The following is a 454,557-nucleotide window of genomic DNA, read 5'->3' on the forward strand; positions in this document are numbered from 1 at the left end:
CGCATCGCCACCGAACTCAACGAACGCCCCCGCCAAACCCTCAACTGGCACACACCCACCGAAGCCCTCGAAGCACTACTGTTCAACCAACAAACAATGCGTGTTGCAACCACCACGTGAATCCGCCCCTCCTTGAGGGACCCAGAGTCCCTCAAGGAGGCCTTCACGGACCGGTTCGGGGATCGATCGGCGACTCCCAGGAAGTGGGAAGTCTCGCCCGGCTTGTGGACGCCCGGCGAAGCGTGTGCCATGATGCGTCCGTGACCTCCTGCACCATCATTATCGCCGAGCGCGCCGGATAACAGCTCCACAAGAGCCCCCGGCGCGCAACCTCTCGCACCCATGCGGGAGGTTTTTTTGTTGCCTGAACACGTTTTGCCCCACCACGAGGAGATTCCCGTGACCCGCAAGGAGCCCGCCGATACACCGCTCGGCGACGCCTTCCACCTGTACGACACGACGTTGCGCGACGGCGCGCAGCGCGAGGGGATCTCCTACTCCGTCACGGACAAACTGGCGGTGGCGAGGCTGCTCGACGATCTCGGGGTCGGGTTCATCGAAGGCGGATGGCCGGGCGCGCTGCCCAAGGACACGGAATTCTTCGCCCGCGCCGCTTCGGGCGAGCTGAAACTGCGCCACGCCGCGCTCGTCGCCTTCGGCGCGACGCGGAAGGCGGGCACCAAGGCCGAGCAGGACCAGCAGGTGCGGGCGCTGCTCGATTCCCAGGCGCCGGTGGTCACGCTCGTGGCCAAATCGGATCTGCGGCACATCGAACGCGCGCTACGGGTCGACGTCGACGAGGCGTGCGAGATGGTGCGCGACACCGTCGCGTTCCTCGTCGGCGAAGGACGTCGCGTCTTCCTTGACGCGGAACACTTTTTCGACGGCTACGCGTTCTCCCCGGACACCGCGCTGAAGGTGCTCGACGCGGGAATGAACGCTGGCGCGGACGTCGCCGTGTTGTGCGACACGAACGGCGGCCAGCTGCCGCTCGGCCTCGCGGAGACCGTCCGCGAGGTCAAGGAAAGGACCGGATTCCGGCTCGGAATCCATTGTCAGGACGACACTTCCTGCGCGGTGGCGAATTCCGTCGCCGCCGTGCAGGCCGGCGTGACGCACGTCCAGTGCACCGCCAATGGTTACGGCGAACGGGCGGGTAACGCCGATCTTTTCGCCGTGACAGGGAATTTGGTGACCAAGCTCGGCATGGAGGTCCTCCCGACCGGAGGCGCCGCCGAGCTCACCCGGGTCTCCCATGCCCTTGCCGAAATCGCGAACCTCGCCCCCTACACCCACCAGGCTTACGTAGGGTCGTCGGCCTTCGCCCACAAGGCGGGACTGCACGCGAGCGCGATCAAGGTGGATCCGTTGCTGTACAACCACATCGATCCAGCTTCGGTCGGCAACGACATGCGGGTACTGGTCACCGAGATGGCCGGCAGGGCCAGCCTGGAGCTCAAGGGACGTGAGCTCGGGGTCGACCTTGCCGGCCAGCCCGAGGCGCTGACGAGCGCCGTGAAGAAGGTGAAGCGGCTCGAATCCGAAGGCTGGTCCTTCGAAGCCGCAGACGCTTCACTGGAACTGCTGCTGCGGCGCGAGGTCGACGGCCCGCAGAGCGACGTCCTCGACGAACCGCCGTTCGAACTGGAGTCGTACCGCGTCGTCCTGGACCACCGGTCCGATGGCGAGGTCGTCTCCGAGGCGACGGTGAAGGTGCACGTCGCCGGGCAGCGCGTGATCGCGACCGCCGAGGGCAACGGCCCCGTGCACGCGCTCGACGCCGCCCTGCGCGAGGCGCTCAGCCCGCATCTGTCCTGGTTGGACAGTGTGGAGCTGGCCGACTACAAGGTGCGGATCCTGCCCGGCCATCCGGGCACGGACGCCGTCACCCGCGTGCTCGTCGAGACCAGTGACGGCGAGCGCGAGTGGACCACCGTCGGCGTGCACGGGAACATCGTCGAGGCGAGCTGGCTGGCGCTGTGCGACGCGCTCGTGCACAAGTCCCTCAGGGAGGCCCCGGCGTGAGGAGTCGTACAGTGGGGGAGTGCGTCTAGCCCGAATTGCTCATCCCGGTGGTGTCGCGTTCGCTTCGATCGAAGGGGACGGCGACGACGCCCAGGTACTGGAAATCGCCGAGCACCCCTTCGGCAACCCCAACTTCACCGGCAAGCGCTGGCCGCTCGCCGACGTCCGGCTGCTCGCGCCGATCCTGCCGTCGAAGGTGATCGCGGTCGGCCGGAACTACGCCAAGCACGCGGCCGAGTTCGGCAACGAGGTCCCGCAGGACCCTATGCTGTTCATCAAGCCGTCGACCACGGTGATCGGGCCGAACGTGCCGATCCGCCGCCCGCGCGGCGTCGGCCGGGTCGACTTCGAGGGCGAGTTGGCGATCGTCATCGGCCAGCCGGTCAAGAACGTGCCCGCCGCCCGCGCGGCGAGCGCGATCCTCGGCTACACCGTGGCGAACGACGTCAGCGCGCGTGACCTGCAGAAGTCCGACGGCCAGTGGGGCAGGGCGAAGGGTTTCGACACCTTCTGCCCGCTGGGACCGTGGATCGAGACCTCGCTCGACGCGGCCGATCTCGCGCTCAAGTCCGAGGTGGACGGTGAGCTCAAGCAGGACGGCCGGACGTCGGACCTGGTGCACAAGATCCCCGAGCTGGTCGAGTTCGTGTCCGGGGTGATGACCCTGCTGCCCGGTGACGTCATCCTGACCGGCACGCCGGAGGGCGTCGGCCCGATCGAGGACGGCCAGTCGGTCTCGATCACCATCGAAGGCATCGGCACGCTGACGAACCCGGTTCAGGACGTCTAACGCGCCATGAAAGGTCCTTTCCTTGCAAAATTTGCGAGGAAAGGACCTTTCCTTGCATCCGGACGCTAACCGGCCGGTTCCATCGCCCGCCGCGCGAAGGCCGGGGCGTGCTCGGGCCGCAGCCCCAGCCCCAGCAGCCGCGCGGGGACGTAGGACAGCACGGGGAATCGGCTGAACAGCTTCACCATCGGCGCGGGCGGGCCGTTGCGCTTGCCCGCCATCACCGGCCCCATGACGTTCTTGTGCAGCATCCGCTGCAGCCCCTGCACCAGCATCGTGGGCGCGAGACGGCGCTTGCGGACCTTCGCCAGCTCCGCCACCGACGGCCTGCCCCGGCGCAGCGGTTCGGCGAGCAGGGTGGCGGCCGCGACCGCGTCCTGCACCGCGAGGTTGATCCCGACCCCGCCGACCGGCGACATCGCGTGCGCCGCGTCACCGATGCACAGCAGCCCGTCGAGATGCCACTTCCGCAGCAGGTTCATCTTGACGTCGAGGAATTTGACGTCGTCCGTCGTCTTCAGCTCGTCCACGCGGTCGGCCAGCTCCGGCAGGATCGCGGCCACGTTCTCCCGGAACGCCTCGATGCCCTTCTCGCGCAGGTCCTGGCCCTTGGGGCTGAGGTACGCGATCTGGAAGTAGCCCTTGCGGGGCAGCGGCACGGCGAAGCGGCGATCCCGCATCTTCGGGGTCAGCATGCCCTCGCGTTCGCCCTCCCGCCGCGAGATCCGGAACCACCACGCGTCGAACGGGATGGGGTAGTCCTTCGTCGTCAGCCCGGCCTCGCGGCGGGCCAGCGACCAGCGGCCGTCGGCGGCGATCACCAGGTCGGCGCGCAGTTCGCCGGTCTTCCCGTCGGCGTCGCGGTAGCGGACCCCGCTCACCCGGCCGTGTTCGAAGATCAGCCCGGTCATCTCGGTGCTCTGCCGCAGCGTGAACGTGGGCTCCTTCGCGCCGGCGTCGGCGAGCAGGTCCAGGAAGTCCCACTGCGGGACCATGGCGATGTACGGATGCGCCACCTTCAGCCTGGTCAGATCGGCGAGACGCATCATCGTGCCGTCCTCGGCGGGAAAGCCGGCGTAGGCGATCTGGCTGTGCGGCAGGCTGAGGAATTTCTCGCTGAGGCCCAGCTCGTCGAGCAAGGTCAGCGTCGACGGGTGCACGGTGTCGCCGCGGAAGTCCCTCAGGAAGTCCTTGTGCTTCTCCAGCACGGTGACCTCGACCCCGGCCCTGGCCAGCAGCAATCCGGCGACCATACCCGCGGGGCCACCGCCGACGATCACGCAGTTCGTACGTTCGTTCATCCGTCCCACCCCTTCGAAACCCTTATTCATCACTTGTTGAATAAGCTCAGGATGCACGTGTCCGACGAGCGCGTCAAGCGCCATCCGGGCGGATACGCTGTTCGGGCTATGGCCCAGGTCTCACCGGACCGTGTGAGCCGCCGGTCGATCGAGGCGAGTGTCCAAAAAGGACTCCAGGGGTCCACGACCGTCCCGGAAGGACGGCGATCGCGGAAATGCCCTTGTGGACGGTCTCGCGACTCCAAGCCGGGTAAGGATTTCGTCGTCATCACAGGGTGTGCGCGCCGCGAATCGGATGGGGTGCCGCGTATCGACATTTCACCCGGCCGCCCGCGTTAGCCGTTGGCCGGTAACTAAAACACGTCATCTCACCAACTGGGAGTAGAGTGCCCGCGCCGGAACAGACCAGCCTTAATCACCTCATCGGCAGAGTCGCGATCGCGCTGCGTGCCCTAGCCTCACTTGGTGGATTTCGCTCTCGTGCCCCGGACCTCGTCACGAACCACGCCGGACGCTCCGGACGGAGCCCCGTGGGAGCCTCCGGAGTTGCGGTTGGTGTGCCTCGACATCGATGACACGTTGATCGACTGCACCGCGGCGATCCGCCTCAGCCTGGGCGCCCTCACCGGTCGCAACGACCTTTGGCCACTGTGGGATCTCATCACCGAAGAGCATGTCGCGCTGGTGGTGGCGGGCGAAATCGATTACGCGACCATGCATTACCGGCGTACCGAATGCTTCCTCGCCGAGATCGGCATTTTGGCCGACGAAGACCAGGTCAGCGGCTTCGAAAGACGTCGTCGTGAAATTCTCACTCGTTCGTGGCAATTGTTCGAAGATGTCCTCCCGTGCCTGGAATGGCTGCGGGCTGCCGGTGTTCTCGTCGCGGCGGTCACGAACGCCTCGGGTGCGCATCAGCGCAAGAAGATCGCCGATCTCGGCCTCGCCCGGTTCTTCGATCACGTGGCCATCGCCGGTGAACTCGGAGTAGCCAAACCCGACCCGGCGATGTTCCACTCGGTCTGCCTCGGCCTCGGCTGCGACCCGGCGCAGGCGGTCCACGTCGGCGACAAGCTCGACACCGACGCCATCGGCGCCCGTGGCGCCGGTCTCGGTGCCGTCTGGCTCGACCGGGACGGCATCGCCGAGCGCGCCCCGGCGGGTGTGCACACCATCTCGGGCCTCGACGAGCTGCCTGAGCTGCTGGTTTCCGAGTTCGCGAAGCTCGGCGTGCCCGCTCAGCGCGCTACTGAGACCCCCGCTTTCACGGTGCGGAACAGCGTGCTCTAGTATTCTTTCTCGTGCGGCACCGAGCCGGTCAAGATCGGAACGGTACCTCACTGGGGTATGGTGTAATTGGCAGCACGACTGGTTCTGGTCCAGTTAGTCTAGGTTCGAGTCCTGGTACCCCAGCTGGAGAACTCTCCGGAGTGAAACACAGAGTGACCCCCCTGCGAAGGCGGGAACCCGGTCTGGTAAGTTTCTCCACAGCAACACAGCAGGTGAACAACTGAAAATCTCCTCCTGAAGGAGAAGATCCTAGCCCCCGTCGTCTAGCGGCCTAGGACGCCGGCCTCTCACGCCGGTAGCGTGGGTTCGAATCCCATCGGGGGTACACATCACTACCACGCAAAGAGCGCCGATCAATCTGATCGGCGCTTTTTGCTATTTCGGGAGCTGACATGGCGCCGGTGATCCTTTCTTCTGCTTCCGCTATCGCGGGGACTTGATCTGCTGGCAGTTGACCCCGATCGCTACTTCGTCGCCGAGTTCGTTCAAATGCACGGTGAGCTGTGTCACCTCGAAGAGCGTCTGAAGAAGGGCTGCGGGGCTCCGGCCAAGTTGACCGGTAGGTAGGGAACAGCGTCCAGGAGGCTCAAGTCCGATGGCTTGGGTGGTGCTGGAGTCTCGATGCTTTGGGCGTCCAGCTGTGCCACTTCAGCTTGAACGGTGTTCTTGCTCGCTGCCGGCTCGTTGAAGCTTTGCCTCAGCGCTTTCGTGAACGGATCGTCAGGCGCACCGTCTTCCGTGCGTGCTTGCTCGGCGCTGTCGTCCACAGTGGCCAGGTCGGCTTCCGGAATGGACGTACGGTCAAGTCCGAAGATCCGGTCGGCGAAGAAGCGTCCGACGGCGTCCAGCCGAGGCATCAGGGCGAGTGGATGCGCGCTCGTACCGAGTCCCGCGGATCGCCGTGGTCGAGCTGGTGCAGGATCACACGCTCGACGTCGTCGAGACCGGTCTTGATTTCAGCACGGAGGCTCGTCGGCGCGGAGACGAATGCGGACCACGGTCCTGGACCCCGGAGATCGCGCACCGTTTCCGTGACGGCAGGGGGCCGACATCAGGGCGTTGTAATCGGCGATGCGGTTCTCGACTACGTCCTCGACGACGGTCATCAGTCGCAGCGCACGTTCTTCATCGAGCTGGACCGCGCGACCATGCCGGTGGCACGCCTCGCGCAGAAGCTCCGTTCCTACGTTCAGTACCACGACTACATCCCGGGAAGGCCGAATGAGCCGACGCCGGACGAACTCGCCGGCCAGCTGGGATTCTCCCTCCGACTACGCCAGCGCCGCTTCGCCTTGCTTCCTCTGCGAGGTGAAGGCATGCCGTTTACGGACTCGCAAGGCCGAGGTCCAGGAGACAGCACCGTGCCGGAGGAGCTCGCTGACCTGATTTCCTCCATCGCCACCGTCGGAGTTCTGCAGCCGATCGGCGTGGAGGAGATCGACACCGGCAGCGCGAGCTGGCTGCCGCGCTCGACGATCCGATCGCCCGGTTCGCCGCGATGGAGCGAATACGCGGTGCGGACAAGAAGTCCGCGGCGCCGTGGTCACAGGTGCTGACCCGGCTCGGCCCGCAGCTGACGCCGCGGAAGGCTCGCGAACTGGTTCGCGTGTTCGCCGAGATCTCCGAGGAGATGGTGGAGCGGCGACTTGTCGACAACGCACTGACCGGCTTGCGGCCCGGGCGACCTTCCCGCCGTGCTCACCGGCCTCTCACGCCGCGACCGGATCGACGTGGCCGTCGAGCTGTTCGGCGTTGTCACAAGCTGGGTCTCAACCGCGGCACTTTCTCGTTTGAGACATGCAAGGCGTTCGCGGCCGACCTCGGGGCGGTTCCGGGCTTACCCGCGAGCCATTCGCTTTCCCGGGCTTCCGCCTGGCGGAATCTGCGGAACTCCAGCGGTTGCCGTCCCGCCCGCTTGGTAAAGAATCGGGAGAAGTTGGAGGTGTCCTCGAAACCCAGTCGACGCCCGATCGTACCGACAGGCTCTGCGGTGTCGGCGAGCAGCCGCTTCGCCTCGAGCAAGATCCGGTCGTCGATGAACTGTTTGGCGGTCCTTCCGGTGGCGGCGAGGCATGCCCGGGTCAGCGTTCTCGATGAATATCCGAGCATGGCCGCGTAGTTCCCGACAGTACGGCTCCGTGCGTAGTTGGCCTCGACGACTTGCCGGAACCGGAGAAATACATCCGAGGAAGGTGCGGCAAGAGGCTCATGGTCTGCCATCGAACAGGACAACACGAGAATGATCACCGCGAGCATGTGTCGCAGGGTGCAGTGGTGGACCGGGGAAGCCGGTCGTCGCGAGTGCTCCCCGATGGTCACCAGTGAATCGATCGCGTCCAGCAGGACCGGCCATCCGTGTTCGTTCAGTCGGCGGTGAGTGCGGTCACGGCTGTACTGGTCCAGGTATGTCTTGAGGTTCGTTGTCAGTGCGGTCGGTCCGATGAGGAGGGCCCATCCTTCGCATTCGTGCAGATTTCCCCACTGTTGCAGCTGCCCAGGCCGTATCCACAGCACCGTGCGCTCCGTCAGCGGATAGGTCATAAAGTCAACTGTGTGCTGTGCCGATCCTGATGTCACGATAATTATCAGGTGAAAATCAAGTCGCTGGGGTGCGACGAACTCGGTGTCGGCCGCATCGTTGCGCAATGCCTTCAGCGCGACGGCATCGACATCCGCGGTGATCCCACGTGGCGGGTTGAAGCAGATTTCGCAGGCAGGTCTTCCCCTGTCGGCCATGGTGCTCTCTTCTTGTCTGTTTTTGACCATTAATTGTCCCTGCTGGACCGTGACATCGGTCGCCGGTATTCCCTAGGTTTATGTTCATGAGGATAAGAAAGTCCCTCGGCGTCTCGTCCAGGGCACGTGTTGCGAGAGTCATTTTCTGTGCTGCCTTAACGGTCGGCTGCACTTCGAACGAGGCTGGGTCGACGCCGCGCGACGCCACCGCGGCGAACAAGGAACTGGTGACCCGGTTCTATCAGCAGGCGTTCGTGAACAAAGATGTCGCAACCGCCGCCGAGACCTACATCGGGGATATCTATCTTCAGCACAACCCGCAGGTTGCCGACGGCAAGCGCGCCTTCGTGGAAACACTCAAGCCCGTGGTGGAAGAAGCGGGGAGATCATTCTCGATCAGCCGAGTGATCGCAGAAGAAGATCTGGTGCTTGTCCACGCTCTCAGCCGGGTGGTCAACGGCGAAGCAGTAGCTGTAGCGGACATATTCCGAGTTGAGAACAGCAAGATCGTCGAGCATTGGGATGTTCAGCAGCCGATCCCGGCCGAGACGGCCAGTGGTCGCCCGATGGTGTGACCTTTACTCGCAAGTAAAGGGAATCATCATTGTGGGTGGGGCCTGTGTGGCCGGGATCAGGGGGTCCGGCCACACAGGTGTCTTCGGTGGCGGTTCGACAGCGGAAGGGGCCGCTCTGTCTGCTGTAAGATTTCAGATGAGATCGAGGACGCGTGCCCTGACGGCGAGCGAACGATCGATGACGATGTTCAGCCGCTCGGTGACCTCGTTGACGGATTCGAGCTGGGTCACCGTCGCAACATCGGCCACGGCTCGCTGTTCAGGAGGCACTCTCCCCAGTTCCTCGAGAAGCGCATCGGTCGCTTGCAGGGCGGAAAGCGACGCGGCACTGATCTCAAACCTGAATCGGCGAACGTCCTTCAGCGAGGTCAAGGAAAGGCTTTCAAGTCGAACGGACTCGATCTTGTGGACAAGTTTTTCCAACGAGGCGAGATTATCAGAGATCACACTTTCAGCTTCGGCAAGCCTTGTCGCCGCTTTCGCAAATGCTTCGTGTGTAATCGTGCCTGAAACCGTGACGCCGGAGAAGAATTCTCCGGTGACGGTCAGAGTGAGTCCGCCGGGGCGGACTTCCTTTTGCAGAACGGTTTTCGCTGTATCCAGATCGTGAATTATTGATCTTGCCATCTTGCGTCTGAGGTCGAGAAACCTGTAGGTATCGCTAATGTCCTTCTTTGCGAAGGGTGTGGGAAGTGTCATTGCTGGGCCCCTTCTTGGTCATGTCTGATCAACTGTTGTCCTACCGTATATCAGTAATTGGGCACGTTACGTGACGTCTGTGTCAGACTCCGCCTTAGGTGACCGCGTTCACATGAAATGTGTGATTGCTTAAGCGGGGCTTCATGGAGTGACCATCTCTAATGACATCGAACTCGCCTCGCTGTTCTCGGGGTTTGGTTGCTTCTCGGGATATCTGCTCTGGTCTGCGGCGGCGAGTGTCGCAGTCCATTCCTCTGCGGAAGTCATCGTGACCAGGTGGCATAAGGTCCGGGGGTCCCTCAAGTGAGTGTGATGCCGCACACTCGGTTGCCGAGGGGTTCCTGATTATAAACGCTCTGAGTTTGGCGGGAGCTGAATCTTTCTGCATGCCGACCCTGCGTGAGGTCTAAGTTTCGGCGAGGTGAAACATGAAGTTCGAAATGCCGATAGCGAAGGTTCTGTCGGCTGGATTCTTCTTCAGGGGAGGCCCGCGGGTGACGGTTGCGCGAACGGCGCATATCCTGGAATTATCGTATGGGTCCGAACGGTATGCGCTACCGTGGCAGCGGGATTGCTTATGTTGAGTATGTGGGGTCAGTCAGCGATGGAACAGCGACCTGAAGACATTGGATCATCCATCCTGCTGGCTGCTCGGTTTGAAAAGGTGTAGTCGATGAACCCGATCGATTATGAGCGTGTGCGAGAACTTGTCGGAATCTCCGGCAAGGTCACCTTGCGTCAGCTTGATTACTTCGTCGCCGCCGCGGTCGCCGGATCTGCTGCCGGCGCCGCGGCGATGCTTCACGTGACACCGTCGGCCGTATCCCAGCAACTGGGAAACCTTGAGGCGTCGATCGGGTTACCGCTCATTGGTCGCACCGGCAAGAAGCTGACGCTGACCCCTGCCGGTGAGATCCTTTTGCGGCGAGCCAGTATGTGTCTCCGGTACGCCAAGCAGGCGGTGATCGAGGCGGGCGGTCAAGGTGATCGCAAGCCGTTGAGGCTGGGGACCCTTCTCAGTATTGCGACTGACGTCATTCCTGGCATGGTGGACTTTTCGAAGGCTCCACCGGTTGTTCCCGCTGTTCACGTCACCGCCTACCGCAATCCTGTGACGCTACTTCAGTCATTAAAGGCGGGTGAAAGCGACATTGTCATCGGCCCTCTTTCGAAACTCGACTGCGGTCCGCATTTCGTGTGTTTGGGTGTCGAGGAGTTCGTGGTATTGTATCCGCGGAGCTTCAATTTGCCGAAAAATGGCACGTTGAGGTCGTTGTCCGGCTATCCATGGGTCGGCTATTGTCCGGAGAATCATGCCATCGGAGAGTTGCTCGACCGGGAGTGTCTGAAAGGTGATGGCGTTGAGCTGCGATATGAAACCTATGCTCCCGAGGTTTCTGCGGCGGTGAATATGGTCAAGGCGGGCGCGGGACTGGCCTTGGTTCCGTACTGTTCGGCCTTGCAGGCCGGCGAGCAGGTCGGCTGGCTTCATCTGGATGGTTGTGTCACCAGGACAATGGATATCTCGTCGCTGAAGCTATCACTTCGGGGCGGCGAGGCGTGGAAATACCTGATTCACTCGTTCGGCCACAATGGCGCGAAAATGCCATTAAGGCCGGTCGATTGTGGCGGAAGATGACCTGCGCGTATTTCCGCTTTGGCCGGTCTTGGCTGTCGCGGCGCTACACGACCAGCTCGCCGAGCAGCACGGGCGCGCAGCAGGGACGATCCGGTACCGCTTGATCAAGCTTCACTGCGACAGAGTCTTCTCACCGACACTGGCGACGACAGGATGCGTCGGTTCGCGCTGGGCAGGGCGAAGAGCCACGGGTCATCCGGTCGATGTACTCAGCGTCTCGTTCAGGCAGACAGTGCATCGCACGAGAAGGTCCCGGACGTTGTTGACTGTTCGAGAAGGGCGACGGTGTCGATGTGTTCGTGGGTGACGGGGATATCGTCGACGACCAGCTGGCGGAGCAGCCGGCCGGGCTGGATTTGAACGAGATCGAGGCCGGCACTCCACAAGCCGGGCGCGCGAAAGCCGGCCTGGTCCGATCATTGACCGCACGTTGCTCGATGTGAGGGGCAGCCGAAGATCCGCGATCAGCTGCCAGGGGAGCTGAAGCACGCCACCGGCTTGCCGTCCGGCTGCGAGCCCACGAGCCCGGCCGAGCGCAACTGCCGCAAATGGCGGGACACCGCCGACGTGCGGTACGCGCGCGATCCGCGGCCGCGTCGGCGTCGAGGCTGATCCCGGCGTCGCGGATCTTGCGGTTCGCCCGCACGAATCGCTGCGCCAAAGTCGCTTCCCCGACTAGGAACGTGCGCGCAGGCGTCTTGGAGCGTGTCCTCGGCGAGTTCTCGCCCGATGGCGAGCCCGGCCTGGCCGCCACCGACGACGGCGACGTCGTAGACGTTCACGACCGGGAGGGGGCGGTGACGTTGCGCAGGATGAGGTCGGCGACGCGGACGAACGCCGCGAGGTCGCCTTCCGGCACGTCGCCGAGGATCGCGCGTGCCGTGTCATGCCGGCTCGCGGTCATCCAGCGCGCGGTCGTGGCACCCTCGTCGGTCAGGGCCACCGACGTCGCCCGCCGGTCTCGCGGATGCGGCCGCCGGCAGACCAGGCCCGCCTCTTCGAGCTGGTCGACGAGTCCGGTGACGTGGCGGGGTGTGCACCGCAAGGCGTCGGCGAGGGCCCGCTGCACCACTTCACCGTCACGGGCCAGCACGTAGATCACCTCCGCGCGGCTGGGTGTGAGTCCGCGTTCGGCCAGGGCTATCCGCATCGCCTCGCTTAACCGCGCCGCCACCTCGAAGGCCTTGTCGAACGCTCTGACCGGATCCTGCGCCATGACACCCCTTCCCATCTTCATGTAGAAGCTACATAGTGAAGTAAGTTCAGTAAATTGGGGAGGGGATGGCTGTGAAGCTTGACGATGCCGAGCTGCGGCGACGGTGGGATCGGTACGCGGGACGCTATGACCGGGACATCGGCGTGATGGAACGGCTGCAGTTCGCCGGGGGCCGCGAGTGGGTGTGCGGGCAGGCGAGTGGTGACGTCCTGGAGGTCGCGGTCGGTACCGGGCTCAACTTTCCCTGCTACCCGGCTGGAGTGCGGCTGACCGGAGTCGACCTCAGTCCCGGCATGCTGGAGATCGCCGGAGCCCGTGCCAGGGACCTCGGGCTCGAGGTCGACCTGCGGGAGGCAGACGCACAAGCCCTGCCGTTTTCGGAGGCGTCCTTCGACACCGTGGTGTGCACGCTGGGGTTGTGCGGCGTTCCCGACGAGCGTGCCGCGGTCGCCGAGATGCACCGTGTCCTGCGCCCGGGCGGAACGCTGCTCTTGCTCGATCACGTCGGGAGCCATCACAGGGTGCTGAGGTTCGGGCAGTGGCTGCTGGAGAAGTTCACGGTCCGGATGATCGGCGACTACCAGACTCGTCGTCCGCTGCCGCTGCTCGCTCCGGCCGGATTCGAGGTGACCCGCAGCGAACGGCGCAAGCTCGGCACGGTCGAGCGAGTCGCGGCCGTCAAACGCCCCGGCCCGGCCAGCTGACCGTCATCAGTTCGCGGCCGGACGAGCCGAGATCCGGCGGCAGGGCCGGGTCGACGCCGAGTTCACGCAGCGCGGCGGCGACCTCGGGTTCGGCATCGGAAGGGAGGCACAGTCGCCTGCGGGTGACGTCGGTCAGTTCGGCGAAGCTGGCGTACTCGGCCTCCGGGTGGCGGCGCCACCGGACCGCGGTGGGTTCAATGCCGAGTTCACTGAGCGTGGCCAGGAAGTCCTCGGCGGTCGGTCCCGCAGGACGGTCGACGCCGTGGAAGCGCCGCCACAGCGGGTTCAGTTCGGTGAGCGGGTGTGCTGCGGCCACTTCGACGATCACCCGGCGCCGGGCGTGGGCGGTCAGCGCGTGCACGAAGGACGTGAGGTCGGCGACGTTGTAGACGACGTTGCCGCACACCACGACGTCGGCGACCGGGGTCTCGTCCGCCAGCTCCGGCCACCATCCGCACAGGACGGTCGCGGGCAGGTCCAGTCCGGCCGCCCGGGCGGCGAATCCGGCCAGCAGCGCCTCGTCCGCGTCGACCGCCGTCAACTCCCGCACGGGGACTCGCCCGACGAGGGGCAGGCTCGTCGCCCCGGCGGCCGCGCCGACGTCGAGCACCGAGCCGGGTTCGGCCAGTGCCGCGCGCGCGGCGGTGTGCGTCGCGCCGGTCGGTGCGGCGATCTGGGTGTCGGCGCGCCGTTCGAACACCTGGCGGGGCAGGACCCAGGGTGATTCCGGTGCTGCCGCGAGGATTTCGGGCGGGATGGCCCAGGAGGCGAGCGCCTCCGCCCATCGCTGGAGTGCGGTCACGCTGACGGTCCTTTCAGCTTTTCCTTGGCAGGGAGGAAGAACACGATGGTGAGGGCCAGGACGCCGCCGCTGACGGCCAGGAAGCCGAAGCTGGTCGCGGCGGTGACGATGCCGGACGCCAGCCCGCCGGTGGCGCCGGCGATCGCGATCGAGACGTCCACCAGGCCCTGGGTCTTCGCGCGCGAGGCGAGGGGAACGGTGTCGGTGATGATCGTTGTTCCCGCGACGAGCCCGAAGTTCCAGCCCAAGCCGAGCAGCGCCAGCGCGAGCGCGAGCAACGGGACCGACTCGGCGGGCGCGGCGGCGGCGAGGACCCCGGCGGCCAAGAGCGTGACACCGGAGGCCGCCGCGATCGCCATCGTCCCGAACCGGTCCACGAGCATTCCCGTGACCGGCGACGGCAGATACATCGCGGCCACGTGGATCGCGATGACGAGCCCGGCGGCGGCGGTGCCGTGGCCGTGGTGCTGCATGTGGACCGGCGTCATCGTCATGATCGCCACCATGACGAGCTGGGTGAGCACCATGACGACCGCACCGAATCTGACGCTGCCCGAACGCCTCGCCCCTGTACCCGGCCTCGCGGCGGGTTGTGCCGGGCCTGAGCCGGCGAGCTCGCGGGCGAGCAACAGGGGATCGGGACGAAGCCAGAGCGCCAGGACCAGCGCGGCGGTCCCGTAGGCGGTCCCGGCCAGCAGGAACGGACCGGCCAGATGCGGGATACCGAGCCCGTCGGCGACCGCGCCCATGGGGGAGGCGAGGTTGGGGCCCACGACACCGCCGAGGGTGGTCGCGACCAGGACCGTCGACAACGCCCGGCCGCGGCGGGCGGGAGTGGCGAGGTCCGCGCCGGCGTAGCGGGCCTGCAGGTTCGTCGCTGTTCCGGCGCCGTAGACGAACAGGGCCGCGAACAGCAGCACGGGGGAGTGGATGACGGCGGCGAGGACGACACCAGCGCTGCCGAGTGCCCCGGTCAGATATCCGGCGGCCAGTCCTGGACGGCGGCCGCGGGCCTGGGACAGGCGGCCGACGGCGACGGCGGCGATCGCGGAACCGGCGGTGTAGAGGGCACTGGGCAGACCGGCGAGCCCGGTGGTGCCGAGCATGTCCTGTGCCAGCAGCGCACCGACGGTGATCCCGGCGGCCAGACCTGCGCCGCTGAGGACCTGGGAGAGGAACAGGACGGTGAGGACACGCCGTTGCGACGGATTGTCCTGTATGGATTGTGGTGTGCTGGGAACGCTTGTCATGAGAAGTCTTTCAGTGCAAGGCCGGTGACCGCCGTGGCCAGTGCGGTCACCGCCGTCTCGATGTCACCGAACGTGCTCCAGCGGCCCAGGGACAGGCGCAGCGCCGCGAGTGCCCGCGCCGGCTCGATCCCCATCGCGCTCAGCACCGGGGAGGGCGAGTGGATCCCACTGTGACAGGCGGACCCCGTGGAGGCGGCGATGCCGGGTGCCGCCGCGAGGATCTCGTGTCCGGCGGCCCCGTCGACGCTGATGTTGAGCGTGTTCGGCAGGCGGCCGCTGGCCGGGCCGTTGAGGCGGACCCGGCCGGGCAGCGCGTCGGCGAGACGGCGGTGCAGCTCGTCGCGCAGGGCGGCGATCCGGTTCGGCGCGCTGCTCGCGAGGTCCTCGGCGGCCAGTTCGGCGGCCGCGCCGAGCGCGACCGCGAGGGCGACGTTCTCGGTGCCCGCGCGCAGCCCTTGTTCCTGTCCGCCGCCGTAGACCACGGGCTCCAGCCGGACACCCTCGCGGACGAAGAGCGCCGCGATCCCCTTGGGGGCGTACATCTTGTGGCCCACGACGGTGAGCAGGTCCACGCCCAGCTCACCGACGTCGAGCGGGATCTTGCCGATCGCCTGCGCGGCATCGCAGTGGAAGAGGGCGCCGTGCCGGCGGGCCAGGGAGGCGAGTTCACGGATCGGTTGCAGGGCGCCGGTTTCGTTGTTCGCGGCCATCACCGAGACGAGCGTGGTGTCCTCGGTCAGGGCGGCCGCGAGCCCCGCCGGGTCGACCCGGCCGTCCGCGTCGACCGGCAGCCGGGTGATCCGGGCTCCGTGCAGGCGTTCGAGCGCGTCGCAGGTCTGCAGGATCGCGGGATGCTCGGTGACCTGGGTGACGACATGGGGACGCGAGTGGCCGGAAGCCAGGACGGCACCGCGGACCGCGAGCAGGTCCGCTTCCGAGCCGGACGCGGTGAACACGATCTCCCCGGCGGCCGCGCCGATCAGGCTCGCGACCTGTCCGCGTGCCCGTTCCAGCGCCGCTTTCGGCGCGCCGGAGAAAGCATGCCCGCTCGACGGGTTGCCGAAATACTCGGTGAGAGACGGCCACATCCGCTCGATCACACGGGGGTCGACCGGGGTGGTGGCGTTGTAGTCGAGGTAGACCGGGCCGCCGTCCAATCCGGGATGCGGCGGGACAGCGCCGGTCACGTGGCCGCTCCCGCGTCGACCGGGAGTTCCGCCAGGCGCCACTCCAGCATGCCGTCGTGGAGCCGGATCGCGCGGCGGCCGCGGTCGTTGAGCAACCGGACGGCGTCGTAGGCGAGCGCGCAGTATTCCCCGCGGCAGTACACGACGATCTCGGTCTCCTCCGGAAGCTCCCCGATGCGGTCGGCGAGCTCGTCGACCGGGATCGAGATCGCGCCGGGAATATGACCGGCCAGATACTCCGCGACCGGCCGCACGTCGAGCACCACCACATCACCCGCCGCGGCGCGCTCGATCAGCCGCTCGCGGCTCAGTGCGCCGCCCTCGTCCTTCCCGAGATAAGCCTCCCGGGCGGGGGCGACAGCGACCTGATGCGCTTCGGCGACCTTGCGCAGAAGCACGAACAGACGGGCCACGTCCTCACCCGCCAAGCGGTAGTGGATCCGCACGCCATCCCGGCGGGTCACGACGAACCCGGCCCGCTTGAGCGTCTGCAGGTGGGCCGACGCGGTGGTCAGGTTCAGCGCCGCCGCCTTCGCCAGTGCCTCCACGGTGCGCTCGCCCTGCGACAGGAGATCGAGCAACTCCAATCGCTTCCCGCTGGCCAGAGCCTTGCCGCTGGTCGCGAACGCGTCGTAGAGACCTGCCTTCGATCCCGCTTCACTGGTATCCACAGTGGACTCCTCCAATAATCTATGGATTATTGTATCGCAGCGGCCGGGGGTTTCGAGGGGTAGTGCGTGCGCCTATGGCCATCCCCGCCTGAATCAATCAAACAGGCGTTGATATGTTCGGGTGGCTCGTCTCGAGAGGAGCCGGATGCCGTGACCGCGACGTCAGCGCCCGCCCGGCGGCGGAGGATCGGGTCCCTGCAGGTGCTGTGCGCCGTGGTGCTGGTCGCGCTGCTGGCGCAGGAGTACCTGCTGAAGGTCTTCGACGTGCCCGCGTTGCGCACCGGGTCGACGGTGTTCGTCGCGGTGGTGGTGCAGGCGTTGCCGTTCCTGGTGCTCGGAGTGCTGATCAGCGGCGCGATCACCGCGTTCCTGCCCGCCGAGCGGCTTCGTCGGCTGCTGCCGCGGCGGGCCGGGCTGGCGGTGCCGGTGGCGGGGCTGGCCGGGGTGGCTCTGCCTGGCTGTGAGTGTGCGTCGGTGCCGGTGGCCCGGAGACTGATGCAGCAGCGAGTGGCCCCGGCGGTGGCGCTGGCGTTCCTGCTCGCCTCGCCGGCGATCAACCCGATCGTGCTGGTGACGACGGCGGTCGCCTTCCCCGGCGCGCCGGAGATGGTGCTGGCCCGCTTCGCCGGATCTTTCGGGACCGCGGTGGTGACCGGCTGGCTGTGGCACCGGTTCGGCCGGGCCGAGTGGATCGCCGAGCACGCGCTGCGGAAACTGCCGCGGGACGACGGGACGCCGCGGTGGCGGGTGTTCACCGAGACCGCGCGGCACGACCTGGTCGAGGCGGGCGGCTTCCTGGTCCTCGGCGGGGTGGCCTCGGCGGTGCTGAACGTCGTGGTCCCGCAGTCCTGGCTCGGCGCGGTGGGCGGCCAACTGGTGCTCGGTGTCCTGGTGATGGCGGTGCTCGCGGTCGTCCTCGCGTTGTGCAGCGAGGCGGACGCGTTCGTCGCCGCGTCGTTGTCGGCGATCCCGCTGGTGCCGAAGCTGGTGTTCCTCGTGGTGGGGCCGGTGGTGGATCTCAAGCTCATCGCGCTGCAGGCGGGGACGTTCGGCCGCGGGTTCGCCGCACGGTTCGCGCCGCTGACCTTCCTCGTCGCCGTGGTGTGCGCGGTGGCGGTGGGTGTGCCGTTGCTCGGGGTGGATCGATGAAGCGCGAGGCCCAGAACGTCCTGCTGCTCCTCGTCGGCGGCGCGCTGATCAAGATCGTCGTCGACGGCAGTTATCTGCGCTACGTCAAGCCGGTCATGGCGCCGCTGCTGGCCGGTGCCGGTGCGGTGATCGTCGCGCTCGCGGTGATCGCGATCGTCCGCGACATCCGCGCCGCCCGCGAGGAAGCGCCCGAAGAGCCGGACACGTGCGGCGGGCACCAGCACGCGTCCCGCAGTCCGTGGTTGCTCATGCTCCCGGTACTCACCATCTTCCTGATCGCGCCGCCCGCGCTGGGCTCGGACGCGGTCAACCGCTCCGGTGGCCGGACCGTGGCCGCGCCGACCCGGGACGGCACGCAGCGCATCCCGTTCCCGCCGCTGACCGACGAGCAGGCACTCGGGCTGCGGTTCGTGGACGTGGTCACCCGGGCAGGCTGGGACAGCGCCGGCACCTTGACCGACCGGACCGTGCGCCTGACCGGATTCGTCGTGCACAGCAAGAAGGGCAAGCCTTACCTCGCCCGGATCAACATCTCCTGCTGCGCCGCGGACGCCTTCCCGATCCACGTTTCCCTCACGGGTACGGGGTTCGAGCAGTACCGCGACGACCAGTGGCTCGAGGTCACCGGCAAGGTCGTACCGGGCACCGCGGTCAAGGCCAACGCCTACACGCCGAGCCTGCGAGTTCTCGGTGTGCGCCCTATCCCGGCACCTGCCGATCCGTACGACTACTGATTCCCGCGCGGATGCCGTCGACCGTGCGGTTCATCGCGGGGCGGATGCGAGTCCGGAACAGCCACGCCTTCGCGCCGCGCAGGTTCGTGCCGTGCTCGCGGTAGAACGTGTCCGGGTCGTCGAAGACACCGTGGTCGTTGTTGACTCCGGTCGCCTGGATGGCGGTGTCTTCCCCGTTCCAGTCGACCGGCGGATCGCGGAGGTCGTTCGTACCGATCGCGTAGCCGAGGAAAGGCCCCTGTGCGTTGGGAAATCTCGTGCGGACTCCGTCCAGATAGGACTCGTCGAGGATGACACCTTCCAGACCGGTCCATCGGTCGTGGAACCGGACTTCTGCCCAGCTGTGGAGGATGTTCGCCGGTGCCAGCCGGTAGTGCCAGCCCGTGACGACTCCGCGTTGCAGGCTCTTGTGGATCGTCGCGCCGTGGAACCGCGCGGGAACGCCTGCCGCGCGTAGCAACGCCATCAGCAACGTGGTTTTCGTGTTGCACTGGCCGTACCCGTCGGCCAGGACCGTGGAGGCGGCGATGTCGTCGGCGGCGTTGTAGCCGAAGCGGATCTCGTCGCGGACGAAGGTGTAGATCGCGGAGATCCGGGTGTACTCGTCACCTCCCGCCCAGCCGCGGTCGGTCATCAGCTTACGCAGGGCGGGGTGTGCGTAGTCCAGCAGCGGGGTTTGCCGCAGGTAGCGTTCCATGCTGTCGAAGCTAGGTCAGCGCATCGCGCCGGAGCTTGAACGTTCCGGCTGACTCCAGAGCCCGGCGGTGAAGGTCGTTCTGTGCAGGACCGCGGACGGCGCGAGCCCGAACGTCGCGCGGAACACCCGGCTCAGATGCGCCGAATCGCTGAAGCCCGCGCGAGCCGCGGCCTCGGTGAGGTTCGCCCCGTCGTGGATCGCGTCCACCGCGCGTTTGATCCGCAGCCACACGACGAAACGGCGAAACGGCAGTCCGACCTCGAGGGAGAACAGGTGGGTGAGCCTGCTCGGGGACACGTGCGCCGCCGCGGCCGCCTCGGCCAGCCGTGGGGCTCCGTCGATCGCGGTGTCGAGATAGCCGAGGGCGCGCTGGACGGCCTGTGACGGGTCGCGAGGCGGCTCGTGTCCGCTCAAGGTGGAGAGAACGATGCCGCACCACGCGATGGCCTGATCCTCCTGCGGTTGCGGGATGCCGCGGAGGCGGGTGGTGAGGTCGGTCCCGGCTAGTGCGTGCGCCGCACGGTCGAGAGAAGAGCCCCGTCGGCCGTGTGCGTCGACGAGTGCCAGCGCGATCCTGCCGCCCCTGGCGTCGAAGCGGTGCGGCACGCCACCGGGAATGAGCGCGGCTCGCGCCGCGTCGAATTCCCAGACGAACTGGACGGCGTGATGGGCGTGCTCGTCCGCCGCGCCGCCTTCACCGAGGTAGAGCAGGACGCCGGGCGCCAGGAACAGCCGTCCCGTCCACGGCTGTTCCTGGCCCATGCCGGTTCAGAGCTCGCGAAGGGACAAGGGGATGCTGCTCGTCGTAGGCCGCGGGGCCGTGTCGTCAGGCCCGCAGCAGTCGCACCCGTCACCGCAGCCGGTCGTGGTGGCCACGGGGAGCTTCGCGGCAGGCGCGGGCGGGCAGCAGGCGCAGCCGTCGTCCTCGGTTTCGGGCGCTGCCGGGATCGCTGTGGTGGCAACGGGTTCGGGTGCCCGCATGCCGGGGAGCGGGCGCAGCCGTCCGGCGCGGACGCCGTTGCCGATGACGAAGACTTCGGCGAGTTCGTGGATGAGCACGACGGTGGCGAGACCGAGGACGCCGAACGCGGCGAGCGGCACGAGGGTGAGCACGATCAGCGCGGAGAGCCCGATGTTCTGGAGCATGATCGTGCGGGCCCGGCGGGCGTGGGTGAGTGCCTGAGGCAGATGCCGCAGGTCGGTGCCCATCAACGCGACGTCGGCGGTCTCGATGGCGACGTCGGTGCCCATGGCGCCCATGGCGATGCCGACGTCCGCGGTGGCGAGCGCGGGGGCGTCGTTGACGCCGTCGCCGACCATGGCGACCTGTCCGCGGCCACGCAGGCTTTCGACCAGCCTCGCCTTGTCGGCCGGGCGCAGTTCGGCGTGCACGTCGTCGATTCCGGCCTGGGTGGCCAGGGCGGCGGCGGTCCGTGCGTTGTCGCCGGTCAGCATCGCGACACCAAAGCCGTTGTCGCGCAAGGCTTTCACGGTCTCCGGCGCTTCGGGGCGGAGTTCGTCGCGGATGCCGATCAGGCCGAGCACGGTGCGGTCGTGTTCGATGACCGCGACCGTGGTCCCGGATTCCTCCATGCGGGACACCTCCGCCGACAGCGCGTCGCCGGGTGAAACCCAGGTCGGTTTGCCCAGCCGGGCCGGGCGTCCGTCGACGGTGCCCTCGAGCCCGGCGCCGGGAACGGTCGTGACGTTCTCCGCCGGGACGGGATCGGGTGCGGCGGCGAGGATGGCGGCGGCGAGGGGGTGTTCGCTGCGGGCTTCGAGCGCGGCGGCGATCGCGAGTACCCGTTCGGCCGGAACGTCGTCCACCGCGAGGATCTCGGTCACCGCGGGGGAGTTGCGGGTCAGGGTGCCGGTCTTGTCGAGGGCGACGACGCGTACCGCGCCCAGGGTCTCCAACGCGGCGCCGCCCTTGACCAGCACGCCGAGGCGGCTGGCGGCTCCGACCGCGGAGATCACCGTCACCGGAACCGAGATCGCCAGCGCACAGGGCGCCGCGGCGACGAGGACGACGAGCGCGCGCTCGATCCAGGTGGCCGGGTCACCGAACACGGCACCCAACCCGGCGATCAGGGCGGCGAGGACCATGATCGACGGGACGAGCGGCCGGGCGATCCGGTCGGCCAGGCGCTGGCGGGAGCCCTTGCGCTGCTGGGCGTCCTCGACGATCCGGACGATCTTGGTCAGCGAGTTGTCCGCGACCGTCGCGGTCGCTTCGACCACGAGCGCGCCGTTGGCGTTGATCGATCCGGCGAACACCTCGTCACCGGGGCCGATCTCGACCGGTACCGATTCGCCGGTGATGGCCGAGGTGTCCGCACTGGACCGTCCTTCACGGACCACACCGTCGCTGGCGACCCGGTCACCGGCGCGGACCAGCATCCGGTCCCCGACGCGCAACTCGGCCGGGGTGATCACGGATTCGCGGCCGGAGCGCAGCACGGTGACCTTGTCCGGGACGAGGGCGAGCAGCGCGCGCAACCCCCGGCGGGTCCGGCTGAGCGAGTAGTCCTCGAGGGCCTCGCTGATGGAGAACAGGAACGCCAGCATCGCCGCTTCGCCGAACTGCCCCAGCACCAGCGCGCCCACGAGCGCGATCGTCATCAGGGTGCCGACACCGATCCGGCGCCGCCACAACGCTTTCAGTGTTCCCGGGACGAACGTCCACCCGCCGACCGCCGCCGCAGCCAGGTGAAGCACGGTCTCGGTGACCTCCGAACCCAGCCACCCGGCGAGGAATCCGGCACCGAGAAGGACACCGGCGACCGCGGCGAACTGGATCTCGCGGACCTCCCACAACCGTTGCGGGCGTTCGGATCCGGCGGTCTCGTCGTGGCCGTGCTCGTCCGGGCCGCAGCAGATGTCGCTCATGCCGGTTCTCCTTCCACGACCGTGCCGACGGCGGCGTCGAGCAGGCGGTGCCCGGTGGTGTTGAGCCGGTACATCACCAGCTTCCCGTCCCGGCGCGAATCCACCAGCCCGGCCGACCGCAGCTGGCGCAGGTGATGCGAGACCAGGCCCTGCGACGACCCGACGATCCACGCCAGGTCACAGACGCACAGCTCGTCACCGACGTGCAGAGCGTGCGCGATCCGCAGCCGCGTCGGGTCACCGAGCGCCCGCAACCGCTCCGCCCGCTGCGTCAGCTCATCCGCCGGCGGCAGTGCCGTGCGCAGCCCCTCGGCGTGGTCGAAGTCGATACACAGCAACTCACAGCGGTCGTCACCCATGCCAACAATCTAACGCGCGTCGATATGTTCGGGCAAGAGTGGGTCAGGCGGCGACGAGCAACCCCGTCCCGTACATCGCGAGCAGGCCGGCGGCGATTCCGCCGATGACGGCCGGGTCGAGCACCTTGCCGGTCTTGTCACGCAGGGCGGGGGCGATCTGGATGACGACCTGGATGATCGCGCCGACCCCGATGCCGAGTAGGAACGCTGAGAGCTCGGTGTTGCTGACGGTGCCGCCGATCAGCGCGCCGAGGATGGCGGGTGCCCCGGCCAGCACGCCGAGACCGAGCAGCCGGGGCAGGCTCGGCCGTCGCTCGGTGAGCGGGGTGACGATGGCGAGGCCTTCGGTCGTGTTCTGGATGGTGAAGCCGATGACGAGGGTGACGCCGAGGGCCAGTTCGCCGACGGCGTAGGCGGAGCCGATCGCCAGGCCTTCGCCCAGGTTGTGCAGGCCGATCCCGACCGCGATCATCAACGCCAGCCGGGTTCCGTCCGTTTTTCCCTGGCCGCGGCGGCGGAGCCGGTGGTCCACCGCGGTCAGCGCGAGGAAGGCGAGCACTCCGCCGAGGACGACCAGGGCGGCGCCACCGAAGGCGCCGCCCGCGCGGTCGGCCAGTTCGATGCCCTCGAAGGTGGCGTCGACGGCGAGGAACACGAGCAGGCCGACGGTGACCGCGAGCAGGACCCGCACGCCGCGTTGCCCGATGCGGCGCAGGGTGGGCAGGAACAGCATGCCCAGCACCACCGGGATGATCCCGACGTAGGTGCCGAGCAAGGTCATCAGCGCGAAGAACCCGCCGTCCGGCTTCGGGGTGGCCACAGCGGCGGTGATGTCGTGGGTGATGACCGCGCCGGTGGAGGTGAGCATCGAGACGAGATAGGGCTGTTGCGCCTGCCACGGGTAGTCCAGGCGCAGGGTGTCGGTGTCGAGGCGTTCGATCGGGGCGGTGGCGCCGGTGAAATCGACGTAGGCGTCGTTGACGAAGACCTGGGCGACCTGCACCGGGTCCGGGCCGGTGTTGCGCACGGTCAGCGCGATCACGCCCGGCGTGAGTTCGGTGCGTTCCACCGAGAGTCGCTCGATCGGCGGCCCGGAGCGGTCGGGGAGGGTACGTCCGCCGAACACCGCCAGTGCGACCAGGGCGAGCCCGATGATCGCGACGACACCGAGCGCCGGTGCCCACGCCCGCAATGCCGCAGTCCGGTCCGTCATCTACTCGGTCACCTCGAACATCCCCATCCAGCCCAGTTCGGCGAACTCCGACTTGTGGGCGTGGAACATGAATTGCCCTGGGTGTTTGAACCGGATCTCGCAGATTCCGCGTTGTCCCTGTGCTTGCACGACGGTGTCGGTGAACTCGCTGGGTTCGAGCCGGGTTCCGGTCGGGTAGTAGTCGAAGAAGTTACCGTGCAGATGGAAACTGTTGATCGGGTCGTACTCGAGCGTGTTGACCAGATAGACCCGGACCAGCTCGCCGCGGCGGACCCGGACCGGCTCGTGCATGTAGTGGAACGGGATGCCGTTGACCGCGTAGAGCTGGTTGCCCTCGCCGTCGAAGGTGGTGTTGAACCCGTGCATCACCATCACCAGTTCGTCCGCCCGCGGGCGCGGTTGTGGCGGATCGACGATGAACGTGCCGTACAGGCCGCGCGCGATGTGCTCGGCCAGTGGCCCGACGTGGCAGTGGTAGAGGTGCAGCCCGAACGGTTCGGCGTCGAATTCGTACACCGTGCTGCCGCCCGGCGCGATCACCCCGGCGCCCGAGCCGGGAACGCCGTCCATGTCCGCGGGATGGATGCCGTGGAAGTGCATGGTGTGCGGATGTGCCGAACCGTTGGTGAACTTCACCCGTAGCCGGTCGCCCTCGGTGCAGCGCAGCGTCGGCCCGGGGATCCGGGAGTTGAACGTCCACGCCGGGAACCGGACGCCAGGGGCGATCTCGATCTCCTCGTCGGCGGCGTAGATCTCCCATTCGCGCAGCACCCGGCCGTCCGCGGTGCGTGACACCGTGCCGTAGTCGAAGTCCCGCAGTATCGCGGTGGGGTTGAACCCGTTCGCCGCGTGATCCACCGTTCCGCCTTTGCGGAACGTCGGGCCGGCCACCCCGCCACCATGTCCGTGCTCGTGCCCTCCGGGTTGCCCCTCGTCGGCCGAGGCGGGCAACGTCGCGCGCAACCCGACGGTCACTCCCGCCGCGCCGGCCAGCGCGCCGCCGATCAGGAACCGCCGCCGTGAAGACCCCGTCTCCGCTGCCTCTGGACGCGTCACCGTGGTCTCCCTGCGCCGGCGTGAACTTCGGCATACCGAATTTAGGGTTCAACCCTCCCGAAAGCAAGACTTCGCCCGGGCTTCGAGCAGTGGTCTTCTAGCGGCGCTGACTGGTATGTAGGAGCTGCGGACTTTTAATCCGTAGGTCGAGCATCGAGCTGTCTGTCGAAAAGAGTCTTCATGCCGGACGGATAGCTTCGTGTTGGGGCAGGCTCGCCCTTGTCGCCCGGAGCCGGCAAGCAGAGGGTGCCTTCCGTCCGCCATTTTCGGAGGATGCGGCGACCATAGTTGTGGGTACCGGCGACACGGTCGAGGTCGGCGCCGGACGGTGTTCGTCCGAGCTGCTGTTCAGCTATGTAGAAGTTCCACATCCGTTGCTCGGCGGTTGGTTCGGGTGTGGAAGAAGGTCCGGGTGAAGCCTCCGGTAGGTGACCTGCAAGCGGGGGAGCGAGCTCCTGCTCGGGTGAGGTGTCGGTGGATGTCTCGGCCATGTTGGTGCGGTGGCGTTTGAGGGCGCGGTTGAGGAGTTCGACGGCCAGCAGCAGGGCAAGGGGTGGGCAGGCGGTGACGGCGACTCCGAACGCGCTGGTCACGGGTGCGGAGGCGATGTTCGCGCAGAGGGACAGTGAGATACCGAAGATGAACGCGGACCAGGCCGGCCATCGGCTGGTGCTGTCTCGGCTGGGTTTCCAGAGTTCGACGGTTGCGGTGGTGAGGAGGCCGTCGACGATGAGGGGCCAGATGGAGGCGGTCATCGTGTCCGCGCCGAACCGGAGCGCGAACTGGCGTCCGTGGATGTAGGAGGCGTAGGCCGCGCCGAGGGCGACCAAGGCGGTGCAGCCGCATTGAATCCAGAGGGAGAGGCGGACGCTGTTCATGACGCGTCTCCACCGCGGTCTCGGCGGAGCCGGTTGATCCTCAGTGTGGCGGAAAGCCGCAGCTCAGTGGGCTGCGTGGGCGCGTGGTTGCTGCTCGTACCTCGTCGGGGGTACAACGCGAAAAGCGCCGATCGAAATGATCGGCGCTTTTCGCCTTTTCAGGAGCTGAGCGTCGGCAACCTTTCGCTGCTGTCGTCCACAGTGGCCGGATCGCCGCGGATTCCGAAGTGGACTAGATGCGGGCGAGTCCGCGGTAGGGCCGCACGACCGCTTCGACGAACGCCGTGACCTGCTCGTCGATGTGCGCCTTCCCGTCGGAGTCGTTCTCGACGAGGAACAACCGGCCGGCGATGTTCTTCTGTGCCTTCAGAAGCGCGAAATCGTCCCTGCTGTAGAGGGTGTCCGCGGCGTTGCTGGGCAGCCGATGGTCGTCGGACACCTCGAGGCTGATCGACTGTCCCGCCACCGAGATCTTCGGTGGCTCGCCCCGCCTGGCCAGCCGGGCGGCGCGTTCGGTGTCGGAGGCGCGGACGTGGATGATCTGCGACGCCGCCAGTACCTCGTCGCCGAACACCTGGAGCGCGCCGATCGTGTCGGCCCTGGCGAACTCGACGATCGTGATCGGGTTGCTCCGGCGGTTTTCCCAGACCCGGTGGCCGAGCGTGTGCAGGGCCGGCCGGAGATCGTCCTCGTGCTCCACCTGGAACGCGCCGCCCTCCTGGGCGCTGAAACCCGCGCCGCGACCGTCGCCGAGGAGCATCAGGGCGTGGAGGAATTCTTCGAACGCGTAGACGTAGTCGTTGAGCTCGTCGACCCGCATCCGCCACCGCCGGAGCTCCTCGGCGAGCGCCCGCCGGACCAGTGACTTGCCTGCCCCCGGCAGTCCGGTGACGAAGACGACCGGCGCCCGGTGACGGAACGCCAGGTGCCGCAGGACCGCGTCTTGCGCTTCGGCCGAGAGCTGGTATGCCGCGCGCTGTTCTCGGATCCGGTCCGCGAGGCCCGCGTTGCTCCCGGCGAGGAGTTCCCCGGCCAGGAACGATTCGATGGGTTCGGATTCGCTCCACGTCTTGTCGAAGTGGCTGCGGAACACCTTGGCGGCGGAGATCTCGTCCAGCCGTTCGGGCCGGTCCTTCCCGCCGTTGCGCCGGTTGAGCACCGTGTGGTGCTCCGAGCCGGAGAACAGGTGGTACGACAGGTGATCCGCGGTCAGCGCGCGGGACACGCGGACCTCGATACCCGCGCCGAGCAGCTCCGCTCCGGCGGTGAGGGAAGTGGGCTCGGTCCGGGTGATCACCCGGACCCCGCGGCGGTCGTTGAGCTGCGACCACGATTCCTGGATCTCGGCGACCACCGGGGAGCCGTCCGCCGGAAGCAGATTCGGGACCAGGGCGTCGAGCCGGTCGACGTTGTCGTTCTTGGAGATGACGAGCATCTCCGCCAGGTAGTTCCGCCGGGTCATCCGCTGGGAGAGCCCGGTCGGCAGGCGGGTGCGACGCCACAGGAACCTGACGGTCGCCACGATGAGCGCGACGGCCACGCCGCTGGTCACGGGCACGAGGAGCTGGCTCCAGTTCATCGTGGTCACCTGTCCGGCGCTGTTGTCGGGATGCCTAAGCCAAAGTTTAGGCGAGCCGAACTTTCTTTTCAAGCATGGCGCACTCCGGGCCGTGCGGCGGGTTCACGAATCGGCCGCGAGTTCCTCCTCGACCCGGGCCGCCGCGGTCTTGAGCAGCGCGACCCATTCCTGGACCGGGTCGGCGCGGAAGCGCGTGGTCGGCATGGCCAGCGCCATGGCGCCGCACGACGGCCCGCCCGGGCTTCGCACGGCGACTCCGATCGCCGTGAGGCCCTTCTCGGTGCGCTGGTCGTTGATCGCGAAGCCCTTGGCGCGTACTCGCGACAACTCGCGGTGGAGCCGGCGGCCGTCGACGTCCTCGTCACGGTAGAGCTCGGTGAGCTCCTCGGCGGTCTTCTCGGCCAGGATGGCCCGGCCACCGGCGGTGTGGTGCAGCGGCATGACGAAACCCGTGCGATCGGCGACGCGCAGGGTCCGGGTGCATTCCACGGTGGAGATGAAGCGGGCGTCGGTCCCGACGGGCACGAGCAGGGTGACCGTCTCGTCGACGAGCTCCATGAGCCGGCGCATGCGGGGCCGCGCGACCCGCCACAGCCGCTGGGCGCCGGGGTCGGGTGCCTCGACGGGTCTGAGCATCGGGCCGGGCCGGTAGAGCCGGTCGGCGTCCTGCGTCGCGAACTCGCGATAGACCAGCGACGTCAGCAGCCGGTGTGCCGTCGAGGGGGCGATCGAGATCCGCTGGGCGATGTCCACCAGCCGCAGCGGTCCCTCCTGTTGAAGCAGGATGGCGACCTGCAACGCGTGATCGACCGAGTTCAACAGCGACGTCGGAGGATTCCGCATAGAGGAAAAGTATAGCTACCCCCATCGTCCTCGGAGATCGTTCCGGTCATGTCCTCCGCACTGGAATCGACCCCCGAGCTGGACCGGCTCTACTCCCGTTTCGAAGAGGAATCCCTTGTGCCACTGTGGTGCGAGATCGGCGACCTCATGCCGGCCACCCCCAGATCGGCGGCGCTGCCGCATCGATGGTCCTGGGACTCGCTCTCCGCGATGGCCGCCCAAGCGGGTGTCCTGGTGCCGGTGGGCCGCGGCGGTGAGCGCCGGGCGCTGGCGCTGGCGAACCCCGGGCTCGGGGGACGTCCGTTCGCCACCCCCACGTTGTGGGCCGCGATCCAGTACCTCAACCCCGGCGAGGACGCGCCGGTGCACCGGCACACGCAGAACGCGTTCCGGTTCGTCGTCGAGGGCGAGGGCGTGTGGACCGTGGTCGACGGCGACCCGGTCGCGATGCGCCGCGGCGATTTCCTGCCGCAGGGCGGCTGGCACTGGCACGGCCACCTCAACACCAGCGATGCCCCCATGGCCTGGATCGACGGCCTGGACATCCCTTTCGCCTACGCCACCGACTCCACGTTCTTCGAGTTCGGGCCAGACCAGGTGGGCGACGTCGGCACCCCGGAGCGGTCGCGTTCGGAGCGGCTCTGGGGGCACCCGGGGCTGCGCCCGCTGACCCATCTGGCCCCTTCGCCCAAGACGCCGCTGCTCGCCTACCGCTGGGAGCACACCGACCGGGCGCTGCGTGAGCAACTGGAGCTGGAGGCGGAGGGCCATCCGGCCACGCCGGAGCCAGGGCACGCGGCGGTGCGGTTCACCAATCCCACGACCGGTGGCGACGTGATGCCGACCCTGCGTACCCAGTTCCACCGGCTCGCCCCGGACACCGCCACCGCGGACCGCCGCGAGGTGGGCTCGGCCGTCTTCCAGGTCTTCGAAGGATCGGCCCGGGTCACGGTCGGCGACTCGGCCTGGCACGTCGACCGCGGTGACCTGTTCGTCGTCCCGTCCTGGCAGCCACTCTCCATCACCACCGAACACGGGGCCGACCTGTTCGAGTTCACCGACGCACCGATCTACGAGCGGCTCGACCTCGCACGGGCAGGGAGCGCACGATGAGACTGGCCACGATCCTGGTCGGCGGCACCGGCCGCGCCGCCCGCCTCGACGGCGATACGTACACGGCATTGGCCGCGGCCGATGTCCGCGAGTTGCTCGAAGATCCTTCGTGGCGGACGAAAGCGCAGGAGCCGGGGAAGCGGTACACCGCCGCGGAGGTGCGGCTCGCGCCGGTGGTCCCGGCGCCGGGCAAGATCGTCTGCGTCGGCCTGAACTACCGGACCCACATCCTCGAGATGGGGCGCGACCTTCCCGAATACCCCACCCTGTTCGCGAAATTCGCCGACACCCTCATCGGCGCCCGCGACGACATCGTCCTCCCGCCGGAATCCGATTCGGTCGACTGGGAGGCGGAGCTGTGCGTGGTCGTGGGCACCACGGTCCGCCGTGCCACGTCCGGGCAGGCGGCCGCCGCGATCGCGGGATTCACGGTGCTCAACGACGTTTCGATGCGCGACTGGCAGTTCCGCACCCGGGAATGGTTGCAGGGAAAGAACTTCGAGGCCAGCACGCCGATCGGGCCGGTGCTGGTCACACCCGACGAGCTGCCGGGCGGCGTCCGGCCGGAGCTGGCCATCACCACCGCGGTCGACGGCGAGGAGGTGCAGCGCGCCGACACCGGCGACCTGGTCTTCGATCCGGTCGCGCTGGTGGAGTACGTCTCGACGATGATCACGCTGCGCCCCGGCGACGTCATCGCCACCGGCACGCCGGGCGGCGTCGGTCACGCCAGGAAGCCGGCGCGCTACCTGACCGCGGGAAGCAAGGTCGTCACCACGATCGAGCACATCGGCTCGCTGGAGAACACGATGAGGTCCGAGTCGTGACGGCGTCCTCCGCCACGTATCTGGAGTGGATGAGGGCGGGAACCGGGCGGCTCCTCGGGATCGTCGACAGGCTGGCGGAACCGCGGTTCGCCGAGCCGTCGCCGCTGCCGGGGTGGGCCGTCGGCCATCTCGTCGCCCACCTCCACTACAACGCGTGTGCCTTGGGGCGGTTGGCTTCGTGGGCCGCCACCGGCGTCGAGAGCCCGATGTACGACGGCGCGGGGCAGCGTGAGCGGGAGATCTCCACCGGGGCGGCCCTGCCGCCCGCGGAGCTGAAGGATCTGGTGCGCGAGTCGGCGGCCGAGCTCGACGGCCTCTTGTCCGCACTGACCGGCGAGCAGTGGGAGCGCCAGGTCGTCACCGCCCAGGGCCGCACGGTCTCAGCCGAGGAGATCCCGTGGCTCCGGGTCCGCGAGGTCGTGGTCCACGGGGTGGATCTGGGCGGCACCTGGGAGTGGCCGGAGGAGCTGCTGAGGGCGCTGGTCTTCGAGATCGTCGAGCAGCGTCTCGCCCGGGGCCAGGCCGCCGCGCTCGCGGGCGTTCTCACGGGCCGATCGCGCGAGTCCCTCCCGCCTTGGCTCTAGGCCTTTCCGACCCCGAAACGAGGAACCGGCATGCAGGATCAGACCGTCGCCCCGGCCGGTCGCGCGGCGATGCGCGTGACGTTGCTGTGCTGGATCATCGTGGTGATCGAAGGCTATGACATCGTCGCCTTCGGCACCGTCGTCCCCGTGCTGCTGGGGAATCCGGGAAACGGGTTCACTCCGGAGAACATCGGCTGGATCGGCTCGGCCGTCTTCGTCGGCGCGATGGCCGGGGCGCTGTCCTCGGGTGCGCTCTCCGATCGTTACGGCCGCCGTCCCGTGGCCATCGCGGCGGTCGCGGTCTTCACCTTGTTCACCGTTCTGTGCGGAGCGGTCGACAGTGTCTGGCCGCTGGCGCTGTTCCGGCTGCTCGCCGGACTGGGCATCGGGGCGATCATGCCCGCGGCGTCCGCGCTCACCCTGGAGTACGCGATCCCGCGGTATCGCACCCTGACCTACACGCTGATGCTGTCCGGCGTGCCGGTCGGTGGCGTACTCGCCGCGGTGACGGCGTTGCCGGTCATCCCGGCCTGGGGGTGGGAGGCGATGTTCCTGCTCGCCGGCGCGCCCGGCGTGCTCTGCCTGGTCATCACCGCCAGGTACCTTCCCGAGTCGCCCCGGTTCCTCGACAGCGTCGGGCGCCACGACCACGCGTCGGCCGTCCGCGCCCGGTTCGGGCTGGACGCGCCGGCGGTCGAGGTGGTCACGCTGGAGAAGGCCGAGGGGATCTTCGGCCGCTCCTACCGGGGCGCGTCGATCGTGTTCGCCACCGCGACCTTCTGCGGGCTCTTCGCCTGGTACGGGCTCGCCACCTGGCTGCCCGGCCTGATGTCCAAGGCGGGCTACGCGCTCGACTCGTCCCTGGTCTTCCTTCTCGTCCTCAACCTCGGTGCGGTGGCGGGCTCGCTGGTCCTCGCCGCCGCGACCGACCGGTGGAGCAACCGGCCCGTCGTCGTCCTCACCTACCTCGGCATGGCCGCCGCTTTGCTGGTGCTCTCGATCAAGCTGCCGTCCGCCCCGCTGCTGGTCTGCATCGCCGTGGCAGGCGTCGGCGGGCACGGCGGTCAGATCCTGATCAACGCCTTCGTCAGCGCGTCGTACCCGACCGGCCGCCGTGCCCGGGCCCTCGGCTGGTCCCTCGGCGCCGGGCGCACCGGCACGATCGTCGGACCGATCGTCATCGGGTGGCTGGTCAGCGGCCGTGACCCGCTGACGGGATTCGCTGTCTTCGCTGGACTCGCCGTGACCGCCGCGATTCTGCTGGCGCTGTGTCCCCGGACGCCCGCTCTCCGTTCCCTCGGCGATTGACCTTTTCCTTTCACAGAACGGTTTTCGAGTATGACGACAGCACTCCCGCACGCGCGGCACTTCATCGACGGCGGCTGGCAGGACTCCACGAGCACCGGTACGTCCACCGGGCCCGCCACCGGTGAGGCCCTGGGCACGTTCGCCGACGGCGGTCGCGCGGAGGCCCAGGCTGCGGTCGAGGCCGCCCAGGTCGCCTTCGAGCGCGCCTCCTGGTCCCGCGACCGCCACGCGCGATCGACCGCGCTGCTGCGGCTGGCCGATCGCCTGGAGGCACGCCGCGACGACCTCGTTTCATTGCTGGCCAAGGAGAACGGCAAGACTCTCGGCGAGGCGGCGTTCGAGGTCGACATGTGCGCCCCCAAGCTCCGCTACGCCGCCGCCCTGGCGCTGGTCGACAGCGGCCGGTCGGCCGAGGTGCGGCCCGGCTACTTCAGCAGCACCTTGCCCGAGCCGATCGGTGTCGCGGGCGTCATCGTGCCGTGGAACTCCCCGGTGGTGCTGGCCGTGCGGTCGTTCGCGCCGGCCCTCGCCGCCGGCTGCACCGTGGCGATGAAGATGCCCGGGCGGACGGCACTGGTCAACGGTGTCCTCGCGGAGGTCGTCGCCGAGACCCCGGAGTTGCCTCCTGGCGTCCTCAACCTCTTCACCGAATCCGGCGACGACGGCGCGCGGGAGCTGGTTTCCTCTCCCGGCACCGCGGCGATCAGCTACACCGGGAGCACCGCCGTGGGCCGCGTAATCATGGCCGAGGGGGCACGGACCCTGAAACGGCTTTCGCTCGAACTCGGCGGCAAGACGCCGATGATCGTGTTCGACGACGCCGACCTCGACGCCGCCGTCCCGGTGCTGACCGCGGCGATCACGACGTTCGCCGGTCAGTTCTGCATGACCGGCAGCAGGATCCTTGCCCACGAAGCGATCGCGGGCGAGCTGCGCGAGCGTCTCGTCCAGGCGCTGTCGGCCGTCCGGCTGGGCCCGGGCGACGACCCGGACAGCCGGATGGGGCCCATGATCGACCGGGAATCCGTGGACCGGGTCGACCGGATCGTCCAGGAGGCCGCCCGCACGGCCACGGTGCTGGTGCGCGGGGGCCCGATCGAGGACGGCCCGCTCGCGGGTGGCGCCTACTACCGGCCCAGCCTGCTGGAGCCCCGAAGCCCGGACGACGACATCGTGCGGCGTGAGGTGTTCGGTCCGGTCGCCACCTTCGAAGTCTTCCGCACCGAGGACGAGGCCGTGAGGTTGGCGAACGGCACCGAATTCGGTCTCGCCGCGTCGGTGTGGACCACGAACGTCGACCGGCCGCTGCGGCTCGCGCGGGAACTGAAGGCGGGCACGGTGTGGACCAACGCCTGGGCGGTGGTCCACGACGAGTTCGAGGAGGGCGGTTTCGGGCAGAGCGGGATCGGCCGGCTCAACGGTCCCCGCAGCCTCGAGGCGTTCCAGGAGATCAAGCATCTGGTCCGCGTCGCTCCGGCGGTGGCACAATATATCGGCTGACGATATATTGTGCTCATGGTTGGTCGAACGATGACGGAGCAGGCGTTCTTCGTCCTCACCGCGCTTGTGGACACGCCGCGTCATGGGTACGGGATCGTCGGCGAGGTGGGGGATCTTTCGGACGGGCGGGTGAAGCTGAAGGTGGGCACGCTGTACGGCGTGCTGGATCGCCTGGTCGCGGACGGTCTGGTCGAGCCGGACCGGGAGGAGGTCGCCAACGGGCGGCTCCGCCGGTACTACCGGCTGACCGAGAACGGCCGCACGGCGCTCACCGCCGAGGTCCGGCGGCAGACCGCGAACGCCCGCGCCGCCTCGGAACGGCTGCGCGCGTGGCGGCCTGCGGACACCGGAGGCCTGGCGTGAACCGCCTGGAGGAGCGGTACCGGCGGGTGCTGCGGCTGCTGCCCGCCTCTTATCGGCGGGCGTGGGAGGAGGACATGGTCGCCACCTTCCTGTACAGCGAGATGCCGGAGGACGCCGAGGACGCGGAGTTCGCCGCCGACCACGGACGGCCGAGTTGGCCGGAGGTGGCGAGCGTCGTGGCGCTGGCGGTGCGGCTGCGGCTGGGAGGTGACGGCGCGCCGCTCCGCTACCTCGTCTGGGGTGAGACGGTCCGGCGGCTGGCGCTGGTGGGGTTGCTCGTGCAGGCGGTGGCGGCGGTGGCGGGCATCGGGGCGCGGCTGTGGTTCCCCTCGGTGCCGAATCCCGTCACGGCCGACGTGCAGGCCCTGCTCGGCTTGGTCTGGGTGGCGGCTTATCTGTGCCTGGTGACCGGCCGGTGGCGCGCGGCGCGGTGGCTCGCGGTGTCGGCGCTGGCTCAAGCCGTGGTCTTCTTCGGCATAGATCTCGTGGCCGTCGAGGGTGCGTACGGGCTGTCCGGGACCGTCGGGCTCCTGCTGGAGGCGCTGCCGGTGGTGGCACTGGTCGCGTTCCATCGGCAGGCCCCACCGGTGAAAGCGCGGCCGTGGCTCGTCGCGCTGCTTGCCGGCGTCGGCCTCCTGACGGTCGCGACGCTGGTCACCTACGTCAGCGTTCCGGTGCTCGTGGACTGGCCGGGCGTGGTCTGTGTGGCGGTCTTCGCCGCGGCGGTCGTGTATTTGAGCTTGCCTCGCCTGGGCTGGCGGAGTGCCGCGGTGTCGTGGTCGACGACGCTCGCTTTGCTCGCGCTGGTCGCCCTCGTGCAGCGCGTCGTGACGCTGCTGGACTACCTCCGGCTCGCGGCTCGCACCACGGAACTGGACCTCATGACCGCGATCGCCGCCGGGCAGACCGTGGCGGTTCTGGCGGTAGCGGTACCGCTCGCGGTGCTCGCCGCCAAGGCCGTGCACGCGTTGCCGCCGGTCGCCGCCCGGTGATGTGCGCGAAAGGCTGACTTGGCCGGTGAGTGACCAGGGTGAAGGCTTCCTTCACCGCATTAGACGCGGTGAAGGGAGCCCTCGCGTCGTCTCGTGGCCACGCGCGGACGGCCGTGGCGAAGCCGATGACGCCGAGCACCCCGAGGACCAGCCAGGTGACGGTGAATCCGGCGTCGGTGGCGAGCCGTCCGGCGATCGGGTAGGCGATCAGCCAGCAGGCGTGGGAAAGCGAGAACCGGGCGGCGAAGATCGCGGGCCGGTCGGCCGGACGGCTGGATCTGCGCAGCACCCGGCCCACGGGGGTGAGGACGAGCCCGGCGCCGAGTCCGATCACGGCCCACACGGCCGGCGCGGCGGCTCCTCGCCAGCCGCCGGAGTCCACTGTGGACAGCGCAATGGCGCCGGCCAGTCCGGTGAGCAGGGTGCCGCCGCCGGTGAGCATGACGGTGCGGTCGGGGATCCCGTCGAGTACACGGGGGAGCAGGAGCGCGGCCAGGATGGTCCCGGCGCCGTTGGCCGCCAGCAGCAGGGCGACGTCGGCCTGTGATCCGCCGAGGGTGTCCTGGACGTAGTTCACGGTGTTGACCATGACCACGGAGCCGGCCGCCGCGACCACCAGGTCGAGGCCGAGTGTGCCTCGCAGGCGCGGGGTCGCGGTGTACAGCTTGATCCCGGCAACGGTGCGCTCCCAGGCCCCGCCGCGCTCGCCGCGCGCCGCGTCCGGGATCCGGGTGCTCAGCACCAGCGCGGCGGAGATCGCGAAACCGATCGAAGTGCCGGTGAACAGCCAGTGGAAGGACACGAGACTCAGCACGGCGGCGGCCAGGAGCGGGCTGAGGAGGCTCTCCATCGTCGAGGCCAGCTGGGACAGCGAAAGCGCCTTCGTGTAGTCGCGTTCGTCGGGAAGAAGGTCGGGGAGCACGGCCTGGAACGCCGGGGTGAACGCGGCCGACGCGGACTGGAGCACCACGATCAGGACGTAGACGTGCCAGACCTGGTCGACGAACGGCAGCGCGAGCACCACCAGTGCGCGGATCACGTCCAGGGTGACGAGGAAGAAACGGCGCGGCACCCGGTCGGCGTAGGCGACGGCGAGCGGCGCCACCGTGACGTAAGTGATCATCTTGACGGCCAGCGCGGTGCCCAGGACGGCGCCCGCGCGGGACCCCGCCAAGTCGTAGGCCAGCAGCCCGAGCGCTACGGTCGCCAGTCCAGTGCCGAACAGCGCGACCAGCTGCGCCCCGAACAGATGCCGATAGTTACGATGACCGAACAGCGACACGCTCCCCGGCTCCTCTCGTTCGGCGTCCCTTCCATGATAGGTGCTCATGTACGCACATGACGAATCCGGCGACCAGTGGTCCCACCTGCCGCCGGACGACCAGGTCGAAGCCGCGTCCACCGCCCTGCGGATGCTGGCGGATCCCACCCGGATGCGGATGCTGTGGCTGATCAGCGGCGAGGAGTACGACGTCGCGTCACTGGCGGCCGCGGTGGACATCGCGCGTCCGGCGGTGTCCCAGCACCTGGCCAAACTCAAGCTGGCCGGTCTGGTCACCCAGCGCAGGGACGGCCGCCGGATCCTCTACCGGGCCCGCGGCGGGCACGTCCGGCGCCTGCTGGCGGAGGTCATGAACGCGGCCGATCACCATCTCCACGGGATCCCCGACCACGACTGACCACAGTGGACGGTCAGGGCATGGTCCCTTTTACCCGCCGGATTCCGGCGGTATGGTCGGACGAAGGCGACCGCGGCTGCGGCGGGAGACGATTTGCTGGACATCATCGGGCTGAGTGAAACCGACGTCGAGGTCTACGATGCTTTCGCCGGCACCGGTTCGCTGACCGTCGCCGAAATCCGGCAACGCACCGGGATGTCCCGGCAACGGCTGCTCCGGGTGCTGCCCGTGCTGACCGAAAAAGGTTTGCTCGTCAGGCTTCCCGGCCCGGCGGAGGCGTATTCGGCGGTGCGGCCGGAGATCGCGCTGGACGCGATGCTCCGGCTGAAGGAGCAGGAACTCGCGAGTGCGCGGCTGGTCGCCGACCGGTTGCGCGAACGGTACCGGGCGACGTCCGGCGAACGCCCGGTCGATCTCATCGAGGTGATCCACGGCGACGCGCTCATCGCCGACCGGGCCGATCGGTTGCTGCGCTCGGCCGAGCGGGAGGTCGCCTTCGTCGACAAACCGCCCTACGCGCAGACGCCGAGTGTGCTCCATCCCGCCGAACGTGATCTTCTCGGCCGCGGGGTGCGCTTTCGCGGGGTGTACGAGCGCAGTGCACTGGAAATGCACGACCTGTCATCCGACCTCGAGGCGGGCCTCGCGCTCGGCGAGGAGGCCCGGGTGGTCACCATCGCCCCGCTCAAGATGATCGTGGTCGACCGGCGCGTCGGATTGGTGCCGCTGCGTTCCGATCTCCCCGAGGTCGGCGCGGCGCTGGTGATCCGACCGTGCGCCCTGCTCGACGCGCTCAGCGCGGTCTTCGACTTCCTTTGGCAGACAGGGCTTCCTCTGCGCCTGCCCGGTTCCGCCGAACTGGCGGACGTCGCGCCTTCCGACGACGCCCGCCTGCTCGCCCTGCTGACCACGGGGCTGCCGGACCGGAGCATCGCCAAGCAGCTCGGCATGAGCTACCGGACCTTCCAGCGACGCCTGCGCGATCTCATGACCACCCTCGGGGCGACGACCCGGTTCCAGGCCGGACTTCAGGTCGCCACCCGGGGTTGGGTCACCTTGCCGGCGACCCAACCCACTCAGGACGAGGACGTCAGCGAACGCGAGGATTCGCCTTCGCCACCTCCGTGAGCGCGTAGGCCCGCTGGACCGTCCGCGTCACGGTGTTTCCCGAGCTGTCCCGCGCTTCCGAGCGCAACCAGACGAACCCGTCGGTCGTGTCGAGTCGCGGGTGGGCCACCGTCACCGACCAGAGTCCGTTCCCACCCGGACGGACGGTCGCCGTCGCCCAGGTGCGCCCGCCGTCCGTCGACGACGACACCTGCAGCCGCGTCACCGGTCCGCCGCCCCGTGCGCCGCTGTGCGAGCCGGCGGACACGTCGAAGGTGAACGGCCGTCCGGCCGGTGCGCGGCCGCCGAGATCCAGTGGCAACCGGTGGTCCAGCTGGATGAGCGGCTGGAAGGAACACGACTTTCCCGAGCCGTGACAGGAGAATCCGAGCGGTGCCGCGGCATCGGACCGCGCCGAGGCGAACGTCCACGACGTATCGGTCCTCGGGGCGTGCTGGAACAGCGCGCCACTCGGGATGCCGACCTGCGCCTGGCCGGGCATCACGTCGGTCACGTCCAGCCGGTAGGTGGCCGGGGCCGGTGCGAGCCGGAACTCCGGGATGAGCGCGAGCGGATCGTCCGCATTGGATCGCGGGATCTCGACCCCGTCCCGGTACAACCGGGCCGTGGTCGCCGCGAAGTACCGCGCGTTCTCGTAGGGATTCGAGTAGTGCCCGCCCGAACCGGCGCCAGCCGTGCCGTCCATCCACTGCAGGCCGGGGACGAACAGGTCGGGATCCGTGCCACCGCGGCACATCGAGCACAGCACCGCCCAGCCGGTGGCCGTCGCCGGATAGCGGGCCGGATGGTCGGCGGGCAGTTCCACCGCGCCGCCGTGCAGCGGTGCGCGGAACCAGTACTCGTCCGGCCTCGACCGCTCGCCCGCGCGATAGATGTTCTGGGCGTTCATGCTCAGCGCGGCGCGACGGCCCGCGGTGTCGTTGCCGGACAGGGTGACGACCCGTTTCCAGACCAGCCGATCGTCCGCCGGTCCGGTGTATTCGGTCCACGAGCCGGGAACCGGGATCTTCGTGCCCTGCACCGCCTGCGTCTTCCACAGGCCGGTCGGGAAGGCGTACCAGTTCTTCTGTCCGGTCAGTCCCGGTTTTTCGGCGTGGTAGCCGGTTTTCGTGGCGACCAGGGTCTTCTGGTCGACCCGCCGGACGAGCTCCTTCGGCACCCCGTTGGCGTCGAGGTAGCTGAGGTTGTACATCACGTCCGGAGCGGCGCGCACCAGCAGGCGCACCGAAACGGCACCGGCGGTCCGCAGCTTCTCGCCTTCGTCCCAGCCGAGGGACAAGGTCGGCACCACCGCGCTGCTGAGGCCCGGAACGCTCAGCGAACCCGGCGAACCGGCGTACGGGATCAGCGCCGCCCCACCCGCGGCGGACACCGCGCGTGCCGCGTTCGCGATACCCGCGGAGACCGCGCTCACCGGGTCAGGTGCCCCGGCCGGGACCGGAATCCTCACCAGGACGGCCTTTCCGCGGACGTCGAGACCGGTCAGGTCAACCGCGCCGCCGAACACGACCGGCAGCGTTCGCTCACCGGGTGACTTCGCCGTCAACGTCGGCACGTCGTACGCCGGGTTCAGCACGGCCGAGGCACCGCCGGCGATCCGCATCTCGACCGCGGTCTGGGCCAGTGTCGCGCTGTCCTGCAACGAAATCGCACCCGCCGACGTGGCCGCCGCCGGTGTCACACGCACTTCCCAGCCCGCGCCCGAGGCCAATCCGGCTTCGCCGACGTAGCCGTTCACCCCCGCACCGCCGGGGATCACGCGCCGCAGCATCACCGTGCGGTCACGCAGATCGGTGGGAGTGGGCGTGATCAGCCCGGCGGGGACGGCGCTCGCCGCGTTCAGCGCGATCTCCGCCGGGCCTGTGACGGCGACCTGCGTCGCGCTCATCGCCGACCAGCGGCGCACCGTCAGCCCGCGCTCCATCACCCAGCCGAGCGCCGAATAGCGGCCGGCGGGCACGAGCACCCGGCCGACCCCGTCGACCAGGCCGACCTGCTGGCCGACCTGGTCGAGGAACGGGTCGTTGCGGTTGCCCGCACCGGCCGCGTCGTCGATCAGCTGGGCCGACGCGGACTGGGCGGGCCCGCCCGCCGAATCCCGTACCCGGATCGTCACCGGGAACAGCTCGGCAGCGTTGTAGGTGCTCACGGGTGTCCGCACCGCGTTGGTCCCGTCCGTGGTCGTGGCCACGACGTCGCCGCCGTAGACGCCCGCCGTTCCTTCGTTCGGGTTCACGGCGAGATCGACGGTGGTGCTCGACTTCGGCGGGATCGACAGCTCCGTCTTCGCCAGGCGCATCCCGGTGCCCGGAGCGGCGCCGCCGTCCCACGGCCGCACGGTCAGCTTCAGGTTCAGGTTCAGCGGCCGGTCCCCGGTGTTGGTGTAGGACAACTGCCGGACGACCTGTGCCGAGGCGTTGGTGGTCCGCTCGTTGCGGCCGAAGCTCGCGACGGCTGTGCCGGTCGCCTTCTGCGACACGGCCCGCGCGACGTCGAGGAGTCCGGCGCCCTGCTCGAACCAGCGAAGGCCGACGTCCTTGGCCGTGGTGACGAGCGAGTTCTTCAGTGCCTGCCAGGTCAGCCCTGGTCGTTGCTGCAGCAGGATCGCCGCGGTGCCCGCGACGTGCGGAGTCGCCATGGAAGTGCCCGACGCGGCGGTGTACGAGCCGTCGACCGGTTCGCCCATGGCCGTGTCCGCGGCCCGGGCGGCGACGATCCCCACGCCGGGCGCGGTGATCTCCGGCTTGACCGAGGCGTCCCGCAACCGCGGACCACGGCTGCTGAACCACGCGATCTTGTCGTCCCGGTCGAGCGCCCCGACGGTGAGCGCGGACGTCGCCGCCCCCGGGGTCGTGACGGTCCGGTCGCCCGGCCCGGAATTCCCGGCCGCGACCACGAACAGCGTGCCGGACTTCGCCGAGAGCGAGTCGATCTGCTCGCTCATCGGGTCGGCCCCGTCGCTGACGCCGGCGCCCAGGCTGAGGTTCACGATCTTCGCGCCCTGCGCGACGGCCCAGTCGATCCCGGCCATCACCTGTGCGGTGTCACCCTCGCCGGAGGCGTCGAAAACCTTGGCCACCACCAGCTTCGCGTCCGGTGCCACACCTTTGTACCGGCCGCCCGAGGCCGCGCCGGTACCGGCGACGATCGACGCGACATGGGTGCCGTGGCCGTGGCGGTCGACGACGTCGCCTTCCCCGCTGAAATCCGCGGAGGCGACCGTTTTGCCCGCCAGATCGGGATGGTTCTCGTCGATCCCGGTGTCCACCACCGCGACCGTGGTCCCCTTCCCGGTCCAGCCGCCGCTCCACGCCGACGGCGCGCCGACCCGCGCGGTGCTCCTGTCCAGCGTCACCCGGACCTTCCTGTCCAGCCGGACTTGTGAGATCCCTTGGTTCAACACGGGTTTCCCGCTCGCGTCGAACGCGACGAGGGAACGCCAGAACTCCGCCGTCCCCGCCTTCTTGACCTGTACCCCCACCCCGTTGGCCGTGACGAGCGGGGTGAGCCGCTGGGTTTGCGGAAGCGCCTTCGCCTTCGCGTCCAGAGTCTGAGCGGACAGCCCCGGCCGGTCGCCGTAACGCACGATGACGGGGATCGTGGTGCTCGCCGCGTCGTCGCGCCGGTCTCCGACGAGCGCGGTGACGTTGAACAGCTCCGGGCTCAGCAATCCCTTGCCGACGAACGGAAGCGCGTCCGACGGATACACCATCAGCCCTTCGGCCGTGGTCGTGATCTGGAACGCCGGGCTCGGCCGGTCCGGCCGTACCGCCGGTTCGACCTGTGCGGTGCCGTGCCCGGCGCCGTCTCGTTCGTAGGTCACCACGTCGCCGGTGAGCAACGTGACGCGATGGACGTCCGGCCGCCCGGTGACGGGAGCGGGGCCGGATACGGCGGCGGTCGCGACGGTCGCGATCACCGGTAGAGGGGTCAGGGCGACCAGTGCGGAGGCCGCCAGAATCGCCACCGGGTGCCAGGGGTGTCTCGTCAGGTGAGGGGAACGGGGGAACATCGAGCCTCACTCTCCTCGGATAGTGAGAAGCGGCCGTGGACACGGCCGCCGCGAAGATGGAGTTTCCCGAGGATGAGGCAGGAGTTCGGAGATGAACACAATTCTCGCTGGCGGTATGTCGCCGTTGGCGAGATACCGCCATGGAAGGGCCCGGACCGCCGACGGCGGCCCGGGCCCGGTCGAGACGGGTCGGTCCTGTGGGACTTACAGACCCGGGGTGCGAAGCTGCAGCGAGAAGTCCTGCCGGTTGTTGTCGGTGTCGGTGCTCAGGATGTTGCGGGTGTTCGCCGCGTTGAGCTGATCGGTGACGGCGTTCTCCGGGATGGCTGCCTGGCCTTCACGCGGGGTCACGACCGCGTTGCTGAAGGCCACACCGTCGATCTTCGCGCTCGCCATGTTCTGCAGCGAGAGGCCACCGGCGGTCGGGATGCCCTCGGCGCCGGTCAGCGTGAAGGGGATGACGTAGGTCTGGTCGACGATGGTGCCGGAGAAGTTCTGCCCGACCAGGACCGCGTACTGGCCCGCGTTGCCCTTCGGCTGCAGGATCGTGCCCGCCGGCAGGACGATCGTGTCGGTCACGACGTTCGACGGCGAGTAGATCCGGATCACGTAGCCGCTCACGTCCTGAGGCTGGTTCGAGACGTTGCGCAGCTCGATGAATTCGTCGAGCAGACCGTTCACGCCGCGGGTCGAAACCTCGTTGATGACCACGGTGGACGAGACGAGCGGCGCGGCCTCGGTGCCTTCGCTCTCGCCTGCCGCGTTCGCGACACCACCGGCCATACCCATCGCCAGCATCGCGAATACCGCCGAAGCGCCCAGAATTCGTCGCACGGGAAATTCCTTTCAGCTTGGTTTTCGGGGATTCGTCCGTCGGTCCGGAATTCTTTCCGCCGGTGCCGACAGGACAATCATGCGAGAACCGCGGTGCCGCCGGGAAGGGGCCAATTTTCCGGTACTTTCGCGTCACGCGATAAATGTCCGGCGGCGCCTTCTCGCGACCGCGGCGGCGAGCTCGAGTTCCTGGCTGGACGTGTCCAGCACATCACCGAGCCATTGCCGCCAATAGGGACCGGGAATGCGTTTTCCCCGCTCCCAGCGGGAAATCTCCTCCCTGGTCACGCTGTCGTTGCCGGAGAGGGTGTGCAACCTCGCGACCAGGTCACCTTGCGACCATCCTTTCGCGATTCGCTGTTCGGTGAGCAGTTCGCCCAGCGGGGTCCCGTCCCCGCGTTCGCTGTACGCGGTCACGACCGCACCTTTCTCGTACTGGCGGAGCGCTCTCAGTGGGGTGGCCGCACGCAGCCGAAGTCGGCCTTGTTGTCGTCGGTGTCGCGGCTGGCGGCGTCCCTCGCCTGGGCGAGCCCGGGACAGGAGACGGCGGCCTGGTTCTCGCGGCAGGGCGACGACGGCGCCCATCCGACACTGTCGACCTTGGCCCCGCGCCGGTCCAGCAGCAGCTCGCCGTCCCCGGCGATCGTCTCGACGACCAGCTGCTGGACCGGCCCGCCGAAACCCTGCGCGGTGATGAGGAAATGGCCACCGGCGGGGATCTCGCTCCCGGCGGGCATGGTGGCCAGTTCGACAGGCGCGGCTCCGCCCGTGCACGCCTGAACGGACCAGCCACCGATGTCGAGGGTGGCGGCGCCGGTGTTGTGCAGGTCGATGTACCCCGCCGGGCCGCCGAGCACCTCGTGGATCTTGACCGACGAAGCCCGCACGGTGTCCGGGGCGGGGGTTCCGGCGAGCGCGAGGAGCAGGAACAGGGAACCTGGCTTCGTCATGCAGGCAACGCTAGGAAAACGATCTCGGTGCCACAGGATACGGCGGGTACCGAACCTCATCCGGTCTCGGTACTTCCGGTACATCCCTCACCCGGGCGGGCTAGCCGCGGTGTGCAACTCGCCTTCGCACGAAGTCGTCTCCAGCCGTGGCAACGGGTTGCCGCCCGGCCGGAACCGCAGGGCGCGGAACAGGTCCCGCCTGCTGCCGAAGCCCAGCTTCTGCAGGATCCGGCTGACGTAGTTCTTCACGGTCTGCGTCGCGAGGTGCAGTTCTTCGGCGATCTCGTCGTTCGACCACCGGTAGAGGATCAGCGCGAGGATCTCCTCCTCCCGTCTGGTCATCGCGCTCGCGTAGTGCACGGCTTCGGTGACCGGCGGCGGCGTTCCGCCCGCCTGCACGCACACCCGCTGGCCGGCGAGCGTCGAGCGCACCGCCGACATCACCTGGCCGCCGCTGGCCGACTTGTGCACGAAGCTGTCCGCGCCCGCGTTCAGCGCCATGGCGATGGCCGATGGCGACGAATCACCGGCGAAGACCAGGACGGTCGCATGTTCGAACTGTTCCTTCACGAACCGGCAGATCGCGGTCCCGGCGGGCTCACCCCAGATCGACAGCTCGGTGATGACCATGTCGGGATGGCGTTTTTCGCACTGCCACAACGCTTCCGGCTCGCTCGCGGCTTCGGCCACCGCCCCCACCCCCGCCGAATCCCGCAACAGCCTGCTGAGCGCGTATCTGATGAGGGGTTGATCGTCTACTACGAGTGTGGTGACGCGGTTCATGGTTCCCCTTGGGGTATCGACGGGCGCCCGGTGTGGCCCGGGCCGTGCGGTCGGCCCCGGGCCGGGCGGCGCTCGCATTCGCCGAGAACAGGTTCGCTCGCTCGGGCGATCCGTCGAACCGACCGTCGCGGCGACGTCGGTACTCATTTTTGGCCGAATCCTCTTTCGTCGCGGTCCGGCAGTGATCTTCCCGCTTATCCGCGCGAGTGAGGACCAGCATTCGGGTGACAGCGGCGAAAAGCGGCCACGCGGGGCGCCGGATTTGGGCCGGACGGCGGAACGGGGATACAGATTCCGAACGCGCCGTACACCAGACGTGGAAAGCCGGGCCAAGTTGTCCGATCGTGTGACATACGGGCCTATATCGCCTTCGTGAAGTCGATTTCCCGGGTTCGGTATTCGTCGCGGGTCCATTGTGGAGGCCGGGCTCCGTCGGGGGCCCGGCCTCCGGACGCGCACGCACCGGGTGCGACGCTGTAGGCCGTTGGTGTGAGAGAAAGGGCAAGCCCGTCATGGACGACTCTTACCGCCTGGAGGCAGGCTCCCCGTCGGTCGACGACTACCTACGGCTGCGTCGCGAGGCCGGGCTCAGCGAACCGCCCAGGGAGCAGGCGGAGCGCGGGGTCGGTGGCGCCTGGGCGTCGGTCCGGGTCGTCCACCGGGCCACCGGCGAGATCGTCGGGATGGGCCGGGTGATCAGCGACGGCGGGTGGTACTTCCACATCGTCGACATGGCCGTTCTGCCCGCCCATCAGCGTCGAGGCATCGGGGACGCCGTCCTCGAAGCCCTTCTCGCCGCGATCGACGCCGAGGCTCCCGGCGCGTACGTCAATTTGCTCGGCGATCCGCCCGGATGGCGGCTCTACAAACGGCACGGCTTCGTCGAGACCGCTCCCGGGACCATCGGTATGCGGCGGCAAAACGCCTGACCGGCCGCCGATGGGTATGCCGATAGGCGAAATGGGCCCATCGATTGCGCCTTTCACCGAGCGGTGGCGCGCATTCGGTAATTACGGCGTACGCTCGTTCCCTTGCTGAGGTCGGCGCCGTATACGTGCAAGGTGATGGCGACGGTGTCGCCCGCGTTGTGCACCTGGTGGATGTCGTCGGGCGGGGCGACGCCGCTCACCGAGCCCGCCGGGCGGCGCCGCTGGGCCGTCCGGACCAGCCTGTCGCCGTCGATGTCGAAGATGTTCTCGGTCTCGGTTCCTTGCAGGACAAGGAATGTACACCACACCAGGTGATCGTGGATCTCGGTGAGCTGGCCGGGCCGCCAGACCAGCGCGACGATCGAAAAGGCGGACTCGGCGTGCAGTGTGGTGCGGGTGTACCCCTCGGGGGAACCGGCGCGTTCCGCCGTGGTGAGCAGCCGCGGAGTCGGCCGGAGTTCGGTGAGAACGGTCGCCACGGCTTGTGCGGTGACCAGGGGTTCGGATGGCCTTTCGGTGCATTGGCTCAGACGTTTTATCAGCTCCGGGAGGCCGGGTCTGAGGGTGGTCACGGTCATTTTCGTTCCTCCTTCTCGTCACTTTTCATCGTGGCCCGCTGCCCGATCGTCGTCCAATGACGACGTTCTTTCTTTTTCATAGGTATTCTTTATCCATGCTGAATCTGGTGCAGCTCACCGTGCTGGCGGCTGTCGCCCGGCACGGTTCGATGACCGCGGCGGCGAAGGAACTGCACTACACGCAGCCGGCGGTGAGCCACCATCTCGCGAGGTTGGAGGCGGCCACGGGCGCGAAGCTGGTCCAGCGGATCGGCCGCGGCATCCGGCTCACGCCGGAAGGGGAACTGCTCGCCGCCCGCGCGGCCGAGATCGTCGGCCGGGTCGAAGGCGCCGAGGCCGAGCTGGCGGCGCAGGTGGGCTTGCGCGCCGGGCGGGTCCGGATGGCGGGGTTCCAGTCGATCCTGAGCACCATCGTCCCCGACGCGGCCGCCGCGCTGGCCCGCGCGCATCCCGGGCTCGAATTGGGACTGGTGGACGAACATCCGGGTGAGGCGCTGCGCATGCTGCGGGAGGGACGGATCGACGTCGCCCTGATCTTCCGGTACGCGGACACGCCCCGTGAGGAGCGGGGGCTCCGGCTGGTGCATCTTCTGGAGGACCCGATCTATCTGCTCAGCAGCGAACCGGGGCAGACCATCGCCGACCATCGTGACTCGACCTGGATCGGCGGTTGCACCCGCTGCCAGGACGAACTCGTCACGATCTGCGGGCGGGCCGGGTTCGCCCCGCGGATCTCGCTGGTCAGCGATGACATCGTGGTAATGCAGGCGTTGGTCGCGGCCCGGATGGGCGTCACCACGCTGCCGCGGCTGGCGCTGCGCGCGCACCGGATGCCCGGTGTCCACGCCACCGAACTGGCCGAAGACCCTCGCCAGATCTACGCCGTCACCTACGGAGACCCGCCCGATCCGCCGGCGGCGGCCGCGCTCATCGACGCGCTTCAGGCCAGCATCCGGGCTTAGGGCGGGGCCTTCACGTACTTGGCAAGGTGTGAAGGTCGAGTTTCCTCGGCTGAGCCGAGGGAAGGGGGCCTTCACGCGCGGCCGCTGTGACTGCTGGGGCCGGCGGTGTTGAAGAGCCGCAGGTGGCGACCCTCGGCATGATCACCCATTTCGCCATGAAATGGGACATTCGGTCGCCGAGAAGTGACCACAGTGGACGGTTGGAGCCCGTTCGGCTCCCGTCGACCAGGGCGATCAAGCGCTCGACCTGCGCTTATGTGACTTTGCCGGGGCCCTGACCTTCAGGGTGGGCGAGGAGCCTTCACGGACCTCTACAGAACCCGTTCGACGAAAGCGCCCACAGCCAGCAGTTTCCGGTCTTCGCCGACCAGTCCGTCGAGCGCCAGCCCGGCGGGAAGCCCGTCGCGTGCGCGCCCCATCGGGACGGTCAGGCCCGGGAATCCCGCGATGCTGCCGGGCTGGCAGTTGCGGATGAAGGTGGCGAAGGTCGGCACCTCGCGCCCGCGGTGCGCGAAACTCCCGACGGCCGAGAAGTCCCGTGCCGTCGCCGGGGTGGTGGGGAAGGCCAGTGCGTCGATGCCGCTCTCGTCGAAGATCTTCGCGTAGGCGCGGCGCAAAGCGGATCGGGTGGCGAGGGCCGCCTCGTACACGGCGTGCTCGACGCCCGGCACGACCGCCTCGGTGAAGATCGCCCGGACGTCGGGCGCGGCGATCTCACGAACGAGCCGCTCGAACGAGACCTCGGGTACGTGCTCGGCGAGGTAGGACCGGAGCCCGACGCCTGCTTCGTGGATCACCAGCGGCATACCCTGATCGACGACGAGTTCCGCGAGAGGTGCGTCGTCGAGTGGCACCAGGGCGACGCCTGCCGCGCCCAGGCGGGCGAGTGCGGCCTCCCAGAGTTCTTCGACGTCTTCGGACAGGTCGCCGGTCAGGAAACCGTGCGGCACACCCAGCCGGATCGACGTGCTCTCGGTCAGGGGCGCCGGCTCTTCCGCCGCGAGAACGGCGTCGAGGAGCGCGAGATCGGCGACCGTGCGGGCGATCGGGCCTGCCGTGTCCCGTGTGCTGCTCAGCGGCGTCATACCGTCGGACGGGTAGCGGCCGGTGGTGGGCCGGAAACCGCAAACCCCGTTGAGCGCGGCGGGAACGCGGGCCGAGCCACCGGTGTCGGTGCCCAGACCGGCCGGCACGATGCCCGCCGCGACGGCGACCGCGGTCCCGCCGCTGCTGCCTCCGGCGAACCGGGACGGGTCGTGGGCGTTGCGCACCGGGCCGAGCGGGGTCGTGTCGCAGGTGATGCCGAGGGCGAGTTCGTGCATGGTCGCCTTGCCGACGACGACGGCGCCCGCCTCGGTCAGCCGCCGCACCACACTCGCGTGCTCGCGCGGAACGTGGTGCGCCAGCGCCGGTGTCCCCGCGGTGTTCGGCATTCCCGCGACGTGGATGTTGTCCTTGACCACCAACGGGATCCCGCTCAGCGGGCCCGCCGGCCCGGCCGCGTGATCGTGCGGCGCCAGCGGGCCGATCGCGTTGAGATGCCGCATTTCCGCCGCTCGCGCGCGGCTTTCCGCGACGCTCCAAGGTCTGCTCACGGCCGTCAGCTTACGTGACAAGGACCACACTCATCGATAAAGACAATCATTTTCATTAAGCTGCGGCGCGCCACCTTCCCACGAGAAAGGTCGATCGTTCATGAGCTCCGGTCCCTCGCTGCACATACTCACGCGCTCGGATCTGCACAGCCTCGAACTCACCCCCGGCGAGGCGATCACGATGGTCGAAGACGGCTACCTGGCCTACGCTGCCGGAGCCTCGCGGAACCCGGCGAAGCTGATGGTGCCGATGCCGGATCCCGCGCGGGACGCCGTTGCGTACTCGATGCTCGGCTACGACGGGTCCCTCGAACAAGCCGCGTTCAAGACGAGCTACCGCCAGGGCAGCACGTCGGCCGAGAAGTACTACACGACCATCACCCTGTACGACGACACCACGGGCCTGCCGTTCGCGCTCATGGACTGCCACCGCGTCGGCGCCACCCGTACGCCGGCGAGCACCGCGTTGATCGCGCGGTCGTGTGCCCGCCCGGGAGCGCGATCCGCGCTGATGGTCGGCACCGGCGCGCAGGGGATCCGGACGCTGCCGTACCTGCTCACCGCGTTGCCGGAACTGGAGCGGCTGCGGCTGTTCGGCACGCATCCCGACGGTCTCCGCGACAGTGTCGCGGCGGTGAAGGAGCGGTTCCCGGACCGCGAGGTCGAACTCGTCGACGACGTGGAGGCCGCGGCGCGCGAGTCCGACATCGTGGTCGCCGCGTCCGGCCGGGCGGCCCACCCGAAGATCCGCCTCGGCTGGCTGCCGCCGGGCGGGCTGCTGATCTCGGTCGCCAGCAAGGGAGTCCAGGAGGGCACGCTCGCCGAAGCCGACTACACCGTGGCCACTAGCGGCGCGCAGGTCGAGGTGACCGGCCGGCGGATGGCGGGGCCGGACGGTGTCTTCCGCATCGACGCCGAACTCCCGGAAATCCTCGCGGGCAAGGCTCCCGGCCGTCGCGGCGACGAAGACCGGGTGTTCGCCTTCAGCAGCGGCATGATCATCACCGACATCCCGGTCGCGCACGCGCTGGCCGCCCGCGCCATCGCCGCGGGCCGCGGCCGCGAGGTGGCCCTGTGGACCTGATCGACACCCTGTCCCCGCCCCTGCCCGCGCTCGAACGTCCCTGGGCGCACCGGCTGCGTGACTCGGAGACGTTGTGGGACATCGCCCGCGGTGTCGGCGGCGGCCCGTTCCATGTCGTCCATCCGGCCACTTTTTCTGAGAACCTCGGGGGAATGGTCGACGCGCTCGCCGCCGAACGTGTCGAAGGCACCGTCTACTACGGGAAGAAGGCGAACAAGGCGGCGGCCTGGCTGCGGGAGTGCACGCGTCCTGGCACGGGGGTCGACGTCGCGAGCGTGCCCGAACTGGTGCACGCCCTCGGGAACGGCCTGCGCGGCGAGTCGATCGGGGTCACCGGCGCCGCCAAACCCGACGGCCTCCTCTGGCTCGCCCTGCGGCATCGCTGTCTCATCGCGGTGGACGCGGCCGACGAACTGGAGCGCGTTGCCCGGCTTGCCACCGAAATCGGGGAGACGGCCGAAGTGCTGCTGCGGGTGCGGCCGCCGTCCGCGCCGGAGAGCCGGTTCGGTTTCGCGCCCGATGCTTTGACAGCGGCCGTCCGGCAGTGCGGCGGCCCGGTGGTCCTGCGGGGCTTCTCGTTCCACCTCGACGGCTACGACCCCGTGCCGAGGGCGGAACTCGCCGCGTATCTCATCGACCTGTGCCACGACGCCCGCGCGCTCGGGCATCCGGCGTCGAAGATCAGTGTGGGCGGCGGGATCGCGGTGTCCTATGTGGACGCTGCTGACTGGGTGCGGTTCGAGTCCGGCAGGCACGACGGCTGGTTCCACGCCGGCCGCAATCCGGCCAGGACGTACCCGTACCACCAGGCGCCGACCGGGGCCGCGATGGTGACCGCGATCCTCCGGCACGAGGTCGCCGGGAAGACACTGGCGGAACGCCTGCGCGTGGCCGGGATCGAGCTGCTGCTCGAACCGGGCCGGGCCCTCGTCGACGGCGCCGGGTTCTCGGTGTTCCCGGTGCTCGGCTGTAAACCGGCCGAAGACCACCTGATCACCACGGTCGCGGGCCTGTCCATGAGCCTGTCCGAACAGTGGAAGGGCAGCGAGTTCCTGCCCGACCCGCTGCTCGTGCGCCGGGACGGACCGGGCGGCACGCCGGTGCGGACCATCGTCGCGGGGTCGAGCTGCATGGAGTACGACGTGCTGACCTGGCGCGCGGTGGAGCTGCCGGCGCGGCCCAGGACCGGCGACCTGCTCGTGTACCCCAACACGGCCGGCTACCAGATGGACAAGAACGAAAGCGGCTTCCACCAGCTTCCGTTGCCGCCGAAAGTGGTGGTCGACGGCGATCGCTGGCACCTCGACACCGACCACCCGATCCAGGAGATCCGATGACGATCGTCCGGCGCGCGTCCGACCTCATCGGGAACACGCCGCTGCTGGAGCTCGCGCGCACCGGCACCGGGACGCGCCTGCTGCTCAAACTCGACCACCTCAACCCCACCGGCTCGTGCAAGGTGCGCATGGCCAGGCAGATGATCGACGAGGCGGAGCTCGACGGACGGCTGCGGCCGGGCGGGCACATCGTCGAACCCACCTCCGGCAACACCGGGAACGGGCTCGCGCTGGTCGCGCTGGAACGCGGCTACCGGTTCACCGCCGTGGTCGATCACCACGCCGCCCGCGAGAAGCTCCGGATGCTGCGCGCGCTCGGCGCGGAACTGGTGTTCGTCGACTGCCCGCCGGACGGCGGGGTCAGTTCGGTCCAGCGGCGGCGGGTCGCGGCCCGGATCGCCGCGGAAACCGGGGCCTACCACCCCGATCAGCACAACCATCCCGGCAACGGCAACGGGTACGCCGGGCTGGCGCGAGAACTCGTCGGGCAGCTCGGCGACGTCGACGTGCTCGTCGCGGCGATCGGCACCGGCGGCTCCCTGTGCGGCACGGCCCGCGCCCTGCGCGCGGCGGGAGCGGCCACCCACGCGGTGGCGGTCGAACCCGTCGGCTCGATCATCTTCGGTGGCGCGCCGGGGATCTACCACCAGACCGGGGCGGGCAGCCCGGCCGGTTTCCCGATCGGGGACAACGTCGACCGGTCGGTGATCGGCGAAGCCCATCGCGTTTCCGACAGCGACGCGTTCGCCGGGGCGCGCGTCGTCGCCCGGCGCACCGGCGTGCTGGTCGGCGGGACCACCGGCGGCGCGATCCACGTCGCGCTCCGGCGGCTCTACGCGTACCCGGCCGGAAGCGTCGTCGTGGTGCTGTGCAACGACGCGGGGGAGAAGTACCTCGATTCGGTGTACGACGACGAGTGGCTGCGTGCCAGGGGAGTGCTCGACGAACTGGCGCACCGCCGGATGGACCGCTGGTTCGCCACCTACGCCGAGTCCGTGCGGGTGGCCACGCGCGACCGGGCGGTGCGCCGGACGCCGGTGGCGGTGGGCGGATGAGCACGGCGGTGACGACCCGCGGCTACCGGGCACTCGCCGGGCTGGCCGCGCCGATCGCGGGGATCCAGCTGGCACAGGTCGCGCTCACCAGCGTCGACCTGGCCATGCTCGGCCTGCTCGGGGTGACCGCGGTGGCGGCGGGCGGGCTGGCGATCCTGCTCTACAACCAGGTCCGCACCATGTGCGTCGGCATGGTCACCGGCGTCGGGAACCTCGTGGCGACGGCGGCCGGGGCCGGGGAACTCCGCACCGGCACCGGCGAACTCGACGAGCGCGCGCGGGACGAGATCCGGTCGCTCCTGCGGTCGGCGCTGCTCGTCGCGACCCTGACCGCGGCGATCGGCGCGGTCGTCCTTTGTGGACTGGCTGTCGCGTTGCCCTTGCTCGGCCAGAAACCGGAGATCGTGTCGCTCGCCGGTCCGATGATGTTCGCGCTGGCGGGCGGGCTGTTCCCGATGGTATGGCTCAACGTGGTGCGACAGTTCGCCGTCGGGCTGCGGCGGCCGGGTTCGCTCCTCGCCGTGACGCTGGTTTCGATCGCGGTCAACGCCGCCCTCAACGCCGCCTTCATCTACGGCTGGGCGGGCCTGCCCGAACTGGGCGTCGCCGGTATCGGCCTGGCGACGACCCTGGTCCAGTTCTTCACGCTCGCCGTATTCGCCTCGGCGCTCCGGCGGGATCCGCTGTTGCGCCCCATGGTGTCGCTCGCGCTGTGGCGCGCGGATCCGGCGGTGGTCCGGCGCATCGTCCGGCACGGGACGCCGATCTGCTTCACCTACGGCTCGGAAGCGGCGATCACCTCGATCGCGACGATGCTGATGGGTGCCTTCGGCCCGGCGATGCTCGCCGCGTCGAACGTCGCGAACCAGCTCGCGTACATCGTCTACCAGGCCAACATCGGGCTGTCGCAGGGATCGTCCATTTTGGTCAGCCGGGCGGTCGCCAGGGACGAACGATGGCGGGCGCCGGTGATCGCCCGCCAGGCGTTCACCCTTTCCTGGTCCCTGATGGCGGTGGTGAGCCTGGCGTATCTGCTGATACCGCAGGTGCTGCTGTGGCCGTTCCTGCACGACGAGGCCGACGCGGTGGTGCTCGGCACGGCGTCGACCTTGCTCGTGTTCGCCATCGCGCAGCAGTACAGCAAGGGAACGCAGAACATCCTCGTCGGCTTGCTGCGCGGGCTCGGCGACACCGTTTCCGGACTCCGCTGCACGCTCGTGGGCTACTGGGCGGTGGGTGTGCCGGCGATGTTCTTGTGCGCGTACGTGTTCGCCTGGGGCGGCTGGGGAGTTTGGGCCGGTCTGTGTCTCGGATTCGCGGCGACCGCGGTCCTGCTCGGACGGCGTTTCGCCGGTCAAGGGCTCGGTTCGGCGCGATAGCCGTCGATCCGGGCGAGCAGGTCGCGCGAGGCGGGATCGGTGTGTCCGCGCAGGAGCGCCGCCAGCGGTGCGAGCCGGTCCTTGGTGCGAGTGGAACCGAGGCCGCGTGCGAGGTCCAGCGCTTCGGTGCCGGTGCGAACGGCTTCGTCGAAATCGCCCTGGAGCGCGTGGTTCTGCGCGAGCATGATCAAGGTGAGCGCGAGGCTGCGGGACATTTCGGCGCCGTAGCCGCCGACGGCGTCGTGCAGCCGCGCGATCGCCTCTTCGCAGTGGCGGGAGGTGGCCGTCCTGGCCAATTCGGTCAGGACGGTCCCGCGCATCGCGGCCATGTCCGTGGTGCCGAAGAAGGCTTCCCAGGGGCGCGGCGACGGCCAGGTGTCCGCGTGCTCGAACTGACACTCGGCCTGGGCCAGGCTCGTGAGAGCGGCGCGCTCGTCGCCGGCCTTGGCCAGTGCCCACGCCTCGTTGACCGTCAGGATCGCCTGTGCCCGAGGGGAATCGGAGCGGTGGGCGGCGGCCTGGCCCTGGCGGAGATGGTCCAACCCGCCCTCGATGTCGTCGTGGTGCAGCGCCAGCCTGCCGAGGCGGTAACAGATGTTGGCCATGAGACTGTCGTTCCCGGCCGCGGCGGCGAGACCGAGCGCGCGATCGAACCGGAGCCGCGCCGGAACCGGGCGGCCGATGTCGAATTCGGTCCAGCCGAGCAGATTGTGCAGATCCGCGAGCACGGTCAGCAGCCGTGCGCGGAGCTCGCCGGGGACCGCGCCCCAATTGAGCAGCAGGCTGACCGACTTCACGACGTGCACCGCGTCGCGGGAAAAGGCGCCGCCCTGACGGTAATCCAGGGCACGCAGGCCGTCGACGGCGTTTTCGAGGCACTCGACTTCGGCGATACCCATACGGCCTGTCGTTGTCATGAACTCACCTCACGCAAGTCATGGCTCGATCCACGGCTACCCGGTGTCAACGCGCTCGAAACCGGGCGTCACTCCGAGGGGTTCTTGATTTGACCCGTTCCAAAGACGCTCTTATGGTCCTTGGTGATGTCCGACTTCGAGGCACAGCTGCGAGCGGTTTCGCTGCGCGTGACTCGGCCACGGCTGGCCGTGCTCGCGGCGCTGCGCGATCATCCGCACGTCGACACCGAAACGGTGCTGAACCTGGTGCGGGCCGACCTTCCCACGGTCTCCCACCAGGCGGTGTACGACGTGCTGCGGGCGCTCACCGAAACCGGTCTGATCCGGCGCATCCAGCCCGCCGGCGCGCTCGCCCGTTACGAGACCCGGGTGGGGGACAACCATCACCACGTCGTGTGCCGTTCCTGCGGTGCGATCGCGGACGTCGACTGCGCCGTCGGCCATGCCCCCTGTCTCACCGCTTCGGGCGATCACGGGTTCGTGATCGACGAGGCGGAGGTCGTCTACTGGGGCCTGTGCCCCGGCTGCGCGGCCGAACCTGTCCAGTGATGAATTCGCCTGCTCGGAAGGAAAGAAATGACTGACACCCCGGAGAAGGGCTGCCCGGTGGCCCACGACTCCGTGACCGCGCACGGAAGCGAGAGCGAGAACCCGGCGATCGACTCGCCGACGCCGAAGTCGGGCGGCCGTCCGCGCACCAACAAGGACTGGTGGCCCAACCAGCTCGACCTCTCGGTGCTGCACGCCCACTCGTCGAAGTCGAACCCGCTCGGCACGGACTTCAGCTACGCCGAGGAGTTCGCGAAACTCGACGTCGAGGCCCTCAAACGGGACATCGTCGAGGTACTCACCACCTCGCAGGACTGGTGGCCCGCCGACTTCGGCCACTACGGCGGCCTGATGATCCGGATGAGCTGGCACGCCGCGGGCACCTACCGCATCCACGACGGCCGCGGCGGGGCCGGTGACGGCGCGCAGCGGTTCGCCCCGCTCAACAGCTGGCCCGACAACGCGAACCTCGACAAGGCGCGGCGGCTGCTGTGGCCGGTCAAGGAGAAGTACGGGCAGCGGATCTCGTGGGCCGACCTGCTCGTGCTCGCCGGGAACGTCGCGCTGGAGTCGATGGGGTTCAAGACGTTCGGCTTCGGTTTCGGCCGCGTGGACACCTGGGAACCCGAGGAGATCTTCTGGGGTCCGGAAGACACCTGGCTGGGTGACGAGCGCTACGCCACCGACACCGAGATGGTCCCCGACGTCGGCGCGACCGAGATGGGTCTCATCTACGTCAATCCCGAGGGACCCCGCGGCAACGCGGACCCCGCCGCCGCGGCGCACTTCATCCGGGAGACCTTCGCCCGGATGGCGATGAACGACGAGGAAACCGTCGCGCTCATCGCCGGGGGCCACACCTTCGGCAAGACGCACGGCGCCGGTATCGCCGACGACCACGTCGGCCCGGAGCCCGAAGCCGCCCCGCTCGAGACGCAGGGCCTCGGCTGGCTGAGCACCCACGGCAGCGGCAAGGGCGCCGACACGATCACCAGCGGTCTCGAGGTGACGTGGACCGACAAGCCCACGCAGTGGAGCAACCGGTTCTTCGAGATCCTCTTCGGTTACGAATGGGAGCTCACCACGAGCCCCGGCGGCGCCAAGCAGTACGTCGCCAAGGACGCCGAGGCGATCATCCCGGACGCCCACGACCCGGCCAAGAAGCACAAGCCGACCATGCTCACCACGGACTTGGCGCTGCGCGTCGACCCTGAGTACGAGAAGATCTCGCGTCGCTTCCTGGAGAACCCGGACGACTTCGCGCTCGCGTTCGCCAAGGCCTGGTACAAGCTGCTGCACCGCGACATGGGCCCGGTCAGCCGCTTCCTGGGGCCGTGGGTGCCCGAACCGCAGCTGTGGCAGGACCCGGTGCCGGACGTCGACCACGAGCTCGTCGGGGACGCCGACATCGCCGCGCTGAAGACGAAGGTGCTCGAATCCGGGCTCACGGTCGAGCAGCTGGTCGGCACGGCGTGGGCGTCCGCCGCGAGCTTCCGCTCCACCGACAAGCGCGGTGGCGCCAACGGTGCCCGGATCCGGCTGGCGCCCCAGCGTGACTGGGAGGTCAACCAGCCCGAGCAGCTCGCGAGCGTGCTGGAGACCTTGGAGGGCATTCAGCGCGAGTTCAACGACGCCGGTGGCGCCAAGATCTCGCTGGCCGACCTGATCGTGCTGGCGGGCACGGCCGCCGTGGAGAAGGCCGCGCGCGACGCCGGCGCCGAGGTGACCGTCGCGTTCCACCCCGGCCGCACCGACGCGACCCAGGAGGACACCGACGTCGAGTCGTTCGCGCTGCTCGAACCGCGTGCCGACGGGTTCCGCAACCACCTGCGTCCCGAGGAGAAACTGCAGCCGGAGGTCCTGCTCGTCGAGCGCGCCTACATGCTCGACCTGACCGCGCCGGAGATGACCGTCCTCGTCGGCGGCCTGCGGTCGCTCGGGATCACCGCCCCCGGCACCCGGCACGGCGTCCTCACCGACCGGCCGGGCGTGCTCACCAACGACTTCTTCACCAACCTCCTTTCGCCGGGCACCCGGTGGAAGGTGTCGGAGTCCGAGGAGAACGTGTACGAGATCCGCGACGCCGCCACGGACGCGGTGAAGTGGACGGCGACCCCGGTCGACCTCGTGTTCGGCTCCAACTCGCAGCTGCGGGCGCTCACCGAGGTGTACGCGGGGCAGGCCGGACGGGAGCGGTTCGCCGCGGACTTCGCCCGGGCTTGGACCAAGGTCATGGAACTGGACCGGTTCGACCTGGACTGACGGCGCCGCACTCACGTGATCGAAGGCGGTCACGTGAGTGAAGCCTTTGCGCACGCCGCCTGTGTGTCCAGTCCGTGAAGGCCTCCTTGAGGGACCCAGAGTCCCTCAAGGAGGCCTTCACGGACTTCGGGCCGGGGAGGTACAGGGGGACGGTTGGCGCTGACCCGAATCCCCACTCAGGTCCCCGTCATCGTGGGCTGAAGGCTCCCTTCGCCGCATCAGACGCGGCGAAGGGAGCCTTCAGCCCACGCGCATCAAGGGGTGTCGAGCTCCGAATGCCGGCTCGCCAAGGTACGCGCGACTTCGGCGAGTTTGACGTTGAGGTCCTGAGAAGTCCGGCGCAGCAGGTCGAAGGCCTCGTCGGCGGTCAGGCCGCGGCGTTGCATGAGGATCCCTTTCGCCTGCCCGATGACGTCGCGCGACTCGACGGCCCGCCGGAGATGGTTCGCCTCCAGTTCCGCCCGCCCCACGGCCGTGGTGCCCGCCAGCGCGAGCGAGCCGTGGGTGGCCAGGAGGAGTGCGATGTCCTGGGCCTGCGAGTCGAGGGCGCCGGAGCGGCGGCTGTAGATGTTCAGCGCGCCGGGCACCCTGGGCGGGCTCGCGTCGGGCATCAGCACGGTGGACAGGATCGCGGTGTACCCGTGCCGCACGGCCGCCGCGGTGAAATCCGGCCACCGCTTCTCGGCGGTGAGATCCTCACTGCGGATGTAGCCGGGGCTTCCGCTGTCGGCCGCATCGACGCAGGGCCCCGTTCCGGCGCGATACTGCACCTGGTCGAGCTCCAGCGCCACCTCGCCGGTCGAAACCGGGGTGTGGAAGGTCCCGTCCGGGGCACGGAGGGTGACCGAAACCAGATCCGCGCCCGGGACCACCCGATACGCGGCGTCGACGACCTGTTCGAGGACCTGGGCCGGCGTCGAAGCGGCCAGGAGCAGGCGCGTGAGTTCGACGAACTGGCCTGCCAGCGGCCCCGCCGAGGTGTACTCGCCGGAGCCGAATTCGGCCTTGTCGCGTTGCCACAGTCCTTCGTCCGCCATCAGCTGACCATCCCAGTCGGGTTCGATGTTCTTCGCCGGATACCCGGCGGCGCCGACGGCCAATCAGTTGACCGTCCTAAGTGGACAGTCCTTACGGGTCCACCCGCTTGCGGAGGAGGCAGAACACGTTTCCTTCGGGGTCGGCGAGCACGTGCCACGACTCTTCCCCCGTCTGGCCGACGTCGGCGGGCCGTGCCCCGGCGGCGAGCAACCGCTCCAGCTCGGCGTCCTGGTCACGGTCGGTGGGGTTCACGTCGATGTGCAGGGGGAGCTTGCCCGGCTTCGGATCGTCGCTGCGGCTCAGGATCAACGTCGGCTGCGGGCCGCCGAAGCCGACACCGGGCGGGCCGATCTCGATGTCTTCGCCGTCTTTGCCGATCTCGACGTATCCGAGTACTTCGCACCAGAACGCCGCCATCCGGACCGGATCGGCGCAGTCGAGGATGAGTTCGGTGATACGGCAGGCCATGAGGCGAGGATAGCCCGGTTGAATCCGCGCGCAGCGGGTATCCGGGGTCGTCGAGGTGATCCCGGACCCGAGGAGGCGGCCGTGGCGGGCGATGTCGTGGACTTGATCATGCAGGACCATCGTGAGGTGGAGCGGCTCTTCCGCGAACTCGAGCAGCATCCCGAGAAACGGCCGCTGCTCGTCCCGGTGCTCTCGTCGCTGCTCACCGCGCACAGCCGCGCCGAGGAGGCCGAGGTGTATCCGGCGGCCAAGGGCGAGGCGGACGAGGCCGAAGACGTCGCGCACGGTCAGAAGGAGCACGCCGAAGCCGAGCAGCTGCTCGCGAAGCTGAACGAAACCGAGCCTGAGTCGAAGCAGTTCGAGAAGGTGCTCTCCGACCTCGTCGAGGCCGTCACGCATCACGTGAAGGAGGAGGAATCCACCGTCCTGCCGAAGATGCGGCGCGAGCTGAACGAAGCGCGGCGGCGCGAGCTGGGCGAGGCTTTCGTGAGCAGCAGGACTTCGCATCTCGGCGACCGTCCCGGCGAGGCCACCAAACGAGAGCTGCTGACCCAGGCGCGCAACGCGGGCGTGACGGGCGCCTCCAAGATGGACAAGGACGAGATCGCCCGTGAGGTGGCCAAGTCTTCCTGATCGCGACGGTTGCGGACCGGGCCGCCCGCTTCTACCTTCGATGAATGCCGATCGACTCCGAAGCCGCGCAGGCCTCTCCTCTCGTCGTGGCCGAGGCGGCTCGCTCCGAAGAAGCGATCACCGTCTCGGTGACGGGTGATATCGATATTTCGACCAGTCCTCGGCTCCACGCCGAGCTGTTCGAGTTGCTGGCGGACGGCCCCGGCATCGCGGTGATCGACATGACCGGTGTCGGTTTCTGCGACTCGTCGGGTCTTTCCGTGATGGTGCAGCTGAATCGGCACTGCCAGGAGGCCGGGATCGATCTCAGTTTCGCGCCGTCCAAGGTCGTGCGCCGGGCCATCGAGCTGACCGGGCTGTTGCCCACACTGAAGGTGGCCGGCGCCTAGGTCACGACGCGGACCGTGCCGAGCTCCGGATCCGCGGCGTCGTAGATGAACATGCCCGTCCGGACGCCGGTGTGGAGATAATCGATGATCTCGTCGGTGAACACCTCACCGGGAGCGATCGCCGGAACGCCTGGTGGGTAAGGGCTGATCATCTCCGCGCTGACCCGTCCGCCCGCCTTCTCCAGCGGCACGTGCTCCGCTTCGGCGAAGAACGCGTCGCGCGGCAGCATCCGCATTTCCAGCTCCAGATCCGCCCCGGACGGCAGGTCGACCGGCGGGCGCCGCTCGAAGTCGTGGTCCGTCAGCCCCCGTAAGCCGTGCAGCAGCGCGGAAACGGTGTCCTCGTCGTCGGCGTGGGTGATCTGCACCGCGATCCGCCGGTGATCGGACAATCCCGTGTGCAGATGGCGTTCGGCGAGATGGTCGGCCGCCTGGTAACCGGTGATGCCGAGCCCGGCGACGTCGATCACGATCTTGAGCGGGTCGTGTTCGAAGGCCAGCGGGTGGAACTCCTCGGCCAGCGCATGCAGACCGGAGATGCCTTCGATCTCTTCCCGCACCCTGGCGGCCAGTGTCAACGCCCTGCTCAACAGTTCTCCGCCGTGCTCGACCATCTGCCTGCGCCAGCCGTCGAGGGAGGCGAACAGCAGCGCGGAAGTGCTCGTGGTGCCCAGCAGGTCTTCCCTGGCTTTGAGCAGATCCGGGGAAACCCGGTCACCCCGCAGGTGGAACACCGAGGCCTGCTCCAGCCCGCCGCCCATCTTGTGCGTACTCGTGACGCACAGATCGGCTTCCCCGTCCATCGCCCAGGTCGGCAGGTCGTCGTGGAACGGGTAGTGCGCGCCCCACGCCTCGTCGACGATCAGCGGTTTGTCCACGTCGTGCAGGGCGCGGGCGACGCCCCGGATGTCGGCGCAGGTGCCGTAGTCGGTCGGCGTGATCAGCAGCATGCCTTTGACGTCGGGGGCTTCCGCCAGCGCCGCCTTGGTCTCCTCCGGGCCGGGAGGATGCGCCAGATGGTGCTCCTCGTCGTACCGGGGTCGCACCCAGACCGGGTGCACCCCGCTGATCACCAGACCGGCGACGACGGATTTGTGGGCGTTGCGGGACACCAGGAGCCGCTCGCCGGGGCCGGCGACGGCGAGCATGGCGCTCTTGACCGAGAGTGAACTCCCGCAGGTGGAGAAGAAAGTGTGCTCCGCGTCCACCGCGTCGGCCATCAGGTCCTGCGCCCGGCTCAGGACGCCGCGCGACATCCGGCGGTCGTCCAAACCGTTGAGGGTGAGCAGATCCGACGCGAACGCGTCGTGGCCGAGCAGGTCCAGCACGCGCGGATCCGCGCCGCGGCCCTGTTTGTGGCCGGGCGGGGTGAAGGCCAGCCCGCCCGCGCGGCGGTAGGCCTCGATGGCTTCCAGCACCGGGGCGCGCGAGTGGTCCATCCTGCCTCCGATCAGCGGCCGAGGGCGTTCTGCAGTTCCTTCTTGGTCATGCTGGACCGGCCTTTGATGTTGCGCTTCTTGGCCTCGTTGTAAAGCTGGTCCTTGGTCGGCCCGCCGGGACCCTTCCGGTTGCCGGACCGCTGTCCGCCGCGCTTCTGCGGGGAGGTGTCCTTGGTCGAACTCTTGCTCGCCGTCTTCGACTCACCCGATTGCGCACGATTCTTGTTGACCGTGCGCGCCGCGATCTCTTCGGCACGGCCGGTGCTCGCGCCGCGCTTCTTCTGTGACGACTTGATGTGCTCGTACTGACGTTCGCGTTTGTCGCTCCAGCTCTGTTCAGGCACGGCTCCTCCTTCGTCGTGACCTGCGGATACCCCTTCCGCTCGCCGGTGAATCGAAAGATCACCCGTCCAGGGCAGAGCGGGCCGATGTTTGCCCGGCCCGGTTACCGGGTATCAGCTCGGCAGCACACGGACGGCCCCATGTCAGTCCACAAGGGACGGAGGATACTTCGATGAGCGCGCCGTTCCTTACGGAAGGCGTCGACCTGCCCGCCCCTCGGGACCGCCGGACCCGGCGGAAGGACGACTATTCGCATTGCCGCCCCTGGTTCGACGAGCTGGCGGCGTTGCCCGACGGTCACCCGGACCGCCGGCGCCTGCGGGAACGCCTGATCCTCGAACTGCTGCCGATCGCCGAGCACATCGCCGTCCGGTTCAGCGGACGAGGCCAGCCGCGGGAAGACCTGATCCAGGTGGCGCGGATCGGCCTGATGAAGGCCGTGGACCGGTTCGATCCCGCACAGGGCGGGGAGTTCCTGGCGTACGCGGTGCCGACGGTGATGGGCGAGGTGCGGCGGTTCTTCCGTGACACCGGCTGGGCGGTGCACGTCCCGCGCGGCATGCAGGAACTGCGCACCCGGCTTTCGCGGGCGACGACGGAACTGACCCAGACCATCGGCCGCGCGCCGACCCCGTCCGAACTCGCCGCGCATCTCGACGTGGACGTCGAGACCGTCCGTGACGGTCTGCTCGCCGCGAACAGCTACCAGACTTCGTCGCTGGACCGGCCGGTGAACGACGGCGAGAGCTCGCTTCCCCTGTCGGACGTGATGGGGGAACTGGATTCCCGGTTCGAGCACATCGAGGACCGGCACACCGTGGTACCGCTGCTCCGGCGGCTGCCGGAACGGGAGCGGGCGATCGTCACGATGCGGTTCTTCGACGGGATGACCCAATCCCAGATCGCCGAACGCATCGGGATTTCGCAGATGCACGTTTCCCGCCTGCTCGCGAAGATCCTGCAGGATCTGCGGGGCAGTCTCAGCGCCTGAACAGACTCCCGAGTCCCTGCCGGACGGGCGGGGTGCCCAGCGTGCGCAGGGCATCCCAAAGGGTGACCGCGGTGGCCGTCAGCACGGGTTTGCCGAGGCTGGTTTCGAGGTCTTCGAGCAGTGGTGTCGTGTGCAGGGCCGTTTCGGGGATCAGTACGGCTTCGGCGTCTTCGTGGTCGGCCGCGGTCGCCAGTTCGGTGATCCGGCGTCGGTCCCAGGTGGCGAGAGCGCGGTCCGAAGGTGCGTCGGCGGAGACCGAGTGAACGGTGTCGATTCCCGCCTCGGCGAGGAAATCGGCGAAAGTCGCGGTCGTGTCGCGGTGATAGACCGACGCGAGTGCCACGCGGTTGGTCCGTAGGTGGGCCAGCGCGGTCAGGTACGCCAAGGAAGTGCTGCTCGCGGGAACGCCGAGCCGTGCCCCGAGCACGTTCGCCTGTTCACGCGCGCCGGCGAGACCGCGCGTGAAACTGCAGCTGGAGCAGGCCCAGCTGACGACGTCCGGCGCCGTGTCGAACCGCGCGGCGGCCGAGAGCCTCTCGGGCGACCCGAGTTCGCGGACGGCTTCGTGCTTCCCGGCCGGATCGAGGTCTTCGACCCTGCCGATATTCTCGCCCCACGGGACGTACGCGAAGTCCACGGTGAGGTCCGGATCCAGTTTTCGCGCGCAGGCGAGGAAATCGTCCTCGCCGCAGTCCCGCGTCGGGTACAGCAGGCCGATCAAGGCTCACTCCTTCCGGGTCGATGCCCTTCGGAGGTACCCGACGCGAGCCGCCCTCACGCGGCGCGGAAATCCGGCGGGGTGAGCTGCCCGACGCGATGGTCGTCCTCGCGGACGGCCTTGACGAAGCGCGCGACCTCGGCGGGCCGTGGCATGGCGGACTTCCCGCCCAGGTAGCGGAGGACGATGAGGTCCTCGCCGGAATGGGTCTCGATCGCCACGGCCCAGCCGCGGACTTCGTCCCACAGCAGGGCGACGTCGCGCTCCGGATGGGTGGCGAGCCGCTCGTCGAGCGCGACATACGCCGAGACCGGGTTGTCGACATCGACGGTGCAGGACTCGAGGCCGACGCCGAGGGCCTCGGTGATCTCGGAGAGATAGCCCCACACGGCGTCCCGGGTGTGGGGGTGGCGGACAGGCATGGTGAGCAACGAGGATTTCCCTTCCTTCCCCGGTCTCGTCCGGTGCGGGACCCGCCGGGCCCCGCACCGGACGAGACACTCAGGCCTGGATCTCCTTGCGGTCGGACGTGGTGCCGGAGATTTCGATACGCCGCGGCTTGGCCTTCTCGGCGATGGGGATGCGCAGGGTCAGCACGCCGGCTTCGTATCCGGCCGCGATGCGGTCGGTGTCGAGGGCGTCGCCGAGGAACAGCTGCCGGGAGAAGACACCGAGCGGGCGTTCGGAAACCTGCATCTGGACGTCCTTGCCGGGGGTGGGCCGCCGCTCCGCCTTGACCGTCAGGACGTTGCGTTCGACGTCCAGCTCGATGGCGTCCGCGGCCACGCCGGGAAGGTCGAAGCAGACGACGAACTCGTCGCCGTCGCGGTAGGCGTCCATCGGCATGGTGGCCGGTTTGGACCAGGTCCCCGGGTTCGCGGCGCCGAACATCTGCTGGGTCAGCCGGTCGAACTCGCGGAACGGGTCGGTGCGCATCAACATCGGGTTCCACCTCCTGGAGTCGTTGTCTCTGGTGTCAACACGCACTACTGTTCTAACATGTCATCGAAACGATGACAACCACCAAGTCGTCGATGGGATGACACGATGAACGAAGACCCCGCCCGGACCGTGCGCGCGGTGCGTGAAGTCGTGGCCGAGGCGCGCTCCGGCGTCGCGGAACAGGAGCGGCTGCTGGCGGCTTTGGCGGCGCTGAGGGAGGTCCGTGAACAACTGGCCGCGTGGGAGCCCGAACTGATCGCGGCGGCTCGCGCGGGTGGGACCAGCTGGACCGCGCTCGCCCCGGCGCTGGGAGTTGCGAGCCGTCAGGCGGCGGAGCGGCGATTCCTGCGGCTGCGGCCGTCGGTCAGCGGCGAGAGCACGGGCGAGGCGCGAGTCGACGCGGAACGTGACCGGCGGGCGGGCGATCGCGCGGTCGCCGAGTGGGCCCGGCGTAACTCGGCGATCCTGCGGCAACTCGCCGGTCAGGCCGGCGCGCTGCCCGGGCTGGACGCCGAGGCCAGGGAAAGCGCGGACAGGCTGAGCGCCGTGCTCGGCCAGGACGACGTCACCGGTCTCCTCGCCCCGATGGCCGACCTGCGTGCCCGCCTGCCCCGCGAGCACACCGGATTCGCCGAACGGCTCGGGGAGATCGGCATGCACACCGAGCAGGTCCGGCGGGACGCCGTCGACGACCGGCGGGATCGCCAATCCTCCCGGTGAAACGGGGTGTGAAACCGGTGCGGAGCGGGTACCCGCGGCTGTCCATCGAGCGAGCCGGAGGTCTTCCGATGCTGGTCCGATCCGATTCCCCGCCGACCGCCGATGTCATCGGGCTGGCGCTGAAAGTGCTTGCCGCGCAAGGACTGCGTGGGGAGGCCGCGCGTGCGGCGCTCGACGCGATGGCGCGGGAACGAGGGCTGCCGGTCAAGCGGTGCGCGGCGCTCATCGACGCGGCCGTCGACGGCCGGACGGGGTAGCCCGCCGACGCGTCCGAGGTGCGTGGGGCGAAGGCTCCCTTCACCGCGTGTGATGCGACGAAAGGAGCCTTCGCCCCGCCGTGAGTGGCGTTTCTGTTCAGGGCCAACCGTGTCTTGCGGATCTGCTGGTCCGAAGTCCGTGAAGGCCTCCTTGAGGGACACTGGGTCCCTCAAGGAGGCCTTCACGAACTGGAAACGCAGGTGCGCGGCGTGCGCAATGGCGTGACTCGCGTGATCGGGGACGTGACTCGCGTGTCTGGAAGCCGCACTCGCGAGTTCCGCCGTTGATCACGCGTGTTCCAGTCGCGAGTGCGCGCCACTCACGACCGTCACCGCAGCTTCAGCGACGCGTCACGGCTACAGCGCTACTGGCAGGCTTCGCAGTCCGGGTCGTCGATGCGGCACGCGGCGCCGTCGGTGAGCGGGAAGTCGAAATCGTCGAGCGCGGGGACGGCCAGGGCGGTCTCTTCCGGCGTGGCGGTGGCGGACATGTCTCTCCCTCGGTACGGAACTGGTCTCATCTCTCTGTAGCGCTGAAGATCGCCGGTCATTCCGTGACCCGCGCCACAACGTTCAGACTGTCCGGAACAGCGCCTCCGCCTCGTCCACCGCCTTCGCGAGGGCATCCGCGCGCAATCCGGCGAGGATCGTGTCCATCTCGCGCAGGCCCGCGCGCTGTAGCAGCCGTTTCTCGTTGGTGACCCACTCGCCGCGGGCCGCGAGGACCGCGTGCGCCGTCTCCATGGCGGCGGTGGCCAGCGCGCCCGCGACCTCGGTGGCCTGCCCGCGCGGGACGAAGGCGCCGCGGGTGTACCGCAGCGTCAGTTCGGCGCGGCCCCGCCACATCGCCGGAGCCGTCTCCCGCAACGCTTCCGGGTAGTCCGGCCGGGGCAGGTCGCCGCGCAGCACGCGGTTCACCGCGAGTTCCGCGACGGGCAGGTAGCTCGGGACGCCCGCGAGGTGGAACATCAGCGGCTCCCAGTGGAACCGGCCTTGCCGTGCTTCGGCGAGCTGGTGTTCGACGGCGTCCAGGTCGCGGTAGTGGACGTCGACCTGCCTGCCGTCGATCGTGAGCCAGGCGCCGCCGTTGAACACGCCGCCGCCCCAGGCGCCGATCTCGGAGACTTCGCCGTCCCAGCCGGTGGCGCGCAGGTCGGCCGGGTCGAAGCCGCCGCGGTAGTAGACGGCGAAATCCCAGTCGCTGCCGGGGCCGTGGGTGTCCTGGGCGCGCGATCCGCCGAGGGTGACGGCGTGTACGGCGGGCAGCGCCGCGAGGCCGTCTGCCACGTGGGTGAGAAAAGTGTCGTCGTTCATCGCGTGAAGATCGTAAAGCCGTACCTCGCGCGTAAGCGACAGGTTTTGAGCGCGCGAGCCCGTGTCCGCGCCCGTACGCTCGATGGATGACCACGATCCCGGGAAGACTTCGCGCGCCGCTGACGTTCCTCCCGTTCCTGGTGGCGGTCGCGGTGGTGGCGGTCGTCGGCGGGCTCGCCGCGGCCGACGCTCGCTCTGTCTACAGTGGACTGGAGCTGCCGTCCTTCGCGCCGCCCGCCTGGTTGTTCGGTCCGGTGTGGACGGTCCTGTACCTCGCGATCGCGGTGTCCGGCTGGCTGTACTGGAAGTCCGGCGGCGACCGCCGGGCCCTGGCCTGGTACGCCGCACAACTGCTCCTGAACGCCGCTTGGACGCCGCTGTTCTTCGCGGCGGGCGCGTACGGCCTGGCACTGGTGGACATCGTCCTGCTCGACGTCGCGATCATCGTCACCGCGCTGTACTTCCGCAGGTCTTCCCGGGTTTCGGCCGTATTGCTGCTGCCGTACCTCGCCTGGACGCTGTACGCGACCGCGCTCACCGCCGCGATCGTCGTGCTCAACTGACCCCGATCGGCAGGGTGGCGGCCACTCCCTTGGCGTGCCTGCCGTCGAGCCGGTCCAGCGTGATCCCGCCCCGGCGCGCGGCGAGTTCCAGGTCCCGCACCGCGTGATCCACGGCTTGCGCGCCCGCGGCCGCGATCCGGATCGCGGCGCTGACCCGGGGTTCGGTTTCGGCGGCGCTTCGGCGCGCGGTCACCGCCAGGGTCACCGCGGATCCGGGGGCCGCGGCGAGCAGACGACGTGACAGATCCGCCGCGAGCATTGGGGGAAGCGCGTCCCAGCCGTCGAGGCGGAACGTCGCCTGGCAGATCGGCCCGCTGTGCCAGAACCGCCAGTCTTCGCGGATCCGCGCGCGGCCGGCCGTGACGTGCGCCAGCGACGCGAGCGTGCCGAGGACCTCGTTTTCGCTGAGCGCGCGTACCGGAAGGCCGTCGCGGCGGAGCTGCCGCCGCACGCGCCTGACCGTGTTCCCGAGTGCCTGCCGCACGTCGGCGTCGCGGTGGACGTCGGCGGTGCGCAGGGCTTGCAACGCGACCCAGCCCCGCGGCGGCCGGGAGCGGTCCGCGCCGATGTGGTGGATGACCTGCGCGGCGACGTCCAGCGCCTGCTCGCGCGACGGCGGCAGCAAGGCGGTCGGCGACGGCATCGGCTGCTCGCGGGCGGCGGATTTCGGTTGCAGCACAGCGGTGATCCCGTCGGCGCGGCTGACCATGAACACCGTCTCGTCGCCGATCTCGCCGGTGATCCCCGTCGCTTCCGGCGACAGCAGCCCCAGCAGCGCCCGGCCCGCCTCGCCCGCGTGCCGGAGATCCCGGTCGCGGTCGCGGATCAGGTAACCCGACGCCGAACCGAGCCAGGCGTAGAGCCAGCGTCCGCGAATCCGCACGGTCGTCAGCGCGAGCACCACCACGGCGGCGGTGACCACCGCGGCCGCGAGCGGCCAGGGCCGCCCCGCCACCAGGACGAGCGCGACGAGGACGAGCTGCCAGCAGATGATCTGCGCCACCCCGATCCCGCCCAGCCGCCCCGGCCGCCGTCCTCGGCCGGGAGACGGCGGAATCGGCCGCGGCGGGCCGGGCACGGGGGCGGGGACGGGCGCCGCCGCGGACCAGCGCGGCCGTTGCTCCGCCTGGCGAGCCGCCGTGAGCGCGGCCAGCGCGGCCTCCCGGGCGGCGGCCCGCGCGGCGGGCGCGGCGTAGGCGAGCGGATCGGCCACGGCCTGGGCCCGCGGTACGGCCGGGGCGATTTGGGGAAGCGGCGGGGGCGGTGCGGGGTACCGCCCGTCCGTCCTCGCCGCGCCGAGATCGGTCATCGTCCTGCCTCCTCGAACCGGGTCGCCTCAGCGTCCCCGGCGAACATGAGGTTTCGATGACACGGCGCCCGCGAGCGCGAGACAGGCTGTTTCATCGAAATTTCATGGTCGCTCTCTAGCTTGATCGCGTGAACACCGACGAGCGCGGCACGAAGCGGTTCAGCGTGGTCGCCAGGACGAGAATGGCCGTGGCGCTGGTGGTCGCGGGCTGCCTGGCGCTCATCGGGCTGGCCGTGACCGGTCAGGCGGCGACCCCGGAACGGCTGGAGTTCGTCCAGGTCGGCCACTGGGTCTACAACGACGCCGCCCAGGCCGCGTTCCACGTCGACGGCTCGACGAACCGCGTCGACGCGCGCGCGGACGTGCCGGGCGCGAACGGCAGCCAGGTCGTGCAGGGCGACGGTTCCGGTTACGTGGTCGAGCGGAACCGCGTCACCGAGTTCGACAAGGCGACCTTGAGCGTGGCGGAGTCCATGCCGCCGCCCGCGCCGGAAACGCCGTTCGTGATGGAGATCGCGGGTGGCCCGTATCTGGTCTACCGCAACGCCGGGCAGATCGTGCGGCTCGGGGACCCGGCCGCGACAGTGCCCGCAGGGGGGCCACTGTCCCGGCCGGTCGCGACCGCCGACGGAACGGTGTGGGCGCACCGCGTCGACAGCGGCGCGATCTGCGATCTGCCCAAGGGCGCCGCCATCATGACCTGCCCCGCGCAGCTTCCGCCGGGGCACGGCGGCGGGCTCACGCTCGTCGGCGACCGGCCGGTGGTGCTCGACACCACCGGCGACAGCCTCCACCGCGTCGGCCCGGACGGGCTGGGCGACGGTCTTCCGCTCGGCATCAAGCTTTCGCCGTCGGCACAGGTCGCCAACAGCGCCGTCGGCGACCGGCTGGCCATCGCCGACCCCGAGCGCAACCAGCTCCACCTCATCGACATCAGCGGCCTCGACCAGGACCGCCCTTCCGCGAAGCCGATTTCGGTCGAGCTGACCAAGGGCAGCCGGTTCAACGGCCCGCTTTCCTCCTCGAACGTCGTCGCCATGGTCGACGAGACCCGCGGCGAGGTGCTGACCTACGACGCCGCGGGCAAGCTCAAGTCCACCGCGAAGGTGCCGGGCCAGGGCACGCCGCCGAGGCTGGCCAAGGGCGAGGACAACCGCATCTACGTCGACAGCTCCGACGGCTCGCACGTGCTGGTCGTCAACGGTGACGACGGCACGGTGGTCGACGTCGACGTCGACAAGGCGGCCAACACCCAGACCGCGGGCGCGCCGTCGGCCGATCCGGAACCGTCCGGCGACCAGCCCCCGCCTCAGCAGGACCAGCGACAGCAAGCGCCGCCGAACACCCAGCCGGCGCCCCCGCCGGTGGCGAAGGCGACCCCGCCCGGCGCGCCGAGGAAGGTGAGCGCGAGCTCGGGGGACGGCTCGATCAAGGTCTCGTGGAGCCCGGCGGCGGACAACGGCGCGCGGATCACCGGCTACCGGGTGACCTGGACCGGCGGTTCGACCAGGGTGAGCGGATCGTCCCGGGGCACCACGATTTCCGGGCTGACCAACGGAACCCCGTACGTGGTCACCGTGGTCGCGGAGAACTCGGCGGGCCTCGGGGTCGGCGCCAGTGCCAAGGCGGTCATCCCGGGACCCGCGAACCGGCCGGCCGGGGCTCCGGCCGTCACCGCGAACGCCACCGTGGCGGGCAAGGTTTCGGTGAGCTGGACCCAGCCCGACCTTCGCGGCGGCACGCTCGTGCACTACCTGGTGAGCGTGACGGGCAAGGGCCAGCGCACGGTTTCGGCCACGTCGGCGGAGTTCACCGGGGTCACCGGCACCGCGACCGTCACGGTCCGCGCGGTGACGAAGTTCGGCTCGGGAGCGGCGATCAACGGCGCCGCGGGCAGCCGGAAGGTCACCGTGCCGGTGGCTTCGGGACCGCCGACGATCACGATCACCCAGGTGCGGAGCAAGGACAACGCGCTGTACGTTTCCGTGAACGCCAACGGAAAAGGTGTCTCCGCGACCTGCACGGCCGAGTTCTTCAGCGAGACCAAGCCGACGGCCTGTTCCGGGGCAACGACCCTGACCATCTCCAACGTCGCGTGGTTCGGTTCCATCACGATCACCGCGACCATCAAGACCTCCGCGGGTACCGCCACGGACACCTGGCGAGGTGTGCCCACGGTGAACGGCGGCGCGCTCGTCTGGCTCGGCCCGCTGGCGTTGGTAGGCCTGCGCCGACGAAAGGAAAAGGAACTTCTGTGACGCTCACACCCAGGGTCGCCTTCGAGCAGATCGCCGAGAACGTGCAATCGGTGGTGCGCGGGAAACCGGAGGTCGTCCGGCTCACCGTGGCGGCGCTGTTCGCCGAGGGGCACCTGCTGATGGAGGACGTGCCCGGCGTCGGGAAGACGACGATCGCGCGCTGCGTCGCCGCCAGCATCGGCGGCCGGTGGAGCCGGATCCAGTTCACCCCCGACCTGCTGCCCGGCGACATCACCGGCGTGATGGTCTACCACCAGAACAACGAACGCTTCCAGTTCCACCCCGGCGGCATCTTCGCCAACGTGGTGCTGGCGGACGAGATCAACCGGGGTACGCCCAAGACCCAGGCCGCGCTGCTGGAGGTGATGGCCGAACGCCGGGTCACCGTCGATTCGGTCGGCCAGGCGGTGCCGAGGCCGTTCCTCGTGGTGGCCACGCAGAACCCGATCGAGCTGGAGGGCACCTACCGGCTGCCCGAAGCGCAGCTCGACCGGTTCCTCATGCGCATTTCGGTCGGCTACCCGGATCTGGAATCCGAGATGCGGGTGGTGATGGGGGACTGCGCCGGGGTGACGCCGGACGAACTGAAGCCGGTGCTGAGCATCGCCGACGTCCAGTCTGTCATCGACGAGGTCCGGAAGTCCCATCTGGCACCGGAGATCGTCAACTACGCGGTCCGCCTGGCCGCGGCGAGCCGATCGCATCCCGACGTCCGCTACGGCGCGAGCCCGCGCGGCAGCATCGCGCTGATCCGGGCGGCGCAAGGACTCGCCGCCACCTTCGGCCGCGACTTCGTCACCCCGGACGACGTCAAGGACGTCGCGCATCCGGTGCTCGACCACCGGCTCGTGCTGACCCCCGACGCCGAACTCAACCAGCGGCGGACCGCGGACATCGTCGACGAACTCCTGGGCGCGACGGCCGCTCCCATGGCCGCGATGGGGAGGTAGGCGTGCGGCTCACCCGCCGCGGCGTCATAGTGCTGGCCTTCGCCGCCGGGTTCTACGCCCTCGGCGAACTGGCCGGGTACACGTTTTTCCGTGCCTTCGCGGGGATCGCGGCGGGCGCGGTGCTGATCGCACTGGCCACCACCCGGTTCCGGCCGAAGGTGGAGATCGGCCGCACCGTCCAGCCCGACCGGGTCGAACGCGGGAAGCCCGCGCTGGCCTCGCTCGTCGTGCGCAACACCGATGTGCGGCGGCACGGCGGTTTCGCCGCGGCCGACGGCATCGGCGGGGAGACGCACAGCCTGCGGGTCCGCCCGCTCGCCCCCGGCGCGGAAGCGACGTACCACTACGAACTTCCGACGACGACACGCGGGAAACTCCGGGTCGGCCCGCTCGTCGCGCACCGTCCCGATCTGTTCGACCTCGCGCGCGGCGACCAGACCGTCGGGGACTCCGCGTGGTTGTGGGTGCACCCGCGACGGCACGCGGTGCGCGCGGCGCAGGCCGGTCATCCGCGTCACCACCACGAGGGGCCGATCACCGACCCGCCGCTGCGCGGTTCGGCGGATCTGCGCGCGGTGCGGGAGTACGTGGTCGGCGACGAGGTCCGGCATCTGCACTGGAAGGCGTCCGCCCGGACCGGACGGCTCATGGTGCGCGAATACGCCGACCCCGCCCAGCCCCGGTTCACCGCCGTGCTCGACACGCGGCCCGCGTCGATGAGCCCGGCCGTTTTCGAAGAAGCCGTCGAGGTGGCGGCTTCCCTGTTCTACGCGTCGGCGTCGGCGGGGCAGCACTGCCGTTTCATCACCTCCGCGGGCGCGGACACGCTGACCGACAGCGGGGTGCGCGCGGCGAGGACGCTGCTCGACGAACTCGCGCTCGTGACCCAGGACGCGGCGGACGACGCGCCGCTGCTGCCCTCGGCACTGGCCGCCGCCGAACGCCCCGGCGGGGTGCTGGTGCTGATCACCGGCCCCGACGCCGATCTCGGTCACGCCGCCCGCTGGCGCCCCGACACCGTGGTCCGGCTCGGTGATCTCCGGCCGTCGGCGGGTTCCCGCGGACTGATCGTCGCGGTCGACGCCGCCGGTGCCGCGGCGCAGTGGAATTCCTTGGTGGGTAAGTCATGAGCGCCCGATTCGACCGGATCGCGGTCGCCGCGCTGCTCGCCGCGACCGGGATCGCCGGGCTGCTCTTCGCGCCCGTGTTCGGCTGGGCGGAACTGCTCGTCCCGGTGCTCGTGGTCGTTCTCGTCGCCTACGGCTGCGCCGAACTGACCGCGAAATTCCCGAAGCTGACCCCGTTCCGGCCGTTGCTCGTCGCGCTGCTCGGCCTGCTCGGGCTGATCGAGACGGTGCTGACTTCGACCACGCTCGCCTTCTTACCGACCGGCGCTTCGCTGCAGGGCCTGGCGCAGGGCCTCACCGAAGGCTGGCGGCTCACGCTGCAGTCCACCTGGCCCGCGCGGCCGATCCCCGAACAGCTGCTGTTCGTGCCGCTGTCGGTGCTGCTCGCCGTCATGCTCGGCCTGGAACTGTTGCTGCGTCTCAAGAAGCCGCTTGTGGTGCTCGTACCGAGCCTGGCCGTCGCCGGGCTCGCCCAGGCGTATCAGGCGTTGACGGGAATTTTCGCGGTCGCGGCGGCGCTGGCCTACGCGCTGCCCGCCGGGCTCCTGCTGTGGTCGGGCCGCCGCGTCCGGTCGGTCAGCCGGGCACCCGGTGGCCCCCGGTTCTCCTGGCGGGTGACCGGTTCGGCGATCGGGCCCGCACTGTCCACTGTGGTCGCCCTCGTCGCCGGGGCGGTCGCGCTCGCCTGGCTCGACCCGGTCGCCCGCGATCCGTTGACGCTCAAGGACACCCAAGCCGCGCCGCCGCCGAAGAGCAGGGTCGGCAACCCGCTGGACGAGATCGCCCAGCGGCTCATCCGGCCGGGTGAGGAGGTGTTCCGCTACCGCGGTGACACCCCGGTCGATCAGTGGCGCCTGATCGTGCTGAACGGTTTCGACGGGGCGAACTGGCTGTCCGACGCCAAGCTCCGGCGGCTCGGCGCGGGCCTCGACGGCCCGCCCGGCGTGAGTGGCAGCGCGGAACTGAAGGTGCGCGGGCTCTCGGGACCATGGCTGCCGAGCCATCAGGATCTGACCGATGTGGACGGTCTGACACCGCTGGTGGACGAGGCCGCGGGCACCCTGATGGCGGAATCGTCGTCGGCGGGCGGGGAGCGGAACTACCGGCTCAGCTGGTCGTCACCCGAGGTTGACCTCGGTGCCGGGGAGATCGACCCGCGGGCGCCGCTCGGCGGGCTCGGCACGGTGCCGCCCGACGTGGAGAACGTGGCGAAGGACGCCGTGCGCGGTCTGCGCCCGACGTTCCAGTCCGCTTTGCAGCTGGAACGCTTCCTCAGCACGAACTATCAGGTCGCGACGGGGACGGATGAACTGCCGACCGGGCACGGGTGGCCGCAGTTGAGGCACTTCCTGCTGGAGAGCAAGCGGGGGACGAGCGAGCAGTTCGCCGCCGCGTACGTCGTCCTGGCGCGGATGAGCGGCATCCCGGCCCGGCTCGTCGTCGGGTTCCGGGGGTCGGCCGAGACCGACGGCGGGATGCACGTCGTCCGCAACCGCGACGTCCTGGCGTGGCCCGAAGTCGCGGTCGCCGGGGCGGGCTGGGTGGCCCTCGACCCGACCGCCACGGCGGGCAAGGCGGAGCAGGGCCAGGCGGGTCCCGGCAAGGCGGTCGCCCGCGCGAGGGCCCAGCTTCCGGCTGAACAGCAACTGCGGCCGCCCCAGCTCCCGCCGGGGACGTCCGAGGAATCCGGTGAGGACCAGAGCACCGAAGCGGGGATGAGCTGGTGGTGGCCGTCGCTCGCCGGCGCGATCGTCCTTTTCGGACTCCTGTGGCTCGTCGGGGTACCGGCGGCCAAGGTCGTCCGCGCTCGGCGGCGGCGTCGCCGGTCCGGTGCCGAAGGAGTGCTCGGCGCGTGGGACGAGATCCGCGACCGGTTGCGCGCGCACGGCGTGCCGTTCCGGATCGGGATGACCCCGCGCGATCTCGCCGAATCCGCCGGTTCGCTTGCCGGGGAAGGGATCCGCGAACCGGTCGCCCGGCTGGCCAAGGTGCTGGACGTGACGCTGTGGTCCGGGGTCCCGGTGGGGGACGGTTCGGTCCGGCGGGCGTGGCAGGAGGTCGGCGAGGTGCGGCGGGGGCTCGCCACCAGACCGTTCGCGGCTCGGGTGCTGGCGGCACTCGAGCCGCGGACCCTGGTGCCGATCCGCGGCAGGGCCTCTCGCGAGGGGTGAGGCCCTGTACGTGAAGGCCCCCTTCATTGCGCTGGACGCAATGAAGGGGGCCTTCACGTACTCACGGGTTGCAGCGGGCGCCGCGGATCGCGACCGGCTCGGTGGTGTAGATGTGCCGTCCGTCGGTCGCCCTGAGCTGGAAGCAGTACCGGCGCGCCGGGTCGACGGGGACGTCCAGGCTGCGCTGACGGTGGGCGACGAGCTGTTTCGTCTCGAGCCGCTCGCCCGCCATGATCACGACGAAGTCCAGTTCGCCTTCCGCGGTCCAGGTCAGCTGCACGTGATCGCTCTGGTCCTGCGGCGGCGCGAGCGCCAGCTTGACGTCGGGCGCCGGCGCGGAAGCCGGTGCGGGCGGCGGGATCGCGGCCGCCACCGGGACGGCCTGCCCACCGATCTCCGCCGGGCCGAGGACCAGCGGCAGCACGGCGAGCCCGGCGGCGAGCACCCCGGCGCCCGCCAGCGCGACGGGCTTCCACGGAAGCTCGCGTTCGGTTTTGAGCGGTCCGCTGAACTCGCGGATCAGGGTGCGGCCGCCCCTCGGCGGCGCCTGCACCACCTGGACCGGCGACGGGGCCGCGTGGACCGGGGCGGCGGGCCGGTGGACCTCGGCGAAGTCGTCGAACTCGACTTCGGTCTCTTCTTCTTCGCTTGGCAGGTCCGGGGAATCGCCGGTGACGACCTGTCCGCCGGGACGGCTCAGCTTCGTGAACAGCCGTGCCAGCGACGCGACGTCCTGCGGCCGGTCGGCCGGTTCCTTGGCCAGCAACCGCAAGATGGTGGCGGCGAGTTCACCCGGGACGGCCGGATCCTGGATCGGCGCGACCGGCTCCCGCAGCACCTGCAGGATCCGCTCGCCGGGCTGCTGTCCGGTGTGACGGGGAAACGGGGGCGCCCCGGTCAACGCGACGTAGAGCACCGCGCCGAGTCCATAAAGGTCGGACGCGGGGGAAAGCGTGTCGTCGCGCAGGGTTTCCGGGGCGGTGTACTCGACCGCGTACATCGGATCGCGCGGGAATCGCCGCCGCAGAGCCACCCCGAAGTCGGCGAGCACGAACTCGCCGGACGCCCGGTACAACACGTTGTGCGGGCTCACACCGCCGTGCAGGACGTCCGCGCCGTGCGCCGCGGCGAGTGCCGACGCGATCGCGGCGCCGAGGGCGAGCACGTCGGGAACCCCCAGCCGGGCACCGGAATCCAGGACACCGGCGAGTGAACCCGGGCACAGTTCGCGGCGGATTCCGGACCGGCCGTCGGGCAGGGTCAGGACATCGGCGATCGGCAAAACCGAACGCGTCGAACGCACTGTCGCCAGCGCCTTGCGCTCTCGTTCGAGCCACGCGGAGGTCTCGCGGTCGAAGGTGCCGGGGAACATCTTGATCGCGAAGTCGTTGCCCGTGGCGGGATCCTTGCCCGCGTACACGGTGGCGATGGGGCCCTGGGCGAGCAGCCTCGGTCCGCCGACCCCTGTCTCGATGCTCATGACCCCATTGTCGCGCAAGAAGTCCGGTTCCGGAGTACTTTCGCGGCGGCAGGTTCCTGCCGCCGGTGCCCGGCGGACCCGTCGCTGGCCGACCCTTTTCCCATGCAGACTGCCGGCCTGGTCAGGGTCACCATCACCACTCCGCACCGGCGCATCGACATGGCGCTGCCGGAACACGCGTCCGTCGCCGAAATCCTCCCCGGCCTGCTCGCGCGGGCGGGTGAGGGAATGGCGGACGACGGGGTCGCCGGCGGCGGCTGGCAGTTGCGCCGCGCCGACGGGACGGCCTTCGATCTGGACCGGACGCTGGGCGCGCACCGGGTCCGGGACGGGGAGATCCTCCATCTGACGCCGCGCCGCGCCGAATGGCCGGAGCCCGAGTACGACGACCTCGTGGACGCGATCGCCACCGGCTCCGGCCGCACCGGCAAGGCCTGGGGGCCGCGGCACACGCGGCAGGCCGGGCTGGCCGTCGGCGCGGTGGCGATGTCCTTCGGTCTGCTCGCGGTGCTGCGCGCCGGCCCGCCGTGGACGGCGCCGGCGGCCTGGGCGCTGGCGGTCTCGGCGTTGCTGCTGGCGGCGGGAGTCCTGCTCGCGCGGGCACTGCGCGACGCCGGGGCCGGGGCGGTGCTCGCCGCCGTCGCGCTCCCGTTCGCCTTCTCCGGCGGCGGTCTGCTGCTGGCGGGCGACGACCCGATCGGCGAGCTGTCCGCCGGTCACCTGTTGCTGGCGAGCGCGGCCCTGCTGCTCGCGGCCGTCGTCGGTCACCTGGGGGTGACGGCCGCGCCCGCCCTGTTCGCCGGGGCCGCCACTGTCGGCCTGCTCGGGGTGCTCGGCGGCTGGCTGGCCACCTTCAACGACCTGGCGGGCTACCGGTCGGCGGCGGTGATCGGCGGCGGGGTGCTCGTGCTCTCGACCACGTTCGCGCCGCTGTCGCTGCGGCTCGGCCGGGTGCCGATGCCGGTGCTGCCGCGGTCGACCGCGGATCTGGTCCGCGACGATCCCCAGCCACCGCTTGAACTCGTGCACGCCGCCGTCGCCAGAGCGGACGCGCTGCTCACCGGCATGCTGGGCGGGGCGGCGATCGTCGCCATGTACTGCCAGCTGCAGCTGATCCGCAGCGACAGCGAGGCCGCGGTCGTCCTCGTCGCCCTGCTGGCGGCGGGATTCCTGGTGCGTGCACGACTGTACCCGATCCTGCGGCAACGGACGCCGATCCTGGTGGCCGGGATCTTCGGCGCCGGATGCCTGCTGGCGGGCCCGCTCATGGCGGACCGCTCGCTGCTGCTCGTCCTCGCCGGGCCGCTTTCCTTGGCGGTGGCGGCCGGCGTGATCGCCTCCGGCGTCGTGCTGAGCACCCGCGCCGCCAACCCGTATCTCGGCCGGATCGCCGAGTACTTCGAGATCCTGGTGACGATCGCCGTCGTCCCGGTGGCGTGTTCGGTGCTGGGCCTGTACGGCTACGTGCGCGGACTGGGGGGCTGAAACCATGGCGTCCAAACGGGATCAGCTGCAGGCGTACCAATTCCTGGTGCAGCGCGCCATCTCCGCGCTCGTGACGAGGGAGACCGACCCGGAGCAGCCGCCGTTCCGCCGTCCCTCCGGTGCCGCTTTCGCCGGTGTCGCACTGGCGATCGTGGCGCTGGCGTGCGTCGGGGTCTACGGGATGATCGTGCCCGGCGGGAACAACGCCTGGCGCAAGAACGCCGCCGTCATCGTGGAGAAGGAGAGCGGGACCCGGTACGTCTACCTGGACGAACGGCTGCATCCCGTCGCGAACTACGCGTCCGCGCTGTTGCTGCTCGGCGAACACGGCACCACGGAACGGGTTTCGCGCGAATCACTCGCCGGAGTCCCGCGAGGGCCCCGGATCGGCATCGCCGACGCGCCGGACGGCTTGCCCGGTCCCGAAAAACTGCTCACCGGCTCGTGGTCGCTGTGCTCCGCGCCCGCGAGCGACCTGGCGGGCAGCCGGATCGAGGAATCGGTGCTGCTGGCGGGCGCCTCGCCGTTGGGCGGCGCGGAACTGGCGGATCAGGCGCTGCTGGTGGAATCGACGTCGACCGGCGACCGGTTCGTCGTGTGGCGCGGGCATCGGCACCGGATCACAGACTACGGCGCCGTCGGCACCGGGCTCGCGCTGACCGCGGAGCCATGGGCGCGGGTCGGCCGGGCGTGGCTCGACGTGCTCCCCGAAGGCACACCGATCGGCCCGCTACCCGTGGCCGCGGCGGGCGAGGTGTCCACCGCGGTGCCGGGCCGGACCGACATCCGGAACGGGATGCTGCTGATGGTGCAGACCTCCGGTGGGGGACAGCAGCACTATCTGGCCGAACGGGACGCCCTGCGGCCGATCAGCGAACTGCAGTACGACGTCCAGCGCGCGAGCGCCCAGATGCTCGCCGCCTATCCCGGCGGTGAACCGAAAACCGTGCCGCTGCCGCCATCGCTGGCGACCATGTCCCGGCAACTGGACCCCGTCCAGGCCGACGCGGGCGCCGCACCCGCCACACGTCCGGCCATCGCGCGCCTGCGCGACCAGGACACCACCGTGTGCGCGACCTTCGGCGACGGTTCCGTGGCCCCCGCCCTGACGGTCGATCCGGCGATGCCGCCCGCGGACCCGATGTCCACCACCGCCCGCCGGACCGCGTCCGGAACCCCGCTCGCGGACCGCGTCCACGTGCCGCCCGGCAGCGCGATCGTCGTCGAAGCGATGCCCTCCCCTTCCGCGGCCGTCGGAACGCTGACCGTCGTGACCGACATGGGGCGCCGCTATCCGCTGGCTTCGCCCGATGTACTGAAGATGCTGGGCTATCCGTCGGCGCGTCCAGTGCGGCTGCCCGCCGGTCTGGTGGCGCGACTGCCCGAGGGACCGAGCCTCGACCCCGCCGCCGCGCGGCGCCAGACCCTGGGCGGCTGACCGGATCCCCGTGTGCCAGCGCGTGACTCGCGTGCTTGGAGGCGGATCATGCGTGATTGCAGGCGGAACACACGATGCGGATCCGGTCTCAGCGTGTTCCGCCTCCAAGCACGTGAGTTCGCTCTTCAATCACGCGAGTTCCGTCTTCAATCACGCCATGTGCCGGGATTGAAACGACGTGAAGGCCCCCTTCACTGCGTCTAGCGCAGTGAAGGGGGCCTTCACGTACAGCGGATCAGCGGGGGTTCGTCCGCCACAGGTCTTCGTCGAGCATCTGTACGGAGCCGGACTCCGACTCACCCGGCCGCCGGCCGCGCGTCAGCGTGAACCCGGCGTCCGGATTGCCGTTGGCCGCACGGCCGCGCAGCTTCGCCGGAACCCCGTCGCTGCCACCCGAGGACGCGCGGCGGCCGGACCCGTTCCGCCCGACCGGCTGGTCGCTCGACGACGGCCTGAGCGTGCTCGCCGTGTTCTGCCCACCGGCGTGCGGCGGCGCCATCGGTGACATCGGGCCTGTCGTCGCCTTCGCGGTGGAGGAGCCCGCCGCCCCCGGCTGGATTTCGGAAGCCAGGCTGGGCGCCTTTTTCGTCCCGATCGGCTTTGCCGCCACCGGAAGGCCCACCCCGCCCGCCACGCCGATTCCGCCGAGCAGTCCCGTCGGAACCGGCGGCGCTCCCGAACCGCCCGGCAATCCGCCGAGAGCGGGGACCGTCCCGGCCGCGGTCGGCAGCGGGGCGAGGCCGGCGAGCGAAACACCTGACGCCCCGTCGTAGCCGGGGATCTCCGGCACCGAGATGTCCGAGCCCGTCCCGCCGCTCCCGCCACCGACACCGAGGGACTCGGCCAGACCCTGCACTTCGGACAGCGCGTTCATGCCCGCTTCCGCGGCCTTGATGAAGTCGGCGGGCGAGTTCCCCTCGGTGGAGGCCTGCGGGGTCTCGGGCATCATGTGATCGGGTTGCTGGATCCCGGAAGCCGAAACGACCTTGAGCATGGACATGTCGAACTGTGCGCCGAGCGCGGTCATCCGTGCACCCGAGGCCTGCTGGATGAGCGGAGCCGCCCAGGCGGTCAGCGGATTGGCGATCGCCGCCATGTACTGGCTGTGCAGCAACGACACTTCCTGCATCGTCTCCTGGATACCGCTCGCCAGCGTCGTCAGTGTCTCGGCAGGCTGAGCGAGATCGATCCGCTCGCCCCAGAACCGGAGTTCGGCGAGTGAGCGTTGCGCCCTTTCCTCGTGGGCGCGGCCCGCGTCGTCCTGCCAGGTAGGCGAAAGCTCGCCAACCCTGGTGTGCAACTCGGTCGACGCGCTTTCGATCCAGGCACGGGATTCGGTCCACATGCGAGCCGCGTCGGTGAGGACGGCGACATTGGCCTGCTCGGCGGTGATCATCGCCAGATGTGCCTCGATCGGCAGCAGGTTGTAGGGAACAGCCATGATCAGCTCCTCAGACCAGGTCCCGCGGGGCGCCGCCCGCGGACTGGTCGGCCGGTTTTTCGGTGGCGGTGGACGGTTGCTGCGCGGAGCCCGCGGTCTGCTTCACCAGATCGATGCCCTGCTTGAGCACCTTCGTGGCGGATGTGGCCAGTTCGAGCGCGCTGGTGACGTCCGCCGCGCTGTAGGTGATCGCGGCGGTCTTGACCTTCGTCGAGTCGGTGACCATTTCTTCGGTCATCTTCGTCATGAACGCGGCCATGCTCGCGGTCGCGGCCTTGTCCAGCACCGACATCGCGATACCTTCGAAGAGACCGGTCAGATTCGGCGGTGTTCCCAGCCGGGCCAGGGACGGCGGCATTTCCGGTGCGGTGAGCTGACTCGAATAGGCGCTCATCGACTCGGTGTCGGCGTTGATTTGATCGGGCATCTACCCCTCCTCACTGTCCGGCGCGATAGCGCGGACCTGTGTCTTCCTGTTCGACCTGCCACAACTCTTCGTCGAGCAGCTGGACCGTGTCGTTTTCCCGGTCCCACCGGCGGGGAGCCGGAGCCGGTTCGGTGTGCCGTCCGGCCGGACGGCCACGTCCGGACCGGCCCAGCAGGGAAACCCCCGGGGTCGCACCGGTCTTGCGGTCCCTGGACCGTCCGGTGGCGGCGTGCTCGGCGGCGCCGGGTTTGATCCCGTCGCCTGTTCTCGCCCCACCGCGTTGTGGTTGCTGCTGCTGCGGTGGCATCGCGCCGGGAGCACCTGTCGCCCCGGTGCTGCCGCCGGAACCTGACGCGGACATCGAAGCCACCGCCGGGAAGACGGTGGTACCGAGACCGCCGGGTGATGGCTGACCGAGCGGCGCCACCGGGGAAGGCACACCACCGGCTCCGCCCCCGGAAGTACCGACAGGGCTCACCCCGCCGCCGGCGAGGCTCGGCAGCCCCGCGCCGTCACCACCGAGCCCCGCGAGCCGGTCCGCGACTTCCGCGGGCGTCGGGGAATTCCCCGTGTCGAGCGGATCGACCGGGCTGAGCGGTGTGGGGCTCGGAGAGTCCGTGCCGCCGCCCATCAGCTGTTGTGCCGACTGCATGACCTGACTCAGGGCGTCCAGGGCGCCGGGAGCCGCTTCGAGGGCGTCCTTGAGCGGATCCGTCGCCTCCGGGGCTTCTTCCTCGGTGGGACTGGGCTCCTGTGGCTGCGGGGAAGAAGGCGAGGGCGAGGCACTGGGAGAAGCGGCGCCGGAGACGGGGACGCCGTTCGTGGCCGGTCCGGGGTTTCCTTGCCCGGACGTCGCGGCGAGCGGGCCTTTCCAGGGAGTGCCCACGGCATTCTTCATGGCCAGCGCCGTGCCCTCGTACAACGGGGCGAGCTTGGTGATCTCGTCGGCGATCTTCGTTTCGATCTCCTGCCGCTGTTTGCCCCGGTCCTCTTCGGACAGTCTGTTGTAGTGGTCGACCTGATCCTTCGCGAAGTTCTGGGCCGCGCAGAGCGCCAGATTAAGGGTGTTGATCTTGTCGAGCACCTCCGACGCGGAGGTCTGCTTCTGCGGTATCGGAAGCCCGATGGTCATCATCGAATTGACCATCCCGCTCGGGTCGGTCCATGTCCGCATGACGGCGATGTCGGTCGATACCCGGGCCATGAACTGGCGGCCGGCGGCGTCCGGCCACCGATCCTGGGTGACGAGCTGATTCGCCTGCTGGTGAAGAAGAGTCGCCTGCCCGTCGATCCAGGCCCTCGCTTCACGCCACAGGTAGCCGGCGGCCACCAGCTTGGGGACGTGGGTATGCATCTCGGCCGTGAGTTGCCCGTACATTTCCTCGATGGACGCCATCGGATCCCCTCAGCGTCCGGAGTGTGGCGTGACGAGGCGGGGATCGACCTTCGGGAGGTCTTCCGGGCGCTGCGAGACGAAGGTGTTCAAGATCTCCTGGCGGGCCGTCTCGTCGGCGCGAAGGTAGTTCGCGGCTGTTTGCTGGACAAAGGCGCTGTATGCCGCGAATCCTTGCTCAGCCTGCGTGATGAAGGTCTGGAGTTGCTGGATGGTCTCGTTTTCCGCACCGGTGAGATGCATGCAGAGGCTGTCCAGCCCCCCGGGACATGCTGTCGACGAGTCGATCCGGGAAATGTTGCTGACCGGCGGCTTGTCGAGGCTCCCCATGATCCGGGACGCGAACTCCCGCATGGCGTCGGTGTCGCCGTTGATCTCGTCACCGCTCATCGTCACTCCTCACGTCGTTTTGAGGACAGGCAACCACTTCCGGGTGCCGGGCAGGGCGCGGCGACAGGAAGCGGTCACTCCCGCTGCGGGAGCCAGGCGAGTTGCACCAGTCCCTTCTGGCCGCGGCGGTCCACCAGCCAGCCTCGGCCCGGGGGCAGGACCTGGGCTCGCATGCCGCCCAGCAGCGGGCCTTCGTCACGGTCGCCGGACATCATCAGGCCGGGCGTGCCCACTTCCCGCAGCCTGCCGAGGAAAGGTTCGAACAGGCCGCGACCCGCACCACCGGTACGGCGGGCCAGCACCACGTGCAGTCCGATGTCCGAACCCTGCGCGGCCAGCGGCAGCAACGCCATGAGCGGATGTTCCTTGTGCGTGGCCACCATGTCGTAGTCGTCGACGAGCACGAAGATCTCCGGCCCCTCCCACCAGTTCCTCTTCCGCAACTGCTCGGGGGTGACGTCTTGCCCCGGCAACCGCTTCGACAGTGCCTTCGCCGTCTCCATGAGCATTCGGCCGCTCTGCTCGTCGTTGGTGCCGTAGCCGAGGAGGTGATCCGCGCCCACTTCGCCGAGCAGGCTCCGGCGGTGGTCGACCAGGATGATGCGGGCTTGGTCCGGGGTGTAGGCCTTCTGGATCCGTTTGGCGAGCACCCGGAGGAACGACGTCTTGCCGCTCTGGGTGTCCGCCAGCACGAAGAAGTGCGGATCGTTGGCGAAGTCGAGCCGCATCGGTGACAGGTCGCTTTCGTGGATACCGACCGCGAGGCCCGCTTCTTCGCCGTCCACACCGTCGGTGGGAGGGAGTTCCTCGTACGGCAGGATTCCCGGCAGGAGCCGGACCGACGGCGCGGGTTCGCCAGGCCACGCCGTCCGCACCGCCTCGACGAGCGCGCCGATGCCGTCGGCGAGGTCGTCCGTCTCCGTGACACCGTCGATGCGGGGCAGCGCGATCAGCATCTGGTGCCCGCTCATGGCGATCCCGTGGCCCGGCGCGTCGGCGGGCACGCTCATCGCGGCACGACGGTCGATGACGGAGTCGATCGGGTCGCCGATCTTCAGCTCCAGCCTGCTGGCGAACAGGTCACGGACGTTCATCCGCAGGTCGAACGAACGCGAACACCCGGCCACGACGTGGACGCCATAGGAAAGGCCGCGTGCGGCGATGTCGCCGACCGTCTCTTCGAGTTCCGGGAAATCGCCGCGCAGTGTCTGCCAGCCGTCGATGACGAGGAAGACGTCGCCGTGTTTTTCCGCGGGGAACCGGTTTTCGGCGCGCAACCTGCGATAGGTGGCGATGCCGTCGATCTGCTGTTCGGCGAACAGCCGTTCCCGCTGGGCCAGGATCGTCGACACCTCGGCCACCGTCCGCCGGACGGCGCCGGTGTCGAGCCTGCCCGAAACGCCGGCGACATGGGGCAGGCCCGCGATCGACGCGAGCGTTCCCCCGCCGAAATCGAGGCAATAGAACTGGACTTCGCGAGGCGTGTGCGTGAGCGCGAGGCTGGCGATCAGCGTCCGCAGCACGGTGCTCTTCCCGGTCTGCGGAGCGCCGATGACCAGCACGTGCCCGGCGGCGCCGGTCAGGTCCAGCACCAGTGGGTCGCGTCGCTGCTCGAACGGCCGGTCCACGGTGCCCAGCACCGGCCGCAGCGAACCACTCGCGCCGGCGGAGAGCCCGCGCCGGGCATCGGTGACCAGCGGGGGCAGCAGCGCGTCCAGTGTCGGCGATTCCGCCAGCGGCGGCAGCCAGACCTGATGGGCCGGGGTCCCCTGTCCTTCGAGCCGGTCGACCAGGATGTCCAGCAGGGTTTCGCCGACGGCCGTGTCGTCGTCCGGCTCGGTGGACTCTTCCGGCTCGACGTCGAGTTCCTCGGCGACGTAGGCGGTGGTGTACTCCTGCAGCACCAGGCGTTCCCCCAGCGTCGCGGGCACGCCTCCGCCCGTGGAGCGCTGGTACACCCCGGAGACGTAGGCGGAGCGGAACCGGTCCATCGGCTCGGTGCCGACCTTGAGGAAGCCGTGCCCGGGCGCGCGCGGGAGTTTGAAGGCGTCGGTGACCCCGAGCACCGCCCGGCTCTCCATCTCGGAGAACGTACGGAGCCCGACCCGGTAGGACAGATGGGTTTCCAGGCCACGCAGCCTGCCCTCCTCGAGACGCTGTGAAGCGAGCAGGAGGTGCACGCCGAGCGAGCGCCCGACACGTCCGATTTGGACGAACATGTCGATGAAATCGGGCTTGGCGGACAGCAGTTCGGAGAACTCGTCACAGATCACCAGCAACGTGGGCACTTCGGGCAGCGGGGCGCCCGCGGCCCGTGCCTTCTCGTAGTCGCGCAAGGAGGAGAAGTTCCCCGCCGCCCGCAGCAGTTCCTGACGCCGGATCAGCTCGCCGTTGATCGCGTCGGTCATCCGGTCGACCAGATGCAGCTCGTCGGCGAGGTTGGTGATCACCGCGCTGGTGTGCGGCAACGCGTCCAACCTGGCGAAGGTGGCACCGCCCTTGAAGTCGACCAGCGCGAAATTCAGCGAGCTCGGCGGATGGGTGACCGCCAGCGCGAGGACCAGTGTGCGCAGCAGTTCCGACTTCCCGGAGCCGGTGGCCCCGATCAGCAGACCGTGCGGCCCCATACCGTCCTGCGCCGACTCCTTGAGGTCGAGTTCGATCGGGGCGCCGTCGGCCTGGATGCCGAACTGGACCCGGAGCCGGTCCCGGTTCGGCCTCGGTTGCCAGGTGTCGGCCGGATCGAATTCGTACGGGTCGCCCAGTTCCAGCAATTCGGCCAGCCCGAGTTCGGTGCTCATCGGTGCCTCGCCGCGCAAGCCCGCGGTCAGTCGCAGCGGCGCTAGCTGGCGGGCGAGCCCTTCGGCCGCCACCGGTCCGAGCTGATCGGCCTTCCCCAGCGGGGCTTCGCCGTCGATCGTCTCGCTGAGCATCGTGCCGTCCGCGTCGACGGCGAGCACGACGGTGGTCCGGTCGAGTGCCCGCGGCGGCATCGTGGTCAGGTCGATGACGGTCACACCTTCGACCCCGCCCCCAGTCATGAGATGGGACGAGCCGGCGACGGCGCCGCCGTCGAGCACCACCACCAGATGCGGCCCGGGCAGCCGGACATCCGATTCGGGATCGAATCGCGGCCGTTTGGCCAGTTCCTCTTCGAGCATCGACTCCAGCGCCGGAACGCTCGGTGCCACCAGACGAAGCGGGCCGAGGGCGTCCGAACGCTCGGGATGCAGCGCGTGCGGCAGCCACTTGGTCCACTCCCAGACGGCCCGGTGTTCCTCGTCCGTGCAGACCGCGACGCGCAGGTCGTCGGGGGAATGCAGGGTCGCCAGCTGCGCCAGGGTCGCGCGCAGCATGCCGAGGGCGGCCTCCCGGTCTCCCCGCAGGTAGATCCGGCTGAATCCGTTGATCGCGATGGCGATCGGCAACCGGTCCACAGTGGAATGGGTGGTGATGAACCGGCGTAGCGCCAGCGCGGACAGCGGCTCCAGTTCTTCGAGCGGTTTGGTGTCGGGGGCGACCAGGGTGGTCGCCGGGCTCTGCGGGCTCAGCCCGATGCGGGCGACCCCGAAGTCCGGATCCTCCTTGCGCCGCTCCCACAGGCGGTAGCTTCCGGCGAGCGACCACAACGATGCCGGATCCGGGTGGAGGTACTCCATCGCTTCGCGCTGTTTGCGGATCGAACGCCGCAGGCGCAGCCGATGCTGGGCCAGATGCCGCAGGTACTTCCGGCGGGCGTGTCCCATTTCCCGTTTGCTCGGGCCACCACCCTGCAGGAAACCCATGACGACCATGCCGAGCATGCCGACACCCATGATCCCGTAGATCGCGAAGCGCATCGATCCACCCATGTTGCCGGAGTACATCAGCAGCATCCCGGCCGTCATCGCCACCATCGGCAGCACCATCAGCACCTGGGCCCACTGCCGCGCGGGCGGGGGCGGGATCTCCGGCGGTGGCTGAAGGATCAGCTCACCGGACGGCATCTCCGGGCCCGGCCTGCGGGTGGGGCGCTTCACCACGACTGTCGACACGAGATCGATCGTCGGCCACCGCGGCGGCTCCGGGACCGCGCTGGCAGGAAGCTGCCGACCCCCGGAAAGTGCCCTGATCGCTCACTAATTTGGCCAGGGTAAGGAGCACTTATGTCGTGGAATGGAGGACGAAGTGACCTATTTCTCCGGCGATACCGCGGCGATGGCCGCGTATGCGGCGAAGACGCGGGCGATCGGTGAGGAAATCAACGCACAAGTGCAGTCGAGTATCGGTGCCGTACAGGGGCTCAGCTCGAGCTGGAAGGGGAAGGCCAGCCGAACGTATGAGGGCACCGAGATTCTCAGGCAGGACAAGTGGGGTAGGAACACCGACAACGTGAACCACATGTCCGACAACATTACTCAGGTGCACGTCAACTACAGCGACGTGGACAACGAGTGGAGTAACGCCATTGGCTCGGTCATCAACTGATCGTACCGATTGAAAGGAAGTCACATGTTCGACTCGGTCATTTCCGCGAACTTCGGGGACCTGCACGCGATCGCGGGTAATTTGCAGAGCACGATGGCTCAGCACAGCCAGTCGCTGGACGACCAGCGTCACGAAGCGTTGCGTTCGGAGGAGTTCTGGGAGGGACAGAACAACATCGACGGTTACGCGGCGCTGATGCGGGACCAGAAGATCGCCGGTGAGGACATCGAGTGTGGCCAGCAGAAGGGCGTGGTCACCAGTGGCGCGGCCGATGGTTACCAGCACACTGTCTCGAAATGCAGTGCCTTGTTCGGCTGATCGTGATTCCCGTCCATGACGAATCCCCGGAGCGATGCGCTCCGGGGATTCTTCATGGACGGGAATCACGGGTCGGAGATCAGGAACACCTGTTCCGGCGGTTCGACGACGGCGGGCCGATCGGGCACCGGCTCGGCACGGGTGGGCCGCCAGCGGCGGCGACGTCCTCGGGGCACGGCGACCGCGATCAGCGCCGCCAGCACGATTCCGGTCACCGCGGCGATGGTGAGCCACTTCGCGATCTTCGCCGCGCGCTCGTCAGAGGCTTCCCTGTCGAGCCGCGCCTGGTCAGGAGGTGAAGGGACGAAAGCGGGCAGAGCCGCCGGTTTCTGCGGATCGAGTCCGTCGGTCACCGCCCGGTAGGGGTCGACCAGACCGGCCCCGTAGGCGGGACTGCCCTGCCCGCCACGAGCCGGACTTGCCGTGGCCACCAGCCGTTGCGTGACTTCGGCGGCATTGAGGCGGGGCCAGGCGGAGCGGACCAGCGCGGCGGTGCCGGCCACGAACGGGGCGGCGAAACTCGTGCCGTCGACATAGGCGTGGCCCGCCGCTCTCGTCGCCGTCAGCACCTTGGCGCCCGGGGCGACGAGATCGACGTAACGACCGACCTGAGAACCCTGGATCCGCGCGCCGTCGATGTCCACCGCGCCCACCGCGAGCACGCCGGGGTAGGAGGCGGGATACGAAGGCAGCTCGGTGTTCACGTCCCGTTGTCCGTTACCCGCCGCGGCCACCACCAGGACGTCTCTCGCGACCGCGTAGGCGACGGCCTCGCGGATGACGGCGAAGTCCTCGTGCCCCGACAACGAAAGATTCATCACCCTGGCGCCCTGATCCGCGGCGTAGCGGATTCCGTTGGCCACGACCTGGGGGTCGATCCGCAACGACTCGCCCTGGTCGCCGACGTCGCGGTCGTTGATCCGCACCGGCAGGATCCGCGCGTCCGGCGCGACACCGTGGAAACCGATACCGGAGACGGGATCCGCGGCGGCGATGGCGGCCACCCCCGTCCCGTGGGAGACGCAGTCGAAGGAGCCCGGAAAGGTGTCGGCGAGATAGAAGTCCCGGCCGGGAAGGACCTTCCCCGGCCGCTGGAGCTGCGGGTGGTCGGCGTCGACACCGGAGTCGACCACGGCGATCAGTACCCCGCCGCCCCGGCTGTGCGGCCATGCCCGGCGCGGATCGAGCACTTGCTGCGCCCAAGGTTGCGCCGGTACGGCGGACCGTGCCGGTTCCGGGTTCTGACAGGCACCCGGCGGGGGTGCCGCCTCGGCGATGGGCGCGGTTCCGAGGACTTGGGCGGTCACGACGAGTGCGGTGGCCGCCAGTGTGCGTTTCACGGTTTCAGCTCCCGGCGGGTGTCGCATAGTGATGGAGGATGTCGGTGAGTTGCTCGAACGGCGCCGAAGCACCACCGTCGAACCGGCACCAGACGGCTTTACGGTCGCCGGCGCCCAGAAGCCGCACCCGTGCGGCCGGGGTCCGGTGCACGTGTGCGATTCCGACGGCGGAGACCAGTTCATGTCCGAAGAGGACTCCGTAGGGCAGCGCGGGCGGCGCCGGGATCGCGGAACGCACCCCCTGGGTCCGGCCGGGCGCCGCGCCGACGAGCATCTGCCTCACGGTGCCCGCGCATTCGGCGGCCAGGTCTTCGATGCGGCGGGTGTCGACGGATCCGGCGGCAGGCCCGCTCAGCCGGACCTCCTCGACGACGACGTCGTCCACTTGCGACACCTGCAGCCTGCCGGTCACACCTTCCCCGACGACTATCGCCGAAGCCGGTGCCCGGCGGGTGCAATGGGCGGAGATCCCGGAAACCGACCAGGGTTCGGTGACCGGTTCCGCGACACCCCAGCCGATCGGGCCGGTGCCGGTGAGCGCGCGCATCGCGATGTCGGTACTCCTGCCGAGCTTGAGCGGTTCCCCCGCCGGGAACGACGTGGTGATCCGGACTTCGAGGTCCCCGCTTCCCGGTGAGTACTTCCTCGGCGGAGGGATTGTCGCACCCTTCTCGGGAACGAATCGGGAGCCGTTCCAGTCCAGGGGAAGCCCCAGGAAGCCGTCGCGATGTCCGCCGCCTTCGTCGCGGACGACCCAACCGGCGCGCGCGTCGCCCAACAGGGACTCCATCGGGAAGGTGAGCCCGCTTCGTGCACCGGTGACGAGTTGCAGCACTCGCCCGCTTTCGACGGCCGTCCTGGCCGCGTCGATGAGCCAGGTGGAAGCCGGCACCACGTCACGGAACTGTTCGACGACGATCGCTTCGGGCGTGGCACGGGCCCAAGCGCCCAGATACCCGGTCATCGGCTCGACCACGACGATCCGCCGGTCGCGGCGACCAGGGCGGCGGTGAACCCCCGTGCGATCGCCTCCGCCTCCGCCTCGGCGTCGTCTTCCGGGGCCCGGCTCTCGACCCACCACACCGGCGGCGGCACGTCGATTCCGAGTAGCCGCCGCACTTCTCCCGGCACCCGGACCGACCTGGCGTTCTCGATGGTCAGCACCACCCGTCCGCCGGGATGCCGCAGGAGGAACAGCATGCGGTCTTCGTCGACTTCCACTTCGGACAGTGGGCTCGCGGCCCGGATCGCCGAGATCAGCGCGTCGGCATCGGGTTCCCGGCGGCACAGGCCGACGACGTCGAAGGTCATCCGGTCGGCTCCTTTCCTCGTCTCACATGGTCGTGCGCGCGGCGACGCGATGAACCCGCGTGACAGCAACAGGTCACGTCGCCCCGCGAAGTGCCGGACGCGGACAAGCTGACCGGGACGCGAACAGGGGAGGTGCCATGGATTCGCCGTTCCGGCTGGACATGCGGGCCGAGTACGGGCGACTGGCCCAGGACATTCGGTCCACTCAACGGAGGATGGCCGAGATCCGGGCCACCGCCGAATCGGACGACGGACTGATCGGCGTGACCGTCGGCGGGGCCGGTGAACTCGTCGAACTGTGGCTGGACCCGCGGATCTACCGGGCGCCCGATTCGGCCGCGCTGGCACGGGAGATCACCGAGACCTTCCACCGGGCCGTCGAACGCTCCCAGGAAGAGGTCATGGAGATCGTCGCGGGCTTCCTGCCCGCCGACGCCACTCCCGAGACGACGGACCTGCGCTTCGACCCGCTGCTGCACGAACTGGACCGGAGGCTTCGATGACCGGAATCGACCGCAACGGCGACGGCAAGATCGACATGCTTCCCGAAGAGACGTCGGGGCAGTTGAACAGGCTGCGCGCCGCGGGTGACGAGCTCGACCCGGCCTGGGCGCTCCAACGTGGCAAGATCGACGCCCCCGGCCAGATCGGCACAGGCCCCTTGGGGCGCGCCTTCACCGCGCTTTACACCACACCGAGGACCGCGGTGGCCGGTGCCATGGACCAGATCCCCGGTATCTACCGGAAGCTGGCGGACAACGGCGGCCAGGCGGTGCAGGCATACCAAGCCGTCGACAGCACCATCGCCGGCCGGTTCGAGCGGTGAAACCGCCGCCGTCATGACCGATATCGTCGAGCCGGACGGGGACCTCTGGAACTGGGTCGTCCAGAACGGCGGCCAGACCAAGGAAGCGATCTGGCCCTCGGACAGCGAGACCGCCGCCTGGGATCTGGCGACGGCGTGGACCGCTTCCGCGAACGCGCTGCGTGCCGCCCTCCAACTCTCCGACAGTGCCGCGGCGGAGCTGCGCAAGGTCTGGTCGGACGCCGCCGGTTTCGAGTTGTTCTACGCCATTCATTCCTTGAACAACGGTTCGCCCGGCGAACCGGGCGTCAAGGAGATGCTGGGTGCGATGGACAGCCTGTCCGCGGCGTGCCGGGACTACGGAAATCTCATCGTCGCCGCGAAGCACGCGATCAGGAAGCACATCTCCGACAACAACGAACTTTTCGACCGATGCACCAGCTGGGCGTCGCGGACGGTTTTCGCCATCCAGGTCGCCAAACAGCTCAGCACCCTGCTGACCGAATACGCGAGCAAGGTCGGCAAACCGGCGGGCGAGGAGACCAAATCGCCGAAGAAGCCACGAGAGGGATTCCTCGGCGGGCTCGTCGACGGCCTGGAAGAAGTCGGCTCCTTCTTCGTCGGTGTGTGGGAAGGCGCCGTCGAGATGTTCGTGGGCTTCGCCGCGCTGGCGGGCTACGGCGACGGCCATTTCTCCTGGTCCACTTTCGGTGATGCGTGGAAGGGACTGGGCAAGTTCGGCCTTGCCGTGGCGACCTATTCGACCCCGGGACTGGCCCAGCTCGACCAGACCGTCGGCCTCCCGGGGTTCGAGCGCGGCGAAATGGGCTCCACGCTGGTCGAAGCGGGCAAGACGATGGTCGCCTGGGACACCTGGAGCGAGGATCCGTCCCGGGCGGCCGGTAAAGCCACCTTCAACATCGCCAGCGCGGTGCTCGGCACCAAGGGCGCGGGCGCGGCGATCCGGGGCGCGGGCACCGCGGCGGCCGGGAGCAAGGTCAGTGCCGTCGCGGCCGCGGGCCGCGTAGCCGAAAAGGCGGGGACGGCGATCACGAAGATCCCCACCGGGACCGAACTGGCCGCGAAAGCCGTCCGCAAGATCCCTGGTGTCGACTCTCTGCTCGCGAAGGTCGGGCTCGGGAATTCGCCCGCCGGGGTTCCGGCGCACGCCGGGGACACTCCGCCACCACCGCACAACCCGCGTACACCCGACGAAACACCACCAGCGAACCCGCCGGGTGACCGGACACCGGACGGGCCACCGCCCGAGGGACCGCCGAACCGGCCGCCAGGTGACCGGACACCGGACCAGATTCCCGACGAACGGCGACCGAGCAGGGCGCCGGAGGAACGAAACCCGGTACGGGAGCCCGAACCGTCCGCACGACCTGAACCTTCGCCCCGCCCCGAACCTTCGCCCCGACCGGACCCGCCCACGCGGCCCGAGCCCGTCACCCGGCCAGAGCCTCCGACACGACCCGGTTCGGTCGGCGAAGCCATGGACCCCGGCTCACACCGCACTCCCGGAGGCGAGCAGGGTTCCCCCGCACCCAAAGCGAACGAGACTCCCGCGCCGGCGGCTCGCGGCGAGAACCCCGCGGCTTCCGAAGCGCCGTCCCATCACTCCCAGACGGACAACTCGCCCGGGAGCCCCGAAGCGACAGGACATCGCGCGCGGGACGCCGACGAGCCGACGGCCACCATCAATCCGGAGACCGGTGAAGTCAGGATGTCCGACCGGGTCGACCCGGCCGACACACGCGAACATGTGGGGCTCCCGGAGAAGGAGACCGTCCGGAAGGCGCAGGAGGATTGGGCGGGGAGCACGCCGGTCAACCCGCAGACACCGAGGCAGAAGGCGCTCTACACGGCCGCCAGGGTGCTCGGCCTCGTGCACACCGTCGAGGATGCCGCGACAGGTCACTCCGCGCTGCCCACCAGCAAGCCGACGGATACGCCTCCGCCCAAGGAATCCACTCCGAAGGACAAGGACAAGGAAGCGGCGCCCGAGGAGGCGGCCCCGCCCAAATCCCTGCCGGACGGTGATCCCGGACTACCGCCGCGGCGTGACCCCGACCTCGTCGACCTCGACCTGGACGCCGGAAAATCTCGCCCGGCCGAGCATCCGGACACGCCGCCCCCGAAAGGCGAGCCCGAACTGGCCGGGCAAACGCCTTCGGCCGGGGCGGCGGCCCGTGCGGAAGGTCCCGCGCCGGAGACGCCGCGGCCGCCCACCCGCTCGCCCGTGGGCTCGGGCGGCCTGTGGCCGGAACCCGGGCCGCGCCGTCCGGGCTCGAGGATGCCGATGGGCGATCCTTTCCTGGACCGGAATTCCTGGCGGTCGGGGCCTCCTATACGAGGTGGAGACCACCCCAGGCATCCGCAGCCGGCGCGCGCGCCGGACGGAGAAGTCCCTCCGCCGCGGGCTCCGGAGGAGCACGTTCCTCCGGTACGGGACATCGATTCCGCCATCAACCCCGAGCCGGCGCGGGCACATCCCGACAGCGACGGGCCTGCCGACGGCGGCCACCGCGAACGTGACGGTGCCGGTAACGACCGAGGAAACGACGCACAAGTCTCCGGCCGTGAGCCCAGCTGGCAAGACCGGCCCGACGAGAACGGCCGTACTCCACGCCAGAAGATCGCCGACGACAGGTACATCGAGGCGAATTACTACTCTTATCCTGGTAAGGACGGTCCTGAACTGCGCGTCAACCCGCGTCGAGACGTCAACCATCCCGACTACGATCCGAAGCCACCACCGGTCGATCTGGTCGACGGTAAGCCGAGGTTCAAGAGCGAGCGGCCGCCCGCGGAGTTCCAGGGCTTCGACCGTGAACGGTCAGGCCACTTCCCGCCGCATACGGAGACCCGTCCGGATCCTTCTCCGGACGGTCAGGGTGGTGACGGCGCACGACACCACGATCAGAACGATGCCCCATCAGAAGGACGGCCCACGCTGGGCGAGGACGTCGACACGCGGAGTTGGCGCGAACGTGACTACGAGCAGATCGACGAGAAGATCGCCGACAGGCAGGCTAAACAGGAGAAGCTTGACGAGACGCCGAAAACAGCTGACGAGTGGCCCAAGACCTTCAGTTCGAGGAATGACGCCTCGGAAGTACTGGGCGAGGCAGCCTCGAGTCACGCCATCCGCGACCGTTTGCACCGGGATTTCACTGAAGCGTTTCCGAACGAGCGCTTCGACGTCCGCCCGGATCCGGATGCTCCTGCGGGCAGCCAGCGGTACCAGATCGTCGATGCCGAGGGGAACGTCCGGGCGGAGATCACGCCACGACATCCGACTGGTGGCGAAAAGCCAGGCCCCGGCAGCTTCGACCACATTTGGGAAGTGCGATATGAGGGGGTTACGGACCCCTACTACATCGTCCACGAGGCGAAGGGGCCAGGAGGCAAGCCCAGCACGCGGTATCTTCCCGCCGAAGACCGAACCGTCAGGCAGGGGCATCCGGACTACTACGACGATGTGGTGGCTGAAACGAGGAAAACAGACCCAGGCCTCGCCGACGATCTCGAAAGGGCGAAGCTGGAGAAGCGGCTCGATTATGTCGAGATCAGGGCAACGGTCGACGAGTCGGTCAATCCGCATGCGAACCTCGGTTACGATTTCGAGCCGTACGCCGGTTTCGGTTACGACTCACCGTTGCCCAAACCACCGAAGCCTAACGAGGAATGAGCTCCATGACGACCGTGCCGAGGCACCCGGTGGACCAGGACGTCGCCCGGAAACAAGTCGAGGTTCTGGCCCCGAGGATCAGTTTTTACATCGACTACGTCGAACAGGATTCAGCGGCGCTGAAGAACGTCTTGGGCAGGGCGCTCGTGCTCGTCCAGTACCAATCCGTCCTGGACCCGTTGGCCGCCGAAGCCCGGACTTGGGAGGACCTTCGCACCTCGGCCCAGGCAGCCGCGGCGATCTTCACCGCGGCGTCTCGCGGTGAAGGAGACATCGAAGCCGTTGTCGCCAAACCGTCGCGGTTCAGGGCCACCGGTCCAGTGTCTTACGCGAACGCGGGTGCGTGGCTTTCCGCGGTCTGGCTCGCGGTCGTCAACCGGGACGACGAACTCATCCGGAGGCTTTGCTCGATCTCCGAAGATACTCTTCGGGCGTCTGGCGTGGTTCACGACGCCTACATGTACCCCTGGGTCGAGACCGTGCGGAACTTCTTGACGAATCAGGAGGTCACGCCCGAGCTGTTCACCGCCGTGATGGACGGCACCGACCCGGACTCCGCTGTCATCACGCCGCGTCGCGTGATGGCGCAGATCGTGTATCCGCCCGTCGAGATGTTCTACTACCTCCTCCGCCGCGATTCCGAGAAGTTCAACCAGTCGCTTGTCCGCGCGCTCGAACAGCACCGGAAATACTGGTCGGGCGCTGAGAACCTCGCTGACGAACCCGACGGCTTCATCGCGCTCGCACCCCTCGCGATCGCGGTGCTCGGGGAGTCGGTCGGCTTGGCCGTCGATGTCGAGTCGGACTACCTGCCGTTGAACTTCCTACGGGGTACGCCACCTGCGGCATGACGAATCGGCCGTTCTGTCCTCATGACGATGTGGCGGGTCAGCTCCCGGTCAGTTCGCGCTGACCGGGAACCGCAGTTCGAAGATCGCGCCGCCCTCGTCGGCGTTGTACACCGCGAGTGTGCCGCCGTGCGCCTGCGCGACCCACCGCACGATCGACAGCCCGAGCCCGGAAGACCCGCCGGTGCTGGCGAACCGGTCGAAGGCGTCGCCCGCCATCGTCGTGTCGATCCCCGGGCCGTGGTCGGCGACGGTCACGGTGCCGCCGGCGACGGTCAGGTGCACGAACGCCTTCGCGCCCGGGTGGCGGCCGTAGCGCATGGCGTTGTCGAGGAGGTTTCCGATCGCCCGTTGCAGCAGCGCGGGGTCGGCGTTGACCTTCGTGGGCGCGGCGGTGACGGTGACTTCGGCGCCTTCGGTCGCGGTGTCCTCGACGATGCCCACCACCAGCTGGTCGAGCCAGATCGGCTGGATGCTCAGCTGTTCCACGCCCGCGGCCAGCCGGGCGCGGACGAGCAGGTCGTCGATGATCCCGCCCATTCGCGCGGCGAGGCGGACGGTGCGCGGCAGGAGTTCCGCGGATTGCGCGGGGTTGGCCATCGCGGTTTCGGCGAGCGCGCGCAGGGCGGCGACCGGGGTGCGGAGGTCGTGCGCGGTTTCGGCGAGCAGGACCTCCTGCTGTTGCAGGGCAGCGGCTGCGGGGCGGATCGAGCGGCCGGAAAGCAGGTGGCCCGCGAAGCCCAGGATCGCGACCAGCAGCACGGTGCCGCCGATCACCAGCAGCGTGAACTGGGTGTGCGCGGCGTCTGCGGCCTCGGTGGACTGCACCGCGACGACGGCCGCGAAGGTCTTGCCGTCGCTGTCGCGCAGCGGTTCGGCGCGGACCTTGACCATGGCGCCGTCGGTCGCCTTTTGGTGCCCCTGCACCAGCTTGCCGGACTTCACCGCCTCGGTCGCGAGGCCGTTCAACAGCTGCGTGCTCATCGGGACGCAGTTCGACCGGGAGAAGTGCGGCTGGAACGCGGGCGCCCCGCCGGACAGGATCGCGAACTGGGGGCAGCGGTCGTTCAGCACGTCGGTGTTCACCAGGCCGAAGCCGATGGTGCCGTCGAATTCGACCAGCCTGCTGACCGACGACGTGACCTGGTTCAGCGCGGCGTCGATCCGTTCCTCGCCCTGGTCACCGTCCTCGTTGATGAGCAGCCACGCGAAGACGACCAGCCCGAGCGTGTTCATCGCGGTGAACAACGCGGTCAGCGTCCAGCGCAGCTTTCGCAGCCGGTCGGCCGAGGAGTGGGTGTTCACCGGGCGCCCAGCCGGTAGCCGAGGCCGCGGACGGCGTGGATCAGCTCGGGTTCCTTCAGCTTGCGGCGCAACCGCTTCACCACCACATCGACCACATTGGACATCGGATCGGCCTGCGCGTCCCAGCAGTGCTCGATCAGATCGGCCCGCTGCACGGGCAGTCCCGCCCTGGTCAGCAGGTATTCGAGCACCGCGTACTCCTTGTTGGTCAACGTGAGCAGCACGCCCGCGCGGCGCACCTCACGCCGCGCGCAGTCCATCACCAGGTCTTCGTGCTGCAGCACCGAAGGCCGGTCGAACGCGGAGCGGTGACACAGGTTCGCCACCCGCTCGGTCAGCTCGGCCATCACGAACGGCTTCACGAGATAGTCGTCGCCGCCGTGCTCGAAACCCGCCACCCGGTCGGCGAGCGCGTCGCGGGCGGTGAGGAACAGCACCGGCGCCCGCCAGCCCAGCTGCCGTCGCATGTGCACGTATTCGATGGCGTCGCCGTCCGGCAGCATCCGGTCCAGGACCACGCAGTCGTGGTGCGTTCCGCGCAGCAACCGGTCCGCGGTCGCGATGTCGCCCGCCTCGTCGACGACGAAGCCGGCCGCACGCAGCTGCGTGACCAGTGCGAGCCGCAGATTCTCGTCGTCTTCGACGACCATCACCCGTGTCATCAAAACCTCATGTTCGGACAGCGAAAGTAGACGCGTGCAGTTCCCGGTGCCCCTGAACGCTAACGCGTCGGGTGCCCGTGACCGCCCCGGCGGCGGGGAACTGGCATGAACAGGACGTCGTCGGCGGCACCGCGCCGGGGGAAGAGGGAGGTACCTGCGATGACCGTGCAGACCGGCCAGCTCAGTCTGGTCACGGGAGCGGGCCCGGGCGGCGACCGGGCGGGGCTCGGTGAACTGCTCGCGGAAGCGACCGGCGAGGTGCTCGTCATGAGCACGGGAACGGACACCGCGTTCCAGCGGATCGCGCTCGGAGGCGTGCGCCCCGGCGTCCGTCACAAGGTGCTCTTCCCCGACTCCGCACGGATGTCCGGCGCGCTGAACCGGATGTCGCGGGCCGGTGCCGAGGTGCGGACCGACGCCGAGGTCCCGATGGACGCGCTGGTGATCGACCGGACCTCGGTCGTCCTTCCGGCGGAAGGCAGGCAGGCCGGTTCCGCGGTGTTCCGCCTGCCCGGCGTGGTCACCGCGACGGTCGGGCTGTTCGAGCGGATCTGGCAGACGGCCGCCCCGCTCGTCCCGCTGGATCTCCCCGAATCCGAGAACGCTTCGATCCTCACCTGCCGCGAACAGGAACTGCTGACGCTGCTCTTCTCCGGTACGACCGACGAATCCGCCGCCGCGCGCCTCGGTGTCTCGGTGCGCACGGTGCGCCGGATGGTCGCCGACATCATGAACCGGCTCGGTGCCCGCAGCCGGTTCCAGGCCGGCGCCAAGGCCGTCGACCGCGGCTGGCTGATGGCGAAGGCGGGCTGATGACCACCTCGACTTCCGGCCGGGTCCTGCTGGTCGCCCAGCGGCCGGGTGCGTATCCGACCATCGGCGACGCGTTGATGGACGCGTCCGACGGCGCCGTCGTCACCATCGCGGGCGGCGAATACGCCGAGACCGTCGAACTGTCCGGGCTCCGGGTGACCCTGGCCGCGGCGGACGGCGCCACCGTCGTCGTCGACGGCCGGGGCGCCGACCGGCCCGTTTTCCGCACCACAGGCGGAGCTCTCGCCCTCGAAAGGATCGAAGTCCTGGCGGGCGGCGCGTCCGCGATCCAGGCCGAGGACACGGAACTGACCGTCCGGAACTGCACCGTCTCCGGCGGGCGCGGTCCGGCGATCGCGATCCGCGGCACGACGGCGTTCGCCGTGAGCGGTTGCGTGATTTCGGGGGCGGAGCAGGGGATCCTCGTCGACGGTTCGCCGGGGAGGATCGAGGACACCACGGTCGAAGACGTGCTGGGGGACGGGATCACCGTCGGACAGGGCGCCGATCCGGTCGTCACCGGATGCACGGTGACCGGCTGCGGGCTGAGGGGCGTCTACGTCTACCAGTACGCACGGCCCGTCGTGGAAGGCTGCACCGTCTCGCACACCGGTCACGAAGGCATCGCCGTGGCGCACCACGGGGTGCCGGTGCTCAACCGGTGCACGGTCACCGACACCCGGGGCCCGGGGATCTCGTTCGCGTCCGGTTGCGGTGGCGAGATCTCCGCCTGCCGGGTCTCGAACACGGCGGAACCGGGGATCGCGATCGCCGAGGGGGCGACGCCGACGATCGGGGAGACCGCGGAGCCCGGCGCGGTGGGGGACGGCGCCTTGGAGGAGATGCTCGCCGAACTCGATTCGATGATCGGCCTTCCCGGGGTCAAGGAAGAGGTCCGTTCGCTGGTCGACGAGTTGCAGGTCAACGAATGGCGCCGCCGGGCCGGACTGCCGGTCGGGGCGGCCGGGCACCATCTGATCTTCGCCGGCGCGCCCGGCACGGGGAAGACGACGGTCGCGCGGATCTACGGCAAACTGCTGAAGGCGCTGGGAGTCCTGCCGGTCGGCCAGTTCCGCGAGGTGTCCCGCCGGGATCTCGTCGGGCAGTACATCGGGCACACCGCGGAGAAGACCGCGACGGTCTTCGAGGAGGCCAAAGGCGGCGTCCTGTTCATCGACGAGGCGTACACGCTCACCCGGCTCGCCGGTTCCGGCGGCGATTTCGGCCAGGAGGCGATCGACACCCTGGTGCCGTTGATGGAGGAACATCGCGACGAGGTGGCGGTGATCGTGGCCGGGTACACCGGCGAGATGGTGGATTTCCTCGCCGCCAACCCCGGTCTCGCGTCGCGCTTCGGCAAGACGATCGAGTTCGAGAACTACAGCCCCGACGAGCTGCTCGCCATCTTCGGGCGGATGGCGTCCGCCGGGGACTACGAACTCGATCCCGCCGCCGGCCCGGTGCTGACCGGCCACTTCCGGCGCGTTTCCGGCGACGTCAACTTCGGCAACGCGCGGGACGCGCGCCTGCTGTTCGAGAAGGCGCGCACCGCTCAGTCACAACGTTTGCGGCTGCTGGGCCGGATGCCCGCGATCGAAGAACTGCGCGGGTTGCACGTGGCCGACGTGGAGGCCGCGATCACGCGATGACGCCCTGCGGAAGGTCGATCGCTGACACGGGTTCACCAGTAAGGACTAGAGTTCCGGTGTGCGGGTGCTGGTGACCGAGGACGACGAGAACTTGCGGGTGGCGCTGGAATTCGCGCTGCGCGGCGACGGCTTCGCGGTGGACACCGCCGCCGACCTGCCGGGCGCGGACGAGGCGCTGACGGTGAACGCCTACGACTGCGCGGTGTTCGACCGGATGCTGCCTTCGGGGGACGCGCTGGCCTACGTCCGCAACCGGCGCAGCGCCGGATGGCCGATGCCGGTGCTGTTCCTGACCGCCCGCGACAGCGTCGCCGACCGGATCGACGGTTTACGCGTCGGCGGCGGCGATTACCTGGTCAAGCCGTTCGCGATGCCGGAACTGATCGCGCGGGTGCGCAGCCTGTGCCGCCGCGACATGGCCGGGCAGGCGGTGATCCTGCGCTGCGCCGACGTCGAACTCGACACCGGCAGGCACCAGATCTCGCGGGCGGGCGTGCTGCTCACCGTGACCCGCAAGGAGTATCTCGTCATGGAGCGGCTGATGGCCGCGACCGGGCGGCCGGTCTCGCGGCGGGAACTGATCCGGTACGCGTGGGACGAGATGGCCGATCCGGCGTCCAACGTGCTGGACGTCGTGATCGCGCGGCTGCGGCGGAAGCTCAAGGACCCGCCGCTGATCCACACCGTCCGGGGGTCGGGTTACCGCATGGCGCCGCTTCAGTAGGCCACGGCCGCCCCGGCCCGCCCGAATGAGACCGTCGACACCCCGCGCGCCCCGGATGTGCCATGCTCGACAGCGCACGAGGCGGCGAAACCGAGAGGTGACGAGGGTGTCCATCTGGGCAGGCGTGATCAATTTCGTCCGGGCGCGGTACGAGGTGCTCGAAGAGCGGGACGGCTGGCTCCGGTTCCGCGTCGACACCGGCGACGGCCGCGGCCAGCAGGTGTCCTTGCACCACTTGCCCGACCACGACGGCGCGGAGTGGGTGGAGATCTCGTCCCCGGTCGGCTGGGCCGACAAGATCGACCTGCGGCGCCTGCTCGAACTGGCCGGCGGTGACTCGGTCGGCGGCGCGGCTGTGGTGGACGGGGTCGCGCTGCTCAAGCACACGATCCCGCTGGTCGACCTGAACCTGGTCAACGAGTTCGAGCATCCGCTGAACTCCCTCGTCGCGCGTGCCGACACCCTCGAACACGAGCTCACCAAGGCCGACGAGTTCTGATTCCGCGACGAAAACAATGAAGGCCCCCTGCGCCGCAGGGGGCCTTCACTCGTTTCGAGGGTCAGAGGCGCTCCTGCAGCGCGTCCGCGGCGGCGAGGAGGTCCGCGGCCCAGCGCGCCCCCGGCTTACGCCCTATACGTTCGATGGGCCCGGAAACCGACACCGCGGCGACGACGGTGCCCGTCGAATCCCGTACCGGCGCCGAGACACTCGCCACACCCGGTTCCCGTTCGGCCACGCTCTGGGCCCAGCCGCGACGGCGGACTTCGAGCAGCGTGCGTTCCCCGTACACCGCCTCGGTGAGGATCGTGCGCTGCGTGTGCGGATCCGACCACGCCGCGAGCACCTTCGCGCCGGAGCCCGCGGTCATCGGCAGCCGTGAACCGATCGGCACCGTGTCACGCAGTCCGCTCGGCGGTTCCGCCGTCGAAACGCAGACGCGCTGGACACCGTCGCGGCGGTACAGCTGAACGCTTTCGCCGGTGATGTCGCGCAGTTTCGGCAGCACCGAACTCGCCGCGTCGAGCAGCGGGTCGGTCGAACCGCCCGCCAGTTCCGCGAGTGCGGTACCCGGGCGCCAGCGGCCGTCGGGGCCGCGGCGCAACAGGCGATGCACTTCCAGGCCGACCGCGAGCCGATGCGCCGTCGCGCGCGGCAATCCGGTCCGCGTGCACAGTTCCGCCAGGCCACAAGGATCTTCGGCCACGGCCTGAAGCACGGCCACGGCCTTGTCGAGTACTCCGATACCGCTATGCTGTCCCACAAGCCGATACTATCTTCCCGAAGTTTGAGATGTCCAGATGGTGGGAAGCACCTATTCCATCGCATGTGAGGAGCCGGAATGCCCCGGACACTGGCCGAGAAAGTGTGGGAGTCGCACCTGGTGCGGCGCGGCGAGGGGGCCGAGCCCGACCTGCTCTACATCGATCTCCACCTGCTGCACGAGGTCACCAGCCCGCAGGCGTTCGACGGACTCCGCCTGGCAGGCCGGAAACTGCGCCGCCCCGACCTCACCATCGCCACCGAGGACCACAACGTCCCGACGATCGACATCGAGCTGCCGATCGCGGATCCTGTTTCCCGCACCCAGGTCGACACCCTTCGCGCCAACTGCAAGGAGTTCGGCGTCCGGCTGCACCCGATGGGCGACGCCGAGCAGGGCATCGTGCACGTCATCGGCCCGCAGCTGGGCCTGACCCAGCCCGGGATGACCGTGGTGTGCGGCGACAGTCACACCTCGACGCACGGTGCCTTCGGCGCCATGGCGTTCGGCATCGGCACCTCCGAGGTCGAACACGTGATGGCCACGCAGACCCTGCCGCTCCGTCCATTCAAGACGATGGCGATCACGGTCGACGGGCGACTGCGCCCCGGCGTCACGGCGAAGGACATCATCCTCGCGGTGATCGCGAAGATCGGCACCGGCGGCGGGCAGGGCTACGTCCTCGAGTACCGCGGCGAGGCCATCGAAAAGCTGTCGATGGAAGCCCGCATGACGGTGTGCAACATGTCCATCGAGGCGGGCGCGCGCGCCGGGCTCATCGCGCCGGACGAGACGACGTTCGCGTATCTGAAGGGCCGTCCGCACGCGCCGCAGGGCGCCGATTGGGACGCCGCCGTCGAGAACTGGCGCGAACTCCGCACGGACGACGACGCCGTCTTCGACGCCGAGGTGCGCCTGAACGCCGACGAGCTCACGCCTTTCGTGACCTGGGGCACGAACCCGGGCCAGGGGCTCCCGCTGGGCGCCGAGGTGCCCGACCCGGAGCGCATCGGCGACGAGAACGAGCGCATCGCCGCTGAGAAGGCCCTGTCCTATATGGACCTGAAGCCGGGCACGCCGCTGCGCGAGATCGCGGTGGACACCGTCTTCCTCGGCTCGTGCACGAACGGCCGTATCGAGGATCTGAGGGCCGCCGCGGACGTCCTGCGCGGGCACAAGGTCGCCGATTCGGTCCGGATGCTCGTCGTCCCCGGCTCGATGCGCGTCCGCCAGGCGGCGGAAGCCGAAGGGCTGGACAAGGTCTTCACCGAAGCGGGCGCGGAATGGCGTCAGGCGGGCTGCTCGATGTGCCTCGGCATGAACCCGGACCAGCTCAAGCCGGGCGAGCGCAGCGCGTCGACCTCGAACCGCAACTTCGAAGGCAGGCAGGGCAAGGGTGGCCGGACGCATCTGGTCTCGCCGCTCGTGGCCGCCGCCACGGCCGTGCGGGGAACGCTGTCCAGCCCCGAAGACCTCCAGCCCGCCGTCGCTCGCTGACATCGCTGACATCCGCGAAGGAGTTCCCAACATGGACGCGTTCACCCACCACACCGGCGTCGGGGTCCCGCTGCGCAGGTCCAACGTGGACACTGACCAGATCATCCCGGCGGTCTACCTCAAGCGCGTGAGCCGCACCGGCTTCGAGGACGGGCTCTTCGCCGCCTGGCGGTCCGACGAGTCGTTCATCCTCAACCAAGAGCCCTTCGAGAACGGGTCGGTCCTGGTCGCGGGCCCGGACTTCGGCACCGGTTCTTCCCGCGAGCACGCGGTGTGGGCCTTGATGGACTACGGCTTCCGGGTCGTGATCTCCTCCCGGTTCGCGGACATCTTCCGCGGCAACTCGGGCAAGCAGGGCCTTGTCGCCGCTCAGGTCGAGCAGGCGGACGTCGAACTGCTGTGGAAGCTGCTCGAAAACGAGCCCGGGACGGAGGTCACGGTGGACCTCGAGTCGAAGACGGTACGGGCCAAGGACTTCACCGCGCCCTTCCAGATCGACGACTACACCCGCTGGCGGCTTCTCGAAGGGCTCGACGACATCGCCCTGACACTCCGCCACGCGGATGAGATCGACACTTTCGAGACCCGGCGCCCCTCCTGGAAGCCGGTGACCCTCCCGGCGGCCTCCTCCTAGGGCCCCTCGAAGGGGGCGGATTCCCTTGCTGAGCAGGGAATCCGCACCCCGGACCAGGGTCTTCCACATAGCCCCGAAACCACACCGAACGGCACTCCGAGAGGCCCCGAAGGGGTCCCTCGGGAGGCGGAACAGCCCCCGAGACAAGGGAAATTTCCGCGCGTCGTTTGGAATTTGTGCTGCATTGGTAATACCGTGTGCGCTAAGTCGGCCGACGGGGCCGTGTACAAGTAGTTCTTCTTGGAGGACTGGAATGGCCAACAAGGCCCAGCTGATCGAGGCGCTGTCGGAGCGCCTGGGCGACAAGAAGGTCGCGTCGGAGGCCGTCGATGGCCTTGTCGACATCATCATCCGGACGGTCAACAAGGGCGAGAAGGTGAACATCACCGGCTTCGGTGTGTTCGAGAAGCGCGCCCGCGCCGCCCGCACCGCGCGGAACCCGCGCACCGGTGAGACCGTTCGCGTCAAGAAGACCAACGTGCCCGCGTTCCGCGCCGGCACGACCTTCAAGGACGTCATCAGTGGTTCGAAGAAGCTGCCGAAGGCCACCGCTGTGAAGCGCGCGACCGCCGGCACCGCGACTCGTGCCACCGCCACCCGCGCGACGACGACCCGGACGGCCGCCAGCCGCCCGGCCGCGACGCGTTCCACCACCACGCGGACCCGCGCCGCCGCCACGACGACGCGCGCCGCCGCGAAGCCGGCCGCCAAGGCGACCGCGACCAAGGCCGCGGCCAAGACGACCGCCGCCAAGGCCGCGCCGAAGACCGCCGCCAAGGCCACGACTCGCGCCACCACGGCCAAGAAGGCGACCGCCACCAAGGCCGCCGCGAAGCCGGCCGCCAAGGCGACCGCTGCCAAGGCCCCCGCGAAGAAGGCTCCGGCCAAGCGGACTTCGGCTGCCGCGAAGAAGAAGTAAGCTCTCTCTCCACGAGTGAGCCAACGGCAAGGCCCCGCGCACCGCGCGGGGCCTTGCCGCATTTCCGGGGGCCGTGATCGGCTCTGACGCTCTCGCGCGCCACTCCCCGGGATCTTGTCCCGATAAGGAACCGCGGCCGCCCAGTGGCGAATGTGATGCGATTCTCGTGCCCTCAGGCGAAGTCAGCGGAAAAGAATCCGCTTCGAGCGTCACTCCGATGGACGCGTCGTCCCGCTCACCGGCTCCACAGTGGAGCGATGAGCTCCGGTTCGCGTCGACACCGCCGGAGTAGGCGCGTCACCCACGTGGGGGAGCGGCGCCGTCGGATTTCCTTGAGGGGCCACGTCCGACGCGAGGGTTGCGAAAGCCACTTTCGCGACATCAGACGTCCCGAAAGTGGCCTTCACGCGCGATGAAGCCTCAGGGATGAGCGGGGGCGGGCGTGGGCAAAGGCGACGCGAAATAGTCCGCGGCCACCAACACCGGCCCGTCCTCTTCGGTCGGCGCCCGGAACGACAGCACCCAGAACGAGCCCTTCTTCGACGGCACCACACCGCCGCGCGCCGCGGTCAGGTCGACGGCGTCGCGGTCGGCCAGCGCGCTGACGACGTCCGGGATCACCCCGCCCTGGCTGGAGATCACCGGCGTCCCACCGTCTCCGGCGATGGCCAGCAGCCGCGCGACGCCGAGCACCGGGTCCGGCCAGTAGCCCTCTTCCGACAGCAGCGGCTCGTGCCGGATCTCGACCCCGAGATCCTCGGCGAGCCCGTTCACCGTCTGGACGCACCGAAGCCGCGGCGCCGAAAGCACCCTGCCGGGCGCGTAGTGCCGCAGCAGCGAACGCAAAGCCTCGGCTTGACGCTGGCCCGCGTCCGAAAGCGGCCGCAGATCGTCGTCGCCGTTCCACTCGTCGCGTTTACCCGCTTTGGCGTGCCGCACCAGGATCACCGTGGTGAGTTCGGGCGGCAGCGCGGAGAACTCGCGCAGCACCCGGACGTCGCCCGGCCGCGTCAACAGTTTCTCCGCCGACTCCGTGCCGAGCCAGCGCAGCTCGTCGACCTCCTCGTTCGGCGCGAACGCGCCGGAAACCGCGTGCGCGGAGAAGTAGTCGACGGTCTTCGGCGCTCCCGCCACGGTGTATTCGGTCCGGACCAGATACCGGCCGAGGACCGCTTCGAATCCGGTCTCTTCCGCGATCTCCCGGACCGCCGCGCCCGCGATGGTCTCGCCCGGGTCCAGCTTTCCCTTCGGCAGCGACCAATCGTCGTAGCGCGGCCGGTGGACCAGCGCGACCTCGATCCGGTCTCCCTGACGACGCCAGAGAACGGCTCCCGCCGCCCGAACGACCCCGCTCATCCCGCGGCCCCGTGCCGCTTCGCCAGCTCGACCTGGTGGTCGCGGACGTCGTCGCCGGACGCGGGGAAGGGTGTCCACTCGCCGGTGGAGTTCAGCACCCAGCACCGGGTCGAGGGGTGCAGCGCGGATTCGAAGATGTAGTCCAGCTGCGCCGTGAGTTTCGGATCCTTGACCCGGACCAGCGCCTCGATCCGGCGGTCCAGGTTGCGGTGCATCATGTCCGCGCTGCCGATCCAGCGCGTGCCGCCGGCGAGGAAGGTGAAAATCCGCGAGTGCTCCAGGAAACGGCCGAGGATGGAGCGCACGTGGATGTTCTCGCTCAGCCCCTCCACGCCCGGCTTCAGCGCGCAGATCCCGCGCACGACGATGTCGACCGGGACCCCGGCCTGCGAGGCGTGGTACAGCGCGTCGATCACCTGCTCGTCGACGAGCGAGTTGCACTTGATCCGGATCCCGGCGGTCTGGCCCGCCCTGGCGAGCTCGATCTCCTCGCCGATCGCGCGCACGATGCCGCGCCGGATCCCGTGCGGCGACGTGAGGATGTTGCGGTAGGTGTCCTGGCGGGAGTACCCGGTCAGCACGTTGAACAGATCCGTCAGGTCCGCGCCGATCGTCGGATCGGCGGTCAGGATGCCGAGATCCTCGTACAGGCGCGCGGTCTTCGGATTGTAGTTGCCGGTGCCGATATGGCAGTAGCGGCGGATGGTCGAACCCTCCTGGCGCACCACCATCGACACCTTGCAGTGCGTCTTCAGTCCGACGAGCCCGTAGACCACGTGCACGCCCGCGCGTTCCAGCGTGCGGGCCCAGGTGATGTTGGCCTGTTCGTCGAAGCGCGCCTTGATCTCGACCAGCGCGACGACCTGCTTGCCCGCTTCGGCGGCGTCGATCAGCGCGTCGACGATCGGGGAGTCTCCGGAGGTGCGGTACAGCGTTTGCTTGATCGCCAGCACCTTCGAGTCCGCGGCGGCCTGTTCGATGAACCGCTGGACGCTGGTGGAGAACGAGTCGTACGGGTGGTGCACGAGGACGTCGCCCTCGCGCAGTGTCGCGAACACCGACTTCGGCGTCTCGCGCTCACCGAACGCCGGATGCGTGGCGGGAACGAACGGGCGGTCCTTGAGTTCCTTGCGGTCGACGCCGGACAACTGGTGCAGGCAGGTCAGATCCAGCAGACCCGGGACCTCGACGACGTCGCGCGGGTCGACCTCCAGTTCGCGCAGCAGCAGTTCGAGCATGTGCTCGCTCATGTCCTGCGCCACTTCGAGCCGCACCGGCGGGCCGAACCGCCGCTGCGCCAGTTCACGTTCCAGCGCCTGGAGAAGATCCTCGTCCCGGTCTTCCTCGACCTCGAAGTCCGCGTTGCGGGTGACCCGGAACGCGTGGTGCTCGGTGACCTCCATCCCGGTGAACAGCTCGCCGAGGTGCGCGGCGATCAGTTCCTCCAGCGGCAGGAAGGTCGCGGTGCGGACCTCGCGCGGCTGCTGTTCGATGCGCATCAGGCGCGGCACGTTGCTCGGCACCTTCACGCGCGCGAACCGCTCGGTGCCCGCCTCCGGGTCCCGGACGGTGATCGCGAGGTTGAGCGAAAGACCGGAGATGTAGGGGAACGGGTGCGCGGGATCGACGGCCAGCGGTGTGAGCACCGGGAAGATCTGCTCGCTGAAGTAGTTGGACAGCCGGAGCTGGTCGGCGCCGGTGAGGTCGTTCCAGCCGACGATGTGGATGTCCTCGTCGGCCAGCTGCGGCCGCAGGTGCAGCTCGAAGGCGTTCGTGTGCCGCTCGACCAGGTCCTGGTTGCGTTTGGCGATGTACGCCAGCTGTTCGCGCGGGGTGAGCCCGTCCGCGCTGCGGACCGGGAGGCCGGTCTCGTCGCGGCGTTTCAGCCCGGCGACCCGCACCATGTAGAACTCGTCCAAATTGGACGCGAAGATCGCCAGGAACTTGGCGCGTTCGAGCAGCGGCTGCGACTCGTCCTCGGCCAGCGCGAGCACGCGCGCGTTGAAGTCCTGCCACGACAGCTCACGGTTGAAGTACCGGTCGTCGGGAAGGCTCCCGGCGGCCGTCGGCGCCGCCGTCACCGCGGGCGGGGCGGCGGGCAGCGCGCGGAACTCCTGGGCGGGACGGCTCGCCGAACCACCTCGTGTCGCGCGGACGGCCGTGCGCGGGGTCGAACTGTTCGTCTTCCGCGCACGGACGGGTTTCGCCGTGCCGTTGTCCGGTTCCGGTTTCGCGGCGGAGGTCTTCCGCTTCCTTGCCGAGTTCGGGGTGCCGCCTTCGTTTGTGCTCACGGGCTTCATTGTTCACCACTCGGGGCGATTATGTGCGCCGCGCGCGGGTCGGCAGGGTGAACTCTCGTCACATCACCACGCAGGGTGTTCCCAGCAGCGTTGAAGTGCGTTTTCCGACACCGAGGGTGCGGACGTGAGCGAGATCATCCGCGGTGTCGACGTCGGCGCGGAGCGATTCCGCGGCGATCGTGAGCGGGGTCGCACCGGAGGCGGTGTGCGCCCGCGCGGAACCCGTGCCGAAAAGGGGAGCCAACGCCTGGCCGGCGCCCGCGAGCAAGAGAGTGGTGCCCGTTCCCTGCCGGTCCGCGACGAACGCCCGATGTCCGGCGGCCCCGGCCAGCGCGGCGGTGAGGTCTTCGGTCCGCAGCGCGGGCAGGTCGGCCTGCAGGGCGCCGACGAGACCGGACGGCGTGTCCCGGCGCAGCAGTTCCTCGCCGTGGCGCAGGGCCGCGTTCAATCCGCCGCGCGACGGTTCGGTGACGATTTCGACGCCCAGCTCGGTGAGATCCGCCACCGACGCCGGGTCGGCCGCGACCACCAGCACCCGCCGGACCCCGTCCGCCGAGGTCGCCGCGGACAACGTGTCGTAGGCCAGCGCCAGCACCAGTTCGGCGTGCCGCTCGGGCACCACCGCGCCGCGAAGCCGCGACTTGCCCTCGGCGGGGCGTTTCATCGGCATTATCAGGTCAAAGCCCACACGGTCCACATCTCACTTCTTACCCGACCCTCCCTGGACCGCGCTCGTACGCGCGCGGCAGGATCAGTGGCCTGGGACGACACGTGTGACTTCGAGGAGGACCAATTGGCCCGGCGTGAGAAGGGCGGCATCTGGGTGGGCATCGCCGCCGCACTGTTCTACCCGGCGACGGCCATCGGCAAGCGGGTCTACCGCAACGCCGAGCGGATCCCCCGTGAAGGCGGCGCGCTGCTCCTGCTCAACCACGTGTCCCACATGGACCCGGCGGTGGACGCGGTGTTCGTGCACCGGCAGAAGCGGGTGCCGCGGTTCCTCGGCAAGGAGAGCCTGACCAGGGCGCCGCTCTTCGGCAAGATCTTCGTCGGCGCCGGGCAGATCCCGGTGTCCCGCGGTTCGGCCGCCGCCGGCGACAGTCTCAAGGCCGCCCATCAGGCGCTGGCCGACGGCAAGGTCGTGGTGATCTATCCGGAGGGGACGATCACCAAGGACCCCGACGGCTGGCCCAAGAAGCCGTTCACCGGGGCCGCCCGGCTCGCGCTGGAGACCGACGTGCCGGTGATCCCGATCGCCCGCTGGGGCACGAACCACATCTTCAACGGCTACACGAAGAAGTTCACGCCGTTCCCGCGCAAGAAGATCACGCACCTGGTCGGGAAGCCGATGGACCTCTCGGCCTACAAGGACGGTTCGACCCGCAGCGCGTCCAAGCTGCGCGAGGTCACCGACCTGATGATGACGGAGATCACCGCGCTGCTCGCGGAGATCCGCCAGGAGGAACCGCCCGCGAAGAAGCCGGAGGACGACGCCTGATGGCCGAGGTCCAGCGGGTGACCGTACTCGGCGCCGGATCGTGGGGGACGGCGTTCGCCAAGGTGCTCGGCGACGCGGGGCGCGACGTGACCATGTGGGCCCGGCGGCCCGAGGTCGCGGCCGATATCCGGGAGCGGCATCTCAATTCGTCCTATTTACCCGGTATCGAGCTGCCGGAGAGGATTACCGCGACGGCCGACCCGGCCGAGGCCCTCGACGGCGCGCAGGCCGTGGTGCTCGCGGTGCCGAGCCAGACGTTGCGGACCAATCTCTCGGAGTGGTCCGGTCTGCTGCCCTCCGGCGCGATCCTCGTGAGCCTCGCGAAGGGTGTCGAGCTGGGCACGCTCAAGCGGATGAGCGAGGTCATCGCCGAGATCGCACGGGTCGACGCCGGGCAGATCGTGGTGGTGTCCGGGCCGAACCTGGCGAAGGAGATCGCGCTGGGGCAGCCCGCGGCGGCGGTGCTGGCCTGCACCGACCACGACAACGCCAAGGCGATCCAGCAGGCGAGCTTCAACCAGTACTTCCGGCCCTACACCAACACCGACGTCGTCGGCTGCGAGCTGGGCGGGGCGTGCAAGAACGTCATCGCGCTCAGCTGCGGTATGGCGGCGGGGCTCGGGCTCGGCGCGAACACGGTGGCCACGCTGATCACCCGCGGGCTGGCCGAGATGGCCAGGCTGGGCGCGAAACTGGGCGCCGACCCGCTGACCTTCGCCGGGCTCGCCGGTGTCGGCGACCTGGTGGCGACCTGCTCGTCGCCGTTGTCGCGCAACCGGACGTTCGGCGAGCGGCTCGGCCGGGGCGAGACGCTGGAGCAGGCGCTGGCGGCCACCGGCGGCCAGGTCGCCGAGGGCGTCAAGTCGTGCACGTCGATCCGGGAACTGGCGATGGGCCTCGGTGTCGACATGCCGATCACCGATGCGATGCACCGGGTGTGCCATGAAGGCGTCGACCCGCGGCGTGCGGGGGCCGAGCTGCTCGGGCGGTCGCAGAAGCACGAGTGGTCCTGAGCAAGAGCGCAATATCGCGACAGACCGGGGCGGAGCCGTGTTGCGAGCATGGACGCCAGGTGCAGAACTCACGGTCCACGGTATGAGATCTGTTGACCGACGGGCTCCGCACTGGTTCGCTGGGCGCATGTTCGCACGTGGGATGACTGTGTCGCGGGGCCTCTCGGGTCTTGGTGCGGTCGCGTGCGCGTGTCGCTGTTGTCGGTGAACCCAGCCCCGGCCCAGTTCGACACCTTCTTTCTTCTGCGAGGACACCTCCATGTTCGCCGTCCCGGACAACACGCTCGTCATTCCCGAAAACCCGGCCCTGCGCCACCCGGTGCGCGTGGCGCTCGAATTCGCCGCGGACCGTGACCGCTGGCGGCACCTGCTGCGTTACGACCCCGACGAGCGCTTTTCGGCGCTCGTCGACGCGGACGAACTGCAGGAGATCTGGTTGATGAGCTGGCTGCCCGGCCAGCACACCGACCTGCACGATCACGAATTCGCCGCCGGTGCGTTCACCGTCGTCAGCGGGAAGCTGAGCGAGACCGTCGCCCGGCGCGCGGTCGACGGGCGGGCCGTGACCGAGCTGCACTCGCTGTCGGAAGGGCAGTCCCGCGTCTTCGGCCCCGGCTACGTCCACGAGGTGCGCAACGACGGGCCGGATCCGGCCGTCAGCGTGCACGTCTACCGGCACCGGCCCCGCGCCATGCGGCCTTACCACCTGGACCCCGTCACCGGCCCCATCCGGGACTGACCCCTTTCCGCATTTAGTCCTCTGAATGCGTTCCTTCCGCATTCAGAGGACTAAATGCGGGTGTCAGGCGAGGTCGCCGCGCAGGCGGAATTCGGCCTCGACGCGCTCCCGCGAGGCGCCGGTGGCGAGCAGGGTGTGCAGCAGGAGCCGGGATTTGCGCGGGTCCAGCCAGCCCGCCATCGTCGCGCCCATCGCGATCAGATCCGACTCGGAACCCCGGAAACCGTAGGTGCCGCGGAACGTCGGCCCGGCGCCGGTGCGGCCGGCGACCACGATCGGCACCTCCGCCAGGGCCCGCTCGATCACGTCGGCGGATCCCGCCGAAACGTGCCCGGCGCCGTTGGCGGCGAGCACCACTCCCTTGACCCCGGCCTTGACCAGCGTTTCCAGGAGTTCGCCGGTGTCCTCGACGCCGCTCTCGACGATCGGCACCAGCCCGGAGAAGTCCGCGTTCTCCAGCGGCAACGCCGCCGGACGAGCGGCCGCCGGGTGGAAGTAGTGCACCAAACCCTCGCTGACCAGCGCGAGCGGGCCCGCGGGCGCCGAGGAGAAGGCCTCGACGTGGCTCGAATGCGTCTTCCGGACCCAGCGTCCGGCGTGGACGTCGTCGTTGAACGCGACCAGCGAGCCGCGGCCCCGGCTGCGGGGATCGGCGGCGACGGTCAGCGCGGCGAGGATGTTCCCCGCGCCGTCGGCACTGGGCAGGCTGGGGTTGCGCATCGCGCCGGTGATTACGATCGGCGCCTCGGAAGCCCACGTCAGCTCGAAGAAGTACGCGGTCTCTTCGAGCGTGTCCGTGCCCTGGATCACGACGACGCCTTCAGCACCTTCGTCGACCGCCCTGGCGGCCCAGTCGCGTGTCCTGATCAGGGTCGCGAAGTCCATCGAGGCGCTGGAAATCCCCGCCAGCGTCTCCGCGCGGACGTCCATCTCGAGGTTCTCGCCCAGGTCGCCGAGCAGGTCGGCGGCGGTGAGCCGGGGGAGGGCGTGGTCTTCGCCGTCACCGGGGACCATGGAGATGGTGCCGCCCAGGGCGGCGACGGCGACAAGGGGCCGTTTCTCAGGGGAGACGCTCATACGGGCATTCTCCCAAACCTCGCGAGTGGTAAGGCGAATGTGGCGCGATGCCGGGGCGCGTCGCGAAAGCCACTTTCGCGACGTCTGACGTCCCGAAAGTGGCTTTCGCGACACGGCTGGCCGTCACGGACCTGCGACCCCAACGGCTCACCGCGCCTTGACGGCCTCGATCGTGAAACTCGCCGCCAGCCGCTGCGGGTCCTCGGTCAGCCGCCATTCCTCGGTCGCCTCGTTCAGGGTCATGAACCCCGGCAGCGCGTTCCACGGCACACTGTCGTGCTCCACCAGCCGCGTCAGCGTCAGCCCCGCGTCGAGCAGCGCAGTGACGATCTCGCCCAGCCCGTGGTTCCATTCGTGCGTCCGGTTGTGCTGGAACGAAACGTCGGTGTCCACATAGGTCCCCGGCTCGTCGAACACCAGCGGTTCGGCCTGCTCGAAGTACGGGTACTTCGGCGTGATCTGCGGCTGCGTCTCGTCGAGGGTGCCCAGCATCGGGTGCATGTCGCGGATGAACAGCCGCCCGCCCGGTTTCAGCAGTTTCCCGACGACCTGTCCCCAGCGGGCGATGTCCGGCAGCCAGCAGATCGCGCCGATGCCCGTGTAGACGAGGTCGAATTCCCCGGCGCCCAGCACGTCGGCGGCACTGTACACATCGGACTCGTGGTAGTCGATCTCCGCGCCGGTCTCGGCGGCCAGCCGTCGCGCGATCTCCAGCGCGGGCGCGGAAAAGTCAAGGCCGGTCATCCGTGCGCCGAGACGGGACAGGGAAAGCGTGTCCGTGCCGATATGGCACTGCAGGTGGACCCCGCGCGCCCCGGAGACATCGCCGAGCAGCGGCTGGTCGAAGGTGACCACACCGCTGAGATGCGTCGGGTCCGCGACGAACTTCTGGTAGCCGTAGTCGGCCGAAGCGGCGTGCGCGGGAGCGCGTTCGTCCCAGTTCGCCCGGTTGACCGTCACGTAATCCGTCACGACGTCGCGGCCTTCTCGGCGGAGCTGCGCAGCACGCAGAATTCGTTGCCCTCGGGGTCTCCGAGGACGGCCCACCCGGTGCCGTCGGGATTGCGCCGGTCGTGCAGGAGGGTCGCACCGAGTTTCAGCAGGCGCTCCACCTCCTCGTCGCGCGGGATGTCCGGCGTGAGGCAGAGATGGATCCGGTTCTTCACCGTCTTCGGCTCCGGGACCTGCCCGAAGAACAGCGTGACACCGTTGTCCATCTCGATGATCGACTCGGGGTCGCCGGGCCGATCGTCGTCCGCCATCGGCTTGCCGACGACACCGCTCCAGAAACGGCCCAGTTCGTAGGCGTCGGCGCAGTCGAAGAAGAAGTTCTGTACGACAGAGGTCATGACGCCGCAGTCTGCCCGAGCCCGCGAAACCCGGCCAACGGTTTACGCCAGCCGCAGCCCCGGCGACCGGTGCACCTGCCGGTCCGCGTCGATGATCAGCACCTGGCAGCCCGGCCGCGAAGCGACCCATGCGATCCCTTCGGTCCCCATCGCGAAGGCGGCCGTGGCGAGGGAATCCGCGGTGACGAGGTCGTCGGCGGCGACCGTGACGCTCAGCAGCCCGACGGGCGGGCGGCCGGTCCGGCCGTCGAGGATATGCGCGCCACGTTCGTATTCGGCCGAGGTCGCGACCGCGCCGCCGGACGATTCCACCACGGCGCAGACCGCGTCGGGCCGTTCGGGATGCCGGATGCCGACCCGCCAGGCGCGGCCGGGTTCCGGTTCGCCGGAGGTGATCACGTCGCCGCCCGCGTTGATGCAGAACACGTCCAATCCCTCGGCCAGCAACAGCGACGCCGCCTGCTGCACCGCCCAGCCCTTGACCACCGCGTTCGGATCGAGCCGCCGTCCCGGGAGCCGGGCGGTGAACGCCCCGCCGGACAGCCGTTCGTAGTGGTCGCACAGGGAAAGCACTTCCAGGAGGTCGTCGCTCAGTTCCGAAGGCGAGAGTTCGCCGCGGTCGTAACGGCAGACCTCGCTGTCGGCCTTGAACGGACTGAACCGCGCGTCGACTTCCCGCAGCCAGCCGAAGACGCCGTCGATGGCGTGGTCGACGAGCCCGCCACCCGCCCGGACGTCGACCGAGACCGGCAATCCCATCACCTGTTCGACGCGGTTCATCTGGCGTCCAGCGCCGCCTGCAGCGATTTGACGTACGACTCGCTCGTCGACGTCGCACCGGAGACGGTGTCGATGTCGGCGCTCTGCGCGGTCAGCGTCTCCTCTTGCAGGATCGGGATCGCGTCGACCCCGCGGCCGCTCGTCGGCCGTTGCAGCAGGCGGACTTCGGCGATCTTGTCCTCGGCCGAGATCACCAGCCGCACCTGCACGGTGCCGTACCGGTTGCTCTCCACCGAACCGTCGATGGTGCGCTCGCTGCCTTCCGACGCGCCACCGTCCGCACTCGGCGACGGTGCCGGGGCGGGCGCCGCGACGGCCACGGTCTCCGAGCCGAGCGGACCCGGTTCGTACAGCCACACACCGAGGAAACCGGCGGCCGACAGCGCGACCGTGGCCGCGACGATGGTCTTCTTCATGATCGGGTCTCCCTGGTTCAGGCGGCGAGGCTGAAACGTTCGGCGTGGACCTGGCTGCCCGGCACCCGCAGTTCCCGCAGGCTGCGCAGCGTCGCCGAGGTCATCCCGGGCGGGCCGCAGACGAAGACGTCCCGCTCCGCGATATCCGGCACCAGGCGCCGCAGATTGGGGGCGCCGAGCACCGGACCGGCCTGATCGGACGGTCCACTGAGGACTCGGACGACCGCGCCGCGCGCCCTGGCCAAGCCGATCAGCTCCGGCAGGAGGACGGCGTCGCGTTCGTCGCGGACGCGGTAGAGCACCACGACGTGCCCGGAGATCTCCTCCAGCAGCGCGCGGACCGGGGTGATCCCGACGCCGCCCGCGACCAGCAGCGCGTCCGGCTTCTGTTGGTGCATCGTGGTGAACGCGCCGTACGGGCCTTCGGCGAACACCCGGGTGCCGACCTTGAGCGACCGCAAGGACGCGCTGCCGTCGCCGGCGGCCTTCGCGGTCAGCCGCAGGGTGCGGCCGTCCGGCGCGGCGGAGAGCGAGAACGGATTCGCCTGCCACCAACGATCCCTGGTCATGAAGCGCCACAGGAAGAACTGGCCCGCCCTCGCGGGCATCTTGTCGAGATCCTTGCCGGAGATGTACACCGAGACGACGTCGTGGGATTCGGGCACCACGGCGACGACCTTCAGCCGGTGCCGCAGATTCCGCGCCAGCGGCAGCACCATCCGGCCGGCGACGACCGAGCCGAGCGCGACACCCCACACGGCCCACCAGTAGACCTGGGCCCCCGGCGAAGACGCGAACGATCCGCCCAGCGCGATTTGATGCGTGAACGCCAGCACGACCGCGGCGTAGGTGTAGAGGTGGATGAAATGCCAGGTCTCGTACGCCAGCCGTCGCCGGGCGAACCGGGCGGAGACGGCGCCGACGAGCAGGATCAGCGCGAACGCGACGACCGCGCGCAGGATCCCCTCCAGTTTGGTCACCATCGTGACGAACTCGTCCACCACACCGTTGTCCTCGACCTGCGCGTAGCCGAAGACGATGAACACGAAATGGGCGAGCAGCGTCCACAGCAGGGCGAACCCGGTCCAGCGGTGCCAGCCGGTGAGCCGGTCCATGCCGAGGCGGCGGTCGAGCCACGGCAGCCGGGCGACCAGCAGTAGCTGGAACGCCATCGTCAGCGCCCCGTACAGCCCGGCGAGCCTGCCGATGCTGATGAGCACGTTGTCCGACGGCCCGGCGGCGAAGAACAGCATGGTCACGGCGGCCACGTTGGCCCCGAGGAAGAGGAAGAGCCCGGCGCGCGCGGCGATCCTGGGCCGGATCGCCGGGCGCGGTTTCACGGCGGTCTGCGTCATGGTGGTCACACGTGGCCCCTTCCAGGCTGGTTCAAGTGCCGAGCCTGCTGTGCCAACCTGTGACCTTTCTTGGCGGAAGCTGTCGGCTTGCTGTCGTGTGCGGTCCCGCCTCGCCCTCGCGCGCGCGTTCACGGAGGATGGCCACGTGAACACCGAGAACCCCGTGCGCCTGCTGGTGGTGGACGACGAGCCGCATATCGCCGATCTGGTGGCCACCGTCGCCCGCTACGAGGGCTGGCAGGCCGTGACCGCCGGATCGGGCGAGGCCGCGCTGGCCAAGGCGGCCGAATTCGTGCCCGACATCGTCGTGCTCGACCTGATGCTGCCCGGGATCGACGGGTTCACCGTGCTGGACAAGCTCCGCGAGGCCGGGACGGCGGTGCCCGTGGTCTTCCTCACCGCGAAGGACGCGACCGCGGATCGCGTCGCCGGGCTCACCCGGGGCGGTGACGACTACCTCGTCAAGCCGTTCTCCGTCGAGGAACTGATGGCGCGGCTGCGCGCGGTCCTGCGGCGGAGCACCAACCAGGCGAAGGCCGCGGTGCTGCGGGTCGGCGACCTGACCCTCAACGAGGACACCCGCGAGGTCGCCCGCGACGGCAAACCGGCCGACCTGACCCCGACCGAATACGAACTGCTGCGCTACCTCATGCGGCATTCGCCCTCGGTGATGACGAAGGCGCAGATCCTCGACCACGTCTGGGAGTACGACTTCGGCGGCCGGTCCAATGTGGTCGAACTCGTCATCTCGCACCTGCGCCGCAAACTCGACACGGGCGACGAGCCGCTGATCCACACCGTCCGCGGCGTGGGCTACGTCGTGCGGCAGGCGGCGAGATGAAGATGTTGCGCCGGTGGTACGACGCCTGGCGCCGATCGAGGCTCGGGACCCGGCTGGCGCTCGGGCTCGGCGCGCTGGCGCTGGTCGTGTTCGCCGTGGTCGGCACCGTGATGGTCGGCATCATGAAGGGCTATCTGAACGACCGGCTCGACGAACAGCTCGCCAAGACCCAGATCAGCCAGGTGCCGTCGCTGCGCACCACGCACGGCGGGAAACCTCAGCAGGCCTACGGCTGGTTCTCCGCCGTCTTCGCGGTGCAGAACGGCGACGCGCTGCCGCAGGCGGGCGGTTCCCTGCCGCCGGACACGAAAGCGCTCGAAAAGGTCGCCGAGGACGCGACGCGGACCGAGGTCCTGCGCACCGTCTACATCGAGGACAAGGGCACGTACCGGGTCCGGGCCTGCCCGATCGAACCGGCGCAGAACATCGTGCTGGTCAGCGCCGCGCCGCAGGCGGATCTGGACCGGACGGTCAGCCAGCTGATCATGGTCGAGGTGGTCGCGTTCCTGCTGGCGCTCGCGGTGCTGGTGATCGCGGGGCGGCTGGTGCTGCGGCGCGGGCTGCGGCCGCTGAGCGACATGGCCGGGACGGCGCACGACATCGCGTCGCACGACCTCACCACGAACGCCGACCTCCCGGTGCGCGCGCAGGCGAGTGGCGGCGGCGCCGAGGTCGAGGAACTGCGGACCGCGTTCAACGTCATGCTGGCGCATCTGGATTCCTCGCTGGTCGCGCGCCGGGAGGCGAACGAACGGCTGCGGCGGTTCATCGCCGACGCCTCCCACGAACTGCGCACGCCGCTGACGTCGATCCGGGGCTACGCCGAGCTTTTCCGGTACGCCGCGGCGAACGAGCCCGCCGAACGCGAGGCGCATCTGTCGAAGATCCGGGAAGAGACGCAGCGGATGAGCGTGCTCGTCGACGACCTCCTGCTCCTCGCGCGCCTCGACGCGCCGGAGACCGAGGCGCCGCTGCGGCTGGTCGCCGTCGATGTCGCCGAGCTGATCACCGACGCGGGGGAGGCCTTCGCGGCCGGACGCCCGGAGCATCCGCTGAGCGTCGGCGCGTTACCGGAAGGTGTTGTCCTGCAAGCGGATCCGGTGCGCCTGCGGCAGGTGCTGGACAACCTGCTCGCCAACGCGGCGGTGCACACGCCGCCCGGGACCGCGGTGACGTTGTCGGCCGCGGCGTCGGATTCCGAGGTCGTCGTGCGGGTGAGCGACGCCGGGCCCGGGATCCCGCCGGAGGCGCGGGAACGGATCTTCGACCGGTTCTACCGGGTGGACACCGCTCGCACCCGCGGCAACGGCGGGACCGGGCTCGGGCTCTCGGTGGTGCTCTCGCTGGTTTCGGCGCACGGCGGGACGATCGAGGTGGAGAGCGTGCCGGGGGCGACGACGTTCACCGTGCGGCTGCCGCGCCGCCGCTCGTGACCGGCGCTCCGCGCGCTATGAACGGTCCGTTCCTTGCAAATTTTGCAAGGAACGGACCGTTCATGGCGTTGGCGACCGGCTACCCGACCCGCCGCTTCACGTGATCCGGCACCGTCCACTCACCGACCAGGTCCACCGACGGTTCCGGCTCCCCGAACACAGTCCGCACCGGCAGCACCCCCGCCCACGAGAGATCGGCCGCGACCTCGTCCTCGGGATCATCCGGGCCTTCGCCGCGCATCTTCACCGACGCCTCGGTGAGGTCCAGTTCCAGCACCGAAACGGACGCGAACTCCTTCGCGTTGATGTCCCGCGCGTGTTCCCACGAACCGGGCGCGAGGTGGTCGGTCAGCACGTGGAGGCCGTGCATCTTCCGGTCGCGATCGGTGACCGCGGCCGCCTTCCCCAGGATCACCGCGCTGCGGTAGTTCATCGAGTGGTTGTTGACCGAGCGCGCGTACACGATGCCGTCGAGCAGGGTCACCGTCACGCAGACCTCGACGCCGTCGGAGTCGCGCATACTCCTCGCCCCGGTTGATCCGTGCAGGTAGAGCGTGTTCCCGTCGCGGCCGTAGCCGGTCGGGATGACCAGCGGGACGCCGTCGCGCACGACGCCCAGATGGCAGATCAGGCCTTCGTCGAGCACCGCGTACAGCGCGGAGCGGTCGGTGAGCGCGCGGTTCTTCTTGCGGCCGAGGGTGGTCCGGTCGGTGGGCGAGAGCGGGGTGGACATGCGATCAGTCTCACCCACGCGAGTGGCCTGTAATAATGTCCAATTCTCCTATACTTGAGAAGTCCACTTCAGGAGTACGCCATGTCCGACACCGCCCTGCCGGTCAGTCTCGACCGCGATTCGGTCGTCCCGCTCGCGGTTCAGCTGGCCGACGCGTTGCGCGCGGCCGCGGGCGACGGGCATCTGCGCGGCGGGGACCGGCTGCCCTCGACCAGGGCGCTCGCGAGCCGTCTCGGCGTCAGCCGCACGGTGACGTCGGCCGCGTACGAGCAGCTCCACGCGGAGGGCTGGATCGCGGGCCGTCACGGCTCCGGCACGTACGTCACCACCACGCCGCCCGCGGACAGGCCGTCGAAGGGCCCCGCTCCCGGCGCACCCGCCGCGCCGCCCACGCTGGTCGACCTCACCCCGGGTGTCCCATGGGCCGACGGCGTCGAGAAGGCCGCCTGGCGCCGCGCGTGGCGGGCCGCCGCCGATCCGCGCCCGACCTACCGCGAGGACCGGGCCGGGCTGCTCGCGTACCGGGACGCTGTCTCCGAACATCTGCTGCGGCACCGCGGTCTCGCCGCCGGAACGGTGCTCGCGACCGGCGGCACGACGGCCGCGGTGATCGAACTCGCGGGGGCGATGCTCTCGCGCGGTGACCGCGTCGCGATCGAAGAGCCGGGTTATCAGCGGGCCGTGCAGGCGTTCCGCCGGGCGGGGATGGAGGTCGTGCCCGTCCCGGTCGACGAAGAGGGCCTGCGCCCGGACGCCGTCCCCGCCGACGTGCGCGCGGTGTACTGCTCGCCCGCGCACCAGTATCCGCTCGGTAGCCGGATGAGCGCGTCGCGCCGCGTCGACCTGGTCGAACTCGCCCGCGCCCACGGCATGCTGGTGATCGAGGACGACTACGACGGCGAGCTGCGGTTCGACGTCGCGCCGCTGCCGCTGCTGGCCGCGCTCGCGCCCGACGTCGTCGCGCATCTCGGGACGAGCAGCAAGATCCTCACCCCGGCGCTGGGCGCGGGCTGGATGGTCGCGCCGGCCCCGGTCGCGGCCTCGGTGCTGGAGTACCGCGAGGCGACCGGCACACGGCCGTCGCCCGCGGGGCAGCGGGTGCTCGCCGAACTGGCGCGGCACGGCGATCTCGGCAGGCATCTGCGGAAGCTCCGGCGGGAACTGTCGGAGCGCCGGTCCCTGGTCTCGGCCGCGCTGACGTCGGCGGGGATCCCGGTGCTCGGCGACGACGCGGGCGCGCATCTGGTCGTCCCTTGTGGATCCGCGGACGAGGAGGCGGCGCGGACGGCGGCGGCGGAACGCGCCGGGATCCGGCTCGACGGGCTGGCCCGGCACTTCGCCGGGACGCCGACGGTGTTCGGGAACCTCATCGGTTACGCGGGTTGCTCCCGCGAGGCGCTCCACTCCGCGCTCAAACCGCTGATCGCCGTGCTCGGTTGACCTCGACCAAGCTGGAGGTCATAGCTTGCGGTCATGCGTGAGATCAGAGTGTCCCGGTTCGGCGATCCCAGCGTCCTCGAACAGGTCGAAATGCCCACTCCCCAACCCGGGGCGGGGGAGCTCCGCGTCGCGGTGACGGCTGCCGGGGTCGGCTGGCTCGACGCCCTCATCCGGCGGGGTGACGGCCCCGACGTGTTCGCCGTCGAGCCGCCGTACGTGCCGGGCGGATCGGTGGCGGGCACCGTCGACGCGGTGGGCGCCGGCGTCGACGAGGCATGGCTGGGCAAGGTGGTCCTCACCCACGCTCCGGGCGGCTATGGCGGGGGATACGCGGACACGGTCGTCGCACTGCCGGACGACACCTTCCCGATCCCGGAGCGGCTGGATCCGCGGCACGCGGTGGCCCTGTTCGACGACGGCAGTACCGCGCTGGCGCTGCTGGAGAAGACCCCGGTCGCCGCCGGGGAGCGAATCCTGGTGATGCCGGGGGTGGGTGGGCTCGGCAGCGTGCTGGTGCAGCTCGCCCGCGCGGCGGGCGCGACGGTCGTGGCGGCGGTCCGTGGTGAGGAAAAGGCGGCGATCGCGCGGAAACTGGGCGCCGAGCCGGTGGACTACTCGGCGGCGGACTGGACGGGCGACGTGCTCGCTCTCACCGGCGGCCATCGCCTGGACGTGGTCTTCGACGGCGTCGGAGGTGAACTCGGCGCCGCATCGCTCGCCTTGCTGGCGAACGGCGGCCGGTTCTCCGGCTACGGCATGTCCAGCGGAGCGGAGACGGTGATCGGTGACGCCGACCGCGCCCGGCTGTCCGTTGTGGACATGGCGCAGCTGGTCGGCTTCTGGCCCGACAACCCGCGCCGGGTGCGGGAGATCCTGCGGCGGGCGGCCGAAGGAACGGTGACCCCGGTCATCGGCCGGACGTATCCGCTGGCGGAGGCGTCCGCCGCGCACTCGGACATCGAGGCGCGGCGGTACACCGGGAAGAGCCTGCTCCTGCCCTGAGTGCTCAGAACCGCAGCGGCACCGCGGGGAGGTTGGCGGCGATGACGTCCGAAACCGTCTGGAGCGGCCCCGTCCCCGCGGTGTCCGGCACGGTGAGCGCGGTGTAGACGGGACGGTCCACCACGAACCACGTCGCGGTGCCCTCACCCTCGACCTGCAGCCACTGGACGGTGTTGATCGTCCGCAGCTGCGAGGTCCGGGTCAGCTCCGGCGGCTTGCCGAGACCGCACCGCAGGACCACCGGATCGCCGGTGCCCCAGCCGATCGTCGCCTCGGGGGCCGGATCGGCCAGCGTCCGCCGGACCAGCGTGGTGCCGGACGACGTGAGCTCGTGGGGGAGCGCGCCGATGAGTTTCGCGCATTCGGGTGACCCCGACTGCGGCGCCGGGACCGGGACGAGCGGAAGCGGGCCGTCCGCGGCCGGGGCGTCGGATTCCGCGCCGCGGGTCAGCCCGAAGACGGCCACGCCCGCGACGAGCAGGATCGCCAGGCAGGCGGCCGCGATCAGCAGAGGTTTCGGCGGAGCGCCGGTGTCCGTGTCAGCCACCGGACCACTACACCACCTCTTACAGATGCACCACCGGGCAGGTCAGCGTACGCGTGATGCCCTCCACGTTCTGCACCTTGGCGACCACGAGCTGGCCGAGCTGGTCGACGGTGTCGGCGGCGGCCTTGACGATGACGTCGTACGGGCCGGTGACATCCTCCGAACTGGTGACACCGGAGATGGTGGAGATCTCCGCGGCGACCGCGGCGGCCTTGCCGACCTCGGTCTGGATGAGGATGTATGCGTGGACCACGGCGCGCCCCTTCGTAAAAGTCGGCTCAAGGTAGGAACGTTGTAGCAACGTATCGCCAGCCCCGGGAAAAACCTAGGGCTTCCGACTATCGGTGATCGACATTTGTCCGGACAAGGGAAAGTGGAGGTGACGGGTGTCACCGAACGACGGCACGGTCGCCGGGACCGGTGAATTCCGGTTGATCGAAGCGGTGACGGCGGACCGGAAACAGCCGGAGTCGACGCTGCTCGGACCGGGGGACGACGCGGCCGTCGTGGCCACCCCGGACGGCCGGACGGTGGCGTCCACCGACGTCCTCGTGCAGGGCGTCCACTTCCGCCTCGACTGGTCCAGTGCCGAGCAGGTGGGCCGCAAGGCGGTCGCGGTGAACCTCACCGACATCGCCGCGATGGGCGCCCGCCCGACGTCCGTCCTCATGGGATTCGCCTGTCCCTCGGACACCCCGACGGCCCTCGTCACCGAACTCACCCAGGGCATGTGGCTGGAGGCCGATCGCGCGGGCGTCGGGATCGTGGGCGGCGACATGGTGCGCGCCGATCAGATCGTGATCAGTGTCACCGCGCTGGGTGACCTCGGCGGCCGGGAGCCGGTGACGCGGTCCGGCGCGCGTCCCGGCGACGTCGTCGCGGTCTGCGGACGGCTCGGCTGGGCGGCCGCCGGTCTCGCCGTGCTCGGCCGGGGTTTCCGGTCACCGGTCAGTGTGGTCAACGCGCAGCGCTGCCCCGAACCGGACTACGAAGCGGGTATCCGCGCGGCCGACGGCGGTGCGACCTCGATGATCGACGTGTCCGACGGGCTCCTGTCCGACCTCGGCCACATCGCCGAGGCCTCGGGCGTGGGGATCGACGTGCGGACGGCGGACCTCGACGTGTCGAGCAGGCTCACCGAAGTCGGCACCGCGCTCGGCGCCGACCCGCTGAAATGGGTGCTCACCGGCGGCGAGGACCACGCGTTCGCGGCCACCTTCCCCTCGTTCGCCGAACTGCCCGAGGGCTGGACCGAGATCGGCGTCGTCACCATGCCGGATTCGGGGGTCACCGTGGACGGGAAGCGGTACGGCCACAACAGCGGCTGGCAGCACTGGCGTTAGGAGCGGGACGCCCACCAGGTCGACTCGCCGGCGACGGTGAACCCGAGGGATTCGTACAACGGCCTGCCCGCTTTGGACGCGGTGAGGGTCACCGGCTTTTCCGCCAAGGGGACGAGAGAGCCGAGCATCACGGCTCGCCCGACGCCGCGGGAGCGGAAAGCCGGCGGCGTGCCGACCCAGTAGTGGCTGCCGAAGCCGTTCTCGACGACGGTGACGCACGCCCCGGCGACCTCGCCGTCGAGCCGCGCGATGAACACCTCGACACCCGGCTCGCCGAGCAGGGCCAGGGGGAACATCTCTCCCGCGCGGTAGGGCTCGAACCGGTCGAGTTCGAAGCCCGCGATGACCGCGCGTTCGGCCGCCCGCAGGTCTTCCTCCCCGTGGACCCGGACCACCTCCATCGAGGGTTCGGCGACCGGGGAGGGAGGCCGCAGCATGACGGGCATCCGCCAGCTGCGCATATCCCCGAGGTGGCTCAGATCGGTGACACTGAAGGGATCCTCGGCGTCCACCGGACCCTTCGCCCGCCGAGCCAGCTCCGTGATCTCCGCCACCTCGTCGTCGGTGAGGCCGGGTTCCTGGATCAGGACACGCAATCCCGCGCGCTCGTCACCGACGACGGCGAGAAAACCGTTGCGGCGGATCACTTCGTGACCGCGGGAGCGGCCCGTGGCGGCCCAGAAGGCGGCGGAATTGCGGGCCTGGCGGAGTCGCGCCTCGGCGAGGCCTGCTTCGATCGACATGGGCAGAACCTAGCGCTCGCTTCCCCCGTGGGAGGGCCGATCGCTAATCTCGCGCCCATGGACCTTCGTGTGCTGGCCTACGACCACCCCGACGCGGTGAAACTGCTGGCCGAAGCGCAGCTCGAGCTGGCCGCCCGGTACGGCAGCGAAGACGAGACGCCCATGGACGCGGCGCAGTTCGCCCCGCCGAAGGGACTGTTCCTGGCCGCCTACCTCGACGACGTCCCGGTCGCCTGTGGTGCCTGGCGGGCGCACGACGGGCCGGATCCGCTGCTGCCCGGCGACGCCGAGATCAAGCGGATGTTCGTGATGGCCTCGGCGCGCGGCCGCGGCCTCGCGCGGGCGCTGCTCGCCGACCTGGAACGGACGGCCGCCGAGGCCGGACGGCTGCGGATGGTGCTGGAGACCGGGGACAAGCAGCCGGAGGCCATCGCGCTGTACGAGTCGGCGGGTTACCGGGTGATCCCGGGCTTCGGGTACTACAAGGACGAGCAGGGAAGCATCTGCTACGGCAAGTCGCTGGTCTAGGAGGACGTATGCCGATCTACGCACTGGGTGACCTCGAACCCTCGATCCACCCGGACGCCTACGTCCACCCTGACGCGACGGTGATCGGCGACGTCCGGATCGCGGCTTTCGCGTCGGTTTGGCCGCAGACGGTGTTGCGAGGCGACCACGGTTACATCGAGATCGGCGAGCGGTCCAACGTCCAGGACGGCTGCGTGCTGCACTGCACCCGCAAGGAGCCGACGATCATCGGGAAGTCCTCCGCCGTCGGGCATTCCGTGCACATCGAGGGCGCGCGGATCGGCGAAGGCTGCCTGATCGCTTCGGGTTCGGTGGTGCTGAACGGAACCGTCGTCGAAGACGGCGGGATGGTCGGCGCGGGCGCGGTTCTCTCCTATGGGTCCTATGTGGACAGTGGGCACATCGCGCTCGGCGTGCCCGCGAAGACGCGGCCGAACACGTCGTTCGGGCCGGACATGATCAAGCTCGTGGTGGACGGGTATGTCGAGCGCGCGGCGCGGTTCCGGGCCGAACTCCGGCGGCTCGCGTGACGTGAGTAAGCTCGCACGCCGTGACCGCACGACCGCTGCAGGACATCGTCGAAGCAGGCTGGGCGCAGGCCCTCGAACCGGTGGCGCCGCAGGTCGCCGCGATGGGGGAGTTCCTCCGCGCGGAGATCGCCGCGGGCCGGACCTATCTCCCGGCGGGTGAACACGTGCTGCGGGCGTTCCAGCAGCCGTTCCACGACGTGCGGGTGCTGATCGTCGGCCAGGACCCGTACCCGACGCCCGGGCACGCGGTCGGGCTGAGCTTCTCGGTGGCGCCGGACGTCCGGCCGATCCCGAAGAGCCTGATCAACATCTACAAGGAGTACTGCGAAGACCTCGGGCACCCGCTGCCGTCGAACGGCGACCTGACGCCGTGGGCCGACCAGGGGGTCCTGCTGCTCAACAGGTCGCTGACCGTGCAGCCGGGCAAGTCGAACTCGCATCAGGGCAAGGGCTGGGAAGCGGTCACCGAGCAGGCCATCAAGGCCCTCGCGGCGCGGGACGAGCCGATGGTGGCGATCCTGTGGGGCCGCAACGCGCGGAACCTGAAGCCGATGCTGGGGAAGGTGCCGTGCATCGAGTCGGCGCACCCGAGCCCGCTTTCGGCGCATGCCGGCTTCTTCGGGTCGCGGCCGTTCAGCCGGGCGAATCAGCTGCTGGAGCAGCAGGGTGCCGGTCCGGTGGAGTGGAAGCTCCCCTGAGCTTTTGCGCGTGAAGGTCCCCTTCCCTCGGCTCAGCCGAGGGAAGGGGACCTTCACGCGCTTCTGTGACAGCAGTGACCGCTGTGACTCCCGAAGTTTCACGGACTCCGCGTGAGGCGGTCGCTCCCCTGTACATGAAGGACCCCTTCCTGTACCTAGGCGCAAGGAAGGGGTCCTTCATGTACTCAGAAGGCGTGAAGGTCAAGTTTCCTCGGCTCAGCCGTGGGAAGGGGGCCTTCACGCGCACCCGTTGTGACTGGTGGTGCTACTGAGGCGCGCGGGAAGGTTTCCATTCCGTGAAGGCCTCCTTGAGGGACCCAGAGTCCCTCAAGGAGGCCTTCACGGACAGCGCGGACCCGACGCCACCAGAGCACAAAAAATGGCGGGTGCTCCGAAGAGCACCCGCCATTCCCCAAAAACCCGGCTCAGCCGCGAACGACCTTGCCCGCCTTGATGCACGAGGTGCAGGCGTTCAGGCGCTTGCGCTGGGACAGACCGATCTTGGCGTGAACGGTCTGGATGTTCGGGTTCCACCGGCGGTTGGTACGCCGGTGGGAGTGCGAGACCGACTTGCCAAAGCCCGGTCCCTTGCCACAGACGTCGCACACGGCAGCCACGTCGAACTCCTCTGGATCTGGGACAAAGAATGATGCGCCCAGCATGCTGGGCAACTCGACCATAGTAACCAGTGGCTCAGAGCCCTCCGGCACCGGGTCGATACCCTCGCTGGAACAGGTAGGAGGTTACGGCGTGCGGGTGCTGGACGTGGCGGCGGTCTCGGCTTGGTCCGCGGCCTGTGTGCACAGCTTGGCGGTGCTGCGGCCGTCGATCGACGGCATCAACGTCTACCCGGTCGCCGACTCCGACACCGGCTCCAACCTGCTGTTCACCATGACCGCGGCCCGCGACGCGCTGGCGGAGGCCGAGCCGGCGACGACCGCCGAGGCGCTGACGGCGTTCGCCAAGGGCGCGGTCGCGGCGGCCAAGGGCAACTCCGGTGTGATCATGTCGCAGGTCGTGCGCGGGATCGCCGAGTCGGCGGCCGCCAGGGAGCTCGACGGGCCGGGGCTCGCGGAGGCGCTCGGCTGCGCGGACAGGGCCGCCACGGGTGCGGTGAGCCGTCCGGTGGCCGGGACCATCCTGACCGTCCTTCACACCGTCGCCGCGGCCGTCCGCGACGCGACGGGCTCACTCGAAGAGGTGGCAGCCGAAGCGGCGAGCGTCGCGGCCGAAGCGCTCGAAGAGACCCCGAAGCAGCTGCCCGTCCTGGCGGTGGCCGGGGTGGTCGACGCGGGTGCCCGCGGCCTGGTCGCGGTCCTCGACGCCCTGCACGGCGTGATCTCCGGCGGTCTCACCGAGCCGGAGCACCCGCTCGAAGCGCATCACCATCACACGATCGACGCGCCGACCGCGTGGGAGGTCATGTACCTGCTCGACGGCGTCGACGAAGACAGCCTTCCCGGGCTTCGCAAGACCCTCAGCGGCCTCGGCGACAGCGTCACGGTCGCCGGGGACGGCGCGGGCGCGTACGCCGTCCATGTCCACTGTGCGGACATCGGCGCGGCGCTGGAGGCCGGGATCGAGCTCGGCCGTCCCCGCCGGGTCCGGGTCGAGCCGCTGATCACGCCCACCCCGGTCGAGGTCGGCGGCGGGATCGACCGGTCGGTGGTCGCCGTGGTCCACGGCGGGCCGCTCGCCGAGCTGTTGCGTGCCGAGGGGGTCGCGGTGCTGTCGGTCCCGCCCGGGGCCTCGCCGACGGTCGAGGAGATGCTGGGCCTGATCAACGAGGCCGCCGGCCATCACGTCACCGTTCTTCCCGGCGGTCAGCAGCTGACCGCGGCGGCCGACGCGGCGGCCGGGCACGCGATGGCGGCGGATCGCGACGTCGTCGTCATCCCGTGCGTTTCACCCGTCCAGGTGCTCGCCGCGCTGGCCGTCCACGACAAGGACCGCCGCACCAACGACGACGTGGTCGCCATGGCCGAAGCGGCGGCCGCGACCAGGCGTGGCGAACTGCGGATCGCGCAGGAGGAGTCGCTAACCTGGGTGGGCCGGGCGCAGGCCGGTGACGTCGTCGGCCTCGTCGACGGCGAGGTCGTGTCGATCGAGCCCGCGCCCGCCTCGGAGACGAGCCTGGTCGCGGCGGCGGTCGGCGTGCTGAACCGGATGCTGGCCCTCGGCGGCGAGCTGGTCACCGTGCTGACCGGCGTGGACGCGCCGGTCCGGCTGCCGGGTGAGCTGGCCGATCAGCTCCGCCTGGAGCATCCCGAGGTCGAATTGACGAGTTACGCGGGCGGCCAAACCGACGCCGTGCTGCTGATGGGGGTGGAGTGACCGCATGACCAACCTGCGCGCGGACCTCAAGCTGGTCGTGGGCGCGGCGACGGCGAAGGCCCTCGCCAAGGGCCTCAAGATCGAGACGGTCAGCGACCTCCTGCGCCACTATCCCCGCCGCTACGCCGAGCGCGGCCAGCTCACCGACATCGCCGGGCTCGAACTCGGCGAGCACGCCACCGTGATGGCGCGGATCGAGCGGGTCAACAAGCGCCGGATGAAGGCACGCAGCGGCACCTTGCTCGAAATGGTGATCACCGACGGCAAACGCCGCCTGCAGTGCACCTTCTTCAACCAGGCCTGGCGTGAAAAGGAGCTCGTGCCCGGCAAGAACGGGCTTTTCGCGGGCAAGGTCACCGCCTTCCGCGACGTCCTGCAACTGGCGAACCCCGAGTACGAACTGTTCGACGCCGACCGGCAGGCCGAGGCGATGGACGACTTCCTCGCCGAGATCATCCCGGTGTACCCGGCGGCGCAGGGGATCCCGACGTGGGTGATCGCCAAGGCCGTGCGGCAGGTGCTGGACGTGCTGGAGGTCGACGAGGACCCGATGCCGATCGAGTTGCTCGCGCAGTACGGCCTGCCCAGCCTGGAAAGCGCGCTGCGCGGCATCCACCGCCCGTCGGGCTGGGACGCGCTGAACTCCGCGCGCCGGCGGCTCAAATGGGACGAAGCCATGGCGGTGCAGCTGATTTTCGCGCAGCGACGGCATTCCCTGGTGTCGCGGCCCGCGAAAGCCTGTCCGCACACCGAAGGCGGCATCCTCGACGCCTTCGACAAGCGGCTCCCGTTCGCGCTGACGTCGGGCCAGCAGGAGATCGGCGACGAGATCGCCCGCGATCTGTCCACCGAGCATCCGATGAACCGGCTGCTGCAGGGCGAGGTCGGTTCCGGCAAGACCGTGGTCGCGTTGCGCGCCATGCTGCAGGTCGTCGATTCCGGACGGCAGGCGGCGATGCTCGCGCCGACGGAGGTCCTCGCCGCGCAGCACGCCCGGTCGCTGCGCGAGATGCTCGGCGACCTCGGGCAGGCCGGCGAACTCGGCGGCGCGGAGAACGCGACGCGGGTGACCCTGCTGACCGGGTCGATGGGCGCCAAGGAACGCAAGAAGGCGTTGCTGGAGACGGTCAGCGGCGAGGCCGGGATCGTCGTCGGCACGCACGCGCTCATCCAGGACACGGTGTCCTTCGCGGATCTCGGCCTGGTCGTGGTCGACGAGCAGCACCGCTTCGGCGTGGAGCAGCGGGACGCGCTGCGCTCCCGCGGCTCCGACGAGACCAGTCCGCACGTGCTCGTCATGACGGCGACGCCCATCCCGCGCACGGTCGCGATGACCGTCTACGGCGATCTGGAGACGTCCGCGCTGCGCGTGATGCCGGTCGGCCGGTCGCCGATCAAGACGTCGGTGGTGCCGGTCGCGGAGCGGCCCGCGTGGCTGGACCGGGCGTGGCAGCGGGTCCGCGAGGAATGCGGCAAGGGGCACCAGGCGTACATCGTTTGCCCGCGCATCGGTGACGAGCCTGCCTCGGACAAGGGGGACAAGCGGCCCGCGCTCGCGGTCCTCGACGTGGCGCCCGACCTGGCCGAAGGACCGTTGAAGGGGCTGAAGATCGGCGCCCTGCACGGCCGGATGCCCGCCGACGACAAGGACGCCGTGATGCAGGCGTTCTCCAGGGGTGATCTGGACGTGCTCGTCGCCACCACGGTGATCGAGGTCGGAGTGAACGTGCCGAACGCGACCGCGATGGTGATCATGGACGCCGACCGCTTCGGCATCAGCCAGCTGCACCAGTTGCGCGGCCGGGTGGGCCGGGGCAGCGTGCCGGGGCTGTGCCTGCTGGTCACCGAAGCCCTGGACGGGACGACCACCCGCGAGCGGCTCGCCGCCGTCGAGTCCACGACGGACGGTTTCGAACTGTCCAGAATGGACCTGGAGCTGCGCCGCGAGGGCGACATCCTCGGCGCCGCGCAGTCGGGGAAGAAATCGACGCTGAAGCTGCTGTCGTTGCTGCAGGACGAAGAGGTCATCGCCGAGGCGAGGGCCCGCGCGTCGGAAATCGTCGAAAAGGACCCGGCCTTGGGGAATTACTTGGGGCTGGCGCACATGATCGCCGACGTCGTCGACGAAGATCGCGTGGAGTACCTGGAAAAAAGCTGACGTGAACATCTCTGCCCGATCGGACCTTGCCGCCGGCCGGGCAGAGGGGTTTTCCTCGATCCGTACGGGCGAGGGAGGCCGGGATGACAGCAGCGGTGCGGATCCGGCTCGGCGAGGACGGGGCCGACGCGGAACGGGTCGACCAGCTCGCCGGGTACCTCCGAGGGGAACTGATCGAACGCGGGGTCGCCGACGTCAAGGCGTTGCCCGCCGGTGAGGCGCCACCCGGTTCGCGGGGCTTCGACGTGGCGACGGCGGGCGGTCTGCTGGTCACGCTGGGGAAGTCCGCCGAGGGCCTGCGCTCGGTGGTGGCGGCCGTGCGGGAATGGCTTGCGCGCGGTGGACGGGTGAAGCGCACGATCCGTCTGGAGATCGACGGCGATGTGCTGGAGCTCTCCGAAGCGTCGCTCACCGAGCAGGACAAACTCGTCGATCTGTTCGTGAGCAGGCATTCGCCGTCATGACCGGCGAGCGGCGGGCCCTGATCATCGCCAACGGGGAGTACGACAACGCCGGGCTGAGCGCGCTGCGGTCCCCGGCCGCCGACGCCGAGGCGCTCGCCGAGGTCCTCGGCGACCGGGCCGTCAGCGAGTTCGACGTCCAGGTGGTGCGCGACGAGACCGCGCACGTGATCGCGGGCCGGGTCGAGGATCTGTTCGCCGACAGCGCGCCGGACGACGTCCTGATGGTGCATTTCTCTTGCCACGGTTTGAAAAGCGAATCGGGCGAGCTGTTCTTCGCCGCCCGCAACACCCGGCCGGAGCGGCTCGCGTCGACCGCCGTCCCCGCCGACTTCGTCCAGCGCTGCATGCGGATGAGCCGGTCGCGGAGCATCGTCCTCCTGCTGGACTGCTGCTACGGCGGCGCTTTCAGCCAAGGCGTGGCCGTGCGCGCCACCGGCGAGGCCAACGTGCTCGACGCGTTCCCCGGCGGGGGTTTCGGCGGCCGCGGCCGGGCGGTGATCACCGCGTCGAACTCCATCGAGTACGCCTTCGAGGGCGATCATCTCGCCGACGGCCACGCGCGGCCGTCGGTGTTCACCTCGGCGCTCGTCGAGGGGCTGCGGACGGGCGACGCGGACCGCGACGAGGACGGCTGGATCGCGCTCGGCGAGCTCTACGACTACCTGTTCGACAGTGTGCGGGAGCGGAATCCGAATCAGACGCCCAGCCGCGACATCGAGATGCAGGGCGAGTTGTACCTGGCCAGGAGCAGGCGCCGCCGGATCAAACCGTCGCCGGTCCCGGCCGATCTGCGCGCGGCGAGCGAGGATCCCAACATGTTCACCCGCCTCGGCGCGGTGACCGAGCTCCAGCGACGGCTGACGAGCGAGAACCTCTCGGTCGCCATCGGGGCGCACGAGGTCCTCACCACGATGGCGCAGACCGACATCCGGCATATCGCCGAGGCCGCCGACCTGGCACGGCGGGAAGCGCGGGTGCGGGCCGAATCCGCAGTGCTCCGGTTCGGCGATGTCGTCCGGGGGACGCGGCCGGTGGCGCGCGTCCGCCTGGCCGGGCCGCCGATCGCGCGGGCGTGCCACTTCGCCTCGTCGCATTCGTGGCTGCGGGTGACCGAAGACGGCGACGGCGCCGAGGTCGCCCTGGAGCTGTCGGAGCTCGGGGCGTTCGACGGGCGGATCACGGTGACCGGACCGACCGGCGAGCTCGTGGTGCGGGTCGAAGGCCAGGTCGTCGCGGAACCCGCGCGGGTGCCGGTGTCGCGCCCGGAGCCCGCGCCGAAACCCGCGCCGCCGGTCGAGACCGTGGCTCCGCCGCCGAAGTTCGAGCCGTTCGACGTCGCCGCGAGTGTGCTGGCGTTCGTTGCCGCGGTGTACCTCGTGCCCATCAGTTTCGCGCTCAGCGACAGCTTGGAGGAGTTCTTCGAAGACGGCGGCTGGACGGTCATACCGCTCGGTGTCTTCGCGATCGTGGCGGGGATCCTGATGCTCGTGCCGAAGACACGCCGGATGGCGGGGCCGGGAGCGCTGTGCGGACTCGCCTTGCTTTCGGCCGTCCCGTCCGGCCCGGTGCTGCTGGTGCTGACCGACGGTTGCCTGCTCGCGGGGGCGGGCTGCGCGCTGATCGCGGTGCGGCGTGACCGGAGCTTCCGCCTCGGCCTGGGGAAGCCGAGGGACGGATTCGCCATCGCGGCCCTCGCGGCCGGGACCGGATGTGCGGCGGGACTGGTGGTGGAGGTCGTCGAACTGTTCGACTACTCGTCGAGCCGGGCCGACGAGGCCGCGATCTACCTCGTGGTCGCGGTGACGCTCCTGATCGGGACGCTGCTCGGTGTGCTGCTGCGGCCGGCGGCCTTCGGGGTCGCCTTCCTCGGCGGGGTGGCCGGAGGCGGCATCGTCATGGTGGGCATGCTCGTCCATGCGATCCCGAGCAGTTCGAGCGTCACCGGCGCGGGCTGGGGGATCGCGCTGGGGGCGGTGCTCGCGCTGGCCGTCGTGACCGGTTTCGCCGCCCGCGAAGTGAAGGGCTGACGATGGCCACGATCCGCCTCGCGACCGTCGAAGACGCCTGGCCCATCGCGGAGGTGAACGTGCGGTCGTGGCAGTCGGCGTATCAGGGCCTGCTGCCCGAGCTCTACCTTCGCGATCTTTCCGTCGAGGGACGGGCCGCCCGCTGGCAGCGGACGCTCGCCGATCCCGCCAACCGGGGCGACATCCTGGTCCTGGTCGAAGACGGAACGCTCCTCGGCTTCACCGCCGTCGACCGGATCCGCGGGGAACTGCGCGCGATCTACCTCGAACCGGCGCGCTGGGGTACGGGACTGGGCAGGCTGCTGCTCGACACCGCCGTCGCCGCGCTGCGGGAGTCGGGGCACCGCGAGGCGACGCTCTGGGTGCTCGAGACCAACGAACGCGCCCAGCGGTTCTACGCGGCCGGAGGATGGGCCCCGGACGGGGCGACGAAGACCGACACCATGCCCGGAGAGGACGTCCCGCTTTCCGAGGTGCGCTACCGGATCGACCTCGTCAGCGCTTGAACCAGGCGCTTTCCTCGGGTTTGTTGAGGGTGACGATGATGCCGACGGCGATGCCCATCCCGATCAGCTGCGTGAGTGCCCCGCCGTTGACCAGGCTGATCAGGCCCATGACGACGGCCAGCCCTTCCACCGCGATGACCGTCGGCCGCACCCAGGGCGAACCGTGGGAAATCCTTATCGCGCAAGCGATCAGCACCACGGCGACGACGAAACCGAGGATCGCCAGCGCCAGGGCGAGGCCGGCTTCCTCGTTGCCGTGGTCGAGTTCGTTGATCGCGAGGGCGGTCACGAGCGCGCTGACGAGGACGTTGAGGACCGCTTGCACCCAAAGGAAAACACGGACGATCTTGAGCTGGCGCGGCATCTCCCGCGGCAGGTTCCGGACTTCCCCGGTCATGACGGTCCCCTCTCGTGGCACGGAGAGCCCAGTCTGACCCCGAAATTTCCCGGCGCTGACGGTAAAACTGACCGACCTCCCGCATTCAGAGGACTAAATGCGGCGGTTGGCACTCCGAACTCCCGCATTTAGTCCTCTGAATGCGGGACGGGGACGAAGGCGCCGGAGGTGGCGGCGACCGCCACCGCCCGCGCGCTGACCCGCGCCTCCGCCACCGTGACGCTTTCCCGCGACAGGAAGAGCCGGTAGAAGATCGGCCCGCACACCGCCCGCACCAGCTCGTCGCCATCCGTGCCGGAGGGGATCTCGCCCCGCGCGACGGCCCGTTCCGCGATCGGCACCATGCGCACGTGCCGGTCGGCGTAGAAGTCGTGCAGTGCCTCGGCCGCTTGCGGCGACTGGAACGCCGCCAGTACCGACGCCGTCGGCAGCTCCTTCAGCGCGGGCTCGGTGAAGTACCGCACCACTTCCGCGGCCACTTCGTACAGATCGTTTTCGAGCGACCCGGTGTCTGGTGCCTTCCAGTCGTCCTCCGCGCCCATCTGCAGCGCGGCGGCGACGAGCCCGTCCGGGGAGGACCAGCGCCGGTACACCGTGGTCTTGTGCACGCCGGACCGCTCGGCGACCGCCTCCACGGTCAGTTCGCCGAACCCGCGTTCGGCCAGCAGATCGAGGGTGGCGTGCAGGACGGCCTGGCGCGTGCGCTCGGTCCGGCCGCCGGGCCGCTGGGTACCGGAGGTTGCCAATTGCTACTCCTGTTGCGTTAGTGTGGCCAGTATGTCAGACCCAGCGAAGATCGCCGAACTCATCGGGGACGCCAGGATCGTCGCCATCGGCGAGAACAACCACCACATCCACGAGTTCGGCGACCTGCGCAATCGTTTGCTCCGCCACCTCGTCGAGCGGCACGGCTTCCGCGTCGTGGCGTTCGAATCCGGATTCGCCGAAGGGAAGCTCGTCGAAGACTGGCTGAAGGGCGCCCCCGGGGACGTCGCCGACATCGGTCGCGACGGGTTCACGTTCTCGCTCGGGGAGTCGCCCGAGGCGCACGAAATGCTGACGTGGCTCCGTGAACGGGGCGACGTCGCGTACTACGGCCTCGACGTACCGAGTTCCGCGGGCTCGCCGGTGCCGTCGCTCGACGCCGTCCGCGCCTATCTGTCCACTGTGGACGAGAATGCCACGGGCCTGGTCGACGCGGCCATCGAGGCGACCAAGGGATACGCGTCGGTCAGCAGCGCGGAGGCGCCCGCCAAGTACACCGCCCTCGACGACGCGGCCAAGGACAAGGCGACCGCGGCGCTCACGCGGCTCAAAGCGCACCTCACCTCGCTGCGTCCCGTCTACGGGGACACCGCCGTCGCGGAGCATCACGTCGAAGGCGCGCTGCGCGTCGACGCGTACCTCGCCGAGGTCGCCGCGATGATGTCCGGCGACGCACCCGCCCTGCAGAGCGGTTCGCGCGACGCGTACATGGCCGACACCGTCCGGCTGATCCGGCGGCTTCACGGTGACGACACGAAGATCGTCGTGATGCTCCACAACGGACACCTCCAGCGCGTGCCGTTCTCGCCGTTCCCCGGCCTCACCTCGCCGTCGGCCGGTACGCATCTGGCCGCGGAATTCGGCGAAGACTACTTCGCGCTCGGGCTCACCGCGGTCGAGGGCGAGACCACCGGGCTCAAGCCGGACGCGACCGCTCGGCTCGGGTTCACCGTGTACCGCCAAGACCTCGAAGCACCGGTGGACGGCAGCGTCGAGACCGAAGGCCCCGGCCTGGTGGGCCTCCGCGCGCGCCGCGGCACCGAGGGACCCCAGAGCATCCGGCACGCGCACCTGTTCAACCCCGTCGACGTCGTGGAGGCGTTCGACGCGCTGGTCTGCTTCCCGAAATCGACGGTCAGCGCCCATATCGGCCAAGACCAGTCGAACGGGTGACACTCCGGGGTTGCCGCCCCGCAGGCACAGGCGTAGAGCCAAGGCATGATCATTCGACTGGTACGGATCATGGCCGCGCTGGCGCTCCTCGTGCTGGTGGCGCAGCCCGCCTCCGCGACGGAAGTCCAGCAGAACCCGCCGAACTGGGGGCTGGACCGGATCGACCAGCGAACCGGCCTCGATCAGCTCTACCACTACGAGACCGACGCCAAGGACGTCACGGTCTACGTGATCGACAGCGGGGTCGACGCGGCGCATCCGGACTTCGGCGGCCGCGTCAAACCCGGTAAGGACTTCCTGAACGGCGGCACGGACACCACCGACACCAACGGTCACGGCACGTATCTGGCCGGTGTCGCCGCTTCGAGGACCTTCGGCGTCGCGAAGGCCGCGCAGATCGTCCCGGTCCGGGTGATCGACGCACAGGGCGGCGGCGCGACGGACAAGATCATCGCGGGTATCGACTGGGTGACGCAGAACGCACAGCAGCCCGCCGTCGCCGTCCTCGGTATCGGCGGCGCGGCCAACGACCAGCTCGACGCCGCCGTCCGGGCACTCGCGGCGGTCGTCCCGATCGCCCTCCCCGCGGGCGGCGAGGCCACCGACGCGGGGAAGTTCTCACCCGGCCGGGTCACCGAGGCGCTCACCGTCGGCTCGACCGACGCCAGTGACCAGGTCGGGTCGACGTCGAACTACGGCGAGGTCGTCGACCTGTTCGCCCCCGGCGTCGACGTGCCGGGACCCAACGCCGGCGGGAGCGGCGGCCGGGTGCTCAGCGGCACGTCGTCGGCCGCCGCGCACGTCGCCGGGGTGGCCGCGCTGTACCGCGCCCTGCACCCGGACGCGCCGGCGCCGGACGTCGCGAAAGCACTCGTCGACCTCGCCTCGGTCGACGTGCTGACCGGGGTCCACGAGGGCACCGCGAACAGGTTGCTGCAGAGTCCCGGAGCGCAACTCAGCCGGGGATGATGTCCATCACCTGGGCAACAACTCCCGCCCTGCGGGAGCAAGCAGGTAACGTGCCTCACCTACCGATCCGATGATGGGAAGGACCGGCATGTTCCGCAAGGTACTGGTCGCCAACCGGGGTGAGATCGCCATCCGCGCGTTCCGCGCCGGATTCGAGCTCGGCGCGGGCACGGTGGCTGTGTTCCCGCACGAAGACCGCAATTCGCTCCACCGGCTGAAGGCCGACGAGGCCTACGAGATCGGCGAACCCGGTCACCCGGTGCGGGCCTATCTGTCGGTCGAGGAAATCGTGGCGGCCGCCAAGAAGGCGGGCGCCGACGCCGTTTACCCCGGCTACGGCTTCCTCTCCGAGAACCCGGACCTCGCGCGCGCGTGCGAGGACGAAGGCATCACCTTCGTCGGACCGAGCGCGGACATCCTCGAGCTGACCGGCAACAAGGCCCGCGCGGTCAAGGCCGCCCGCGACGCCGGTGTGCCGGTGCTGGGTTCTTCCGAACCGTCCTCCGACGTCGACGCGCTGATCGCCGCCGCCGAGGAGATCGGCTTCCCGGTGTTCGTCAAGGCGGTCGCCGGCGGTGGCGGGCGCGGTATGCGCCGCGTCCAGGACCCCGCGCAGCTGCGCGAGTCCATCGAGGCCGCCGCGCGCGAGGCCGAGTCGGCCTTCGGCGACCCGACGGTGTTCATCGAGAAGGCCGTCGTCGAGCCCCGCCACATCGAGGTCCAGATCCTCGCCGACGGCGCGGGCAACGTGATCCACCTCTTCGAGCGCGACTGCTCGGTCCAGCGGCGGCACCAGAAGGTCGTCGAGCTGGCCCCGGCGCCGAACCTGTCCCAGGAACTGCGCGACCGGATCTGCGCCGACGCGGTGAAGTTCGCCCGCCAGATCGGCTACCGCAACGCCGGCACCGTCGAGTTCCTGCTCGACCGGGACGGCAACCACGTCTTCATCGAGATGAACCCGCGCATCCAGGTCGAGCACACGGTGACCGAGGAGGTCACCGACGTCGACCTCGTCCAGTCGCAGCTGCGCATCGCCTCCGGCGAGACCCTCGACGACCTCGGCCTGTCGCAGGACACGGTGTACCTGCGCGGTGCCGCGCTGCAGTGCCGCATCACCACCGAGGATCCCGCCAACGGCTTCCGCCCGGACACCGGGATGATCAGCGCCTACCGCTCGCCCGGCGGTTCCGGTATCCGCCTCGACGGCGGGACGGCGTTCGCCGGTACCGAGATCAGCGCGCACTTCGACTCGCTGCTGGTGAAGCTCAGCTGCCGCGGCCGCGACTTCAAGACCGCCGTGGGCCGCGCCCGCCGCGCGGTCGCCGAGTTCCGGATCCGCGGTGTGGCCACGAACATCCCGTTCCTGCAGGCGGTTCTCGACGACCCGGACTTCCGCGAAGGCCGCGTCACGACGTCGTTCATCGAGGAGCGCCCGCATCTGCTCACCGCGCGCCATTCGGCCGACCGCGGCACCAGGCTGCTGACCTACCTCGCCGACAAGACGGTCAACAAGCCGAACGGCGAGCGTCCGCGCACCCTCGACCCGCAGGTGAAACTGCCGAAGCTGCCCAAGGGCCTCGAACCGGCGCCCGGCTCGAAGCAGAAGCTCACCGAACTGGGCCCGGAGGGCTTCGCCCGGTGGCTGCGGGAGTCGCCGACCATCGGCGTCACCGACACCACCTTCCGCGACGCGCACCAGTCGCTGCTCGCCACCCGCGTGCGGACGAAGGATCTGCTCGCCGTCGCGCCGATCGTCGCGCGGACCACGCCGCAGCTGCTCTCGCTGGAGTGCTGGGGCGGGGCGACCTACGACGTCGCGCTGCGGTTCCTCGCCGAGGATCCGTGGGAGCGGCTGGCGAAGCTGCGGGAAGCGGTGCCGAACATCTGCCTGCAGATGCTGCTGCGCGGACGCAACACCGTCGGCTACACGCCGTACCCCACCGAGGTGACCAACGCCTTCGTCGAGGAGGCGACGGCGACCGGGATCGACATCTTCCGGATCTTCGACGCGCTCAACGACGTCGAGCAGATGCGCCCGGCGATCGAAGCCGTCCGCGAGACCGGATCCGCCGTGGCCGAGGTGGCGCTCTGCTACACCTCGGACCTGTCGGACCCGGCCGAAAAGCTGTACACGCTGGACTACTACCTCAAGCTGGCGGAGCAGATCGTCGGCGCGGGGGCGCACGTCCTGGCCATCAAGGACATGGCGGGCCTGCTGCGGGCGCCGGCGGCGGCACGGCTGGTTTCCGCGCTGCGCAAGGAATTCGACCTTCCAGTGCATATCCACACGCACGACACCGCGGGTGGCCAGCTGGCGACGTACCTCGCCGCGATCCAGGCCGGGGCGGACGCCGTCGACGGTGCCGTCGCGTCCATGGCGGGCACGACGTCGCAGCCGTCGCTGTCCGCGATCGTGGCGGCCACCGATCACTCGGACCGGCCGACCGGGCTGGACCTGCAGGCCATCGGCGACCTGGAGCCGTACTGGGAGAGCGTGCGCAAGATCTACGCGCCGTTCGAGGCCGGGCTCTCGTCGCCGACCGGGCGGGTTTACCACCACGAGATCCCGGGCGGTCAGCTGTCGAACCTGCGCACGCAGGCGATTTCGCTGGGTCTCGGCGAGCGGTTCGAGGACATCGAGGCGATGTACGCGGCCGCGGACAAGATCCTCGGGCATCTGGTCAAGGTCACGCCTTCGTCCAAAGTGGTCGGTGACCTCGCGCTGCACCTCGTCGGCGCGGGTGTCTCGCCGTCGGACTTCGAGGCGGAGCCGAACAAGTTCGACATCCCCGACTCGGTGATCGGCTTCCTGCGCGGCGAACTGGGCGACCCGCCCGGTGGCTGGCCGGAGCCGTTCCGTACCAAGGCTCTCGAAGGCCGGGCGCAGCCGAAGCCGGTGCAGGAACTGTCCGAAGAGGACCACAAGGGACTCGCCGAGGACCGGCGCCGGACGCTGAACCGGCTGCTGTTCCCCGGGCCCACGAAGGACTACGAGGCGCACCGCGAGCAGTACGGCGACACCTCTGTCCTGCCGTCCAAGGACTTCTTCTACGGCCTGCGGCCGGGCGAGGAGTACTCGGTCGACCTGGAACAGGGTGTCCGGCTGCTGATCGAGCTGGAGGCCATCGGCGAGGCCGACGAACGCGGTCTGCGCACGGTGATGTCCACGCTCAACGGCCAGCTGCGCCCGATCCAGGTCCGCGACACCTCGATCGCGTCGGACATCCCGGCGACGGAGAAGGCCGCCAAGGGCGACCCGAAGCAGATCGCCGCGCCGTTCGCGGGCGTGGTCACGCTGCAGGTGGCGGAGGGCGACGAGGTCGAGGCGGGTGCCACGGTCGCGACCATCGAGGCGATGAAGATGGAGGCCTCGATCACCGCGTCGACCGGCGGCAAGGTGTCGCGGCGCGCGATCAACGCCGTCCAGCAGGTGGAAGGCGGGGACCTGCTGCTCGTCCTGGAGTGATTCGCGCGTGAAGGCCCCCTTCCCTCGGCTCAGCCGCGGGAAGGGGGCCTTCACGCGGCTGCGTCCGGGACTCGGTGTCGCGAAAGCCACTTTCGGGACATCAGACGTCGCGAAAGTGGCTTTCGCGACATAGTCGCCGGGCTCACGGGTGACCGTCGATCCCAGCCTTCGCCGACGTTGCGAAAGCCACTTTCGCAACCTTCAACGTTGCGAAAGTGGCTTTCGCAACCTCGGCACCTCGGTCCGGCCTTCACGCGCTTGCGGCCGTCGCTAACGTGGACCGGGTGCTGATCAACGCCGTACCCCAGTTCCAGGGCGCATTGACCGAGCGGGCGCCGGAGTTGCCCGAGGGCTGCGTCGCGCTCGCCGAGCTCGCGGGTCACGTGCTGGGCGTGCCGGTGCACCACATCCGGCAGACGCGCGAGACCTCACCCGCGGTCGACGGCATCGCCAACCGCGCGGTGCTCACCGGCGCGAACCGGGCCGCGCAGCTCGCCGCGCTGGAGGCGCCGGGCGGGCCGGTGCTCACCATCGGCGGGGACTGCGGAGTCGAGCTGATCCCGATCGGCGTCGCGCGCTACCGCTTCGGGCCGGGACTCGGCGTCGCCTGGTTCGACGCGCATTCCGACCTCAACACCGCGGAGACGTCGCCGTCGGGCGCGTTCCACGGCATGGTGCTGCGGTCGCTGCTCGGCGAGGGCGATCCGGAGTTCGCCGCGAATCCGCCGGTCGAACCGGGGCGCGTCGTCCTCGCGGGGACGAGGGCCTTCGACGACGCCGAGCGGGCCGTGGTCGAGCGCGGGCTCGTCGTCGAGACGGCCGACGTCGCCGCCGGGCTGGCCGATTCGGACAAGGTGTACGTCCATCTCGATCTCGACGTGCTCGATCCGGCGGAGTTCGACGGGCTGAACTATCCGGAGCCCGGCGGCTTGACGATCGAACGTCTGGTGGCGATGCTTCGCGGGCTGAGCGGTTTCGAGGTCGTCGGCGCGGGGATCACCGAATGCGTCGGCACCGAGGTCCGCGTGCTGGCCCCCGTGCTCGAAGCACTCGGTGAATTGCTCACCGGAAAGCAGTGACGCTGCGTCACGGTCGCATCCACTTCGGCCGTTCGTACGTACCGCGCGAGGCGTTTGCCGGGCACTTGTCATCAAAATTCAGGGCCGCCCGGTGATTTTGTCACGATGGTGACAAGAAATCGGTTTCTTCTGCGAAAGGTGACACATTCACGGGCGACTTCGCGATGTGTTCGTTGTCACCCCACGACGATCGTGGGATGTCGGGACGCTGGGCGGAGCAAAGGAGCTGCGATGTCGGTGGAGCGCGGAATCGAACACGCTGCGCAGCCTCCCGCGGCACTTCCCCGCAAACTCGCCGACATTTTGCGACCTGAGCTCGGCAGTCTCGCCAACGAGATCGTCGACGAGATCCGGGCGACCATCCCCGCGTACGCGCGTCCGCTCGACGGGCCCTACGGCAAGTCGATCCGCGCGGGCGTCGAGTACGCGATCACGCTCTTCGTCGCCCAGATCGCGGATCCCACCGTCTCCAAGGAACAGTCGCACGAGGTCCACCATCGGCTGGGGCAGAACGAGATGCGGGAAGGCCGCAGCCTCGACACCCTCCAGTCGGCGTACCGGGTCGGTGCCCGGGTCTCGTGGCGGCGCATCATGCGCGTCGGCCGCCGCAGCGGGCTCTCGTCCGCGGTGATGTCGCAACTGGCCGACGCGATGCTCGCGTTCATGGACGAACTCGCGTCCGTCGCGCTGGACGGCTACCTCGAAGCGAAGGCCCGCACCGCCGGCGCGCTGGACACGTGGCGCCGCAAACTGCTGCATCTGGTGCTGGAGACCCCGCCCGCGCCGTCGAAGGCGATCGCGGAACTCGCGCAGCTGACCGGCTGGACGGTGCCCGACCGCGCCACCCCGGTGGTGCTGCACCCGATCGGCGAGACCGTCAGACCCCGGCGGCACAACGCCGTGGATTCGGACGTCCTCGCCGAACTCGACTGCGCTGAGCCGCGTCTGCTCGTCCCCGGCGAGATCTCGATCGCCCGCCTGGCCACCCTGCAGGCCGCGCTGCCGGAGTACCGGCTGTCGATCGGCCCGTGCCGTCCGCTGGATTCCGTCGCCGATTCCCTCCGCTGGGCGCGCGAGGCCCTGCTCCTTTCCGAGCGCGGCATCATCCAGGCCCGCCGGGTGATCCGCGCCGAAGACCATCTCGCCACCCTGCTCGTGAACGCCGACACCGCGCTGACCTGCCAGCTGCGCGATCGGCTGTTCGCCCCGCTCGCCGACATGACCGGGAAGCAGCGGGAACGGCTGCTCGAAACCCTCCGTGCGTGGCTCGACAGCCAGGGCAACGTCGTCGAGATCGCCGAGCGGCTCCAGGTGCATCCGCAGACCGTCCGGTACCGCATGCGGCAGCTGCAGGCGACCTTCGGCGAGCACCTGCGCGACCCGGGGGCGCGGTTCGAGATGGAGCTCGCGCTGCGGGCCGGGGCCGCGCCCGCCGGTTACGTGTTGCCGGAGGTGCTGCCGTCGCCGCGTAAGAGTCCACAGTGGACGCCGAGCGGGTCGTAGGGGTGCGCCTGGATGTCATGAAAGGGTCGTTCAGGACGAAAAACGTCCTGAACGACCCTTTCATGACACGCGTCAGCGGCCCGCCGGCGGCTCGACGTTCGGGCACTTGCGCTCGGGGTCCCAGGTCAACCCGACCTGGTTGACCCCGACACAAGCCTGGTTCCCCGGCCCCGAAGCCATCCCGGTCAACAGCGAGTCGAGATCCTCCTTCGCGCCGCAGCCCGAGAACGGGGGGAGCGTGAAGTCCCGATAGGCGGGATCCGTCCACTTCGGATCGGTGCGCACCACGCCGCCGGTGAACATCCCGTACTTCTCCCCGCGGAGGTTGATCTTGATCGGCTCGGCGGTGAGGCAGTGGTCGCCGACGTCGAGGGCGACCCCGTTGACGGTGACCCCGCTCAGTTTCCCGTAGACCTTGAGCGGGGTGAGGACGGTCGAACTGCCCTCCGGTTCCGGGATCGAAACGCCGTCCACATCGATGATGTGATTACCGGTCGCGTAGTCCTCCGGCAGCAGTTCCATGGTCGCGGTGATCGGGACGAAGCCGAAACCGAGGAAGCTCAGCTTGCTCGGCGGCATCATGACGGAGCCGGTGATCTTGCCGGGCCCTTCGGTGTTCTCCAGGTCGACGTGCCACACCGCGTTGACCATGAACGCGGGCTTCAGCCGGGCGAAGGCGCCGAGCTTCGTGATCGACGACGTGCCCTGCAGTTCGAACGGCTGCAACGCGATCGGATAGAGGGCGTTGGCCTGGACGTCGTCCGCGGCCCGCGCGTCGGCACCGGGTTTCTTCTGCTCGCCGGGTTTGCCGGACTGCGGCTTGGGTTTTCCGAGCGGCAGGAGCGCGACACTGCCGAGCAGCGTGTTCTGGTCCGGCGTCTGGGTGCAGGTGATCGGTTTGAGCGGCGTCTCCGCGGCGGTCAGCGCGAGCGACGGCGCGCCCGTGCTCAGCCGCAGTTCGGACGGCACCTTCAGCAGGATGTCGGGGACGGTGCCCTTCGCGACCAGCTTCAGTTCGCCGGTGGCGGGCACCTTCGTCGCCGGGATCGTCACGGACACCGGGATCGGGGTCTTCTTGTCCCCGTTCGCGGCCGTGAGTTCGACGGTCGCGCCACCCGTGACCTCGGCGACGGGGCCGAGCGATCCCTCGCCGATCGTGAAGGTCAGCGAGAAGTCCTTGATCTGAACGGGTTTCCCGGTCGGGACGACTTTCGGCAGCGTCGCCTGGACGTCCATGGTGACCGGCCGTTCCCCGGCGGGATCCGGGAAGACACAGGTGTTCGCGAGGCTCTGACGCGCGGACGTGGTGCCCTGCAAGGGGGCCGGCGGCGGTGTGTCCGGATCGGTCGCGGCCGAAGAGGACAGTGCCCCGCTCACACCCACGAGCAGGATGACGCCCGCCAGAACGGGAAACCTCCCGAGTGCCCGGCGAACCTGCTGCGTCATGGATGTTCCTCTCGTGCCTCGTGCGGATGGAGACCGTGCGGGGCGGGCGTCCCCGCCCCGCACGGGTGGTTCATCAGGTGATCGGGATCGCCGGGCTGAACGCGCGGTTCTGCGCCGGGTTGGTGTTCTTCACCGTGCAGTTGAAGTTCCACGCCGTCCAGGTGCCGTCCTTCTTGTGGAAGTCCAGCGGGGCGTTGATCGTGGTGCCGAGGGAGATCACGCCCGAGCCGGGAGCGCCCGCGGTCAGCGTCGGAACACTGGTGCCGGCGTCCTGGACGATGTTGAACGACCGGGGGCCCGGCACGTACGGGTTGATCTGGGTCGGAACGTCCAGGTTGGTCACCGTCGCCGACGCCGGGGTGGCGTTGGTGGCGGTGATCGGCATGTTGGCCTTGCCGCGGACACCGTCGTAGTTGGCGGCGTTGAGCAGCGCGTTGATGGTCGCGTTGATCGTCGCGGTGCCGCCGACACTCGACGGAGTGGCGGTGCCGCCGGAGGCGACCGAGTCCGGCCCGACGAAGTTCGCCTTCACGTCCAGCTGCTGCTGGCCGATGCCGGGGAAGTTGCACATGTAGGCGACGGTGCCGGTGGCGTAGGTGGTCGCGGCGCCGGCCGTGCCGGCGGTGAGCACGGCGACGGCGCCGAGCACGATTCCGGTGGTGGCGACGCCTGCCGACAACTTGCCAAGTCTGCGGGACATACCTGTCATCTCCTTTGATCCAGTTTACGTCTCGGGCGGCTTTCCCCATGCGCCTTTCGGCGGATTTTTCTGATCAAATATGCTCGACTCGAGCGGCTTTCTCGGTGGTGGGGTAAACCGAGGTTACCCGCGAGTTATGTACGTAACAAGGATTCATGTCGACATGTTTCGAAGTGGGTGAGACGCCCGTTCTTTCTTGTCAGCGGGCGCTGAATGCGATTATGAAGTTTGTCCGTGGATGACAAAGAGGCGGCCGATCGGTGCAGCCGGGTTAACATTCGGCGCATGTCTTCCGAGAATCGACGATCGGCATCACGACGGGTAGCGGGCGTCGCGATTACCGTAATGATCGCAACGGTTTCCCTTTGCGGTACGGCGAGTGCCGCGCAGACCGGCGAAGCGCGGCCATGGGGGAGCAACGACTACGGGCAGGGGACCATACCGGCCGCCGCGCTCGGCGCCAGTGCGGTCTCCGCCGGCGCGATCACCCATCTCGCGCTCAAGGACGGCGGGGTGATCGCCTGGGGGAACGACAGTTACGGCCAGCTGGCGGTTCCGGCGGCGGCCACGTCCGGCGTCTCGGCGATCGCCGCGGGCTGGGCGCACGAACTCGCGCTGAAGAACGGCGGCGTGATCGCCTGGGGCAACGGCTTCTACGGTCAGAACGTCGTGCCGCCGTCCGCGACCTCGGGGGTCACGGCGATCTCCACCAGCGCGTACTTCAACCTGGCGCTCAAAACGAACGGCAGCGTGGTGAGTTGGGGTTCGCGGACCACTGTCCCCGCGACCGTCTCCTCCGGGGTCACCGCGATCTCGGCGGGCGGCGACCATGGGCTCGCGCTGAAGAACGGCGGCGTCGTCGCCTGGGGCAGCAACGGAAAGGGCCAGATCACGGTGCCCGCGGCGGCGACCTCCGGGGTCAGCGCGGTCTCGGCGGGGCTCCGGCACAGCATCGCGCTGAAGAACGGCGGCGTGCTCGCCTGGGGTGACAACTTCTACGGCCAGGCCACAGTTCCCCCGGAAGCACAGTCCGGCGTGGTCGCCATCGACGCGGGCTTCAACCACAACGTGGCGCTGAAGGCCGACGGCAGCGTCTTCGCCTGGGGCAGCAACGTGAAGTCCGAAAGCCGTGACACCAGCACGGAACCGCCGACGGACTTCTGGAAGTTCTCCGGCGTGTGCGCTCCGGTCTACGCCGTTTCCGCCGGTGACAGCACCGGCGTCGCGCTGGTCGACCCCGCGGCGCCGTACTTCTGCTGACTTTCCGTGAAGGCCTCCTTGAGGGACCCAGGGTCCCTCAAGGAGGCCTTCACGGACTTGAGCGTCAGGACAGGTTCGACTTCATGCTCAGGTTGATCGTGTTGTCGGGACCGGAGATCAACGCCCCCAGCGCGAGGTCGTTGATGAAGCAGTCCTTGAACTCGGGGATGGTGAACGTCCCCGAGGACGGGATGGTCGGCGCGAACAGGTCGACGTTCTTCGACACCAGCGTCAGGTCGAGCGGTTTGACCGTCTTGCAGGCGTTCGGCACCGTCGGGAGCGGGATGACCGGCCAGAACAGGCCGACCACGATGTTGTCGATCAGCATGTTCGCCTGCGAGTGCGTGGTCAGGTCGCCGTTGGCCAGCGTGCCGGTGACCGGGCCGGTCGGCTCGATCCGCACGCGGGCCTTGATCTTGAAGACCCCCGAGACCAGCGAGATGTTCGCCGTCGACGGCGGCAGGGCCAGATCGCCGCGGATGCCGACGTTGTCACCGTCGATGACCAGCGCGCCGTTGAGCTGACCCGGGCCGAGGGCGAGGGTGCCGCCGGTCTTCTTCACCGTGGTCGTCCCGGTGACGGTGTAGGACACCGGGATCTCCACCGGGTCGTCCGCCAGTGCCGGGGTCGCGGCGAGGCTGCCCGCCATGGCGAGCGCGGACGTGAGCGCGACGACCGTGCCGAGACGGCGACGGGCTGTTTTAGGGCGCGTTCGACCGAACATGGGATTCTCCTCGTTTTCTCTCCTGGTTTACAAAGCGGATTACCTGGGGACGAGATCGGTGATGACCCAGTTGTCGCCTTCGCGTTCCGCGGTGATCGAAAGCTGTGCCGCGGCCGTCGTCGAAGAATTGTTGTCGGCCCGGACGGCCGCTTGATCGAGGAATACCAGCAGCCTCGCTTTACCGCCGCCGAGTTCTCCGACGGCGGATGAGGAGACCCGGGTGGTGAGGACCAGGTTCTGGGCCGGAGCCTTTTCCCTGACTTGGGCGAACAACCGGTTGTAGGACTCCAGTGCCTTTCCTCTGAGCACCGCGGCGGCCGCCTTTTCGGTGACGTCGGTCCGGTCGTAGGAATAGGAGAAGATCTTGTCGAGCGCCACCGTCACCGCGGAGTTCACCTCGGCCGTCGTGCCGACGTCGGTGAGCGCGGTGTTGGCCGCCGACGGCGTCGCCGAGACCGACCTCGCCTCCAGCGTGAACCACACCCCGGCCGCGACCAGCACGGCCGCCGCGACCAGCAGGATCAGTGACAGATCCGGTCGGCGGGACGGCTTCCCGGGGGCCTCTTCGGTGGTCTCTTCGGCCGGGGTCTCGGGCTCGGTTTCCGCAGCGACATCGGCGCCGGTCCCGGTGTCGGCCGTGGCGGTCATCGCGCACCCACCGGCAGCTGGTCGAGCGCGCTGAGCTTCCAGCCCTCGTCCGTCCTGGTCAGCCCGGCGGCGAAGCGGTTGCGTTTCGTCGTCGGCGCCGCGCCTTCCTTCGCCATCGTGATCTCCACCGATGCCAGCATCTTGGCCGTTCCCGCGTGGTCGTCGAGTTCGCTGATCGCCGCGTCGAGCACCTTGCCCGTCGAGACCGTCGCGTCCTTGGTGAGCGTCCGCCTCGTCGCGTCGTCGGCCTTGCCCAGCTGATCGCGCAGCGGACCGGTGGACGCGGCGAGCCAGTCGGCGATGCCCTGGTCGACGCGGTGATGGTCGAGGCTGGTCAGCCGGGCGACGAGTTCGCGTCCGGACTTCAGCGCTTCGTCACGCGTGTTCCCGTAGGACACGGCCTCGGAAGCCGTCGCGGTGAACCAGGTGTACCCGGCCCACCCCGCGAACGCGCAGGCCGCGGCGAACACCGCGATCGCGATCTTCAGTTTCGCAGCCACAACATCTCCTCGAGGCTGGTGGACGTCGGCTGGCCGTCGGCGCCGAAGCCGCCGGGGATCGCGGCGGGCGGGACGCCGCCCTTCGGCGCGTTCTGCGAGCCGCGGACCGAACTCGGGTTGCCCCGTTCGAGCGTGCACGCGGCACTCGTGTTGAACGGCAGCGGTGAGAGATCCGCGCTGTCGCGGATCTTCGTGCCCTCGTAGCCCTTGGTGCACGGCATCGGGTCGAAGAAGGTCAGGACCAGCCCGATCTTCCCGGACTGCTCGTCGACGGCCGCGTCGACCGCGGACACCGCCTTCGGGGTGTTGATCAGCAGCTGCCGGAGGCCGTCGGTGCGGGCCGAGAACACGTGTGACGTGGTGAGCAGGTTCGCCAGCAGGATCGGCAGGCCCGGCTCGTTGTCCTTCAGCAGCCCGGAGAGCTGCGTCGCCGCGTCGGGCGCCGTCGCGATCAGCCGCCGCAGGTCACCGTCCGAACGGGACAACTGCTCGGCGAACTGCTTGGCGTTGCCGCTGAACTGCCGCCAGGCCTGCGACGAGTCGACCTGCGTCTTCAGCACGGTCGAGCCGTCGGTGATCAGCTTCTCCGTCTGCGGCAGGTGATCCGACGCCTGTTTGGTGAAGTCGGTGGTGGAGTCCAGCAGCACCTGCAGGTTCGCGCCGGAACCGCGCAGGGCGTTGTCGAGTTCGTCGACCACGATCCGCAGATCCTCGGTCGGCACGGACGCGGTCAGCGAGTCCAGATCGGTCAGCAGATTCTGCACCGGCAGCGGCACGGTCGTCGCCTCGCGCGGGATGACCGAACCCTCGGCGAGGAACGGCCCGTCGCCGGTGCGGGGTTGCAGGTCGACGAACTGCTCGCCGACCGCGGACCGGTTCGCCACGACCGCCTTCGAGTTCGCGGGGATCGGCGGCGCGTCGTCGTCGATCAGCAGATCCGCATCCATCCCGCCGTCGGTGAGCCGCAGTTCGCCGACCCGGCCGACGGCGACGCCCCGGTAGGTCACCTCGCCGTTGGTGAACAGGCCCCCGCCGTCGGTCAGCGCGAGCTTCACGGTGTACCCGCCCGCCCCGAAGAGCCTGCCGAGCCCCGCGTAGTTCGCCCCGACGAACGCCGTCGTCGCCAGGGCGAGGATGACGAACGCGAGCACCTGGATCCGGACACGGGCGGTGAGCATCAGCTACCTCCGGAGGACGGCAGCGGCAGGGTCGGGAGCCCCGGCGGGACCCCTTCGCCGGGGGGAGGGAGTTCGACGCCCGGTGCGGGGATCATCGTGGCGTAGACGTTCAGGTAGTCGCCCTTGATCCCGTCGCGGACGGCGTCGGTGAACGGGAACGTCGGCAGGATCTCCAGCGACTTGGGCAGGCTCTCGCCGGCGTCGGCCAGCCGTTTCAGGATCGGCGCGAGCGCGGTGAGGTCCGCGACGAGATCGGCGCGGCTCTTCTTGATCACGTCGACGCCGACCCCCGAGAGCCGGTCCAGCGACTGCAGCATCGAGACGAGCTGGGTGCGCTGATCGGAGAGGCTCTGGAGGCCGGGGGTGAGATCGGTGAGCGCGCCTTCGACCTGCTTCTTCCGGTTCGCCAGCGTGGCCGAGAGGCGGTTGAGCCCGTCGAGCGCCGAGGTGATCTCGGAGCGGTGGGAGTCCAGGTTGGACACCAGCTGCTCCACAGTGGACAGGAACGAGCGGATCTCCTCCTCGTTTCCGTCCATCACCTTCGACAGTTCGCGGTTGATGGTCTGCAACTGGCCGATCCCGCCGCCGTTGAGCAGCAGGGACAGCGCGCCGAAGATCTCCTCGAACTCCGGGTTGCGGTTCGTGCTCGCGACGGGGATCACCCCGCCGTCGCCCAGCCTGCCCTCGGCCTTCGCGGCGCTCGGGGCGAGTTCGATGAACTTCTCGCCGAGCAGGCTGGACTGCCGCAGCCGCGCGATGGCGTTGGCGGGCAGCTGCACGTCGCCGTTGACCGCCAGCACGGTCTCGGCCGTCCAGCCGTCTTCGGCGAGCCTGATCGTCTCGACCCGGCCGACCGGGACGTCGCCGACCTTCACCGCGGCCTGCGGGACCAGATCGAGCACGTCGGCGAACTGCACGGTCACCCGGTACGGATGGTCCCCGATGTCCGCGCCGCCGGGCAGCGGCAGGTCGTAGACGCCCTTGAAGTCCGAAGAGCAGGCGGTGAGCGCGACACAGCACGCGGCGAGCGCGGCGATCGCCCGTTTCGTGGCCATCAGCGCCCCCCGGTGTAGGTGTCGCCGGCGACGGGCAGCGGGAGTGGGGCGTATTCGAGCATGTTGCCGCGGCTCTGCAGCTTGCCGGTCTTCGGGTCGACGGCTTCGAGCACGTTCGTCACCGCCAGCGGGATCGTGTCGAGGGTCTCGGCGAGCGCGGCGCGTTTGTCGACCAGTGTCCCGGTCGTCACCGCGAGCTTGTCCACATTGGACTTGATCAGCGCGCGGTTCTCCTTGATGAACTGCTGGATCTCCGCGAGCGCACTACCGAGGCCGTTGAGCGCGCGGGCGAGCTCGTCCTTGTTCGCGGCCAGTGTCCCGGTCACCGAGGCGAGCTGCTTGTTGACCTCGCTGACGTTGCGGTCGTTGGTCGCCAGCATCGAGGTGAACCGCTGCAGCTCGTCGACCGTGGCGAACAGGTTCTGCGAGTTCCCGGACAGGGTCCTGGCGAGGTCGGCGAAGTTGCGCACCGACTCGTTGAACGGTTTGCCGTTGCCCTGCAGGTTCTTCGCGCCGGTGCGCAGCAGCTCCGAAAGTGCGCCGTCGGCGTTCGCCCCCTTGGGGCCGAGCGCCTTGGCGAGGGTGTCGAGGCTGGAGTAGAGCTGGTCGAGTTCCACCGGGGTGCCGGTGCGCTCGACCGGGATCACCGCGCCGTCGTTCAGCCGGTTTCCCGCGCGGGTGAGCTTGGTGAACTGGACGTACCGGTCCGCCACCACGCTCGGCGCCACGACCAGGACGTTCGTGTCGGCGGCGATCGGTGCCGAGCCGTCGACGGTCAGCACGACCTTGACTCGCTCTCCTTCCGGGGCCACCGATTCCACCTGGCCGACCCGGACGCCGAGCACGCGCACGTCCGATCCACTGTAGACACCGACCGCACGTGAGAAGTACACGGTGACGCGGTCGAGCCCGCTGCCGGAGAAGATCCACCAGAGACCGCCGACGACGGCCAGCGCGAGCACGAGCGCGAGGGTGACGAATCTGCTGATCACCGGCCGCCTCCCGGGATCTTCGGGGTGCAGGGGTCCCGGTTCTCCGGGACGAGGCCGCAGAGGTAGCCGTCCACCCAGCGCCCGTTGCCGAGCGAGTTGTTCACCACGCGGAAGTACGGCGCGGCGAGGTCGAGGCTCTTGGCGAGATTGTCGTTCTGCCGCTGCAGGATGTCGGTCACCTCTCCGAGCTGTCTGAGCGCTCCGCCGAGCTGGTCCTTGTTGTCCTTCACCAGTCCCGAAAGCTGGGTGGCGAGCTGCTGCGAGCCGGTCAGCAGGTCGTGGATCGCCTGACGGCGGCGGTCCAGTTCGGTCAGCAGGAGGTTGCCGTTCGAGAGGAGCTTCGCGAAATCGTCGTTCGAGTTCGCGAGCGTGGTGGTGAGGCCGTGCGCGTTGGTCAGCAGGCTGGCGAGCTCGCTGTCCCTGGAGGACACGGTCTTCGACAGCGACGTCAGCCCTTCGAGCGCCTTCTTGATGTGCTCGGGCGAGTTCTTGAACGTGTCGGACAGCGTCGTGAAGCTCTCCGCGAGCTGATCGGTGTCGATCGCGCCCGCGGTGTCGGCCAGCCCGTTGAAGGCCTCGGTGACGTCGTAGGGCGTCACGGTCCTGGTACGCGGGATGATCTGCTTCGGGTTCTGCACCGTCTCGCCCGTCGGGCGCAGCGCGAGGAACTTCCGGCCCAGCAGGGTCTTGATCTTGATCTCGGCGGCGGTCTTGTCACCGACCCAGGCGTCCTTGACCCGGAAACTGACCACCACGTGGTCTTCGGCGAGCCGGACGTCGCTCACCTCGCCGACCTTGATCCCGGCGATGCGGACCTCGTCGTCCTGCTGCAGGCCCGCCGCTTCGGAGAATTCGGCCTGGTAGGTGGTCCCGGAGCCGATGATCGGCAGGTTCTCGTAGTTGAGCGTCGCGGTCAGCACCGCGGCCGCCACGGCACTGCCGACGAGACCGACGACGATCGGGTTCCGTTCCTTGAAGGGTTTCACGACGTGCACCTCTCCGCCGTCGCCGGGATCCCGCGGGGAGGCGTGGTCTTGAGGACGGCCGAGCACAGGTAGAAGTTCATCCACGATCCGTAGGAGCCGATCCGCCCCAGTTCGTTCAGCTTGCCGGGGAGGACGGTGAGGACGTTGTCGACTTCGGCCTTGGCCTCGTCGGTCGTCAGCTGACCGGAGAGCAGGCCCAGGCCTTCGATGCTGTCCTTGAGCGGCTTCCTGCCCTGGTCGAGCAGGCCGGCCGTGGCGGTGGTCAGTTCCGCGAGACCCGAGACGGCTTCCCCGATCTCGGTGCGGTCACCGGCGAGGCCGGTCACCAGCTCCTTCAGCGTGGAGACCAAAGTGGCCAGCGCGTCGCCCTTGCCGTTGATGCTCTTCAGCACCGTGTCGAGGTTCGTGATCACCTCGCCGATCACCTTGTCGCGGCCGGCGAGCGTGGTGGTCAGCGAACCGGTGTGCGCCAGCAGGCTTTCCACCGTGCCGCCTTCACCCTGCAGCACCTGGACGATCTCGCCGGAAAGCTGGTTGACGTCCTTGGGCGAGAGGGCCTGGAACAGCGGTTTGAAGCCGTTGAACAGTTCCGTGAGATCCAGCGCGGGTGTCGTGCGCTCCAGCGGGATCTCCGCGCCGGGCTCCAGGAGTTCGCGGGTGCCCTTGCCGCGTTCGAGTGCGATGTAGCGCTGGCCGACCATGTTGCGGTACTTGATCACCGCGGTGACGTCGGCGGGCAGCCTGCGCTGGGAGTCGAGGGAGAACTCGACGCGGGCCAGGCTGTGGTCGGCGATCTCCAGCGCTTCGATCTGGCCGACCCGCACCCCGGAGATCCGGACGTCGTCGCCGACGTTCAACGATGTCGCGTCGAGGAACTTGGCGCTGTAGTTCTTGGTGTCGCCGAGGCCGGTGTTCGTGATGGACACCGCCAGCAGCACCGTCGCCAGTGTCGTGACGACGACGAAGATCAGTCCCTTGATCAGGGGACTCACGAAATTCCTCATCGCAGGGTCACCTCCGTGCCCCGGTAGAGCGGGCCGACGAGCACGCTGCCCCAGGCGGGCACCTCGGCCGTCGGGACGCCCATGGACGGCGCGACCAGCGTGGAGATCAGCTCCCGCTCCTGCGGCGAGTTCGGCAGGCCGAGGTCGCCCTGCACACCCGGCAGCGCGGCGGTGTTCCCGTCGGTCGCCGCGATCCCTTGGCCGATCAGCCCGTTCGACGGATAGCAGCGTGGTTCACCGGTGGCGTTGTAGACCGGATCGTCCTTGCCGGGGACGTACTTGCCGCGAGGCTGGGTCACGACGATCTCCGCGTGCAGGCCGGGCTCGTCGGTTCCGGCGCCCAGCACCTTGTCCATCTGCGGCTTCAATTTGGCGAGCGCGTCGAGCGTGCAGGCGAAACTCGGCGAGTGCTTCGCGGCGACCTCGAGCGGCGCGCGGCTGTCGGCGGCGAGCGCGATGATGTTGGCGCGGTTGTTGGCGAGGAACGTCGTGACCTGCTGGGACGACGACGTCACCTGCTGGTACACCGACGCCAGCTCGGCCCGTTTCTCCTTGACCGTGTCGAGCGTGACGGCCGAGGCGCTCAGCGCGTCGAGCAGATCCGGCGCGATGTCGCCGTAGAGCTTCGAAACCGTGGCGAGGTCGCGGATGTTGTCGTTCAGCGCCGGGAGATTCGGGTTGAAATCCTTCAGATACGCGGCCGCCGTGGCGAGCGTGTCGCCGATCTGGTCGCCGCGGCCTTCCAGCGCGGTGGAGACCGTGGTCAGCGTCGTCGCGAGCTTCTGCGGCTGCACCGCCTTGAGCAGTGGCAACAGATTGTCGAAGACGCGCTCCAGCTCGATCGCGTTGGCCGAACGGTCCTGGGTGATCACGTCGCCCGAGCTCAAGGGATCGGCCTTCGATCCGTCCGGAATGGACAGTTGCACGTACCGCTCACCGAACAGCGTCTTCGGCACGAGCAGCGCGGACACGTTCTTCGGCAGCTGGGAAACCTTCCCCGGCTCCATGGCCAGGTCGATCTCCGCGCCGCCGGGCGTGGCACGGACGTCGCGGATCTCGCCGACCACCACGCCGCGCGCCTTGACCTGCCCGCCCGCGCGCAACTGGTTGCCGACGCGGTCCGCCTGCAGCGTCACCGGTACGGAGTCGACGAAATCCTTGCGGTAGATCTTGATCGACAGCAGCACGAGGGCGGACATCACCACGAGGAACAGCACCCCGGCCGTCCTGACCCCGGCTTTGCGCAGCCCGCGCCGGCTCATCCGGCCACCTGCACCGTCGTGGTCGCGCCCCAGATCGCGAGGCTGAGGAAGAAGTCCAGCACGCTGACCGCCACGATCGCGGTCCGTACACCACGTCCGACGGCGACGCCGACCCCCGCCGGGCCGCCGCTCGCGCGGAAGCCGTAGTAGCAGTGGGCGAGCACGATCACGACACTGAACACCAGCACCTTGCCGAACGACCAGAGCACGTCGCCGGGTGGCAGGAACAACAGGAAGTAGTGGTCGTAGGTGCCCGCGGACTGGCCGTAGAACCAGACGGTGATCTGGCGTGAGGCGAGATACGAGGTCAGCAGGCCGATCGCGTACAACGGGATGACCGCGAGGAAACCGGCGATGATCCGGGTGGTCACCAGGTACGGGACGCTGGGGATGCCCATCACTTCGAGCGCGTCGATCTCTTCGGAGATGCGCATCGCGCCCAGCTGCGCGGTGAACCCGCAGCCGACGGTCGCCGACAAGGCGAGCCCGGCCACGAGCGGCGCGATCTCGCGGGTGTTGAAGTACGCGGAGACGAACCCGGCGAACGCCGACGTGCCGACCTGGTTGAGCGCCGAGTACCCCTGGAGCCCGACGACCGTGCCGGTGAACACGGTCATCCCGATCATCACGCCGATCGTGCCGCCGATGACCGCGAGCGCTCCGCTGCCGAAACTGACCTCGGCCAGCAGGCGGGTGATCTCCCGGAGATAGCGGCGCACCGCGCGCGGCACCCAGGCGAGTGCCTTGAGGAAGAAGAGGATCTGGTCGCCGAGCGTGTCCAGGAACCCGAACCGGCGATCGACGGCTTCGCGGACCCGCGTCGCACGGGTGGGTGTCGTCGTGACCATCAGCTGCCCTTCGCCGGGACGAGCTGCAGGTAAAGCGTCGTCAGCACGAGGTTCAACAGGAACAGGAGGAGGAACGTGATGACCACGGATTGGTTCACCGCGTCACCGACGCCTTTCGGGCCGCCTTTCGGATTGAGCCCGCGATAAGAGGCGACGATCGCCGCGACGAAACCGAAGATGACCGCTTTGATCTCGCTGATCCAGAGGTCCGGAAGCTGCGCGAGCGCGGAGAAACTGGCCAGATACGCACCCGGTGTCCCGTTCTGCATGATGACGTTGAAGAAATAACCGCCGAGGACGCCGACCACGCTGACCATTCCGTTGAGGAATGCGGCGACCCCCATCGCGGCGAGCACGCGCGGCACGATCAGGCGCTGGATGGGAGAGACCCCGAGCACCTCCATCGCGTCGATCTCCTCGCGGATCGTGCGGGACCCGAGGTCCGCGCACATCGCCGAACCGCCCGCGCCCGCGATCAGCAACGCGGTCACGATCGGGCTGGCCTGCTGGATGATCGCCAGCACACTGGCCGCGCCGGTGAAGGATTGCGCGCCGATCTGCGCGGTCAGCGACCCGATGTGCAGCGCGATCACCGCGCCGAACGGGATCGCGACCAGCGCCGTCGGCAGGATCGACACACTCGCGATGAACCAGAACTGCTGGATCAGCTCGCGTGTCTGGAACGGCCGCCGGAAGGTCAGGCGGACGACGTCGAGGCCGAGCGAATAGAGCCTTCCGGTCTCCCGGATCGCACCCGCGCCGGGGAATGAGGGTGCGCCAGTCCGGACGCCCACGCCGACCCTCCCGTTTTCCGGGCACGGCGAATACACCCCAGCTTGCGCAATTCCTTTGCTCCGAATGGCGGAACGGAATCGTTGAATAGGATCAACGGGGTGTTACCGTGCTGTTTGCTACTGGTCGGTACGCTAATCACGCGCCTGCCTGGTGACAAGAACTTCGGTGTGATCAAGACGTCACGTCCTGGTAACCGGTGAATTCTTGTCTTTTTCTGACAAAGGCGGGCGGGGATCTTGTCGGTTCTTTCGTGTTCGGTGGGGCGTTGGTCCGTTCGGGGCGCGGGGTGGGTGAGGCCGGCCGATCGGTCGCGTGTCATGAAAGGGTCGTTCAGGACACCTTTCGTCCTGAACGACCCTTTCATGACACGCGCCGCGGTGCCGCCACGCGCAATGCCGCCTCCGGTCCTGCGCCGCGCCCCGGATGCCATGAACGGACCGTTCATGGCACCTGCGGCAGGCGAGACCGCCCGGCGTCAGCGCGCCAGTTCGGCGACCAGCTCGTACGACCGCACCCGATCCGCCTGGTCGTGCACCATCGTCGTGATCATCAGCTCGTCGGCCCCCGTATCCGCCAGCAAGGTCTCCAGTCCCTTGTGGACTGTCTCGGGCGAACCGATGACACTGCTCGAAGCCCGGTCCTCGATGAACACGCGCTCGATGTCGGTGTACGGATACGCCGCGGCCTCCTCCGGCGTCGGCAGCGGGATGGGGCGGCCCTTGCGCAGGCTCAGGAACGTCAGGCCGCTGGGGGCGGCGAGATACTGGGCGCGCTCGTCGGTTTCGGCGGCGACCACGGAGACGCCGAGCATCACGTACGGCTCGTCGAGGACGTCCGACGGTTTGAACGCGTCGCGGTAGAGCGCGACGGCCGGCAGCGTGTTCTCGGCGCTGAAGTGGTGCGCGAACGAGAACGGCAGGCCCAGTTCGCCCGCCATCCGCGCGCTGAAGCCGCTCGATCCGAGCAGCCACACCGGCGGCTTGTTGCCCTCGGCGGTCACGGCGTTGACGGCGCGCTGGTCGGAGTGTTCGAAGTAGGCCAGCAGCTCCGCGAACTGCTGCGGGAAGTTCTCCGCGCTGAGCCCGCCCGGGCCGCGCAGCGCGAGCGCGGTCCGCTGGTCGGTGCCCGGCGCGCGCCCGATGCCGAGGTCGATCCGGCCGGGGTGGAACGCCTCCAGGGTGCCGAATTGCTCGGCCACCACCAGCGGCGCGTGGTTCGGCAGCATGACCCCGCCGGAGCCGACCCGGATACGTTCGGTGGCGGCCGCGACCTGGCCGATCATCACGGCGGTCGCCGAACTCGCGATACCGGGCATGTTGTGGTGCTCGGCGAGCCAGTACCGGTGATAGCCGAGGGCCTCGGTCCGGCGGGCGAGGTCGAGGGTGTTGCGCAGCGAATCCGCCACACCGCCTCCGGCCACGACGGGCGAGAGGTCGAGCACGGACAGCGGGATGTCAGGCAAAGAGGTCACGCCCCGGTACAACGCGCCGGGCCCTCGATCCCTTCCCGCGCCTGTCGATCGATCGAAATTAACCGCCCCGATGTAGCCGGTACTCGGCGGAGTTCCCCCGTTTCCACGGTACGGTTGCCCCCGAATGCGAGAGTGGGAAAACCACTGAAAAGAAAGGATTGAGAGTGCCGCGTCCGGAGAGACCTTTGGACCCCGGGGACGATCCGTTGCTGGGGTTCGCCGCCGATCTCCGGCGTCTGCGGGAGAAGGCCGGGAATCCGACGTACCGGGAGCTGGGCAGGCGTGCCCACTACTCCGCGGGAACCCTCTCCGAAGCCGCCGGCGGGAAGAAGATGCCCAGCTTGGCGGTGACGTTGGCCTACGTCCGGGCGTGCGACGGGCCCGAGGAGGAGTGGGAGGCCCGATGGCACGACGTGACCGAGCGCACGCGCGGCGGAGTCCGTGATTCACCGGTTGCCGCGCCGAATGGGGAATCGCCACCTTATATCGGCCTGACCGCATTCGGGCCGGACGACGCGAGCCGATTCTTCGGTCGCGAACGACTTGTCGGAAAACTCGTCACGAGGCTTTCGGATCAACGATTCTTGGCGGTTCTGGGGGCTTCCGGTTCGGGTAAGTCGTCGTTGCTCCGGGCGGGTCTGCTGCCCGCGCTCGCCGAGTCCTCCGTCACCATGCTGATGACCCCTGGGTCCCGTCCGCTGCAGGAATGCGCCGTCCAGTTCGGCGCCGCGCTCGGGCTCGCCGCGGGCGGGCTGCTGGCCGAACTCACCGAACATCCGCGCAACCTCGGCTTGGCCGCCCGCCAGCTGGTCGCCGACCGCGAGGGCGACGTCGTGCTGGTCGTCGACCAGTTCGAAGAGGTCTTCACGCTGTGCCAGGACGCCGGCGAGCGGGCCGCCTTCCTGTCGGCGCTGGTCACCGCGACGACCGAGCCGGAGAGCCGGACGAGGGTCGTCCTCGGCATCCGCACCGACTTCTACACGCACTGCGCGCGGCATCCCGAGCTGGTCGAGGCCATGCAGGACGCGCAGATCCTCGTCGGCCCGATGAGCACCGAGGAGCTGCGGCAGGCCATCTCGCGGCCGGCGATCGACGCCGGGTACCGCGTCGAGAACGCGCTGGTCTCGCGGCTGGTCGTCGACGCGACCGGGCAGCCCGGCGTGCTGCCGCTGCTGTCGCACGCGCTGCTGGAGACCTGGCGCCGCCGCCACGGCAACACCCTCACCCTCACCGGCTACGAGTCCACCGGCGGGATCGAACGGTCGGTCGCGCAGACCTCCGAGCACACCTTCACCGCGCTGAGCGAACACCAGCAGCGGCTGGCGAACCAGATCTTCCTGCGGATGACCGCGCTCGGCGAGGGCACCGAGGACACGAAGCGCCGTATCACCCGCGACGAGGTGGACGCCGACGATCCGGACGTCGCCGTCGTGCTGGACAGGCTGGCGTCTTCGCGGCTGGTCACCCTCGACGACAACGGCATCGAGATCGCGCACGAGGCGCTGATCCGGGGCTGGCCGCGCCTGCGCGAATGGCTCGCCGAGGATCGCGAGGGCCTGCGTGTGCACCGCCAGCTCACCGAAGCGACCGACGCGTGGGAATCGGTCGGCCGCGACGACGGCTGGCTCTACCGCGGCGCCAGGCTGTCCATCGCCCGGGAGTGGGCGGCGGAACACGAGAGCGCGCTGTCCCAGCGCGAACGCCGCTTCCTCGAAGCGAGCGAGGCGATCGAGAACCAGGAGCAGGCCGTCGCACGGCGCCGCACCCGGCGGCTGCGCCAGCTGGTCGCGCTCCTGGCCGTCCTGCTGGTGCTGGCGACGGCGGCGATGGTGTACGCCGTCCGGGCCGAGCAGACCGCGACCGCCCAGCGCAACAGCGCGCTCGCGCAGAAGGTCGCCGGGCAGGCCGTCGCGATGCGGACGACGAACCCGGCGCTGGCCGCGCAGCTCGCGCTGGCGGCGTACCGCGTCGATCCGAGCGTCGACACCCGGGGCAGTGTGCTCGCGATGTTCGAATCGCCGTACTCGACCCGCGTCCGGGGACACGGCAACCGTGTCAACGCGGCGGCCCTGCGCGGCGACGGTCAGGTGATGGTGACCGGCAGCTGGGACCAGACGGCCAAGCTGTGGGACGTCAAGGATCCTCACCGCCCGCACGAGCTGGCCACGCTGACCGGGCACACCGGCAACGTCAACTCGGTGTCCTTCAGCGCCGACGGCGGCGCGGTCGCGACGGCGGGCTGGGACAAGACCGCGCGGTTGTGGAACGTCGCCGACCCGGCGAAACCCGGGCCGGGAGTGCTGGTCGGGGAGCACCTGGGGCGGGTCAACGCGGTGGCGTTCAGTCCGAAGGCCGCGGTGCTCGCCACCTCGGACGGCGAGGGCACGGTGCGCCTGTTCGACGTCCGCGACCTCGCGAAACCGGTGCTGGCGGCCACGCTGACCGGGCACACCGGCAACGTCAACGGGCTCGCCTACGCCCCCGACGGGCGGACGCTCGTCTCGACCGGCGCCGACAAGACCGTGCGGCTCTGGGACGTGGCCGACCCGGCCACGGCCAAACCCCTCAGAGTCGTGGAGGGACACACCGCCGGTGTCCATTCCGCGGCGTTCAGCCCGGACGGCCGGACGCTCGCCACCGCGAGCATCGACCAGACCACGCGCCTGTGGAACGTCGCCAACCTCATGGCGCCGTCACCATTGGCGACCATCGACTCGCACAAGGCCATCGTGCGGTCCGTGGCGTTCAGCCCCGACGGGACGACCCTGGCCACGACCGGTTTCGATCGGGCCGCGCGGCTGTGGGACATCACCGATCCGGCGAAGCCTCGCCAGAAACCGGCGCTCGTCGGGCACACCGCGGCCGTGGTCTGGGCGGTGTTCACGCCGGACAGCCGCACGCTGGTGACCGCGAGCGACGATCAGACGGCGCGGATGTGGGATCTGCCGGGGCCCGCGATCAGCGGCCCGGCGAAGCCGGCCTGCCGGGCGGTGTTCAGCGCCGACGGGAAACTGCTGGCCACCGGCAGCCAGGACGGCGTGGTGCGCCTGGTCGACGTGTCCGACACACGGAACCCGCGGGAGGTGGGCAAGGTCGGCGGGTTCGGCCAGGGTGTCTGCGGTCTCGCGTTCAGCCCGGACGGCAGGTCGCTCGCCGCCGGCTCCTGGGACCACACGATGCGGCTGATCGACGTCACCGATCCGCGGAAACCGGTCGACGCCGGCGTCTTCTACCGCCCGGCGGACGAGATCGACCCCGTCGCGTTCAGCCCGGACGGCCGGACTCTCGCGACCGCGGGTTCCGGGCACACGGTGAAGCTGTGGGACGTCGCCGACATCCGGCGCCCCGTCGAACTCGCGACCCTCACCGGACACGAGGACGACGTCCACTCGCTCACGTTCAGCCCGGACGGCCGCACCCTGCTCACCGGCGGCTGGGACCACACCGCCCGGCTGTGGGACGTCTCGATCGCGAAGGCGCCGAAGCAGCTTTCGGTACTGAAGGGACACTCCGACACGGTGTTCTCCGTGGCCTACAGCCCGGGCGGGAGACTCGTCGCCACCGGAAGCGCCGACCGCACGGCCCGGTTGTGGGACGTGACGGATCCGGCGGCGCCACGGGAGGCCGCGCTGCTGACCGGGCACACCGACAACGTCATCTCGGTGGCCTTCAGCGGCGACGGGAAAACCTTCTCGACCGGCAGCTACGACCGCTCCGTGCGACTATGGGATGTCTCCGATCCGGGATCGGTCCGCGAATCGGCGAACCTGATCGACGACGTCGACCGGGTCAACGCCGTGGCGTTCGCCCCCGATGGGCACACGCTCGCGGGCTCGGTCGCGGACGGCAGCGTGCGGTTGTGGGAGACCAGCCCCGAGCGGGCGGCCGAACGCATCTGCGCGACGGTGTACCCGCGGATCACGGCGGACGAGTGGGAACAACACCTGCCCGGGCTCGATTACCGGCCTCCGTGCCCGTGACCACGGCCGATTCGTTGTTCGGCGTTGTTGTTCGGTGGGATCGCCGTGACACCGAACAACGAAGAGGCGCTAGAAATACCCCTGGACGTGCGATGCGTCCCCACATCGTTCACTCACCGGGGGTCTGAAGGGCTCCTTCAGGGCATTCACCAGTGTCCTGAAGGAGCCCTTCAGCTTTTTTCGCCCGCGTTTCGTCCTCTGGATGCGGTAGTTGCACACGCAGCACCGCATTCAGAGGACGAAACGCGTGAGGTGATCAGGCCGACGGGATCCAGTCGGGGTTGGACGCCAGGACGGTCAGCTGCTGGGTCGCGCGGGTCAGCGCGACGTACAGCACCCGGCGGCCGGTGGTCGACTCCGTGATGAGGTCGTTCGGCTCCACCAGGACGACGGCGTCGTACTCGAGGCCCTTGGAATCGAGGCTGCCGACGACCTTGAGCCGCTCGTCCGAGAGTTCGGCGAGCCAGCCCTCGACCTCGGGCACCCGGTCCATGGCGGTGATCACGCCGACGGTGCCTTCGACGGCGCCCATCAGTTCCTTCACCGCGGCCTGCGTCGCCGCCTCCAGCCCGGACGCCTCGACGGGCCGGACCTCCGGGGTGACGCCGGTCTGCCGCACCGCGCGCGGAAGCTCGTCGGCCTCGGCGTGCCCCGCGACGACCTTGGCGGCCAGGTCGAAGATCTCCGCCGAGTTCCGGTAGTTGGTGCGCAGGGTGAACCGGCGCCGGGTCGTCTTGAGCCCGAACGCCTGGTCCCGTGCCATCGCGGCCTCGGCGGGATCCGGCCACGAGCTCTGCACCGGGTCGCCGACCACGGTCCAGCTCGCGTACTTGCCGCGCCGCCCGACCATCCGCCACTGCATCGGCGAGAGGTCCTGCGACTCGTCGACGACCACGTGCGAGTACTCGTCGTAGTGCTCGGGCCGGGTCGGGGCGCCACCGCGCTCCGGGTTGACCTCGACGTTCTGGCGGGCCCGGCGGCTCTTGGGCGGCGTGCCGATGAGGACGCGAAGCTCGTCGAGGAGCGCGACGTCCGCGATGGTCCAGCCGCGCGAGCGGTCGGCGAAGTCGGCCGCGAGCATGCTGATCTCGTTGCGGTTGAGCAGGCCCTTCGCCGCGGAGGCGAGCCGCTTCTCGGTGCCGAGCCACCGCAGGATCTGCGCCGGGTACAGGATCGGCCACCAGACCACCAGGAACCGGTGGAACTCGATGCGCTCGCCGAGCTCGGTGATCAGCTCGGCCTTGTCGATCTGACGGCCGTCGTCCTTCGCGTGCTGCTCGGCCTTCGCGGCGAGCGCGTCGAGCAGCAGCTCCGCGGCGCGGATCCGCGACCGGTTCGGCGGTCCGCCCGCGGTGTGCACCTTGCGGCGCACCTTGTCGAGCTCGCGCGCGTTGAGCCGCAGCACCTCGCCGCGGTAGACGATCTTCATGTCCTCGGGCGCGTCTTCCGGCGTGTCCCGCAGGGCGCGCAGCAGGATCTTCCGCATCCGCAGCGAACCCTTGATCGCCGCCAGCGGAGCCGGGTCCTGCCGGGTGGCTTCGAGGCCGTCGAGGACCTCGCCGAGCGCGCGCAGTTCGACGTTCGTCTCACCCATCGACGGCAGCACCCGCGAGATGTAGCTGGTGAACACCCCGGACGGGCCGATCACCAGCACACCCGCGCCGCCCAGCTGGCGGCGGTGGCGGTAGAGCAGGTACGCCGCACGGTGCAGCGCGACCGCGGTCTTGCCGGTGCCGGGGCCGCCGGTGATCTCGGTGACACCGCGCCACGGCGCCCGGATGACCTCGTCCTGTTCTTTCTGGATGGTGGCGACGATGTCCCGCATCTTCTCGCCGCGCGACCGGCCGAGCGCGGCCATCAGCGCGCCTTCGCCGACGATCTGCATCCCCTCGGGGACCGCGTCGGCGATGAGGACGTCGTCGTCGACGTCGAGCACGTTCTGGCCGGAGCACCGGATCACCCGGCGCCGGACGACGTCCATCGGCTCCTCGGCCGTCGCCTGGTAGAACGCCGCGGCCGCGGGCGCGCGCCAGTCGGTGACGAGGTTGTCGAACTCGGCGTCGCGGATGCCGAGACGGCCGACGTAGATGTGGTCGTTGTCGAGGTGGTCGAGCCTGCCGAAGACCAGGCCCTCGTACTCCGCGTCGAGGGTCTGGAGGGTCTGATTGGCGTGGTACACCATCATGTCCCGTTCGAACAGCATGGACGCCTGCTCGAAAATGGCTTCCCGCCCGGCGCCATGGCCGATCTCGTAGCCCTTGGTACGCATGGCCTCAGCCTGGGCTCGCAGCTCGGCGAGCCGGGTGTAGACGGTGTCCACATGGGCTTGCTCGATGGCGATCTCGGCCCGTCTGACCCGAGGTTCGGACACGCAACGCTCCTAAACGCTTCTATCGCCTCCGAGGGCGAAGGACGACTCTACGCGAGCTGGGCGGAGGCTTCACCAAGTCCCGGCCAACGTCACGGCGGAAGGCGTTGAGGCACGATGCTCCAATGACCAGGATCGTGGCGGGGACCGCGGGCGGCAGGCGGCTGAAGGTCCCGCCGAAAGGCACGAGGCCGACCTCGGAACGTGTGCGCGAGGCGCTGTTCAACGCGCTGGAGGTCGCCGGCGAGCTGCAGGGGGCCCAGGTCCTCGACCTTTACGCCGGTTCGGGCGCGCTCGGGCTGGAGGCGTTGTCCCGCGGCGCGTCGGGGGCGCTGTTCGTCGAGTCGGACCGGCGCGCGGCCGAAGTGCTCAAGGGGAACGTCGCCGCGCTGGGGCTCGGCGGCGCGGTCCGGGCGGGCGCGGTCGAGTCCGTCGTGGCCGCTCCGGCGCCGGAAACGTTCGACATCGTCCTCGCCGACCCGCCCTACGCTGTGGATTCCACCCGCCTGGGGGAGGTCATGGCCGCGCTCGCGGCGAACCGGTGGATCACGGACGGGGCGCTGGTGGTCATCGAGCGGGCCGCGCGGGACGGCGAGCCGGACTGGCCGGCGGGCTTCGAGCCGATGCGGACGAAGCGCTACGGCGACACGGCGCTCTACTGGGCCGAATATCAGGTGTGACGCAGGACGCGCAGAACGCGCAGGACGTTCCTCGCCTTGGTAGCGTCCGCGCATGCGGCGTGCGGTCTGTCCCGGGTCCTACGACCCGGCCACCAATGGACATCTCGACATCATCGAGCGGGCGGCCAAGCTGTTCGACGAGGTCGTCGTCGCGGTGGGGGTGAACAAGAGCAAGAAGGGCCTGTTCACCACCGAGGAGCGGATGGACATGCTGCGCGAGATCACCGCGAAGCTGCCGAACGTGCGCGTCGATTCCTGGCAGGGACTCCTCGTCGACTACTGCCGCGAGAACGACATCATCGCGGTCGCGAAGGGCCTGCGGTCGGTCAGCGACTTCGACTACGAGCTCCAGATGGCGCAGATGAACCGTGAGCTGACCGGGCTCGAAACCCTGCTGATGGCGAACAACCCGGCGTACGGGTTCGTGTCGAGCTCGCTGGTCAAGGAGGTCACCGCGCTCGGTGGCGACATCGAGCACCTCGTGCCGCCGATAGTGTTCAAACGCCTCTCGGAGAAGTACTCCGAACGAGGTTGACCCGAACGGCCGAAGCCGTTGGTCGGGCGCTGGTGAGCGGCGATGAAGAGTTCATCTCGACGCCTTCTGGTGAATACACGATCGGGTTACGGTCCGAAAATGACCAACAAACGATCGCGGATCGCCGCCGCGCTGCTCGTTCTGCTTGTCACCTTCTTCGGCGGACTGAGTGCCGCGCAGGCCACGGCCGCCCCCGTCTCGGTCCAGCAGAACCCGTGCGGGGATCTCACCGGGTTCAAGCACGTGTCGTTGTCGTCGCTGCCCGCCGAGGCGACGACGACCTACGACCTCATCAAGAAGGGCGGGCCGTTCCCGTACCCGGACAAGGACGGCACGGTCTTCTCGAACCGGGAGAACATCCTCCCGAAGTGCGCTTCGGCCTATTACCACGAGTACACGGTCCCGACGCCCGGCTCGCCGGACCGCGGCGCGCGGCGCATCGTCACCGGGAACGGCGGGGAGTTCTTCTACACCGCCGACCACTACAGGACCTTCTCCGTGATCGACGTCGACGGCACCCCGGCGCCGTCCTGCGGTGACACCTCGAAGCTGACGAAGATCGGCTACTCGACGCTTTCGTCCGCGGCCAAGTCCGTGGTGGACTCCGCGCGCGGTGGCGCGACCGGCACGGTCTACCAGAACCGCGAAGGGGTGCTGCCGTCGTGCGCCGCCGGCTACTACCAGCTGTTCCCGGTGGGCACGAACGACCGCGTGATCTCCGGCAAGGGCGGCGAGATCGTCTACACGCCGGACCGCTACGTCACCTTCAAGCTGGTGAACCTCGCCGGCTGATCCGCCCGTGCAACATTTCGTGCCTCCCCGTCCGTGAGATACACCGGAACACGGACGAGGAGGCACGATGCGGTCTGGGGACGATGCGAGCTTCAGGGAGTTCGCCAGGGACAAGGCGCTACCGCTCAGGCGGACGGCGTACCTGCTCTGCGGCGACTGGCATCTCGCGGAGGATCTGGTCCAAACCGCGCTCATCAAGCTCTACCGGGTCTGGCCGAAGGTCCGCCGGAAAGGGCCCGTCGACAACTACACGAGGCAGATCCTGATGCGCTGCTGGCTCGACGAGCGGCGACGACCTTGGCGGAGCAGGGAAAACCGCGACGGCGTCGTCCCCGAAGAGCCCGCCGCTCCCGCTGAGGCAGACATCTCGGAATCGCTGCTTCGCGCCCTCGCCGAAGTTCCCCCGAAACAGCGCGCCGCCGTCGTGCTGCGCTACTGCGCCGATCTCCCGGTCGCGGAGGTGGCCGTCGCGCTGCGCTGTTCGGAAGGGACGGTCAGGAGCCAGGCCGCGCGAGGACTCGACGTCCTCCGCGCGGCCCTGCAGAGACAGCACGACGAGGCTGCCTCCGGGAGGAGCGTGTGATGGACGAACTCGAAGACAGGCTGCGCGGGATCACCTTGGCCGAGCCCCCGCTCGGTTTCGACCCGGACGAGGTCGCCGGGAAGGCGGCGAAGAAGGCTCGGAACCGGCGAGGAGTCGTGGCCACAGGGGTCGCGACACTGGCGGTGATCGCGGCGGCGGTGGTGTTCGTGGCGCCCGGGGGCGGCCCCGCGCCGCTGGCGCCGGCGGCGTCGCAAGCCGCACCGAAGGACCCGCTCCAGCACCTGAAGGACGTGATGCCGAAGGTGCTCGCCGGCGCGAAGGACATCCAAGTGCGGGACTTCGTGGGGTTCGGGGACCTGAAGACCTCGGAAGTCAGGTACACCGATGCCGAAGGGAGGCCGCGGGGCGTCAACCTCACGATCGCCGGTCCGGTGAGCACGAAGGACGGATATCCGCGCGAAAACCGGTGTGACCCGGCGAAGCGGGCCGACGCGATCGGGTCGGATCGCAAGCCGACGCGGTGCGTGGAACTTCCCCAGCCGGACGGGAACTTCGTGGTGATCTCCGAAACCGCGCCGAAGTCGGCGGAATCGGACGGCGACGTCATCCTCGGTCAAGGTTTCACGACCGGGAGGGTCGTCACCCGCGGCGCGATCGCCTTCCCGCCCAGCGGCGGTGGCTCGGTCAACATCGCCGATCTCGGCACACTGGACGACGGCGACCGCGGTGCCCCGTCCTTGACCGACCAGCAACTGCTCGCGTTGGTCCTGGATCCGGCGTTCGCTCCGAGGTGATCATGGCGCGCGGTACCGGCGGGGACACGCCCGGTACCGCGCGCTTTCACCCCTTACGGCGGTGATGAGGGCAAACTGAACTCAGGGAATGTGGGGATCGCTGTAGGTAGGGAGTGGCCGTGTACCGGGTTTTCGAGGCGCTCGACGAGCTCGTCACCATCGTGGAGGAAGCCCGCGGCGTGCCGATGACCTCCAGTTGTGTCGTCCCGCGCGGGGACACCCTGGAACTGCTCGACGACATCCGTGACGCCCTGCCGGGCGAGGTCGACGACGCGCAGGACGTCCTGGACAAGCGTGATCAGCTGATCCAGACCGCCCGGACGGAGGCGGCGGAGACGATCTCCACGGCGAACACCGAGGCCGACCGCACGGTCGCCGACGCGCAGGCCGAGGCCGAGCGCATCCTCGCCGACGCCCGCGCCCGCGCCGAGCAGATGATGAGCGACGCGCACGCCGAGGCGGAGCGCATGGTCGCCGCCGGGCAGGCCGAGTTCCAGAACCTCACCGACCGCTCGCGTGCCGAGTCGGAACGGATGATCCAGGCCGGTCGCGACGCCTACGAGCGCGCCATCGAGGACGGCCGCGCGGAGCAGGCCCGGCTCGTCGCCCAGACCGAGGTCGTCCAGGCCGCGCACGGCGAGGCGGCGCGCATCGTCGACGAGGCGCACGTCGAGGCCGACAAGCAGCGCGGCGATTGCGACGCCTACGTCGACGGGAAGCTGGCCGAGTTCTCCGAGCTGCTGGCGACCACGCTGCGGACGGTCGACTCCGGGCGCAACCACCTGCGGTCGCCGGTCAACCTGCCGGGCAACAGCCGGACCTCGCTGTACGACTACCAGAGCTGATCGCCTGGGCCCCTCAAGTACGTGAAGGCCCCCTTCATTGCGCTAGACGCAATGAAGGGGGCCTTCACGCGCGGCCGCTGTGACTACTGGTGGTTATGGCGCACAGGCAGCGCTCCTGAAGGTAGTGAAGGCCTCCTTCACTACCTTCAGGGTAGGTAAGGAGGCCTTCACGGACGGGCTACTGCAGTAGCGGCTCGCTGGTCGGCGGCTTTGGATGCTTCGCGATGGGTGAGGGGAACTTCGAGGGACCCTGGATCCCTCAAGGGGGCCTTCACGGACTTACCTACTACCAGTCTGCCCAGAGTCGCGGCTCCATCCGGTGCGCCCAATGTGGCATCGGAGACGCTCAGTGTCCCCAATGCCACAGTGGGGGCACTCATCCGTCGAAGACTGGTGGGTGAACAAAGGCGATTCCCTCAAGGGGGCCTTCACGGACCTCACGAGCTCCGGCCGCCCGAAAGTGAGTGGCGGTACCTGCGTACCCTGGTGACCGATGTCTGAGAACAAGTCGCCGCAGGCCAAGCCTGCGCAGCTGGACGACCGGAACCCGTGGGTGCTCGACACCCGCGAGCTCGGCCGTCACGCCGGCCTGAGCAAGGCCGTCCAACGCTCGATCCCCGTCGAGACCGCGCTCGGAGTGCCCGACGTCATCACCATCGACGCCGGCTCCAGCCTGGAGCTCGACCTGCTGCTCGAATCCGTCGTCGAGGGTGTGCTCGTCAGCGGTACGGCGTCCGCCGTCGCGACGGGGCACTGCTCGCGGTGCCTCGACCCGATCACCGAGGACGTCGAGGTCGACCTGACCGAGCTCTTCGCCTACCCCGGCTCCGCGACCGAGGAGACCACCGACGAGGACGAGATCCCCCGCCTGGTGGACGACCGGATCGATCTCGAGCCGACGGTCCGCGACGCGGTGGTGCTGGCGTTGCCGCTGGCCCCGCTGTGCACCGAGGACTGCCGGGGACTGTGCACCGAATGCGGTGTCAAGTGGGCCGATCTCGAGCCCGGTCACGGGCATGAGAAGATAGACCCTCGGTGGGCCGCGCTGGTCGATCGTTTCGAGGACGAAACGGGCGATGACCAGGCCGATGGCCCCGGAAAGCAAGCCTGACGAGCACCAGCTCGTTCCGGAGAAGCAAGTTCGCTCGCGACCGCGGGCAGACCGTCTGAAGGAGATCTACTCGTGGCCGTCCCGAAGCGGAAGATGTCGCGATCCAACACCCGCGCGCGCCGCAGCCAGTGGAAGGCGGCTCCGGTTCAGCTGGTGCCCTGCTCCAACCGCGCCTGCAAGCAGCCGAAGCTCCAGCACATCGCGTGCCCGGCCTGCGGCCAGCACAACGGTCGCCAGGTCGTCGAGCCCGCCTGATCGGCAGCTGACGACATGGGGGGCAAGTCGGCCGGTGGACCACCCGCGGACCCAGCACCACTGCTCGAAGCACTCGGGATCACGATCGAGCCCGAGCTGCTGACGCTGTCGTTGACCCACCGTTCTTATGCCTATGAGAACGGTGGGTTGCCGCCGAACGAGCGTCTGGAGTTCCTCGGGGACGCGGTGCTGGGCCTGGTCGTCACCGACCACCTCTACAACACCCATCCCGAACTGGCCGAAGGTCAGCTCGCGAAGCTCCGTGCCAGCGTGGTCAACATGCACGCGCTGGCCAGGGTCGCGCGCGGCCTCGGCGAGGGCGGGCTGGGCAGGCACCTGTTGCTGGGCAAGGGCGAAGAGCTCACCGGCGGCCGGGACAAGGCGAGCATCCTCGCCGACGGGCTCGAAGCCGTCATCGGCGCCGCGTACCAGCAGCACGGCATCGACGTCGCGCGCAAGCTCGTGCACCACCTGTTCGACGGCCTGCTCGCCGAGGCGCCGCTGCGTGGCGCCGGCCTGGACTGGAAGACCAGTCTCCAGGAGCTGACGGCGTCGGCCGGGCTCGGCGTGCCCGAGTACAAGGTCGAGGACACCGGGCCGGATCACCGCAAGGAGTTCAGCGCCACCGTCCTCGTCGGCGGGCGTGAACTCGGCTACGGCTCGGGAACGACCAAGAAGGAAGCCGAGCAGAAGGCCGCCGAGACGGCCTGGCGTCAGCTTTCGGCCGAGCTCGACATCGAGCAGCCGCCGAAGACGACCTGAGTCCCCTTCACCGGGACGGTTCGTTGACGCACGAGCCGGTGAATCAGTAACCTCATCGCAGTCCGCCGCCACTGACGCGACCGTTCAGGTCGCCTGTCGAGAGGTCGGCGGATGCGTCATTTCTGCCTGGTCACAGCCGCGATCCTGGCGCTCGTGACCGGTCCTGCCACGGCTTCGGCCGCCCAAGTCGTCCGGGTGACGTCGTTGAGCGCGTTGCAGGCGGCGATCGACAAAGCCGGCCCCGGCGACGAGATCCGGCTGGCCGACGGGAGCTATTCCGCGGGCTCGGCCATCGCGATCAAACGGTCGGGAACGGCGAACGCGCCGATCACCATCACCGCGGAACACGTCGGCAAGGCCGAGATCAAGGGTTCCGCGGGTTTCTCGTTCTCTTCGGGTGCTTCGCACGTCGTGCTGCGCGGGTTCAAACTCCGGCACGGTGGCTCGATGAGCGTGCCGGTGGGCAGCACGCACAACCGGCTGACGCGGCTCGACGTCCAGCTCTCCGGCGGCGGCAACTGGGTCACGCTCAACGGTGACGACACCGAGTTCGACCACAACGTCATGCAGAACCGCACCACCCAGGGCGTCTTCCTGCAGGTGCTCGGCCCGGCCAAGGACATGGCGAAACGGGTCAAGGTGCACCACAACTACTTCTCCAACCACAAGTTCACCGGTTCGAACGGTGGAGAATCGATCCGGTTCGGGCTGAGCCACCACCAGAAGTATTCGGCGGGCGGGGTCGTCGAGTACAACCTGTTCGAGAAGGCCGACGGGGATTCCGAGGCGATCTCCGTGAAGTCGTCGGACAACGTCGTCCGGTACAACACGATCCGCGACAGCCGCGGCTTCATCGTGCTGCGCCATGGGGATCGCAGCGTGGTGGAGGGGAACATCCTGCTGGGCCGGTCCGGGATCCGGTTCCACGGAAACGACCACAAGATCGTCAACAACTACGTGCACACCACGGCGAACCGCGGGATCGTCTTCGGCTCGGGCAACGAGGCGGACAGCGGGCCGGACAGCAAACTCCACGACCGGCCCGACCGGGTCGTGGTCGCGTACAACACCGTCGTCGGGACCACCGACGGCATCCACGGCGACGGCGGCGACTTCAAGCCCAAGGACTGCGTGCTCGCGAACAACATCCTGCAGGGGACCGGGAAACTCGTGAGCATGCCGGGCGGTTCGGACGTGAAGTACGAGGGGAACATCGCCTGGGGCGGGCCCGCGGGAATGCCTTCGGGCGGCTACAAGGCCGTCGACCCCAAGCTGGTGCAGGACGGGTTGTACCGGCTGTCCCCGGGGAGCCCGGCGGTCGACGCCGGTGTCGGCTCCTACCCGTACGCCGGCACCGATTTCGACTTGCAGAAGCGGTCCGGGAAGTACGACGTCGGAGCCGACGAACTGCTGCCGGGAGGGGCTCGGAAAGCCTTGACGAAGGCGGATGTCGGGCCGCTCGCTCCCTGACCGTCCGCACCGGTCCGCCGGTGGGAGAATCGACGGCATGCCCGAACTCCCCGAGGTCGAGGTGGTCCGTGCCGGGCTCGAGGCGCATGTCTCGGGCCGGACGATCACCGAGGTCGAAGTCCTCCACGCCCGCGCGATCCGCCGTCACGAACTCGGCGCCGAGGATTTCAGCGGACGGCTCTCCGGCGTGAAGATCACCGCGGCCCGGCGCCGCGGCAAGTACCTGTGGCTGGAGCTCTCCGACGGCCAGGCCATGCTCGCGCACCTCGGCATGAGCGGTCAGATGCTCGTCCAGCCCGGGGACGCGCCCGACGAGAAGCACCTTCGCGTGCGATTCCGCTTCGCCGACAAAGGGCCGGAGCTGCGCTTCGTCGATCAGAGGACCTTCGGCGGGCTCGCGCTCGCGGAACTCACCGAGGTCGACGGGACGGCGTTGCCGGGCACCATCGCGCATATCGCCCGCGACCCGATGGACCCGCGGTTCGACCTCGACCAGGCCGTCCGCGCGCTGCGGTCGAGGCGGACCGAGCTCAAACGCGCGCTGCTCGACCAGACGCTCGTCTCCGGGATCGGCAACATCTACGCCGACGAGGCGCTCTGGCGGTCCAAGCTCCACTGGGCCCGCCCGACCGACAGGCTCACCACGGCCCACGGCCGCACCGTGCTCACCCACGCCAGCGAGGTGATGGCGGAGGCGCTGGTCGTCGGCGGGACCTCGTTCGACGCGCTTTACGTCAACATCAACGGCGAATCCGGATACTTCGACCGCTCGCTCGACGCCTACGGCCAGGAAGGACTGCCCTGTGGCCGGTGCGGGACGGCGATCCGGCGCGACCCCTTCATGAACCGTTCGTCGTTCTCCTGCCCGCGTTGCCAGCCGAAGCCGCGCACGAGGTGAAAACTGTCGTGTACGGGGCGGGGGCCGCGTCAACTAGCATGAACGGGCACGAGAGGTAGGGAGTGGGATGGTGGCCGCGACCGAGCCCGGTAAGACGACGCTCGCCGAGAAGATCGACAAGCTGTTCCAGATCGTGCTGAGACCCGATCGCGAGCCGTACAGCCACGAAGAGGTGGCCAAGGCGTGCCGTGAGGCCACCGGCGAGAGCTTTTCGACGACGTACCTGTGGCAGCTGCGCACCGGCCGCCGCGACAACCCGACGAAACGCCACCTCGAGGCGCTCGCCCAGTTCTTCGGCGTCTCGCCCGCGTACTTCTTCGACGACGAGCAGAGCGCCAAGATCGCCGAGGAACTCGCGCTCCTCGGCGCCCTTCGCGACGCGGGCGTCCGCGACGTCGCGCTCCGGGCCGTAACGCTTTCCCCCGACGGACTCGACACCATCAGCGACATGATCGACGCGATCGCCCGCAGGGAATCCGGACGGGGCGGCCAGAAGAAGGAGTCGTGAGTGGATCGCCGCCGTAAGGAGTTGTGGCGCCGCTGCCGGAATCTCGCCGACGGCGTGGCGCTTCCCGAACCCTTCGACGCGGAGTCCTTCGTCGCGGAGCTGGCGGCAGAGCGCGGCCGCCCGATCGAATTGATGCAGGTCAGCGTCCCCTCCAGCGGCCCCTGCGGGCTGCTGATGAGCACCGAACGCGCGGACTACATCCTCTATCCGACCAACACCACCGCCCTGCACCGGCGGCATATCCTGCTGCACGAGGTCGGCCACCTCCTGTGCGGTCACGTCGGTGCGGCCGCGGGGGCCGACGGGGTCGCGCTCGACGCGGCCGCCGGCCAGGCCCTCATGCCGAATCTCGCACCCGAACTCATCCGCCGTGTGCTCGGCCGCACGAGTTACAGCGCCGTCGAGGAGCAGGAGGCCGAACTGCTCGCCAGCCTCCTCGCGCAACGCGTCGCGCGGACGTCGGTGCGTGGCACGGCCCGGCTCGACGAGAGCGCGAGCGATCTCGCGGGCGGGATGGCCAGGGTCGACAACCTCTTCGGCAGCCGGAAAAGGCGTCTGCCGTGATCGAGACCATCGCGTACTTCTGTTGCGTGGTGGCGTTCGCGGGTTTCGGCTACAAGCTGATCCAGGCCCGGCACACCCAGCCCCGGCGGCGGATGTGGTTCCTCAGCGCCTTCGGGATGTGCATCGCGGGCGGCATCATGCTGCTCACCCCGGCCATGGAGAACGCCGTCGGCGTCGAAGAACCCGTCGGCAGTCTCCTGAACCTCGCGGCCGATCTGCTCAAGATCGGCGCGATGGCCTTCGCGGTCGCGTTCGCGCATTCGCTGAAACTGGGGGAGGGCAAGCGGATCGGCTGGCACGCGGTGCTGTCCTGGACCGTGGTGGCCGCCGAGATCGCGCTCTTCTTCCTCTCCGGCAGCTACCGCGTCGGCGAGCACACCGCCGCCGGACCGGGCGGGCTCGGCTGGTTCGTCGCGTACAACGTTCTTTTCCTCGTCTACGGTCTGATCAGCCTGCTGACGTTCTCGATCGTCTTCGCCCGCTTCGCGCTGCACGCCGATCCCGGGCCGCTTCGCACGGGGCTGTGGCTGCTCGTCGGCGGCGGGGTTTCCGCGCTGGGCTGGACTTTCTGGGACGTCGACGACATCTACATCCTCGCCACCACCGGCGCGGTCGACGCCGGCGAGGACACGCTCTCGGCGATCCTGGCGGCGCTGAGCGTCGGGCTCGCCGGGGCGGGCGCGACGCTCAGCGTGTGGGGGCCCGCGCTGGCCGCCCCGTTCCGGCTGATCGGCATGTACCGGACGTACCGGCGGATCGAACCGTTGTGGGCCGCACTGCGCGAAGCCGTCCCGGGAATCGCGCTGGACCCGGGCCCCGGTATGCCGGGCGGTGTCGAATTCGCCTTGTACCGCAGGGTGATCGAGATCAGGGACGGCCATCTCGCGCTGCGGCCCTACTTCGATCCGGACCTCCCGCCCGTCGCGGAAGCCGAAGCACGCAAGGCGAAGATCCCCGAAGCCCGCGTGGCCGCGACGGTCGAGGCCGCGACCTTGGCCGCCGCGCTCGCCGCCTCCGAGGCTGGCCGCCGGTACGCCCCCGACGACGTTCCGGCGACCTACCTCGACGAGCCCGACATCGCCACCGAAGCGGCGTGGCTGGTGGAGGTCACCCGCGCCTGGCGACGGTCCGCGGTGGTCGGGCGGGTTCGCGACCGGGCCCGCGAACCCGATCTCACGTGATCGAAGCCGTAACTCGCGTGATTGAAGGCGTCATACACGAGTTACGCCCTCAATCACGTGAGTTCCGCCTCCAATCACGCGAGTTACGGCTAGACGATCGCGGTGACGGCGGCCGCCGCCGAGACCAGCGCGAGCCAGACCGGCGGGGCGATGTCCTTGATCCCGTCGCCCGCTCGCGCGTGGGAGATCGCCGCCCCGATCAGCAACGCCGTCAGCCCGATCGCCGCGGCGACCCCCAGCGGCGGCCAGAAGAATCCGGCCGCCAGGCCCGCCGCCCCGGTGATCTCCAGCGCGCCGATCCCCTGGATCCCCCGGACCGAGAAGCCGAGCCTCTCGGTCCGGGAGACCAATGCCGGCTGACGCAGGACCTTCGCCACCCCCAGTACGGCGAAGATCGCGATCAGCAGCACCGACAACACCACATGAGCCACGGCCATCACGGAACTCCTTGGTGTGGAAGGATTTTCAGACGGTGACGCGGCGCATCGTGGCGAACCCACCCGCCCCGGCGAGGCAGACCAGCAACGCGAGCACCCCGGTCATCCCGCCGACGGTCAACGTGCTGAAGAACTCCCCGAGCTTCGGCCAGGAATCGGTCCAGCTGAGCACCAGCACCGCGCCCAGCAGCACCAGGACCTGCGCCGCGCTGAACAGGACGACACCCACCACCGCGGCGCGCCGGTAGATCAGGCCGTACCACATGCCGTAGACGAACATCAGCAACAGGAACACGAACGAGGTGAGCAGGGTCAGGTACCAGGGACCGTTGAGCAGCCAGGGAACGCGGAAATAGTTGAGGCCGAGCCCCCAGCCCCCGGTCCCGTCTTCGATCACCTGGAACACGGTGATCCCCACCGCGTACAGCGCGGAGAGCCCGGCGACCAGCAGGATCGTGCCGAGGTAGTAGGACCGCCTCGACACGCCGAGCGCGAGCCCGAAAGGGAGCGATTTCGTCATGCTCAAGGCCCCGCAGACGAGCATGAACACGAACAGCGTGGACAGGCCGCCGGAGTAGTTCTCCTCGGGTGTTTCGGGGATCAGCGAGAAGATCGCGAGATTCACCCCGAAGGCGAAGAACGTGACGCCGACCGGGAGGACGACGTACTGGAGCCGGTCCACCAGGTGGTAGCGCGCGACGTTGACCAGGGTTTTCATGCGGACGCCTCCTCTGCGGTCTGTCCGTTGGAGGTGTGCACCATCAACTGCTGCAAGGAAAGCGGCTCCAGCTTCAGGTGCAGGGCCTTGGCCTTCGCCTTGTCGGCGGGGGCGAGCGCGTCGGCGACGGTGACCGAAGCGCGCGACCCGATCTTGCGGCGGTGCAGCACCCGGCGGCCGGTGACGAAGTCGTCCACCGCGAGGGCGGGGCCGGAAACCGTGACGGCCGTGCCGCGCAGTTCGTCGGCGGGCGCGTCGAGGACGACGCGGCCCTTGTCGATCATCACCACGTGCTCCAGCAGATCGGCGACCTCGTCGATCAGGTGCGTGGAGAGCAGGATCGTGCGGGGATGGGCCGAATAGTCGTCGAGCAACCGGTCGTAGAACAGCTGGCGCGCGACGGCGTCGAGGCCGGCGTACGGCTCGTCGAGCAGCGTGAGCTCCGCCCTGGCAGCAAGTCCGATCGTGATCGACAGCGCCGAACGCATCCCTCGCGAGAGCTTCTTGATCGGGCGTTTCGTCGGCAGATCGAAATCGCGGAGCAGGTTTTCAGCCAGTTCCGCGTCCCAGTTCGGGTAGAACCACGACGCCGCCGAAAGCGCGTGCTGCACCTTGAAATCCGGGAACTGCTGGTCTTCGCGGACGAGCACCAGGCGCCGCAGCACCCGCTCGTTCTCGACCGGGGTCTCCCCGAACACGCGGACCGAGCCGGTGCTGGCGAACTCCTGTGCGGTGACGATGCGCAGGAAGGTGCTCTTGCCCGCGCCGTTGCGGCCGAGCAGGCCGGTGATCTTGCCTTCTTCGATGTCGACCGAGACATCGCCGAGCGCCAGGTGGTCGCCGTAGCGCCGGGTCAGGCCGGTGGTCGAAATGGTCGGCGTCATGCGGCGGGTCCTCCGTTCCGGTGTCCGTTCCCGCGGATGAGCGAGATCAGGGTTTCGTCGTCGATGCCGAGGCGCTTCGCTTCGATGAGCATCGGGTCGAGGTACTGCTCGGCGAACCGCTGCCGCCGGTCGGTGAGCAGCTTCTGCCGCGCGCCGGCGGCCACGAACATGCCGATACCCCGCCGTTTTTCGAGCAGGCCGTCGTCGGCGAGCACGTTGATCCCCTTGGCCGCCGTCGCCGGATTGATCCGGTAGAAGGCGGCGAGTTCGTTGGTTGACGGCACGCGTTCCCCCTCGGCCAGGCTTCCCTCGGCGATGTCGTCGGCGATCTGTTCGGCGATCTGCACGAACAGGGGTGTTCCTTCGTCGAGCACGACACCTCCGTCCCCAGTCTTCGAGCACCTTCTCGGGTGCGGTGGTTCATTACTGGACTAAGTAACCCATGAACCACCTGTCGGACGCAAGTGGCTTCCGCCGTGCGCACTACTGTGCAATGCGTGGTACCTTCTCTTGCGTAAGACTGGGAGGGACGCGACTGTGGAGATCAGTCAGCTACTTAAAGGCGTGCTGGACCTCGCCGTTCTCGCGGTGCTTCGCGGAGAGGACGGCTACGGCTACGACGTGCTCCGAAGACTCCGCGTCGCGGGGTTGCAGGAGGTGGGCGACGCTTCGGTGTACGGGACGCTTCGGCGGCTGTACAAGGCAGGCCTGCTGACGTCCTATGTGGTGCCGAGCGAGGAAGGCCCGCACCGCAAGTACTACAGCCTCAACGAGCCGGGTCGTCAGCGCCTCGAAGAGTCGGGGCAGACCTGGCGGACTTTCGCCACGACAATGAACAGCCTGTTGGGAGAGGCAGCATGAGCACGCAGAATCCGACCGCCGTGCGGGTGTATCTGGCGAGGGTCAGGAGCGCGCTCGCCGACCTGCCCGAGAGCGAAGTCGAGGAGATCCTCGAAGACGTCCGGCCGCATCTCGCCGAGATGGAGGCGGAACTGGGGGAGAACCCCAAGGTCGACGCCTTGATCGAACGTCTGGGGAGCCCGGAAGGCTACGCCGCCGAATTGCGGGCGTCCGGCGGCTATCCGCCGCGTCCGCCCGACGCGGACGGCAAGACCACCGTGCTGAAGGTGAAGACCGGGATCGGCGGAGCGCGGTTCGCGTTCTGGGGCTTGGTGTTCTCCGTCGGCGGCTTCGCGCTGTTCGGCTTCGCGGCCGCGGTGTGGGTGCGGGTGGAACCGTTGCTGGGCCTGCTTTTCGTCGCTCCCGTGCTCGCGATCAGCGTCGCCTACGTGGTGCGGAAGGGAGTCGCGCCGATCGCGGAACTGCCCGAGGTGGTCAAGCTCCGCGAGATCGCGACGTCGTTCCAGAACAACCGGAACAGCAAGGGAGTCAACTACTTCCGCACGCTGAAGCCGGCGTGGTGGGTGCTGTGCGCGGCGGTGCTGGTGATCTTCGGCCTGCTGCTCGTGCTGCGCGACACCGAGGCCGTGCTGTTGCTGCCGCTGATGCTGCTGGCCGCCGTCGCGGTGGTCTGGGCGGGGCCGAAGCTGAAGACCGACCGGCGGCTGCTGTGGCTGGCCGTGCCGATCTCGGCGTTCGTCATCGGCAGCATGCTCGGCGGGGCGGGCGCGGCGGTCGATCTGATCGCGAAACGGTCCTACGGCGGTGGTTCCTACCCGTCGAGCTACAACGGTGGCTACAACGACAACTACGGCAACCCGCAGTTGATGTACGGCAGCCAGGACGTCGAGAACATCTACGCGTTCGACGCGGAGGGCAAGCCGCTGACCGAGATCTACCTCTACGACGAGGAGGGCCGTCCGCTCAACACGACCCGGTACGCCTGCGAGCGGAGCACGGGCGAGAAGCGGAAGGTCGGCGACGACAACCGCTATCCGCGGCCGCGGCTCGAACGGGGGGTCCAGGACTACGACGGAAACCTCAACGGCTACAACGGTTCCCGCGCTTATTGCCAGGAGAGGACCGAGGTGCCGTTCAGCGCCGCGATCCCGAAGATCACCCCGGCGCCGCCTTCCACGACCGCCCAGGCGCCGCCTTCTTCCCCCGCGCCGCCGTCGAACTCCACCCAGCCGACGCGCTAGGTGGCCCGGGTGGAGGCGGACGCCGGGGGCCGCCTCCACCCGCGTTTCGTCCTCTGAATGCGGTGGTTCGCGTTGCCAACGACCGCATTCAGAGGACGAAATGCGGATGCGGCAAGTACCGAAGGGGACGTAACCTCCGGGGCAACGCGCTGACGGAGACGAGTAGCCGAGAGGGCACGCGAGCCAGAGAGCCGCCGGTAGCTGGGAAAGCGGCCTCGCGTCTTTCGGTGAAGACCCTCCCGAGTGCGGGGAGGAACGGCGCCCGCGCCCCATGCCCCGCCGTCCGGCCCTCGTCACGGGCCTTCGAGGCCGCCGTTTCGGCGGCGGCGAAAGTGCGGTGGTACCGCGAGTTCCCTTCTCGCCCGCACTCCCAAGGGGTCGCGCACATCCGTACTGGAGTTGTGATGATCTCGCGTGTCCTCGCCGCCGACCTGCCCCGGCACGTCGGCGGCCGTGTCCGTATCGCCGGCTGGGTGCATCGCCGGCGCCGACTGAAAACCGTCACCTTCCTGGTGATCCGAGACCGCTCCGGGCTCGCCCAGGTGGTTCTGGCCGAACCCGGTGGCCCGCCGGAGGAGACCGTCGTCGAAGTCGAAGGTCTCGTCACCGCGAACCCTCAGGCGCCGGGCGGGCTGGAACTGACCGAACCGTCCGTCGGCCTGCTTTCCGAACCCGCCCAGCCGCCGCCGTTCGAGCTCTACCGTCCGTCGGTGGCCGCCGCGCTGCCCACGGTGCTGGACAACGCCGCCGTCGCGCTGCGGCATCCGCGGCTGAAAGAGGTCTTCACGATCGCGGCGGCGAGCGTCGCCGGGTTCCGGTCGGCGTTGGACGGGCTCGGATTCACCGAAATCCACACGCCCAAGATCGTCTCTTCGGCCACGGAGTCCGGTGCGAACGTCTTCGGCATCGACTACTTCGGCAAGCGGGCCTTTCTGGCGCAGTCCCCGCAGTTCTACAAACAGGCGCTGGTGGGGGTCTTCGAGCGGGTCTACGAGGTCGGCCCGGTCTTCCGCGCCGAACCGCACGACACGGCGCGGCATCTCGCGCAGTACACGAGCCTCGACGCCGAACTCGGCTTCGTCGGCGACCATCGCGACGTGATGGCGGTGCTGCGGGAGGCGATCGCGGGAATGGCCGCCGCGGTTCCGGAGGCGGGCATCGAGGTGCCCGAGGAGATTCCGGCGATCCATTTCGCGGAGGCGCAGGAACTGGTCGCGCGGTTGTCGGGCGAAGACCCGCGTGGTGAGCCCGACCTCGCGCCCGCGCACGAGCGGCTGCTTTCGGAGTGGGCGCTGCGCGAACACGGGTCGGAATTCCTGTTCGTCACCGGGTATCCGATGGCGAAGCGGCCGTTCTACACGCATCCGGACCCGGCGCGGCCCGGGTACTCCCACAGTTTCGACCTGCTCTTCCGCGGGCTGGAACTGGTGACCGGCGGGCAGCGGCTGCACCGGCACGCGGACTACCTCGCCGCGCTGGCCGCACGCGGGGAATCCGCCGAGCCGTATCGGGACTACCTGGCGGTCTTCGCGCACGGGATGCCGCCGCACGGCGGGTTCGCGCTCGGGCTCGAACGCTGGACGGCGCGGTTGCTCGGGCTGCCCAACGTCCGTCAGGCGACGCTCTTCCCCCGCGACCTGCACCGGCTGACCCCGTGAAAGCCGCGAGCCGGCACCTCGCGAAGAGGTGCCGGCTCGCATGGGGTGAGGCTCAGTGGTGGAACGCGCTCCTGGCGGCCAGGTCGGCCAGCAGGGCGCGGCCCTTCTCGGCGTTGCGCGGCTGGGCCAGGACGTCGTAACGCCGGGCGACCAGCTGGCTCTGCGAGATGAACCCTCGCTTGTTCTTCGACGACGCGTACCCCAGCGCGCCGAACAGCAGGTTGAACCCGATACCGCCGACCAGGCCGACGATGATCGGCACCAGCCCGGCGCCCGGGTTCAGCAGGCTCAGCACGAGCCCGAGGAACACACCGAACATCGCGCCGGACAGCGCGGAGCTGGTCAGCACCTTGCTCCAGCCCATGCGCCCGGCGATGCGCTCCACCAGGATCGGCTCGACACCGACGATGGTCACGTCCGTGATCGGGAAGTCCGTTCCCGCGAGGTGGTCGACGGCACGCTGCGCTTCGGAGTACGACTCGTAGGAGCCGATCGGCCACCCGCTGGGCAGCGTCGGGAGCTGAGCCCGCCCCTGGGGCTCGGTGAACGTGGTCTGCTGCGTGAATGCCTGTGTCATTCCTTCTCACCTCTCTTGATCCGTACAACGTCCCGGATGCGCGGATCTCCTCCCGGTGCGGCGGGATTCACAGCATCTTCTCAGCCGGGCATCGCAGACAATCCGCCCAGGGATCAACTACGGTGAGCAATGGATAACGAACCAGACCATTGACCGAGTTGACCGGGTTCGGCCGACCCGGTAGGAAGAAGCCGCAAAGGTACCGCTTCGAACCTTTAGGTGAGGCTGATGGCGAACAGGCGCGGCATGCTCACGCTGGATCGGCTCCGGGAACTGGTCGAGGACGGCACCGTCGACACGGTGCTGGTGGCGATCACCGACATGCAGGGCAGGCTGCAGGGCAAACGCTGCGCCGCCGAGTACTTCCTCAACGAGGTGGTCGAGCACGCCACCGAAGCGTGCAACTACCTCCTCGCCGTCGACGTGGACATGAACACCGTCGACGGCTACGCGATGTCGTCCTGGGAGACCGGCTACGGCGACTTCGTCATGCGCCCGGATTTCGACACGCTGCGCCTGCTCCCGTGGCAGGAAGGCACGGCGCTCGTCCTCGCCGACCTCGAACGGGTGCAGGGCGGCGCGGTCGCCCCCTCTCCCCGCCAGATCCTGCGCGGCCAGCTCGGCAGGCTCGCCGAGCGCGGTCTCGCCGCCTACGTCGGCACCGAGCTGGAGTTCATCGTCTTCGACGACACCTTCGAATCGGCGTGGGACAAGCGCTATCAGGACCTTCGCCCGGCCAACCAGTACAACGTCGACTACTCGATGCTCGGCACCGCCCGGATCGAGCCGCTGCTGCGCCGTATCCGCAACGACATGGGCGGCGCGGGGCTGTACGTCGAGTCGGCCAAGGGCGAATGCAATCCGGGCCAGCACGAGATCGCGTTCCGCTACGCCGACGCGCTGACCACCTGCGACAACCACAGCGTCTACAAGACCGGGTCCAAGGAGATCGCCGCGCAGGAGGGCAAGAGCCTCACGTTCATGGCGAAGTACAACGAACGCGAGGGCAACTCCTGCCATATCCACATCAGCCTGCGCTCGGCCGCGGGCGAACCGGTCCTGGCGGGCGACGGCCCTGGCGGATTCTCGCCGCTGATGGAGCACTTCCTCGCCGGTCAGCTGGCGGGCCTGCGCGAGCTGACCTACTTCTTCGCGCCGAACATCAACTCCTACAAGCGATTCGTGCCCGGGAGCTTCGCGCCGACGGCCGTCGCGTGGGGCACGGACAACCGCACGTGCGCGCTCCGCGTCGTCGGGCACGGGGACTCGCTGCGCACCGAGAACCGCGTCCCCGGCGGCGACGTGAACCCGTACCTCGCGGTGGCGGCGCTGATCGCGGCCGGGCTGCACGGCATCGAGAACGAACTGGAGCTGGAGCCGGAGTTCCACGGCAACGCCTACGGTTCCGCCAAGCCGACCGTGCCGACGACCCTGCGGGAGGCCGCGGCGCTGCTGGACGGGAGCGCACTCGCGAGGTCCGCGTTCGGGGACGAGGTCGTCGACCACTATCTGAACGCGGCGAAGGTCGAGCTCACCGCGTACGACGCCGCCGTCACCGATTGGGAGAGGATCCGTGGCTTCGAACGTCTCTGAGCCCCTGATCGGGCTCACGTCCTATTTGGAACCCGCGAAGTTCCTGGTGTGGGAGACCGAAGCGGCGCTGCTCCACCGCGTCTACGTCGATGGGATCGTCGCGGCGGGCGGGATCCCGGTCCTGCTGCCGCCGGTGAGCGAGGCACACGATCGGCTGATGTCCGCCGTGGACGGTCTCGTGCTGGTCGGCGGCGCGGACGTCGACCCGGCACGTTACGGGCAGGAGCAGCACGCGACGACGTACACGCGGCCGAACCGGGACGCGTTCGAGTTCGGCCTGCTGCGGTCCGCTTTGGACGGTGGGAAACCGGTGCTCGGCGTGTGCCGCGGACTGCAGGTGCTCAGCGTCGCGCTGGGCGGCACGCTCGTCCAGCACCTGCCGGAGACGGTGGACAGCGCGGATCACCAGCCCGCGCCGGGGGTCTTCGGCACCACTACGGTGAGGTTTGCCGAGGGCAGCCGCGTCGCGTCGATCCTCGGCGCCGAGACCAAGGTGCCGTGTTACCACCATCAAGCGATCGAGAAGCTCGGCGACGGGCTGGTCCCGGTCGGCTGGGCCGCCGACGGGACCATCGAGGCGGCCGAACTGCCCGGTGACGGGTTCGTGCTCGGCGTCCAATGGCATCCCGAACAGAATCCCGACGACATCAGGCTTTTCGAAGCGCTGGTGAAAGCTGCGAAGGAGCGCGAATGACCACGTTCGAGGTGATCAACCCCGCCACGGAAGAGGTGGTGAGGTCGGTCGAGCTGACCTCGGCCGAGGAGACCGACGCGGCCATCGCCCGCGCGCACGCGGCGTTCCCCGCCTGGCGCGCGGTGGCCCCCGGCGACCGGGCGCGGCTGCTGCGCCGGTTCGCCGACGCCGTCGACGCCGACATCGAGCACCTCGCCGCGCTGGAGGTCGCCAACGCCGGCCACACGATCGGCAACGCGCGCTGGGAGGCGGGAAACGTCCGCGACGTGCTGACGTACTACTCGGCTTCGCCCGAACGGCTGAGCGGCAAGCAGATCCCGGTGCCCGGTGGCGTGAACATGACGTTCCACGAGCCACTGGGCGTGGTCGGGGTGATCGTGCCGTGGAACTTCCCGATGCCCATCGCCGGCTGGGGGTTCGCGCCCGCGCTCGCCGCCGGGAACACCGTCGTGCTCAAACCCGCCGAGCTCACCCCGCTCACCGCGATCCGCCTCGGCGAACTCGCCCGCGAGGCGGGGATCCCCGAAGACGTCTTCCAGGTGCTTCCCGGCAAGGGTTCCGTGGTGGGGCAGCGTTTCGTGGACCACCCGGCGGTGCGGAAGGTGGTGTTCACCGGCTCCACCGAGGTCGGCAAACAGATCATGGCGGGCTGCGCCGCGCAGGTGAAGCGGGTGACCCTGGAGCTCGGCGGCAAGAACGCGAACATCGTGTTCGCCGACGCCGACCTGGAAAAAGCCGCGGCCACCGCGCCGTACGGCGTCTTCGACAACGCCGGGCAGGACTGCTGCGCGCGGTCGCTGATCCTGGTGCAGTCGAGCGTGTACGACAAGTTCATGGAGCTGCTGGAACCCGCGGTGAACGGCGTCGTCGTCGGGGATCCGCGGCTGGAGATCACCGAGATGGGCCCACTGATCTCGGCGGGGCATCACGCGAAAGTCTCGTCCTATGTGGACGATTCCGCGCCGGTCGCCTTCCGGGGCAGCGCGCCTGTGGGCCCCGGATACTGGTTCGCACCGACCGTCGTCACCCCGCCGGACCTGCGGCATCCGCTGGCGTCCGAGGAGATCTTCGGTCCGGTCGTCGCCGTGGTCCCGTTCGACGGGGAGGCGGACGCGGTGACCATGGCCAACCGGACCGAGTACGGGCTGTCCGGCTCGATCTGGACCCGTGACGTCGGCCGCGCCTTCCGCGTCGCGCGCGGTGTCGAGGCAGGGAACCTGTCGGTCAACTCGCATTCGTCCGTCCGGTACTGGACGCCGTTCGGCGGGTTCAAGCAGTCCGGATTGGGCCGCGAACTCGGCCCGGACGCCGTCGACGCCTTCACCGAGACCAAAAACGTTTTCATCAGCACGGAGGAATAATGGTTCAGCGTTTCGAAGGCCGCGTCGCCGTCATCACCGGAGGCAGCAGCGGAATCGGCCTCGCCACCGCGCGGCGGCTGGCGAGCGAAGGCGCGAAGGTCGTCATCGGAGACATCTCCGCCGAGACCGGGAAGGCCTCGGCCGACGAGGTCGGCGGTCTGTTCGTGCAGGCCGACGTCACCGACGCCGAGCAGGTCGAGGCCCTGTTCCAGACCACTGTGGACACTTTCGGCTCGGTCGACGTCGCGTTCAACAACGCCGGTATCTCGCCGCCCGAGGACGACTCGATCCTCACCACGGGCATCGACGCGTGGGAGAAGGTGCAGAAGGTCAACCTGACGTCGGTGTACCTGTGCTGCAAGGCGGTCTTGCCGCATATGCAGCGGCAGGGGAAGGGCTCGATCATCAACACGGCGTCGTTCGTCGCGGTGATGGGCGCGGCGACGTCGCAGATCTCGTACACCGCGTCCAAGGGCGGCGTGCTGGCGATGAGCCGGGAGCTGGGCGTGCAGTTCGCGCGGGAGAACATCCGGGTGAACGCGCTGTGCCCGGGTCCGGTGAACACGCCGCTGCTCAAGGAGCTGTTCGCGAAGGACCCCGAGCGGGCCGCGCGGCGGCTGGTGCACGTGCCGGTCGGGCGGTTCGCGGAGCCGGAGGAGATCGCGGCCGCGGTCGCGTTCCTGGCGAGCGACGACGCCTCGTTCATCACCGCTTCGCAGTTCCTGGTGGACGGGGGCATCTCGGGCGCCTACGTCACCCCGCTCTGATGCCATGCGTTTAGTCCTCTGAATGCGGTGAAGTACATGAAGGCCCCCTTCCTTGCGCCTACGTACAGGAAGGGGGCCTTCATGTACTCGGGCCGGCCGTCGCGCTCGGTACTGGGGGCCGAAGGACGCTTTCCCCTCGTCTCATGCGGTGAAGGGCCCTTTCATCCCGGGCCGGCTGACCTTGCCCGCGTTTAGTCCTCTGAATGCGGTTGTTTTGTCCGTGAAGGCCTCCTTGAGGGAGCCTGGGTCCCTCAAGGAGGCCTTCACGGACCGGAGCCGGGCTGACCGTCACTCGTCCCGGTGGCTGGGATGGCGGCCCGCTGACCTGCGCTGTAGTCCTGAGAACGCGAAGCCAGCATCCAGGACCACCCAGGAGGCCAGAGCATGACCCGGCAGATGAGCACCGCCATGCGTGACTGCATCGACCTGTGCAACGAGTGTCACGTCCGCTGCGAGGAGATGATGACGCGCTGCATGGAGATGGGCGGCGCGAAGCTCGGGATGATGATGGTGACCTGCGCGGACATGTCCCGCATGTGCGCCGACATGATGATGCGCTGCTCCGCGATGGTCGCCGACCTCGAAATGATGCGCATGTGCGCGAAGATGTGCGGCCTCGCCTCCCAGATGATGCGCATGTGCGCCGACGAGTGCGCCAAGACCGGCGACGGCGAGCTCGCCGACGCGGCCGACATGATGAGGCGCTGCGCCGAGCTCTGCGGCACGATCACCGCCGAGATGATGATGGAGAACGCGTAACTCGCGTGATCAGGGTCGTCACTCGCGTGATCGAAGGCGTAACTCACGAGTCACGGCTCTGATCACGCAAGTGACGTCGTCGGCGGTGAGTAGACGCGCGCTGAACAGGCCAGGTACGGTGTGCGCACAACTTCAGACAGGGCCGTCGAGCTGGAGCGGGAGAGCCCCCACGAACGTGGTGGGGCACCGAAGGAGCAAACTCCCCGGAATCTCTCAGGTACCCACTACCGCTTCACGCGAGGCCACTCTGGAAAGCAGGCGCGCAAGTGCGCCTCACCCAAGGTGAAAGCCACCCTCATCGGTGGTGAAACTCTCAGGTGCCATGACAGAGGGGGAGTTCCCAGCGCACCGGTCTATCCGGCGCCTGACCCAAGGAGCTCCCTTGACCAGTACGTCCTTCGACGACCGGCACATCGGCCCCTCGGAGTCCGAGCAGGCCAAGATGCTCGCCGAGGTCGGCTACGGCAGTCTCGATGCCCTGGTGCAGGCCGCGGTGCCGTCCGCGATCCGGGTCACCCGCGACCTCGAACTTCCCCCCGCCGCGTCCGAAGAGGACGCCATCGCCGAGCTTCGCGCGCTCGCCGCGCTCAACAAGCCGATGACGCAGATGATCGGCCTCGGCTTCCACGACACGGTCACCCCGGCGGTCATCCGCCGCAACGTGCTGGAGAACCCGGCCTGGTACACGGCGTACACGCCGTATCAGCCGGAGATCTCGCAGGGCCGTCTCGAAGCCCTCCTCAACTTCCAGACCATGGTCTCCGAGCTGGCCGGTCTCGCCACCGCGAACGCCTCCCTGCTCGACGAGTCCACCGCCGTCGCCGAGGCCGTCATGCTGATGCGCCGCGCGTCGAAGGCGAAGTCGAACAAGGTCGTCCTCGACGCCGAGTGCCTGCCGCAGACCATCGCCGTCGTCCGCACCCGCGCCGAGGCCATGGGCGTCGAGGTCGAGGTCCGCGACCTGCTCACCGGCCTGCCGGAGGAGTTCTTCGGCGTCGTCGTCCAGTACCCGGGCGCTTCCGGCGTGCTGCGCGGCGCGGGCTTCTACTCCGCCATCTCCGAGACCGCGAAGGCCGCCGGCGCGCTGTACACCGTCGCCGCCGACCTGCTCGCCCTCACCCTGATCACCGCGCCGGGTGAGTTCGGCGCCGACATCGCCGCCGGTTCCACCCAGCGCTTCGGTGTCCCGCTCGGTTACGGCGGCCCGCACGCCGGGTTCATGGCCGTCCGCGCCGGGCTCGAGCGTTCGCTGCCGGGTCGCCTGGTCGGCGTCTCGGTCGACGCCGACGGCAACCCCGCGTACCGCCTCGCCCTGCAGACCCGCGAGCAGCACATCCGCCGCGAGAAGGCGACCTCCAACATCTGTACCGCGCAGGTCCTGCCCGCCGTGCTCGCCGCGATGTACGCGGTCTACCACGGTCCGGACGGCCTCAAGCGCATCGCGACCCGCGTCCACGAGCTCGCCGCCGGGCTGGCCGGGGCGCTGCGCGAGGGTGGCGTCGAGGTCGTCCACGAGGGCTTCTTCGACACGGTCCTCGCCCGCATGCCCGGACAGGCCGAAGCGGTCGTAGCGGTCGCGCGCGAGAACGGGATCAACCTCGGCCCGGTCGACGCCGACCACGTCCGCATCGCGGTCGACGAGGTCACCACGCCCGCGATCATCGCCAAGGTGCTCAACGCGTTCGGGATCGAGAACCAGGCCGGAAGCGCCCAGGCGCTGCCTGCCGGCCTCGGCCGCGAGAGCGAGTATCTGACTCACGAGGTCTTCCACTCGCACCGTTCCGAGACCGCGATGCTGCGCTACCTGCGCGGCCTGTCCGATCTGGACTACGCGCTCGACCGCGGCATGATCCCGCTCGGCTCCTGCACGATGAAGCTCAACGCCACCACCGAGATGGAGCCGATCAGCTGGCGCGAGTTCGCGGGGATCCACCCGTTCGCCCCCGCCGACCAGGCCGAGGGCTACCACACCCTGGTCGAGCAGCTGTCGGGCTGGCTCGCCGAGGTCACCGGCTACGACAAGGTGTCGCTGCAGCCGAACGCGGGCAGCCAGGGCGAGCTCGCCGGTCTGCTCGCGATCCGCGCCTACCACCACGCCAACGGCCAGACCGAGCGCGAGGTCTGCCTGATCCCGTCGTCCGCGCACGGCACGAACGCCGCCTCCGCGGTGATGGCCGGGATGCGCGTCGTCGTGGTCAAGTGCACCGACGAGGGCAACGTCGACCTCGAAGACCTGCGGGCCAAGGTCGAGGCCAACCGCGACACGCTGTCCGCGATCATGGTCACGTACCCGTCCACGCACGGCGTGTACGAGAACGGCATCGACGAGCTGGCCAAGATCGTCCACGACGCGGGCGGCCAGGTCTACGTCGACGGCGCGAACCTCAACGCGCTGCTCGGGCTCGCCAAGCCGGGTGAGTTCGGCGGCGACGTCTCGCACCTGAACCTGCACAAGACCTTCTGCATCCCGCACGGTGGCGGCGGCCCCGGCGTCGGCCCGGTCGCGGTCCGCGCGCACCTCGCGCCGTACCTGCCGAACCACCCGCTGCTGGAGAAGGCCGGCCCCGAGACCGGTGTCGGCCCGATCAGCGCCGCCCCGTACGGCTCGGCGTCGATCCTGCCGATCTCGTGGGCGTACGTCCGCATGATGGGCGCGGGCGGGCTCACCGCCGCGACGCAGGTCGCCGTGCTCGCCGCGAACTACGTGGCCAAGCGCCTCAACCAGCACTACCCGGTGCTCTACACCGGGCAGGACGGCCTGGTCGCGCACGAGTGCATCCTCGACCTGCGCGGGCTCACCAAGGAGACCGGCGTCAGCGTCGACGACGTCGCGAAGCGCCTGATCGACTACGGCTTCCACGCCCCGACCATGTCGTTCCCGGTCGCGGGCACGCTGATGGTCGAGCCGACCGAATCCGAGGACCTCGGCGAGATCGACCGCTTCATCGAGGCCATGATCGCCATCCGCGCCGAGATCGACGCCGTCGCGCAGGGCAAGTGGGCCGCGGACAACAGCCCGCTGCGCAACGCCCCGCACACCGCGGAGACCCTCGTCGGCGACTGGGACCTGCCCTACGACCGCGAACTGGCCGTGTACCCCGCCGGAGTGAACCGCAAGTCCAAGTACTGGCCCCCGGTGCGCCGCATCGACGGCGCGCGCGGGGACCGTAACCTCGTCTGCTCCTGCCCGCCGCTCAACGCCTACGAGAACTGAGGCACTTGATGTCGAAAGAGACGTCCCTGCACGGAGTCCACAAAGGACTGGGTGCGCTGTTCACCGATTTCGCGGGCTGGTCCATGCCGATCCGCTATTCCAGCGAACTGGCGGAGCACAAGGCGGTCCGCGAGGCCGCCGGCCTGTTCGACCTCTCCCACATGGCCGAGATCGAGGTGACCGGCCCGCAGGCCGCCGACACCCTCGACTACGCGCTGGTCGGCAACCTGTCCGGGGTCAAGCCGGGCCGGGCGCGCTACACGATGATCTGCGACGAGAACGGCGGCGTGCTGGACGACCTGGTCGTCTACCGGCTCGCCGACGAGAAGTTCCTGGTCGTGGCCAACGCGGGCAATGCCACCGTGGTCGCGGAGGCGCTGGCCGAGCGGGTCTCGGGTTTCGACGCGGTCGTCGAGAACAAGTCCGAGGACGTCGCGCTGATCGCCGTCCAGGGCCCGAAGGCCGTCGAGATCCTCGGTGCCGTCACCGACGCCGACCTGGGTGCGCTCAAGTACTACGCGAGCGTACCGGCCGTCGTGAAGGGCCACGACGTCCTGCTCGCCCGCACCGGCTACACCGGCGAGGACGGCTTCGAGCTGTACGTCCCGGCCGGTGAGGCGCCCGCCGTCTGGCGCATCCTCACCGACGCGGGCGAGCCGCACGGCCTGCTCCCGGCCGGCCTCGCCTGCCGCGACACCCTGCGTCTCGAAGCGGGAATGCCGTTGTACGGCAACGAACTCAGCCTCCAGCTGAGCCCGTTCGAGGCAGGCCTCGGCCGCGTGGTCAAGTTCGAGAAGCCGAACGACTTCGTCGGCAAGGCCGCGCTCGAGGAGCTGTCCAAGAAGGACGTTCCCCGCGTTCGCGTCGGGCTCAAGGGCTCCGGCCGCCGCGCGCCGCGTCACGGCTACACCGTCCTGGCCGGCGAGACCGAGATCGGCGAGGTCACCAGCGGTGCCCTCTCGCCGACGCTGGGTTACCCGATCGCCATGGCCTACGTGGACCGGGAGCACTCCGAGCCCGGCACCGAGCTTTCCGTCGACATCCGGGGCCGTATCGAACCCGTCGAGGTCGTCGCCCTGCCCTTCTACTCCCGCGCCTGAAAGGCCCCTTTCTCATGAGCATCCCCCAGGACCTGAAGTACACGAAGGAACACGAGTGGCTGAACGTCGCCGACGGCGTCGCCACCGTGGGCATCACCGCCTTCGCCGCCGAGTCGCTCGGTGACATCGTGTTCGTCCAGCTCCCCTCGGTCGGCGACACCGTCACCGCGGGCGAGGTGTTCGGCGAGGTCGAGTCGACCAAATCGGTCAGCGAGCTGTACGCACCCGTGGACGGCGAGGTCGTCGAGGTGAACGAGGCCACAACGGACACCCCCGAGCTCATCAACTCGGACCCGTACGCCGAAGGATGGCTCCTGAAGGTGCGTCTGTCCGGCGACGTGCCGGCCCTGCTCGACGCCCAGGCGTACGCCGTCCTGACCCAGGAGAACTGAGAACTCATGGTGAACGCTGCTGTGTTCAATTCAAGCCTGTCCGAAGTGGACCCCGAGGTCGCCACCGCCGTCGCGGCCGAACTCGACCGGCAGCAGTCGACCCTGGAGATGATCGCCTCCGAGAACTTCGCCCCGGTGGGCGTGCTCGAAGCGCAGGGTTCGGTGCTGACCAACAAGTACGCCGAGGGTTACCCCGGCCGCCGCTACTACGGCGGTTGTGAGCACGTCGACGTCATCGAGCAGCTGGCGATCGACCGCGCGAAGGCGCTCTTCGGCGCCGAGCACGCCAACGTCCAGCCGCACTCGGGCGCGCAGGCCAACGCCGCCGCCATGGTCTCGGTGCTCAACCCCGGCGACACCATCCTCGGTCTCGACCTCGCCCACGGCGGGCACCTGACCCACGGGATGAAGATCAACTTCTCGGGCAAGCTCTACAACGTCGTCGCCTACCACGTCGACAAAGAGACCGGGATCGTCGACATCGAGGAGATCGAGCGCCTCGCCAAGGAGCACAAGCCGAAGCTGATCATCGCCGGCTGGTCGGCGTACCCGCGTCAGCTCGACTTCGCCGAGTTCCGCCGCATCGCCGACGAGGTCGGCGCGAAGGTCATGGTCGACATGGCGCACTTCGCCGGTCTGGTCGCCGCCGGGCTGCACCCGAGCCCGGTGCCCTACGCCGACATCGTCACCACGACCACGCACAAGACCCTCGGCGGCCCGCGCGGCGGCATCATCCTGTCCCGTCAGGAACTCGCCAAGAAGATCAACTCGGCGGTGTTCCCCGGCCAGCAGGGCGGTCCGCTGGAGCACGTCATCGCCGCCAAGGCCGTCGCGCTCAAGATCGCCGCGAGCGAGGAGTTCCGCGAGCGCCAGCAGCGCGTGCTCGAAGGCGCGAAGATCCTGGCCGACCGCCTTTCGCGCACGGACTGCAGCGAGGCGGGCGTCCGCGTGCTGACCGGCGGCACCGACGTGCACCTGGTGCTCGTCGATCTGGTCAACTCCACTTTGGACGGTCAGCAGGCCGAGGACCGGCTGCACTCGGTCGGCATCACGGTCAACCGCAACGCCGTCCCGTTCGACCCGCGTCCGCCGATGGTCACCTCCGGGCTGCGGATCGGCACCCCGGCGCTGGCGACCCGCGGCTTCGGCGCCGAAGACTTCGCCGAGGTCGCCGACATCATCGCCGAGGCGCTGCGCCCGGACTTCGACGAGGATCTGCGCCAGTCGCTGTCCGCCCGGGTCGAACTGCTGGCCAAGAAGCACCCGCTGTACGCGGACCTCGGCCGATGAGCGCGCTCCCCGAGGGGCGCAAACTTCTCCGGCTGGAAGTCCGCAACGCGCAGACCCCGATCGAGAAGAAGCCGCCGTGGATCAAGACCCGGGCCCGCATGGGTCCGGAGTTCACGGAGCTCAAGGGACTGGTCAAGCGTGAAGGCCTCCACACCGTATGTGAGGAGGCCGGTTGCCCCAACATCTACGAGTGCTGGGAAGACCGCGAGGCGACGTTCCTGATCGGTGGCGACCAGTGCACGCGCCGGTGTGACTTCTGCCAGATCGACACGGGCAAGCCGGAGGCGCTGGACCGGACCGAGCCGCGCAAGGTGGCGGAGTCGGTGCAGGCCATGGGCTTGCGCTACTCGACGGTCACCGGTGTCGCGCGTGACGACCTGGAGGACGGCGGCGCGTGGCTGTACGCGGAGACCGTCCGTCAGATCCACGCGCTGAACCCGGGTACCGGTGTCGAGCTGCTGATCCCGGACTTCAACGCGGATCCGGACCAGCTGGCCGAGGTGTTCGGTTCGCGGCCGGAGGTTTTGGCGCACAACGTGGAGACGGTGCCGCGGATCTTCAAGCGGATCCGCCCCGGCTTCCGGTACGCGCGGTCGCTGGAGGTCATCACGAAGGCTCGTGAGGCCGGTCTGGTGACGAAGTCGAACCTGATCCTCGGCATGGGTGAGACGCCGGAGGAGGTGGCTCCGGCGATGAAGGACCTGGTCGACGCGGGCTGCGAGATCCTCACGATCACCCAGTACCTGCGACCCTCGCCGAGGCATCATCCGGTGGACCGCTGGGTCAAGCCGGAGGAGTTCGTCGAGCATTCGAAGGCAGCCGAAGCGATGGGCTTCGCTGGTGTGATGGCCGGGCCGCTCGTACGCTCGTCGTATCGGGCCGGTCGCCTTTTCGCCCAGACGAAGGCCCACCGCGGCGAAGCGCTGTCGGAGAATTTGGCCCATCTCGCCGCCGAAGGGCCCGCGGCCCAAGAGGCCAGCTCACTGCTGGCCAGATAGGAAGGAGGGCAGATCAATGGCGATCAGCGTCTTCGACCTGTTTTCGATCGGCATCGGCCCCTCCAGCTCCCACACGGTGGGCCCGATGCGCGCCGCACTGACCTTTGTGGACGGTCTGGCGGCGGACGGTGACCTCGCCGCCACGGCCCGCGTCCAGAGCGAGCTTTTCGGCTCGCTCGGCGCGACCGGGTTCGGGCACGGCAGCGACAAGGCCGTGCTGCTCGGGCTGTCCGGGGAGCGTCCGGAGGAGATCGACACCGACACCGTTCCGGGCAAGATCGCGGCGATCCGCGAATCCTGCCGGTTGAAGGTGCGCGGCGAGCACGAGATCGTGTTCACCGAGGACACCGACCTGACCATGCACCGGCGGAAGTCGTTGCCGGCACATCCGAACGGGATGATCTTCCGCGCGTTCGACGCCGACGGGAAGGTGCTGCGCGAGCGCACCTACTACTCCGTCGGCGGCGGCTTCGTGCGCGACGAGTCCTACGAGACCGACACCGTCGTCGTCGAGGACTCGACGAAGCTGGAGTTCCCGTTCCGCACCGGCGCGGATCTGCTGAAGCACTGCGAGGACACCGGGCTGCCCATCAGCGAGATCATGCTGCGCAACGAGCTTTCGTGGCGCACTCGCGAGGAGATCCGCGAAGGGCTGCTGGAGATCTGGCAGGTCATGGCGGAATGCGTGCGCAACGGCTGCGAGCACGAGGGCGTGCTGCCGGGCGGGCTGAAGGTGCCTCGGCGCGCGAAGGCGTTGCACGAGAAGCTGCTCGCCGAGGACGGCGTCGGCGACCCGCTGTACGCGATGGACTGGGTGAGCCTGTACGCGCTGGCGGTCAACGAGGAGAACGCCGCGGGTGGCCGCGTCGTCACCGCGCCGACCAACGGCGCGGCGGGAATCATCCCGGCCGTTCTGCACTACTACCAGCGGTTCATCCGGGGTTCGTCGGACGACGGCATCGTGACGTTCATGCTCACCGCGGGCGCGATCGGCTCGATCCTCAAGCAGACGGGGTCGATCTCGGGCGCCGAGGTCGGCTGTCAGGGCGAGGTCGGTTCGGCCAGCGCGATGGCCGCCGCCGGGCTCACGGAGGTCCTCGGCGGTTCACCCGCGCAGGTGGAGAACGCCGCCGAGATCGGCGTCGAGCACCACCTGGGGCTCACGTGCGACCCGGTCGGCGGGCTGGTGCAGATCCCGTGCATCGAACGCAACGCCGTCGGCGCGTCGAAGGCGATCCACGCGGCGCGGATGGCGATGCGCGGCGACGGTTCGCACGTCGTGACGCTGGACAAGGCGATCAAGACGATGCGCGAGACCGGTGCCGATATGAGCGTGAAGTACAAGGAGACCGCTCGCGGCGGCCTCGCCGTGAACGTCATCGAATGCTGACGCCCCGCATTTAGTCCTCTGGATGCGGTAGTTGCACACGCAAGTACCGCATCCAGAGGACGAATTGCGGGCCGCCTAAACTCGAAGGGTGGAGTCGAGCACGGTCGCGAACGCGGGTGACGCGCTGTTCCGCCCGGTGCGCGCGGGCAACGCCTTCGAGGAGACCGTCGAAAGGCTGCTCCAGGCGATCCGGCTGGGCGTGGTGGGCGCGGGGGAGCGGCTGCCCTCGGAGCGTGAGCTCGCCGAGCGGCTCGGGGTCAGCCGGGTGACGCTGCGCGAGGCCATCCGCGCGCTGTCCGACGCGGGCTACGTCGAGTCGCGGCGCGGGCGGTACGGCGGCACGTTCGTCAACGACGTCCTGCCCGACCCGCCCGCCGCCGACGGCCGGAAGGTCGACAACGCCACCCTGGAGGACGCGCTCGGCCTCCGGCACGTCTTGGAGACCGGCGCCGCCGAGATGGCGGCGTCGCGTTCGCTCAGCCCGGCCGACCGCCAGCATCTGACCAGCACACTCGCCGAGGCCGCGGCGGCCGACGTCGGCGACTACCGGCGCAAGGATTCGCGGCTGCACCTGGCGATCGCCGAGGTCACCGCGTCCGGCTCGCTGACCACGGCGATGGCCGACGCGCGGATGCGGGTCAACCAGCTGCTCGACATGATCCCGCTGCTCGAACCGAACCTGGAGCATTCCAACGCCCAGCACGAGGCCATCGTCGACGCGATCCTCGCCGGGGACTCCGAAGCGGCCCGCCGGGCGATGACGGAACACGTCGAAGGGACCGCTTCACTGCTTCGCGCGTTCCTCGCCTGATCGGCTCGCATTTCGTCCTCTGAATGCGGTGGTTCGTGATGCCAACTACAGCATCGAGAGGACGGAATGCGGGAGGCCTGACACGGTTCGGTGACTTTCCCACAACCTTTTCACTCGTTCGGGCGTCTAACCTGGCGTGGAAAACCCGGATGAGGCAGACGCACCCGAGTCGGAGACCACGGCCACCCCGGAGCCGAAAGGGAAGAAGCGCAGGTGGCGCAAGATCGCCGCCTGGACGCTCGGCCTGGTGATCGGCATCCCGGTCGTCGCGTTCGGGCTCGCGTACGTCCTGCTCGACGTCCGCAGCCCGCAAGAGGTCCTCGCCGACCTCGACAAGACCGTGGTCCTGCAGAACGCGGACGGATCCGAGCTGCTCAAGGTCGTCCCGCCCGGCGGCGACCGGCTGTTCGTGCCCTACGACGCCGTCCCCGCGAAGCTGCGCGACGCGATCATCGCGACCGAGGACCCGACCTTCTGGGACAACGAGGGTTTCGATCTCACCGGGCTCGGCCGCGCGCTGGTGACCGGCGTCGGCGGCGGCTCGGGGATCACCCAGCAGTACATCAAGAAGTCCACCGGCAACGAGGACGCCACCCTCACGCGGAAGTTCTCCGAACTCGTGCTCGCCACGAAGATCACCCAGCAGCAGACCAAGAAGGAGATCTTCGAGAGTTACGTCAACATCATCTCGTTCGGCCGCGGCACCTACGGCCCGGCTTCGGCGATGAACGCCTACTTCGGCCGCAAGCTCGACGACTCGATGACCTGGAGCGAAGCGGCCTTCCTCGCGGGGATGATCCAGTCTCCTTCGGTGCACGACCCGTACGCATCCAGCCACGAGCACGCGATGAAGCGCTGGTCCTACGTGGTGAACAAACTGGTCGCGCGTGGCTACGTCAGCCAGGCCGAGGCGGTCTCCATGACCTATCCGGAGGACGCGATCCAGGCGCCGTCGGAGACCCGCGCCGGTCGCGTCACCTACGAGCAGTACCACATCAAGCAGCAGGTCCTCGCCGAACTCGAGCAGGTCGGCTACCCGCTCGACCGGCTCCGCGGTGGCGCGATGAAGGTCGAGACGACCATCGATCCACGTGCCCAGGCCGAAGCCGAGAAGGCGGTCAAGGACCGGTTGAAGGGACAACCGGAGCACTTCCGCGCGTCGCTGGTCGCCGTCGAACCCGGGACCGGGGCCATCCGCGCCTACAACGGCGGCGGCTGGAGCGTGCACGACTACGCGGGCACCCCGTACGGCACCGGCACGGCTTTTCAGCCGCTCATCCTCGCCGCCGGGCTCGAACGGGGGGTGAACGTGGACGAACCGCTGAAGGCGCCCGCGTCGGTCGATTTCCTCGGCGAGACCTTCGAGTTCCAGGACCAGTGCGGCGAAACCGGGAAGTGCACGCTGCGCGAGGCGATGGGGCGAGGGGCTCAGGGCCCGTTCGTCGACCTGGCGAAGAAGCTCGGCGCGGAAGCGGTTCGGGAAGGCGCCCGCGCGGCCGGGATCCCCGAGTCCGTCGACGGCGCGGTGACCCTGCGCGAGAAGGACGGATTCCTGATCGGGCCGGGGATCGCGGTCGGCCGGTATCCCTTACGCCCCAGTGACATGGCCGGTGCCTACGCGACCTTCGCTGCCGGCGGTGTGCGCGCCACGCCGCATCTGGTGTCGAAGATCCGGGACGAGAACGGCGAAGTCGTGTGGGAACGGCCGTCGGACAAGACGCCCGCGTTCCAGGGCGACGAGGCGCTGAGCCGCCGGATCGCGGGCACGATGAGCCAGGTGCTGGCCACCGGCCTGAAGGATCGTCCGGCGGCGCTGAAGACCGGCGACTTCCAGTTCAACGAGACGGACGACAACGCGGGCGGCTGGGCGGTCGGGTACACGCCGCAGCTCGCGACCGCGGTGTGGGTCGGCTCCGACGAGCCGCGCCGGATGCGGGACGCCGCCGGGGAGAAACTGACCGGCCGGACACTTCCGGCGGACATGTGGCAGCGCTTCATGAGCGGTGTCCATCGAGGACAGCCGGCGCGGTGGCCGGACGGTTCCGAGCCGCGTCCCGCCACGACGGCGCCGCGGTGAGGTCCGCGTGATCAGCGTCTGATCACGCGGCCGTCAGGGCTTCACGAGCACGACGGTCAGCCCGTCGTAGCCCTTGCTGCCGACCGTCTGGATCGCCGTCGCGTCGACGCGGGGCTCGGCGGCGATCATCTCGTGGAGCCGCCTGATCCCTTGGACGTTCGGGTCTTCGCTGGCGGCATCGGTCACCGCGCCACCGCGGACGACGTTGTCGACCACGATCACGCCGCCGGGCCGGACGAGCTTCAGCGACGCCTCGAAGTAGGCCGGGTTGTTGACCTTGTCGGCGTCGATGAACGCCAGATCGATCGGGCCCTCGACCGACGGCAGCAGGTCCAGCGCCTTGCCGACCCGGACGTCGACCAGCCCGCCGAGCCCGGCCGCGTCGATGTTGCGGCGCGCGACCTCGGCGTGCTTCGGGTCGTATTCAAGCGTGACGAGCCTGCCCTGCGGCGGCAGCGCGCGGGCGAGCCAGATCGTGCTGTACCCGCCGAGCGTGCCGATCTCCAGGATGGACCGGGCGCCGATCATCCTCGCCATCAGGTTGAGCAGTTTGCCCTGGTTCGGCGCGACGGCGATCGACGGCAGCCCGGCCTCGTCCGACGCCTTCCGCGCGCCGTCGAGGGCGGGGTCGGACGGGACGAGCACCCCGGACAGATAGTCGTCCACTTCGGACCACAGTTGCTGTGACATGGCACCTCCGCCGCCAACGTACTCCGAGGTGATCAGGCGGCGCGGCGTCCGGCTTTCGGGATCACCAGCGGGGTGCCGGTCTCCGGGCACGGCATGACCCGGCAGGGCAGCTCGAAGATCTTTTCGACGTTGGCGGCGGTCACGACCTCTTCGGGCGCGCCGGTCGCGAGGACCTCTCCGCCGCGCATCGCGATCATGTGCGTCGCGTAGCGGGCGGCGTGGTTGAGGTCGTGCAGCACCGCGACCAGTGTCCGCCCCTGCTGCTGGTGCAGTTCCGCGCACAGGTCGAGGATGTCCATCTGGTGCGCGATGTCCAGATAGGTCGTCGGCTCGTCGAGCAGCAGGAGATCGGTCTCCTGCGCCAGCGCCATCGCCATCCACACGCGCTGCCGCTGACCACCCGACAGCTCGTCGACCAGCCGTTCGGCGAGATCGTCGACGCCGGTGGCGCGCATGGACTCCGCGACCACGGTGGCGTCCTCACGGGACCATTGGCGCAGCAGGCGCTGATGCGGGTACCGGCCGCGCGCGACGAGGTCCGCGACGGTGATGCCGTCGGGGGCGATCGAGCTCTGCGGCAGCAGGCCGAGCCGCCGGGCGACCTCCTTGGCGGGGAAGGAGCTGATCACCTGGCCGTCGAGGAACACCGAACCCTTGCGCGGTTTGAGCATCCGCGCCAGCGCGCGCAGCAGGGTCGTCTTGCCGCAGGCGTTCGGCCCGACGATGACGGTGAACGACCGGTCGGGGATGACCACCCCGAGGTCTTCGGCCACGGTCCGGCCGTCGTAGGCGAGCGTCAGCGCGTCCGCGTGCAGACGGGACGTCGTGCTCTGCTCGGTGAGGGTTTCCACGGTCTCCACGCAGGTTAGGCTAACCTAGGAGGCCGCCGTTGTGGTGTTCCGTAGGTCGCAGTCGGCTCACGACGTGCTTCGATGGCATCATCCCGAGTGCAATCGCGTGAATGCACTCGGTGCGATCGAAGGGCGGCATGGAGGACTACCGGATAGTCGCGGACGAGATCTCCGCCGACGTCGAGGCGGGCAGGCTCCGGCCCGGCGACAGGCTGCCCCCGCAGCGGCGCTTCGCCAGGGAACGCGGGATCGCGAACTCGACCGCCGCGAGGGTCTACGGCGAACTCGTCCGGCGCGGCGTCGTGGTCGGCGAGGTCGGCCGGGGGACGTTCGTCCGCGCCGCGCGGCCGCCGCTGGAGACCGCGCTCGCCGAACCGGGCGATGCGACGGTCGACCTCGAACTCAACTTCGCCGTCCTGCCGGACCAGTCGGCGCTGGTCGGGAAGGCACTGGAGCCGCTCCTGCGCGAAGACGTCCTGACAGCGGCGCTGCGGCCGGGAAGCGTCTCGGGCTCGAAGCAGGCGCGTGACGCCGTCGCCGGGCTGATCGCGAAGGAGGGCTGGACGCCGGAGATCCTCTTCGCCGGAAGCGGGCGCCAGGCCATCGCGGCCGCCATCGCCGCCTTCGTGCCGATGGGGGAACGGCTCGCCGTCGAAGCCATCACCTACCCCGTGGTCAAGGCGCTCGCCGGGCGGCTCGGCGTCCAGTTGGTCCCCATCGAGACCGACGACCTGGGGCTCATTCCCGAAGCGCTCGAAGCCGCGTCCGTCCGCGCGCTGTACGTCCAGCCGACCCTGCACAACCCGCTCGGGTCCACAATGGACGAAACGCGGCGGATCGAGCTGGCGGAAACCGTGCGCCGGATGGACATCCCGGTGATCGAGGACGGGATCTACACCTTCCTGCGGCCCGAGGTCCGCCCGTTCGCGGCGTACGCGCCGGAACGCACGGTGTTCACCGACAGCATGTCGAAACGGCTCGCCCCGGGGCTGACCACCGGCTTCCTCGCCGTGCCGGCGGCTTGGACGGAACGGCTCGCCGCGGCCGTGCGCTCGGGCGGCTGGGTCGCGCCCCGGTTCGCGGTCGAAGCCGCCACCCGGTGGATCACCGGCGGCACGCTGGAAACCGTCGAACGGGCGAAACGGCTCGACGCCGCGGAACGCCAGCGGCTGACGGCGGAACGCCTGGCCGGGTTCACCCTGCGCGCCGATCCGCAGGCGTATCACTGCTGGTGGGAGCTCCCGGAACACTGGCGCGCCGAGACCTTCGTCGCCGCGGCCGCGCGCCGCGGGATCGCGGTCACCCCGGCGGCCGCGTTCGCCGTCGTCCCCGGGCACGCCCCGAACGCGGTGCGGCTCGCCGTCTCGTCACCGCCACTCGACACGCTCGGGTCCGCTTTGGACGTCCTCGCCGGACTCGCCTCCGGCCGCCCCGAGGACGCCGGCGTCGAGTGACCCACCGCATTCAGAGGACGAAATGCGTCAGGGGCGGGGTGCCCACTTGCCGATGAAGCTGCCGCAGGTGACGGTCTGCCCGGTGAGCCGCGCCCGCAGCGCGTTCTCCAGCCCGAGGTAGTCGAAGATCGGCGCGTCCTCGGCGACCTGCGCGGGTACCGGCCCGCCCTTGGCCAGGGCCGGCATGCTCACGGTCTGGAACAGCACCAGGTAGTCGCCGTCGCGGTTGAGCCCGTCGGCCGTCGCGAGCATGCGTTCCGGGGCATCGGCGACGATCTCCAGCGGCAGCGGCCACTCCAGCGGGAACGGGTTGCGCAGGCCGAAGGCGGGATAGGCGAACGGGTTGTCGGGCAGCACGGCCGTGCGCCCGGCGGGGAAACGCGTGACGCAGTCCTGGATCTGCGAGATGTAGGTGTAGGTGCCCGGATTCGTCCGGATACCGCGCATCGACGGCGTCACCGTGCCGAGGTCGCCCGTCAGCTTCTCGTGCGCCATGTCGAGGTACGCGGCTTCGTCGTGATGCGCGACCACGGCCCAGCCCGACGCCAGCACCGCGACCAGGCCCATCGCCGTGGCACCCACGAGCCCGATCAGGCGAGGCGGTTCCGGCAGGGGCGGCAGCGCGTCCGCGAGCAGCAGGATCGCCGTCAGCGCCAGTGTCCCGGTGAACAACGTCGGGGTGTCGTTGCCCCACGACAGGCTGGTCATGAAGCCGGTCGCGAAGACCAGCGCGCCCATTCTCGGGAAGCGCCGCGTCGCCGCCCAGTTCACCAGGAGCGCGACGCCGAGGATCCACCAGAGCACGTCCGCCCAGCGCGACGCGCCGGTGAAATGCCCGTCGACGACGGTGCCGACCACCACCGCCACCCCCGCGAGGAGCAGTAGCCGGGCGAGGAGCGCCCCGGCGAAACCGGCGCGGTCGCGGAAGATCCCCAGCAGGGCGAGGAACACGCCGGCGATCAGGAAGAAGGTCAAGCCCCGCACGGGCGGCCGCAGCAGGGACGCGGGATTTTCCAGCCACAGCCCGAGAAGCCGCTCGCCGTACGCGGGCAGACCGCCGGTGAGCTGCTCGGCCATCGCGCCGAGCCCGCCGTCGAGGGTGACGATTCCGACGTAGAAGACCAGGAAAGCGCCCAGCGCCAGCAGATCCCAGACCAGCCGCCCCCACCAGCGGCCGGTGCGGAACGCTCCCTCGCGCAGCGACGGGTGCAGCAGCAGCCAGCACAGCGCGATCAGCGGCACCGGCGCGAAACTCTGCTTGACGAACACCGAGGTGCCCAGCAGCACCAGGCCGAGCCGTCGTGGCCACGCCTTGCCGTTGCGCAGCCCCGAATCCAGCGCCCAGGCGCCGCACGCGGTCAGGAAGATCCCGTCGATCGTGTGCCACGCCATCAGCGGGAACGCGTTGAGGTTCAGCAGCGACGCGGCCGCCGTCAGCCCGGTGAGCCCCGGCCCCCAGTCACGGACGCGGCGGCGGGTGACCAAAACCGCGAACGCGATGGTCGCCAGGATGATCTCCAGCATGCTGAGCACGCTGGAGACGAAGAACAGCGGTCCCGGCACCACGAAGTCGACGATGTGCAGGTACGCCGAACCCAGCGGCCGTGCGGAGATGATGTCGGAATGCGGCACTTCTCCGTGCCGCACCCGCCAGGCCTGGGCGAGGATGAAACCCTGGTCCGACGGGTGGAAACCGAAGCGCCCCACCCGGAGTTCGGTGGCGACGGCGAGCGCGAGCACCCAGGCCGCGTGCAGGGAAAGCCGCAGCACTGTCCTGGACGGACGTACCACCTCCGCGTCCGGTCCGGTCGACAGCGGGGGACTGGCGACGTCCACACTGCCCCTTCCCGGTCGTCCTGCCTCGGCCCGTGCCCGCCGACCCCCCGGCGTATCGGAAACCGATGGTAGCGGCCGGGGGCGTCCCCCGATCGAGCCCCGGGCGGGACGTCAGGGACGACGGCGCCAGACCAGCCGGGTGACCGCGCCCGCCACCGAGGCGAGCGGGGCCTTCCGGGGCAGGCCACGGGATTCCGGCGCGGACTCGGGCATCGCGCGGTAGACGAGGTGGGCGAAGAACCGGGCGGTCTTCGGTGCGACGAGCGTCACCAGCTCGGCGGCCGTACCCTCCGGCAGGTTCAGGATCTCCGGCCGTTTCTCCAACGCCTTCACCACGAGGGCGGCGGCGCGTTCGGGCGAGCTCGACGGCATGCCGCGATAGGAGCCGGTCGGGGCGATCATGTCGGTGCGCACCAGCGGCATCCGGACCGAGGTGAAGGTGACGCCGTCGGAAAGCGTTTCCCGCCCGGCGGTCAGCCCGAACTCCTCCAGTGCGGCCTTCGAGGCCAGGTAAGCGGAAAACCGCGGGGTGTCGGTCTGGAGTCCTTGGGTGGTCACGTTGACGACGTGGCCGAAGCCGCGCGCGGTCATCGACGGCAGCAGGCCCAGCGTCAACCGCACGGGGCCGAAGTAGTTGATCGCCATCGTGCGCTCGAAGTCGTGGAACCGTTCGGTGGACAGCGAAAGCGACCGCCGGATCGAGCGGCCCGCGTTGTTGACCAGCATGTCGACGGCGCCGTGCGCGGCGAGCACGTCCTTGACCAGAGCGTCGACGGCGCCGCCGTCGGTGAGGTCGCACGGATACGCCGACGCCTTGCCTCCCGCCGCGACGATCTGCTCGCGGACCTCTTCGAGTTCGTCGGCGCGCCTGGCCACGAGGATCACTTCGCCGCCCCTCGCGGCGACGGCCAGCGCGGACGCGCGCCCGATACCCGAAGACGCGCCGGTGATGAGGATCTTGCGGCCGTCGAGCGGTTCCGGCCCGGGACGGCGGCGGCCGCGGTCGGGATCCAGGTGTGCGAGCCAGTACCGGTAGAGCGGACCGGCGTACTCCTTCAACGGGGGCAAGGTGATCCCGCTGCCTTCGAGCGCTGCTGTGGTGGCGCTCGTGTCGAAGTCGACCTCCATGCTCAAATGCGGCAGCACTTCGAGCGGGATGCCGAGTTCCGCCAGCACCGCCGCGCGGGCCGATCGCCCGCCGGGGACCCGGTCGAATCCGGCGGCCGCGGATTTCGCCAGCCGGGTGCCGGCGCGCTTGAGCGCCCCGGACGGCCGCGAGGGGAGGACGGCGGAGATCTTCGGCCCGCCCGCGGCCCGCGCGAAGGCGTTGTAGACCTCGTGCAGCGGCTGGGGGCGGGGCGACGCGAGGTGATACGTGCTGCCGCTGGGCGCGTCGACGTGCATGAGGTGTTCCATCGCTTCGACGACGTAGTCGACCGGAACGAGGTTCGTGGCGCCGAGATCCGGGGCGGCCAGCGGAAGACGGCGGGGCAGCGCGGCGAGCCGCGAGATCGCGGGGAGGAAGTAGTACGGACCGTCGATCTTGTCCATCTCACCGGTGCGCGAATCACCGGCCACGGCGGACGGCCGGTACACGCGGAACGGCGTTTTCCCGTGCCTTCGCACGAGTTTCTCCGCTTCGAACTTCGTCGCGTGGTACGGCGACGCGAAGCTCTGGCCGAGGTCGAAGTCGGCCTCGGTGAACCGCCCGGCGTACTGCCCGGCGACCGCGATCGACGAGACGTGGTGGAAGAGCCCGGCCTTCGCGGCGGCGGCGAACTCCAGGACGTTGCGGGTGCCGTCGACGTTGGCCGCACGGTTCGCCGCTTCGTCCGCGGTGAGGTCGTAGATCGCGCCGAGATGCACGACGTGGTCAAGGGGGCCCAGGCGGGCGGGATCGATGCCCAGCGAGGGTTCGGTCAGATCGCCGGTGACGGGAACGAGCTTCTCGTGGCTCGGGAGCTTCCCGCGTGAGGTCTCCCTCACGAGTACGTGGACGGCTACGGTCTCGGGTCGCCGTAGTAGGCGCGCGACCAGGCGTTTTCCCAGAAAACCCGTCGCGCCCGTCACGAAGTAGGTGGTCATGGCCGGCTCCTTCCGAACGGAGCCGACTCTACCTACTCAGAAGTAGGAACGGTAGTTGTCATTCACTGTGGTCCGGATGTTCGGCCACCGCGACCACGGCGTCGCGGAGCGCGGCGCGCAGGCGCCCCACGTCCAGCGGCCCGAGTACGGCGGCCTCTCCGGGCGGCGCCACGAGCACGATCTTGTCGCTGCTCACGAACACCGTCACGTCCCTGCGCCTGCCCGCGAGATCCCGGCAGCCGACCGACCATTCGTCCCGGGGTGCCAACGTCCTCATCCTCCCGTATCCCATGATCTCCCTTTCTTCATCCGAGGCTGGGACGAGGCGCTTTGGGGGGCGTGACGCCGGTTACCCCACATTCCTACTGATGGGTTAACCGATACCGCGTTTCGTGATCGACTTCCGCTTTCGCTAGGCCGGACGGGGAGAGACGGGAGTAGCGTCCGGGGGAGGGACTGCTTGGGAGGTCATGGATGTCCGAACCCAGGAAGATCGTCATCGTCGGCGCCGGTCTCGCCGGGGCGACGGCCGCCGGAGCGCTGCGAGAACGCGGCTACGAGGGTGAGATCGTGCTCCTCGGCACCGATACGCATCGCCCGTACGAATTGCCGCCCTTGTCCAAAGGACTTCTGCTGGGAAAGGCCGATGAACCCGACTGGGTGCACGGCGAAGGTTTCTACGGCGAAAAGGACATCGCGTTCCGGAGCGGCGTCACCGCGACCAAGATCGAGCTCGGCGCGCGGCTCGTGCACGACGACGCGGGCGGCGAACACCGCTTCGACCGGCTCGTGCTCGCGACCGGCTCCCGGCCGCGCTCGCTGCCGGTGCCCGGCGCGGATCTGCCGGGGCTGCGGACCCTGCGCACCCTCGACGACGCGCTGGCGCTCCGCTCGGCGTTCAAGGACGCGCGGCGGGTGGTGATCGTCGGCGCGGGCTGGATCGGGACGGAGGCCGCGGCGGCCGCCAGGGAACACGGCGCCGAGGTGACCGTGGTCGACCAGGTCGGCTCGCCGTTGCTCGCGGTGCTGGGCGAGCAGGTGTCCGGCGTCTTCAAGGACCTCCACACCCAGCATGGAGTGAACTGGCGGCTGGGTGAAGGCGTCGAGGGCTTCACCGGTGACGCCGACGGGGTGACCGGTGTCCGCCTTCGGAGTGGTGACGAACTCCCCGCCGACGTCGTGCTGGTGGCCGTCGGCGCCGCGCCGCGGGTCGACCTCGCGCACGCCGCCGGGCTGGAACTGTCCGACGACGGCGGTGTCTGCGCCGACGCCGGCCTGCGGACGGCCGCGCCCGACGTCTACGCGATCGGCGACATCGCCGCGCATTTCCACCCCCGCTACGGAAAACGCGTCCGCGTCGAGCACTGGTCGAACGCGAAGTGGCAGGGCGAGCACGTCGCGGGGAACCTGCTGGGGGAGAACGAGCCGTATCTGCGGAGCCCGTATTTCTTCTCGGACCAGTACGACCTCGGATGCGAGTACCGCGGTCTCGCCGATCCCGAAACCGACGAGCTGGTGGTGCGGGGCGATCTCGCGGCGCGGGACTTCACCGCGTTCTGGCTGCGGGACGGGCAGGTGGCCGCCGCGATGAACGTCAACCAGTGGGATGACGGGGACGCCTTGAAGGCTCTGGTGGAGGGGCGCGCGGCGGTGACCGCGGAGCAGTTGAGGACCGCTGACCTCACTTCGCTCGTGTGACCCCTTCGGATGCTAGGAAAGGACCGTTCCTTGCAAAATTTGCAAGGAACGGTCCTTTCCTAGCGTTTGAAGGCGAGTCAGGCCGCCTGGACGACCAAGGCCCGCGAAGGCCGCGTCATGGTCCCGAAGGCCAGCAGCGCGAGCACGCCGAAGCCCGCCATCACGATCCCCATCGGGACCGCGGTGCCCGGACCGCCCAGCCCGACCAGCGGCGTCGCCAGCCCGCCGACGACGAACTGCAGCACGCCGAGCAGCGCCGACGCCGAACCGGCGGACCGCGCCTGTTCGGCGAGCGCGAGCGAGCTCGCGTTCGGTGCGACCATGCCGATACTCGACACCAGGATGAACAGCGGGATCAGCAGCCCGATCAGCCCGAGGTCCAGCACCGTCGCGGCCAGCACGCCGAAGCCGGCCACCGCCGCGACGACCAGGCCGACGGTCAGCAGCGTCCGCTCCGGGAAACGTCCGACGATGCGCCCGTTCAGCTGCCCGACGGCCACGATGCCGATGCCGTTGAGCCCGAACACCAGGCTGTACGCCTGCGGGCTGAGCCCGTAGACGCCCTGCAGCGCGAAGGACGAGCCGGAGATGTAGGCGAACAGGCTGCCGAACATCAGCCCCGAGGCCAGCGCGTAGCCGAGGAAGCCGCGATCGCGGAGCAGGCTCGCGTACTTCCGCAGCACCGAGCCGAACCGTGCGGGCGTGCGGCGCTCCTCGGGCAGGGGTTCCGGCAGCAGGAAGAAGACGACGGCGAGCAGGAGCCCGCCGAACACGGTCAGGCAGACGAACACGCCGCGCCACGACGTCCAGTTCAGGATCTGGCCGCCGATGATCGGCGCCAGGATCGGGGCGAGCCCGTTGACCAGCATGAGCAGCGAGAAGAACTTCGTCATCGCGGTGCCGGAGTAGAGGTCGCGCACGGTCGCCCTGGCGATCACGATGCCCGCCGCGGCACCGAAGGCCTGGACACCGCGCGCGGCGATGAGCAGTTCGGCGGTCGGCGCGACGGCGCACAGGATCGAGCCGACCATGTAGAGCGCGAGCCCGGCCACGAGCGGTTTGCGGCGGCCGATCGCGTCGGACAGCGGTCCGAGGATCAGCTGGCCGATGGCGAGCCCGATGATGAACGCGCTGAGCGTGAGCTGCACGGTCGCGTCCGCCGCGCGCAGTTCGCCCGCCATCTGCGGCAGCGCGGGCAGGTACATGTCGATGGACAGGGGCCCGAAGGCGGACAGGCCGCCGAGGATCAGGACGAACCGGGCGCGTCCGGTCGTGAGAGGGCGCGCGACGGTTTCTTCCACTCGCTCGGGCGCGATGGTCATGCTCTTCCTTTCCCCAGCCAAGGTTCCGCGAGGAACAACTTGCTTAGAGTAGGTAACTATTCCCCCTGTGATTCTCGCCACCCCCACTTCGCAAGACTGATCCGATCAATTTTCCGGACAAATCCGAGTGGCCCCTAGATCTCGTCGGAGGTCGTCGGGTATACATCGGATGTCTGTTCGTTGCTGTTGGAGCCGTTGATTGTTGACGGTTCGGCTGGAAGGGAAAATCCGTGCAGCTGTTGCGACTCGGGGAGCCGGGAAGTGAGCGTCCGTTCGTACGTGCCGGGGACGGCACGCTGCGCGACCTCTCGGCGCTGACCGCCGACATCGATGGCAGCTTCTTCGCGGGCGACGGTGTCGCCAGGGTCGCGGCCGCGCTGGCCGCCGGTGAGCTGCCCGAAGCAGGCCCTGAATTCGCGCAGGCCAGGGTGGGTGCGCCGATCGCGCGGCCGGGCAAGGTCGTCTGCATCGGCCTCAACTACCGGCAGCACGCCGAGGAATCCGGCGCCGAGGTCCCCGCCGAGCCCGTCGTGTTCATGAAGGCTCCCGACGTCGTCGTCGGCCCGGCGGACGACGTGCTCGTTCCGCGCCGCTCGACCAAGACCGACTGGGAGGTCGAGCTCGGCGTCGTCATCGGCAAGACCGCGCGCTACCTCGAAAGCACCGAAGAGGCCCTGGAGTACGTCGCCGGCTACACCGTCTCGAACGACGTGTCCGAGCGCGAGTTCCAGCTCGAACGCGGCGGCACCTGGGACAAGGGCAAGTCGTGCGAGAACTTCAACCCGCTCGGCCCGTGGCTGGTCACCGCCGACGAGGTGGCCGACCCGCAGGACCTCGGCCTGCGGTTGTGGGTCAACGGCGAGAAGAAGCAGGACTCGTCGACCAAGGACATGATCTTCACGGTCGCCGAGATCGTGCACTACGTGAGCCAGTACATGGTGTTGCGCCCCGGTGACCTCATCAACACCGGCACCCCGCAGGGAGTCGCGCTCGGCCAGCCCGAGCCCAAGCCGTACCTGACCGAAGGCGACGTCATCGAGCTCGAAATCGACGGCCTCGGCCGTCAGCGTCAGAACGTCAGGCAGGCGTGATGGCGAAGATCGTGGGCATGGAGGTGCTCGACGTCCGCTTCCCGACTTCGCGGGAGCTGGACGGTTCGGACGCCATGAACCCGGACCCGGACTACTCGGCCGCTTACGTCGTGCTGCACACCGACGGCGGCCCGGACGGCTACGGGCTCGCCTTCACCATCGGACGCGGCAACGACGTCCAGGCCGCGGCGATCCGCGCGCTGGAACCGCATGTCGTCGGCAGGGACGTGCCCACCGACGCCGCCGCGCTCGGTGACCTGTCGCGGGCATTGGTCGGCGACTCGCAACTGCGCTGGCTCGGCCCGGAAAAGGGTGTCGCGCACATGGCGATCGGCGCGGTGGTCAACGCCGCCTGGGATCTCGCCGCGCGGATCGCCGGGCTCCCCGTCTGGCGGTTCGCCGCCGGGATGTCGCCGGAGGAGCTGGTCTCCCTCGTCGACTTCCGGTATCTCTCCGACGCGCTGACCGAACAGGAGGCGCTCGACATCCTCCGCGCCGCCGAACCTGGCCGCGCGGAACGGATCGCCAAGATCGAGCGCGACGGCTATCGCGCGTACAGCACGTCCCCCGGCTGGCTCGGCTACTCGGACGCGAAACTGGTCCGGCTCGCCGAACAGGCCGTCGCGGACGGCTTCGAGATGATCAAACTGAAGGTCGGCGGGAATCTCGAGGACGACGTCCGCCGGATGAAGCTCGCCCGCGAGACCGTCGGCCCGGACATCCGGGTCGCCGTCGACGCGAACCAGCGCTGGGACGTCTCGACCGCGATCACCTGGATGACCGCGTTGGCGCCGTACGACCCGTACTGGATCGAGGAACCCACCTCGCCGGACGACGTGCTCGGGCACGCCGCGATCGCCAAGGCGCTCGCCCCGATCCGGGTGGCCACCGGCGAGCACGTGCAGAACCGCGTGGTGTTCAAGCAGTTGCTGCAGGCCGGCGCGATCTCGGTGCTGCAACTCGACGCGGCCAGGGTCGGCGGGTTCAACGAGAACCTGGCGATCCTGTTGCTGGCGGCCAAATTCGGGGTCCCGGTCTGCCCGCACGCCGGCGGGGTCGGGCTGTGCGAACTCGTCCGGCATCTGTCGATGTTCGATTTCGCGGCGGTGTCCGGGAGCGACACCGACCGGTCCATCGAATGGGTCGACCACCTCCACGAGCACTTCACCGATCCGGCCGCCGTCGTCGACGGCCGCTACGTCGCCCCGTCCGCGCCGGGTTTCTCGGCCAGGATGCACGACGCGACCTTGCGCCGGTTCACCTTCCCCGACGGTCCAGAGTGGACGGAGACAAACCAGTGAGTGAGTTCGAAGGCCTCGTCGCCGCCGTCACCGGCGGTGCCTCGGGAATCGGCAGGGCCACCGCCGACCTGCTCGCCGCGCGCGGGGCGAAGGTCGCGGTGCTCGACCTGAATCCCGGCGACCTTCCCGAGGGCCTCACCGGATTCCGCTGCGACGTCGGCTCCGACGAGGAGGTCCGCTCGGCGATCGCCGCGGTCGCCGAGCGGTTCGGCGGGCTCGACGTCCTGGTCAACAACGCGGGCATCGGCGCGCAGGGCGACGTCACCGCCAACGGTGACGACGAATGGCACCGGGTGCTCGACATCAACGTCGTCGGCATGGTGCGGCTCGCGCGGGCGGCGTTGCCGCATCTGAAGAACTCGCGCTCGGCCGCGATCGTCAACACCTGTTCGATCGCCGCGTGGGCGGGCCTGCCCAACCGCGCGCTGTACTCGGCCAGCAAGGGCGCGGTGCTCTCGCTGACCCTGGCGATGGCGACCGACCACCTCGCCGACCGGATCCGCGTCAACTGCGTCTGCCCCGGCACCGCGGACACCCCGTGGGTCGGCAGGCTGCTCGACGCCGCGGGCGATCCGGAGGCCGAACGCGCCGCGCTCGCCGCCCGTCAGCCGATGGGCAGGCTGGTCACCGCGGACGAGGTCGCGAACGCGGTGGTGTACCTCGCCAGCCCGCTGTCGGCTTCGACCACCGGCACGGCGCTCGCCGTCGACGGAGGGATGTACGGGCTGCGTCCGCGCGGCCCGGTCCACCACCAGTAGTTTCGCTGCCATCAAGGAGGATGCGGTGCGTACGAGGGTGATCAAGGTGGCCGCCGCGGCCACCGCGCTCGGGCTGGCCCTTTCGGCTTGCGGGTCCACCAAAGACAACGCGCCGCAGCCCGGCGCGGGTGGGGGCGGCAAGGTCGGCGCGACGATCCCGTTGCTGACCTCGCCGTTCTGGCAGGCCTACAACAACTACGTACCGCTGAAGGCGAAGGAACAGGGCGTCGAGGCGTTACCGACGGTCAACGCGGACAGCGACCCGGCGAAGCAGATCACCGACATCAACACCTTGCTCAACCAGGGCGTCAAGGGTCTGGTCGTGACCCCGCTGGACTCCGCCGCCGTCGTGGCGGGCCTCAAGGCGGCGGAGAACAAGGGGGTCCCGGTGGTGGCGGTCGACGTCGCGCCGGAGGGCGGCAAGGTCGCGATGGTGGTGCGCGCGGACAACAAGGCGTACGGCACCAAGGCGTGCGAGGCGATCGGCGCGAAGGTCACGTCGGGCAAGGTCGTGCAGGTCATGGGCGACCTCGCCTCGGTCAACGGCCGCGACCGGTCCGAGGCGTTCCGGCAGTGCATGAAGACGAAGTTCCCCGGCGTCCAGGTGCTGGAGGTCGCCGCCGAATGGAAGGCGGACAAGGCCTCGTCCGGCCTGGACAGCCTGCTGACCGCGAACCCGGACATCAAGGCCGTGTACATGCAGGCGGGCGGCGTGTACCTGGCGCCGACGCAGCAGGCGCTCAAACGCAAGAACCTCTACTTCCCGGTCGGCGACCCGAAGCACGTGGTGCTGGTCAGCAACGATGGCATCCCCCAAGAGCTGGCCGCGATCCGCGCGGGCGAACTCGACGCGACCGTCTCGCAGCCAGCCGACGACTACGCCAAGTACGGCATGTACTGGATCAAGAAGGCGATGGCGGGGGAGACCTTCAAGGCGGGGCCGACCGATCACGGCAGCACCGTCGTCGAGGTCCGGCCGGGGATCCTCGAAGACCAGCTCCCCGCGCCCGTCGTCACCAAGGACAACGTGGACGACAAGGCGCTCTGGGGGAACAACCTGTGAGCGCGCTGCCCGCCGGGTCCGCCGCCGTGCCGGTGGTCAGCGCACAGGGTGTCGGCAAACGCTACGGACCGACCGTGGCGCTGTCCGACGTCAGCCTCACCGTGCACCCCGGCGAGTCGCACGCGCTCGTCGGCCGCAACGGGGCCGGGAAATCGACGCTCGTCTCCATCCTCACCGGACTGTCCAAAACGGACACCGGACATGTCGAGTTCGGCGGCGTCCCCGCGCCGCCCTTGTCCAAACAGGACGACTGGAAACGCGCGGTCGCCTGCGTCTACCAGCACGCGATGGTCGTCCCGCAGCTGACCGTCGCGGAGAACCTGTTCCTGAACCGCCAGTCCGGCAAGGGGTTCGCGATCGGCTGGCAGCGGTTGCGCCGTCAGGCACGGGAACTGCTCGACTCCTGGGGCGTGGGGGTCGACGTCGAAACCCCGGCCGGCGAGCTTTCGGTGGAGGACCGGCAGTTCGTCGAGATCGCCAGGGCGCTCTCCTACGGCGCCCGGTTCATCGTGCTCGACGAGCCGACGGCGCAGCTGGACAGCCAGGCGATCGACCGGCTCTTCGCGCGGATGCGGCAGATGCAGGCGAACGGGGTGACGTTCCTGTTCATCTCGCATCACCTCCACGAGGTGTACGAGGTCTGCCAGGCGGTCACCGTGCTGCGCGACGCCAAGCACATCCTGACCGCGCCCGTTTCGGAGGTCGGCCGTGCCGAGCTGATCGACGCGATGACCGGCGAACAGGGCGGGCTTTCCGTCCGTGACGCCTCCACGCGCGAGGCACTGGACGCGGACGCCGCCGAGGTCCTGGCCGTCGACGGGCTTTCCGGTGACGGGTTCGACGACGTCACGTTCCGGATCCACCGCGGCGAGGTGATCGGGCTCGCCGGCAGCAACGCCAGCGGCAAGCATCAGGTCGCCGAAACCGTGTACGGACTGCGTTCGCCGTCCTCCGGCACGGTCCGGGTGGACGGGAAACCGCTGAAGCCGGGCGACATCCCGGCCGCGATCCGCGCCGGGATCGGTTGTGTGCCGAGGGATCGCCATCACGAAGGACTGGTGCTGGAGCACTCCATCGCGGACAACGCCACACTGTCCATTTTGGATCGCATGGGCAAAGGCGGTCTCGCGGCACCGGGCGCGCGGTACGGCCGGGCCGTGCGGGCGTTGCGGGACTACGACATCGTCGCGGCCGACGCGGACCAGCCGGTGTCCGACCTTTCCGGCGGCAACCAGCAGAAGGTCGTCCTGGCCCGCGCGCTGGCCGGTGATCCGCGCCTGGTGGTGCTGATCAACCCGACCGCGGGCGTGGACGTGAAATCGAAGGAGGCGCTGCTCGCGGTCGTCGACCGGGTGCGCGCCGAGGGCAAGGCGGTGCTGATCGTCAGCGACGAGCTGGACGATCTCCGCCTGAGCGACCGGGTGCTGGTGCTGCGCGCCGGTGCCGTGGTCGCCGAACACCCGGCGGGCTGGTCCGACGGCGACCTGGTGGCCGACATCGAAGGAGTCGAGCGGTGACCGAACTGATGACCGATCCGAAGACTTCGACGCTCGCGGCCCCGCCGAAGCGCCGGAAGTTCCGCTGGCTGCGCGAACTCGCGCTCGTGCCGGCGCTCGTCGTGGTGCTGATCATCGGAGGACTGATCAGCGACACGTTCCTGACCTTCGGCAGTATCGTCGGGATCTTGTCCGCCTCGGCCGCGCTGTCGATGGTGGTGCTGGGCGAGTCGCTCGTGCTGCTGACCGGGAAGTTCGACCTGTCACTGGAATCCACCATGGGCATGGCGCCCGCCTTGGGCGCGATGCTGGTCATCCCGGTGGCTTCTTCGGGTTTCGGCACCGAGATCCCCGGGTTCGCGGGCATCCTCGCCGTGCTGGTGGCCGGGGCCGCGGTCGGCTTCGTGAACGGTTTCCTGATCGTCAAACTGAAGCTGAACGCCTTCATCGTCACGCTCGCGATGCTGACGGTGCTGCGCGGCACGCAGATCGGTTCCACGCAGGGGAAGACGCTCTTCGACCAGCTGGACGTGTTCACCGCGCTGGCCACGACGACGTTCATCGGGCTGCCGATGTCGGTGTGGCTGGCCGCGGCGCTGTTCACCGTGTTCGGGCTGGGGCTGCGGTATCACCGGATCGGCCGGTCGCTGTACGCCATCGGCGGCAACCGGGAAGCCGCCCGGGCCGCCGGTATCCGCGTCGACCGGATCTCCTGGGGTGTCTTCGTCGTGGCCGGTGTGCTGGCCGCGCTCGGCGGGCTCGCGTACACCGGCTACGTCGGCGCCCTCGGTGCGGATCAGGGCGACGGATTGATCCTTCAGGTGTTCGCGGCTGCGGTGATCGGCGGTGTCTCACTGGACGGTGGGAAGGGCACGCTGGTCGGGGCGCTCACCGGCGTGCTGCTGCTGCAGACCGTCACCAACCTGCTGCAGGTGGCGCAGGTGCCGCCGGAATGGCTGAAGGCGATCTACGGCGTGATCATCCTGGTCGCGTTGATCATTTCGCGCTACGCCGGTGGGAAGGCCCAGACCTAGCCCCCTCGCCGAGGCAATGAACGGTCCTTTCCTTGCGAATTTTGCGAGGAAAGGACCGTTCCTAGCGCGCGAAGGGCCGGTTAGAGGGCGTGAGAGAGGAGAGAGCGGTGTCAGGAAGCTTCGGCGGCCGAAGTGGGGTCGTCGGCGGTGCCGAGCGCGTTGCGGAGCCATTGCTCCACCCCCGCCACGTGCACGGTGGCCCACGAACGCGCGAGTTCGGGCTCACGGGCCGCGATGGCCTCGTAGATCGCCGTGTGCTGCTCGCGGGTCTTCGCGACCGCGCCCTCCTGGGTGAGCCCGCGCCAGATGCGGGCGCGCGCGGTGGGGCCGGACAGGCTGTCCAGCAGCGAGCACAGCACCGGATTGCCGGAACCGTCGGCGATCTTGCGGTGGAACTGCAGGTCGTTGGCGACCAGCGCCTCCACCGTCGGCGAGTCGGCCAGTTCGTCGAGCAGGCGGCCTAGTTCCGCGATGTCCTCGTCGCTCATGTGCAGCGCGGCCAGCGCCGTCGCCGCCGGTTCGAGGATCCGGCGGACGGCGAGGAAGTCCAGCACGGTGTCGTCGCGGTGGAAGTCCACCACGAACGTCATCGCGTCGAGGAGGAGATTCGGTTCGAGGCTGGTGACGTACGTCCCGTCGCCCTGGCGGACGTCGAGCACGCGGATCAGGCACAGCGCCTTCACCGCTTCGCGCAGCGAACTGCGGGACAGGCCGAGCCGCTGGGCCAGTTCGGCCTCCTTCGGCAGCCTGTCGCCCGGAGCAAGCTCGCCGGAGATGATCATGTCCTTGATCTTGTCGATCGCGACATCGGTGACCGGCATGTTCCACCGCCCTCCCCGAAGACCTCGGATGTTTGAGTGTTAGTTGACAGAGTGCCATGTTTCGAATGAAGGAGGCGCGGTGACCCACGGTGTCGCACTACAAAGAGTGGCACTCCACACCCGGCTGAAGCCGGGCAAGGAGGCCGAATACGAGTCGGTCCACGCCGTCATCCCGCCCGATCTGGACGAAGCCCTGCGCGGTGCGGGCGTGCGTTCGTGGCGGATCTGGCGGGACGGTCTCGACCTGTTCCACGTGGTCGAGGTCGAGGACTACGCGAAGATGCGCGCGGTCCTGCGCGATCATCCGGCCAACATTCCCTGGCAGGCGCGGATGTCCGAACTGCTCGACGTCGAAGACGACTACTCGGGCAAGGATTCGGGAATCGGCCTCGTTTGGGAGCTTCCGTGAAGATCCCCCTGTCCCCGCTGGGGCTCGGCTGCGCGCAGCTGGGCAACCTGTACCACGCCATCACCGACGAGACGGCCGAAGCGACCGTCCGGCGGGCGTGGGACGAAGGCATCCGGTATTTCGACACCGCCCCGCACTACGGTCTCGGGCTGTCGGAACGACGGCTGGGCGCGGCGCTGTCGGCGTATCCCCGCGCGGACTTCGTCGTTTCGACCAAGGTCGGCCGTGTGCTGGAGCCCGATCCCGACGGCGCTTCGCGTACCGACTCGCAGGGTTTCGTCGTCCCCGCCGCGTACAAACGACGCTGGGACTTCAGCCGCGACGGGATCCTCCGGTCGCTTGAGGACAGTCTGGAGCGGCTGGGGCTCGACCGCGTCGACGTCGTCTACGTGCACGACCCCGACGAGCACTTCGAGGACACCGTCGACGGCGCTTTCCCCGCGCTGCTCGAATTGCGCGAACAGGGTGTCGTCGACGCCATCGGCGCCGGGATGAACCAGGCGCCGATGCTCGCCGAATTCGTCCGCCGCTTCGATCTCGACGTGATCCTGCTGGCGGGCCGGTACACCCTGCTCGACCAGCCCGCCCTCGACGATCTCCTCCCGCTGTGCGCGGAACGCGGGGTGGACGTGGTGGCGGGCGGCGCGTTCAACGCCGGGATCCTCGCCACCACGGAGCCGGGCACGATGTACGACTACGCCGAGGCTCCGGCCGAACTGGTCGAACGCGCCCAGCGGATCGCCGACGTCTGCGCGCGGCACGGTGTCGAGCTCCCGCAAGCCGCTTTGGCGCTGCCGGCCGCGCATCCGTCGGTGGTGTCCGTCGTCGTCGGCGCGCACGATCCCGGGCAGGTCCGGCTCAACGCCGAACGTTTCCGCCGCCCGGTGCCGCGCGAGTTGTGGGCGGACCTGATCCGTGCGGGACTGTTGCGTGAGGACACCGTGCTGAGGGAGGAAGGACAGCCGTGATCGACGCGCACCACCACCTTTGGGACCCGTCGCGACGGGATTACCCGTGGATGACCGGCACGGCGCTGGAACCGATCCGCCGTCCGTACACAGTGGACGACCTCCGCGCGGTGACGAAGGCGGCGGGGGTGAAGGGGACCGTGCTGGTGCAGACGGTCTCGTCGGAAGAGGAGACGCGCGAGTTCCTTTCGACGGCACGAGAAGAACCGCTGATCGCCGGCGTCGTCGGCTGGACCGACCTCACCGCCCCCGGCGTCGCCGAGCGCGTGGCCTCGTTTTCGGGGCCGTTGGTGGGAATCCGGCACCAGGTGGAGGACGAGCCGGACCCGTCGTGGCTGACGCGGTCCGACGTCCTGCGTGGTCTCGCCGCTCTCGGCGAGGCCGGGCTGGCGTACGACCTGCTGGTGAAACCGCCTCAGCTTCCCGCGGCCCTCGCCGTCGCGAAGGCGTTGCCGGACCAGGTTTTCGTGCTCGACCACGCCGCGAAGCCGCCGATCGCCTCGGGCGAATGGCAGCCGTGGGCGGACGGCGTCGCGGCCTTGGGGGAGCTGGACAACGTGTACTGCAAGCTTTCGGGACTCGTCACCGAGGCGGACTGGGCACGGTGGAAGGTGGGTCAGCTGGCGCGCTGGGCCGAACACGTGCTGGAGTCTTTCGGGGCTTCGCGGCTGATGTTCGGCTCCGACTGGCCGGTCTGCGAACTCGCGGCCGCGTACGAGGTCGTCGTGGACACGGCGTTTTCGCTGACGGGTTCGCTGAGCGATGCCGAGCGGCTGGAGTTCTTCGACGGGACGGCGCGGCGGGCCTATCGCCTTTCGTGAGACACGACGAAATCCCGGCGGGAAACGGGGAAAGGAAGAAAGTGGGCGGCGCGGGGACCGGGCGCCTGAGAACCGCCGATCGACGACCTGCGGCAGGGGGACGAAAGATCAGAACTCGTCCTGCTTGACCATCGTCCGCAGGCGGGCCAGTGCGCGGTGCTGCGTCACGCGCACGTTGCCGGCGGAGATCCCGAGCGCCTCGGCGGTTTCGGCGGCGGACAGGCCGACGGCGATGCGGAGGGCGAGGATCTCCTGCTGCACCCGCGGGAGGGTGGAGAGCAGGCGGTTGAGCCGGGCACCGAGGTCGAGGTGCAGGGCGTGGGTTTCGGGCTCGTTGTCGGCGATGGGCCGCTCGGGCAGTTCCGGGACCGGCTCCGACCGGTCACGGGAGACGGCGCGGTAGGCGTCGGCGACCTTGTTGGCGGCGATGGCGTGCACGAGATAGAGGAACGAACCGCCACGATCCTGGTAGCCGGGCAGCGCCTTCAGCACCGCCATGCACACTTCCTGCGCGACGTCGTCCGCCGACAGGTAGGACAGGTCGCGGCCGCCCATTCTGGCGCGGCAGTACCGGACCACGACCGGGCCGATCATCCGCAGCAGGGACTGGATGGCGGCGGGATTCCCGTCGCCCGCGTCCTTGACGAGGGGATCGAGGTCCTCCTTCGTCAGCCGTCCGCCCGGTCGAGGCAGGTTCTCCGGAGTCGTGTATCCGGGGACCGCATCGGGGGTGACGGTTCTGGACGCGCTTGAAGTTGCTTGCATGGTCGTCCTCCCCGGCCGACCCTGCGACCGTCGCTGTCGAGGGGTCAACACTCCGTAACGATTGAGGGCGGCAGATGCTCCGTAAGATCAGATTCATCTGCCGCCGTTGCGACGCAGCGTAATCGTAGGCGTCGATCGGACGGCAGTAAAGATTTCAACTAGAGATAGCCCATTCGCCGGAGTCGGCTTAATACAACCGAGACTCTGCGTCGCGAAAACAGGCTTCGGCGTCGCTGGATGTGCGCGGCGATTAGCGCACCGCGATCAAAGCGGCCGCGGTCGCTACGACGAGTGCCGACGTTGTGACAGCAAGGATCGGGTTAAGAGGTTTCGGGGTTTCCGGACGCCGCAGTGCTCGTTCACGGATCGCGCCGACGGCGGTCAAAGTGATCACCATGGCCCCCGCGAAGGCGACCGGGACGACCGCCGTGCCCCATCCTCGCCGGGCCGCGGTGTGCAGGAGCAGGAGTGTGCAGGCAGTAGCCGCGAGCGCGGTCCGGCGCCACGCGAGCCCGGTCCGTTCCGCTTGCGCTCCGTGATCGGACGGGTTCACGAGAAGACCACCAGCGCCGCCGCGGTCAGGGTGATCGCGAGGATTCCGGCGGTCAGCAGGAGCAGCATCCCGCTCTTCGGCAGCGGCCGTCCCGCGCGCATCGCGGTCTGCACCTGTCGCCAGCGCGGGTAGGCGCTCGCCGCGAGCACGGCGGCCAGTACGACACACAGCCCCGCCAGGACGGTGCTCAGCGCGCTCGGGTCGGGGACCAGTTGATGGACGGCGACGCCGCCGGCCAGAAGGCCCAGCGCCGTCCGGAGCCAGGCCAGGAAGGTCCGTTCGTTGGCGAGCGTGAAGCGGTAATCGGGTTCCGAGCCGCCGTCGTGCGGGCCGTTGATCTCTGCCACGCGATGAAGACTAGGCGGTGTCCGGCCGGCCTGCGCGCGGTCTTCGCGCCCAGGTCGCCCCTGACGGTACGGGCGGATGCGCCCGAGTACGACCCGGTACGAGGGCGATCCGCCCGCACCGCCAGGAGCCACCTGGATCACGAAGCCCATCGCGCAGGCCGGCCGGACACCGCCTAGGCGTTCCGGCGCGCGAAGACCCACCAGCGAAGGACCGCGAAGCGCGCGATGCCGCCCACGACGCTGGCCGCGAGCAGCGCGCCGGTCTGTTCCAGCGCGGTCGGCTCGGTGATCACCGCGTCGAGGGAGGCGAGCACGATCGAGCCGTACACGGCGTAGAAGGCGAAGGTCACCAGATCCTGGAAATGCCGCTTGCCCGCGTGACTCTTGCGGGTGGCGAAGGTGACCCGGCGGTGGAACTCGGTGTTCCCGACGGTGGTGACCGCGAGCGCGACCAGATTGGCCAACTGCGGGCCGAGGACCGGCTGCAGGAGAAGGAACAGCACCGCCTGCAGGCCGGTGGCGGCGACCCCGGCGACGACGTACCAAGCGGCATGGTTGCCGAGTTCGTGGTGCCGCTCCGGCGCGCGCCGGATGATCCGGTGCCCTGGCGCCCACCTGGTGGTGGTCATACCGACGACGCTACTCCTTGTTTCACAAACTTGTGAAGCTAATGAACCACCTGAGAAACTGTGATCCCCGCGACAGCGCCGCCGTTTGGCCTGCGGAGACGCCGGGTAAGCCACCGGGACGGGGTCGAGTACAGCACGCCCCGGGCAACGTCCGACCAGGAGGGAGCGGCCCATGAGCGATCGTGAGAGCGCGGAGCCGGAAACGCTGGATCCCAGTGAGGCGCTCGACGAGGACGAACTCCGTGTCGACCCGCTCGAAGAAGGGGTCGAACCGCCCGAGCACTGGAGTGGTGCCGACCGGTTCGGGACCACGCCGGCGGAGATCCGCGAAGGCGAGTCGCACGCCATGCGGCTGGCCGAAGAGGAGCCGGACGTCGGTGAAAAATGATCTTCACTCAGACGGCGGGCCGTGCCGACACCCCCTAGCGTGGTCGGTCAAGTGCAAGACCGCGACGAAGGAAGGGCAGAGATGCTGACAGTCACCGAAGCCGCCGCCGAGGCGATCACCGCACTGACCGGGCAGGAGAACGGCCAGGATGGAGGCGGGCTGCGGTTCGCCATGCACTCCCAGCAGGGGGACAGTCCTCAGCTCGCCGTTTCCGTCGCCCCGGAGCCGGAAAGCGGCGACAAGGTCCTCGGCGCCGACGGCGGCCCGAAGGTGTTCTTGGAGCCGGAGGCGGCCGAGTTGCTCGACGACAAGGTCCTCGACGTCCAGCAGGACGAAACCGGCGAAGTCGCCTTCGCCGTACTCCCGCAGGCTCAGCCCCAGCCCGGCAGCTGACCCCGCGGGTTCAGGCGTCGCTGCCCAGGCTCAACTACGGGCCCAAGTGCGGACCAGCTCGCCGGCCCGCTCGCGCAGGAGTTCCGCCGCGTGCGCACGCGCGTGGTCGAGCGAAGGCGCGTGGTCGATCAGGGCGGCGCTGCCCACGACTCCGAGGCCGGTGAGCTGGCTCTGGTCCAATTGGATCCGCCCGGCCAGCACCATCAGCGGCACCGCGTGCTCCCGCGCGCGGGCCGCGATACCCGCCGGAGCCTTGCCGTCGAGACTCTGCTCGTCCAGTGAGCCTTCACCGGTGATCACGAGGTCGGCGTGTTCGATGGCGCCGGCCACGCCGGTGAGCCCGGCGATGAGCTGGAACCCGGATTCGACGCTCGCGCCGAGTCCCGCGATCGCGCCCGCGGCGACCCCGCCGCCCGCGCCCGCTCCGGGAAGATCGGAGACGTCGGGCGCCCCGGCGCTCCGCAAAGCCTGCGCCCAGCGGGACAGGGACTCGTCCAGCTGCTCGACTTCGCGCGGGCCCGCGCCCTTCTGCGGGCCGAAGACCGCGGCCGCGCCACGGGGGCCGAGCAACGGGTTCGTGACGTCGGTGGCGACGGCGACCTCGACGGAGCCGAGCCGGTCACGCACCGGGCCGAGTTCGGCCAGCGCGACCCGGCTCAGCGTGCCGCCGCCGAGCCCGACCGGCGCGCCGAACGCGTCGAAGACCCCGGCACCCAGCGCCGCCAGCATCCCGGCGCCGCCGTCGGTGCTCGCCGTCCCGCCGACGGTCAGCACCAGCCGTCGCGCGCCGTTGTCGAGCGCGTGCGCGAGCAGTTCCCCGACGCCCCAGGTGTGCGCGGCGAGCGCCACCTCCGGGCTCGGCTCGACGAACTCGATCCCGCAAGCGCGGGCCGATTCGATGTAGGCCGTGCCGTCGAGGGTCACGTAGCGGGCGTCGACGGTGTCGTCGAGCGGCCCTCGGACGGGAAGTTCCACGAGGTGGCCGCCCGCCGCGAGGAGGACGTCGAGGGTTCCTTCGCCGCCGTCGGCGACCGGGCAGGACGAGACCTCGGCTTCGGGCAGCGCGTCGCGGACGCCGTGGGCGATCGCCTCCGCGGCCTCGACCGCGGTCAAGCTTCCCTTGAACTTGTCGGGCGCGATGACCACACGAGTCATGGACGAACCTCCGTCAGCGGGTTTCCGCCGGTGAGCACCGACGCGACGTTCTCGGCCGCGAGCACGGCCATGGCAGTACGGGTCTCGACCGTCGCCGATCCGAGATGCGGCGTCAAGACGACGTTTTCGCGGTCGAGCAGGCGCGGTTCGACCTCGGGTTCGGCTTCGAACACGTCGAGGCCGGCGCCGGCGATTTCCCCGGCTTCGAGCGCGTCGGCCAGCGCGGCCTCGTGGACGACCGGGCCGCGCGTGGTGTTGATCAGATACGCGCCCGGTTTCATCGCCTTCAACGCGTCCGCGTCGACGAGATGCCGGGTTTCCGGCGTCAGCGGACAGTGCAACGACACGACGTCGGAGCTTCGCAGCAGTTCGTCGAAGGGCACGTACTGCGCGCCCAGGGTCTTCTCGACGTCTTCGGCGGCTCTCGATCGTCCTGAGTAGACGATCCGCATGCCGAAACCGAGTGCCCGCCGCGCGACCGCCTGCCCGATCTGGCCGAGCCCGACGATCCCGAGTGTCTTGTCCTGCAGCGAAGAGCCGAGCAGGAAACCGAGATGGAACGACCAAGGGGTGCGGGAGCGGAGCAGCCGTTCGCCTTCGCCGAGCCGTCGCGTGACCGCGAGGATCAGCCCGAACGCCAGATCCGCGGTGGCGTCGGTGAGCACCCCGGGGGTGTTGGTGACGGTGATCCCGCGTCCGGCCAGCGCCGGGACGTCGATGTTGTCGTAGCCGACGGCCACGTTCGCCACGACCTTCAGATCCGGGCCCGCCGCGTCGGCGACGTCGCCGTCGATCCGGTCGTGCAGCATGCCGACGATCGCGGACGAGCCGCGGACGAACTCGCGCAGTTCGTCCGGCGTCAGCGGCCGGTCGGCGCGCGACAGTTTCACCTCCCCGGCCTCGGCGAGCACTTTCAGCGCTTCGTCGGGAATCCACCGGGTCACCGCGATCGTCGAGGTCACGCGCCCAGCCTAGTGTGCGGCGCTTGGTATCCCAAATACCGGAAATCCCCGTTATGAGGGAGGCGCTTCCCCTGCGCGGGGGAGTCGTCACCGTCCGGCGCCCCGGGATGGTGAGAAATGCGGAAAAGCTCCGCGACCAGGGGATTCAAGGGGTAGAAGATGAAACGATCACGAGAACTCGCGGCCGTCGGTGCCGCGATGGTCCTCGCCACGACACTCGTCGCGGCCGGTCCGGCGTCGGGTGAGGAAGCGGGCAAGGGCAAACCGGCCGAACCGAGCCTGGTCGGCAGCGCCAAGATGCTGCGCAAGGACGGCCAAGACGTCCGGTTCGCCTTCGACGCGCACGGTCTCTTCCCGGAGAGCAAGGGGACTTTCCGGGTCAGCCACGTGGGCGGCGGGTTCTCCGCCTACTTCAAGGGCCGGATCGACTGCCTGGTCGTCGGTGGCCCGGTCGCCGTCGTCACCGGCATCGTCGAGGACACGGACGTCCCCGGCCTCAAGGACCGCCGCGTCGGGATGACGGTGTACGACAACGGCAAGCGCGACCGGCTCGGCTACAGCTGGGGCCCGGACCCCGAGCACAAGCAGATCGTTCCGCCGTGCCTGAGCAGTGCGACCTTCGAACGGGTCGAAAGCGGGGACTTCAAGGCCGTCGAATGGTTCCCGCCCGGCAGCGGGATCGGCTGATCACAGCAGTTCCGCCACCTTCTTCGCAGTCTCCTTCGCGGAGCCCGGGTTCTGGCCGGTGACCAGATTGCCGTCGACCACCGCGTAGGAGACGAAGGGCAGCTTGGCCTTTTCGTAGCGCGCGCCGCGTTTCTTCATCTCTTCTTCGGCGTTGTAGGGCACGAGCTTGTCCACCTTCGCGAGGATTTCCTCGCGCCAGGCGAAGCCGGTGACCTTGCGTCCCGCGACGAGATACGAGCCGTCGGACAGTTTCGTGTTCAACAGGCCGCAGTAACCGTGGCAGACGGAGGAAACGATGCCGCCGCGTTCGAAGATCTCGCGGGTGATCCGCTGCAGTCCTTCGCTGTCGGGAAAGTCGTACATGACCGCGTGGCCGCCGGTGAAGTAGATCGCGTCGAAGTCCGCCGAGTCGATTTCGTCCGGGGCGGCGGTGTTCTCCAGAAGTGCCATCCGGTCCGGGTCGGCGCGCCAGGCCTTGGCGGTCTTGTCGTAGTTGGGGAACTTCAGCGATCGGGGTTCGAGCGGCGATCGTCCGCCCTGGGGGCTGACGATCGTCTGCTCGAACCCGCGCTCGGCGAAGACGTGGTAGGCGTGCGTGAGTTCGGAAAGCCACAAGCCTGTCGGGTGGGACGGATCGTCGTAGTGGCCGACGTTGGTGACGACGGTCAAGACGCGTTTGGTCATTTGCGGGCCTCCTGTTCCCGGACGGAGGTGGGGACCGGCATGTGGAGCGCGAGCTGCCCCTCGGTCATCACGTCGAGGCGGATCGGCTTGCGCGGGTCGAGTGAGCGTAGGTCATCGGAGAGGCGTCCGTCGCCCAGCCGGAGGTCGACGCCGCGCGGGAACGTCGTGCTTCCGGCCGAAAGGACGTTCGTCTGGCTCTGCGTCGCATGCCACGCGTCCCCGATGGTGGTGTACGACGTGAGGCTCGAAACCCGCTCGCCGGATTTGTGCGGGGTTTGGCGTGGCGTCGCCGCCGAAAGGGCGAGATCGGTCTCTCCTCGGTCGTTCGCCACGCGCGCTTCGGTGCGTTCGACGTCGATGTCGACCTCGAGGCTCGTCACCCATTTCGGGAATCCGTAGCCGTCGTGGCCGCGGACCTGGGCGATGTCGCTGCTGACCGGAAGGGACAGCACGTACGAGTGAAGGTGTTCGTTCTTGAGCCCGGTCACGAGATCGAAGAAGCCGAGCCGTCCGTGCCGGGCGGGCCGGACCGCGACGCCCACGGCGGCCTCGGTGTAGAAGTCGATGTCGCAGACGTCGTACCGGAACACCATCACCGACACCAGGCCGAGGCCCGGCGCGACCTCCAGTGGAGCGAGCGCTTCGGGAAGGCGGCGCCGGATCGCCCGTGAAGGCGCCGTCAACGTCAGCCGGGCCGTCGCGATCCGGTAGTAGAAATTGGGCGTCAGCGTCGGGCCGATCGGGGAGTCGACCCGCGCCTTGGGGAGGCGCCGGAAGAAGTCGACGCCGCTCACGCGCGGGTCGGCGGCGACGGCGTCCAGGTCGGTGTCCATGCGGTAGCGGTCGTACAGGCCGCCTTTCGGGACGTCGACCGCGCGTCCGCCCAGATCGACGGTGACCGTTTCCTGTGTCATCGGATCTCCCTGGATGTTTACAATGCTTACATTCGCGACCATAAGCGTCGATGTGAGCACTGTCAACACCGGTTAGCGTGCTCGTGCCGCCAGGATCGCGGTGAACGCGGCGCGTACCTGCTCGGCGATCTCGTCGTCCGACTCCACCTGGAGTTTGCCGTCCAGGAACAAGTACGCGAGCCCGTGGGCGAGTGCCCAGCCCGCCGAGGCGAGGGCGTCCGAGGGTTCGGAGAACACGTGCGTCATCGCCACTCGCAGGAGGTCGTGGATGTCCGCCGCGGCTTGGACGCGTTCCTCGCTTCCCGTGTCGCAGGCGTTTCCGAACATCAGGCGGAACAGTGCCGGGCGACGCAAGGCGAAATCGACGTAGGCGACCGCGAGTTCGGCCAGATCCTCCACTGAGGCCGGGAGTTCGCGTCCCTTCGCGAGGTCTTCTTTCAGGTCGCGCAAGCCTTGCGCGGCCAATGCCGACTCCAGGGCGTCCCTGTCGGCGAAGTGCCGGTACGGCGCTGTCGCCGAAACGCCTGCTTCGCGTGCGACGGCGCGTAAAGAGAACTGTTCGCCGGCTTCGAGCATGCGCATCGCCGTGGACAGCAGTGACGCTCTCAAGTCGCCGTGGTGGTAACCACTCTTCGTCGATGTTGACACTGCTTACATCCCCTTCCTATGCTCATGTGAGCAATGTAAACATACCTCTTCCGGGAGCAAGGATGTCATCCGCAGTCGAGAAAACCTCCTCGCCGGTCTTCGAGCCGCTCACCCTTCCAGGTGGCTCGACGCTGCCGAATCGCCTGGTGAAGGCCGCGATGGAGGAGAACATGGCGAGTCGCGGGCAGCTGCCCGGAAAGCCCTTGTTCGAGCTGTATCGCCGGTGGAGCGAGGGTGGGGCCGGCCTGCTCGTCACCGGCAACGTCATGGTCCACGCGGAGGCGCTCACCGGCCCGGCCGGTGTCGTCCTCGACGCGGATTCGCCGCTGGAACCGTTCCGCCGATGGGCGTCGGCCGCCAAGAGCGGCGGCGCGCGGGTGTGGATGCAGATCAACCATCCGGGGCGTCAGGTGCGGGCGGACATGCCCGGGGTCGCCTGGGGGCCGTCGGCCGTCCGGGTCGACGTCGGCAAGAACAGCAAGCGGTTCGCCGAGCCGGTCGAGATGTCCGCGCGGCAGATCGAGGAGACCGTGGCGCGGTTCGCCGAGACCGCCCGCCGCGCCGAAGAGGCCGGTTTCGACGGCGTCGAGATCCACGCGGCGCACGGCTACCTGCTCTCGCAGTTTCTTTCCCCGCTGGCCAATCGCCGTGAGGACCGGTGGGGTGGAAGTCTGGAGAACCGCGCGGCGTTCCTGCTCGACGTCGTCCGCGCGGTCCGCGCCGTCGTGGCGCCCAGGTTCGCCGTCGCCGTCAAGCTCAACTCCGCGGATTTCCAGCGTGGCGGTTTCGATGCCGACGACGCCGCGTCGGTCATCTCGATGCTCGCGCCGCTCGGCGTCGACCTGGTCGAACTGTCGGGAGGCAGCTACGAGAGCCCGGCGATGACCGGGCAGTCCGGCGACGACCGCACCCGGGCGAGGGAGGCCTATTTCCTGTCGCTGGCCGAACAGCTCGTCCGGACCAGCTCGCTGCCGCTGATGCTGACCGGCGGTGTGGTCCGCAGGCGCGTCGCGGAAGAAGTCCTGGCGAGCGGCGTGGAACTCGTCGGCATGGGCACCGCCTTGGCCGTCGATCCGGCGTTGCCCGCGAAGTGGCGGCACGACGCGGACGCCGCCGTGGAACTCGCGCCGGTCCGGATCGGCGACAAGGCCGTCGCGTCCGCCGCGAGCATGGCCCGCGTCCGGCGGCAGCTTCGCCGGCTCGGCGCGGGACGGCGTACCAAGCCCGGCATGGATCCGAAGGTGGCGCTCGTGGTGGAAACGGTTCTGCAGGCCTTGGCGCTTCGCCGCTATCGCGCTTGGTTGCACGGTCGCGCCGGCTGAGCTATGTTCATATGCAGAACATGTGTGCGCGATCCGAACGCACCATGGACGGCCTGGGAGGGTGGGGATGGCGGAGCTGCTGTCGTTGAAGGAAGCCGTGGCACGGCTGGTGCACGACGGGGACACCGTCGCGCTCGAGGGCTTCACCCACCTCATTCCCGTCGCCGCCGGTCACGAGATCATCCGCCAGGGCCGCACCGGCCTGACGTTGATCCGCATGACGCCGGACATCGTCTACGACCAGCTCATCGGCGCGGGCTGCGCGAGCAAGCTGATCTTCTCGTGGGGCGGCAACCCCGGGGTCGGCTCGCTGCACCGGTTCCGCGACGCGGTCCAGCACTCCTGGCCGGTGCCCTTGGAGATAGAGGAACACAGCCACGCTGGCATGGCGAATCGGTACGTCGCCGGAGCCTCGGGCCTGCCGTTCGCCGTCCTGCGTGGTTACACCGGCACCGATCTCCCCGCGCAGACCGACACGATCAAACCCATCACCTGCCCGTTCACCGGTGAGCGGCTGGCCGCGGTCCCCGCCCTCAACCCGGACGTCACGATCGTCCACGCCCAGCGCGCCGACAGGTCCGGCAACGTCCAGATCTGGGGTATCACCGGCGTCCAGAAGGAGGCGGTACTCGCGGCGAAACGGTCGCTGGTCACCGTCGAGGAGGTCGTCGACGAGCTGGAGCCCCGGCCGGGCGCGATCGTGCTGCCGTCGTGGGCCGTCACCGCCGTGGCCGAGGTGCCCGGCGGCGCGAGGCCGTCGTACGCGGCGGGCTACTACGAACGGGACAACGACGCCTACCAGGCATGGGACGCGATCGGCCGGGACAGGGAAAGCTTCACCCGCTGGCTCGGCGAGCTGACGGGAGTGAAGGCATGACCGAGTACACCTCCGACGAAATGATGAGCGTCGCCGCGGCCCGCGCGCTCGGCGACGGGATGTCCTGTTTCGTGGGCATCGGCCTGCCCAGCACCGCCGCCAACCTGGCTCGCCGCGGGCACGCGCCGAACCTGACACTGATCTACGAATCCGGTTGCCTCGGCGCCAAACCGAGCAGGCTCCCGCTGTCCATCGGCGACGGCGAACTCGCCGACACCGCGGACGCCGTGGTCAGTGTCCCCGAGGTCTTCAACTACTGGCTCCAGCCGGGGCGGATCGACGTCGGTTTCCTCGGCGCCGCCCAGCTGGACAAGTTCGGCAACATCAACACCACCGTCATCGGCCCGGACTACGCCAACCCCAAGGTGCGCCTGCCGGGGGCGGGCGGGGCCCCGGAGATCGCCGCGTCCTGCCGCGAGGTGTTCGTGGTGCTCCGGCAGAGCCCCCGCACGTTCGTCGAGAAGGTCGACTTCGTGACGTCGTTCGGTCACGGCACCGGCAAGGGTGATCGTGAGCGGCTCGGCCTCCCCGGCGCCGGGCCGACGCTGGTGGTCACCGACCTCGGCCTGATGCGGCCCGACCCGGAGACCGCCGAGCTCACGCTCACCGAACTGCACCCCGGTGTCGAGGTCGATCAGGTCGTCGAAGCGACCGGGTGGAAACTGAAGGTGGCCGGCGACCTGGGCACCACCCCGGCGCCGACCGAGGCAGAACTCCGCATCCTCCGAGACCTCAAAAGGGCGAGCGCATGACCGACGTCTTCCTGTTCGACGCCATCCGTACCCCGTTCGGCAAGTACGGCGGCGCCCTGTCCGGGGTCCGCCCGGACGATCTCGCCGCCACCGTGCTGCGGGCGCTGGCCGAGCGCAACGACCTCGACCCGGCCACCGTCGACGAGGTCGTGCTCGGCGACGCCAACGGCGCGGGCGAGGACAACCGCAACGTCGCGAGGATGGCGGCGCTGCTGGCCGGCTGGCCGACGACGGTGCCCGGTGCCACGGTCAACCGGCTGTGCGGCTCCGGCCTCGACGCCCTCATGCAGGCCAGCCGGACGGTCCAGGTCGGCGACGCCTCGCTCGCCGTCGCGGGCGGGGTCGAGTCGATGAGCCGCTCGCCGCTGGTCATGCAGAAACCGGAGAAGGCCTTCCCGGCGGGCAACCAGACGCTGTACTCCACCGCGCTGGGCTGGCGCATGGTCAACCCGAAGATGCCCGAGCAGTGGACGGTCTCGCTCGGCGAGTCCACCGAGCAGCTCGCGGAGCGCTACGGGATCGGCCGCGACGAGCAGGACGCGTTCGCCGTCCGCAGCCACGTCAACGCCGCCCGCGCCTGGGACGAGGGGTTCTACGACGATCACGTCGTCCCGGTCGAGGGTGTCGAACTCACCCGCGACGAAGGCATCCGGCCGGACTCCAGCCCCGAGAAGCTCGCCAAGCTCAAGCCCGTCTTTCGTCCACAAGGGACGGTCACGGCCGCGAACGCGTCGCCGCTGAACGACGGCGCCTCCGCGCTGCTGCTCGGTGACGAGGCGGCGGGCAAGCGGCTCGGCAAGGCGCCGTTGGCCCGGATCGCCGGCCGGGGCGCGGCCGGTGTCGACCCGGACGTCTTCGGCATCGGCCCGGTGCGCGCGGCCGAGATCGCCTTGGAGCGGGCGGGGATCGGCTGGGAAGACCTCGCGGCGGTGGAGCTGAACGAGGCCTTCGCCGCGCAGTCGCTGGCCTGTCTGCGCGACTGGTCGAAGCTCGACCCGGAGATCGTCAACGTGAACGGCGGCGCGATCGCGATCGGGCATCCGCTGGGCGCCTCCGGCGGCCGGATCGTCGGCACCCTGGCCCACCACCTGCGCCGCACCGGCGGCCGGTGGGGACTGGCCGCCATCTGCATCGGCGTCGGCCAGGGGCTGGCCATCGTCCTCGAAGCTCAGTGACCCACTGACCCGCGCTGGAGGGAACAGCATGTCGGCACCCGCAGAACTGAGGCTCCCGCGCTACCGGCGCGATCCGGAGGGCACGCATCCGCCGCTCGATTCCGCCGGATACCGGTCGACGGCGCTGCGCCACCCCAAGGAACCGTTGATCGTGCTCCCGCATCTGCTGACCGAGGTCACCGGGCCCGCACTGGGCCCGGGCCGGATCGGCGAGTTCGACAACGACCTCACCAAGGGGCACGCGGGGGAGCCGCAGGGCCAGCGGATCATCGTCACCGGACGGCTGCTCGACGGCGACGGGCGGCCGATCCGTGACTCGCTCGTCGAGATCTGGCAGGCGAACGCGGGCGGCCGGTACCGGCACACCGGCGACCGCTGGCCGTCGCCGCTGGACCCGAACTTCGACGGCGCGGGCCGGACACTCACCGACTCCGAAGGGCGCTACACCTTCACCACCATCAAACCGGGCGCGTACCCGTGGAAGAACCACGACAACGCCTGGCGGCCGGCGCATATCCACTTCTCCGTGTTCGGCAGCGCGTTCACCCAGCGGCTGGTCACCCAGATGTACTTCCCGGAAGACCCGCTGTTCTCGCAGGACCCGATCTTCAACTCCATCCCGGACGAGAAGGCGCGGCAGCGGATGATCGCGCGTTTCGACCTCGACCGCACGGAAGCCGAGTGGGCGCTGGCCTTCCAGTTCGACATCGTCGTGCGCGGCCGCGAGGCTTCGGTCTTCGAAGACGAGGAGGACGAGCACTGATGCCGGAGACGACGCCTTCCCAGACCGTCGGCCCGTACCTGTCCATCGGCCTGCCCTGGCCGGACGGGCCGGACGTCGTCCCCGCGGGCGAACCGGCCGCGATCCGCATCCACGGCCGCGTCCTCGACGGCGCGGGCGAACCGGTGCCGGACGCGATGATCGAGACCTGGCAGGCCGACGCCGACGGCCGGTTCGACCACCCCGACGACCCGCGCGGAGCGGTCGCGAGCGGGTTCCGGGGCTTCGGCCGCTGTCCCACCGACACGAACGGCGACTACGAGATCCGGACGATCATGCCCGGCTCGGTGCCCGGCCCGGGCGGCGGCACGCAGGCGCCGCATATCGACGTCTCGGTGTTCGCCCGCGGGCTCCTGCACCGGGTGGTCACCCGGATCTACTTCGAGGACAACGACAACTCCGGGGATCCGGTGCTGGCGTCGGTCCCGGAGGCACGCCAGGGCACCCTGATCGCCACCAAGACCGGCGACGGCTACCGGTTCGACATCCGGTTGCAGGGCGAAGGGGAGACGGTGTTCTTCGATGTCTAGTTCTTCGATGTCCGAGCAGGTGAAGGTGCACAGCGTCGCGGAGGGGCCCGCAGACGGCCCGGTCGTGGTGCTCAGCGGATCGCTCGGCAGCGATCACCGCATGTGGGAACCGCAGGTGAAACCCTTGGTGGCGCGGGGTTTCCGGGTGATCCGGTACGACACCCGCGGGCACGGCGCGTCCCCGGTCCCGGCCGGGCCGTACACGCTCGCCGATCTCGGCGGCGATCTGCTCGCGCTGCTCGACGAGCACGGTGCCGAACGGGCCCACGTCGTCGGGCTCTCGCTCGGCGGGATGACCGGGATGTGGCTCGGCGTCAACGCCCCGGACCGGATCGCGAGTCTCGTGCTGTGCTGCACGTCGGCGAAGCTCGGGCCGCCGAGCATGTGGGCGGACCGGGCGAAGACGGTCCGTGAGAAGGGCACCGCGGTGGTCGCCGAGGCCGGCGTCGGCCGGTGGCTGACCACCGGGTACGCCGCCGCGTATCCGGAGCAGGCCGAGTACCTGCGCGAGATGATCGCGGACGTCCCCGCCGAGGGCTACGCGGCTTCCTGCCAGGCCATCGAGCGCATGGATCTCGTGGACGACCTGCCCAAGATCGCGGCGCGGACCCTGGTCATCGCCGGAGCCCAGGATCCGGCCACCCCGGTCGAGCACGCCGAGGTGATCGCCGGCGGCATCCCGGACGCGCGGCTCGAGGTCGTCGAAGACGCCGCCCATCTCGGGAGTTTCGAACAGCCGGAGCGGTTCAGCGCCTTGATCCTCGAACATCTGGAGGCCGCCCGATGAGCGAAGACCCCTACGAGACCGGTATGAAGGTGCGCCGCGAGGTCCTCGGGGACGAGCACGTCGACCGGGCCGTCGCCCGGACCACCGAGTTCAGCCGCCCGTTCCAGGACTACATCACCCGCGGCGCCTGGGGGTCGGTCTGGTCGCGTGACGGGCTCGACCGCAAGACCCGCAGTTGTGTCACCCTGGCCGCGCTCACCGCGCTGCACGCCCACGACGAACTCGCGATGCACGTCCGCGCCGCCGTCCACAATGGACTGACCGCTCAGGAGATCTCCGAGGTCCTGCTGCACACCGCCGTCTACACGGGTGCCCCGGCCGCCAACGCGGCGTTCGCCGTGGCTCAGCGAGTCCTGGCCGAACTCGGTGAGCCTGCCGCCCAGAGAGAGGGTGACAGTTAGGGTTCTCTTATGGACGAAGGCGAGGTGACCGAGCGCGGGGCGCATCATGTCCAGTCGCTGGAGCGCGGGCTGGCCGTGATCAAGGCGTTCAACGCGGACGCGGCGGAGCTCACCCTGAGCGACGTCGCCCGCGCGACCGGGCTGACCAGGGCGGCCGCCCGCCGGTTCCTGCTCACCCTCGTCGACCTGGGGTACGTGCGCACGGACGGCAAGTACTTCTCGCTCACCGCGCGGGTCCTCGAACTCGGCTACTCGTACCTGTCGAGCCTGTCGTTGCCGGAAGTCGCCCAGCCGCATCTGGAACGGCTCTCCGCCGAGGTGCACGAGTCGAGTTCGATCTCCGTGCTCGAAGGCCCGGACATCGTCTACGTCGCCCGTGTGGCCGTCTCGCGGATCATGACCGTCAGCATCAACGTCGGCACCCGCTTCCCGGCCCACGCGACGTCGATGGGGCATGTCCTGCTGGCCGGTCTGGATGACGACGACCTGCACGGCTACTTCGACGCGGCCAACCTCGAAAAGCTGACCGCGCGCACGCTGACCAGGCAAAAGGATCTGCTCGCCGAACTGGAGAAGGTGTACCGGCAGGGCTACGCGATGGTCGACCAGGAACTCGAAGAGGGCCTCCGGTCGATCGCCGCGCCGATCCGGGACCGGCGGGGGAAGGTCGTGGCCGCGGTCAACCTCTCCACCCACGCCAGCCGCACGACGCCGGAGTCGGTCGAGAAGGAACTGCTGCCGTCGCTGCTTTCGGCGGCGCGGGCCATCGAGGCCGATCTGGCCTCGGCGCCGCCGACCAGGGCGAGGCATGGCTGAGATCGCGGGGCTGCTCCTCGCGGCCGGTGCCGGGCGCCGGTTCGGCGGGCCGAAGGCACTGGCGGTCCTCGACGGCGAGCCGTTCGTCGTCCGGTCGCTGCGGGTGCTCGCCGAGGCGGGCTGCGTCCCGGTCCGGGTGGTGCTGGGTGCCTCGGCCGCGCAAGCTTGCGCGCTCCTGCCCGATCCCGGGGCGGCCGTCGTGGCCGAGGACTGGGAGTCCGGCATGGGTGCCTCACTGCGCGCGGGCCTGCGCGCGCTCGCCGAAACCGATGCCGAAGCCGCCGTCGTGCATCTCGTGGATCTGCCCGGGGTCGGTGCCGAAGTGGTCCGCCGGGTCGCCGGCGGGGCCGACGGGAACACCGTCGCGCGTGCCGCTTACGACGGCGTTCCCGGCCATCCCGTGGTGCTCGGCCGTCGCTGGTGGCCGGAGATCGTCGCGGGCGCGTCCGGGGACAAGGGCGCCCGCGACTGGCTCCGGGCGCGCGACGACCTGAGGCTCGTCGAATGCGGTGACCTCGGCACCGGGCACGACGTGGACCGCCGCGAGGATCTTCCGGGCTGATCTCCGGCCCACCGGGGCTTACCATCGGCGAGTGACCGTCGAATCGCCCGAGAAACTGGCCGAAGCCCTCGAAGCGGTCGGCTATCTCGCCGACGACGGCATCGCCACGGCCGGGTACCTCGCCGTGGCGCTCGGCCGCCCGTTGTTCTGCGAGGGCGAACCGGGAACCGGCAAGACCTCGCTCGCGCTGGGACTGGCCGAAGCGCTCGGCATGCCGCTCATCCGTCTCCAGTGCCACGAGGGGATCGACGCGGCGCAGGCACTGTACGAATGGGACTTCCCCCGTCAGCTGCTGCACCTGCGGGCGCTGGAAGCCGCCGGTGACGGCGGCCTCGACGTCGAGGCCGCCGAACAGTCCCTCTACACCGAACGGTTCCTGCTCTCCCGGCCGCTGCTGAAGGCGTTGCAGACCGCGCCGTGTGTCCTTCTGGTCGACGAGATCGACCGGGCCGACGACGAGTTCGAAGCCTTCCTACTGCAACTTCTCGACGAGCATGCGGTGACGATCCCCGAGTTCGGCGAGGTGCGCGCCGAGCATCCGCCGCTGGTGGTGCTCACCTCGAACCGGACGCGGGAGGTGCACGACGCGCTGAAGCGCCGCTGTCTCTATCACTGGCTCGAACATCCGGACCTCGGCCGCGAGGTCGAGATCCTGCGCCGCAAGATCCCGCGCCTCGGCGAGGCGCTCGCGGCACAGGTCGCGACGGCGGTCCACCGGCTCCGTGCGATGGAGTTGCTGAAACCGCCCGGGGTGGCGGAATCCCTGGACTGGGCTCAGGCGCTCCTCGCGCTCGGGATGTCCGAATTGGACGCCGCGGCCGCCGCCCGGACGCTCGGTTCGGTGCTCAAGTACAGCGAAGACCTGGACAGGGTCCGGGCCAAGCTGGACAGCCTGCTGGCCTGAGGCGTCAGCGGCGCCGCAGCGACGCGTCGAGCAGCGCGGGCGGGGTGTCGTGTTTCTCCTCGGGGGCGAGGTCGGTGCCCGGGGCGACGATCTCGTCGATCGCGTCGAGGACGTCCGACGGCAGCACCGTGTCCGCGGCGGCGAGCTGTGACTCGAGGTGCTCCAGCGTGCGCGGCCCGATGATCGCGCTCGTCACCCCGGGATGCGCGACGACGAAGCCGAGCGCGAGCTGGATCAGGCTGAGCCCCGCCTGGTCGGCGACCTTGGCCAGCCGTTCGACGGCCTCCAGCCGGGTCCGGTTGACCTGCCGGGTCAGGTCGAAACGCTGCGGCAGCACGGCCGAACGGTTCGTGCTGATCTCGCGGCCTTCCCGGACCGCGCCGGACAGCCAGCCGGAAGCCAGCGGGCTCCACGCCAGCACGCCCATCCCGTACTCCTCGGTCACCGGCAGCACATGCGTTTCGATGCCGCGCTGCAGGATCGAGTAGCTCGGCTGCTCGGTGACGTACCGGCTCAGCCGGTGCTCCCGGGCGGCCCACTGGGCCTGCACGATGCGATACGCGGGGAACGTCGACGAGCCGAAGTAGCGGATCTTCCCCGCGCGCTGCAGATCGGTGAGCGAGGAAAGGGTTTCCTCGTCGCTGGTCTTCGGGTCCCAGCGGTGGACCTGGTAGAGATCGACGTGGTCGACCCCGAGGCGGCGCAGGCTGTTGTCCAGCTCGGTGACCAGCCAGCGGCGTGAAGCGCCCTGGTGGTTGCGCTCTTCGCCCATCGGCATGCTCGCCTTCGTGGCGAGCACGATGTCTTCGCGGCGGCCGGCGATGGCCTTCCCGACCATCTTTTCCGACTCGCCGGCGCCGTACATGTCGGCGGTGTCGATGAGATTGACGCCGCCCTCCAGCGCGGCGTCGACGATGGCCGTGGCCTCGTCCTGGGTGGTGCGCCCGATCGCGCCGAAGTTCATCGCGCCCAGCGCGAGAGTGCTGACCTGGACACCGGTCCTGCCCAAGGTGCGGTACTGCATGACGGGGTCCTCCATGGCAAGATAAGCAAGCGGAACGTTGCTCCGCTAACGATACGGAGCACTGTTCCGTTTGGCAAGCCCGGTGGTGGAGGAGTGTTGTGATGAGTGAAGAGGGCACCAAAGGCAAGCGCGCGGACGCCCGGCGCAACGAGAAGACCTTGCTCGACGCCGCGGCCGCCGTCTTCGTCACGTCGGGAGTCGAGGCGCCGGTCCGCGACATCGCGGCCAAGGCGGGCGTCGGGATGGGCACGATCTACCGGCATTTCCCGACCAGGGCCGACCTCATCATCGCCGTCTACCGGCACCAGGTCGACGCGTGCGCCGAAGCCGGGCCGGAACTGCTGGCGTCAAGCGATTCCCCGTACGAGGCGTTGCGGCGCTGGATCGACCTCTTCGTCGATTTCCTGGTCACCAAACACGGACTGGCCGCGGTACTGCAGTCGGACAACGCCGGGTTCGAGACGCTGCACGCCTACTTCCTCGACACCCTCCTGCCGGTGTGCGCCCGCTTGCTCGGCGCGGCGGCGGAGGCCGGTGAGATCCGTTCCGATCTGCAGGCGCTCGAAGTCATGCGCGGCGTCGGGAACCTCTGCATCGGCGCCGAAAACGATCCGCGCTACAACGCGCGCAAGATGGTCGAGGTTCTCATCGCGGGCCTCGGGACCTAGGTCCCCTTCACGGCCGGATTCCTGGCGACGGCCCATTCCGCGCGCTACAACTCGGATATGGAACGTACACAGTGTTGTGTGGTGGGGGGCGGTCCGGCGGGGATGGTGCTCGGACTCCTGTTGGCGCGGGCCGGGGTCGAGGTCACCGTTCTCGAAAAACACAAGGACTTCTTCCGCGATTTCCGCGGTGACACGGTGCATCCGCCGACGTTGATGCTGCTCGACGAACTCGGCCTCGGTGACCGGTTCGCGGAACTGCCGTCGAAACGGCTGGAAAAGATGCGGATGGTGTTCGGCGGCGTGTCGATCGTCGCCGCCGATTTCAGCCGGGTTCCCGGGCCGCACAAGTACATCGAGATGGTCCCGCAATGGGATTTCCTGAATCTGCTCGCGGAAGCGGCGGCCGTCGAACCGACGTTCACCCTCCGGATGGGCGCGGAGGTGACCGGCCTGCGCGAGGGCGGCGGGGTGCGTTACCGCGATTCCGAGGGCGTGGAACGGGATTTGGCCGCGACGCTCGTGGTCGGCTGCGACGGCCGGGATTCCCTGGTGCGCGCGAAAGCCGGGCTCGTGCCGGACGAGTACGACGTGCCGATGGACGTGTGGTGGGTCCGGGTGCCCAAATTCGAGGAGACGGGTGAGGCGGCCGAGGTGTTCGGCTGTTTCGCGGACGGTCTCGCCGGGATGACGATGGACCGCGGCGACTACTACCAGACGTCGTACCTGATCAGGAAGGGACAGGACGAGGCGCTGCGTGCCGAAGGCATCGAGAAGTTCCGCGAACGTATCGGCGGCCTGTTCGGCTGGGGAGAGCGCGAACTCGCCGAGATCCGCGATTGGGACGACGTCAAACTGCTGAACGTCCGGATGTCCAAACTCCCGCACTGGTATTCCGAGCGGGTGCTCTGCATCGGCGACGCCGCGCACGCGATGTCGCCCGCCGGCGGGATGGGCGTCAACGTCGCGATCCAGGACGCCGTGGCGGCCGCGCGGATCCTCGCCGCCCCGCTGCTGTGCGGCACGCTGACCGCCCGGCACCTGAACCGGGTCCAGCGCCGCCGGAACTTCGCCGTCACCCTGATCCAGCTGCAGCAACTGGGGGAGCACAAGATGCTCATCGAGCCCGCCCTCGACGGAAGGCTGAACGAGCGGACCATCCCCTTGCTCCTCCGGATCTCGGACCGGTTCCCGATGCTCACGGCCGTGGGCGCGTTCCTGGGTGGCATCGGTCCCCTTCGCGAGAAGACCCCGGCCTTCGCCCGTCGAGGCACAATGGAGGGGTGAGCGATCCACTGGCGGGCTTCGTCGGCTTCGCGGAGGCATTGCGCGAAGCAGGGTTGCCGTGCGACGCACACCGGACCCAGGCGTATCTCGAGGCCGTCAGCGCGATCGACCTCGCCGATCCCGAACAGCTCTACTGGGCCGGACGACTGACGCTCTGCGCGGATCCCGACGACCTCCCGCGCTACGACGCCGCGTTCGACGGCTGGTTCGCCGACCAGAAGACCGCACCACGGCGACGAGGCCGCGAGGCGGCTCCGAAGCGCGCCAGGATCGCGACGCTCGCCCAGGCGGGCCAGGGCGAGTCCGGCGCGGAACCCGACGAGCTCCGCGTGGCGGCGAGCGAGGAAGAGATCCTGCGCCACCGGGACCTCGCCGCGCTGAGCGTCGCCGAACGCGCTCACCTGCGGGAACTACTCGCGAAACTGCGCCCGGCGCTCCCGCCGCGGTCGTCACCACGCCGTCGCGCCGCCCGGCGGGGAGCTCTCGACCCGTCGCGCACGCTCCGGGCGATGCTGGCCGGAGGCGGCGAACCGGTACGCCTGGCGTATCGGCGGCGAAGTACCAGACCGCGCCGCCTCGTCCTCCTGATCGACGTTTCCGGCTCGATGGGGCCGTACGCCGACGCGCTCTTGCGGTTCGCGCACGTCGTCGCCCGGCGCGCTCCCGGCCGGGTCGAGGTGTTCACGCTGGGCACCCGGCTCACCAGGGTCTCCCGCCAGCTGCGGCTGCGCGATCCCGAGCACGCGATGCTCGCCGCGGCCGCCGCGGTCCCCGATTTCGCGGGCGGGACCCGGCTCGGCGAGACCCTGCGGGCGTTCCTCGACCGGTGGGGACAACGCGGCGTGGCCAGGCGATCCGTGGTCACCGTGTTCTCCGACGGCTGGGAACGGGGCGACACCGCCCTGCTCGGTGAGCAGCTCGCCAGGCTGCGGCGGCTCGCGCACGTCGTATTCTGGGTGAATCCGCACGCGGGGCGGGCGGGTTACGCTCCCGTGCAGTCCGGCATCGTGGCCGCGCTCCCGTACCTCGATCGGCTGCTCGCCGGGCACAGCTTGGCCACCTTGGAACGACTTCTCGTGGAGATCGCCGATGCGTGACGTACTGGACGAACTGCACCGCCGCTGGGCGGCGGGCGAGACGGTGGGGGTCGGCACGGTGGTGGCGACGTTCTCGTCGGCGCCGCGGAGCCCCGGCGCGGCGATGCTCGTCGCCCCGGACGGCACGGTCACCGGCAGCGTCTCCGGCGGCTGCGTCGAAGGCGCCGTCTACGAACTCGCGCAGCAGGTGGTCGCCGAACGCGCGCCCGTGCTGCAGCGCTACGGCGTCTCCGACGACGACGCGTTCGCCGTCGGGCTGACCTGCGGCGGGATCATCGACATCTACGTCCAGCACATCGACCGCGACTCGATGCCCGAGTTCGGCGACGTCGTCGAATCGGTCCACAGTGGACAGCCGGTCGCCGTGGTCACGGTGATCGAGCACGAACGCGAGGGCATGGTCGGCGAGCACCTGATCGTCTGGCCGGATCGCGTCGCCGGTTCGCTCGGTTCGTCACGGATGGACGACGCCGTGGCCGACGACGCGCGCGGCATGCTCGCCGGCGGCCGCACCGGCACGCTGCACTACGGGCCGGACGGGCAGCGCCGCGGCGAGGGCATGACGGTCTTCGTCAACTCCTTCGAGCCGCCCGCGCGCCTGCTGGTCTTCGGGGCGATCGACTTCGCGGCCGCGATGGCGAAAATGGGCGCGTACCTCGGCTACCAGGTCACGGTCTGCGACGCGCGGCCCGTGTTCGCGACGAAGAGCCGTTTCCCCGACGCGCACGAGGTCGTCGTCGACTGGCCGCATCGCTACCTCAAGGCGGAAGCCGAGGCGGGCCGGGTCGACGGCCGCACCGCGATCGCCGTGCTCACCCACGATCCGAAGTTCGACGTGCCGCTGCTGGAGGTCGCGTTGCGCCTCGACGTCGGCTACGTCGGCGCGATGGGCTCGCGCAAAACCCACGACGACCGCTTCGCCCGCCTGCGCGAAGCCGGGGTCACCGCGGCGGAACTCGAACGGCTGTCTTCGCCGATCGGGCTCGATCTCGGCGCGCGGACCCCGGAGGAGACGGCGGTGTCGATCGCGGCGGAGATCATCGCGCTGCGCTGGAACGGCTCGGGATCGCGGCTCGCCGAGCTCAGCGGCCGGATCCACGGCTGAACCCGGGCACCGGGACCGCCTGACTCGACTTGACCACCTCGAAGGCGGGCAGGGTTTCGAACCGTTTGACGTGCTTGTCGAACAGTTTCCTGGCCAGGTACCGGCTCGCCTTGAGATCCGGGGTGAGCAGCACGACGACGTAATCCCACTGCCCGACGATGCTGTAGCAGTGCTGGACGCGGGCCTCGGCCAGCATGCGCTCGCGGAAGGCCGTGTGGCTCTTCTCGTCGTCGTCGGTCAGCGCGACCAGGATGACCGACGTCATCCCCGCGCCGAGCGCCTCGGGATCGAGCACGGCGACCTCGGCGCGGATCACCCCCTCGGCACGCAGCCGGGTCAGCCTCCGCTGGACCGCGCTGGGGGAGAGGCCGACGGCGTCACCCAGGTCGTGCAGGGGACGCGCGGCGTCCGCCTGGACGAGGTCGAGCAGCAGGTGGTCGAGCTCGTCGAGGGGCACGCAAGATTTTTGCACGCGGGCGGGAAAAGTTACAATCGGCGTGATCGGCTCCCGGCCTAGCTTGAGTGTCATGGACCTGCAGCTGGAGAACGTCGCCGAGGCGGCGAAGGTGATCGACCCCGTCTTCCTGAATACCCCGCAGTACAGCGACGAACAGCTGAACGGGCAGCTCGGCCGTCACGTGCTGGTGAAGGTCGAGACGCTGAACCCGTTGCGCAGCTTCAAGGGCCGCGGCGCGGACTATTTCGCCGCCGGGCTGGAGCCGGGGACCACCATGGTGTGCGGGACCAGCGGCAACTTCGGGCAGGCCGTCGCGTTCGCCGCGCGGAAACACGGTCTGCGGGCCGAGGTTTTCGTCCCGGCAGACGTCTCGCCGGTCAAACTCCGGCGGATGAAGACGCTGGGCGCGCGGGTTCGCCGGGTCGAAGGCGAGGCGAAGGTCGCCGCGGCCGCCTTCGCCGCCGAAGCCCCCGATCGCGTCTTCGTGGTCGACGGCCGCGAGCCCGCGATCTCCGAAGGCGCGGGCACGATCGGGCTGGAACTGGCGCGGGAGGACGGGATCGACACGGTCGTGCTCCCGGTCGGCGACGGCGCCCTGATCGCCGGGGTCGCGCTGTGGCTCAAGGCGCATACGCCGGACGTCCGGATCGTCGGCGTCGGGACCACGTCGGCGCCCGCCATGGCGAAGAGCTGGCTGGCGGGCGAGCCGATCACCGTCGACCGGGCCGACTCGTTCGCCGGCGGAATCTCCATCCGCACACCGGAACCCGAATCCATCCGGCGGCTGCGGTCACTCGTGGACGATTTCGTGCTGGTCGAGAACGACGATCTGCGGGCGGCCATGCGGCTCGGCGCGGAAACCCTCGGCGTCCTGCCGGAACCCGCGGGGGCGGCGGGCCTGGCCGCGCTGACCGTGCACGACATCCCGGGCGACCGGGTCGCCACCGTGATCACCGGGGCGAACGCGGTCTCACCGACGGCGTGGTCGTGAGTGGCGATTCGGGTTAGGGCGAAGGGTTCCTTGAGTACCTACTGGACTTTGGCCGCGGCTGATCGCGGGTCGGGTCCGTGAAGGCCTCCTTGCCTACCCTGAAGGTAGTGAAGGGGGCCTTCACTACCTTCGGAGATCGCCACCCGCAGCCCACCTGCACCAGCGACCACAGCAGCCATCACGGCGGCGCGTGAAGGACCCCTTCCCTCGGCTCACCCGAGGAAACTCGACCTTCACACCTTCCCCAGTACGTGAAGGCCCCCTTCACTGCGCTAGACGCAATGAAGGAGGGGGCCATCACGTACTTCAGGGACCCAAACCGGTGGTCGTGAGTGGCGTTTCGGGTTAGAACCCGAAACGCCACTCACGACCACCTGTACCGAATGGACACTTGCGCTTTCCCCGCATCTGCGCCGCTTCTCCCAAGGCGCAACCGCATCTGCGGACTCGGGCGCGAGTCACCCCCTGGTGGGGGTTGCCCTGGCAGGCCCTGAGTAGCACGCTCGACTGTGAGTCCGATCACGGTCGCTCCGGGGTCGGTCCGTGACAACCGAATGACCGGCCGCTCCCGAACGACCCCGGACCAGCGCGGGGTTTCTCTTGCTTTTGGAGGCCTGATGCGCATCACCGTCACCGTCGACGGCACCAGCTACACAGACGACGTCGAGCCCCGCACCCTCCTCGTGCATCATCTGCGCGAACGGCTCGGGAAGGTAGGCACCGTGGTCGGTTGCGACACCAGCAACTGCGGCGCCTGCACCGTCCATCTCGACGGGCACAGCGTGAAATCCTGTTCGGTGCTCGCGGTCCAGGCCGACGGCTGCGAGGTCACCACGATCGAGGGACTCGCCCGCGACGGCGAACTCCACCCGGTGCAGAAGGCCTTCCACGAGAACCACGCGCTCCAGTGCGGATTCTGCACGCCCGGCATGATCATGCAGTCGATCGACCTGCTCGCCGACAATCCCGACCCGGACGAGAAGGCCGTCCGCGAAGGACTCGAAGGCAACCTGTGCCGCTGCACGGGCTACCAGAACATCGTCCGCGCGGTCCGCGACGCCGCCCACGAGATGCGGCCCGGCGCCGGTCCCGAGGCCGAACGGCTCGCCTCGGACACCGCCTCCCGTGTCGGCGCGGGTGGTGAGTGATGACCTCCACGATCGAACCGGAGGTCGGCAAGTCCCGCCGCCGCAAGGAGGACGAGCGCCTCATCACCGGCCGTACCCGCTGGACCGACAACCTGACCTTGCCCGGCATGCTCCACCTCGCCGTGCTCCGCAGCCCGTTCGCGCACGCCAAGATCGTCTCGATCGACGTCACCGAGGCGAAATCCGCGCCCGGCGTGGTCGCGGTCTTCACCGGGAAGGACCTCGACCCCGAGGGCGCCATCGGCATGCCGTGCGCGTGGCCGGTCACGCCGGACATGAAGTCGCCGAGAAGGCCCATCCTCGCCTCGGACACGGTGAACTTCGCCGGTGAGGGGGTCGCGGTGGTCGTCGCCCGCACGTCGGCCGAAGCGCACGACGCGCTCGAAATGATCGACGTCGACTACGACGAACTGCCGGTCGTCCTCGGCCTGGAGAACGCGCTCGCCGAGGGCGCGCCGCTGGTGCACGAGGAACTCGGCACCAACCAGAACGCGGTGTGGGTCTTCGATTCCGCCGACGCGGGAACGGGTTCCAGCGTCGAAGACGCGATCTCGAACTCCGAGGTCGTGGTCAAGCGGCGGTTCCGTCAGCAGCGCCTGGTGCCGGCCTTCATGGAACCGCGGGCGTGCGTCGTGGACCCGACGGGCAATCAGCTGGTCATGTGGTCGGCCACCCAGGTCCCGCACATCCTCAAGACGATGACCGCGGCCACGCTCGGCCTGCCCGAGCACAAGGTGCGGGTGATCGCGCCGGACGTCGGCGGCGGGTTCGGCGGCAAGATCGCCGTGCTGCCCGAAGAGATGATGGCGACGCTCATCGCGCGGCGGCTCGGCAAACCGGTGAAGTGGAACGAGTCCCGTTCGGAGACCATGGTCGCCGCGCACCACGGCCGCGACCAGATCCAGGACCTCACCATCACCGCGAACCGCGACGGCACGGTGACCGGCCTCAAGGTCGAACTGCTCGCCGACATGGGCGCGTACCTCGGCCTCGTCGGCCCCGGCGTGCCGATCCTCGGCGCGTTCATGTTCAACGCGATCTACAAGTTCCCGGCGTACCACTTCGCCTGCACCAACGTGTTCACCAACACCACGCTCACCGACGCGTATCGCGGCGCCGGGCGGCCGGAGGCCACGTTCGGGATCGAGCGGATGATGGACGAACTCGCCGTCGAGCTGGGTATGGACCCGATGGAGATCCGCGAGAAGAACTGGATCAAGCACGAGGAGTTCCCGTTCACCACGGTGGCCGGGCTGACCTACGACTCGGGCAACTACGAGGCCGCCACCGCCAAGGCCAAGCAGCTCTTCGACTACGACGGGCTCCGCCGCGAGCAGAAGGAACGGCGGGAATCGGGCGACCCGGTCCAGCTCGGCATCGGCATCTCGACGTTCACCGAGATGTGCGGGCTCGCGCCGTCGCGGGTGCTCGGCTCGCTGGACTACGCGGCGGGCGGCTGGGAGCACGCGGAGATCCGGGTGCTGCCCACCGGCAAGATCGAGGTCATCACCGGCGCCTCCGCGCACGGACAGGGTCACGAGACGGCGTGGAGCCAGATCGTCGCCGACAAACTCGGCGTCCCCTTCGAGGACATCGAGGTCATCCACGGCGACACCCAGTCCTCGCACAAGGGCATGGACACCTACGGCTCCCGGTCGCTGGTGGTCGGCGGGATCGCGGTGGTCAACGCGGCGGACAAGGTCCTCGCCAAGGCCAAGCCGATTGCGGCGCATCTGATGGAATGCGCCGAGGACGACCTCGAATTCTCGGCGGGCAAGTTCTCGGTCAAGGGCACGGATTCCTCGACGTCCATCCAGGACATCGCGTGGGCCGTGTTCTCGGCGCACAACCTGCCCGACGGTGTCGAGCCCTCGCTGGACTCTTCGGACACGTTCGATCCGGAGAACTTCTCCTTCCCGCACGGCACGCATCTCTGCGCGGCCGAGGTCGACACGGAGACCGGACGCGTGCGGTTGCGCTCCTACGTCTGCGTCGACGACGTCGGCGTGGCCGTGAACCCGCTGATCGTCGAAGGCCAGGTGCACGGCGGGCTCGCGCAGGGCATCGCGCAGGCGTTGTTCGAGGAGGCCGTCCACGACGAAGGCGGCACGCTGACCACGGGGACGTTCGCCGACTACCTGCTCCCGTCGGCGGCGGATCTGCCCAGCTTCACCACCGACCGCACCGAGACCCCGTCGACGACGAACCCGTTGGGCGCCAAGGGAGTCGGGGAGGCGGGCACGATCGCCTCGACCCCGGCGGTGGTCAACGCCGTGGTCGACGCCGTCCGGCATTTCGGGGTGAACGACATCGAAATGCCGTTGACCCCGATGCGGGTCTGGCACGCCATCCAGCACGGGTCGGCCGCCGCCGGCGGGCTGGGCTCGGAAGCCGGTGGCGGTCTCGGTTCGATCGACGCCACCGGAGGTGCCCAGTGATCCCGGCCCCGTTCGACTACGTCGCTCCGTCCACAGTGGACGAAGCGATCAGCGCGCTCGCCGAAGCCGGTGAGGACGCCAAGGTGCTGGCGGGCGGGCAGAGCCTGCTGCCGGTGCTGCGGATGCGGCTCGCCACGCCGACCACGCTGGTCGACCTCGGGAAGATCGCCGAGCTGCGTGGCGTCCGCGAGGACGGCGACGCGCTCGTGATCGGCTCGATGACCACGCATTACGACGTCCAGCGCGACGCGATGGTCGCCGAGCACGCCGCGTTGCTCAAGGCCGCCACCGACACGGTGGCCGATCCGCAGATCCGCCACCGCGGCACCTTCGGCGGCGCCATCGCGCACGCCGATCCCGCCGGCGACCTGCTGGCGCCCGTGCTCGCGCTCGGCTGCGAACTCGTCGTCGCCGGGCCGGGCGGGCGGCGGACGGTGGCCGCGGCGGACTTCTTCCAGGACATGTTCACCACCGCGCTCGCCGCGGACGAACTGCTGGTCGAGGTCCGGGTGCCGAAGCACACCGGCTGGCACGCCCACTACGAGAAGTTCAACCGGGTCGCGCAGGCGTGGTCGATGGTCGCGGTCGCGGCCTGCGTCCGCACCGAGGCGGGCACCATCGAGGAGGCGCGGGTCGCGCTCACCAACATGGGCTCGACGCCGGTGCGGGCGGCCGGGGTCGAGGAGGCGCTGGTCGGCTGCGCGGCCACCGCCGAGGCGATCCGCGGTGCCGCCGAACGCGCGGCCGAGGGGACGAACCCCACGGCCGACGGCAACTCCGACGTCGAATACCGGCAGCACCTCGCGCGGGTACTGACCGGCCGCGCGGTGCTCGCCGCGGCGGGTAGCTGAGACAGAAGGGAGGTCGGCCCGTGCGGCTCGACCACGAATTCACCGTTCCCGCACCGGTCGGCGAGGTCTGGAAGGCCGTCGTCGACCCGGAACGGGTGGCGCCGTGCATGCCGGGCGCCACCGTCACCGAGGTCGACGGGGACGCCTTCAAGGGCACGGTGAAGGTCAAGCTCGGGCCGATCTCCCTGCTCTACAAGGGAACCGGCCATTTCGTCGAGAAGGACGCCGACGCGAAGAAGGTGGTGATCAAGGCCGCGGGCAAAGACGCCAGGGGAGCGGGCACGGCGTCGGCGACGGTGACGCTCACCCTGACCGAGAAGGACGGCGTCACCCATGGCGCCGTCGCCACGGACCTGGCGGTCACCGGTAAGCCGGCGCAGTTCGGGCGAGGGATGATCTCCGAGGTCGGCGGCAAGATCCTCGACTCGTTCGCGGAATGCCTTTCCGGGAAGCTCGGTACCCCTGAGCCTGAGAAACCGAAGGAACACCCGCCGTTGAAGGCGGTGAAGCCGGTGTCGGAGGGCGAAGCCATCGACCTGATGGAGTACGCGGGTCAATCCGTGGTCAAACGGGTGGCTCCGGTGCTGGTGGCCGTCGCCGGGGTGCTCCTGATCGTCGCCATCGTGCGGGCTGTGACGCAGCGGACGAAATAGTCGCGGGCCGCCACCGTTGAACCGGGTATGAAGGCGGATCACGAAGTCGACGTGGCGGTGATCGGGGCGGGCCAGGCCGGTCTGTCGGCGGCGTATCACCTGCGCCGCGCGGGATTCGCCAACGAGGCGGGTTTCGTCGTGCTCGACCACGGCAAACGGCCCGGCGGCGCGTGGCAGTACCGCTGGCCTTCGCTGATCGTGGAGAAGGTCCACGGCTTCTACGACCTCCCCGGGATGGCCTTCGGCACCCCGGATCCGAAGCTGCCCGCCGCCGACGTCGTCTCGGACTACTTCGGCCGCTTCGAACGCACCTACGACCTCCCGCTCCATCGTCCGGTCGACGTCCTGTCGGTGAGTGCCGAGGACGACCGGCTGGTCGTGGCGAGCGCGACGGAAACGTGGGCCGCGCGGGCGGTGATCAGCGCGACCGGCACCTGGGACCGGCCGTTCTGGCCGCACTATCCCGGGCAGGAGACCTTCCGCGGCCGCCAGTTGCACACCGCCGACTACACCGGCGTCGAGACCTTCCGCGGGAAGCGGGTCGTCGTGGTCGGCGGTGGTTCGTCGGCCGTCCAGCTGCTGCTGGAGATCGCGCCGTTCGCACACTCGACGCGCTGGGTGACCCGGCGCCCGCCGGTATGGCGCGAAGAGCCGTTCAGCGAGGACTGGGGCCGTGAGGCCGTCGCGAAGGTCGACCGCCGCGTCCGCGAGGGCCTGCCGCCGGAAAGCGTCGTCAGCGTGACCGATCTGGCCGTGACCCCCGAAGTGCGCGCGGGGCTGGACGCGGGCATCCTCGACCGCCGCCCGATGTTCCACCGGATCACGCCGGACGGCGTGGAGTGGGCGGACGGCACCTTCGAGCCCGCCGACGTCATCCTGTGGGCCACCGGATTCCGTGCCGCGATCGACCATCTGGCGCCGCTGCACCTGCGCGCCGCCGGGGGCGGGATCCGGATGGACGGCACCCGCGTCGTCGCCGAACCGCGGCTGCACCTGGTCGGCTACGGGCCGTCCGCCAGCACCGTAGGCGCGAACCGGGCGGGCCGCGCGGCCGTCACCGAGATCCGGCGCCTGCTCGGACGCTGAGCCCGTCGAGGATCGCGGTCAGACCGGCGGGCCGCCGGAAGAAACCGGCATGGCTGCTTGCGAGGTCGTGGACGTCGAACGGGTTGTCCGGGGTGAGCGCGTCGCCCTCGGCGATGTAGAGGTCCTGCGCGGCGAGCGGCATCGACCGATCTTGGGTCAGCCTGACGAACGTGCGCGGGATCCGGCCCCAGGAGTCCTTGTCCGCGCGAAGATCCCATTCCTGCCCGGTCAGCCAGAACACCTCGTCCGGCTGGCTCGTGACCACGATCTGGAGGAACTCCTCCTCGGTGAGTTCGGCGGCGAAGGCCTGCCGTAACGCGTCGCGCTGTGCGCGGTCGGCGCCACGCCAGTTGACCCGGACGAATCCCTGCCGCGACGGGTCGCCGACGAGAAGCGGTGCCGTCGCGGGGAAGAGCGCCGACGACGACCACGCGGGCGACGCCGGGTACTCGCCGGGCGCGCGGTCCACCGGGCACTGGGCGGCGATGTAGACGACACGGTCGATCAGTTCGGGGACCGCGTTGGCCGCGGCAGTCACCGGGAGCCCGCCGAAACTGTGCGCGACGAGGAAGACGGGGCCGTGATGACGCACCCGCTGGACCGCCTCGACGACCTGCCGGACGAAGTCGCCGGCGGTCACGTCGCTCATCGTCGACGGCTCGGCCGCGAACGCTTCGAGGTCCTGTTCGTGATAGGCCCTGGTGAATCCCGCGCCCCGGCCGGGAAGGTCGATCGCGAGCGTCCGATGTCCCCTGGCCGCCATTTCCCGCTGAATGGCCGTCCAGGAGTGTGCCGAACTGCCCGAACCGTGCACGAAGACGAAGGTGGGAATCATGCGTTCGATTGTGGCGGAAACCAGTGCGCGAAGTGAGCGGTCGCCCCAAAGGGTGGCAAAGAAGGGACAGCCGGGCGTTCTCGTTTATCGGCCGGTATCTCGCGAAGAGCGCGTCACTCCTTTGGCAAGGGAAACGAAACCACGGAATTCGCACTGGGGGATGGCCATGCCACCGATCGACCACCTCGCACCGCCGCATCGCGTCCGTTCCGGCGCCTGCCTCACGGATCTGCTCGGGCAGTGGGCGGAGAAACGGCCGGAGGCGGTCGCCGTCGTCGACGGCGAACGGGAAATGACCTTTCACGAACTCGAAGAAACGAGCGCGGGACTCGCCGCGTATCTCGCCGGGCTGGGAATCGGCGTGGACGACACCGTCGGCCTGCATGTCGAGCCTTCCGCCGACCTGATGACCGGCGCGTGGGGAATTCTCGCTTCCGGCGCGGCCTATCTGCCGTTGTCCCCGGAATATCCGGAAGACCGGCTGCGGTACATGCTCGAAGACAGCGGTACCGGCGTCGTCGTCACTCAGCCGCACCTCGCCGGGCGCCTGGCCGGGTTGGCGCCCGCCGGGACGCGGATCGTCTCGGTGACCGACTCCGGAACGGCCGGCGTACCGCGCGGTCCCCGGCCGGACTCGCTCGCATACGTCATCTACACCTCCGGCAGCACCGGGAAACCGAAGGGCGTGATGATCGAGCACCACAGCGTCGTGTCGCAACTGCGCTGGCTACAGGCCTGCGGTCACCTGGGCCCGGACGTCACGGTGCTGCAGAAGACGCCGATGAGCTTCGACGCCGCGCAATGGGAGATCCTCGCGCCCGCCGCCGGCGCCCGCGTGGTGATGAGCGCGCCGGGCAGTTTCCGGGATCCCGAAGCGCTGATCGACACGGTGGTGAAGCACGGCGTCACGACCTTGCAGTGCGTCCCGACGCTGCTGCAGGCCTTGCTCGACACCGAACGCTTCGCGACCTGCACCACGCTGCGCAAACTGTTCTCCGGAGGCGAGGCGCTCTCGCGGCGGCTGGCCAAGGATCTCGCCGGTGAGTTGCCGTCGGCACGGCTGATCAACCTCTACGGGCCGACCGAATGCACGATCAACGCGACCGCTCACGTCGTCGACCCGGACACGATCGGCGAGAGCGCCGGAACGGTCCCGATCGGCGTGCCTGCCGACAACACCGAGTGCTTCGTGCTCGACGCCGCCATGTCCCCGGTCGACATCGGGGAGACGGGAGAGCTGTACATCGGCGGCGTGCAGCTCGCGCGGGGTTACCTGAACCGGCCGGAGCAGACGGCCGAGAAGTTCGTGCCGAACCCGTTCGTGCCGACCGGACGGCTGTACCGCACCGGCGACCTCGTCCAGTGGAACCCCGACGGCACCCTGCAGTTCGTCGGCCGTGCCGACAACCAGGTCAAGCTGCGCGGCTACCGCGTCGAACTGGACGAGATCGCGGTGGCGATCGAGGAGCACACGTGGGTGCGCCGGGCCGCGGCGGTGGTGACCGACGACGCGCGGACCGGCTCGAAGGCGCTCGTCGCCTGTGTGGAGCTGAATCCCCGCGAAGCCGCGGTGATGGATCAGGGCAACCACGGCGGGCACCACCAGTCGAAGGCCAGCAAGCTGCAGGTCAAGGCGCAGCTGTCGAATCCCGGCGTCCGCGACCTCGCCGGTCGTCCCGCGGTCGCGTTGCCGGGCAAGCGGGAAACCGATCGGCAGCGGCGGGAAGTCTTCGCGCGCAAGACTTATCGCTACTACGAGGGAGGCGAGGTTACCCGCGACGACCTCGCCGCGCTCCTGGCGCCGGAGCCGGTCCGCACGCGTTCGCGCGAACCCGGCGAGCTCGCGTTCGCCGAACTGGGTGAGCTGTTGCGGTGGTTCGGCCGGTTCCACAGCGACGAGCGGCTGCTGCCGAAGTACGCGTACGCCTCGCCGGGCGCGCTGTACGCGACCCAGCTGTACCTGGAGACCAGCGGCCTCGACGGACTCGGCGCCGGGCTGTACTACTACCACCCCATCGACCACGCGCTGGTCCGGATCGGCGCGAGCACGGGCGCCGGGCACTCGGTGCACTTCATCGGCCGCACCGGCGCCATCGAACCGGTCTACAAGAACAACATCCGCGAGGTCCTCGAGTTCGAGACGGGGCACATGGTCGCGGTGTTCGAGGAGATCCTGCCCGGATACGGCCTCTCGATCAGCTCGGCGGCGTCCGATCCCGCCGTCGCCGCGCGGGCCGGTGCCGCCGCCGAAGACCACTACCTCGGCACATTCTCTTTGCACGCCAACGACGGTGTGCCCAGGCGGGACGACGTCGAGCTGTTCGTCCAAGCGCATCCGGGCCGCGTCAGAGGTCTCCCCGCCGGCACCTACCGCTGGCGCGGCGGGGACTTCGAACGGATCTCCGGCAAGCTCATCGAGGCCAAGCACGTGATCGCGATCAACCAGCAGGTGTACGCACGCGCGGCCTTCGGCATCACCGCGGTGAGCCGCACCGCCGACGAGCGGCTGGCGTACGTCGTCCTCGGCGCGAAGCTGCATCACCTGCAGCGCAACGGTTCGGAGTTCGGCTTCATGTCGTCGGGCTACAGTTCGAAGAGCGGTCACCCGCTGCCCGCCGCCCGGCGGATCGACGACATCCTCGCCGGGCAAGGGATCGCCCCGGGGCCGTCGTACTTCTTCGTCGGCGGCAAGGTGAGCCAGGAGCAGGTGCACAGCGAGGGCATGCGCGAAGACGCCGTGCACATGAAGGGACCGGCGGAGATCATCCGCGACGAACTCGCGACCACCCTGCCCGACTACATGATCCCGAACCGGGTGCTGGTACTGGACGCGTTGCCGTTGACCGCCAACGGAAAGGTCGACGCGCACGCGCTGGCGGAGACCGACGCCGTCCGGTCCGCGAGCACAGGCGCGCCGTATGTCGCTCCTTCGACGAGCCACGAACGGTGGCTGGCCGGGGTGTGGGGCAAGGCGTTGAACTACGACGACGTCTCGGTGCGCGACGACTTCTTCGCCGCGGGCGGCAACTCGCTGACCGCGGTTTCCCTGGTGAACCGGATCAATCGCGAGTACGGCACCCGGCTGCCGCTGCAGGTCGTCTTCGAATGCCCGAAGCTGGCCGATCTCGCCGCCCGCATCGGCGAGGACTCCGCCGGGCCGTCGTCACGGCTGGTCCCGCTGGCGACCGGCGAAGGTCGCCCGGTGTTCTGCTGGCCCGGCCTGGGCGGTTACCCGATGAACCTGCGGACGCTGGCTTCGGAAAGCGGCCTGGGGCGGCCGTTCTACGGCGTGCAGGCCCACGGGATCAACGCGGGCGAGACGCCGTACGCCACCGTCGAGGAGATGGCGAGGGCCGACGTCGCCGAGATCCGGCGCGTCCAGCCGGAGGGGCCGTACACGCTGTGGGGTTATTCGTTCGGCGCGCGGGTGGCCTTCGAAACGGCGTGGCAGCTGGAACAGCAGGGGCAGCGGGTGACCGACCTGCTGCTGATCTGCCCGGGCAATCCCGAGGTCGGAGGCGAGCGGGTGGCGAGCTACGCGAACCCGGCGTACCTGACGATCCTGCTGTCGGTCTTCCTCGGATCGATCTCCGGGCCGGAAACGGTGGCCTGCCGGGAAACGGTTCGCGACGAAGACGGCTTCGTGGCCTTCGTGGCGAAGCTGCTGCCCGCGCTCGGCGAGCAGCTGATCCGGCGGATCGTCCGGATCGTGGAGGAGACCTACGAGTTCGACTACACCTTCCGTGAACTCGCGCGGCGGCGGATCGCGGCCCGGGTGACGCTGTTCAAGGCCGACGGCGACGACTACTCGTTCGTCGAGAACAGCTCCGGGTACTCGGCCACGCCGCCGGAGGTGGTGACGCTCGAAGGCGATCACTACAGCGTCCTCAAGGAGAACGGGGTCGCCGAACTGGTGTCGGCGATCCGTGCCCGGGTGAGCTAAGGAGGAGCGTCAGTGCCCGACTCCCTCGGTCCCCGCCTCAAGGTCGGCGTCGTCGTCCCGTCCACCAACACCTCGGCGCAGCCGGAACTGGACGCGCTGCGCCCCGACGGCGTCACCAACCACACCGGCCGGATGGTGATCGAAGACGACCCGATGGTCGACGAACCCGGGTTCGACCACGTCATGCACGGGATCCGGCGGTCGACGCGGCCGGCTATCCGCGGTCTCGTCGGCTGCGACCCCGGCTGCGTGATCATCGGGGTCTCGCCGGAAAGCCATTGGGAGGGGCCGGAGGCGCACGGCCGCGTCCTCGCCGCGATGCGGGAGGCCGCGGGCGGGCGGCCGGTGACGATGAGCCCGGACGCGATCAACGCCGGGCTCGCCACGTACGGAGTCCGCCGGATCGCGGTCATCACGCCGTACCTGCCGGTCGGCGACGATCCGGTGCGGCGCTTCTTCGGCGACAACGGCTACGACCTGCTGCGCGTCCACGGTCTCGGCATGCCCAGCCCGGCCAAGATCTCGCACGTCTCCGAGACCGCGCTCCGCGACGCGGTCAAGGAGGTCGACCACGCCGACGTCGAGGCCATCGTCCAGGTCGGCACCAACGTCGCCATGGCGCGGCTCGCGGCGGCCGCCGAGTTCTGGCTCGGTAAACCGGTGCTCTCGAACAACGTCGTCCTGTACTGGCACGCCCTGCGGCAGAACGGTGTCGCCGATCGCGTGCGCGGCTTCGGCTCCCTGCTGGCGGAGCACTGACCGGTATTTGACTGATCGTTACAGAACATGGGATGCTGGACGGCATGCCCCGCCCCAAGGGTTTCGATCCCACCGAAGTGCTCGACGCCGCGGTCGGCACGTTCTGGCGTAAGGGATACGCCGCCACGTCGGCCCAGGACCTGGTCGACGGCACCGGGCTCGGGCGGGGCAGCCTGTACAACACGTTTTCGGGCAAGCAACAGCTGTTCAGTCAGGCGCTCCGGCGCTACGAGGAGACGTCCGCGACCAGGGTCGAGGAGATGCTGGCCGCGCCGGGGACCATCCGGGCGCGGATCAGACGTGTCCTGATGGACGTCGTCGACGACGAGCTGGACTCGTCCGCCGCGCATCGCGGCTGCCTGGCGGTCAACGCCGCCCTCGAACTCGGCGGCATCGATGACGAGGTCACCGCCCGCGTCCGCCACAACTTCGAGCGCGTGGAAAACGCGTTCCACGCCGAGTTCGCCGCCGCCCGGGAGCAGGGTGAGATCGGCGGCGATCCGCGGTCGCTGGCACGGTTCACCCTCGCCGCGATGTATGGCCTGCGGGTCTTGGGCAAGACCGCGGACCGGCAGGCGCTCACCCAAGTAGTCGAAACCACCATCCAGGCGTTGTGATGTTCCAGGTTTCGTGACAGAACCCCCGCGCTCACACGGATTTCTTTCGCACTGATTCTTTAACGAGCATTCCACTATCGGCAAGGAGCAGGTAACTCATGACGGAGACCGTCGCGGTGCTCGGCACCGGAATCATCGGTGCCCCGGTCGCGCGCAATCTGAGCAAGGCCGGATTCGCGGTCCGGGCCTGGAACCGCACCGCGGCCAAGGCCGAAGCCCTCGCCGAGCACGGTGTCGAGGTCGCCGGGAGCGCCGCGGAAGCCGTCGACGGCGCGCGCGTCGTGATCACGGTCCTCACGGACGGTCATGCGGTGCTGGAGGCGATCCGCGCGGCCGCCCCCGCCGCGGGCACGATCTGGGTGCAGCTCAGCACCGTCGGCGACGCCGTCGAGGAACTGGCCGAGTACGCCGGCGAGCAGGGTCTCGTCTTCGTCGACGCGCCGGTGCAGGGTACGCGCCAGCCCGCCGAACAGGGCCAGTTGATCGTGCTGGCGGCGGGCGCGGCCGACGTTCGCGAGACCGTCCAGCCGCTGTTCGACGCGATCGGCAAACGCACGCTGTGGGTCGGCGAAGACGGCCGCACCGGCGCGGCGAGCAGGCTCAAACTGGTGCTGAACACCTGGGTGATCGCGCTGACCCACGGCGTCGGCGAGGCGCTGGCGCTGGCCGAAGGGCTCGGTGTCGACCCGCGGCACTTCGTCGACGTCGTCACCGGCGGCCCGATGGACAACGGCTACTTCCAGGCCAAATCCGCCGCGATCCTCAACGGTGACTACACCACCGCCTTCTCGGTCGACAACGCCGAGAAGGACGCCCGGCTGGTGCTGGCCGCCGCGGCCCGCGCGGGGGTCCGGATGGACGCCGTCGAGGCCGGGCGGGCCCGTTTCGCGCGCGCGTCCGAGGCCGGACACGGCGACGAAGACATGGCGGCCGGCTACTTCGCCAGCTTCACCGACCGCATTTAGTCCTCTAAATGCGGTCGGTCAGGTAGCGCACCTGGGTCGCCTTGCCGCGCTCGATCCCCTCCCTTCCCGAGAGGTGCTCCGGAACGCCGACTTCCCACCACGCGCCGGCCTCGGTCCACGAGTCCGGCCGGGTCCGCACCACGACCACCGCCGGTCGCTTTTCGGCCACCGCGGCTTCCCGTGCCTTCGCGTAGGCGGCGCGTACATCGTCCACAGTGGACGCTGGGAACACCCCGCACCCCAGCGACTCCGCGTGCCGCGCGAAGTCGACCCGCGGGGGTTCGGCGTGCGCGCTCCGGCAGTCTCCGAGGAGGTTGTTGAACGGTTTGCCGCCCTGCCCCTCCTGCAGCCGCGCGATGACCGCGTAGCCGTCGTTGTCGCAGACCACCGCCACGAAAGGATGTCCGGCGAAGGCGGCCGAGAACAGTTCCGAGTTCAGCATCAGGTACGAACCGTCGCCGAGCATCGTGGTGACCAGGCCCTCGGTATGCGCCATCGCCGCACCCCAGGCGCCCGCGAGCTCGTAACCCATACAGGAGAACCCGTACTCGACGTCCATGCTGACCGAGCCCGACCCGCGCCAGCCGCCGATGAGTTCGCCCGGCATGCCGCCGGACGCGGTCATCACGTAGTCGTGCGGCTCGGAGAGATCGTTGACCGCGCCGACGACCTGGGCGTACGTCGGCACTTCGCCGGAAACGGCGCGCAGGGTGTCGATATGCGCGTCCCAGCGGCCGCGCTCCGCGGCGGCACGCTCTGTCCACAGTGGATTGACTTGCCAGTTTTCGAGCTGGGCGGACAGATCCACGAGTCCCGCGTCGGCGTCGCCCACGACGGCCAGCGCGCCGTGCTTGACCGCGTCGAACCGGGCGGCGTTCAGCGTGATCAGCCGGACGTCGGGGGAGAACACCGTCCAGGACGCCGTGGTGAAGTCCTGCAAACGCGTGCCGACGGCCAGCACGACGTCGGCCTTCGCGGCCAGCACGTTCGCCGAGGTCGACCCCGTGACGCCGAGCGGGCCCGCGTACAGCGGATGACCGTGCGGCACGAGGGTGCGCCCCGCGGTGGTCTCGGTGACCGGGATGCCGTGCCGCCCCGCGAAGGCCAGCGCCCGCTCGCCCGCGCCGGAATACCGGACGCCGCCGCCGAGCACCAGCAGCGGTTTCCGCGCCGCCCGCAGCGCGCCCGCCGCTTCGGTGAGTGCCCGGCGATCGGGCCGTGGCCGCTGCGGACGATGGGTCACCGGCGCGAACAACGCGTCCGGGAAGTCATACGTCTCGGCCTGGACGTCCTGGGGGAGCGCCAGTGTCACCGGTCCGGCGTCCGCCGGATCGGTCAGGACCCTGGCGACCTGCGGCAACGTCGAGAGCAGCTGCTCCGGCCGGGTGATCCGGTCGAAGTACCGGCTCACCGCGCGGAAGGCGTCGTTGACCGTGGCCGTCGGATCACCGAAATGCTCCACCTGCTGCAACACCGGATCCGGGGCGCGGCTGGTGAAGGTGTCGCCGGGGAGCAGCAAGACCGGCAGCCGGTTCGCGTGCGCGACCCCGGCCGCGGTGACCATGTTCAGCGCGCCGGGCCCGATCGACGACGTCACCACGCCCACCTGGCGCCGATGCGTCGCCTTGGCGTAGCCGACCGCCGCGAGCGCCATGCCCTGCTCGGTCTGCCCGCGCCAGAGGGGGAGCTCGTCGCGGTACTCCTCCAGCGCGGTGCCGAGGCCGAGGACGTTGCCGTGCCCGAAGATCGCGAACACCCCGGGGAACAACGGGACTTCCCGCCCGTCCAGGGTTTCCGACCGCTGCGCGAGCAGCCAGCGCACCAGGGCCTGTGCCGTGGTCAGCTTCATGAGACCCGCCCTTCATGGCTCGTGACCGGGCAGCGCGGGTCGAGCTCCTGGTCGTTCCACGTGTCGCGGACCCAGCCGTGCGCGGGGTCGTCGCAGAACGCCATCGACCGCTCGTCGGCGGGCCCGGCCAGGACGTTCAGGTAGTACATCGGATAGCCCGGCGCGGCGACGCAAGGACCGTGATAGCCGCGCGGGATCAGGAAGACGTCCCCGTCCCGGACCGCGACGTCCTCGTCGAGTTCACCGTCGGCGGTGTACGTCCGGTGCAGACCGAACCCTTCGCGGGAAGGGGTCACACCGTCGCGGCCGGCGATGCGGAAGTAGTAGATCTCCTCGTTGACGACCTCGCATTCGGACACTTCGTCGTGCTTGTGCGGCGGATACGACGACCAGTTGCCGCCCGGCGTGATCAGCTCGCAGGCGTTCAGCTTGTCCGCGTGGTCCCAGACCCCCGGCACGCCGAAGTTGGTGACCTGCCTGGTCGCCTGCCCCGCCCCGCGCACCTCCACCGGCACGTTCTCGGCCGGCCCGTAGCGCGGTTCGAGTCGGCGGCCGCAGCGGGCCATCGGCAGCGCGACCTCGATCCCCGCCGCTGTCGACAACTCGACTTCGGCGTCGCGCGGCACATAGGCGAAATCCGTGACCCGGGTGAACACCGAATCCCGCCCCGCCAGCTCGAAGACCTGCCCGTCGACCCGGACCGTGCACGATCCCGCCAGCGGCAGGACGAACGCCTCGTATTCGCCGGTGCGCACCACCCTGGTTTCCCCGGCGGCCAGCGAGAGGACCCGCAGCCCGCTGTAGCTCCAGCCCGCCGAGTCCGGGGTGAGCCGGACCGGATCCCGCTCGTCGGAAAGCGTCCCGAGTGGACGGTGCAGCTTGCTCACAGCAACTCCTCGATCTCGTCGGCGGTGGGCATGGCGTCGGCGCAGGCGAGCCGTGAGGCGACGAGCGCGCCCGCCGCGTTGGCGTAGGTGGCGATGCGCACCGGATCCCAGCCGGACAGCAGACCGTGGATCAGCGCGCCGCCGAAACCGTCCCCGGCGCCGAGCCCGCAGACGACCTCGACCCGCTGGGGCGGCACGGTCCAGCGGCCTTCGGCGGTGGCCACCAGCACGCCCTCCGCGCCCTTCTTGATCACCGCCAGTTCGACACCCCTGGCCAGCATCCGGGCCGCGGCCTCGTCGGGATCCGCCGTGCCCACGGCGACCTCCGCCTCGGCGCGGTTGCCGACCGCGACCGTGACGTGGTCGAGCATCCAGCCGATCTCCGCGCGCGCCGTCTCGGTGTCCGGCCAGAACATCGGCCGGAAGTCGAGATCCAGCACGGTATGCGACCGGCGCCCGCGCCGCAGGAGCATCTCGCGCTGGGTGGAGCGCGCCGGTTCGACGGAGACACCTGTCCCGGTGACCCACAGCAGCGGAACGGATTCCACGACGTCCCAGGGCACATCGTGTTCGCCGATGGTCAGATCCGGGGCGATCGGGGACCGGTAGAACAGCAGCGGCGGATCCGCGGGCGGGTCCAGCGAGCAGAACACCACCGGCGTCTGCAACCCTTCCGACGTCCCGACGTGCTCGGGGGAGACGCCGAACTCCCGCAGCGCCTGCCGCACGTACTCGCCGAAGCCGTCCGGGCCGACCTTCGTCAGCACCGACGTCGAGCGGCCGAGCCGCGCGGCGGCGACCGCGACGTTGGTCGCGGTGCCGCCGAGCGATTTGGCGAAGGTGCTGACCCCGGCCAGCGGCACGCCGCTCTGTTCGGGGTAGAGGTCCACCCCGACCCGGCCGACGGTCAGTGCTTCGAGAGCGGTCATGAAGGGGACTCCGCGGCTCGCAATTCGTGTTCGAGGGCTTCCAGTTCCGCGCCGCCCGCCATCTGCCTGGTCAGCTCGGCCAGGTCGATCTCGGACTTCTCGTAGGCACCGAGCGACGCGCCCCGTTTGAGCAGCAGGAAGCGATCCGCCACCGGATACGCGTGATGCGGGTTGTGCGTGATCAGCACGACGCCGAGCCCGCGATCACGGGCCTGCGCCACGTACTTGAGCACGACACCCGCCTGTTTGACGCCCAGCGCGGCCGTCGGCTCGTCGAGGATCAGCACCTTCGCCCCGAAGTACACGGCCCGCGCGATGGCGACGCACTGCCGCTCGCCACCGGAGAGCGTGCCGACCGGCTGCTCGACGTCACGCAGGTCGATGCCCATGTCGGACAACGCCTTCTTGGTCGTCTCGCGGCCCTTCTTCCGGTCCAGCGCGCGGAACGGGCCGAACCCGACCGTCGGCTCGGAACCGAGGAAGAAGTTCCGCCACACGCTCATCAGCGGGACGACCGCGAGGTCCTGGTACACCGTCGCGATTCCGCGATCGAGCGCTTCACGCGGCGAGGCGAACTTGACCGGCTCGCCCTCGACCAGGAACTCGCCCCTGTCGTGCTGGTGGACTCCGGCCAGGATCTTGATCAACGTGGACTTCCCGGCGCCGTTGTCGCCGAGCACGCAGGTGACCTCGCCGGCGTTGACCACGGTGCTGACGTCGCGCAATGCGATCACGCTGCCGTACGTCTTGCCGACGTCCTTTACTTCGAGGAGACGACTCATCGCCGGACCCTTTCCGCTCGCCGCCGGAAGGCGTTGTTGACCAGGACCGCGGACAGCAGCATCACGCCGAGGAACAGCATGAACCAGTCGCTGTCCCAGCGGGCGAACACGATGCCCTGCCGGGCCATACCGAAGATCAGCGCGCCGATCGCGGCGCCGATCGCCGAACCGAACCCGCCGGTCAGCAGGCAGCCGCCGATCACGGCCGCGATGATGTACTGGAACTCCAGCCCGATGCCCTGGTTCGCCTGGACACTCGCGAACCGCAGGATGTTGATCGAGCCGACCAGCCACGCGGCGAGCGCGGTGGTCATGAACAGCATGATCTTGGTGCGCACCACCGGCACCCCGACCGCGCGCGAACTCTGCGCGGAGCCGCCGACGGCGAAGATCCAGTTGCCGAAGCGGGTCCTCACCAGCAGCCAGGCCGCCAGCACGGCGAACCCGATCCACCAGAGGATCGAGATCTGGAATGCCGTCCCGCCGATGTCCACAGTGGACGCGAAGACGAAGCCGGCGGACTCGTAGCCGTCGGTCGAACGCATCCCGGACACCTGGACGGTGCCGGTGACCAGCCGGGTGACGCCGAGGTTGAGCCCCTGCAAGGCCAGGAAAGTGCCCAAGGTGACGATGAAACTGGGCAACCCGGTGCGCATCACCAGCCAGCCGTTGAACGCGCCGACCGCGAGGGCGAAGACCAGCGACGCGAACAGCGCGAGCCAGACGTTCCAGCCCGCCTGCGTCGCCAGCGTCGCGGTGACGAGCGCGGTGGACGCCGTCATGACCCCGGCGGAGAGGTCGAACTCGCCGCCGATCATCAGCAGAGACACCGCGACTGCCATGATGCCGAGCGTCGAGGCGTCGTCCAGCCAGGTCGCCACGCCGCTGCCGCTGAAGAACTGGTCGGTGACGACGGTGAAGAACAGGAAGACCACGACGGCGCCGAGCAGCGCGCCGATCTCGGGGCGGACGACCAGCCTGTCCATCAGCCGCGGTTTCGCGATCCGTTCGTCGAGGGTGGTGGTTGTCATCGCGTGCCCCTTTGCACGTACCGGCCGACGGTGTCCACAGTGGATTTGTCGACCAGGTCGGGCCCGGTGAGCACCGGCTTCCCGCCGCCGACGACGTTCGCGTTGTCCCGGTAGAGCTTGAGGAACTGCACCGGGAGATAGCCCTGTTCGTACTGCTGCTGATCGACCGCGAAGACCACGTCGCCCGACTTGATCGCGCCGACCACGTCGGTGTTGAGGTCGAACGTGCCGACCTGCGCCTTCGAGCCGACCGCCTTGATCGCGCTCACCGCACGGGCGGCGACCTGGGAGTTCAGCGTCAGGACGGCGTCGAGGGAGGAGTCGGTCTGCACCGCGCCCCTGATCCGGGATTCGGCGTCGGTGGGGTTGCTGATGTCGACCTGCAGGGTCTGCACGTCGCCCGCGAAGCCGGTCTTGGCGCCGTCGCAGCGTTGCGCCTGCCCGACGTTGCCCGCTTCGTGGACCACGCAGAGCAGCTTCTTCTTGCCGAGCTCCCGGAACTTCTTCCCGGCCTCCTCGCCCGCGATCGTCTCGTTCTGCCCGACGTGGGTGAGCGCGCCGTACGCCGCGCTCTTGTCCTCGCCGGAGTTGATGGTGATGACTGGGATGCCGGCGCGGACGGCGTTCTCGATCGAGGTCTTGAGCGCCTCCGGATTCGCCATCGACACCACGAGCCCGCCGACCCGCTGGGCGACCGCGTTGTCGATCAGCTTGGCCTGGTTGCCGGGGTCTCCGTCCGAGTTGTACTCGACCTGGACGTCGAGCTGCCTGCCCGCCTCTTCGGCGCCGTTCTTGACCACGTTCCAGAACGCGTCACCGGCGGTGCCGTGCGAGATGACCGCGACCCGCAGCGGTCCGCTGGGCTGGGTCGTCTCCGGGCCCGCGCCCGCGGTGGCTTTCTCCTCGGCCTTCGGCCCCGTGCACGCGGACAGGAGCAGCAGCCCCGCCACGACCACCAAGGCCTTTTTCAAGCGATGGGACATCGTCGTCTCTCCTCGCTTCTTCCGTTACCTGGCAGCCGGGAGCCGGCTGACGATTCCGTCGAGATGCGCCAGGCTCCTGGCGACATCCCGCTTCGGCAGATCCTCCGGGCTCCCCTCGCTCAGCGCGGTGTCCTGTTCGAGCACGTACCACCCGTCGTAGCCCGCCTCGTGGACGAACCTGACCATCGTTTCGATGTCGACGTCCCCGTCGCCCAAGGGGACATACAGACCTTTGCCCACCGCTTCGGCGTAGGGAAGCCTTCCGGCGCGGACTTCTTCGGCGAGTTCCCCGCGCACGTCCTTGAGGTGCAGATGCCCGACCCGTCCGGGATGGCGTTTCGCCAGCGCGACCGGATCGGTCCCGCCGATCAGGAGATGGCCGGTGTCCAGGCACAACGGGAGATCGGAATCGGCGAGGAAACGCTCGACCTCCCGCTCGGTCTCCACATGCGTCCCCACATGCGGGTGCAGCACGGTGCGGAGGCCGTGCCGCGCGGCGATTTCCGCGATCCCGCCGGAGGTTTCCACGAGCGTCGTCCATTCGGCGTCGCTCAGCTCCGGCCGGTCGTCGTAACCGTCGAGGCCGGTCGCGGCGGCGAGGACGAGCATGTCCCCACCGCAGGCGGCGAACAGCGCGGCGGATTCTTCGGCCTCCGCCAGCGCGGCTTCGGGATTCTCATGCAGGACGACGGCGAGGAAACCGCCGACCAGTTCGAGCCGGTGCCCGCTCAGCCGTTCGCGCAATTCGGCCGGGTCTCGCGGCAGGTATCCGGGCGGGCCGAGCTCGGTGGCGCGCACGCCCAGCTCCGCCATCTCGCCCAGCACGGTCCCCGCGTCGAGCACGCGGCCCCAGCCGGGGACTTCACAGACGCCCCAAGAGATCGGGGCGGCGGCGACGCGGATCCGGGGTGTCGTGACGGTCATCGGCGGCCTCCGCGGGGATCGGGGTTAGAGCGCTCTATTGATTAGAGCGCTCTAATCATGTAGCGTCCGTCACAGTAAAGTCAAGAGCAGGGGGACGGTGGAGATGGCGCGACCGACGATGGAGGACGTCGCCGCGAAAGCGGGGGTGTCCCGTGCGCTCGTGTCGCTGGTGATGCGGAACGCGCCGAACGTCTCGGACGAGCGGCGCACGCGCGTGCTGTGCGCGGCGCACGAACTGGGGTACGAGCCGCACGCGATGGCCAGATCGCTGGCGAGCCGGACGTCGACCGTCCTCGGCGTGATGGTCTCCGATCTCCGCAACGCGTTCTTCGCCGACGTCGTCGAAGGGCTCGACGCGGCGGCCGAGGCGGCCGGGTTCCATTTGATCCTCAACACCGGTGGCAGGAGTGCCGCTCGGGAGCGTGCCGCGCTGAAGAGCCTGCTCTCTTTCCGGCCCGCCGGGGTGATCCTGCTGTCGCCGGTGGTCCCCGCGTCGGCGATCGAGGAAGCGGCCGCGCAAAGCCCCGTCGTCCTGGTGTCGCGGACGTCGCGCGCGGCGGGCGTGGACACGGTGAACGACGACGGCGAGGCCGGGTCCGCGCTCGCCGTGGATCACCTGGTTTCCTTGGGGCACAAGAGCATCGTCCATCTGGACGGAGGGCTCGCCGCCGGCGCGGCGGCGCGGCGCCGGGGATATCTGCAGGCCATGCGGCGGCATCGGCTGCCTCCGGTCATCGTGCGCAGCGAGCACACCGACACCGCTGGCGAGAAGGCCGTGCACGAACTGCTCGGCGATCCACCGGAAGGCGGAATGCCGACCGCGCTGGTGGCGGGCAACGACTTCAACGCCGTGGGTGCGATCTCCGCGTTGGAAGAGGCAGGCCTGCGCGTGCCGGAAGACGTCTCCGTGGTCGGCTACGACAACACCTCGCTCGCCGCGCTGCGCCATCTGTCACTGACCACTGTGGACCAGCCGCGCACCGAGATGGGCAGGCTGGCCGTCGAAGCACTGCTCGAACGGATCCGGGGTGAACGCGCCGAACCGGTCCGCCATCTGCTGCACCCGTCGCTGGTGGTCCGATCGACCACCGCCGCTCCAGAAAGGTAACCACATGAGGTTGGGACTCGCCGGCACCGGCCGGATCGGCACTTCGCACGCCGAGACCTTGAAGAGCTTCGACGAGGTTTCGTCCGTGGTCGTCGCCGACGTCGACGCCGCCCGCGCCCAGGCCGCCGCGGCGAAACTCGGCATCGAAGCGGCGGCGGACATCCCTTCGCTGTTCGCGTCCTCTTTGGACGGTCTGGTGATCGCCGCGGCGACGGACGCGCATCCGGAGCTGATCCTCAAGGCCGTGGACGCGGGGATCCCCGTGTTCTGCGAGAAACCGGTCGCCGCCGACATCCCGGGAACGCTCGCGGTGATCGACAAGATCGCCGGTGCGGACGTCCCGGTGCAGATCGGTTTCCAGCGCCGGTTCGACGCGGGCTACGCGGCCGCACGCGCGGCAGTGGCCTCAGGTGACCTCGGCTGGCTGCACACCTTGCGCGCGACCACGCTCGACCCGGCACCCCCGCCCGCCGAGTACGTCGCGCACTCCGGCGGCCTGTTCCGCGACTGCGGCGTGCACGATTTCGACGTCGTCCGGTTCGTGAGCGGCCGCGAGGTCGTCGAGGTCTACGCCGTGGGGACGAACAAGGGCGAGCGCTTCTTCGTCGACGCCGGTGACGTCGACACCGCGGCCGCGACCCTGACGCTGGACGATGGAACGCTCGCGGTGGTTTCGCTGACGCGCTACAACGGCGCGGGCTACGACGTGCGGCTGGAGGTTCTCGGCTCGGCGGGCAACGTCGTGGTGGGCTTGGACGACCGGGCGCCGCTGACCTCCGTGGAACCGGGCGTCCAGCCGCTGCCCGGCCCGGCGTATCCCGGGTTCATGGAACGCTTCCGCCCCGCGTACGTCAGCGAGTTGAAGGCGTTCCTCGACGTCGCCGCCGGTCGCGCGCCGAGCCCGTGCGGTGTCGCGGACGCGCTGGAGGCGTTCTACATCGCCGAGGCCTGCGAGGTCTCGCGCCGCGAACACCGTCCGGTGCGGGTGGACGAGGTCTGCGTCTGAGCACGCTTCCTTGCTCCCGCCTCGGCGACAGCTTCCTGCCACCGATCACCGCCGAAGCGCCCCGATCGCTAGGGTGATCGCGAACGACAGCGACCGAACGGGCGAGGAGAGCGAGAGCGGATGCAGCCGAATCCACCGGGGCCCGGCTTTCCTCAGTACGGTCAGCCGCCGATGCCCAAGCCGCGGGCCAACGCCCCGGCGGCGGTGATCGCCGGTGTCCTGGCGCTGCTCGCCGCCGCCATGCTCGTCTGGTTCGCGTCCTACAACGTCTTCGTCGCCACCGAGGCGAACGGCGGCTTGTCGGCCATCACGGTGCAGAACATGCTCAGCGGCGCCCTCTCCGCTGTCGTGCTGGTGATCGCGGCCGGATTCACGTTCGCTCGCAGGATTCCCGGCGTGTGGACGCTGTTCGGGTTTTGCGTGTTCTATGTGGTGGCCGTGTTCGTGGGGATGCCGCTCGTCTGGGGAACGCCGTTCAGTAGCCAGGTCAAGTGGCTCTTCAGCTTCGACGACGGCGACAGCACCGCGATGGCGCTGATGATCGTCCTCTGCGTCCTGGCGGCGGTCGCGGCGGCGATCGCCGGCAGCGTGAAGTCGTACGGGAAGAGGAGCTAGAGCTCGTCCAGGATCAGCTTCGCGCGTTCTTCGACGAGCCGGTAGCCGGAGCGGGCGGCGAGTTCGAGGGCCAGTTCGCCGTGCGTCCGGGCTTCGGAGAGCTTTCCCAGTTTCAGCAGGGTTTCCGCCAGCCCGGTCCGCGCGGCGGCCTCACACCAGAAGAAACTGGTCGTCCGCGCGATGGACAACGCGAGCCGATAATGCTCGGCCGCCTCCTCGGGCAGGCCGAGCCGCAGGCAGACTTCGCCGAGTCCGACGAGCGTCCAGGCCTCGGTGCCCCGGTCGCCGATCTTGCGGGTGAGTTCGACGGCTTCGAGCGCGTCCGTGCGGTTCTGCTCGCTCGGGTCGCGCCTGCTTTCGAGCACGGCCCTGCCGGACAGGGCCGTCGCCTCGCCGTAGGTGTAGCCCAGTTCGCGGTTGGCCGCGAGCGCGCGGGTGTAGAAGTCGTAGGCGTCGTCGGGAAGGCCGAGGTCACGGTGCACGTTGCCGAGGTCGACCAGCAGCACCGCGACACTGAACCGCGCGCCGTCCCGTTCGGAGACCGCCAGCGCGCGGGTGAAGTTGGCGAGCGCTTCGTCGAGCTGACCCGTCTGCCAGTACGGGAAACCGAGGTTCGCCAGCGCCATCGAGACGGCGGGCATGTTCAGTTCTTCGCACAGCCGCAGGGATTCCAGCCCGCAGCGGATCGCCTCCTGCGGGTCGCCGAGACGCTGGTGCACCGCGCTCAGGTTGTTGAGCACGGCCGCGCGGCCGGCGTCCCAGCCGTCGAGGAGGTCGCCACGCAGAGCGCTGGTGAGGTGTTCGCGCGCTTCGTCGTAGCGGCCGCTGTTGACGCAGGCGAGCGCGATGCTCAGGTGCATCGCCGCTTGCGCCTGTCCGGCTTCGCTGCGGCGGGCGGCCTTGAGCGCCGTCGACGCGGTGTCGATCCATTCCGCGTGGTGACCGCGCTGGTGGAAGAAGGCGCGGAGCGCGTCGGCGAGATGCCACGAGAACTCGGGCGGGCCGTGTTCGGCGCTGTGCTCGACGGCGGCGGCGAGGTTCGGCCACTCGGCGTCGAGCCAGGCCAGCGCCGCGTCGGTGTCGGCGAACGGAGCGTCCGCCGGTTCTTCGCGCGGCAGGCGCAGGAAATGCGGGATGAGGGCGCGGCCCGCGGCGTCGGCCGTGGTCAGGTAGCTCTCGAAGAGCCGCCTCTCCGCGGCCTCGCGTTCGGCCTTCGTGTCCTCCGACAGCGTGCGGCCCGCCGCGAAACTGCGGAGAAGATCGTGGAACCGGTAGCGTCCCGGCGTGTAGCGCTCGACCAGGTGAGCCGCCGCGAGCGCCTTGAGCTGCTGGTTCGCCTTCGAGTGCGGGACGCCGGTCAGTGCCTGGGCGGCGGGGGCGGTGAACGTCTGGCCGGGAACGAGCGCGAGCCGGCGGAACAGTTCGCGGTGCTCCTCGGGAAGCGCCCGGTAGGAGACGCCGAACGCCGTGGTCACGGCACTTTCCTCGGCGCCGTCGACGGTCAGCTCTGCCAGTGGATCGCCCACGGCCAGCTCGCGGGCGAGTTCGGCGATCTCGGGTTCGCCGCTGGCGCCGAGGTTGGCCGCCGCGATCCGGAGGGCGAGCGGGAGATGCCCGCACAGCCGGGCCAGCTCCGCGGCCGCGCCTTCCTCGGCGGCGACGGTCTCGCTGCCGAGCACGGCTTCGAGCAGATGCCGCGCGTCCTCGGCAGGCAGCACGGACAGCGGGAGCGCGCGGGCGCCGGTGCGGGCGATGAGGTCGCCGAGCCGTTGGCGGCTGGTGACCAGGACGGTGCCCGAAGGCGGCAGCAGCGGGAGAACCTGTCCGCTGTCACGCACGTTGTCCAGCACCAGGAGCACCCGCCGGTCGGCGAGAAGGGAACGGAGCAACGCGGCTCGCGTGTCGATGTCCGGCGGGATCGCCTTGGGCGCGGTGCCGAGTGCCTGCAGAAGCTGGGTGAGCGCGACGGCCGGGGTGAGCGGCTCGTGGTCGGGATCGAAACCGCGCAGGTCGAGATAGAGCTGGCCGTCGGGGAACGCGTCGCGGACGCGGTGCGCCCAACGGACCGCGAGCGCGGTCTTGCCCACTCCGGCGGTCCCGCTGATGACCCAGATGTCGGTGCCTCCACCCGCATGGGCCGCCTCGTCGAGCCGCTCCAGCTCGGCCGCCCGTCCGGCGAAGCCTCGGACGTCGTGTGGCAGCTGGGCCGGGCGGACCGCTTCGGACCTGGTCGCGGGTTCGAGCGCGGGATCGGCGGCGAGGATGGCGGCTTCCAGCCGTCGCAGCTCGGGGGAGGGATCGAGGCCCAGCTCGGTACCGAGCCGGTCCCGCAGAGAACGGAAGGCATCGAGGGCGTCGTCGGTGCGGCCTTCGCGGTGCAGCGCGAGCATGAGCTGCCCGACGAACCGCTGCCGCAGCGGATGCGCGGCGACCAGTTCGGTCAGCTCCGCGAGGACCTGCCTGCCGCGGCCGAGACGCAGCTGCGCCTCGGCGCGATCCTCCAACGCCGTCCAGCGTGCCTCGTGCAGGCCGCCGCGGAGCCGTTGCGCGACCTCGCCGCTCACCACGTCGGACAACGCCTCGCCGCGCCACAGGCCGAGGGCCTCGTCCAGGAGCTCCACGGCCGTCTCGTCGTCGGCGTCGCGGGCTTGCGCCGTCAGCTCGGTGAAGCGGTGCAGGTCGACCTGGCGCGCGTCGACCTTGAGCAGGTACCGGGTCCCCTCGGAGACGATCTCCGGCCCGCCCGCGCCCCGGAACACCGCACGCAGCCTGGACACCAGCGCTTGCACGGTGTTCCGCGCACTGGCGGGCGGTTCTTCGGGCCAGAGCAGGTCGATGATCCGGTCGCGCGGCACCGGCTTGCCCGCCTCCAGCAGCAGGACCGCCAGTACGAGCCGTTGTTTGGGCGAGCCGAGATCGACCGGAACGCCACCGGCCCACGCCTCGACGGCGCCGAGGACGCGGAACTCCACCCGGCCACCTCCGCTCACCCTCGTCAGAGCCTGCAAGCGTAGTGCAAGCGCCCTGCATCCGGACGGCGTGATCCTTGCCAGGTGTCCACCGAGGACCCGTCGCCGGAACCGTGCCCAACCAACCAGACGGGCAGGACCCCCCATTCGGTTCCGGTACGACGGTGGGCACCTTCAACTTGCACAGGCACCGCCATCTGACGGCGGTGGGGGTTGGGGGTAGTGCCAGCTCGACGTCTTCCCCCCGTGTCGTCGAACTGGCGCTTCTTCTTGACTGGGGCTGGGGTTTCCGTGAAGGCCCCCTTGAGGGATCCAGAGTCCCTCAAGGGAGCCTTCACGTCTTTTCCACGTGATCACTTGACAGGCGCGGACGTCTGCCTGCACCCTTTCACTACTTAATTAGTGAAAGGGTGTTGCCAGTGGTCACCTTCCACCTGGACAAGGGCTCGGGCGTCGCGACGTACGTCCAGCTCGTCCAGCAGGTCAAGAACGCCCTGCGCCTGGGATTGCTGGAGCCGGGGGACCGGCTGCCGACGGCGAAGGAGGTGGTCGCCGAGCTGGCGATCAACCCCAACACCGTCCTCAAGGCCTATCGCGAGCTGGAGCGCGAAGGGCTCGTCGAGGGGAAGCCGGGCCTCGGCACCTTCGTTCAGAAGACGCTCGGAGGCGCTTCGTTCGCGGAGCGCACGCGGTTGCGGAAAAGCCTGGGGGCTTGGGTCCGCGACGCGCGGGAATCGGGGCTGGATCAGGAAGACGTCGAAGCGCTGTTCACCTCAGTGGTGGTCGACGGCTTTCGAGGGGAGCGAACCGCGTGACTGAGAAACCCATCCTCGAGGCGACCGGCCTCGCCAAGCGCTATCGCCGCAAGTGGGCGCTGCGCGACTGCTCCCTCTCCGTCCCGAAAGGACGCGTCGTCGCGCTGGTCGGACCCAACGGTGCCGGCAAGACGACCTTCCTCCACCTGGCCGTGGGCCTGCTCGACGCGACGCTCGGCTCGGTCTCGCTCCAGGGAACGGCCGCCTTCCTCGCCCAGGACAAGCCGTTGTACCCGGGCTTCAGCATCGCCGAGATGCTCAAGTTCGGCAGGCGCCTCAACCCCGGCTGGGACGACGAGTTCGCGCTCAAGCGCGTCGATTCGCTCGGGCTCGCCCTGAACCACAAGGTCGGCAAGCTGTCCGGCGGGCAGCGCGCGCAGGTCGCGCTCACCCTCGCGCTCGCGAAACGCCCGGACCTGCTGGTGCTCGACGAGCCGCTCGCGAACCTCGACCCGCTGGCCCGTCACGAGGTCATGCGCGGGCTGATGGAGGCGGTCGCCGAAACCGGCATGACCGTGCTGCTTTCGTCCCACGTCGTCTCCGATCTGGAGAACACCTGCGATTGGCTGATCGTCCTCAACGGCGGCCGCGTCCAGGTCAGCGGCGACATCGACGAACTCGTCGCCGGGCACCGCACCCTCACCGGTCCTGTGGAGGAGGCCGACGCGCTGGCCAGGCGGGTCACCGTCGTGGACGAGGCCCGCGCGGGGAGGCAGGCGACCGTCTTCGCCCGCACCGAACCGGTTCCGCTGGGTCCACAGTGGAGCGAGCGGCCGGCGAACCTCGAAGAACTGGTGCTGGCGTACCTGCGGCGGCCCGAATCCGCGACCCTGCCTCGCCCGACACTGGCTTCGGCGTAAGGGGGAACGATGTTCTGGGTCACCTACCGCCAGCACCGGATGCAGCTGCTGATCACGGCGGGTCTGCTCGTCGCCGTCGGGATCCTGTTGCTGGTCAACGGGAACGCCGCCGCGGACAGCCCGGATCCGGCGAAGCTCTTCAAGGATCTGTACACCTATCTCTCCTGGCTCCAGGTCGTCCCGGTGGCGATCGGTGTGTTCTGGGGCGCCCCGCTGGTCGCGGCCGAATACGAACGCGGCACGACGAAACTCGCCTGGACCCAGTCGATCTCGCGGTTCCGCTGGCTCGGCGTGAAGCTGGGGTTCCTCGCCGTTCTCGCCACCCTCAGCGGGCTCGCGTTCGGCGCGATGATGCAGCGCTGGGTGGCGGCCTTCCCCGCCGACCGCGGCGACACCGCCTTCACCAGCCGGTTCGACAACCCGGTCCTGTTCACGATGACCGGCGTCGCACCCGGCGCGTGGTGGCTCTTCGGGTTCGTGCTCGGCACCGCCGCGGGCGCGCTCATCCGCAAGACGCTGCCCGCCATCGCCGTCACCATCGCGGTGGCGGTGGGCCTGATGATCGGCCTGAGCAACGTCCGTGACGGCTACGCGGAACCCGAACTCGTCCCGCTCGGCAAGGAGCCCGTCGGCCGGGTCGTGGAAATGATCAGGGACGCCGCCGGGGAGATCACCGCGCTCAAGGTCCTCCCGCAGGACTGGTACTGGCGCTTCCAGTGGACCGAAGCCGCGATCCTGACGGGGTTCTCGCTGCTGCTCGCCGTCGCCGCGACCTTCGCCGTCCGGCGCCGCTCTTAGAAAGGCACCTCTCGTTGCTTTGGCTCGCCTGGCGGCAGCACCGCACCCAGCTGCTCGTCACCCTCGGGTTCCTGGCCGTGGTCGGCGGGATCCTGCTCGTGTCCGGCCAAGCCGCCCTCGGCGCCGCGAGCGGCAAGATCGCCTCGTACTGCTACGGCGGCGGCGTGCCCTGCCGCGAGTACGACGCGGGGCTGGAAGACCTCTACCAGAAGATCTACCCGCTGATCGTGATCCTGCCGTTCGTCCCGTTGCTGGCCGGTGTCTTCTGGGGCGCGCCGTTGCTCGCCAGGGAGTACGAACGCGGCACGTATCAGCTCGTCTGGACGCAGTCGGTGAGCCGCGGCCATTGGCTGGCCGCCAAGTTCGGCGTCCTCGCGGCCGCCGCGGCGCTCGCCGGGCTCGTTTCGGGACAGATGTTCGGCCGGTGGCTGGAGATCTTCCCCGGCAAGGCGGAGACGCTGAACGAGACATCGTACTTCGGTGCCGTCGGCATCGCGCCCGCCGCGTGGTGGCTGTTCGCGTTCGTCCTCGGTGCGGCGGCCGGGGTGCTGGTGCGCAAGACCGTGCCCGCCATCGCGATCACGGCCGCGGTGTTCGTCGCGGCCTCGATCACCCTGATGCTCTCGCGGCCGCACTACGCCGAGCCGGTCCGGACGGTCGGCGTCGATCCCTCCATAAAGGACGGGTTGATCGTGCGGGCGGGCCGGGTCGCGCCGGACGGCCGGGAGCTGAGCCTGCTCGACGAGGTGCCCGAATGCCCTCGCGGCAAGGGGATGAACGCCTGCGTCGAAGCGGCGGGCTACCGGGACTTCACCGTCTACCAGCCCGCCGGCCGGTTCTGGCGGTTCCAGTGGACCGAGGCGGGCATCCTGCTCGCCGCGACCGTGGTGCTCGGGGGTGTCGCGGCAGGGGGCACGGTCCGCCGCCGCTGAGTGCGGCGGCGGACCGGCTTCCTCAGTCCAGCTGCAGTTCGGGCCGGTACAGGTCGAACCAGTGGTAGAGGTCCAGCGCCCGGTCGATCCCGGAGCGCTGGGCCGAGGACATCGTCACCGGGTCCACTTCGGACACCCGGTGCAGCCAATCGCGGTCGACCAGTTCGAACACCGGGTTGTCCCGTTCGGTCAGGGCCTCCTTGGCCTGCTGCTGCAACGCCGCCGCGTAGCCGGGGTCCTGAGTGGACGGATACGGGCTCTTGACCCGGTCCCGCACGGACGTCGGGAGCACGTGTTCGGTCGCGTGCCGCAGCAGGCTCTTCTCCCTGCCGTCGAACGTCTTCAGCGACCAAGGCGTGTTGTAGACGTACTCGACGAGGCGGTGGTCGCAGAACGGCACCCGCACTTCGAGCCCGACCGCCATCGACGCCCGGTCCTTGCGGTCCAGCAGCATCCGCACGAACCGGCTCAGGTGCAGGTTGCAGACCGTGCGCATCTTGCGGTCCTGCTCGCTTTCGCCGTCGAGGTGCTCGACCTGGGCGGCGGCGGTGGCGTACTGGTCGGCGATGTAGCCGGGCAGGTCCAGCTTCTCCTGGACCTCGCCGCGCAGGAGGGCGCCCCGCTCACTGGTGAGGCCCATCCGGAAGGCGAGCCAGGGGAACGTCCCCGAGTTCACCGCGGCCTCGTCGTGGAACCACCGGTAGCCGCCGAAGACCTCGTCGGCGGATTCACCGGACAGCGCCACCGTCGACTCCGCGCGGATCGCCTTGAACAGCAGGTACAGCGACGTGTCCATGTCACCGAGCCCGGCCGGGATGTCCCGCGCGGCCAGCACCTTGCGGCGGACCTCCGGGTCGCTGAGCTCGGCCGGGTTCAGCACGACGTCCTTGTGGTCGGAGCCGACCAGCTGCGCGACGTCGCGGATGAAGGGCGAGTCCGGGGTGTCGCGCACCTCGTCCGGTTTGAAGTTCTCCTCCTGGCCCTGGAAATCGACGGAGAACGTGCGCAGCCGCTCGCCCTGTTCGGCCAGCCGCGCCGCGGCGAGACCGGTGACGGCGCTGGAGTCGAGCCCGCCCGAGAGCAGGACGCAGCGGGGCACGTCGGCGATCAGCTGACGGTGCACGATGTCCGTCATCAGCTCGCGCACCCGCTCGACCGTGGTCTCCTGGTCGTCCGTGTGCTGCTTCGCGTCGAGCTTCCAGTACGTCCGCGTGCGGATCCCGGAGCGGTCGACCGTGACGATCGTGCCCGGGCCGACCTCGTGCATGCCCTTCCACAGCGACCAGCCGGGGGTCTTGGTCATGGCCATCAGTTCGCGCAGGCCGTCGGTGTCGACCACCTTGCGCGCCAAGGGATTCGCGAGGATCGCCTTCGGCTCGGAACCGAAGAGGACGCCGTCCGGGGTCGGGTAGTAGTAGAACGGCTTGATGCCCATGCGGTCGCGGATCATCACGAGCTTCTCGTCGCGCTCGTCCCAGATCGCGAAGGCGTACATGCCGTTGAGGTGGTCGACGACCTCGTCGCCCCACTCGAGGTAGCCGTGGAGCACGACCTCGGTGTCGCTGTCGGTCTCGAACTTGTGGCCGCGCTTGAGAAGTTCCTCGCGCAGCTCGGTGAAGTTGTACGCCTCACCGCTGTAGACCATCGCGGCCAACCCGGCCTCGGCCATCGGCTGCCTGCCGCCCGGCAGGTCGATGATCGCCAGCCGCCGGTGGCCCAGCGCCACGTTCGGCCGGACCCAGGTGCCCGAGTCGTCCGGTCCGCGGCACGCCATCGTCTCGGTCATCGCGTCGACGACCTCGCGACGCCGGGTCAGATCCGTGTCGTAGGAGACCCACCCTGCGATTCCGCACATCGCTACCTCCTGGTGATTAGTTAGCACATACAACTATCCGTAACACTGGTGTAACACGGTTCGCGCGGCTTGTCTGCCCGAATTGCACGCTCCGTCCGCAGTGCGTCACGGTCTGTGGGGCACGTCACCAGGCATCAAGAAGTCGTAAAGGCACCCGATCGGGGCATCAAGAGGCCGTCAGTCCGGGGCCGGAAGCGCCGTGACCTGGCGCAGTGTTGCGGGGTCCTGGTCACCGATGGGGTGACCTGTCCTGAGAGGTGCTTAGTGGCCGACTTGCTCTACGCCGTGCTCCTGATCGGCGTATTCGTGGTTCTCGCCCTGACCCTTCGCGGCTTGGAAAAGCTGTGACCGGCACGGGAACCGTGGCCAACGTCGTCGGCGGACTGCTGGCGCTGGGGCTGATCGTCTATTTGTTCATCGCACTGGTCAGGCCGGAGAAATTCTGATGTCAGACACCGCGGCCGGCCTCCTGCAGGCCGGCCTTCTCCTCGTCGCGCTCGCCGTGGTCTACCGGCCACTGGGCGACTACATGGCGCGCGTCTTCTCCACCGAGAAGCACACCAAGGCCGAACGTGGCCTGTACCGCTTGTTCCGGGTGAACCCCGGATCGGAACAGCACTGGAAGACCTACGCGTCCGCCGTGATCGGCTTCTCGTTCGTCTCCGTCGTCTTCCTGTACCTGCTTCAACGGCTTCAGGCGATCCTGCCGTGGAGCCTCGGCAAGGAACCGGTCTCGCCGGCGGTCGCCTTCAACACCGCCGTCAGCTTCGTGACGAACACGAACTGGCAGTCCTACAGCCCCGAAGCGACCATGGGTCACTTCGTGCAGATGGCCGGCCTGACCGTGCAGAACTTCCTGTCCGCCGCCGTCGGCCTTTCGGTCGCCATCGCGGTCGTCCGCGGCTTCGTCCGCTCGAAGACCGACCGCCTCGGCAACTTCTGGGTGGACCTGACGCGCGGCACGATCCGGATCCTGCTGCCGATCGCGTTCGTGGCGGCGATCGCGCTGATCGCGCTCGGCGTCGTCCAGAGCCTCAAGAGCGGCGTCGACGTCCTCAACCCGGACGGCAGCACGAGCAGGATCGCCCTCGCGCCCGCCGCGAGCCAGGAAGCCATCAAGGAACTCGGCACCAACGGCGGCGGCATCTTCAACGCGAACTCCGCGCACCCGTTCGAGAACCCGAACGCCTGGACCAACCTGATCGAGATCTTCCTGATCCTGGTCATCCCGGTGTCGCTGACCCGCACGTTCGGCAAACTCGTCGGCAACACGCGGCAGGGGTACGTCCTGCTTTCGGTGATGGCCGGGCTGTTCACCGCGATGCTCACGGTCACCTGGCTGTCCGAAGCCGACGCGAGCGGCCCCGCGTCGCTGGCCGCCGGGGCGAACCTGGAGGGCAAGGAACAGCGGTTCGGCATCGGCCTGAGTTCGCTGTTCGCCAACGCCACCACCGGCACGTCGACCGGCGCGGTCAACGGCGCGCACGACAGCTACAGCGGGCTCGGCGGCGGAGGCGCGCTGCTCAACATGCTGCTGGGCGAGATCTCGCCGGGCGGGGTGGGCACCGGTCTGTACGGCATCCTCGTGATGGCCGTGATCGCGATGTTCCTCGCGGGGCTGATGGTCGGCCGGACGCCGGAATACCTGGGGAAGAAGCTCGGCAAACGCGAGGTCACCTGCGCCGCCGTCTCCATGCTGGCGATGCCGACCGTGGTCCTGCTCGGCTCCGGTGTCGCGCTGATGCTGGCCGACACCCCGGCCGCCATGACGAACTCCGGCGCGCACGGCCTTTCCGAAGTCCTTTACGCCTACGCCTCGGCGGGCAACAACAACGGCAGCGCGTTCGGCGGGCTCACCGTGACGAACGACTGGTTCCAGTCCTCGCTGTCGGTGGCGATGCTGCTCGGCCGGTTCATCCCGATCCTCGCCGTGCTGTGCCTGGCCGGCTCCCTCGCCTCCCAGCGGAAGGTTCCGGAGACCGCCGGCACGCTGCCCACCACCGGGCCGCTCTTCGGCACGATGCTCGCGGGCACGATCGTGCTCGTCGCGGCCCTCACCTTCATCCCGGCGCTCGCGCTCGGGCCCATAGCAGAGGCACTCGCATGACCATGACTCAAGAACGCACCCCGGAGGAGATCTCCCAGCACCACGTGGAGAACACCGGCCGGGTCGGCGCGGGGATCTTCAGCCCCCGCCAGTTGCTGACCTCCTTGCCGGAGGCGTTGCGCAAGCTCAACCCCAAGCACCAGCTCGGCAACCCGGTCATGTTCGTGGTGTGGATCGGCTCGGCGCTGACCACGGTCTTCGCGATCACCGACCCGAGCGTGTTCACCATCCTCATCACGATCTGGCTGTGGTTCACCGTCCTGTTCGCGAACCTCGCCGAGGCGGTCGCGGAAGGCCGGGGCAAGGCGCAGGCGGAAACCCTGCGCCGCAGCAAGAAGGAGACCGTCGCGCGCCGTCTCACCGAGGACGGCGACGAGGAGACCGTGCCGGGTGCCGACCTGCGCGTCGGCGACCTGGTGGTCGTCGAGGCCGGGCAGGTCATCCCGGGTGACGGCGACGTCGTCGAGGGCATCGCGACCGTCGCCGAATCGGCCATCACCGGCGAATCGGCCCCGGTCATCCGCGAATCGGGCGGTGACCGGTGCGCGGTCACCGGCGGCACCACGGTGCTTTCCGACCGCGTCGTCGTGAAGATCACCACCAAACCCGGCGAGTCCTTTGTGGACCGCATGATCGCCTTGGTGGAGGGCGCTTCCCGGCAGAAGACGCCGAACGAGATCGCGCTGACGATCCTGCTCTCCACGCTCACGATCATCTTCCTGCTCGCCGTCGTGGCGCTGCAGCCGATGGCGGGCTACTCGGGCAGCCAGCAGTCCGTGATCGTGCTGACCGCGTTGCTGGTCTGCCTGATCCCGACGACGATCGGCGCGCTGCTGTCCGCGATCGGTATCGCGGGGATGGACCGGCTGGTGCAGCGCAACGTCCTCGCCACCAGCGGTCGCGCGGTGGAGGCCGCGGGCGACGTCTCGACGCTGCTGCTGGACAAGACCGGCACGATCACCTTCGGCAACCGCAAGGCCACCGAGCTGATCCCGGTCGGCGAGTCCACAATGGACGACATCGCCAAGGCCGCCCGGCTGTCGAGCCTCGCCGACGGCACGCCGGAAGGCCGCAGCATCGTCGAACTCGTCGCGCGGGAGCACGGGCTCGCGGAGACCGCGTCCGCCGAGGAGAAACTCGCGGACTTCGTCGAGTTCACCGCGCAGACCCGGATGAGCGGCATCGACATCGGCGGACGGCAGGTCCGCAAGGGTGCCACCGCCGCGGTGCGCGAGTGGGTCCGCGAGCGCGGCGGCGACATGCCGGACGAGACCGAAAGCGTCGTCGACGAGATCAGCCAGCAGGGCGGGACCCCGCTGGTGGTCGCGGAGTACGACGGCGCGAAAGCGTTCGTGCGCGGTGTGATCCGGCTGTCCGATGTGGTCAAACCCGGGATGAAGGAGCGGTTCGTCCAGCTCCGCTCGATGGGGATCAAGACCGTCATGATCACCGGGGACAACCCCCTCACCGCCAAGGCCATCGCGCGGGACGCGGGCGTCGACGACTACCTCGCCGAGGCCAAGCCCGAAGACAAGATGGCGCTGATCAAGAAGGAGCAGGAAGGCGGGCGGCTGGTCGCGATGACCGGCGACGGCACCAACGACGCCCCCGCGCTCGCGCAGTCCGACGTCGGCGTCGCGATGAACACCGGGACCTCCGCCGCCAAGGAGGCGGGGAACATGGTGGACCTCGACTCCGACCCGACGAAACTGATCGAGATCGTGGAGATCGGCAAACAGCTGCTGATCACCCGCGGCGCGCTGACCACCTTCAGCGTCGCCAACGACCTCGCGAAGTACTTCGCGATCCTGCCCGCGATGTTCACCGGCATCTTCGCCCAGCTCGGCGCGCTCAACATCATGAACCTGGCGACGCCGAAGTCGGCGATCCTGTCGGCGGTCATCTTCAACGCCCTGATCATCGTCGGGCTGATCCCGCTCGCCCTGCGCGGCGTCCGGTACAAACCGTCCTCGGCCTCGGCGCTGCTGCGCCGGAACCTGCTGGTCTACGGCCTCGGCGGGATCGTCAGCCCGTTCCTCGGGATCTGGCTGATCGATCTGCTCGTCCGTCTCATCCCTGGAATCGGGTGACCTCGTGAAACCGTTGTTCAAGCAGACCCTCGCCGGGCTGCGTGTCCTGCTCGTCTTCACCGTCCTGCTGGGGGTCGTCTACCCGCTCGGCGTGTGGGCGGTCTCCCGCATCCCCGGCCTCGAAGGCAACGCCGAGGGCTCGATCATCACCCAGAACGGGCAAGCGGTGGGCTCGGCCCGGATCGGCGTCGACCCGGTCGCGGCGGACCCCGCCAAGGACCCGTGGTTCCACAACCGCCCGTCCGCGGGCTCGAAGGACGTCCTCGGCCCCGGCGACCCGTCGTCGTCCGGACCGTCGAACAAGGGCCCGTACAACGAGGACCTGGTCGCCGCGATCGGCGAACGCAAGAAGCTCATCGCCGCCCGCGAAGGCGTCCAGGAGTTTCAGGTGCCCGCCGACGCGGTCACGGCGTCGGGATCCGGGATGGACCCGGCGATCAGCGTCGCCTACGCCGACCTGCAGATCCCGCGAGTGGCGAGGAACACGGGCCTGCCCGAGGAGAAGGTCCGGCAGCTCGTCGCGGAGAACACGAGCGGCGCCGGGATCGGTGTGCCGGGCGTCAATGTGCTGAAGGTCAACTTGGCCGTGCGCGACGCGGCCGGAGGAGCACACTGACAGACGTGGACGAGAACACGACCAAGCCGCGCCGGGGTGAGCTGAGGATCTACCTCGGCGCGGCCCCGGGCGTCGGCAAGACCTACGCGATGCTCGGCGAGGCGCGCCGCCGCCTCGACCGCGGCACCGACGTGGTCATCGGCCTCGTCGAGACGCACGGGCGGAAGAAGACCGCGGAGCTCGTCGAGGGTTTGGAGACCGTGCCGCGCCGCCGGTCCGCCCACCGGGAGCACGAGTTCGAGGAGATGGACCTCGACGCGCTGCTCGCCCGCGCGCCCGAGGTCGCCGTGGTCGACGAACTCGCGCACACCAACGTGCCGGGTTCGCGCAACGAGAAGCGCTGGCAGGACATCGACGAACTGCTCGCCGCCGGGATCGCCGTCCTCTCCACGGTCAACGTGCAGCATCTGCAGAGCCTCAACGACGTCGTCGAGCGGATCACCGGCGTCACCCAGCAGGAGACCGTGCCCGACGAGGTCGTGCGGCGGGCCGAGCAGCTGGAGCTGGTCGACATCACGCCCGAGGCGCTGCGGCGGCGCCTGGCGCACGGCAACGTGTACCCGGCCGAGCGGATCGACGCGGCGCTGGGCAACTACTTCCGTCCCGGGAACCTCACGGCGTTGCGGGAGCTCGCGCTGTTGTGGGTCGCCGATCAGGTGGACGTCGCGCTGCAGCGGTACCGGGCCGAGCAGAAGATCACCGACACGTGGGAAGCCCGCGAACGGGTGGTCGTATCCATCACCGGCGGCCCGGAGAGCGAGACGCTGATCCGCCGCGCGAGCCGTATCGCGAACCGCGCGGGCGCCGAACTGCAGGTGCTGCACATCCTGCGCGGCGACGGGCTCGCCGGGATGGGGCCGACGGCGGTCGGCAAGTACCGGAAGCTGGCCGAAGAGGTCGGCGCGACCTTCCACACCGTCGTCGGCGACGACGTGCCGACGGCGCTGCTCGACTTCGCGCGGGGAGTGAACGCCACGCAGCTCGTCGTCGGGACCTCACGCCGGTCACGGGTGGCGCGGCTGTTCGACGAAGGCATCGGCGCGGCCGTGGTCCAGCGGTCCGGCCCGATCGACGTCCACATGGTCACGCACGACGAAGCCGGCGGGCGGTTGCGCGCCCGTTTCACCCGGAGCCCGTTGACGCCATCGCGCCGCCTGACCGGATGGGTGCTCTCACTGGTGCTGCCGGCGCTGGCGACGCTGCTCGGTGTCCTGCTGAGGGACCAGCTCGACTTCTCGACCGACGTGGTCGACTACGTCCTCGCGACAGTGCTGGTCGCGCTCGCGGGCCGGCTCGGCCCCGCGCTGCTCGCGGCGGTGGTCTCGGCCGGGCTGCTGAACTTCTTCTTCACCCCGCCGCTGTACAACCTGACCGTCCACGAGCCCCGCAACGTGATCACGCTGGTCGCGATGGTGCTGGTGGCCGTCCTCGTCGCGGCGGTCGCCGACGTCGCCGCCCGGCGCGCGACGCAGGCCGCGCGGGCGAGGACCGAGGCGGCGCTGCTGGCGTCGTACGCGCGGACCGTGCTCACCCACACCAACCCGATCGAGCGGCTGCTGGAGAAGGTCCGCGAGAACTTCGGGATGACTTCGGTGACCTTGCTGGAAAAACGGGACGGGAAGTGGAAGCGGGTGGCGAACGCCGGCACGGATCCGTGCGCGGACCCGGACCAGGCCGACGCCGACATCGCCGTCACCGCCGACGTCCACCTGACGCTGCGCGGGCGCGCGCTGCCCGCGTCGGACCGGGGAGTGCTGGAAGCCGTGGCGGGGCAGGCGTTGCTGGCGTTGCGGCAGCAGCGGACGGCGAAGGCGGCCATCCGGGCCGAACGCAAGGCCGAGGCGACCGAACTGCGCACGGCGTTGCTGTCCGCCGTGGGACACGACCTCCGCACCCCGCTGACGTCGATCAAGGCGTCCATCGGCAGCCTGCGCGCCACCGACATCTCACTGTCCGAAGAGGACACCGACGAGCTGTTCGAAGCGATCGAGGAATCGGCCGACCGGCTCGCCGGGCTGATCGACAACCTGCTCGACTCGTCGCGGTTGGCGACCGGCGCGGTGCGCCCGCACCTGCGTCCGGTGGGCTACGACGAGGTGGTCTCGCACGCTTTGTCCAATGTGGACAACTCGGCTTCGGTCGTGGTCGCGATCGACTCGCGGCTGCCGTCGGTGTGCGCCGACCCGGGCCTGCTGGAGCGGGTGGTGGCGAACGTGATCGACAACGCCCTGCGGCACGGCGCCTCCGGCGAGCCGGTCTCGGCCCGCGCCAGCACGCATTCCGAACACGTCGAACTGCGCATCATCGACCACGGGCGCGGGCTGAAGAAGGGCACCGCGGACTCGGCGTTCGCGCCGTTCCAGCGGCTCGGGGGAGACCGGGACAGCGTGCCCGGCGTGGGACTGGGGCTGTCGGTCGCCAAGGGGTTCACCGAGGCGATGGGCGGGCGGATCCGGGCGGAGGACACGCCCGGCGGCGGGCTCACCGTCGTCATCTCGCTGCCCGCATATGTTGGTCAGGATCCGGAAAAGAGCCTCCTCGCTTTCGACGACGAGGGCCTCGAGAACGAAGAGGAGGAGCGAGTGCGATGAGCGCAGACACCGCGTCGGCGACCGTGCTGGTCGTCGACGACGAACCGCAGATCGTGCGAGCCCTGCGGATCAACCTGTCCGCCCGCGGCTACAAGGTGATCACCGCGCACGACGGGACGGCCGCGCTGAAGGCCGTCGCCGAGACCAAACCCGACGTCGTCGTGCTCGACCTGGGCCTGCCCGACCTCGACGGCACCGAGGTCATCGCCGGGCTCCGCGGCTGGACGACGGTGCCGATCATCGTGCTGTCCGCGCGCGGCGACTCGGCCGACAAGGTGCAGGCCCTCGACGCCGGCGCCGACGACTACGTCACCAAACCCTTCGGCATGGACGAACTGCTCGCGCGGCTCCGTGCCGCCGTCCGCCGGTCGGCCACGTCCAGTGTGGACGGTGCGGACGCGGTGGTGGACACGGGATCCTTCCGGATCGACCTCGCGGCGAAGAAGGTGCGCCGGGACGGCAAGGAGGTGCACCTCACCAAGACCGAATGGGGCGTGCTGGAGCTGCTGGTGCGCAACCGCGGCCGTCTGGTGGCGCAGAAGCAGCTGCTGCACGAGGTGTGGGGGCCGACGTACGAGACGGAATCGCACTACCTGCGGGTGTATCTGGCGCAGTTGCGGCGGAAGCTGGAGCCGGAACCGTCGCGGCCGCGGCACCTGCTGACGGAACCAGGGATGGGGTACCGCTTCGAAATGTGACCCCTCGTGGTCCTCGGGTGTCATGAAAGGGCCGTTCAGGACGTTTTTCGTCCTGAACGGCCCTTTCATGACATCCGCGGTGAGGCCTACTGGGCGCTGCTCGTCGAGGTGTCGGTGCCCGAGGTGCTGGACCGGCCCGACGAGGAGTCGGGCGCACCGCTGGAGCTGGAGCCGCCACCCGGCGGCGTCTCACCCGACGTGGTCGTCGTGGGAGGCGGCGTCGTAGTGGTCGGCGGATTCGACGTCGTCGGCTTCGGTGTGGTCGAGCTCGGTTTGGGCGTCGTCGGCGGCAGCACCGTACGAGTCGGCTCACCGCCGCCAGGGGTCGTCGCGGGCGGCGGAGGCGGGGCGACGACGCTCGTCGTCTCCTTCCCGTCCGGGCCGACCGACGTCACCGTGGTCGGCGGCGCCGTCGAGCTGGACGGCGCGCCGGGGGTCGGTGAACCGCTGACGGTCATCGGGCCGCCGGGGACGGCGTTGCCCGGCACCAGCTGGACGCCGGCGGGGGCGACGCCCTGTCCGCCACCGGGGATACCGGTGCCGCCCGCGGTGGCGGAAACGCCGGGACCCGCGAGTTCGGCGATCGCGGCGAAGGCCGTGGCCACCACGAGGCCGCTGACGCCGAGTACGGCGTAGCCTGCGCGGTTGAGCTTGCCGGTGGCGCCGCGCGGCGGTGCCACGGACACGCGTGCGCTCGAATCAGACCCGTCGGGACGGGGCATGTGCTGGCTCCTCGGATGGGGGGCTTCGGGGAGTTCGGCTACCCGGGCGAGGTAGCCCGAAGTGGGGACCCGGCGCGGAGATTATCACCGCCGCTTCACCGTCTGCGAACTACAGCGAGCGTCGTGTTCACCCTCCGCGTTCATCCGCATGGTGCACGATAGGGGTCGTGAGTGAAGAAGTAACACACATCAGGCTGACCGCGTGGGTGCACGGGCGGGTGCAGGGTGTCGGTTTCCGCTGGTGGACCCGCAGCAGGGCGCTTGAGCTCGGGTTGGTCGGCAGCGCGGGCAATCTGGCCGACGGACGTGTCGAGGTGGTGGCGGAGGGTGATCGTGAACACTGTGAGCGGCTTTTGACGGCTTTGCGCTCCGGGGAATCACCCGGAAGTGTGGACCACGTCGTCGAACGCTGGTCGCCCGCGAAGGGCGGGCTCCGCGGGTTCGTGGAGCGCTGAGGCCCCGCGTCCCACGATCACCGTGAGCACACAGGTAGCCTGGGCCGATTGAACGACCGGTTCCCGCAGCCAGAGGGGTCAGCACGACGTGCACCTGAAGAGCCTGACGCTCAAGGGCTTCAAGTCCTTCGCCTCGGCGACGACGTTGCGTTTCGAGCCGGGCATCACCTGCGTGGTCGGACCGAACGGGTCCGGCAAGTCGAACGTCCTCGACGCGCTCCGCTGGGTCATGGGCACCCAGGGCGCGAAGGACCTTCGCGGCGGCAAGATGGAGGACGTCATCTTCGCCGGGACCGCCGGCCGTGCCCCGCTCGGGCGCGCCGAGGTCACCCTGACCATCGACAACGCCGACGGCGCGCTGCCCATCGAGTACTCCGAAGTCTCGATCACCCGCCGGATGTTCCGTGACGGCGCGAGCGAATACGAGATCAACGGCGACCGCTGCCGCCTGATGGACGTGCAGGAACTGCTGTCGGACTCCGGTATCGGCCGCGAGATGCACGTCATCGTCGGGCAGGGGCAGCTTTCGGCGATCCTCGAATCCAAACCCGAGGAGCGCCGCGCCTTCATCGAAGAGGCCGCCGGTGTCCTCAAGCACCGCAAGCGCAAGGAACAGACCCTGCGCAAGCTCGCGAACATGCAGGGCAACCTCGACCGCCTCGGCGACCTCACCACCGAGCTGCGCCGCCAGCTCAAACCGCTGGGCAAGCAGGCCGAGATCGCCCGCAAGGCGCAGTGGGTGCAATCCGAACTGCGTGACGCCCGGCTGCGGTTGTTCGCCCACGACCTCGTCACCCAGCGCGCGGGCATCGCCAAGGAAGAGGCCGACGAGCGCGTCGCCCGCCAGCGTCGCGCCGAGGTCGAGCAGGCGCTGGAGATCGTCGCCGCCGAGGAGGCCGAGCTCGAAGCGTCGCTCGCCGAGGACGCCCCGAAGCTGGCCGCGGCTCAGGAGACTTGGTACAAGCTTTCCGCGTTGACCGAGCGGCTGCGCGGCACGGTTCGGCTCGCGCTGGAGCGTCAGCGGCATCTGTCGTCCGACGTGCAGCAGGCGAGCACCGGCCGCGACCCCGACGAGCTGCTGGCCGAGGCCGAGCAGGTCGCCGAGCGCGAGCAGGAGCTCAACGAGGCCGTCGCCGAGGCGCGGCTGGTGCTTTCGGAGACCGTCCAGCGGCGCGAACAGCTCGAACACCTCGTCCAGGCGGCCGAGCGCGCGCATATGGCCGCCGTCCGCGCGATCGCCGACCGCCGGGAAGGGCTCGCGAAGCTCACCGGCCAGGTCGAGGCGCTGCGCAGCAAGAACGGCGCGACCTCCGACGAGATCGACCGGCTCACCGTGTCGCTCGAAGAGGCCGCCGAGCGCGCGGAGATCGCCGTCGAGGAGCTCGAAGAGGCCAAGGCCGAAGGCGGTGTCGAGGAGTCCGACGACCTCGACCTCCAGGCCCACCACGACCGTGCGGTGGAGGCCAACAACGCCGCCAAGGCCCGCGTCGAGGAACTGGTCAAGGCCGAGCGGGCCGCCGAGCGCGAGATCGCGTCGGAGAAGGCGCGTGTCGAGGCGCTGTCGATGGGCTTGCGGCGTAAGGACGGCGCGGGCGCGCTGCTCGGCGCGCAGCACGAGCTGCCGGGTCTTCTCGGTTCGGTGGCCGCACTGCTGACCGTCGAAGCCGGACACGAGGTCGCGCTGGCCGCGGCGCTCGGCCCGGTCGCCGACGCGGTCGCGGTCAACGGCGGCGCCGACGCGCTCGCTGCGCTGAAGTACTTGAAGGACAACGATTCCGGTCGCGCGGGCATTCTGCTCGGCGGACTGGAATCCACTGTGGACACCAGCGCCTGGCCGTCGCTGCCCGAGGGCGCGCGCTGGGCGCGTGAAGTGGTCACGACGCCGCCCGCGCTGCGCTCCGCCGTCGAGCACGCGCTCGACCGGGTGGCCATTGTGGACGGTCTGGAATCCGCGCGCCGTCTCGTCGAGGTGTACCCCGACGTCAGCACGGTCACGCCCGAGGGCGATGTCTTCGGTGCGCGCTGGGCGGTCGGTGGTTCCGCGCGCAGCGAGAGCGTCATCGAGGTGCAGGCCGCGGTCGACGAGGCGGGTGACCGGCTGAACGCCGCCGAGCGCGCGCTGGAACGCACCGCCGCGGAGCTCGAAGGCGCCCGCGCCGGGCAGGCCGCCCGGCGTGAAGAGGTCAGCAGGGCCAAGGACGCGCTCGGGGATGCGAAGGTCCGCAAGGCCCGCTCGTCCGAGCGGCTGAACAGGTTGCAGCAGGCCGCGCGTGCCGCACAGGCCGAAATGGACCGCCTGAGCAACCAGCGCGCCAAGGTCGAGCAGAGCCGCGAGCAGGCGCTGCAGCAGCTCGCCGAACTCGAAGAGCGACTGGCCGCCGTCGCCGAGCAGGAAGTCGACGAGGATCCGGACACCGCCGAGCGCGACCAGGCCGCCGAAGACCTCGGCACGGTCCGCCAGGAGGAGATGGAGTCCCGGCTCGCGCTGCGCACCGCCGAGGAGCGCGCGCGGAGCATCCAGGGCAAGGCCGAATCGCTCCGCCGGGCCGCGCACGCCGAACGTCAGGCCCGCGAACGGGCCGAAAAGTCCAGGGCCGCGCGGAAACGCGGCGCCGAGATCGCCAACGCGGTGGTCAACGGCGGCGAGATCGCGTTGGAACGTATCGAGGTCTCCGTGCAGCGCGCCGCCCACGAACGGGACGAGGCGCAGGCGCAGCGGCAGTCGCGGGAGACCGCGCTGACCCAGGTCCGCAGCAAGGTCCGCGAGCTGACCGGCGAACTGGAGAAGCTCACCGACGCCGTCCACCGCGACGAGGTGCTGCGCGCGGAGCAGCGGCTGCGGCTCGAACAGCTCGAAACCAAGATCGCCGAAGACTTCGGCATCGGCCTCGAGGATCTCGTCTCCGAGTACGGTCCGGACGTCCCCGTGCCGCCGAGCGCGGGGGAGATGGCCGAGTACGAGGCGGCCAAGGAACGCGGCGAGGACGTCACCCCGCCGCCGCCCATGCCGTTCGACCGCGACACCCAGGCCCGCCGGGCGAAGCGCGCGGAGAAGGACCTGAGCCTGCTGGGCAAGGTCAACCCGCTGGCGCTGGAGGAGTTCGCGGCGCTGGAGGAGCGCTACAAGTTCCTCTCGACCCAGCTCGAAGACCTCAAGGACACCCGCAAGGACCTCGAAGCCGTCATCAAGCAGGTCGACGAAAAGATCCTCGAGGTCTTCGCGTCGGCGTACGAGGACGTCGCGCGCGAGTTCGAGACCGTGTTCGGCGTGCTGTTCCCGGGTGGCGAGGGGCGCATGGTGCTCACGCAGCCCAACGACCTGCTCGCCACCGGCGTCGACGTCGAAGCGCGCCCGCCGGGCAAGAAGGTCAAGCGGCTCTCGCTGCTGTCCGGTGGGGAGAAGTCGCTCGTCGCCGTCGGCATGCTGGTGGCGATCTTCCGCGCCCGGCCTTCGCCCTTCTACGTCATGGACGAGGTCGAGGCCGCGCTCGACGACACCAACATGCGACGGCTGATCGGGCTGCTGGAGCAGCTGCGGGACTCCTCGCAGCTGATCATCATCACCCACCAGAAGCCGACCATGGAGATCGCCGACGCGCTGTACGGCGTTTCGATGCAGGGCGACGGCATCACGAAGGTGATCTCGCAGCGGCTGCGGACGTCCGAAGAGGAGCCGGTCACCGCCTGATCCCCGATGTCATGAAAGGGCCGTTCAGGACAAATAACGTCCTGAACGGCCCTTTCATGACATTTACGGGAGAGTGGCTAAGCCGGGGTGGACTCCTTCACGTCCGGCTCCGCCAGCGGATCCACGCTCCCGTGCCGCAGCGAAAGCAGCCCGCCCACGACGAGCGTGATCACCACGCCGCACAGCGTGTACCACGGCCACGCCAGCGCCACCGTGTTCCCGGACGACTTGCTGAAGTCGACGCCGATCAGGCTGCCGTCCGGTTTGTTGAACTTGACGCCCAGGATGATGAACGCCATCACGATCACCGTGGACACGAACGCCACGATCGCGTCCGCCTGCCTCGCCCGCTTGAACAGCAGGCCGAGGAGGAACGCGCCGAGCAACGCGCCGTAGGTGTATCCGGTGATGCCGAGCGCCTGCACCACGATCGGATCGGCCGAGGTCTTGTTGGAGGAGGCGAAGAAACCCGCGCACAGGATCAGCGCGCCCGCCCAGACGATCGTCCAGATCCGGCCGTGCTTCAGCCGTTCGGCTTCCGGGAGTTCCCGGCCGATCACCCGTTCGTAGACGTCGGTCACCGTCGACGACGCCAGTGCGCCGAGCGACGAACTCAGTGCCGCGGCGAGGATCCCGGCGATCACGAACCCGGACAGACCGCTCGGCAGGTCGTTCACGATGAAGTTCGCGAACAGTTCGTCCTTGTTGGCCAGCCCGAGGCCTTCCGGCTTCGGCTTGGTCGGGTTGAGGCCGTTGTAGAGCGCCCACAGCAGCACACCGATGAACAGGAACAGCGCGAACTGCAGGAACACCACGAAACCGCTGGCGACCAGCGCCTTCCGCGCGGCACGCAGGTCGTTGGTGGACTGAAGGCGCTGCACGATCAGCTGGTCGGAGCCGTGCGAGGCCATCGAGAGCACCGCGCCGCCGATCAGCGCGGTGAAGAACGCGTACTGCCCGGTGAGCATGTTCGAGGAGAAGTCGAAGATCTGGAACTTGTTCGCGTCGACGGCCTTGCCGAACCAGCCGTCCGGCAGCCTGTCGGAGATCGCCCAGATCACCACGACCGCGCCGAGGATGTACCAGAGCATCTGGATCGCGTCGACCCAGACGACCGCGCGGACGCCGCCGAAGAAGCTGTAGAGCACCATCGCGATGCCGAGTCCGACCACGATGGTCCAGTACGAGACGTTCAGGCCGTAGGCCGCCATCACCACCTTGATCGGGATCGCGGTGGCGAACAGCCGGATACCGTCGGCCAGTGTCCGGGTGAGCAGGAAGGTCACCGACGCGGTGCCCTGCAGTCCGCTGCCGAAACGCTTGCCGAGGAAGGCGTACGCGGTGACCAGGTTGCCCGCCACGTAGCGCGGCAACAGCACCATCGACACCACGATCCGGCCGGCGATGTAGCCGATGGCGAGTGCGAGGTAGGTCATCCCGCCGTCGCCGGGGGTGGCGATGTAGGCCACCGTCGGCACGGAGAGCACGGTGAGGGTGGACGTCTCCGCGGAGACGACCGAAAGGCAGGCCACCCACCAGGAGATCTTGCCTTCACCGACGAAGTAGTCGGAGCCGGATTTCTGTTTGCCGCCGATCCAGACGCCCAGCAAGGGCATGCCGACCAGAAAAAGCCCGATGATCGCGAGGTCAAGTGCGCGCATCCGTATCTCCTATCGCTCGCCGGTCTTCGCCGCTACCCGTAGCCGGGTCACGGTTGAGGTATGCGGGGCGGGGAGCCGCAGGGGGCCCGCGCCCGGGGTGATGCTGCCGAGCAACCGGTGACCGCGGGCGCCGGTCGCCGACGGGAGGTTCCCCGGGACGCCGGACCACGTCAGCCAGCCGAGCAGAATGGTCAGGTATGCCTCTTTGCCCGCGCGCGGCAGCCCGTGGTCGTCGCTGGTCTTCAGCGCCGTGCCCGGCAGGTTCCTGGTGAGCGCGGCCATCAGCGCCGGGTTGTCGGCGCCGCCGCCGGAGACGATCAGCGTGGTGATGTCGTGGCGGCGGCATTCCGCGGCGATCGTCACCGCGGTCAGTTCGGTCAGCGTCGCCAGGAGATCTTCCGCGCCGACCGGCGGGAGCCCGTCGAGCGCCGCGTCGAGGTACGCGCCATGGAAGAGCTCCTTGCCGGTCGACTTCGGTGGCGCGGCCGCGTAGTACGGGTCGAGCAGGAGCTTCGCCAGCAGGTCGGGCCGGACCGCGCCGCGAAGGGCGAGCGCGCCGTCGATGTCGGCATGACGTCCGGTGGCGCGGTGCGCCGCGATGTCCATGAGGGCGTTGCCGGGGCCCGTGTCGTAGGCCAGGACGGCGCCATCGGCGGGGACGACCGTGATGTTCGCGATCCCGCCGATGTTCAGTGCCGCGACCGGGCCGAGCGTGGCCATTTCCCGTAGCCACAACGCGTCCATCGTGCTGGCGAGCGGGGCTCCGTGCCCGCCTGCGGCGACGTCGCGGACACGGAGGTCGGCCACCACCGGCAGTCCGGTGCGTTCGGCGATCCACGCCGGGTTCCCCAGTTGCAAGGTGCCGCGCGCGGTGCCGTCTTCGACCCAGTGGAACACCGTCTGGCCCAGCGAAGCGACGACGTCCGCTTCGCCGCCCGCCAGCTCCTCGACGCCGCGCGCGGCGGCCTCGGCGAAGGCCTGGCCCACCAGGGTGTCGAGTTTCGTGAGCTGCTCGGCGTCGCAGGGATTCGGCGGGAGGGCGGCGAGCAAGGCTTCGCGGAGTGGTTCGGGATAAGGGATTTCGAGCTGGCCGAGCGGGGAGAGCACCACCGTGTCCCCGTCGGCGCGCAGTTCGGCGGCCGCCACGTCGATCCCGTCGATCGAGGTGCCGGAGATGAGCCCGATGATCCGGACCCCAGTGCCGGAGAGAACCGTCATTCGAAGTGGTCTAGCCCTCGGCCCGGAGACCGCGCAAGCGCGACCGTTTCTTCTTGTCCGAAATGAGTCCTATCCAGTGGGTGGTTGACAAGATCGGCTTGCTTCCCGTGGGGCGTCTGAGCGCGGCGGGGTGCGGATGCGAGGATGGCGCCGTGTCGAGTACCCCCTGGTTCTGGATCGTTGTCGTTGCCGTCGTGGTCCTGGTCGCCGTTCTGGTGGCCGGGCTGCTCATCGCGCGCCGCCGCCGGATCAGCCTGGACGAGTCCAAGGCTGCCGACGTCGTCGAGAAGCCGAAGGGCGGCGGTTATACCGCGACAGGCGGGATCGCGCTCGCGCCTGGTGGCGAGAAGACCGAAGAGGCCGAGGAGCCGGAACACCCGGTCGAGGATCGCCCGGAGACCGACGGCCAGCCCGCCGTCGGCGACGACGCGGCGGTGCCGCGGGATTCCGCGCAGCGCACGGTGCGCGACGTCGAACTCCCCGAACCTGCCGAGGCCACTGAGGAAGCGGCACCGGCGCCCGCCGAGGAGATCGCCCCGGCCACGGGACGCCTGGAGCGGCTGCGAGGCAGGCTGGGCAAGTCCCGTTCGGTGTTCGGGCAGAGCCTGCTCGGCCTGCTGGGTGCCGGCGACCTCGACGAGGACTCCTGGCAGGACGTCGAGGACACGCTGCTTATGGCGGACCTGGGCGCCGCGACGACCACCGAGATCGTCGAGCGGCTTCGCGACGAGCTGAAGCGCCGCGCCGTGCGGACGTCGGAGGAGGCGCGCGCGGTCTTGCAGGAGGTGCTGACCTCCGCCCTGTCGACCGACGCGGTGCGGGCCGTCCGCGCGCTGCCGCACACCGTCGACGGGAAGAAGCAGCCCGCCGTCGTGCTGGTCGCCGGGGTCAACGGCACCGGCAAGACCACCACCACCGGCAAACTCGCCCGCGTGCTCGTCGCGCAGGGCAGCACCGTGGTGCTCGGCGCGGCCGACACCTTCCGCGCCGCCGCGGCGGACCAGCTCCAGACGTGGGCCGAACGCGTGGGCGCCGAGGTCGTGCGCGGCAAGGAAGGCGCGGACCCGGCGGCGGTCGCCTTCGACGCCGTCAAGCGTGGCACCGAGGCGGGCGTGGACACGGTCCTGGTCGACACCGCGGGCCGCCTGCACACGAAGACCGGCCTGATGGACGAGCTGGGCAAGGTCAAGCGAGTCGTCGAGAAGCAGGCGAAGGTCGACGAGGTGCTGCTGGTGCTCGACGCCACCACCGGGCAGAACGGGCTGATGCAGGCCCGCGTGTTCTCGGAGGTCATCGACGTCACCGGCATCGTGCTGACCAAACTGGACGGCACCGCGAAGGGCGGCATCGTCTTCCAGGTGCAGCGTGAACTCGGGGTGCCGGTGAAGCTGGTCGGCCTCGGTGAGGGGCCGGACGATCTGGCGCCGTTCGAGCCGGGCGCGTTCGTCGAGGCCCTGCTCAGCAGCTAGTCACTTGCCTTGGCCGGAGGGAACTTCAGCCGCATGGTGGTCATGAAGATGTAGAGATGGTTTTGGCAAATTCCGAAGTACAGGGCGGGGGCGCCGCACGAACAGCAGGTCGTGAGGTCCAGTGCCCGAGGTGTACCGGACGGCTGCCCGATCCGCCGGCCTCCGGGAGGCAGATCGGGCGGCGTGTGCTGAGGGGCCGCGGAGGCCTTGCGCGCAGGCTTGGGCATGACTGGTTTGGCACCACTTGGTTTCCGTCCGGGTGGTTTGGGCGCTTGGACGAGCACCGGCACCGGCCGGATGCGGACCTTCTTGGTGCGATTGTGGCCCAGCCAGACCCGCTCTCTTCCGACGGCGTGCTGAGTCGCTTGGTCGCGAACAGGGGACAGTTCGAGCACGGTCGCCGTGATGTCGTAGGTGCCCCGCTTCAGCCTCAGGTGGGCGGTCTCCCTGAGCACCATTCGCACGATCAGGTGCGTGGCGGAGCCCTCGACCCGATACAGGGTCACCACCACCGGAGCCTTGGCGCCCCGGCAGTACGGCAAGGTGTAGTCCACGATGAGGTCGAGGTCGCTGGTCGGTTCGGCACCTTCGACGCTCAGATCGTGACGTCGTACTTTCCGGTCGCCCGCGGCCACCAGCCGGTCGGCCGTCGTGTCCACGACCTTCTTCCCGATCCACGCGATCAGAGGTTCGACCATTTGACGTCCCCTTCGCTCGTCCCTCTTCGAGGCTACGGCGAAGGCCCCTCCTCCGACTGAGCCGAAAGAGGGGCCTGCACGTGTTCGTCAGACGGCGGCCGGGGCCTTCTCGCCGGAGTCCGGCGGAACCGGTGCGGTCTTCTTGTCCCGCATCACCAGGAACGCGACCACCGCCGCGGCCAGCACGCCGGCCGCGCTCGCCAGGAACGTCGTCGACATCGCCGAAGTGAACGACTCGCGGGCCGCGGCGATGAGGCCGTCGTTACCGGTCGCGAAGGCGTCGCCGATCGAAAGCCGCGCCTGCGCCGGGGCGGATTCGGGCATATGCGAGGTGAACAGGCTCGACACGATGCTGCCCAGGATCGCGATGCCGAGCGCGGCGCCCAGCTGCTGGATCGTGTCGTTGAGCGCGGAGCCGACCCCCGCCTGTTCCTCCGGGACCTCGCCCATCAGTGCCGCGATCGCCGCCGGCATCGCCACCCCGCCGCCCGCGCCGAGCAGGAACAACGCGGCCGCGGGCAGGAGGAAGCCTTCGTTCGCCGCCATCGTCGCGAGCAGGCCGAAGCCGCCCGCCATCACGATCATCCCGACCGTGGTCAGTGCCCGGTTGCCGATCTTCTGGCCCAGCGTGGCGCCGAGGGTGTTGAACAGCAGCGACGCGATGGCCATCGGGATGAACGCGAGACCCGCCTCGGTCGGCGTGTAGCCGAGCACGAACTGCAGGTACTGGGTCAGGAGCAGCAGCAGCCCGCCGTTGCCGATCTGCACCAGCGTGAGCGACAGGCTGCCGCCGCTGAAGTTGCGTTTGCGGAACAGCTTCAGCGGGACCATCGGCGACGGCGTGTGCCGCTCCCAGAACACGAAGCCGGTCAGGCACACGATCGCGACCGCCAGCGGGATCAGGGTTCCGGCTTCGGCGAGGCCGTGCTTGGGCAGCTCGATGATCGTCCAGACCAGCGAGACCATGCCCGCCGCGGAGAGGACGGCGCCGAGCGGGTCCGGCTTCTGCCACGGGCCCTTGGACTCCGGCATCAGGGTGAGCGCGGCGATCACCGCGATGACGACGATCGGCACGTTGATCAGGAACACCGCGCCCCACCAGAACCACGCGATCAGCACGCCGCCCAGCACCGGGCCGCCGATCAGGCCGATCATCGCGACCGCGCTCCAGGCCGCCATCGCCTTGCGGCGTTCCTCGTCGTCGAAGACGGTGATCAGGATCGACAGGGTGCTCGGCATGATCAGCGCGCCGCCGACACCCATCACCGCGCGGGACGCGATCAGTTCGAGCGGGTTCGTGGCGAACGCCGCGACGAGTGAGGCCACCCCGAACAGGAGGAGGCCGACGATCATCACCTTCCGGCGCCCGAACCGGTCGCCGAGGCTGCCCGAGGTGAGCAGCAGCCCGGCGAACACCAGGATGTAGGAATCCAGGATCCATTGCGTGTCCTGGGCGCTCGCGCCGAGATCTTCGGCCAGCGGCGGCACGGCGACGGTCAGCACCATGTTGTCGACGACCAGCACGAGCGTGCTGAGGCACAGGACGATCAGGATCCACCAGCGCCGTGGATCGCGGATGGGCACGTTCATCGGGAAACCCCCAGAAGTGTTTGCGTACGTTGTTCGGCTGATGCGCACACTGTACGCAGAACGAAACGGCGTACGCAAGGGGGTACTTCGTGCGCTAAAGTGGACGGCATGTCAGTCGATGAACAGCCGATCCAGTCGGTGTGGACCCGCCCTCGCCGGAAGCGGGATCAGCCCGCGTTGAGTCAGGCGCAGATCGTGGCCGAGGCCGTCCGGCTCCTGGACGTCGAAGGTGTCGACGCGCTGAGCATGCGCAGGCTGGGCACCGCGCTGAACGCGGGCGCGACCTCGCTGTACCGGCACGTGGCCAACCGCGACGAGCTGATCGAGCTGGTCGTCGACGAGGTCTACGGCGAGATCACCGTGCCGGACGGCGACGATCCGGCGCGGTGGCGGGAGGCGGCCGTCGTGGGGGCGGAAAGCGTCCGCGCGATGATCCTGCGGCACCCGTGGGTGGCTTCACTGCTCGGCTCGGTCGGCCTGTCGTACCTCGGGCCGAACGTCATGCGGCTCAACGAGCGGCTGCTGGGCGTCTTCGTGCGCGCGGGCTTCCCCGCGGACGAGGCGGATCAGGCGATCAGCGCGGTCATCTCGTACGTGATCGGCATGGGAACGACGGAGGCGGCCTGGCTCACGACCGTCGCCAAGAGCGGCCAGAGTGAGCGCCAGTGGGCCGAACGTTTGCGTCCCGCCGTCGAGGAGGCGGCGCGGGAACACCCGCACCAGCGGGAAATGCTGGCCAGGGGAGAGGTCGAAGCCGATCCCGTCCGGCTCCGCGACGAGAAGTTCCGCTACGGGCTGGACAGGATGCTCGACGGTTTGGAGACCAGGCTCAAACGGTGACGCCGTCCTTCGAAAGGGTCGAGCCGAGCGAGGTCGCGATCCGCTGGACGACGGGCGCGATCCGCTCGACGGCCTCCATCGTGAGCCGTCCCGAAGGCCCGGACACCGAGACCGCCGCCGCCACCGGCGCGCCCGGGACCGCGACGGCCACGCAACGGACGCCCAGTTCCTGCTCCGCTTCGTCGAGCGCGTAACCCTGCTGGGCGATCTTCGCCAGCTCGCGCAGCAGCGCGTCCTCGTCGGTGAAGGTGTGCTCGGTGTAGGAGGGCATCCCCGTCCGGGCGAGCAGCGCCGTGACGTCTTCGGACGGCAGATGCGCCAGCATCGCCTTGCCCACGCCGGTGCCGTGCGGCAGGAGCCGCCGCCCGACCTCGGTGAACATCCGCATCGAGTGCTTCGACGGCACCTGGGCGACGTACACGACCTCGTCCCGCTCCAGGACGGCGAGGTTCGCGGTCTCGCCGACCTCGTCGACTAGCTCCGCGAGCAGCGGGCGCGCCCACGAACCGAACTGCATGCTGGCGTTCTCACCCAGCCGGATGAGCCGGGCGCCCAGCGCGTACCGGCGGTTGGTGTTCTGCCGGACGTAGCCCAGGTCCACCAGCGTCCTGATCAGCCGGTGGATGGTCGGCATCGGCAGGCCGGACAGGGTCGCCAGCTCCGAAAGACTGGCCTCCCCGCCGGTGTCCGCGAGATGCTCGAGGAGCTCGAAGGCCCGCTGAAGTGACTGGACGCCGCCATCGCGCCCGTTCTTCTCCGCTGCCACCGTGGTACTCCTTACGTCGGCGTTGATGTTCCGCTATGCAGAAACTATAGTCCGTCATGTAAAACCGTAGGGACGTTATTTATCCGAACTCGGGGTGTTACTCATGTCTGAAGCTCAGGTGCTCGGCGATCCGGTCGAGCGCGGGGACGAAATCCTCACGCCGGAGGCGCTCGCCTTCCTCGCCGGCCTGCACGAGGCCTTCGCCGCCCGCCGCGACGAGCTGCTGCAGGCCAGGAGCAAGCGCCGCGAGGAGGCCAGGGTCACCGGCAAGCTGGACTTCCTGCCCGAGACCAAGGAGATCCGCGAGGGCGACTGGAAGGTCGCCGAGGCCCCGCCCGCCCTGCGCGATCGCCGCGTCGAGATCACCGGCCCGACCGACCGCAAGATGACCATCAACGCGCTGAACTCCGGCGCCAAGGTCTGGCTCGCCGACCTCGAAGACGCCAACACGCCGCACTGGGCGAACGTCGTCTCCGGCCAGGTCAACCTGTACGATGCGGTCCGCGAGACCATCACGCTGGAGAGCGGCGGCAAGAGCTACGCGCTGAAGGACGACGTCGAGCACGCGACCATCGTCGTCCGCCCGCGCGGGTGGCACCTCGACGAGCGTGGCCTTTCCTTCGGCGGGCGCCAGGCCGTCGGCGCGCTGGTCGACTTCGGCCTGCACTTCTTCCACAACGCGCAGGAGCTGCTCAACCGCGGCAAGGGCCCGTACTTCTACCTGCCGAAGATGGAGAGCCACCTCGAAGCCCGGCTCTGGAACGACGTCTTCACCCACTCGGAGAAGACGCTCGGCATCGAGCACGGCACCGTCCGCGCGACCGTGCTGATCGAGACCATCCCGGCCGCGTTCGAGATGGAAGAGATCCTCTACGAACTGCGCGAGCACGCCTCCGGCCTCAACGCCGGCCGCTGGGACTACCTGTTCAGCGTCATCAAGTACTTCCGCGACGCGGGCGAGAAATTCGTCCTGCCGGACCGCAACTCGGTCACCATGACCGCGCCGTTCATGCGCGCGTACACCGAACTGCTGGTGCGCACCTGCCACAAGCGTGGCGCGTTCGCGATCGGCGGAATGGCCGCGTTCATCCCGAACCGCAAGGACCCGGAAGTCACCGCCGCGGCGCTCGACAAGGTCCGCGCCGACAAGAGCCGTGAAGCGGGCGACGGCTTCGACGGTTCCTGGGTCGCGCACCCCGGCATGGTGGACATCTGCCGCGAGGAGTTCGACAAGGTCCTCGGCGACAAGCCGAACCAGCTCGACCGCACCCGCGACGAGGTGTCCGTCACCGCCGACCAGCTGCTCGACGCGGCCTCCACGCCGGGTGCCGCCACCGCCGCCGGTCTGCGCGCCGCCGTCGACGTCGGCATCCGCTACATCGCCTCCTGGCTGCGCGGGAACGGCGCGGCGGCCATCCACAACCTGATGGAGGACGCCGCCACCGCGGAGATCTCGCGTTCGCAGGTGTGGCAGTGGGTGCGCAACGGCACGCAGCTCGACACCGGCGACAAGGTCACCGCCGAACTGGTGCGCGGCGTGCTGGCCGAGGTCCGCGGCGAACTCGCGGCGGAGATCAAACCGGAACTGCTGGAGCCCGCCGTCGAGCTGTTCGAGCAGGTCGCGCTCGCCGACGAGTTCCCGGACTTCCTGACCCTGCCCGCCTACGAACGGATCAAGTAGACAAATGGGGAACGGGCGGCTCACCGAGGACGTCTACACCGCCGCTGACGCGCGCCTCGCCGAGGCGGACGCGCGCGTCGCGGCCAAGTACCCCGGCGAGCCGCCCGGCCGCCAGCCCGTGCACACCGTGTACGTGCCCGCGTCGCAGTACAAGACGCGGCTCGTGGCGGACTGGGGCAAGCAGGCTCTGCGGGTCTTCGGCGAGCACGCCGATCAGCTGGGCCTGGACGCGGACATCGCCGACCGGGTCCGGACCAAACTGCTGACCGAGCCGATCGAAGATCTGCGGATCGACTTCGAGGACGGCCTCGGCAGGCCTGGCGACGAGGAAGAGGACGCCATCGCGCTCGCCGCGGGGCGGACGCTCGCCGTCACGGGCGGCACGCCGTTCGTCGGCATCCGGTTCAAGAGCTTCGAGGCCGCGACCCGCCGTCGCGGCATCCGCACGCTCGACCTCTTCCTGGCCGGATTGCTGGAAAGCGGGCCGCTGCCGGAAGGTTTCGTCGTCACGCTGCCGAAGGTGACCGCCGTCGAGCAGGTCGAAGTGGCGGCGGATGTCCTGGAGCGTCTCGAATCCGCGTACGGCCTGGCAGAGGGCGTCTTGCGGTTCGAGGTCCAGATCGAGACCGCGCAGTCCATTGTGGACATCGATGGGACGGTGGCGGTGCCGCGGATCATCGACGCCGCGCGCGGCCGCTGTTCCGGCCTGCACTACGGCACCTACGACTACAGCGCCGGGCTCGGGATCAGCGCCGAGTACCAGAGCATGGAACACCCGGCCGCCGATTTCGCCAAGCAGCTCATGCAGGTTTCGGCCGCGGGCACCGGCGTCCGGCTTTCGGACGGCTCGACGAACAAGCTGCCCGTGGGCGACGCGATCCTCCCGGCCTGGCGCGAACATCTGCGCTTGGTGCGGCGCTCGCTGGAGCGCGGCTTCTACCAGGGCTGGGATCTGCATCCGCACCAGCTGCCCACCCGATTCGCCGCCACGTACGCGTTCTTCCGCGAAGGTTTCCCGGCCGCGCTGGGCCGCCTGCGTGACTATGCCGACCAGACCGGGCGCGGCGTGCTGGACGAACCGGCGACCGCGCAGGCGCTGGCGAGCTTCTTGTTGCGGGGACTGGATTGCGGAGCCGTGGACGCGGGGGAGCTTTCGTTCTCCCGGGCGGAGCTGGACGGCTACGCGCGAAGGACCGCGTGATACTCGGCGAGAATCTCGTCCAGTGAGCCGCGGGCGCGGATCCGGCCTTCCTCCATCCAGAGGGCGGTGGTGCACAGTTCGCGCAGCAGCTCGTCGGAATGCGAGGCGAACACCAGCACACCCGAACGACGGGCGAGGTCGACGAGCCGCTCGCGTGCCTTGGTGAGGAACGCGGCGTCGATCGCGCCGAGACCCTCGTCGAGAATGAGGATCTCGGGATCGATGGTGGTCACCACGCCGAGCGCGAGCCGCACCCGCATGCCGGCGGAGTAGGTGCGCAGCGGTAGGTGCAAGTAGTCGCCCAGCTCGGTGAACTCGGCGATGTCGTCCACCCGCTTCTCCATTTTCCTGCGGCTCATGCCGAGGAACAGGCCGCGGATCAGGATGTTCTCGTGGCCCGAGACCTCGGGATCCAGCCCCACCCCGAGGTCGAACACCGGCGCGATCCGCCCGACGACGCGCGCGCTGCCCCTGGTCGGCTCGTAGATTCCGGACAGCAGCCGCAGGAGAGTGGACTTCCCGGCGCCGTTGTGCCCGACCAGGCCGACGCGATCGCCCTCGCCCAGTGACAGGGAGATGTCCCGCAGGGCCTCGATGATCGGGACTTTCGCGCCGGTGCCGATCTTGCCGCCGACCTTGCCGAGCACCTGTTTCTTGAGCGACCGGGTCTTGGCGTCGAAGATCGGGAAATCGACGTAGGCGTCCTGTACTTCGATGCTCACCACGGGTCGTCCTCCTCGCGCTCGCCAGATGCGAACGGAAGTTATCATTCGCGTTTGTGGTAACGTCCGCCCGGTGAGTCAGTCATCCGTCGATCAGGGCTTCCGGCCACCGCAGCAAGCCCGCAGCCGGGAGTCGCTCCAGAAGGTGCTGGCCGCCGCCGAGCACGTCTTGGAGCGCCAAGGCTTCGAGGAGCTCACCGTCGCGGCGGTCGCCGAGCAGGCGGGGATGTCGGTCGGCGCGATCTATCGCCGATTTTCCGGTAAGAGCCAGCTGCTGTACGCCGTGAAAGACCAACTGCTCGGACAGCTGGAATCCGGTGTCGGCGAAGCACTCGGCTCCGCGGAGCCCGGGCTGCGCGGGGTCGTCGGCGCGTTCACCCGTGCTCTGGCAGGGACGTTCGCCCGCCACGACCGGATCTTCTCCGAGTTGCTCGACAACCAGCGGGCCGAGGGGCGAGATCGTGGCCTCCAAGCGCTGGCAACGATCCAGCGCGGTTTCGTGGAGGCGGCTCGGCCTTGTCTCGAGGAGGTCCGCCGGGTGGACGGGGAGCGGGCGATCCGGATGATGAGCCGGACCATCATCGGATCCTGTGTGCACCGGGCCGCCAGTGGGCGGTTCTGGTCCGATGGGCTGAGCTGGGATGTTTGGGCGAGTGAGACGACCGAGATGGCTTTGGCTTATCTGGAGTCGGCTTAGGCGGGATTCGGGTAGGCCGTCCGGTGGTGGGGCTTCCCGGCGACGGAGGTTTTCGTCGCCGAAGTAAGTCCTGAGGATCTCGGCTCGGTTTCCTGTCCTGTGCCGGGCATGCCGAGGGGCCCGTCGCCTGGGTGGCTGGCGGGCTCCTCGGGGTTCAGCGGTGGTGCAGGGTGTTGCGCCGCGGTTGTCGGAGTGGGTCTCGGTATTGGGGTGGGATGAACTCCGGTAACCCATCGGCCGCCATGTGTACTTCCCAATCACCGTGGTGGATCAACCGGTGGTGGAAGCCGCAGAGCAACACGAGATTCCGAAGATCGGTCGGTCCGCCGTCTGCCCAGTGCTCGATATGGTGAGCGTGGCAGTTCTTGGGTTTCCGATGGCAGCCGGGGAAGGCGCAGCCGCCGTCGCGGATGTTGAGCGCCCGGCGTTGGCCTGGGGTGACGAATCTTCGGAGGCGTCCCATGTCCAGGGGTTCGCCCGAGGTGCCCATCACGACCGGCAGCATGAGGCAGTCGCAGGCGGCGAGTCGGGCTTCGCGGGCGGTCATCGACCCGACAAAGTCCAGGCAGGCGGTGCCGAGACCGGACTTCAACTCCTCAAGTCCGATGGTGACATTCACCAAGGTCCGGTAGCCACTAGTGCCGGGCTGATCGGGGCAGGCGATGGCCAGGTCGAGGAGTTCGGCCCAGGCGTCGCCCATGCGTTCGCACTTCATCCGCAGATCCGCTTGGCCGAATTCGTCGACGGGGCGGGGCTGGGCGTGCGCCTCCAACGCGGCGGCGGTGCGGGCGCCGGTCTCGTCGTCGAGGAGGCCGGTGAGTTTCCAGAAGCCGTCTTTGCGGCGTTCCAGGGTGATTTCGCGACGTGGTTCCTTGGGCTCTGGGTCCTTCGGCTCGTTGCCGTCGGGGTTGAGCCAACCCATTAGTTTCGTCTCGGCCTTGGAGAATTGTCGGGGTCCGGCGTTTGGGGCGAGGTCCGCGAGGATCTTCTCCGCGACCGCCCGATCCTCAGCGGAGGTGTCGGCAGGGAGGTTCTTCAAGATCTCCAGGATCTGATCGATCCGCTCATCCCCGACCAGTCCCTGAGCGGCGACCGCAGCGGTCGCCGGAGCCACGGGCGGAACCTCCGTGCCATCCAAGGCCCGGGTGGGGTTCAGGGGGATCGCCCGTTTCACCACCGCGCCCGCTTCGCCGCGCGACAACCCCGCCATCTCCGCGAACCAGCTCGCCGTACTTCCATGCCCGTATAAGTCTTTGACGCCCCGATTCTCGATCTCCGCCAGAAACTGCCCCAACCCGGCAGTGGCCATGCGAATCACCTGCAAGAACTGCTGCACGCCATGCGCAAGCTCCAGCTTGCCGGCGCGCCACAGCTCCTGCGGCAGTTCGGGAAGGAAGGTCTCGGACACCCCTCAATAATACCGCAAATCCGTCGAACGCGTGTTCGTAATTTTAGGCAACAAGCCAAACTGTGCGAACAACACGGAAGGGTGAAACAGTCGTCAACGCCGAATCACTCTAAGCGCTTCGCATTTAGTCGACTAAATGCGAAGCGCGCGCTGCAATTAGTCGACTAAATGCGGAACTCAAGCGAGAGGCTTTGCGTAGCGCAGGCAGGGCACCGAAACCAAGCCATCCGGTCCGGCGACCCGATTGTCGAACTCGCCCTCATCAACCCACCCGCACCGTTCGTAAAACCGCCGGGCCCGCGCATTCCCCGGCGCCACCGCGAGCCAAGCGCGCCCATGTCCGCCCGCGCGCACCAGCCGTTCCGCTTCAGCGAGCAGCGCCCCGGTCACCCCGCTCCCGCGATGGTCCGACGAAACATAAACCTGTTCGACTTCATCCCCGACGACCATCACGAAACCCGCCACCTCGCCGTCCAGTACGGCGACGGTCGTATCGCCGACCCGCTCCGCCGCCCGGGTCCAGAACGACTCGCGGGTGCGGATCCGGACGAGTGCGTCGGGCACGTTGCCGAGGTGACCGTCCTGCCAGCCCTGGTACCAGATCTTCGCGACGGCGTCAGCGTCCGCGGATGTAGCCGGTCGAAGCGTCATGCGTGAAGTCTAGGAAACCAGCGCGCCGATCCGCCGCTCCACTTCGTCCGCGCTCGCGTTCCCGGCGACCAGCGTCACGATCCGTTCCCCGGGAAGGTCGGCCAGTAGCGTCGGATAGCCCGTGACGCCGAGTTCCCGCGCGCGCCGGAAGTCGTCCGCGGCGGAAACCCGGTCCAGTGCGGCCTCGACTGCGTCGCCGTCCAGGCCCGCGCGCTGCGCGACCACGCGATAGGTCGAGACCTCGGAAAGGCTCAGTCCGTCGAGGTAGAAGGCTTCCTGTAGCAGTGCCGCGAGTCGCACCGCGCGGTCCGGCGCGACCTCGCGCAGAGCCGCCATCCCGCAGGCGGCGGCCTCGGAGTCCATGACGAACTCGCCGTCCGCGATCAGCCGTTCGTAGCTTTCCCCGAACGGCGCGCCGGTGCGGCGGGTGATCTCGGCGTTGGCTCCCTGGACGTAGCCGAACTGCCGGATCGGCACCCGGCGCCCACCGAGGAACAGGCCGCCGGAAACCACTTCGACCGGCAGGTCCGGATGCCGGTGCGCGACGTCGGCCATGGTGCGGGCGAACCCGTAAGACCAGCCGCAGTACGCGTCGAAGACATAGATGAGCTTCATGTCGAGACTCAACGGTATCTGACTAGTCAGGTATTCCTAGCGGAGCTTGGGGAGTGCGTCACGTGCCGAGTGGCTCAGCGTCCGCAGGTCCTGGGCGAACCGTTCGCGGTGGTCCGCGGGCAACGGGTCGAGGAAGAGCCGCTGGATGTTCTCGACGTGCACCCGCGCGGCCCGCACCGTCGTCTCTTCGCCTTGCGCGGTCAGCCGCACGAGCTGGACACGGCGGTCCTCGGGATCGGAAGAACGCACGACCAGGCCCAGCGTGGTCATCCGGTCGACCAGCCGCGTCGCGCCGCCGGTGGTCAGCACCTGCTCCTGTGCGATCGCGCGCATGCTCATGCCGGCGTCGCCGGCCCTGCCGACGATGAGGAGGACCTCAAACATCAGGTGCGAGATCCCGCATTCGGCTTCCAGCGCGCGGCCGAGCAGGTATTCGAGCCGGTTCGCCGCGCCCATCATCCGGCCGAAGGCGAGCACACGCGGGTCGTAGGCGGCTTCTTTCGCCGTGGTGATGCCCATTTCAGCTCCCTGCCGACAAGGCCAAATAGACGTCGAGCTGTTCGGTGAACTCGGTCAGATCGGTGCCGAGCAGTTCGCTCGCGCGCCCGATCCGGTACCGCAGCGTATTGACGTGGACGTGCAGTTCCCGCGCGGCTCGCGTCGGCGAGCCGGAGCATTCGAGGAAGACGCGCAGGGTGTGCACCAGATCGGTGCCCTGTTCGGCGTCGTAGGTCAGCAACGGCCCCAGCACCCGCCGCCGCAACGCCGTCCGCAGATCGTCGGGGGTACCTGCCAGCAGCAGCCGGTGCATGCCGATCTCGCCGCCGGGGACGACCTCGATCGTCCCTGGCCGTTCCGCCGCCACGGCCAGCGCGTAGCGCGCGACCTCCTTCGCGCCCCGCAGTACCGAGACCGGGGAACGGTCGCTGATCCCGATCAGCACCCGGCGGCACGGCAGCAACGAGTCCACTGTGGACAGTGCGGCGGTCACGGTGGCGGGCCACTCTTCCGGCCACTCGCCGTCGTCTTCGGCCACCGCCCAGGTGGTCTCGCCTGCGGGACCGACCAGCGCACCCGGGGGCAGGAGTTCCGTCAGGATGCCGCGTGCCGCTTCGGATCCTTCAGTGCGCGCGACGACGAACCGCAGATCGCCGCGCAGCCCGGTCGCGGTCAGCGCCGCGTGCGGATCGCTTCCCTCGTCGAGCGCGGCGAGCAACGGTTCGACCACCCGGTCGGTGACCGCGCGGACCTCGTCAGCCCGCGTGCGCGCGAGCCCGATCAGCCCGGCGAGTTCCTCGGCGATCTCCGCCTGTGCCGCGGTCAGGGCGCCGCCGATCGCGAGCAGCCACGGCACCGCGTGCCTGCCCCCGACGGGGCGGACCGAGACGTCGTCCGCCTCCAGGGAACGTCCGCCCGCGGCGACGAACCGCCGTACGAGTTCCGACGCCGTGCCGGCGGGTTCCACCCAGCAGGGGAGACCGATCTCGGCGCGCGCCCGCTCCAGCAGCGTCTCCACCGACGCGTCTTCCGTCGCCGCTGAAAGCAAACGTTTGCGGGCGCCTTCCGCGGCCGCCGCCAACGCCAGCACCACGCGTTCGGTGACGACCGAGAACGACAGATCCGCCGGCACTTCCAGCAACGGGATCCCGTGCCGGGTACAGGCTTCGACGAGATCCTCGGGAATGCCGTCGGAATCCGCACCGGACGCCGCGAGCGCCGCGGCCCCGGCCTTCGCCAGCGCGGCGACGAAGGCCTCGGAATCGCCCGGCCCGCGCCACCACAGCAACCCGCTCAGGACGAATTCGCCCGCCGACACGTACCGCCCTGGATCGGGCAGCTCCGTGACGTAGATCCGGGACACCGGACGGTCGAGCAGAGCCGTCCCGGCGCGCACGCGCAAGCGCAACCCGGGCAGCGCCAGCAGAGTTTTCACGGTCGTCATCAGGTTTGTAGGAAAGCACAAAACGACCGGCGTGTGCAGGGGAGATTTCATGCTTCGGCACCGTTGCCGCCATACGGGCGCAGGGCGTCTACTGAGTCAGCCGTCACAGATCGCCGCCGAACCGAGGAGCCCGAGAGTGGATTTCCTGCGCCCCAGCTCGCTGACCGAGGCGCTCGCCGTCAAGGCCGAGCGACCCGACGCGGTGCCCATCGCGGGTGGTACGGACGTCATGGTGGAGCTCAACTTCGACCACCGCCGCCCCGGCGCGCTGCTCGACCTCAACCGCGTCACCGAACTCGCCGAGTGGACCGAGGCCGACGGCAAGATCCGCCTCGGCGCCTCGGTGCCCTACGTCCGGGTGATCGCTGAGCTGGGTGAAGTTCTGCCCGCGCTGGCGATGGCTTCCCGCACCGTCGGCTCGCCCCAGATCCGCAACCGGGGCACCGTCGGCGGCAACCTCGGTGCCGCCTCGCCCGCCGGTGACACGCATCCCGTGCTGCTCGTGCTCGGCGCCGAGGTCGAGGCCGCGTCGGTACGCGGGACCCGGCTGATCCCGGCCGAGGAGTTCTACCTCGGCGTCAAGCGCAACGCCCTCGAACCCGACGAGCTGATCACCGCGGTGCACCTGCCCGCCGAGGTCGGCCCGCAGCAGTTCGCGAAGGTCGGCACGCGCAACGCGATGGTCATCGCGGTCTGCTCGTTCGCGCTGGCCTTGCACCTGGACACGCGCGAGATCCGCGCGGCGGTCGGCTCGGCGGCGCCGACCCCGCGCCGCGCGACGGTGGCGGAGGAATTCCTCGGTGCCGAACTTCCCTGGTCCACCAAGGCTTCGATCACGGATTCCGTCAAACGCCGGTTCGGCGAGCTGGTGTCGGAGGCGGCGTCGCCGATCGACGACGTCCGCGGCAGCGCCGATTACCGCAAACACGCGTTGTCCGTCCTGGCGCGGCGGACGCTGACCTGGGCGTGGAACGACTTCCAGAAGGGTGAACGCGAGTGCGCGTGAACGTGACGATCAACGGCGAGTCCCGCCAGGCCGACGACGTCTGGGAGGGCGAGAGCCTGCTGTACGTGCTCCGCGAGCGGCTCGGCCTCCCCGGCTCCAAGAACGCCTGTGAGCAGGGCGAGTGCGGCTCCTGCACGGTCTACCTCGACGACGTCCCGGTGTGTTCGTGCCTGGTCGCGGCCGGTCAGGTCGAGGGCCGCGAGGTCCGCACGGTCGAAGGGCTCGCCGACGGTGACGAGCTGGACCGCGTGCAGCAGTCCTTTGTGGACGCGGGCGCCGTCCAATGCGGCTTCTGCACCCCCGGCCTCGTGGTGGCCGCGCACGATCTGCTCAACCGGGTCGAAAACCCCGCCGACGAGGAGATTCGCGAGGCGCTGGCGGGGAACCTCTGCCGGTGTACCGGATACGAGAAGATCCTCGACGCCGTCCGGTTGGCCGCGACCAGGGGAGAGACCACGTGAAGACCGTCATCGAGAACGCCGCGATCGCCACCGTCGACGGAGCGGGCACCGAGCACGCTTCGGGCCACGTCGTCATCGAGAACGACCGCATCGCGGCGGTCGGCGCGGGCAAGGCGCCCGACGGCGAGTACGACGAACGCGTCGACGGCTCCGGCTGCCTGGTCACGCCCGGCCTGATCAACACCCACCACCACCTCTACCAATGGGCCACGCGCGGTCTCGCCGCCGACCACACGCTCTTCGAATGGCTGGTCGCCCTGTACCCGGTGTGGGGCAGGCTCGACGCCGAGATCACGCACGCGGCCGCCACGGCCGGGCTGACCCGGCTCGCGACCACCGGCTGCACCACGGTCGCCGACCACCACTACGTCTTCCCACGTGACGGCGGCGACCAGGTGGAAGCCCTCGCCGCCGCCAGGATCCGCGTCGGCGTGCGGTTGCACGTCGTACGCGGCTCGATGGACCGCGGCGAGTCCCAGGGCGGGCTCCCGCCGGACAACCTCGTCGAGGAGACCGAGGCCGCGCTGCTCGGCACCGAAGCCGCGATCGACCGCTTCCACGACGACTCCGCCGGCGCGCATCTGCAGATCGCGGCCGGCCCGTGCTCGCCGTTCTCGGTGAGCGAGCGGCTGATGACCGGCGCGGCGGAATTGGCGCGCCGCAAGGGGGTCCGGCTCCACACGCATCTCGCCGAAACGGTCGACGAGGAGAAGCAGTGCCTCGCCGAAGTCGGCTGCACCCCGGCGGAATACGCCGACAAACTCGGCTGGCTCGCGGACGACGTCTGGCTCGCGCACTCGATCCACCTCGCCCCGGAGGCGATCCGGCGGATGGGCGCCACCGGCACCGGCGCGGCGCACTGCCCGACGTCCAACGGACGGATCGGCGCCGGCATCGCCCCGGTCCGGCAGTTGCTCGACGCCGGGGTGCCGGTCGGCGTCGGCGCCGACGGCGCTGCGTCCAACGAATCCGGTGGCCTCGGCGAGGAACTGCACCAGGCGCTGTTGCAGGCGCGGCAGCGTGGCGGACCGCGCGGACTGACCACGCGGGAAGCGCTGTGGATGGGCACGATGGGCGGCGCCCGCTGCCTCGGCAGGCAGAAGGACCTGGGTTCGATCGAGGCCGGCAAGCTCGCCGATCTCGCGGTCTGGAACCTGAACGGCCTGAACTACGCCGGGATCACCGACCCGGTCGCCGCTCTGGTGCTCGGCACGACCCCGCCGGTCGAGCGGCTGTACGTCGGCGGCGCGACCGTCGTCGAGGGCGGAACCCTGCGCGAGGAATCCGAAGACGAGATCGCCCGTGAGCTGGCCGTGGCCAGTGCCCGGCTGAGGGAGACGGTATGACCACCACTGAAGTCTCCAAGCAGACCACCGAGAACGGCGTGGGGTCGAGCCCGCGCCGGCCCGACGGCACGGTCAAGGTCCGCGGTGAGTTCGCCTACTCCTCGGATCTGTGGCACGAGGACATGCTGTGGGGCGCGACGCTGCGCAGCCCGCATCCGTACGCGCGGATCACCGGTGTCGACATCACCGAAGCCCTTGCGGTGCAAGGGGTGTACGCGGTGCTGACGCACGAAGACGTGCCCGGCGTGAACAAGTACGGGCTGGAGCACGCGGATCAGCCAGTGCTCGCCGTCGACGTCGTGCGCTACCAGGGGGAGCCCGTCGCGCTCGTCGCCGCGGACCACCCCGAGACCGCGCGCCGCGCGATGAAACGGATCAAGGTCTCCTACGAGGTCCTCGAACCGGTGACGGATTCCGAGAAGGCCGCAGCCGGTGAGGGCGCCGAGCTGCACCCCGGCGGAAACGTCGTGCGCTACGCCAAGATCCGCCACGGTGACCAGTCGGTGAAGGCCGATGTCGTGGTGTCCGGCGTCTACGAGGTCGGCATGCAGGACCAGGCCTTCCTCGGGCCGGAGTCGGGTATGGCGATCCCGGACACCGAAGGCGGAGTCGACCTGTACGTCGCCACGCAGTGGCTCCACGTCGACCAGCAGCAGATCGTCGCCGCGCTGGGCCTGCCCAAGGACAAGGTCCGGCTGACGCTCGGCGGGGTCGGCGGCGCGTTCGGCGGCCGTGAGGACCTGTCGATCCAGGTCCACGCGTGCTTGCTGGCGCTGCACACCGGCAAGCCGGTCAAGATGGTCTACAACCGCGAGGAATCCTTCTACGGTCACGTGCACCGCCATCCGGCGAAGATGTACTACGAGCACGGCGCGGACAAGGACGGCCGGCTCGTCTACGTGAAGGCGAAGCTGTACCTGGACGGTGGCGCGTACGCGTCGTCCACCGGCGCGGTGGTGGCGAACGCGGCCACGCTCGGCGTCGGCCCGTACAATGTGGACAGTGCTTCGGTCGACTGCTGGGGCGTGTACACCAATAATCCGCCGTGCGGTGCGATGCGTGGTTTCGGCGCGGTGCAGGCGGGCTTCGCGTACGAGTCCCAAATGGACAAGCTCGCCGAGGCGTGCGGCATCGACCCGGTGGACATCCGGATCCGCAACGCGATGGCCGAAGGCAGTGTCATGCCCACCGGCCAGATCGTCGACTCGGCCGCCCCGGTCGCCGAACTGCTGGAACGCCTGCGGGCCAAGCCGTTGCCCGTCGCGCACGAGGAGCTCGACCTGCGCCGGATGCCCGGCGGCGTCTCCAACACCACGCACGGCGAGGGCGTCGTCCGCGGTGTGGGGTACGCGGTCGGCATCAAGAACATCTGTTTCTCCGAGGGGTTCGACGACTACTCGACGGCCCGCGTGCGGCTGCAACTCGTCGGCGGCGAACCCGCGGCGACCGTGCACACCGCGGCCTGCGAGGTCGGCCAGGGGCTCGTCACGATCATGCAGCAGATCGTGCGGACCGAACTCGGCATCGAGCAGGTGACGATCCTGCCGATGGACACCAACATCGGCAACGGCGGGTCGACGTCGGCCTCCCGGCAGAGCTACGTCACCGGCGGCGCCGTGCAGGCCGCGTGCGTCGCGGTGCGCTCCGGGCTGCACAAGCACCTGGCGGGCAAGCTCGCCGCGGACGGGAAGCTGAACGTCGTCGGAGGCAAGGTCGTCTCGGCTGACGGCAGCGTGCTCGCGGACCTCGCCGACGTCCTCGGCGACGAGGTCTTCGACGAGACCGTGGAATGGCGGCACCGGCCGACGGTGCCCATCGATCCCGAGACCGGGCAAGGGAACGCGCACGTCCAGTACGGTTTCGCGGCGCACCGCGCGGTCGTGGACGTCGACACCGAACTCGGCCTGATCAAGGTCGTCGCGCTCGACTGCGCGCAGGACGTCGGCAAGGCGCTGAACCCGCAGGCGGTGCTCGGCCAGATCCAGGGCGGCTCCGCGCAGGGGCTCGGGCTCGCGGTGATGGAGGAGATCCAGACCGACGGCGGGAAGATCCGCAACCCGTCGTTCACCGACTACCTGATCCCGACCGTGCTGGACATGCCGCCGATGGACATCGACGTCCTCGAACGGCCCGACCCCAACGCCCCGTATGGTCTGCGCGGGGTCGGCGAGCCGCCGACGATCTCGTCCACCCCGGCGATCGTCGCGGCCATCCGCGCGGCCACCGGGCTCGCGCTGCCCCGCGTCCCGGTGCGGCCCGAACACCTCACCGGCACCTGAGAATCCGTACTTTTCCGAGCTAGGAGCACATCCGTGGGTACCCGTTTGTCCATTTCGGAGTCCGACGAGCAGAAATGGCTCGCCGAAGCCGTCCAGTTGGCCACCGCGAACGTCGAAAACGGCGGCGGCCCGTTCGGCGCGATGATCGTCCGCGACGGTTCGGTGCTGGCCACCGGGACCAACCAGGTGACCCCGACGCTGGACCCGACGGCGCACGCCGAGGTGGTCGCGATCCGCGCGGCCTGCCAGGCGATCGGCGACTACAAGCTCGACGGCTGCGTCCTCGTGACCTCCTGCGAGCCTTGCCCGCTCTGCCTTTCCGCCGCGCTCTGGGCGCGTGTCGGCAAGGTCGTCTACGCCGCGGACCGCCACGACGCGGCCGAGGCGGGTTTCGACGACCGCGAGTTCTACGACCTCTTTTCCCGCCCGCGCGAGACCTGGTCACTACCCGTCGGCCAACTGTCCCTTCCGGACTCCTTCGCGCCTTTCCAGGCCTGGCTGTCGAAACCCGACAAGAAGGCTTACTGAGCGAATCTTCCCGCCCCACAACGTTGTGGAGTAGGCATGACCCAATTAGGTACAGAGCGTCCCCACCTGCCCTCGTCCGAGCCGAGGCGGCTGTCCGGGCTCGACCGCTGGTTCAAGATCTCCCACCGCGGCAGCACGATCGGCCGCGAGGTGCGCGGCGGGATCACCACGTTCGTCGCGATGTGTTACATCGTGTTGCTCAACCCGCTCATCCTCGGTGCGTCGGCCGACATCACCGGCGCCAAGCTGACCACCGAGGCGATCACCACCGCGACCGCGCTGGCGGCCGGCGTCACCACGATCCTGATGGGCCTGGTCGGCAACGCGCCGCTGGCCCTCGCGGCCGGCCTGGGCGTGAACGGTGTCGTCGCCTTCCAGATGGCGCCCGCGATGACGTGGGCGCAGGCCTTCGGGCTCGTGGTCCTCGAAGGCTTCTGCATCGTGCTGATGGCGGTTTCCGGTGTCCGGGAACGGATCATCAACGCGATCCCGATGGCGCTCAAGGTCGCGATCACCGTCGGCATCGGGCTCTACATCGCGCTGGTCGGCCTGGTCAGCGCCGGATTCGTGACCAGGACACCGGATTCGGCGCAGTCGACGGTGCCGGTGCGGATGGGGATCGCCGGCCACCTCGAAGGCTGGCCGATCGCGATCTTCTGTCTCGGGCTGCTGTTGATGATCGTGCTGGTGAGCCGCGGGGTTCCGGGCGCGGTGCTGATCAGCATCGCGGTCGCGACCGGTCTCGCCGTGCTGGTCAACAGCGTGTTCCACGTCGAAGGCTGGGGACTGGTCGAACCCAAGGTGCCCGACCAGGTCGTCGCGCATCCCGATTTCAGCCTGCTGGGCGACATCGATCTCTTCGGCGGGTTCGGCTCGGCGGGCGCGGTGACCGCGGCGGTCTTCCTGTTCACGCTGGTGCTTTCCGGCTTCTTCGACGCGATGGGCACGATCACGTCGGTCTCGGAGGAGGCCGGCCTGGTCAAGAACGGCAAGGTCGAGGGGATGGGCCGGATCCTGCTGGTCGACGGCGCGGGCGCGCTGGCGGGCGGCGTCACCGGATCGGCGCCGAACACCGTGTTCCTCGAATCGGCGGCAGGCGTCGGCGAAGGCGCGCGGACCGGGCTGGCGAGCATCGTCACCGGCGGGTTGTTCACCGCGACACTGTTCCTGACGCCGATCGCGGCCATCGTCCCGGCACAGGCCGCGGCGCCCGCGCTGGTGGTCATCGGCGGGATGATGATGGCGCAGTGCGCGCGGATCCCTTGGCGGGATCTGGATTTCGCGATCCCGGTGTTCCTGACCATCGCGCTGATCCCGTTCACCTACTCGATCACCAACGGGATCGGCGCCGGGCTGGTCGCCTACGTGCTGATCAAGATCTGCAAGGGCAAGATCCGCGAGATCGGCTGGATCCTCGGGATCCTGGCCGCGGTGTTCGGGGTGTACTTCGGGATCGAAGGGATCATGTCGTGGTTCTGATGTTCCTCAACGGCGGTGGGATGCGCGGCGGACCGCTGCACGAACAGTTGCAGGGCGCGCCGCTGTGCTGCGTGGCCCGCTCGGCGCCCAAGTATCACTATTTCTCCGTGGGAGACCGGTTCCCGGCGATGCACGAGGGCGGTTCCGCGTCCGTCGTGGGCGAGGTCTACGACCTGCCGCTCACGGTGCTGCGGGATCACCTCGTCCCCGCGGAACCGCCGGAGCTGGAACTGGGCGTCATCGAACTGGAGGACGGCGCGGCCTGTCTCGCCACCGTCCTGCGTTCGTCCTATGTGGACTCGCCGGAGCTGACGGACATCTCCGCGGTGGGGGACTGGCGGGCGTATCTGGCGTCCCGCTAAAGGTTCTGTGAAGGCCTCCCCGCGGGGAGGCCTTCACGGAACGTCAGAGCACGAAGACGAGATCGCTCACCGCGGAGTGGAACATCTCGGGCGAGCCCGCGTAGAAGGCCCGCCAGGCGCCGGGCTTGCGGTGCTCGGCCGAAGCCGCGAAGGCCCAGGTGGTCCCGTTCCAGGTGGCGGTGACCGTCGCCGCCGTGGTCCAGCGGTAGGTGCTGAACGAGAAGTACTGGAGCTCGACCGGGATCGGGTTCGCGGTGTACCGGCCGGGGAACTCGATCGTGCCGGAGCCGGTCACGGCCTTGGCCGCGTCCCGCCCCGCCGCGAACGACGTGATCTTCGCCGGGTGGAGCACGACGATCTTCGCGGTGTCGGCGCCCGAGTTCGCGATCGACGGGTCGGTGGAGAAGAAGTCGGCGCGGTAGTTGCCGGTGCGGATCGGGGTCAGCGTGGCGCTGTAGGCACCGGTGGCGTCGGTGACCGGCTTGGCCTGCGCCTCACCGCAGAAGCCGTTGAAACAGAACGAGATGCCCACCTCGGCGCCCGCGATCGGGGTGGCGTCGGCCTTGGTGAGCTTCCCGGAAATCGTGACGGTCTTCCCGGCGTCGATCTGCGTGGTGCTGGTGGTCGCGGTCAGGGTGGACGGCTGCACCTCGGCGGCGGTCGCGGGCATCGCGCCCGCGGTGAGCAGTGCGGCCACGGCGATGGTGCCGAGCACGAGCTTCCTGATGATCATGGGCTCCCCAAACGGATTCCGGTGTTGGCGACGGCTAGGTCGGCCGGAAGCCGCCGTCCGTTGCGGGGAAATCCCTGTGTTCAGAAGCCCGCCGTCGGTGCTTCACGCATCGCGGAGCAGCGTTCGCGCGAAGGCCACGGACGACGCCCCCGCCACCTCGAGCGCTTCGGTGTCACGCAGTGAACGGCTCAGCACGAACGCCCCTTCGAGGCTGTTCACCAAAGCGATCGTGAGCCGCCGCGCGGACTCGGGTCCGAGGCCGTACTTGCCCAGTTTCTCGGCCCCGGTCTCGATCCACGCCGTGAACACGTCGGCCGTGGCGATCCGCAGCTTCTCGTTGGTGCTGGCGACCTCCAGCGCGACCGTCGCGATGGGGCACGCGTCGGCGTAGTCGGTCGCCTTCAGCGTCTCGGCGGCGCTGGCGAAGCAGGCCTCGATACCGTGGATCAGGTCCGGCTCGTCGGCGAAGAAGATCTCGAACAGCGCGAGGTACATCATCCCCGAGGTGCGGATGACCTCCTCGCCGAGCTGTTCCTTGCCGCCGGGGAAGAAGTGGTACAGCGAGCCGAAGGGCGCGTTCGCCGCCTCGACGATCTGCTTCACCCCGGTGCCGGTGTACCCGTTGCGCCGGAGCAGCTCGGCGCCGGCGTTGACGATGCGTTCCCGCGTTCCAGTCACGCCCTCCATGATAGAGCGTTCTATCAAGTTGCGGTGGCCCCTTCGACCTTGGTTCACCTTCCGGCGCTACCTGCGGTCGATGTTCGCGTGGTGTGCCCGGCCCTAGCGTCTGGAGCCGTTGGGAATCCAAGGAAGAAGGGGGAAGAACATGAAGCGGCTCTTGGCCGTCGGGTTGCTCCCGGTGATCGTGGGCGGGTTGCTCGCCGGGGCCGGCCCGGCTTCGGCGGGCGTCCCCGCGCACTACGCCGAGCAGAAGCTGGATTGGCATCCCTGTGCGGCGGAGGAACTGGTCACGTTGCCGCCGGGCACCGATATCAGCGGGCTCGAATGCGCGACGTTCCGTACTCCTCGCGACTGGGATCGCGCGGGCGAGCGGCAGGACCTGACCATCGCGGTCAGCAGGCTGAAATCCACCGGGCCGTCGACGGCCTCGCTGCTCACCAACCCGGGTGGGCCGGGCGGTCCCGGGCGCTGGTTCCCGGTGACGTTCCGCGGGCAGGAGAAACTGCGCGAGCACCAGGACATCATCGGCATCGACGTGCGCGGGACCGGCAAGAGCACGAACGTGACCTGCCGGGGCGCGGCCGACCTCATCCGGCAGCTGGATCCGCGCGATCGTGACCCGCGCAATCTGAACCAGATCCTGGCCAACGCCGAGTACGTGGCCAAGTCCTGCCAGAGCGCCGGCGGCGAACTCGGACCGCTGATCACCACGTATCAGACGATCCGGGATTTCGATCTGCTCCGGACGCTGCTCGGCCGGGAGAAGATCAACTGGGTCGGCTACTCGGGCGGCACCTGGCTGGGGGCGCATTACGCCCAGCAGTTCCCGCAGCGGACCGGGCGTTTCGTGCTGGACTCCTCGACGGAGTTCACCACGGACTGGCAGAAGACGTTCGACCGGCAGCCGGTCGGTTTCGAACGGCGCTGGCGGCAGGACTTCCTGCCGTGGATGGCGCGGTACGACGCCAAGTACCACTTCGGCACCAACGGCGAAGAGGTCCGGCAGAGCTACGAGCGGGTCCGCTACGCCTTGTCCCGCAACCCGATGGACGGGAAGGGGCCGATGGAGTTCGACACCGCCATCGTCTACATGCTCTACAAGAAGGCGACCTTCCCGGCGCTGGCCGAACTGCTGGTCAAGGTCCGGGACGCGATGGAGAACCCGGGGGCGAAGGCCGAGGCCAAGGCCGCCGTCGAGGCCGCGGGTGACCATCCCGACGCGCAGGACGCCACGTTCTGGAACACCCTCTGCGGGGAAGGACGGTTCATCGGCACACGCGAGTCGCTGATCCGCGCTTCGCAGCGGAACCTGGACCGCGGCCTGCTCCTGATGGGTGGCGGCACGCTGAGCGCCTCGGTCTGCCTGTTCTGGGACAAGGAACCGCGTCCGCTGCCGAAGCTGGACGGCAAGGGCGTCCCGCCGGTGCTGATCGTGCACTCCGAGCACGATCCGGCCACGGCGATCGAGGGCGCTCGAAAGGCTCACGCGGGGTTCGCGAACTCGCGCATGCTGACCGTGACCGGCGAGGGCGACCACGGGCTCTACGCGGACGGGAACCCCAAGGTGGACGAGATCGTGGACGCCTACCTGGTCGACGGGGTCGTCCCCGCCGACCAGAGCGTCCCCGGTATGCCGCTGCCGGTGCCCTAGAAGGCGGCGAGGGTGTGCCAGGCGAGACCGGCGTCCTCGGCGTCGTCTCGGAGGACGACACCCTCGATCAGGCCGTACGGGCGGTCGGCGGCGTAGAAGACCTCGTTGTCGTTCTTCAGCCCGAACGGTGACAGATCCACCAGGAAGTGGTGCTTGTTCGGCAGCGAGAGCCGGACTTCGGCGACCTCTTCGCGTTCCTTGAGCACAGCCTCTCCCATGGCGTACAGCGTCTGCTGCAGGGAGAGGCTGTGCTTGTCCGCGAAGGTCTCCAGCAGGATCCGCCGGACCTCCGCGTGGCTCGTGGCCCAGTCGATGCCGTCGCCCTGGTAGCGCCAGCGAGCGGTCACGGCGGTGGCGAGGATCCGGTCGTTCGTCTCGGCCAGCGTCGTGTACTCGTCGCGGGGGAAGCCGTGGAACTCCGAACCGGTCGACTTGAGCACCACGAGATCGTCCAAACCGGACACCACCCAGGCCTGATCACCCTGCACGGTCACGGCGGTCGTCCGCTTTTCGCTGCCCGCCTGGGAGAACGCGTGATCGTGGCCCGAGATGCGGTTCCAGCCGTGTTCGTCGATCAGGATCCGGGCGCCGGTGATGTGCTCGAACGAGCCCACGAAGTGGCGTCCGAGGCGCAGCGCGAAGTCCTCGATCTCGCCGACCGGGGCCTCCTTGGCGAAGGCGTAGACGGTGTTCTTCTGCGTGTCGGTCGCGACGACGTCGGCGTTGTCGCCGGTGAGGTGCGTCGCCGCGAGGTCGCCGCGAAGCGACGTCGAAACGGTGAGGTCCTTGAGGTGGTGGACGGTGCCTTCGCGCTGAACGGTGACGAGCCGGACTTCGGCCTTGCCGTACTGGTTGGGGCCCAGGGTGATGGCCACGGGCGATCAGCTCCCTCGATAGGTGGAATAGGCGAACGGGCTCAGCAGCAACGGCACGTGGTGGTGCTCGGTCCCGTCGGCGATGCGGAAGGTCAGGGTGACTTCGGGGAAGAAGGAGTCCGGACCGAGGTAGGCGCCGGTGTCGAAGACGAGCCGGTACACCCCGGGTTCGAGGGTGTCCGGGCCGAGGTCGCGGATCCGGCCGTCGGCGTCGGTCCGGCCTTCGGCGACGGGGCCGCCCGCGCCGGTTTCGAGCCGCACGCCGACGTCCGCGGCGGGCCGTCCCGCGGCGGTGTCGAGGATGTGCGTGGTCACGAGGCTCATGCCGTCACCGCCTTCTCCAGCCGCAGCGCGGCGATCTTGGCCAGCTCTTGACCGGCCACTTCGAGTTCCTTCTCGGGGTCGTTCGAAAGCCTCGAACGGAGGTTCTCCAGCAGTTCGGCGCCGCTCCGGCCGCTCGCGCAGACCAGGAAGACATGCCCGAACGTCGCTTCGTACTCGGCGTTGGCCGCGGCGAACTCGCGTGCCGCGTCACCGTCCACACCGGACTGTTCCGAGCGCGACCAGCCCGCTTCGGTGCTCTGCCCGCCGGCTTTCTCCCCGATCCGGGGATGGGCCGCCATGGCGCGACGGACTTCTTCGGGACGCAACGGGGTGAGCGCCTCGGACGCGGCGAGCAGCGCGGCGAGGTCGGCGTACGGGCGCCTGGCCAGCAGGGTTTCCACCCAGCGGGGGACGTCGAGGCAGGCGGTCAGCGCCGGCCGGACGTCCTGTGCGGGAGCCTGGTTGAACTCTCGAATGGTGAGCGGCACGGGAACTGACGGTACGGCGACGATTCCGTCGTCGTCAACATTTTGTTGAAACGACTCTTCAGTCTTGGTCGCGGTTGAGGTAGTTGTAGACCGTGAACCTCGTGACCCCCAGTGCCTCCGCGACGGTCGACACCGACTTGCGGAGGCCGAACGCGCCGCGTTCCTTGAGCAGCCGCACCGCGCGCTGCTTGGCGGCGCGGTCGAGGGTGTCGAGTTTCCCGCCGAGTTCGCGTTCGACGTCGCCGATGAGGCGGGCGAGGGCACTGTGCAGTTCGACGGCCGGCTCGCTCGTGTCGTCGCCGACCTGCCGGAGCTGGAGGGTCACGCGCGTGGCGCCGCCGGCCAGCGCCGCCCTGGCGATGGCGGGAAGCGCGTCGAGGAGGGTGTCGGCGTCGCCGCGGACGAGAGTGCCGAGCGGGCCGAAATCCGCGGACAGGCCCGCGCCTTCCGCGGTGTCGCGGGCTTTGACGGCGTGTTCGGGTGGCGGACCCTCGCCGTGGAACGGTTCGCTGGTGAACTCGGCTTCTAACTGCACGAAGCGAAGGTAGCGCCGCCAGGGCTCGTTGACGAGCAGGGTGGCCGGAGTTAATGTCGGAGTGCGAAACCTCGATTCCACTCAGTGGAAGTTGGAGGCTTTAGATGGACTTGGTGATCAAAGCCGCCCGAGCCGTGACGGCTGCCGGAGAAGTACCCGCGACCATCGGCGTCGACGGCGGCCGCATCGTCACGGTGGAACCCGCCGGAGCCGATCTGGACGGCGATCGGGTACTCGAACTCGGTGAGGACGTTGTCCTGCTGCCGGGGCTCGTCGATACCCACGTGCACGTCAACGATCCGGGCCGGACCGAATGGGAGGGGTTCGCCTCGGCGACCCGCGCGGCCGCGGCGGGCGGGGTCACCACGATCGTGGACATGCCGCTGAACAGCCTGCCGCCGACGGTCGACGTCGCGTCGCTGGAGGTGAAGCGCAAGACCGCCGAGGGGCGCGTGCACGTCGACGTCGGGTTCTGGGGCGGCGCGATCCCCGGCAACCTCGCGGATCTGCGCGGCCTGCACGAGGCAGGCGTCTTCGGGTTCAAGTCCTTCCTGCTGCATTCCGGCGTCGACGAGTTCCCGCCGCTGGACGCGCGCGGGCTCGAAGAGGCGATGACCGAACTGCGGACCTTCGACGGCATGATCATCGTGCACGCGGAGGACTCCGACGCGATCGATCACGCGCCCGACCCGCATGGCGAGAAGTACGAAGACTTCCTGCACTCGCGGCCACGCGGCGCGGAGAACGTGGCGATCGCGCAGGTCATCGAGCTGGCGAGGAAGACCGGCGTCCGCGCGCACATCCTGCATCTGTCCTCTTCGGACGCGCTGCCGATGGTCGAGAGCGCGCGGCGCGACGGCGTGCGGCTGACCGCCGAGACCTGCCCGCACTACCTGAGCTTCACCGCGGAGGAGATCGGCGACGGCGCCACGCAGTTCAAGTGCTGCCCGCCGATCCGCGAGGCCGGGAACCGCGAGCTGCTGTGGAAGGGCCTCGCGGACGGCGTCATCGACTGCGTGGTGACCGATCATTCGCCGTGCACCCCCGAGCTGAAACGCTTCGACAGCGGCGATTTCGGGCTCGCCTGGGGCGGGATCGCCGGTCTGCAACTGGGCCTGCCCGCCGTCTGGACCCAGGCACGGCAGCGCGGGTTCGCCCTCACCGACGTCGTCCGCTGGATGGCCGAACATCCGGCAGCGCAGGCGGGTATGCGCCGCAAGGGGCATCTCGCGACGGGCTACGACGCCGACTTCAGCGTGTTCGCGCCCGACGAGGCTTTCGTCGTCGACGTCGCGAAATTGAAGCACCGCAACCCGGTCAGCGCCTACCACGGACGGCCGCTGGCCGGTGTCGTCCGGAGCACGTGGTTGCGGGGCGAGGAGATCACCGGTGAAGACCCGGCAGGCGTTCTGCTGACCCGGGGTGATTGCTGAGATGGAGGATGCCGTGAACGACCGTCCTGAGTGGACAGCCCTGCCCGATCTGGCCTCGCGCAAGTTCGGCGGGACCGTGATGTGGGCGACGGACGAGTTGTTCGCCGAGAAGGAGAACCTGGTCAACCCCTGGGTGCCCGCGCATCAGACGGAGACCTTCGGCCCCAAGGGGCAGGTCTACGACGGCTGGGAGACCCGGCGGCATCGCGAACCCGGTGACGACCAGGCGGTGATCCGGCTCGGCCTGGCGGGCGCGATCACCGGTGTCGTCGTGGACACCGCGTTCTTCAAGGGCAACTACCCGCCGTTCGTCTCGGTCGAGGCGTGCGCTGTCGACGGCTATCCCAGCGCGGCCGAAGTGGCCGAAGCGGACTGGGACGTGCTGGTGAAACGCGGCGCGGCGGCGGGGCACACGGAGAACTTCTTCGAGGTCGGCGGGAGCAAGCGCTACACGCACGTCCGCCTGACCATGCATCCGGACGGCGGCGTGGCCAGGCTGCGCGTGCACGGCACGCCGATCCCGGACCCGCGCCTGCTCGACCTCGGCGCGCTCGACCTGGCCGCGCTGGAGAACGGCGCGGTGGTCACCGGATGCAGCAACATGTTCTATTCCTCGCCCAACAACCTCTTTTCGCCGGGGCTCGCCGCGCACCAGGCCGAGGGCTGGGAGACCGCGCGGCGCCGGGACGACGGGAACGACTGGGTCACGGTGCGGCTCGCCGGCGCGGGCGTCGTCCGGTTCGCCGAGTTCGACAACAGCAACCTCAAGGGCAACGCGCCGGGCTGGGCGTCGCTGAGTGGCCGGGACGGCGACGGCGAGTGGGTCGAGCTGCTGCCCAAGACGCGATTGCAGCCGGACACGCGGCACCGGTTCGCCCTCGCCGAGGGACCCGAGGTGACCGAAGTCCGTCTCGACATCTACCCCGACGGCGGGATGGCGCGCCTACGCCTCTTCGGCGCGCTTTCGGAGCGTGGCCGCGCCGACATCACGTCGCGTTTCGAGGCGGCGCGCTCCTGACACATTTAGAGGACGAAATGCGGGGTCAGGGACGAGCGTCGCGCCGGTTCAGGTACGCGGAGAACAACGAGAGGACGATGCCGACCGAGAAGATCGCGGTGAGCCACCAAGCGCCGCCGATGGACAGGTTCCACACCAGGGCACCCGCCATGAGCAGTGCCATGACGATGTTCCTGATCTGCAGCGGCGTCGGTTTGGCCATGCCGCCACCCTCTCACGGGCCGGGGCAGGCCCTGGTCAGGGGGCGGACTGGCGACGCGAGCTGATCACCCCGGTATTGAACCCGGCGAGGTGGAGCCCACCGGCGAACCGGGCGTGCTCGATCTTCACGCAGCGGTTCATCACCACGTCCAGCCCCGCCTCCTTGGCGAGGTCGGCGACGGGCTCGTGCCACAGGCCCAGCTGAAGCCAGAGTGTGCGCGCCCCGGCCTTGACGACCTCCTCGGCCACGCCGGGGAGGTCGTCGTGCTTGCGGAACACGCTGACCAGGTCGGCCTCGCCGGGCACGTCGGCCAGCGACGGGTACACCGGCCGCCCGAGGAGCTCGTCCAGCCGCGGGTTCACGAAATTGACCTCGTACTTGCTGGAGGAGAGCAGGTACGTCGCGACGAAGTAGCTCGGCCGCGCGGGGTTGTTCGAGGCGCCGACGATGGTCACCGACCTCGTCCGCGAGAGGATGCGGCGCCGCTCGACCGCGCCGACGTCGTAGCTCATCCCGCCACCGCCTTGCCGAGCGCCTGATCGAGATCCCACAGGATGTCGTCGACGTCCTCCAGCCCGACCGACAGGCGGATCAGGTCCGGGCCCACCCCGGCCGAACGCAACTGATCTTCGGAAAGCTGCTGATGGGTGGTGGACGCCGGATGGATGACGAGCGTGCGCGCGTCCCCGACGTTCGCCAGATGCGACAGCAGCTCGACCGAGTTCACGAACGTCTCCCCGGCCGCGCGGCCGCCGTCGACGCCGAAGGAGAACACGGCACCCGGCCCGGCCGGCAGGTACTTCTTCGCGCGGTCGTGGTGCGGGTGATCCGGCAGGCCCGCGTAGTTCACCCAGGCCACCCGGCTGTCGTTCGCGAGGTACTCGGCGACGGCTCGCGCGTTGGCGACGTGGGCGTCCATCCGCTGCGGCAGCGTCTCGACCCCTTGCAGCAGCAGGAAGGCCGAGTGCGGCGAGAGGACGGCGCCGATGTCGCGCAACTGCTCGGCGCGGAGCCGGGTGCAGAAGGCGTACTCGCCAAAGTTCTCCCAGTACCTCAGGCCGCCGTAGCTCTCGACGGTCTCGGTCATCCGCGGGAACTTCCCATTGCCCCAGTCGAACTTCCCGGACTCGACGACCACCCCGCCCAGCGTGGTCCCGTGCCCGCCGAGGAACTTCGTCGCCGAATGCAGCACGATGTCCGCGCCGTGCTCGATCGGGCGGCACAGGTACGGCGTCGCCAAGGTGGCGTCGACGACCAGCGGGATGTCGTGCGCGTGCGCGAGTTCCGCCAGCCCGGCGAGGTCGGCGATCCCGCCGCCGGGATTGCCGATGACCTCGGTGAAGATCAGCTTCGTCCGGTCGGTGATCGCGGCCGCGTAGTCCTCGATGCCGTCTCCGCTGACGAAGGTGGTCTCGATACCGAAGCGGCGCAGCGTCCCGGTGAGTTGTGTGACCGTGCCGCCGTAGAGCCCGCCCGCCGAGACGATGTGGTCGCCCGCCTCGGCGAGGGCGGAGAACGTCAGGAACTCCGCCGCCTGACCGCTGCTCGTCGCGACCCCGCCGATCGCGCCTTCGAGGCTGGCCAAGCGCTCCTCGAAGGCCGCGACCGTCGGGTTGCCGATGCGGCTGTAGATGTTGCCGTACTTCTGCAGTGCGAACAGGTTCGCCGCGTCGGCCGCGTCCTCGAAGACGAAGCTCGTGGTCTGGTAGATGGGCACGGCGCGGGCGCCGGTCGCCGGATCGGGCGTCCCGCCCGCGTGCAGGACGCGGGTGCGGAAGCCCCAGGTGCGTTCACTCATCGCGCCCGACGCTACCTCGCGTCCCATCCCGTGACCATCGTTCCCAGCCCGTGGCTACTTGCGGTCCAGGGTGATCACGGTGCCGGGGCGGTGACCGTTCCGGCGCGGGGTGACCGGACGCGGTTCACGGGACACCGCGACCCCGGCGGGCCGGTGGCGATCGACCGGCAGCACCTCGCGCGAGTTCGTCCGGTCGGCCAGCCGCAGGGACTGCGCGGAGGTCAGCCACTCTTCGGCGGGCTCCGCGATTTCGAGCAGCAGGGCCTCGAATTCGGACCGGGTGGTCTCGAGGATGTGCGGCGCCGCGAGCCAGCGCAGCACCTGACGTCCGGTGACCGCCATCCGCTGCCGTGGCGAGGACACCAGCCGCTGGTCGAAGTAGCGGATCAGCACCTCGTCCACGGTGTCCCACGCGTTGGCCGCGCCGAACAGGTCCAGCACGTCCTCCGAACCGAGGATCTTGAACGCCTCGGTCAGCAGCTGCATGACCTCGACGCGCAGTACGTTCAGGTGACCGTACGAGGTGAACTTCAGGTTGTTCCGCAGATCGAGGCCGCTGCGCCGGACGACCGCCACACTGCCGAAACTCGGGTCGTACGCGCGTTCGCGGACGACGTCCGAGATCCGCTTGTCCCGCCAGAACAGGGCGACCTGGTTGCTGAACTGGGTGAACAGCTGGTGGAAATCGGTGTTCGGCCGCGAGTTCGCCGAGCCGAGCCCCTTGCCGTAGCCCAGCACACGCCGGTACGCGCTGACGCGATCCCGCCGGGTGTAGCGCAGGACGTCGCGCCGATCGAACCGGTACAGCCCGAACGCGCCGGGGCCGTCCGAAAGCCGGATGGCGCCACCCTGGAACAGCTCCTGCAGCTTCTGCACCACGCGGAACACGCCGATCCGTTCGTGCTGGTACAGGTAGTACAGATCGCCGACCGCGATGACCCGTTCCGAGGCGACGGTCTCGTCGTAGGCGTCGACACCCGGTGGCATCGCCGTCGCGCCGAGGTCCGCGGCCGAACCGTCGCCGAGCCCGACGAGCTGCGCGATCCCGCCGTCCGCCGGCCCCGGTTTGCCCCGCTGTTCGGCCTCGACGGCGGTGAGCATGTCGTCGAGCTGTTTGAGGACCGCGTCACCGAGTTTCGGATCGCTGCCCAGTTCGTTCGCGAGCTTCCCGGCGACCTGGCCGCGCAAGGCCGCGACCCGGTCGAAGAGTTCCCGGTATTCCTTTTCCGTGCCCATCGTCTTCCTCCCGTACGGGTCCGGCTACTGCCCGGGCCGCTTGCGCGTGGTCCTGGGTTTCGGCGGTTCCTCCGCCTCGGGTGGTGCCTGGCCTTCTCCGGCGCCGTGCCCCTCACGGAGTTCGGCGACCGAAGGCACCGGCGGCGTCCGGCCGGGCGGCGGCGTGAGTTGCGGGGTGGGCGGCGCGGGCGGGTTCGGGTCGGACGACGACGGCGAGCCGTCCCGCCCGATCGGCTCGGCGATCCGGACGACCTCCTGGAGGTGGTCGTCGAGTTCGTCGATGGCCCGCTGCACACGGGAGCTGAAGAACCCCGGGGGAAGCGACGCGCGGAAGTTGCCCGGCACGTCGCCGTTGGAACCGCCGGCGCTCTGCCGGGGGAGGTTCGCCACGATCCGCTGCAGCCGTGTCGCGATCTGCAGGAACGACGTGCCGACGCCTTCCTTGCCCGCCGACTCGATCAGCTTGCCGCCCTCGAAGGTGGCGAACTCGCGGATCCAGCGCAGCAGCCCGCCGAGCGACATGGTCCCGCCCTGCGGATCGGGGACGCGGAGCACTTCGAGGTCCTCCTGCTGGACGAACACCGACCGCAGCATCGCGACGACCTCGTCGACCTGCGACGCGGTCGCGGACAGCAGCCGGGAGAGCGCGACCACGGCCGGACCGAAGAACGGCTGGCCACCGGCCGGCTGCGAGAACGGGTCGATCTTGTCGCGTGCGTCCTGCCAGCCCCTGAACAACGAGACCACCCAATCCGTCAGCGTGATGAAGGAGGTCTGGATCCGTTCCTCCTCGATCGTGTTGACCTTGCCCGAGACCAGGCCGAGCTCGTCCCGCAACTGACCCAGGTGCCCTTGCGTACGGTCTCCGGCTCCGACCGCGAGGCCGCCGTTCCCGAGCAGCAACAGGAAGAGCTGATCGACCCGCGCCACGCGGATCAACGGGCTCTCCAGCTCCTGCCGGATCTGTTCGAGGTCGTGCCGGACGAGCGCGCGGAAACCCTCCGCGTTCTCGGGGTCCGAGTCCGTCCTCAGTGGACGGAGCGAATCGAGCAGCGCGAGCGAGTCCTTGACCGCGCTCCTGGCCCTCGCCGCGAGCGAGGCCTGGCCGCCGGTGACTGCGCCGAGGTCGGCCTGGATCGCGTATCCGCGCGGAGTCCATTTCGCCTCGGTGCGGCCCTGGACCTCGTTCAGCTCGAAACTGCCGGTCAGCGCGGCCACGAACCCCTTGGTGTCGCCTTCACGCCACTTCCAGCCGAGCATGTCGCTGATCGTCTGTTCGGCGAGTTTGCCGGGGGCCGCCGCCTGCGGTGGGTACTGCCCGGTCGACAGCGGATACGCGCTGTCGATGTCCTGTGCGCGCGGCAACGTCGCGCCGCGGTCGTCGTTGATCGTCATCGGGTCGCCCCACATCCCTTGAATTCGGCCAGTTCCACTGCTTCACGCCAGCACCGCACCATCACGTCCTCCGCCGAGGACAAGGCGGCGGCGCATTGGTCCACCCCGGCGTGGAAGCTCTTCGTCCAGCCCCGCCATTCCTGTTCCCGTCCGTGCACCGCGCGCAGCAGCCCGGAGACCGCGTGGTGCGAACGGCAGTGCCCGTCCACCCGCCGCCGCAGGTTCAGCAGCGACGACGCCGTGGTGTGCAACGACTCCGCGCTCACCGGGCCCTGTGTCGCGCGCGTGGCCGCCTCGACCTCTCCGGTGCCGTCCAGGACGACCTCGGCGAGATGATCCGCCGCGGCCAGCCCGACGCCGGCGGGCCGGTCTTCGGCGACGCTGATCTCCAAGGCCCGCCAGCACGCGGCCACCTGGTTCACTTCCTTGCCCAGCCGGGAGAATTCGGTGTCGAGCGTCATCTCGCCCTCCTGCCGAGCTCTTCCATGAAGAAACCGAAAAGCCGTTTCGGCGGGGCCATCCGTTCGTCGAGCGCGAACCGGACCGCGCCGATCAGGAACCGTTCCGGCACCACGCCGGGGGAGACCCCGTCGGCCAGCCTTCCCGCGGCTTCTTCGATCATCGCCTGTTCCTTGGCTTCGAACCGCAGCACCTTCGCCAGGGGACGGTGACCCAGCGAGGGGAACGACGTGAAGCACATCGCGTCCACCACCACGGGGATCGCCTTGTCCGCCGTCCTCAGCAGCGCCGGTGGCGCGTTCACCAGCTTCGCCCGCGGGTACAACTTGTGCCACATCTCCGCATACGCGTCCGCGTGCCCGGTGAAACCCATGCGGCGCAACAGCTCCACCGAAATCTTCGCGCGGAGGTACGGCACCGGGTGCACCGCGCGCGGGGCGAACCCGGTCGTTTCGAGCTCGGTGCGCCCGATGACGTCGAACAGCGAACCGACGACCGCCGGGCCACCCAGCAGCAGCGCGGACAGGTCGGCGAACGTCTCCCGGTTCCACCTGACCCAGACGCCGGTCACCTCCCTCGGCACCCCCGCTTCGACGAGCCTCGCCGCCACCTGCAGCGGGAGCGCCCTGGCGAGGCCGAGATCGTTCTGCAGGTTGTGACTCACCTCGTGCAGGACCGCGCCGAGCGTCCACGGGTTCACCAGCCGGTGGTACGGAAGCTGGATCAGCGGAAAGGGATTGAGCCGGTTCCCCAGGCGCCGCAAGGGAATCCCGCGGCGCGAGGTGGCCGGGCCGGATCCGGTGCGCAGGTAGCAGAACGGCGGCGGGGTCGGGATCGACCGCCAGCGCCCGATCCCGAGATAGGCGTACTGATAGCAGTCGAGCGCCACCCGGTCGCACGCCACCAGCCACGGGGCGAACGCGCCTTGCCGCTGGTTGAACAGATCGAGGTAGAAGTCCCAGACCCCTTCGGTGGTCTTGACCCAGCGCTGTGCCCGGGACTTCGCCCGCAGCAGCCGGGCGAGCTCGGCGCGCTCCGGCCGCGCCACCGCCTCGTCCGCGGCACGGCGAACCGCACGGGTCGCCGAGTACAACGGCTTCCGCAAGGTCGCCATCGTCTCGTTGACCGCCGCGAGATGCGCCCGGCTCGGGCCGGTGGCCGGGTCGCCGAACTCCGACCAGCGGAACGGCCGCAGCGCCTCCAGATGCCGTTCCACGTTGGTGGCCTGGGACAGCACCCAAGCCGTCAGCTCGTCGTCCCCGGACGGCCTCGCCCGCCGGAACCCGGTGGACGAGGCCGATTCACCGGATGCCGCGGGCAGCGCCTCAGCGGCGGCGCGCACGGCCGCGCGCCTTGCCACGACGGGCGGCACCCGCCCTGGCCCGGGGCTGTGTCCTGCGCCCGCCGCGGGCGGCGGGACGACGGCGGCGCTGCTGCGGACGGCCGCGGCGGCGCTGCTGCTGGTTCCGGCGGTTCGCGGGCGCGTTCTGCGCGCTGTTCACGGTGTGGCCGACCAGCCGGCGCGTGATGTACCGGGCGTTGATCGGGCGGCCGTCGGCGTACCGGCGCCCGACGTCGCGCGCGGTGCGGCCGATGATCTTCGGGATGTGCCGGACGGCACGGCGGGTCGCCGGGTTGCGCCACAGCTTGCGCCCGAGGTTCACCGCGCCGCGGATCAGCTGCGGACCGTGTTTGATGATCTTCGGCGCCGCCCACTTCGCCGCCTGGAACGCCAGCGGCGCGAGCGCGCCGAGGAAGGCCTCCGCCTCGTCCTCGGTCTCGGCGTTCTCGGCCTGGAAGGCCAGCTGCGCCATCATCTCGGCGTCGGGATAGACCCGCCGCGCCGGATGCGTGAAGTCCTCGTCCTCGGATTCCAGTTCGAACTCGTCCTCGAGCTCGCGGACGACGGCCTCGAACTCGGACTCGAATTCGTCTTCGTCCTCGTACTCGCCGTAGACCTCGTCCTCCAGCTCGTCTTCGAGCTCCCGGGCCAGGCCGCCGAGCTCGTCTTCGAACTCGTCCTCGTCCTCGAATTCGCCTTCCAGTTCGTCCTCGAGTTCGTTTTCGAACTCGGCCTCGAGTTCACGGCTCAGCTCGTCTTCCAGCTCGCCGTCCACTGCCGCATAGCCACGGCTCATAACCGTTCTCCTCTGCTCCGGTGAAAATCCGCGATCGCCGGCGCGGTGCGTCGGTGAGCACTGACCCGACACTGCCCGCGCACCGGGGTGCACCGGTAGTCACACGTTCTCGCGTGACATGAATCGACTAGTTCGTACTTGTCACACAAACCGACGATGCGCTTTTCCTGTCGGAGGGGTTTGCTAGAGAAGGAGGGAGACCTAGAGGGGGGAGGCCGGTCTATGTCCACGAGCCCGGTGATGGGATTTCCTGCGTCGTCGCTACACGATCTCGCGCGGCAGCGGGCGACGGTCGTCACGGAGGACGAAGCCGTACGAAACCTGGCGAGATCACTCGTCAGACGTGTCATGGAACTGAACGACGGGGGCTCCGTGCAGCGGAAGCCGCTGCTCGACGTCACCGAACACGGCGTCAGATGCCTGCTCGTCCCGGTGGCGCCGGAACCGCACGACCTGCTCAGCCCGCGCGAACACGAAGTGGCGCGCATGGTCGGGCGTGGCTATACGAACAAGCAGATCGCGGGCGTACTGGAAATCAGCCTGAACACGGTTTCCGCGCATATGCGGCGGATCTTCACCAAACTGGGGGTCGGTTCCCGGGCGGCGATGGTGGCCGCGTTGACCGGTGAGAATCTCGCCGCCGGATGAGGCGTGCTGTCTCACGGGCCCCATTGGTCACAGAACTGCGTTGGTGGGCCTGAAGCGCGCGGGTCGGGTTGGTCGTGAGTGGCGATTCAGGTTCTAAGCCGAATCGCCACTCACGACCCACCCGACCGACCGCCTTCCAACCCCTGCCGAGGTTGCGAAAGCCATGTCAATTCCCTTGTCCCGTAAAGGAACCGCGTTAACCGAGAGCGGCGCGAAGCCGCCGGTCCCGTTCCGCCGGAGCCTGCCGAGGGCAACTGGTGCACTTCGGATTACCCGCCTCGTAGATCAGGCAACAGGAAGCACGGCGCACCACCGTGTTCCGCCCGACCCGGGTGAACCGCGGTTCCGGCAGCCCGAGCCCGATCGCGGCCACGAGCGGCGCCGCCAGCGCGATCGCCCGTTCGGTGTCGCCGGTCCACAGCAGGCGGTTGCCGATGGAATCCGTCGCGATCGCGCCCAGGGCACGCGGATTCGCCTTGGTGACAGCCGAAATCGTGCCGATCGCGGTGCTCAGCGTTCCGGCGAACGCGGCGCCGAGTTCGGCCAGGCCGCCGTCGAGGGCCCGGGAGGACCTGGCGCCGGTGAACCGGCCGTCCGGGACGAGGTCGATCGTGACGGCGTCGAGTGACGGGTCCAAGGGTTCGCCGCGCACGAGGGATTCCACCGAGGGCGCGACGAGGACGGAGGAGAGCGAGTACCACCAGATCGTGCCGAGCACTTCGGGCCGGGAGCAGCCGTAGAGCTTCGCGGCGCCGCCGATGCGGGCGCTGACCCACGCGGCGTCGGCGAGCAGGGTCGCGGGTGCCTCCATCAGGACACCGGCCGGTAGAGCGTGACGCTGAACGAAGTGGTGACGTCGACCGGTCCGGTGATCGCGTCGAGGCGTTCACGCCTGCCGTCGCGGTGGAGGTGATGCGCGCTCGGGCCCATCTCCACCACCTGGCGGATCCGGTCGGGCGCCAACGTCACCTCCTGGGTGACCTCGCGCCGGTCCACCCTGGTGAAGCGTTCGCCGAGCGTGTCCTCCAGCCGCGCGTCCTTGCCGCCGTCGACGGAGATCACCAGATCGCCCAGTTCCCGGAGGTGACCGGGGTTCGGGGTCGCGACGACCAGCAGCCCGTCCTCGGTCAGGACGCGGTGGAACTGCGAGGCGTTGCGGGGCGCGAAGACGTTGAGGATCAGCGAGGCGCTCGAATCGGCCACCGGCCATGGCTCCCATAGATTCCACACGGCCGCGCCCGCGCGCGCGTGCGCGCGAGCGGCCCGGCGGAGGGCGACGGCGGAGACGTCGAGCGCCAGTCCGTACGCGGCGGGGACGGCGTCGAGCACGTGCGCGAGGTAGTACCCCGTGCCCGCGCCGGCGTCGATGACCATCCCGTTCTCCACGTGCTCCGAAGCCACTTTCGCGAGAGCGTCGGCGAGGGGTAGGTAAACGCCCGACGACAGAAGGTCGGCACGGGCCGCGACCATCGGCGCCGTGTCCGCGGTCCCCGCCGGGATGCGTGCATGCAGAAGGTTGACGTAACCCTGCTTCGCCACGTCGAAGGAGTGGCCTCGATCGCAACGCACCGTGCGCTCGGTTAACCCGACCGGGTCACCGCAGACCGAACACCGCAACGACCGGACGATCGCCGGTGGCAGAGGGTCATGGCCGGATACACGCGCGTTCATGGCCCTATTCGACCACGAGGTTTCGCAACCGGACAGAACGCACCAGGTGAGCGGAAACCTGGCCGTAACAACGCCGTACCGACAGTTCACGCGGGTGAAACCTGAATCGCCGCCCGAGGAAACACCCCGGTCCAAAAATTCCTGCGCAGTACACCCCAGGCACGGGAGGAAGATTGTGCTGAACGCAGGAGACACCGCATGGGTGTTGATCAGCGCCGCGCTGGTCATGCTCATGACACCGGGATTGGCGTTCTTCTACGGCGGCATGGTCCGCGCGAAGAGCGTTCTGAACATGTTGATGATGAACTTCATCGCGCTCGCCGTAGTCGGCGTCCTCTGGACGCTGTACGGCTTCACGATGGCGTTCGGCAACGACGTGGGCGGCGGGTTGCTCGGCAACTTCGACTTCGCGGGGCTCTCGACCATCTCCGGCAAGCTCGCCGGGTTCGCGACCGCCGCGACCAGCAGGACGCCCGAGGTCGCCTGGCCCGGCGCGGACGCGCTGCCGCTGTTCGCCTTCGTGATGTTCCAGCTGATGTTCGCGATCATCACGCCCGCGCTGATCTCCGGTGCCATCGCCGACCGCGCCAAGTTCTGGGGCTGGACGCTGTTCGTCGCGGTGTGGGTGACCATCGTGTACTTCCCGGTCGCGCACTGGGTGTTCTCGTTCAACGGCTTCATCAGCGCCGATTCGGTCGGCGGCTGGATCGCCAACCAGCTCAAGGCGCTCGACTTCGCCGGCGGTACCGCGGTCCACATCAACGCCGGCGCGGCGGGCCTCGCCCTCGCGATCGTGCTCGGCAAGCGCAAGGGCTGGCCGAAGGGCACCGGACGCCCGCACAACGTGCCGTTCGTGCTGCTGGGCGCCGCGCTGCTGTGGTTCGGCTGGTATGGCTTCAACGCCGGTTCGGCGCTGGCCGCCAACGACCTCGCCGCCGTCGCGTTCACCAACACCACCGTCGCGACCGCCGCCGCCGTGCTCGGCTGGCTGATCGTCGAGCAGATCAAGGTCGGCAAGCCGACCACGCTCGGCGCCGCCTCCGGTGCCGTCGCGGGTCTCGTCGCGATCACCCCGGCGGCCGGATTCGTCAGCCCGCTGGGTGCCATCGCCATCGGTCTCATCGCCGGTGCCCTGTGCGCCCTGGCGATCAGCCTCAAGTTCCGCTTCGGTTTCGACGACTCCCTCGACGTCGTCGGCGTCCACCTCGTGGGTGGTCTCGTCGGCACGCTGCTCATCGGTTTCTTCGGCACCACCAGCGTCAACTCGCTCGGCGTCGACGGCCTGTTCTACGGCGGCGGCCTCGGCCAGCTGGGCAAGCAGGCGCTCGCGGCGGCCGTGGTCCTCGGCTACTCGTTCGTGCTGACCTTCGTCATCGGCTGGGTGATCAAGAAGCTCGGCGGATTCCGCGTCAGCGCGGAGGACGAGATCAGTGGTATCGATGAGGCCCAGCACGCGGAGAGCGCGTACGACTTCACCGGTTCGGGCGGCGGCCTCGGCCAGCCGAGCTCCATCCCGGTCAAGACGTCCACCGCGGCCACGAAACTCGAGGAGAGCAAGGCATGAAGCTGATCACCGCGATCGTCAAGCCGTTCACGCTCGACGACGTCCGCTCCTCGCTGGAGCAGCTGGGCGTGCTCGGCATGACGGTCAGTGAGGTACAGGGCTACGGCAGGCAGAAGGGCCACACCGAGGTCTACCGGGGTGCGGAGTACTCCGTGGACTTCGTGGCGAAGCTGCGGGTCGAGGTCGTCACCGACGATTCCAACGTGGAGAAGGTCCTCGACGCGATCACCACGGCCGCCCACACCGGCAAGATCGGTGACGGGAAGATCTGGGTGACGCCGGTGGAGACGGTCATCCGGGTACGTACCGGCGAGCGCGGCTCGGACGCCCTATAGGCGCCCACGATGGCCGACGGGGGTGAACTGGTCAAGGCCACCGAGCGGTTGCTCGAGGGCAGACACGGGAGGTTAGGGGCGGCCGCGTTGCGCGCGGCGTGCGTCGACCTCTACGAATTCTGGTTGGGCAAGGGCGCTTCGGCGGCCGGCGTCGACACCGCTGAACCCGGTGTCGCGCTGGCCGCCGTCGGCGGCCTGGGGCGCAGCGAACTGGTGCCCTTCTCCGACCTCGATCTGTTGTTGCTGCACAACGGCAACTCGAGCGTCGGCGAGATCGCCGACGCGATCTGGTACCCGCTGTGGGACGCCAAGATCGGCCTCGACCACTCGGTCCGCACTCCGGGTGAGGCGCTGAAGGTGGCGTCGGAGGATCTGCGGACCGCGATGGGGCTGCTCGACATCCGCCACATCTCCGGGGACGCCGAGATCACCGCCAGGCTGGCGGCCGCGGCACGGGACCAGTGGCGGAGGACCGCCCGGAAACGGATGGGCGAACTGTCGGACGCGGTGCGTCAGCGCTGGGCCCGCAGCGGCGAGATCGCACAGTCAGCCGAGCCGGATCTCAAGCACGGCAGAGGCGGGCTTCGCGACTTCGCCGTTCTCGAAGCGCTCGCGGCGGCACAGCTGACGGCGAGGCCCGGCGAGGAACTGCTCGCGGCCAAGAGCCTGCTGCTCGACGTCCGGACGGAACTACGGCGCGAACTGCGCCGGGAGCGGGACATCCTCAGCGCGCCGGAAGCCGAGACGGTCGCGGGCGAACTCGGTTTCGGCGATCGGTTCACCTTGGCGCGCAAGCTTTCCGGTGCGGGGCGGACGATCGCGTACGCGGTCGACGTCGCGCTCCGGTCCACTGTGGAACCACCGAAGGCGCGGTTCGGCCGCCGTCCGGTGCGGACGCCGCTCGACGAGGGTGTCGTCCTGCACGGGAACGAGGTCGCGCTGGCGCGGGACGCCCTGCCCGCCAAGGATCCGGCCCTGTTGCTGCGGGTCGCCGCGGCGTCGGCCCGGATCCGCAAGCCCATCGCGCACGGGACCTTGCGGGCGCTCGCCGAAACCGCGCCGGAACTGCGCGCGCCGTGGCCCGCCGACGCCCTCAAGGCATTGGTGGAACTGCTCGGCGCGGGCGAGGGGCTGGTCGACGCCGTGGAGGCGCTGGACCGCACCGGTCTGTGGGCGCGGCTGTTCCCCGAATGGGGTGCCGTGCGGGATCTCCCGCCGAGGTCGCCGGTGCATTCGTGGACCGTCGACCGGCATCTCGTGCGGGCCGCGGTCGAGGCGTCGAAACTGACGACCACCGTTTCGCGGCCGGATCTGCTGCTGATCGGCGCGTTGCTGCACGACATCGGCAAGGGCCGCGACGCGGACCATTCCGAACTCGGCGCGAAGATCAGCGCACAGGTGGCGGCCCGGCTCGGGTTGTCGCCCGCCGATTCGGCGCTGGTGGCGGCGATGGTGCGGCATCACCTGTTGCTGCCGCACACCGCGACGCGGCGGGACATCAGCGATCCCGCCACGATCCAGCGGGTCACCAAGACGCTCGACGACAATCTCGTCCTGCTGGAACTGCTGCACGCCCTGACGACGGCCGATTCGCTGGCCACCGGGCCGGGCGTGTGGACGGACTGGAAGGCGCGCCTGCTCGCCGAACTGGTGTCCGGCTGCGAAGAAGCGTTGCACGGCAAGGGTTTCGTGCCACCGGAGCCGATGGGTGCCGAACAGCGGGAGCTCGTCGCCGAAGCCGTCGCGTCCGGCCGCGGCGAGGTGCGGATCACCGCCGCCGGCAAGGTGGTGACGGTGGTGCTCGCCGTCCCGGCCCGCGCGGAACTGCTGGCCCCCGCGGCCGGGGTGCTCGCGCTGAACTCGCTCGAAGTCCACGCGGCGGTGCTGCGCGGGCACGACGGGGGACGGGCGGGAGTCTTCACGGCGTCGCCGAAGTTCGGCTCGCTGCCCGACGTCACGCTGCTGCGGGAGCAGTTCGCGCGGGCGGTGGCGGGGACGCTGCCGCTCACCCAGCGGCTCGCGGCGAAGGAACGGGACTACGGCGGAGGGGAAGCGCCGCCGGCCGGGGCGAAGGTGATCTGGTTCGACGACGAGACCAGCGGGCGCGACACGGTCGTGGTCGAACTGCGGGCCGCGAACCGGATCGGGCTGCTGTACCGGGTCGCGGGCGCGTTGCGCCGGTGCGAGGCCGAGGTGCGGTGGGCGAAGGTGGCCACGCTCGGCGGTGCCGTCGTCGACTCGTTCGCCGTGGCGCCGCGGACCGGCCGGGTCGACCAGGCGTGGCGGTCGAAGGTCGAAGCGGCACTGCTGGCGGCCGCTTCCTGAGCGCGTGTTCGGGGTGTCGTGCGAGTCGCGGTGGGTAGCGGTGGCAGGATGTGCGCGGTCGAGACCCGAAGGACCCGGAGGGCGGTGAGCGCGTGCTGGAGCACGAGCAGAACCCGCCCGGACCGCAGCGGATCACGCTGCCGCCGACCGTCGTCGCCTCCCATCTCCGCGCGTGCGCGGACGACCTCGCCGTCTCCCTCACCGCTTCCGGTACCGCCGCGACCGTGCCCGAACTGCTCAAAGTGGTCCGGCACCTCGTCGCGGGCCAGCAGGCGCTGGCCATCGCGCTCGAAGGCATGGCGGGCCGTGTCGAAGGGGGCGGCGAAGGCGCGCTGGCCACCGCGCCGATGGTCGACGTCGAGGTGGTCGCCGAAGTGCTCCGTGCGGCGGCCACCGCTGTCGACTGTTCGGCCGAGGCACTCGCCGAATCGCGCCCGTCATTCGAATGTGTGAGCGATTCAGTAGCCCCTGACACCCGTTTGTAGCTGTCCCGCCGCTTCGGCGCGTGGATACGCTGACCAGGCGGAGGTGGGCCATGCGCGCGGTGTGGAAAGGCACGATCGGATTCGGGACCTACGCCATTCCGGTGAAGGCGTACAGCGCGACCGAAGAGCACAACATCCCCCTCCACCAGGTGCACGAGCCGGACGGCGGCCGGGTGCGGGTGAAGTGGGTCTGCGAGGTCGACGGCGCCGAGGTGCCCGCGGCCGAGATCGCGAAGGGGTATCCCGTCCCCAATGGCGACGTCGTCCTGCTGACCGCCGGTGACTTCGCGTCGCTGCTCGCGCCGACCACCCAGTCGATGGACGTGGTCGGCTTCACCCCGGCCGACCAGGTCGACCCGATGTACTTCGCGCGCAGCTACTACCTGGAACCGGAGCCGGCGGGCACCAAGCCGTACGTGCTGTTGAGCGAGGCGCTGCAGCAGTCCGGGCGGATCGCGATCGTGAAGGTGACCTTGCGACAGCGCGAGACGCTGGGCGCGCTGCGCGTGCGGGACCAGGTGATCCTGCTCGAGACGATGCTGTGGCCCGACGAGATCCGGCGGCCGGACTTCCCGTTCCTGCACGAGGACGTCGACCTGCGGCGCGGGGAACTGCGGAACGCGGTCTCGCTGATCGAAGACCTCACAGAGGATTTCGAGCCCGGCCGGTACACCGATCACTACCGTGAGGCGCTCGAAGCACTCATCCAGGCCAAGCTGGACGGTGACGACGTCCTCCAGCCCACCGCCGCCGAACAGGCGGAAGGTGTGACGCGGCTGCTCGCCGCCTTGCAGCAGGGCCCGGTCGAGAAGGCCAAGGAAGCGGCGGACAAGGCGCGCCAGGCGCGGACGCGGGCGAAGCGGGCTGCGTCGTCGTCGGCCAAGACCAGTTGAGTAGATCTACTCAGGGGGAGTTGGGGGTCTTCACGCTGCCGTGACCCCAGGGTGACCGGGCATGGTTATGCCATCGCGCGGAGAGAGCGCGGGCAGCGAATCGCCTGGTACTGGGGGTCCGGCGATACCGAGTCCCGCGAAGCTCGCCAAGTGTGCTTACGGTCGGCTCGCGGGGAGGCGAGCCTTCCGTAGGGGCTCCGGTACCGGTCTGCGAGGGGCGACCGGTCCCGGAGCCCTGTTTTCTGCGCTAGTAATGACGCATGGGCGAGGCTTGGCCGTCATGCGAGCGCGAGGACTGCCGCGGCGTGCGCGTCCTCGGCTTCGATCACTGTCTCGAGCATCTCGAACCCGGGCGGCAGGACGAGTACTTCCGCGGTCTCTCGCTCGGCGCCGAAGTCGATCTCCGGGGGACCACGCTTTCCGGGGAACTCGTCACGAGACTCGTCGACGCCGTCGGGAGCATCGACGGCCGTCGCGCGGAGTTCGGCCGCGCGGATTTCGCCGAGACACGCTTTCCCGGGCTCGTGGTTTTCGAAGACGCCACGTTCTTCGACGCGGACTTCACCGATGCCGTGTTCGCGGGCGCCGTCAGGTTCGGCAAAGCCGGTTTTCGGGACAGTGCCTCGTTTCTTCGCAGCCGGTTCACCGGCTCGGTGACGTTCGAAGGTGCTTCGTTCGAGCAGACCACGTTCGAGGACACGCGGTTCGGTGGGCGCGTCTCCTTCGAGAACGCGAAGTTCGAAACCGGCGTGTCGTTCTCTCGCGGATTCCCCGATCTCGTTTCGTTCGAGGGAGCGGAATTCGCGGGAGAAGCCGGGTTCGGCTCGTTGCGGTTCGATGGCCGCGCCGTGTTCAAGGGCGCGAAATTCCACGGCGCGGCGAGGTTCGCGGAAGCCCGTTTCCTGGACTGCGCCGACTTCCACGGGGCCGACTTCACGACGGCTGAGAGCTTCGGGCCGGTCACCGCCGAGCAGTTGCTCTTCGGACGCGCGACGTTCCGGAGACGGATGCTCGTCGATGCCGAAGCGCCGGTGATGGACTGCTCCGAAACCAGGTTCGAGGAAGGGGCCACGCTCCGGCTGGGCGCTCGCTCGGCGGTCGCCCTGCAGAGGACGTTCTTCGGCAAGGCTTCGACGGTCATGGGAACCGCGTCGGTCACGTCGGTCGAGGGAACGGACGTCGCCGACGTCGTGTTCACCGACATCGACCTCGCGGACTGCCGGTTCACCGGCGCGCATCACCTGGACAAACTGCGGCTGGAAGGCGCCTGCACGTTCGGCTCTTACCGCAACCGCCAGGTCCTCGCCGAGGAACGCGCCTGGCGTGCCGACAGAAGCGCCCCGGTCGGCCCCCGCCGCATCGCCGACCTCTACCGGCAGCTCCGCAAGGCACAGGAAGACAGCAAGAACGAACCCGGCGCCGCCGACTTCTACTACGGCGAGATGGAGATGCGCCGCCACAGCCCGGCCACCCCGTGGTCCGAGCGTTTCATCCTCCACCTCTACTGGCTCGTCTCCGGCTACGGCCTCCGCGCCCTCAGGGCCCTCGCGACCCTGGCGGTCCTCATAGCCGTCGTGAGCACGAGCATCTGGTTAGGCGGCTTCAAGACCACGCCCGCCTTCGGCGACACCCTCATCTACGTCGCCCAGAGCACCGTTTCGCTGGACACGAAACTGGCGACGCTGCCGAAGGAGCTGACCCCGTTCGGCGAGGTCCTGCGGCTGGTCATGCGCGTCCTCGGGCCGCTGCTGCTCGGACTGACCCTGCTGGCCGTCCGCAACCGCGTCAAACGCTGACCTCGGACACCGACTACCCTGGGAAGCCGCCGGTTCGTACCGGCGAGCCACAACGACCCAGCTGGAGCGTGCACACCCGTGTTCGACACCCTCTCCGATCGGCTCACGTCCGCCCTGCAGACCCTGTCTCGCAAGGGCAGGCTCTCCGACGCCGACATCGACGCCACCGCGCGCGAGATCCGGATCGCGCTGCTCGAGGCGGATGTCGCGCTGTCTGTGGTCAAGGACTTCATCGCCCGGATCAAGGAGCGCGCCAAGGGCGCCGAGGTGCACGGCGCGCTGAACCCGGCGCAGCAGGTCATCAAGATCGTCAACGAGGAACTCGTCACCATCCTCGGCGGCGAGACCAGGCGGCTCACGTTCGCGAAGAACCCGCCGACGGTCATCATGCTCGCGGGTCTGCAGGGTGCCGGTAAGACGACGCTCGCGGGCAAGCTCGCGATGTGGCTGAAGAAGCAGGGCCACGCGCCGATGCTGGTCGCGTGTGACCTCCAGCGCCCCAACGCGGTCACGCAGCTGCAGGTCGTCGGCGAGCGGGCCGGGGTCGCGGTCTTCGCGCCCGAGCCCGGCAACGGCGTCGGCGACCCGGTCGACGTCGCCCGCCGCGCCATCGACGAGGCCAAGCGCGCCCAGCACGACATCGTCCTGGTCGACACCGCCGGCCGTCTGGGTGTCGACGAAGAGCTGATGAAGCAGGCCGCGGACATCCGCGACGCCGTTTCCCCGGACGAGACGCTGTTCGTCGTCGACGCGATGATCGGTCAGGACGCGGTCACCACGGCCGAGGCGTTCCGCGACGGCGTCGGCTTCACCGGTGTCGTGCTCACCAAGCTCGACGGTGACGCCCGCGGTGGTGCCGCGCTGTCGGTCCGCCAGGTCACCGGCCAGCCGATCCTGTTCGCCTCCAACGGCGAGAAGCTCGAAGACTTCGACCTCTTCCACCCGGACCGGATGGCCAGCCGGATCCTCGGCATGGGTGACGTGCTCAGCCTCATCGAGCAGGCCGAGCAGCACTTCGACCAGGAGAAGGCCGAGCAGACCGCGGCCAAGCTCGGCAGCGGCCAGCTCACCCTCGAGGACTTCCTGGAGCAGATGCTCGCGGTCCGCAAGATGGGCCCGATCGGCAACCTGCTCGGCATGCTGCCCGGCGCCGGGCAGATGAAGGACCAGCTCGCGCAGGTCGACGACAAGCAGCTCGACAAGCTGCAGGCGATCATCCGCGGCATGACCCCCGCCGAGCGGGCCGACCCGAAGATCATCAACGCCTCGCGCCGCGTCCGGATCTCGAAGGGGTCCGGTGTCGCCGTCCGCGACGTCAACGACCTGGTCAACCGGTTCTTCGAAGCGCGCAAGATGATGGCGCAGATGGCGGGCCGCTTCGGCTTCGGCGGCGGAGGCGGCGGCAGCAAGAACCGCAAGGGCAAGAAGGGGAAGAAGGGCAAGGGGCGCGGCCCGACGCAGCCCAAGGTCCGTGGCGGCTTCCCCGGCGGCATGCCGATGCTGCCGCCGGGTGGCGGGATGCCCGGTGGCGGCATGCCCGACCTTTCGCAGCTCGGCGGCATGAACGACGTACCCGGGTTCGACCCGAAGAAGTTCAAGCTGCCGAAGGACAAGTAGCCCGTGGAGGCGCTGCACCTGGCCGGCGTCGTCCTGCCGGACGGCGAGCACCGTGAGCTGTGGGTCACCGGCGGCCGGATCACGACCGAACCGGTGGCCGGAGCGGAAACCGTTGTCCGGGAAGGCTTTCTCGTTCCCGGCCTGGTCGACGCGCATTGCCATCCCGGGATCGGGGTCGGCGGCGCGACCACCCTCGAAGAGGCCGCCGAGCAGGCGATCACCGACCGCGACGCCGGGACGCTGCTGATCCGCGACTGCGGGCTGCCCATCGACGTCCGGCCGTTGCAGGAGCGGGCCGACCTGCCGCGGATCATCCGCGCCGGACGGCATCTCGCCCTGCGCAAGCGCTACATCCCCGGCCTCGGGATCGAACTCGAAGACCCTTCCGAGCTGCCGAAGGCGGTCGCCGAACAGGCCCGTGACGGCGACGGTTGGGTCAAGCTCGTCGGTGACTGGATCGACCGCGGGGTCGGCGATCTCGCGCCGCTGTGGCCGGACGACGTCCTCGCCGAGGCCATCGCCGCCGCGCACGCCGAGGGCGCCAAGGTGACGGCGCACGTGTTCGGCCAAGCCGCGTTGCCCGGCCTGATCGACGCGGGGATCGACTGCCTCGAACACGGCACGGAGCTCTCGTCGGACCAGTTGGGCGTCCTCGCCGAACGCGGTATCGCGCTGGTGCCGACCCTGATCAACATCGAGAACTTCCCCGGCATCGCGGACAAGGCGGGCAAGTACCCGGTGTACGCGGACCACATGCGGGCGCTGCACGCCGGCGTGGGGGAGATGGTCTCGACGGCGATCGAGGCGGGTGTCCGGGTGTACGCGGGAAGCGACGCGGGCGGCATGGTCGAGCACGGCAGGCTCGTCGACGAGATCGAGGCGCTGCACAAGGCGGGCATGTCCGCGGAGCAGGCGCTGGCTTCGGCTTCGTGGGCGGCTCGCGACTGGCTCGGCGTGCCGGGAATCGCCGACGGCGCTTCGGCCGATCTGCTCGTCTACCCCTCCGATCCGCGTGAGGATCTCGCGGTGCTCCGGCATCCGAGCCACATCGTGCTGCGTGGCAAGATCTACGCCTGACCCGACTCCATCCGTGACGGGAGCGGTACCTAGCGTGGAGGCGTGGTGGACGACGGGCAGGCTCGCGAGCGTCTGGTGCTCGGAGCGCACTGGGGATTCGTAGCGTTCTTCGCGGGCATCGCCGGATACCACCTCGTCACGCTCGTCATGAGCTTCCTGATGTCGGGCCGCTTCGGTGGCTACGACCCGCTCGAACTCCGTGACGTCGGCCCGCTGCTGATCCTCGCCTTCCTGCCGACCCTCGTCCTCGGGCTCGGCCCCGCGGTCGGTTCGCGCGTCTGGGGGCAGGGGCTTCGGACGGACTTCGGGCTCAAGCCCACCTGGCGCGACGTCCGGATCGGGCTCGCCTGCGGAGCCGCCGCGCTCGCCGCCGGCTACCTCCTCAACCTGCTCCTGCTGGCCGTCTACGGGACCGACAGCGACGACAGGACTTTTTCCGACGTCTCGCCCGGGCCGATCACCGAACTGTCGGGAACCACCGAAGGCGACACGATCTGGCTGGTGCTGGCCGCGGTCATCGTCGTCCTCGCCGCTCCGGTCACCGAGGAACTGCTCTTCCGCGGCACGCTGTGGAACGCCATGGGTTTCCATCGCCTGCCCTCGTGGGTGATCCTGCTGGTCACCGCGCTGGTGTTCGCCCAGTTGCACGGCGAGGCCGCGCGGACGATCGCGTTGTTCGGCCAGGGGATCGCCATCGGCCTCGCCCGTTATCTGTCCGGCCGGGTGAGCGCGTCGGTGATCGCGCACGCGGCCAACAACCTCCCACCGGCTGTATTGCTCTTCGCGGCGAGGTGATCGCCGCTTCAGGCGGTTAGAGTCTTTGAGTAACCGAACGATCACCGGAGGATCGGCGTGACCGTATCTCAGCCCAGGGAGCCGATCCCCGAGGCGGCGCCGCCGGACGAACTCACTGCCGGAGGTGAGGTGGCCGCGCCCGACACGCCACCGCCGCATCGCTGGGGATTCGGGGCCTTCCTCCTGGTGGAGGCCGTCCTGCTGGCGTCGGCGGCGTTCATCAGCGTCCTGCTCGGCGACGTCCAGCCCGGCCAGCCCCTGCCGATGCGCATGGTGCTGCTGGGCACCATGGTGCCGACGATGATCGCCGCCGGGGTCGCGCTGCTGATCACCCGGCTACGCGGCAACGGCCCCTTCACCGACCTGCGGATCGGCTGGAGCTGGGCCGACGTCAAGGTCGGCCTCAAACTCGGCGTGCTCGGGCTCGGGTTGACCTCGCTCGCCGCTTACGTCTGGACGCAGGTCGTCGGCAACGAGAACGCGACCTCGGCGATCAGCGCGCTCGTCGAGGACCGGCGGATGTCGATCTCGGCGGCCGTCGTCATGTTCATCTACCTGTGGCTGGTGGGGCCGATCTGCGAGGAGATCATCTACCGCGGCCTGCTCTGGGGCGCGGTGGAGCGGTTGACCTGGCGCACCGAACGCTGGGGGAGGATCGCGGCGTTCCTGGTCTCCACGGCGGTTTTCGCGGCGAGTCATCTCGAACCGCTGCGCACCACCCTGCTGCTGGTGATCGCGATCCCGATCGGGCTGGCCAGGGTGTTCACCGGGCGGCTGCTCGGCAGCGTGGTCGCCCATCAGGTGAACAACTTCCTCCCGGCCGTGACGATCCTGCTCGCCTCGCTCGGGATAGCCGCGTTCTGACGGCCGATCGGCGTCTGGCAGAATGTACGCTTGCCTGCTTTGGCCGGACCCTCTCACCGCGCCCGAGCTCACCCTTCGGGTGTGCGCAGCCGTGTCCCCACTCGGCTGGCGTGCGCCTTCCACATGCATCAGAGAGAACTGAGGAGTACCCACACCCGTGGCCGTCAAGATCAAGCTGCAGCGTCTCGGCAAGATCCGTGCGCCGTACTACCGCATCATCGTCGCCGACGCGCGCACCCGCCGTGATGGCAAGGCCATCGAGACGATCGGCAAGTACCACCCCAAGGAAGAGCCGAGCTTCATCGAGGTCGACACCGAGCGGGCCCAGCACTGGCTGTCCGTCGGCGCCCAGCCGACCGAGCCGGTCCAGCGCATCCTCGAGATCACCGGTGACTGGCAGAAGTTCAAGGGCCTCCCGGGCGCCGAGGGCACCCTGAAGGTCGCCGAGCCGAAGCCGTCGAAGCAGGACCTGTTCAACGCCGCGCTCGCGGCCGCCGGTGACTCGGCCTCCGCCGAAGCCACCACGCCGAAGAAGAAGTCCGCCCCGAAGAAGGCCGAGGCCGAGAAGGCCGAAGCCGCCGAGGGTGACAAGGCCGAGGCGTGAGCTTCCTCGCTGACTCCCTCGAGCACCTGGTGCGCGGGATCGTCGACAACCCGGACGAGGTCCGGGTCGAGCTGCTGACCACTCGCCGTGGCCGCACGCTCGAGGTGCACGTGCACCCCGACGATCTCGGCAAGGTGATCGGCCGGGGCGGTCGTACCGCGACCGCCCTGCGCACCGTCATGGGCGGCATCGGTGGCCGCGGCGTCCGCGTGGACGTCGTCGACACCGATCGCTGACCAAGGACACAACGGGATGGACGTCGTAGTCGGCCGTATCGCCAAGGCGCACGGAATCCGCGGGGAACTCGCGGTGGACGTGCGCACGGACTCGCCGGAACAGCGGTTCGCGGTCGGTTCGGCCGTCACGACGAAGCTGCGTGACGGCAGCAGCAGAGACCTCACCATCGCAGCCGCCCGCGAACACAGCGGGCGGCTGCTGGTGCGTTTCGAAGAGGTGCTGACCAGGGACGTCGCGGAGACCCTCCGCGGCGCGCTGCTGATCGCCGACACCTCGGCGCTGCCGCCGACCGAAGACCCCGACGAGTTCTACGACCACGAACTCGAAGGCCTGCGGGCCGAACTCGCCGACGGCACCGTCGTCGGCAAGGTACGCGAAATCGTGCATTCGCCCGCCGGGGAACTGCTGTCGATCGATCACGACGGGCGCGAGGTGCTGGTGCCGTTCGTGAAGGCGATCGTCCCGGCCGTCGACGTCGCCGGCGGCCGCGTGGTCCTCGACCCGCCGGAAGGCCTGCTGGACGCCTGATGCGCCTCGACGTAGTCACGATCTTCCCCGAATACCTCGATCCGCTCCGCGCCGCGTTGCTCGGGCGCGCGATCGACCGCGGCCTCATCGAGGTCGGCGTCCACGACCTGCGGAACTGGACGCACGACGTCCACCGCGCCGTCGACGACGCTCCGTACGGCGGCGGGCCCGGCATGGTGATGAAACCGCAGATCTGGGGCCCCGCCCTGGACGACGTCTGCGGCGAGAACACCCGTCTCGTGGTCCCGACCCCCGCCGGGCGGCCGTTCACCCAGGCCATGGCCCACCAGTACGCCGCGGAAGAGCACCTGGTGTTCGCCTGCGGCCGCTACGAGGGCATCGACCAGCGGGTGATCGACGACGCCGCGCGGCGGATGCCCGTCGACGAGGTCTCCATCGGCGACTACGTGCTGGTCGGCGGCGAGGCCGCGGTCCTGGTGATGGTCGAGGCCGTCGTCCGGCTGCTGCCCGGAGTGCTCGGCAACGCCCGCTCCGCCGAAGAGGACTCGTTCTCCGACGGTCTCCTCGAAGGCCCCAGCTACACCCGGCCGGAGGTCTGGCGCGACCTGGCCGTCCCCGACGTCCTGCGCTCGGGGAACCACGCGCTGATCGACCGCTGGCGCCGCGACCAGGCGCTGGAACGCACCGTACGGCGCAGGCCCGAACTGATCGGCCTGCTGCCGGAGGGTAGTCTCGACAAGCACGATCTCAAGGTCCTCGACCGGTTGGCCGAGGGCAGCGACCAGGCCGGGTCAACCACCTGAGTCCTGGTCTGCAATACTTGACAGGTTGGCGTGAGTGGACGCGCGAAACTTGAAACCCTGCAAGCCGGGTATCAAGGCCGCGAAGTCCGCCGGAACGCCATCAGCCCCCGGGTAGGTCGCAGTGCCCGACACTGCGCGCCCAAGCTGCACGTAAGCCATACGAAGACGAGGACGGACCACCGATGAACACCCTGGACGCGCTGGACGCGCAGTCACTGCGTTCCGACATCCCGGACTTCCGACCGGGCGACACGCTCAAGGTTCACGTCCGCGTCATCGAGGGCAACCGCGAGCGCAACCAGATCTTCCAGGGCGTCGTGCTGCGTCGCCAGGGCGGCGGCATCCGCGAGACCTTCACGGTCCGCAAGGTGTCGTTCGGCATCGGCGTGGAGCGCACCTTCCCGGTGCACTCGCCGAACATCGCCGAGGTCGAGGTCTTCAAGCGCGGCGACGTCCGCCGGGCGAAGCTGTACTACCTCCGCGAGCTGCGCGGCAAGGCCGCCAAGATCAAGGAACGCCGCGAAAACCGCGAGACGGCCTCCGCCAAGTAGGTAGCCACTCGGTTACCGGTAACCTGGCGTCGTGGTCGAACCCGTGTCCCAGAACACCTCCGAAGACGAGCCCGATCGCCCCGAAGAGGAGCGCCCCACCCGGGCCTCCCGCCGGGGCCGGTCCGGTTCCAAGAAATTCGGCAAGGTCAACAAGAAGCGGTCGTTCTGGAAGGAACTGCCGATCCTGATCGTCGTCGCGCTCGTGCTGACGATCTTGATCCAGCAGTTCCTCGCCAAGGTCTACATGATCCCCTCGGGATCGATGGAGACCACTTTGCACGGCTGCTCGGGATGCACGGGCGACCGGATCCTGGTCGATCGGATCACGTACGACTTCACCGATCCCGCCCCGGGCGACGTGGTGGTCTTCAAGGGCCCGCCCGCCTGGGTCGGCGAGATCGACACGCCGGAGTCCAGCAACATCTTCGTCACCGGATTCCGCACGCTGGGTTCCCTGATCGGGTTCGCGCCGCCGGACGAGCGCGACTTCGTCAAGCGGATCATCGCGGTCGGCGGCCAGACGGTCCAGTGCTGCGACAACAACCGCGTCGTCGTCGACGGCAAGGCACTCGACGAGCCGTACGTCCACTGGGAAGAGGGCATGGCCCCCACCGAGCGGACGTTCGAGCCGGTCAAGGTGCCCGCCGGCTACGTCTGGGTGATGGGCGACAACCGCAACAACTCCAGCGACTCCCGTATCCAGGGTGGCGGTGGGGTCAACGGCGCGGTCCCGGTGGACAACATCATCGGCAAGGCGCGGGTCATCGTGCTCCCGCCCGGCCGCTGGGGTGGCGTTTCGGACCACAACCCGCAGGCGAACGCTCAGCCGCTGGCGCTCGGCGCCCCGGCTTGGCAGCAGGGGCTCCCGCTGGGAGTCGGTGTCGCCGCGGCGTGGCCCGTGCTCTTCCTCGGCAGGCGGATGTCGGCCGGAGTGCGCAAGGCGGTCGACCGGAGGCGGTAAGGCCTTGAGAGTTCCTGTACCGCTCACACCGGCCGAGCCGCTTCGGCCGCCGCGGGCAGTGGTGCGTGGCGACCTCTTCTGGGGTTTGCAGGGTGCGCTGGACCGGCGGGGCCTCGGGCCCGTCGCCGGAGTCGACGAGGCAGGGCGCGGTGCTTGCGCCGGCCCGCTCGTCGTGGCCGCCTGCGTCCTGCGTCCCGGCGACGCCGCGCGCCTGCCCGAGCTCACCGACTCGAAGGTGCTCACGGCCAAGGCCCGCGACCGCGTGTACGACCGGGTCGTCCAGCGTGCCGTCGACTATTCGGTCATCGTCATCCCGGCGGCCGAGGTCGACCTGTTCGGCATCCACGTCATGAACCTCGAAGGCATGCGGCGTGCCGTCTCGGCGCTGCGGAAAACGCCCGGTTACGTGCTGACCGACGGGTTCCGCGTGTCCGGGCTGCCCGCCCCGAGTGTCCCGGTGATCAAGGGGGACAAGGCCGTCGCCTGCGTGGCGGCGGCTTCGGTGCTGGCGAAGGTCACCCGTGACCGGATCATGGGCGACCTGCACGACGTCCACCCGCATTACGGTTTCGACGTGCACAAGGGGTACAGCACCACCGACCACAGCGCGGCGCTCGACACTCACGGTCCGAGTCCGGTCCATCGCTGGTCGTACGCCAACGTGGCCACCGCGGCCGCCGCGCACCGGGTGCGGCCGCCTCACCCGGTCGTGCTGACCGTCGCGGCACTGGAAAACCCGAGCGTGCCGATACGTGCCCTCGGCCCGCACGTGGGTAACAATGAACGCTCCGCCGCTGGAACAGCAGCAAAATCGCGAGGAGGGGCGCGGATTTCATGAGCGCAGAGGATCTCGAGAAGTACGAGACCGAGATGGAGCTCTCGCTTTACCGCGAGTATCGCGACATAGTCGGCCAGTTCTCGTACGTGGTGGAGACCGAGCGGCGGTTCTATCTGGCCAACGCCGTCGACGTGCAGGTGCGCGACGGTGGCGGCGAGGTGTACTTCGAGGTCCGCATGTCCGACGCTTGGGTCTGGGACATGTACCGGCCCGCCCGGTTCGTCAAGCACGTCCGGGTCATCACGTTCAAGGACGTCAACGTCGAGGAGCTCGACAAACCGGATCTCCGGCTGCCGGAAGACGGACCGTTCTCCGGCTGATCTTCCTAAGTACGTGAAGGCCCCCTTCATTGCGTCTAGCGCGGTGAAGGGGGCCTTCACGTACTTGTACCGGGTCCCATAGCACAGCCCACCGACGATTCCGGCCGATGAGCTCTCCTGACGGCCCAACCATCCACAACACCCCGGTTGTCCACAGGCGCCGAAATCAGGTCTGTCCGCCACCCCCTCACCCTGGCAGCGTCGATCACACACGCACCGTGCCGATCGCTGAGGGGGATCGAGATGACGAGCATTGCCGAGCGGCCGCCCGCCGGGGCACCTCGGATCGAGCTGGGCCGCTGGGGCGAGGACCTCGCGGTCCGGCATCTGGAGAGGAAGGGCTACGTCGTCCTGAGCCGTAACTGGCGTTGCCGTGACGGCGAGCTGGATCTCATCGCGACCGACCGGAAGGTCCTCATTTTCTGTGAGGTGAAGACGAGGACGGGGCTGGAGTTCGGCACCCCGGCCGAGGCGGTCACACCGGACAAAGCCGATCGCATCCGCCGTCTCGCGTACCAGTGGCAGCGCAAGTTCATGATCCGCTGGTGCCCGGTCCGCTACGACATCGTCGCGATCGTCGCCTCGCCCGATGCCCCGCCCCGGGTGCGGCACATCAAGGCGGCGTTCTGAATGGCGCTGGCGAAGGCATGGTCCGTCGCGCTGCTCGGCGTCGATGGCAAGGTGATCGAGATCGAGGCCGACATCGGCGGCGGATCGCCGAGGGTGACGATGGTCGGGCTGCCGGACACCGGGCTGAAAGAGGCCAAGGACAGGGTCCGTTCCGCCGTGCGCAATTCCGGGCGGACCTGGCCGGACGAGCGGGTGATCCTCGGCCTTTCACCGGCGAATCTGCCGAAGGTGGGGTCCGGCTACGACTTGGGGATCGCGGCGGCGGTCCTGGCCGCCACCGGCTCGGTCCCCGCCACGAAGCTGCTGAACACCGTGCTGCTCGGTGAACTCGCCCTCGACGGCCGGGTACGGCCGGTCCGCGGGGTCCTGCCTGGGCTGCTGGCGGCGCGCAACGCCGGGTACCGACGGGCCGTCGTTCCCGCCGAGTCGCTGTTCGAAGCCGCTCTCGTGGACGGCCTGGAAGTCGGCGGGGTGGCGCGGCTGAGCGAATTCGCGGACTGGCTCAAGGGCGAAGGCGAGCTCACCCGCCCCGAGCCAGGCGTCGTCCAGGAGCCGCCGCGAGTGCCCGATCTCGCCGACGTGGTGGGGCAGCCGGAAGCGCGATGGGCGCTGGAGGTGGCCGCGGCCGGCGGGCATCACCTGCTCATGACCGGTCCGCCCGGGGTGGGCAAGACACTGCTCGCGAAACGGCTGCCCGGCCTGCTTCCCAGACTGACCGCCGAAGAGTCGCTGCAGGTGACAGCGGTGCATTCGATCGACGGTTCGCTCTCCCGCACCGAACCGCTGGTCACCGTGCCACCGTTCGTCGCGCCGCATCATTCGATCAGCGTGCCCGCCCTGATCGGTGGCGGAAGCGGCCTGGCGGTCCCCGGCGCGATCAGCCGTGCGCACCGGGGAATCCTCTTCCTCGACGAGGTGTGCGAATTCGGCCCGGAGCGGCTGGAGTCGCTGCGCACGGTGCTCGAAGAGGGCGAAGTGCGGATCGCGAGGGTCAAGGGCGCCGTGCGGTACCCGGCACGGTTCCAGCTGGTGATGGCGACCAACCCCTGCCCATGCGCCCCGGCGAAGGACGCCGACTGCACCTGTTCGTCGACCATGCGAAGGCGCTATTTGGGCCGGCTGTCCGGGCCACTACTCGATCGGGTGGATCTGCGGGTCCGGCTGCGTCCGCTGTCCGCGCTCAGCGCGCACCTGAGTGAGCCGCCCGAGGCGTCGGCGCCCGTCCGGGAGCGAGTGCTGGAGGCACGCGAGCGAGCCACGAAACGCTGGGCGGAGCACGGCTGGCTCACGAACGCGGAGGTGCCCGGCCCCGCGCTGCGCCGTGAGTTCGCCTTGCCGTCGCAGGTCACGGCCCTGCTGGACCGCGCGTTGGAAAGGGGCGCGATCACGGCGCGCGGCGCCGACCGCTGCCTTCGCATCGCTTGGACACTCGCCGATTTGAAGGGGGCCGGCAAGCCGGAGGCGGATGAGGTCGCGGCGGCCCTGAACTTCCGGGAGAGGTCATCCGGATGAGTGAACTCGAAGCCGAACGTCTCGCGCGGTCGTACCTTCTCCGCGTGGCCGAGCCCCCGGCACCCGCTTTGGCCGGTTTCGTGGACGAATTCGGCCCGGTCGTCGCCGCGGAAAGGGTGCGGCGCGCCGACTGCCCGCCGAAGGTGCGTGACGAGACGGCCGCGCGCCGAGCGCACGACTACGCCGAGCGGGATCTGGAGCGGGCCGCGGCCGACGAGACGAGGCTCGTCATCCCGGAAGACGGCGAATGGCCGGCCTGGCCCTTGCTTTCGCTGGCGGTGGCGCAGCGCAGGGGAGTTTCCGGTGTGGCACCTCCGCTGGCGCTGTGGGTCCGGGGTCCGGCCAGGCTCGACGAGGCCGTCGACCAGGCGATCGCGATCGTCGGTGCCCGCGCGGCGACCGGGTACGGCGAGCACCACGCCGCCGAGCTGGGCTATCACCTCGCGAGCCGCGGGATCCCGGTGTTCTCGGGAGCGGCGTACGGGATCGACGGCGCGGCCCACCGGGGCGCGTTGAGCGCGGACGGGACGACGGTGGCCCTGCTCGGCTGCGGAGCCGATGTCGGATACCCGGCGCAGCACGCGACCTTGTTGCGCAACATCGGAAAGGTCGGCGCGGTGGTCAGCGAGTACCCGCCGGGCACTTCGCCCGCGAGGCATCGGTTCCTCGTCCGGAACAGGCTCATCGCTGCGCTCACGGAAGGCACCGTCGTGGTCGAAGCGGGCAGGCGCAGCGGCGCGCGGAACACCGCGAGTACGGCCGGAGCCCTGGGCAAGGTCGTGATGGCCATGCCTGGGCCGGTCTCGTCGGGGATGTCCGCCGGCTGTCACGCGCTGATCCGCGAAGGCGAGGCCACGCTGGTGACCTCGGTCGACGAGATCCTCGAGACCGCCGGACGCCTCGGGGCGCCGGCCGCGGATCCGTCGAAACCGCGCCGCCGCACCGATCGGCTCGGTCCGGAGGCGCTGCGAGTGCACGACGCGCTGTCCGCACGGTCAGCGAGACACGAGGAACGGCTGGCGGCCGAGTCGGGCGTCCCGGTCGAGCGCGTCCGCTCGCTGCTTCCCGAACTGGAGCTCGACGGCTTCGCGGAAAGGAGTGACACAGGGTGGCGAAGACGGACCGCCAAGACCTGACTGGCCTACACCTGAGACGCCATCCCGGCACGATCCGACCACGGACACCGCAACAGGGTGCGGCGATACTTGACCATCCGCCGTACATCGCGCAGCGTGATCGGCATGCCGTCGACCGAAGGTGCCCACGGCACGGGGAAACGCGCCCGCAGACCCGATCTGCGCGCCGCCCGTGCCGCGCTGCCGGAGCCTGTCCGGAAGCTGATCGACGACTACGAGCGGCACCTTTCCCTGGAACGCGGGCTGTCCGCGCACACCGTGCGTGCCTATCTCGGCGACATCGTGTCGCTGATGGGCTTCGTGGACGGGAACGGCGGCCGGTTCGAAGATCTCGACATCGGGACCTTGCGCGGCTGGCTGGCCCGGCAGCGCGAGGAGGGGGCCAGCCGCACGACACTGGCGAGGCGCGCCGCGGCGGCACGCACCTTCACCGCGTGGGCCCACCGGGGCGGGGCGCTCGCCTCGGATCCGGGCGGCCGGCTGGTGGCGCCTCGCGCGCACCGCAAGCTCCCCGGGGTCCTCCGCGCGGAGCAGGCGAGCGACGTCATGCGCTTCTCAGCCGCCGGTGCCGAACAGCGCGACCCGGTGGCTTTGAGGGACAGTGCCATCGTGGAACTGCTCTATGCGACCGGCGTGCGGGTCTCGGAACTGTGCGGGCTGGATGTGGGCGACGTCGACTTCTCCCGCCGGGTCGTGCTCGTGCTGGGCAAGGGCGGCAAGGAACGTGTCGTGCCGTTCGGCGTCCCCGCCGAAACGGCTCTGCGGGCTTGGCTGGACGAGGGCAGGGGGAAGCTCGCCGTCGAAACGAAGGAGCCGGGGAAAGCGGCGCTCTTCCTGGGGGCACGGGGAGGCAGGCTCGATCCGCGGGCGGCCCGGCGGATCGTCCACGACGCCGTCGGTTCGGTGCCCGGCGCGAACGACATGGGGCCGCACGGCCTGAGGCATTCCGCGGCCACCCATCTGCTCGAAGGCGGCGCTGATCTTCGAAGCGTTCAGGAACTGCTTGGTCACGCTACGCTGGCTACCACGCAGCTCTACACTCATGTGACCGTCGATCGGCTGAAGGCGATCCACGACCGCGCGCACCCCCGGGCCCGATGATGCCGGGGAGGACTCGGCAGGTGACCCGGCGGCCCGCACCGGCGGCGCACGCGCATCCGCACGAGCACGGAGACCACGCTGAGTCGCATGCTGAGAACGGCGGTCCGATGACCGCCGACCCACATGTCACCGAAGCCGCCGGGAAACATCGTCCCGGCGGGGACGGTCCTGCCGTCGCACCCGAAGCACGGACCGGCTACGAAGTGGACGCCGGGATCCAGGCGCTGTGGCGGGAATTCACCGAGTCGCCGGACCAGGTCGTGCGCGACCGGCTCGTGCTGCACTACGCCCCGCTCGTCAAGTACGTCGCGGGCAGGGTCGGCACCGGGCTGCCGACCCACGTCGACGTCGGCGACCTGATCCAGTCCGGGATCTTCGGCCTGGTCGACGCGATCGAGAAGTTCGAGCCCGCCAGGGGCCTGCGGTTCGAGACCTACGCCATGCAGCGCATCCGGGGCGCGATCCTCGACGATCTCCGTTCCCAGGACTGGGTCCCCCGGGCGGTCCGCAGCAAGGCCCGCGAGGCCGAGCGCGCCCTGGAACGCCTCGGCGCCCGGCTGAACCGCACGCCGACCGACGCCGAACTCGCGGCCGAGCTCGAAATCAGCGTCGACGACCTGCGCGAGTTCTACGGGCAGATGCAGCTGACCAGTGTCATCGCGCTGGAAGACCTCGTCGCCGCGGGCAAGGACAGCGGCTCGCTGGTCGACACCCTGCCCGACGACGGCGCCGTCGACCCGGTGGCCGTCCTGGTCGATCAGGACAACCGCCGCCAGCTGGCGCAGGCCATCGCGCAGCTGACCGAACGCGACCGGATCGTCGTCGGTCTCTACTACTTCGAAAGCCTGACCCTCGCCGAGATCGGCAAGGTCCTCGGCGTCACCGAGTCACGGGTCAGCCAGCTGCACACCCGTGCCGTCATGCGGCTGCGCGCCAAACTGGTCGAGCAGGCCTAGCACCCAGGCACCACGGCGAGTTCCGCCTCCAATCACGTGTGTTCGGCCTCCAGTCACGCATGTGCGCTGTTCGATCACGCGTGCCGTCCACCAGGACACGCGGATCACGGCACCTTGCGTTGCGGAAGGGGCAGGCGACCGACACTGCTCGGCTGCCCGAGTCGTTCCGCACCGGTCACTCAGTCTCCTTCCCACGGTTTGAGCCGGACCTCCGACGGCTCGCCGATCAGCGCGAGCGGATCGACGTACTCCTCGCCCCGCCGGACGCCGAAATGCAGGCACGCCGGCTCCGGGCAGCCGGGGTGGCCCGTCGCGAGTGTCCCGAGCACTTGGCCGCGGTAGACCTGATCACCCGCGGTGACCGTCGGGGCGAGCGGTTGGTAGGTCGTGCGAAGCCCTCCCTCGTGATCGATCGACACCACGCCGCGGCCCGCCACCTGCCCGGCGAACATCACCACGCCTTCGGCGGCCGCGAGCACGTTCGTGCCCGGTGCTGCGGCGAGGTCGACGCCCCGATGACCGGGACCGTACGGAGTCGAAGGCGGCTCGAAGTACCTGGTGACGCTCGGTGCCGGCGACAGCGGCCAGGAGAGGCGCCCTTGCGGGGAGGGCGCGCCTCTGGCCGTGCCCGGCATCGCCGCCGACGCGAAGATCGCGAGCAGGGTCGCCAGGATCGCGAGGCGGGGAAGGCGCCGAGGGCCCCCGGGGCGGCGGTGCCTCCCGCCGGTGCGGTCGAGAGCGAAGGAGTGCCTGGTGACAGGGCGGGAACAGGTCGTCATGGTCATGTGTTCCAGGCTGGGGGACCGGCGTGGCGTGCGGGGCGCGCCGGGGGAATCTGTGGATAACCGAGGCGGTTGTGGACAACCCCTCTCATCAGGGGCTGCCGGTGCGGTACCCGGTGGCGACAGGGAGTAGACTCTTTTGCGCGGTCCGCGGCAGCGGACTGACTTCGCGTGCACGTGCGCGCTCCCGATGGCCGATCTCCTCACGGAGGGTCAGGACAGGCGGGGGCACACGGCCCGGCGGTCCTTGGGGTCACTTCGCCACAGGGTCCGGGCCCGAGCATCGGCACCAGGGCGATCGGCCACCCGGCCGAGAGCGACGAACCGAGCAAGCGCGTTCCGGCGGAGCCGGGCGCGCACGACACAGAAGAGGTTGATTCCGGCAATGGCCGTCGTCACCATGAAGCAGCTGCTCGACAGCGGCGTGCACTTCGGGCACCAGACCCGTCGGTGGAACCCGAAGATGAAGCGCTACATCTTCACCGAGCGCAACGGCATCTACATCATCGACCTGCAGCAGACGCTGACGTACATCGACCGTGCGTACGAGTTCATCAAGGAAACCGTCGCGCACGGCGGCACCATCATGTTCGTCGGCACGAAGAAGCAGGCTCAGGAAGCCATCGCCTCCGAGGCCTCGCGCGTGGGCATGCCCTACGTGAACCAGCGCTGGCTCGGCGGCATGCTGACCAACTTCCAGACGGTGCACAAGCGTCTCCTCCGCCTGAAGGAGCTCGAGTCGCAGGAGCAGACCGGTGGTTTCGCCGGCCTGACCAAGCGCGAGATCCTCACGCTCACCCGTGAGAAGGACAAGCTCGAGAAGACCCTCGGCGGTATCCGCGACATGGCCAAGGTGCCGAGCATCGTGTGGATCGTCGACACGAAGAAGGAGCACATCGCCGTCGGCGAGGCTCGCAAGCTGAACATCCCGGTCGTCGCGATCCTGGACACCAACTGCGACCCGGACGAGGTCGACTACCCGATCCCGGGTAACGACGACGCGATCCGTTCGGCCGCGCTGCTGACCAAGGTCGTGGCCGAGGCCGCCGCCGCCGGTCTGATGGCCCGCTCCAGCCGCAACGGTTCCTCCGCCGACGCCAAGCCCGAGGCCGGTGTCGCCACGGACGAGCCGCTGGCCGAGTGGGAGAAGGAGCTGCTGGCCGGCTCCGAGACCGCCGCCGCCGACGCCAAGGAAGCCGCCGCGGCGACCGAAGCGGCCACCGAGGCCCCGGCCGAGCAGGCCACCGCCTCCTCCTGATCCACCCGCTCGTGGGGCCGCCTCCGGGCGGCCCCACGAGTGAATTCCCCAAAAGACTTTCTCGTACCTGAAAAAGGACGGACACACCCACGATGGCGAACTACACCGCCGCAGACGTGAAGCGTCTCCGGGAGCTCACCGGCTCCGGCATGATGAACTGCAAGAAGGCGCTGGAGGAGAACGACGGCGACTTCGACAAGGCCGTCGAGTTCCTGCGCATCAAGGGCGCCAAGGACGTCGGCAAGCGCGCCGAGCGCGCCACCGCCGAGGGCCTCGTCGCCGGTGACGGCGGCGTGCTGATCGAGCTCGACTCCGAGACCGACTTCGTCGCGAAGAACGAGGACTTCCAGGCCCTCGCCGCGAAGATCGTCGAGGTCGCGAAGGCCGAGAAGACCAGCGACGTCGAGAAGCTGAAGGCCGCCTCGCTCGACGGCAAGACCGTCGAGGAGCAGGTCCAGGAGCTGGCCGCCCGCATCGGTGAGAAGCTCGAGCTGCGCCGTGTCGCCGCTTACGAGGGCACCACCACCACGTACCTGCACCGTCGCGGTGCCGACCTTCCGCCCGCCGTCGGCGTGCTCATCGAGTACACCGGTGAGGGCGAGGAGGCCGCCGAGGCCGCCCGCGGCGCCGCCATGCAGGTCGCCGCGCTCAAGGCCAAGTACCTCACCCGCGAAGAGGTCCCGGCCGACGTCGTCGAGAACGAGCGTCGCGTCGCCGAGGCGACCGCCCGCGAAGAGGGCAAGCCGGAGCAGGCCATGCCCAAGATCATCGAGGGCAAGGTCAACGCCTACTACAAGGACAACGTCCTGCTCGAGCAGCCGTCGGTCAAGGACAACAAGAAGACCGTCAAGGCCCTGCTCGACGAGGCCGGCGTGACCGTGAGCCGGTTCGCCCGGTTCGAGGTCGGCCAGGCCTGATCCAGGCGCGGAACACAAGAATCACCACTGTGCCCCGTCTCCGTCCATCGGGGACGGGGCACAGTCGGGTTTCAGAGCATTAGGGAGGGCGACATGGGTGTCCGGGTCGAAGGCGGATACCGGCGGGTGCTGCTGAAACTGGGCGGCGAGATGTTCGGCGGCGGTTCCATCGGGGTTGATCCGGATGTGGTGCACTCGGTCGCCCAGCAGATCGCCGACGTCGCGCGGACGGGCGTGCAGATCGCCGTCGTGATCGGTGGCGGCAACTACTTCCGCGGCGCGGAACTGTCGCAGCGCGGCATGGACCGCGACCGCGCGGACTACATGGCGATGCTCGGCACCGTCATGAACTGCCTGGCGCTGCAGGACTTCCTGGAGAAGGAGGGGCTGCCCACCCGGGTGCAGACCGCCATCACCATGGGACAGGTCGCGGAGCCGTACATCCCGCGCCGTGCCGAGCGTCATCTGGAGAAGGGCCGCGTCGTCATCTTCGGCGCCGGGGTCGGCATGCCGTACTTCTCGACGGACACCGCCGCCGCGCAGCGCGCGCTCGAACTCGGCTGCGAAGCCGTCTTGATGGCGAAGGCCGTCGACGGCGTCTACACCGCGGACCCGAAGAGCGACCCGACCGCCGAGATGTTCCACGAGATCAGCCACCGCGAGGTGCTGGAACGGGACCTCAAGGTCGCCGACGCCACCGCGTTCAGCCTGTGCATGGACAACAACATGCCGATCATCGTGTTCAATCTGCTCACCGAGGGGAACATCGCCCGTGCGGTCAGCGGTGAACGGATCGGCACCCTGGTCGACACCCCCGCCGACGGGGTGTCCGCGTAGTCCTGCTCTGATCTCCGTAATCGGTACGCATACACAACAACGGGAGTTGCCGTGATCGACGAGACCCTCCTCGACGCCGAGGAGAAGATGGAAAAAGCGGTGTCCGTCGCCAAGGAGGACCTGTCGTCGGTACGCACCGGCCGGGCCCACCCCGGGATGTTCTCGCGCATTGTCGTCGAGTACTACGGCGCGCCGACCCCGCTGAACCAGATGGCGAGCGTCAACGTGCCGGAGGCCCGGATGGCGTTGATCAAGCCCTACGACCAGACGCAGCTGAACGCCATCGAGAAGGCGATCCGCGAGTCCGACCTCGGCGTGAACCCGAGCAACGACGGCAACGTGATCCGTATCGTCATCCCGCAGCTCACCGAAGAGCGCCGCAAGGAAATGGTGAAGGTCGCCAAGTCCAAGGGCGAGGACGCCCGCGTCTCGATCCGCAGCGTCCGCCGTAAGGCCAAGGAAGAACTCGACCGGATCAAGAAGGACGGCGAGGCGGGCGAGGACGAGGTCGTCCACGCCGAGAAGGAACTCCAGAACCTCACCGACACCTACACCCACAAGGTGGACGAGCTGGTGAAACACAAGGAAGCCGAGCTACTCGAGGTCTGATGAGCCAGGTGAGCGAGGAACGCGAGGACCGGGTGGACGCCCCGGAACCGGTTCCGGCGGAGAAGCCGGAACCGGCGAAGAAGGTTTCCCGCGCCGGCCGTAACCTGCCCGCCGCGATCGGGGTCGGGCTGCTGCTGGGCGCGGCGATCGTCACGTCCCTGCTCACCGTGCGCTTTCTGTTCATCGGCATCATCGCGATCGCCATCGCGGTCGGCACGATCGAGCTGGCCGGGGCACTGAAGCGCGCGGCGGGTATCCGGATCGCGCTGGTCCCGGTGCTCGTCGGCGGTCAGGCGATGATCTGGCTGGCGTGGCCGTACGGCCGTGAGGGCGCGTTGACGGCGTTCGTGCTGACGGTGCTCGTCTGCCTGCTGTGGCGGTTGCCCGGCGGCGCGGACGGGTATCTGCGCGACATCAGCGCGTCGGTCTTCGCCGCCGCGTACATCCCGCTTTTCGGTGCTTTCGCCGCCATGCTCGTCCCGCCGGACGACGGCGTCGGCCGGGTGCTGGCTTTCATGATCGGTGTCGTCGCCTCGGACACCGGTGGTTACATCGCCGGTGTGCTGGGCGGCAAGCATCCGATGGCGCCCACCATCAGCCCGAAGAAGACCTGGGAAGGTTTCGCCGGTTCCCTCGTGGCCGGTGTGGTCGCCGGCGCGCTGACCCTGAGCCTCCTGCTCGACGGCCACGCCTGGCAGGGTGTGCTCTTCGGTGCGGCGATCGTCTGCACGGCGACACTGGGCGATCTCGTCGAGTCGCTGATCAAACGCGACCTCGGCGTCAAGGACATGGGGAACATGCTGCCGGGGCACGGCGGCTTGATGGACCGGCTCGACTCCTTGCTTCCGTCGGCCGTCGTCTCGTGGTTGCTGCTCTCGGCGTTCGTCCCCGTTTAGCCGAACCCATGTGACAAGCCCGGAATGCTGGGCCAAGGTCGGAATATGCGAACTCGACGGATGAGTAAGCGAATTCTGGCCATGGCACTGAGCGTGGTGACGCTCGGCGCCCTGACGACGACCGTGGCGGAAGCGGGCGAAAGCCCGGTCGTCCGCACGGATTCCGGTCCCGTGCGTGGCGTGAGCGCCGACGGATACCGGAGTTTCCAAGGCATCCCGTTCGCCGCGCCCCCGGTCGGCGACCTGCGCTGGTCACCGCCGCGGAAACCCGCATCGTGGTCCGCCGTGCGGGACGCGAGCAGACCGGGGCCTCGATGCGCCCAGGGCGCGGGGCTCGGATCTCCGCCGAGCGAGGCCGAGGATTGCCTGTATCTCAACGTGATCAGCCCGGCCAAGGCGGAGCGCAAGCCGCGTCCGGTGCTGGTCTGGGTGCACGGTGGCAGCTTCACCTCCGGGGCAGGCAGCGACTACGACTTCAAGCGCATGGCCCTCGGTGGGGACGTCGTCGTGGTGACCGTGAACTACCGGCTGGGAGTCTTCGGCTTCTTCGGGCATCCGGAGCTGGGACGCGACTCCGGCGTCTTCGGCCTTCAAGACCAGCAGGCCGCGCTTCGCTGGGTGCAGCGCAACGCGCGCGCCTTCGGCGGAGATCCGCGGAATGTCACGCTGTTCGGTGAATCCGCCGGTGCGATGAGCACCTGCGCCCAGCTGACCTCGCCGTCGGCGGCGGGGCTGTTCCACCGCGCGATCATCCAGAGCGGTCCGTGCACCCTGACCTGGCCCGACGGCGGGTTCTTCCCCGGCGTGCCCGCGGGTTCGCCGTACCTGCCCCGCACGGACGTCGAGGCGATGGGTGCCGAAGCGGCGAAGAAGCTCGGCTGCGCCGACGTCGCCTGTCTCCGGCGGCTCCCGGTCAAGGATCTGGTGAGCCAGCCGTTCTCGACGCCCGCGTTCGGCACCGGCCTGCTGCCGGAGCATCCGGCCGAGGCGCTGAAGGCGGGGCATTTCGCCCGCGTGCCGGTGCTGACCGGGGTCACCAGGGACGAGGCGAGGCTCTTCGTCGCCTTGTTCCCCGGCCATCCGTTCACCGAGGAGCATTACCGGGGACTGCTGCGGACGGCGTTCGGGGAGAAGGCGCCGCTCGTCTAGGCCCGGTATCCGTCTGCGAAGCACGGCGGCCCGGCGATGGCGTTCGCGGACGCGATGACCGATCGGATCTGGGGTTGCCCGCAGGTGGGGACCGAGCAGTTGCTGCGTCAGCGCACGCGGACCTTCGGTTACGAGTTCGCCGATCGGGACGCTCCGCCGCTCGTTCCCGCGCCACCGGGCATGAATCCCGGCGCCGCCCACGGAAGCGAATTGGCTTATTTGTCTGATTTAACCGGCTTCCCGGCGAAATTGACGCCCGCGCAGCAGGAACTGGCGGGGCAAATGATCCGGTATTGGACCGCGTTCGCGCGCACCGGTGATCCGAACGGCGAGGAACTGCCGAAGTGGCGTCCCTCGCCGCGGACGCAGTCGCTGGCGCCGGGTGTGATCGGCCCGGTCGATCTCGGGGCCGTGCACGACTGCGGTTTCTGGGCCGGCCTCTGACCGAAGAGCCGGGGCGGCCTCGTCGCCCCGGCTCAGTCGTCGTACGGATCGTCGACTTCGGCGGTGCCCCAGCCTTCGACGGCCCGGGAGTGGTCGATCACCGCGAAAACGGAACCGTCCGGGTCGGCGAGGATCGCCATCCGGCCGTACGGGGTGTCGTAGGGCTGGACCACGACCGCGCCGCCGAGCATCAGAGCTTGTCCGGCCGCGGCGTCCGCGCCGCGCGCCGGGTCGAGGGCGAGGTAGACCATCCAGTGCGGGGGAGTGTCCGGCCGGTATTCCGAGCCCATCACGTACCGGTACAGCACCGGTTCGTGCTCGATGAGCCATTCGGCGTAGTCGAGCGAAGCGCCGTCGCCGATCTGGTGGCTGGTGTAGTTGAAAAGGCGGCAGTAGAAGTGATCCGCCGCCGCGCCGTCGTGGGTGTTGAGGTCCGCGCCGCTGAACGTGTTCGGCACCCCCGTCGCGAACTCCCAGGTGGCGGGCGGCTCCCAGAAGACGACATGCGCGCCGCACGCGTCGATGGCGTGCACGATGTTGCCGCGATGGGGGATCGCCATCGGCCCGAGCGTGACCCGGCCACCGAGACTGTCCACCCATTCGGCGGCGGCCGCCGCCTGCTGCACCGAGATGTGGACGCTCCAGCCGGCCGGTCCCTCCGCGCCCGCGCGGTACAGACCACCGGTCGGTACGCCGTTCAGAGTCGCGATCGAGTACCGGCCGGTCGGCGTCGCCGGATCACGCTGGACGACGAACTCCCAGTCGAAAAGCCCGCCGTAGAAGGCTTGTGCGGCCGCTTCGTCTCTGCACGCGAGCTCGATCCAGCACGGGATTCCCGAAGGTATGACGGAAGTGTGGGCGGCCGAGCCAAGCGACATGCGGTTCTCCCTTACCGGTGGGAGTAAAGTCTAGTCGCTGACCGCATTGTTTCCGTTAAAGATTTCGACCCGGATACCCCGGAACCCGGCCCGGTGTCCCTTCGTTGGAGCTTCCGTGCGCTGGTTTCCCCGAGCCCTCTCCTCCGCCCGCCGTGGCGGCGAGGAGGTGCTGCCGAGTCCGAACATCTGGTACTACCAGAAGGCCTACGAGGTCGAGAACCGCGCGCAGGACGTCGAAGACGAGATCTGGCGCGTGCTCGCCGGGGCTCGCGATTGGTCCGGGGCGGACGTCCTCGACATCGGCTGCGGTGACGGTTTCCACCTGCCGCGGTTCGCCGCGACGGCGCGGTCGGTGGTCGGCGTCGAGCCCCATGAGCCGCTCGTCCGTGACGCGCGGAATCGGGTGGCACGGCTGGCGAACGTCGAGGTGCGGCAAGGCCGTGCGCAGCGGCTTCCCCTGCCGGATGCGGCTTTCGACGTCGTCCACGCCCGCACCGCGTACTTCTTCGGCCCCGGTTGTGAACCCGGTCTTCGCGAAGCGGAGCGGGTGTTGCGCCCGGGTGGGCTGATGATGATCGTGGATCTCGATGTGACGAGTGAGCCCTACGGCCGCTGGATGCGCCTGGATCTCCCGCACTACGACCCGCCCGGCGTCGAGAAGTTCTTCGCCCGTCAGGGATTCGACTGCCGCAAGGTGATGACGCGGTGGCTGTTCGAAGACGCCGCCGCGATGGAAGCGGTGCTGAAGATCGAGTTCAGCGCTCCGGTCGCGGCGAAGGCGATCGCGGAGGTCCGGCGGCTCAACGAGGTTTCGTCAAGTGCCGGGGAGAAGCGGGTGACGCTGCCGGTGGGCTATCGCGTGCATACGCGCACCAAGCCCACCGGCCTCGTCGTGCCGGATCACTCCGTGTCCTCGGCCTCGCCGAGGATGCCGTAGATCGTCCGCCGCGCCTCGTTGAGCACGTCGACGGTGCGGGCCTGCTGGCTTTCGCTGCCGGCGTGCATGACCTGCGCCACCGCCGCGGCCAGGGTCGCGCCCGCCTTGCGCAGGTTCACCTCGACCGGGTCGACGTCGTGGGCGATCTGCTCCCACGGCGGGACGGCGTCCTGCTGTTCGGCCGCGGTACGGCCGGATTCGGTGAGCTCGAACAGTTTCTTGCCGTTCTCGTCCTTGCTGATCACCAGGCCTTCGTCGGCCAGCATCTGCAGGGTCGGGTAGACCGAGCCGGGGCTCGGCTTCCAGAAGCCGCCGCTGCGCTCGCCGATCTCGCGGATGATCTCGTAGCCGTGCCTCGGCTGCTCGGAAAGCAGCGCCAGGATCGCCGCGCGGACGTCACCGCGTTTACCGCGCCGTCCGCCGGGGCCGCCGCGACGGCCGTGCCGGTGGCCCGGTCCGCCCGGACCCGGCGGGAAGTCGCCGAAGCCGCCGCGAGCCCAAGGTCCGAAGGCGGGCCGGCCGTGTTCTGGAGGGAAAGGTCGTCGTCGCATGATGTGAATCCTCTCTTCGTAATGTTCCGACTCGTTCACGATATATCGGAAACGGTCGGACGACAACCCCTTTCGCGTGAGTTGGGTCTCAGTGGCTTGTGGTGGCGTGATCTGGGGAACAGGGATCCGGGGCGGCTCGGGTGTGCGAAAGGTGGACATGGGACACTGGGTGAGCTATGACTGCCCTCCCTCTCGTCTTCGACGCGCCCAAGCGCGGCCTCCCGCCGCGCCATCTCGCCGATCTCACCGCCGCCGAGCGGGCCGCGGCCGTCGCCGAGCTGGGTGAGAAGCCGTTCCGCGCGAAGCAGCTTTCGAACCACTACTTCTCGCGGCTCACGGTGGACCCGGAGGAGATGACCGACATCCCGGCGGCGTCACGGGAGAAGCTCGTCGGCGATCTGATGCCGACGCTGCTCACCGAGATCAAGGCGCTCGCCTGCGACGACGGGACCACCCGCAAGACCTTGTGGCGCGCGCACGACGGGACGCTGCTGGAGAGCGTGCTGATGCGCTACCCGGACCGCGCGACCCTGTGCATCTCGAGCCAGGCGGGCTGCGGCATGGCGTGCCCCTTCTGCGCGACCGGGCAGGGCGGCCTCGACCGGAACCTGTCGACCGCGGAGATCGTCGACCAGGTCCGCTCCGCCGCCGCCGTGATGCGCGACGGGCTGATGCCCGGTGGCCCCGGCCGTCTGTCGAACATCGTCTTCATGGGTATGGGCGAGCCGCTCGCGAACTACAAGCGCGTGGTGGCGGCGGTCCGGCGGATCACCGATCCCTCGCCGGAGGGGCTCGGGATCGGTCAGCGTTCGGTGACCGTGTCGACGGTGGGGCTCGCGCCGGCGATCCGGAAGCTGGCGGACGAGAAGATGCAGGTACGCCTGGCGGTTTCGCTGCACACGCCGGACGACGAACTGCGGGACACGCTGGTGCCGGTGAACGAGCGCTGGTCGGTGGACGAGGTCCTGTCCGCCGCTCGGTACTACGCGGACACCTCCGGTCGCCGCGTGTCGATCGAGTACGCATTGATCCGGGACGTCAATGATCAGCCTTGGCGTGCCGAGCTGCTGGCGAAGCGGCTTCGGCAGCACTTGGGCCAGCTGGTGCACGTGAACGTGATCCCGCTGAACCCGACGCCGGGAAGCAAGTGGGACGCCTCGCCGAAGCCGGTGGAGCGGGAATTCGTCCGGCTGGTGAACGCGGGCGGTGTGGCGTGCACGGTACGTGACACGCGTGGTCAGGAGATCGCGGCGGCGTGCGGACAGCTCGCCGCCGAGAACTGAGTTCTTCCTTTCAGTGATGGAGATTTTGTCGTGATGTATGCCCCCAGCCTGCTGGATCCGGCTGCGGAGGAGCTGAAGCTCGCGGACGTGCTCGGCCATGGCGCGACCGGTGTCGCGCGCGAGGCCAGGACGTTGCTCGGTGAGCGGTTCAGCTCGGTGACCTTCATGTACGTCCTGATGCGGGCGTTCGAGGTGGAGTACACCGCGGCGCGGGACGCTTCGCGGTGGCACGAGTTCCACGGCGGACCGTACGCGCTCTCGGACGCCGACCTCGAAGCCCTGCTGGCGCCCTGGCTCGGGACGCCGGCCGCGTCGATCACCGCATAGGCGGGATCGACGCGACCGTCCTTTGTGGATGGTCAGCTCGACTTGTGCCGAGTCGGCCGGTAGACGAGCTCCTGGATACGCCCGTCGAACGTCCGGCTCTCGAGTAGTTCGAGGTCGAAGTCGGCCGCACCCCGGAAGATCGGGCCTGCCCCGGTCCTTCCGGTGATCACCGGGAAGACCGTCACGTGGACGCGATCCACCAGGCCGGCGGCCATCAGCGCCCGGTTCATCGACAGGCTCCCGTGCGAGCGCAGCGGCACTTCGGACTCCTCCTTGAGCCGGGCGACGACGTCGACCGCGTCCCCGCTCACGACGGTCGCGTCCGGCCAGTCGAGCGGCTCCCGCAGCGTGGTCGAGACGACCGTCGCCGGCAGGTGCTTCAGCCGCGAGACCCACGGATCCAGCGCCTCGACGTCCGGGACCTCCGCGTTGAGCATCTCCAGGTTCGTCCGGAACGTGGTGGCACCGAAGACCATCCGCTGCTCCTGGGAGTACAGGGCGAGGCGGTGTTCGAGGAATTCGGGACCCTGCTTGCCCCAGTAGCCGCCCCAATCGCCGGTGTGGGAGCCGAAGCCGTCGAGGCTGGAAAAGACGTCGAACGTGTAGGTCGCGGTCATGATGCTCCTTCGGTGAGTTCGTCTCTCACCCTGGCTACGAACGCGGCCGGCGCGGATAGACATCGGCGACTGGCTGTCCGCTTGGTCGATCGCCGAGTTCCCTCCTCTCGCTGGGCCGGACGGACCAGTCACACGGCGGTCTTCATCGTCGGCGGCGACACTCGATGAAGACTCGAAGGAGGTGGACCGGATGTCCGCGACCAAGGCGAGACAGGTGCGCCACAACAAGGCCGTCCAGGTGTTCGGACGGATCGGCATGGGCTGCTACGGCCTGGTGTATCTGCTCATCGGGTACCTGGCGGTGCGCGTCGCCGTCGGCGGTGGCGGCCAGGAGGCCGACGGACGCGGCGCGATCGCCGAAGTCGGTTCGACGCCGGTGGGCGGGGTGCTGTTGTGGGTACTGGCGGCAGGGCTGGTGGCCTACGGCCTGTGGCAGGGGTTGCTGGCCGCGGTCGGCTACACCTGGATCGACAAGCAGCGCACTCGCACCGTCAAGCGGGTGACGTCCGGAGTGCGGTGCCTGGTGGGGATCTCGCTGGGCGTGTACGCGGCCAAGGTCGCCTTGGGGGCGGGGGAACAGGGCAGTGGCGACCAGAAGCAGCAGGAGTTCACCGCGTGGCTGCTCGGGTTGCCCGCCGGCCCGTTCCTGGTGACCGTGGTGGCCGTCATCGTGTTCGGCGTCGCGGTGGGCTCGGTGGTGAAGGGGATACGCCGGACCTTCGAGCAGGATCTCGACCTCGCGAAGCTCCCGTCGGGGACCCGGCGATGGGTGGAGCGGCTGGGCAGGATCGGTTACGTGGCAAGGGGTTTCGTCTTCGGCGTGGTCGCGGTGCTGGTCGGGTACGCGGCGCTGACGCACGATCCGTCCCGGTCCGGCGGGCTCGACGCCGCCCTGCGGACCTTGGCCGCCCAGCCGTTCGGCACGGTGCTGCTCATCGTGGTGGCCGTGGGGGTCGCGGCCTTCGGTGTGTACTGCGTCGGGGCGGCACGAGCGCAGCGTGGGTGAGCGCCATCAGGCGGGTTTGTCGAGTCTTACTTCGAGACACCGGGTTCAGAGCGCGGACGCGGCGCGGTAGTCCCTCGGCGAGGTGCCGAGGAGCCGGGTGAACATCGTCGAGAACGCGGCGGGGCTCTCGTAGCCGAGCGAGGCGGCGATCGCGGCGATGGGCAGGCCGTCCGACAGCAGTGACAGGGAATGCAGGACGCAGGCCCGCTGCCGCCAGCGGGCGAACCCCATCCCGGTCTCCGCGGTGAAGAGCCGGTTCAGCGTCCGCTCGCTCACGTGCAGCCGTTTCGCCCAGGCGCCGGCCGGATCGTGGATGTCCGGAGAGTCCAAAAAGGACTCGCACAGGGCACGCAGTCGTTCGTGCTTAGGCAGCGGAAGGTCGAGCCGGACTGGGGCGGACCGGCGGATCTCGTGCAGGGTCAGGCCGATGACCGCGGCGTCCCTTCCGCGAGAGGTGTACAGCTCCGGCACGCCGACGGCCTCGTTCAGGAGCTCCCGGAGCAACGCGGACACTTCGACGACCTGGCAGCGGCGCGGGAACCACGGCACCGCCTTCGGCTCGATGTACAGGCTCCGGGTGCTCACGTTCGTCGTGAACACCTGGTGGACGGTCTCCGGCGGGACGAGTACCGCGCGCCGGGTCGGGATGGTCCACGTGCCGTCGGCCGTTTCGACCCGCATCGATCCGGTCGCGCTGTAGAGGAACTGCGCCCGCCGGTGCCGATGCGGGAGGATCCGGTGCCCCGGTGGGTAATCGGTGCGGATCGCCACCACCGCGCGGTCAAGGTGGTCGACCTCGTCGATGGGGATGTCACGCACCTCACCGAGGCTACGCCGGCTGTCCGATCCGCGAAAGAAACTGGCGCCCTTTCGAAAGCCCGCCGTGCCGGTCAGGCCTACCGTCGAGGGAGTGCTGATCGAGATCTCGGTGCTCCTCGGGTTCGGTTGCCTGAGCGGCGTCACCACCGTCCTTTTCGGATTCGGCGGCGGATTCATCACCGTGCCCGTCGTCTACGCCTTCGCGCTCGCCGAGCCGGAACACGCGATGCACGTGGCGGTGGCCACGTCGACCGCGGTGATGGTGGTCAACGCCGGGAGCGCGACCCTCGCCCAGTGGCGGGCGGGGCGGCTCCGCCGCGACTATCTGTGGCCGCTCGTCGCCTTCATCGGCTTGGGCGCCGTGCTAGGGTCCTTCGCCGCCACCATCGCCGACGAGAGCGTCCTGCGCTGGCTCTTCGTCGCCTACCTCGCGCTGACCATCGCCGACAGCATCGTCCGGAAGGGTTTCGTGAGCAGGCGGGACGACGACCGGCCGCGTGCTCTCGGCGGGATCACCACCACCGCGGGCGGGACCGGGATCGGTGCCGTGGCGAGCTTCCTCGGCGTCGGGGGCAGCGTCCTCACCGTGCCGCTCATGCGGCGCAAGGGACTGCCGATGGCCGACGCGACCGCGCTGGCGAACCCGCTGAGCCTGCCCGTGGCGGTGATCGGCACGGCCGTCTACGCCTTCGCGGCGACGGGCACGGTTTCGGGCACCGCTCATCTCGGCTACGTCGACCTGGTGGCCGCGGGCGCGCTGCTGTGCGGGTCGCTGCCGGCCATCGCCGTGACCCGCCGGGTGGTCGGCCGGATCCCGGACCGTGCGCACGCGATCGCGTACCTCGCTCTGCTCGTCGCCGCACTGATCGCGATAGTCATCCGATGAGTTCTCGGTAAGTCAAGTCTTGACAAGGCATAGCGAAGATGGGAAGGGGTTATCGCCAGGCAAAGATCCGACGAATCCTCTATCTCTTTTTCGGAACTTGCGCCAAGATCTCCCGCATGAAACTGAGATCGATCACCAAACGCATGTTCGTTCTCGGGCTGCTGACGGTTCTCGGCACCACCGGGGCGACGTCGGTGGCCACCGCCGAACCCCAGTCGCCGCCCGCCGACGTCAACGCGACCGGGCTGCCGCGCGGCGGCTGGGAACCGATCGGCCCGAACAGCGTCGGCGGGCTGCTCGCCGCTTCGCCCGCCGGGCTGGCGATGATGCAGCCGAGCCCGCCCGCCCTGTGGCTCTCCGGCGACCGCGGAGCCTCGTGGAGCGTGCGCCGCGGACTGCCGCAAGACACCTCCATCCAGGGATTCTTCGTCGATCCGGCGAACCCCGACCGGATGCTCGCGGTGGGCAACAAACCGGCGGGCTTCCTCGGTGAATGGCGCGGCGTGCTGGTGCGGACCACCGACCGCGGCCAGACCTGGGAGACCCTGCGCGAGTGGTACCCCGACGGCGCGTTCGGCATGGCCACGGACCCGACGGGCCGGGTCGTCGTGGTGCAGAACCTCGATTCGCTGAGCGTCAGCACCGACGGCGGCGAGCACTGGAACGACGTGCCGAGGACCTGGCCGCGCGAGGGCAACGCCGCACCGGTCGGCGCGCTCAAACTCACGATGGTCGGCGACGACGCCTACCTCACGACGGTCTACCCGGAGTACGCGCTGTGGGTGGTCCGCGGGGTCAGCGGCAAGGAGCCGCAGGCCGAACTCGTCTACCGGACCAACGGCGAGATCAACCAGGTCGCTTCGGACGGCAAGCGATTCGTGGTCACGATCGGCTCCGAACTGCACGGTTCCACCGACGGTGGCAAGACCTGGACCGTGCTGCGCCGCGATCCCGGCGAGCAGACCCTGCGCGAACCGCGCTTCCTCGGCGGACGGCTCTACGTGTCGACGTATAACGACATAGACGTCACCGCGGACTTCGGCCGCACCTGGACCCGCAAACCGGTGCCCGCCGCGGGCGAAGGCGTCAGCGACATGATCGATCTCCCCGCCGGGCCGGGCAAACCCGCCACCACGCTGATCTCCTCGCTCTACCGCGGGGTGTACGCGGACGAGGGCAAGCGGGGTTACCGGCAGGTCGGTGTCCCCGGCGAGTCCATCCGCGACCTCGTGACCACCGGCAACCTGGTGCGCGAGAGCGTCGTCGCGGCGGGTGTGCAGGAGATCTACAACACCCCGCTCCCGCGCGGCAAGGTGGCCGCGGCGGACCGCGTCTGGCAGTCGCACCCGACCGACCGGCTGCACGAGGACGCGCGCCTGTCCGTCTCGCCGAGCCGTCCGGACGTCGTCTGGCAGGTCACCCGCAACGGATTCTCGCTCGACGTGCTCCGCAGTGGTGACGGCGGGCGGACCTGGCAGTTCGCGGCGAAGGCGAAGGAAGGCCTTCCGAGGACGATCTTCGCCCACCCGGCCGACCCGGACCGGGTGCTCGTCTCGGCCTTCGCGCCCACCGGCTACGTGCTCTACCGCAGTAACGATGCCGGGAAGACCTGGGAAAAGCTCGCGGTCGACAACGGCTTCATCGCGTTCGCCGGTGATCCGTGGAACCCGGACCGCGTCTGGGGTGGGGACACCGACGGCTTGTCCCGGTCGGACGATGGCGGCAAGACCTGGACCCACGTCACCAGCGACCCGGTCAGCTCGATCTCGATCAGCCGATGGGGTGGCGGGCGCATGCTCGTGGGCGGCGCCGGCATCCACCTGAGCGAGGACGGCGGCAAGACGTTCCGCCGGGTCCTCGACGGCGAGGACCCCCGTGAGATCAGCCGGATCCTGCCGCATCCGTTCGACTTCCGGGTGTGGTTCGCGAGCAACGCGACCGGCGGCGGGGTGCTGCGCAGCACGGACTTCGGCCGCACCTGGTCGCCCGTGCCCGGCGCGCTGCCCGATCCCAGGGTGCTCTCCCTGGCGGTCAGCGCGGACGGCCGGTATCTGTTCGCCGGCACCGCGCAGTCCGGCGCGTACCGCCTGACGCTGTACTGAGTCCGAGACGCTTCGTGGCCGGAGGAAGTTCCGGCCACGAAGCGTTTACGCGTGCCTCGCCGGATGTCAGAGTCGGGGACATGGCCATCGATGTCGCCGCCCTCCGGCTGCACTTCCCTTCCCTCGCCGACGGAACCGCCTTCTTCGACGGACCCGCGGGTACCCAGACACCCCGGGCCGTCGCCGACGCCATCGCCGGAACGCTGACCGGTCCGTTGTCGAACCGGGGCAAGGTCAGTCCGTCCGAACTCAACGCGGAGAACGCCGTCTCGGGTTTCCGCGCCGCCTATGCGGACTTCCTCGGCGTGCCTGCCGAAGGCGTCGTCCACGGCCGCAGCGCCACCCAGCTGACGTACGACTTTTCCCGGCATCTGGCCAAAAACTGGCGCGAGGGCGACGAGATCGTCGTCAGCCGTCTCGATCACGACGCCAACGTCCGGCCGTGGGTCCAGGCGGCCGAGCGAGCCGGGATGACCGTTCGCCGGCTCGACATCGATCCCGAAACCACCGAACTCGACCTCGATTCCCTTGTTCTCACCGAACGGACGAAGCTGGTCGCGGTCACGGCGGCCTCGAACGTCCTCGGCACCAAACCGCCGATCCGCCGGATCGCCGACCTCGCCCACGACGCCGGGGCGCTGGTGTTCGTGGACGGGGTGCACTACGCCGCCCACGAACTGGTCGACGTGCCCGCGCTCGGAGCGGACTTCTTCGTCTGCTCGCCGTACAAGTTCCTCGGCCCGCACTGCGGAGTGCTCGGCGCGTCGCCCGCCCTGCTCGAAACCGTCGAGCCGGACAAGCTCGTGCCGTCGCCCGATGCCGTGCCCGAGCGGTTCGAATTCGGGACGCTGCCCTACGAGATGCTCGCGGGCGCCACGGCTGCGGTGGACTTCCTCGCCGCGCTGGACCCCGGGCCGGGCGCATCACGGCGCGAACGGCTCGCGCATTCGATGAACTCGTTGCACGAGCACGAAAGCGCGTTGCGCGCCAGGCTGGAGAACGGACTGGGCGATGCCGTCACCGTGCACTGCAAGGCGGCGGACCGGACTCCGACCGTTCTCATGAGCCTCGGCGGCCGCGAGCGCGAGGCGCAACGGCTTCTCGCCGAAAGGAACGTCGTCGCACCGGCGGGATCCTTCTACGCCTACGAGGTCTTCGCGGCCTTGAAGCTGGAGGACCCGGCGCTCCGGGTCGGGCTGGCACCGTACACCAGTGCGGAAGACGTCGACAGGTTGCTGGACGGGCTTTCGACGTTCGGGTGAGGACCACAGTGGACAGTCGGGCGTAACTCGAACAGGTTGGATTTCCACGCCGTCACCAGGAGCCGTATTACCGTTCGGTCATGATCGACAACGGGAGGTTCGCGATGCGTTTCCGGTCGGTGGCCGCTTCTGTTCTTCTCGGTTGCGCGCTGTGCGTGGCGCCCGCGGCGCTCGGGGAGGGCCCCTCTTCGCTCGCGATCCAGCCTTGTCCCGAGGTCAACGACCCACCCGACTACAAGATCTCGAACGGCGCCAAGGCCTGGATGAAGACCAATCTGCGCAGCGACTACCTGCGCGGGCCGGGCACGATCACCTACAACAAGACGACGACCTCCTCGGTCAACGCCTCCATCACCGGCACGACCAGCGCCGAGGCGGGCGTCATCTTCGCGAAGGCGAGTGTCTCGCTGGCGGTGAGCGTCGGTGCGAGTTACTCGAAGGCCGATTCCTGGTCCTACGCCGCGACCGTGCCCGCGGGGAAGACGTTGCGGCTGCAGCAGTACAAGGAAGGCCGTTCCTTCACCGTGCAGAAGTACCGGATCGTCCCGCCCTGCAAGGTGAAGTACCTCTGGAAGAAGAACGCCGTCGCGCCGGTGAAGAGCCCGAGCTATCTGTGGCAGCTCGTCGGCTGACCTCCGCTTTGGGGCCGATCACAAGACCCGCCCGCGCGATCTTGTGATCGGCCCCATGGACGTACGGTGACCGTACCGACACCCTGGGATGGAACGCCGAGGGCGACGGGGCCCTGGCAGAACGGGACGGTGACCACCATGGGGAGACTTCGCACACGGATCCTGATCGCCGGCATGGTCGCGCTCGCCACCGTCGGCCTCGCGCCCACCGCGTCGGCCGCGACCGGTATCGACACCCGGTGGAGCGAACCAGGCCCCTACGCGGTGACGGTCGAAGCCCTCGACAGCGCCCACACCGTGTACCGGCCTTCGCGGCTGGAGAGGCATCCGGTGATCCTGTGGGGCAACGGGACCGGTGCGAACCCGAAGATCTATGACGGCCTGCTGCGGCATCTGGCCTCCCACGGTTTCGTCGTCGCGGCGGCCGACACCCCGAACGCCGGTTCGGGGCAGGAGATGCTGGCCGGAGCCACGACCTTGATCGCCGAGAACTCCCGTCCCGGCAGCCGCTACGAGGGGAAGATCGACACCGCGCACATCGGCGCCACCGGCCATTCCCAGGGCGGAGGTGGGGCGATCGTCGCCGGAGCCGACTCGCGTGTCACCACCACGGTTCCGATCGAGCCGGGACCGCAGGGCTCCGCCACGGCGCTCAAGGGCCCTTCGTTCTTCCTCGGCGGCCAGTTCGACACCGTCGTCGTCCCCGCGCTGCTGGTCGTCCCGCGATACCGCCTCGCGGACCAGGTCCCCGCGATCTACGGCGAACTCGGCGGGGCGACCCACTTCACGCCCGTCGGTGACGGGGGCGGGTTCCGCGGCGCGATCACGGCGTGGTTCCGGTTCTGGCTTTCCGGCGACGAGCGGGCCCGCGCGGAATTCTTCGGCCCGTCCTGCGGACTGTGCGGTGACGGCGCGTGGTCCGATGTCCGGCGCAACGCAAAGGCGCTGGCCGTTCCGGGAGCTTGATCGCGGTTCTTGTCGGTGCTCCGGTCTAGGGTCTGCCTCAGCAGCCTGACCTGGAGGGATACCCGTCATGACCACTCTCGACAACCGGCCGAACACCGCGCTCCTGGTCGTCGACGTGCAGAACGCCGTCGTCGAAGACGGATACGAGCGCGACGCCGTGGTCGCGAAGATCGGCGGTCTCGTCGGCAGGGCACGGCGGGAAGGCGTCCCGGTCGTCTGGGTGCAGCATTCCGACGAGGAGCTCGTGCGAGGGAGCGAGGAGTGGCGCATCGTCGGCGAGCTGGACCAGGAAGACACCGAGCCGGTCGTCGAAAAGTCCTACGGGGACTCGTTCGAGGACACCGATCTGGAGAAGGTGCTGGCCGAACGCGGTGTCGGACGGCTCGTGGTCGTCGGGGCCGAGACCGACGCCTGCATCCGTTCGACGCTGCACGGTGCCATCGTCCGCGGGTACGACGCGACGCTGGTCGGCGACGCGCATACGACGATGGACAAGACCGAGTGGGGCGGAATCGCGCCGGAACTGGTCATCGCGCACACGAATCTGTACTGGCGGCATCAGGCGGCGCCCGGCCGTAAGGGAGGGACGGTGATGACCGAAGACGTCGATTTCAGCGGCTGAGCCGCTTCACGGCGTTCCCGGCCAGTGAGCGAGCAGCAGACCGGCGTCACCGGCGAAAGTGTTGTGGCAGTGGGATTTCACCGCCTGCAGCACGCGACGGGCGATTTCGGGCGGTACGTGTCCGGCGTTGGCGTCCAGGCAGCCGGCGAGCGAGAACCGCGCGCCGTCGGCGGAGCGCGCTTCCGAGAGGCCTTCGGTGTGCAGGGCGAGGAGATCTCCGGGGCGGAGCCGGGTGGTCGAGACACGCCCAGGCGTCCCGGCGCCGAACGGTGATCGCGGCGCACTGTCCACTGTGGCCGGTTCGGGGCCGCTGCCGAGCACGATCGGTGCCTTGCCGCCGGCTTCGAGGTGACGCAGGTCCCCGCGGGCGAGGTCCACTTCGGCCAGGGTGCCACGGACCTCCGCGCCGGCCCCGAACTGCGCTGAAAGCGCTTTGTCGACAGCGCTTTCTTGGCCGTGCAGCCCGTGGCCTTCGCGGCGGGCGGACCGGTAGGCGGCGAGTGCCGCCGACACCATCAGGCCCGCGGACCCGGTGTCGCGGCCCGCGTCGAAGATCGCCAGCCACGCTGTCGTTTCGGAGAGGGCGTAGTCGAAGGTGACGCTGCGAACGTCATAGGCGGGCTCGACACCGCCTGCCACCACGACGTCGCGTGTCGCCGCCGTCAACGGCGGAAGGTGATGCCAGAGCAACTCGGCGGTGGGGCCGCGCCGTCGGCTGCGACGCGTCATGTCGAGGCCGTCGCCGTAGCGCATCGCGGCGGCGATGAGATGGCCGGACAGCGACGCGAGCCAGTGGCACTGCGTGCGCAGCGCGGGGTCGTTGAGATCGGTGTTCGCACCCGCTTCGACTTCGAGCACGCCCATGCGCTCGTCGCCGTCCAGCAGCGTGGTCCACAGGCGCTGCCCGGTGGGGTCTTCGGCCAGCATGGTGCCCGCGTTCCGGTACGCCTGCCCGGCGGTGCTGCCTTCGATGGCCAGCGGTACCCGTCCGGACGGCTGATCGGGAAACGGGATGAGCCGGTGCTGGTCGTAGTCGGCGAGATAGACGGCGATCCGGAGGTCCAGCGCGCGCCCCGCCGCGGCGATGACCCCGGGCAGCCGCTCCGGGGGGACCCGGTGGGCACCGTCGAGGAGTTCCACCAGCGCGGCCAAGGGGCCGCGAGGACGGGTGTCGTCGCCGGTCTCGCGGCTGTACGGTGCCCGTCGTGTGCCGGAGATCTCGTCGAGGCGCTCGTTGACCGCGTGGGCCACCATGTCCCGCTGAATCCTGGGCAGGGGAAGCAGCCCCTGCAGGAATGCCTCCAGTTCCACTTCGCTGACGTCACCGCCGAGCGCGAAATACCTCACCCACAGCTGCTCCACCGTGAGCCCGGTGCGCGCGAAGCAGGCTGCGACGATCCGTCGCTGCTCCTCGGCCTGGAGCGAGGACACAGTGACCACCCCCGGGGTTCTCGGCGATACCGCGCCCGGATACCAACCGTGACCCCGGATGAAACATCGCCGGGAGGACATCGCGTTACGCCAGGTGGCCGAGCGGTGCGCCACGGCACGGCCGGAAGAGGTGATCCGGGACGGGCCGAACGTGGGTCGCGGTAGGCGGGGTGATCGCATTCGGCTAAGGTCGGCTTCCGAAAGCGGTTCTGAGCGTTGAGAAGTTAGCGCCGATCCGCCGGTAACCGGGTTGGTTGCGGCGGTTGATGGTGCGCGCTCGGCGCCGGTTCCCGCCGGTGGCTCCCGTGGTGCATCACGCCGATGTGCAGAAGTGGGAGAGGCGGGCTTTGGACGATGAAATCGACTGGCAGCGGGACAAGAACCGATTCGTCGAGGATGCCGGCGACGGCGAACTGCCGGTGACCTCCGAAAGCGGCGCCCGGCTCCTCGCCGGGCCACTGGTCAACCAGTTCGTGTCCCTGACCAGGGCGCTGCTGGATTCCGGTTCGATCGCCGCGGTACTCGAACGAGTGGTCTTCGCGACGCGTGATCTGGTGCCGGGTGCGGATCTGGTCAGCGTCACCCTGCTCGATCCCGACGGGGGATTCCACACGCCGATGGCGACCGACGAGATCGCCGGCGAACTGGACCAGTTGCAGTATCAGTACGGCGAGGGTGCCTGTGTCGAAGCGGCGCGGGTTTCCGGGCCGGCGGCGGCCTTCAGCGACAACCTCGCGGAAGACGCCCGGTGGCCGCGTTTCGGCCCCGCCGCCGCGGCGCTCGGGTTCCACTCGCTGGTCTCGACGGCCTTGCTGCCGGAAGCGTCGAGTTCACAGCTTTCCGGCGCGCTGAACGTCTACTCGCGCCGCCCGCACGGCATCGCCAGGACCGACCGCGACGTGCTGTTGCTGCTGGCGACGCACGCGTCGCTGGCTTTGGCGACGACGCACGCCGTCACGCGCGGTCAGCTCCAGGAGGAGCAGCTCCAGCAGGCGCTGGACAGCAGGGACGCGATCGGGCAGGCCAAGGGCATCCTGATGGCCCGGCGCGGGATCGACGCCGCGGAGGCGTTCGAAGTGCTGCGGCACACATCGCAGAACATGAACGTCAAACTCCGGGAACTGGCGGAGATGCTGTCCAAACGGCATGCGGAACTGCAGTTGCCCGACTGACCGGGCGGCCGCCGCTACCATCGCGATCATGGGTTTCGGCGAGCTGGAGTTGTCGCGGACGTTCGAGTGGCGTGGCCGTTCGGTGGTGTGGGAACGCCTCGGCGAAGGCGCCCCGGTGGTGCTGTGCCACGGGACACCGTGGTCGGCACAACTGTGGGCGCCTTTCGCGCGAGCGCTCAGCGAGGAGTTCACCGTCCACGTCTGGGACATGCCCGGATACGGTGGTTCGTCGAAGGATCCCGGCCACGCCGTCGATCTCGGCACGCAGGGCGAGCTTTTCGCCGACCTCCTCACGCATTGGGGGCTGAGCGCTCCGCACGTGATCGCCCACGACTACGGCGGAGCCGTTTCGCTGCGCGCGAAGCTGTTGCACGGGGCGGAGTACGCCTCGCTCGCGCTGGTGGACGTCGTCGCGCTGCGGCCGTGGGGCTCGGAGTTCTTCCGGCTCGTCGCCGAGAACGCCGAGGTGTTCCAGGCGCAGCCCCCGACGGTGCACAGGGGTGCGCTCGAGTCCTACATCGGCACGGCCTCCCATCGTGGTCTCACCGGCGCGCAACTGGCCACGCTGACCGGACCTTGGCTGGGCGAGGAGGGCCAACGCGCCTTCTACCGGCAGATCGCCGAGGCGGACGTCCGGTACACCGACGAGATCCAGGATCGCTATCCGGAACTCGCGTTACCGGTGAAGGTGATCTGGGGAGCGGACGACACGTGGATCCCGGTGGATCGCGCGGAACAGCTCGCCGGCGCGATTCCGGGTGCCCTCCTCGACGTCATTCCCGATGCGGGGCATTTGATCCAGTACGACGCGCCGGTCGAACTGGCCTTTTCCCTGCACCGGTGGCTCACCGCGGAAGTGGGCCGGTGGGGACCAGCCGGGAGCGGACGCTGAAAGGCGCCGCCAAGATCAACATCGTTTCATTCGGATATTAGAAGTCGTCTACGTGATATCCGGCGACGTAGGCGCTCGAAAGCAGGGCGCCGTGACATTCCGCGGTCGAGGGGCCGAAACCGATCGGCACCCAATGTCCGACGGTGTACCAAAAGGAGGATCCGGACGCGCAGTGGGCGACCACCCGGTACGTTTCCGAGTGTCTGGGCAGGGAGAAGCAGGTCATCGAAATGCCCTCGCCGAAGAGGATTCCGTAGCGATTGCTGTCGCATCCGTACGGCGGGAACTGGCCTTCGGTCGCCGCGGCGGCCGGCGATGCGGCCAGGAATCCGGCCGCCGAAAAGGCGGCCATGGCTAAAGCGGCGATTTTCTTCTTCATTGTTTCTCCCGCGTCTGGTGCCCAGTGGAAAGGCCAGATTAGCCGCACGGAAGAATTGTCGTGAATTCATCGGGCAGGTGAAACGAGAACGCGTGCGGTGAGCCGCGCTGCTCCGAAAGGGCGGCGCCCGCCCCTCTTCTGAGTTCCCGGCTCCCCTTTTGGCCTAGCGTCGCCGGTACTGTGCCGGAGACGTGCTGGTGGACCGGTCCTCATAGGATCCGGGCCTGCCGCGGTCGACGTGGAACGTCGTCAGGGTGCTCACCGGGGAACGCGGGTCGCGCCGGTCGCCGATCACCCGCATATGCGTACTCCAGCGGCGCGGGGTGACCTCGTAGACGTCGTAGCCGTACCGGTCGCCTTCGAAGTACTTGAGGTGCGGGTTCGCCGCGCCCATCTTCGGCCCGTTCGTGGCGTTCCACTCGGGGGAGTAGGCGCCGGAGCTGATCGAATGCGCGGTGAACTCCGTGCCGATCACCGGGGTGGCGGGGTCCGCGAAGTCCGGGCGGATGTCGTCGACGAACGCGGAATGCCAGTCGCCGGTGATCACCACGAGGTCTTCGAGGCCGCTCTGCGCCACGTGGGTCAGCACCTCCTTACGTTCGGCGAGGAAGCCGTCCCACTGGTCCGTGAACATGTAGCCGCCGCCGGGCTTCGCCAGCTGGCTCAGCATGATCGAGTTCACCCAGCAGTGCCAGGCCTCGCCCGCGCCGGTCACCTGGTCCTTGAGCCACGCCTTCTGGTCCGCGCCGAGGATCGTGCCGTCGGGCAGGTTCTGCGCCGACCGGTACTGCCGCAAGTCCAAAATGGACAGATCGAGGAGGTCGCCCCAGTGGCGCTGCCGGTGGATCCTCGGCGTCGAGGGGTGGTCCGGGCGCACCGGCATGTGCTCGAACCAGGCCTGATACGCCGCCGAGCGCCGCGCCCGCAACGACGGGGTGGTGCCGCTGTAGTCGTTGACGACCTCGTGATCGTCCCAGGTGATGAACCAGGGGTGGGCCGCGTGGGCGTCCCGCAGCGAGGGGTCGGATTTGTAGAGCGCGTGCCGCCGCCGGTACGCCGGCAGGGTCAGCACCTCGGGGCCTTCGTGGTCGCGCAGCGGGTTGCCGCCGACCTGACCGTGCTCGTAGACGTAGTCACCGAGGTGGACGACGAAATCGAGCTCCTCCCGCGCGATCCCGGCGTGCGCCGCGTAGAACCCGTCGTGGAACGCCTGGCAGTTCGCCGAGGCGAACCGCACCCGCCGGACCGGTCCGACCGGCGCGGTGCGGGTGCGGCCGACCCGGCTGACCTTGCCGAGCGCGTGGAAGCGGTAGTAGTACTGCGCGCCCGGCTCCAGCCCGGACACCGGGACGTGCACGCTGTGCCCGAGCCCGGCGGTGGCGGCCGTCGTCCCGCGCGCCACGCGGCGGCGGAACCCGCGATCGGTGGCGACCTCCCAGCCGACCTCGACGGTGTCGTCCAGCGGCTGCTCGAACTCCATCGGCTTCGGCGCGAGCCTGGTCCACAGCGCCACGCCGTACGGGACCGGGTCGCCGGACGCGACGCCGAGCGTGAACGGCGCCTCGTCCCAGGTCGCGCCCAGCGCGACGGCGGCCTCCTCGGCCTGCGCGACCGTCATCCGCGAACTCAACGGCCAGGCCAGCCCCAGCGCACCGGCGGTGGCGGCGCCTCGCAACAGGTCCCGGCGGTTCACGGACATCGGTGGTCTCCTCGGCGCTCGGCGGATCGCTCTCCGACACCGAACACCGCCGAGATGACCGCAGGCCGACGCGGGGAAGAACAGTACGGTCACCTCAGACGGTGATGACGACCTTGCCGCTCGTATGTGAGCGCGCGCAGGGTGAGCGCCTTGCAGGTGCCCACACCGCCGCCCGCGCCGATGACCCGGTCCTTGCCCTGGAGTGCTTGGAGCGCGGTGGAAGCGGAGATGGGACGGCCGCGGCTTCGTCGAAGCCGAGCCTTCCGGGCGATTTTGTCCACTGTGGCCAGTGCGCACCGGACTAGTTCGTGATACAAATAGTGCGTACTACGAACTTAAGGAGTGGTGATGGCACTGTTCGGATTCGGCCTCGAGACCGGCGTCGGCGAGGTGGACGAGCTTCTGCGGCACGCCGAGCAGGCCGACCGCGCGGGTCTTGACCTGGTCAGCTTGTCCGATCATCCGTACTTCGCCGACCGGCTGGACGCCTACGCGGCGTTGGGCGTGATCCTCGGCAGGACTTCGCACGTGACGGCCGCCGTCAACGTCACCAACCTGCCGAGCCGTCCCGCGCCGATGCTGGCGAGGACGATCACGTCGCTTTCGGCGCTGTCGGGCGGTCGTGTCGCGCTCGGAATCGGTGCGGGCGGGCTCTGGAAGGAGATCGCCAAACTCGGGGTAGAGCACCGGACGCCCGCCGAGGCGGTCCGGGCGATGGGCGAGGCGATCACCCTGGTCAAGGCGCTTTCCGGCGGCGGGGAGCCGGTGACGTTCGAGGGGGAGTTCTACTCCGTCGACGGCCTGGTGCCGGCGGCCGCGGCCGCGCCGCCGGTCTGGACGGGCGCGGTCGGGCCCAAATCCCTCGCGGTGACCGGAAAACTGGCCGACGGCTGGATCCCGGGGCACGCCGCCGACTGGCTCAGCCCTCGGTTCGCCGAGTCGCGTCCGGTGATCGACCAGGCGGCCGTCGACGCGGGCCGCGACCCCGGTGAGATCGCGACCATCTACAACTTCCCTGGCCGCATAACGGAAAACCCGGTGGCGTCCCCGCGTGACGACGACGGGCGCTGGGTCGGTGGTTCGCCGGAGCAGTGGGTCGGGGAACTGGTGTCGGCGGTGCGCGACCACGGTGCGGCGGGGTTCATCTACTTCCCGGTCGAGGACGGGACTTCCACCGACAGCGCGCTCGGCCGCTGGGGGAACGAGGTCGTCCCCGCGGTGCGTGAGGAGCTGGCCCGAGGCTGACCAGGAGTCAGGCGTCGACGGTGAGGGTCTCTTCCAGGGTTGCCCGGTGCGTCGGCTTCGCCTCTTCGTAGCGGCGACGCCCCTCGTCGGTCACGACGACGAAGATCCCGCGCCGGTCCGATTCGCAGAGCGCGCGCTGGACGAGGCCCTCACGCTCGAGACGGGCGACGAGCCGCGAAGTGGCGCTCTGGCTCAGGTGCACGACCTCGGTCAGGTCGGCCGCGCGGCATTTGCCGACCACGCAGGTGACCAGGCGTTCGAGGGCTTCGAACTCGGTGACACCGAGCCCGTGGCGTTCCTGAAGGCGGCACTCCAGCCGACCGAAGACCGCCGCATGGCGGGCGGACAGGTCGTGCCACTCCCGCAGCAGGTCTTCTTCGGCGACGTCGCTCACGCGGCCCAAGATAGCATGCACGTGAATTTTATGCAAAGTCATTAAATGCACTTGCATTAGATGCGTGTGCATGTACTGTACGGATCATGAGTTCTTCCGTGCAGCTGTCCACCAGCTCGACAAGGTGGGACGCGCGCCTCTGGGGTGTCCTGCTCACTGTGTCCGTTGTCGTCGGCCTCGACGCGCTCGACGTGTCGATGGTCGCCGTCGCCCTCCCGTCCATCCAGGCCGACATCGGCCTCTCCACCGGTGCCCTGCAGTGGATCATCAGCGCCTACGTGCTCGGCTACGGCGGCCTGCTGCTCCTCGGCGGCCGCACCGCCGACCTGCTCGGCAGGCGCCGGGTCTTCCTCGTCGCCGTCGCGGTCTTCGCGCTCGCCTCCCTGCTCGGCGGTCTCGTCGACGACGGCGCGCTGCTGATCGCCACCCGCTTCATCAAGGGCCTGGCCGCCGCGTTCACCGCACCGGCCGCGTTGTCCATCATCACCACGACCTTCCACGAAGGCCCCGCCCGCAACCGGGCGATCAGCATCTTCGCCGTCTTCGGTGCCAGCGGGTACTCCGCGGGCCTCGTCTTCTCCGGTCTGCTCACCGAGGTGGGCTGGCGCTGGACGTTCCTGCTGCCGGTGCCGATCGCGATCGCCGCGCTGGTCGCCGCGATCAAGCTGATCCCGTCCTACCAGCCGCAGACGGGTGGCGGTTACGACTTCCCCGGCGCGATCACCGGTGCCGCCGGTTCGCTGCTGCTGGTCTTCGCCGTGGTCGAGGCGCCGGAGATCGGCTGGGCCGCGCCGCGGACGCTGATCTCGTTCGCCCTCGCGCTCGCCCTGCTCGTCACCTTCGTGCTCATCGAGAAGCGCAGCAAGCACCCGCTGCTCCGGCTCGGCATCCTGCGCTCCGGCCCGCTGGCCCGCGCGAACCTCGGCGGCGCGACGTTCTTCGGCGCGTACATCGGTTTCCAGTTCGTGGTCATGCTGTACCTGCAGAACGTGCTGCACTGGTCCGCGCTGCAGACCGCGCTCGGATTCCTGCCCGCCGCGCTGATCGTGGCGTTCGGTTCACCTCGGATCGAGCCCCTCATCGACCGGCTCGGCACCCCGCGCACGATCCTCGCCGGCGTCGTCGCCCACGTCATCGGGTACGCGCTGTTCCTGCGGATCGACGAGAGCTCCGGCTACGCCGGTTCGGTGCTGCCTAGCATGATCCTGCTGGGCATCGGCTTCATGCTGGCCTTCTCGTCGCTGAACATCCAGGCGACCAACGGCATCTCCGACGACGAACAGGGGCTCGCCGGCGGGCTGCTGAACACGTCGATCCAGGTCGGCGGCGCGATCGGGCTCGCCGTGGTGACCGCGGTCCTGACCGGCAACTCGGGCGGCGCCACCGGCCCGGCCGCGCTGCTGAACGGTCTGGCGCCCGCGCTGACCGTCGTCACCGGCATCGCCGTGGTCAGTGTCCTGGTTGCGCTGTCGGGAGTCGTCGGCCTGCGCAAGGCCGAAGCCCGCTCCGCCATCGCCGAACCGGAGTACGCCGCCGCCGAATGACAAGGGGGGGCGATGCCCCTTCCCGCGCTCGGGGGCGGGAAGGGGCATCGCGCTACCAGCGGATCGGCAGGGATTTCAGCCCGTTCTGGAAGTTCGACCGCAAGCGCACCGGTTCACCGGCGAGTTCGGCCTCGCCGAGCAGATCCAGGACCGCTTCGAACATCGCACGCAGCTGCACCCGCGCCAGCTGGGCGCCGAGGCAGAAATGCGGACCGTGCCCGAAGGTCAGGTGATCGTTGGGCGTGCGGCCGATGTCGAAGCGGTCCGGGTCTTCGAAGACGGACTCGTCGCGATTCGCGGCCGAGAACCACACGACCACCTTCTCGCCCGCGCGGATGTCCACATCGGACAGGACGACGTCCTCGGTCGCGGTCCGGCGGAAATGCATGACCGGCGTCCAGAAGCGCAACATCTCTTCCACCGCACCGGGAAGCAGTGAACGGTCGGCCAGCAGCCGCCGGTACTGATCCGGATGCGACAGCAACGACAACATCCCGCCGGGGATGCCGTTGCGCAGTGTTTCGTTGCCCGCCACGGAAAACAGCCAGAACAGGTTCTCGAACTCCGCGATGGACACCCGGCCACCGTCTTCCACGTGCCCCATCAGGTTGCTCATCACGTCGTCGCCGGGATGCCGCCGCTTGTATTCGCCGAGCGCGGTTGCGTACGCGTAGAGATCCGGCATCCCGGCGCGCGTGCGCGGATCGGGCATCGCGCCGTCCGGTTCGGGAACCGGCCGCACCGCCAGCGCCGCCCGCGCGAGATCGGTGACGTCGTCCGCCTCGACGGTCGCGCTCACCGCGTAGTCGGCGTCCTGGTAGCCGATCACGCGATTGCTCCAGTCGTACATCAGCCGCCGGTCCTGTTCGGGGATCCCGAAGACCTCGGCGAGCGTCAGCAACGGGAGATCGGCGGCGAGGGTGGCGAAGTCGCACTCGCCGTCGTCCCGGACCCCGGCGACCAGTTCCCTGGCCCAGCCCTGGATCCGCTCGGTGAGCCTGCCGACCGCGCGCGGCGTGAACGCCTTGGTGAGCAGGCCGCGCAGCCGGGCGTGCTCGGGCGGATCCATGTTGAGCATCATGCGGCGGACGTAACCGAGGTCCTGCTCGGTCGCCGGATCCCGGATCTGTGTCCCGCCGAGGTGCGACGAGAACTGCTTCGGGTTCCTCAGCACGTGCTTGACGTCCGAATGCCGCAGTACCGCCCAGAAATCGTCCACGCGCACGACCGGCGATTCCCGGCGCAGCGCCGCGAGGTGCTCGTACGGCACGCCTCGGGTGTATACGTCCGGATCGGTGATCACGGCGTCGACACTAGCCCGCGCACCGGGACCTGAGGAAAGATCCGTCCGGTGGACAAGCTGAAGATGCGCACCGCCGGAACCGAAGGCCCCGCCGTGCTCCTGCTGCACGGCCTCGGCGCGACGGGTGCGGTCTGGGAAGGCCTGATGCTGCAACCCGGTTACCGCTGGCTGGCGCCCGACCTCCCCGGGCACGGGGCTTCACCGCACTCGACGCACTACTCCTTCGGCGGTCTGGCGGCGGCGGTCGCCGACGTGCTCCCGGAACGCGGTCCGCTGCTGGTGATCGGCCACTCCCTGGGTGGGGTGGTCGGGCTCGCGCTGGCCAGCGGCTGGTTCGGGCTCCGGGTCGACGGGTTGCTCGCGGTGGGCGTCAAGGTCGAATGGAGCGAGTCCGACCTCGCGAAGGCCGCCGACATGGCGGCGAAACCGCCCAGGGTGTTCGCGGCCCGCGAGGACGCCGAACGAGCCTTTCTCAAGATCGCCGGGTTGACCGGTCTCGCCGAAGCGGACCCCGACGGCATCGTCGAAACCGAGGGCGGCTGGCGGCTGTCGCTGGATCCCCGCGCGTTCGCGGTCGGCGCTCCCGACATGCCCGGCCTGCTCGGCGCGGCGCGCTGTCCGGTCGCCCTCGCCGCCGGTGAGCACGACCCCATGAGCCGCCCCGAACAGCTTCGCGCGCTCAACGAGGCTTCCGTCGAACTTCCCGGGCTCGGCCACAACGCCCACGTCGAAGACCCGGCCGTGCTCCTGGCCTTCCTCGGGCAATTCGTCCTCTGAATGCGGTAGTTCGCCGTCGAACCACCGCATCCAGAGGACGAAATGCGTGGGCGGCTAGCGTCGAAGGCGGCCGAGGGTGGCGATGCCCTCGGCGATGTCGCTCGCCGGGCTCGCCCCGTAGCCGAGCACGAGGCCCGGATTCATCGGCCGCTGACAATGCCACGACAGCGGCTGGACCTTCACCCCTTGCTCCAGCGCGGCGGCGGCGAAGTCGAGGTCGGAGAACTCGCCGTCGAAGGTGATCGTCAGATGCAGTCCGGCGGCGGCGCCGTGCACCACGGCGTCCGGGAGATGCGTCCGGAGCGCGTCGATCATCGCGTCCCGGCGGCGGCGATGCCGCTTGCGCACGAACCGCAGCTGCCGTTCCATCTCGCCGGATTCCATGAGATGCGCGAGCACCAGCTGCGGGAGGACGGCGTTGCCGAGGTCGGCGAACCGTTTGGCCGCGACCACCTCGTCCCGGTAGCGCGGCGGCACCAGCATCCAGCCGACCCTGAGCGCGGGCGCGAGCCACTTCGACACACTGCCCGCGTAACAGACCTGCTCGGCGAGCATCGAGCGCAGCGCGGGGACCGGCGGGCGGTCGTAGCGGTGCTCGGCGTCGTAGTCGTCTTCGATGATCAGCCCGCCGTCCGCGGCCCAGCGCATGAGCTCGCGACGGCGTTCCCCGCCGAGCACGACCCCGGTCGGGAACTGGTGCGCGGGTGTGAGCAGCACGGCGGGCGCGCCGCTGCGTACGAGCTCGTCGACGTCGATCCCGTCTTCGTCGACCCGGATCGGCGGTGTCGCCAGCCGCCGGTCGTGCAGATGCTGCCGCGCGCCCAGCGAACTCGGATCCTCGATGGCGATCTCGGAGATGCCGTTGTCGTGCAGCACCTGCGCCAGCAAGCCGAGTCCCTGCGCGACACCGGCGACGATCAGCACGTCGTCGGCGTCGGCGGTGATGCCCCGGGTGCGGGCGATCCAGTGCGCGATGGCCAGCCGCAACGCCGGCGCGCCCCGCGGGTCGCCGTAGCCGAAGGCGGCCGCCGAGAGGTCGTTGAGCACGGTGCGCTCCGCGCGTAACCAGGCCGTCCGCGGGAACGCCGTCAGATCCGGCACGCCGGGGGACAGGTCGATCCGCGCCGGGGTCGACCGCAGCGAGTCGAAGACGCCGATCCCGGGAGCGGGCCGGAAGATCGTGCCCGCGGCCGGGGGACCGGCCGGCGCCTGCTCCTTCGTCCGCGCGGGCGCCGCGACGACCACGGTGCCCGCGCGGCCGCGTCCGGCGACGTGACCGTCTTCGACCAGCCGCTGGTAGGCCTCGGTGACCACCCCTCGCGAGACCCGCAGGTCCGCGGCCAGCGCCCTGGTCGCGGGCAGCCTGCTGCCGACCGGCAGGCGGCCGTCGGAGATGGCGTGCCGCAACCGCGACGCCAGCCAGTCCGACCGGCGCCCCGGCGGGGCGTCCCCGATGTCCAGCTGCAGGAAGTCCGAGCCCTCGGCAGTCACGCGGTCATTGTGTCATTCGGGGTCGTAGGCGAGGTTCGGGCGGAGCCACTGCTCCACAGTGGACAGTTCGAGGCCGCGGCGGACCGCGTAGTCCTCGATCTGGTCCTTGCCCAGCCGCCCGACGGTGAAGTACCGCGAAGCGGGGTGGGCGAAGATCAGCCCGCTGACGCTCGCCGCCGGTGTCATGGCGAACGACTCCGTCAGCGCCATGCCGAAGCTGCCCGCGTCGAGCAGGTCGAAAAGCTCCTGCTTCTCGCTGTGATCCGGGCTCGCCGGGTACCCCAGCGCCGGGCGGATGCCGCGGAACTTCTCGGCGTGCAGGTCTTCCAGTTTCGGATCGGCGTCCGGCTCGAACCAGTCCCGCCGCGCCTGGAGGTGCAGGTGCTCGGCGAACGCCTCGGCGAGCCGGTCCGCGAGCGCCTTCACCATGATGGCGCGATAGTCGTCCTGCTTCGCCTCGAACTCGGCCGCGAACTCCTCGGCACCGAGGATGGTGACCGCGAACCCGCCGAGGTGATCGCCCGCGCCCGCCGGGGCGATGTAGTCGGACAGGCAGCGGTTCGGCCGCTCCAGCGGCTTCTTGGTCTGCTGGCGCAGCATCGGGAACTTGAGGCCCGACTCCAGCACGATGTCGTCGCCCTCGGAGTGCGCGGGCCAGAACGCGTACGCGCCCTTGGCCTGGAACCGTTCCTCGGCGACGATCTGGTCCAGCAGGGTGTTCGCGTCGTCGAACAGCTCGCGCGCCACCGGGTTGTCCAGGATCGCCGGGTACTTGCCCTTCAGCTCCCAGGCAAGGAACAGGAAGGTCCAGTCGATCATCTCGCGCAGTTCGGTGATCGACGGCGAGACGTACCGGACGCCGGTGAACGCGGGCGTCGGGATGTCGTCGAAGGAGACCTTCTCCGGGTTGGCCCTGGCCTGCTCGACCGTCAGCAACGGCGTGCGCTGCTTGTTCGCGTGCTGTACGCGCAGCTCTTCCTGGTCCTCGCGGTTCTTCTTGTCGAGGATCTCGGCGCGGTCCGCGTCGAGCAGGTCGCCGACGACGCCGACGACACGGGAGGCGTCGAGGACGTGCACGGTCGTGTGTTCGTACGCCGGCGCGATGCGGACCGCGGTGTGCTGGCGTGACGTGGTCGCGCCGCCGATCAGCAGCGGCAGCTTCAGCCCGCGCCGCTCCATTTCGGCGGCGACGTTGACCATTTCGTCCAGCGACGGGGTGATCAGGCCGGAGAGCCCGATGGCGTCGGCGCCCTCGGAGACCGCCGTGTCGAGGATGACCGAAGCCGGGACCATCACGCCGAGGTCGATCACCTCGTAGTTGTTGCAGCCGAGGACGACGCCGACGATGTTCTTGCCGATGTCGTGCACGTCGCCCTTGACCGTCGCCAAGACGACCTTTCCGTTGCCCTGGCGGGTTTCGACCCGGCCTTCGAGGCGCGCCTTCTCCTTCTCGGCCTCCATGAACGGCTCGAGGTAGGCCACCGACCGCTTCATCACGCGCGCGCTCTTGACCACCTGCGGCAGGAACATCTTCCCGGACCCGAACAGGTCGCCGACGATCTTCATGCCGTCCATCAGGGGGCCTTCGATGACCTCGAGCGGCCTCGGCAGCTTCTGGCGCGCTTCCTCGGTGTCCTCTTCGATGTAGTCGACGATGCCGTGCACCAGCGCGTGACTCAGGCGCGCCTCGACCGAATTCTCCCGCCAGGAGAGATCGACCGTGCGCTTGGTTCCCTTGCCACTGACCGTTTCCGCGAACGTGACCAGCCTGTCGGTGGCGTCCTCACGGCGGTCGAAGAGCACGTCCTCGACCAGTTCCAGCAGGTCCTTGGGGATGTCCTCGTAGACCGCGAGCTGCCCGGCGTTGACGATGCCCATGTCCAGCCCGGCGCGCACGGCGTGCAGCAGGAAGGCCGAGTGCATCGCCTCGCGCACGACGTTGTTGCCACGGAAGGAGAACGAGAGGTTCGAGATACCGCCGCTGATGTGCACGCCGGGGCAGCGTTCCTTGATCCGCGGCAACGCGTCGATGAACGCCTTGGCGTACCCGTTGTGCTCGGAGATACCGGTGGCGACGGCGAGCACGTTCGGGTCGAAGATGATGTCCTCGGCGGCGAAACCCGCTTGCTGGGTCAGCAGGTCATAGGCGCGGGCGCAGATCTCGACCTTGCGGTCGGCGGTGTCGGCCTGGCCTTCCTCGTCGAAGGCCATCACGACCACGCCGGCGCCGTAGTCGCGAATGCGGCGAGCCTGCTGGAGGAACTGCTCCTCGCCCTCCTTGAGACTGATGGAGTTGACGACTCCCTTGCCCTGCACGCATTTCAGCCCGGCTTCGAGGACCGTCCAGCGCGAGCTGTCGATCATGATCGGCAGGCGGGCGACCTCGGGTTCGGTGGCGATGAGGTTCAGGAACGTGGTCATCGCCTTTTCGCTGTCGAGCAGGTCGGCGTCCATGTTGACGTCCAGCAGGTTCGCCCCGCCGCGGACCTGCTCCAGCGCGACGTCGACGGCGGCCTGGTGGTCGTCGGCCTCGATCAGCTTGCGGAACTTGGCGGATCCGGTGACGTTGGTCCGCTCGCCGATCATGACGAACCCGGTGTCCTTGCCGATCTCGAACGGCTCGAGCCCGCTGAACCGGGTGTGCGCCTTCGGATCCGGGACGGTGCGCGGCGCCATTCCCCGGACGGCGTCGGCGATCTCCTTGATGTGCGCGGGCGTCGTGCCGCAGCAGCCGCCGACGACGTTGACCATCCCGGCCGTGGCGAAGTCGCCGAGCAGCCCGCCGGTCTCCTCGGGTGTCTGGTCGTACCCGCCGAACGCGTTCGGCAGGCCGGCGTTGGGGTGACAAGCCGTGTACGTGCCCGCGAGGCGGGACAGTTCGGCGATGTGCGGGCGCATCTCCTCGGCGCCCAGCGAACAGTTGACGCCGACGAGCAGGGGATCCGCGTGCTCGATGGAGCTCCAGAAGGCCTCGACCGTCTGACCGGACAGCGTCCGGCCGCTCAGGTCGACGATCGTCACCGAGATCCACAGCGGCAGATGCGGGGCGACGTCACGGGCCGCGGCGATCGCGGCCTTGCAGTTGAGGGTGTCGAAGATCGTCTCGATGAGCAGCAGGTCCACGCCGCCCTCGGCGAGCGCCTTGATCTGGTCGGCGTACGCGGCGTACACCTCGTCGAAGGTGACCGCGCGGAACGCCGGGTCCTCGACCTTGGGGGACAGCGACAACGTGACGTTCAGCGGCCCGACCGACCCCGCGACGAACTTCCCGCCCGCCGCGTCCGCCGCCTCGCGCGCGATCTGGGCGCCGCGGAGGTTCATCTCGTACGCGAGATGCTCCAGCCCGTAATCCGCCTGGCCGATGGTGGTGGCGGTGAACGTGTTCGTCGTCGTGATGTCCGCGCCGGCGTCCAGATACTGGCGGTGGATGTCGAGGACGACGTCCGGCCGGGTGATGTTCAGCAGGTCGGGGTCGCCGGTGATGTCACGAGGGTGATCCTGGAACCGCTCGGTGCGGTAGTCCTCGGGTTTGAGGCCGGCGTTCTGGAGCATCGACCCCCACGCGCCGTCGAGCACCACGATGCGCTCATCCAGCAGCTTTCGCAGGGCGGTCGTTTCCATCCAGCGCTCCTCCCATGTCGTGGGAGGCGCCCTTGCGGTGAAGTCCGGGGCCGAGCGTGGCGGACCCCGCGGTCCGTTGCAGCGCCTCTCGACCTTGGCGACCAGACTACCGGACCCGCACAAGGGTGATCCGCCCGAATCGCTCAGCCGCTGGCCAGGGCGGGTTCGGCTTCCCGGATCGTGGGACGGGGCGGTGCGGGCCTGCGCCGGGCGACCAGTTTGCGGCCGACCTCGATCATCGGCACCTCGACCCAGCGGTAGAGGACGTCGGAGATGACGAGAGCGACGACGGTGACGGCGATCGCGGTAAGCGTCCGGTGGGTGCCCAGCTGAGGAATCGACAGCGCGACCACGGTGGCCGCCACCCCTTGCAGGAGGTACACGGAATACGACCGCTCGCCGATGAACCGCATCGGAGGGGTGGAGAAGAGCCAGGCGATCGGGCCGCGAGGGATCAGCGAGGTGATGAACAGCGCGACCAGCACCGCGTACGTGGTGCCGCCGATCGTGCCGCCGTCCTGGAAGAAGGCCTCGATGTCGGTGATGTGGATCTGGAGGACGACGAGGATCGCGAGCAGGACGAAGCAGGCGATGGGGTGCGTGAAGACGCGGAGGACCGCGAAGCCCTTGCGGTAGTGGAGGCCGATGGCGAGCGCGCAACCGATGATGATGGGCGAGTAGGCGCCGGCGTACGGCATCACCGGGATCAGGGCGATCATGAGCGCGATCAGGCCGATCGCCAGGCCCAGCCGCTTCGGGAAGCTCAACGCCGCGATACCGAAGGCCAGGAACGGCCAGACGAGGTAGAACTTCTGCTCGACCCCCAGCGTCCACGATTGACCGAAAGGTGCGTTGTGGGCGAATTCGTTGGTGAAGGTCAGGAAGTACGGCATCGCTCCGGCAAGCCCGCTGGACGTGTACTGGCCGCGCAGATAGGTGAACACCACGATGATGCCCAGGACTGCGAAATACACCGGAAGAATGCGAAACGCGCGACGGATATAGAAGTTCGCGAGCGAGATCCTGCCGTTTCGATCTTCTTCGCGCAGTGCCAGCGTGGTGATCAGGAAGCCGGAAAGTACGAAGAAGAGGTGGACGCCGATCCACCCGTTGGCCGTGGCCCACGACGGTCCTCCGTAGTGGAACACCACCACGAGGAGCGCGGCGATCGCGCGCAGCCCGTCGAGGGCCGGGAATCTCTTCGTGGACAGGTACTGCTCGTGCGTCATCATTTTGAACCCCCAGGAGCGTCACCGGTAGTCGGGCCGATGCGGACGCGTCACTCTAAAGGGTGAAATACTGGTTCCTGTGAGCGGGCTGTGTGGTTTCTGTGTCCGCCGCTCTCTCGTGGCGGGCTTATTGTTGGAGATTTTCCAGCTTGCGTGACTTGCTGCTCTTGAATGCCGGGAAGAGAAGTGACTTATGGCGGTCGACTATGAGGCGTGGTGTGTCGACGAACCGCGAATGGCGTCGGTCGCTCGTGTGGCCACGGTCACTGCCGAGATCCCGGGGCGGTGGTCGTCATGGCGGCCGGGGTCGTTCACGGCGGCGAGGTCGTCGACGAAAGCGGCAGGCTCGGGCAACGTGTGAACGAGTCCGGTGAACTCATGCTCAAGCTGTTGAGGTCGGGCGAACGGGAGCCCGCGAGACTGGTCGAATGCGTGAAGTCGTGAGCGGCCGGCAAGAGGTGGTGGACGGTCATGGAGTTCGATGAGTTCGATGCACTGGTGCTGCGGACCAGGGAGGGGTTGCGGACTCAGGACTACCCCGAAGGCTTCTTTCCTTTCGATTCATGGCGTTCGTCCGAGGATGAGATCGAGCGAGTCGAGCACGAGCTCGATGTTCGCCTTCCTGGGCAGTGCAAGGAATTCATGGTGCGACATGGCGGTGGCGCGTTCCTCTTCGTCGATCTGCTGCCGGTCGTCGCCCCAGGCCCGAGAGCAGAAGACCTCGTCTCGGTCAATCGCGATTCCCTGCGGGAGACGGGATTCCTCGCGGTGGCCCCGGTCGGTACCGGGGATTGGTGGGGCTTCACCTTGACGGGAACCGAGTGTGACGAAGCGGTCGATCTCCGATCGCACGACGATGGCCTGCGCGAACGTGAGGCGCCCGGTTTTCTCGATTTCCTGGTTCGGCACGGGCTTGGGTGTGACTCGTGAACCAAGTTGCCCTGGGTTTCCATGCCATCGTGCGAAAGGTGTCGTCGCCGGATCTCGGCAACGGAACCATCGTGCATCCGTTGCGGGAAGTGGCCGCGGGTTGTGCGGAGGCGCCTTCGTGTCCGACACCGCTGAGATGAGGGATCAGGTCATCGAATGAGTGTCGAAGCGAGCGAGCGGCTGATCGGACTGATCCGCGCGAACGAAGACATCTCGAACCATGCCGACGGTTGGGACGAGGCGACGATCAGCGCCGCGGAACGAACCCTGGGCGCCGCGCTCCCTCCCTCGTATCGCCGCCTGCTCCAGGAATTCGGCACCTGGGACATCGCGGGCGAGGAGTTCATCGGGCCCATCACCGAGACCTTGGAGATGCGCCGCGACTACGGGATGCCCGCCGAACTGATCCTGGTGGCGTTCGACGGGATGGGCGGGGTGGTGGCCCTCGACTCCTCGCAGCCGGATGACGCCGGCGAGTACCCGGTCCTGGGATGGGTTCATCACAACGAGCCTTCGGAGAAGCTGGGTGACGATTTCGGATCTTTCGCTCTCGCGTTGTGTGCCCGATCTCTGTACCGAGGAAGCGTGAAACTTCCCGTCGGCTCTGCGGGCAGCGTCGCGCAGGACCTCCTCGGACTACCCGGATCACGTCCGAAACCCCCGACCGTCGACGAGGTGGTGGCAGCCGTCAGGTGCTTCGAAGCTGTCGGGTTCGCCGTACCCGATGGCGTGGATACCGACGGTTTCCTCTTCCAGTACGGCGAAGTGAACTGGGGCTCCGAGCCGATGTTCGCGGTGGGGTTCGTGCGGCAGATGGAGATCGTCGACGCCGACGGTGAGCACGCAGAGTACTCACAGGTCGGCTTCGAGTTCCGCTGTCGTGTGGATGCGGGCCTGCGGTCACTCCGGAGCCGTGCGGTGTGGTGGTTTCGCGGCGACGGTGTCGATTTCGCGGATTGGCTCGCGTCGGTGACGGGGGATCCGGTTTGGAGGATGCTCCGGAAGAAGGAGATCGCCGAGTTCGTCCTTTCGCAGGAATCTGTCTGAGCTCGGCCGAGCAAGTGGTCTGGAGAGGAAGACGGTGATCGAACCGTTCGCACGTGAGGACATGTTCACTGGCCCGGCTGTCGACGATGCGTTGATCAGCAAGGCCGAGGAACGACTCGGGTATCGTCTCCCCTCGTCCTACTTGGACATCTTGCGTCGGATGAACGGCGGGCTCCTCCGCCGCCGACTGTGTCCGACGTCGTTCCCGACCTCGTGGGCGGACGATCATTTCGAGGTGCGATCACTGCTCGGAATCGGTGGTGACCACGGAATCGACTCAAGCGGCGGGCACGGCAGCCGGGACTTGATTTCGGAGTGGGAATACCCGGATATCGGAATAGTGCTCTTCGATATGCCTTCCGGTGGGCATGACGCGGTCATGCTCGACTATCGCGACTGTGGAAGCGGCGATGAGCCTGCCGTCGTTTACATCGACGAAGATCGAGTTCCCCGCCGGGTCGCCCGCGATTTCGGAGAGTTCCTCGGGCTCCTTGGCGGCCAGGAGAGTGACGTGGAGTCAAATGAGTGAGGGCGGCCAGGTCGTAGATCTGAAGTTCGCTGCGGCGCAAGGGGAAAGCACCGAAGTGTGCTTCGAACCGGTAGGAACCACCTTCTCCCTGAGAGATGGTGAGGCGGTCTTCCTTCGGACCGCGATCGCCAACGTGGCCTCGCTTGAGATCGTCTCGTGGCCCAACGGGATCGGGGTGTGGGTTCCCTATCCCGGCGACTACGCGATCATTGACTCGAAGGGGATCGAAATCGATCGGCTCTGATCCGCTTCCGTAAGACTGGACGGCCCGCAGCCACCTCAGAATCCCACGGTCGCCTTCTGGATCTTCACCGGCTTCGCGGGTAGTCCGTCCTGCGGCCCGTTCGGATCCGTCGGGATGATGCCGTTCGCCACGATCCGGTCCAGCACCTCCATACCCCGCACGACCTTGCCCATCACCGAGTAGTTCTTCGGGATGTTCGCGAACGAGTGCACGATGAAGAACTCGCTGCCGTTCGTGCCGGGGCCCTGGTTGCCCATGGCGATGGTGCCGCGTTCGTAGGTCTCGGTGCCGTCGACCTCGTCCGGGAACTTGTAGCCCGGCCCGCCCTTCTCGGCTTCGTAGATGTCGCCGCACTGCAGTACGCCGAGGCGCGAGGAGTTCGTCAGGCGCCAGCACTGGCTGCGGTCGTAGAAGCGCTGCAGGGCCAGGCTCGCCAGGTTGTGGACGGCGCACGGGGCGGCGCCGGCGCGGTTCAGGCGCACGGTCACCGGGCCGTAGTTGAAGCGGAAGGTGACGTCGACGGTGCCGCGGGTCAGAGCGAAGGGGAGCGGCCGCAGGACCGGACGGGCCGCGGGGTTTTCCGGCGTCGGCGTGAACTCGCAGCGCACGATCGGCAAGGACGCCGAGGACGCGGGCGCGGCGGTGGCGACGCCGGGCAGGAACACGGCGGCGAGAGCGGAAACGACAGCGGTGACACCCCAGCGCAGCTTCATGAGGGGGAACCTAACCCAAAAGGATGGTCGTCGGGTAGCCGTTCACGCGGGGGTGCCGTCCGGGTGGTCGTGAGTGGCGATTCGGGTTAGAACACGAATCGCCACTCACGACCAACGGAGCCGCATGTTCACCGCCGCGTACCTCGCCTTCTCCCTCGTTCTGCTCCCGCCCACCGAGATCCGGCCCGACCAGGTCGAACACATCGCCCTGCCGTGCGCCCAGGCGGGCGCGTCCGCCGACGACACCGACTCCGCCCAAAGCCTCAACCAGCAGCTCGCCACCAAGATGCGCGGCTACATGAACCCGTACAACACCTCGTGCGCCAGAGTGATCGTCGAGACCGTGCAGAGATCGGGGCTCAACGATCGCGCGGCGGCCATCGCGATCGCGACGGTGATCGTCGAGTCGAGTATCGCCAACCTCGACGGCGGCCTCGGCGACTCGGTCGGGCTCTTCCAGCAGCGCGCGAGCTGGGGCTCCTTCGAACAGCGCACCGACCCGGTGTGGGCGACCGGCCGGTTCCTCGCCGTGATGCGGCAGTTCTACCCGAACGGCACTTGGAACAACGTCGCCATCGGGGACGTCGCCGCGGCGGTCCAGCGTCCGGCCGCGAAGTACCGGCATCGCTACGGGGTCGAGGCCGGTGACGCGGTCAAGATCGTCAACGAGTTGTGGGCCCAGAACGGCGAATGGCCCCTGCCCACGAAGGTGGACAGGGGCCCTTGAGCCGTGAAGGACCTACTTGCGCCAGGCCGTGCGCTGCTTGCGGATGTCGAGCACCAGCCCGAACATCATCAGCAGCGACAGGCCGATCAGCCACAGGTTCTCGGTCCAGCCGTGGTGGTTGCCGTAGAGCATCACCAGCAGGATGATCGCGCTCAGCCAGCCCGCGATCCGCGTCGCCTTCGGGAAGGAACCGTGCCAGCCCCACTCGGCCGACGGCTCGTCGCGGGGGTCAACGGTGTCGACGCCCACCCGGCCGCGCTTTTCGACCGCTTTGCTCGCCACGATCAACTCCTCAAAACCCGATGGTTCGCTTGCCCGCGAATGATCCCACACCTGGCTGCACGCGCCCGACGGGCCCCAAGCGACAATGAGCCCCGATGACTACCTCGCGAAGTGTGCTCGTGCTCGGTTCGACCGGATCGGTCGGCGCCCAGGCCCTCGACGTCGCGGCCCGCAACCCGGAGCTGTTCCGGGTCGCCGGGATCGCCGCTGGCGGCTCCGACCCCGCCGCGCTGGCCGCGCAGGCCCTGGCGCACCAGGTCGACGCCGTCGCCATCAGCAGGCCGACGGCCGTGGAAGACCTGCAGCTCGCGCTGTACGCCGAGGCGCAGAAGCGCGGCTACTCCAGCGGCGACTTCAAGCTCCCGCGCATCTTCGCCGGGGCCGACGCGGTCGTCGAGATGATCGACGCCACCCCCGTCGACGTCGTGCTCAACGCGCTCCCCGGCTCCCAGGGGCTCCCGCCGACCCTGCGTGCGCTCGCCACCGGCGCCACGCTGGCGCTGGCCAACAAGGAGTCGCTGATCGCGGGCGGGCCGCTCGTGCTGGCCGCGGCCAAGCCGGGCCAGATCGTCCCGGTGGACTCCGAGCACTCCGCGATCGCGCAGGCCCTGCGCGCCGGCCGCGAGTCCGAGGTCGCCCGGCTGGTGCTCACCGCCTCCGGCGGGCCGTTCCGCGGGCGCGAGCGCGCGGAGTTGGCCGACGTCACAGTCGAGCAGGCGATGGCGCATCCGACCTGGTCCATGGGCCCGCTCATCACGATCAATTCGTCCACTTTGGTCAACAAGGGACTGGAGCTGATCGAGGCGAAGCTCCTGTTCGACATCGAGACCGACCGCATCGACGTGGTCGTCCACCCGCAGTCGATCATCCACTCGATGGTGACCTTCGTGGACGGTTCGACGATCGCCCAGGCCAGCCCGCCCGACATGCGGCTGCCGATCGCGCTGGCACTGCACTGGCCGGACCGCGTGCCCGGCGTCGCGACCGCGTGCGTCTGGGACCAACCCGCGAGCTGGACTTTCGAGCCGCTGGACAACGAGGCGTTCCCGGCCGTCGAGCTCGCGAGGCACGCCGGAACCGTGGGCGGTTGCGTCCCGGCGGTCTACAACGCGGCGAACGAGGAGCTGGTGGCCGCCTTCCTGGCACAGAACACCGGCTTCACCTCGATTGTGGACACTATTGCCCAGGTGGTGGAAGCCGCCGACGAATGGCGTCGTGAACCTCGCGACGTGGATGACGTACTAGCTGCCGAGCGCTGGGCTCGCGCGCGTGCCGGTGCGCTGATCGGTAAGGGGAAGTAGCGCGTGCTCTGGTTCATTCTCGGGATCGTGCTGTTCGCGCTGGGTATCTGCCTGTCCGTCGCCCTGCACGAAGCCGGGCACATGTGGGCGGCCAAGGCCTTCGGCATGAAGGTCCGGCGCTACTTCATCGGCTTCGGGCCGACGATCTTCTCCTTCCGCCGCGGTGAGACCGAGTACGGCGTGAAGTGGATCCCGCTCGGCGGGTTCTGCGACATCGCGGGCATGACCGCGCTCGACGAGGTCACCCCGGAAGAGTCGAAGCGCGCGATGTGGCGCTTCAAGACCTGGAAGCGCACCGTCGTCATGTCGGCGGGTTCGGCGATGCACTTCATCCTCGGTTTCATCATTCTGTACCTGATGGCCGTCACCATGGGCCTGCCGAACCCGGCCGCGCAGGCCGCCCCCACCGAAGCCGTGATCAGCGCCACGTCCTGCGCTCGCGCGGCGACCACGGTGGAGCAGCTGAACGACACCACCTGCCCGCCGGACGCCCCGACCCCCGCGAAGACCGCCGGTCTCCTGGCAGGCGACAAGGTCGTCTCCGTGGCGGGCAAGCCGATCAAGACCTGGCGCGAGATGCTCGCGGCCGTCCAGGTCGCCAACGGCCCGACGCCGTTCGTGGTCGAGCGGAACGGACAGCGGCTGAACCTGACCGTCGACGTGCCGCGCGTGCAGCGGCTGGTCGCCGACGGCTCCAACAACACCACGGTCAAGGACGTCGGCATGATCGGCGCCTCGCCGATCCAGAACACCGCGCCGCCGTTGCTGACCTACGGGCCGGTCGACGCGATCGGCGGGACGCTCAGCTTCACCGGCACGATGTTCGCCGAGACCGGCAAGCGGCTGATCGAATTCCCGTCGCGGATCCCCGCGGTGGTGGAGTCCATCTTCGGCGGCGAGCGCGACCCGAACACCCCGGTCAGCGTCGTCGGCGCCAGCCGGATCGGTGGCGAGGCCGCCGAGCGCGGGCTGTGGGAGATCTTCGTGCTCCTGCTGGCGAGCCTGAACTTCTTCATCGGCGTGTTCAACCTGCTGCCGTTGCTCCCGCTCGACGGCGGGCACATCGCGGTCGTCTGGTACGAGCGGGTCCGCGACTGGATCCGGAAGCTGCGCGGCAAGGCGGCGGGCGGACCGGTCGACTACACGAAGCTGTCCGCGGTCACGATGGTGCTCGTCTTCATCGGCGGCGCGGTGACCCTGCTCACCGTCACCGCCGACATCGTGAACCCGGTCAAGCTGTTCCAGTGACGCGGGAGTGCGGTGACGGAGCGCGCTGTCAGCATCATTGGGCTGCCCAGGTAATGCTGCTCACCGTGACGGCTGACGTCGTGGATGTCCGCCGATCGGGGTAGGTACGCTTGACGGCGTGACTGTCGCTCTTGGTATGCCAGCGCTTCCTCCTCCCGTCCTCTCCGAGCGTCGCAAGACCCGACAGCTGCAGGTCGGGCCGGTGGGCGTCGGCAGCGAGCACCCGATTTCGGTGCAGTCGATGACCACCACGCTCACTTCCGACGTCAACGCGACGCTGCAGCAGATCGCCGAGCTGACCGCTGCGGGCTGTGACATCGTGCGCGTCGCGTGCCCTTCGGCGGACGACGCCGAGGCGCTGCCCGCGATCGCGAAGAAGTCGCAGATCCCGGTGATCGCCGACATCCACTTCCAGCCGAAGTACGTCTTCGCCGCGATCGAGGCGGGCTGCGCGGCGGTCCGGGTGAACCCGGGCAACATCCGCAAGTTCGACGACCAGGTCAAGGAGATCGCGAAGGCCGCGAAGGACCACGGCACCCCGATCCGGATCGGCGTCAACGCGGGTTCGCTGGACAAGCGGATCATGGACAAGTACGGCAAGGCGACCCCGGAGGCGCTGGCCGAGTCGGCGCTGTGGGAGGCGTCGCTGTTCGCCGAGCACGACTTCTACGACGTGAAGATCTCCGTGAAACACAACGACCCGGTTGTCATGGTGCGCGCGTACGAGATCCTCGCCGAGCAGTGCGACTACCCGCTGCACCTCGGGGTCACCGAGGCGGGCCCGGCGTTCCAGGGCACCATCAAGTCGGCCGTCGCGTTCGGCGCGCTGCTGCGGCAGGGCATCGGCGACACGATCCGCGTTTCGCTGTCGGCTCCGCCGGTGGAAGAGGTCAAGGTCGGGATCCAGATCCTGCAGTCGCTGAACCTCAAGGAGCGCAAGCTCGAGATCGTCTCCTGCCCCTCGTGCGGCCGCGCGCAGGTGGACGTCTACACGCTCGCCGAGCAGGTCACCGCCGGGCTGGAGGGCATGGAGGTCCCGCTGCGCGTCGCGGTCATGGGCTGCGTCGTCAACGGTCCCGGCGAAGCGCGTGAGGCCGACCTCGGTGTCGCGTCGGGTAACGGCAAGGGCCAGATCTTCGTCAAGGGCGAGGTCATCAAGACCGTGCCGGAGCACGCGATCGTCGAGACGCTGATCGAAGAGGCCATGCGGATCGCCGAGGAGTCGGGCCAGACGATCGGCGAGGGAGAGCCCACCGTCACGGTCGGCTGACTGGTCGAGACCACGCTAGGAACGGTCCTTTCCTCGCAAAATTTGCGAGGAAAGGACCGTTCCTAGCATCCGGCGGCCCCGACCTGCCGAAGTTCTCTCAGCGTGTCGTGAAGCTTGCGTTCCGTTTACGCCGCTCATCTGGCACTCTGGAGTGGTGTTGCGGCTTGCAGGTGCACGGCTGCTCGATGATCGGGACTATCCGGCGGTCCGTGCCGCGCTCGCCACAGACCCGGTCGGCAGCTGCATGGTCAGTGCCAGGGTGGAGACCGCGGGTCTCGACCCCTGGCGGCTCGGTGGCGAGCTCTGGGCCGCCGACTCCCGTCCCGTCCGGGCGGGCAGGCTCCAAGGGCTGTGCTTCTCCGGGCCGAACCTGATCCCGTTGCGCGGCAACGCCTCCGCCCTGCGTTCCTTCGCCGATCGCGCCCTGCGCCGTCAGCGGAGCTGCTCGTCGCTGGTCGGCCCGGCCGAGCAGGTGCTGGGGTTGTGGGACGAACTCGAGCCGGAATGGGGCCCCGCCAGGGAAGTCCGGCACGATCAGCCGTTGCTCGCGCTCGACGGGATCCCGTCCGTCGCCGCCGATCCGCTGGTCCGCGCGGTGCGCCCGGAGGAGCTCGACCGCTATCTCCCGGCCGCGATCGCCATGTTCGTCGAGGAGGTCGGCGTCGACCCCCGCAACGGCGACGGTGGCGCCGGGTATCGCGCCCGCGTCGCGGAGCTGATCGCCGGCGGCCGGGCGTTCGCGCGGTTCGAGGACGGCGAGGTCGTCTTCAAGGCCGAGATCGGCGCGATGTCCTCCACGGTCGGCCAGATCCAGGGGGTCTGGGTGCATCCGGAACGCCGCGGCGGCGGTCTCGGCACCGCCGGGACGGCGTCCGTGGTGACCAGGCTCGTCCGCGGGATGGGCCGCACGGCCAGCCTGTACGTCAACGCCTACAACAGCCCGGCGCTCGCCGCCTATCGCAAGATCGGCTTCCAGCAGGTCGGGCAGTACGCGACGGTTCTGTTCTAGATCGGCGTTGCATCCGGGTGGAAGGTGCCCGGGCTGGCAGGATCCGGGGCATGCCTGCAGGTCGTCGTGTCGCCGTCGTCGTGCTCGCGGGGATGGTGGGCCTCTCGGCCGCCGGGTGCGGGCTCTTCGCCGATTCCGGGCCCGAGGACGCCATCACGGGTTTCCTCGGCGGGCTCTCCTCAGGTGACGTCGCCGCCGCGGCCTCCTTCACCGATTCGCCCGACGCCGCGCGCGAGTCGCTGGAGATGGCGCGGAAGGCGCTTTCCCCCGAGTCGATCAAGATCGTGGACAAGCAGGTCCGGCACGCGTCCGGCGCGGACAACGGGACGGCGACCTATCAGCTCACCTGGAACCTGCCGCGCGGCCGGGTCTGGACCTACAAGGCCGACGCTCAGGTCCATTCCACGCAGGACGGGTGGAAGGTGCGCTGGCTGCCCACCGCGCTCCATCCGCAGCTGGCCGCCCAGCAGAGCATCGCGCTGAAGGCGGACCCGCCGGATCTGGCGCCGGTGCTGGACCGCGACGGGACGCCGTTGCTGCGCCCGCAGACGGTCGTCAGCGTCGTGCTCGACCCGGCGAAGGCGGGCGACTTGGTCGCCGTCACCGACAAACTCGGCGCGGCGCTCAACCGGTTCGAGGCGTCGGTGACCGGTCAGTCGATCCGCGACGGCGTGAAGACGCTCAAACCCGGCTCCGGCTATCCGGTGGTGAGCCTGCGGGCGAACAGCTACCAAGAGGTGAAGCCCGAGATCTACGACCTGCCCGGGGTCCGGTTCAGCCAGCAGGAAAGGCTGCTGCCGGACGACAAGAACTTCGGCAAGCAGGTGCTGCCCGCGGTCCGGTCGCTCGTCGAGGACCAGGTGGAGGGCTCGGCGGGCTGGCGCGTCGTCACCCTCGACACGGGCGGCGGCGAGATCGTCGACCTGCACTCCGAAAACCCCAAACCGGCGCCCGCGGTCGTCAGCACGCTCAGCGTGAAGGCGCAGGGTGCGGCGGAGCGGGCGCTCGCGCCGGTCCCGACGGCGTCCGCGCTGGTCGCGATCCAGCCGTCGACCGGCGAACTGCTGGCGGTGGCGCAGAACGCCCCGGCGGACCCGCAGGGCGCGATCGCGCTCACCGGCCGCTTCCCGCCGGGCTCCACGTTCAAGATGGCCACCGCCGTCGCGGCGCTGTCCGCGGGCACGGTGCGGGCGGACAGCCCGGTGGATTGCCCCGGCACGGCCACCTTCGAGAACCGGACGGTGCCGAACGAGGGCAAGTTCGCCCTCGGCGCCGTCCCGCTCTCCACGGCGTTCGCCAAGTCCTGCAACACGACGTTCGCGAAGCTTTCGACCGACCTGCCTCCCGCCGCGCTGACCGACGCCGCGCGCGATCTCGGCATCGGCGCAGACTTCGTCATCCCCGGCCTGACCACGATCACCGGTTCGTCGCCGCCGGCGAACACCGTCGCGCAGCGCGCGGAGAACGGGTTCGGCCAGGGGACCGTCGTGGCGAGCCCGTTCGGCCTGGCGGTCGCCACCGCGACGGTCCAGTCGGGCAAGGTCCCGGTGCCGACGCTGGTGCGGGGGATGGCCACCACGTCGTCCGGGCTCGGCAAACCGGTCAAGCCGGAGGTGCTCGACGCGCTGCGTGGGATGATGCGCGAGGTCGTCACCGACGGCACGGCGACACTGCTCAAGCCCTTGGCGGACGTCCGGGGAAAGACCGGGACGGCCCAGTTCGGCGACGGCACGCGTTCGCACGGCTGGTTCGTCGGCTACACCGGGGACCTGGCCTTCGCGGTGCTGACGACCGACGCCGGGACGTCCAGGCCCGCGGTCGAGGCCGCCCAGCGCTTCCTGGCGGGGCTCGGTTAGCCACCAGGTCGTAGGCTGGGCTCATGTCCGTTCGCTCCCCCTTGAAGCCCGGCGTCCAGACGCCGCGGCGAGCCGTCCCCGCCAGCATCGCCCGTCCCGAGTACGTCGACCGGCCGGCGCCGAAACGCGACACGGGCAACGGGGTCCGCACACCCGAGGTGATCGAGGCGATGCGGGTCGCGAGCCGGATCGCGGCGCAGGCGCTGGAGGAGGGCGGCAAGGCCGTCAAACCCGGCGCGACCACCGACGACATCGACAAGGTGATCCACGAGTTCCTCCTGGACAACCACGCGTACCCGTCGACGCTCGGCTACCGCGCGTTCCCGAAGTCGTGCTGCACCTCGCTGAACGAGGTGATCTGCCACGGCATCCCGGATTCGACGGTGATCGAGGACGGCGACATCTGCAACATCGACGTCACCGCGTTCATCGGCGGCGTCCACGGCGACACCAACGCGACGTTCCTGGCGGGTGACGTCTCGGAGGAGGCGCGCCTGCTGGTCGAGCGCACGCGCGAGGCGACCATGCGCGCCATCAAGGCCGTCCGCCCCGGCAGGCAGCTCAACGTCATCGGCCGCGTCATCGAGTCCTACGCGAAGCGGTTCGGCTACGGGGTCGTGCGGGACTTCACCGGGCACGGGGTCGGGCCGGCGTTCCACACCGCGCCGACCGTGCTGCACTACGAGGAGCCGTCCGTCGAGACGGTGATCGAGCAGGGCATGACCTTCACGATCGAGCCGATGATCACCCTCGGCACCATCGATTACGACATCTGGGCCGACGACTGGACCGTCACCACCAAGGACAAGAAGTGGACGGCCCAGTTCGAGCACACCCTCGTGGTGACCGAGGACGGCGCCGAAATCCTCACGCTGCCGTAAGTACATGAAGGCCCCCTTCCCTGCGCCAGGCGCAAGGAAGGGGGCCTTCATGTACTTCAGGGTCAGGCGTCGTCCTGCTCCACCCTGGCCAGGAGCTCGTCCAGGAAACCGCACGCCTCGCTGGCGGCCCGGTCGGCGTCGCGGTCGGCGATGGCCTCGGCGAGGCCTTCATGCCCTATCTCCGGCAGGTACTCGCGGCCCGGCGTCACGTTCGACGTGGCGGCCACGCTGGCCGTGATCACCTCGGTGAGCCCGCGGTACATCTCGGTCAGCAGGGTGTTATGTCCACTTTGGACGACGGCGAAGTGGAATTCCGCGTCGAGACGGGCGAAGTCCTCCCAATGGCCGTCGCGCAGCTCGGCGTTGCGGCGGTCGAGCAGGGACCGCAGCTCGACGACCTCCTCCTCGGTCCGCGACACGGCCGCGAGCCGGGCGCCCTCGACCTCGAGGATGCGCCGCACCTGCAGCACCTCGCGCAGTTCGGAGCCGCACAGCCGCCGGATGGCGCCCGAGACCTCGCTAGTCGCCCGCACGTAGGTCCCGTCGCCCTGTCGGACTTCGAGCAGCCCCGTGTGCGCGAGCGCGCGCACGGCCTCGCGGACGGTGTTGCGCCCGACGCCGAGCTGTCCGGCCAGCTCGGGTTCCGTCGGAATCCGCTGACCGATGGGCCATTCTCCCTGCGTGACGGCGTCACGCAGCTGCTCGATGACCTGATCGACCAGGCCGGCACGGCGCGTGGTGGCCAATGGCACAGCGTTGTCCCTTCATCCAATCATCCTATGTATGTGATACTAGCCGACGTGCGTGTCGACTCTCGAGAATCCGTGGCCCCGTTCGACGAAAGCCTTGAACTCGAAGGCTCGATCGAAACGGAGTGGCGGCCGGGAGTGATCACCGGCGGCGTCCTGCTCGGTGTCGCGGTGATCCTGGTGGCCCTCAACCTGCGGCCCGCGATCACCAGCATCGGCCCCATGCTCGGCGAGATGCGCGACGACCTCGGCGCCACGGCGACCTGGGCCGGCGTGCTCACCACGCTCCCCGGCCTCTGTTTCGCCGCCGCCGGACTCGCCGCACCGCTGCTGGCCCGCCGGTTCGGCATCGGCGCGGCCATCGCGTCCGCGCTTTCGGTGCTGGCCGTCGGCCTGGTGCTGCGCGTGCTCGACGGACCGTACGTCGTGCTCGGGGGAACCCTGGTCGCCACGGCGGGAATCGCCTTGGCGAACGTACTGATCCCGGTCGTCATCAAGGACTCCTTCCCGGCACGTGTCGGCATGATGACCGGCGTGTACACCGCCGCTCTGCAGGGCGGGGGCGCCCTGGGGTCCGCGCTCACCCCTCCCTTGGAGAACGCGTTCGGCGGCTGGCGCCAAGGTCTCGGCGCCTGGTCGGTACTGGCGGTGCTCGCACTCCTCGTCTGGATTCTCGCAGCCCGCGGTGCGGGACGTGCGCCCGTTGCCGAGGCAGGCAAGCAGGGTAGCGGGCGATCGCTCCTGCGTAGCCCCCTTGCGTGGATGGTCACGCTTTTCTTCGGCACTCAGGCCTTTTTGGCCTACGTCGTGATGGGCTGGCTGCCGGAGGTGATGATCGACGCGGGGGTGAGCAAGGGTGATTCCGGGCTGCTGCTCGGGCTGATCTCGCTCATCGCCGTCCCGATCAGCCTCGTCGTGGCGCCGATGGCAGCCCGGCACAAGAGCCAGAGCCCGTGGATCGTCGGGCTGGGCGTTCCCGGCTTCGTCGGCATGGTCGGCATGATGGTCGCCCCCGCCGCCTCGCCGCTGCTCTGGTGCCTCCTCATCGGGCTCGGGATGAGCGTGTTCTCGCTCGCGCTGACGGTGATCGCGCTGCGGGCGCGCACCGGCGAGGACACCGCGCGGCTGTCGGGGATGGCGCAGGGCATCGGGTACCTGATGGCGGCCGTCGGGCCGTTCCTTTTCGGGCTGCTTCACGATCTCACCCACGGATGGACCGTGCCCTGGATCATGATGCTCGCGGTCTTCGCAGCGCAGATGACCTTCGGTGCTTTCGCGGGCCGTCGCCGCTTCGTCTGAACGCGTTCAAAAAACTTCTTGACCCGTCCCGGGGCGGAGCCATAGCCTGAGCGAGTTGAACCTGTTCAAAAACTCGGTTCTGGGGGTCGGCGTGGTCGAGGGACTGGCGTACGGGACGGCGCTGGCGTGTTTCGCCGCGGTATGCGTCGCCGTGGTGCCGGAGCGGGCACCCGCGGCCATCTCGTCGCTGGAGTTCTACCGCGCCGTGGACCGGGTGTGCGTGCAGGTGTGGAAGGACAGTGGCGCCGAGATCCAGCGTTACTGGCCGGATCCGGAGGGGGAGGCCGCGACGGAGCTGCGCAAGTGGCAGCACTACGTCGCGGTGAAGGTGGACGACGCCAAGGACGTCCTCAAGGGGGCGACGGGGGTCCGCGCGGTGCCGGGAGGGGCGGCATCGGCGCGGGAGGAGTTCTTGGCGGCGATCCGCCGCTACGTCGAGGCAGCCGAGCGGTTTTCCGGGGATGGGGCCCGCTCGGCCGCCTTGATGGGCGCCTCGGACACCGAGATGAACGCGGTGAGCGCACTCGCGGCGCGGCACGGGGCCCGCTCCTGCGACCGCGTCATTTAGTCCTCTGAATGCGCACGGGCGCATTCAGAGGACTAAATGCGGGTGGGGGTCAGTCCAGGGGCAGGTTCAGCAGGGCGTTCTCGACCAGTTCCGGCATCGCCGGGTGGATCCAGTACTGCCCGCGCGCCATGCTCTTCGCGTCCAGCCCGAAGCTCATCGCCTGGATCAGCGGCTGGATCACCGAGGAGGCCTGCGGGCCGATGATGTGCGCGCCCAGCAGCTGCCCGGTGGCGGGGTCGGCGAGCAGCTTCGCGAAGCCGGTGGTGTCCTCCATCGCCCAGCCGTAGGCGATACCGGCGTAGTCCTGATGCGACGTCACGTACGACACGCCACGCTCGCGCGCCTCGCGTTCGGTCAGCCCGACGGAGGCCACCTGCGGCGAGGTGAACACCGCGTGCGGGACGAACCGGTGGTCGGCCTCGATCCGCTCGTCCGGGTGCAGCAGGTTGTGCTGCACCACGCGCTGCTCGTGGTTCGCGACGTGCTTCAGCTCGAAGACCGACGAGATGTCGCCGAGCGCGTAGATCCCGTCGACCACGGTCTGCTGGTACTCGTCGACCACGACGTGCCCGCGCTCGCCCGTGGTCACACCGGTGGCGGCGACGTCCAGGAGGTCGGAGTTCGGCGTGCGGCCGGTCGCCACCAGCAGCACGTCGGCCTCGACGGTCTCGGCGCCCTGCGGGCCTTCGAGGTCCAGCGCGACACCCGACGCGGTCTTGCGCGCGCGCACGGTCTTGCGGTCGAGCCGGACGTCGAACCGCTGCGCGGCCAGCTCGGTGAACCGGGCACTGACGTCGTCGTCCTCGGAGCGCAGCAGCGCGCCGGAGCGGTTGACCACGGTCACGTCCACCCCGAACGAGGCGAAGACGTGCGCGAACTCGGCCGCGATGTACCCGCCGCCGAGGATCACGATGCTCGACGGCAGCTCGTCGAGCCGCATCACCGTGTCGGAGGTGTGGTAGCCGGTGTCGGCGAGGCCGGGGATGTCCGGGATCACCGGCCGGCCGCCGGCGGCGAGCACGAACTTGTCGGCGGTGATCGTCTCGGCGGGGCGGCCGTCGGGGTAGCTGACCCGCAGCTCCTTGTGCCCGGTGAAGCGGCCTTCGCCCTCGTACACGGTGACGTTCTTGTTGTCCTCGTGCCCGACGCGGTATTCGCGGCCGCCCTCGGCGATCGGGTCGATCCGGCCGAAGATCCGGTCGCGCACGTCGCGCCAGCGGACGCCGGTCAGCTCCTCGTCGACGCCGAACTTCGACGACGTGGCGGGGGTGGCCGCGACGTTGGCGGCGTGCACGAACATCTTCGTCGGGATGCAGCCCACGTTCAGGCAGGTGCCGCCGAACGTGCCCTTCTCCACGATCGCCGTGTTCCAGTCCGCGAAACGCGGGTCGAGGATCGAGTTGCCCGATCCGGTACCGACGATCACCAGGTCGTAGTGGGGCACGCTGTCTTCCTTTGCGGCGGGAGCGGGGGTGGTTCCGACTCTAGCCAACTTGTCACGGCGGCCGGTTGTTCCCGGTCTAGCGGCCGGTGGAGCTGAAGTGCATCCGGTCCGTCGGCGTCGTCCAGGAGCCGCCCCAGGTCCAGCCGATCGCGGCGAAGGCGGCCACCGTCGGGTCTCCGGCGGTGATCATCCCCGGCCGCCGGTTTCCCCGGTCGAGATACGCCGACGCGAGCTCGGGCAGGACGACGTCGCCCTTGGTGTACGGGTTGCAGAACGGGTCGACGTCGATCGCGAGCCCGTAGGCGTGCGCCGACCAGTTCGTCAGGCCGCGGGCCGGACGGCAGACGAAGGCGGTGGTGTTGTTCCCGTCACCCGTCGGGGGAGCGGTGAGCTCGGCGGGGGCGGTCACGCGCATTTCCTCGATCGGGAACTTCGCGGCGAACAACCGCCCGAATACGGTGACGACGGCGTTCGCGACCGACGCGTTCACGAGCATTTCCCCGGTGTGCGCGCGGCCGTCGAAACCCCAGAACGACAACGTGAGGTAGCGCAGTTCGCCCGCGGTGACCGGGCAGGCCGCCTGCCAGGTGCTGCGTGCGAGAACCTCGGCGGGGACGGGATTCACCGTGCCCGCGAACCGGTTCCCGGCTGGCGGGGGAAGCAGGTCGGTGGTCGGCAGTGACCGGTTCGCCAGCACGGGAGGAGTCGGGAGGATCTGCCCGAAACCGTCACGGCGCAAGGGAAGCGGCTTCGCGCCGACCTGCCAGGCCGGTGACGGCGGCGGGGCCGACGTGGCCGGAGTCGTTGCGGCGGAAGAGGTTTCCGCGGGAGGGGCGGCCACCGGGCTCGAACACGAGGAGAGCAGAAAGACCGCAGCCGCCAGAATCGTCGCCGTAGCCCGCACGACGTCCAGGGTGACAGATGCGTTCGGTGAGCACAGTTCCACCCGTTTCAGTGACACCGCATCGGGCTTTCTCCGATTAGGGTATTCGCGATCGCTTGTGTACGCGCTGGAGTCGAATGACTTCCCAGGGTTTGACCGTACGTACGCCCCGGTGAAGGGACAGAACATGCCCAAGAAGTCACGTCGCACGCTGCTGCTCGCGGTCGGAGCGGTCCTCGCGACGGCGGTGATGGTGCCGGTCGCGGTCAACAGCGCGTCGGCGGACGACAGCGCGGTGAGCGGCCCGGAGCAGGCCGCCCAGCCGCGGATCGTGGGCGGCGGCAAGGCTTCGGTCTCGCAGTACCCGTACGCGGTCTACCTGGCCGACCGGAGCGGCAACCAGTTCTGCGGCGCGGTGATCGTCAGCTCCACGACGGTCGCGACGGCGGCGCACTGCGCGGTCGCGGTCAAACGCGCCGACGTCCGCGTGGTGGCGGGACGCGAGGACAAACGTTCGCGGGACGGTGTCGAGCTGCGTGTCTCGCGGGTCTGGGTCAGCCCCGACTACAGCGGCGATCCCGGCAAGGGTGACGACATCGCGGTGATGACGGTCAGCGGTCAGCTGCCGTACCGGCCCGCGAAGGTCGCGGACAACGGCAACGCCGACCTGTACGAAGAAGGCACGAAGGCGACGGTCCTCGGCTGGGGACGGGTCGCCGACGGCGGCGCGCGGTCGGACTACCTGCGCAGCGCGGTCGTCCCGGTGGTCAGCGACAAGACCTGCCGTACCGCGTACTCGGGCTACGACCCGAGCGACATGGTGTGCGCCGGCTACCCCGAGGGCGGCGTCGACGCCTGTCAGGGCGATTCGGGTGGACCGCTCGTGGTGGGAGACACGCTGATCGGGATCGTGTCGTTCGGCGAGGGCTGCGCGAAGGCGGGCAAGCCCGGCGTCTACACCCGTGTCTCCCACTTCGCGAACGAGATCTCCCAGCAGAAGAGCCGGGGCCTGATCGGCTGATCGGTGCCTTCTTCCCGTCCGATGTGCTAACAAGTGGGACGTGAGCACCGACACCCCGATCATCGAGACCACGTCGTTCCCGCTGTCCGTCGCCGGTGACGAGATCACCGCCGCGCAGCTGCACGGCATCCTCCGCCTGCGCGTGGACGTGTTCGTCGTCGAGCAGGACTGCGCCTATCACGAGATCGACGGACGCGACCTCCTGCCCGGCACGCGGCACCTCTGGATCGGCGGTTCCGTCGCCGTCGACTCGTACCTGCGGGTGCTGCAGGACGCCGGCGGCACCTTCCGCATCGGCCGGGTGTGCACGGCCGTCCGCTCACGCGGCAAGGGGCTCGCGGGACGGCTGATGGAGACCGCCCTCGCGGGGATCGGGGACGCGCCGTGCGTCCTCGACGCGCAGACGTACGCGACGAAGTTCTACGCCAAGTACGGCTTCGTCGTCGAGGGCGAGGAGTTCATGGAAGACGGGATCCCGCACCTCACGATGTGGCGCCGGGAGGCGCCGCGGCCGTGATCACCGCGACCGCGCGGTCCACGTCGGCCTCGGTGAGGTCGGCCCGCGCGGTCAGGCGCAGGCGGGAGATGCCGTCGGGCACGGACGGCGGCCGGAAGCAGCCGACGCGCACACCCTGATCCGCGCAGGCGGCCGCCCAAGCGACGGCGGCCTCCGGCGACGGCGCCTGCACCGAGATCACCGCGGCGTCCGGGAGACTGACCCTGAATCCGGCCGACTTCAGTTGCATCGCAAGGTTTCCCGCGGCTTCGGTGACCTTGGTGGCCAGCTCCGGCTCGGCCTTCAGCGCAGTGAGGGCGGCGAGCGCGGCGGCGGCACTGGCGGGCGCGAGCCCGGTGTCGAAGATGAAACTGCGCGCGGTGTCCACGAGATGCCTGATCACGCGGCGCGGTCCGAGCACCGCTCCGCCTTGCGCCCCAAGGGATTTCGACAACGTGATCGTGGTGACGACGTCCGGCGCGACCGAGAGCCCCGCCGCGTGGACGGCGCCGCGGCCGCCCTCGCCGAGGACGCCGAAACCGTGCGCGTCGTCGACGAGCAGCGACGCGCCGTGCTCCCGGCAGACACCGGCGAGCTGCTCCAAGGGCGCGATGTCGCCGTCGACGGAGAACACGGAATCGGTGACGACGAGGGCACGCGGTTTGCGGCGGGTCGCAAGCGCGTGCTTGAAGGCGTTCGGCTCGCTGTGCGCGACGGCGGCGATGTCCGACCGGGACAGGCGGCAGCCCTCGATCAACGAGGCGTGGATGTACTTGTCCGTGACGATCGCGGAATCCGCGCCGGACAGGGCCGTGACGGCGCCGAGGTTCGCGGTGAACCCGGACGAGAAGACCAGCGCGGCCTGCGTGCCGCAGAAGCGGGCGAGTTCGTGCTCGAGTTCGGCGTGGACCTCGGTGGTGCCGGTGACGAGCCGGGAGCCGGTCGCCCCCGCGCCCCAGCGCAACGCGGCCGCGGCCGCCGCACCGGCGACGCGCTTGTCCCTGGCGAGCCCGAGGTAGTCGTTTCCGGCGAGGTCCAGCTCCGGCTCCTGCGCCTGCCGGATGCGCAGCTTGCGCACCAGCCCGGCCTCGGCCCGCTTCTCCGCCTCCACGTCGAGCCAGTCGAAGACCTGGTCGGGCGGGAGGTTCTGGGAGGCGGGGCCGGGAGAAGTCACGTCCCGCAGTCTCCCATCCGCCGTTTCCCGATGGACGTGGTGGTCCCCACTCCGAACGCAATGAAAGGTCCTTTCCTTGCAAATTTCGCAAGGAAAGGACCTTTCATGGCACTAGCCGCCGGAAGGACCGGCTTCAGTCACTTCAGCTGTCGTAGCTGCGACGCGGGCGCCCGCCCGGACGCTGCGGACGGCCGTTGCCGCCACCGCCCTCGCCACGACGCGGGCGGCCGCGGAAGCCACCGGGACGGCCGCCTTCGCGGTGACCGTGACCCTCGCGCGAACCCTGGTAGCCGCGGTCGCCGCCACCGTAGCCGCGGCCACCGCCACGACGCGGGGACTCACGACGGCGCTCCACGACCGGCTCGCCGCTGGGCTGCTGCGCACCGGTGATGCGGGCGAGCTCGGCGTCACCCGGGCGGATGGTGGTCTGCTCGGCGCGGACGCCGGCGCGGTCGGTCATCCGGCGCACCATGCGGCGCTGGTCGTGGGTGACCAGCGTGACCACGACACCGGACGCCCCGGCGCGCGCGGTGCGGCCGGCGCGGTGCAGGTAGTCCTTGTGGTCGGCGGCCGGGTCGACGTGCAGCACCAGCGAGATGTCGTCGACGTGGATACCGCGCGCGGCGACGTCCGTGGCGACGAGGACGGGCGCGTAGCCCTCCTTGAAGTCCGCGAGGACGCGGTTGCGCTGGCCCTGGGTCTTGCCGCCGTGCAGGGCGGCCGCGTGGACGCCCTTCTCGCGCAGGCGCTCGGTCAGGCGGTCCACGTGGTGCTTGGTGCGGACGAACATGATCGTGCGGCCCTCGCGGGCGCCGATCTCGGTGATGATGTCCTGCTTGTCCTGGTGCGACACCTGGAACACGTGGTGGTCCATGGTGGTGACGCTCGCGGTCGACGGGGCGACCGAGTGCGTGACCGGGTCGGTCAGGTACGCGCGGACCAGCCGGTCGACGTCACCGTCGAGGGTGGCCGAGAACAGCAGGCGCTGCCCGCGGGCCGGGGTCAGGTCGAGGATCTCGCGGACCTGCGGCATGAAGCCCATGTCGGCCATCTGGTCGGCCTCGTCGAGCGCGACGAAGTTGACGTCGGACAGCGACGCGGTGCCCTGGCGGACGTGGTCCGACAGCCGGCCGGGGGTGGCGATCAGCAGGTCGACGCCGCGGGAAAGCGCGTCGGCCTGGCGGGTGAAGGCCATCCCGCCGACGGCGGTGCGGCACCACAGGCCGAGGGCCTTGGCCAGCGGGGTCAGCGAGTCGGCGACCTGCATGGCCAGCTCGCGGGTCGGGACCAGGATCAGCGCGCGGGGGTGCTTCGGCCGGGCGCGGCCACCGTTGAGCCGGGTCAGCATCGCGAGGCCGAAGGCCAGGGTCTTGCCGGAACCGGTCTGGGCGCGGCCGAGCACGTCGCGACCGGCGAGCGCGTCGGGGATGGTCGCCGACTGGATCGGGAACGGGGAGGTGATACCGGCGTCGGCCAGCGCCCGCAGCAGCGGGTCGGGAAGGCCGAGTTCCGCCCAGGTCTTCACCTTGACCGTCTCGACGGCGTCTTCGCGCAGCATCGCGTCACCCGCGGGGCGGGTGCGCGGCTTGCGGTGCTGACGCGCCGACGGTGAGACGTGGCCGGAGTTGAACGTGACTGTCACAAATGCCTCTCGGACGTGGCACGTCGCAAGGAGGCCCGGGCTGCCCGCGCGCAGGCAGGGCAAGATGGTGTGCACAGATGGGCGTTCACAGGGACGAACCCGGCACACCGCGTCTGCGTGACACCGCGCGCCAATGGATTGATACGGATACCGCGAGCCATTCGGTTGGCTTTGGAGGCGACGGACACCAACTCATCCACGCCGCCGGTTGCGGTCTGTCACTACTGTACCGGACCGTTATCCGGCCTCCCAACTGGAGGGACCGATTGTGGGCAGGGTCTCCACGACGGCTTCTCCCTGCGTGTCATGAAAGGGTCGTTCCTGACACATCACGTCCTGAACGACCCTTTCATGACACTGTGGACGGTCACCGCAGACCGGCGATCTCCTTCAGCTCTTCAAGCAGCTCAGGGACCGCGGTGAGCCGCTCCGGCAATCCGCGCGAGTGGAACCACGTCGCGATGTTCCGCACGTCGCGCGCGAGGAACTCCAGCCCGCCGGGATTGGCCACGATGTCGACCACCTGGGGGAGGTCGATCACCATGATCCGGTCGTGGTGCACGAGCAGGTTGTACGCCGAGAGGTCACCGTGCGCGAGCCCCTGCGACGCCAGCAGTTCCAGCATCGCCGAGGTCTGGAACCACAGTTCCCGCAACTGGTCGGGCTCCGGCCGGACCTGTGCCAGCCGGGGCGCGGCGGTCTCGCCCTCGCCGAGGAATTCCAGCAGCAGTTCGGTGCCGTCGCGCTGCACCGGGTACGGCACGGGCGCCCCGACCGACCAGAGCCTGCTCAGCGCGCCGAACTCGGCCACGGCCCACTGTTCGGCGATGAGGTTGCGGCCGAAGCTGCTGCGCGACTCCATCGCCCGCATCTCCCGCGAACGCCGCATCCGCCTGCCTTCGAGATAGCCGGCGTCACGGTGGAACAGCCGATGCTCGCCGCTGCGGTACCGCTTGGCGGCGAGCACGGTGCCCTCGGTGCCGGGCAGGTTGCGCCGGACGAGATGGACGTCCGCCTCCTTGCCGGTTTTGAGGATGCCGAGTTCGGTGTCGACCGCGGCCAGTTCGGTGATCACCCAGTCCGGGCGCGGCAGCGGTCCTTGCTCCGCTTCTCCCCAGGTGCTCCAGCGGTCGGCGCCGTCGGGGATGGCGGTCTCGGTGTAGGCGTCCTCCCGCAACCGGGCGAGGCGGACACGTTCGGCTTCGGTGAGCCGCCCGCCTCGGGTGGGTTCGGGTTCGTCGTCGAAACGGGCACGACGGGTGCGGCGAGGACGTTGTTCGTAAGACTCTTCGAGATCGTGCTTGCGCACTGGTGGGTTCTCCTAGATCAGGGATGCCCCACCGGGCGAGCGTCGTGGCTCCGCGCTCAGCCGCGAGGGGCGAGTGGATGGGGGCGGCCAAGGCCCCGGACAGTCATCAGCACGAGGCACCTCCCAGTCGCATCCACCGGCTCCCTGCCGGATCGCGGACGATCATCCCCGACCCCTTCGGACCACGCAACCGATTTAATTCTGGTACGTGTCTCGGGCACTTCCGGCCGGTGCGCTGGTGGCGGTTTCGCGTGACTGGATGGACGACAAGCGTGATTGGACGGACGCCGCGATCGTGACGTCCCTCCAATCACGCGTGGCGTCCGCTGGATCACGCGTGTCGTCCGGTCGATCACGGGTAAACGCCGGTGCTGGGCCTCGTGAGCGGTAAAGACGGTTAGAACCGTCCTGACCACTCACGACGCGCCTAGGCCGACCGCAATCCCGCCAGCTCGCTCCGCGACCGCACCTTCAGCTTCCGCAGCACACTCGCGACGTGCTGTTCCACCGTGCGCCGAGACAGGAACAGCACCTCGGCGATCTCCCGGTTGGTGTGCCCGGCGGCCAGCAGGCGGGCGACGTCGCGCTCGCGCGGTGACAGCTCGTCGCCGTAACCCCGGCGGCCGCGCCGCGAGGGGGCGACGGCGCCGGTGGACCGGAAGGCGTGGCGGCAGCGCGCGGCGTCGCGTGTGGCGCCGAGGTGGTCGAAGGTCTCCGCGAGTGCCGCGAAAGTCTCGGCGACGTCCTCGTTGCGGGCCAGGCGGCAGCGCGCGCCCCGTTCGGCGACCAGCGCCGCGTGATAGGGCGCGGGGAGCGCCTCGAACCGGGTCCGAGCCTGCTCGAAGGCCTCGATCGCCTCATCGTGGTCGCCTCGGGACGCCGCGACGAGCCCGCGGTTCGCGGCGAGCGCGGCCCGGGTCGACGGCGCGTCGAGGTCGCCGACCTCGCGTTCGAATTCGTCGGTCAGTGCTTGCGCCTCGGCGTCCCGCCCGGTGGCGCAATACGCGTCGACGGCGGCCATCACCAGATCGGCGCCCCAGGCCCAGACACCCTTGGCGCGCAGGAGTTCCAGCCCCTTCTCGGCCTGCGTCACCGCGGCCTCGCCGAGGTCCTGCGCGAGCAGCATGCCCGACATCCCGGCGTGTGCGGCGATCGCGACCGGGGTGAACGCGTTTTCGGGCTGATCCGCCGCGGTACCGGCGAACCGGGCCGCGGCCTCGTCCCATTCGCCGCGGGCGGCGGCGAGCAGACCCAGCACCAGGCACAGTTCGCTGGTCACCGGCAGGAGATCGCGGTACTCGTCGATCAGCGCGACCGCCCGTTCGGCGAGGCCGTCCCAGTTCCCGGTGAGCCAGTCGGTGTGGACGGCGGTCGCGCGGGCGGTGCTGACGACGTACGGCGCCCCGCAGTCGGCGGCGAGCTGCATCCCGCTGCGCAGCAGGCTCCTGGCCCGCCGGTGGTGACCGGTCCAGGCGCAGGCGTCGGCGCTGTTGCAGTGCAGTCGCGCCAGATGCCGCTGTTCGTCGGCGGAACCGACGGTGGTGGGCGCCCGGTCCAGCATGTCCCAGCCGCGCGCGTCCCCGATGTGCAGCCGTGACGCCGCGTTGTTGGCCAGCAGGATGATCTTCAGCCGCCGGTCGGTGGCCCGGTCGATGAGCTCGTCCACCCGGTCCATCCAGCGCCGGTGCTCCCGCAGCGGGGTCGCACCGACCCAGGGCTGGGCGAGGACGCCCATCCCGCGGCCCGCCAGATCGGGCCGGTCGGAGAGGTCGTTGACGGCGATCTCGATCTCGGTCCTCGCGGCCTCCAAGCCGCCTGCCTGGCGCACCAGCAGGAGCCCGAGTCCCAGCCGGACCTCGCCGCTCAGGCGCCCGGACAGCCTGCCGTCGGTGAGCAGCCGCTCCAGCGCCGGGACGACTTCGGTCTGCGCGAGTCCGTTGCACGCCACCGAGCTGAACTTGACCGCGATTCTGTCCACATCGGACGGTTGAAGGCCCGGTTCGTCGAGCAGGGTGCGGAGCAGATCGGTCGCGGTGGCGAGATCGCCGACCGTCGACGCCTGATCCGCGGCGGCTTCGCCGTACTTCAGGGCGCCGGCCCGGTCGCCCGCCTTCCGGCAGTGTTCGGCCAGCCGCACCAAGGACTGCGGGAGGCGGTCGCGCAGCAGCCGTGCGGCCCGCCGGTGCAGTTCCTGGCGATCGGGGCCGGGAATGGTGAGGTACGCGGCCTGCCGGGCGAACGCGTGCCGGAAGTCGTACAAACCTTCGCCGGACTCCACGAGGACGTTGCGTTCGAGCGCGAGGACGAGCGCGCGGCGGGCGCGTTCCGGGGCGAGCGCGGCCGCCGCGGCGAGCAGGTCCGAAGTGGACGGTGTGCCGAGGACGGCGGCGGCCTCGGTGATCCGGCGGGCGGCGGGCGGCAGCGCCATCAGGCGTTCGACCGTCGCTTCCCGTAGCAGCGCCGGGACTTCGACCGTGTCGAGCAGACGCCGCGCGGTCGCACCGTCGGCGTGCACCGCGCCTTCGACGCCGCCGATCGCGTGCACGATCTCCTCGACCACGAACGGGATCCCCGCGGTCCGCTCGTGCAGTCGCGCGGCGAACTCCGCGGAGACGCTGGTTTCGCCGAGCAGTGCGGAAACCAGTGCCTGGACGCCGTCGCGGTCCAACGGCCGGAGGGTGACGAGCGCGTGCGCCGTGCCGGGCGCGGGCCGGTAGGCACTGCCGAGCGGGATGCCGCCGGGGGTCTCTTCGCGACGGTAGGTGAGCAGGAGCGTCAGGCCGGCGGGCGGCTCGGTCATCAGAAATCGCAGCAGGCGGCGGGAACCGTCGTCCGCCCAGTGGAGGTCCTCGATGAGCAGGACGTGCGGGCCCAGCGAGCCGAGCAGTTCCCGGACGGCGCGGAAGAGCTGGTGCCGTTCGGCCCTCGGGTCGGCCGGGCGCGGTGGCGGCTGGGGCAGGAATGCCGCGAGCTCGGGCAGGTAGGGCGCGAGGACACCGGTCACCGGGTTGAGCTCACGCGCCGGGCGGACGTCCTTGAGCGCGTCGAAGACCACGCCGTACGGAAAAGGCTCACGCAACGGCTGGCAGGTCGCGGTGAGGACCGGCCGTCCGGCCAATTCGGCACAGGACAGCAATTCGGTGGCGAGCCGGGTCTTGCCCACCCCCGCTTCGCCTTCGAGCATGATCACCGACGGCGAGCGCAACGCGCCGTCGAGGAGCTCGCGTAATTCCGCCTCACGGCCGACGAGTACCGGCGAACTCGTCCTGCGTCGGCAGCCACCGATCACCATGCCGGGTCACCCCCGCTTCACGAACCACACCGTTCGAGTGAACGCAGCTTAAGCGCGGTTCCGATGATCACGGAACCCGCTCGGACGGTCACCCGACTTTCGTAGGGACGGTGTATTCCGCCATTAGATACGTAGTCCTACGGACCGTTGCCTCGCTTGTTCGCGCAGGTCCCGCCACCCGAAAGTGATTCCAGCGTGACTGCACGTCACGGCGCCGGCCAAGACCTCCGCCGGTGCGAACCACCTGTTCGAGTGAACGGAGCTCAGGAAATGCGTGGAGAACTTCGACGTCACCGGATCGCGGGTGCGGTGCTGGCCGGGGCCTGCGCGGCGGCCACCGTGGCCTTCGCCGGACCGGCCGCGGCCGCCGAGGGACAGATCCGCGGTGCCGGTGTGCCGGGGGCCGTCACGGACGGGTACATCGTCTCGCTCAAGAGCGGCGACGCGAGCCTCGCGGCCAAGTACGGCGGCCAGGTGAAGGCGACCTACACCGCCGCGCTGAACGGCTTCTCGGCGAAGATGACCGAGGCGCAGGCCAAACGCCTCGCCGCCGACCCGAACGTCGACTTCGTCCAGCAGGACGCGGTCGCGCATCTGCTCGGCACCCAGACCAACCCGACCTGGGGTCTGGACCGGATCGACCAGAAGAACCTGCCGCTGGACCGGAAGTACACCTACCCCAACACCGGTTCCGGTGCGACGGTCTACGTCCTCGACACCGGGGTCGACTACCGCCAGACCGAATTCGGCGGCCGGGCGACCAGCGGGTACGACTTCATCGACAACGACAGCGACGCCCGCGACTGCCAGGGGCACGGCACGCATGTCGCCGGCACGGTCGGCAGCGCCACCTACGGCGTGGCCAAGGGCGCCAAGATCGTCTCGGTCCGCGTGCTGAACTGCCAGGGCAGCGGGCAGTACTCGCAGATCATCTCCGGGATCGACTGGGTCGTGCGGAACGCCAAGGGCCCGTCGGTGCTCACCATGAGCCTCGGTGGCCCGGCCGACTCCGGGGTGGACTCCGCCGTGCGCCGCGCGGTCGCGGCGGGCATCACGAACACCGTGGCCTCCGGCAATTCCAACACGGACGCCTGCGGCACCAGCCCGGCCCGGGTGCGTGAGGCCATCACCGTCAACGCCACCCAGAGCGACGACCGCCGGTCCTCGTTCTCGAACTACGGCAGCTGCACCGACATCTTCGCGCCGGGCACCAGCATCACCTCCCTGCGCAACGGTGGCGGCACGCAGCAGATGAGCGGTACCTCGATGGCGACGCCGCACGTCGCCGGCGCGGCCGCGATCTACCTGACGACGAACCCGTCGGCGACCCCCGCCGCCGTGGCCTCCGGTCTCGCCAACGCCGCCACCAACGGCGTCGTGACGAGCCCGGGCTCCGGTTCGACGAACAAGCTGCTGAACGTGGCGGGTCTCTGATGCGCCGCGGCGTGCGCGCCGGTGTGGTGGCCCTCGCGGCCACCGCGCTGGCCGCGCTCGCCGCGGGCAACGCCCTCGCCGCTCCGGCGGAAGGCGTTGTCGTGCAGGCGAAGCAGCACTACGGCGGGCAGTACATCGTCGTGCTCCACGATGTCGGGACCATGGCGGTCGAGCAGTCCTCGGCCGCGCTGACCGGCCGCTACGGCGGTGAAGTCCGGTCGGCGTACAAGAACGTGCTCCGCGGGTTCTCCGTCAAGGGCATGTCCGAGCAGCAGGCCCGGCGGCTCGCGGCCGACCCGGCGGTCAAGGCGGTCTACCAGGACGGCACCGCGCGTGCCGTCGGTACGCAGACCGACCCCACCTGGGGCCTCGACCGCGTCGACCAGAAGAACCTGCCGCTGGACAAGAGCTTCACGTACCCGAACACGGGCGAGGGCGTCACCGCGTACGACCTCGACACCGGGATCAACCCGGAGAACCCGGAGTACGAGGGGCGCGCGTCCATCGGCAAGGATTTCGTGGGCGGCAACGGGAAGGACTGCAACGGGCACGGCAGTCACACCGCGGGCACCATCGGCAGCAAGACCTACGGCGTGGCCAAGAAGGTCAAGCTGGTCGGGCTGAAGGTGCTGGGCAACGACTGTTCGGGCAACGGGCCGGACTCCGCCATCGTCGACGCGGCCGAATGGATCACCGCGAACGGCACCAAACCGGCGGTGGCGAACCTGAGCCTGCGGATGGACCAGGTCGGGCTCGGCGACGACGTCATCAAGAAGTCCATCGCGGCGGGCTTCGTCTACGTGGTGGCAGCGGGCAACGAGAACCAGAACGCCTGCAACGTCAGCCCCGCCCGCATCCCCGAGGCGATCACGGTCGGCGCCTCGGACAGCAGTGACAACAAGTCCTCGTTCTCCAACCACAGTTCGTGCGTGGACATCTTCGCCCCTGGCAGCAACATCACGTCGCTGTCCACGTCCAACGGTGGTTCGGCGAACATGAGCGGGACGTCGATGGCCACGCCGCACGTGGCCGGGGCGGCGGCGCTGTACCTCGCCGCGAATTCCGGTGCCACCGCGCAGCAGACGCGGGACGCGCTGGTGAACAACGCCTCCGACGGCGTGCTCAAGGGACTGCCGTCCGGCACGGTCAACAAGCTGCTGAACGTGTCGTTCATCGGCGGCGGTGGCCCCACGCCGACGTGCGGGGCCAAATCCAACACGACACCGGTGTCCATTCCGGACGCGGGTGACGCGGTGACCAGTTCGGTGACGCAGGAAGGCTGTGACGGCAAGGCGTCGGCGACGCTGCCGGTCAAGGTCGACATCGCGCACACCTACACCGGTGACCTGGCGATTGACCTGATCGGGCCGAGCGGTGCGGTGTTCGGCCTCAAGCAGGCGGGAGGGATCGGCGAGGCGAGCGGCGTGCACACGTCGTACACGGTGAACGCCTCGTCCGAACCGGCGAACGGGACCTGGAAACTGCGGGTCCGCGACGTCCACCGGTTCGACACCGGGACGATCGAAGGCTTCTCCATCACCTTCTGAGTCCTTGCGAACGGCGGTGTGCCGCGGTCACGATGGCCGCGGCGCACTGTCGTTTTCGCTGGGAGGTCTTGGATGGAGTCCTACGATGCCGTGATCGTCGGAGGCGGGCACAACGGCCTGGTGGCGGCGGCGTACCTGGCCAGGGCCGGCCGCTCGGTGCTCGTGCTGGAACGGCGCGACGAGGTCGGCGGCGCGGCGGTCTCCTTCCGGGCGTTCCCCGGCGTCGACGTCCGCCTGTCACGGTACTCGTACCTGGTGAGCCTGCTGCCTCGCAAGATCGTCGCGGACCTCGGGCTCGGCCTCGATCTCCGACGGCGGCGGATGTCGTCGTACACCCCGGTCAGCGACGGCGGTCTCCTTGTCGACACGGGCGACGACGCCCGGACCGCGGCGTCGTTCTCCGCGCTCACCGGGTCCACAAAGGACTTCGAGGCGTGGCAACGGTTCTACGCGATGACGTCCCAGGTCGCGAAACGGACTTTCCCCACTCTGACCGAGCCGCTGGTCTCCAGGGAGGAACTGCGCTCGGGCATCGAGCGCCAGGCGTGGGACGCGCTGTTCGAACGGCCGATCTCGGAAACGCTCACCGGGATGTTCGGCGACGACACCGTGCGCGGCGTCGTCCTGACCGACGCGCTGATCGGCACCTTCGCCGGCGCCGGTGATTTCCGGCAGAACCTTTGCCTGCTCTACCACGTGATCGGCAACGAGACCGGTGACTGGGACGTGCCGGTGGGCGGGATGGGCGCGGTGACCGGGGCCCTCGCGTCGGCCGCGTCTTCCGCCGGAGCACGGCTGACGACCGGCGCCGAAGTGTCGTCGATCGACCCCGATGGCACGGTGCGCTACCGGCTCGGCGACGACGAGTTCGTGGTGCGTGGCGGGCACGTGCTGGCGAACGTCGCGCCGCGGACGCTCGCGCGGCTGCTGGGGGAGGAGCCGCCGGAAGCGCCGGAAGGCGCGCAGCTCAAGGTGAACATGGTGCTGTCACGTTTGCCGCGGCTGCGCGATTCGGGTGTCGATCCGCGAGAGGCGTTCGGCGGGACGTTCCACGTCAACGAGGGTTACGAGCAGTTGGCGACGGCCTACGCCGAGGCCGCCGCGGGCCGGATCCCGTCGTTGCCGCCGTGCGAGATCTACTGCCACTCGCTGACCGACCCGTCGATCCTCGGCCCGGCCGAACAGGCCGCCGGGGTGCAGACGCTGACGCTGTTCGGGCTGCACATGCCCGCCCGGCTGTTCGAGGGGCGCAACGATGCCGCGCGTGACGAGGCTTTGCGCGCGACCTTGTCCTCTTTGGACAGTGTGCTGGCCGAGCCGATCGAGGACTGTGTGCTGCGCGCGCCGGACGGCCGGTTGTGCGTCGAGGCGAAGACGCCGCTGGATCTCGAAGCCGAGCTGGGGCTGCCCGCGGGACACATCTTCCATCGGGATCTCTCGTGGCCTTATGCCGCGGATGCCGATCAGGTGGGCCGCTGGGGTGTCGAGACCGCGCACGAGCGGGTGCTGCTCTGCGGCGCCGGGGCGGTGCGCGGCGGTGGCGTCTCCGGTATCCCCGGGCACAACGCGGCCATGGCGGTGCTGGTGAGCGCGTGAGGGCCCCCTTCCCTCGGCTGAGCCGAGGGAAGGGGACCTTCACGCGCATTCGCTTACTGGACGGTGAGGGTGTAGGTGGCGGTCGCGGTCTTGCCCGCCGAGTCCGTCGCGGTGACGGTCACCGGATACGTGCCCCGTTGGAAGGGCGCGACCACCTGCATGGTCGAACTGCCACCGCTCGAAATCGTCTTCGGGTTGAAGAACGGGGCGAACGGCAGCCCCTGCCCGGACGCCGACAGCGTGATCGTGCCCGTGCCGCCGGTGGCGGAAACCGTGACATTGCTGAAGAAACCGGGTTGCGAGGTCCCGCTGGTGGGGCTCAGGCCCACCTTCAGGTCACCGGGCTGCGGTGCGCCGTCGCCGACGGTCAGGGTCAGGTTCGTGGTCGCGGTGTCGGTGGTTCCCTTGCCCGAGATCGTGACCGCGTAATCCTTTTCGGCCGTCCCGGCCGGAACCTCGATGCTCACCTTCGCGGACTCACCCGAGGTGATGGACGAAGGCTGGAACGTCGCCGTCGCACCGTCCGGGAGCCCCGATGCGCTGAGATCGACCTTCTCCGCGCCGTTCTTGCCCGGTTTGCTGGTCACCGTGGCCGAAACGTACTTGCCCGGCTCGACCTTGAGCGAGGACGGCGTCACCGCGAGCGAGAACGTCTCCGGGTTCTGCGGCTCGCCGATCTGCTGCTTGACCCAGTCGCCCATCTCGTTGTTGAGCCTGCCGTACACGCTGTACCACTTGAAGTCGCTGCGGCTCCACGACGCGACGCCGACGATCTTGCCGTCCACGATGAGCGGCCCGCCGCTGTCACCCGGAAGGATCGTGACGCGGCCGTCGCTGTAGCCGCTGCAGATCATCGTGGCGTCTTTGAAGCCCGCGCCGACACCGTTGCAGTTGCTGCCCTGCACGATCGGCAGGGTGAACTTGTGCAGTTCGACGTTGCGGGTGTCGTCGTTGTGGTCCTTCTTGCCGTAACCGAGGCCCAGCCCGGATTTGCCCGGCTGGTTCAGTCCCGTGTCGGCCGACGTCGCGACCTTCGCGTACTGGCCGCCCGGCACCGGGATGTCGGCGTCGGTGGTGACCACCGCGACGTCGTAGCCCTGGTCGAAGTTGACGTACTTCGGGTGCTTCTCGTAGCTGACGACGCCGATCCGCGTTCCACCACCGGCGTTCAGATCGTCGAGTCCGTACAGGAACGACTTCTCACCGGCCGCGTCCTTGCAGTGCGCGGCGATCAGGATCTTGCGCGGCGCGACGACCGAGCCCGTGCAGGTCTGCCCCTGCGGCCGCGTCCCGCCCTCGCGCAGGCCCGCGATGATGAACGGGTGGTCCTTGACCGAGGCAGGGGTGCCGCCGATGGAGTTCGTGTGCAGTCCACCGGGGACGACCGCTTGATCCGTCGGGGTGACGGCGGGCAGGTTCGCGGCGGCCGCCGGAGCGGGCAGGAGGACCGAGAGGCAGCCGAGGGTGGCGGTGGCGATCCCCAGTAGCCGTTGTCTTCTGTTCACGGTGGTTCCTTTCCAGGTGGCTGGAAATCACTTTCCGCATCCGCGCCTGGAGGAACAACCGAGGAAGAAGCCCGTAGGGGTACGGAACTAATGCGCTCCGTCGCCGGTCAACAGCTCGATACTGTGGTCGCCGGTACGTTCGACGTCGAGGCCCGCCTTCGACAGCACGCGCATCAATTGCTCCACAGTGGACGGTTCACTGCGGGACTTCACCAGCTCGGCCGCCAGCCGTCCCTTGTACGCCTTGTTGAAGTGACTCACCGTGGTCCGGTTGCCCTTCGCGTCCTCGGTCACGACGCGCACGGTCACCGCGTCCGGGCGGAGCTTCGCCAGCGCCGAGTAGGTTCCGGAACGCAGGTCGACGACGAGACCGTCGATGCCCTGGAGCACCGGTTCGAGGATCGGCTTCCACACGCTGCGGACCGTCCCCAGCGACGGCAAGGCGTTGCCGCCGGAAAGCCGGTACGCGGGGATCGGGTCGGTGGCCGCGACCACTCCGAACAGTGCCGAAGCGACGGCGAGGCGCTTCTCGGCCTTCGCCAGCGTCGCCTTGGTGAAGGACTTCACGTCGAGCGCGTCGTAGAGGACTCCGGTGTAGCGGCGCAGCGCGGGCATCGTGGGCGAGGTCCACAGTTCGGCGTTGCGCGCGACCTCGTCGGCCTGTCGCGGCGTGATACCGAGCGCGGCGACACTGGCCGGGACGTCGCCCGCCAGGTCGGCCAGCGCGTCGGCCAGCTTCGCGCGGACCGGGTTCAGTTCCGGGAACGACAGCGCGTCGAGGTCCAGCGGCGCGCCGGTGCCGCCGGCGGCCTTGGTCTCGGAAGGGGGGAGGAGCACGAGCACCACGGAAGCGTAACTAAATGGGGTGCGTCACCCCGAGGCGCGGCCTTAGCCTCGTCCGCATGAGCCTGACCTGGCGCCCGCTGACCATGGACGACATGCCGCGACTGGCGGAGACCTTCGCCGAGGCGGAGCGTGTCGAGCCGATCGAGGAGCACTACAGCGCGGAGGATCTCGCCGAAGAGATCGGTACGCCGACCGTCGACCTGCCGACCGCGTCCACGAGCGCGTGGGACGGCGACACGCTGGTCGCCTACGGTCTGCTCCGCAAGCGCGACGCGGCGGATCCGGTGCACATGATGCGGGTCGAGACGCTCGTCCACCCCGCTTACCGGGACACCGCGATCGCCGCGCACCTCATCGGCTGGTTCGAGGAAGCGGGCAAGGCGCTCCACGCGAAGTCCCATCCGGACGTGCCGCTGGAACTGCACGCCGCGGCCAACACCAAACAGCGCTGGCTCTCCGAGGTACTCGTGGACGGCGGGTACGAGCACGCCCGGTGGTTCGTCGACATGCGAGCGGACCTCGGCTCGATCCCGCCGGCGAAACCGCTGCCCGAGGAGTTCCCGCTCGTCGCGTACGAGCAGAAGTACGAGGCCTTCACGCTGCGGTCCCGCAACGAGACCTTCGCGGATCACTGGGGGAGCACCGAGCAGTCGCCGGAAGCGTGGCGGCATCTGGTGGTCGGCGCGAAGGACTTCCAGCCGGACCTGTCGTTCCTCCTGCTGAGCCCGGAGCGGGACAGGGTGGTCGCGATGGTGCTGAGCGCGTTCTTCGCCTCCGACGAGGCCGCCACGGGTGTGAAGGATCTGTACGTCAGCCACGTCGCGACCGACGCGAGCCTTCGCGGACGCGGAATCGCGGGTGCGCTGCTCGGGCACACGCTCGTCCAGGCCAAGGCCAAGGGTTTCCAGCGGGCCTCGCTCAACGTCGACCAGGACAACACGCACCGCGCTCTCGGGGTTTACGAACGGGTCGGGTTCAGCGAGTTCCAGCGCTGGGCCGGGTACGTGAAACCCGTCCCGACCTGACCGGTTGTCACCTGAAAGGGTGAATTTCGGTACAGTCGATCTTCTCGGAGAGATCGCTGGGGGTGGTAGGGCGTTGCCGGTTTCCGCACGCCTCGGCTGGCACGACCTCCCCTCGGCGACGCGTGACGCCGTCGAGCGTGAGCTCGGGTCGATGGTCCGTCGTTCGTTGTGGCAGACCCCGGAATTCGACGGTGGTGTCTCGGCGCGGCTCGAACTCGAACGCGGTCACCGATGGGTCTTCCTGAAGGCGATCCCGGCGGGCAGCCCGCGCGCGGGCGGCTACCGGACGGAGGCCGCCATCGCGCGACGGCTTCCCCCGGAGGCGCCGACGCCGAAGCTGCTGTCCTTTGTGGATGGTGAATGGCTGGTGCTCGTGTTCGCCGACTTCGACGGCACCAGGCCGAACCTGCGCCCCGGATCGCCGGACCTCTCCGCGGTGCTGGCCACCTTCGGCGCGCTCGGGCGCACGCTCACCCCGTGCCCGCTGCCCGACGTGCCGGACGCGCTCGACGATCTCGGCCCGCTCCTGCGCGGCTGGCACGAACTCGCGAAGGAACGCCCCGGCGACCTCGACGAATGGGCCGTCCGCAATCTCGACCGGCTCGTCCAGCTGGAGACGTCGTGGCATCCCTGGTCGGCCGGGGACACGTTGCTGCACAACGACATCCAGCCCGAGTACCTGGTGCGGACGGGGCCGGGCCGGGTGCTCGTCACCAACTGGCGCTACCCGGCGAGGGGCGCGGGCTGGCTCGATCTCGTCGCGCTCCGCCCGTACCTGCTCGACGCGGGGCACGAGCCCGCCGACGTCGACCGGCTGCTCCGGCGCCGCCCCGTGCTGACCGGCGTCCCGGTCTGGGCGGTCACCGCTTTCGGTGTCGCGCTGGCCGGGCACGCCGAACGCGCTTGCCGGTTGCCGGAACCGCCCGCGACGACGGGGGTGCGTGCGGCGCAGCGCCGTCTCGCGGGTGCCATGCGGGAGTGGCTCGCTTACCGGACCCACTGGCAGTAGCTGCCCTGGCTGCTCGTGAGTGGCTGGGACGGTTCTAACCGTCCTTAACACTCACGAGAGTGGCGCACCGCGGGGCGGTTCCTAGCCACTCACGAGGTTCAGTGGCTCTTCCCCGGCGGCGTACCGGCACAACTGCTCGGCGACCAGCCGCTTCGCGCGCGGGTAGAACGACGCCGACCCGCCCGCGATATGCGGCGTGATGATCACTCCAGGCGAACTCCACAGCGGATGCCCGGCGGGCAGCGGTTCCGGGTCGACCACGTCGAGCGCGGCGCGCAGCCGCCCGGAGGCGGTCTCGGCCGTGAGCGCCGAGGTGTCGATCGCCGAGCCCCGCCCGACGTTCACCACCAGTGCGCCGTCCGGCAGCGCGGCGAGCTCCGCGGGGCCGAGCAGACCCATGGTCGCGGGCGTTTCGGGCAGGATCAGCACCACGATGTCGGCGGACGGCAGCAGCTCGGCCAGTTCGCCGACGCCGTGCACCCGCTCCGCGGGCCGGGCCGTGCTCGCCACCCTGGTCACGATCGCCTCGGCCACGACCAGCTGCCGCTCGATGGCCTGGCCGATCGAGCCGTGGCCGACCAGCAGCACCCGGCTGTCGGCGAGCGAGCGCGTGTGCTCGCGCTCCCACGACGCCGTCGCCTGCTGCGCGAACCAGCGCGGCAGATCCCGCTGCGAAGCGTGGATCAGCGCCAGCGCGTGCTCGGCCACGCTGAGGTCGTGCAGGCCGCGGCCGTTGGCCAGCTTCACGCCCGCCGGCACCAGCGGGATCAGCTTCTCCACCCCGGCCGACAACGCCTGCACGAGCTTCAGCGACGGAAGCCGCGAGAGCAGCTTCATCGGCTCGGCGCCGGTGTCGTACGGCAGCACGTAGACCTCGACGTCATCGAGGCCCTCGTCCGGCAGCGGACCCAGACCGTCGTAGAGCCGCGCGCTCAGGCCCTCGGGCAGCTCGATATCGGACCAGGGCAGGATGGCTCGCTCCGTCATGCCGCCATTCTGGCCATCGCGACCTCCGTCAGCCCTCGTGGGTCGCGACGCAGAACTCGTTGCCGACGGGATCGGCCAGCACCGTCCAGGCGAAACCCGGCATCTTGTGCTCGTCCAGCTTCTTCGCGCCCAATCCGATCAGACGTCCCACCTCCTTCTCCATGTCGTCGGTACCGAAGTCCACGTGGACCCGGTTCTTGCCGACCCGCTCCTCCGGCACCCGCTGGAAGGCGAACACTGGCCCGTTCTCCTTCTTGGCGTGCAGGATCAGGAACTCGCCGCCGTGGTCCTGATCCACCTCGACCTCCAGCGCCTTCGTCCAGAACGCCGCGAGCCCGCGCGGATCCGCGCAGTCGATCGTGATCATGCCCAGTTCGATGCCCATGACGGCACGCTAGCGGCGCCCACCGACAAAACCGGGCGCCCGCGATAACCGGTTGAACCGGCCCGGGGCGGGGTGACTACGCTGCGCAGAACGTCTAAGCACGTAATTCCAGCGAGGAGCCCAGAAGTGATCACCAGGATGTCGTCGTTGTTCCTTCGCACCCTGCGTGAGGATCCGGCGGACGCCGAGGTACCGAGCCACCGGCTCCTGGTACGCGCCGGCTACGTCCGCCGGGTGGCCCCGGGTGGCTACTCCTGGCTGCCGCTGGGCCTGCGGGTGCTGCGCCGGATCGAGAACGTCGTCCGCGACGAGATGAACGCGATCGGCGCGCAGGAGATCCAGTTCCCCGCGCTGCTGCCGAAGGAGCCTTACGAGGCCACCGGCCGTTGGACCGAGTACGGCGACGCCCTGTTCCGCCTCAAGGACCGCAAGGGCGCCGACTATCTCCTCGGCCCGACGCACGAAGAGCTCTTCGCGCTCACCGTGAAGGGTGAATACAGCTCCTACAAGGACTACCCGGTCGTCCTGTACCAAATCCAGACGAAGTACCGCGACGAGGCGCGACCCCGCGCCGGCATCCTGCGCGGTCGCGAGTTCGTCATGAAGGACTCCTACTCCTTCGACCTCGATGACGAGGGCCTGAGCAAGTCGTACGAGCTGCACCGCCAGGCATACACCAAGCTGTTCGACCGCCTCGGCATCGAGTACGTCGTCGTGAAGGCGACCTCCGGCGCGATGGGCGGCTCGGCCTCCGAGGAGTTCCTCGCCGTCGCCGAGACGGGTGAAGACACCTACGTCCGCAGCACCGAATCGGGTTACGCGGCCAACGTCGAAGCGGTCACCACGCCCGCTCCCGACGCGAAGCCGATCGAGGGCCTGCCCGAGGCGAAGGTCCACCACACGCCGGACACCCCGACCATCGAGTCCCTGGTCGCGTTCCTCAACAACGCCGATCTAGGCCGCACCTTCACCGCCGCGGACACGCTCAAGAACGTCCTGGTGAAAACCCGTCAGCCGGGCGCGAAGGAGTGGGAGCTGCTGGCCATCGGCCTCCCCGGCGACCGCGAGGTCGACCCGAAGCGTCTCGAAGCGTCGCTCGAGCCCGCCGAGTTCGAGCTGCTCGAAGAGGCCGACTTCGCGAAGAACCCCTTCCTCGTCAAGGGCTACATCGGCCCGAAGGCGCTGAAGGACAACGGCGTCCGCTACCTGCTCGACCCGCGTGTCGTCGACGGCACGGCCTGGGTCACCGGTGCCGACGAGCGCGACCACCACGTGGTCGACCTGGTCGCGGGCCGCGACTTCACCGGTGACGGCACGATCGAGGCCGCCGAGGTCCGCGAGGGCGACGCGTCGCCCGACGGCAAGGGCACCCTGGTCGCCGCGCGCGGTATCGAGATCGGGCACATCTTCCAGCTGGGCCGCAAGTACGCGGACGCGTTCGAGCTCGACGCGCTGGGTCCGGACTCCAAGCCCATCCGCATCACCATGGGTTCGTACGGCGTCGGCGTCTCGCGGCTGGTCGGCGTGCTCGCCGAGCAGAACCACGACGACCTCGGCATCGTCTGGCCGCGCGAGGTCTCGCCGTTCGACGTGCACGTCGTCATCGCGGGCAAGGACGAGACGGTCGCCGCGGGCGCGGAGAAGCTCGCCGCCGAACTCGACGCCGCCGGGATCGAGGTCGTCCTCGACGACCGCAAGGCCACCCCGGGCGTGAAGTTCGCGGACGCCGAACTCGTCGGTGTGCCGACGATCCTCGTCGTCGGGCGCGGCCTCGCGAACGGTGTCGTCGAGGTCAAGGACCGCCGCACCGGCGACCGCGAGGAGATCGCCGTCGACGCGGTCGTGGAGCACCTGGTCAAGCTCGTCCGTTCGTAGCGTCCACCGTCGGGACTTCGGCACGTATCTCGGCGGCCCAGCTTCCTGCCGGCTGCGTCGCCGGTCCGCCCGAGTACGACCCGGTACGAGGACGAACCGGCGCCTTGCCGGCAGAAACCTGGATCCCCCGATATCCGCACCGCAATCCCGACGGAGGACGCTGTGTTCGGCAAGAAGCGCGACGACTCCCCGGGCTACGAGGACAACGCGGCGCTGGACGGGTTCGGGGGCTATCAGCCCTCGGACTCGTCCGGCTACACGCCCGCGTCCGAGACCCCGGCTCCTGAGCCAGAGCCGGAGAAGCCCGCGAAGCAGCCGATGTCGCGTAGCGGGCGAAGGGCCATGTACGGCTTCTTCGCGACGATCGGCGTCATCGCGGTCGCCGCGCTCGCGAACAACGGTGACCGGTCGTCGGAGGGCAGCGCGCCCACGACCAGGGCCCCGATCGTCTACACGCCTTCGCCTCGGGTCGTCGCGCCGCCGGTGACCGCGGGCTGGCAGTCGGTGGCCGGGAAGGACGGTGTCTACGCCTACGACGTCCCGCCGAACTGGACGCCGAAACCCGGCACGATCCACGGCTGGGAGAAGGGCGCCCAGGTCCCGGGCATCACCATGGTCGCCAGCGCCTTCGTCGGGGAAGGCTATTGCCCGCAGGAGAAGCGAAGCAGGCTCGGCGGCAGCGGCGTGGCGAACATCAAGCTCGCCGACCCCGCCGCCGCGGCGAAGAAGGCGGTCGACGACCTCGCCGTCAGCGCCTACAACCCCGAAAACGGCCCGCTGACGGCCAAGATCACCGCGGAACCGCCCCAAACGACCGAGTTCACGCTCGGTACCGGCAAGAAGGTCCCCGCGAGCATCGTCCTCGCGGAGGTCGTCACCCCGCCGGGAGCGTGCGGTGCCCACCGCGCCTTGGTCGGCGTGATCGCGCCCCAGCTCGGCGAAGCCTCGGCGGCCCTGGCCGTCTATTCGGGCCAGGACGCGCCGGGCGGAGCGGACCGGGAGCTGATCCTGAAGATCCTCAAGACCTACCGCGGTGTCCCGGAAGCCGACCGCAAGACCATCACGCCGCCGCCTTCGACCCTGCGCTGAGGCTTCTTGCCCGACCTCGCGAGCTTCGCCAGCCGCAGCAGGCCGGTGTTCGGCAGGTAGGCCCGGCCGAGCGCGATCCCGATCCGCGGCAGATCCGCCTCGTCGCGGAACGCCAGGTACAGCGGCACGTGGCGCGGCTGGAACTTCGCCTTGAACGCGTGCAGGGAACGGAAGCCGTAGAACGGCTCCATCATCGTGCCGAGCGCGTCGAGCACCCGCTCGACGGCGTGCGCCGGTTCGCCGGAGCTCGCCAGGGGAGCGCCGGACAGCGAAACGAACTTCGCGCCTTCGTCGCGGAAGGCCAGGCACGACGACGCGATCAGGAACTCCATCGACGGACGGAACCCGTCGGCGCGTTTGCGCATGACGTCGAGCGTCCAGCCGCCGATCGCGCCCGCACCGGTGTACACCGGCAGCCACGACGTCACGCCGTGGACCACGCCGTCGGCGTCCACCGCGAGCCCCACGCGGGTCTCGGGGTCCATCGCCTCGTCGACGCCGCCGAGGGTGAAGCCCATTTCCGGCATGCCCTTGTCGCCGATCCACTCCTCGGAGATCGCGCGGACCTGCGAGATCACCGCGCGCGGCTGGTCGGCGAGCCGGACGAGCCGGAACTCGATGCCGTCCTTCTTGGCGCGGTTGAGCGCGGTCCGCACGTCCTGCCAGCGCTTGCCGCGGAATTCCAGCGTTTCCAGTTCGATCAGGGTGTCTTCGGCGACCTGGACCTGCTTCCAGCCGAGCTCGTCGGTCTTGGCGGTGGTGTCGCCGGTGGCGGAGAACAGGCACGGCACGAGACCGGTGTTCTCGCACATCGCGATGAACTCGGCGATCGTCCGGTCGGCGGCGCCGTCCGGGCCGATCTCGTCGCCGAGGGCGATGGCCACCCCGGCGTGGCGCCGGTAGGCGAGGTAGGACTTGCCGTCCGCGGCCACGAAGTACGAGTTCTGCGGCCAGGTCGTCATCCACGAGAGCGTGCTTCCGCCGTGACGGCTGAGCAGTGTGCGGGCCAGCGCGGGGTTGCCCATCCGGCCGAGACGGCGGCGCTTCCGCCGCGACGGCACGCGGAAAGCGCCGCGCGAGGAGACCAGCAGCGCGAATTCGACCGTCCACAGCAGGTTGTCCACGAAGAACAGCGGCGGGTCCACCACGCCGGCGTCCTCGCCGAAGATCTCCGCGAGCGTCAGCACCCCGCCGTAGACCATCACCTGGAGGATGACGAACGACGTCAGGATCATCGCGCACCACCAGGCGACCTGGCTGCCCTTGCGCAGGCCGTTCATGATCGGCACCACGATCAGGCACAGGACGACGACTTCCCAGGTGGACAGCGAAAGTTCTTCGGACGAACCGAAGGGGCCGTTGCCCGGCACGAAGGACATCACCAGTTCGGCGACCGTCAGCACCAGCAGACCGGCCATCACGTAGAACCGCCACTCGCGCAGGCTCGGCCGCCGTTCACGCGAGGATTCCTTGGCACCGACGAACTTCCGGCCGAACGGCAGCGCGAGGACGAGGGCGAAGAAGTGCACGAGGTCGGCGAGCGTGCCGACGAAGATGATCGCGACGCCGGCGTAGACGCACAGCCCGGCGCGCAGGCGCAGGCGCCACGGCGGGCGCAGGGTGGCGCTGGCGACCGCGACCGCGGCGAGCGCGCCACCGGAGAACCCGACGTCGAGGCTGCCCGCGACGCGTTCCGCCCATTCCCAGCCGGAATTGCGGCTCAGGGCCAGGAACTGGACCGCCACCAGCACGCTGACGAACTGGCCGCCGATGGCGACGGCCATCGCCCGGCGCGTGCCGAGCCGCCATTCCGCGAACCCGGCGAACAACGCGAAGCTGAGCACCATCGGCAGGTAGTACAGCGGGACGACCGCGAACAGCGGTCCGGTGAACAAGGTCCACCACCGGCCTGCTTCGAGCGACGGCAGCCCATACGCGATGTACGGGTACACCGCGCGGTCCTCGGCGGCCGACCAGAGCGCGCCCGTGGCCAAGGCGAGCGCGAGCATGATCAGCGTGACGAGGCTCGTGAAAGGCAGCCGGTGCCTCAGCACCGTGGCGATCTTGCGCGTCCGGCCCGGCGCGGCCGTCCCGCTTCCCCCTTTTGGCATGGAACTCAAATTAAGGGCGGGAGGCCCCCGGACACATCCGGCACGGGACCCATATTTCCCTTAGGGGAGTGCTACTCGCGACGGATGCTCTCACCCATCTTGAGGACGACGCCGCTGGCTATCGCACCGGGGATCCCCTGGTCCGCCAGTACCAGAAGGACGTGGTAGCGGCCCGATCCGGGCAGCGCGCGCAGCGGGAGGGCGATCGCGGTGATCGCGACCGAAGGCGCCGGGCACGGCCCGTCCGGCGCGGGGACGACGGTGGTGGTCACGGCGGTGGCGGTCGTCCCGCCGTCCAGGACGGGTACCGGCCCGGCCTTGCCGATCTCCGTCTTCGGGCCGTGTCCGTACGCCGCTTCGGCCCAGCGGATGGTCGTTTCCTCGGCGGCCTGGGCGAGGCCGCCGACCTCGCCCTCGTCGATGGTGGTGAACCCCGCCATCGCGCGCGCCGAGAGATCGGAGCCGGGGCAGAAGGCGTGCCGATACCGCGCGACGCCTTGCAAGGTGAGGAGATCGCCGGACGGGGTCTCGTAGCCGATGGCGACGTCGGGCTCTTCGAGTTTCCAGTCCGGTGGGACGTCGTAGACGAGCGGGTGATCGTCGGACAGCACCGGTTGCCAGCCCGCGATCACGGGCTTGATCCGGGTGGCGGGCACCGGGTCGGGCAGGACGAGATCGTGGGCGGACGGCGGCGGGGGCGCGGTCTTGGCCTGATACGTGGCGATGGTGCCGACGGCGAGGACGAGGACCAGCCCGAGGATCCCCAGCGTCGGCCTGAGACGCAGGCGACGGCGCGGCGGAACGGTGTCCCGGACGACCGGGAGCGGCAACGTCTGTTCGGCCTCGGTTTCGAGCGGTTGCCCGGTGAGCGGATCGACGAACCACTGCCGAGGTTCGTCGATCCGCCCACCGGGGCCGGTCATTGCTGAGGCCTCAGACTCGCGAGGATCTTCTGGGCGTCCGCCTCGGTCAGCGCGTCCGGGGTGCCCTGGTCGATGGCCATGACGAAGCAGATGGTCTGGTCGCCGGATTTGAACGCGGCGGAGGTGACCTTCACGCTCGGGGCGCGGCATTCCTCGGTTTCGGCCGGGGTGAACGTCCCGGTCGAGCTGACCGCCTGGATCGAGCCGCCCGCGATCGGCACCTGCGTGATGTCGGGCAGCGGGACTTCGGGCTTGCCGGTGGCGGCCTGGATCCAGAGCCGGACGGCGCCGCGGGCGGCGTTCTCGACCGGGATCTGGTCGGCGGTGGCGAAGCCGACGACACCGCGGTTCGACCCGCGGACCTCCGGGCAGGCGCCGAGTTTGTACGTCGACGCCTCGTGGATGACCATCTTGAATTCGCCCTCGTTGTAGCCGACGATCTGGCCCGGCTCGGTCTCCCAGCCCGACGCGGGCAGGTCGTAGGCGGTCTTGTCCTTGACCGACAGGATCCCCTGCCAGCCGGGCGTCGTCGAGGGCACTTTGTTGTCTTTCGGCGCGCCGCTGCTCGACGACGGCGGTTTCGTCGCCGAGGACGACGACGGCGGCGGCGCGGGCGCGGAGGAGGACGGCGGTGCCGCCTGAGGCTGCGGCTCTTCGCCGTCACGCAGGACGAAGAAGAGCGTGGCGCCGACGGCGATGACCAGCACGAGCGCGCCGAGGCCGATCCACAGGCCCTTCTTGCCGCCCTTGAGCGGCTCCGGCGCGAAACCCTGGTACGTCTGCTGCGGGAACTGCTGGAACCCCTGCTGCTGGTAACCCTGGTACTGCTGCTGGGGATCCTGCGGGTATCCCTGCTGCGGTGGGTACTGCTGATAGGGCTGCTGCGGTTGCTGCTCCGGCCAGCCGTTGCCGCCGCCTGGGTATGCCATGAAACGAGCTTAGTTGGCGCCTCCGAGCACGGCCGCACGCACCGCTACCAGGTCGGACAGGTCGCCGAGCACGGTGTGCGCGCCCGCGTCGGCCAGTTCCTCGGCGCTGAACTGCCCCGTCGCCACGGCCACCGCGACGGCGCCGTTGTCGAGCGCGGCACGCACGTCGTCCGGGGTGTCGCCGATGACGACGACCGACTCGGGCGCGAATTCGGTGCCGTGTTTCGCCGAAGCGTGGCCGACGGCGGCGGGCACCAGATCGGGCCGGTGCGCCGAGAGCGAGCCGTAGCCGCCGATCTCGAAGTCCACGTGCTCGTGCAGATCGAACGCGGTCAGCTTGTGCACCGAGATCTCCGGCAGATTCCCGGTGACCAGTGTCTGGACGATGCCGCCGTGCGTGGCGAAGGCGTTCAGCGCGTCTTTGGCGCCGGGGAGCGCCCGGCCGCTCGAAGACAGGGTCGGGGCGTGGCTTTCGGAGACCGCGATCAGCGCGAGCCACAGCTTGCGCACGTTCTCCTCGGTGGGCTCGACGCCGTGCGAGGTCAGGATGTCCGCGCTGATGGCGCGTTCGGTGCGGCCGCCGAAATTCGGCAAGGCCCGCAGTTCGACGCCGGCGACCTCGGCGAGCGCGGTCGTGTACCAGGCGGCGCCCACGCCGCGCAGGTCCACGAGGGTCTGGTCGATGTCCCACAGCACGAGCCGATGCGGAGTAGTCACGCGATCGACGGTACCGGTGAGCTTATTCAACGTCTGTTGACTTCTTTGCGGACGAGGCCTACCTTGGCAGCTAATTCAACAAGCGACGAATAAATGGAGGACGGTCATGTCGAACCGTCGCCCCGCCGGGGCCTTCGCCTTGCTAGCCGCTGTGGCCGGTGCGCTGGTCGCCGCCGTACTCGGCTTTCTCACCTTCGGCGCGCAGGCCACCGTCGCGCCCGACGGTCTCCCGCTCGCCGTGGCCGCGCCCCCGGGACCGCTCCAGGCGGCCGCGAACGGGATCGCCTCCCATGGCGGAGGTCAGGTCTCGTGGCGGGTGACCTCACCCGAGGAAGGCCGGAAACTACTGGAGGACAAGGAGGTCTACGGTGTCCTCGAACTTCCGTCGACGGTCGTGCTCTCCGGGGCGGTGAACCCGTCCGGGACGCAGATCGCGCAGCAGGCGCTGACCGGCGCCGCGCAGGCTCTCGGCGGGACGCCGAAGATCGAAACACTGCATCCGGCCAGCGCGGCCGACCGGGTCGCGCCGCTCGCACTGAGCGCGCTGGCGTGGGTCGGCTGCCTGATCGCGGGCGCCGTGCTGGTGCTGGCCGGACGGCGGATCGGCCGGGATGCGGGAGCCGCCGCGCGACTCACACAGATCGTTTCGGCGGGTGTGCTGGTCACCGCCGTGCTGGCCGGGTTCCTGAAACTGTGGGACTCCGCGCTCCCGCTCGGCTGGGACGTCCTCGGCTTCCTTTTCCTGGCCTCCACCGGATTCGCCGCCCTGCAGACCGGGCTGCTGAGGCTGCTGGGGGTGCGGGCGATGGCGATCCTCGGCCCGCTGTACCTGGTCGCGCCCGCCGTCGCGGGCCAGGTGCCGGAACTGCTGAACCCCGCGTACCGCGCGGTGCTGTGGTCGTGGACGCCGTTCCGGTTCGCGGCGGAAGGGCTCCGGAGCCTGTTGCAGGGCGTGCCCGGTGCGCCGGACGTCGCGACCGGGGTGTGGGTGCTCGCCGGGCTGCTCGTGGCAGGACTGGTGCTCGCGCTGTGGCCGGGCCGGTCAGCCCTCCAGCAGGCTGAAACGGACACGCCGGACCGGGTTGTCCAGGTTGGTGTCCACTAGGCAGACCGACTGCCAGGTGCCGAGCGTCATCACCCCGCCGAGCACCGGGATCGTCGCGAACGGCGGCAGCAGCGCGGGCAGGACGTGGTCACGGCCGTGACCGGGACTGCCGTGCTGGTGCCGCCAGCGGCCGTCGCGGGGGAGCAGGTCGTCGAGCGCGGTGAGCAGGTCTTCGTCGCTGCCCGCACCGGTTTCGAGGATCGCCAGCCCGGACGTCGCGTGCGGGACGAAGACGTGCAGGATCCCGTCCTCGGCGTCCGCGTCGCGCAGGAAGGCTTCGGCGTCCTTGGTCAGGTCGTGCACCACGGCCACGCTGCCGGTGCGCACCTCGATCTCCGTGGAGTACATGCTCTTCACGGTAGTGCCCCGAAGCGCGCGACGTAGTGCCAGACGCGTTTGAGGGCCTGAGGGTCGAGGTGCCGGGCTTCGCCGAGGACGCGTGGGTCGAGGTGGCCGTCTTCGGCCAGCGACCGGCCGAGTTCGACGAATTCGGCGCCGCGGTACGCCGGGTGCCGTTCGAGTTCTTCGATGGACAGGCGGAAACCCGGATGCCATTCGACCGGGCAGCCGAGCCGTGAAGCGGCCTTCTCCACGTCGGTGCCGCGGTGGCTCGGGTCGAGAACCAGGGCTTCGACGTCCTTCGCGAGGTTCACCGGGCCGTGGACGTGCGCCTCGATGTAGTCGTCGAGCAGATCGGTGTCGTCTCGGGACGCCAGTTCGATCAGTGCGGAAACCCTTGTGCCGTAGCCGAAATCCGCCGGATTCAGCACGCTGTCCGGATAGCAGAACGTCGTCCTGCCGAGGGTGTGCGCGGCCATGCGGAAATGGGCGGAGCCGAATCTCGGTGCGCCGCCGGCCGGGCGGTGGCGGAAGTTCAACGCGCCGTACTTCGGCCGTTCGGCCGCGGGCGCGTCGTCGTAGGCGCCACCGAACATCCGGCTTTCCCAATGCCAGCGGTCTCCGCCGGGCCGCGCGGTGAGCCCGCCGTTGCTCGTCCCCGTTTCGAACTGGTTGCGGTAGAAGCCGTCTTCGGCCATCGCTTCGAGCAGCGGACGTCCGTCCACTGTGGATCTGTCCGGGTGGAAGTGCAGTGTCACCGGCAAGCCGGCCTCGTGCCCGCCGCGTGCTTTCGCCGCGACGTACGCGAGGGCCCGGGACCGCATCCTCCGAGTATCAGGCGTGGCGCCGGGCGAGCGCGACCAGATATCGGACCGGTTCCCCGGTCGGATTGACGTAGGCGCAGGGCTGCGGGGTGCCGAGCTGCAGGCAATCACCCGCGTCGAGTTCGTGCTCGACGTCGCCCTCGCGGAACCGCAGATGCCCTTCGAGCACCCAGATCTGGTGATGGGTCAGCACGTAGGTGTGGGCGGGGAAGGCGACCTCGGCGCCCGCGGGCAGCACGACCTCGACCAGTTCCAGCGGCCCGCCGAGCGAAGGCGAGACCGCGCGGCGCACGTACCCGGTGTCAGGGTCGGTCCAGATCGGCTGATCGGCGGCGCGCACGAGCCGCCGGTCGCCGTGTTCGGCGCGCGCGATCAGCTCGGACAACGTCATGCCGAGCGCGGCGGAAAGCCTGCTGAGCAGGACCGCCGTCGGCAGCGCCTCGCCGCGTTCGATCTTGCCGATCATCGCCCTGGACACGCCCGAGGACTCGGCGAGGGCGTTGGCCGAAAGGTTCTGATCGAGCCTCGCGGACTGGAGCGTCGCGGCGAGCGACGCGGACAAGGGATCCGACATGCTGCTTACTATAGTGGCAGCCTCGGTTACTATCGTCGCCATGGTGATCAGGGAAGCGACGGAAGCCGACGCGACGGCGTGCGCGGAGATCTACGCGCCGTATGTCACCGACACGGTGATCTCGTTCGAAACCGAGCCGCCCAAGCCGGGCGAGATGGCCGAACGCATCGCCAAGGCGCAGCGATCACACGCCTGGCTCGTGCTCGAAGACGACGAAGGTCGCGTCGTCGGCTACGCCTACGGAGGCCCCTTCAGTGGCCGGCCGTCGTATCGCTGGTCTTGCGAGGTCAGTATCTATCTGGAGCTCGGCCGCCGGAGGACCGGCGGCGGGCGCGCGCTCTATCAGGCGCTGCTGGACGAGCTGACGTCGCGCGGCTTCCGGAACTTCTGCGCCGGGATGGTGCTGCCGAACGACGCGAGCGCCGGGCTGCACCGCGCGCTGGGCTTCGAGCCGGTAGGGACGTACCGGCGGATCGGATACAAGCACGGGGCTTGGCGGGATGTCGCGTGGGTACAGCTGTGCCTGCCCGAGCCGGACGGGGTTCCGGTGGAGCCGCGGTAGTGGCCTTTCGCGCAGTAAAGTCGCCGACGTGACAGTGATCCTGGTGACCGGTATGTCCGGCACCGGTAAGTCGACAGTCCTCGAAGCGTTGTCCCACAGAGGTTTCCGCACCGTCGACACCGACGTCGGCGGTTGGATCGCCGAGGAGCCGGGCGGGGAACCTCAATGGCGTCCCGGCCGTATCGACGCTCTCATCGCCGAGCACGAACGTTCCCGGGAGCCGCTCTTCCTCGCCGGGACCGTCTGGAACCAGCAGGACTTCTATCCGCGCTTCGACCACATCGTCCTGCTCAGTGCCCCGCTGGACGTCATCCTCGGCCGCGTCGCGACCCGCGGCGCCAACCCCTTCGGCAAGATCCCCGAAGAGCGCGCGCGAATCATCGCCGACACCGAAGAGATCGAGCCTTTGCTGCGGGAGTCGGCCACCGTCGAGATCGACACCAGGCGGCCACTCGCGGACGTCGTCGCGGAGCTGGAAACCCTGGTCTAGGACTCCAAGTACCGCAGCACGGCCAGAACCCGCCGGTTGTCCCCTTCGGACTGTGGCAGCGCCAGCTTCCCGAAGATGCTCGACACGTACTTCTCCACCGAGCCCGCCGAAAGGAACAGCGCCGCCGCGATGGCCGAGTTCGACCGGCCCTCGGCCATCAGGCCCAGCACCTCACGTTCCCGCGGCGTCAGTCCCTCGAGCGCGTCCGTCTTCCGGGTGGCGGTGAACAGCTGGCTGACCACTTCCGGGTCGAGCACCGTCTCACCCTCGGCCACCCGGCGAAGCGCGTCGAGGAAGTCCGACACCTCCGCGACGCGGTCCTTCAGCAGGTAGCCGACGCCGCCCGCGCGATCGGCCAGGAGCTCCGTCGCGTACTGCGTCTCGACGTACTGCGAGAACAGCAGGATCGCGCACCCCGGCAGTTCCGCGCGCAGCGCGATGGACGCGCGCAACCCTTCGTCCGTGTGCGTCGGCGGCATCCGGATATCCACAATGGACACGTCCGGCCGATGTTCGCGAACCGCCGCGCACAGACTGTCTCCGTCGGCGACGGCCGCGACGACCTCATGCCCCCGAAGGTTCAGCAGTTCGACGAGCCCCGCCCGGAGGATGGCCGAATCCTCCGCGATCACGACGCGCACGCCGCCCCCTATTTCCGTAATGGTATTACCGCGCTGATCACCGTAGGCCCTCCCGGAGGGCTGTCGATGTCGAGCCCGCCGTCCACCGTCGCGAGCCGCTCGGCGATCCCGGCGAGCCCTCCGCCGCGTACCGGCCGGGCCCCGCCTTCGCCGCCGTCGCGCACCACGAGCCGCAGGTCGTCGTTGACGATACCCACGTCGACCTCGATCGCGGAGGAAGTGTGCTTGGCGGCATTCGTCAGCAGTTCGGCGACGGTGAAGTAGGCGATGGTCTCGATCGACGGGGACGGCCTGCTCGGCAGGTCCACGGTGATCCTCGCGTCGATACCCGAGCCCGCGGCCAAAGTGGACAGCGCGACGTCGAGGCCGGCGTCGAGCGCGGCGGGATGGATGCCGCGGGCGAGGTCGCGAAGTTCGACGAGTGCCTGTTTCGCGTTGGCGTGAGCGGCGTTGACCAGGGCGGTGACCTGCTCGAGGTCGCCGTCGCCCGCCAGCTCGTCCTTCGCGATGCCGAGCTTCATCGCCAGCGCGACCAGCTGCGCCTGCGCGCCGTCGTGCAGGTCGCGTTCGATCCGGCGCAGCCGCCGGGTCGCGTCGTCGACCGCGGTCGCGCGGCTGCGTTCGAGGTCGCGCACCCGTTTCGAAAGGTCCTCGGCGCCGAGGACACCGCGCACCAGGAGCCGGTCGAACTCGGTGAGACCGCGAACCACCCACGGCATCGCCAGCAGCACGGCCAGCCCGGTGACGGCGAGCGGCAGGGTGAGGGGCCAGGTGTCGACGCGCAGATCGAACGTCGGCATGGCCTCGCCGTTCAGGGTGAACCAGAACAGCGGATAGCTCAGCGTGCTCACCGCGTACACGAACAGGCTCGCGACCAGGAAGAACTCGATCACCGACAGCGGCAGCCGGATCACCAGATAGGCGATCGACCGCCAGCCGAGCGGATCCCCGAGCCTGCCTTTGACGCCGTTCCAGAGGCCCGGCCGCAGTTCGGGCCGGGCGGGTGGGGTGACCGTCGTCCCGAGCAGCGCACGCGCCAGGCCGATGTGGGCGATGCCGATCAGCCTCGCGCCCGCCAGGACGCCGATGAGCACCGGGACCCCGATGGTCAGGAGGCTCAGGCCCGCCCCGAGGAGCAGCCCGACGACCACGAGCACCGCGAATACCAGCGTCAGCGGCGCGCCGATGATCACCCACGCCAGCTCGCCCCAGTACGCGCGGTTCAGCTGTGCGTTGAGGACGCGTCCAGGCAGGGCGAGGCGGGTGATCACGGCTTCAGCTTGCCGTGGCCACCCGCCTCGTGCCCATCCAGGTTTCCCTAGTCTTCGCGACCACCCCGACCCACTCAGTACCGGTGCGCCCTTGCCGCCCCAAGTACATGAAGGGGGCCTTCATGTACTTGGGAAGGTCGAGTTTCCTCGGAGCAGCCGTGAAGGACTCCTTGAGGGACCCAGAGTCCCTCAAGGAGTCCTTCACGGACCGCGCGATACGGGCTCAGACGCGGTGGGTACCTCTAATCCGAATCGCCGTTCACGACCCGGTTCTCGTCCGCCTGCGCCCGCTGGGACGCCTCACGCATCTCGATGACGTCCGTCAGCCAGTCGCCGGTCTCGCGGGCGATGTCCCGGATCGCGCCGGTGATGATCGTCGCGATGTTGCCGATATGGGTGGCCGCGGACTCGGTGACCTCTTGGACCACGTCCTTGGTGCTTTCGAACTGACCGACCATGTCAGACACCTTAAGCCGCTCGGAGGGTCTTGTCGCTCTCCACGGTAGCCGCGGTCCGGGGTTCGCCGTTCCACGGAAGGGCCAGTTTCACGATCTTCTTGGCCACCGAGAACAACTGCTTGTGCAGCGGGCCCGTGTTGTACGGCAGGCCGTACTTCTCACAGATCGCCCGCACCTCGCCCGCGATCTCCGGGTAGCGGCGCGCCGGGATGTCCGGGAACAGGTGGTGCTCGATCTGGTGCGAGAGGTTCCCGGTCATGATGTGGAACAGCTTGCCGCCGGTGATGTTCGCCGAGCCCAGGATCTGCCGCAGGTACCACTGGCCACGCGACTCGTTCTCGGTCTCCTCCTCGGTGAAGCTCTCGACGTCGGCGGGGAAGTGCCCGCAGAAGATGATCGAGAACGCCCAGAGGTTGCGCGTCAGGTTCGCGGTGGCGTTACCGAGGAAGGTGAGCGGCGCGAGCGGACCGGTCAGCAGCGGGAAGAGCACGTAGTCCTTGCCGACCTGGCGGCCCGCCTTGCGCACGATCTTCCGCAGCACCGGCTTGTTCTCGGCCCAGGTGCGTTCGCCCTTCGCGACCCGGTCGACCTCGAGGTCGTGCAGCATGACGCCCCACTGGAAGAACAGCGCGAGCAGCGTCGCGTACACCGGGTTGCCCAGGTAGTACGGGTTCCACTTCTGCGCCGGGTCCATCCGCAGGATGCCGTAACCGATGTCGCGGTCCTTGTCGAGGATGTTGGTGTAGGTGTGGTGGATGTAGTTGTGGGAATGGCGCCAGTTCTCCGAAGGCGCGACGGTGTCCCACTCGAACTGCTGGGAGCTCAGGGCCGGGTCGCGCGTCCAGTCGTACTGGCCGTGCATGACGTTGTGGCCGATCTCCATGTTGTCGAGGATCTTCGCCACCGAGAGCGCGGCGACGCCGGCGACCCAGGCGGGCGGGAAGAAGCCGGCGAACAGCAGCCCGCGGCCGGCGACCTCGAGCGCGCGCTGGGTCTTGATGACGTTGTGGATGTAGTCGACGTCCACCTGGCCGAGGTCGGCGACGATCCGCTGCCGGATCGCGTCCATCTCGCGGCCGAACTCCTCGACCTGTGCCGGGGTCAGCTTGTCCTGCAAGCCGGTCATGGCCTGCTCCTTTCTAAGCGTTGATCTCGACGTCCCCGACCGGGACGGAGATGCAGAGCTGGATCTCTTCGTTCTCTTCGCTGGAGGTCTCGCCGGTCTTGGCGTTGCGCACGCAGCCGGAAGTCTTGATCTGCGTGCAGGAGAAGCAGATGCCCATGCGGCAGCCGTGTTCCGGGCTCAGCCCGGCATCTTCGGCCTGCTCCAGCAACGGTTTCCCGGAGTTGGCGAACTCGCGGCCGCTGCGGGCGAAGCGCACCTGCCCTTCGGCGTTCTCGGTGTCGAAGGTGAGCGCGGGCGGCGTGAACTCCTCGGTGTGCAGATGTGCACCCAGACCGTCGGCCTCGAAGACCTCGCGGACCGAGTCCATCAGCGGCTTCGGGCCGCACAGGAAGGTTTCGGCGTCGGGGTACCACGGAGCGGCCTCCGCGAGGTGCTCCTTCGAGAAGAACCCGTGCAGGTCGCCGCCGGCTTTCGCGTGAGTGAACGCGTGTACCACCCGCAGGCCGGGAAGGCGGCGGGCGAGGTCGGCGAGTTCGGTGCGGTAGAGGGCGTCTTCGGCGCCGTTGGAGTAGTGCAGGAAGGCGAGATCGCCCTCGTACTTCTCGTCGGCCAGCGTGCGCAGCATCGACAGGACGGGCGTGATCCCGCTTCCGCCGCTCAGCAGCAGGATCCGCCGCGGCCTCGGCGAAGGCAGGGTGAACTCACCGTCCGCAGTGGACAGTCCGAGGACCGAGCCGATGGTGACCGTGCGGTTCAGGTGGCGCGAGACGAGCCCCTGCGGGTCGGCCTTGATGGTCAGTTCCAGTGATCCGTCGTGCTCCGAACCGGCGGGCGAGTAGCAGCGGGTGCGGCGGACGCCGTCGATCTCGACGGTCACCCGCACGTACTGGCCCGCGAGGTGGCCGCGCCAGGCCCGGCTCGGCCGGATGGTCAGCGTGACCGTGTCGGGTGTCTGCCGCCGGACGCCGGTGACCTGGCCGCGGATCTCGCGGCGGACCAGCATCGGGTCGACGAGTTCGAGGTAGCGGTCCATGCCGTGGGGCGTGAGCAGGGCCTCGGCCAGCGAGGCCAGCCGCCTGGCCCTGCGCGGTACCAGTGCCGTCATCACTTCTCCCGAATTCAGTGAACGCTTGTACACTGAATAGTGAAGTGGTGAAGATCCCGCTTGTCAACGCGAGAGGACGGCGATGTGACGTGGGTGATAGCGCGGAGGCGATTACGCTGTCCGTCGTGACAACCGAGCCCGTTTCCCGGCAGGAACGCAAGCAACGCACCCGGCAGGCATTGCTGGACGCGGCGCTCGACCTGGTCGCGGAACGCGGGTTTTCCGGGCTCAGCCTGCGGGAGGTCGCGAAACAGGCCGGGATCGTGCCGACGGCGTTCTACCGCCATTTCGCGTCGATGGACGAGCTCGGCGTGGCGCTGGTCGAGGAGTCGATGCGCACCCTGCGCACGATGATCCGCTCCGCGCGCACGAGGCCGTCGGCGTACAACGACATGATCCGCTCGTCGGTGCGCATCCTGCGCGAGCACGTGCGGGCGCACGAGGACCATTTCCACTTCCTGACCAGGGAGCGTTACGGCGGCACCGGCCCGGTCCGGCAGGCGATCGGCTTCGAACTCAAGCTCTTTGTCAGTGAACTCGCCGTCGACTTGGCGCGCTTCGACTTCCTCCGCGACTGGAGCACCGAGGATCTGCACCTGCTCGCCGACCTGATCGTGACGACCATGCTCACGACGGTGCTGGAGCTGCTCGAAACACCTTCGCGTGACGACGAGATCGTGCGCACGGCCGAACGGCGGCTGCGGCTGATCTTCCTGGGCGTGCCGAACTGGCGCAGCGTTCCATGATGCGGAAACCGTTGCCATAGCGCGCATATGACGTCGCGCACCTGGATCGATGGCTGGATCGATCGTGATGAGTGATGTCACGGAAAGATGCCGTCCGGATACGTTCAGCCAGGAAAGTTGTCGGCCGGGCGTGGTAAGAAGTGCGGGTTCGTGTGGTCCTCTCCAGCGAGGAGGTCGCCTGTGGCGGCAGAGAACGAGCAGCTCACGGTCGGCGTGGTCCGGGAAACCGGACAAGGTGAACGTCGCATCGCGCTGGTACCGAAACTCATCGAGCGCGTCTCCGGACGCGGGCTGCGGGTGGTGGTCGAGCCCGGCGACGGCGCCGGCGCGCTGCTCGCCGACGAGACCTTCGAGCAGGCGGGCGCGGTGATCGGCGATCCGTGGGATGCCGACATCGTGGTGAAGGTGGCGCCTCCGAGCGCGGCCGAAGTCGCGAAGCTCAAACAGGGCACCATCCTCATCGGCTTCCTGAATCCGAGGGGTGATCCCGACGGGATCGCCGCACTCGAAGCGGCGGGCGTCCGCGCCTTCGCCGTAGAGGCGATCCCGCGGATCTCCCGCGCGCAGGCGATGGACGCGTTGTCGTCGCAGAGCAGTGTCGCGGGCTATCGCGCAGTCCTCCTCGCCGCGGAAAAGCTCACCCGCTTCTTCCCGATGCTCACCACCGCCGCCGGAACCGTGCCACCGGCCAAGGTGCTCGTGCTCGGCGCCGGTGTCGCGGGGTTGCAGGCCTTGGCGACGGCGAAACGGCTCGGCGCGCAGACCACCGGATACGACGTCCGGCCCGAGGTCGGCGAGCAGGTGAAGTCGCTCGGCGCGAAGTTCCTCGACCTCGGCATCGAGGCGGTCGGCGAAGGCGGGTACGCCCGCGAGCTGACCGACGAGGAAAAGGCCGAGCAGCAACGCAGGCTCACCGAGGCGATCACGAAGTTCGACGCCGTGATCACCACCGCGCTCGTCCCCGGCCGCAAGGCGCCGGTCCTCGTCACCGCCGACGCGGTGAAGGGGATGCCCGCCGGCGGGGTCGTGGTCGACCTCGCGGGTGAATCCGGCGGCAACTGCGAGCTGACGAAGCCGGGCGAGGAGGTCGTCGAGCACGACGTCACCATCTGCTCGCCGCTCAACCTCGCCGCGGAGATGCCCGCGCATTCCAGCGAGCTCTACGCGCGCAACGTCACCGAGTTGCTGGAACTGCTCGTCGACAAAGAAGGCAAGCTCGCGCTCGACTTCTCCGACGAGATCGTCGCCGGGGCCTGCGTCGCCGGAAAAGAAGAAGGAGGCGAGTGATGCTCGTAGGCAGCCTGGCGATCCTCGTACTCGCCGGATTCGTGGGTTTCACCGTCATTTCGAAGGTGCCCAACACCCTCCACACCCCGCTCATGTCGGGGACCAACGCCATCCACGGCATCGTCCTGCTCGGCGGGCTGATCGTGCTCGGCCTCGGGGTGGACGGCGTGCTGAACAAGGTCCTGCTGGTGATCGCGATCGCCTTCGGCACGATCAACGTGGTCGGCGGCTTCCTCGTCACCGACCGGATGCTCTCGATGTTCAAGGCGAAGAAGCCGGAAGACGGTGGTGACAAGTGACGACCTTCATCGCCGTCCTCTACATCATTTCCTTCGCACTGTTCATCTACGGCCTCATGGGCCTGACCGGTCCGCGCACCGCGGTGCGCGGCAACTGGATCGCCGCCGTCGGCATGGGCATCGCCGTCATCGCGACGCTGCTGACGCCGGGCATGGGCAACTGGCTGCTCATCGCGCTCGGCGTGGCGATCGGTGTCGTCGTCGGCGTGCCGTCCGCGCGCAAGGTGAAGATGACCGCGATGCCGCAGATGGTGGCGCTGTTCAACGGCGTCGGCGGCGGGGCGGTCGCGCTCATCGCGTGGGTCGAGTTCCGCACCACCGAGGGCTACGCGCACGAGCCGGCGTACGTCGCGATCGCGTCGTTGTTCGCCGCGATCGTCGGGTCGGTGTCCTTCTGGGGCTCGAACATCGCGTTCGGGAAACTGCAGGAACTCATCTCCGGCCGCCCGATCACCCTGGGCAAACTGCAGCAGCCGGTGAACGCGCTGGTGCTGATCGCCGCGATCGTGCTCGCGGTCGTCATCGCGAGCGGCGGCGACGCCGAACTGCTGATGATCGGCCTGCTGGTCGCGGCGGGCATCCTCGGCGTGGTGGTCGTGCTGCCGATCGGCGGCGCGGACATGCCGGTCGTCATCTCGTTGCTCAACGCGCTCACCGGTTTGTCTGCGGCGGCCATGGGTCTCGCGCTCGACAACACCGCGCTGATCGTGGCGGGCATGATCGTCGGCGCCTCGGGTTCCATCCTGACGAACCTGATGGCGAAGGCGATGAACCGGTCGATCCCGGCCATCGTCGCAGGCGGGTTCGGCGGCGGCACGGCGGTCGCGAGCGGCGGCTCCGGCGAGGCCCGGCCGGTCCGCAGCACGAGCGCGTCCGACACCGCGATCCAGATGGCGTACGCCAACAAGGTCGTGGTCGTGCCCGGGTACGGCATGGCCGTCGCGCAGGCGCAGCACGTCGTCCGCGAGATGGCGAAGTTGCTGGAGGCCAAGGGGATCACGGTCGCGTACGCCATCCACCCGGTGGCGGGCCGGATGCCGGGGCATATGAACGTGCTCCTCGCCGAGGCCGACGTCCCGTACGAGCAGCTCAAGGAAATGGACGAGATCAACTCCGAGTTCGCCCAGACCGACGTCGCGCTGGTGATCGGCGCGAACGACGTCACGAACCCGGCCGCGGAGACCGATCCGGGCTCGCCCATCTACGGGATGCCGATCCTCAAGGTGAACCACAGCCGGTCGGTGATCGTGCTCAAACGCGGGATGAGCTCGGGCTTCGCCGGCATCGACAACGAGCTCTTCTACGATGCGAAGACAAGCATGCTCTTCGGCGACGCCAAATCGTCGGTGGGCGAGATCGTGGAGGAACTCAAAGCACTGTGATCGGTCCCTCGGAAGTCGTCGCCTCGTTCGACGACCCGGCCGACAACCTCGCGTTCGACGAAGCCCTCCTGCGCGCCGCACCGGAGGCGCCGGTCCTGTGGATCTGGCGCAACACCGACTGTGTGGTCGTGGGGCGGGGGCAGAAGATCGAACGCGAGGTCAAGGCCGACGTCTGCGCGAGCGACGGTGTCCCGGTGCTGCGCCGGGCCAGCGGTGGCGGCACCGTGTTCCACGATCCCGGCAATCTCAACATCACGCTGGTCCTGCCGGGGCCGTCGGACAGACCGCTCGAAGCGCTCGGTGAACTGATGACCGCGACGGTGGCCGAACTCGGGCTGCCGTCGCGGCTCGGTGATCGAGGGCTGTTCGTCGGTGACGCGAAGCTGTGCGGTTTCGCCGTGTTCCGGACGAGAACGGGCTTGCTCGCGCATTCCACCCTGCTCGTTTCGACCGCAGCCGAGCGGGTCGGTCGGTACCTCACTTCGGCACCCGCGGATCCCCGGCCGCTCGACTCCCATCGGAGCCGGGTCGCGTCGCTCGCCGAGCATGGCCTGCGTAAAGGTGTTGCCGACGTCACGGCCGCCGTCCGCGTGGCGGCGGCCGCGCAACTGGGTGAACTCTCCACCCGGAAGCCCTCGGACGAGGAGCTGGAGTGGCACCGCTCGCTCCAGCACACGCGGTACCACTACCCGGAATGGCACGCCGAGGGCGCTCAGCGTAAATAGACCCGAAAACGAAAAGGCCCTTTCGCGAATATCGCGAAAGGGCCTTTTCGATGAATTACTTTTCGGTGGCCGAGAAAGTGACGGCGGGCACCTTGCGAGTGGCGCGCGTGGTCTTCTTCGGCTCGGCGGCCTTCTTCGCCGGAGCCTTTGCCGCGGCCTTCGGCGCCGCCTTGGCGGCGGTCGTCTTCGCGGCGGCTGCCTTCGGAGCGGCCTTCGTGGCCGTCGTCTTGGTGGTGGCCTTCGCCGCCGTCTTGGCCGGGGTCTTCGCCGCGGCCGCGGCCTTCGCGCGACCGGCCGGAGCCTTGGCCGCCGTGGTCTTCGCCGCCGCGCCGCGGGTGGTCTTGGCCTTGGCCGCGGTGGCTTTCGCCGTGGTCTTGGCGGGGGCCTTGGCCTCCGTCTTGGGAGCGGCGGCCTTCTTGGCGGCTGCGGGCTTGCGGCCGGCGACACCCTTGGCGGCGGGCTTGCGGCCCGGCTTCGCGGCCGTCTTCGCTTCGGCCTTCGCCGCGGTGGCCGCGGTCTTCGGGGTCGACTTCGACACCCGCGTGCCCTTGGGACGCTGCACGACCCGCGGCCGCAGTTTGCGTCCGCCGATCCGGCGGCCGTTCTCCACGTAGGCACGCAGGATTTCCCGGAGTGCGGTGGCGTTGTCGGCCGAAAGGTCGATGTCGTAAGCGATTCCGTCCAAACCGAAAGCGACCGTTTCCTCGGCCGCCTCGCCGGTCAGATCGTCCAGCAAATGCACAGCAGTGTTCCTGGCCATGAAAAAACCTCCCGCGCTCGATCGTTCTACTGCGTAACCGGCACGGTGAAACCTGACCCGCGGCTATGACTCACGCAGCGACACGAGGATAGCGGCAGGTTGCGCGAAGCTGCGCGGTGGTGTGCGCTGAATGCATGTCAGCACAGACTTTTGACGTGATCGTGATCGGAGGCGGCCCCGTCGGCGAGGTCGCCGCCGAACGGGCGGCACGAGGCGGCCTTCGGGTCGCGCTCGTCGAACACGAACGCTTCGGCGGCGAATGTTCTTACTGGGCCTGCATTCCGAGCAAGGCGCTGCTGCGGCCGGGCAACCTCCTCGCCGCCGCCAAACGGGTCCCCGGCGTCCCGGTGGGCGACAAGATCGACCCGGCCGAGGTGTTCGCGCGCCGGGACTGGTTCACCGGCAAGGGAGACGACACCGGACAGGTCAAGTGGGCCGAAGGAGCCGGGATCGTCCCGATCCGCGGGCACGGCCGGATCACCGGTGAGCGGAAGGTCACGGTCGACGGGGGTGACGAGCTGACCGCCCGGCACGCCGTGATCATCGCCACGGGCAGTGTCCCGCGGACGCCGTCGATCCCCGGGCTGGACACGATTTCCCCGTGGGGATCGCGTGAGGCGACCTCGGCGGAAACGGTTCCGCGCCGCCTCGGCGTACTCGGCGGCGGGGTCGTCGGAGTCGAAATGGCGCAGGCCTTCGCCACGCTCGGCGCCGAAGTCCACTTGATCATCTCGGGCGAGCGGCCCTTGCCGCGGCTGCCGGAATTCGCGGGTGACGCTGTCATCGCGGGGCTCCGCGAAGCCGGCGTCACCGTGCACACCGGCTCCGGACTCGACTCCGTGTCCGCTGTGGACGGTGGTAAGGAACTGGCACTGAAGGGCGGCGACCGGTTGGTCGTCGACGAACTGCTCGTCGCCACCGGCCGCCGCCCGGCGACCGACGGACTCGGCGTGGAGACGGTGGGGCTCGAAGCGGGCGCGCCCCTCACGACCGACGACAACGGCCGTGTGTCCGCTGTGGACGGTGACTGGCTGTTCGCCGTCGGGGACGTCACCGGCCGCGCGCCGCTGACCCATCAGGGCAAGTACGCGGCCAGGGCCACGGGTGACTCGGTGGCCGCGCAGGCGGCGGGCAAACCCGTCGACTCCGCCGCGTGGAGCGCGCACAGCGCCACCGCCGATCACCACGCCATCCCGCAGGTCGTGTTCACCGACCCGGAGGTCGCTTCGGTCGGGCTCGCCGGACCCGAGGAGGGCAAACCGCATCGCGTCGTCGACATCGACATCGCGGTGGCCGGTTCGTCGCTGCACGCGGACGGTTACGCGGGCAAGGCGCGCATCGTCGTCGACACCGAACGCGACGTCCTGGTCGGCGCGACCTTCGTCGGACAGGACGTGGCCGAGCTCCTGCATTCGGCGACGATCGCGATCGTCGGCGAGGTCCCGCTGCCGAGGCTGTGGCACGCGGTCCCGTCGTTCCCCACGATCAGCGAGGTGTGGTTGCGCCTGCTGGAGGCGTACGGGCTCTAGCCGTTGACGGGCAGTTCGAGCGCGGCCTTCGCGCCGCGGACGAGGCCGGGATCGTCCGGAGTGGACGGTCCCGGCAGCCATACGACCTGGATCAACCGGACCGACTTCCCGTCCAGGCTGCTCTGGTAGGCGGCGCCTTCGAACACGGGCACTTCGCCCTGCCACTGGTTGGTCTCGGTGGCGAGATCGAGGATGCCGCCACCGCCGGGGTTGTCGGCGATGGCCTTGAACGCGCTCGCCTGCGCGGCGTTCGGGAATTCCACGACGGCGATCGTCACCGCCGCGGCCCGGCCGTCGATGGAACTGGCGAAGCTGGCCCGTTTCACCGCCGAGCAACTCGTCTGCTGGAGGCTCGACTGGACGTCGCCGTACGCGTGGGACGCGCATTTCTGGTCCGCGGCCGACGCCCGCGAGGTGAACTGGATGTTCTCCACCGCGCTGCTGCTCGGCGGCGGGGGACTGGTCGCCGCGGTCGGCGGCGGGGGAGTCTGCGTGGACGCGGTGTCGTCACCGCCGGAAGCCACGCTGATGGCCGCCACCAGCAGCACGATGAGCAAGCCGATCGCGGCGACCGGAAGCCACTTCACCGTCTTGGACTGCCGCGAAGGCTTAAGGGTGGGCTCGGCGGGCGAGGGAGCGGCGGCCGCGGCCGGCGGCGGGGTCTGCCGGACCGGGGGAGCGGGCTTCGCGGGAGCGGCCTGCTGAACGGGCGGAGCGGGCTTGGCGGGAGGAACGGGCGGCACGGCCGGTTTCGCCGGTCTTTTCGCCTTCCCCGGATGCTGGACCGGAACCGTCGGCGCGATCGCGACGAGCGGGTTCTCGCGGATCACCGTCGGCTCGTCGTCGGAGAAAGCGCTGAACCCTTCGCCCAGCAACATCTCCTCGGGCATCGGCGGCGCGTCCGGGGCGAGCGCGGCGATCAGGTCCCGCGCCTGCTGGACCGAGCGGGGGCGGGGCGCGGTGGCGAGGGAGACCGTCGCGGCGAGCATCGTCGTCGCCGTCGGATACAGGACGCGGACCGAACCGGCGAGATCCGCTGCGGGCTGGTCGACCGTCTCCACGTAGGGGCCGACGGCGATGATCGTGCCGATCGGCCCGGCGCCGGGGGCGACGTCCGCGATCTTGTGCGTGCACGCGGCGGACAGCGAGAGCGCGTCCGTGGCCGGGTTGATCGAGGTGTCGCCGTGGACCAGCGGCCAGCCGTCGGCCTTCCACGGTCCGCCGAGCGGGGCTTCGAGTTTCAGTGCCGGGTCCGGCAGGTCGACACCGATGACGATGAGGACACCTTTCGGCATGACCACGACGGCTTCGACGGGGCGCCCCTCGACCGGGCTGGCGCCGATCAGGGCGACCCCGCCGACGACGTTGCTGCCCCGGCCGAGTGAAGCCAGCGCGGCGCGGACGTCCTCGGCCACCCGGGACGGCTGTTGAGCGAGGCGAACGAGTCGCACCGAACCCCTCCCCATCTCGTCGGTCTCGGTGCACAAACTAGCGCCTCCATCCGTCCATCCATGCCCCCGCCACCTCCCTCAAAGGTGGCGCTTCGCGCCGCTGTGCCGATTCGAGGAGCGACACGTCCCAGGTAGGCGCCGTGATGTTGCTCCGAAAAGTTGTAATGCACGTGAGCACCGTCACCCGTCCGGGTGGTACTCGTTGGTAGGTGACAGTTCCTTGCCCCCTGTCACCAGGAGAAACGCAATGGCCGTATCTGGACCCTGGCGTCGACGTGCCGCACTCGTCGTCGCCCTGCTCGCCGTCCCGGCCGCGGGGATGGTCCCCGCGCAGGCCGCGGGACCGTCGGCACCCGTCGCCCCCGGACTCGCCCGCCTCCTTTCGGCCGTCACCGGCACCGCCGGGGTGACCGCGCTCGTGCACGCCGACGACGTCGCCACCGCCGAACGCGCCGCCCGCTCGGCCGGGCTCACGAAGATCACCTCGTTCGGCAAGATCGGCGTCGTCGCCGTCCGGGGCACCGCCGACCAGGTGCGCGCGGTGCGCGACGCCGCCGGGGTCACCTACGTCGAAGGCAATGAGAAGCTCAAGGCGCACGGCAGTGCCGGCACGACGGCGACGCGGAGCCTCCAGACGCAGACGCAGCTCAAGGACGCCGGTGGCGCTCCCGTGGACGGCAGGGGCGTCTCCGTCGCGATCATCGACACCGGGGTCGACCCGACGCATCCGGCCTTCAAGGGCGCCGACGGCAAGACACGGGTGGTGCGCAACCTCAAGAGCCTCTGTCTCGACGGCACGGCGACGAACTGCATCGTCGACGTCCCGACCTCCGTCGACACCGACACCCTGTCCCTGGGCGGCCACGGCACGCACGTCACCGGCATCGCCGCCGGCAACCGGCTGACGCTGACCGACGGCACCAAGGTCGGCGGCTCGGCGCCGGGCTCGAAGATCGTCTCGGTCTCGACCGGGGCCGCGCTGCTCGTCCTCGGCACGGACGCGGCGCTGAACTGGGTGCTGGAGAACCACAAGGCGCCGTGCGGCGCGGGTGTCGCGGCGTCGGTGTGCCCGCCGATCAAGGTGACCAACAACTCCTACGGTCCCAGCGGCGGTGGCGCCTTCGACCCGAACTCGGCGACGGTGAAGCTGCAGCGCGCGCTCGCCGCGGAAGGCGTCGTCACGGTGTGGGCGAACGGGAACGACGGCGGCGACGGTTCGGCGAACCTTTCCAACCCGCCGGGGCAGGACCAGACGCCGGGCGTGCTTTCGGTGGCGTCGTTCAACGATCAGGGGACCGAAACCCGTGACGGCACGGTCTCCGACTTCTCGTCGCGTGGTCTCAAGAGCAGCCAGTCGAGCTGGCCCGACGTTTCCGCGCCGGGGGAGAACATCCTGTCGTCGTGCCGGCCGACACAGCCGATCTGCACGCAGGGCCTCCAGCCGAAGAACGGGCCGGGACTCCTGGATCTCGCCACCTACAACGTGATCAGCGGGACTTCGATGGCGGCGCCGCAGATCACCGGGATCGTCGCGCAGCTGTTCCAGGTCGCGCCGAACGCGAGCCCCGCCGAAATCGAGGCCGCGATCAAGGGCACCGCGTACAAGTTCGCCGACGGCTCGCCGTACGTGGCGGCCGGGCCGTACACGTCGAGCTTCGACAAGGGCACGGGTCTGGTGGACACCTTCGCCGCGGCGAAGTCCCTCGGCGCCCAGGGCTGAGCCAAGTCCGTGAAGGCCTCCTTCCCTACCCTCGAAGTAGGGAAGGAGGCCTTCACGGCATGGGGGCACAAATGCCGTCCCCGGGTTAACCCGCGTGAAGGGATCTTTTCTTCGGCTCAGCCGAAAGAAGGGGGCCTTCGCAGGAGTCTCGCGTCCCAATCAGGTGCGACTTGTGGTGTTCATGTGGCCAAACAGCACAGTTGGGGTGCACAATGTGCTCACGCGTACCGGGAGGCGGCACGAGCCACCTGACCAGCGCAGCTCGCGAGGTCGTAGGGGAAGACGCCCCTCGTCGAGTAGCGGAGGTCAGCAGTGAGCACCCGTGGCAACACCCGTGGCGTGGTGTACGTCCACTCGTCGCCGTCTGCGGTGTGTCCGCACGTCGAGTGGGCCATTTCGGGCACCCTGGGTGCCCGAGTCGAGTTGAAGTGGACGGCGCAGCCCGCCAGTCCAGGACAGCTCCGCGCCGAATGTGGTTGGCGTGCGCCTTCGGGCACCGGCGGAAAGCTGGCGTCCGCGCTCAAGGCGTGGCCGATGATCCGGTTCGAAGTCACCGAAGAGCCCAGTGCGGGGGTCGACGGCGAGAGGTTCTGTTTCGCTCCGGGCCTCGGCCTGTGGCACGGCAGGACCAGTGCCAACGGCGACATCGTCGTGGGCGAGGACCAGTTGCGCGCCCTGGTGAGCAAGGTCCGCTCCGGCGAATCGCTGGCGCACAAGCTCGACGAGCTCCTCGCCGCCAATTGGGACGAAGCGCTCGAACCGTACCGGCACGCCGGTGACGGCGCCCCGGTCACCTGGCTGCACCAGGTCGGGTAGACGCCGGTGATGACGGAAGAGGCGGGCGGCTAACCTTTCAGGGTGACCGCCCAGCCTCGCCCCCTCTCTCGCCAGCGGTGGCTGATCCCCGTCATCGTGGTCGTGATCTCCCTGACCGTCGGCGTGGGGTTGCTGGCACGCGATCTCTACACGCGCCCGGAGGCCGAGCCCACCGAGCCGGTCGTCAGCGAGTCGCCGACGTCGGTCGCCCCGGAGCAACAACCCGGTTCCCCGGTCGTCGAGGTGACCCCCGACGTCTTCGCGCATCCGCAGTACCAAAGCGTCCGGCAGGTGCTGCAGGGATATTTCGACTCTATCAACGAGCGTGACTATCCGAAGTGGACATCGGTGGTCAGCCGTGACCGGGCCAAGACCAAGACCTCGGCGGAGTGGAAGAAGGATTTCCAGTCCACTCGGGACGGCAGCATCCTCGTCTATCGCGTCGAGCCGGGCGCACCTGGCACGCTCCGGGTGCTCGTCGCCTTCACCAGCACGCAGGACGTCGAAGACGCGCCGGTGTACCTGCCGGAGGGGTGCATCCGCTGGCGGCTGGTGCTGCCGCTGCGACTGGAGAGCGGGTCGTGGCGCGTCGACACGACCGACGGCGGCACCAACCCCGAACACGAAAGATGCTGAAGTAAGGGGCGACATGGTCCCCGAGGCTGACGCGGGTATGGGCCGGGCGGAATAGAGTCGCGGGCATGGCAATAGATCAGCCGGCCCTGCTGACCGACGCCTCGAGGGGGCTCACCAGCGAAGAGGTCGCCCAGCGGGTGGCCGCGGGCCAGACCAACACGGTCTCGACGAAGACCAGCCGGACCACCGGCGAGATCATCCGTGCGAACGTCTTCACCCGGATCAACGCGATCTACGGCGTGCTGTTCGTGCTCATCCTGTCGACGGGTTACTTCATCGACGGGCTGTTCGGCGGGCTGATCATCGTCAACAGCGCGGTCGGCATCATCCAGGAGCTCCGGGCGAAACGGACCCTGGAACGGCTCGCGATCGTCGGGCAGGCGAAGCCCACCGTGCGCCGCGACGGGCAGAGCACCGAGATCGCCCCGGAAGACGTCGTGCTCGGCGATCTCGTCGAGCTGGGGCCGGGCGACAAGATCGTCGTCGACGGCCCGGCGCTGACGGCCGACGCGCTGGAGGTCGACGAGTCGCTGCTGACCGGTGAATCCGATCCGGTGGTCAAGCAGCCGGGGGACAAGGTGCTCTCCGGCAGCTTCGTCGTCGCGGGCAGCGGCACGTACCGCGCGGACATCATCGGCGACGAGTCCTACGCGGCGAAGCTGGCCGCGGAGGCCAGCAAGTTCACCCTGGTGAAGTCGGAGCTGCGCCAAGGCATCGACAAGATCCTCAAGTTCATCACGTACCTGCTCATCCCGGCGGGCGCGCTGACCATCTACAACCAGCTCGCGGGCGATCAGGCGTGGCCGGACGCGCTGCGCGGCATGGTCGCGGCGCTCGTGCCGATGGTGCCCGAGGGCCTGGTGCTGATGACCAGTGTCGCGCTGGCGGTCGGCGTCATCCGGCTGGGCAAGCGCCAGTGCCTGGTGCAGGAACTCCCGGCCATCGAAGGCCTCGCCCGGGTCGACGTGGTGTGCGCGGACAAGACCGGCACGCTCACCGAGAACGCGATGCGGCTTTCCGAGGTCCGGGAGATCACGCCGGGCCATCCGGTGGACGAGGCGCTGGCCGCGCTCGCCGCCGCCGATCCCCGCCCGAACGCGAGCCTCCAGGCGATCGCGGAGGCGTACCGGACCGATCCGGGCTGGCGGGTCACCACCACGATGCCGTTCTCCTCGGCGCGCAAGTGGAGCGGTGCCTCGTTCGGCGATGACGGCGACTGGGTGCTCGGCGCGGCCGACGTCCTGCTGCCCGAGGGGGAGCACCGGGCGGAGGCCGAGAAGATCGGCTCGCGCGGCCTGCGTGTCCTGTTGCTGGGCCGTGCCGAACGGGCCGTCGACGCGGACGAAGGCCCCGGTGACATCGAGCCGGTCGCGCTCGTGGTGCTGGAGCAGAAGGTCCGCCCCGACGCGAAGGACACTTTGGACTTCTTCGCGCACCAGGACGTCGCGGTCAAGGTCATCTCCGGTGACAACGCCATCTCGGTGGGCGCCGTCGCGGGCACCCTGGACCTGCCGGGCGCGGACAAGCCCATCGACGCGCGGAAGCTGCCGGAGGACGCCGAAAAGCTGGCCGACACCGTGGAGGATCGCGCCGTCTTCGGCCGCGTGACGCCACTGCAGAAACGCGCGATGGTCGGTGCATTGCAGTCGAAGGGGCACACCGTCGCGATGACCGGCGACGGCGTGAACGACGTCCTCGCGCTGAAGGACGCGGACATCGGCGTCGCGATGGGCGCCGGCAGCCCGGCCACCCGCGCGGTCGCGCAGATCGTGCTGCTGGACGACAAGTTCGCCACCCTGCCGCACGTCGTCGCCGAGGGGCGGCGGGTGATCGGCAACATCGAGCGCGTCTCGAACCTGTTCCTCACCAAGACGGTCTACTCGGTGCTGCTGGCGCTGATGGTCGGCATCGCGCAGGTGCCGTTCCCGTTCCTGCCACGGCACATCACGATCACCGCGTGGTTCACGATCGGCCTGCCCGCCTTCGTGCTCTCGCTGGCGCCGAACAACGAACGCGCCCGCACCGGCTTCGTCGGCCGGGTGATGCGGATGGCCGTCCCGGCCGGGCTGGTCATCGCCACCGCGACGTTCGTGAGCTATCTGCTGGTGTACAAGGGATCCGGGCAGTCCGAACTGGACAAGATCCAGGCGGGGACGACGGCGCTGATCACCCTCATCACGATCGCGCTGTGGGTGCTCGGGATCGTCGCGCGGCCGTACCGGTGGTGGAAGATCCTGCTGATCGGCGGGATGGTCGTGCTGACCCTCGCGCTGTTCCTGATCCCGTTCACGCAGAAATTCTTCGCGCTGGACCCGAGCGTGAGCGCGTACACGCTGTCGGCGTTCGCCTGTGCCGGGGTGGGGATCGTGCTGGTGGAGATCGCCTGGTGGGCCGGACGGCATCTGGTCAAGCGCCAGGAGGCTTGATCGTCACGCGGGCCCGAAATACGTGAAGGCCCCCTTCACCGCGCTAGACGCAGTGAAGGGGGCCTTCACGTACTGAAATCAGGCCGCCGGGGTGAACAACAGCGCCGTGTTGTGCCCGCCGAAGCCGAACGAGTTGCTGATCGCCGCGCCCAGCTCCACCTTGCGAGCCTCACCGGAGACGACGTCGAGCTGCACCTTCGGGTCCAGGTCCTCGAGGTTCAGCGTCGCCGGGATGAGCCCGTGGTAGATCGCCAGGATCGTGGCGATGCCCTCGACCGCGCCCGCACCGCCGACCAGGTGGCCGAGCGCGCCCTTGGGAGCGGTCACCACGACGTGCTCGCCGATGGCGTTGCGGATCGCCGCGGCTTCGCCGACGTCGCCGACGACCGTCGAGGTCGCGTGCGCGTTGACGTGGCCGACGTCGGTCGGGGAGACCCCGGCCATCGTCATCGCCTGCCGCATGGCGGCGATCTGGCCGACGCCCTCCGGGTGGTTGCCCGTGATGTGGTAGGCGTCCGAGGTGATCCCGTACCCGCTCAGCTGCGCGTAGATCCGCGCGTTGCGGGCCTTGGCCCGGTCCGCCCGCTCCAGGATCACGACACCGGAGCCCTCGCCGAGGACGAAACCGTCACGGTTCACGTCGAACGGCCTGGACGCCTTGGTCGGGTCGTCGTTGCGGGTGGACACCGTCCGCGCCTGGGCGAAACCGGCGAGGGTGATCGGGTGGATGCACGATTCGGCACCACCGGCGATCACGACGTCGGCCCGCCCCGAGCGGATCATCTCGTAGCCGGCGGCGATGCCTTCCGCGCCCGACGCGCAGGCCGACGCGGGCGAGTGCACACCGGCACGCGCCTTCAGGTCGATCCCGACGTGCGCGGCGGGGCCGTTCGGCATCAGCATCGGCACGGTCAGCGGGGAGACCTTGCGGAGTCCCTGCTTGTGCAGAAGGTCGTTCTGGGAGATCAGGGTGACCGGACCGCCGACACCGGTACCGATGGTCACCCCGAGGCGCTCGGGTTCCACATCCTGATGCTCGTCGGTCGGCTGCTCGAAGCCCGCGTCCGCCCAAGCCTGGCGGGCGGCGATCAGCGCCACCTGCTCACAGCGGTCCAGCCGCCGGGCCTGAACCCGCGGCAGGACTTCGGACGGGTCGACGGCGAGCATGGCGCCGATCTTCACCGGCAGTTCGAGTTCGTCGACCC

General features: G+C 69.3%; 436 protein-coding genes, 2 tRNA genes, 2 pseudogenes and 1 riboswitch (1 of these 441 only partly in view). Of the genes and pseudogenes, 258 read left to right on the plus strand and 182 right to left on the minus strand.

Features of this window, described 5'->3' with window-relative positions:
• Positions 1-399 precede the first annotated feature (399 nt).
• Both cimA and DMC61_RS25180 read left to right on the plus strand, forming a co-directional pair.
• On the plus strand, positions 400-2,025 hold the full coding sequence (cimA, locus tag DMC61_RS25175) for a citramalate synthase (RefSeq protein ID WP_125691776.1): 1,626 nt from the start codon (positions 400-402) through the stop codon (positions 2,023-2,025).
• 19 nt (positions 2,026-2,044) lie between these two features.
• Complete coding sequence (locus DMC61_RS25180) at positions 2,045-2,815, plus strand: fumarylacetoacetate hydrolase family protein (RefSeq protein WP_125691779.1); 771 nt, start codon at positions 2,045-2,047, stop codon at positions 2,813-2,815.
• 65 nt (positions 2,816-2,880) lie between these two features.
• Here the strand turns inward: DMC61_RS25180 and DMC61_RS25185 are convergent, their stop codons facing one another.
• On the minus strand, positions 2,881-4,116 hold the full coding sequence (locus DMC61_RS25185; RefSeq protein ID WP_199750101.1) for an FAD-dependent oxidoreductase: 1,236 nt from the start codon (positions 4,114-4,116) through the stop codon (positions 2,881-2,883).
• A 555-nt stretch (positions 4,117-4,671) separates the two neighbouring features.
• Between DMC61_RS25185 and DMC61_RS25190 the strand changes: the two genes are divergently transcribed.
• The 3 genes from DMC61_RS25190 (at position 4,672) to DMC61_RS25200 (ending at position 5,731) form a co-directional block, all read left to right on the plus strand.
• Complete coding sequence (locus tag DMC61_RS25190; protein WP_199750120.1) at positions 4,672-5,406, plus strand: HAD family hydrolase; 735 nt, start codon at positions 4,672-4,674, stop codon at positions 5,404-5,406.
• 51 nt (positions 5,407-5,457) lie between these two features.
• Positions 5,458-5,529, plus strand: a tRNA-Gln gene (locus tag DMC61_RS25195).
• 129 nt (positions 5,530-5,658) lie between these two features.
• Positions 5,659-5,731, plus strand: a tRNA-Glu gene (locus DMC61_RS25200).
• Positions 5,732-5,912: 181 nt separating this feature from the next.
• Here the strand turns inward: DMC61_RS25200 and DMC61_RS25205 are convergent.
• Positions 5,913-6,263: a hypothetical protein gene (locus DMC61_RS25205; RefSeq protein WP_125691785.1), complete on the minus strand. Its 351-nt coding sequence runs from the start codon at positions 6,261-6,263 to the stop codon at positions 5,913-5,915.
• Between the two features lie 174 nt (positions 6,264-6,437).
• Here DMC61_RS25205 and DMC61_RS41745 point away from each other — a divergent pair, with 174 nt between their 5' ends.
• Positions 6,438-6,962 (plus strand): replication-relaxation family protein, encoded by a 525-nt coding sequence (locus DMC61_RS41745; protein ID WP_233594942.1) that lies wholly within the window; start codon positions 6,438-6,440, stop codon positions 6,960-6,962.
• 199 nt (positions 6,963-7,161) lie between these two features.
• Here DMC61_RS41745 and DMC61_RS25215 read toward each other — a convergent pair whose 3' ends face one another.
• A complete protein-coding gene (locus DMC61_RS25215; RefSeq protein WP_158634135.1) occupies positions 7,162-8,142 on the minus strand; it encodes an AraC family transcriptional regulator in 981 nt (326 codons plus the stop codon).
• 86 nt (positions 8,143-8,228) lie between these two features.
• On the opposite strand from DMC61_RS25215, the gene DMC61_RS25220 reads away from it, so the two are divergent.
• Entirely contained in the window at positions 8,229-8,717 is a 489-nt protein-coding gene (locus DMC61_RS25220; RefSeq protein WP_125691789.1) for a nuclear transport factor 2 family protein, read from the plus strand.
• Between the two features lie 132 nt (positions 8,718-8,849).
• Here the strand turns inward: DMC61_RS25220 and DMC61_RS25225 are convergent, their stop codons facing one another.
• Complete coding sequence (locus DMC61_RS25225; RefSeq protein WP_125691791.1) at positions 8,850-9,416, minus strand: hypothetical protein; 567 nt, start codon at positions 9,414-9,416, stop codon at positions 8,850-8,852.
• A 673-nt stretch (positions 9,417-10,089) separates the two neighbouring features.
• Here DMC61_RS25225 and DMC61_RS25230 point away from each other — a divergent pair.
• Positions 10,090-11,055 carry a LysR family transcriptional regulator gene (locus DMC61_RS25230; RefSeq protein WP_125691793.1) on the plus strand — a complete coding sequence of 322 codons (966 nt, stop codon included), beginning with the start codon at positions 10,090-10,092 and terminating at the stop codon, positions 11,053-11,055.
• Between the two features lie 299 nt (positions 11,056-11,354).
• Entirely contained in the window at positions 11,355-11,498 is a 144-nt protein-coding gene (locus tag DMC61_RS41215; protein WP_158634136.1) for a hypothetical protein, read from the plus strand.
• Positions 11,499-11,519: 21 nt separating this feature from the next.
• Here the strand turns inward: DMC61_RS41215 and DMC61_RS42150 are convergent, their stop codons facing one another.
• Together DMC61_RS42150 and DMC61_RS25240 are read right to left on the minus strand one after the other, a co-directional pair.
• The gene (locus DMC61_RS42150) at positions 11,520-11,837 is read right to left on the minus strand and encodes an ArsR family transcriptional regulator (protein ID WP_125691795.1); all 318 of its coding nucleotides are present in this window, start codon (positions 11,835-11,837) and stop codon (positions 11,520-11,522) included.
• Positions 11,834-12,271 carry a MarR family winged helix-turn-helix transcriptional regulator gene (locus tag DMC61_RS25240; protein WP_158634137.1) on the minus strand — a complete coding sequence of 146 codons (438 nt, stop codon included), beginning with the start codon at positions 12,269-12,271 and terminating at the stop codon, positions 11,834-11,836. The genes DMC61_RS42150 and DMC61_RS25240 overlap by 4 nt, the downstream gene beginning before the upstream one ends.
• 65 nt (positions 12,272-12,336) lie before the next feature.
• Between DMC61_RS25240 and DMC61_RS25245 the strand changes: the two genes are divergently transcribed.
• Positions 12,337-12,975 (plus strand): class I SAM-dependent methyltransferase, encoded by a 639-nt coding sequence (locus DMC61_RS25245; protein ID WP_125691799.1) that lies wholly within the window; start codon positions 12,337-12,339, stop codon positions 12,973-12,975.
• Here DMC61_RS25245 and DMC61_RS25250 read toward each other — a convergent pair.
• From DMC61_RS25250 to DMC61_RS25265, 4 genes are read right to left on the minus strand one after another with little or no spacing between them, the layout of a single operon-like run.
• Positions 12,950-13,777 carry a bifunctional 2-polyprenyl-6-hydroxyphenol methylase/3-demethylubiquinol 3-O-methyltransferase UbiG gene (locus tag DMC61_RS25250; protein WP_125691801.1) on the minus strand — a complete coding sequence of 276 codons (828 nt, stop codon included), beginning with the start codon at positions 13,775-13,777 and terminating at the stop codon, positions 12,950-12,952. The two genes, DMC61_RS25245 and DMC61_RS25250, sit on opposite strands and share 26 nt — an antisense overlap.
• Positions 13,774-15,027: an MFS transporter gene (locus DMC61_RS25255; RefSeq protein ID WP_125691803.1), complete on the minus strand. Its 1,254-nt coding sequence runs from the start codon at positions 15,025-15,027 to the stop codon at positions 13,774-13,776. Before DMC61_RS25255 ends, DMC61_RS25250 begins: the two co-directional genes overlap by 4 nt.
• The gene (locus DMC61_RS25260; protein WP_199750102.1) at positions 15,024-16,214 is read right to left on the minus strand and encodes a cysteine desulfurase family protein; all 1,191 of its coding nucleotides are present in this window, start codon (positions 16,212-16,214) and stop codon (positions 15,024-15,026) included. Before DMC61_RS25260 ends, DMC61_RS25255 begins: the two co-directional genes overlap by 4 nt.
• The gene (locus DMC61_RS25265) at positions 16,211-16,885 is read right to left on the minus strand and encodes a metalloregulator ArsR/SmtB family transcription factor (RefSeq protein WP_125691805.1); all 675 of its coding nucleotides are present in this window, start codon (positions 16,883-16,885) and stop codon (positions 16,211-16,213) included. Before DMC61_RS25265 ends, DMC61_RS25260 begins: the two co-directional genes overlap by 4 nt.
• A gap of 150 nt (positions 16,886-17,035) precedes the next feature.
• Here DMC61_RS25265 and DMC61_RS25270 point away from each other — a divergent pair, with 150 nt between their 5' ends.
• Both DMC61_RS25270 and DMC61_RS25275 read left to right on the plus strand, forming a co-directional pair.
• Complete coding sequence (locus DMC61_RS25270) at positions 17,036-18,034, plus strand: permease (protein WP_125691807.1); 999 nt, start codon at positions 17,036-17,038, stop codon at positions 18,032-18,034.
• The gene (locus tag DMC61_RS25275; RefSeq protein ID WP_125691809.1) at positions 18,031-18,768 is read left to right on the plus strand and encodes a TIGR03943 family protein; all 738 of its coding nucleotides are present in this window, start codon (positions 18,031-18,033) and stop codon (positions 18,766-18,768) included. The genes DMC61_RS25270 and DMC61_RS25275 overlap by 4 nt, the downstream gene beginning before the upstream one ends.
• Here DMC61_RS25275 and DMC61_RS25280 read toward each other — a convergent pair.
• The 9 genes from DMC61_RS25280 to DMC61_RS25320 all read right to left on the minus strand — a co-directional run bounded on the left by DMC61_RS25280 (position 18,734) and on the right by DMC61_RS25320 (position 28,282).
• Positions 18,734-19,465, minus strand: coding sequence for a transglutaminase family protein (locus DMC61_RS25280; RefSeq protein ID WP_125691811.1), 732 nt, complete (start codon positions 19,463-19,465; stop codon positions 18,734-18,736). The two genes, DMC61_RS25275 and DMC61_RS25280, sit on opposite strands and share 35 nt — an antisense overlap.
• A 15-nt stretch (positions 19,466-19,480) precedes the next feature.
• Positions 19,481-20,227, minus strand: a complete 747-nt coding sequence (locus DMC61_RS25285; RefSeq protein ID WP_125691813.1) for an AraC family transcriptional regulator — start codon at positions 20,225-20,227, stop codon at positions 19,481-19,483.
• 6 nt (positions 20,228-20,233) lie between these two features.
• Positions 20,234-22,354, minus strand: a complete 2,121-nt coding sequence (locus tag DMC61_RS25290; protein WP_125691815.1) for a cation-translocating P-type ATPase — start codon at positions 22,352-22,354, stop codon at positions 20,234-20,236.
• Positions 22,351-22,713: a metalloregulator ArsR/SmtB family transcription factor gene (locus tag DMC61_RS25295; RefSeq protein WP_125691817.1), complete on the minus strand. Its 363-nt coding sequence runs from the start codon at positions 22,711-22,713 to the stop codon at positions 22,351-22,353. The genes DMC61_RS25290 and DMC61_RS25295 overlap by 4 nt, the downstream gene beginning before the upstream one ends.
• A 43-nt stretch (positions 22,714-22,756) precedes the next feature.
• Positions 22,757-23,926, minus strand: a complete 1,170-nt coding sequence (locus DMC61_RS25300; protein WP_125691819.1) for a ZIP family metal transporter — start codon at positions 23,924-23,926, stop codon at positions 22,757-22,759.
• Positions 23,927-24,982, minus strand: coding sequence for a multicopper oxidase domain-containing protein (locus DMC61_RS25305; RefSeq protein WP_199750103.1), 1,056 nt, complete (start codon positions 24,980-24,982; stop codon positions 23,927-23,929).
• Positions 24,983-25,116: 134 nt separating this feature from the next.
• Positions 25,117-25,860: a DUF2637 domain-containing protein gene (locus tag DMC61_RS25310; protein ID WP_125691821.1), complete on the minus strand. Its 744-nt coding sequence runs from the start codon at positions 25,858-25,860 to the stop codon at positions 25,117-25,119.
• A 232-nt stretch (positions 25,861-26,092) separates the two neighbouring features.
• Positions 26,093-27,439: an AAA family ATPase gene (locus DMC61_RS25315; protein WP_233594943.1), complete on the minus strand. Its 1,347-nt coding sequence runs from the start codon at positions 27,437-27,439 to the stop codon at positions 26,093-26,095.
• A gap of 102 nt (positions 27,440-27,541) precedes the next feature.
• A complete protein-coding gene (locus DMC61_RS25320) occupies positions 27,542-28,282 on the minus strand; it encodes an IclR family transcriptional regulator (protein ID WP_125691825.1) in 741 nt (246 codons plus the stop codon).
• A 48-nt stretch (positions 28,283-28,330) separates the two neighbouring features.
• Here DMC61_RS25320 and DMC61_RS25325 point away from each other — a divergent pair, with 48 nt between their 5' ends.
• Genes DMC61_RS25325 through DMC61_RS25355 form a run of 7 tightly spaced genes read left to right on the plus strand, consistent with a single transcriptional unit; the run spans position 28,331 to position 34,969 of the window.
• Positions 28,331-29,395, plus strand: coding sequence for a cupin domain-containing protein (locus DMC61_RS25325; RefSeq protein ID WP_125691827.1), 1,065 nt, complete (start codon positions 28,331-28,333; stop codon positions 29,393-29,395).
• Entirely contained in the window at positions 29,392-30,222 is an 831-nt protein-coding gene (locus DMC61_RS25330; protein ID WP_125691829.1) for a fumarylacetoacetate hydrolase family protein, read from the plus strand. The genes DMC61_RS25325 and DMC61_RS25330 overlap by 4 nt, the downstream gene beginning before the upstream one ends.
• Positions 30,219-30,806 (plus strand): maleylpyruvate isomerase N-terminal domain-containing protein, encoded by a 588-nt coding sequence (locus tag DMC61_RS25335; protein ID WP_233594944.1) that lies wholly within the window; start codon positions 30,219-30,221, stop codon positions 30,804-30,806. Before DMC61_RS25330 ends, DMC61_RS25335 begins: the two co-directional genes overlap by 4 nt.
• A 30-nt stretch (positions 30,807-30,836) precedes the next feature.
• Entirely contained in the window at positions 30,837-32,114 is a 1,278-nt protein-coding gene (locus DMC61_RS25340) for an MFS transporter (RefSeq protein WP_125691831.1), read from the plus strand.
• Positions 32,115-32,144: 30 nt separating this feature from the next.
• Positions 32,145-33,614, plus strand: a complete 1,470-nt coding sequence (locus DMC61_RS25345; protein ID WP_125691833.1) for an aldehyde dehydrogenase family protein — start codon at positions 32,145-32,147, stop codon at positions 33,612-33,614.
• A gap of 15 nt (positions 33,615-33,629) precedes the next feature.
• Entirely contained in the window at positions 33,630-33,977 is a 348-nt protein-coding gene (locus tag DMC61_RS25350) for a PadR family transcriptional regulator (RefSeq protein WP_370456431.1), read from the plus strand.
• Positions 33,974-34,969, plus strand: coding sequence for a hypothetical protein (locus DMC61_RS25355; RefSeq protein ID WP_125691835.1), 996 nt, complete (start codon positions 33,974-33,976; stop codon positions 34,967-34,969). Before DMC61_RS25350 ends, DMC61_RS25355 begins: the two co-directional genes overlap by 4 nt.
• Here the strand turns inward: DMC61_RS25355 and DMC61_RS25360 are convergent.
• Complete coding sequence (locus DMC61_RS25360) at positions 34,857-36,299, minus strand: MFS transporter (protein ID WP_233594945.1); 1,443 nt, start codon at positions 36,297-36,299, stop codon at positions 34,857-34,859. The two genes, DMC61_RS25355 and DMC61_RS25360, sit on opposite strands and share 113 nt — an antisense overlap.
• On the opposite strand from DMC61_RS25360, the gene DMC61_RS25365 reads away from it, so the two are divergent.
• Positions 36,298-36,648: a metalloregulator ArsR/SmtB family transcription factor gene (locus DMC61_RS25365; RefSeq protein ID WP_016336511.1), complete on the plus strand. Its 351-nt coding sequence runs from the start codon at positions 36,298-36,300 to the stop codon at positions 36,646-36,648. The genes DMC61_RS25360 and DMC61_RS25365 overlap by 2 nt on opposite strands.
• 93 nt (positions 36,649-36,741) lie before the next feature.
• Entirely contained in the window at positions 36,742-37,776 is a 1,035-nt protein-coding gene (locus tag DMC61_RS25370; protein WP_125691837.1) for a helix-turn-helix domain-containing protein, read from the plus strand.
• Here the strand turns inward: DMC61_RS25370 and DMC61_RS25375 are convergent.
• The 5 genes from DMC61_RS25375 to DMC61_RS25395 form a co-directional block, all read right to left on the minus strand.
• Positions 37,739-41,743 carry a S8 family peptidase gene (locus DMC61_RS25375; RefSeq protein WP_125691839.1) on the minus strand — a complete coding sequence of 1,335 codons (4,005 nt, stop codon included), beginning with the start codon at positions 41,741-41,743 and terminating at the stop codon, positions 37,739-37,741. The genes DMC61_RS25370 and DMC61_RS25375 overlap by 38 nt on opposite strands.
• A 249-nt stretch (positions 41,744-41,992) precedes the next feature.
• Positions 41,993-42,622 (minus strand): lamin tail domain-containing protein, encoded by a 630-nt coding sequence (locus tag DMC61_RS25380; RefSeq protein WP_043848321.1) that lies wholly within the window; start codon positions 42,620-42,622, stop codon positions 41,993-41,995.
• Between the two features lie 132 nt (positions 42,623-42,754).
• A complete protein-coding gene (locus DMC61_RS25385) occupies positions 42,755-43,039 on the minus strand; it encodes a helix-turn-helix transcriptional regulator (protein WP_125691840.1) in 285 nt (94 codons plus the stop codon).
• Positions 43,040-43,071: 32 nt separating this feature from the next.
• Complete coding sequence (locus tag DMC61_RS25390; protein ID WP_125691842.1) at positions 43,072-43,572, minus strand: lamin tail domain-containing protein; 501 nt, start codon at positions 43,570-43,572, stop codon at positions 43,072-43,074.
• A gap of 87 nt (positions 43,573-43,659) precedes the next feature.
• Entirely contained in the window at positions 43,660-44,355 is a 696-nt protein-coding gene (locus tag DMC61_RS25395; RefSeq protein WP_125691845.1) for a response regulator transcription factor, read from the minus strand.
• Positions 44,356-44,867: 512 nt separating this feature from the next.
• On the opposite strand from DMC61_RS25395, the gene DMC61_RS25400 reads away from it, so the two are divergent.
• The gene (locus DMC61_RS25400) at positions 44,868-45,284 is read left to right on the plus strand and encodes a GNAT family N-acetyltransferase (protein ID WP_125691846.1); all 417 of its coding nucleotides are present in this window, start codon (positions 44,868-44,870) and stop codon (positions 45,282-45,284) included.
• A 53-nt stretch (positions 45,285-45,337) separates the two neighbouring features.
• Here the strand turns inward: DMC61_RS25400 and DMC61_RS25405 are convergent, their stop codons facing one another.
• The gene (locus DMC61_RS25405) at positions 45,338-45,862 is read right to left on the minus strand and encodes a cysteine dioxygenase family protein (protein ID WP_016336502.1); all 525 of its coding nucleotides are present in this window, start codon (positions 45,860-45,862) and stop codon (positions 45,338-45,340) included.
• Positions 45,863-45,957: 95 nt separating this feature from the next.
• Between DMC61_RS25405 and DMC61_RS25410 the strand changes: the two genes are divergently transcribed.
• Positions 45,958-46,824, plus strand: a complete 867-nt coding sequence (locus tag DMC61_RS25410) for a LysR family transcriptional regulator (RefSeq protein ID WP_016336501.1) — start codon at positions 45,958-45,960, stop codon at positions 46,822-46,824.
• A 311-nt stretch (positions 46,825-47,135) separates the two neighbouring features.
• Here the strand turns inward: DMC61_RS25410 and DMC61_RS25415 are convergent, their stop codons facing one another.
• A complete protein-coding gene (locus DMC61_RS25415) occupies positions 47,136-48,419 on the minus strand; it encodes an amidase family protein (protein ID WP_233594946.1) in 1,284 nt (427 codons plus the stop codon).
• 100 nt (positions 48,420-48,519) lie between these two features.
• Between DMC61_RS25415 and DMC61_RS25420 the strand changes: the two genes are divergently transcribed.
• The 4 genes from DMC61_RS25420 to DMC61_RS25435 are packed head-to-tail and all read left to right on the plus strand — an operon-like array spanning position 48,520 to position 53,274.
• The gene (locus DMC61_RS25420) at positions 48,520-49,503 is read left to right on the plus strand and encodes an ornithine cyclodeaminase (RefSeq protein ID WP_125691848.1); all 984 of its coding nucleotides are present in this window, start codon (positions 48,520-48,522) and stop codon (positions 49,501-49,503) included.
• Positions 49,494-50,840 carry a Y4yA family PLP-dependent enzyme gene (locus tag DMC61_RS25425; protein ID WP_125691850.1) on the plus strand — a complete coding sequence of 449 codons (1,347 nt, stop codon included), beginning with the start codon at positions 49,494-49,496 and terminating at the stop codon, positions 50,838-50,840. Before DMC61_RS25420 ends, DMC61_RS25425 begins: the two co-directional genes overlap by 10 nt.
• Positions 50,837-51,895: a PLP-dependent cysteine synthase family protein gene (locus DMC61_RS25430; protein ID WP_125691852.1), complete on the plus strand. Its 1,059-nt coding sequence runs from the start codon at positions 50,837-50,839 to the stop codon at positions 51,893-51,895. Before DMC61_RS25425 ends, DMC61_RS25430 begins: the two co-directional genes overlap by 4 nt.
• Entirely contained in the window at positions 51,892-53,274 is a 1,383-nt protein-coding gene (locus tag DMC61_RS25435; RefSeq protein ID WP_125691854.1) for an MATE family efflux transporter, read from the plus strand. The genes DMC61_RS25430 and DMC61_RS25435 overlap by 4 nt, the downstream gene beginning before the upstream one ends.
• On the opposite strand, the gene DMC61_RS25440 is transcribed toward DMC61_RS25435, so the two are convergent.
• Positions 53,250-54,191, minus strand: coding sequence for a tetratricopeptide repeat protein (locus DMC61_RS25440; RefSeq protein WP_233594947.1), 942 nt, complete (start codon positions 54,189-54,191; stop codon positions 53,250-53,252). The genes DMC61_RS25435 and DMC61_RS25440 overlap by 25 nt on opposite strands.
• Before the next feature lie 126 nt (positions 54,192-54,317).
• On the opposite strand from DMC61_RS25440, the gene DMC61_RS25445 reads away from it, so the two are divergent.
• Together DMC61_RS25445 and katG are read left to right on the plus strand one after the other, a co-directional pair.
• Positions 54,318-54,740, plus strand: coding sequence for a Fur family transcriptional regulator (locus tag DMC61_RS25445; RefSeq protein ID WP_043848318.1), 423 nt, complete (start codon positions 54,318-54,320; stop codon positions 54,738-54,740).
• Between the two features lie 27 nt (positions 54,741-54,767).
• Positions 54,768-57,002: a catalase/peroxidase HPI gene (gene katG, locus DMC61_RS25450; RefSeq protein WP_125691856.1), complete on the plus strand. Its 2,235-nt coding sequence runs from the start codon at positions 54,768-54,770 to the stop codon at positions 57,000-57,002.
• A gap of 254 nt (positions 57,003-57,256) precedes the next feature.
• Here the strand turns inward: katG and DMC61_RS25455 are convergent, their stop codons facing one another.
• Positions 57,257-58,039, minus strand: coding sequence for a GAF and ANTAR domain-containing protein (locus DMC61_RS25455; protein ID WP_125692421.1), 783 nt, complete (start codon positions 58,037-58,039; stop codon positions 57,257-57,259).
• Between the two features lie 91 nt (positions 58,040-58,130).
• Positions 58,131-58,508: a VOC family protein gene (locus tag DMC61_RS25460; RefSeq protein ID WP_043849108.1), complete on the minus strand. Its 378-nt coding sequence runs from the start codon at positions 58,506-58,508 to the stop codon at positions 58,131-58,133.
• 81 nt (positions 58,509-58,589) lie between these two features.
• Between DMC61_RS25460 and DMC61_RS25465 the strand changes: the two genes are divergently transcribed.
• Both DMC61_RS25465 and DMC61_RS25470 read left to right on the plus strand, forming a co-directional pair.
• Entirely contained in the window at positions 58,590-59,141 is a 552-nt protein-coding gene (locus DMC61_RS25465; protein WP_016336490.1) for a hemerythrin domain-containing protein, read from the plus strand.
• 44 nt (positions 59,142-59,185) lie between these two features.
• Positions 59,186-59,530 (plus strand): STAS domain-containing protein, encoded by a 345-nt coding sequence (locus DMC61_RS25470; protein WP_125691858.1) that lies wholly within the window; start codon positions 59,186-59,188, stop codon positions 59,528-59,530.
• On the opposite strand, the gene DMC61_RS25475 is transcribed toward DMC61_RS25470, so the two are convergent.
• Both DMC61_RS25475 and DMC61_RS25480 read right to left on the minus strand, forming a co-directional pair.
• On the minus strand, positions 59,527-60,969 hold the full coding sequence (locus tag DMC61_RS25475) for an aminotransferase class I/II-fold pyridoxal phosphate-dependent enzyme (protein ID WP_125691860.1): 1,443 nt from the start codon (positions 60,967-60,969) through the stop codon (positions 59,527-59,529). The genes DMC61_RS25470 and DMC61_RS25475 overlap by 4 nt on opposite strands.
• Before the next feature lie 11 nt (positions 60,970-60,980).
• Positions 60,981-61,313: a hypothetical protein gene (locus DMC61_RS25480; RefSeq protein ID WP_037342007.1), complete on the minus strand. Its 333-nt coding sequence runs from the start codon at positions 61,311-61,313 to the stop codon at positions 60,981-60,983.
• Positions 61,314-61,483: 170 nt separating this feature from the next.
• Between DMC61_RS25480 and DMC61_RS25485 the strand changes: the two genes are divergently transcribed.
• The gene (locus DMC61_RS25485) at positions 61,484-62,302 is read left to right on the plus strand and encodes a SigB/SigF/SigG family RNA polymerase sigma factor (protein ID WP_125691862.1); all 819 of its coding nucleotides are present in this window, start codon (positions 61,484-61,486) and stop codon (positions 62,300-62,302) included.
• Here the strand turns inward: DMC61_RS25485 and DMC61_RS25490 are convergent.
• From DMC61_RS25490 to DMC61_RS25500, 3 genes are all read right to left on the minus strand, one after another.
• Positions 62,292-63,023, minus strand: coding sequence for a decarboxylase (locus DMC61_RS25490; RefSeq protein ID WP_125691864.1), 732 nt, complete (start codon positions 63,021-63,023; stop codon positions 62,292-62,294). The two genes, DMC61_RS25485 and DMC61_RS25490, sit on opposite strands and share 11 nt — an antisense overlap.
• A 53-nt stretch (positions 63,024-63,076) precedes the next feature.
• On the minus strand, positions 63,077-63,442 hold the full coding sequence (locus DMC61_RS25495; protein ID WP_043848317.1) for a DUF6292 family protein: 366 nt from the start codon (positions 63,440-63,442) through the stop codon (positions 63,077-63,079).
• Positions 63,443-63,521: 79 nt separating this feature from the next.
• Positions 63,522-63,962 (minus strand): Hsp20/alpha crystallin family protein, encoded by a 441-nt coding sequence (locus DMC61_RS25500; protein ID WP_125691866.1) that lies wholly within the window; start codon positions 63,960-63,962, stop codon positions 63,522-63,524.
• A gap of 105 nt (positions 63,963-64,067) precedes the next feature.
• On the opposite strand from DMC61_RS25500, the gene DMC61_RS25505 reads away from it, so the two are divergent.
• Together DMC61_RS25505 and DMC61_RS25510 are read left to right on the plus strand one after the other, a co-directional pair.
• Positions 64,068-64,682, plus strand: coding sequence for an HSP18 transcriptional regulator (locus DMC61_RS25505; RefSeq protein ID WP_125691868.1), 615 nt, complete (start codon positions 64,068-64,070; stop codon positions 64,680-64,682).
• A 68-nt stretch (positions 64,683-64,750) separates the two neighbouring features.
• On the plus strand, positions 64,751-64,939 hold the full coding sequence (locus DMC61_RS25510) for a hypothetical protein (RefSeq protein ID WP_125691870.1): 189 nt from the start codon (positions 64,751-64,753) through the stop codon (positions 64,937-64,939).
• A 365-nt stretch (positions 64,940-65,304) separates the two neighbouring features.
• Here DMC61_RS25510 and DMC61_RS41965 read toward each other — a convergent pair whose 3' ends face one another.
• Both DMC61_RS41965 and DMC61_RS25515 read right to left on the minus strand, forming a co-directional pair.
• The gene (locus DMC61_RS41965; RefSeq protein ID WP_007031507.1) at positions 65,305-65,430 is read right to left on the minus strand and encodes a hypothetical protein; all 126 of its coding nucleotides are present in this window, start codon (positions 65,428-65,430) and stop codon (positions 65,305-65,307) included.
• Between the two features lie 82 nt (positions 65,431-65,512).
• The gene (locus DMC61_RS25515; RefSeq protein ID WP_125691871.1) at positions 65,513-66,253 is read right to left on the minus strand and encodes a nucleotidyltransferase domain-containing protein; all 741 of its coding nucleotides are present in this window, start codon (positions 66,251-66,253) and stop codon (positions 65,513-65,515) included.
• 86 nt (positions 66,254-66,339) lie between these two features.
• On the opposite strand from DMC61_RS25515, the gene DMC61_RS25520 reads away from it, so the two are divergent.
• Positions 66,340-66,816 carry a TspO/MBR family protein gene (locus DMC61_RS25520; protein ID WP_125691873.1) on the plus strand — a complete coding sequence of 159 codons (477 nt, stop codon included), beginning with the start codon at positions 66,340-66,342 and terminating at the stop codon, positions 66,814-66,816.
• On the opposite strand, the gene DMC61_RS25525 is transcribed toward DMC61_RS25520, so the two are convergent.
• Positions 66,809-68,125, minus strand: coding sequence for a type VII secretion protein EccE (locus DMC61_RS25525; RefSeq protein ID WP_233594948.1), 1,317 nt, complete (start codon positions 68,123-68,125; stop codon positions 66,809-66,811). The two genes, DMC61_RS25520 and DMC61_RS25525, sit on opposite strands and share 8 nt — an antisense overlap.
• Before the next feature lie 128 nt (positions 68,126-68,253).
• Here DMC61_RS25525 and DMC61_RS25530 point away from each other — a divergent pair, with 128 nt between their 5' ends.
• Genes DMC61_RS25530 through DMC61_RS25545 form a run of 4 tightly spaced genes read left to right on the plus strand, consistent with a single transcriptional unit; the run spans position 68,254 to position 74,631 of the window.
• A complete protein-coding gene (locus tag DMC61_RS25530) occupies positions 68,254-70,383 on the plus strand; it encodes a fibronectin type III domain-containing protein (protein ID WP_125691875.1) in 2,130 nt (709 codons plus the stop codon).
• A complete protein-coding gene (locus tag DMC61_RS25535; RefSeq protein ID WP_038509449.1) occupies positions 70,380-71,333 on the plus strand; it encodes a MoxR family ATPase in 954 nt (317 codons plus the stop codon). Before DMC61_RS25530 ends, DMC61_RS25535 begins: the two co-directional genes overlap by 4 nt.
• 2 nt (positions 71,334-71,335) lie before the next feature.
• The gene (locus tag DMC61_RS25540; protein WP_125691876.1) at positions 71,336-72,463 is read left to right on the plus strand and encodes a DUF58 domain-containing protein; all 1,128 of its coding nucleotides are present in this window, start codon (positions 71,336-71,338) and stop codon (positions 72,461-72,463) included.
• Positions 72,460-74,631 carry a transglutaminaseTgpA domain-containing protein gene (locus DMC61_RS25545; protein WP_125691878.1) on the plus strand — a complete coding sequence of 724 codons (2,172 nt, stop codon included), beginning with the start codon at positions 72,460-72,462 and terminating at the stop codon, positions 74,629-74,631. The genes DMC61_RS25540 and DMC61_RS25545 overlap by 4 nt, the downstream gene beginning before the upstream one ends.
• A 61-nt stretch (positions 74,632-74,692) precedes the next feature.
• Here the strand turns inward: DMC61_RS25545 and DMC61_RS25550 are convergent, their stop codons facing one another.
• A complete protein-coding gene (locus DMC61_RS25550) occupies positions 74,693-76,111 on the minus strand; it encodes a protein kinase (protein WP_125691880.1) in 1,419 nt (472 codons plus the stop codon).
• A 102-nt stretch (positions 76,112-76,213) separates the two neighbouring features.
• Here DMC61_RS25550 and eccD point away from each other — a divergent pair, with 102 nt between their 5' ends.
• Both eccD and eccB read left to right on the plus strand, forming a co-directional pair.
• Positions 76,214-77,596, plus strand: coding sequence for a type VII secretion integral membrane protein EccD (gene eccD / locus DMC61_RS25555; protein ID WP_125691881.1), 1,383 nt, complete (start codon positions 76,214-76,216; stop codon positions 77,594-77,596).
• 4 nt (positions 77,597-77,600) lie between these two features.
• Entirely contained in the window at positions 77,601-79,034 is a 1,434-nt protein-coding gene (eccB, locus tag DMC61_RS25560) for a type VII secretion protein EccB (protein ID WP_125691883.1), read from the plus strand.
• Between the two features lie 235 nt (positions 79,035-79,269).
• On the opposite strand, the gene DMC61_RS25565 is transcribed toward eccB, so the two are convergent.
• From DMC61_RS25565 to eccCa, 5 genes are all read right to left on the minus strand, one after another.
• On the minus strand, positions 79,270-80,475 hold the full coding sequence (locus DMC61_RS25565; RefSeq protein WP_125691885.1) for a hypothetical protein: 1,206 nt from the start codon (positions 80,473-80,475) through the stop codon (positions 79,270-79,272).
• 10 nt (positions 80,476-80,485) lie between these two features.
• Positions 80,486-80,902, minus strand: a complete 417-nt coding sequence (locus tag DMC61_RS25570) for a hypothetical protein (RefSeq protein ID WP_125691887.1) — start codon at positions 80,900-80,902, stop codon at positions 80,486-80,488.
• A 10-nt stretch (positions 80,903-80,912) separates the two neighbouring features.
• The gene (locus DMC61_RS25575; protein ID WP_125691889.1) at positions 80,913-82,298 is read right to left on the minus strand and encodes a hypothetical protein; all 1,386 of its coding nucleotides are present in this window, start codon (positions 82,296-82,298) and stop codon (positions 80,913-80,915) included.
• Positions 82,299-82,307: 9 nt separating this feature from the next.
• Entirely contained in the window at positions 82,308-82,685 is a 378-nt protein-coding gene (locus tag DMC61_RS25580) for a hypothetical protein (protein WP_125691891.1), read from the minus strand.
• A 74-nt stretch (positions 82,686-82,759) separates the two neighbouring features.
• The gene (gene eccCa / locus DMC61_RS25585) at positions 82,760-86,719 is read right to left on the minus strand and encodes a type VII secretion protein EccCa (RefSeq protein WP_125691893.1); all 3,960 of its coding nucleotides are present in this window, start codon (positions 86,717-86,719) and stop codon (positions 82,760-82,762) included.
• 133 nt (positions 86,720-86,852) lie between these two features.
• On the opposite strand from eccCa, the gene DMC61_RS25590 reads away from it, so the two are divergent.
• On the plus strand, positions 86,853-87,152 hold the full coding sequence (locus tag DMC61_RS25590; RefSeq protein ID WP_158634138.1) for a WXG100 family type VII secretion target: 300 nt from the start codon (positions 86,853-86,855) through the stop codon (positions 87,150-87,152).
• Positions 87,153-87,176: 24 nt separating this feature from the next.
• Positions 87,177-87,470, plus strand: coding sequence for a hypothetical protein (locus DMC61_RS25595; RefSeq protein ID WP_125691897.1), 294 nt, complete (start codon positions 87,177-87,179; stop codon positions 87,468-87,470).
• Positions 87,471-87,535: 65 nt separating this feature from the next.
• Here DMC61_RS25595 and mycP read toward each other — a convergent pair whose 3' ends face one another.
• Genes mycP through DMC61_RS25610 form a run of 3 tightly spaced genes read right to left on the minus strand, consistent with a single transcriptional unit; the run spans position 87,536 to position 90,121 of the window.
• Positions 87,536-88,810 carry a type VII secretion-associated serine protease mycosin gene (gene mycP, locus DMC61_RS25600; RefSeq protein WP_233594949.1) on the minus strand — a complete coding sequence of 425 codons (1,275 nt, stop codon included), beginning with the start codon at positions 88,808-88,810 and terminating at the stop codon, positions 87,536-87,538.
• Between the two features lie 4 nt (positions 88,811-88,814).
• On the minus strand, positions 88,815-89,774 hold the full coding sequence (locus DMC61_RS25605; protein WP_233594950.1) for a DUF6177 family protein: 960 nt from the start codon (positions 89,772-89,774) through the stop codon (positions 88,815-88,817).
• On the minus strand, positions 89,771-90,121 hold the full coding sequence (locus DMC61_RS25610) for a hypothetical protein (RefSeq protein WP_125691903.1): 351 nt from the start codon (positions 90,119-90,121) through the stop codon (positions 89,771-89,773). The genes DMC61_RS25605 and DMC61_RS25610 overlap by 4 nt, the downstream gene beginning before the upstream one ends.
• A 137-nt stretch (positions 90,122-90,258) precedes the next feature.
• Between DMC61_RS25610 and DMC61_RS25615 the strand changes: the two genes are divergently transcribed.
• From DMC61_RS25615 to DMC61_RS25630, 4 genes are read left to right on the plus strand one after another with little or no spacing between them, the layout of a single operon-like run.
• On the plus strand, positions 90,259-90,624 hold the full coding sequence (locus tag DMC61_RS25615; protein ID WP_125691906.1) for a YbaB/EbfC family nucleoid-associated protein: 366 nt from the start codon (positions 90,259-90,261) through the stop codon (positions 90,622-90,624).
• A complete protein-coding gene (locus DMC61_RS25620; protein WP_125691908.1) occupies positions 90,621-90,947 on the plus strand; it encodes a hypothetical protein in 327 nt (108 codons plus the stop codon). The genes DMC61_RS25615 and DMC61_RS25620 overlap by 4 nt, the downstream gene beginning before the upstream one ends.
• 13 nt (positions 90,948-90,960) lie before the next feature.
• Positions 90,961-94,623: a hypothetical protein gene (locus tag DMC61_RS25625; RefSeq protein ID WP_125691910.1), complete on the plus strand. Its 3,663-nt coding sequence runs from the start codon at positions 90,961-90,963 to the stop codon at positions 94,621-94,623.
• A 5-nt stretch (positions 94,624-94,628) separates the two neighbouring features.
• On the plus strand, positions 94,629-95,474 hold the full coding sequence (locus DMC61_RS25630) for an immunity 49 family protein (RefSeq protein WP_125691912.1): 846 nt from the start codon (positions 94,629-94,631) through the stop codon (positions 95,472-95,474).
• 48 nt (positions 95,475-95,522) lie between these two features.
• Here the strand turns inward: DMC61_RS25630 and DMC61_RS25635 are convergent, their stop codons facing one another.
• Both DMC61_RS25635 and DMC61_RS25640 read right to left on the minus strand, forming a co-directional pair.
• A complete protein-coding gene (locus DMC61_RS25635; protein ID WP_125691914.1) occupies positions 95,523-96,776 on the minus strand; it encodes a sensor histidine kinase KdpD in 1,254 nt (417 codons plus the stop codon).
• Positions 96,773-97,438, minus strand: a complete 666-nt coding sequence (locus DMC61_RS25640) for a response regulator transcription factor (protein WP_199750104.1) — start codon at positions 97,436-97,438, stop codon at positions 96,773-96,775. Before DMC61_RS25640 ends, DMC61_RS25635 begins: the two co-directional genes overlap by 4 nt.
• A gap of 159 nt (positions 97,439-97,597) precedes the next feature.
• On the opposite strand from DMC61_RS25640, the gene DMC61_RS25645 reads away from it, so the two are divergent.
• The 4 genes from DMC61_RS25645 (at position 97,598) to DMC61_RS25660 (ending at position 101,123) form a co-directional block, all read left to right on the plus strand.
• A complete protein-coding gene (locus DMC61_RS25645; protein ID WP_016336454.1) occupies positions 97,598-98,251 on the plus strand; it encodes a helix-turn-helix transcriptional regulator in 654 nt (217 codons plus the stop codon).
• Positions 98,251-99,900 (plus strand): right-handed parallel beta-helix repeat-containing protein, encoded by a 1,650-nt coding sequence (locus DMC61_RS25650; RefSeq protein WP_125691916.1) that lies wholly within the window; start codon positions 98,251-98,253, stop codon positions 99,898-99,900. The genes DMC61_RS25645 and DMC61_RS25650 overlap by 1 nt, the downstream gene beginning before the upstream one ends.
• A gap of 58 nt (positions 99,901-99,958) precedes the next feature.
• Positions 99,959-100,624 carry a response regulator transcription factor gene (locus DMC61_RS25655; RefSeq protein ID WP_037342057.1) on the plus strand — a complete coding sequence of 222 codons (666 nt, stop codon included), beginning with the start codon at positions 99,959-99,961 and terminating at the stop codon, positions 100,622-100,624.
• Positions 100,625-100,730: 106 nt separating this feature from the next.
• Positions 100,731-101,123, plus strand: a complete 393-nt coding sequence (locus DMC61_RS25660; RefSeq protein WP_016336451.1) for a hypothetical protein — start codon at positions 100,731-100,733, stop codon at positions 101,121-101,123.
• Between the two features lie 61 nt (positions 101,124-101,184).
• Here DMC61_RS25660 and DMC61_RS25665 read toward each other — a convergent pair whose 3' ends face one another.
• On the minus strand, positions 101,185-101,886 hold the full coding sequence (locus tag DMC61_RS25665) for an IclR family transcriptional regulator (RefSeq protein ID WP_007031477.1): 702 nt from the start codon (positions 101,884-101,886) through the stop codon (positions 101,185-101,187).
• A 78-nt stretch (positions 101,887-101,964) separates the two neighbouring features.
• Here DMC61_RS25665 and leuC point away from each other — a divergent pair, with 78 nt between their 5' ends.
• The 3 genes from leuC (at position 101,965) to DMC61_RS25680 (ending at position 104,936) form a co-directional block, all read left to right on the plus strand.
• Positions 101,965-103,383 carry a 3-isopropylmalate dehydratase large subunit gene (leuC, locus tag DMC61_RS25670; protein WP_125691918.1) on the plus strand — a complete coding sequence of 473 codons (1,419 nt, stop codon included), beginning with the start codon at positions 101,965-101,967 and terminating at the stop codon, positions 103,381-103,383.
• Positions 103,384-103,414: 31 nt separating this feature from the next.
• The gene (gene leuD / locus DMC61_RS25675; RefSeq protein ID WP_125691920.1) at positions 103,415-104,017 is read left to right on the plus strand and encodes a 3-isopropylmalate dehydratase small subunit; all 603 of its coding nucleotides are present in this window, start codon (positions 103,415-103,417) and stop codon (positions 104,015-104,017) included.
• A gap of 253 nt (positions 104,018-104,270) precedes the next feature.
• Positions 104,271-104,936: an HU family DNA-binding protein gene (locus tag DMC61_RS25680; RefSeq protein ID WP_125691922.1), complete on the plus strand. Its 666-nt coding sequence runs from the start codon at positions 104,271-104,273 to the stop codon at positions 104,934-104,936.
• Positions 104,937-105,356: 420 nt separating this feature from the next.
• Here the strand turns inward: DMC61_RS25680 and DMC61_RS25685 are convergent, their stop codons facing one another.
• From DMC61_RS25685 to cofC, 3 genes are read right to left on the minus strand one after another with little or no spacing between them, the layout of a single operon-like run.
• Positions 105,357-106,292 carry an NUDIX hydrolase gene (locus tag DMC61_RS25685; protein WP_125691924.1) on the minus strand — a complete coding sequence of 312 codons (936 nt, stop codon included), beginning with the start codon at positions 106,290-106,292 and terminating at the stop codon, positions 105,357-105,359.
• Complete coding sequence (locus DMC61_RS25690) at positions 106,289-108,592, minus strand: RNA degradosome polyphosphate kinase (RefSeq protein ID WP_199750105.1); 2,304 nt, start codon at positions 108,590-108,592, stop codon at positions 106,289-106,291. The genes DMC61_RS25685 and DMC61_RS25690 overlap by 4 nt, the downstream gene beginning before the upstream one ends.
• Positions 108,593-108,650: 58 nt before the next feature.
• Entirely contained in the window at positions 108,651-109,256 is a 606-nt protein-coding gene (gene cofC / locus DMC61_RS25695; RefSeq protein ID WP_370456432.1) for a 2-phospho-L-lactate guanylyltransferase, read from the minus strand.
• 90 nt (positions 109,257-109,346) lie between these two features.
• Between cofC and DMC61_RS25700 the strand changes: the two genes are divergently transcribed.
• The 3 genes from DMC61_RS25700 to DMC61_RS25710 all read left to right on the plus strand — a co-directional run bounded on the left by DMC61_RS25700 (position 109,347) and on the right by DMC61_RS25710 (position 111,842).
• On the plus strand, positions 109,347-110,090 hold the full coding sequence (locus tag DMC61_RS25700) for a 1-acyl-sn-glycerol-3-phosphate acyltransferase (protein WP_125691928.1): 744 nt from the start codon (positions 109,347-109,349) through the stop codon (positions 110,088-110,090).
• Positions 110,090-111,103, plus strand: coding sequence for an NAD(P)H-dependent glycerol-3-phosphate dehydrogenase (locus DMC61_RS25705; protein WP_016336443.1), 1,014 nt, complete (start codon positions 110,090-110,092; stop codon positions 111,101-111,103). Before DMC61_RS25700 ends, DMC61_RS25705 begins: the two co-directional genes overlap by 1 nt.
• A gap of 259 nt (positions 111,104-111,362) precedes the next feature.
• On the plus strand, positions 111,363-111,842 hold the full coding sequence (locus DMC61_RS25710; protein WP_016336442.1) for a cysteine dioxygenase family protein: 480 nt from the start codon (positions 111,363-111,365) through the stop codon (positions 111,840-111,842).
• 63 nt (positions 111,843-111,905) lie between these two features.
• Here DMC61_RS25710 and DMC61_RS25715 read toward each other — a convergent pair whose 3' ends face one another.
• The 6 genes from DMC61_RS25715 to DMC61_RS25740 all read right to left on the minus strand — a co-directional run bounded on the left by DMC61_RS25715 (position 111,906) and on the right by DMC61_RS25740 (position 116,819).
• Entirely contained in the window at positions 111,906-112,919 is a 1,014-nt protein-coding gene (locus DMC61_RS25715) for an asparaginase (protein ID WP_125691930.1), read from the minus strand.
• 147 nt (positions 112,920-113,066) lie between these two features.
• The gene (locus DMC61_RS25720; protein WP_125691932.1) at positions 113,067-113,891 is read right to left on the minus strand and encodes a bifunctional 2-polyprenyl-6-hydroxyphenol methylase/3-demethylubiquinol 3-O-methyltransferase UbiG; all 825 of its coding nucleotides are present in this window, start codon (positions 113,889-113,891) and stop codon (positions 113,067-113,069) included.
• The gene (locus DMC61_RS25725; RefSeq protein ID WP_125691934.1) at positions 113,888-114,268 is read right to left on the minus strand and encodes a VOC family protein; all 381 of its coding nucleotides are present in this window, start codon (positions 114,266-114,268) and stop codon (positions 113,888-113,890) included. Before DMC61_RS25725 ends, DMC61_RS25720 begins: the two co-directional genes overlap by 4 nt.
• Positions 114,269-114,310: 42 nt before the next feature.
• Positions 114,311-115,048 carry an FAD:protein FMN transferase gene (locus tag DMC61_RS25730; protein WP_063273251.1) on the minus strand — a complete coding sequence of 246 codons (738 nt, stop codon included), beginning with the start codon at positions 115,046-115,048 and terminating at the stop codon, positions 114,311-114,313.
• Complete coding sequence (locus DMC61_RS25735; RefSeq protein WP_016336437.1) at positions 115,045-115,464, minus strand: FMN-binding protein; 420 nt, start codon at positions 115,462-115,464, stop codon at positions 115,045-115,047. The genes DMC61_RS25730 and DMC61_RS25735 overlap by 4 nt, the downstream gene beginning before the upstream one ends.
• Positions 115,465-115,481: 17 nt before the next feature.
• The gene (locus DMC61_RS25740; protein ID WP_125692429.1) at positions 115,482-116,819 is read right to left on the minus strand and encodes a ferric reductase-like transmembrane domain-containing protein; all 1,338 of its coding nucleotides are present in this window, start codon (positions 116,817-116,819) and stop codon (positions 115,482-115,484) included.
• A 145-nt stretch (positions 116,820-116,964) separates the two neighbouring features.
• Between DMC61_RS25740 and DMC61_RS25745 the strand changes: the two genes are divergently transcribed.
• On the plus strand, positions 116,965-117,660 hold the full coding sequence (locus DMC61_RS25745) for a response regulator transcription factor (protein WP_038522680.1): 696 nt from the start codon (positions 116,965-116,967) through the stop codon (positions 117,658-117,660).
• Positions 117,657-119,093, plus strand: coding sequence for a cell wall metabolism sensor histidine kinase WalK (locus DMC61_RS25750; protein ID WP_125691936.1), 1,437 nt, complete (start codon positions 117,657-117,659; stop codon positions 119,091-119,093). Before DMC61_RS25745 ends, DMC61_RS25750 begins: the two co-directional genes overlap by 4 nt.
• 79 nt (positions 119,094-119,172) lie before the next feature.
• Here DMC61_RS25750 and DMC61_RS25755 read toward each other — a convergent pair whose 3' ends face one another.
• Complete coding sequence (locus DMC61_RS25755; RefSeq protein ID WP_016336433.1) at positions 119,173-119,826, minus strand: pyridoxamine 5'-phosphate oxidase family protein; 654 nt, start codon at positions 119,824-119,826, stop codon at positions 119,173-119,175.
• Between the two features lie 81 nt (positions 119,827-119,907).
• Here DMC61_RS25755 and DMC61_RS25760 point away from each other — a divergent pair, with 81 nt between their 5' ends.
• Both DMC61_RS25760 and DMC61_RS25765 read left to right on the plus strand, forming a co-directional pair.
• Complete coding sequence (locus DMC61_RS25760) at positions 119,908-121,266, plus strand: PLP-dependent aminotransferase family protein (protein WP_125691937.1); 1,359 nt, start codon at positions 119,908-119,910, stop codon at positions 121,264-121,266.
• A gap of 33 nt (positions 121,267-121,299) precedes the next feature.
• Positions 121,300-122,268, plus strand: a complete 969-nt coding sequence (locus tag DMC61_RS25765; RefSeq protein WP_125691939.1) for a zinc-binding dehydrogenase — start codon at positions 121,300-121,302, stop codon at positions 122,266-122,268.
• Positions 122,269-122,272: 4 nt separating this feature from the next.
• Here DMC61_RS25765 and DMC61_RS25770 read toward each other — a convergent pair whose 3' ends face one another.
• Complete coding sequence (locus DMC61_RS25770) at positions 122,273-122,815, minus strand: DUF3515 domain-containing protein (RefSeq protein ID WP_016336430.1); 543 nt, start codon at positions 122,813-122,815, stop codon at positions 122,273-122,275.
• A 19-nt stretch (positions 122,816-122,834) separates the two neighbouring features.
• On the minus strand, positions 122,835-123,068 hold the full coding sequence (locus tag DMC61_RS25775) for an Lrp/AsnC ligand binding domain-containing protein (protein WP_005160289.1): 234 nt from the start codon (positions 123,066-123,068) through the stop codon (positions 122,835-122,837).
• Between the two features lie 133 nt (positions 123,069-123,201).
• Here DMC61_RS25775 and DMC61_RS25780 point away from each other — a divergent pair, with 133 nt between their 5' ends.
• Positions 123,202-124,158: a thiamine-phosphate kinase gene (locus tag DMC61_RS25780; RefSeq protein WP_125691941.1), complete on the plus strand. Its 957-nt coding sequence runs from the start codon at positions 123,202-123,204 to the stop codon at positions 124,156-124,158.
• Here the strand turns inward: DMC61_RS25780 and DMC61_RS25785 are convergent.
• Entirely contained in the window at positions 124,155-124,901 is a 747-nt protein-coding gene (locus tag DMC61_RS25785; RefSeq protein WP_125691942.1) for a GNAT family N-acetyltransferase, read from the minus strand. The two genes, DMC61_RS25780 and DMC61_RS25785, sit on opposite strands and share 4 nt — an antisense overlap.
• Before the next feature lie 57 nt (positions 124,902-124,958).
• On the opposite strand from DMC61_RS25785, the gene DMC61_RS25790 reads away from it, so the two are divergent.
• The 3 genes from DMC61_RS25790 to DMC61_RS25800 are packed head-to-tail and all read left to right on the plus strand — an operon-like array spanning position 124,959 to position 126,657.
• On the plus strand, positions 124,959-125,429 hold the full coding sequence (locus tag DMC61_RS25790) for a GNAT family N-acetyltransferase (protein WP_016336427.1): 471 nt from the start codon (positions 124,959-124,961) through the stop codon (positions 125,427-125,429).
• A gap of 8 nt (positions 125,430-125,437) precedes the next feature.
• Positions 125,438-125,959 carry a gamma carbonic anhydrase family protein gene (locus tag DMC61_RS25795; protein WP_125691944.1) on the plus strand — a complete coding sequence of 174 codons (522 nt, stop codon included), beginning with the start codon at positions 125,438-125,440 and terminating at the stop codon, positions 125,957-125,959.
• Between the two features lie 20 nt (positions 125,960-125,979).
• Positions 125,980-126,657: a uracil-DNA glycosylase gene (locus DMC61_RS25800; RefSeq protein WP_125691946.1), complete on the plus strand. Its 678-nt coding sequence runs from the start codon at positions 125,980-125,982 to the stop codon at positions 126,655-126,657.
• A 425-nt stretch (positions 126,658-127,082) separates the two neighbouring features.
• Here the strand turns inward: DMC61_RS25800 and rpmB are convergent, their stop codons facing one another.
• Complete coding sequence (gene rpmB, locus DMC61_RS25805) at positions 127,083-127,274, minus strand: 50S ribosomal protein L28 (protein WP_007031450.1); 192 nt, start codon at positions 127,272-127,274, stop codon at positions 127,083-127,085.
• Between the two features lie 133 nt (positions 127,275-127,407).
• Here rpmB and DMC61_RS25810 point away from each other — a divergent pair, with 133 nt between their 5' ends.
• The 5 genes from DMC61_RS25810 to DMC61_RS25830 all read left to right on the plus strand — a co-directional run bounded on the left by DMC61_RS25810 (position 127,408) and on the right by DMC61_RS25830 (position 134,146).
• A complete protein-coding gene (locus DMC61_RS25810) occupies positions 127,408-128,991 on the plus strand; it encodes a DAK2 domain-containing protein (protein ID WP_125691948.1) in 1,584 nt (527 codons plus the stop codon).
• Positions 128,992-128,995: 4 nt separating this feature from the next.
• Positions 128,996-131,149, plus strand: coding sequence for an ATP-dependent DNA helicase RecG (gene recG, locus DMC61_RS25815; RefSeq protein WP_125691950.1), 2,154 nt, complete (start codon positions 128,996-128,998; stop codon positions 131,147-131,149).
• Positions 131,150-131,232: 83 nt separating this feature from the next.
• Positions 131,233-131,613 (plus strand): hypothetical protein, encoded by a 381-nt coding sequence (locus DMC61_RS25820; RefSeq protein ID WP_125691952.1) that lies wholly within the window; start codon positions 131,233-131,235, stop codon positions 131,611-131,613.
• Positions 131,610-133,640, plus strand: a complete 2,031-nt coding sequence (locus DMC61_RS25825) for a caspase family protein (RefSeq protein WP_125691954.1) — start codon at positions 131,610-131,612, stop codon at positions 133,638-133,640. Before DMC61_RS25820 ends, DMC61_RS25825 begins: the two co-directional genes overlap by 4 nt.
• A gap of 2 nt (positions 133,641-133,642) precedes the next feature.
• Positions 133,643-134,146: a GNAT family N-acetyltransferase gene (locus DMC61_RS25830; RefSeq protein WP_125691956.1), complete on the plus strand. Its 504-nt coding sequence runs from the start codon at positions 133,643-133,645 to the stop codon at positions 134,144-134,146.
• On the opposite strand, the gene DMC61_RS25835 is transcribed toward DMC61_RS25830, so the two are convergent.
• A complete protein-coding gene (locus tag DMC61_RS25835; protein ID WP_125691958.1) occupies positions 134,136-134,543 on the minus strand; it encodes a hypothetical protein in 408 nt (135 codons plus the stop codon). The genes DMC61_RS25830 and DMC61_RS25835 overlap by 11 nt on opposite strands.
• A gap of 128 nt (positions 134,544-134,671) precedes the next feature.
• The gene (locus DMC61_RS25840; protein ID WP_125691960.1) at positions 134,672-135,289 is read right to left on the minus strand and encodes a TetR/AcrR family transcriptional regulator; all 618 of its coding nucleotides are present in this window, start codon (positions 135,287-135,289) and stop codon (positions 134,672-134,674) included.
• A 31-nt stretch (positions 135,290-135,320) separates the two neighbouring features.
• Here DMC61_RS25840 and DMC61_RS25845 point away from each other — a divergent pair, with 31 nt between their 5' ends.
• The 5 genes from DMC61_RS25845 (at position 135,321) to DMC61_RS25865 (ending at position 143,498) form a co-directional block, all read left to right on the plus strand.
• Positions 135,321-136,481 (plus strand): erythromycin esterase family protein, encoded by a 1,161-nt coding sequence (locus tag DMC61_RS25845; RefSeq protein WP_125691962.1) that lies wholly within the window; start codon positions 135,321-135,323, stop codon positions 136,479-136,481.
• A 69-nt stretch (positions 136,482-136,550) separates the two neighbouring features.
• Positions 136,551-137,450: a S8 family peptidase gene (locus tag DMC61_RS25850; RefSeq protein WP_125692431.1), complete on the plus strand. Its 900-nt coding sequence runs from the start codon at positions 136,551-136,553 to the stop codon at positions 137,448-137,450.
• An 88-nt stretch (positions 137,451-137,538) separates the two neighbouring features.
• The gene (locus DMC61_RS25855) at positions 137,539-140,916 is read left to right on the plus strand and encodes a pyruvate carboxylase (protein WP_125691964.1); all 3,378 of its coding nucleotides are present in this window, start codon (positions 137,539-137,541) and stop codon (positions 140,914-140,916) included.
• Between the two features lie 284 nt (positions 140,917-141,200).
• The gene (locus DMC61_RS25860; protein ID WP_125691966.1) at positions 141,201-141,995 is read left to right on the plus strand and encodes an arginase family protein; all 795 of its coding nucleotides are present in this window, start codon (positions 141,201-141,203) and stop codon (positions 141,993-141,995) included.
• A gap of 231 nt (positions 141,996-142,226) precedes the next feature.
• Positions 142,227-143,498, plus strand: coding sequence for a CdaR family transcriptional regulator (locus tag DMC61_RS25865; RefSeq protein WP_125691968.1), 1,272 nt, complete (start codon positions 142,227-142,229; stop codon positions 143,496-143,498).
• Positions 143,499-143,570: 72 nt separating this feature from the next.
• Here the strand turns inward: DMC61_RS25865 and DMC61_RS25870 are convergent, their stop codons facing one another.
• A complete protein-coding gene (locus tag DMC61_RS25870) occupies positions 143,571-144,944 on the minus strand; it encodes a DUF6801 domain-containing protein (protein ID WP_125691969.1) in 1,374 nt (457 codons plus the stop codon).
• 73 nt (positions 144,945-145,017) lie between these two features.
• Complete coding sequence (locus DMC61_RS25875; protein ID WP_125691971.1) at positions 145,018-145,644, minus strand: DUF6801 domain-containing protein; 627 nt, start codon at positions 145,642-145,644, stop codon at positions 145,018-145,020.
• 345 nt (positions 145,645-145,989) lie between these two features.
• Between DMC61_RS25875 and DMC61_RS25880 the strand changes: the two genes are divergently transcribed.
• Positions 145,990-146,904 (plus strand): hypothetical protein, encoded by a 915-nt coding sequence (locus DMC61_RS25880; RefSeq protein ID WP_125691973.1) that lies wholly within the window; start codon positions 145,990-145,992, stop codon positions 146,902-146,904.
• Between the two features lie 64 nt (positions 146,905-146,968).
• On the opposite strand, the gene DMC61_RS25885 is transcribed toward DMC61_RS25880, so the two are convergent.
• From DMC61_RS25885 to DMC61_RS25940, 12 genes are all read right to left on the minus strand, one after another.
• Positions 146,969-147,628 carry a hypothetical protein gene (locus tag DMC61_RS25885; protein ID WP_125691975.1) on the minus strand — a complete coding sequence of 220 codons (660 nt, stop codon included), beginning with the start codon at positions 147,626-147,628 and terminating at the stop codon, positions 146,969-146,971.
• A gap of 39 nt (positions 147,629-147,667) precedes the next feature.
• Positions 147,668-148,276, minus strand: coding sequence for a hypothetical protein (locus DMC61_RS25890; RefSeq protein ID WP_125691977.1), 609 nt, complete (start codon positions 148,274-148,276; stop codon positions 147,668-147,670).
• Positions 148,273-148,776, minus strand: a complete 504-nt coding sequence (locus DMC61_RS25895; RefSeq protein WP_125691979.1) for a hypothetical protein — start codon at positions 148,774-148,776, stop codon at positions 148,273-148,275. The genes DMC61_RS25890 and DMC61_RS25895 overlap by 4 nt, the downstream gene beginning before the upstream one ends.
• The gene (locus DMC61_RS25900; protein ID WP_125691981.1) at positions 148,761-149,954 is read right to left on the minus strand and encodes an MCE family protein; all 1,194 of its coding nucleotides are present in this window, start codon (positions 149,952-149,954) and stop codon (positions 148,761-148,763) included. The genes DMC61_RS25895 and DMC61_RS25900 overlap by 16 nt, the downstream gene beginning before the upstream one ends.
• A complete protein-coding gene (locus DMC61_RS25905) occupies positions 149,954-151,009 on the minus strand; it encodes an MCE family protein (protein WP_125691983.1) in 1,056 nt (351 codons plus the stop codon). Before DMC61_RS25905 ends, DMC61_RS25900 begins: the two co-directional genes overlap by 1 nt.
• On the minus strand, positions 151,009-152,001 hold the full coding sequence (locus tag DMC61_RS25910) for an MCE family protein (protein ID WP_125691985.1): 993 nt from the start codon (positions 151,999-152,001) through the stop codon (positions 151,009-151,011). The genes DMC61_RS25905 and DMC61_RS25910 overlap by 1 nt, the downstream gene beginning before the upstream one ends.
• On the minus strand, positions 151,998-152,987 hold the full coding sequence (locus tag DMC61_RS25915; RefSeq protein WP_199750107.1) for an MCE family protein: 990 nt from the start codon (positions 152,985-152,987) through the stop codon (positions 151,998-152,000). Before DMC61_RS25915 ends, DMC61_RS25910 begins: the two co-directional genes overlap by 4 nt.
• Positions 152,984-153,991, minus strand: a complete 1,008-nt coding sequence (locus DMC61_RS25920) for an MCE family protein (RefSeq protein ID WP_125691988.1) — start codon at positions 153,989-153,991, stop codon at positions 152,984-152,986. Before DMC61_RS25920 ends, DMC61_RS25915 begins: the two co-directional genes overlap by 4 nt.
• A complete protein-coding gene (locus tag DMC61_RS25925) occupies positions 153,988-155,253 on the minus strand; it encodes an MCE family protein (RefSeq protein WP_125691990.1) in 1,266 nt (421 codons plus the stop codon). Before DMC61_RS25925 ends, DMC61_RS25920 begins: the two co-directional genes overlap by 4 nt.
• Entirely contained in the window at positions 155,250-156,101 is an 852-nt protein-coding gene (locus tag DMC61_RS25930; protein WP_038509575.1) for an ABC transporter permease, read from the minus strand. The genes DMC61_RS25925 and DMC61_RS25930 overlap by 4 nt, the downstream gene beginning before the upstream one ends.
• Positions 156,101-156,895 carry an ABC transporter permease gene (locus DMC61_RS25935; RefSeq protein WP_125691992.1) on the minus strand — a complete coding sequence of 265 codons (795 nt, stop codon included), beginning with the start codon at positions 156,893-156,895 and terminating at the stop codon, positions 156,101-156,103. The genes DMC61_RS25930 and DMC61_RS25935 overlap by 1 nt, the downstream gene beginning before the upstream one ends.
• Before the next feature lie 476 nt (positions 156,896-157,371).
• On the minus strand, positions 157,372-158,367 hold the full coding sequence (locus DMC61_RS25940) for an LLM class flavin-dependent oxidoreductase (protein ID WP_172843578.1): 996 nt from the start codon (positions 158,365-158,367) through the stop codon (positions 157,372-157,374).
• Positions 158,368-158,552: 185 nt separating this feature from the next.
• Here DMC61_RS25940 and DMC61_RS25945 point away from each other — a divergent pair, with 185 nt between their 5' ends.
• Entirely contained in the window at positions 158,553-162,347 is a 3,795-nt protein-coding gene (locus DMC61_RS25945) for a hypothetical protein (protein WP_199750121.1), read from the plus strand.
• Positions 162,348-162,603: 256 nt separating this feature from the next.
• Here the strand turns inward: DMC61_RS25945 and DMC61_RS25950 are convergent, their stop codons facing one another.
• The gene (locus tag DMC61_RS25950; RefSeq protein WP_072030635.1) at positions 162,604-164,718 is read right to left on the minus strand and encodes an AAA family ATPase; all 2,115 of its coding nucleotides are present in this window, start codon (positions 164,716-164,718) and stop codon (positions 162,604-162,606) included.
• 122 nt (positions 164,719-164,840) lie between these two features.
• Between DMC61_RS25950 and rsmD the strand changes: the two genes are divergently transcribed.
• The 14 genes from rsmD to DMC61_RS26020 all read left to right on the plus strand — a co-directional run bounded on the left by rsmD (position 164,841) and on the right by DMC61_RS26020 (position 175,654).
• Positions 164,841-165,395, plus strand: coding sequence for a 16S rRNA (guanine(966)-N(2))-methyltransferase RsmD (rsmD, locus tag DMC61_RS25955; protein ID WP_199750108.1), 555 nt, complete (start codon positions 164,841-164,843; stop codon positions 165,393-165,395).
• A 52-nt stretch (positions 165,396-165,447) separates the two neighbouring features.
• Complete coding sequence (gene coaD, locus DMC61_RS25960) at positions 165,448-165,930, plus strand: pantetheine-phosphate adenylyltransferase (RefSeq protein ID WP_016336395.1); 483 nt, start codon at positions 165,448-165,450, stop codon at positions 165,928-165,930.
• Between the two features lie 99 nt (positions 165,931-166,029).
• Positions 166,030-166,722, plus strand: a complete 693-nt coding sequence (locus DMC61_RS25965) for a ribonuclease domain-containing protein (protein ID WP_125691994.1) — start codon at positions 166,030-166,032, stop codon at positions 166,720-166,722.
• 67 nt (positions 166,723-166,789) lie between these two features.
• Positions 166,790-167,305, plus strand: coding sequence for an RNA polymerase sigma factor (locus DMC61_RS25970; protein WP_125691997.1), 516 nt, complete (start codon positions 166,790-166,792; stop codon positions 167,303-167,305).
• Positions 167,305-168,060 (plus strand): hypothetical protein, encoded by a 756-nt coding sequence (locus DMC61_RS25975; protein WP_125691999.1) that lies wholly within the window; start codon positions 167,305-167,307, stop codon positions 168,058-168,060. The genes DMC61_RS25970 and DMC61_RS25975 overlap by 1 nt, the downstream gene beginning before the upstream one ends.
• 119 nt (positions 168,061-168,179) lie before the next feature.
• On the plus strand, positions 168,180-168,905 hold the full coding sequence (locus DMC61_RS25980; RefSeq protein ID WP_043849099.1) for a DivIVA domain-containing protein: 726 nt from the start codon (positions 168,180-168,182) through the stop codon (positions 168,903-168,905).
• A 493-nt stretch (positions 168,906-169,398) separates the two neighbouring features.
• Positions 169,399-170,016 (plus strand): DUF177 domain-containing protein, encoded by a 618-nt coding sequence (locus DMC61_RS25985; RefSeq protein ID WP_016336390.1) that lies wholly within the window; start codon positions 169,399-169,401, stop codon positions 170,014-170,016.
• Between the two features lie 72 nt (positions 170,017-170,088).
• A complete protein-coding gene (gene rpmF, locus DMC61_RS25990; RefSeq protein WP_005160412.1) occupies positions 170,089-170,271 on the plus strand; it encodes a 50S ribosomal protein L32 in 183 nt (60 codons plus the stop codon).
• A gap of 15 nt (positions 170,272-170,286) precedes the next feature.
• Positions 170,287-171,033: a ribonuclease III gene (rnc, locus tag DMC61_RS25995; protein WP_172843579.1), complete on the plus strand. Its 747-nt coding sequence runs from the start codon at positions 170,287-170,289 to the stop codon at positions 171,031-171,033.
• Between the two features lie 111 nt (positions 171,034-171,144).
• Positions 171,145-172,503: a polysaccharide lyase 6 family protein gene (locus tag DMC61_RS26000; RefSeq protein WP_125692001.1), complete on the plus strand. Its 1,359-nt coding sequence runs from the start codon at positions 171,145-171,147 to the stop codon at positions 172,501-172,503.
• A gap of 37 nt (positions 172,504-172,540) precedes the next feature.
• A complete protein-coding gene (gene mutM / locus DMC61_RS26005; protein WP_125692002.1) occupies positions 172,541-173,401 on the plus strand; it encodes a bifunctional DNA-formamidopyrimidine glycosylase/DNA-(apurinic or apyrimidinic site) lyase in 861 nt (286 codons plus the stop codon).
• Positions 173,402-173,468: 67 nt separating this feature from the next.
• Positions 173,469-173,909, plus strand: coding sequence for a helix-turn-helix domain-containing protein (locus DMC61_RS26010; protein WP_016336386.1), 441 nt, complete (start codon positions 173,469-173,471; stop codon positions 173,907-173,909).
• The gene (locus DMC61_RS26015) at positions 173,910-174,473 is read left to right on the plus strand and encodes a hypothetical protein (RefSeq protein WP_125692004.1); all 564 of its coding nucleotides are present in this window, start codon (positions 173,910-173,912) and stop codon (positions 174,471-174,473) included. It begins immediately after the preceding gene.
• The gene (locus DMC61_RS26020) at positions 174,470-175,654 is read left to right on the plus strand and encodes an MAB_1171c family putative transporter (protein ID WP_125692006.1); all 1,185 of its coding nucleotides are present in this window, start codon (positions 174,470-174,472) and stop codon (positions 175,652-175,654) included. Before DMC61_RS26015 ends, DMC61_RS26020 begins: the two co-directional genes overlap by 4 nt.
• Positions 175,655-175,743: 89 nt before the next feature.
• Here DMC61_RS26020 and DMC61_RS26025 read toward each other — a convergent pair whose 3' ends face one another.
• Genes DMC61_RS26025 through DMC61_RS26040 form a run of 4 tightly spaced genes read right to left on the minus strand, consistent with a single transcriptional unit; the run spans position 175,744 to position 178,067 of the window.
• Positions 175,744-176,091 (minus strand): DoxX family protein, encoded by a 348-nt coding sequence (locus DMC61_RS26025; RefSeq protein WP_125692007.1) that lies wholly within the window; start codon positions 176,089-176,091, stop codon positions 175,744-175,746.
• Between the two features lie 28 nt (positions 176,092-176,119).
• On the minus strand, positions 176,120-176,809 hold the full coding sequence (locus tag DMC61_RS26030; RefSeq protein ID WP_125692009.1) for an ABC transporter permease: 690 nt from the start codon (positions 176,807-176,809) through the stop codon (positions 176,120-176,122).
• The gene (locus DMC61_RS26035; protein ID WP_125692011.1) at positions 176,806-177,693 is read right to left on the minus strand and encodes an ABC transporter ATP-binding protein; all 888 of its coding nucleotides are present in this window, start codon (positions 177,691-177,693) and stop codon (positions 176,806-176,808) included. The genes DMC61_RS26030 and DMC61_RS26035 overlap by 4 nt, the downstream gene beginning before the upstream one ends.
• Entirely contained in the window at positions 177,690-178,067 is a 378-nt protein-coding gene (locus DMC61_RS26040; RefSeq protein ID WP_016336380.1) for a GntR family transcriptional regulator, read from the minus strand. The genes DMC61_RS26035 and DMC61_RS26040 overlap by 4 nt, the downstream gene beginning before the upstream one ends.
• Positions 178,068-178,230: 163 nt before the next feature.
• Here DMC61_RS26040 and DMC61_RS26045 point away from each other — a divergent pair, with 163 nt between their 5' ends.
• The 3 genes from DMC61_RS26045 (at position 178,231) to aspS (ending at position 181,453) form a co-directional block, all read left to right on the plus strand.
• Positions 178,231-178,554, plus strand: a complete 324-nt coding sequence (locus DMC61_RS26045) for a PadR family transcriptional regulator (RefSeq protein ID WP_005160429.1) — start codon at positions 178,231-178,233, stop codon at positions 178,552-178,554.
• A complete protein-coding gene (locus DMC61_RS26050) occupies positions 178,551-179,795 on the plus strand; it encodes a DUF1700 domain-containing protein (RefSeq protein ID WP_125692013.1) in 1,245 nt (414 codons plus the stop codon). Before DMC61_RS26045 ends, DMC61_RS26050 begins: the two co-directional genes overlap by 4 nt.
• 404 nt (positions 179,796-180,199) lie before the next feature.
• Positions 180,200-181,453, plus strand: coding sequence for an aspartate--tRNA(Asn) ligase (gene aspS / locus DMC61_RS26055; protein WP_199750109.1), 1,254 nt, complete (start codon positions 180,200-180,202; stop codon positions 181,451-181,453).
• Positions 181,454-181,505: 52 nt separating this feature from the next.
• Here aspS and DMC61_RS26060 read toward each other — a convergent pair whose 3' ends face one another.
• Positions 181,506-182,030, minus strand: a complete 525-nt coding sequence (locus DMC61_RS26060; RefSeq protein WP_125692017.1) for a general stress protein — start codon at positions 182,028-182,030, stop codon at positions 181,506-181,508.
• Between the two features lie 228 nt (positions 182,031-182,258).
• Between DMC61_RS26060 and DMC61_RS26065 the strand changes: the two genes are divergently transcribed.
• The 13 genes from DMC61_RS26065 to DMC61_RS26125 all read left to right on the plus strand — a co-directional run bounded on the left by DMC61_RS26065 (position 182,259) and on the right by DMC61_RS26125 (position 198,476).
• Positions 182,259-183,623 (plus strand): glutamine synthetase family protein, encoded by a 1,365-nt coding sequence (locus DMC61_RS26065; RefSeq protein WP_199750110.1) that lies wholly within the window; start codon positions 182,259-182,261, stop codon positions 183,621-183,623.
• Complete coding sequence (locus DMC61_RS26070) at positions 183,604-184,317, plus strand: gamma-glutamyl-gamma-aminobutyrate hydrolase family protein (protein ID WP_125692019.1); 714 nt, start codon at positions 183,604-183,606, stop codon at positions 184,315-184,317. Before DMC61_RS26065 ends, DMC61_RS26070 begins: the two co-directional genes overlap by 20 nt.
• Positions 184,314-185,678 (plus strand): aldehyde dehydrogenase, encoded by a 1,365-nt coding sequence (locus tag DMC61_RS26075; protein WP_125692021.1) that lies wholly within the window; start codon positions 184,314-184,316, stop codon positions 185,676-185,678. The genes DMC61_RS26070 and DMC61_RS26075 overlap by 4 nt, the downstream gene beginning before the upstream one ends.
• Positions 185,678-186,445 (plus strand): 3-oxoacyl-ACP reductase, encoded by a 768-nt coding sequence (locus tag DMC61_RS26080; RefSeq protein ID WP_125692023.1) that lies wholly within the window; start codon positions 185,678-185,680, stop codon positions 186,443-186,445. Before DMC61_RS26075 ends, DMC61_RS26080 begins: the two co-directional genes overlap by 1 nt.
• A 384-nt stretch (positions 186,446-186,829) precedes the next feature.
• On the plus strand, positions 186,830-187,204 hold the full coding sequence (locus DMC61_RS26085) for a hypothetical protein (RefSeq protein WP_125692025.1): 375 nt from the start codon (positions 186,830-186,832) through the stop codon (positions 187,202-187,204).
• Positions 187,205-187,441: 237 nt separating this feature from the next.
• Positions 187,442-187,543: riboswitch (glycine riboswitch) on the plus strand.
• 43 nt (positions 187,544-187,586) lie between these two features.
• Complete coding sequence (gcvP, locus tag DMC61_RS26090; RefSeq protein WP_125692027.1) at positions 187,587-190,418, plus strand: aminomethyl-transferring glycine dehydrogenase; 2,832 nt, start codon at positions 187,587-187,589, stop codon at positions 190,416-190,418.
• An 8-nt stretch (positions 190,419-190,426) separates the two neighbouring features.
• The gene (gcvT, locus tag DMC61_RS26095; RefSeq protein ID WP_125692029.1) at positions 190,427-191,518 is read left to right on the plus strand and encodes a glycine cleavage system aminomethyltransferase GcvT; all 1,092 of its coding nucleotides are present in this window, start codon (positions 190,427-190,429) and stop codon (positions 191,516-191,518) included.
• Between the two features lie 14 nt (positions 191,519-191,532).
• Positions 191,533-191,910 carry a glycine cleavage system protein GcvH gene (gcvH, locus tag DMC61_RS26100; protein WP_016336369.1) on the plus strand — a complete coding sequence of 126 codons (378 nt, stop codon included), beginning with the start codon at positions 191,533-191,535 and terminating at the stop codon, positions 191,908-191,910.
• 6 nt (positions 191,911-191,916) lie between these two features.
• Positions 191,917-193,200, plus strand: a complete 1,284-nt coding sequence (gene glyA / locus DMC61_RS26105) for a serine hydroxymethyltransferase (protein WP_125692032.1) — start codon at positions 191,917-191,919, stop codon at positions 193,198-193,200.
• The gene (gene lipA, locus DMC61_RS26110; protein ID WP_016336367.1) at positions 193,197-194,198 is read left to right on the plus strand and encodes a lipoyl synthase; all 1,002 of its coding nucleotides are present in this window, start codon (positions 193,197-193,199) and stop codon (positions 194,196-194,198) included. Before glyA ends, lipA begins: the two co-directional genes overlap by 4 nt.
• Positions 194,199-194,214: 16 nt before the next feature.
• On the plus strand, positions 194,215-195,588 hold the full coding sequence (locus DMC61_RS26115) for an L-serine ammonia-lyase (protein WP_125692034.1): 1,374 nt from the start codon (positions 194,215-194,217) through the stop codon (positions 195,586-195,588).
• An 88-nt stretch (positions 195,589-195,676) separates the two neighbouring features.
• Entirely contained in the window at positions 195,677-196,399 is a 723-nt protein-coding gene (locus tag DMC61_RS26120) for a FadR/GntR family transcriptional regulator (RefSeq protein ID WP_016336365.1), read from the plus strand.
• Between the two features lie 136 nt (positions 196,400-196,535).
• Complete coding sequence (locus DMC61_RS26125) at positions 196,536-198,476, plus strand: transglycosylase domain-containing protein (protein ID WP_125692036.1); 1,941 nt, start codon at positions 196,536-196,538, stop codon at positions 198,474-198,476.
• Between the two features lie 33 nt (positions 198,477-198,509).
• Here the strand turns inward: DMC61_RS26125 and DMC61_RS26130 are convergent, their stop codons facing one another.
• Positions 198,510-199,166, minus strand: coding sequence for an O-methyltransferase (locus DMC61_RS26130; protein ID WP_125692038.1), 657 nt, complete (start codon positions 199,164-199,166; stop codon positions 198,510-198,512).
• A 32-nt stretch (positions 199,167-199,198) separates the two neighbouring features.
• Entirely contained in the window at positions 199,199-200,026 is an 828-nt protein-coding gene (locus tag DMC61_RS26135) for an ABC transporter ATP-binding protein (protein ID WP_016336361.1), read from the minus strand.
• Positions 200,027-200,154: 128 nt separating this feature from the next.
• On the opposite strand from DMC61_RS26135, the gene DMC61_RS26140 reads away from it, so the two are divergent.
• Complete coding sequence (locus DMC61_RS26140) at positions 200,155-201,471, plus strand: PLP-dependent aminotransferase family protein (protein WP_125692439.1); 1,317 nt, start codon at positions 200,155-200,157, stop codon at positions 201,469-201,471.
• A gap of 27 nt (positions 201,472-201,498) precedes the next feature.
• Here the strand turns inward: DMC61_RS26140 and DMC61_RS26145 are convergent, their stop codons facing one another.
• The 3 genes from DMC61_RS26145 to DMC61_RS26155 all read right to left on the minus strand — a co-directional run bounded on the left by DMC61_RS26145 (position 201,499) and on the right by DMC61_RS26155 (position 205,669).
• Positions 201,499-203,307 (minus strand): hypothetical protein, encoded by a 1,809-nt coding sequence (locus DMC61_RS26145; protein WP_125692040.1) that lies wholly within the window; start codon positions 203,305-203,307, stop codon positions 201,499-201,501.
• 111 nt (positions 203,308-203,418) lie between these two features.
• On the minus strand, positions 203,419-205,392 hold the full coding sequence (locus DMC61_RS26150; RefSeq protein WP_125692042.1) for an SDR family oxidoreductase: 1,974 nt from the start codon (positions 205,390-205,392) through the stop codon (positions 203,419-203,421).
• Between the two features lie 58 nt (positions 205,393-205,450).
• Positions 205,451-205,669, minus strand: coding sequence for a hypothetical protein (locus DMC61_RS26155; RefSeq protein WP_039922712.1), 219 nt, complete (start codon positions 205,667-205,669; stop codon positions 205,451-205,453).
• Between the two features lie 197 nt (positions 205,670-205,866).
• Here DMC61_RS26155 and DMC61_RS26160 point away from each other — a divergent pair, with 197 nt between their 5' ends.
• Complete coding sequence (locus tag DMC61_RS26160) at positions 205,867-207,090, plus strand: NAD(P)/FAD-dependent oxidoreductase (RefSeq protein ID WP_125692044.1); 1,224 nt, start codon at positions 205,867-205,869, stop codon at positions 207,088-207,090.
• Between the two features lie 77 nt (positions 207,091-207,167).
• Here DMC61_RS26160 and DMC61_RS26165 read toward each other — a convergent pair whose 3' ends face one another.
• The gene (locus DMC61_RS26165) at positions 207,168-208,412 is read right to left on the minus strand and encodes a Bcr/CflA family multidrug efflux MFS transporter (protein WP_125692046.1); all 1,245 of its coding nucleotides are present in this window, start codon (positions 208,410-208,412) and stop codon (positions 207,168-207,170) included.
• A 230-nt stretch (positions 208,413-208,642) separates the two neighbouring features.
• On the opposite strand from DMC61_RS26165, the gene DMC61_RS26170 reads away from it, so the two are divergent.
• Genes DMC61_RS26170 through DMC61_RS26195 form a run of 6 tightly spaced genes read left to right on the plus strand, consistent with a single transcriptional unit; the run spans position 208,643 to position 215,155 of the window.
• Entirely contained in the window at positions 208,643-209,503 is an 861-nt protein-coding gene (locus DMC61_RS26170) for a fumarylacetoacetate hydrolase family protein (protein WP_125692048.1), read from the plus strand.
• Positions 209,503-210,804, plus strand: a complete 1,302-nt coding sequence (locus DMC61_RS26175) for an enolase C-terminal domain-like protein (RefSeq protein WP_016336354.1) — start codon at positions 209,503-209,505, stop codon at positions 210,802-210,804. Before DMC61_RS26170 ends, DMC61_RS26175 begins: the two co-directional genes overlap by 1 nt.
• Entirely contained in the window at positions 210,801-211,562 is a 762-nt protein-coding gene (locus tag DMC61_RS26180; protein WP_125692050.1) for an SDR family NAD(P)-dependent oxidoreductase, read from the plus strand. Before DMC61_RS26175 ends, DMC61_RS26180 begins: the two co-directional genes overlap by 4 nt.
• 25 nt (positions 211,563-211,587) lie before the next feature.
• Positions 211,588-212,625, plus strand: coding sequence for a sugar ABC transporter substrate-binding protein (locus tag DMC61_RS26185; RefSeq protein ID WP_233594952.1), 1,038 nt, complete (start codon positions 211,588-211,590; stop codon positions 212,623-212,625).
• Positions 212,622-214,142, plus strand: coding sequence for a sugar ABC transporter ATP-binding protein (locus tag DMC61_RS26190; protein WP_125692052.1), 1,521 nt, complete (start codon positions 212,622-212,624; stop codon positions 214,140-214,142). The genes DMC61_RS26185 and DMC61_RS26190 overlap by 4 nt, the downstream gene beginning before the upstream one ends.
• Complete coding sequence (locus DMC61_RS26195; protein ID WP_016336350.1) at positions 214,139-215,155, plus strand: ABC transporter permease; 1,017 nt, start codon at positions 214,139-214,141, stop codon at positions 215,153-215,155. The genes DMC61_RS26190 and DMC61_RS26195 overlap by 4 nt, the downstream gene beginning before the upstream one ends.
• 110 nt (positions 215,156-215,265) lie before the next feature.
• Here the strand turns inward: DMC61_RS26195 and DMC61_RS26200 are convergent, their stop codons facing one another.
• Complete coding sequence (locus tag DMC61_RS26200; RefSeq protein ID WP_063274964.1) at positions 215,266-215,976, minus strand: FadR/GntR family transcriptional regulator; 711 nt, start codon at positions 215,974-215,976, stop codon at positions 215,266-215,268.
• A 106-nt stretch (positions 215,977-216,082) separates the two neighbouring features.
• Between DMC61_RS26200 and DMC61_RS26205 the strand changes: the two genes are divergently transcribed.
• Genes DMC61_RS26205 through DMC61_RS26215 form a run of 3 tightly spaced genes read left to right on the plus strand, consistent with a single transcriptional unit; the run spans position 216,083 to position 218,174 of the window.
• A complete protein-coding gene (locus DMC61_RS26205; protein WP_063274963.1) occupies positions 216,083-216,385 on the plus strand; it encodes an L-rhamnose mutarotase in 303 nt (100 codons plus the stop codon).
• Positions 216,382-217,353 (plus strand): aldo/keto reductase, encoded by a 972-nt coding sequence (locus DMC61_RS26210; RefSeq protein WP_125692054.1) that lies wholly within the window; start codon positions 216,382-216,384, stop codon positions 217,351-217,353. Before DMC61_RS26205 ends, DMC61_RS26210 begins: the two co-directional genes overlap by 4 nt.
• Positions 217,350-218,174 (plus strand): amidohydrolase, encoded by an 825-nt coding sequence (locus DMC61_RS26215; RefSeq protein ID WP_125692056.1) that lies wholly within the window; start codon positions 217,350-217,352, stop codon positions 218,172-218,174. The genes DMC61_RS26210 and DMC61_RS26215 overlap by 4 nt, the downstream gene beginning before the upstream one ends.
• 108 nt (positions 218,175-218,282) lie before the next feature.
• On the opposite strand, the gene shbA is transcribed toward DMC61_RS26215, so the two are convergent.
• From shbA to DMC61_RS26235, 4 genes are all read right to left on the minus strand, one after another.
• Positions 218,283-218,939: an RNA polymerase sigma factor ShbA gene (gene shbA / locus DMC61_RS26220; RefSeq protein WP_233594953.1), complete on the minus strand. Its 657-nt coding sequence runs from the start codon at positions 218,937-218,939 to the stop codon at positions 218,283-218,285.
• A 250-nt stretch (positions 218,940-219,189) separates the two neighbouring features.
• A complete protein-coding gene (locus DMC61_RS26225; protein ID WP_125692058.1) occupies positions 219,190-219,492 on the minus strand; it encodes a DUF202 domain-containing protein in 303 nt (100 codons plus the stop codon).
• Positions 219,489-219,839, minus strand: coding sequence for a YidH family protein (locus DMC61_RS26230; RefSeq protein ID WP_125692060.1), 351 nt, complete (start codon positions 219,837-219,839; stop codon positions 219,489-219,491). Before DMC61_RS26230 ends, DMC61_RS26225 begins: the two co-directional genes overlap by 4 nt.
• 173 nt (positions 219,840-220,012) lie before the next feature.
• Complete coding sequence (locus tag DMC61_RS26235) at positions 220,013-220,468, minus strand: GtrA family protein (RefSeq protein ID WP_125692062.1); 456 nt, start codon at positions 220,466-220,468, stop codon at positions 220,013-220,015.
• Between the two features lie 172 nt (positions 220,469-220,640).
• Between DMC61_RS26235 and DMC61_RS26240 the strand changes: the two are divergent.
• Positions 220,641-220,841 (plus strand): annotated as a pseudogene (locus DMC61_RS26240) (hypothetical protein); the annotation flags it as partial.
• A gap of 96 nt (positions 220,842-220,937) precedes the next feature.
• The gene (locus DMC61_RS26245) at positions 220,938-221,249 is read left to right on the plus strand and encodes a hypothetical protein (RefSeq protein WP_016336340.1); all 312 of its coding nucleotides are present in this window, start codon (positions 220,938-220,940) and stop codon (positions 221,247-221,249) included.
• Positions 221,250-221,279: 30 nt separating this feature from the next.
• Here DMC61_RS26245 and DMC61_RS26250 read toward each other — a convergent pair whose 3' ends face one another.
• Both DMC61_RS26250 and DMC61_RS26255 read right to left on the minus strand, forming a co-directional pair.
• Positions 221,280-222,404 (minus strand): glycerate kinase, encoded by a 1,125-nt coding sequence (locus DMC61_RS26250; RefSeq protein WP_125692064.1) that lies wholly within the window; start codon positions 222,402-222,404, stop codon positions 221,280-221,282.
• Positions 222,401-223,366: a D-glycerate dehydrogenase gene (locus DMC61_RS26255; RefSeq protein WP_125692066.1), complete on the minus strand. Its 966-nt coding sequence runs from the start codon at positions 223,364-223,366 to the stop codon at positions 222,401-222,403. Before DMC61_RS26255 ends, DMC61_RS26250 begins: the two co-directional genes overlap by 4 nt.
• A gap of 159 nt (positions 223,367-223,525) precedes the next feature.
• On the opposite strand from DMC61_RS26255, the gene DMC61_RS26260 reads away from it, so the two are divergent.
• The gene (locus DMC61_RS26260; protein ID WP_125692068.1) at positions 223,526-224,053 is read left to right on the plus strand and encodes a hypothetical protein; all 528 of its coding nucleotides are present in this window, start codon (positions 223,526-223,528) and stop codon (positions 224,051-224,053) included.
• Here DMC61_RS26260 and DMC61_RS26265 read toward each other — a convergent pair whose 3' ends face one another.
• From DMC61_RS26265 to DMC61_RS26275, 3 genes are all read right to left on the minus strand, one after another.
• Entirely contained in the window at positions 224,054-224,737 is a 684-nt protein-coding gene (locus DMC61_RS26265) for a type 1 glutamine amidotransferase domain-containing protein (RefSeq protein WP_125692070.1), read from the minus strand.
• Positions 224,734-225,651 (minus strand): acetoacetate decarboxylase family protein, encoded by a 918-nt coding sequence (locus tag DMC61_RS26270; protein ID WP_125692072.1) that lies wholly within the window; start codon positions 225,649-225,651, stop codon positions 224,734-224,736. Before DMC61_RS26270 ends, DMC61_RS26265 begins: the two co-directional genes overlap by 4 nt.
• A 72-nt stretch (positions 225,652-225,723) precedes the next feature.
• The gene (locus DMC61_RS26275) at positions 225,724-226,299 is read right to left on the minus strand and encodes a TetR/AcrR family transcriptional regulator (RefSeq protein WP_125692074.1); all 576 of its coding nucleotides are present in this window, start codon (positions 226,297-226,299) and stop codon (positions 225,724-225,726) included.
• 62 nt (positions 226,300-226,361) lie between these two features.
• Here DMC61_RS26275 and DMC61_RS26280 point away from each other — a divergent pair, with 62 nt between their 5' ends.
• The 11 genes from DMC61_RS26280 (at position 226,362) to DMC61_RS26330 (ending at position 235,206) form a co-directional block, all read left to right on the plus strand.
• A complete protein-coding gene (locus DMC61_RS26280; protein WP_125692076.1) occupies positions 226,362-227,621 on the plus strand; it encodes an NADH:flavin oxidoreductase/NADH oxidase family protein in 1,260 nt (419 codons plus the stop codon).
• A 67-nt stretch (positions 227,622-227,688) separates the two neighbouring features.
• Positions 227,689-228,498, plus strand: coding sequence for a CoA transferase subunit A (locus tag DMC61_RS26285; RefSeq protein ID WP_125692078.1), 810 nt, complete (start codon positions 227,689-227,691; stop codon positions 228,496-228,498).
• Positions 228,495-229,250: a CoA-transferase subunit beta gene (locus DMC61_RS26290; protein ID WP_016336332.1), complete on the plus strand. Its 756-nt coding sequence runs from the start codon at positions 228,495-228,497 to the stop codon at positions 229,248-229,250. Before DMC61_RS26285 ends, DMC61_RS26290 begins: the two co-directional genes overlap by 4 nt.
• Entirely contained in the window at positions 229,247-230,425 is a 1,179-nt protein-coding gene (locus tag DMC61_RS26295) for a thiolase family protein (protein WP_072030662.1), read from the plus strand. Before DMC61_RS26290 ends, DMC61_RS26295 begins: the two co-directional genes overlap by 4 nt.
• A gap of 28 nt (positions 230,426-230,453) precedes the next feature.
• Complete coding sequence (gene pcaH, locus DMC61_RS26300) at positions 230,454-231,188, plus strand: protocatechuate 3,4-dioxygenase subunit beta (RefSeq protein WP_063274950.1); 735 nt, start codon at positions 230,454-230,456, stop codon at positions 231,186-231,188.
• Positions 231,188-231,736 (plus strand): protocatechuate 3,4-dioxygenase subunit alpha, encoded by a 549-nt coding sequence (gene pcaG, locus DMC61_RS26305; protein ID WP_125692080.1) that lies wholly within the window; start codon positions 231,188-231,190, stop codon positions 231,734-231,736. Before pcaH ends, pcaG begins: the two co-directional genes overlap by 1 nt.
• Positions 231,737-231,743: 7 nt before the next feature.
• Positions 231,744-232,523, plus strand: a complete 780-nt coding sequence (pcaD, locus tag DMC61_RS26310; protein ID WP_125692081.1) for a 3-oxoadipate enol-lactonase — start codon at positions 231,744-231,746, stop codon at positions 232,521-232,523.
• Positions 232,520-232,924, plus strand: coding sequence for a 4-carboxymuconolactone decarboxylase (gene pcaC, locus DMC61_RS26315; protein WP_063274947.1), 405 nt, complete (start codon positions 232,520-232,522; stop codon positions 232,922-232,924). Before pcaD ends, pcaC begins: the two co-directional genes overlap by 4 nt.
• 9 nt (positions 232,925-232,933) lie before the next feature.
• Positions 232,934-233,740, plus strand: a complete 807-nt coding sequence (locus DMC61_RS26320; protein ID WP_125692083.1) for an IclR family transcriptional regulator C-terminal domain-containing protein — start codon at positions 232,934-232,936, stop codon at positions 233,738-233,740.
• Positions 233,733-234,302: an NTP transferase domain-containing protein gene (locus DMC61_RS26325; protein ID WP_125692085.1), complete on the plus strand. Its 570-nt coding sequence runs from the start codon at positions 233,733-233,735 to the stop codon at positions 234,300-234,302. The genes DMC61_RS26320 and DMC61_RS26325 overlap by 8 nt, the downstream gene beginning before the upstream one ends.
• A gap of 31 nt (positions 234,303-234,333) precedes the next feature.
• Positions 234,334-235,206 (plus strand): MoxR family ATPase, encoded by an 873-nt coding sequence (locus DMC61_RS26330; RefSeq protein ID WP_125692087.1) that lies wholly within the window; start codon positions 234,334-234,336, stop codon positions 235,204-235,206.
• 4 nt (positions 235,207-235,210) lie between these two features.
• On the opposite strand, the gene DMC61_RS26335 is transcribed toward DMC61_RS26330, so the two are convergent.
• Positions 235,211-236,230, minus strand: coding sequence for an aldo/keto reductase (locus DMC61_RS26335; protein WP_125692089.1), 1,020 nt, complete (start codon positions 236,228-236,230; stop codon positions 235,211-235,213).
• Between the two features lie 101 nt (positions 236,231-236,331).
• On the opposite strand from DMC61_RS26335, the gene DMC61_RS26340 reads away from it, so the two are divergent.
• Genes DMC61_RS26340 through DMC61_RS26355 form a run of 4 tightly spaced genes read left to right on the plus strand, consistent with a single transcriptional unit; the run spans position 236,332 to position 240,384 of the window.
• Entirely contained in the window at positions 236,332-236,898 is a 567-nt protein-coding gene (locus tag DMC61_RS26340) for a TetR/AcrR family transcriptional regulator (RefSeq protein ID WP_125692091.1), read from the plus strand.
• Between the two features lie 57 nt (positions 236,899-236,955).
• On the plus strand, positions 236,956-238,182 hold the full coding sequence (locus DMC61_RS26345; protein WP_125692093.1) for an FAD-dependent oxidoreductase: 1,227 nt from the start codon (positions 236,956-236,958) through the stop codon (positions 238,180-238,182).
• Complete coding sequence (locus DMC61_RS26350; protein ID WP_125692095.1) at positions 238,179-239,279, plus strand: VWA domain-containing protein; 1,101 nt, start codon at positions 238,179-238,181, stop codon at positions 239,277-239,279. The genes DMC61_RS26345 and DMC61_RS26350 overlap by 4 nt, the downstream gene beginning before the upstream one ends.
• A complete protein-coding gene (locus DMC61_RS26355) occupies positions 239,272-240,384 on the plus strand; it encodes an XdhC/CoxI family protein (RefSeq protein ID WP_125692097.1) in 1,113 nt (370 codons plus the stop codon). Before DMC61_RS26350 ends, DMC61_RS26355 begins: the two co-directional genes overlap by 8 nt.
• On the opposite strand, the gene DMC61_RS26360 is transcribed toward DMC61_RS26355, so the two are convergent.
• Entirely contained in the window at positions 240,362-240,841 is a 480-nt protein-coding gene (locus tag DMC61_RS26360; protein WP_125692099.1) for an Lrp/AsnC family transcriptional regulator, read from the minus strand. The genes DMC61_RS26355 and DMC61_RS26360 overlap by 23 nt on opposite strands.
• Before the next feature lie 70 nt (positions 240,842-240,911).
• Here DMC61_RS26360 and DMC61_RS26365 point away from each other — a divergent pair, with 70 nt between their 5' ends.
• From DMC61_RS26365 to DMC61_RS26390, 6 genes are all read left to right on the plus strand, one after another.
• Complete coding sequence (locus DMC61_RS26365) at positions 240,912-241,832, plus strand: threonine/serine dehydratase (RefSeq protein ID WP_125692101.1); 921 nt, start codon at positions 240,912-240,914, stop codon at positions 241,830-241,832.
• 617 nt (positions 241,833-242,449) lie between these two features.
• Positions 242,450-242,980: a (2Fe-2S)-binding protein gene (locus tag DMC61_RS26370; protein ID WP_016336316.1), complete on the plus strand. Its 531-nt coding sequence runs from the start codon at positions 242,450-242,452 to the stop codon at positions 242,978-242,980.
• Positions 242,980-245,418 carry a xanthine dehydrogenase family protein molybdopterin-binding subunit gene (locus DMC61_RS26375; protein ID WP_125692103.1) on the plus strand — a complete coding sequence of 813 codons (2,439 nt, stop codon included), beginning with the start codon at positions 242,980-242,982 and terminating at the stop codon, positions 245,416-245,418. Before DMC61_RS26370 ends, DMC61_RS26375 begins: the two co-directional genes overlap by 1 nt.
• On the plus strand, positions 245,415-246,269 hold the full coding sequence (locus DMC61_RS26380) for a xanthine dehydrogenase family protein subunit M (RefSeq protein ID WP_016336314.1): 855 nt from the start codon (positions 245,415-245,417) through the stop codon (positions 246,267-246,269). The genes DMC61_RS26375 and DMC61_RS26380 overlap by 4 nt, the downstream gene beginning before the upstream one ends.
• A 20-nt stretch (positions 246,270-246,289) precedes the next feature.
• On the plus strand, positions 246,290-246,922 hold the full coding sequence (locus DMC61_RS26385; RefSeq protein ID WP_125692105.1) for an SRPBCC domain-containing protein: 633 nt from the start codon (positions 246,290-246,292) through the stop codon (positions 246,920-246,922).
• 27 nt (positions 246,923-246,949) lie between these two features.
• Entirely contained in the window at positions 246,950-248,008 is a 1,059-nt protein-coding gene (locus tag DMC61_RS26390; protein WP_125692107.1) for an NAD(P)-binding domain-containing protein, read from the plus strand.
• Here the strand turns inward: DMC61_RS26390 and DMC61_RS26395 are convergent.
• On the minus strand, positions 247,977-248,843 hold the full coding sequence (locus DMC61_RS26395; RefSeq protein WP_125692109.1) for an alpha/beta hydrolase: 867 nt from the start codon (positions 248,841-248,843) through the stop codon (positions 247,977-247,979). The genes DMC61_RS26390 and DMC61_RS26395 overlap by 32 nt on opposite strands.
• A 166-nt stretch (positions 248,844-249,009) precedes the next feature.
• Here DMC61_RS26395 and DMC61_RS26400 point away from each other — a divergent pair, with 166 nt between their 5' ends.
• The 4 genes from DMC61_RS26400 to DMC61_RS26415 all read left to right on the plus strand — a co-directional run bounded on the left by DMC61_RS26400 (position 249,010) and on the right by DMC61_RS26415 (position 255,127).
• Positions 249,010-252,786 (plus strand): amino acid adenylation domain-containing protein, encoded by a 3,777-nt coding sequence (locus DMC61_RS26400; protein WP_233594954.1) that lies wholly within the window; start codon positions 249,010-249,012, stop codon positions 252,784-252,786.
• Positions 252,787-252,798: 12 nt separating this feature from the next.
• Positions 252,799-253,545 carry an arylmalonate decarboxylase gene (locus DMC61_RS26405; protein WP_125692113.1) on the plus strand — a complete coding sequence of 249 codons (747 nt, stop codon included), beginning with the start codon at positions 252,799-252,801 and terminating at the stop codon, positions 253,543-253,545.
• Between the two features lie 44 nt (positions 253,546-253,589).
• A complete protein-coding gene (locus DMC61_RS26410; RefSeq protein ID WP_043849095.1) occupies positions 253,590-254,162 on the plus strand; it encodes a TetR/AcrR family transcriptional regulator in 573 nt (190 codons plus the stop codon).
• Positions 254,163-254,260: 98 nt separating this feature from the next.
• On the plus strand, positions 254,261-255,127 hold the full coding sequence (locus DMC61_RS26415; protein ID WP_125692115.1) for an NAD(P)-dependent oxidoreductase: 867 nt from the start codon (positions 254,261-254,263) through the stop codon (positions 255,125-255,127).
• Positions 255,128-255,131: 4 nt separating this feature from the next.
• On the opposite strand, the gene iolD is transcribed toward DMC61_RS26415, so the two are convergent.
• The 7 genes from iolD to DMC61_RS26450 are packed head-to-tail and all read right to left on the minus strand — an operon-like array spanning position 255,132 to position 262,512.
• Positions 255,132-256,976: a 3D-(3,5/4)-trihydroxycyclohexane-1,2-dione acylhydrolase (decyclizing) gene (iolD, locus tag DMC61_RS26420; RefSeq protein WP_125692117.1), complete on the minus strand. Its 1,845-nt coding sequence runs from the start codon at positions 256,974-256,976 to the stop codon at positions 255,132-255,134.
• Positions 256,973-257,863 carry a 5-deoxy-glucuronate isomerase gene (iolB, locus tag DMC61_RS26425; RefSeq protein ID WP_125692119.1) on the minus strand — a complete coding sequence of 297 codons (891 nt, stop codon included), beginning with the start codon at positions 257,861-257,863 and terminating at the stop codon, positions 256,973-256,975. Before iolB ends, iolD begins: the two co-directional genes overlap by 4 nt.
• Positions 257,860-258,792: a 5-dehydro-2-deoxygluconokinase gene (gene iolC / locus DMC61_RS26430; RefSeq protein ID WP_125692121.1), complete on the minus strand. Its 933-nt coding sequence runs from the start codon at positions 258,790-258,792 to the stop codon at positions 257,860-257,862. Before iolC ends, iolB begins: the two co-directional genes overlap by 4 nt.
• Positions 258,789-259,574, minus strand: a complete 786-nt coding sequence (locus tag DMC61_RS26435; protein ID WP_037342220.1) for an ATP-binding cassette domain-containing protein — start codon at positions 259,572-259,574, stop codon at positions 258,789-258,791. The genes iolC and DMC61_RS26435 overlap by 4 nt, the downstream gene beginning before the upstream one ends.
• Positions 259,571-260,605 (minus strand): ABC transporter permease, encoded by a 1,035-nt coding sequence (locus DMC61_RS26440; RefSeq protein WP_038509740.1) that lies wholly within the window; start codon positions 260,603-260,605, stop codon positions 259,571-259,573. The genes DMC61_RS26435 and DMC61_RS26440 overlap by 4 nt, the downstream gene beginning before the upstream one ends.
• A complete protein-coding gene (locus DMC61_RS26445; protein ID WP_125692123.1) occupies positions 260,602-261,588 on the minus strand; it encodes a sugar ABC transporter substrate-binding protein in 987 nt (328 codons plus the stop codon). The genes DMC61_RS26440 and DMC61_RS26445 overlap by 4 nt, the downstream gene beginning before the upstream one ends.
• Positions 261,589-261,612: 24 nt before the next feature.
• Entirely contained in the window at positions 261,613-262,512 is a 900-nt protein-coding gene (locus DMC61_RS26450) for a sugar phosphate isomerase/epimerase (RefSeq protein WP_125692125.1), read from the minus strand.
• A gap of 103 nt (positions 262,513-262,615) precedes the next feature.
• Between DMC61_RS26450 and DMC61_RS26455 the strand changes: the two genes are divergently transcribed.
• The 3 genes from DMC61_RS26455 (at position 262,616) to DMC61_RS26465 (ending at position 265,241) form a co-directional block, all read left to right on the plus strand.
• Positions 262,616-263,620 (plus strand): LacI family DNA-binding transcriptional regulator, encoded by a 1,005-nt coding sequence (locus tag DMC61_RS26455; RefSeq protein WP_125692127.1) that lies wholly within the window; start codon positions 262,616-262,618, stop codon positions 263,618-263,620.
• A 4-nt stretch (positions 263,621-263,624) separates the two neighbouring features.
• Positions 263,625-264,626 (plus strand): Gfo/Idh/MocA family oxidoreductase, encoded by a 1,002-nt coding sequence (locus tag DMC61_RS26460; RefSeq protein WP_125692129.1) that lies wholly within the window; start codon positions 263,625-263,627, stop codon positions 264,624-264,626.
• 171 nt (positions 264,627-264,797) lie between these two features.
• Positions 264,798-265,241 carry a hypothetical protein gene (locus tag DMC61_RS26465; protein ID WP_125692131.1) on the plus strand — a complete coding sequence of 148 codons (444 nt, stop codon included), beginning with the start codon at positions 264,798-264,800 and terminating at the stop codon, positions 265,239-265,241.
• On the opposite strand, the gene DMC61_RS26470 is transcribed toward DMC61_RS26465, so the two are convergent.
• A complete protein-coding gene (locus DMC61_RS26470; protein WP_125692133.1) occupies positions 265,238-268,213 on the minus strand; it encodes a BTAD domain-containing putative transcriptional regulator in 2,976 nt (991 codons plus the stop codon). The two genes, DMC61_RS26465 and DMC61_RS26470, sit on opposite strands and share 4 nt — an antisense overlap.
• A 416-nt stretch (positions 268,214-268,629) precedes the next feature.
• On the opposite strand from DMC61_RS26470, the gene DMC61_RS26475 reads away from it, so the two are divergent.
• The 4 genes from DMC61_RS26475 to DMC61_RS26490 are packed head-to-tail and all read left to right on the plus strand — an operon-like array spanning position 268,630 to position 271,615.
• Entirely contained in the window at positions 268,630-269,025 is a 396-nt protein-coding gene (locus tag DMC61_RS26475; RefSeq protein WP_016336295.1) for a GntR family transcriptional regulator, read from the plus strand.
• Positions 269,022-269,885, plus strand: a complete 864-nt coding sequence (locus DMC61_RS26480; RefSeq protein WP_125692135.1) for an ABC transporter ATP-binding protein — start codon at positions 269,022-269,024, stop codon at positions 269,883-269,885. Before DMC61_RS26475 ends, DMC61_RS26480 begins: the two co-directional genes overlap by 4 nt.
• A 9-nt stretch (positions 269,886-269,894) precedes the next feature.
• A complete protein-coding gene (locus DMC61_RS26485) occupies positions 269,895-270,683 on the plus strand; it encodes an ABC transporter permease (RefSeq protein WP_125692137.1) in 789 nt (262 codons plus the stop codon).
• Positions 270,684-270,697: 14 nt separating this feature from the next.
• The gene (locus tag DMC61_RS26490; protein WP_125692138.1) at positions 270,698-271,615 is read left to right on the plus strand and encodes an ABC transporter permease subunit; all 918 of its coding nucleotides are present in this window, start codon (positions 270,698-270,700) and stop codon (positions 271,613-271,615) included.
• Positions 271,616-271,637: 22 nt separating this feature from the next.
• Here the strand turns inward: DMC61_RS26490 and asnB are convergent, their stop codons facing one another.
• Positions 271,638-273,470, minus strand: a complete 1,833-nt coding sequence (asnB, locus tag DMC61_RS26495; RefSeq protein ID WP_125692140.1) for an asparagine synthase (glutamine-hydrolyzing) — start codon at positions 273,468-273,470, stop codon at positions 271,638-271,640.
• A 344-nt stretch (positions 273,471-273,814) separates the two neighbouring features.
• Here asnB and kdpF point away from each other — a divergent pair, with 344 nt between their 5' ends.
• The 9 genes from kdpF to smc all read left to right on the plus strand — a co-directional run bounded on the left by kdpF (position 273,815) and on the right by smc (position 286,437).
• Positions 273,815-273,916: a K(+)-transporting ATPase subunit F gene (kdpF, locus tag DMC61_RS26500; RefSeq protein WP_020630647.1), complete on the plus strand. Its 102-nt coding sequence runs from the start codon at positions 273,815-273,817 to the stop codon at positions 273,914-273,916.
• Positions 273,916-275,577 (plus strand): potassium-transporting ATPase subunit KdpA, encoded by a 1,662-nt coding sequence (kdpA, locus tag DMC61_RS26505; protein ID WP_125692142.1) that lies wholly within the window; start codon positions 273,916-273,918, stop codon positions 275,575-275,577. Before kdpF ends, kdpA begins: the two co-directional genes overlap by 1 nt.
• On the plus strand, positions 275,574-277,667 hold the full coding sequence (gene kdpB / locus DMC61_RS26510) for a potassium-transporting ATPase subunit KdpB (RefSeq protein WP_125692144.1): 2,094 nt from the start codon (positions 275,574-275,576) through the stop codon (positions 277,665-277,667). The genes kdpA and kdpB overlap by 4 nt, the downstream gene beginning before the upstream one ends.
• 4 nt (positions 277,668-277,671) lie before the next feature.
• Positions 277,672-278,283: a potassium-transporting ATPase subunit C gene (locus DMC61_RS26515; RefSeq protein ID WP_125692145.1), complete on the plus strand. Its 612-nt coding sequence runs from the start codon at positions 277,672-277,674 to the stop codon at positions 278,281-278,283.
• Between the two features lie 5 nt (positions 278,284-278,288).
• On the plus strand, positions 278,289-280,874 hold the full coding sequence (locus tag DMC61_RS26520) for a sensor histidine kinase KdpD (protein WP_125692147.1): 2,586 nt from the start codon (positions 278,289-278,291) through the stop codon (positions 280,872-280,874).
• A complete protein-coding gene (locus DMC61_RS26525; RefSeq protein WP_005154857.1) occupies positions 280,871-281,572 on the plus strand; it encodes a response regulator in 702 nt (233 codons plus the stop codon). The genes DMC61_RS26520 and DMC61_RS26525 overlap by 4 nt, the downstream gene beginning before the upstream one ends.
• Before the next feature lie 114 nt (positions 281,573-281,686).
• Positions 281,687-282,208: a hypothetical protein gene (locus DMC61_RS26530; protein WP_125692149.1), complete on the plus strand. Its 522-nt coding sequence runs from the start codon at positions 281,687-281,689 to the stop codon at positions 282,206-282,208.
• Between the two features lie 253 nt (positions 282,209-282,461).
• Complete coding sequence (locus tag DMC61_RS26535; protein WP_125692151.1) at positions 282,462-282,749, plus strand: acylphosphatase; 288 nt, start codon at positions 282,462-282,464, stop codon at positions 282,747-282,749.
• Between the two features lie 88 nt (positions 282,750-282,837).
• Positions 282,838-286,437: a chromosome segregation protein SMC gene (smc, locus tag DMC61_RS26540; protein WP_125692153.1), complete on the plus strand. Its 3,600-nt coding sequence runs from the start codon at positions 282,838-282,840 to the stop codon at positions 286,435-286,437.
• Between the two features lie 77 nt (positions 286,438-286,514).
• Here smc and DMC61_RS26545 read toward each other — a convergent pair whose 3' ends face one another.
• The gene (locus DMC61_RS26545; RefSeq protein ID WP_125692155.1) at positions 286,515-288,098 is read right to left on the minus strand and encodes a sodium:solute symporter; all 1,584 of its coding nucleotides are present in this window, start codon (positions 288,096-288,098) and stop codon (positions 286,515-286,517) included.
• Between the two features lie 9 nt (positions 288,099-288,107).
• Positions 288,108-289,316, minus strand: a complete 1,209-nt coding sequence (locus tag DMC61_RS26550) for an anhydro-N-acetylmuramic acid kinase (protein WP_199750111.1) — start codon at positions 289,314-289,316, stop codon at positions 288,108-288,110.
• Positions 289,317-289,468: 152 nt separating this feature from the next.
• On the opposite strand from DMC61_RS26550, the gene ftsY reads away from it, so the two are divergent.
• Positions 289,469-290,785: a signal recognition particle-docking protein FtsY gene (gene ftsY / locus DMC61_RS26555; protein ID WP_125692157.1), complete on the plus strand. Its 1,317-nt coding sequence runs from the start codon at positions 289,469-289,471 to the stop codon at positions 290,783-290,785.
• Here the strand turns inward: ftsY and DMC61_RS26560 are convergent.
• Together DMC61_RS26560 and DMC61_RS26565 are read right to left on the minus strand one after the other, a co-directional pair.
• Positions 290,782-291,483, minus strand: coding sequence for a hypothetical protein (locus DMC61_RS26560; RefSeq protein ID WP_125692159.1), 702 nt, complete (start codon positions 291,481-291,483; stop codon positions 290,782-290,784). The genes ftsY and DMC61_RS26560 overlap by 4 nt on opposite strands.
• 87 nt (positions 291,484-291,570) lie before the next feature.
• The gene (locus DMC61_RS26565; protein ID WP_125692161.1) at positions 291,571-293,073 is read right to left on the minus strand and encodes an MFS transporter; all 1,503 of its coding nucleotides are present in this window, start codon (positions 293,071-293,073) and stop codon (positions 291,571-291,573) included.
• Between the two features lie 108 nt (positions 293,074-293,181).
• On the opposite strand from DMC61_RS26565, the gene DMC61_RS26570 reads away from it, so the two are divergent.
• Positions 293,182-293,913 carry a TetR/AcrR family transcriptional regulator gene (locus DMC61_RS26570; protein ID WP_125692163.1) on the plus strand — a complete coding sequence of 244 codons (732 nt, stop codon included), beginning with the start codon at positions 293,182-293,184 and terminating at the stop codon, positions 293,911-293,913.
• On the opposite strand, the gene DMC61_RS26575 is transcribed toward DMC61_RS26570, so the two are convergent.
• Positions 293,903-294,679 (minus strand): IclR family transcriptional regulator, encoded by a 777-nt coding sequence (locus DMC61_RS26575; protein ID WP_125692165.1) that lies wholly within the window; start codon positions 294,677-294,679, stop codon positions 293,903-293,905. The genes DMC61_RS26570 and DMC61_RS26575 overlap by 11 nt on opposite strands.
• A 103-nt stretch (positions 294,680-294,782) precedes the next feature.
• Between DMC61_RS26575 and aceB the strand changes: the two genes are divergently transcribed.
• Both aceB and DMC61_RS26585 read left to right on the plus strand, forming a co-directional pair.
• Complete coding sequence (aceB, locus tag DMC61_RS26580) at positions 294,783-296,360, plus strand: malate synthase A (RefSeq protein WP_125692167.1); 1,578 nt, start codon at positions 294,783-294,785, stop codon at positions 296,358-296,360.
• 4 nt (positions 296,361-296,364) lie between these two features.
• Positions 296,365-297,561 carry an aldolase/citrate lyase family protein gene (locus DMC61_RS26585; RefSeq protein WP_125692169.1) on the plus strand — a complete coding sequence of 399 codons (1,197 nt, stop codon included), beginning with the start codon at positions 296,365-296,367 and terminating at the stop codon, positions 297,559-297,561.
• On the opposite strand, the gene DMC61_RS26590 is transcribed toward DMC61_RS26585, so the two are convergent.
• Positions 297,540-298,286: an ABC transporter ATP-binding protein gene (locus DMC61_RS26590; protein WP_063272965.1), complete on the minus strand. Its 747-nt coding sequence runs from the start codon at positions 298,284-298,286 to the stop codon at positions 297,540-297,542. The two genes, DMC61_RS26585 and DMC61_RS26590, sit on opposite strands and share 22 nt — an antisense overlap.
• A gap of 70 nt (positions 298,287-298,356) precedes the next feature.
• Here DMC61_RS26590 and DMC61_RS26595 point away from each other — a divergent pair, with 70 nt between their 5' ends.
• The gene (locus DMC61_RS26595; RefSeq protein ID WP_125692171.1) at positions 298,357-298,980 is read left to right on the plus strand and encodes a TetR/AcrR family transcriptional regulator; all 624 of its coding nucleotides are present in this window, start codon (positions 298,357-298,359) and stop codon (positions 298,978-298,980) included.
• Positions 298,981-299,134: 154 nt separating this feature from the next.
• Here the strand turns inward: DMC61_RS26595 and DMC61_RS26600 are convergent, their stop codons facing one another.
• The 5 genes from DMC61_RS26600 to DMC61_RS26620 all read right to left on the minus strand — a co-directional run bounded on the left by DMC61_RS26600 (position 299,135) and on the right by DMC61_RS26620 (position 303,596).
• A complete protein-coding gene (locus DMC61_RS26600; protein WP_125692173.1) occupies positions 299,135-300,388 on the minus strand; it encodes an HNH endonuclease signature motif containing protein in 1,254 nt (417 codons plus the stop codon).
• Positions 300,389-300,565: 177 nt separating this feature from the next.
• Positions 300,566-301,039: a GNAT family N-acetyltransferase gene (locus tag DMC61_RS26605; protein WP_125692175.1), complete on the minus strand. Its 474-nt coding sequence runs from the start codon at positions 301,037-301,039 to the stop codon at positions 300,566-300,568.
• 9 nt (positions 301,040-301,048) lie between these two features.
• A complete protein-coding gene (locus DMC61_RS26610; protein ID WP_043848305.1) occupies positions 301,049-301,654 on the minus strand; it encodes a DsbA family protein in 606 nt (201 codons plus the stop codon).
• A 36-nt stretch (positions 301,655-301,690) separates the two neighbouring features.
• Entirely contained in the window at positions 301,691-302,173 is a 483-nt protein-coding gene (locus DMC61_RS26615; protein ID WP_125692177.1) for a MarR family winged helix-turn-helix transcriptional regulator, read from the minus strand.
• Position 302,174: 1 nt separating this feature from the next.
• A complete protein-coding gene (locus tag DMC61_RS26620; RefSeq protein WP_125692179.1) occupies positions 302,175-303,596 on the minus strand; it encodes a PucR family transcriptional regulator in 1,422 nt (473 codons plus the stop codon).
• Between the two features lie 136 nt (positions 303,597-303,732).
• Here DMC61_RS26620 and DMC61_RS26625 point away from each other — a divergent pair, with 136 nt between their 5' ends.
• The 7 genes from DMC61_RS26625 to DMC61_RS26655 are packed head-to-tail and all read left to right on the plus strand — an operon-like array spanning position 303,733 to position 311,057.
• Positions 303,733-304,602 carry a xanthine dehydrogenase family protein subunit M gene (locus DMC61_RS26625; protein ID WP_125692181.1) on the plus strand — a complete coding sequence of 290 codons (870 nt, stop codon included), beginning with the start codon at positions 303,733-303,735 and terminating at the stop codon, positions 304,600-304,602.
• The gene (locus DMC61_RS26630) at positions 304,593-305,063 is read left to right on the plus strand and encodes a (2Fe-2S)-binding protein (protein WP_125692183.1); all 471 of its coding nucleotides are present in this window, start codon (positions 304,593-304,595) and stop codon (positions 305,061-305,063) included. Before DMC61_RS26625 ends, DMC61_RS26630 begins: the two co-directional genes overlap by 10 nt.
• On the plus strand, positions 305,060-306,409 hold the full coding sequence (locus DMC61_RS26635; protein ID WP_125692185.1) for an 8-oxoguanine deaminase: 1,350 nt from the start codon (positions 305,060-305,062) through the stop codon (positions 306,407-306,409). The genes DMC61_RS26630 and DMC61_RS26635 overlap by 4 nt, the downstream gene beginning before the upstream one ends.
• Positions 306,406-308,688 (plus strand): xanthine dehydrogenase subunit D, encoded by a 2,283-nt coding sequence (gene pucD, locus DMC61_RS26640; RefSeq protein ID WP_125692187.1) that lies wholly within the window; start codon positions 306,406-306,408, stop codon positions 308,686-308,688. Before DMC61_RS26635 ends, pucD begins: the two co-directional genes overlap by 4 nt.
• A gap of 33 nt (positions 308,689-308,721) precedes the next feature.
• Positions 308,722-309,216 (plus strand): nucleoside deaminase, encoded by a 495-nt coding sequence (locus DMC61_RS26645; protein ID WP_016336263.1) that lies wholly within the window; start codon positions 308,722-308,724, stop codon positions 309,214-309,216.
• Positions 309,217-309,252: 36 nt separating this feature from the next.
• A complete protein-coding gene (locus DMC61_RS26650; RefSeq protein WP_016336262.1) occupies positions 309,253-310,695 on the plus strand; it encodes an NCS2 family permease in 1,443 nt (480 codons plus the stop codon).
• Complete coding sequence (locus DMC61_RS26655) at positions 310,686-311,057, plus strand: gamma-glutamylcyclotransferase (RefSeq protein ID WP_072030696.1); 372 nt, start codon at positions 310,686-310,688, stop codon at positions 311,055-311,057. Before DMC61_RS26650 ends, DMC61_RS26655 begins: the two co-directional genes overlap by 10 nt.
• A gap of 43 nt (positions 311,058-311,100) precedes the next feature.
• Here DMC61_RS26655 and DMC61_RS26660 read toward each other — a convergent pair whose 3' ends face one another.
• Both DMC61_RS26660 and DMC61_RS26665 read right to left on the minus strand, forming a co-directional pair.
• Entirely contained in the window at positions 311,101-311,790 is a 690-nt protein-coding gene (locus DMC61_RS26660) for a hypothetical protein (RefSeq protein ID WP_125692189.1), read from the minus strand.
• A 102-nt stretch (positions 311,791-311,892) separates the two neighbouring features.
• Positions 311,893-312,477, minus strand: coding sequence for a TetR/AcrR family transcriptional regulator (locus DMC61_RS26665; protein WP_125692191.1), 585 nt, complete (start codon positions 312,475-312,477; stop codon positions 311,893-311,895).
• Between the two features lie 139 nt (positions 312,478-312,616).
• Between DMC61_RS26665 and DMC61_RS26670 the strand changes: the two genes are divergently transcribed.
• Positions 312,617-314,122 (plus strand): alpha/beta hydrolase, encoded by a 1,506-nt coding sequence (locus tag DMC61_RS26670; RefSeq protein WP_125692193.1) that lies wholly within the window; start codon positions 312,617-312,619, stop codon positions 314,120-314,122.
• On the opposite strand, the gene pucL is transcribed toward DMC61_RS26670, so the two are convergent.
• Genes pucL through DMC61_RS26690 form a run of 4 tightly spaced genes read right to left on the minus strand, consistent with a single transcriptional unit; the run spans position 314,119 to position 316,344 of the window.
• Positions 314,119-314,997, minus strand: a complete 879-nt coding sequence (gene pucL / locus DMC61_RS26675; RefSeq protein ID WP_037342290.1) for a factor-independent urate hydroxylase — start codon at positions 314,995-314,997, stop codon at positions 314,119-314,121. The genes DMC61_RS26670 and pucL overlap by 4 nt on opposite strands.
• Positions 314,998-315,003: 6 nt before the next feature.
• Positions 315,004-315,321, minus strand: coding sequence for a hydroxyisourate hydrolase (uraH, locus tag DMC61_RS26680; RefSeq protein ID WP_016336256.1), 318 nt, complete (start codon positions 315,319-315,321; stop codon positions 315,004-315,006).
• Entirely contained in the window at positions 315,318-315,809 is a 492-nt protein-coding gene (gene uraD, locus DMC61_RS26685) for a 2-oxo-4-hydroxy-4-carboxy-5-ureidoimidazoline decarboxylase (protein WP_125692195.1), read from the minus strand. The genes uraH and uraD overlap by 4 nt, the downstream gene beginning before the upstream one ends.
• Before the next feature lie 58 nt (positions 315,810-315,867).
• Complete coding sequence (locus DMC61_RS26690) at positions 315,868-316,344, minus strand: helix-turn-helix domain-containing protein (RefSeq protein WP_125692196.1); 477 nt, start codon at positions 316,342-316,344, stop codon at positions 315,868-315,870.
• Between the two features lie 104 nt (positions 316,345-316,448).
• Between DMC61_RS26690 and allB the strand changes: the two genes are divergently transcribed.
• Together allB and alc are read left to right on the plus strand one after the other, a co-directional pair.
• A complete protein-coding gene (gene allB, locus DMC61_RS26695) occupies positions 316,449-317,777 on the plus strand; it encodes an allantoinase AllB (protein ID WP_125692198.1) in 1,329 nt (442 codons plus the stop codon).
• 1 nt (position 317,778) lies between these two features.
• On the plus strand, positions 317,779-318,795 hold the full coding sequence (alc, locus tag DMC61_RS26700) for an allantoicase (protein WP_125692200.1): 1,017 nt from the start codon (positions 317,779-317,781) through the stop codon (positions 318,793-318,795).
• A gap of 25 nt (positions 318,796-318,820) precedes the next feature.
• Here the strand turns inward: alc and DMC61_RS41475 are convergent, their stop codons facing one another.
• From DMC61_RS41475 to DMC61_RS41220, 8 genes are read right to left on the minus strand one after another with little or no spacing between them, the layout of a single operon-like run.
• The gene (locus tag DMC61_RS41475; protein ID WP_199750112.1) at positions 318,821-318,997 is read right to left on the minus strand and encodes a hypothetical protein; all 177 of its coding nucleotides are present in this window, start codon (positions 318,995-318,997) and stop codon (positions 318,821-318,823) included.
• A gap of 35 nt (positions 318,998-319,032) precedes the next feature.
• Positions 319,033-319,509, minus strand: coding sequence for a CoA-binding protein (locus DMC61_RS26705; protein WP_125692202.1), 477 nt, complete (start codon positions 319,507-319,509; stop codon positions 319,033-319,035).
• Positions 319,506-320,795 (minus strand): O-acetylhomoserine aminocarboxypropyltransferase/cysteine synthase family protein, encoded by a 1,290-nt coding sequence (locus DMC61_RS26710; RefSeq protein ID WP_125692203.1) that lies wholly within the window; start codon positions 320,793-320,795, stop codon positions 319,506-319,508. Before DMC61_RS26710 ends, DMC61_RS26705 begins: the two co-directional genes overlap by 4 nt.
• A 54-nt stretch (positions 320,796-320,849) precedes the next feature.
• A complete protein-coding gene (locus DMC61_RS26715; RefSeq protein ID WP_037342298.1) occupies positions 320,850-322,031 on the minus strand; it encodes a hypothetical protein in 1,182 nt (393 codons plus the stop codon).
• Positions 322,032-322,055: 24 nt separating this feature from the next.
• A complete protein-coding gene (locus DMC61_RS26720) occupies positions 322,056-323,426 on the minus strand; it encodes a hypothetical protein (protein WP_043849090.1) in 1,371 nt (456 codons plus the stop codon).
• The gene (locus tag DMC61_RS26725; RefSeq protein WP_125692205.1) at positions 323,423-323,887 is read right to left on the minus strand and encodes a hypothetical protein; all 465 of its coding nucleotides are present in this window, start codon (positions 323,885-323,887) and stop codon (positions 323,423-323,425) included. Before DMC61_RS26725 ends, DMC61_RS26720 begins: the two co-directional genes overlap by 4 nt.
• The gene (locus DMC61_RS26730) at positions 323,884-325,227 is read right to left on the minus strand and encodes a hypothetical protein (protein WP_125692207.1); all 1,344 of its coding nucleotides are present in this window, start codon (positions 325,225-325,227) and stop codon (positions 323,884-323,886) included. Before DMC61_RS26730 ends, DMC61_RS26725 begins: the two co-directional genes overlap by 4 nt.
• Complete coding sequence (locus DMC61_RS41220; protein ID WP_158634139.1) at positions 325,211-326,023, minus strand: hypothetical protein; 813 nt, start codon at positions 326,021-326,023, stop codon at positions 325,211-325,213. Before DMC61_RS41220 ends, DMC61_RS26730 begins: the two co-directional genes overlap by 17 nt.
• Positions 326,024-326,371: 348 nt before the next feature.
• Between DMC61_RS41220 and DMC61_RS26745 the strand changes: the two genes are divergently transcribed.
• A complete protein-coding gene (locus DMC61_RS26745) occupies positions 326,372-326,671 on the plus strand; it encodes a helix-turn-helix transcriptional regulator (RefSeq protein WP_043848303.1) in 300 nt (99 codons plus the stop codon).
• A gap of 196 nt (positions 326,672-326,867) precedes the next feature.
• On the opposite strand, the gene DMC61_RS26750 is transcribed toward DMC61_RS26745, so the two are convergent.
• Together DMC61_RS26750 and DMC61_RS26755 are read right to left on the minus strand one after the other, a co-directional pair.
• Complete coding sequence (locus DMC61_RS26750; protein ID WP_125692211.1) at positions 326,868-327,482, minus strand: (2Fe-2S)-binding protein; 615 nt, start codon at positions 327,480-327,482, stop codon at positions 326,868-326,870.
• Positions 327,482-328,342 (minus strand): putative RNA methyltransferase, encoded by an 861-nt coding sequence (locus tag DMC61_RS26755; protein ID WP_063823096.1) that lies wholly within the window; start codon positions 328,340-328,342, stop codon positions 327,482-327,484. Before DMC61_RS26755 ends, DMC61_RS26750 begins: the two co-directional genes overlap by 1 nt.
• A 175-nt stretch (positions 328,343-328,517) precedes the next feature.
• Between DMC61_RS26755 and DMC61_RS26760 the strand changes: the two genes are divergently transcribed.
• From DMC61_RS26760 to DMC61_RS26870, 23 genes are all read left to right on the plus strand, one after another.
• Positions 328,518-329,906 carry an ammonium transporter gene (locus tag DMC61_RS26760; RefSeq protein ID WP_199750113.1) on the plus strand — a complete coding sequence of 463 codons (1,389 nt, stop codon included), beginning with the start codon at positions 328,518-328,520 and terminating at the stop codon, positions 329,904-329,906.
• Positions 329,903-330,241 carry a P-II family nitrogen regulator gene (locus tag DMC61_RS26765; protein WP_038509839.1) on the plus strand — a complete coding sequence of 113 codons (339 nt, stop codon included), beginning with the start codon at positions 329,903-329,905 and terminating at the stop codon, positions 330,239-330,241. The genes DMC61_RS26760 and DMC61_RS26765 overlap by 4 nt, the downstream gene beginning before the upstream one ends.
• Before the next feature lie 9 nt (positions 330,242-330,250).
• Positions 330,251-332,566, plus strand: a complete 2,316-nt coding sequence (locus tag DMC61_RS26770) for a [protein-PII] uridylyltransferase (RefSeq protein ID WP_125692212.1) — start codon at positions 330,251-330,253, stop codon at positions 332,564-332,566.
• Positions 332,567-332,658: 92 nt separating this feature from the next.
• Complete coding sequence (locus DMC61_RS26775; RefSeq protein WP_063271544.1) at positions 332,659-333,051, plus strand: hypothetical protein; 393 nt, start codon at positions 332,659-332,661, stop codon at positions 333,049-333,051.
• A 50-nt stretch (positions 333,052-333,101) separates the two neighbouring features.
• Complete coding sequence (locus DMC61_RS26780) at positions 333,102-333,944, plus strand: Ku protein (RefSeq protein WP_125692214.1); 843 nt, start codon at positions 333,102-333,104, stop codon at positions 333,942-333,944.
• Positions 333,945-334,204: 260 nt separating this feature from the next.
• Positions 334,205-335,740: a pentapeptide repeat-containing protein gene (locus DMC61_RS26785; RefSeq protein ID WP_233594956.1), complete on the plus strand. Its 1,536-nt coding sequence runs from the start codon at positions 334,205-334,207 to the stop codon at positions 335,738-335,740.
• 78 nt (positions 335,741-335,818) lie between these two features.
• Positions 335,819-337,357, plus strand: a complete 1,539-nt coding sequence (ffh, locus tag DMC61_RS26790) for a signal recognition particle protein (RefSeq protein WP_038509855.1) — start codon at positions 335,819-335,821, stop codon at positions 337,355-337,357.
• Between the two features lie 3 nt (positions 337,358-337,360).
• Positions 337,361-338,434 (plus strand): amidohydrolase family protein, encoded by a 1,074-nt coding sequence (locus DMC61_RS26795; RefSeq protein WP_125692216.1) that lies wholly within the window; start codon positions 337,361-337,363, stop codon positions 338,432-338,434.
• 45 nt (positions 338,435-338,479) lie between these two features.
• Complete coding sequence (locus DMC61_RS26800; protein ID WP_083715735.1) at positions 338,480-339,229, plus strand: CPBP family intramembrane glutamic endopeptidase; 750 nt, start codon at positions 338,480-338,482, stop codon at positions 339,227-339,229.
• A gap of 57 nt (positions 339,230-339,286) precedes the next feature.
• Positions 339,287-340,093, plus strand: a complete 807-nt coding sequence (locus DMC61_RS26805; protein WP_125692218.1) for a CPBP family intramembrane glutamic endopeptidase — start codon at positions 339,287-339,289, stop codon at positions 340,091-340,093.
• Between the two features lie 157 nt (positions 340,094-340,250).
• A complete protein-coding gene (gene rpsP / locus DMC61_RS26810) occupies positions 340,251-340,697 on the plus strand; it encodes a 30S ribosomal protein S16 (RefSeq protein ID WP_037342314.1) in 447 nt (148 codons plus the stop codon).
• Positions 340,694-340,933 (plus strand): RNA-binding protein, encoded by a 240-nt coding sequence (locus DMC61_RS26815; RefSeq protein ID WP_003103110.1) that lies wholly within the window; start codon positions 340,694-340,696, stop codon positions 340,931-340,933. Before rpsP ends, DMC61_RS26815 begins: the two co-directional genes overlap by 4 nt.
• A 16-nt stretch (positions 340,934-340,949) precedes the next feature.
• The gene (gene rimM / locus DMC61_RS26820) at positions 340,950-341,462 is read left to right on the plus strand and encodes a ribosome maturation factor RimM (protein WP_063271551.1); all 513 of its coding nucleotides are present in this window, start codon (positions 340,950-340,952) and stop codon (positions 341,460-341,462) included.
• Positions 341,462-342,226, plus strand: a complete 765-nt coding sequence (gene trmD / locus DMC61_RS26825; RefSeq protein WP_016336231.1) for a tRNA (guanosine(37)-N1)-methyltransferase TrmD — start codon at positions 341,462-341,464, stop codon at positions 342,224-342,226. The genes rimM and trmD overlap by 1 nt, the downstream gene beginning before the upstream one ends.
• A gap of 182 nt (positions 342,227-342,408) precedes the next feature.
• Entirely contained in the window at positions 342,409-342,777 is a 369-nt protein-coding gene (rplS, locus tag DMC61_RS26830; RefSeq protein WP_063271552.1) for a 50S ribosomal protein L19, read from the plus strand.
• A 31-nt stretch (positions 342,778-342,808) separates the two neighbouring features.
• Positions 342,809-343,738 carry a signal peptidase I gene (gene lepB, locus DMC61_RS26835; RefSeq protein WP_125692220.1) on the plus strand — a complete coding sequence of 310 codons (930 nt, stop codon included), beginning with the start codon at positions 342,809-342,811 and terminating at the stop codon, positions 343,736-343,738.
• 58 nt (positions 343,739-343,796) lie between these two features.
• Entirely contained in the window at positions 343,797-344,576 is a 780-nt protein-coding gene (locus DMC61_RS26840; protein ID WP_125692449.1) for a ribonuclease HII, read from the plus strand.
• Positions 344,573-344,896 carry a DUF2469 domain-containing protein gene (locus tag DMC61_RS26845; RefSeq protein WP_003096226.1) on the plus strand — a complete coding sequence of 108 codons (324 nt, stop codon included), beginning with the start codon at positions 344,573-344,575 and terminating at the stop codon, positions 344,894-344,896. Before DMC61_RS26840 ends, DMC61_RS26845 begins: the two co-directional genes overlap by 4 nt.
• Before the next feature lie 243 nt (positions 344,897-345,139).
• The gene (locus DMC61_RS26850; RefSeq protein ID WP_125692222.1) at positions 345,140-345,526 is read left to right on the plus strand and encodes a YraN family protein; all 387 of its coding nucleotides are present in this window, start codon (positions 345,140-345,142) and stop codon (positions 345,524-345,526) included.
• Positions 345,527-347,038: a YifB family Mg chelatase-like AAA ATPase gene (locus tag DMC61_RS26855; RefSeq protein ID WP_125692224.1), complete on the plus strand. Its 1,512-nt coding sequence runs from the start codon at positions 345,527-345,529 to the stop codon at positions 347,036-347,038. It abuts the gene before it with no gap.
• Positions 347,035-348,174, plus strand: a complete 1,140-nt coding sequence (dprA, locus tag DMC61_RS26860; RefSeq protein ID WP_125692226.1) for a DNA-processing protein DprA — start codon at positions 347,035-347,037, stop codon at positions 348,172-348,174. Before DMC61_RS26855 ends, dprA begins: the two co-directional genes overlap by 4 nt.
• Positions 348,175-348,279: 105 nt before the next feature.
• The gene (locus DMC61_RS26865; RefSeq protein WP_125692228.1) at positions 348,280-349,275 is read left to right on the plus strand and encodes a tyrosine recombinase XerC; all 996 of its coding nucleotides are present in this window, start codon (positions 348,280-348,282) and stop codon (positions 349,273-349,275) included.
• Positions 349,276-349,295: 20 nt separating this feature from the next.
• A complete protein-coding gene (locus tag DMC61_RS26870) occupies positions 349,296-350,231 on the plus strand; it encodes a FliA/WhiG family RNA polymerase sigma factor (protein ID WP_063271565.1) in 936 nt (311 codons plus the stop codon).
• Positions 350,232-350,410: 179 nt separating this feature from the next.
• On the opposite strand, the gene DMC61_RS26875 is transcribed toward DMC61_RS26870, so the two are convergent.
• On the minus strand, positions 350,411-351,016 hold the full coding sequence (locus DMC61_RS26875; protein ID WP_125692230.1) for a murein hydrolase activator EnvC: 606 nt from the start codon (positions 351,014-351,016) through the stop codon (positions 350,411-350,413).
• A 382-nt stretch (positions 351,017-351,398) separates the two neighbouring features.
• On the opposite strand from DMC61_RS26875, the gene rpsB reads away from it, so the two are divergent.
• From rpsB to DMC61_RS26905, 6 genes and pseudogenes are all read left to right on the plus strand, one after another.
• Positions 351,399-352,271, plus strand: a complete 873-nt coding sequence (rpsB, locus tag DMC61_RS26880; protein ID WP_125692232.1) for a 30S ribosomal protein S2 — start codon at positions 351,399-351,401, stop codon at positions 352,269-352,271.
• Between the two features lie 92 nt (positions 352,272-352,363).
• Positions 352,364-353,188 (plus strand): translation elongation factor Ts, encoded by an 825-nt coding sequence (gene tsf / locus DMC61_RS26885; RefSeq protein WP_125692234.1) that lies wholly within the window; start codon positions 352,364-352,366, stop codon positions 353,186-353,188.
• Positions 353,189-353,281: 93 nt separating this feature from the next.
• Complete coding sequence (gene pyrH, locus DMC61_RS26890) at positions 353,282-354,025, plus strand: UMP kinase (RefSeq protein ID WP_016336220.1); 744 nt, start codon at positions 353,282-353,284, stop codon at positions 354,023-354,025.
• A gap of 51 nt (positions 354,026-354,076) precedes the next feature.
• Positions 354,077-354,634 carry a ribosome recycling factor gene (frr, locus tag DMC61_RS26895; RefSeq protein ID WP_016336219.1) on the plus strand — a complete coding sequence of 186 codons (558 nt, stop codon included), beginning with the start codon at positions 354,077-354,079 and terminating at the stop codon, positions 354,632-354,634.
• Positions 354,634-355,530 (plus strand): phosphatidate cytidylyltransferase, encoded by an 897-nt coding sequence (locus DMC61_RS26900; protein WP_125692236.1) that lies wholly within the window; start codon positions 354,634-354,636, stop codon positions 355,528-355,530. Before frr ends, DMC61_RS26900 begins: the two co-directional genes overlap by 1 nt.
• Positions 355,531-355,611: 81 nt before the next feature.
• Positions 355,612-357,123, plus strand: a pseudogene (locus DMC61_RS26905) (carboxylesterase/lipase family protein).
• A 32-nt stretch (positions 357,124-357,155) separates the two neighbouring features.
• On the opposite strand, the gene DMC61_RS26910 reads toward DMC61_RS26905, so the two are convergent.
• Positions 357,156-358,001, minus strand: coding sequence for a VOC family protein (locus DMC61_RS26910; protein ID WP_125692238.1), 846 nt, complete (start codon positions 357,999-358,001; stop codon positions 357,156-357,158).
• Positions 358,002-358,116: 115 nt separating this feature from the next.
• Between DMC61_RS26910 and DMC61_RS26915 the strand changes: the two genes are divergently transcribed.
• Positions 358,117-358,938, plus strand: a complete 822-nt coding sequence (locus tag DMC61_RS26915; RefSeq protein WP_125692240.1) for a class I SAM-dependent methyltransferase — start codon at positions 358,117-358,119, stop codon at positions 358,936-358,938.
• On the opposite strand, the gene DMC61_RS26920 is transcribed toward DMC61_RS26915, so the two are convergent.
• Entirely contained in the window at positions 358,902-359,489 is a 588-nt protein-coding gene (locus DMC61_RS26920; protein ID WP_043849088.1) for a PadR family transcriptional regulator, read from the minus strand. The genes DMC61_RS26915 and DMC61_RS26920 overlap by 37 nt on opposite strands.
• 176 nt (positions 359,490-359,665) lie before the next feature.
• Between DMC61_RS26920 and rlmN the strand changes: the two genes are divergently transcribed.
• Both rlmN and DMC61_RS26930 read left to right on the plus strand, forming a co-directional pair.
• On the plus strand, positions 359,666-360,772 hold the full coding sequence (gene rlmN, locus DMC61_RS26925; RefSeq protein ID WP_063271571.1) for a 23S rRNA (adenine(2503)-C(2))-methyltransferase RlmN: 1,107 nt from the start codon (positions 359,666-359,668) through the stop codon (positions 360,770-360,772).
• 33 nt (positions 360,773-360,805) lie between these two features.
• On the plus strand, positions 360,806-361,099 hold the full coding sequence (locus DMC61_RS26930) for a hypothetical protein (protein WP_046199848.1): 294 nt from the start codon (positions 360,806-360,808) through the stop codon (positions 361,097-361,099).
• Between the two features lie 32 nt (positions 361,100-361,131).
• Here DMC61_RS26930 and DMC61_RS26935 read toward each other — a convergent pair whose 3' ends face one another.
• The gene (locus DMC61_RS26935) at positions 361,132-361,716 is read right to left on the minus strand and encodes a dihydrofolate reductase family protein (protein ID WP_125692242.1); all 585 of its coding nucleotides are present in this window, start codon (positions 361,714-361,716) and stop codon (positions 361,132-361,134) included.
• Between the two features lie 190 nt (positions 361,717-361,906).
• Between DMC61_RS26935 and DMC61_RS26940 the strand changes: the two genes are divergently transcribed.
• Positions 361,907-362,722, plus strand: coding sequence for a DUF1206 domain-containing protein (locus tag DMC61_RS26940; RefSeq protein WP_125692244.1), 816 nt, complete (start codon positions 361,907-361,909; stop codon positions 362,720-362,722).
• A 45-nt stretch (positions 362,723-362,767) separates the two neighbouring features.
• Here DMC61_RS26940 and DMC61_RS26945 read toward each other — a convergent pair whose 3' ends face one another.
• Positions 362,768-363,541 (minus strand): helix-turn-helix domain-containing protein, encoded by a 774-nt coding sequence (locus tag DMC61_RS26945; RefSeq protein ID WP_125692246.1) that lies wholly within the window; start codon positions 363,539-363,541, stop codon positions 362,768-362,770.
• A 91-nt stretch (positions 363,542-363,632) separates the two neighbouring features.
• Between DMC61_RS26945 and DMC61_RS26950 the strand changes: the two genes are divergently transcribed.
• From DMC61_RS26950 to DMC61_RS26975, 6 genes are all read left to right on the plus strand, one after another.
• Positions 363,633-364,427 (plus strand): sulfite exporter TauE/SafE family protein, encoded by a 795-nt coding sequence (locus tag DMC61_RS26950; protein ID WP_125692249.1) that lies wholly within the window; start codon positions 363,633-363,635, stop codon positions 364,425-364,427.
• A gap of 116 nt (positions 364,428-364,543) precedes the next feature.
• A complete protein-coding gene (locus DMC61_RS26955; protein ID WP_125692251.1) occupies positions 364,544-366,529 on the plus strand; it encodes a peptidase S8/S53 subtilisin kexin sedolisin in 1,986 nt (661 codons plus the stop codon).
• 80 nt (positions 366,530-366,609) lie between these two features.
• A complete protein-coding gene (locus DMC61_RS26960) occupies positions 366,610-367,791 on the plus strand; it encodes a cysteine desulfurase-like protein (RefSeq protein WP_125692253.1) in 1,182 nt (393 codons plus the stop codon).
• 80 nt (positions 367,792-367,871) lie between these two features.
• The gene (locus DMC61_RS26965; protein ID WP_125692255.1) at positions 367,872-368,423 is read left to right on the plus strand and encodes a hypothetical protein; all 552 of its coding nucleotides are present in this window, start codon (positions 367,872-367,874) and stop codon (positions 368,421-368,423) included.
• Positions 368,424-368,561: 138 nt separating this feature from the next.
• Positions 368,562-369,389 (plus strand): acetylxylan esterase, encoded by an 828-nt coding sequence (locus tag DMC61_RS26970; RefSeq protein WP_233594959.1) that lies wholly within the window; start codon positions 368,562-368,564, stop codon positions 369,387-369,389.
• A 67-nt stretch (positions 369,390-369,456) separates the two neighbouring features.
• A complete protein-coding gene (locus DMC61_RS26975) occupies positions 369,457-370,011 on the plus strand; it encodes an isochorismatase family protein (protein ID WP_125692257.1) in 555 nt (184 codons plus the stop codon).
• A gap of 6 nt (positions 370,012-370,017) precedes the next feature.
• Here DMC61_RS26975 and DMC61_RS26980 read toward each other — a convergent pair whose 3' ends face one another.
• Entirely contained in the window at positions 370,018-371,451 is a 1,434-nt protein-coding gene (locus DMC61_RS26980; protein WP_125692258.1) for a PP2C family protein-serine/threonine phosphatase, read from the minus strand.
• A gap of 338 nt (positions 371,452-371,789) precedes the next feature.
• On the opposite strand from DMC61_RS26980, the gene DMC61_RS26985 reads away from it, so the two are divergent.
• The gene (locus tag DMC61_RS26985) at positions 371,790-372,614 is read left to right on the plus strand and encodes an ANTAR domain-containing protein (RefSeq protein ID WP_370456433.1); all 825 of its coding nucleotides are present in this window, start codon (positions 371,790-371,792) and stop codon (positions 372,612-372,614) included.
• A gap of 28 nt (positions 372,615-372,642) precedes the next feature.
• Positions 372,643-373,506 (plus strand): alpha/beta fold hydrolase, encoded by an 864-nt coding sequence (locus DMC61_RS26990; RefSeq protein ID WP_125692262.1) that lies wholly within the window; start codon positions 372,643-372,645, stop codon positions 373,504-373,506.
• Positions 373,507-373,543: 37 nt separating this feature from the next.
• On the opposite strand, the gene DMC61_RS26995 is transcribed toward DMC61_RS26990, so the two are convergent.
• Together DMC61_RS26995 and DMC61_RS27000 are read right to left on the minus strand one after the other, a co-directional pair.
• Positions 373,544-373,885: a hypothetical protein gene (locus tag DMC61_RS26995; RefSeq protein ID WP_043848297.1), complete on the minus strand. Its 342-nt coding sequence runs from the start codon at positions 373,883-373,885 to the stop codon at positions 373,544-373,546.
• A gap of 163 nt (positions 373,886-374,048) precedes the next feature.
• A complete protein-coding gene (locus DMC61_RS27000) occupies positions 374,049-375,584 on the minus strand; it encodes an alkaline phosphatase (protein ID WP_125692263.1) in 1,536 nt (511 codons plus the stop codon).
• A 348-nt stretch (positions 375,585-375,932) separates the two neighbouring features.
• Here DMC61_RS27000 and DMC61_RS27010 point away from each other — a divergent pair, with 348 nt between their 5' ends.
• Positions 375,933-376,829 (plus strand): LLM class flavin-dependent oxidoreductase, encoded by an 897-nt coding sequence (locus DMC61_RS27010; protein WP_125692265.1) that lies wholly within the window; start codon positions 375,933-375,935, stop codon positions 376,827-376,829.
• A 7-nt stretch (positions 376,830-376,836) separates the two neighbouring features.
• On the opposite strand, the gene DMC61_RS27015 is transcribed toward DMC61_RS27010, so the two are convergent.
• Complete coding sequence (locus DMC61_RS27015; RefSeq protein WP_063270791.1) at positions 376,837-377,223, minus strand: MarR family winged helix-turn-helix transcriptional regulator; 387 nt, start codon at positions 377,221-377,223, stop codon at positions 376,837-376,839.
• 86 nt (positions 377,224-377,309) lie between these two features.
• Here DMC61_RS27015 and DMC61_RS27020 point away from each other — a divergent pair, with 86 nt between their 5' ends.
• Positions 377,310-378,767 (plus strand): MFS transporter, encoded by a 1,458-nt coding sequence (locus DMC61_RS27020; protein WP_125692267.1) that lies wholly within the window; start codon positions 377,310-377,312, stop codon positions 378,765-378,767.
• A 52-nt stretch (positions 378,768-378,819) separates the two neighbouring features.
• Here the strand turns inward: DMC61_RS27020 and DMC61_RS27025 are convergent, their stop codons facing one another.
• Complete coding sequence (locus tag DMC61_RS27025; protein ID WP_125692269.1) at positions 378,820-380,070, minus strand: cytochrome P450; 1,251 nt, start codon at positions 380,068-380,070, stop codon at positions 378,820-378,822.
• A 48-nt stretch (positions 380,071-380,118) separates the two neighbouring features.
• Here DMC61_RS27025 and DMC61_RS27030 point away from each other — a divergent pair, with 48 nt between their 5' ends.
• Positions 380,119-380,847: an alpha/beta fold hydrolase gene (locus tag DMC61_RS27030; RefSeq protein ID WP_125692271.1), complete on the plus strand. Its 729-nt coding sequence runs from the start codon at positions 380,119-380,121 to the stop codon at positions 380,845-380,847.
• A gap of 54 nt (positions 380,848-380,901) precedes the next feature.
• Here DMC61_RS27030 and DMC61_RS27035 read toward each other — a convergent pair whose 3' ends face one another.
• The 3 genes from DMC61_RS27035 to DMC61_RS27045 form a co-directional block, all read right to left on the minus strand.
• Entirely contained in the window at positions 380,902-382,338 is a 1,437-nt protein-coding gene (locus tag DMC61_RS27035; RefSeq protein ID WP_125692273.1) for a PLP-dependent aminotransferase family protein, read from the minus strand.
• 12 nt (positions 382,339-382,350) lie between these two features.
• On the minus strand, positions 382,351-385,959 hold the full coding sequence (metH, locus tag DMC61_RS27040) for a methionine synthase (protein WP_125692275.1): 3,609 nt from the start codon (positions 385,957-385,959) through the stop codon (positions 382,351-382,353).
• A gap of 143 nt (positions 385,960-386,102) precedes the next feature.
• Complete coding sequence (locus tag DMC61_RS27045; protein WP_125692277.1) at positions 386,103-387,191, minus strand: acyltransferase; 1,089 nt, start codon at positions 387,189-387,191, stop codon at positions 386,103-386,105.
• Between the two features lie 291 nt (positions 387,192-387,482).
• Between DMC61_RS27045 and DMC61_RS41225 the strand changes: the two genes are divergently transcribed.
• The 5 genes from DMC61_RS41225 to DMC61_RS27065 all read left to right on the plus strand — a co-directional run bounded on the left by DMC61_RS41225 (position 387,483) and on the right by DMC61_RS27065 (position 389,938).
• Positions 387,483-387,632 carry a hypothetical protein gene (locus DMC61_RS41225; RefSeq protein ID WP_158634140.1) on the plus strand — a complete coding sequence of 50 codons (150 nt, stop codon included), beginning with the start codon at positions 387,483-387,485 and terminating at the stop codon, positions 387,630-387,632.
• Positions 387,633-387,659: 27 nt separating this feature from the next.
• The gene (locus DMC61_RS27050) at positions 387,660-388,118 is read left to right on the plus strand and encodes an SMI1/KNR4 family protein (protein WP_125692279.1); all 459 of its coding nucleotides are present in this window, start codon (positions 387,660-387,662) and stop codon (positions 388,116-388,118) included.
• A 156-nt stretch (positions 388,119-388,274) separates the two neighbouring features.
• The gene (locus tag DMC61_RS27055; RefSeq protein WP_125692281.1) at positions 388,275-389,165 is read left to right on the plus strand and encodes an SMI1/KNR4 family protein; all 891 of its coding nucleotides are present in this window, start codon (positions 388,275-388,277) and stop codon (positions 389,163-389,165) included.
• 34 nt (positions 389,166-389,199) lie between these two features.
• A complete protein-coding gene (locus DMC61_RS27060; RefSeq protein WP_125692283.1) occupies positions 389,200-389,694 on the plus strand; it encodes an SMI1/KNR4 family protein in 495 nt (164 codons plus the stop codon).
• A complete protein-coding gene (locus DMC61_RS27065) occupies positions 389,687-389,938 on the plus strand; it encodes a hypothetical protein (RefSeq protein WP_125692285.1) in 252 nt (83 codons plus the stop codon). The genes DMC61_RS27060 and DMC61_RS27065 overlap by 8 nt, the downstream gene beginning before the upstream one ends.
• 35 nt (positions 389,939-389,973) lie before the next feature.
• On the opposite strand, the gene DMC61_RS27070 is transcribed toward DMC61_RS27065, so the two are convergent.
• Positions 389,974-390,651: a peptidylprolyl isomerase gene (locus DMC61_RS27070; RefSeq protein WP_125692287.1), complete on the minus strand. Its 678-nt coding sequence runs from the start codon at positions 390,649-390,651 to the stop codon at positions 389,974-389,976.
• 124 nt (positions 390,652-390,775) lie between these two features.
• Between DMC61_RS27070 and DMC61_RS27075 the strand changes: the two genes are divergently transcribed.
• Positions 390,776-391,378 carry a hypothetical protein gene (locus DMC61_RS27075; protein WP_125692289.1) on the plus strand — a complete coding sequence of 201 codons (603 nt, stop codon included), beginning with the start codon at positions 390,776-390,778 and terminating at the stop codon, positions 391,376-391,378.
• A gap of 12 nt (positions 391,379-391,390) precedes the next feature.
• Here the strand turns inward: DMC61_RS27075 and DMC61_RS27080 are convergent, their stop codons facing one another.
• Entirely contained in the window at positions 391,391-391,660 is a 270-nt protein-coding gene (locus tag DMC61_RS27080; RefSeq protein ID WP_037342353.1) for a DUF2631 domain-containing protein, read from the minus strand.
• Positions 391,661-391,755: 95 nt separating this feature from the next.
• On the opposite strand from DMC61_RS27080, the gene dxr reads away from it, so the two are divergent.
• The 6 genes from dxr to map all read left to right on the plus strand — a co-directional run bounded on the left by dxr (position 391,756) and on the right by map (position 399,225).
• Positions 391,756-392,961: a 1-deoxy-D-xylulose-5-phosphate reductoisomerase gene (gene dxr / locus DMC61_RS27085; RefSeq protein ID WP_125692291.1), complete on the plus strand. Its 1,206-nt coding sequence runs from the start codon at positions 391,756-391,758 to the stop codon at positions 392,959-392,961.
• 3 nt (positions 392,962-392,964) lie between these two features.
• Positions 392,965-394,209: an RIP metalloprotease gene (locus DMC61_RS27090; RefSeq protein WP_125692293.1), complete on the plus strand. Its 1,245-nt coding sequence runs from the start codon at positions 392,965-392,967 to the stop codon at positions 394,207-394,209.
• Positions 394,210-394,327: 118 nt separating this feature from the next.
• Positions 394,328-395,479, plus strand: coding sequence for a flavodoxin-dependent (E)-4-hydroxy-3-methylbut-2-enyl-diphosphate synthase (ispG, locus tag DMC61_RS27095; RefSeq protein ID WP_073849032.1), 1,152 nt, complete (start codon positions 394,328-394,330; stop codon positions 395,477-395,479).
• A gap of 154 nt (positions 395,480-395,633) precedes the next feature.
• Positions 395,634-396,488 (plus strand): GNAT family N-acetyltransferase, encoded by an 855-nt coding sequence (locus DMC61_RS27100; RefSeq protein WP_043848294.1) that lies wholly within the window; start codon positions 395,634-395,636, stop codon positions 396,486-396,488.
• A 50-nt stretch (positions 396,489-396,538) separates the two neighbouring features.
• Positions 396,539-398,344: a penicillin-binding transpeptidase domain-containing protein gene (locus tag DMC61_RS27105; protein WP_125692295.1), complete on the plus strand. Its 1,806-nt coding sequence runs from the start codon at positions 396,539-396,541 to the stop codon at positions 398,342-398,344.
• A gap of 23 nt (positions 398,345-398,367) precedes the next feature.
• The gene (gene map / locus DMC61_RS27110; RefSeq protein WP_016336173.1) at positions 398,368-399,225 is read left to right on the plus strand and encodes a type I methionyl aminopeptidase; all 858 of its coding nucleotides are present in this window, start codon (positions 398,368-398,370) and stop codon (positions 399,223-399,225) included.
• 62 nt (positions 399,226-399,287) lie between these two features.
• Here map and DMC61_RS27115 read toward each other — a convergent pair whose 3' ends face one another.
• Positions 399,288-399,977 carry a FadR/GntR family transcriptional regulator gene (locus tag DMC61_RS27115; protein WP_125692297.1) on the minus strand — a complete coding sequence of 230 codons (690 nt, stop codon included), beginning with the start codon at positions 399,975-399,977 and terminating at the stop codon, positions 399,288-399,290.
• Between the two features lie 48 nt (positions 399,978-400,025).
• Here DMC61_RS27115 and DMC61_RS27120 point away from each other — a divergent pair, with 48 nt between their 5' ends.
• Both DMC61_RS27120 and DMC61_RS27125 read left to right on the plus strand, forming a co-directional pair.
• Positions 400,026-401,273, plus strand: coding sequence for an MFS transporter (locus DMC61_RS27120; protein ID WP_125692299.1), 1,248 nt, complete (start codon positions 400,026-400,028; stop codon positions 401,271-401,273).
• Positions 401,274-401,328: 55 nt separating this feature from the next.
• Entirely contained in the window at positions 401,329-401,841 is a 513-nt protein-coding gene (locus DMC61_RS27125; protein WP_233594961.1) for a hypothetical protein, read from the plus strand.
• A 49-nt stretch (positions 401,842-401,890) separates the two neighbouring features.
• On the opposite strand, the gene DMC61_RS27130 is transcribed toward DMC61_RS27125, so the two are convergent.
• Both DMC61_RS27130 and DMC61_RS27135 read right to left on the minus strand, forming a co-directional pair.
• Positions 401,891-403,285: a mycothione reductase gene (locus DMC61_RS27130; RefSeq protein ID WP_125692301.1), complete on the minus strand. Its 1,395-nt coding sequence runs from the start codon at positions 403,283-403,285 to the stop codon at positions 401,891-401,893.
• A gap of 76 nt (positions 403,286-403,361) precedes the next feature.
• On the minus strand, positions 403,362-404,024 hold the full coding sequence (locus tag DMC61_RS27135; protein ID WP_125692455.1) for a M15 family metallopeptidase: 663 nt from the start codon (positions 404,022-404,024) through the stop codon (positions 403,362-403,364).
• Between the two features lie 331 nt (positions 404,025-404,355).
• Here DMC61_RS27135 and DMC61_RS27140 point away from each other — a divergent pair, with 331 nt between their 5' ends.
• Both DMC61_RS27140 and DMC61_RS27145 read left to right on the plus strand, forming a co-directional pair.
• Entirely contained in the window at positions 404,356-405,189 is an 834-nt protein-coding gene (locus DMC61_RS27140) for a trypsin-like serine protease (RefSeq protein WP_125692303.1), read from the plus strand.
• Positions 405,190-405,229: 40 nt separating this feature from the next.
• Positions 405,230-405,706, plus strand: coding sequence for a GNAT family N-acetyltransferase (locus DMC61_RS27145; protein ID WP_125692305.1), 477 nt, complete (start codon positions 405,230-405,232; stop codon positions 405,704-405,706).
• Here DMC61_RS27145 and DMC61_RS27150 read toward each other — a convergent pair.
• From DMC61_RS27150 to DMC61_RS27165, 4 genes are all read right to left on the minus strand, one after another.
• Positions 405,672-406,859: an 8-amino-7-oxononanoate synthase gene (locus DMC61_RS27150; RefSeq protein ID WP_125692307.1), complete on the minus strand. Its 1,188-nt coding sequence runs from the start codon at positions 406,857-406,859 to the stop codon at positions 405,672-405,674. The genes DMC61_RS27145 and DMC61_RS27150 overlap by 35 nt on opposite strands.
• A 142-nt stretch (positions 406,860-407,001) precedes the next feature.
• Positions 407,002-408,501, minus strand: coding sequence for a DEAD/DEAH box helicase (locus DMC61_RS27155; RefSeq protein ID WP_125692309.1), 1,500 nt, complete (start codon positions 408,499-408,501; stop codon positions 407,002-407,004).
• Positions 408,502-408,868: 367 nt separating this feature from the next.
• On the minus strand, positions 408,869-409,810 hold the full coding sequence (locus DMC61_RS27160) for a serine protein kinase RIO (protein ID WP_125692311.1): 942 nt from the start codon (positions 409,808-409,810) through the stop codon (positions 408,869-408,871).
• A 427-nt stretch (positions 409,811-410,237) separates the two neighbouring features.
• A complete protein-coding gene (locus DMC61_RS27165; protein ID WP_125692313.1) occupies positions 410,238-413,102 on the minus strand; it encodes an AAA family ATPase in 2,865 nt (954 codons plus the stop codon).
• Positions 413,103-413,372: 270 nt separating this feature from the next.
• Here DMC61_RS27165 and DMC61_RS27170 point away from each other — a divergent pair, with 270 nt between their 5' ends.
• The 3 genes from DMC61_RS27170 (at position 413,373) to DMC61_RS27180 (ending at position 417,679) form a co-directional block, all read left to right on the plus strand.
• Positions 413,373-414,536: a S8 family peptidase gene (locus DMC61_RS27170; protein WP_125692315.1), complete on the plus strand. Its 1,164-nt coding sequence runs from the start codon at positions 413,373-413,375 to the stop codon at positions 414,534-414,536.
• Complete coding sequence (locus tag DMC61_RS27175) at positions 414,536-416,083, plus strand: S8 family serine peptidase (protein WP_125692317.1); 1,548 nt, start codon at positions 414,536-414,538, stop codon at positions 416,081-416,083. The genes DMC61_RS27170 and DMC61_RS27175 overlap by 1 nt, the downstream gene beginning before the upstream one ends.
• 72 nt (positions 416,084-416,155) lie before the next feature.
• Positions 416,156-417,679, plus strand: a complete 1,524-nt coding sequence (locus DMC61_RS27180; protein WP_125692319.1) for an NAD(P)/FAD-dependent oxidoreductase — start codon at positions 416,156-416,158, stop codon at positions 417,677-417,679.
• Positions 417,680-417,732: 53 nt separating this feature from the next.
• On the opposite strand, the gene DMC61_RS27185 is transcribed toward DMC61_RS27180, so the two are convergent.
• Both DMC61_RS27185 and yaaA read right to left on the minus strand, forming a co-directional pair.
• The gene (locus DMC61_RS27185) at positions 417,733-419,184 is read right to left on the minus strand and encodes a trypsin-like serine protease (protein ID WP_125692321.1); all 1,452 of its coding nucleotides are present in this window, start codon (positions 419,182-419,184) and stop codon (positions 417,733-417,735) included.
• Positions 419,185-419,271: 87 nt separating this feature from the next.
• Entirely contained in the window at positions 419,272-420,027 is a 756-nt protein-coding gene (gene yaaA / locus DMC61_RS27190) for a peroxide stress protein YaaA (protein WP_125692322.1), read from the minus strand.
• A gap of 59 nt (positions 420,028-420,086) precedes the next feature.
• Between yaaA and DMC61_RS27195 the strand changes: the two genes are divergently transcribed.
• Positions 420,087-421,055, plus strand: a complete 969-nt coding sequence (locus tag DMC61_RS27195; protein WP_125692324.1) for a GNAT family N-acetyltransferase — start codon at positions 420,087-420,089, stop codon at positions 421,053-421,055.
• Positions 421,056-421,128: 73 nt separating this feature from the next.
• Entirely contained in the window at positions 421,129-422,064 is a 936-nt protein-coding gene (locus DMC61_RS27200) for an aminoglycoside phosphotransferase (protein ID WP_125692326.1), read from the plus strand.
• An 81-nt stretch (positions 422,065-422,145) separates the two neighbouring features.
• Here DMC61_RS27200 and DMC61_RS27205 read toward each other — a convergent pair whose 3' ends face one another.
• Both DMC61_RS27205 and DMC61_RS27210 read right to left on the minus strand, forming a co-directional pair.
• Positions 422,146-423,051, minus strand: coding sequence for a 2-hydroxyacid dehydrogenase (locus DMC61_RS27205; RefSeq protein ID WP_125692328.1), 906 nt, complete (start codon positions 423,049-423,051; stop codon positions 422,146-422,148).
• 28 nt (positions 423,052-423,079) lie between these two features.
• Positions 423,080-423,436, minus strand: a complete 357-nt coding sequence (locus DMC61_RS27210; RefSeq protein WP_125692330.1) for a VOC family protein — start codon at positions 423,434-423,436, stop codon at positions 423,080-423,082.
• A 126-nt stretch (positions 423,437-423,562) separates the two neighbouring features.
• On the opposite strand from DMC61_RS27210, the gene DMC61_RS27215 reads away from it, so the two are divergent.
• Both DMC61_RS27215 and DMC61_RS27220 read left to right on the plus strand, forming a co-directional pair.
• Positions 423,563-425,311: a proline--tRNA ligase gene (locus DMC61_RS27215; protein WP_125692331.1), complete on the plus strand. Its 1,749-nt coding sequence runs from the start codon at positions 423,563-423,565 to the stop codon at positions 425,309-425,311.
• A gap of 162 nt (positions 425,312-425,473) precedes the next feature.
• Complete coding sequence (locus DMC61_RS27220; RefSeq protein ID WP_125692333.1) at positions 425,474-426,400, plus strand: hypothetical protein; 927 nt, start codon at positions 425,474-425,476, stop codon at positions 426,398-426,400.
• On the opposite strand, the gene DMC61_RS27225 is transcribed toward DMC61_RS27220, so the two are convergent.
• The 4 genes from DMC61_RS27225 to DMC61_RS27240 all read right to left on the minus strand — a co-directional run bounded on the left by DMC61_RS27225 (position 426,337) and on the right by DMC61_RS27240 (position 431,059).
• Positions 426,337-428,511: a bifunctional lysylphosphatidylglycerol flippase/synthetase MprF gene (locus DMC61_RS27225; RefSeq protein WP_125692335.1), complete on the minus strand. Its 2,175-nt coding sequence runs from the start codon at positions 428,509-428,511 to the stop codon at positions 426,337-426,339. The two genes, DMC61_RS27220 and DMC61_RS27225, sit on opposite strands and share 64 nt — an antisense overlap.
• Before the next feature lie 71 nt (positions 428,512-428,582).
• Positions 428,583-429,434 (minus strand): hypothetical protein, encoded by an 852-nt coding sequence (locus DMC61_RS27230; protein ID WP_125692337.1) that lies wholly within the window; start codon positions 429,432-429,434, stop codon positions 428,583-428,585.
• Positions 429,431-430,363 carry a hypothetical protein gene (locus DMC61_RS27235; protein ID WP_125692339.1) on the minus strand — a complete coding sequence of 311 codons (933 nt, stop codon included), beginning with the start codon at positions 430,361-430,363 and terminating at the stop codon, positions 429,431-429,433. Before DMC61_RS27235 ends, DMC61_RS27230 begins: the two co-directional genes overlap by 4 nt.
• A 9-nt stretch (positions 430,364-430,372) precedes the next feature.
• On the minus strand, positions 430,373-431,059 hold the full coding sequence (locus DMC61_RS27240; RefSeq protein ID WP_016336147.1) for an HAD hydrolase-like protein: 687 nt from the start codon (positions 431,057-431,059) through the stop codon (positions 430,373-430,375).
• Positions 431,060-431,186: 127 nt separating this feature from the next.
• Between DMC61_RS27240 and DMC61_RS27245 the strand changes: the two genes are divergently transcribed.
• A complete protein-coding gene (locus tag DMC61_RS27245; RefSeq protein ID WP_125692341.1) occupies positions 431,187-432,185 on the plus strand; it encodes an ABC transporter permease in 999 nt (332 codons plus the stop codon).
• On the opposite strand, the gene DMC61_RS27250 is transcribed toward DMC61_RS27245, so the two are convergent.
• Genes DMC61_RS27250 through DMC61_RS27260 form a run of 3 tightly spaced genes read right to left on the minus strand, consistent with a single transcriptional unit; the run spans position 432,123 to position 433,922 of the window.
• On the minus strand, positions 432,123-432,533 hold the full coding sequence (locus tag DMC61_RS27250) for a secondary thiamine-phosphate synthase enzyme YjbQ (protein ID WP_007032811.1): 411 nt from the start codon (positions 432,531-432,533) through the stop codon (positions 432,123-432,125). The genes DMC61_RS27245 and DMC61_RS27250 overlap by 63 nt on opposite strands.
• 5 nt (positions 432,534-432,538) lie before the next feature.
• Positions 432,539-433,348 (minus strand): DUF3626 domain-containing protein, encoded by an 810-nt coding sequence (locus DMC61_RS27255; RefSeq protein WP_199750114.1) that lies wholly within the window; start codon positions 433,346-433,348, stop codon positions 432,539-432,541.
• Positions 433,349-433,358: 10 nt separating this feature from the next.
• Positions 433,359-433,922, minus strand: coding sequence for an XRE family transcriptional regulator (locus DMC61_RS27260; RefSeq protein WP_125692342.1), 564 nt, complete (start codon positions 433,920-433,922; stop codon positions 433,359-433,361).
• Positions 433,923-433,962: 40 nt separating this feature from the next.
• Between DMC61_RS27260 and DMC61_RS27265 the strand changes: the two genes are divergently transcribed.
• Positions 433,963-434,484, plus strand: a complete 522-nt coding sequence (locus DMC61_RS27265; RefSeq protein WP_199750115.1) for a GNAT family N-acetyltransferase — start codon at positions 433,963-433,965, stop codon at positions 434,482-434,484.
• Positions 434,485-434,512: 28 nt separating this feature from the next.
• Positions 434,513-434,974: an AAA family ATPase gene (locus DMC61_RS27270; RefSeq protein WP_233594962.1), complete on the plus strand. Its 462-nt coding sequence runs from the start codon at positions 434,513-434,515 to the stop codon at positions 434,972-434,974.
• Here DMC61_RS27270 and DMC61_RS27275 read toward each other — a convergent pair.
• From DMC61_RS27275 to DMC61_RS27295, 5 genes are all read right to left on the minus strand, one after another.
• Entirely contained in the window at positions 434,971-435,615 is a 645-nt protein-coding gene (locus tag DMC61_RS27275) for a response regulator transcription factor (protein ID WP_125692349.1), read from the minus strand. The genes DMC61_RS27270 and DMC61_RS27275 overlap by 4 nt on opposite strands.
• Before the next feature lie 8 nt (positions 435,616-435,623).
• Positions 435,624-436,886: a sensor domain-containing protein gene (locus tag DMC61_RS27280; protein ID WP_125692351.1), complete on the minus strand. Its 1,263-nt coding sequence runs from the start codon at positions 436,884-436,886 to the stop codon at positions 435,624-435,626.
• A gap of 242 nt (positions 436,887-437,128) precedes the next feature.
• Positions 437,129-437,344 (minus strand): hypothetical protein, encoded by a 216-nt coding sequence (locus DMC61_RS27285; RefSeq protein WP_016336139.1) that lies wholly within the window; start codon positions 437,342-437,344, stop codon positions 437,129-437,131.
• Positions 437,345-437,354: 10 nt separating this feature from the next.
• Positions 437,355-438,470: an acyl-CoA desaturase gene (locus tag DMC61_RS27290; protein WP_063273127.1), complete on the minus strand. Its 1,116-nt coding sequence runs from the start codon at positions 438,468-438,470 to the stop codon at positions 437,355-437,357.
• 13 nt (positions 438,471-438,483) lie between these two features.
• The gene (locus DMC61_RS27295; RefSeq protein WP_125692354.1) at positions 438,484-439,575 is read right to left on the minus strand and encodes a ferredoxin reductase; all 1,092 of its coding nucleotides are present in this window, start codon (positions 439,573-439,575) and stop codon (positions 438,484-438,486) included.
• A gap of 89 nt (positions 439,576-439,664) precedes the next feature.
• Between DMC61_RS27295 and DMC61_RS27300 the strand changes: the two genes are divergently transcribed.
• From DMC61_RS27300 to DMC61_RS27320, 5 genes are all read left to right on the plus strand, one after another.
• Complete coding sequence (locus tag DMC61_RS27300) at positions 439,665-440,321, plus strand: TetR family transcriptional regulator (RefSeq protein ID WP_016336136.1); 657 nt, start codon at positions 439,665-439,667, stop codon at positions 440,319-440,321.
• A 180-nt stretch (positions 440,322-440,501) separates the two neighbouring features.
• A complete protein-coding gene (locus tag DMC61_RS27305; protein WP_125692356.1) occupies positions 440,502-441,608 on the plus strand; it encodes a Re/Si-specific NAD(P)(+) transhydrogenase subunit alpha in 1,107 nt (368 codons plus the stop codon).
• Positions 441,608-441,907, plus strand: coding sequence for an NAD(P) transhydrogenase subunit alpha (locus DMC61_RS27310; RefSeq protein ID WP_016336134.1), 300 nt, complete (start codon positions 441,608-441,610; stop codon positions 441,905-441,907). The genes DMC61_RS27305 and DMC61_RS27310 overlap by 1 nt, the downstream gene beginning before the upstream one ends.
• Positions 441,904-443,289 (plus strand): NAD(P)(+) transhydrogenase (Re/Si-specific) subunit beta, encoded by a 1,386-nt coding sequence (locus tag DMC61_RS27315; RefSeq protein WP_016336133.1) that lies wholly within the window; start codon positions 441,904-441,906, stop codon positions 443,287-443,289. The genes DMC61_RS27310 and DMC61_RS27315 overlap by 4 nt, the downstream gene beginning before the upstream one ends.
• Positions 443,286-444,014 (plus strand): lipoate--protein ligase family protein, encoded by a 729-nt coding sequence (locus DMC61_RS27320; RefSeq protein WP_125692358.1) that lies wholly within the window; start codon positions 443,286-443,288, stop codon positions 444,012-444,014. The genes DMC61_RS27315 and DMC61_RS27320 overlap by 4 nt, the downstream gene beginning before the upstream one ends.
• 55 nt (positions 444,015-444,069) lie before the next feature.
• Here the strand turns inward: DMC61_RS27320 and DMC61_RS27325 are convergent, their stop codons facing one another.
• Positions 444,070-444,774: a histone-like nucleoid-structuring protein Lsr2 gene (locus DMC61_RS27325; RefSeq protein WP_125692360.1), complete on the minus strand. Its 705-nt coding sequence runs from the start codon at positions 444,772-444,774 to the stop codon at positions 444,070-444,072.
• Between the two features lie 155 nt (positions 444,775-444,929).
• Between DMC61_RS27325 and DMC61_RS27330 the strand changes: the two genes are divergently transcribed.
• A complete protein-coding gene (locus DMC61_RS27330; protein ID WP_199750116.1) occupies positions 444,930-446,303 on the plus strand; it encodes an NAD(P)/FAD-dependent oxidoreductase in 1,374 nt (457 codons plus the stop codon).
• On the opposite strand, the gene DMC61_RS27335 is transcribed toward DMC61_RS27330, so the two are convergent.
• Positions 446,300-447,754, minus strand: a complete 1,455-nt coding sequence (locus DMC61_RS27335) for a hypothetical protein (RefSeq protein WP_199750117.1) — start codon at positions 447,752-447,754, stop codon at positions 446,300-446,302. The genes DMC61_RS27330 and DMC61_RS27335 overlap by 4 nt on opposite strands.
• Before the next feature lie 247 nt (positions 447,755-448,001).
• Here DMC61_RS27335 and DMC61_RS27340 point away from each other — a divergent pair, with 247 nt between their 5' ends.
• From DMC61_RS27340 to DMC61_RS27355, 4 genes are all read left to right on the plus strand, one after another.
• A complete protein-coding gene (locus DMC61_RS27340) occupies positions 448,002-449,474 on the plus strand; it encodes a S8 family peptidase (protein WP_125692362.1) in 1,473 nt (490 codons plus the stop codon).
• A gap of 312 nt (positions 449,475-449,786) precedes the next feature.
• Entirely contained in the window at positions 449,787-450,290 is a 504-nt protein-coding gene (locus DMC61_RS27345; RefSeq protein ID WP_016336127.1) for a DUF3145 domain-containing protein, read from the plus strand.
• Between the two features lie 42 nt (positions 450,291-450,332).
• Positions 450,333-450,926 (plus strand): hypothetical protein, encoded by a 594-nt coding sequence (locus tag DMC61_RS27350; protein ID WP_125692364.1) that lies wholly within the window; start codon positions 450,333-450,335, stop codon positions 450,924-450,926.
• Between the two features lie 65 nt (positions 450,927-450,991).
• Entirely contained in the window at positions 450,992-453,352 is a 2,361-nt protein-coding gene (locus DMC61_RS27355; protein WP_199750118.1) for a cation-translocating P-type ATPase, read from the plus strand.
• Between the two features lie 78 nt (positions 453,353-453,430).
• On the opposite strand, the gene DMC61_RS27360 is transcribed toward DMC61_RS27355, so the two are convergent.
• A protein-coding gene (locus tag DMC61_RS27360; RefSeq protein WP_063273135.1) for a beta-ketoacyl synthase crosses the window boundary here: on the minus strand, positions 453,431-454,557 show its 3' portion. The gene runs 124 nt beyond the window's last position; 1,127 of the gene's 1,251 nt are visible here — the last part of the coding sequence; the start codon falls outside the window, past its right edge; its stop codon occupies positions 453,431-453,433.

The organism is Amycolatopsis sp. WAC 04169, assembly GCF_003947535.1.
GTDB lineage: Bacteria > Actinomycetota > Actinomycetes > Mycobacteriales > Pseudonocardiaceae > Amycolatopsis > Amycolatopsis keratiniphila.

Excerpts from the sequence above, each read along its gene's own strand:
- DMC61_RS26710 (WP_125692203.1), bottom strand. The coding sequence starts at position 320,795 with ATGAGTGAACGCACCTGGGGCTTCCGCACCCGCGTCCTGCACGCGGGC.
- DMC61_RS25750 (WP_125691936.1), top strand. The coding sequence starts at position 117,657 with ATGAAGATGTTGCGCCGGTGGTACGACGCCTGGCGCCGATCGAGGCTC.
- DMC61_RS25345 (WP_125691833.1), top strand. The coding sequence starts at position 32,145 with ATGACGACAGCACTCCCGCACGCGCGGCACTTCATCGACGGCGGCTGG.
- DMC61_RS26875 (WP_125692230.1), bottom strand. The coding sequence starts at position 351,016 with ATGACCATGACGACCTGTTCCCGCCCTGTCACCAGGCACTCCTTCGCT.
- DMC61_RS41220 (WP_158634139.1), bottom strand. The coding sequence starts at position 326,023 with ATGAGCCGTGGCTATGCGGCAGTGGACGGCGAGCTGGAAGACGAGCTG.
- asnB (WP_125692140.1), bottom strand. The coding sequence starts at position 273,470 with ATGTGCGGAATCGCAGGGTGGGTCTCCTACGACACGGATCTGACCCGG.
- DMC61_RS25505 (WP_125691868.1), top strand. The coding sequence starts at position 64,068 with ATGAACGAAGACCCCGCCCGGACCGTGCGCGCGGTGCGTGAAGTCGTG.
- DMC61_RS25545 (WP_125691878.1), top strand. The coding sequence starts at position 72,460 with ATGAGCGCCCGATTCGACCGGATCGCGGTCGCCGCGCTGCTCGCCGCG.
- DMC61_RS25315 (WP_233594943.1), bottom strand. The coding sequence starts at position 27,439 with ATGAACTGGAGCCAGCTCCTCGTGCCCGTGACCAGCGGCGTGGCCGTC.
- DMC61_RS25970 (WP_125691997.1), top strand. The coding sequence starts at position 166,790 with ATGCGGTCTGGGGACGATGCGAGCTTCAGGGAGTTCGCCAGGGACAAG.
- DMC61_RS25885 (WP_125691975.1), bottom strand. The coding sequence starts at position 147,628 with ATGTTCGGTCGAACGCGCCCTAAAACAGCCCGTCGCCGTCTCGGCACG.
- DMC61_RS25455 (WP_125692421.1), bottom strand. The coding sequence starts at position 58,039 with ATGGCGGACGAAGGACTGTGGCAACGCGACAAGGCCGAATTCGGCTCC.
- DMC61_RS25795 (WP_125691944.1), top strand. The coding sequence starts at position 125,438 with ATGCCGATCTACGCACTGGGTGACCTCGAACCCTCGATCCACCCGGAC.
- DMC61_RS27140 (WP_125692303.1), top strand. The coding sequence starts at position 404,356 with ATGCCCAAGAAGTCACGTCGCACGCTGCTGCTCGCGGTCGGAGCGGTC.
- kdpB (WP_125692144.1), top strand. The coding sequence starts at position 275,574 with ATGACCATGACTCAAGAACGCACCCCGGAGGAGATCTCCCAGCACCAC.
- DMC61_RS27260 (WP_125692342.1), bottom strand. The coding sequence starts at position 433,922 with ATGTCGGATCCCTTGTCCGCGTCGCTCGCCGCGACGCTCCAGTCCGCG.
- DMC61_RS26010 (WP_016336386.1), top strand. The coding sequence starts at position 173,469 with ATGGTGGCCGCGACCGAGCCCGGTAAGACGACGCTCGCCGAGAAGATC.
- DMC61_RS26940 (WP_125692244.1), top strand. The coding sequence starts at position 361,907 with ATGTCCGCGACCAAGGCGAGACAGGTGCGCCACAACAAGGCCGTCCAG.
- DMC61_RS25685 (WP_125691924.1), bottom strand. The coding sequence starts at position 106,292 with ATGAGCGGGGTCGTTCGGGCGGCGGGAGCCGTTCTCTGGCGTCGTCAG.
- DMC61_RS26550 (WP_199750111.1), bottom strand. The coding sequence starts at position 289,316 with ATGACGGTTCTCTCCGGCACTGGGGTCCGGATCATCGGGCTCATCTCC.
- DMC61_RS26390 (WP_125692107.1), top strand. The coding sequence starts at position 246,950 with ATGAAGGCGGATCACGAAGTCGACGTGGCGGTGATCGGGGCGGGCCAG.
- DMC61_RS25510 (WP_125691870.1), top strand. The coding sequence starts at position 64,751 with ATGCTGGTCCGATCCGATTCCCCGCCGACCGCCGATGTCATCGGGCTG.
- DMC61_RS26650 (WP_016336262.1), top strand. The coding sequence starts at position 309,253 with ATGACCCAATTAGGTACAGAGCGTCCCCACCTGCCCTCGTCCGAGCCG.
- DMC61_RS26175 (WP_016336354.1), top strand. The coding sequence starts at position 209,503 with ATGGCGAAGATCGTGGGCATGGAGGTGCTCGACGTCCGCTTCCCGACT.
- DMC61_RS25565 (WP_125691885.1), bottom strand. The coding sequence starts at position 80,475 with ATGGCTGTTCCCTACAACCTGCTGCCGATCGAGGCACATCTGGCGATG.
- DMC61_RS26130 (WP_125692038.1), bottom strand. The coding sequence starts at position 199,166 with ATGTCACAGCAACTGTGGTCCGAAGTGGACGACTATCTGTCCGGGGTG.
- DMC61_RS26050 (WP_125692013.1), top strand. The coding sequence starts at position 178,551 with ATGAGCACGCAGAATCCGACCGCCGTGCGGGTGTATCTGGCGAGGGTC.
- DMC61_RS25755 (WP_016336433.1), bottom strand. The coding sequence starts at position 119,826 with ATGTCCACCCCGCTCTCGCCCACCGACCGGACCACCCTCGGCCGCAAG.
- DMC61_RS25500 (WP_125691866.1), bottom strand. The coding sequence starts at position 63,962 with ATGTTGATGCGCACCGACCCGTTCCGCGAGTTCGACCGGCTGACCCAG.
- DMC61_RS26200 (WP_063274964.1), bottom strand. The coding sequence starts at position 215,976 with ATGCCGGTCACCGATGTCGCGATCGACAAGATCAAGGACATGATCATC.
- DMC61_RS25295 (WP_125691817.1), bottom strand. The coding sequence starts at position 22,713 with ATGGGTGACGACCGCTGTGAGTTGCTGTGTATCGACTTCGACCACGCC.
- DMC61_RS26770 (WP_125692212.1), top strand. The coding sequence starts at position 330,251 with ATGGCCGACGGGGGTGAACTGGTCAAGGCCACCGAGCGGTTGCTCGAG.
- DMC61_RS26295 (WP_072030662.1), top strand. The coding sequence starts at position 229,247 with ATGACCGACGTCTTCCTGTTCGACGCCATCCGTACCCCGTTCGGCAAG.
- DMC61_RS26465 (WP_125692131.1), top strand. The coding sequence starts at position 264,798 with ATGCCCAAGCCGCGGGCCAACGCCCCGGCGGCGGTGATCGCCGGTGTC.
- DMC61_RS26725 (WP_125692205.1), bottom strand. The coding sequence starts at position 323,887 with ATGACGCTCGACACCGAATTCTCCCGGCTGGGCAAGGAAGTGAACCAG.
- rplS (WP_063271552.1), top strand. The coding sequence starts at position 342,409 with ATGAACACCCTGGACGCGCTGGACGCGCAGTCACTGCGTTCCGACATC.
- DMC61_RS26705 (WP_125692202.1), bottom strand. The coding sequence starts at position 319,509 with ATGAGCTACGACGTCGGCGCGGTCGAGCGGCGCCGCATCCTCTCGCGG.
- DMC61_RS26400 (WP_233594954.1), top strand. The coding sequence starts at position 249,010 with ATGCCACCGATCGACCACCTCGCACCGCCGCATCGCGTCCGTTCCGGC.
- DMC61_RS25905 (WP_125691983.1), bottom strand. The coding sequence starts at position 151,009 with ATGGCCACGAAACGGGCGATCGCCGCGCTCGCCGCGTGCTGTGTCGCG.
- DMC61_RS26525 (WP_005154857.1), top strand. The coding sequence starts at position 280,871 with ATGAGCGCAGACACCGCGTCGGCGACCGTGCTGGTCGTCGACGACGAA.
- DMC61_RS25350 (WP_370456431.1), top strand. The coding sequence starts at position 33,630 with ATGGTTGGTCGAACGATGACGGAGCAGGCGTTCTTCGTCCTCACCGCG.
- DMC61_RS25835 (WP_125691958.1), bottom strand. The coding sequence starts at position 134,543 with ATGACCGGGGAAGTCCGGAACCTGCCGCGGGAGATGCCGCGCCAGCTC.
- DMC61_RS25570 (WP_125691887.1), bottom strand. The coding sequence starts at position 80,902 with ATGCCCGATCAAATCAACGCCGACACCGAGTCGATGAGCGCCTATTCG.
- DMC61_RS26720 (WP_043849090.1), bottom strand. The coding sequence starts at position 323,426 with ATGACGATCAACGACGACCGCGGCGCGACGTTGCCGCGCGCACAGGAC.
- DMC61_RS25765 (WP_125691939.1), top strand. The coding sequence starts at position 121,300 with ATGCGTGAGATCAGAGTGTCCCGGTTCGGCGATCCCAGCGTCCTCGAA.
- DMC61_RS25930 (WP_038509575.1), bottom strand. The coding sequence starts at position 156,101 with ATGGTCACGACGACACCCACCCGTGCGACGCGGGTCCGCGAAGCCGTC.
- DMC61_RS25900 (WP_125691981.1), bottom strand. The coding sequence starts at position 149,954 with ATGCTCACCGCCCGTGTCCGGATCCAGGTGCTCGCGTTCGTCATCCTC.
- DMC61_RS25495 (WP_043848317.1), bottom strand. The coding sequence starts at position 63,442 with ATGCCTGTCCGCCACCCCCACACCCGGGACGCCGTGTGGGGCTATCTC.
- dprA (WP_125692226.1), top strand. The coding sequence starts at position 347,035 with ATGAGTGAACTCGAAGCCGAACGTCTCGCGCGGTCGTACCTTCTCCGC.
- DMC61_RS25220 (WP_125691789.1), top strand. The coding sequence starts at position 8,229 with ATGAGGATAAGAAAGTCCCTCGGCGTCTCGTCCAGGGCACGTGTTGCG.
- DMC61_RS26660 (WP_125692189.1), bottom strand. The coding sequence starts at position 311,790 with ATGATCATCAGGAAGCTCGTGCTCGGCACCATCGCCGTGGCCGCACTG.
- DMC61_RS25975 (WP_125691999.1), top strand. The coding sequence starts at position 167,305 with ATGGACGAACTCGAAGACAGGCTGCGCGGGATCACCTTGGCCGAGCCC.
- DMC61_RS25390 (WP_125691842.1), bottom strand. The coding sequence starts at position 43,572 with ATGACGAAGCCAGGTTCCCTGTTCCTGCTCCTCGCGCTCGCCGGAACC.
- DMC61_RS25620 (WP_125691908.1), top strand. The coding sequence starts at position 90,621 with ATGACCGGAATCGACCGCAACGGCGACGGCAAGATCGACATGCTTCCC.
- DMC61_RS41225 (WP_158634140.1), top strand. The coding sequence starts at position 387,483 with ATGGCGGCCGGGGTCGTTCACGGCGGCGAGGTCGTCGACGAAAGCGGC.
- DMC61_RS26245 (WP_016336340.1), top strand. The coding sequence starts at position 220,938 with ATGCTGACAGTCACCGAAGCCGCCGCCGAGGCGATCACCGCACTGACC.
- DMC61_RS27340 (WP_125692362.1), top strand. The coding sequence starts at position 448,002 with ATGGCCGTATCTGGACCCTGGCGTCGACGTGCCGCACTCGTCGTCGCC.
- DMC61_RS26545 (WP_125692155.1), bottom strand. The coding sequence starts at position 288,098 with ATGCGCGCACTTGACCTCGCGATCATCGGGCTTTTTCTGGTCGGCATG.
- DMC61_RS27065 (WP_125692285.1), top strand. The coding sequence starts at position 389,687 with ATGAGTGAGGGCGGCCAGGTCGTAGATCTGAAGTTCGCTGCGGCGCAA.
- DMC61_RS27000 (WP_125692263.1), bottom strand. The coding sequence starts at position 375,584 with ATGTCCGTGAACCGCCGGGACCTGTTGCGAGGCGCCGCCACCGCCGGT.
- DMC61_RS26075 (WP_125692021.1), top strand. The coding sequence starts at position 184,314 with ATGACCACGTTCGAGGTGATCAACCCCGCCACGGAAGAGGTGGTGAGG.
- DMC61_RS25785 (WP_125691942.1), bottom strand. The coding sequence starts at position 124,901 with ATGTCGATCGAAGCAGGCCTCGCCGAGGCGCGACTCCGCCAGGCCCGC.
- DMC61_RS25330 (WP_125691829.1), top strand. The coding sequence starts at position 29,392 with ATGAGACTGGCCACGATCCTGGTCGGCGGCACCGGCCGCGCCGCCCGC.
- DMC61_RS26280 (WP_125692076.1), top strand. The coding sequence starts at position 226,362 with ATGTCATCCGCAGTCGAGAAAACCTCCTCGCCGGTCTTCGAGCCGCTC.
- DMC61_RS26930 (WP_046199848.1), top strand. The coding sequence starts at position 360,806 with ATGTATGCCCCCAGCCTGCTGGATCCGGCTGCGGAGGAGCTGAAGCTC.
- DMC61_RS25965 (WP_125691994.1), top strand. The coding sequence starts at position 166,030 with ATGACCAACAAACGATCGCGGATCGCCGCCGCGCTGCTCGTTCTGCTT.
- DMC61_RS25215 (WP_158634135.1), bottom strand. The coding sequence starts at position 8,142 with ATGGCCGACAGGGGAAGACCTGCCTGCGAAATCTGCTTCAACCCGCCA.
- DMC61_RS27295 (WP_125692354.1), bottom strand. The coding sequence starts at position 439,575 with ATGACGGCACTGGTACCGCGCAGGGCCAGGCGGCTGGCCTCGCTGGCC.
- DMC61_RS25630 (WP_125691912.1), top strand. The coding sequence starts at position 94,629 with ATGACGACCGTGCCGAGGCACCCGGTGGACCAGGACGTCGCCCGGAAA.
- DMC61_RS26150 (WP_125692042.1), bottom strand. The coding sequence starts at position 205,392 with ATGACCACCTACTTCGTGACGGGCGCGACGGGTTTTCTGGGAAAACGC.
- DMC61_RS26845 (WP_003096226.1), top strand. The coding sequence starts at position 344,573 with ATGAGCGCAGAGGATCTCGAGAAGTACGAGACCGAGATGGAGCTCTCG.
- DMC61_RS26445 (WP_125692123.1), bottom strand. The coding sequence starts at position 261,588 with ATGTCCCATCGCTTGAAAAAGGCCTTGGTGGTCGTGGCGGGGCTGCTG.
- DMC61_RS26715 (WP_037342298.1), bottom strand. The coding sequence starts at position 322,031 with ATGGGCACGGAAAAGGAATACCGGGAACTCTTCGACCGGGTCGCGGCC.
- DMC61_RS27245 (WP_125692341.1), top strand. The coding sequence starts at position 431,187 with ATGTCGAACCGTCGCCCCGCCGGGGCCTTCGCCTTGCTAGCCGCTGTG.
- uraH (WP_016336256.1), bottom strand. The coding sequence starts at position 315,321 with ATGAGCCTCGTGACCACGCACATCCTCGACACCGCCGCGGGACGGCCC.
- DMC61_RS26320 (WP_125692083.1), top strand. The coding sequence starts at position 232,934 with ATGGACGAAGGCGAGGTGACCGAGCGCGGGGCGCATCATGTCCAGTCG.
- DMC61_RS26285 (WP_125692078.1), top strand. The coding sequence starts at position 227,689 with ATGGCGGAGCTGCTGTCGTTGAAGGAAGCCGTGGCACGGCTGGTGCAC.
- eccD (WP_125691881.1), top strand. The coding sequence starts at position 76,214 with ATGCAGACTGCCGGCCTGGTCAGGGTCACCATCACCACTCCGCACCGG.
- DMC61_RS25275 (WP_125691809.1), top strand. The coding sequence starts at position 18,031 with ATGAAGCGCGAGGCCCAGAACGTCCTGCTGCTCCTCGTCGGCGGCGCG.
- trmD (WP_016336231.1), top strand. The coding sequence starts at position 341,462 with ATGCGCCTCGACGTAGTCACGATCTTCCCCGAATACCTCGATCCGCTC.
- pcaH (WP_063274950.1), top strand. The coding sequence starts at position 230,454 with ATGTCGGCACCCGCAGAACTGAGGCTCCCGCGCTACCGGCGCGATCCG.
- glyA (WP_125692032.1), top strand. The coding sequence starts at position 191,917 with ATGGTGAACGCTGCTGTGTTCAATTCAAGCCTGTCCGAAGTGGACCCC.
- DMC61_RS26335 (WP_125692089.1), bottom strand. The coding sequence starts at position 236,230 with ATGCAGTACCGCACCTTGGGCAGGACCGGTGTCCAGGTCAGCACTCTC.
- DMC61_RS26440 (WP_038509740.1), bottom strand. The coding sequence starts at position 260,605 with ATGACAACCACCACCCTCGACGAACGGATCGCGAAACCGCGGCTGATG.
- map (WP_016336173.1), top strand. The coding sequence starts at position 398,368 with ATGTCCGTTCGCTCCCCCTTGAAGCCCGGCGTCCAGACGCCGCGGCGA.
- DMC61_RS25790 (WP_016336427.1), top strand. The coding sequence starts at position 124,959 with ATGGACCTTCGTGTGCTGGCCTACGACCACCCCGACGCGGTGAAACTG.
- DMC61_RS25230 (WP_125691793.1), top strand. The coding sequence starts at position 10,090 with ATGAACCCGATCGATTATGAGCGTGTGCGAGAACTTGTCGGAATCTCC.
- pcaG (WP_125692080.1), top strand. The coding sequence starts at position 231,188 with ATGCCGGAGACGACGCCTTCCCAGACCGTCGGCCCGTACCTGTCCATC.
- DMC61_RS25820 (WP_125691952.1), top strand. The coding sequence starts at position 131,233 with ATGACAGCAGCGGTGCGGATCCGGCTCGGCGAGGACGGGGCCGACGCG.
- gcvH (WP_016336369.1), top strand. The coding sequence starts at position 191,533 with ATGAGCATCCCCCAGGACCTGAAGTACACGAAGGAACACGAGTGGCTG.
- DMC61_RS26455 (WP_125692127.1), top strand. The coding sequence starts at position 262,616 with ATGGCGCGACCGACGATGGAGGACGTCGCCGCGAAAGCGGGGGTGTCC.
- DMC61_RS25625 (WP_125691910.1), top strand. The coding sequence starts at position 90,961 with ATGACCGATATCGTCGAGCCGGACGGGGACCTCTGGAACTGGGTCGTC.
- DMC61_RS25475 (WP_125691860.1), bottom strand. The coding sequence starts at position 60,969 with ATGGACCACTCGCGCGCCCCGGTGCTGGAAGCCATCGAGGCCTACCGC.
- allB (WP_125692198.1), top strand. The coding sequence starts at position 316,449 with ATGGACTTGGTGATCAAAGCCGCCCGAGCCGTGACGGCTGCCGGAGAA.
- DMC61_RS26620 (WP_125692179.1), bottom strand. The coding sequence starts at position 303,596 with ATGACGACCGTGAAAACTCTGCTGGCGCTGCCCGGGTTGCGCTTGCGC.
- DMC61_RS25760 (WP_125691937.1), top strand. The coding sequence starts at position 119,908 with ATGTCCGACACCGCCCTGCCGGTCAGTCTCGACCGCGATTCGGTCGTC.
- DMC61_RS25290 (WP_125691815.1), bottom strand. The coding sequence starts at position 22,354 with ATGAGCGACATCTGCTGCGGCCCGGACGAGCACGGCCACGACGAGACC.
- DMC61_RS25485 (WP_125691862.1), top strand. The coding sequence starts at position 61,484 with ATGAGCGCGCCGTTCCTTACGGAAGGCGTCGACCTGCCCGCCCCTCGG.
- DMC61_RS26235 (WP_125692062.1), bottom strand. The coding sequence starts at position 220,468 with ATGACCACCACCAGGTGGGCGCCAGGGCACCGGATCATCCGGCGCGCG.
- DMC61_RS26370 (WP_016336316.1), top strand. The coding sequence starts at position 242,450 with ATGCGCATCACCGTCACCGTCGACGGCACCAGCTACACAGACGACGTC.
- DMC61_RS27105 (WP_125692295.1), top strand. The coding sequence starts at position 396,539 with ATGCCTGCAGGTCGTCGTGTCGCCGTCGTCGTGCTCGCGGGGATGGTG.
- DMC61_RS26755 (WP_063823096.1), bottom strand. The coding sequence starts at position 328,342 with ATGAACGCGCGTGTATCCGGCCATGACCCTCTGCCACCGGCGATCGTC.
- DMC61_RS25845 (WP_125691962.1), top strand. The coding sequence starts at position 135,321 with ATGTCAGACCCAGCGAAGATCGCCGAACTCATCGGGGACGCCAGGATC.
- DMC61_RS25515 (WP_125691871.1), bottom strand. The coding sequence starts at position 66,253 with ATGAACGACGACACTTTTCTCACCCACGTGGCAGACGGCCTCGCGGCG.
- DMC61_RS25325 (WP_125691827.1), top strand. The coding sequence starts at position 28,331 with ATGTCCTCCGCACTGGAATCGACCCCCGAGCTGGACCGGCTCTACTCC.
- DMC61_RS26780 (WP_125692214.1), top strand. The coding sequence starts at position 333,102 with ATGCGCGCGGTGTGGAAAGGCACGATCGGATTCGGGACCTACGCCATT.
- DMC61_RS25890 (WP_125691977.1), bottom strand. The coding sequence starts at position 148,276 with ATGACCGCCACGGCCGACACCGGGACCGGCGCCGATGTCGCTGCGGAA.
- DMC61_RS26140 (WP_125692439.1), top strand. The coding sequence starts at position 200,155 with ATGGAGGACTACCGGATAGTCGCGGACGAGATCTCCGCCGACGTCGAG.
- DMC61_RS27225 (WP_125692335.1), bottom strand. The coding sequence starts at position 428,511 with ATGCCAAAAGGGGGAAGCGGGACGGCCGCGCCGGGCCGGACGCGCAAG.
- DMC61_RS41475 (WP_199750112.1), bottom strand. The coding sequence starts at position 318,997 with ATGGCCAAACCGACGCCGCTGCAGATCAGGAACATCGTCATGGCACTG.
- rpsB (WP_125692232.1), top strand. The coding sequence starts at position 351,399 with ATGGCCGTCGTCACCATGAAGCAGCTGCTCGACAGCGGCGTGCACTTC.
- DMC61_RS25520 (WP_125691873.1), top strand. The coding sequence starts at position 66,340 with ATGACCACGATCCCGGGAAGACTTCGCGCGCCGCTGACGTTCCTCCCG.
- DMC61_RS27210 (WP_125692330.1), bottom strand. The coding sequence starts at position 423,436 with ATGGGCATCGAACTGGGCATGATCACGATCGACTGCGCGGATCCGCGC.
- katG (WP_125691856.1), top strand. The coding sequence starts at position 54,768 with ATGACTGACACCCCGGAGAAGGGCTGCCCGGTGGCCCACGACTCCGTG.
- DMC61_RS26250 (WP_125692064.1), bottom strand. The coding sequence starts at position 222,404 with ATGACTCGTGTGGTCATCGCGCCCGACAAGTTCAAGGGAAGCTTGACC.
- DMC61_RS27010 (WP_125692265.1), top strand. The coding sequence starts at position 375,933 with ATGGCACTGTTCGGATTCGGCCTCGAGACCGGCGTCGGCGAGGTGGAC.
- DMC61_RS26570 (WP_125692163.1), top strand. The coding sequence starts at position 293,182 with ATGTCAGTCGATGAACAGCCGATCCAGTCGGTGTGGACCCGCCCTCGC.
- DMC61_RS25420 (WP_125691848.1), top strand. The coding sequence starts at position 48,520 with ATGAGCTCCGGTCCCTCGCTGCACATACTCACGCGCTCGGATCTGCAC.
- DMC61_RS25605 (WP_233594950.1), bottom strand. The coding sequence starts at position 89,774 with ATGACCGGGTATCTGGGCGCTTGGGCCCGTGCCACGCCCGAAGCGATC.
- DMC61_RS25865 (WP_125691968.1), top strand. The coding sequence starts at position 142,227 with ATGTCGGTGGAGCGCGGAATCGAACACGCTGCGCAGCCTCCCGCGGCA.
- DMC61_RS26035 (WP_125692011.1), bottom strand. The coding sequence starts at position 177,693 with ATGACGCCGACCATTTCGACCACCGGCCTGACCCGGCGCTACGGCGAC.
- eccB (WP_125691883.1), top strand. The coding sequence starts at position 77,601 with ATGGCGTCCAAACGGGATCAGCTGCAGGCGTACCAATTCCTGGTGCAG.
- DMC61_RS26160 (WP_125692044.1), top strand. The coding sequence starts at position 205,867 with ATGTCCGAACCCAGGAAGATCGTCATCGTCGGCGCCGGTCTCGCCGGG.
- DMC61_RS25985 (WP_016336390.1), top strand. The coding sequence starts at position 169,399 with ATGTCTGAGAACAAGTCGCCGCAGGCCAAGCCTGCGCAGCTGGACGAC.
- DMC61_RS27075 (WP_125692289.1), top strand. The coding sequence starts at position 390,776 with ATGTTCACCGCCGCGTACCTCGCCTTCTCCCTCGTTCTGCTCCCGCCC.
- DMC61_RS25825 (WP_125691954.1), top strand. The coding sequence starts at position 131,610 with ATGACCGGCGAGCGGCGGGCCCTGATCATCGCCAACGGGGAGTACGAC.
- gcvT (WP_125692029.1), top strand. The coding sequence starts at position 190,427 with ATGTCGAAAGAGACGTCCCTGCACGGAGTCCACAAAGGACTGGGTGCG.
- DMC61_RS25830 (WP_125691956.1), top strand. The coding sequence starts at position 133,643 with ATGGCCACGATCCGCCTCGCGACCGTCGAAGACGCCTGGCCCATCGCG.
- DMC61_RS26060 (WP_125692017.1), bottom strand. The coding sequence starts at position 182,030 with ATGACACAGGCATTCACGCAGCAGACCACGTTCACCGAGCCCCAGGGG.
- DMC61_RS27180 (WP_125692319.1), top strand. The coding sequence starts at position 416,156 with ATGGAGTCCTACGATGCCGTGATCGTCGGAGGCGGGCACAACGGCCTG.
- DMC61_RS26115 (WP_125692034.1), top strand. The coding sequence starts at position 194,215 with ATGGCGATCAGCGTCTTCGACCTGTTTTCGATCGGCATCGGCCCCTCC.
- leuC (WP_125691918.1), top strand. The coding sequence starts at position 101,965 with ATGCCCCGGACACTGGCCGAGAAAGTGTGGGAGTCGCACCTGGTGCGG.
- DMC61_RS25640 (WP_199750104.1), bottom strand. The coding sequence starts at position 97,438 with ATGACACGGGTGATGGTCGTCGAAGACGACGAGAATCTGCGGCTCGCA.
- DMC61_RS26900 (WP_125692236.1), top strand. The coding sequence starts at position 354,634 with ATGAGCCAGGTGAGCGAGGAACGCGAGGACCGGGTGGACGCCCCGGAA.
- DMC61_RS26460 (WP_125692129.1), top strand. The coding sequence starts at position 263,625 with ATGAGGTTGGGACTCGCCGGCACCGGCCGGATCGGCACTTCGCACGCC.
- DMC61_RS25400 (WP_125691846.1), top strand. The coding sequence starts at position 44,868 with ATGGACGACTCTTACCGCCTGGAGGCAGGCTCCCCGTCGGTCGACGAC.
- DMC61_RS27195 (WP_125692324.1), top strand. The coding sequence starts at position 420,087 with ATGAGCCTGACCTGGCGCCCGCTGACCATGGACGACATGCCGCGACTG.
- pcaC (WP_063274947.1), top strand. The coding sequence starts at position 232,520 with ATGAGCGAAGACCCCTACGAGACCGGTATGAAGGTGCGCCGCGAGGTC.
- DMC61_RS26410 (WP_043849095.1), top strand. The coding sequence starts at position 253,590 with ATGCCCCGCCCCAAGGGTTTCGATCCCACCGAAGTGCTCGACGCCGCG.
- DMC61_RS27045 (WP_125692277.1), bottom strand. The coding sequence starts at position 387,191 with ATGATGACGCACGAGCAGTACCTGTCCACGAAGAGATTCCCGGCCCTC.
- DMC61_RS25310 (WP_125691821.1), bottom strand. The coding sequence starts at position 25,860 with ATGAACAGCGTCCGCCTCTCCCTCTGGATTCAATGCGGCTGCACCGCC.
- DMC61_RS25715 (WP_125691930.1), bottom strand. The coding sequence starts at position 112,919 with ATGAGCGTCTCCCCTGAGAAACGGCCCCTTGTCGCCGTCGCCGCCCTG.
- DMC61_RS26585 (WP_125692169.1), top strand. The coding sequence starts at position 296,365 with ATGGGGAACGGGCGGCTCACCGAGGACGTCTACACCGCCGCTGACGCG.
- DMC61_RS27355 (WP_199750118.1), top strand. The coding sequence starts at position 450,992 with ATGGCAATAGATCAGCCGGCCCTGCTGACCGACGCCTCGAGGGGGCTC.
- DMC61_RS26785 (WP_233594956.1), top strand. The coding sequence starts at position 334,205 with ATGGGCGAGGCTTGGCCGTCATGCGAGCGCGAGGACTGCCGCGGCGTG.
- DMC61_RS25875 (WP_125691971.1), bottom strand. The coding sequence starts at position 145,644 with ATGTCCCGCAGACTTGGCAAGTTGTCGGCAGGCGTCGCCACCACCGGA.
- mutM (WP_125692002.1), top strand. The coding sequence starts at position 172,541 with ATGCCCGAACTCCCCGAGGTCGAGGTGGTCCGTGCCGGGCTCGAGGCG.
- DMC61_RS27265 (WP_199750115.1), top strand. The coding sequence starts at position 433,963 with ATGGTGATCAGGGAAGCGACGGAAGCCGACGCGACGGCGTGCGCGGAG.
- DMC61_RS25405 (WP_016336502.1), bottom strand. The coding sequence starts at position 45,862 with ATGACCGTGACCACCCTCAGACCCGGCCTCCCGGAGCTGATAAAACGT.
- DMC61_RS26450 (WP_125692125.1), bottom strand. The coding sequence starts at position 262,512 with ATGACCGTCACGACACCCCGGATCCGCGTCGCCGCCGCCCCGATCTCT.
- DMC61_RS25550 (WP_125691880.1), bottom strand. The coding sequence starts at position 76,111 with ATGAGCATCGAGACAGGGGTCGGCGGACCGAGGCTGCTCGCCCAGGGC.
- DMC61_RS26670 (WP_125692193.1), top strand. The coding sequence starts at position 312,617 with ATGAAGCGGCTCTTGGCCGTCGGGTTGCTCCCGGTGATCGTGGGCGGG.
- rnc (WP_172843579.1), top strand. The coding sequence starts at position 170,287 with ATGGGGGGCAAGTCGGCCGGTGGACCACCCGCGGACCCAGCACCACTG.
- iolC (WP_125692121.1), bottom strand. The coding sequence starts at position 258,792 with ATGACCGCTCTCGAAGCACTGACCGTCGGCCGGGTCGGGGTGGACCTC.
- DMC61_RS26565 (WP_125692161.1), bottom strand. The coding sequence starts at position 293,073 with ATGAACGTGCCCATCCGCGATCCACGGCGCTGGTGGATCCTGATCGTC.
- DMC61_RS26290 (WP_016336332.1), top strand. The coding sequence starts at position 228,495 with ATGACCGAGTACACCTCCGACGAAATGATGAGCGTCGCCGCGGCCCGC.
- DMC61_RS27325 (WP_125692360.1), bottom strand. The coding sequence starts at position 444,774 with ATGGCCAGGAACACTGCTGTGCATTTGCTGGACGATCTGACCGGCGAG.
- DMC61_RS26165 (WP_125692046.1), bottom strand. The coding sequence starts at position 208,412 with ATGACCATCGCGCCCGAGCGAGTGGAAGAAACCGTCGCGCGCCCTCTC.
- DMC61_RS26030 (WP_125692009.1), bottom strand. The coding sequence starts at position 176,809 with ATGAAAACCCTGGTCAACGTCGCGCGCTACCACCTGGTGGACCGGCTC.
- DMC61_RS25925 (WP_125691990.1), bottom strand. The coding sequence starts at position 155,253 with ATGAGCCGGCGCGGGCTGCGCAAAGCCGGGGTCAGGACGGCCGGGGTG.
- DMC61_RS25435 (WP_125691854.1), top strand. The coding sequence starts at position 51,892 with ATGAGCACGGCGGTGACGACCCGCGGCTACCGGGCACTCGCCGGGCTG.
- DMC61_RS27175 (WP_125692317.1), top strand. The coding sequence starts at position 414,536 with ATGCGCCGCGGCGTGCGCGCCGGTGTGGTGGCCCTCGCGGCCACCGCG.
- DMC61_RS26325 (WP_125692085.1), top strand. The coding sequence starts at position 233,733 with ATGGCTGAGATCGCGGGGCTGCTCCTCGCGGCCGGTGCCGGGCGCCGG.
- DMC61_RS26395 (WP_125692109.1), bottom strand. The coding sequence starts at position 248,843 with ATGATTCCCACCTTCGTCTTCGTGCACGGTTCGGGCAGTTCGGCACAC.
- DMC61_RS26375 (WP_125692103.1), top strand. The coding sequence starts at position 242,980 with ATGACCTCCACGATCGAACCGGAGGTCGGCAAGTCCCGCCGCCGCAAG.
- DMC61_RS25575 (WP_125691889.1), bottom strand. The coding sequence starts at position 82,298 with ATGGCGTCCATCGAGGAAATGTACGGGCAACTCACGGCCGAGATGCAT.
- DMC61_RS25645 (WP_016336454.1), top strand. The coding sequence starts at position 97,598 with ATGACCGTGCAGACCGGCCAGCTCAGTCTGGTCACGGGAGCGGGCCCG.
- DMC61_RS26765 (WP_038509839.1), top strand. The coding sequence starts at position 329,903 with ATGAAGCTGATCACCGCGATCGTCAAGCCGTTCACGCTCGACGACGTC.
- DMC61_RS25690 (WP_199750105.1), bottom strand. The coding sequence starts at position 108,592 with ATGAAGCCCGTGAGCACAAACGAAGGCGGCACCCCGAACTCGGCAAGG.
- DMC61_RS25445 (WP_043848318.1), top strand. The coding sequence starts at position 54,318 with ATGTCCGACTTCGAGGCACAGCTGCGAGCGGTTTCGCTGCGCGTGACT.
- DMC61_RS26000 (WP_125692001.1), top strand. The coding sequence starts at position 171,145 with ATGCGTCATTTCTGCCTGGTCACAGCCGCGATCCTGGCGCTCGTGACC.
- DMC61_RS25735 (WP_016336437.1), bottom strand. The coding sequence starts at position 115,464 with ATGAAGAAGACCATCGTCGCGGCCACGGTCGCGCTGTCGGCCGCCGGT.
- DMC61_RS27230 (WP_125692337.1), bottom strand. The coding sequence starts at position 429,434 with ATGACCGGCCCCGGTGGGCGGATCGACGAACCTCGGCAGTGGTTCGTC.
- DMC61_RS26260 (WP_125692068.1), top strand. The coding sequence starts at position 223,526 with ATGAAACGATCACGAGAACTCGCGGCCGTCGGTGCCGCGATGGTCCTC.
- DMC61_RS26265 (WP_125692070.1), bottom strand. The coding sequence starts at position 224,737 with ATGACCAAACGCGTCTTGACCGTCGTCACCAACGTCGGCCACTACGAC.
- DMC61_RS27070 (WP_125692287.1), bottom strand. The coding sequence starts at position 390,651 with ATGAAGCTGCGCTGGGGTGTCACCGCTGTCGTTTCCGCTCTCGCCGCC.
- dxr (WP_125692291.1), top strand. The coding sequence starts at position 391,756 with ATGACTACCTCGCGAAGTGTGCTCGTGCTCGGTTCGACCGGATCGGTC.
- aspS (WP_199750109.1), top strand. The coding sequence starts at position 180,200 with ATGATCTCGCGTGTCCTCGCCGCCGACCTGCCCCGGCACGTCGGCGGC.
- DMC61_RS27235 (WP_125692339.1), bottom strand. The coding sequence starts at position 430,363 with ATGGCATACCCAGGCGGCGGCAACGGCTGGCCGGAGCAGCAACCGCAG.
- DMC61_RS27290 (WP_063273127.1), bottom strand. The coding sequence starts at position 438,470 with ATGACCGGCTTGCAGGACAAGCTGACCCCGGCACAGGTCGAGGAGTTC.
- DMC61_RS26065 (WP_199750110.1), top strand. The coding sequence starts at position 182,259 with ATGGCGAACAGGCGCGGCATGCTCACGCTGGATCGGCTCCGGGAACTG.
- DMC61_RS25470 (WP_125691858.1), top strand. The coding sequence starts at position 59,186 with ATGCCGATCGACTCCGAAGCCGCGCAGGCCTCTCCTCTCGTCGTGGCC.
- DMC61_RS25240 (WP_158634137.1), bottom strand. The coding sequence starts at position 12,271 with ATGGCGCAGGATCCGGTCAGAGCGTTCGACAAGGCCTTCGAGGTGGCG.
- DMC61_RS25320 (WP_125691825.1), bottom strand. The coding sequence starts at position 28,282 with ATGCGGAATCCTCCGACGTCGCTGTTGAACTCGGTCGATCACGCGTTG.
- DMC61_RS25360 (WP_233594945.1), bottom strand. The coding sequence starts at position 36,299 with ATGAGCACCTATCATGGAAGGGACGCCGAACGAGAGGAGCCGGGGAGC.
- DMC61_RS26345 (WP_125692093.1), top strand. The coding sequence starts at position 236,956 with ATGGAACGTACACAGTGTTGTGTGGTGGGGGGCGGTCCGGCGGGGATG.
- DMC61_RS25725 (WP_125691934.1), bottom strand. The coding sequence starts at position 114,268 with ATGACCTCTGTCGTACAGAACTTCTTCTTCGACTGCGCCGACGCCTAC.
- pcaD (WP_125692081.1), top strand. The coding sequence starts at position 231,744 with ATGTCCGAGCAGGTGAAGGTGCACAGCGTCGCGGAGGGGCCCGCAGAC.
- DMC61_RS26025 (WP_125692007.1), bottom strand. The coding sequence starts at position 176,091 with ATGGCCGTGGCTCATGTGGTGTTGTCGGTGCTGCTGATCGCGATCTTC.
- DMC61_RS26665 (WP_125692191.1), bottom strand. The coding sequence starts at position 312,477 with ATGGAGGGCGTGACTGGAACGCGGGAACGCATCGTCAACGCCGGCGCC.
- rimM (WP_063271551.1), top strand. The coding sequence starts at position 340,950 with ATGGACGTCGTAGTCGGCCGTATCGCCAAGGCGCACGGAATCCGCGGG.
- DMC61_RS26415 (WP_125692115.1), top strand. The coding sequence starts at position 254,261 with ATGACGGAGACCGTCGCGGTGCTCGGCACCGGAATCATCGGTGCCCCG.
- DMC61_RS25225 (WP_125691791.1), bottom strand. The coding sequence starts at position 9,416 with ATGACACTTCCCACACCCTTCGCAAAGAAGGACATTAGCGATACCTAC.
- DMC61_RS26935 (WP_125692242.1), bottom strand. The coding sequence starts at position 361,716 with ATGACCGCGACCTACACGTTCGACGTCTTTTCCAGCCTCGACGGCTTC.
- DMC61_RS25855 (WP_125691964.1), top strand. The coding sequence starts at position 137,539 with ATGTTCCGCAAGGTACTGGTCGCCAACCGGGGTGAGATCGCCATCCGC.
- DMC61_RS25705 (WP_016336443.1), top strand. The coding sequence starts at position 110,090 with ATGGCCGAGGTCCAGCGGGTGACCGTACTCGGCGCCGGATCGTGGGGG.
- DMC61_RS26560 (WP_125692159.1), bottom strand. The coding sequence starts at position 291,483 with ATGGTCGAACCTCTGATCGCGTGGATCGGGAAGAAGGTCGTGGACACG.
- DMC61_RS25430 (WP_125691852.1), top strand. The coding sequence starts at position 50,837 with ATGACGATCGTCCGGCGCGCGTCCGACCTCATCGGGAACACGCCGCTG.
- DMC61_RS25615 (WP_125691906.1), top strand. The coding sequence starts at position 90,259 with ATGGATTCGCCGTTCCGGCTGGACATGCGGGCCGAGTACGGGCGACTG.
- DMC61_RS26085 (WP_125692025.1), top strand. The coding sequence starts at position 186,830 with ATGACCCGGCAGATGAGCACCGCCATGCGTGACTGCATCGACCTGTGC.
- iolD (WP_125692117.1), bottom strand. The coding sequence starts at position 256,976 with ATGAAGCTGACCACGGCACAGGCCCTGGTGCGCTGGCTGCTCGCGCAG.
- DMC61_RS26270 (WP_125692072.1), bottom strand. The coding sequence starts at position 225,651 with ATGACACAGGAAACGGTCACCGTCGATCTGGGCGGACGCGCGGTCGAC.
- rlmN (WP_063271571.1), top strand. The coding sequence starts at position 359,666 with ATGACTGCCCTCCCTCTCGTCTTCGACGCGCCCAAGCGCGGCCTCCCG.
- DMC61_RS26995 (WP_043848297.1), bottom strand. The coding sequence starts at position 373,885 with ATGAAGAAGAAAATCGCCGCTTTAGCCATGGCCGCCTTTTCGGCGGCC.
- metH (WP_125692275.1), bottom strand. The coding sequence starts at position 385,959 with ATGGAAACGACCGCCCTGCGAAAGCTGCTGGATGAGCGCATCGTGGTG.
- DMC61_RS25730 (WP_063273251.1), bottom strand. The coding sequence starts at position 115,048 with ATGAACCGCGTCGAACAGGTGATGGGATTGCCGGTCTCGGTCGACGTC.
- DMC61_RS26355 (WP_125692097.1), top strand. The coding sequence starts at position 239,272 with ATGCGTGACGTACTGGACGAACTGCACCGCCGCTGGGCGGCGGGCGAG.
- kdpA (WP_125692142.1), top strand. The coding sequence starts at position 273,916 with ATGTCAGACACCGCGGCCGGCCTCCTGCAGGCCGGCCTTCTCCTCGTC.
- DMC61_RS26605 (WP_125692175.1), bottom strand. The coding sequence starts at position 301,039 with ATGACGCTTCGACCGGCTACATCCGCGGACGCTGACGCCGTCGCGAAG.
- DMC61_RS26610 (WP_043848305.1), bottom strand. The coding sequence starts at position 301,654 with ATGAAGCTCATCTATGTCTTCGACGCGTACTGCGGCTGGTCTTACGGG.
- DMC61_RS25525 (WP_233594948.1), bottom strand. The coding sequence starts at position 68,125 with ATGACCGATCTCGGCGCGGCGAGGACGGACGGGCGGTACCCCGCACCG.
- DMC61_RS26970 (WP_233594959.1), top strand. The coding sequence starts at position 368,562 with ATGGGGAGACTTCGCACACGGATCCTGATCGCCGGCATGGTCGCGCTC.
- shbA (WP_233594953.1), bottom strand. The coding sequence starts at position 218,939 with ATGCAAGCAACTTCAAGCGCGTCCAGAACCGTCACCCCCGATGCGGTC.
- DMC61_RS26750 (WP_125692211.1), bottom strand. The coding sequence starts at position 327,482 with ATGGAGGCACCCGCGACCCTGCTCGCCGACGCCGCGTGGGTCAGCGCC.
- DMC61_RS25680 (WP_125691922.1), top strand. The coding sequence starts at position 104,271 with ATGGCCAACAAGGCCCAGCTGATCGAGGCGCTGTCGGAGCGCCTGGGC.
- DMC61_RS26955 (WP_125692251.1), top strand. The coding sequence starts at position 364,544 with ATGAAACTGAGATCGATCACCAAACGCATGTTCGTTCTCGGGCTGCTG.
- DMC61_RS27255 (WP_199750114.1), bottom strand. The coding sequence starts at position 433,348 with ATGCGGTCCCGGGCCCTCGCGTACGTCGCGGCGAAAGCACGCGGCGGG.
- DMC61_RS26975 (WP_125692257.1), top strand. The coding sequence starts at position 369,457 with ATGACCACTCTCGACAACCGGCCGAACACCGCGCTCCTGGTCGTCGAC.
- DMC61_RS27020 (WP_125692267.1), top strand. The coding sequence starts at position 377,310 with ATGAGTTCTTCCGTGCAGCTGTCCACCAGCTCGACAAGGTGGGACGCG.
- DMC61_RS25740 (WP_125692429.1), bottom strand. The coding sequence starts at position 116,819 with ATGACGCAGACCGCCGTGAAACCGCGCCCGGCGATCCGGCCCAGGATC.
- pucD (WP_125692187.1), top strand. The coding sequence starts at position 306,406 with ATGACCACCACTGAAGTCTCCAAGCAGACCACCGAGAACGGCGTGGGG.
- tsf (WP_125692234.1), top strand. The coding sequence starts at position 352,364 with ATGGCGAACTACACCGCCGCAGACGTGAAGCGTCTCCGGGAGCTCACC.
- DMC61_RS26080 (WP_125692023.1), top strand. The coding sequence starts at position 185,678 with ATGGTTCAGCGTTTCGAAGGCCGCGTCGCCGTCATCACCGGAGGCAGC.
- DMC61_RS25580 (WP_125691891.1), bottom strand. The coding sequence starts at position 82,685 with ATGAGCGGTGACGAGATCAACGGCGACACCGACGCCATGCGGGAGTTC.
- DMC61_RS25185 (WP_199750101.1), bottom strand. The coding sequence starts at position 4,116 with ATGAACGAACGTACGAACTGCGTGATCGTCGGCGGTGGCCCCGCGGGT.
- DMC61_RS25650 (WP_125691916.1), top strand. The coding sequence starts at position 98,251 with ATGACCACCTCGACTTCCGGCCGGGTCCTGCTGGTCGCCCAGCGGCCG.
- DMC61_RS26365 (WP_125692101.1), top strand. The coding sequence starts at position 240,912 with ATGGACCTGCAGCTGGAGAACGTCGCCGAGGCGGCGAAGGTGATCGAC.
- leuD (WP_125691920.1), top strand. The coding sequence starts at position 103,415 with ATGGACGCGTTCACCCACCACACCGGCGTCGGGGTCCCGCTGCGCAGG.
- DMC61_RS26435 (WP_037342220.1), bottom strand. The coding sequence starts at position 259,574 with ATGAGTCGTCTCCTCGAAGTAAAGGACGTCGGCAAGACGTACGGCAGC.
- DMC61_RS41965 (WP_007031507.1), bottom strand. The coding sequence starts at position 65,430 with ATGTCCGCCACCGCCACGCCGGAAGAGACCGCCCTGGCCGTCCCCGCG.
- DMC61_RS26850 (WP_125692222.1), top strand. The coding sequence starts at position 345,140 with ATGACGAGCATTGCCGAGCGGCCGCCCGCCGGGGCACCTCGGATCGAG.
- DMC61_RS25285 (WP_125691813.1), bottom strand. The coding sequence starts at position 20,227 with ATGGGCCAGGAACAGCCGTGGACGGGACGGCTGTTCCTGGCGCCCGGC.
- DMC61_RS27285 (WP_016336139.1), bottom strand. The coding sequence starts at position 437,344 with ATGGTCGGTCAGTTCGAAAGCACCAAGGACGTGGTCCAAGAGGTCACC.
- DMC61_RS25395 (WP_125691845.1), bottom strand. The coding sequence starts at position 44,355 with ATGAACCGCGTCACCACACTCGTAGTAGACGATCAACCCCTCATCAGA.
- DMC61_RS27250 (WP_007032811.1), bottom strand. The coding sequence starts at position 432,533 with ATGTACTCCACGGAGATCGAGGTGCGCACCGGCAGCGTGGCCGTGGTG.
- DMC61_RS26615 (WP_125692177.1), bottom strand. The coding sequence starts at position 302,173 with ATGGGCATCACCACGGCGAAAGAAGCCGCCTACGACCCGCGTGTGCTC.
- aceB (WP_125692167.1), top strand. The coding sequence starts at position 294,783 with ATGTCTGAAGCTCAGGTGCTCGGCGATCCGGTCGAGCGCGGGGACGAA.
- DMC61_RS27165 (WP_125692313.1), bottom strand. The coding sequence starts at position 413,102 with ATGGTGATCGGTGGCTGCCGACGCAGGACGAGTTCGCCGGTACTCGTC.
- DMC61_RS25205 (WP_125691785.1), bottom strand. The coding sequence starts at position 6,263 with ATGCCTCGGCTGGACGCCGTCGGACGCTTCTTCGCCGACCGGATCTTC.
- DMC61_RS25610 (WP_125691903.1), bottom strand. The coding sequence starts at position 90,121 with ATGACCTTCGACGTCGTCGGCCTGTGCCGCCGGGAACCCGATGCCGAC.
- DMC61_RS25460 (WP_043849108.1), bottom strand. The coding sequence starts at position 58,508 with ATGGCCTGCCGTATCACCGAACTCATCCTCGACTGCGCCGATCCGGTC.
- DMC61_RS26910 (WP_125692238.1), bottom strand. The coding sequence starts at position 358,001 with ATGTCGCTTGGCTCGGCCGCCCACACTTCCGTCATACCTTCGGGAATC.
- DMC61_RS25280 (WP_125691811.1), bottom strand. The coding sequence starts at position 19,465 with ATGGAACGCTACCTGCGGCAAACCCCGCTGCTGGACTACGCACACCCC.
- DMC61_RS27310 (WP_016336134.1), top strand. The coding sequence starts at position 441,608 with ATGCTCGTAGGCAGCCTGGCGATCCTCGTACTCGCCGGATTCGTGGGT.
- DMC61_RS25870 (WP_125691969.1), bottom strand. The coding sequence starts at position 144,944 with ATGACGCAGCAGGTTCGCCGGGCACTCGGGAGGTTTCCCGTTCTGGCG.
- DMC61_RS26340 (WP_125692091.1), top strand. The coding sequence starts at position 236,332 with ATGAGTGAAGAGGGCACCAAAGGCAAGCGCGCGGACGCCCGGCGCAAC.
- DMC61_RS25710 (WP_016336442.1), top strand. The coding sequence starts at position 111,363 with ATGTTCGCCGTCCCGGACAACACGCTCGTCATTCCCGAAAACCCGGCC.
- DMC61_RS26485 (WP_125692137.1), top strand. The coding sequence starts at position 269,895 with ATGTTCTGGGTCACCTACCGCCAGCACCGGATGCAGCTGCTGATCACG.
- DMC61_RS25920 (WP_125691988.1), bottom strand. The coding sequence starts at position 153,991 with ATGAGGAATTTCGTGAGTCCCCTGATCAAGGGACTGATCTTCGTCGTC.
- DMC61_RS26745 (WP_043848303.1), top strand. The coding sequence starts at position 326,372 with ATGGAACTGAACGACGGGGGCTCCGTGCAGCGGAAGCCGCTGCTCGAC.
- DMC61_RS25880 (WP_125691973.1), top strand. The coding sequence starts at position 145,990 with ATGATCGCAACGGTTTCCCTTTGCGGTACGGCGAGTGCCGCGCAGACC.
- DMC61_RS25410 (WP_016336501.1), top strand. The coding sequence starts at position 45,958 with ATGCTGAATCTGGTGCAGCTCACCGTGCTGGCGGCTGTCGCCCGGCAC.
- DMC61_RS26865 (WP_125692228.1), top strand. The coding sequence starts at position 348,280 with ATGCCGTCGACCGAAGGTGCCCACGGCACGGGGAAACGCGCCCGCAGA.
- DMC61_RS27050 (WP_125692279.1), top strand. The coding sequence starts at position 387,660 with ATGGAGTTCGATGAGTTCGATGCACTGGTGCTGCGGACCAGGGAGGGG.
- DMC61_RS25440 (WP_233594947.1), bottom strand. The coding sequence starts at position 54,191 with ATGACAACGACAGGCCGTATGGGTATCGCCGAAGTCGAGTGCCTCGAA.
- DMC61_RS25365 (WP_016336511.1), top strand. The coding sequence starts at position 36,298 with ATGTACGCACATGACGAATCCGGCGACCAGTGGTCCCACCTGCCGCCG.
- DMC61_RS25255 (WP_125691803.1), bottom strand. The coding sequence starts at position 15,027 with ATGACAAGCGTTCCCAGCACACCACAATCCATACAGGACAATCCGTCG.
- DMC61_RS25245 (WP_125691799.1), top strand. The coding sequence starts at position 12,337 with ATGGCTGTGAAGCTTGACGATGCCGAGCTGCGGCGACGGTGGGATCGG.
- cofC (WP_370456432.1), bottom strand. The coding sequence starts at position 109,256 with ATGAAACGCCCCGCCGAGGGCAAGTCGCGGCTTCGCGGCGCGGTGGTG.
- DMC61_RS27205 (WP_125692328.1), bottom strand. The coding sequence starts at position 423,051 with ATGACGGAGCGAGCCATCCTGCCCTGGTCCGATATCGAGCTGCCCGAG.
- rsmD (WP_199750108.1), top strand. The coding sequence starts at position 164,841 with ATGACCAGGATCGTGGCGGGGACCGCGGGCGGCAGGCGGCTGAAGGTC.
- recG (WP_125691950.1), top strand. The coding sequence starts at position 128,996 with ATGACCAACCTGCGCGCGGACCTCAAGCTGGTCGTGGGCGCGGCGACG.
- DMC61_RS25340 (WP_125691831.1), top strand. The coding sequence starts at position 30,837 with ATGCAGGATCAGACCGTCGCCCCGGCCGGTCGCGCGGCGATGCGCGTG.
- alc (WP_125692200.1), top strand. The coding sequence starts at position 317,779 with ATGGAGGATGCCGTGAACGACCGTCCTGAGTGGACAGCCCTGCCCGAT.
- DMC61_RS26990 (WP_125692262.1), top strand. The coding sequence starts at position 372,643 with ATGGGTTTCGGCGAGCTGGAGTTGTCGCGGACGTTCGAGTGGCGTGGC.
- pyrH (WP_016336220.1), top strand. The coding sequence starts at position 353,282 with ATGGGTGTCCGGGTCGAAGGCGGATACCGGCGGGTGCTGCTGAAACTG.
- DMC61_RS26965 (WP_125692255.1), top strand. The coding sequence starts at position 367,872 with ATGATCGACAACGGGAGGTTCGCGATGCGTTTCCGGTCGGTGGCCGCT.
- lipA (WP_016336367.1), top strand. The coding sequence starts at position 193,197 with ATGAGCGCGCTCCCCGAGGGGCGCAAACTTCTCCGGCTGGAAGTCCGC.
- DMC61_RS25595 (WP_125691897.1), top strand. The coding sequence starts at position 87,177 with ATGTTCGACTCGGTCATTTCCGCGAACTTCGGGGACCTGCACGCGATC.
- DMC61_RS25850 (WP_125692431.1), top strand. The coding sequence starts at position 136,551 with ATGGCCGCGCTGGCGCTCCTCGTGCTGGTGGCGCAGCCCGCCTCCGCG.
- DMC61_RS26960 (WP_125692253.1), top strand. The coding sequence starts at position 366,610 with ATGGCCATCGATGTCGCCGCCCTCCGGCTGCACTTCCCTTCCCTCGCC.
- DMC61_RS26155 (WP_039922712.1), bottom strand. The coding sequence starts at position 205,669 with ATGAGGACGTTGGCACCCCGGGACGAATGGTCGGTCGGCTGCCGGGAT.
- DMC61_RS26920 (WP_043849088.1), bottom strand. The coding sequence starts at position 359,489 with ATGCGACGACGACCTTTCCCTCCAGAACACGGCCGGCCCGCCTTCGGA.
- DMC61_RS25300 (WP_125691819.1), bottom strand. The coding sequence starts at position 23,926 with ATGACGGACCGGACTGCGGCATTGCGGGCGTGGGCACCGGCGCTCGGT.
- DMC61_RS26855 (WP_125692224.1), top strand. The coding sequence starts at position 345,527 with ATGGCGCTGGCGAAGGCATGGTCCGTCGCGCTGCTCGGCGTCGATGGC.
- coaD (WP_016336395.1), top strand. The coding sequence starts at position 165,448 with ATGCGGCGTGCGGTCTGTCCCGGGTCCTACGACCCGGCCACCAATGGA.
- DMC61_RS27055 (WP_125692281.1), top strand. The coding sequence starts at position 388,275 with ATGAGTGTCGAAGCGAGCGAGCGGCTGATCGGACTGATCCGCGCGAAC.
- DMC61_RS27170 (WP_125692315.1), top strand. The coding sequence starts at position 413,373 with ATGCGTGGAGAACTTCGACGTCACCGGATCGCGGGTGCGGTGCTGGCC.